Genomic DNA, 461,373 nt, shown 5'->3' with positions numbered 1-461,373 from the left:
ATTGCTAATTTCCCGTTGAATAGCAATCTTGACAACTTCCGGAAGACTATTCCAACCGATCTCCCGAGATGTAGAAAGCCAATTTCCACTGTCGTCGAAAACGACCTCTTTGACAACTCCATGGTGAATGATATCCACTTCAAGTCGTCCGTGCTCTCGGTCCGTTTCTACGATTTTGGATTCCGCATATTTTTCCTGCAAGAAATTTTTCACCCCTTCGGGAAGTTCAATCGGCAGGTAACTCTCGGAATCGTTCTCGTAATCTTCCATCGCCTTGATCAAAATCCCCTCCGCATTGTAATAAAGATCCATTTCCCGAGAGCCCTGCTCCACCTCCAAAACATAGACAGGTTCCAAGCCTTTGCGTTCTAACATATCTGCATCATCCCGGTTCCATGTTGCGTACTCGCTGTTCTGAAGAGCGTTTTTCACGGCTTCGGGCAAAGCCGCATAAGGAATATCCGTTTCGGTCATCAACCAAATAGCATCGGAAGTAAACCAAGCTTCGGCTTCGTAACTTTGGTCCCGGAAATCAGCAATATAATAATTACTCCGGGTTTTCCATTCCGGAACGGATCCCGGATATTTTTGAGAAAACGCAGACCGCAACTCTTCGGGAACGTTCAAATTGTCATCATCGTCATCGCAACTTTGCATGACTGCTCCACATATTCCTAATGCAAGCATCATGAAATACGTTTTTAATTGCATAATAAAAACAATTTAAAGTTAAGGTAAAACGAAGGTACGGGAAACGATCCAGATAAACAAATGCCCCGTGGCTATAGGTTGAAATCGACCAACATAACTTATTTTCTGCGATCGGAATCCTGAAAATTCAGTACATCGGGACAACAAACCGGATGTTTATGCTTAAGTGTAGTCTATATGTATCACGGGCAAAAGTTTACCTAAACCTCGTCAAACTGATATTTCTTATTTTTCACGTATACCGAGTTCTCGAAGGATATCATCGCCCCGCCGTACAATCACGGAACCGGGAAAAACGAAGACTACCACCGTAAAGCTGTCGAAGTCATCATAAAACGGAAGGAGCGAAGAGAGAAGCCTCGCCGCCGATGACGCCGCCGAAATCACATTCTCCGGAGAGAAGGTTGTCCTCGTAACCGGAAATGGCCTGTACAAAAAAGAGGCGTGACACTGTTTTCACGCCCCTCATATTTTGATCCGATATCGGCTTCTCCCTTATAATAATAACCCCGGTAGCAATATCACGCCTGCCCATGTGTGGATCGTCCCCCAGTCATGCCGCCCATGCCGAAAAGTCGCGATGCATAAGCATGAACTCCGGAATGACGGATGGCATGACGCGAAGGAACGATAACGTTCATCACGAAACCGCTGAAACTGACCGTTGTCATGGCAAGCAACAGGCCGATGTCGATCAGGATATTCGTTTTCAGCCGGTTTTTCATGGTCTCCAGAATCAGTGTCCGGCCTCGTGCACATGCTCATGGCCATGATTTCCACATTGATGCGCCCCGTCGTGTCCTGCACACCCCTTTCCCGAATCGAGAATGAACCCTGCCAAATAGTTCTTGACCACCGTTTCTATGTCACCGCTGCATCCTCGCACTACTGCGATGCCATGGGCTTCGAGTTTGTTTTTGGCCCCTTCGCCCATATTCCCTGCCAGCATCACCGTTACACCGAGGCGTTGCAGGTCGGCGGCAATGCCCGACTTGCATCCGCAACCCTGCGGCGAAGGCAGTTCTTCGCGGGAAATGACGGTTTTATTTTCGATCGTGTAAATCGTATAATGGTCGCAATGACCGAAATGGTCGTCGATGCGGCCGTCTCTCGTAGGAATTGCAATTTTCATGATTTTTGAATATTCGGTTGATTATTTGTCGATTTCGTTTTCGGTTCGTGCCTGCATGTTTCGTCATAACGTTCCGTCGCGAGGATAAAATCCGTGATATCGAAGTCAAGGGCCTTCCAACGTCAGCGAAACAAAAACTCCGTCTCAGAATGAGGGCCGCTTGCTTCGGCACGGCTTACCGACGGCAGCAGGTCCACAAGGTACGCCGCCGCTGCAGGGAGGGACCATTCGTTTTTTGACGATGGCCGCAAATCCGGTTATTTTGCATCCGTCTCCTAACAGCCTGCATGAACGTTTGGGCAGATTTGAACGCCGGGATGGAGTGCGCAGGAATGACCACCGTCGTATTCTTCGAGATATTGCGGGCTACTTTCTCCGCTCTCTGTTTGATGACAAAACTGCCGAAACCGCGCAGATAAACATTCTCTCCGCCGGTCATCGACTCCTTCACACATTCCATGAACGTTTCCACGACGTCGAGAACAACCGCTTTTCCCAATCCCCGCTTTTCGGCAATTTGGGCAACGATATCAGCTTTTGTCATAGCCTGATTTTATTTCAGAAATTCCATTCCGCCGTTAAAGATAGGCAAAAACGGATAATAACCTTCTTTCGACAAGTTTTTTCAGCATTTCCGCTTACCGGGAAATACGGACTCGGGCGACACGACCATTTTCAAAATCCACTGAAAAAACAACCCGTTGCAAACCCCGACAGTGGCATTTGCAGGGGAACCTTTTCATGTAAGCCACGGGTTGTACCAAGGATCATATCCGCACCGAAAAGCACCTATGTGCCAGCGAATCACCAATAAACGCCCTCGGTCGTGCGACGCGGAATCCGGCGATCGAATTTAAGGTGCGGATGCGCTCCGTCGTGATGCGGTAAAGTCCGGCGGATCCGTGCGGACACAGAGTTTTTCGCAGCGGCGGCAAGACCGTCCGACGACGGCGTCGGGACGCGAAGCCGGCAGCGGACATACAACGTTTCCGAGGGCGCGACAGGAAAAATGTCTGTTGGCACGAAGGCCGCCGACGGTGAAGTCTCCGCTCTGTCTTCGCCTCCGAATAACAATTGTGCGCCTCGACGCAGGAATTGCTTCAAAAACAGCATTGCGAAAGGAAGAAATCGGACAACGCCCTGCAAACGAAAGACAATCAGACTAATTAGCCTGCAGATTATATGTTCATTCAAACGGGTGAGCAGAAGAAATCCTCCCATAAATCTGAATAACAGACACTTACATAGATCATAAAAAACTGACACATAAAATATTAACGATTTCATTGGAAATAATATCTATATTTTCGTATCTTTACCTTTGAAAACCAACGTTTTAATCAACGATTAAACAGACGAAGTATAAAATTCAGTCTGTTTTTGACGGTAATACATAGCAACGAATGACTTGTTTTGACGAAAGTATTTCTGTCCGCGGACGTTGTTCGAGATCGCTCCGCGCGGTCTTTTTGCTCGGCTTCCTGCTGTATGGCCTGACCGTTACGGCACAGGAGACGGGCCGCGACGTATCCGCCGGCACCAGCGAGAGTCTTCGGCAGAAGACAAGCTCGCTCTCGGAGGGGAAGCAGGATACGGTTGTTTTCCGATTCGCCCCGCAACGACGTATGTTCTGGGCTGATTACAAGGGAAACGCAGCCGCTATCAAGTCGCTTACCCGATCCATCCGACAACACAGATTGTCGATCGAATCGGGCGACATGAAAGTGCGCGTACTGGGTTTCTGCTCCTCGTACGACTCTTTCAAGGAGAACCTGGCGGCCGCAAAGAATCGAAGCAACCAGGTCAAATCCTATTTTATCGTTCACGAGGGATTGAAAGAAGATCATTTCAGGACGACGAATTCCACGCAACGGTGGCGCGGAATGACCGATGTGATCGCCGTAGCCTATATGTTTCCGAATGCGAAAGCGGATACGACTCCCGACATCCTGCCCGAGAGAGACGTCGTGCCGTCCGATTCGCCGTCCGGGAACGAAAAACCCGAAAGTCGGCCGGAATCGGAGACTCCGGAATCCTCTGCCGAACCCGATACGCCTGACACGGAGACACCTGTCGAGCCGGAACCGCAACCGGCGCAGCCGGTCGCCGAGGCTCTGGCAGGAATGCTGTCCGATCCCGTACGTCCCTCTTACCGCTGGGCGGTCAAGACCAACGTTGCCTATCTGGCTGCCACGGTTGCCAACCTCGGCGTGGAGTACAGCTTCGGCGACCGCTACTCGGTCGATCTGCCGATCATTTACAGTCCTTACACCGTAGCACGCGATTACCGTCTGTGTTTTCTGGCCGTTCAACCGGAATTCCGTTACTGGCTGAAAAAACCGATGGAAGGCCACTTTTTCGGCGTGCATCTCCATGTCGGCGCCTTCAATATCGCCGTGGACGACAGGAACCGCTACCAGTCGCCCGACGGCTTCTACGGCGCGGGTCTGAGCTACGGCTACGTGCTGCCCTTCGCCCGCCATTGGGCGGCGGAGTTCACCGTCGGCGCGGGATACGTCCACACGAAATACGACACTTATTATAATATACCGAACGGCGCCCGCTTCGAGAAGGGGCGGTCCTACAACTACTGGGGCCTGACGAAGGTGGGCATCAACCTGGTGTACCGGTTCGGAAAATAAGGGAGGAGCAGAAGATGAAAAGAGTAACGATATATATCGCCTGTTTGCTCGTCCTCGTATCGACGGGCTGCGACAAGACCGTACTGGAATTTCCGGAAAACGGAGGCGTCGATCCCACGCTGGTCAACGCGAATCTGACCCTCGCGATCGACCCGAAAATAGAGCCATACGAGCCGACGGGACGTTCCAAAGCATCGGAGGCCGACCTGCACGACGTACGCTGGATCGTCGAAGTGTTCCGCGACGAGATCGGCGGCGAACCCGTGGAGCGGCGGGTGCTCGGCTGCGAGCAGGCGGCGGACGGACACCATACGATCCGCACCTCGCTGGCGCTGCATGCCGCCCGATACCACGTCGTAGCATGGATGGACTATGTGGACGACGGCTCCGTGGCCGACAAATACTATACGGTTCCTTCGCTCTCGGCCATCAGCGTGCCCGAGGCCGGAAGCTACATCGGCGACGAAGACCACAAGGATACCTACGTCGCGCAGCAGGAGATCGATCTCAGAGCCTACCGAGACCGCTGGAACGAAACCGTGGATGCGACCGTGACGCTCCAGCGCCCGATGGCCAAGATCGAGTTCATCACCACCGACATCGATAAGTTCCTCGACGAGCTGGCCGCACGGCGGACGAAAGCAGGCAACATAGCCGAGAATCTGCTTACCAAGAATCCCGACCTTTCGACGATACGGGTGCAGGTGGACTACGCGGGGTACTTCCCGTCGGGCTTCAACGCCTACACGAACAAACCCAACGACGCCCGAACGGGCATGTCGTTCGGTTGTTCCATGAGACCGCTTTCGGATAAGGAGGCGCATCTGGCCAGCGACTACATCTTCGTCAACGGCTCCGAATCGGCCGTGAAGGTCAATCTGACGATCCGTGACGGCGAGGGCAACCTGCTCAACGAGATCGGAGACATCGATGTTCCGATCGTGCGGGGCAAGCTGACGACGATCCGCGACGAATTCCTCACGCGCGATTATGCCCCCGGCATCGGTATCAATCCCGGGTTCGACGGAGAAATCGACATTGTGATCCCTGACTAATACGACATTCAAATGAAAAAGATATTTCCCCTGTTCCTCGCACTGACCGTCCTTACCGGCTGCAGCGAAGAGACGGAACCCACGCCCGGGTTAGCGCCCGTAGGCGGTGTGATTTCCCTGCGCTCCGAGAGCGTACTGAAAAACGAACCTGCGGCCAAAGCGGCGACTCACAGCGAGACGGCTGCAGGACAACGGCTGACCTACACCTTCGAGGCATGGACAAAGGACGCCAATCCCCGATGCGTACTGCATAAGACAGCAAACGGAACGTTTGACGAAGCCGCCATCGAGATCGCGCTGGTGCCCGGAACGTATGACTTCCTCTTCTGGGCCGACTACGGCACGGGAGCCTATGCGACCGCCGATCTGCGGCAGATAAAGATTGCCATGACCTCCGGCAGCACGCCCGCGACCTATGCCCCGGGCAGCGAACGCGACGCTTTCGCCTGCGTCCTGCCCGACGTGCAGTGGAACGGCGGCAACGGCGTATCGGCCACGCTGAAACGTCCGTTGGCCAAACTGACGATGCGGAACAAGGAGGCGTTCAACACGGGCGATAAAGCGGTTTCGGTTACCTACCGGAACGTTCCGACGCGGTACGACGTACTGACCGAAAAGACGTCCGGGCCGCAGACCGTAACGGTCGCATTCCCGAATACGACCGTAAACTCGGCAACAGTCGGCGAAGACTTCCTCTTCGTTCCCTCCAACGCGGGACAGTCCGTCGGCCTCTCGATCACGGTGGGCGACGTAACCAAGGGTATCGACGTGCTGCAGCTGCAGCGGAACTACGCGACCAGCGTAACGGCCACGTTCGAGGAAGCCACAGGGAATTAAGACGATATAAGACACGATGAACGGAAAACCGATATATAAACAATAATACAAACCGTTGAGTTACTGCCTCCCTTCCGGAAAACCCGAACGGGGGGGGGGGTAATTCGCTAACACTCAACATTTTATGAATAAAGTTCTACTATTAGCGGGAATGCTGGCAGCATTTACCGCGTGTCAGAAGGACGAGGGGCTCGTATCCGATACGACAGCTGCATCCTCGTTTACGGTGACCATTCCGCAGAGCGGAGTGCAAAGCCGTGCCGTGACCGATGCCTTCGGCACCGGTACCTCGGCCAACCGCTGTATTCTGGAAATCTACCACGGCGACCAGCTTTACAACCGTATCGTAAAACCGGTAAGCAACAAGCAGGTTACGTTCGACAATCTGCGGCTGGTATCCTCGCAGGAGTATGACTTCGTGTTCTGGGCCGACTGCGCTACGGCAAATTCAAGCAGTGAGGAAGGTTTCGACGATAAAGTATACAACACTGTAACGGGCGGTCTGAAAGCCATCACGGAGAAAGGCGAGTTCGTGGGCAACAGCGACGAGCGCGACGCGTTCTTCTACCACGAGACTATTTCCGTCAATGGTTCCTTCACGAGAGACAACATCACCCTGAAGCGTCCTTTCGGCCTGCTGGTGGTAAAGACCAACGACCTGAACGAAATCAAGGACGAGGCGCTGAAGCCCACGGGATACGAGGTCGCTTTCAAGGGACTGCCCACGACGTTCAACGCCCTGACGGGCGAAGTGAGCGGATCGGCCGACGTGACCTATACGTCGGAAGAACTGGCCAAAAACGACGGCACGATCTCGATGGACTTCCTCTGGGCCACGGAATCCGAGGCCGCGCTCTCCGATTTCTCGATGACGTTCCTCAACAACGGCACGGAGATCTGCACCAACGACGCCTTCACCAATATTCCGATCCGCCGCAACTACCGCACCAATGTGTCGGGCAACCTGCTGACCAAGAAAGGCACGATCAGCGTGACGATCGATCCGACTTTCGATCCGGAAGGCCCCATTGAGAAAGTGATTGCGGAAGTAGAAAGCGCGGCTGATGTCAAGGCGGCCCTCGAAAGCGGTGCGACCGATATCATCGTCAAGAATCTGGCGAATACAGCGGGCAACGAGATCGTGATACCGCAGATCTATGCTACGGACAATGACGTGAAAATTTCGCTTACGCTGCCCGAAACGAGCAACCCCGTTACCGTAAAATACGACGATCAGGCCAGTGGAACGGAAGGTAACACGGAAGCTCCCGCCAATATTACCATCACGGCCAATACCACCGGAAAACTGACCATCGACACCCCGGAATCGACGGTTATCCTGAACGGCTCCTTCGGGGAAATAGACGCCACGACGGCCGACAATACGCTGATCGTGCCCGAAGGCGTTGAAGTAGCGAAACTGAATGTCGTAAAAGGCAACGTAGAGATCTACGGTACGGTTGCGGAAATTACATTCGAGAAAGGAGCCGGAACTGTTACGACTTATGCTGCAGGCGATGTCGCTACGCTGAAAAAAGCGATCGACCTGATTGCCCAAAGCAAGTGTGCCCGAATCGTGCTGACGGCCGATATCGACCTTAAAGGCACTGCCGATAGCCCTTGGACTCCGATCGATACGGAAGGCAAAGGCTTCGTGGAATTCGACGGCGCCGGCCATACGATCAAGAACCTCTACGTTGACAACGCCACAGGTCAACCTAATGGTAAAGGCACTTACTACGGCGGTTTCTTCTATGTGCTTCAGGGCAACGTGAAAGACCTCACGATCGACGGCGCCGAAGTGACCTGCTATCGCGGCGGTACATTGGTCGGCCGCATGGACTACGGTACGGTGGAAAACTGTCATATGAAGAATACAGCCATTAAGAGCGTTCAGAAAATCGGCGGCCTGATCGGTTTCGTCAGCACAAGCTCGAAAGATGTCACGGTCCGCAACTGCTCGGTAACCGCTTGCTCTATCGACGTATTTAATCCCGAAACGTTCACCTGCTGTTCGCAAGCTGCCGGCCTTATCGGTTATTTCCAGACTTTCGAGCGCAACGTGCTTATTGAGGGCTGCTCGGTCAGCGGCATTACTCTCAACAATACTTATAAAGGTGAGGATGCGGATTCCTATAGCGACGGCGATTTGTTCTATGCTATGGAGCAAAGTTTCTCCCACGCATTTATCGGCAATATGGTAAATGTGTCGAAAAAAGCCGACACTTACGACAAGTACACCGTGGAACTCCGCAACAACAAGGTGGATAAACAGGCAGACGAAGTAGCAACCGGCTATTTCACCGATGAATATATGGGCTGGTGGGCTTCCAATTTCACTGCAGGATACATAAGCACGGCCAAATTGATCGTGGATGGCGTTGTTAAGGATCGCTGGACCGAACTGAAACGCTTCGTTGCCCTCTTGAAAGACGGTGGCAACGTCAATGTATGGTATCATTATGATTTGACGAAAATTCCGGAAACGAGCGGCGAGATTGCGATCGAGAAACCTACCGTCATCGACTTTAAGAAAGCTGTTACGCTGACTGTCGGCAAATCGCAGATCATCAACAAGAGCCAGCTGACCATCCGGGGCGAGGGCACGATGACGGCAACCGCCAATATCATCACCAACGAGGGCAAAGTCACCATCGACGGCGGCAACTTCCAGGCGACCGGCACGGGCGACGCCGCGATCGTATTCAACACGGGCGACGTGGTAATCAACGGAGGTGCACTGGAATCCAACGGCCATTACGCCATCCAGAACAATTACGGAAAAAGCGTTACGATCAACGGAGGCTCCATTACATCGAAAGGCGGCAACGATTATTGCCTGCTGATGCATGGTTCCGGCGTTCTGACCGTTACGAGCGGTACACTTACCGGCAACTTCGGCTGCGTGCGCCTGCATGAGGGGACATCCGCAACGATTTCGGGCGGAGAGTTCATCTGCAATGGACAATACTATGCGCTCTTTGTCGGGGCATACGGGACCGGCGTCACCGCCCATGTCTCAGGCGGCAAATTCCGCAGCACGAGCACCTCGGCACCGAACAAATGCGTGTATGTGGGCAAAAACAATACGCTGGACCTTACGGGCGGCGAATTCCAGAACAAGGGATACGACGCCAATATAAGCGGAGATATAGCACCCGCAGCCGGTTATGTCTTTGCCGGTAACGACGACCCGAATTATCCGTTCAAGGTCGTGGCTCAATAACACTTTCAATCCGCAGGAGCCTGACCGCTCCTGCGGGTACAAGAGAAAAAAGAAAACAAGTTCTTAAAAATCAATTGTAAACCGTTGAGTTACTGCCTCCCTTCCGGAAAACCCGAACGGGGGGGGTAATTCACTAACACTCAACATTTTATGAATAAAGTTCTACTATTGGCGGGAATGCTGGCAGCATTTACCGCGTGTCAGAAGGACGAGGGGCTCGTATCCGACGGAGCGACCTCCCAGACCATTACCGTTACCATCCCGCAAGGGATGCAGACCCGTGCCACGGCGGCGGATTTCGGCAACGGGGCGAAAGTCGACCGTTGCCTGCTTCAGATCTACCGCTCGGGTACGACTCCGGCGAAGTATGGCGAACAACAGTCAGCCACCGTGCAGAAAGGCACCGATGGTAAGCTGACCGCAACATTCAACCTGCGTCTGGTGGCTTCGCAGACCTACGATTTTGTCTTCTGGGCCGACTGCTCGACCGGAGATCATTATAATACGGACGATTTGACCAATATCACGGTGAAAGGCGACTATGCGGGTAACAATGACGAATTCGACGCCTTTACCGGCGCATTGCTCGACTACCAGGTAACGGGAGCTTTTTCGGAAAACATTACCTTGCGTCGTCCTTTCGGCCAGTTGAACGTCAAGACGCTCGACCTCGCGGCAATTCCCGATCCCGCGTTGAAGCCGACGAAAGTGAAAGTGGCTTTCACGGCCGTTCCGACTTCGTTCGATGCCAGGAAAAGCGAGGTAGGTACGACGACGGCAGCGGCAGAATATACGGCCGACGTGCTCAACGCCACCGGCGAGCTGACGGTGGACTACATCTGGGCGCCCGTCGAGGAGGCTACGCTGGCCGATTTTTCGATGACGTTCCTCAACGGCACGACCGAAATTTCGACCAACGGCGACTTCAAGAATATTCCGATCCGCCGCAACTACCGCACCAATGTATCCGGCAACCTGCTGACCAAACAGGGTACGTTCAACGTGACGATCAATCCGGAGTTCTACAAGCCCGACATCAACGACTATCCCGAACTGCGTGCCGCACTGGCCAACGGCGGCAGCGTCACCCTGTCGGAAGACGTGACGATCGAAGCCCCGCTGGTCGTGGAAACCGGCAAGACGGTCGAGATCGACCTGAACGGGCATACGATTATGAACGAAACAGATGTGTGGGCCGGAAACGACTGGTCGCTGTTCTCCGTCCGTGGAGGATCGCTTACCGTCAAGAACGGTACGGTAAAGGGTAAGGATAACGATTGTTACGCGTGCGACGTGCAGTACGGAGGAACCCTGATTATCGAAGACGGTATTTTCGTCGGAAATATTTCGGCGGTTTATGTTCATGAAGGCAAGGCCGAAATCAAGGGCGGTACGTTCAGCATTGTCCAGACTTCAGACGGCGGAGACCCCTACCGCTTCCTGCTCAATTGTTATGACCCCAACCGTCAGGCTGGCAAGGCTTCCATCGTGGTGACGGGCGGTACCTTCGAGAATTTCAATCCTGCCGACAATGCGGCCGAAGGAGCCGGTACAAACTTTGTGGACGAGGGTTACAAAGCAGTCAAAATTGCAGAGACCCCGGCGCCGAACGGCACGTTCCAGGTTGTTAAAAATGCAAAAGTGGAGAATGCGGATGAACTGATCGGAGCTTTGGCCGATCCCGAAATAGCCAACATCGAGGTTACTGCCGACATCGACCTTTCGGACAAGAATTCCGATGAACTTACTTTCACCGAGCACAAAACCATCGACATCGAGGAAGGGGCGACCATCCAACTCAGCAGCGCGAATTTTCTGACGGCCGAAAAGGGTCTCACGCTGACCGGCAAAGGTACGATCGACAACAGTGCGGCTGCCTCTACGGCCGTAGCTGCCGCCGCTTCCGATGTACACGAACACAAATCGTTGATTCATGTTACGGGAGGCGATCTGCTGATCGAAGGCGTCACGCTGATCAACGACCCCGAACACCATTGGCACGGAAGTTCCTACAACACTGCAGCGATCGCCTATTGGAACGACGCGAACATAACTATCCGGAATGCCCGGATCATCTCGGGCGAGTTCACCCTCTGCGGTATGGGGCGTAACAGTGCGAACACCGCAACTGTTACCTTGATTGACAGCTATTTCGAGTCCACTTCTTCGAATCTGGATAATGGCCAGCACTGGGCTTACGCGATGCGTCTGTTCGGCTCCGAGGTATTGATCGAGAATTGCGAGGTCAAGGGTATTCAGGGCGCTGTTTCCATCGAAGAGAATGCCAAGGCCGAGATTCGCAGCGGTAAGTTCTATACGGTCAATACCTCTGGACAGCAGGATGCCTTTTACGCGCTATATGTAAGCAGCAACGCCGAAGTCACGATCACGGGCGGAGAGTTTTTCGCTCCCAACGTCAGGACGGGATTGCAGATCGAAGGCACCAGTGCGGTCGTATCGGGCGACAACGACGCCGGACGGCCAAGCGGAAGCGTAATCCTCAAAGGCGGCAAATTCAGCGGCAAGGCTTACAATCACGTAACCAATACCGTTTATGATCCGGCTGCCGGATATCAATGGCAAGCAATAACAGACGGCGACAATTTGAAATGGGCCGTTGTCCCTGCCTCCCGATAGCTGATCTCAGATATAAAACGAACGAAAGGTGTCGGAACGCCTTTCGATAAAACATAAACAATCCGCAGGAGCCTAACCGCTCCTGCGGGTACAAAGGAACACGAAACGAGTTCTATTAATAACATTTTTTACAAACCGCTGAGTTACAACTTCTTCGGGGCTTCTTCGGGGGGGGTAATTCTCTAAAAACCAATCAGTTATGAGAAAATTATTCCTATTGGCGGCGGGCCTTGCGATGACCCTGACCGCATGTCAGAAGGACGAGGTCTCTCCATCCGCAGGAGCGACCTCTCAGACGATTACCGTCTCTATTCCGCAAGGAGTACAGACCCGTGCCGCAGCGGCGGATTTCGGCGACGGCTCGCAGATCGACCGCTGCCTGCTCCAAATCTACCGAAACGGCCAGCCCTACGGGGAGCAGCAGACCGCAACGGTAACGGGCAACACCGCAACGTTCAACCTGCGGCTGGTGGCCCAGCAGAAGTATGACTTCGTATTCTGGGCCGACTGCTCGGAGGCCGGTTACGAGACCGATGACCTGAGCACAATCAAGCTGGGATCGGATGCAGACTACACCGGCAACGACGACAAGTTCGACGCCTTCTTCCTCTGCAAGAAAGACTACACGGTTACCGAGTCCTTCTCGGAGACGTTCACGCTCCGCCGTCCCTTCGGCCAGCTGAACGTGAAGACGCTCGACCTCGCGGCGATTCCCGACAATGCGGCCGACCTGAAACCCGCGAAGGTGAAAGTGAATTTCACGTCTCTTCCGAACACGTTCAACGCACTGACGGGCGAAGAAAGCGGCGAGGCTGCCGTGGAATACACGGCCGACGTGCTCAACGCCACCGGCGAGCTGACGGTGGACTACATCTGGGCGCCTGTCGAACAGGCTACGCTGGCCGACTTCACGATGACGTTCCTCGATGCAGCAGGCAACGAGATCTCGGCCAACAGCGATTTCAAGAGCATTCCTATCCGCCGCAACTACCGCACCATGGTATCGGGTAACCTGCTGACCAAGCAGGGCGATATCACCGTCGAGATCGATCCGGAGTTCTACAAGCCCGACATCTCTGTTGTCACTACGGCGGAGGAACTGCACGCAGCGTTCGCCAACGGCGGCAGTGTCACCCTGTCGGAAGACGTGACGGTCGAAGCCCCGCTGGTCGTGGAAACCGGCAAGACGGTCGAGATCGACCTGAACGGTAAGGACATCATCAACACGACCTCGCTTCCTGATACAGATCCACGCTATGGCAACACCACCGTATTCGAAGTGAAAGGCGGCGCTACCCTGAATATCAAAGGCGACGGCGACATTAAGGCTATCGGAACCAAGCCCAACGAAGACGGCTACCGCATGGCCGTATATGCTTACGGCGATGCGAAGGTGAACATCTACGGCGGTAATTTTGTCAACGATCAGGACTATAATGACCATAACGCACAGCTCGACCTTATCTACGCGGATCAGCAGGCCGTTATCAACATCTACGGCGGTACGTTCGAGTCGAAGAGCGCCAACAACCGCGGTTATTGGGTGCTGAACCTGAAAGACGGCTCGGGTGCCGCCATCAACGTATACGGCGGTACGTTCATCAATTACGATCCGTCGAGCTCGATGACGGAAAATCCGGTGAAAAACTTCGTTGCGGAGGGCTACACGGCGATCAAGACCTCTGCCGAGCCGGCTCCTAACGGAACTTACACGGTGGTGAAGGGTACGGAGGTAACAGCGCCTGCGGATCTGGAATCAGCCTTGAAAAGCGGCGATATCGTCATCGTTTCGAGCAGTATGACTATCGATGATTCTCCCTATATCTCCTCGGTAGCTTCCGCCACCTTGTCTCTGAAAGAGGGTGCGGTATTGGCAGCGCAGGAAGGCTCCGCATTGCAACAGTGCATCCAAGTGAGCAAATCGTGCAAAAAGATGGTTATTAGCGGAAAAGGCTCCATCGTCGGACCGAAAAACAGTACAGCCACAAACGTTGCGGGCATCTACAGCGGTTGCCCCGATCTGGTTATCGACGGCGCCATTACCGTTGACGGCGGCAGCGGCAGCAAAGGGACCAATGCGGCGATCCGTATTGCGGAGGGCACTACGACGATCAAGGACGGATACTTCACCGTCGGTACGGATGCTTCCGGAATTGCCAACTCGTGTATTTTGGTAGCAACGGCACGCCCCACTCAAAAGGCTCACCTGAAGATTTATGGCGGTGTATTCGAAACGCAAGGCAATCCCATCAACGGTTGGTATCCGGTCATCAACATTCAGGATGCCGACCGGAAAGCCGGTCGTGCCACGGTTGAAATTTACGGAGGTATTTTCGTTAACTACAACCCCGCAACGGGCGACAACACGGGCGAAGCGGACGATACGTTTGTCGCTCCGGGCTACAAGTCGGTACAGACCACCTACAACGGACAGCAGGCTTGGCAAGTAATACCCGAATAGTCTTAACCGGGACATAGCGTCGGAATATTTTCCGCGCAGAATAAGTAAAGGGACTGTATAACGAGTTTATACGGTCCCTTTTGTCAATGGTTTGAAGTCGGTCCGGAATCCGGAAACTCGGCCGACTCCGTAGCGACGTACCGGCACGGACCGACGGTCTTGAGGAACCATAGGGAATCCGACTCTCTCAACGGATCCGACCGTCTTGTAAGCGGTTATTTGAAACGATGAATCCAAACGCAAAATACGGGAAACGGAACCGTTGCCTTTTCGTTGTCTCATCTTATTATAAAAAATGTAACAGCCCAATTCCTTAGGCTGTTACATCGATCTAAAGGCGTTCTTTTCCCCGAGAATCGCCCGTTTTACGAACCGGTCGAGATTACAGCTTCGGACCGGCGGCTACCAGCTTCTTGCCGGCCTCGTTGCCCTCGAACTTCTTGAAGTTCTTGATGAAGCGCTCGGCCAGATCCTTGGCTTTCTCGTCCCACTGCTTCGCATCGGCGTAAGTATCGCGCGGATCGAGAATATTCGGATCGACGCCCGGCAGCGCGGTCGGAACCTCGAAATCGAAATAAGGGATCTTCTTGGTCGGAGCCTTGTCGATCGAGCCGTCGAGGATCGCGTCGATGATACCCCTCGTGTCCTTGATCGAAATACGCTTGCCCGTACCGTTCCACCCGGTGTTCACCAGATAGGCCTTGGCACCCGACTTCTGCATCTTCTTGACGAGTTCCTCGCCGTACTTGGTCGGATGCAGCGACAGGAAAGCCGCGCCGAAGCAAGCCGAGAAGGTCGGGGTCGGCTCGGTGATGCCGCGCTCGGTACCGGCCAGCTTGGCCGTAAAGCCCGACAGGAAGTAATACTTGGTCTGCTCGGGAGTCAGAATCGAAACCGGAGGCAGCACGCCGAACGCGTCGGCCGACAGGAAAATCACCTTCTCGGCGGCCGGGCCCTTAGAAACCGGTTTCACGATGTTCTTGATATGATAGATCGGGTACGACACGCGGGTGTTCTCGGTCACCGACTTGTCGGCGAAATCGATCGAGCCGTCCGCGCGGACCGTTACGTTCTCGAGCAGCGCGTCGCGCTTGATCGCATTCCAGATATCGGGCTCGCTGTTCTTATCCAGATTGATTACCTTGGCATAGCAGCCGCCCTCGAAGTTGAAGACGCCCTCGTCGTCCCAGCCGTGCTCGTCGTCGCCGATAAGCAGACGCTTCGGATCGGTCGACAGCGTCGTCTTGCCCGTTCCCGAGAGACCGAAGAAAATAGCCGTGTTCTTACCTTCGAGGTTGGTGTTGGCCGAGCAGTGCATCGACGCCATGCCCTTGAGCGGCAGCAAGTAGTTCATATAAGAGAACATGCCCTTCTTCATCTCGCCGCCGTACCAGGTGTTGATGATCACCTGCATCTTCTCGGTCAGGTTGAAGACGACGGCCGTCTCCGAGTTAAGTCCCAGCTCCTTGTAATTTTCGACCTTGGCTTTCGACGCGTTCAGCACGACGAAGTCGGGCTCGCCGTAAGCCGCCAGCTCCTCGGCCGTCGGGCGGATGAACATATTGGTCACGAAATGGGCCTGCCATGCCACTTCCATGATGAAGCGGATCTTCAGGCGGCTGTTCTCGTTAGCGCCGCAGAACGTGTCGACGACGAACAGACGCTTGTCAGACAGCTGCTTGTCGGCGATTTCCTTCAGCACTTTCCAGCTCTGCTGCGACAGAGGCTTGTTGTCGTTCTTGTACTCGTCGGACGTCCACCAGATCGTGTCCTTGGTCGTATCGTCCATCACGAAGAACTTGTCTTTGGGCGAACGGCCGGTGTAAACGCCGGTCATCACATTCACCGCTCCCATATCGGTCAGCTGACCTTTTTCGAAACCCTGAAGTCCCGGTTTGGTCTCCTCCTCGAACAACCGCTCGTAAGAAGGATTGTGTACGATCTCGGTCACGCCCGTGATGCCGTACTTGCTCAAATCGATCTTTGACATAACTTTCTCTATTTTAGTGAATACTACTCCTAATCCGTCTTTTTGAATTATTTGTCTTACTCCCGTAACGGGCCCTGAGACGCCGCAAAGTTAAAAATTATTTGCGTATTGTTACATGAATAACAGTTAAAATATTAAAAAAAATTATTATTGCCCCGATTCACCATATTACACAGTGCAGCAATGACTTACCGCAAACACGGCATCACTTGCGGGAAGCCCGCGTACCTTGGTCGATCCGCCTCCCGAACCAAAGGGCCGCCGGAACGCCTGCCATCGCGCCGAGCGCGTTGGCAGCCCAATCGAGCCAGTCCGCGCTGCGGCCGCAAACGCTTTGGACAAGTTCGATCACGCCGGAAAACGCGACGACTCCCGCTACGATCCAAAACTTTCCCCGCGGCGAAGGACGGAACCACAGGACGAGCAAGCCCGTCTCGATCAGATAAAAGCCGCAATGGACGATCTTGTCGAAATGCGGTATCCGGGCGAGCCAGCCCGCCGGAGGCAGCTCGTCGCCCGGAACGAGCGACAGAAGCAAAATCACCGCCGTCCAGACCACAAAAAGTCCTCCGACAACGAAACCGTATCTGTTTTTATTCATATTTTTGCATGGGTCCGGGACCGTCCTCCGGCAAGGACTTTCCCGCAAAAGTACGCTTTCCCGGCGATACGGCCAATATTCAATACGAAACTATGGCAGGCATCTACGTTCACATACCGTTCTGCAAAAGCAAATGCTGCTACTGCGACTTCTACAGCTGCACAACGCTTGCCAAAAAAGACGCCGTGCTGGCCGCCGTGTCGCACGAACTGGTTTCGCGGGCGCACGAGCTGCAAGGGGAGACGGTGCGAACGCTCTACATCGGAGGAGGGACACCGACGATCTGCACGCCCCGCGAACTGGAGGGGCTGATACGCACGGTCCGCGACACGTTCGACACGCAGATCGAAGAGATCACCGTCGAAGCGAATCCGGACGACCTGACCCCCGGTTATCTGGAAGCGCTGCGCGGAACCGGGACCAACCGGCTGAGCATCGGAGTACAGTCGCTGTTGGACCGCGACCTGAGATGGATGAACCGCCGGCACGACGCGCGGCAAGCGCTCCGAGCGGTGCGCGACGCGCAGGCGGCCGGTTTCGCCAATCTGTCGCTCGACCTGATCTACGGTCTGCCGCAACTGTCCGTCGAGCAATGGAGGCGGACGCTGGACGACTTTCTGTCGCTCGACGTGCCGCACCTGTCGGCCTACCACCTCTCCGTCGAGCCCCGCACGGCACTCGGGAAACGCTTCGAGCGCGGCGCGTTCCACCCGGCCGGCGAGCGCCTGAGCGAAGCGCACTACGCGCTGCTGCACGCCGTGCTGACCGGCGCAGGATACCGGCACTACGAAATATCGAGCTTCGCCCGCCCCGGCTTCGAGTCGCGCCACAACAGCAGCTATTGGAAAGGCGTCCGCTACCTGGGCGTCGGTCCGGCGGCCCATTCGTTCGACGGCGACAGACGGCGCTGGAACGTTTCCGACGTGCGGGAATATTTGCGCAAGGAACCCGAGGGAACGCAGTACGAAACCGAGGAGATCACCCCGAAGGACGCATACAACGAGTTCGTTATGACCGGTTTGCGGACCGACGAAGGAATCGATTCGCGGGAACTGTCGGCGCGATTCGGGGCACGCAAATTGCAATATTTTGTCGCCCAAGCCGAAAAATTCGTCGCACAGGGAAATATCGTGCAGAGAAAGTCCGTATATTACATTCCTGCCGAACGCTACCTGATTTCGGACAGCATCATTTCCGATCTGTTCGACGTGGAATGACGCCGGCCGGAGTCCTGTGCCCGCAACGCTATGCACAAGATACATTACGAAGAAATACTAAAATGCCGTAAGATGCAAAAAAGAAGTAACGAAGTCAAAATGACGCCGGACTACCTGTTCGAGGTCAGCTGGGAAGTGTGCAACAAAGTCGGCGGAATACACACCGTCATCGCAACCAAGGCGCTCACGATCACCGAGCAGTTGGGCGACCGCTACATACTGATCGGTCCCGATGTCCACCGCGAGGACGTCAATCTGGAATTCGAAGAAGATTCTGAGCTGCTGAAAGACTGGAGGCAGGCGCTTTTCACGAACGACAATATCCGCGTAAAGATCGGACACTGGAAAGTCAAGGGAAGCCCGATCGCGATTCTGGTCGATTTCAGCCAGTTTTTCTCGAGCAAGGACGACGTGCTGAAGTTTCTGTGGGAATCGTACCGGGTCGACTCGATCAGCGGGCAATGGGACTACATCGAGCCCGTGCTGTTCGGCTCGGCGGCGGGCAAGGTAATCGAAAGCTATGTCAACTTCTTCTGTAAGGCGACCGACCGGGTGACCGCCCACTTCCACGAGTGGATGACTTCGAGCGGAGGTCTGTACCTGCAGAAGCATTCGCCTTATGTCGCGTCGGTCTTCACGACGCACGCGACGGTCATGGGTCGCAGCATAGCCGGCAACGGCATGCCCCTGTACGGCGACATGCCCCGACTGAATGCCGACGACCTGGCCCGCCGGTTCGGCGTAGTCGCGAAGCACTCGCTCGAAAAGACGGCCGCAGCGAACTACGACTGCTTCACGACGGTCAGCAATCTGACGGCCAAAGAGTGCAAGTACCTGCTCGGCAAGGAGGTCGATCTGGTCACGCCGAACGGTTTCGAGGACGATTTCGTCTGGCCTCAGCCCGAGCTCGACGCCAAGCGGGCCGCCTCGCGCAAACAAATGATCGAAATAGCCGAAATCTGTCTCGGCATCCATTACGACACGGAGCCTCTGATCGTCGGCACCAGCGGCCGGTACGAATTCAAGAACAAGGGACTCGACGTGTTCGTCGACTCGCTGCTGAAACTCTCCGAATCGGCCTCGCTGCCGAGGCCCGTACTGGCCTACGTGACCGTTCCGGCCGGCAACCTCGGCCCGCGCAAGGACCTTCAGGCGCATCTGAAAGACCCCGGCTCGCCGATCGATCCGACGGTAATCCGCAACCTGACGCACTATCTGTCGGCTCCCGAGTGGGACCCGATCATCGGCCGGATCAAGAACTCCCGGCTGCAGGACCCCTCCTGTCCCGTGCAGCTGATCTTCGTCCCGTCGTACCTGAACGGCAACGACGGCATTTTCGACAAGCATTACTACGAGCTGCTGTGCGGCATGGACGTGACGGTGTTCGCATCGTATTACGAACCTTGGGGCTATACGCCGCTGGAGAGCATCGCATTCTCCGTGCCGACGATCACCACGTCGCTGACGGGATTCGGACAGTGGGTGGCCGAGAAACTCGACGAACACAAAGGGGTCGACGTCATCTCGCGCAACGATACGAACGACTCGGAGGTAGTCGAGAAAATCTCGGCCGTGCTGGCGCGTTTCAGCATGATGAACGCGGCGGAATACGACACCTACCGCGCCTCGGCGCTCGAAATATCGAAAATCGCGCTGTGGGAAAATCTGATCGAGTTCTACTACCGGGCCTACGATCGGGCGCTCGACCGGATGAACACGCGGACACACCGCGCCGTATACGACGGAGGCGGCGCTTTCAACGAACAGATCAACTTCGTCAAGCAGCAACTGGTTCCCAACACGCCGACCTGGCGCCGGCTGATGGTCGAGCGCAAGCTGCCCGAGCGGCTGCATCCGCTCGAGGAGCTCTCCAAGAACCTTTGGTGGTCGTGGACGATGGGCGCCCACGAGCTGTTCGAGTATATCGACAACGATCTGTGGATCCGGTGCGAGAAAAACCCGATCAACTTCCTCGACAAACTGAAATACCCCCGGCTTCTGGCGCTCGAGAAAGACGAGATTTTCCTCGGGAAAATGGACGCCGTGCATGCGCAGTTCAAGGATTACATGAAGGAAAAGTCTCATGCGAAAGGACCCCGGATCGCCTATTTCAGCATGGAATACGGACTGCACAGTTCGCTGAAGATATACTCCGGCGGGCTGGGCATCCTGGCCGGCGACTACCTCAAGGAGGCCAGCGACAAGAACGTGCCGATGGTCGCCGTCGGACTGCTGTACCGATACGGCTATTTCACGCAGAAGCTGTCGGCCTCCGGCGAGCAGGAGGTCAGCTACGAGGCCCAGAACTTCGCGAAACTGCCGATCAGTCCGGTCCGCGACGCGCAGGGCAACTGGCAGAGCATACAGATCGCCTTCCCGGGCCGGGTCGTCACGGCGCGCATCTGGCGCTGCGACGTGGGACGCACGGAGCTCTACCTGCTCGATACGGATCACGACCTGAACCAGAGCGAGGACCGCTCGATCACGTACCACCTCTACGGAGGCGACTGGGAGAACCGGCTCAAGCAGGAGATGCTGCTCGGCATCGGCGGCATCCGGGCGCTCAACGCGATGGGTATCCGGCAGGACGTCTACCACTGCAACGAAGGGCATGCGGCCTTTACCGGCATCGAGCGGATCCGCAACCTGATCCACAACGACAAGCTCTCGTTCAGCGAAGCGCTCGAGGTCGTGCGCTCGTCGTCGCTGTTCACGACGCATACGCCCGTGCCCGCAGGGCACGACGCCTTCCCCGAATCGATGATCCGCCAGTACATGTCGCACTACCCCGACCGGCTCGAAATCACATGGGACCAGTTCATCAACCTGGGCAAAACGAATCCGAACGACCCGAACGAGAAGTTCTCGATGAGTTTTCTGGCATGCAACCTGTCGCAGGAGGTCAACGGCGTCAGCTGGCTGCACGGCGAGGTGAGCAAGGAAATACTCGGCGGCATGTGGCCCGGCTATTTCAAGGACGAGCTCCATATCGGCTACGTGACCAACGGCGTGCATTTCCCGACTTGGTGCGCGGCGAATCTCAAGCGACTGTACGCTAAATACTTCGGCGAAGGATTCCGCAATAAGGACTACCGGATCGCGGCATGGCAGAAGGTGCACGACATCACCGATCGCGAACTGTGGGACGCCCGGCTCGTGCTGAAGAACAAGCTGATCGACCATATCCGCAAGCGCGTGAGCGATCCCAAGCAGTTCCGCTTCGACTCGCCCCGGCAGATGATCCGGATTCAGGAGTCGCTGCGGCCCGACGTGCTGACGATCGGCTTCGCTCGCCGCTTCGCGACCTACAAGCGGGCCAACCTGCTGTTCACGAACCTCGACCGGCTCGACAGCATCGTGAACAATCCCGAGCGGCCCGTGCAGTTCATTTTCGCCGGCAAGGCTCACCCGAACGACAAGCCGGGTCAGGACCTCATCAAGCGGATCGTCGAGGTGGCCGCCATGCCTCAGTTTACGGGCAAGATCATCTTCCTGCAGAACTACGACATGGAACTGGCCCGACGCATGGTGCAGGGCGTCGACGTATGGCTCAACACGCCCACGCGCCCGCTCGAAGCCTCCGGAACCAGCGGCGAAAAGGCCGTGATGAACGGCGTACTGCAATTCAGCGTGCTCGACGGCTGGTGGGTCGAAGGTTACAAGAAAGGCGGCGGATGGATGCTTCCGATGGAGCGCACGTTCGAGAATCAGGATTTCCAGAACGAAATGGACGCCGAACTGATTTACAATACGATCGAGGAGGAGATCGCCCCCCTGTACTACCGGCGCGACGAGAACAACGTTCCGCACGACTGGGTCGAATCGATCAAGGTCTGCGTGGCCGATATCGCGGCCAACTTCACGACGAACCGGATGCTCAACGACTATGAGGAGCGGTTCTACCGCAAGCTGCACGAACGTCACGAACGGATGGTCGCCGAGGATTTCCGGATGGCGCGCGAGATCGCGGCATGGAAGCGCCGCGTCAGCAGCGCATGGGACAAGGTGCACGTCGTGAACACCGAGCAGTTCAACATGGACAAGGAAGCCATCCTGATCGGCCACGGGTACGACGTCGAGGTCGTCGTCGACATCGACGGGCTGCGGCCCGAGGATATCGGCGTCGAGATGATCCTCGCCGACCAGATCACCGACAACAAGAACGTGCGCGTCATCGCCAAACGGGAGCTGACTTTCGTCCGTCAGGACGGGTCGCGCGCCTTCTACTCGGTCCGCTCGACCCCCGAGTCGACCGGATCGTTCGACATGGCGATCCGCGTGTTTCCGAAAAACGACAAGCTGCCGCACCGGATGGACTTCGCGCTCGTAAAATGGGCCTGACATCCGGGATAATACGGTAACAGCCAAGCAGGAAACCGGCCGTCGGCCACGTCTATTCCTTCCTCTCGGAAATTCCCGGTCCGGCGGATAATAGACGGGCGAATAAAGACGTTTTTTACTTGAAAATGGCACAAAATTTTATTAGATTTACGGGTAGCAAACAAGAAAGGAACGGAAGTATGGCTGTCTTACATTTCGACAAGAACGAACTGGGCAATCTGGAGTATTCGCTCCAGCGCGAGATGCTCAGTACGAACCGGGCCGGCGGGTACATGAGCACGACGATCGTCTGCTGCAATACGCGCAAGTACCACGGACTGATGGTCTGCCCGAAGGACGACCGGGACGAGAACAACTACGTCCTTCTGTCGTCGGTCGACGAAACCGTCGTCCAGCACGAGCAGTCGTTCAATCTGGCGATTCACCGGTTTCCCGGAGTCTACGATCCCCGGGGGCACAAATACATCACCGATTTCACCTACACGCCCGCGCCGGCCATCACCTACCGGGTCGGCGGCGTAATTCTCAAGAAGGAGCTGCTGTGGATCCACTCGCGGACGCAACTGCTGATCCGCTACACGCTGCTCGACGCCCGCTCGCAGACCCAGCTCCGGCTCCGACCGTTTCTGGCGTTCCGCGACCGGCATACGGTCGGCCGCGCCAACATGGAGGCCGACGGCCGGAGCTATCCGATCGAGGGAGGAGTCCGCAACCGGCTTTACGAAGGCTTTCCGTGGCTGCACATGCAGATCGACGCGCCCAGCGAGTTCGTCGCGGCGCCGGACTGGTACTACAACTTCGAGTACGGCGAGGAGATCGCCCGGGGCTATCCGGGCCACGAGGACCTGCTCACGACCGGCTATTTCGAGCTCGACATCGCCAAGGGGCAGAGCGTCATCTTCTCGTGCTCGACCGAGCCGGTCGATCCGTCGACGCTCGACCAGGTCTTCGAGGAAGAGCTCTCGCGACGCTCCAATAAAATCGACTTTCTGTCGTGCCTGCGCCACTCGGCCCGCCAGTTCATCGTCCGCAACGGCGACCGGACCGAGGTCGTGGCCGGCTACCCGTGGTTCGGGCGCTGGGGCCGCGACACGTTCATCGCGCTGCCCGGCATCACGCTGACCCAAGGCGACGACCGCTCGTGCCGCGAGGTGCTCGACACGATGGTCTCGCAAATGCAGGGGGGCCTGTTCCCGAACATGGGCAACGCGTACAACTCGGTCGACGCGCCGCTGTGGTTCTTCTGGACGCTGCAGGCTTACGAGCCTTTCGCGGGCGGACCGAGAAAGCTGTGGAAGAAATACGGCAGCCCCATGAAGGCGATTCTCGAGGCCTACCGCGACGGCGCGAACCCCTACGTGCGCGTCGACGACAACGCGTTGGTATGGGCCGCCCATCCCCGGTACGCGATGACGTGGATGGACGCCGTCGTAGACGGGAAGCCCGTCACCGGACGGGAAGGCTATCAGGTAGAAGTCAATGCGCTATGGTATAACGCCGTGCGTTATGCGCTCGAGCTGGCACGGAAAAGCAAGGACACGGCGTTCGTCGAACGGTGGGAACCGATGCCCGAACGAATCAGGAAGTCGTTCCTCGAACTGTTCTGGTACGAGCGCGAAGAGTTTTTGGCCGACTATGTCGACGAACACGGACAAAACACGTTCATCCGTCCCAACCAGATCATCGCCTGCTCGCTGCCCTACGGCATGCTCGGCGAGGGCATGAAGCGCAGCGTGATCGACACGGTCCGCCGCCACCTGCTGACCCCCAAGGGGCTCCGCACGCTCTCGCCCCGCAATCCGCTCTACGAAGGACGCTGCGTAGGCGACCAGCCGACCCGCGACCGGGCCTACCATCAGGGAACCGTATGGCCGTGGCTGCTGGAACATTACGTGAAAGCCTGCTTCGACATGCACGGGAAGGCGTTTCTCCCCGAAGCAAGGGACATGCTGAAGAATTTCGAGGAGGATATCAGCGTGAGCGGTATCGCGTCGATCAACGAGATCTACGACGGAGATCCTCCGCATAATCCTCGAGGGGCCGTCTCCCAAGCGTGGAGCGTGGGTGCTATTCTGCGCATAGCGCAGATGATCGAAGCTTACGAAATAAAAAAATGACGGGGACGCCCCTCTTTGGAATGAAGCGTGCAGGCATACCGGTTATGCGCCGGGACGGATTTCCGGCTGCCGGGCTCCGGCAGCCTTTGGCTCCGTCTCCCCGGAGCTCGGCCACGGAGCCGACGGACAAGGAGACGGGCCGTCGCTTTGCGGAAGCCTCCGAAGCGAAAGTCCATGCGACCTGAAACGGTCGCGAGCAAACAACGAAACGAAAGAAAAAAGACAATAACCATGAGAGTACTGATGTTCGGTTGGGAGTTCCCGCCCCATATAGCAGGAGGACTGGGAACCGCTTCCTACGGGCTGACTCGCGGGCTCGCCAAGCACGGCATCGAAGTGATTTTCGTCGTTCCGAAAGCCTACGGAGACGAAGATCAGCGTTTCGTGCGGGTCGTGAACGCCAGCGAGATCGAGACGCCTTTCGGCGACACGAGGGAGCAAGACGTGTGGGAGAAACTGACCTTTATCCATATCGATTCGAACATGGTGCCGTACGTCGCTCCCGAGGAGTTCGACTCCTATGCCGAGGAGTACCGCCGTACCGGCAGAACGATCCTCGATAAGGAGGGATGGACCGAACGGTACAGTTTCTCGGGCAAATACGGGGCCAATCTGATGGAGGAAGTCGCCCGCTACGCGATGGTCGCGGCCCAAGTAGCCCGCGATCTGGCCGGGCAGTTCGATCTGATCCATGCCCACGACTGGCTGACCTACTACGCCGGCATCGCGGCCAAGCGCGTATCGGGCAAGCCGCTGGTCGTACACATGCACGCGACCGAATTCGACCGCAGCGGCGAACACGTCAACCCTCAGGTTTACGACATCGAGCGGGCAGGCATGACCGAAGCCGACCGGGTGATCGCGGTGAGCAACCTTACGCGCAACATCGTGATCGAGAAATACGGAATCCCCGCCTCGAAGGTCGTCACGGTGCACAACGCCGTCCGCTTTTCGGCCAAGCAAGCGCAATCTCAGGAGCGAGGCGTAAACGACAAGATCGTCACCTTCCTCGGCAGGATCACCTACCAGAAGGGACCGGACTACTTCGTCGAGGCGGCGGCCAAGGTACTCCGAAAGACCCGCAACGTCCGCTTCGTGATGGCCGGCAGCGGCGACATGCTCAAGCACATCGTCCGCCGCGTGGCCAAGCTCGGCATCGCCGACCGGTTCCATTTCACCGGATTTCTCAAGGGAGACGAGGTGCAGCGAATGTTCGCGCTCAGCGACGTATACGTCATGCCGTCGGTATCCGAGCCGTTCGGCATCTCGCCGCTCGAGGCGATGCGGTCGAACGTGCCGGTCATCATCTCCAAGCAGTCGGGTGTAGCCGAAGTGCTCGACTACGCGATCAAGGTCGATTACTGGGATGTCGACGCGCTGGCCGACGCCATCTACGGTCTGGTGGAATATCCCGCTCTGGCGGAAATGGCAACGGAGAAAGGCTTGGGAGAGGTGACCAATCTCAAGTGGGAAAACGCCGCCGGCGAAGTCGCCAACGTCTACCGCAGCCTGCTGTAAAACGGATCGGAAATACAAAAAAGGAATACGCCATATGAAAACCATCTGCTTCTATTTTCAGGTCCACCAGCCGCTGCGACTGAAGAAATACCGCTTCTTCAACATGGGCAAGGACCATCTCTACCTGGACGACTACGCGAACCGGACGATCATGCAGAAAGTGGCCCGTCGGTGCTATCTGCCGATGAACGAGCTGCTGCTGAAGCTGATCCGCGAAAACGGCAAGAAATTCAAAGTCGCTTTCTCGATCTCGGGCATTGCGATCGAGCAGTTCCGGATGTATGCGCCCGAAGTGCTCGACAGCTTTCAGGCGCTGGCCCGCACCGGATGCGTCGAGTTTTTGGCCGAAACGTACGCCCACTCGCTGGCCTCGCTGGTCAGCGAGGAGGAATTCGTCGACCAGATTCGCCAACACTGCCGGACAATCGAACAGGAGTTCGGCGTCAAGCCGAAGGCTTTCCGCAACACCGAGCTGATCTATTCGGACCGTATCGGGGAGATCGTCGCCTCGCTGGGCTTCCGCACGATGCTCACCGAGGGGGCGAAGCACATTCTGGGTTGGAAAAGTCCGAACTTCGTCTATGCCAACGCGATCAACCCGAAGCTGCACTTGCTGCTGCGCAACTTCAAGCTCAGCGACGACATCGCGTTCCGTTTCTCGGACCGCAACTGGAGCGAGTGGCCGCTGACGGCCGACAAATACGTCGGCTGGCTCGCCAGCCCCGACATGCCGGGCGAGACCGTCAATCTGTTCATGGACTACGAGACCTTCGGCGAGCACCAGTGGGCCGAGACGGGCATTTTCGACTTCATGGCCGCCCTGCCCGCCAAGGTGCTGGCGACCAAATCGCTGAAATTCGCCACGCCGAGCGAAGTGTCGAAAAAATTCCAGCCCGTCGGAGTGCTGCACTCGCCTTACCCGATCTCGTGGGCCGACGAAGAGCGCGACGTGACGGCATGGATCGGCAACGAGCTTCAGAACGAGGCGTTCGACAAGCTGTACAGGCTCCGCGACAAGATCCGCGCGATCGACCATCCGGATTTCACCTATGTCTGGAATTTCCTGCAGGGTTCGGATCATTTCTATTACATGGCCACCAAATGGTTTTCCGACGGCGACGTGCACAGCTATTTCAATCCGTACGACTCGCCTTACGAGGCGTTCATCAACTATATGAACGTTCTGAGCGACTTCGAGATCGAGGTAGACAAGAAATACGGCGAAGCGATCCGGGCCGTTCCGGCCTGAGGCGCCGGCGCGCGGGCGAACGGGCGGGGCGGCTTCGGGCCGCTCCGCCCGTTCGGCGTATACGATAAATGGCCGTCGGGACGTTTTATATATCGGAAAATTGTTATATTTTTGTTGCTCAAAGCGAAACCGGCGCGGCCCGCCACTCGGCAAACAGCCGTCCGGGAAATCCGGCGCCCGCCGCACGCATTCAAACACATGGCTCAAGGAATGAAAAAAATTCTTTTGCTCCTCTCCGCCTCCGCGCTTCTCTGGTCGTGCGATCAGGGCAAGAAAGCCCGGATCGACGGCACGTTCTCCGGTTTGTCCCACGACACGGTTCTGCTGGAAATGGTGACTACGCAGCAACGGACCGTAGTCGATTCGACCGTCACGTCGCGCCAAGGGGATTTCAGTTTCCGGGTCGAACTGCCCGTCGCCGCGCCCACGTTCTTCAACCTGCTGTGCAACGGCAGCGTGATCCCGCTGATCGTCTCGCCCGGGGAGAAAATCGCCGTCAACTCGCTCTGCGACCTGTCGCACAACTATACGATCGAAGGCTCGCCCGACTCGGAAATCCTCATGGAATTCAACCGGTTCTACGACCGGAGCGTCGCCACGCTCGACTCGCTGTCGAGACTGTACGCCGCCACGCCGGCCGATGCGGCGCACGAAGTGCGCCGGAAGGAGATTCTCGATCGGTATACGCAGGATTATCTCCGGATCAAGCGCGAGCACATCAATTTCATCGTCTCGAACGCCTCCTCGATGGCCTCCATCTACGCGCTTTATCAAAGATTGCCGAACGACCCCTCGCTGTTCAACCCGCAGAGCGACATCGTCTACTACCGTATCGTCGCCGACTCGCTCGGACGGCGCTATCCCGATTCCCCGCACGTAGCGGCGCTGAACAAAGACATCGAGCGGCAGCAGACGGCGCTGAACATGGTCGAGGAAATCAACCGCAAGGCCGAGAGCCCGCAGAGCTATCCCGAAATCGAGCTGGAAGACCTGTTCGGCAAAACGCAGAAGCTGACCGAGAAGAACGGCCGCGTGATCCTCGTCGACTTCTGGTCGAGCCGGGACCCGCAAAGCGCCATACGCAACGCCGAGCTCAAAGAGCTTTACGAACGGTTCGGCAAGCAAACTCTGGCCATCTATCAGGTATCGCTCGACGAGGTAAAGGCCGAATGGATCGACGCGGTGCAGAAGCAGCAGCTTCCGTGGACCTGCGTATTCGACCCGCGCGGAACGGCCGGAATCGCCGCGATGAGCTACAACGTGCAATCAGTCCCCACCAACGTGCTGATCGACCGCTCGGGACGGATCGCCGGCAAGAACCTGTACGGAGAGCGGTTGAGCTCCAAAATCTCGGAACTCGCCAAGTAATGTACTATTTCGCGTCGGACACCCATCTCGGACTTCGCGTCGGCCGCACGGCCGACGACAGGGAGCGGCTGTTCGTCCGCTGGTTAGACGAAGTGTCGGCCGACGCCGAGGGAATTTTTCTGGTCGGCGACATCTTCGATTTCTGGTACGAGTACAAGCGGGTCGTTCCGCGCGGATTCACGCGCCTGCTGGGCAGACTGTCGGGACTGACCGACCGGGGTATTCCCGTCCATTTTTTCGCCGGCAATCACGATCTGTGGGCATACGACTACCTCCGTTCCGAATGCGGCGTCACGCTGCACAGAGGCCCTTTCGAGCTGTTCGACCTGTACGGACAGAAAGTGCTCGTAGGACACGGCGACGTGCTCGGTCCGCGCGGACGGGGCGGGCGCTTGCTGAGCGCGCTGTTCCGTTGTCGAACGCTGCAAAGGCTGTTCTCGGTCTGGCTGCACCCGAACTTCGCTATGCGCTTCGGGCAATGGTGGAGCGGCTCGAACCGTCTCTCCAAGCCGATCGCCCACACGTTCCGGGGCGAGCAGGAGCCGATCGTCCGCTTCGCAGCCGACTATTCGGCCGCCCATCCGGAGGTCGACCTGTTCGTCTGCGGGCACATTCACTGCGCGGAAATCTTTCCGCTCGGCGACGGCCGCCGGATCGCTTTCCTCGGCGAATGGATCGATTCGCCGACCTACGGCACGCTCGGTCCCGAAGGATTTGCGCTGCACTCTTATCCGGATAAAATCTGACACTTATGAAAGCATACCTCGACCTGCTCCGACATATCCAAGCGCACGGTACGGTGAAAAACGACCGGACCGGCACGGGCACGATCAGCACGTTCGGCTACCAGATGCGCTTCGACCTGAGCGAGGGCTTCCCCGTGCTGACGACCAAGCGGCTGCACCTGCGGTCGATCATCCACGAGCTGCTGTGGTTCCTGCGCGGCGATACGAACATCGCCTACCTGCGCGAGAACGGCGTGACGATCTGGGACGAATGGGCCGATGCCGACGGCAATCTGGGCCCCGTATACGGAAGCCAGTGGCGCAGCTGGCCGGCGCCCGACGGCAGGCATATCGACCAGATCGCGCAGGTCGTGGACCAGATCGAGCGCAATCCGGACTCGCGCCGGCTGATCGTCAGCGCATGGAACGTCGCCGAGATCGACCGCATGGCGCTTCCGCCGTGCCACGCGCTGTTCCAGTTCTACGTCGCCGACGGACGGTTGTCGTGCCAGCTCTACCAGCGCAGCGCCGACGTCTTTCTGGGCGTTCCTTTCAACATCGCATCCTATGCGCTGCTCACGATGATGATCGCGCAGGTGACGGGACTCGTTCCCGGCGAGTTCGTCCACACGCTCGGCGATGCGCACATCTATCTGAATCACCGCGAGCAGGTCGCCCTGCAACTGACCCGAACGCCCCGCCCGCTGCCCGTCATGCGGATCAATCCCGACGTACGGTCGATCTTCGGTTTCCGCTACGAGGACTTCTCGCTGGACGGATACGATCCCTACCCTTCCATCAAAGCGCCGGTAGCCGTATGATCTCGATTATCGTAGCCATAGCCCGCAACGGCGTGATCGGCAACGGCAACGCGCTGATCTGGCGCATCGCCGAAGACCTGCGCCGGTTCAAGGCGCTGACGACCGGCCATCCCGTCATCATGGGCCGCAAGACTTACGAGTCGATCGGACGCCCGCTCCCGAACCGGACCAACGTCGTCGTCACGCGTCGCAAGGACTATCGTCCCGAAGGCTGCCTCGTCGCGGGATCGCTCGAACAGGCTGTCGGCCTGTTCGACCAGTCCGAGGAAATCTTCATCATCGGAGGAGCGCAAATCTACGCGCAGGCGATGCCGATGGCCGACCGCCTCTACCTGACCGAGATCGACTCCGACTACGAGGGCGATACCCGTTTCCCGGAATGGAAGCGGGAAGAATGGACCTTGCTGTCCGAAGAGCGACACGAACGGGGAGAGAGGTACGACCGGCCGTTCGCATTCAGAAACTACATCCGCACGAAAGAATAGCTCGCCCGGCAGGATAGGATACGGATGCAGACCGGCCGTTGGTCCCTTCCCATGTTTCGGAGCCGTCGTTTCTCAGCGACGGCAGAGAACGCACCGGGACTCGGTCTCTCTTTCCGTCCACTCCCTTATTATTCCTTCCGTTTCCCGTCCGCGAGGTTTTCCTCCTTACCGAAACGTCCCCCGCGATCTTGTCCGCCGCCAGCCGTTCGGATCGCATGGCACAGTTTATGACGCTTCCCACAGATATCCCGCCCGAGAGTGCGGAATACCGCCACAAACGCCATAAACTTTGCGACTATGAATAAGGACGTACAACAGGCGCCGGATTTCACCGAAGACCGGCACCTCGACCCGCTGGTCAAAGAATTTTTAAAAGGAATCAATGCCGGGAAGCCGGTCGAATCGCTTTCCAAGGAGGCCGCACGGCAAGTGCTCTCCGATGCCCAATCGTCCGTACAAGTAGATTTGTCGGGTATCGTGGAGTCGGAACAGACGATCACCGAAAACGGACTTTCCGTTCCGCTCACGGTCGTGCGCCCTCAAGGCTCGGCCGGCTCGCCTCCGTGCTTCGTCTTCATTCACGGCGGAGGATGGATTCTGGGCGACTACCCGACCCACCGGAGACTCGTGCGCGATCTGGTCGTCGCATCGGGATTCCCGGCCGTTTTCATCCGCTACACGCCCTCGCCCGAGGCGAAATACCCGCAGGCGCTGGACGAAATATACGCGGCCGTACGTTGGATCGCGCGCAACGGCGCCCGAATCGGAGTCGACGGTTCGCGCATGGCGCTGGCAGGAAACAGCGTCGGCGGCAACATGGCGATCGCTACGGCTCTTCGCGCCAAACGGGAACAGGGACCGCAGATCAAGCTGCTGCTTCCGATGTGGCCCGTCGCCAACTCGTCGTTCGACACGGCCTCCTACGTCCGGTATGCCAAGCAGCGATTCCTGACCGATTCGCTGATGAAATGGATGTTCGACCAATACACGACCGACCCGCAGCAACGGCGCGAGGTCTATGTCTCCCCGTTGCGAGCCACGGACGACGAGCTTCGCGGCCTGCCGCCGACTTACATTCAGGTAGCCGAAAACGACATCTTGCGCGACGAGGGCGAGGCGCTCGGACGCAGACTGTCCGAGGCGGGCGTCGATGCGACGACGGTCCGATACAACGGAGTGATCCACGACTGGGGCATGCTCAATGGACTGGCCGCCCTGCATCAAACCCGCGCGCTCGTACTCAGCTCGGCCGCCATGATGCAGTACTATTTGGGAACGGACTATATCGGCGCGGACCGCTCGTGCGAGGAGATCGACTTCATCTCGGAGCAGATCGGCTGACGCGATCTGCTCTCGCTAAACATGTCGGACAGGTTTTATCAAGCAGAAAACACATGGATCGTTCCGGCACGAAAAAAGAAAGGCTTTCTGAATCTCGATTCAGAAAGCCTTTCTTTTCATGGCCTACACAAACGTCCCTTTGGAATGGGATTTTCCTGTGCCAGACCGTTATATCAAATCGCGGACCGTTAGAAACGGTAGCCGACACCGATCTGGATCACGCCGTTCTTAGGCGTATTGTCCTGGGTATCCCAAATTTTCGTCAGGCCGATGTTGTAGCGGAACGTCACGTCCAGCGGATCGAAAATGCGGTACGACACGCCCACGCCCCACGATACGTCGAAATTTTTCGCGCCGTCGATATCGGCTTTGACGGTAGTGCCTTCGGCTTTAACTTTTTCCCGTGCGTTGAGAAGGAAACCGAACTGCGGACCGGTCTCGAAATTCAGATTGTCGAGCACATAGAACTTACCCATGATCGGAATGTTCAGATAGTTCAGACGAGCACGGGCGTAATCGACACTGTTATCATCAACAGCGAATCCCTGACGGGAATAGATCACCTCCGGCTGAATGCCGAGCCAGTCGTTCACGTGGAATTCGGCGAATGCGCCGACGTAGATGCTGGCTTTCATTTTAGAATCGTCGATGTTGGAGACTCCCGAAACGTTCAGACCGGCCTTGACACCCCATTCGAAGCTGGGCATCTGAGCCGATGCGCCCGCAGCCATCATCAGGGCCGCAGCAGCCAAAATCATTTTCTTCATTTGCGGTAATTTTTAAAGTTTGAAATAGCGTTTGTCGATATTTCGACACAAAGCTATAATAAAAAATTGTAACTGTCAACGATTTTCGCGCCTGGGCAGAATAATTCCGGCCTCCGTAACGCAATTCTCACCTGCGAATCGAGAGGCGAAAAGCCCTGCCGCCAAGGAAACGGACTAATGCGCCTCGACCCAATTCGCTCCGACGCCGCACTCGGCGATCAGCCGCACGCGCAGCTCGGCCGCGTCTTCCATACAGCGCACGACCAGCTCGCGCACCTGTTCCTCCTCGCTGCGCAGCATGTCGATCACCAACTCGTCGTGCACCTGCAGGATGATCTTGGACTTCAGGCCCCGCCGGCCGAGCTCGCGGTGGACGGCGATCATCGCCAGCTTCATGATGTCGGCCGCCCCGCCCTGTATCGGCGCGTTCACCGCATTCCGCTCGGCCAGCGCGCGCACGACCGCATTGCCCGAGCGGATGTCGGGCAGCATCCGCTTGCGGCCGAACAGAGTCGCCACGTAACCCTTCTCGCGGGCATCGGCGATCACCCGGTCGATGTAGCGGCGTACGCCCGGATAGGTTGCGAAATAGCCGTCGATGATCTCCTTGGCCTCGGCCCGCGGAATGTTCAGCCGCTGGGCGAGCCCGAAGGCCGATATGCCGTAGATGATGCCGAAATTGGCCGTCTTGGCCCGGCGTCTCTGCTCGCGCGTGACCTGCTCGGGCGGTACGCCGAACAGCTTGGCGGCCGTCGCCGTATGAATGTCCTCGCCGTGCGAAAAAGCCGCGATCATGTCTTCGTCGCCGCTCAGATGGGCCATCAGGCGCAGCTCGACCTGAGAGTAGTCGGCCGACAGCAGCAGACGGTCGCCGTCCGAGGGGACGAACGCCTTGCGAATCTCGCGGCCCCGCTCGTCGCGGACCGGAATGTTCTGCAGATTCGGATTCGTCGAACTGAGCCGCCCCGTGGCCGTGACGGCCTGATTGAACGAGGTGTGGATACGCCCCGTGCGAGGATTGACCAACTGCGGCAGCGCCTCGACGTAGGTCGAAAGCAACTTGCGCAGCCCCCGGTACTCGAGGATCAGCCCGATGACGGGATGCCGGTCGGCAAGCATCTGCAGGTACTCCTCGTCCGTGCGATATTGCTTCGTTTTGGTCATGCGCGGCTTCGGATCGATCTTCATGCGGCCGAACAGCGCGTCGCCGAGCTGCTTGGCCGAATTGACGTTCAGCGACGGGTCTCCGGTCATTTCGCGGATACGGTCCTCCAGACCGGCCAGCTCGGAGGTCAGCTCGCGCCCCGAGGCGGCCAGCGCCTCGGAATCGATCTTCACGCCGGTCATCTCGATGTCGGCCAGCACGCGGATCAGCGGTTCCTCGATGCGGAGATAAAGCTCCGTCAGTCCCGCTTCCTCGAGCCTCGGCCACAAGTGCCGCTTCAGCCGCAGCGTCACGTCGGCGTCCTCGGCCGCGTACCGGGCGCAACGCTCGACCGGAACGCGGTCCATCGTGATCTGGCGCGCCCCCTTGCCGATCAGCTCCTCGATCGGCACGGGCGAATAGTTCAGACAGATGCGCGCCAGATGATCCATGCCGTGACGCGATTCGGGATCGAGCAGATAGTGGACGATCATCGTATCGTAGAGCGTACCCCGCACGTCGATTCCGGCGCTGCGGAGCATCATCAGATCGAACTTGACGTTCTGGCCGATCTTGGCGATCCGCTCGTTCTCGAACACGGGGCGCAGGATCGACAACACCTGTCCGAGGTTCGCCGGATCGCACGGGACGTACCACGCCTCGAACGGCTCCACGGCGAACGACAGGCCCACGAGCCGGTCGCCGAACACGTCGAATCCGGTCGTCTCCGTGTCGAAGCAGAATTCGGACGAAGCCTCCAGCCTGCCGGCCAGCTCGCGCAGAGCCTTCTCGTCCGTGACCGTATGGTAGACATGCGGCACGGTGTCGATCGTCTGATAGGCCGGCGCATCGAAAAGCGATCCCTCCGCCGGCGCGGCCGGAGTCTCCAGTGCCGAGAACAGGTCGCGGGCCGGAACGGCAGTCTTCGATTTGCTTTGCTGCGGGGAAGCCGGCTCGGACTTCTCCGCGGTCTCCGCGGCGCCCGGCCGCAGCTCGGCGAGGAAAGAGCGGAAGCCCAGCTCGCGGTACGCCTCGGCCAGTCGCTCCGTATCGGGAGCCTCCAGCCTCAGCTTCTCGGGCTCGAACTCGACGGGCACGTCGAGCCGGATCGTAGCCAGCCGCTTGGCCAGCATGATCTGGTCGCGGGCGGCCTCGATGTTGACCCGCTGCTTGCCCGAGAGAAGCTCCGTATGGGCCAGCAGGTTCTCGACGGTGCCGAACTGGCAGACGAGCTTGATCGCGCTCTTCTCGCCGATGCCCTGTACACCCGGAATATTGTCCGACGCGTCGCCCCACAGCGCAAGCACGTCGATCACGCGACACGGATCGTCGATGCCGTAATGCTCGCGTATCTGCTCGCAGCCGATGATCTCGATGCCGTCGGCCCCGCCCTTGCGCTGTTTGTAAATCCGGACCGCGGGCCGGATCAGTTGCCCGTAGTCCTTGTCGGGCGTTACCATGAACACCTCGTAACCTGCGGCGGCCGCTTTCTGCGACAGCGTGCCGATCACGTCGTCGGCTTCGTAGCCGGGAATCTCGAGCACCGGAATGCGCATCGCCTCGAGCACCTGCTTGATATACGGAACCGACGCGACGATGTCTTCGGGCGTCTCGCTGCGGTTGGCCTTGTAGTCGGCGTAGAGCTCGTGACGGAAATTGCCTCCCGGCGGATCGAACGCCACGCCGAGGTAATGCGGCCGCTCGCGCAGGATCAGGTCCTTGAGGAACTTGACGAACCCGAACACGGCCGACGTATTCACGCCGGCCGCATTGCGCATCGGCCGTCCGATAAAAGCATAGTAGAAACGAAAAATCAATGCGTAGGCATCGACCAGAAAAACTTTCTCCATAAACCCTCCGGTATGAACGCGGCGAGAACGTATCTGCCACTCGATTATGCGTTCGGTGAGCGCTGTTTTCGCGGAGATTTCCCCGCCGGGAGGACGTCCCCCGCTCCGATCCGTGCCGAGCACTCATGCCGCGCGGCGCCCGCATAAGACCGCTGCGCGAATGTCTCCGCCAGAACTCGGTCCTCTTTCAAAAAACTCAGTCAGAACGGGCCCGTCCTCCTACCGGAGAGCCCGTCAATATTCCGCACGGGAAATTTCATCTCCGCTTCTCACGGATTATCGCCCGCGAACCACTCGGCGAACGACGTGGCCGTCTCGTGCAGCCGGACGCTGTGCAGCGTCACGCCCTCGGGCAGACGCGCCGCGATCCGGGCAGCGAAGTCGGCCACCATATTCTCGCAGGTAGGCTGGTAATCGGTTACCTCCAGTTTCGAGTAGCGGGAGCGGAGAGCCTCGACGAGCCCGGCGTTCGACTCGGTGCGCCGCATGACCAGCGCGTGATCGTAACGTCCGACGATCTGCTCCGCGACGATCCGCTTCAAGTCGCCGAAATCGATTACCATGCCGCACTTCGGATCCGACGGATCGTCTTTCGGACGGCCTTTGACCGTCACGAACAGGCGGTACGAGTGACCGTGTATCTCGCGGCACGGACCGTCGTAACCGTCGAGCGTGTGCGCCATCTCGAACGAAAATTCCTTTGTCAGCCGGATGATCACCATGACTTACTCGTCTCCCAAGTTAGGTATCTCGACCTGACGACCGAACGACTCGCTGAGCGAGATGAACGTCTCGGTCTGCGACACCTCGGGCAGTTGCAGGATATGGTCGAATATCGTGTGCATCAGGTGCTCGTTGTCCGTGCAGTAGAGCTTGACCAGAATGTTGTACTTGCCGGTAATGAAGTGGCATTCGGTAATCTCGGGCACCTGACGCAGCTTCTCGACCGTCAGCATGTTCTTGGTCGGGTCCGAAACCCGGATGCCGATAATGGCGCAGACATCGTAGCCGAGCGCTTTCGGATTGACCTCGAGTCTCGAACCCCGGATCACGCCGGCATCCTCGAGCTTCTTGACGCGCTGGTGGATCGCCGCGCCCGAAATACCGCACTCGCGCGCGATTTCCAGAAACGGCATCCGCGCGTTCTTGATCAGATACCCCAGTATTTTGCGATCGATCGCATCCAATGAAATCTTTGCCATAAATATTCCGTTCGTTAAGTTTAGTATACTCCCCGACCGCCGAGCCGGGACTTCCGCCCGCTTCCGCTCCGCGGAGCTAACGCAGTACGCCCAGCTCGCGTCCTACTTTCACGAAAGCGTCGACGCAGCGGTCCAGCTCCTGCTCGGTATGCCCGGCCGACACCTGCACGCGAATCCGCGCCTGATCCTTCGGAACGACCGGGTAGTAGAAACCCGTCACGTAAATGCCCTCGTCCAACAGGCGTGCCGCAAAGTCCTGCGACAGCTTCGCGTCGTAGAGCATTACGGCGCAGATCGCCGACTGCGTCGGCTTGATGTCGAACCCGGCCGCGAGCATCCGCCCCCGGAAGCGCTCGACGTTGGCCGTCAAGCGGTCGTGCAGCGCGTCGCTCTCGGAGAGCATCCGGAACACCTCGATCCCCGCCCCGACGACAGCCGGCGGCAACGAGTTCGAGAAAAGGTACGGCCGCGAACGCTGGCGCAGCATCTCGACGATCTCCCGGCGACCGGTCGTGAATCCGCCGATCGCGCCTCCGAACGCCTTGCCGAGCGTGCCGGTAATGATATCGACCCGGCCCCGGAGACCGAACAACTCGGTTACTCCCCGGCCCGTAGGCCCTACGACACCCGCCGAGTGGCACTCGTCGACCATGACCAGCGCGTCGTAGCGCTCGGCCAGCGCGCAGATGCGGTCCATCGGAGCGACATTGCCGTCCATCGAGAAGACTCCGTCGGTAACGATTACCCGGAACCGCTGGGCCTGAGCCAGCTTCAGGCAATGCTCCAACTCGTCCATGTCGGCGTTCGCATAGCGGTAGCGCACGGCCTTGCACAGCCGGACTCCGTCGATGATCGACGCATGGTTCAGCGCATCGGAGATGATCGCGTCCCTCTCGTCGAGCAGCGGCTCGAACACGCCGCCGTTCGCGTCGAAACACGCGGCATAGAGAATCGTGTCTTCCGTGCCGAAATAGTCGGCGATCGCGCCCTCCAATTGCTTATGGATATCCTGCGTGCCGCAGATGAAACGCACCGACGACATGCCGTAGCCCCTGCTGTCCATGGCCCGCTTGGCCGCCTCGATCAGACGGGGATGGTCCGAAAGCCCCAAATAGTTGTTGGCGCAGAAATTGATCACCTCTTTTCCTCCGGCCACCCCGATCGCCGCGCGCTGGGGCGAGACGATCACCCGCTCGCGCTTGTACAGCCCGGCCTCGCCGAGCGAGTCGAGCTCGGCGCGCAGATGCTGTTTCATTTTCCCGTACATGCCTCCAAGAAGTTAAATTATAAGCAAAGTTACATTTTTCCGGCAAAATCTTATAGCGGAATGCGAAAAATATGAATAGATTGCGTAACTTTGGAGAGTTCTTAAATATATTTAAAAAGTTTAACCCGTAAATACAGACCGATTATGCAATCAATCGACACGTACGATTTCAAGGGCAAGCGCGCGATTATCCGCGTCGACTTCAACGTGCCCCTGAACGAGAAGCTGGAAATTACCGACGACACGCGCATCCGCGCCGCCATCCCGACGATCAAGAAAGTGCTCGAAAAGGGCGGCTCCGTCGTTCTGATGTCGCATCTGGGACGTCCGAAAAAGGGCCCCGAGGCCAAGTTCTCGCTGAGGAACATCATTCCCGGCATCGAGGCCCGTCTGGGCGTGAAAGTCGACTTCGCCGACGACTGCATGGGCGACGAGGCCGCGAAAAAGGCCGCTGCGCTGAAGCCCGGACAGGTGCTGCTGCTCGAGAACCTGCGCTTCTACGCCGAGGAGGAGGGCAAGCCCCGCGGACTGGCCGACGACGCCAGCGACGAGGAGAAAGCCGCCGCGAAGAAGGCTGTGAAAGCCAGCCAGAAGGAGTTCGTCAAGAGGCTGGCTTCATATGCCGACTGCTATATTAACGACGCGTTCGGCACGGCTCACCGCGCGCATGCGTCGACGGCGCTGATCGCCGAGTATTTCCCCAATGACAAGATGTTCGGCTACGTGATGGAAGGCGAGCTGAAAGCGATCGACAAGGTGCTCGACAATCCGGCCCGCCCGTTCACGGCCATTCTGGGCGGTTCGAAGGTCTCGACGAAGATCAGCGTGATCGAGAACCTGATGAAGCGCGTGGACAACCTGATTCTGGGCGGCGGCATGACCTATACGTTCAAGGCCGCTCAGGGCGGCAAGGTCGGCACGAGTATCTGCGAACCCGACCAGTTCCAGACGGCCCTCGACATCCTGAAGAAAGCCGAGGAGCTGAACGTGAAGATCTATCTGGCCGAGGACGCCGTTTGCGGCAAAGAGTTCAAGAACGACACCGAGACAAAGATCTGCCCGTCGAACGACATTCCCGACGGCTGGGAAGGTCTCGACATCGGCCCGAAAGCGACCGAAGCGTTCACGAAAGTGATCGCCGAGTCGAAAACCATTCTGTGGAACGGCCCGGTAGGCGTGTTCGAGATGGACAATTTCGCCAAAGGCTCGCGCGCGCTGGCCGAGGCGATCGTCGAAGCCACGAAGAAGGGCGCCTTCTCGCTGATCGGCGGCGGCGACTCGGTGGCGGCCATCAACAAGTTCGGTCTGGCCGGCGACGTCAGCTACGTCTCGACGGGCGGCGGTGCGCTGCTCGAATACATGGAAGGCATCGAACTCCCGGGCGTGGCGGCTATCCGCAAGTAGCACCCGTTCCGGTTTCCTTATCTGCGGCGGTTCTCGATCGAGAACCGCCGCTTTTTCTTACTCTGCGACCGAGTTCGCCGCAAACCCGGGACCGAGGAAAGGTCCGGACGGAAAATATCATCCGGATCAGTTGTACGCAATAATGCGACTACACATAAAAGCATATCGGGACTCCTTGGGAGCGTACGAACGGGAAACCGGACACAAAAAGACAACCCAACCGACCGGATTCTATTCTCTCGACAAAGTCGGATCGATGCCGCCGTCGGCAGGAACGAACCCGCAGCGACGAATAACCGCCGCAGGAGATCGGCCCATGCGCCGCCCAGAATCCGGCATGGCCCGCTGCATCCGGTTCCGGACGAAAAAAACGGATTCGGTCCGGCGGGCCCGCGGAAGCGATTTTTCACGGGAAACGACCGCCGGCAAAAGATCGGGCCGCTGGGTGCTTCCCTGCGGCCCGACAAACGTTGCATCGCCGCAACCGGCCCTACTTGCTCAGATTAATGATCGAAGCGACCATGGCAGCCAGCGAAGCGGTCGAAGACATCATGCCTATCGTGTTCGCCAGTCCGTTGCCTTTAGGCTCCTGCTTCATCGGAACGACGATCTGGCACCCGGGCTCCACCGCAGGATACCGTTTCCAGAGAAATCCTCCGCGCGTCGAGGCCACTTTCCCGTTCATGTACACGATGAACGGACGACGACGGGCCCTCTGCTTGAAACCGCCGGCCTGAGCCACATAGTTTTTCAGTTTTTTCCCTTCGTACGCGACCGAGTTCTGATACAGCACGGCGCCCGATATGCGCACGGTCCCGTTATATTTCGGCACGAACAGACGGTCGCCTTCCTGCAGGACGATGTCCTCGCTGCTTCCGGGCTTCTTCACGGCCTGCTCCACGTCGACTCCGACCGAATAATATTCGGGAATCTCGACGGTTTGCTCCGCGACCGAATCACGCCCTTTGTTCGTCTGCGCAATTTCGAGCGTAGCCTTCACTTTCGCCATCTCGTCGGGCGTGAGCTTGCGCTGCACGCTGGCTCCGCGCACATAAGCCTCCTCGGTGAATCCGCCGGCCTGACGCACCAGATCGGACAACCGCTGCGATGCCTCGGCCAGCACGTACTGTCCGGGGAAAAGCACCTCTCCGTCGGCTTCCGCGTTCTTCTGCTCGGAATAGCCGGGCGAGCGCCGGACATACACCTCGTCGAACGGCTGCAACACGAACCTCTTGTCGGCCGGAGCGATCGCCAGATCCTCCGAAATGTCGAACAGGAAAGTTTCGGCCCGCCGGGGCGAATAGGACGTGGAAGTCGGGTCCTTGATCCGCCGCGCCACCTCGACTCTCGCCCGGGAAGCTGACTCGCGCAGCCCGCCGCACAGCACGATCACGTCCTCGACGGTCATGCCGTCGCGGTAATCGAGCGTCTGAGGCGCGTTCACCTCGCCCCGGACCGTCACGGAATAATCCTCCCTCAGGTCGAAAACGTTCGGAATGTATACTTCATCGCGGTTGCGCAGCTCCACGTCGGTCCGACCCGACGCCACGTCGCTCACGACGAACGGAATAACGGTATAGATACTGGTCGTGCTGTCGAACCGCGAAATCTGTCCCCGCGAGGCGAACTCGCTTCCGCGCAATCCCTCGGCCTTGGCGATCAGCTGCGAGAGCGTCCGAACGTCCGGCCCGAGCTCATAGTCCCCCGGACGCCATACGGCTCCCCGGATGGTCAGCATATTGGAATAGGTCGGCAACACGACGTCCACATGAAGCGAGTCACCGTCCATCATCGGGAAAGCGTCCAGATCGGCCTTCTCCACCGTGACCAGACTGCGTTGGCGGCCGCTCTTGCGGTAGACCGTCAGCCGCTCGGCATAGGCGTCCCCGGTAAACCCTCCGGCATACTCGATCAGCTTGCCCAGCGTCTCGCCCTTCTTCAGCTCATAGATACGCTCGCGCTTCACCTTTCCCCCTATGGCGACGTAGCTGTCGTACGGAGGAACGATAATCATGTCGTTGTCCTCGAGCAGGATATTGGTTTCGTACTTTCCGTCGATCAGGTAGTCGTACACGTCCAGATCGGCGACCTTCCGGCTGTTGCGATAAACCTGAATGCGACGCAGCGATCCGATGTCGTTGACACCTCCGGCCGAATAGATTGCATTGAACACCGTAGCCAGCGACGGCAGCGTATAGGTCCCCGGCACGGCGACCTCGCCCGAAATATTCACCTTGATGCTCCGTATCTCGCCCAGCGAAACCCGGACCTGTCCGCTCATGATCCGGTCGACTTTCGACTGGATGCGCTGCTGAGCCTGCTCGATCGTCAGACCGGCCACGGAGACCGGACCGACGCCGGAAATGCTGATGCTGCCCTCGGGCGAAACCCGGTGCTTCATCGTCGACTCGGCGTCTCCCCATACCTCGACGACCACTTCGTCGCCGGCGCCCAGCACGTAGTTGGGCGGCGTCGGAATATTATAGCTCGGGGCGAACGTCAGGTTCCGGGCGGAGAAAATCTCCCGGCCGAACACCGACGCGCGCGGGTCGACGGACATGATTCCGAGGCGCGTCACCGAATCGGTGTCCGAGCGCATCGCGTATCTCCCCTGCCCCTGCTCCGAAAAGCCGGGACGGCCCGCAGCATAACCGCCACGCTCCATTCCGCCATAGGGACGGCCGTCAGGATCGCCGCCTTGCCTCGTATCCTTCGTCTGCCGGTCCGGGTCCGAACGGACCACCTCGCCGCCCTGCCCCTGCGCCTTCGTCGACGAAGGCCGGCCGCTTCGTTCGTTCCGTTCGGCCAGCGCGGCATCGATCTGCTCTTGGGTGGCCCCCATGGCTTTGGCCCGCTGGATCATGGCAGGCGTGACCTGCTGCGCCGACAGGCTGCCCGCGTACAGCGCCGCCGCGAAAACGACGCATCGCATGAGTTTGACTATCCGGTTCATAAGCATATTATTCTCATTTTTTTGAAAAAAGGCAAGCGGCGGACCGCTACGCCTTTCCTTTACGCTCGCGCCGATCGCCCATCCGGTCGAGCTGCCAGACCAGCAGCACCCCCAACAGCAGGTCGATCCCGAAAAGCAAGTTGATATTGACGTTCTTCATCAGCACGTTCATCAGGATGAAGCAAGTCTGCATCACGATGATCAGCATGGCGCTTTGGAAATGGGTGAGGCCGAGACGGAGCATCTTGTGATGGATGTGCCTTTTGTCGGGATAGAACGGCGAAAGGCCGGACGCGATCCGGACACAGAACACGCGTAGCGTATCGAAAGCCGGAATGAAGACGATACCCAAAAAAACAGCCGGCGTCGCCTGTATGCCGAACATATCCGTATTGATATTCAGATTGTAGAATTTCAGACCGAAAAAGGCTATCAGAAAGCCGAGCGTCAGCGAGCCGGTATCTCCCATGAAGATTTTCATTCGGCGTCCCAGCACGTTGTAAAAGAAAAAAACGCTCACCACGCCCGCGATGCCCATCGCCATCATCCCGTACACATACAGATGATTCCAGCAGAACCAGCCGCCGAAAGCCCCCAACGCCAGCAGGGCCAGCCCCGAGCAGAGCCCGTCGATGCCGTCGATCAGGTTATAAGCGTTGACCAGCAGGACGGTCACCAGCACGGTCAGCACCCACCCGACGGACGACGGAATGTGGTACAGACCGAACAGTCCGCCCAGATTCTCGATTCCCACGCCGCCGTAAATCAGCAGCACGCCGACCAGTATCTGCGCCACGAACTTCGGCTTGTAGGAGAGGCCGCTCAGATCGTCGGCCAGACCGACGAAGAAAAGCAGCGTCCCGCCCGCTATGACGAAAAACAGTTCTTTGAACGCCGCCGCCTCGACAGGCGATGCGGCTACGGTCAGCCCCTGATAGTAGCACATGCCCAGCAACAGAGTTACCGAAAAAAGAAACGACGGGAAGAACGAGACTCCTCCCAAACGGGGAACGTTTCCATGATGGGACTTGCGCGCGGAAAGCTCGTCGAAAAGCTTTTTCTTTTTCGAGATCAGGATAATCTTGGGTATGGTCAGCCACCCGGCCAAGGCCGAAATGACGAAAGTCAGGATGACGAAAATTTTCAGTTCCATTGACCGGTTTGTAATACGCCTTGCAAAAATATAAAAATAGTTTCAGAATACCGCCTTGCGCCGGGCGATAAATTTCACGCCCCGCCCCTCACGCACCGCGCCGTCCGAACCCGGGAAATACCCCGACGCACGACACGGCCGATTCGGAACATTTGACTATATTTGTTCACCGTTCGCGGCCGACGGATACCCCAAAGAGAGCCCGGCCGAGAACAAGAACATCAAAAACCGTTCAGAAAATGAGAATAGCAGTGGTAGGAAGCGGGTATGTCGGACTCGTCTCGGGCGCCTGTTTTTCGGAAATGGGCGCCGAGGTGGTCTGCATCGACACGGACGCCTCGAAAATCGAGCAGCTCAAGAACGGGCGGATTCCGATCTACGAGCCCGGACTCGACGCGATCGTGCAGAAGAACATGCAGTCGGGACGGCTGAGCTTCGAGACCGATCTGGCCTCCTGCATGGACGGCATCGAGATCGTATTCATCGCCGTAGGAACCCCTCCGGACGAGAACGGCGACGCCGACCTGCGCTACGTGTTCGAAGTGGCGCGGACGTTCGGCTCGGCAGTCAAGGAATATGCGCTGCTGGTCACCAAGAGCACCGTTCCGGTAGGCACGTCGCGCCGGATTCAGCAGGTCGTGCGGCAGGAGCTCGCCCGCCGGGGAGCCGAAGTCGAATTCGACGTGGCTTCCAATCCCGAGTTTCTGAAAGAAGGCAGCGCCATCAAAGACTTCATGAGCCCCGACCGCGTAGTGGTCGGAGTCGAGAGCGCGCGCGCGAAAGAGCTGATGAGTCGGCTGTACCGCCCCTTCCTGCTGAACAATTTCCGGGTAATCTTCATGGACGTCACCTCGGCCGAGATGACCAAATACGCCGCGAACAGCATGCTCGCCACCCGCATCAGCTTCATGAACGACATCGCCAACCTGTGCGAAATCGTCGGAGCGGACGTGAACATGGTCCGCAAGGGAATCGGCAGCGACGCACGCATCGGAAGCAAGTTTCTTTACCCGGGCTGCGGCTACGGCGGTTCCTGCTTCCCGAAAGACGTCAAGGCGCTGATCCGAACGGCCGAGAAGCACGGCTATCCGATGGAGGTCCTCTCGGCGGTCGAGCGGGTTAACGAGCGGCAGAAACGGGTGCTTTTCGACAAGCTGACCAAGCGTTTCGGCAGCGATCTGACGGGGCGGAAGATCGCCTTGTGGGGGCTGGCTTTCAAACCCGAAACGGACGATATGCGGGAAGCCACGTCGCTCGTGCTGATCGACCGAATTCTCTCGGCGGGAGGAACCGTAACCGCCTACGATCCGGTGGCTATGGAGACATGCCGGACGCGCATCGGCGACCGTATCCGCTATGCCAAGGAGATGTACGAAGCCGCCGTAGACGCCGATGCGCTGATTCTGGTGACCGAATGGAAGGAATTCCGGCTTCCGGCATGGCAGGTCGTCGAGCGCGTCATGCGCACCCCGGTGCTTTTCGACGGACGCAACATTTACGACAAGAAAGAATTCGCCGGCACGCGGATCGAATACCACTGCATCGGAGGATAGCCTTTCCGGCAGGAAGGCGGACGGAAACGAGCGGAACAAAAAAATTCCCGGAGACTCTCTCTCCGGGAATTTTTCGTGAAGAATATGCGGTAAGTGTCAGAATGACAAACCCACCCGGAGACCGAAATTACTCAGTTGGTCCATTTTGAAATTGAGCGTCGTGCACTTGTTGGTCGCATAACTGTAATACGCGGCCACATGGACTCCGATCCGGTTCTGGTTGAACGGGCAGACGTTCAGGCCCAACTCCGGGGAAACAAAGAATCCCCAAGTCTTCTCATAGGCCTCGAGCACGTAAAAATAGGAAGAGACCCGGGCATAGTTGGCCCCCACCTTCACCGCCACGTAGGGTTCCAGCACGCGCCCCTGCGTAAAGCGATAGCGGCCCGTAACGCCGAACGGCAACTGGAACACCGAATGCTGCTGGTCGGTCGTGATAGCTCCGGTTCCGCCGATGGGAAAAGTCTGGCGGGGAATGTACTTGTTATTGGTATGGAACGCGATGAAAGCGCCCAGACCGACGTTCGACGGGAAGTAATAGCCGCCCTCGAAATTCATGCCCCAGCCGCTCGACTTGTCGGCATAGCTGTCGCCCAGCGGCCAGTTGTACTGCCAGTCGATATTGAAATAGCCGTTGTAAAGTATCTGCGAATGCCCCGTGGCAGGCAGAGAAAGCGCCACGACGACAGCGGCGACGAACCCGAACAGTTTGCTTTTTATGTTTTTCATGATAATATTGCGTTTTATCGTCTGTTAATGAATTGGCTTATTGGGCTAAAGCGGTAATATTCAGATAGGGCGACTGCACGAACGACTGGTCGATCGCCTGAACGGCCAGCGCCGTGTTGATCGTGTTCGAGCCGGTCAGCAGTCCGCTCATGAAGGAGTTCCACACGACAGTAAGTTTCTTTTCCTGTCCCTGAGGAACGCGCAGGTCGACCATTTCGGTCAGCAGCGATCCGACGTGGTAGCTGTACACGATATTATAGGGGTAATACCAGTAGCCCCAGTTGCCCCAATAACCCGGGCCCCAGTAGCCGGGATAGCTGTCCCACCAGTAGGGATAGCTGTACCCCACGAAATACTGCGTGCTCTGAACATAGCTGATCTGCAGTCCGAGAGCCGCCTCCGCCTTGGTAGCGACACGGGTATAGCCGAAACTCTGCATGTTCTCCTCATAGGCTTCCAGATAGGGAGCGGCTTGATCCCCCGTCCAGTATTCAGCCTTGTCCTCGTTGCCGATCACCAACACGCTGTCGGGCATGTAATAGTTTTTCATGTTGCTGAACTCCGTGCTCTTGTCGTAGTTGGTAAATACGAGAAAATCGCTGCTCAGCTCCGACAGATCGGGCTCTTCCCTGCAGGAGGTCAGAGCGAAAACGGCCAATAGAATGTAGACTAATTTTTTCATACTCTTTTTATTAAAAGTTTTTAAATAGGTATTTCGCGGTACGTTACGGACTACCTTTCAAAATCCGTTCCACAATTCGCCGGGCTGTCGTTTCACAATGAGCCCGTTAGCACGGCCCTGATCCGACACCTATCCGAGGCGGCAAACGGCCGGGCGAACCGCATGCGAGCCTTTCGTTCCCTGCTCTCGAACTCCGACGGCCGGACTTTCGCCCGGCCGCACGGCAACTTGCAGGAAAAGGCTTTCCGGGTGCCCCGTCGCAAGCGACGGCCTTCTCCGTTCTGGCCGATCCTTCCTTTTTATAATCCGAAAAGACTTTTCGCGCGAGCCGCTTTGCACGCAAACGTAAAATGAAGTATATTTGGTACGGCTCGCCCCGGACGCATATCCGGAAACCGGAGCCGTTCGTCCCATTCATCCCGTAGCCTTATGGTGCTGAACGCCGGAAATATCTTATTGGTCGGAGCGGTCTTGCTGTTCGTGAGCATTCTCGCGGGGAAAGCGGGCTCCAAGTTCGGCGTTCCCGTCCTGCTGCTGTTTCTGGGCGTCGGCATGGTGTTCGGCAGCGACGGGCTGGGCATTCAGTTCAACAGCCCGACGATCGCCCAGTTCATCGGCATGATCGCACTGAGCGTCATCCTTTTTTCGGGCGGCATGAACACGAAGTTCAAGGAAATCCGCCCCGTGCTGGGTCCGGGCATCATACTGGCCACGCTGGGCGTGATGATCACCACGGCCATTACCGGAGGAATCATCTTTCTTGTCACGCGCTACTTTTTCGGATCGATCACGCTGACGCTTTACGAGTCGCTGCTGCTGGCAGCCGTCATTTCGTCGACGGACTCCGCCTCGGTCTTCTCGATTCTGAGAAGCAAGGGTCTGAGGCTGAAGGAGAATCTCCGTCCGATGCTCGAATTCGAGAGCGGAAGCAACGACCCGATGGCCAACATCCTGACGATCCTGTTCATTCAGGTCATTCAAGTCGGCCACATGAGTTTCGGACACTCGGCCGGCGTACTGCTGATGCAGATCGGCGTCGGCGCGGTCGCCGGCTACGTGCTCGGCCGCATATCGCTCTTCTTCGTCAACCGGCTCGACGTCGACAACCAGTCGCAATACCCGATTCTGCTGCTCGCGCTGGTATTCTTCATCTTTTCGTTCACCGACCTGATCGGCGGCAACGGCTATCTGGCCGTCTATCTCGCCGGTCTGGTGATCGGCAACAGCAAGATGCCGCATCACCGCAGCACGACGACCTTTTTCGACGGTATCGCCTGGCTCGCCCAGCTGGTCATGTTTCTGACGCTCGGCCTGCTCGTCAATCCGACCGAGCTGCTGCCCGTCGCAGGCATCGGACTGCTGATCGCCGTCGCGATGATCCTGATCGCCCGTCCGGCTACGGTCTACCTATGTCTGCTGCCTTTCCGCAAAATCTCCGGCCGGGCCAAAGCCTACGTGTCATGGGTCGGACTGCGGGGAGCCGTGCCGATCATCTTCGCCACCTATCCGCTCATCGCCGGAATCAACAATGCCAACCTGATCTTCAACATCGTGTTCTTCATCACGATCATGTCGCTCGTCATTCAGGGGACCACCGTAGGCTATATGGCCGGAAAGCTGAGAATGGTCGACGATTCGGAGCCTGCCGCCCTGAGCTTCAGTTTCGAGGAACTGCCCGACGAAATCAAGTCGACGCTGTCGGAAACGGAAGTGACCGCCGACATGCTGGCCTCGGGCGACCGGCTGATGGACCTTCCGCTTCCCGACGACGAACTGGTCGTCACGGTCAAGCGCGACGGCGCCTTTTTCATTCCGAACGGTCGCAGCAAGCTCTGTCTCGGCGACAAGCTGCTCGTAATCTCCCACAGCGAACGCGGCCAGATCCTGCAAACGAAATAGACGCCGCCAGCATGCGCTCTTGCAAGCGATCGCTAACGATTCTGCGCTTTTTCTCCCCGCGAAACGTGGAATTCCTCCACATCTTTCCACAAATCTCCCCAACCCGAGGCAAGCCTCCCTTCCGCCGCAACGTCAAACCAACTAACTATAAATCAACACAATAAAAACAAAATCGACAAAAATATCATGCTCCGGTACGGTTTTTCTTCCTTGTTTTTGTCGAAAGCAAAGAACAAGTAGAAAGAATTTTTCAAACGCCAAAGCCATGAAAAAGGTCGTATTCGCGGCTGCCGTACTCGCAGCCATCGTTTCAGCAACCGGAACCGCTTCAGCCGTTTCATCGTCCGTTTTTCCGATCACCGCACAAGAGGGCTTTATCCGCATCGCGCCGAGCGATCTGCCGCAGGCCGTCCGCGACGCGCTGGACAAAAAATATCCGGGCAGCTTCATCGAGGAAGCCTACAATGACGCAACCGCTTCCCTTTACAAAGTAATCGTAAAGAGAAGCGACGGCTGGTCGGCCACGATCATCCTCGACAAAGAGGGCTTCATACGGCAGGCATCCGAAACGCCGGCAGCCTAAGGAGCCGCGCTCCGAGCCGCCCCGCGCATAGAAAGCCGAAATACGCAGGATCTCATCCGTTCAACCCTTACGACAAGAACTCATGAACAAGCTATTGTTTACTGTGGCCGCACTGATTACCGCCGCATGGACGGCCGGTCCCGTCTCCGCATACGCCCTTGCAGGAAACGCATCGACGCAAGCAACGGCCGTCCGAACGGGATTCGTCGAGATCGACCCGAGCGAGCTGCCTCAGGCCGTGCGGTACGCAATCGCCTCGCGGTACGCAAGCTCGTCGATCGAGAAAGCCTACGCCAACGCCGGGATCAGGCTGTACAAAATTACCGTACCGAACCCGAAAGGGACCGAAATCACTCTCCTTCTCGACGCTCAGGGAACGGTTATGGACCTGGTCGAACGAAGTGCCGGCCCGTCCGTCCCATAAAAGAAAATCCCCGCCCCGACCGCAGGGGAAAGCCCGACGGTCGCCCGGCGAAACCGGACCGCCAGCCGAAGGCCTGTTTGCGAACAGGCCTTTTCTTTATACGATTATTGCTATCTTTGCAGGCGAAAAACATTACGAAAAGAATCCGATGACAAAGGTGCTGATTGTAGAGGATGACGTCGCCTTCGCCCTCATGCTGCGGACATGGTTGTCCAAGAACGGATACGAGGCGGAGAGCGTCGTCAGTGCGGAGCAGGCGGTCAAGCGGATGGGGGAGTGCGTGTTCGACGTCGTGCTGTCGGACCTGCGCCTGCCCGACCGCGACGGCATCACGCTGCTCGAATGGATACGGCACAAATCGCCTCACAGCGAAGTGATCATCATGACCGGCTACGCGAACGTCAGCACGGCGGTGGCGGCTATCAAACTGGGAGCTTTCGATTATCTCGAGAAACCGGTCAACCCCGAAATACTGCGCGAAAAAATGACCGCGGCGGTTACGCGGCACGAACAGCGCCGTTCACGGCCGGAAACGCAGTCCGCTTCGGAGCCCGGAACGGCTATCGTATGGGGACACAGCGAAGCGTCCGCCAAGCTCCGGGATCACCTGTTGCTCGTCGCGCCGACCAACATGTCGGTTCTGATCACGGGCGAAAGCGGCACGGGCAAGGAATACGCGGCCCGCTTCATCCACGCCAACAGCAAGCGGAAGGCCCGTCCGTTCGTCGCCGTCGACTGCGGCGTGCTCTCGCGCGAGCTGGCCGCCAGCGAGCTGTTCGGACATGCCAAAGGAGCCTTTACGTCGGCCGTTTCGGACAAAAAGGGCGTCTTCGAGACGGCGGAAGGCGGAACCGTTTTCCTCGACGAGATCGGCAACCTGCCTTACGACGTACAGGTACAACTGCTCCGCGCGATTCAGGAACGCGTGATCCGTCCCGTCGGCAGCGTGAGGGAAACGGCCGTCGACGTACGGATCATCGCCGCGACGAACGAGAACCTGCTCGAAGCGATCCGCGAGAACAAGTTTCGCGGGGACCTGTTCCACCGTCTCGACGAATTCACCGTGCAGATTCCCCCGCTCCGGGAACGGAAAGAGGACATACCCGCTTTCGCCGAGTCGTTCCTGCAGGACGCCAACCGCGAGCTGGAAAAGCAGGTCGAAGGATTCGACGCCGAGACCGCCGCATGGATGAACCGCTACAAATGGCCCGGCAACCTGCGCCAGATGCGCAATGCGATCAAGCGGGCCGTTCTCTTCTGCAAGGGGCGCATCGTCACGATAGCCGACCTGCCGGAAGAATTGACGGCCGACGCGGAGAGTATGCCGGAGCCGCCCGCTTCGCCCCTGTTGCGCAAGGTCAACGAGAAAGAGCAGATTCTGGATGCGCTGCGTCGCGCGAGGAACAACAAGAGCGAGGCGGCCCGTCTGCTGGAGATCGACCGGAAAACCCTGTACAACAAGCTCAAGCTGTACGGTATCGAGCTATAGCGAGCCGGACATTCTTCCGAGGATTCGCTTCGCCGAGCCGATCGCGCGTTCGACCAGAAAAGATATTCGCGCCGGTTCCGCCGAGGAACCGCTCTTTTCCAATTCTTCCAGATCGGCCGCCGTCCGGTCGGCATGCAGTTGACGGAACATCGGCAGCATCCGGTGAGCCAGCTTGGCGAGCGACGGCCAGTCGCGGGAGGCACTGTATTCCTCGAGCAGTTTCAGGCTGTCGCGCGTAGAAGACACGAAAGTCTCCACGACCGTCCGGACCGCTTCCTCATCGCCGTTCATCATCTCCCGGAGTTCGCCCAAATCGTATCCCGGATCGGGAGACGGCATACCGGCGATCGTTTTCAGCAGCTCGCTCTGCGTGAATGGTTTGCGCAACACGGCGTCGAACCCGTCGCTCTCTTTCTCCAGACGGTCGGAAGCCGAAACGGCAATCACGGGCAACCTCCGCGCCCAGCCCTCCGAAGCGGAACGGATCGCCGAGAGCAGCTGATAGCCGGAAAATCCGCCCAGCTGAATATCGGTCAGCACCATATCGACATCGGCCAGCTTATCCACGCACTGCTCCAACCGATCACAGCAGCAGACCCTGTGACCGGCCGATTTCAGTATTTCGCTCAACATGGCTCGTTGCGAGGGATCGTCCTCGACAACGAGTATCGAACGAGGAGTGACCCGAGGGGGAGCCTCGGCCGGGACAGGCTTCGGAATTTCGGAAACGGAGACGGACAGCACGGGTATCGAGACCCGGAAAACGCTCCCCTCGCCGATCCGACTGTCGAGCTCCAACGTTCCTCCCAGCAGCTCGACCAGACGCGACACGACGGCCAGCCCGAATCCGCTGCCCTCCTTGCCGGCCGTATCGGCCCTCGAAAACTCGTCGAATATCCTCTTCTGCTCTTCCGGCGCAATGCCGCACCCCGTGTCGCTCACGGCGAATTCCAACCGTAGCGGCGCACCGTTCCCGTCTCCGGACCGAACGACTGCCGAAAGCGTTACCGACCCCCGATCGGTGAACTTCACGGCGTTGGAGAGCAGATTGATCAGTACTTGCCTGATTCGGGCCGCATCGGCCTTGACGTACATGCCCTTCTCCGCGCGGTTGTCGCTTACGAGCGACACGCCCTTTCTCTCCGCCGAGGGCACGAACATGCCGAGGGTCTGATCGAATAGCGGGAATACCTCGAAAGGAGCCGCGTCGAGGGTCATTTTGCCCGTTTCGATCCGGGAATATTCGAGCAGATTGGTCAGCAGCTCCATCAGATGAGCCGAACTGTATCTCATGCTGGCCGTGTAACGCGCCACCTTATCGGGAGAAGGATTCGACGACAGCAGCTCGACGTAACCCATGATCGAATTGAGCGGGGAACGAATATCGTGGGAGATCGACAGCAGCAGCCGTTGCCGGTTCTCCATCAGGTCCTCCGCCTTGCGCCGGGCCTCCTCAAGGGCCTGTTTATAACGTTTGCTTTTATTTATATCGCTGAATATCAGAGCGACGAAAAGAAGCACTATGCACAACGCACCCAACGCGATCCCCAGCACGGACTCTCCCGCACGCTTGAGCGTCCGGTCGCGAGTACCGATCTCGTCGAGCGCTGCCCGGATGTTTTCGTCGTTCATCTTCTGCAAAAGCAGCGTAGCCCGATCGTTGATCGTCTGATCGATCAGCATCAGCGTATGCTGCTGCTGCCGGATAGCCTCCGCAGTCCGGTCGCGCCGTCTGGAAGGTAACGCCGGCTTCGCCTGCAATCGAGCGCCGCCTACATCTGACGGCATCTTTTGCGAAACAACGGGAGCGAGCGTATCGACAGGCATCTCGCTGCTCCTCGGCATCTCTTTGAGCGTGTCTCTCGCCGTCATGAGAGGCCCCGCGAAACGCCGCCAAAACCGGTCCCGCTCGGAAGGAACCAAACGAATCGTATCCTTATGAACGGGCTTCTCGATCACTACGACCACCGGCGAAAGCGTGTCCTTTCGTTCGAGCGCCCGCAACAGGCTGTCGTGACGAAGCACCTCTCTTTCCCGAAGACGGCTCATCGTGGCGGCCAGACCGATCAGGTTCGATTTTTTCCACTTCAGCAGCTCGGTAATCTCCTCCAGAATGCCGATCTGCTCGGGAGGTATCTGCAACCGGCAAAGCGAGTCGATGTGGCCGTAGACCGTGTCGATCGCCCGGTCGTAAGCTTCCAGATTGTCGACCGAAGGGTCCTGCAGATAGATATTCGCCCGGTAGCTCGCCTCGTACAGCGACGAGATCGTCGTGCCCGTAACCAGCACTTTCCGGTACGCCGCTCCCTGCGTAGCGTCCTCGCGAACAGCCAACGGCGCAATCCGCATGTAAATGTACCAAACGGCGAAAACCGCCGCCACGGCGACCAACAGATAGCCTACGGCCACCTTGATCCGCATGTTCGACTCGCTGCCGCCCGTATTTCCGAATTTTCTCATAGTCTCCCGTCGGTTACCCGGCTAAAAATAGCTGTTTTGCCCGAAACCTACAACCGGCCGGGACGGAATCGCCCATATGCCGGCTCGCACGAGCTGCCCGTCATCCGCAAAGACAGTACCCGGCAAGACATGCGAACAGCTCCGCCGGCAGGATGAAACGCGGTGCTCGTTCGCCGACAAAATCCGGATTATTTCTTGCCGGTCGTGATTCCCGGCCAGCGGTCGGTCCGGAACGGCGAGGCCGGCAGTCCGGAAGCATTGATCAGATTGCAGTCCGGATTGTCGTCCCAGCCGTAGCGAACGGCCAAAGGATACGGGACCTCGGGCGAGCCGACCACCACGTCGCATCCGTCGATCGCAGCCTCGGCCCAACGGAACCGGCGATCGGCCCCTGCGACAGCGAACCCGCGGAGGACACGGCCGTCCCGCACCGCCAGCCCTTCGGCCTCGTCGAACCGGATCCGGATCTTATCGCCTTCGATCCGATAGGTCCGGTACACGGGACCGCTGCATGCCACCGACTCGCCGTACACCCGGGCACGGGCAATCAGGGCCAAACGGCGGCCCAGCTCCTGCTTATTCTTCGGATGAATATTGTCGTCCTCGCCGATATCGATCGCCACGGCCATAGCGGTTCCGTCGAGATGCAGCGCCTCGGACTGAGCCTCTCTCAGCTCGGCCCACTGTGAAGCGGCAGGCTCGTCGTGCCGCGCTCCGAAATTAGCCAGCTGCACGAACAGAAACGGGAAATCGCGCCCCCAGCACGAGCGCCAGTCCTCGACGAGCAACGGGAAAAGCGTCCCGTACTGCTCGGCCCGCCATGCGTTCGACTCGCCCTGATACCATACTGCGCCCCGAAAGGCCAGCGGAACGAGCGGACGAAGCATCGAATGGTAAAGCGCCGTCGGCTGATGCGGATTGAAATCGGGCTGAACGGGCGGAACAGGCAAATCGGCCAACTTGCTTCCGACCCGGTATCTCCACGGGCCGGACAGCGGTATATACCGGTCGTCGGACAGACTCAGGCGAAGCGACGGGCCGTCGTAATTGAGCCCGCCGTCGCCTCCGGTGTCGAGCACACGGATCGCGATGACCGCCTCGCCCCCCTCGACCAGCCTGCCCGGCACCCGATAGACGCGCTCCTGCTCCAACGCATGGATCGCGCCGACCTGCACTCCGTTGAAATAAGTCACGTCCCTGTCGTCTACGTAGCTAAGGCGAAGGGTCAGGTCGCGCCCCCGCCAGCGGGCCGGTATCTCGATCCGCCGGCGCAGCCAGACGATCCCGTCGTGGCCCGGCAGACACTCCGCATCGAAATAGGCGGGCAGAGCGATCGTATCCCAGTCGCTGTCGTCGAAAGATCGCTCCTTCCACAGACACTTTCCGTCCCGATACGCCGGATCGCGCTGCGCGACAACCTGCTCCCAGCGAGCCGAGTCATCGCGGAATCCGGCCCATAACCGGCTCTCGTCGGCCCCGGCCGAGCGAACCTGCTCGACGCGCTCCGCAAAATCGGAATGCGTGGCCAGCGCCTCGGGACTCATCCACGACTCGGCCACCGTACCTCCCCACGAAGTATTGATCACTCCGACAGGGACTCCGAGCGCCTTATGCAACTCGCGGGCGAAAAAGTAACCGGCGGCGGAGAAGTCGGGAACCGTCCGCGGCGAGCAGGGCTGCCAGCCTCCGCCTACGACCTGTACATCTTCCCTCGGAGCCAAACTGGAAACCCGCTTGACGCCGAACAGACGTATCCGAGGCCAGTCGGCGCTTTCGATCTCGCGGGCATAATCGCGCACGCGGCCCCATCCTCCTACCGGCATCTCCATATTGGACTGCCCCGAGCAGATCCACACCTCGCCGATCAGCACGTTCTCCAACGTAACGGCCTCCCCGTCCGAAACGGTAACCGTATAAGGTCCTCCCGCGTCGGGAGTTTTCAGCTTCAGCATCCATTTTCCGTCCGCTCCGCAACGGGTTCGGACGGTCGATCCGTCCCACGACCCGGTCACCGCCACCTCGGCCCCCGGTTCGGCCCAGCCCCAAAGAGGCGCCTCGCACTGCCGCTGCAAAACCATGTCGCTGCCGAAAACGGAAGCCAAACGGACTTTGGCCTGCAGCAAACCGCCCGCCATCAGTCCCAAACAAAGAATACCTATTTTTTTCAGATTCATCTCGGATCGTTTTTATCGTCCGCCATAAAGTTAGCCATTCCTGCCCGAAATATTCTTCCCCCGGGAGAAAAATAAGCAGGATTCGGGAAACGGCCTCAGCTCCCCAAATGAAAACCGCAGAAATTCCTGCCGACATGAAAAGTCATATGCAAAAAACGATATTCGGCTTCGCTTCTAAAGAAGCGAAGCCGAATATCGCCTCGCCAAACACCGGCAACCAACATCCCTCAAAAAAAACAGAGAGAACGAAAATCAACCAAACTCCCCGAAATATCCTGTAATCGGGTACTTGCCATATTTTTTCTCGTGCCAGGCAACGATTCGGATACCGAGCGTGGCACAATAAAATTACGGGAAAGATATTTAATTGCGAATTCATGATCCGATTTCTAATTTTATGTTTCAGACAGGAACTAGATAGCAGAAGAACCGTGCAAAAAGAACACGGCTTAATTGCCCGTTAAAGTGCTACATCCCGTTATCGAGGTTACTCTTATCATACAACTGAATCTTGTTGTGCCGGTCTAAGCAGACGACAGAAAAATAAGCTTGGATCAATGCGCACATTGATCCAGAGGTCATCACGTTATTATCCAATTTATGAGAACTTCATAGCCGGAAGAATGCGGGCTAACGCGATGAACATAATACATCCGAAAGCCAAAACATCGGCATCTTATCAGGAAAATATGTTCGGTGAGTGATATTATAAATGGATATTTCTCTTTTTGTTTCCAAAAGAGACCGAATCTGAGACATAGTACTATCCCCATTCATCCGCTTTTGATAATATCCAAACGATGATTTCCAATCCAGTCTCCCGACTTTTTCCGATTCTGTTCATAATGACAGACAAATATTTACGACGATCATCAACGATTAATATTTCGCAACTTTTATATGTTCGAGTTCTTCGTCGCCCAAGCAATCGTCCGGGATGTTTATCATACACTGATGACAATATTTTTAGTTTCATTCCAGTTGGAATATCGAAATGAGGCGTAATGCATTATTTTGTCGCCAATATTAACTTCAGTGCCAGTGAAGCATTTATTAATTTGTCGGTCAAAACGTTCGTGGTCGATAATCATCTCCTCATCGACTACATTGCATTTCAATGAAAGACCGACCGCGCCCAAAGGTGTATTGGTCATCTCAGGTGAAGCCGCAAGATCGAAAAAAACTGCGGCATGACGGTGAGTTCACGACGTGAGCAGAGGTTCCCAATAGAGTTATTTATTGCGGTACAGACCAATACAAAAATACTGAAAAACAACACAATAATACGCTCCAGAACGAAGGTGACGATGAGGTAATTCCAATTCTTCCTAACCCAGCTTTTTATGCCGTTTTTCAGCATTTCAGACAAATGAAAATAGGCATAAGAGCTAATTAAGAACTATTTGCGGATCGTCCTTTCCCGCTTTGAAGCGTTAGATCGACATACCTTCGTCCGAAAGTTCCATAGCGCAGGGATCCGAGGCAGACCTCACTGCCAAACGGCACCTTACACCTCTATCGCACCGCATCACTCCCCAGCGGATCGGCCGCCAACACACAACAGGCGTGGACGTGAATACGGCCGGACACTCCGGATCGAAACCGTCGTATTCGATTGCTCACGGTCGATATCGACGTTGCAGAACCATGGCCGGAGCTTGACAGGACTGATTTCCGCCCCTATCTTGCCCGTGTTGATGCTGCTTCTCTTCAGCGAAATATGTATCTCATCAAGTCTGTAAGGGCTGTACCCTCTTTTTTCCTTTCATGTAGCAAACGTACGGCAGAACAGCCTCAGGAGAGTTATACCGTACTCGTACGATCAGTCCTTCTGCCGTTAAGCTAATAATCCCGTTCGACACGGGCGATTTTGGAATTGAGTTGCTCGATCCGCTCGTCGTGCAATACTTTTTTGTATTCGATCGGCATGACCTTGATGAACTGGTCCGCGTATATGCTCCAATTGTCGAGTATGCGCTGCGCCAACGGGCTTCCGGTATGGCGAAGATGTGCCGTGATGAGGCTGTGCAGTTCGTGTATGTCGGCCGCTTCTTCGCCCGCGAGTGTCAGTTCGACCATCTCCATGTTACAGAAAAAGTCGAAATTACCGTCGCGGTCCCACACATAAGCTATTCCTCCACTCATCCCGGCCGCGAAGTTGCGGCCTGTCGGCCCGAGGATTACAGCGCGGCCGCCGGTCATATACTCGCACCCGTGGTCACCGACCCCCTCGACGACAGCTACCGCACCGCTGTTACGGACACAAAACCGCTCGCCCACCTGACCGTTGATGTACACTTCGCCAGCCGTAGCCCCGTAAAGCAACGTATTGCCGGCGATGATGTTCTCTTCCGGGGCGAATGTGGAACCCTGCGGGGGGCGCACGACGATCTTTCCGCCCGAGAGCCCCTTGCCGAGGTAGTCGTTCGCATCGCCTTCGAGCGCGAAGGTTACGCCTTTTTCGAGGAAAGCACCGAAACTCTGTCCGGCCGAGCCGTGGAATGCGATCCGTATCGTCTCGTCAGAGAGCCCTGCGGCTCCGTAACGCCGGGCGATCTCGCCCGAAAGCATCGCTCCTACCGAACGGTCCGTGTTACGAATCGGCATGTCGAGATGTACCGGCATGGCTGCCGTAAGGGCCGGACGGGTCAGCGAGATCAGAGACAGGTCCTCGACTCTTTCGAGCCCATGGTCCTGTACGGCAGTACGGCGTAATGCCCGATCGTCATCTGTCCCCGGCGCAACCATCAGTCGTGCAAGATCTACCCGGACCGCTTTCGATCCCTCGGACCGGGAGCGTTCAACGAGCAGATCGGTACGCCCCACAATATCGTCGATCTTCTCGAAGCCCATCTCGGCCAAATATTCACGCACTTCGCGAGCAAGAAAGGTAAAGAAGTTGACCAGATAGTCCGCATGGCCGCGGAATCGCTCGCGCAGTTTCGCATCCTGCGTAGCCACACCCATCGGGCAGGTGTTGAGATGGCACTCGCGCTTCATCACACATCCCAGCACGATCATTACGCTGGTGGCAAAACCGAACTCCTCGGCTCCGAGCAACGCACTGAGGATCACGTCGCGTCCCGTTTTGAGCTGTCCGTCTACCTGCAGGGAAACAAGACCGCGCAGGTTGTTGAATACAAGCGTCTGCTGTACCTCGGCAAGCCCCAATTCGGGTGGCATCCCGGCATGGCGAATCGAACTGGCCGGACTGGCGCCCGTACCGCCTTCGCTACCGCTGATGAGGATCATGTCGGCCTTGGCCTTGGCCACGCCGGCGGCCACCGTCCCTACGCCCAATTCAGAAACGAGCTTGACGCTGATACGTGCCGAAGGATTGACGTTCTTCAGGTCGAAAATTAGCTGTGCGAGATCCTCGATCGAGTAAATGTCGTGATGTGGCGGTGGCGATATAAGCGAGATGCCGGGAATCGAATGACGAGTGCGGGCGATCATCTTGTCGACTTTGAAGCCGGGCAGCTGTCCGCCCTCGCCGGGTTTAGCCCCTTGCGCCACTTTGATCTGTATCTCGTCGGCGTTTACCAAATATTCCGCGTTGACTCCGAATCGTCCCGAGGCCACCTGCTTGATCGCACTGCGGGCCGAAGTCCCGTCGGGACGCGTCTTGTAACGTTCCGGGTCCTCCCCCCCTTCACCCGTATTGCTGCGTCCGCCGATGCGATTCATCGCTACGGCGATCGCCTCGTGTGCCTCGCGACTGATCGAGCCGTACGATATAGCCCCCGACACGAAACGTCGCATAATTGCCTCCTCCGGCTCGACCCGCTCTATGTCGATCGGATTACGTCTGAAATCGAGCATGTCGCGCAGAAAAACGGGCGGGTGCTCATTGTCGGCGATATGCGTGTACTCCTTGAACTTGGCGTAGTCTCCCGTACGGGTGGATTGTTGGAGCCGGGAGATGGTCTGGGGGAACCATGCATGGTATTCGCCTCCTTTGCGGTATTTGTAGATACCGGTGTTTTCAAGCGGCGCACCCTCCATCGTCTCTGCGCCGAAACCCCGCGCATGGGCGGCCAGCGCCTCGGCAGTGATGTCTTCGATGCCAATTCCCGCGATCGGAGACACTCCGCCCCCGAAATAGCGGTCAAGCACTTCCTGTGCCAGGCCCAATGTATTGAATAGTTTGGCCCCGCGATAGCTGCGGATCGTGGAGATACCCATCTTCGACATGATCTTGAGCATTCCCTTGTTGATCGCCTTGACATAATACTTCTCGGCCGTCGGGTAGTCGAGTTGTATCTCGCCCCGGCGTACCAAATCGTCCAACACACCGAAGGCCATGTAGGGGTTGACTGCACTCGCCCCGTAGCCGATGAGCAGGGCCACGTGCATTGTCTCGCATACCTCGCCGCTCTCGACGATCAGTGCGATCTGCGACCGTTTGCGTACTCCGATCAGGTAATGATGCACAGCCGAAAGAGCCAGCAGCGACGGGATCGGAGCCAGACGCTCGTTTACGCCCCGGTCGCTTATGATCACGTAGTTGTACCCCTCGTCCACGGCCCGCCCGGCCCGAAGACACAACTCATCCACGGCCTGCTCCATGCCGCGGCTGCCCGCGCCGGCCTCGAAAAGCATCGGTAGGGTTACGGTTCGGAACCGTTTATAGCGCAGGTTTCGTAGGATATCGAGCTCGGTGTTGGTGATGATGGGACTGGGCAGCTTGACCACTTTGCACATGCCGGGGCCTGGCTCGAGGATATTGCCGTTTACAGCTCCGATATAACTGGCCAATGACATGACCAATTCCTCGCGCAGCGGATCGATCGGAGGATTAGTCACCTGCGCGAACTGCTGGCGAAAGTAGTTGAACAATCGTTGGGGTTTCTCCGAGAGCACAGCGATTGGCGTATCGCTGCCCATCGAGGCCGTCGGTTCCGTGCCGTGCAAGCTCATCGGCTTAATGATCCGTTCGATATCCTCCGCGCTATATCCGAATACGCGTAGCATGCGATCGAATCCCTCCACGGCGTGCGTTACGTGCCGTCCCGAAGCGATCGTACCGAGGATTACCCGGTTCTTCTCGAGCCATTCCAAATAAGGGTGCTCCGCTGCGAGCGCCGCTTTGATTTCGGCATCCTGCAGAATACGTCCCTGCTCGGTATCCACCATCAGTATCTTGCCAGGGCGCAGACGTCCCTTCTCTCGAATCTGCGAGGCATCGAATCCCATTACGCCGGTCTCGGAGGCGATGACCATGGTCTCGCTTTTGGTGATCAGGTATCGTGCCGGACGCAGGCCGTTTCGATCGAGCATACCGCCCGCGTAGCGGCCGTCCGAAAAAATGACGGTCGCCGGGCCATCCCATGGCTCCATCCAAATACTGTGGTATTCATAAAAACTTTTCAACTCGGCGGGAAGCGGATTCTTGTCGTTGTAACTCTCAGGTACGAGCATGGCCAGCGCATGTGGCAACGACATGCCCGAACGGACGAAAAATTCCAGTACGTTATCGAACGACGCGCTGTCGCTCATTCCCTCTTCGACGATCGGACTGATCCCTTCTACGGTTCCCAGCACCTCGGAGCGCAGTAGTGGCTCGCGTGTCTGCATCCACGCCCGGTTACCCTGTATGGTATTGATCTCGCCGTTGTGACCAATCATCCGGAAAGGTTGGGCTAACTCCCATGTCGGAAAGGTGTTGGTGCTGAAACGTGAATGGACCAGCGCCATCCCGCTTGTGAAATAGGGGTTCACCAGATCGGGAAAGTAACAGCGCAACTGGTGCGAGGTGAGCAACCCCTTATAAACCATCGTGCGCGTGGAGAGGCTGGCGATGTAGCAAGCCATGCCTGCCTCGCGGGCCGCTCGGCCGATCTTCTTGCCCGCGATGTAGAGCTCGGTATCGAGCGCTGCCTGATCTTCGCTTCCCGTAATGAAAAGCTGTTTGATGGCCGGTTCACTACACCGCGCCTCGTCACTCAGAATCTCGCTGTTGACGGGTACATCGCGTACCGCCAGCAGGTCGAGCCCCTCGCGACCGATCACCGATGCGGCCAAATCGAGACAAGCGGCACAAGCCGCCTGGTCTTTGGGCAGAAAGAGGACCCCCACACCGTATTTGCCCTTCTCGGGTACCGGAATTCCCTGCAGGAGGATGAACTCGTGCGGGATCTGAACCATCATTCCGGCTCCATCGCCTGTTTTGCTATCGGCACCCTCGGCCCCGCGATGGGCCATGTGTTCCAAAACCTGCAGTCCGTTTTCGACGATCTCGTGCGACTTTCCTCCCCCCACGTTGACCACCAGTCCCACACCGCACGCGTCATGCTCATAGGCCGGCCGATACAATCCTTGCTTCGCCTGCCTCTGTCTATTTTGATTCATATCCATGCGTTTTTCGCGTTACGTTTGCCTTACCGGATGAAGAGCAGTTCCCGATATTTGGGAAGCGCCCACATCTCGTTGTCTACCATCAGTTCGAGCTTGTCGATATGGTAACGGATCGTGTCGAAATGCGGCAGTACCGTGTCGTGATAGGCTATGGCTTTCTCACGTTCGCTCTCGATACGGTTGGCCTCTTTGCGCGCTTCGGTCATTCTCCTCACGCTCTCCTGAATAACCAGAATGTGGTTCGATATCTTATCGATCACCTCCATATCGTTGGCCGCCAATGCTTTTGACACCGCCGGCAGGTCGAGCGAACCGATTTTGGCCGCCTTGTCGAGCAGCATGCTCTGGTAGCGCGCGGCCACCGGCACGATATGGTTGATGGCCAGATCGCCCAATACGCGCGCCTCGATCTGTATCTTTTTCGTATAAGTCTCCCAATAGACCTCGGCCCGCGCATGCAGTTCAACGGCGTCGAGCACGCCCGTGCGGGAGAACATCCACACCGTCTCGTCGTCCAACAGCCTGTCGAAGATCAGCGGTACGGAGGTTTCGCTGTCCAGTCCGCGGCTCGCCGCTTCGGCCTTCCACTCGTCGCTGTACCCATTACCGTCGAAGTGGATCGGACGGCTCTCGCGGATGTACTCTTTGATTACGGCGAAGACCGCCTGCTCTTTCGTTGCCCCTCCGGCCATCAGCTTGTCCACACTTCTACGAAATTCGGTGAGCTGGTCGGCAACCGCCGTGTTGAGCACGATCATCGCCCCGGCACAGTTGGCCGACGACCCCACGGCGCGGAACTCGAAGCGATTACCCGTAAAGGCGAACGGCGAGGTGCGGTTACGGTCCGTATTGTCGATGAACAACTCGGGAATATGATTGATACCGTTCATCTTGTAGCCGGTCTTACTGCCTACCTCTATCGCCTTTTCACAATCCGTCTGCTCGATCCGATCGAGTATCTCCGAGAGCTGGTTGCCCAAAAAGATCGAGATGATTGCGGGGGGCGCTTCGTTCGCGCCCAGCCGGTGGGCGTTCGTCGCGCTGGAAATCGCCGCTTTGAGCAGTCCGTTGTGTTTGTGAACGGCCATCATCACGTTGACCACGAATGCGATGAATTGCAGGTTTTCCCCGGCTGTCTTACCCGGAGCGAGCAGATTGATGCCCGTATCGGTCCCCAACGACCAGTTGTTATGCTTGCCGCTGCCATTGATTCCCTTGAAAGGCTTCTCGTGCAGCAACACGCGGAACGAGTGACGGCGCGCTACCTTACGCATCACGGACATCAGCAGCAGGTTGTGGTCATTGGCCAGATTGGTTTCTTCGAAAATCGGAGCCACCTCGAACTGGTTCGGAGCCACTTCGTTGTGTCGCGTCTTGACCGGAATGCCCAACTTGTAGCACTCGTATTCGAGATCCTTCATAAAGGCCATCACCCGCGTGGGGATCGTCCCGAAGTAATGGTCTTCGAGCTGCTGGTTCTTGGCGCTCTCGTGGCCCATCAGCGTACGTCCGGTCAGCATCAGGTCGGGACGTGCGGCCCACAGTCCTTCGTCCACGAGAAAATACTCCTGTTCCCAACCCAGATAGGAGTGCACTTTGTTCACTTTCGGATCGAACAGGCGGCAAACCTCCACCGCGGCTTTGTTCACGGCCTCCAGAGCCTTGAGCAGCGGAACCTTGTAGTCGAGCGACTCTCCTGTATAGGAGATGAAAATGGTCGGTATGCAGAGCGTCGTGTCGACGACGAAAGCCGGCGAAGTAGCGTCCCACGCACTGTACCCGCGCGCTTCGAACGTGTTGCGGATACCGCCGCTCGGAAACGACGAGGCATCGGGTTCCTGCTGGATCAGCAGCTTACCGCTGAATTCCTCGATCATGCCTCCCCTGCCGTCGTACTCGACAAAGGCATCGTGTTTCTCGGCCGTCCCGCCCGTGAGAGGCTGAAACCAATGCGTGTAGTGTGTGGCCCCCATGTCCATAGCCCACTGCTTCATGCCTGCTGCTACGCTGTCAGCTATCTCGCGGCTTAACGGCTTACCGTCCCGCATTGTCTCTTCCAGAGCTTCGCACACCTTGGACGAGAGGTATTTTCGCATCTTATCCCCGCTGAATACGTTTATGCCGTAGTATTCGGATACGTGGTTTGCGGGCGCTTTCACGTCGAGGGCTTTTCTGCGAATCGCCTCCCCCACCATTTGAAATCTCAATGTAGACATAGCTTATCTGTTTTTAGATTGATTTTTTGGTCATTTTATTTGAGGAAAATGCCGTATTTCATGCATTCGGTCTTCATCTGGTCGGGCCACAGGCTCGCCTGTACTTCCCCGATATGGGCACAGCGTAGCAGGAACATGCACAGACGCGACTGGCCTATGCCGCCACCCACAGAGAGCGGGATGCGCTCTTCGAGCAGCGCCCGGTGAAACTCCAGTCCGGCCCGCTCGGGGCACCCTTCCAGATCGAGCTGACGCAGCAGGGCTTCGCGATCCACTCGGATGCCCATACTCGAAATCTCGTAGGCCCGTTCGAGCACGGGATTCCACACCACGATATCGCCGTTCAACCCGCAATATCCGCCGGGTGTCGGGGTGGTCCAGTCGTCGTAGTCCGGGGCACGGCCGTCATGTTTCTTGCCGTCCGAGAGTCTGCCGCCGATCCCTATGACGAAAATGGCACCGTATCGTCGAGCCGCCTCGGTCTCGCGCTCGGCCGGTGTCCGATGCGGGAACTCCCGGAGCAGCTCTTCGGACTGGACGAAAACGATCTCCTCTGGCAGGACAGGCGTAATGTGGCGGTATGTTTCGTATACCCGCCGTTCCTGACTGCGGATCACACTGTAAATTCTGCGAACGATCCCCTTGAGGAATTCGAGATTGCGGTCTTCTGCGCGGATTGTCCGTTCCCAATCCCATTGATCGACATAAATCGAATGGATGTTGTCCAGCTCCTCGTCGGCCCGAACCGCATTCATGTCGGTGTAAAGGCCGAAGCCGGCCGGAATGCCGTAAGCCCCGAGCTGTATCCTTTTCCACTTGGCCAGCGAGTGTACGATCTCTACGTCGGCTCCGCCCAAGGCAGGCACCGCAAATCTTACGGCCCGTTCGGTCCCGTTCAGGTCGTCGTTGATGCCCGTCCCCGAGCGGACGAAAAGGGGTGCCGTCACCCGACGCAGGTCGAGCTCTTCGGCGAGCATCGTCTGGAACGAATCTTTGATCTGTTTGATGGCTTGTTCCATCATTTCGGGCATTAATGTAGCCCGATATTTTTTCGGAATATACAGTGACATGATTTTGACCTTCTTGTTTGAGATCTTCCGGCAGCGGGCGTCAGACTGCCCGCTGCCGGAGAATCCTCGTTTGAAAACCTAAACTAACTTGAAACCTTCCTCCCTGTACGACGCCGTTAATTATAAGCCGTCTCGCCGTGTTCGTATATGTCGAGCCCTTCTTCTTCGACGCGCTTGTCGACCCGGATGCCGATCAGCTTGTCTACCGCCTTGTAAAGCACATAGGTAACGACGGCACTGAACACGATAGATACCAGCGTCGTGAAGATCTGAACCCACAACTGGTGCCAGTCGCCGTACAGCGCGCCCTGCACGCCGTCCTCGCCCGTGATATAGCGCGTAGCGAAAATGCCGGTCAGAACAGAGCCGACGATACCGCCCATGCCGTGCACGCCGAATGCGTCCAGTGCGTCGTCATACTTGAACTTCGGTTTGATGACGGCCACCATGAAAAAGCAGACGACCGGCGTAATCAGCCCGATACAGAATGCGCCCAGCAGATCTACCGTGCCGGCGGCCGGAGTGATCGCCACCAGTCCGGCCACGGCTCCCGTGCACGCGCCTACGGTAGTCGGCTTCTTGTTGCATATCCAGTCCATCGCCATCCAAGTAACCGCCGCGACGGCCGTTGCAACATGAGTCACGAGGAAAGCGTTGGCAGCCAGACCGTCGGCGGCCAAGCCGCTGCCGGCATTGAAACCGAACCAGCCCAGCCACAGGAAAGAGGTTCCCATGAAAACGAACGCTACGTTATGCGGAATAACGGGATGTCCGATCCGGTAATCTTCCCTTTTTCCCAGCATGATCGCCATAACCAAGGCCGAGATACCGGCATTGATATGAACTACCGTTCCGCCGGCGAAATCGATCGCACCCATCCGCTGCAGGAAGCCGCCTCCCCACACCCAGTGCGCCATCGGGAAATAGGCCAGAATGACCCACAGCACGATAAACACCGTGTAGCCCGAAAACTTGATCCGCTCGGCGAACGCCCCCAGAATAAGAGCGGGAGTAATCAGAGCGAACATGCACTGGAACATGACGAACGTCAGTTCGGGAATGCCACTGGGCATCATCGTATCGATCGTGATACCGTACAGAAAGGCTTTGTCGAAACCGCCGATAACGGCTCCCAACGGATTGCCCGACTCCATGAATCCGGTGCCGAACGCCCAGCTATACCCGAAAGCTACCCACAGAATACTGACCACTCCGACGATGAACATCGTCTGCATGATGACGCTCAGTACGTTTTTCTGGCGCACCAGCCCGCCGTAGAACAACGCGATTCCGGGAATGCTCATCAGCAGCACGAGAACGGTGGCCACGATCAGCCATGCCGTGTTGCCCGAATCCAGCACGGGAGTTTCCCCGGCCAGCGCGAGTTCCGCTGCATCGGCCGCACCCGCGACATCCTGCGCGCTCAGGCTCGTGGGAAACAGGCTGGCCGCAACGACGGCTGCCATCATGCCGATCTTAGAAAAAACAGATACAATATAGCTTGTCATGATTTTTCATTTAAATTGCATGTGATTATCGAAATTATTTTTCCTTTTCCGCATTGTAAAGGGCTATGTCGCCCCTCTCTCCGGTACGGATACGGACCGCGTCCTCGATCGGTATGACGAAAATGCGCCCGTCCCCGATTTCGCCCGTATAGGCTGACTTCAGGATGGCCTGCACGGTTTTTTCCACATTCTTCTCACGCACAACGACGGAAATCAGCATGCGCTCGATCGAGCTGGTGTCATACATGACACCTCGGTATACGCGGGCTTCCCTCGACTTCCCGATTCCCCGCACACCATAGAAAGAGAACCATTCTATATCCGCTTCAAGGAGGGCCTCCTTCACATCCTCGAATTTGCTTTTGCGGATAATCGCTTCGATTTTTTTCATGACGAATAAATTTTTAGAAGTTCCGCACCGCTTTCTCCGGCCGCCGTGAGCTCTCCGGTCGCCGGTCCGTAAGCATTGTGCCCATAATGTTCGTTCGCATGCCTGTTACGGTCTTCAGAACGAGAGGCCGATGACAAGGTTCATGTAGTTGAGCTGCGGGTTGACCGCAAGCTGGACGAAAAGGGGAATTTCGTATTTTTCCGATACGGGGATCGCCCGAGAAGCCTTGAGCGACACATTCGATATCTGGAATCCGTCGTATCCACCCGGCAACCAGGCCGGAGCCGCCCATGGCGCTGCACCAGCCGCAGCAGTCAGTTCGACCGAACCCACAGAAAACGGATAGGCAAGCTCCACGTAAGACGACCAAGCCCGATCACCGTTTTCTTTTTTATCGGCCCCGGCGAACATCGTACTCCACGAAATGCCCAACGGAAACTTCTCCCCGAATTCATAAGCGAGCGTACCCTCGAAGTAGTGGGTGTCACCGTATTTGAAATAAGGCGCGAACCGTCCATCGCCGAGACGTTGCCCGCCCCACCAGTAATCGGTCACTCCGACCGAAAAACCCCCGACGGAATACCCCACCGAGAGGTCCACCTCCTTGAAGTTATCGAGATCGGTCGAACCCCAGACCCCGACCGTGAACCCTCCTACGGAAAGGCCGATTTCCGGCTGCAGACTGAATCCGCTCTGGTAAACTCCCCTCCAGACGTATGTACTGACGAGATCGCCACCTATCGAGATTTCGGTTTGGGGCTGCGCGTGAATCACTCCGGATGTCAGCTCCATAACGGAGACTGCAGGCAATAATAGTAGAACTTTTTTCATAACTCCCGATTTTAAAATGAAACAACCGTTGCGTATCCTCATACGATGAGACTGTTCCGGATCGTCCGATGATGCATTTCAGTTCATCCCCTAACGGGGATTCTGGATCAAGGAGTAATAAATCGTAATAGCAATGGGCTTCATACGAAATACGTTTACCACGTCATTCGGCACAAAACTATATATTTTGTTTTTACAATGCAATTTTTTAGGGGTATATTTTATAATATATGCATTTTTAACAACAGACACCCGCATAATAAAGGGCATTTGAATCAAACTATACATATTTTAATTTGAAACCACATTGTATTTCGAGCCCCTCATTGCCCGAATATTCCACTTTCAGATTGCCCGTCGGTTCCCGTTGCTCCACAAACATCAGCCGGACTCCAAACAGAACAGACAGAGGGGATCGTGTAACGATGATTGCCGGAGGAATTTTTTCCGGGGAATGAAGCCGCTGAAATACATTTTCCCAATGCAACTGTTATCTGAGTTCCCTCCGGACAGCAACAAACATCTTTAATCGGCTAACAATTTATTCTCTGTTCTTATACTTTTAAGACCTAAGCTGATAGCGCATGGAGAAATTTCAATGACAATGACGCGTTTAGCAACAACAAGCATAATATCAATCGTTATGACAGATCGCGCAATTTATTGTATGTGTGTTGTTCACGTCCTAAAAAGAGGCTAGCCCTCTATTCGATTACTCCAATGAGCACCGATGCTCAAAAGACAATAAGTAGTTGGTTCGGATCGGATAATGTGTATAAATAATGGAAATATAATTATACGCTTTTACCCCCAGAAATAAATCTTCAAGATTGCCGACAGAATGACTGCACTCCTGCTGAAGCAGATGGTTTTTCGTGCTAAACGTTTCAGATGAGTCCGAATCGTTAAATTATGTCGTTCGATATGATTGGTCCCGTATAATGATGTCCGATGGATCTTTGTCTCGATCAGAGAACGGTAATTTCTTAGCCTATCGGTATAAACTCGTTTGGCATCGGATAGACGGAGTGTTTCGAGAACTACGTTAAGGGTGGCGTTTGTCCGTGGACCGATATTGTAACTAACGACTTGTTTGGATTTTCTGTCTAGGGCATATGCTATCCAGATGTGTTCGGACTTTCTTCGTACAAAACTCTTTATTTCATCTACTTCATAGGTTCTTTGATTGATGACCGGAGGACGCGAGATCGTATGGGCAATCTGAACAATTCTGCTGAGTAGGGTTGTAGGAGAGATATTCAGTATTCGTGCTGTGCTTCGGATGCCGACTCCTTCTTTGGTTAATGTTACGATCTCGTTATTGATTCCTTTCTGGTAGGCGTTGTAACTATATAGTGCCTGCTGTTTCCGATGACACGATTTGCACTTATAGCGTTGCCTACCGTTGTTCTGCCTTCCGTCTTTTACGCGCATGTGCCTCCGCAATATTTGCATTCCATTTTTGCTATCCCCAAATTTGAAACACGAAGGTTGGATATCGTTTTGAAAACTCGTTTTCGAAGGATTTAAGGGTGCAAAATACAAAAAGCGACTGTAGTAGTCGCTTTTGCTTTACCTGCGAAAGGAAAATTTGCGCTGAAAAACAGCGTTTTAATTATTGAATTGAAGTCATCCCCTAATTTAAAACACTACCCATATGCATCATATGAATATTCCTTTCCGTGAGGGGTGATCGTTCCGGTTATTTTATTAGATAATATACCTCTATCAATACTAATCGTATTGAATAAATCAATCTCTCCTTTTTCATTTTCAGCATAAATGACATCGTAATTATCGTTTGTCTTTTTCATCAACTCGATCTCTCCATTTTTCTTCAAACGATAATCGTCCATTACCATCCCCGTCGGATCGACCAACGTGATGGGATTTCCCGCGCAATAGTTATAGGGTGAAAGCGAGAAGTATTTCTCCGCCAACGGGTCCTGCGTATTCCAGCGAGCGATCCTCGGGTCGTAGAATCTGGCTCCGAAGTCGAGCATATCGAGGCTGACCGGTTCGAGTGTTTCCTTGCCGCCGAACTTGTAGCGATTGACGCCTGTCAAGGGCAAAGAGGCATTTTCATGTCGTCCCCCCGAAAGGATAGTAGTCGTTCCGCTCGACGATCTTGCCCGTGTGGTCCACGACGGCACGGACGCTGCCCAAATGATCCCGGATAAAGTAATTCACTCCCGCCGACTGAATCGTTCCCTCGTCGGTCACCGCTTGCGCGAGGGAGAGAGTACCGCCGCGATAAGCATATATCAAAGAACCCATGTACTCGAATCCGCCGGTTCCGGCTTTCTCCGAGAGCTTCCTGCCGTCCGAGCCGTAGGTGAACTGAGCCTTGGACGCTCCGGCAGCTGTTTTGGCCGCCTGCATCAAATTTAAACAATTATAACTGAATTCCAAACGCTTCAGTCCGTCTTTCACCAAATTTCCGTTCGGATCATGGCAATTCTATCATGGATAAAGTTTCAAAGATTGTTCATTATTTATAAATAATATAATGTGGTCTCCTTATTTTACCAAGGAGACCACATTATAATCGATATTTTGCCTGGTGCTTGATACAATTAAGGTAACCTGAAATCTCAGCTTATCTATAATCAGCTATTGGTGTTGTCACCACCCGACAGATTTTTTCTAAATTTTGCGGTTTGATATTTATCAGATAAATTGTTAAACTGTCGTTTTGAATAATCATATTCCTTCGGTTCCTTTGCTTTTTAATGTAAGGGGGAGGAATACATCCGTCATTATTACAACACAATAAATATTCTGGAATACTGTTTTGAATTGAGTCATAAGAAACTATACGGCAAACCGTTTTAGTTGTATCAGTTATCCGCAATATGGTTGTTTTTCCATGATATGGAAGCATAGGAGTTTGAATAGCGATCGTTCCATAATCTGATAAAAGGAAAGTCCAATAATAATTCAAACTACTGTAACCATAAGGGCCATTCATATGAAATGACGGTACTAATATTTCATACCCTGCCGGTTTTTCTTTATAGCTAGGACTCCCGTATAATGTTTGAGGATCAAAACGTGACAATAATGAATATTCACCCTCTTGAGCATAACCCATTTCCCATGTTAGTAAAATTATCGCACTGTAAATAACCGCTTTCATCGCTGTTTATTTATTTTGAAAATAGAATTTCTAAATTTCGAAAATTCAATAGGAGAAAAAACTTGATCCCTATTAAAAAATCCAATATATCTAACTGTTTTTGTCTCAAACTGAGTAGGAAATGTATTGTGAACAGGGAATTGTTGTTGCTGATAACCTAACACTATATTGGGCTGACATCCTACGACATTCTCTTTATCAACAGGTGAAGGTTTGGGAGTTCCAACAGAAATAATATTTCCATTTTCATCCTTTTTTAAAGGATGTCCATGAGCATCGAGTACAACTCGATCGCCTTGATCGACTAAATCTTTCATTGCAGGCAGCCAATCATTGAAACTGAGTTCTCCGCTTTTCCCCTCCACAATCCGGGACAGAGTTCCCTTTTCACCTACCCGAAAACCGTATTCTAAACCTGTCTGTTCCATCCGGTCATAGATTTCACTCATAAGTGCAACCATATCGTTAGTCGGCACATCGATCATACCGCCCGCCTCTATGGTTTGATCGACTATCGATTCTTGACTGGATGTAGTAAGAACCAAGTAACGATCCGTTTTATTGTCATCGACATGCCTAACTTTTTTCCCATTCAGATTGAAATAATCGGTCATGAACATCCCCGTCGGATCGACCAACGTGATGGGATTTCCCGCGCAATAGTTATAGGGTGAAAGCGAGAAGTATTTTTCAGCCAGCGGGTCCTGCGTATTCCAGCGAGCGATCCTCGGGTCGTAGAATCTGGCTCCGAAGTCGAGCATATCGAGGCTGACCGGTTCGAGTGTTTCCTTGCCGCCGAACTTGTAGCGATTCGTCGCCGAAAGAGACAAGGCCGAGTTTTCATGCCGTCCCCCGAAAGGATAGTAGTCGTTCCGCTCGACGATCTTACCCGTGTGGTCCACGACGGCACGGACGCTGCCCAAATGATCCCGGATAAAGTAATTCACTCCCGCCGACTGAATCGTCCCCTCGTCGGTCACCGCTTGCGCGAGGGAGAGAGTACCGCCGCGATAAGCATATATCAAAGAACCCAGGTACTCGAACCCGCCGGTTCTGGCTTTCTCCGAGAGCTTCCTGCCGTCCGAGCCGTAGGTGAACTGAGCCTTGGACGCTCCGACGGTAGTCTGTACCGTCTGCATCAAATTTAAACAATTATAACTGAATTCCAAACGATTCAGCCCGTCTTTCACCAAATTTCCGCTCGGATCGTACTCGAACACGCCCGTCGAGGTCCCTGAGACGTCCAACAGCACGTCCCCGCCGAGGGTGAACCGCAGACTGTCGCTCACCGCTCCACCGGCCGTCCGCGAAATCGACAGCAGGTTCCCGTTCGCGTCGTAGCGGATTCCACGCTCCGTGTAACCGTCGGTTCTTGCTCCGTCCACGAAGTGCTTGGCTGCAACCAATCTTCCGACACCGTCGTAGGAGAACACATAATCGTTTTCGGGTTGCTGTCCGTGTTTCCATGTCCACTGCGAGACCATGCCCGAGTAGAGAGGAGCGCCTCCGTACCGAGGGTTCTCGTATCGGAGCTCGGAGACGAACGGAGCGCTCGCAATCTTGCCGATCCAGCCTCGGACGTTGTACGCATAGCTTACGGGAGTCGAGCCGAGTGTTTTTTCGCTCAGTCTTCCCGCCTCGTCGTAGGAGTAGTTTGTCGTCATCGGAATCGTCGCGGAAGAGAGTGCGAGCCGTTGCGACGAGAGACGTCCGTCATGATCGTATGCGAGGGTCGTCGTCAGTCCCCTTTGCGAGCCGCTGGCCGAAGAAGAATGCGACTCCCGGGTCTGGACCGGCCGCCCCGTGAAGTCGTACCGCGCAAGATACCGGTCCTTTCCTCCGAGGTGGTTGCGGCCGTTGCACTGAACGAGTCGTCCGTGCAGGTCGTAATAGTATGCCTCGGGCATCCGGACGGTCTGCTGGGGCGACAAGCTCGTGCGGATGCTTCCCGTATGGAGGCTCTTGTCTCCGCCGGTGTACCGTTTGCCGTAGTTCGGGTCGTTCTCGAATCCGAGTTCGGAGAACTCCGAGCGGGAAAGAAAGTCGTAGGAGTCGTAATACTGGGCCGAGAGGAAGCGTCCGCCGGCCAGTTCGACCGCCTGTCCGTCGAGCAGAACGGCGTACCCGGCATCGCCCGACGAGCCGTCGTATCGTGCGACGAGCGTTTTCCCGTCGAGCAGGCTTTGCGCAAGGTTCGCTCCGCCGAGCGTCTTGCAAGTTCCTCGAAGAACCTCGCGGCCCAGCGCGTCGGGAATCGAATAGGACCATTCTCCCGAGCGTCGCTGCACGCCGTCCTGTGAAAAAACGGAGCATGAGAAAGGGAGCAATCAAATCGATTGCTCCCTTTCTGCTATATCGTTATCATACTTTCTTCGTGTCCTCTATTATTACTTTGTATTCAAACTTTTTATATATTTTAATTTATCATTCTGGATATTATACATATAAAACCATTCTGGATTTTCAATATTGGCAATTATTTCGTTTGTTTTATTCAAAGTTATTGTATCTTGTATTGAGAACAAATCATACGGTATCAAAGCACTTTGTTCATAAAGTTTAATCCAGAACAACAAATCATATACTTTGATGCAACCGTAATAATCGGAAGATAAATTAGTGCGATTATCTAACCACGCAACTAATTGAAAACCCAATAAATTGTCCTTTTGTTGTTTCAGAATACTTACCACAACTGAACGCCATGGAGTTTCAGTATAGGGATGTCCCATTTCATTATAGATTGTTTTTCTCTGCCTATTCAATTGGACAACAGTATCTGCAATCTTCTTTATTAAAGAATCTAGTTTGGGTTCATTAATCTCCATCAAATAAGTTGTGACTTTTAATGTATCCTTACGGGAGGTGACATTATGTTGCATATTATTCCCTCCATGTTGACAACAGGTACACCGAGAAAATTGCAGAAAGAAAATAGATAAATACAAAAGACGTTTCATAATATTTTCATTTAGATTTAAATACAACTGTTTCCGGTATGTCGAATTTGATCGGAAGTATAGATTTTATTGGACGATATTTTGATGGAATGTAAATATTAAACACAGCGTTAGGAAACATTCGCCATATCATCATTGCAAATTGCAAGTCTGCATTTGAATAACAAGCTGTTCCATTTGGATGGTTGTGTTCATTTTTCTTGTAATCTAGTATATATTTCATTTGACGATTAGGAAATGTCGTTAGCATTTTGAATAATGCTGCTGCTCCATATTCTTGACTTTCTAAGTGAGAAGTTGACAGATAGTTTACGGATTGATACTGTTGATGATCAATAATATCCACAGAAGTCACCCCCCATTCTACCGTTGAATTTTCCCAGACGAATTCGGTCAATTTTTGTGCTTGATTATCATCGAAAATCTCGTAATAATCATAGGGCGTTTTCGATATTTCCGAATTATCACTTTTCTTGGACGGTAGAATGTTTTTATCTATTTGAATTGATTTGAACAAATCTACTTCTCCTTTTTCATTTTCAGCATAAATGACATCGTAATTATCGTTTGTCTTTTTCATCAACTCGATCTCTCCATTTTTCTTCAAACGATAATCGTCCATTACCATCCCCGTCGGATCGACCAACGTGATGGGATTTCCAGCACAATAATTATAGGGTGAAAGCGAGAAGTATTTCTCCGCCAACGGGTCCTGCGTATTCCAGCGAGCGATCCTCGGGTCGTAGAATCTGGCTCCGAAGTCGAGCATATCGAGGCTGACCGGTTCGAGCGTTTCCTTGCCGCCGAACTTGTAGCGATTGACGCTTGTCAAGGGCAAAGAGGCATTTTCATGCCGTCCCCCGAAAGGATAGTAGTCGTTCCGCTCGACGATCTTGCCCGTGTGGTCCACGACGGCACGGACGCTGCCCAGATGATCCCGGATAAAGTAATTCACTCCCGCCGACTGAATCGTCCCCTCGTCGGTCACCGCTTGCGCGAGGGAGAGAGTACCGCCGCGATAAGCATATATCAAAGAACCCAAGTACTCGAACCCGCCGGTTCTGGCTTTCTCCGAGAGCTTCCTGCCGTCCGATCCGTAGGTGAACTGAGCCTTGGACGCTCCGACGGTAGTCTGTACCGTCTGCATCAAATTTAAACAATTATAACTGAATTCCAAACGATTCAGCCCGTCTTTCACCAAATTCCCGCTCGGATCGTACTCGAACACGCCCGTCGAGGTCCCTGAGACGTCCAACAGCACGTCTCCGCCGAGGGTGAACCGCAGACTGTCGCTCACCGCTCCTCCGGCCGTCCTCGATATGGCCAGCAGGTTCCCGTTCGCGTCGTAGCGGATTCCGCGCTCCGTGTAACCGTCGGTTCTCGCTCCGTCCACGAAGTGCTTGGCTGCGACCATCCGTCCGACACCGTCGTAGGAGAACACATAATCGTTTTCGGGTTGCTGTCCGTGCTTCCATGTCCACTGCGAGACCATGCCCGAGTAGAGAGGAGCGCCTCCGTACCGAGGGTTCTCGTATCGGAGTTCGGAGACGAACGGAGCGCTCGCAATCTTGCCGATCCAGCCTCGGACGTTGTACGTATAGCTTACGGGAGTCGGGCCGAGTGTTTTTTCGCTCAGTCTTCCCGCCTCGTCGTAGGAGTATCTCGCCGTGAGAGGAGTCGTCACGGATGAGAGCGTCGTCCGCCGCTGCGAAAGACGTCCGTCATGATCGTATGCGAGGGTCGTCGTCAGTCCCCTTTGCGAGCCGCTGGCCGAAGAAGAATGCGACTCCCGGGTCTGGACCGGCCGCCCCGTGAAGTCGTACCGCGCAAGATACCGGTCCTTTCCTCCGAGGTGGTTGCGGCCGTTGGACTGAACGAGTCGTCCGTGCAGGTCGTAATAGTATGCCTCGGGCATCCGGACGGTCTGCTGGGGCGACAAGCTCGTGCGGATGCTTCCCGTATGGAGGCTCTTGTCTCCGCCGGTGTACCGTTTGCCGTAGTTCGGGTCGTTCTCGAATCCGAGTTCGGAGAACTCCGAGCGGGAAAGAAAGTCGTAGGAGTCGTAATACTGGGCCGAGAGGAAGCGTCCGCCGGCCAGTTCGACCGCCTGTCCGTCGAGCAGAACGGCGTACCCGGCATCGCCCGACGAGCCGTCGTATCGTGCGACGAGCGTTTTCCCGTCGAGCAGGCTTTGCGCAAGGTTCGCTCCGCCGAGCGTCTTGCAAGTTCCTCGAAGAACCTCGCGGCCCAGCGCGTCGGGAATCGAATAGGACCATTCTCCCGAGCGTCGCTGCACGCCGTCCTGTGAAAAAACGGGACGGTCCGTATCGTCGTACAGATAGCGTACTTCCTGAGCCCCGGGACGCCTGACTCCGACGGGACGGCCCCGGCGGTCGTAGCGGTAGAGGTAGGTCAGATCGGCGACGGTCGCCGAGGACATGTCGAGCGCTCCGGTCTGCGACTCGAGCATCGCCGAGGCTTTCGGAGGCAGCACGGCCCGCAGCAGGCCGCAAGCATCGTAGACGTAGTAGGTGTCGAGCGTCTCGGAGCCATTCATCCGCCGGATGAGAACGCTTTGTCCGCCCTTGTCTTGGAACGTGTACGACAGCCGTCCGTCCTCGTCCGTCGCGGCGGTCACGAGCAGCTCGCCCTCCGGATAGTCTCCCTGCCGGGAGAGCCGCACGGCGTCCCGGTCGCTGTCGGCCACGTAGCGTGCGCAGCGCAGCGAGTCAGCCGCGGAGTTCGTCAGATAGCGGTTCCGCACGGCGCGGCCGCTTTCGTGCCAAGCCTTGCCCGGACCGAAAACCGATGCCGTCCGGCCCAGAGGAGAAGCCTCGTAGAGGGTCCGCCCGTAGGGGGCTTCGTCGGCATAGAAACTCTCGGCCCGTGCGGCGAGGGTGGCCGGTGCGACATACTTGCCTCCGTTGTTCGGCACGGGTACGGGAAGCCACGACCGACTCTCGCGGCCGGCACTGTCGTAGTCGGTCCGCGTGACCAGGTCGGCTCCCGAGGGAGAGGCCCCGATACGAACGGTCTGCACGGGCCGTCCCAGTCCGTCCGCATAGGTCGCCGTGCGGCGGCACTGTCCGGCATCGAGCGTGCGCGGGTCGTCGGTTGCGGTCAACGGCTCGTACTCGAGCACGTAGTTCGCGTCACTCAGGGGCTGCACGACCCGGACGCAGACGACGTTCGAGTAGGCGTTTTGCCCGTCGGCCCGGTTCGCTCCCCGGCGAAAGTAGGTCGTAGCCGCGAGCGGCTGCGGCCGGTACGCGAGGGCGGTAGCTCCGGCGATATGGGTCCACGGACCCGAGGAGGTCGGGGCCGACTGCCAGAATACGACGTATGTGCCGCCCGGGTTTTGCGGCGAAACGACATTCGCGAGTTCGGCGGGCCGGACGCCGGCCTCTACCGTCTGATCGCCCGATATGCTGCCGGGAGTCAGCGGCTGAGTCGCCGGAGTGACCGTAACGAGCACCTCGTTCGTGTAGGCCCTTTTTTGGACTATGCCGTCCATATAGACGACCGCCCGACGGTAGCGGGTGCTCTTGCCGAGCGCTCCGGGCTGGTAGCTCTCGGACGTAGCGCCGAAGATAATCAGCCAGCCGAGCCCCAGATTCGCCTCCTCGGCGTATTCCCACTGGAAGGTGTAGGGTACCGCCGTCGAACCGTACGGCAACAGGTCGTTCCGGATCGGGGCGGGCACGGCTCCGGCCTCGATCCTCTGTTCGCCCCGGATTCTGCCGGGGTTTAGCTCGGCGCCACGGACTACCGAGAGGGAGATCAGCGTCAAGATGAGCAGCAGCATATGTCTTTTCATCGGGCGGTTGCCGGACGACGGGATGTCCGGTCCGGCCGGCCGGTTCGCGCACCACGCGCAACGGCGACTATCGGTTCTTATAGCGGTATTCATAGTATTTCAACGTTTTTTTCTGTGTACCTTCGTAGTAGTGAATCGAGCGGAGCCGGCCGAAGGGGTCGTACTCGTAGTATGTGGTGAAGCCTCGGGGATCGGTGGCCGAAAGCATGCCCACGAGCGGACGGTAGGTGTAGGTCGAGATGTGGGCCGAGCTCAGATAAGGGGACTTGCGCAGGGATGCCAGCACGTTCAGGAATCCCGAAGAAAGCGTATCCGATACGGTCATCGTGTGAATCGTAGGCAGGCTGACGACGGATGTCAGTTCGCCATACGAGCAGCCGACGAGTTCGGCCACCGGATGCAAACCGTTGTATCCCCACAGGTAGCAAACCGAGCGGGGAGCCGTGCGGCCGGTGATTTCGATCGGATTGCCGTAGTCGTCGAAGCGTGTCGAGAGAATTTCGGCGTAGCCCGCATCCGGCGAGAATGCGGCGCGGCCCGCTTCGGGAGCGAACGCTCCGGCCGAGGACTTGTTCGACAGGCGGAACAGGCTTTCGGAGAGATCGTCCTTCTCCAGCCGGCTCTGCGAGGTCGGATTGCCGCACTCGTCGTAACCGAACAGCTCGCCCGAGACGACCAGCCCGTCGCGCCGCCGGATGCGCTCGACGGGGACCGAGACGATGTTCCGCTCGACCAGCTCGGCGAGCGTTCCGCCGCCCGAGAGATCGTAGTCCTCGGGATAGAGCGTCTGCTCGACGAGCGTCGTGCCGTCGCTCATCGTACGCTCGACGCGCCCGACCGCATAGCGGTTCGGACTGTCGTAGCGGTAATGGGTCCGGTCCGTCGACACGCGCCCCTGCGCGTCGCGCGTCTGGACCTCTTTCGTAACGAGTTGCAGACAGCCCGTGTGCAGGCCGGAGTAGCGGTACAGCAGGTCACCGGCCGCTTTACGGTATCTCCACAGCTCCTCTGCGTCTGAACTCCTTATGACGTTTGTATACAGCCAGACGGGAACCCTTCTGGGGAATAGTCTGCATCGATAGATCAGCGTCGAGTCGAGGTGCTTGTTATAGACGTATTTCTCGCGCTGCACCCACTCGTAGCTTCCGTTCCTGTACTCGTAGCGGATCACCGAGTCGAGCGGAGTCAGGTACCATTGCTCGGGCTCCAGAGGATAAGGTTCATTAGGCGGGGATTTTATCGGGAACACCGTGTTGAACAGGGAGAAGTCGTATTTGTAAATCGTTTTGCCCGATTGGCGACCCGTATCCATCTCGTATTCGGCTACTTCGCTGTAAAGAACCGTGCTGCCGCTCTCGAACGAAAGGCTTTGGTTGCTACCCTTCAGATATGTGCGCTTGCGGAGAGAGAAAGCACAAAATTCGGGATGATTGCACTCATCCAGAATATTCGTGTTCTCATAATAATAATCCTCCCATTGCTCGACTACCCCGGTTCGGTTGAACACCCCCTCCACATCCTCGTCGAAGTACGGCTCGCTTTTAACGAAACCGCATCCGTCCTCGTCGGGTCCGTAACGATAAATCTTCTCGCGCAAAACTTTCGAATCGGCATCGCGGAACTGTATCTTTTCGACGCGGTATCCTCCGGCGCCTCGGGGTTCCCTTTTTCCGTACCGGCTGCGGAAACGGTGCTGCCCCATTATAAAGGAGACGTACCCTCCCGTCGGGTATCGGATAGTCAGAAAGGTTTTGGGCGTTTGGTCATAGGCGAAGACTTCCGACTGGTCGATGTGCCCGATGGTAAACGATGTATCGCCGGGCAGCGAGGGATCGTTGTCGTTGCTGTGCAAGGAACCTTGTATGACGCTTCCGTTCACGAAGCTGTAAACACCGCCTCCACGCTTGGCCTGGATTTTTTGCCTGACGACACTCGCTTCTCGACCGATGTTTTTATTCAACTGTTTATAACCCCAGTAGTCGGTCGTGTACAGGTCGCCGCCGCCGACAAAATACGGGTAGTCGAAAGAATAAAGCTCGTCTCCCGAGCGTACTGACAGCAGTTTGCGCCAGAAATCCTTGTCCAGATTCCGAGGATCGGTCTGATTGAACTCGAAAACAATCTTCTTGACCGTGTCGCCGCTGTTGTCGAGAACGGCGATCGATCCCAACATACCGGATTCCGGGTAATCGAAAACCATTCGACCTCCGCGAAAAGTAATCTCTTTTACATGGCGGTAAACGAGTTGCGTCGCCGATGATGCCGGAATATCCTCGGACGTATAGAGATCGTGGGCCTTATCGGTCAGGTCGGACAGATACGCCATCTGTCCTTTGTGATAAACCAGCCAGCTTCTGTAACCCGGCGTGCACTCTTTCCCTTTGATGCCGGCAACCTCCCAAAAATTACCCGGAAGATTTTCGACTCCGTTCCATACCTTCATTCGGTAATTGACTCTCGCACAGGGATTGTATTCAAGTTCTGAATAAGGTTCCGGGTGGGTGCCTCCCGCGTTGTCGTATATTTCGATTCGATCATCGTAGCGATGGGTAGATCTTGTGACGGGTCCTCCGTAAGTGAAAGACACCTCTTGTTGTTCCTGCGGACTGAATATTCGCTCGCACTTCCATGCCACGATAACCGTTTGGTTCGACGAGCTGCCGACAGGCGTAGTCGTTTCGGTCGCCGTGGACGAAAAGACGTATTTCGTGCCGTCGGTGTCCCAGATCGTGAAGCGCTTGTCGCTGCCGTACTCGATCTTCACGCCGTTGTAAGGTACCGGCACTGCCTCGACGCTTCCGTCCGGCCGATGCCGGAAGTAGAACGCGCCGCTTTTGTCGAGCAGACGATAATAGAAGCGGTCGGGTTCCTCGTCCCGCTTGCCGTGATAGAAGTTGCTCGCCTGCTGTTCGGTTCGAGCCACTGGAACGTCTGTGCAATAATCGCTCGGTATATCCGTATTGAAGTAGTATCCCAATGTATTTTCCATGTGGTTCAGGTCGTCCAGCCCGTTTACCTGCCGGGTGATCTGCAGTTCGGTGCTCAGTGACCATCCTTTGCCCACACTTCCGGCAAGCTGATTCGGCCGGGAGTAGTTGTCGGTGTGGAACATGAGCGTGAGAGGCAAGAATATCTTTCCGATCTGCACCGTATGTAGCGGGATCCGGATGTCGGGCACTCCGGTCAGATGGCTTACCGGGTAGTCGACGTAGCGCATTAGCGAGGCGGCTTCCGGCGGCAGGAACTCGATGCGGCCCGTCGGACTCGTCCGGTCGGTCTGGCCCCACAGCGTACAGGGAAGCAGCATACATAGAAAGGCGATTCGTTTATGGATCATATCGGTAGTAGGTTTAGGATTTCGTTTGTGTTCTTTTCTGTTCATGCCCTTCGAGGCTGATTTTACTTGCGGAGATTCACGTTTTCATAGGCCAAATAGTTTTTCAGGTTCGACATCGGTTATCGGTCGGGTGTCGGGTTCTATCCCATGATACCGCCGAGACGGAACATGGGCAGGTACATGGCGACGAGTATGACGGCCACGAGCAGGCCGACCAGCAGGATCAGCACGGGTTCGAGCAAGTTCCCCAGCGAGCGGAGGCGGTGCTCGAGCTCTGCGGTCAGTACGTCGCCTTCTCGGGCGAGCATTTCGGGCAGCCGGCCGGTCTGCTCTCCCACCCTCAGCAGCGTGACGAGCCGCCGGTCGTAGAGCTCCGCGAAGCGCTCCAGCGCCTCCGACAGGCAAGCTCCCCGTTCCAGTTCGCGGGCAATCCGTGCAAAGGAGACGCGGTAAGGATAAAACACAATGATCCCCTCGAGCATCCCGATGCCCTGCAACAGCGGGACTCCAGAAGAAGCAAGCAGGCCGAGCAGGCGGAAGAAACGGGCCTGCACGCTCTTTTTCAACGTGTCGCCCATTATAGGAATCTTCAGCAGCCATCCGCAGGCAAACCGCTGTACGCAAGGGCGGCCGCCATAGGCCTTCCACCACAACAGGCTTCCCGCACCCGCGAGCGCCGCGACGGTCAGATAGGTCGGGAAAGCTCTCGACAGCGAGATGATCCACCGGGTCATCGCCGGCAGTTCGCCTCCCATGCGCGAGTAGACCTGCTCGAACATCGGCACGATCACCAGCACCATGAAAATCACGACGACGATTGCCGTAAAGAGGATAATCAGCGGATAGCTCACCGCGCCGCTGACCATACGCCGTTGCGCAATGCGCTTGCGGTAGTAATCGGCCAGAAAAGCCAACGCCTCGTCGAGCCGCCCGGTCTGCTCGCCGAGGCGCAGCACTCCGCAGTCGAGCGGAGCGAAGCGTCCGCTCCGCTCGAAGGCGCGGGCCAATGCCTCGCCGCGTACGACCGAGCGGTAGAGACTGCTGAGCAGCGTTTTTGTTTGTACATCCCGCTCTCCCTCGATCAGCAATGAAAACGAGCGGCTGAAATCGAGTCCGGAGCCGAGCAGCGAGTGCAGCTCGGCGAATATGGCCTCCTTGCGGGCGTCTTTGAGCGGATGGCCTCCGTGCTTGGGTAAAGCAAAAGAATCGTTCGGGTTCATGGCAGTTCGATCGTTCGGTTTAGGATATTCTCGTCTTTGTTACAGTACGGGATCCCGTATTCGCTTGCGTTCCGGTGCAGAACCGGGTATCGGAACGTGCACGATGCCGCAGTCGACACGGAACGCTCTCGGCGGCAATCCGGATACCGATAGGCGATTCGGTCGTTTTCCGGCAGGGGCCGATAATGTCTCGTGCAGTGTTGCGGATCGAAGGTCGTTGGCGGCATAAGATTTTCGGATTCTTCATTTTCGGGAACGTGTTCGCTTTATTTCGATTCCTCGTTCGATTCGTTTTCGTTTTCTTCGTATCTGTACTTCGCTTCCTGCTCGCTCAGCTTCTTGAGCAGCGGATCGGGCGGACGGCGGGACACGAATCCGATGCTCAGTACGGAATCCTGTTCGGTCCGCAGCTCGACGATCATCGTATCGATCCGCGCTCCGAGGACGGATTCGGGAACGGTCCGCAGTCGGACGACATTCCGCCACAGCGTATCGGAGCGTTCGTCTTGCCGGACGATCAGCGCCGAGTCGGCCAGTGAGAGCCGGGCATGGATCCCTCCTTTGCGATAGAGCGCCAACGTTCTTTCGCCTTCCGAGATCAGGCTGTCCGAGTCTCCCGCCAGATCGGCCGTGTGGAAATAGCCGGCATACTGCTCCGTGCGCTCTGCTATCCGCTGCGAGGTCCGGTCGAGAAAGCGGCGTAGCAGCCCGAATCCCTCCATGACCGACAGAAAGACGATGCCGCTGAGGATCATTAGGATCAGCACTTCGATCAGCGTCGAGGCAGACAGTCCGCTCCCCGCGATCCGAAGCCGAGGCCGGTTTCCCGGCCCGGTTCGAGCTGCCCGCTTACGAGCACAGCGAGCGTCCGGCTGCCACTGCCGGTAAGCCTCCTGCCTATCCGAAGCAGGACGTTGCTCGCTGTGCCCAGCACATGGCAATCGTCGCCCCGTAATCCGTTCCGGGCGGATAGCGCCCTGCGTGGAACGACCGGGACAACGGGTCCGAGCCCGTTCCGCAGAGCGCGCGGCCGGCCATAGTTGGCTCGGGCAGCCAGCGCGTCCTTCCGTCAGTCGCTTTCGTGCGGTTTTGCAGTCATTCATTATCGATGATCGTGTTTCGGTCGAAACCGTCCGGATCGACCAGATACCGGTATTCCATTCTTTTGCGTCCTCCCGTCAGTCGCTTTCGTGCGGTTTTGCAGTCATTCATTGTCGATGATCGTGTTTCGGTCGAAACCGTCCGGATCGACCAGATACCGGTATTCCATTCTTTTGCGTCCGCCCGCGATTTTCACCGTCAGCGTCGCCTGCCATAGGGCTGGACAGGAAGCGTAGGGCTCGATGAGAACCGTGAGCGTTCCCCATCCGTAGGAGAGTTCGGTCTTGCCCTCGGAGAAAGCCCCCTGCCGGATTTCGCTCGCCGTGCAGGCGGCCCGGTAATCGGCTTCGGCGCAGACGATTCCGTCGGAGGGGCCCGCCGTTAGCCGGACGACGGTCTCCAGACTCGCGGCGAAGACGATCAGCAGCACGACCGAGGCGACGACCGCCTCCAGCAGCGAGGCGGCGGGAAGACGTTTTATCGCACCCATCCCGCCTCCTTTCTCCGGTAGGCCGTCGCCGCCCACAGCGGGTAGGCCGTCGCCAGGTTTTCGAGCAGCGTCAGATCGTAGAGCATGTCCTCGTAGTACCCTTCGGGAGAGTAGTAGACCAGGCGGTTCGCCGCCATGCAGCCCGATACGATACCTTGCACCTGCGCCGCGCCGTCCGTCCACAGCAGTCCCCGCAGTACGGCCGTGCGGTCCTGTCGGTAGTTCGCGCGTTTTACATCGGGTCGACCTTCCCCGTCGACGATCGCATAGCCCTCGACGCGGCTGTGCGGGCCGATTTCGATATAACGGTCGGGGTTCTCCCGCGCGACGAACATTCCCGACGGGTAATCGAGCGTCACCCGCTGCCCTATCAGAACGGTGTCCGATGCGAATAGTTGAGCTCTTCCCCGAAATCCGTCTCCCACGCGGATCGTGCGCCCCACGACCAGCACATCGCGCAGACGGCAGGTGCTGTCGATGGACACCTCCTCTCCCAGCAGCACGGCCATGCCTTCGATCAGAGCTCCCGGTCCGAAGCTCCCGGCATCCAGCAGCCGGGGCTCCGTCTCGCCGAATCCGACGCTCAGACTGTCCGGCGTAGGCATCCATGCCCCGGGAGCTTCGAGCAGGCGCAACAGACTGTCGGTCATTCGGCGGGCATCGGTTCGGACCGGCGGAAGCTCCTTGCCGGCATAAGCGGTACGGGCTCCTTCGATCCGTTCGCCGCAGAAAAAGATCGAACGGATTTGTCCGTACTGCACGCCGTGGCGGGGAAGCCTCAAGCATCCGTGCAGCGAGGTGCGTCCCGCAAGCGACAACGAAGCGGCATCGGTCGCATACCAGAGACCGCTTTCTTCGCCCGGCGAACATGCGAAGGGGGCGGCCGACCCGAACAGCCGGGTCGGGGCGATCCGGGGATCGGCCGCCTCGATGCGCACGGCCTCGTACAGTCCCCACGGCCGGACGGCGATCCGCACCCGACTGTCGGGCTGGCCGTCGTAAAGCCGCAGGCCGCCCTGCTCGTCAAGCCTTGCTGTCAGCGTGCTGTCGGCGGCGTACAGAACGAAGGCCGACTCGACGTTCGCCCGTTGCCGCGAGAGGTAGCCCGCGCGGGAGAAGAACAGAAAATCGGACTCCCACAACGCGAGTACGCCCAGCACCGAAAGCAGCATCAATGCCGAGACGACCAGCACCGTAGCCAGTACGCCGGCGGGAAGGCAGGCCGAATGGAAAGCAGACCGTCCGGCCGGTCGACTCGGCCTCGGGACGACCGCCTTGCGACCGTGATCCGGCTCCGGGTTCTCCGCCGGAGGGAAAACATGCGGAACCCCTCGGCACAGCGGACGGTCGATTCTTACTGAGTATGGTCCGATTCCTTTCATCGTATTTTTCATCGTACTATTTACCTTAGCAGCTATAAAACAGAACAGTCGAGATATCGGAGTTCGGAGTACGGAACGAGTCCGAGTATTCATCGGTCTGCGAAACCGGGAGCCGTATTCCGGCTCCATATTCTTTGTATCGGAATCCGGGCAGTTCACAGCTCAGGGAATTTTCAATCCGTATTTCCGACCGTCCGCCGCGAGCCATAGCGAATCGGCTCCGACCGCATGCAGTCTGAAGCCTCCGGCCGACTCGCCCTGCCGCAGCAGATGGTTCCGACCATCGATCGAGATCAGATAACGGTCGGTTCCTTCCTTACGGATACGGCCCGTACAGGCGAGCTTGGCGGCAGGACGTTCGTTCTTCGCTTTCGACCGCACGGGCGCTTTGGCCGACGTGGATGCCGGGACGGAAGGTCTCGTCGCAACCGCACGCAGGAACGGATCGGGATAGTCGAGTCGCAGCGTATCGATGTCCGCACGGGGATTGTTCCGGGCAACGGGCACGGCAGCCGGATCGGAAGCCGCAGGTTTCGGCCCGGAGAAAAAGAGCTTCCACGCCACGACGCCCCAGATACCGAGCGCTACGACGAGTAACAGGTATGTCAGCGGACGGGATTTCATGGCTCGGAAAGAGTTTCGTGACCTGAAAAGCGTTTTTTCGCCGATAGCATATCGGAGCGGAGTGCCCATGTCGGACCGGCAGGCCGCAACCCGCCGTCGCTCTCCGTCGGCAATCGTCTTTCGGCCGGCCCGAACGCGATACCTGAAATAGTCTGCCGTGGCGCGCGATACGTGATCGAAAGCATCCCATTCCTGCCACGGCAGGACTCGAATCGGTTCTCCGGACCGTTCGGACGCTCAGGTCCGACGCCCCCCGCAGATTCAGTCGAGGGATTCGGCATGGCGAGCCCATCGCTGCCGGAAAGACCTTCCCTGCCCGGGACTGCGAACGCCTCATGCATATCGTCCCCTTCCTCTGCGGGTTCTTGCGGATCGGAAAGCGATTGCGACTCGTCCGCCGCAGCGGGATCGACCCTCAGCGAATAGACGCTCTCCTCGCTTCGGTAAACGCCGTTGAAAGCCTGCAGGCTCCACTGATAGTCCCCTTCGTCGAGCGTCAGCGAGAAGCGGTCGGCCGCATGGAGGGAATCGGCGCGCAATGTCGTGTCGGCCCATACGCGCGAAGCACGGGCGAAGCTCGGCGAGACGACCGTGAGCCGGTAGTTACGGGCTCCCGAGAGGGGCCGCCAGAGAAAAGTCACCTCGCCGGCTTCGATATGCGCGTCGTGCTTCGGTGCGACCACTTCGATCCGGGCCCGGTCGATATCCTGCTCGAAAATGTCGTCGCAGCCCGAAAGCAACGGCAGCAAAAACAAAAGCGCGCAGGCCGTCCGGAACAGGTCGGCGGAGCCCGTTCGACGGATCGGGATCGTCCCGGACGTCGAACGGGATTCGGACTCGCACGTATCGGCCCCGCCTGCCGGAAAGTCTGCGGAGAGCCTTTCTGTCCGGATCGGCGTTTTGCGGTCGGACCGACGGGCGTCGGGCCGAAACGGCCGGAGGGAACGGTTTGTCGGATCGGATTTCATATCACAAGGGTTTACGGTTTATCGGTCAGTTGCTGGACAACGAGGGTCAACAGCAGCGAGGTCTGCCGTCCCCGGCGGATCGTTTTGAACTCCGAAGAAAGCAAACGGCAGCCGGAGAGTTCCCGCTCCGTCGCGTCGAGGGTCCGCAGTAGCGGAGCGAAGCCTCCCGAAAGCACGATCTCGGCCGTGCACAGCGTGAAGTCGTCACCCTTGCGGGTCAGATAAGGCGTGTAGCTGACGATTCGGACGGAGCTATCCGGGTCAAGGCGCTCCAACAGCTCGAGCAGGCCGCCCCCGGCGATCAGTTCCACCGTATCGAGCATGACGACAGACGCATCCGGTTGTACAGGTGCGGCCTCCGCCTCCGCGAGCATTCGTTCCGTCCTGCGCACTTCACCCCACAGCGCGACCGTACGCCCCAACGATAACCGGTACACGGCCGCAGGCAGCACGACCAGCAGCAGGACCAGACGCACGACTCCTTCGTATTTGCCGATCCGGTTCATAAGGCGACGGTTATCTTGAATTCAGTCGCACCGCTTTCGCGGTTTTGCTCCAAGCCTTCGAGCCGAGCTTCGTGCAGCGGCGGTTCGGAGCGTAATCCGGTCATCAGTTCCGATACGGTCGACGCATCGTTCGTTACGCCCCGGATCGAAAGTGTCTCGATAAGGAATACCGGGTCACGGCCATCCTCCAATGCTTTGCTTATAGGTTGTACAGCCAAAACGCTCAACGTTACGGCGGGCGGTACGTGAGAGGCTACCCGGTCCAGCAACAGGGCATGACGGTACGGCAGCCTGCGCGAAAACTCCGCTACGGCCGCTCGCCGCTGCTCGGAGCGGGCCTGCGATGTGTCCTGCCTCTTTTCCCGGGCGGAAAGCACGCTCCGCTGCTGTGCGCGACGCTCTTGAAGCGAACCGGAAGCAAACGTATTGACTACGAGCAGAAGCAGCATCAGGCCCAGCACGGGCAGCCGCAGGCGGCGTTCCGCCGCTTTAGCGACCATGCGGCCTTCGGGTGTAGGGCGCAGAAGCGTGCGCCATTTCAACGTATCGCGATAAAAACGTTCCGCTTGCCGCAGGGCCTCTTGCTCGGGATCTGCCGCCACCCGCTCGTAGCGAATATTTATGGAAGGAATGCCGTTCGCCGCGAGCCGTTGCCCGAGCGGTTCGACTTGCTCGCGGCGAACGAAGCTGATACTCCCTGAATCCTCCTTTTCGTCCGAAAAGCTCCATGCGAACGTTTCGGGATCCGAGGTCACCTTTTCGACGATCGCCGTATCTTCGGTCGGCTTCGTGACGATTCCGTACCCGGAGACCGAAATCAGGACGGGACGGCCCGAGCACTCCTTTTTCAGCGCATCGGCGTCGGGATCGGCGCACTCCCGCAGGATTCGGAGACCGCTTCGATCGAGACCGAGTACGAACAGGCGCATCGCGTAGCGGTCCGCCTCCCCGAAGCGGATGCAGAGCACGGTCGAAGGACCGACGAGTCGTTGCAAAAGTTTTCTTTTCATGATTCAGTATGCTTTCCCAAGGCGTTCGTTCCGGTCGGGGTTTCCGGGACAGAGACCTGCGGTCGGGCGATTTGACGAGGGGTTGTTTTTCATTTCTATTCGACCACGGTCGGTTTGATGAATACGTTCAGCCGGCGTTCCTGTTTGTTGTTCTTGTGCGTGCCGAAGATCCATTTGAGCACCGGCACGCGGGCGATGAAAGGCAGTCCCTGCGAGCTTTTCTCGCGCGACTGCCGGTCGATGCCGCCCAGCAGCACCGTCTCCTCGTTTTTCACGCGCACCATCGAACGGAAACTGCGCGTGGTAGTCCCCGGCGGAGCCTCCTTTTCGGTACGGTCGGTGAACTCGCTTTGCGACAGGTCGATCGTCATCGTGATATGGCCGTCCTCGCTCACATAGGGCGTGATCGAAAGGGTCATGTTCGCCTCGACGCTTTTCCAGACGTAAGAGGTCGACTGCACGGGGTTCTGCGTACCCATGTAAGTATTGTTCGTCTCCTTGTAATACTGCATCTCCCCGCTGGTGAGCACCGCCTCGCGGCCGTTGAGCGTCGAGAGCCGGGGCGTCGAGCGCAGCTCGATCGTGCCGTCCTGCTCCATCGCCTTCAGGCTGGCATAAAAGTTCGGCGTCACCTTTCCGAGCTTTACAAGACCTATCTTATTTGCCAGACTGTTGACGGCTCCCGCCCCGAGCGTCATGTCGAGACCCGGGGAGAGCGTACCGCTCGTCTGCGTCGGCTCCGTACCCAATCCGAGGCCGAGACCCGCTTCCAGCAGCACGTCCTTCGAGGCGTCGACGATCATCACCTCGATCGTGATGAGCGGCACGGTGCGGTCGATCGAGCGCAGGAACTGCTCGATGCGGGCTACCTGTCGCTGATCGCCGCTCAGGATCATGCTGTTCAGATCGCCGAAAGCGGCCGTTTGCACCCCCTTTTTCAGGTTGTCGGGGATCGCTTCCGCGAGCTTGTCCACCGTGCGGTAATGCATCGGGACGATGCGCGTCGAGAACAGGCCCTCGCGTTTCGCCTCGCCGAACATATAGACGCCTCCCTCCTCGTAGTAGGTGTAGGCCGTGCCCGTGAGCAGCAGGTCGAACAGCGTTTTCGCGTCGGTGTTTTTCAGGTAGATGCTCGTCTGCGCATTGACGGGCGTGATAAAGAAATAGTCGAGTTTCAACTGCTCGCAGACATCGAGTATGATGTCGTATATGTTGCCCCGGTCGATCATCGCCGTGATTCGCCCCGTACTGTCCACCGAAAGCTGAGAGGCTGCGAACTGCCGGCGACGGACATAGTTCGAGGCGGGAGCGGGCGAGCCTCCGGTCTCGGAAGGCGGCTCGGAGAATGCCCATGCTCCGCTGCCCTTGACGGGGGTAACCTCCAGCTTGTTGATCTCGGCCAGCGAGCCGAGCGCTTCGGCGAAAGGCATCGCCGCGATGTAGCCCGATACGGGCCGTTCGTACAGCGTCTGCGGAACGATCAGGTTCACGCCCGTGCTGTCGGTAATGCGCCGGGCTACCTCGCGCAGCGGCACGGCGATCAGGTCGTAGCTGAGCGTCGAGTCGGAGCGGTCGAACCGCACCGACGGTTCGGGCGGCGGAGCGACAGGCGCTTTGTACGGGAATACGGAGACGATATTCCCGATGACCTGCACGTCCAGTCCGTACTGCTCGCACAGAAACAGCAACAGCTCGTCGATGCGGGCCCGCGTGAAGTTGCAGCTCACCGTCAGGTTCGCCCCGTCGCGCACGCTCAGGTTCACACCGCCCACTTGGGCCACCGAGCGCAGCAGCTCGGAGAGCGGAGCCTCGCCCACCGACAGATCCACCTCGCCGAGGTAGGCTTCGTCGCGCCGGGTCAGCGTGTCGAGCCGGGCGCGGATCGCGGCGATACGCTCCGTGCCGTCGGACTGCGCCGACACGGCGGCAGGAAGACACAGCGTCCAGACCAGCAGAATCGAAAAGAGGTATAGGTTCTTCATAGGTTGCGGGTTATTGGGCAGGTCGTATCGAATAAAATAGGTAGTGTCGGGTCGTTCGTTTAGGCGATTCGGAGTATGAGCGGCGTATGGATTATCGATGCGTGATCCGTATTCACTCCCTGAGCAGCGGCAGTACCTCCTCGAGTGACGTCTGCCCGGAAAGGAACAGATCGAGGGCCGAGTCTTTCAGCGTGGTGATGCCACGTTTCTTGAGCAGCGGGGCGATATCGGGACGGCTCTCGCGAACGGCCTCGGCGAGCTCGTCGTCGATCGGGATCACCTCGTAGATCGCCCGGCGGCCCCGGTAGCCCGTGTAGTAACATCGCTCGCAGCCGACGGGACGGAAGTGCGTCCGGGCAGGCGCATCCCCCGTTCCGCATGATGCGGAGCCGGTCGGGGGCGACGGATGGCCGGAGTCGTTGCGGGCCGCTTTCCCGGCCGGCTGCGGTCCGGTTCTCCCCGAAGCGGGTATACGGCCTGCGCCGTCGCGCGGGCCAGCCGGCGGGAAAGGCTCCGTCCGGTTCGCGTCCGCATCGTCGCCCGGGGCTGCGGCTTCCGAGATCCGTTCTCCCGTGCCCTTTCTATCGGAGTACCTCGGCTGACCGTATATTTGTTCGTATTCCGGCTCGGTCAGCATCGCCTCCTTTTTACAGTCGGGACACAGCAGGCGGACGAGCCGCTGCGCGGCGCAAAGGATCAGCGTGCCGGAGAGCAGGTACGGATGCACGCCCATGTCCCGCAGCCGCGAGACGCTGCCCCATGCGCTGTTCGTATGGATCGTCGAGAACACGAGATGGCCCGTCAGCGAGCTGCGGATCGCCATCGCCGCCGTATCGGCGTCGCGGATCTCGCCGAGCATGATGATGTCCGGGTCCTGACGCAGAAAGGTGCGCAGCGCAGCGCCGAAGGTCAGGCCGATCTCCTCTTTGAGCTGTACCTGGTTCACTCCCTCGAGCGTGTATTCGACCGGGTCCTCGATCGTAAGGATGTTGCCCGACTCGCGGTTCAGCCGCCGGAGCGTCGCATAGAGCGTCGTGCTCTTGCCCGAACCGGTAGGTCCGGTGATTAGCGCCATGCCGTGCGGGCGCGCGATGGCCGACTCGTAGTCGGCGAGCTGCCGCTCCGAGAAACCGAGGTTCGAGAGCTCCAGCAACTCGGCATGGCGCGTCAGCAGGCGCAGCACGACTTTCTCTCCGTAAATCGTCGGAAGCGACGAGACGCGCAGGTCGAACTTGCGATCGCCCCGGTGGTAGAGGATGCGCCCGTCCTGCGGCAGGCGGCGCTCCGAAATATCCATGTTCGCCATGATCTTGATTTGGTTGACGATCGAGGCGTAACCGCTCCGGTCGAGCACGTACTTCTCGACGAGCTTGCCGTCGATGCGCAGGCGGATGCGACAGCGCTCCTCGTAGGGCTCGAAATGGATGTCGCTCGCATATTCGTCGAATGCTTCGCCGATCAGGTCCGTAAGAAAGCCCTGTCCGCTGCCGATGCGGCTCAAGTCGGCCGTCCGCCCCGATATCGGGCGAGTCTCCTCCCGGCGGTAGTAGCGATTCAGCAGCAGGGAGAGCTCGTCCGGCCCGACCGGCTCGATCTGTACCCGGAATCCGGACAGCACCTCGATCTCCTGTGACACGGAAGCGTAGTCGCGTCCCCGTTCCCCTGCGCACAATACGGCCCCATCCTTACGCGCGTAAGGCACGAGCCGGTAATTCCACGCCTCGACGGAAGCGAACAACTGCACGATTTCGGTCGGTATGCGCTCGGGAAGGGTCATGGCAGCGAAAGGTAAAAGCGGTACGACATATAAGCGGTCAGCGGCAGGCTTAGAAACGTAACCAGCGGAATCGTCGTCTCTTTCCGGAAAAAGATCCGCACGAAGGTCCCGTAGAGCAATCCGCAGGCGAAGCCGCACAGAAGCAGCACGACATAGACCGGCAAAGCGAAAAGAGGGGTCAGCAGCAAGAGGAACCACACGTCTCCCGAACCGATGTATTGTCGAAAGAGATTTGCTTGTCGCTGGTAACGTAAGCGGAGATATACCCACACGCCGCCGAACATCCATCCCAGCAGCAATACGTTCGTCAGCATATTGTACAGTATCGTCCGTGCCGGCAACATGAGTACAGCGGTAGACAATACGCATGAAGCGAATGCGGCAAGCCCGTAAGCCTGAATACTCCGATGCCGGAAATCCGACACGGCCAGCGAGAGGGCCGGAACGACCGGGAGCAGATATAGAGCTTGTGGCCACATCGTTCGTTAAAATGTAATGGGATTCGATCGGGACCGGGATCGGGACCGGCTGCTCCGATCTCCGATTATAAAAAGGTTTGCGTGTTCGGTTTGCCGGTCAGTCTTTGACGGTCTCTTTCAGGTTTTTGTCCTGATCGATCTCCCAGACATTGTACTCGCCGTCGCCGTCGAAATCCACCACGGCCGTCGCCGTAGCCCGGAATCCCCGCTCCGAAGCCTCGACGATCTCGATGCGGTAGTTGGCATGACCGCCCTCGGTGACCAGAGGCTGCTGCTCGAAGCCCAGCTCCTCGAGCGAGGCGGAATACTTCGAGTAGGTGTAGAAGTTGTTCTTCTCGAGCGTGTGCAGAAAAACGAGCTGCTGCTGGGCTTCGGTGCTCTTGGCCCGCGAGATGAGCGGCATCAGGTTCGGCAGCGCGATCAGTACCAGAATCCCGATAATGACCAAAACAACGAGTAACTCCGGCAGAGAAAAAGCGGGAAGACGTCGGGAAACGATTCGTGTCATAATCCTAAGTTTGAATCAGTAGAATAATAGTTGTCGGGCGATTGCTGTACGAAGGTCGGAAACGAAAACGAATCGATTTGATAAGTATATGGTAACTACCCTGTTTTTTATGACGAAATATTCGATAAAAATCTAATCGTGAATACAATAAAAATTGCAAAGCCCATAGAGGAACTTCATATTTTATCTCACCGCACACGGTTCTAAAGCTTTTTCAAGCGGTTTGCATTCGTTTTGCGGAAAAATCGGACCGAAAAATGAAAAATCGGGCCGTTCTTTAATCAAAGCTACAATCAGATCCATCATTCCAAAACGAACACGAAAGAACAAATCGCCGAGAAAACCCGAGTAACATTGAAAAATTTAAATATCAGAATATTCAAACGGAAGGCGTTAACTGCCTCCGGTCCGTTGGTACTTCAATCTTTACCTATGAGGGGAGCGGACAAAAGCAAGCTCGCGGTACGAACGGCTTTTCCTGCAGTCGCTCCCAGTGGGTCCGAATTCAACGGACTCTCTCTTTCCTGCGAATTCGTTTGCACGATGACCTTGCTGCAAAACGAAGGACAAGGGGCCTAGGATGGGCCTCCTGTCCTCTGTTTGGCGATTACGGGTCACTTACTTATTCGTCTTTCTGGTCGGCATCCCGCTCGATCTGCTCGCTGAGCCATTTCAAAAACGGGGTCCGTCCGTTTTTACGGTTTCGGATAGCCAACAGTCGGTTGTAGATATGCGGCAATCTGACACCGAACAATCGCTCGAAAACGGCTGCAATCTCCTGAATGCCGCATCGTCCTCCGTTGATACACCGGCCGACATAAAGACCGTAGACGATCTCGACCAAATCGATCTGTTTGCCCGACCAGTTCAGACGTAAAGCTCTGTTTTCGGTCGGCGAAAGATCCGAATCTTTCGCCTGGGATGCGAACATCAAAACAATCTCCTCTTCGTTTTTCAACAAGCGGATAATATACTCGCTCTCTTTACCGGCCACCTCGTAAACCTTTTTAGCCGACGCAAGTCTGATCCGTATTTGGCGCAAAGTGCGGAACCGCTGAACGGGATTCTTTTCCTTCGCATAATAGTCTTTTGTCAAGCGGTTGAACTCAGCCGTAATTCGTTCGTAATCCTGCATACCGGTCAGGTCGACCATTTTGTTGGAAAAAGTTTGGGTGTTTTTCATAAGATTGGGATTTATGGTTAGACTTACGGGTGAGCGTTATAAGGATTCGTATATCGAATCTACTGAATAATATACTACACATATAAAAAGAAAGCCAATCTTCCGATCGGCCATTTTACGGAACTTTCATATCGTAGCGCATTGCATATTTTAAGCCGACCGTTACGCCCAAACGTACCAAACGGCCCCAAGCCTTCTTTGGAGGAACAGATTGCCGGCAGTACACGGACGAAAGAAGCCGAACTGCTGGCTCTGTAAAAAAACCGGAAAAATCGACCGGAAAACCGCCTCGGAACTGATGCCAAAAGATGATGCGGCACAAAAAGGCGCAAGACATAATAATTTATTAATAAGAAACTTACCACTCCGACAAACCGGAAATTTTCAGTCTGTTCCGAGTCGAAGCCAAAACCGAACGGCCGGTCCCCGCGCCCCCGGACAACGAAAGCCTTAACGTATGAAAGGGGAAAAGCACAGACTGCACGAGAACCGCTTTTATAAACGAAGTCTGCGTAACCCGGTTTCGATCCGTTTTTATCCGAGGTCGGCTCAATTCATAACGGACAAACGTGCGTATACGAACTTATACGTCTCCTCGCAGGCGTGTTTCCACGCTACCGGCTCATAAATGACCTCCGTCATATACGAGGGCATCAGCGAAACGACACAGTGCTCGCCATTTTCCCATGTCATCATCCCGCGCCGAGAATCGAAACGATAACAGCCGCGAATCGTCGTGAACTCAACCTCGTACTCTTCGGCCGTGCCGTCCGTATGGAAACGGATGCGGACCCGGTAGGAGGCGAGAAAGACCGGATCCTTCCACATTTCCCGGTCCGGGTCGTACCAGCAAGAACGGGCAGCCGCTACAGACCCTCGGTCTGCGAAAAATCGATCTCGTTGCTCCGGCAAAACAAAAATCGGGCTACCGGCGTATTACGATAAAAGAAAGTAGATCGGATTCGCTAAAGCCGAACGTTACTGGAGAAAATCATAAACCCGGACCGAAAGTAAAACGCGGATTCGGCCTGTAACATAAATCAGGGGATAGAGTTTGCAATTCTATCCCCTGATTTATATCTCCTCCCGAGAGAAAGGATTTATATTTTGTGTATCGTTACTTTTTAGACCGAAGATGTTTCAATCCCGATACACCCCCCATACGGCCATGACGAACGGTGCCGTCAGCGTGATGATACCGGTTAAAACGGCATATTTCCGGCCTTTTTAACGACGCGCCGTTCCCATTCGTCGGTCAGTTCCTTGCGAATCTCGATAGATTGCAGTCGTTGATTGATCCAACTGTCGGAATAGCCCTTACGATGATAATATTCCAACATACGTTCGATATCCTATTCCGGATCGTTCTATCTAATGGAAAGAAGACCGGTTTATTTGTCCATACAAAAAGGGAATTATAATGTTTACAAAATTACTGACCCCGTTTTTCGTCTCGACAGATCCTCTTAGCCATATTCGACTGCAAATAAGACAATTCCGGACAAATCGTTACCTGATCGGGTGTAAGGTCTTCAGGTAACGATTTGGATACTCTGCTACCTGTTTCAGAGCCTTTTTCGCGCTGGTTTTGACGATACCCCAAAAAAGAAAAAATCCTGCAAGTATTTGATCCTGCAGGATTTGACCTATCGTTGTCGCCTCTTGGCTTTCAACGTGGCGGAGAGATAGGGATTCGAACCCTAGGAACCACATAAGCAGTTCAACAGATTTCGAGTCTGCCCCGTTCGACCACTCCGGCATCTCTCCATTTCCGGGTGCGAAGATATACAAATCCGCGATATTTTGAAAGTTCGCGCGAATTTTTCTTCAAATTTTGTGTGCATACGGCGAGAACGGATCGCGACGGCACGAAAATATCCGCGAAGGGAATCGGCCAGCAACACGAAACGAGTTAAGGAGCGACAACGGTACCCTATCGCCGCACAACAACGAAATAATGAAACGCGCGCTACCGATTCACAAGTCCGACGGCTCGCCTCGGAGGGGTTACGGGCGCCCGCTCGTCCCGGCGGTCGCCGCAGCGACTGCGTCGCACGTGCTCGGGCTTACCTGCATTCCGGGCACTCCTTCGCGCAATGTTCGCCGCAAAGCTCGAACTCAAGCGTCGCATGACCGATTCCTTCGTGCTCCAGCCGGTGCTTGATCTCATGCTTGAGCTCTTCGGCATCGTCCAGCGACCGGACTACGACATGCGCCGTCAGGGCGTTCTGCGTCGTACTGATCGCCCAGATGTGCACATGGTGCACATCCTCGATACGCGGGTCGGTCTCCGTAATGGAGCGCCGCACGCGTTCGCTGTCGATTCCGACGGGCACGCCGTCCAGCGACAGGCGCAGGCTGTCATGCAACAGCTTAGACGTGGAAAACAAGATTACCAAGGCGATCGCGATGCCGACAACCGGATCGATCGCATACCATCCCGTGAGCCGGATGACGATTCCCGACACGAGCACGCCCACCGACACGAGCGTGTCGGCCGCCATATGCAGATAAGCCCCCTTGACATTCAGGTCCTTCTCCTTATCGCGGATAAACAGCCAGGCCGTGAACGCATTGATCACGATGCCGATGCCGGCCACCCACGCGATACTGTCGCCGTCGACAGGCTGCGGATCATACAGTTTGCGGACGCTCTCGACCAGAATCACGCCGACGGCCACGAGCAGAATGCAGGCGTTGAGCAGCGAGACGAGCACGGTACTCTTCCGATAACCGTAGGTATAGCTCGCCGTAGGCTTCACGCGAGCCAGCCGGAAAGCGATCAGCGACAGCACCAGACTGACCACGTCGCTCAGGTTATGCCCGGCATCCGAGATCAGCGCGACCGAGTCGAGCCAGACCCCGGCCCCGAACTCGACGCAGACGAAAACCAAATTCAGCACGATGCCGACCACGAAAGCCCTGTTCAGATGGTCGACCGGCAGATGATGGTGATGATCGTGTCCCATAAAGCTTCTTTTTTCCTAATACCCTATTCTTACTTTGGAAACGACACGCCGGAACGAGAACGGCACGAGCCGGGCGGGAAAACGTTTCCGGCGGGCAAGTTACGAAAATTATCGGGAAAGAAGAGCCGGCCTCAAGGTTCTGTTCAGAAAGCGGCATGGCAACGCGGCCGGATCGGAACAAGGACTTTTCGGTTCCGGAACTCAAGTCCGGGTCCGTTCCGAACAACGGCCGGCACGCCGCATTCCCCGGCCGGGAGTACGGTCTCCGACCGCCGATAGCGGCAAGCACGCTCGAGTCCTATTTTTCAAGCCCCCCAAGAAGCGCCACTGCGCAGCCGAACCGGAAACACCAAAGCCCGAAACGCCGAACCGCTTGCAAACAAATATTTTAATTCTTATATTGGGGAACGAATACGAACATAAACCTTCAAAATCTCACCCGATGAACCGAACAACGCACATCCGCCGCTCCTTTTTTTGGAAATTCGCCCTCGTACTGGGCGCTTACCGGCTGCTCGTCCATCCCGGACCGAATGCGTCGCCGTCCTATCTGGCGCTGAACATGGCCGGCGTCATTCTTTTAAGCTGGATAATCAGCTATGTCTACGCGACCTGGATTCGGCAGAAAATAGCCCGCTACGACAGGATCCGGCCCGATATGGAGCCGGGAGAGGTCCTGCTGGCCGGTAGCGCGGCCACGTACGGTCTGCACGGAGGCCGGTTGGTACTGACGGACCGGCGGCTGATTTTCGTCGGATCGATTTTCGGGAAGAAGAAAACGGTCTTCGCGCTGCCTTCGGCATCGGTGGCCGCTCTCGATCCGTCGGGGCGATACGGCCTGCGTCTGACGACGACGGAAGGGCGGAAGCTGACTTTCCGGCTCGCGCAAGCCTCGTCAAGCCTCCGCCACGCTTTCGTCCGGACGGCGCACGAGAACTCGCTCTGAATCCGGAGAACAGTCCGTACCGTTTCCATGTTATGCCGGAACGCTCGCTGCCGCCGGAACATCCCAGCAGACGCGGCTGCAATCAGATTCCAATCAAGCAAGGGCAGCCGAAAGCCCCGCCGTCCGCCCGGACACGGGTCCGGGAATGCGTCCGGGAACGCGTCCGAACGGCCGCTCCGGCCGAAACGTTTCGCCGCACGCTCCTGTCGACGTCCCGGGCCGGAGGTTTCGGAAACCGTCCGCCGCCGGACGATCTACGTTCGGCCCCCAAGGGCCTCCTCCGGTTCCAGGTATCTCCGGCCGCTCGTTTCCCTATGTTTAGGTATTTCGCAACCGGTCGTGTCCCGTTATCTTTGCCGAAAACAAAAGAGACATATGGAACACAAGATCGGAATATTCTACGGGAGCTCGACCGGAACGACCCAATCCCTCGCGGAACAGATTGCCCTGAAAACGGGCGTTTCCAAAGCCGATACGCACGATGTAGCGGACGCGGCTCCCGATACTATCGACGGCTACGACTGTCTGCTGCTCGGATCGTCCACATGGGGCGACGGCGACCTGCAGGACGACTGGTACGGTTTTCTCGACAAGATCAAGACGCGGGACCTGTCCGGCAAGACGGTAGCGCTCTTCGGCTGCGGCGACAGCGAATCCTACCCCGACACGTTCTGCAACGCGCTCGGCACGATTTACGAAGAGCTTCAGCCTACCGGCTGCCGGTTCGTCGGCGCATACGAGCCGCAGGATTACGCGGTGACCGACTCGGGCGTATGCCGCGACGGAAAGTTCGTGGGACTGGCCGTCGACGAACTCAACGAGGACGACAAGACCGCCGCGCGGACCGACCGCTGGATCGAAGCGGTGAAAAGGGAACTGTCATGAGCGAGCAGGAATACGCCCGGTTCGGCGATATGAAGATGTTCATGCATCATATCTACGAATTCAAGAAAGGAGTCCGCAGCCTGGTCCTCTGCACGATGTGCCGTACGTGCGCCTCGATCGTGGCCGAAAGGCTGCGCGGGCAGCAAATCGGCTACATGATTCAGGAGGTCTCCGAAAAGAAGGTCAACCTGTACTTCGGCAAACAGGAATGCCTCGACGCCGTCAAGACATTCATACACAAGCCTCTGAACCGGCTGTCGCCCGAGGAGGACTTCATGCTGGGCGCGATGCTCGGCTACGACATATCGATGCAGTGCCGGAGGTACTGCGATCGGAAAAGCATGCGGAAAGCCACCGCATAGCTTCTCTCATCTTCATGCCATCTGTTTTAAGTTTCACGGAGTCCGGATCATCCCGCGAGGCGCGATCCGGACTCGCTCCATATGGTCGGACCCCGAGCCGGACTACCCAAAAATAGGTATTCGGACCACCCGAAATACCGATTTGCACGGATTGCCCGTCGCGGCGGAAAGCGCGAACTTTGAAGTCGCGTTCGGGGTGCGGAGCGCTGTCCGACGGTACGCTTCCGACGAGCGGCACCGGGAAACTACGGACCCGACCGAGGCGAGTCGCGCGAAATAGTTATCTTTGTCATAGCGAACAAGCCTCGAAAAACGAAAATGAAGATGTACAAACTCGGCCGATACAAGCAGACCGACAGAATGAGCGATCTGATCTGCGAAAATTATCCGATGCTTCTGGTAATCAGCCGGTTCGGCATATCGCTCGGATTCGGAGACAAAACGATCGGCGAAGTCTGCGAGGACAGCGGCGTCGATACGAAAACTTTCCTGACGATCGTCAACCTGCTGCTCGACGACCATACGACCGCCGAACAGATCGATCCGTCGCTTTCGGTCGAGGCTCTGGTAAGCTATCTGCAAAACTCGCACAGCTATTTCCTCGATTTCCGTCTGCCCCTGATCCGCCGCAAGCTGATCGAAGCGATCGACTGCGGGCACAGCGACGTTTCGTTCGCCATCATGCGCTATTTCGACCAGTACGTCGCCGAGGTGCGCAAGCACATGAACTACGAGGAAACCACCGTTTTCCCCTACGTCCGTTCGCTCGTACAGGGAAAATCCGGCAACGGAAAATATCACATCGGCATCTTCAGCAAGCAGCACGATCAGGTCGAGTCGCGGCTGGCCGAGCTCAAGAATATCATCATCAAATACTATCCGGCTACCGGAAGCAACGAGCTCAACAGCGTGCTGTTCGACATATTCTCCTGCGCAACGGATCTGGCTTCCCACAACCGCATCGAGGACAACCTGTTCGTGCCGCTGATCGCGGAGCTCGAGCGCAAAAACGGTTGTTCGCGATGAGCACGTCCATGAAAATAGCCGTCGCCGAGCCGTCGGTCATCATCCGCAGCGGGTTGCTGTCGGTGCTCGGACGGCTGACAACTCTGAATATCCAGATACTCGAGATAGCCGAGATAGCGCAGCTCGGCTCGGCGCTCTGCCGCCAAAAGCCCGACATGCTGATCGTCAATCCGGCGCTGCTGGGCATGTTCTCGCTCCAAAAGATCAAAAGCGAAGCAGGATGTCTCCCGATGAAGTGCATAGCGCTGCAATACTCGGTCACGGACTCCTCGACGCTGAAAGCATACGACCAGACGATCTCGATCTACGACACGGCCGAGCAGATCAAGGAGAAGCTTCTCCAACTGCACGGTTCCGAGGCAGGCGGCAAGGAGCACGACGCGCTGAGCGCGCGCGAACGCGAGATCGTCGTATGCGTCGTCAAAGGCATGACCAACAAGCAGATCGCAGAAAAGCTGTGCCTATCGCTGCATACGGTCATCACGCACCGCCGCAACATCGCGGGCAAGCTCCAGATCCACAGCCCGGCCGGACTTACGATCTATGCCATAGTCAACAAACTGGTCGAACTGAGCGAAATCAAGGAAACCATATCGGACTCCGACCAGTAGCGAACGCGTACGCTTTTATCCGGCCCGGCGAATCACCCGTCCTCAGACTAGAACATTTTACGTCTCAGCGCCGGAATCCGGACAATCCTGCCAGAAACGCGACCTTCCCGGTCTCCGGAAAGTCGTCCTACCTTTTCCCGCTCGCGTCGTACGACGCACCGGCCTCTCCCTCGCCCCGAAAAAAAGAACCGAAGGAAAGCACACTTAAGCCCGAAAATATTATTTTTGTTCTATATCCGTAACCCATACCGCGAGCGATCCACCCGACCAACCATGACGGAGTCACCGGCATACTCCACGGAAACAGAGCTTTCCGAACTGACGGCATTCAACCTGCTCTACCGGCTGCATGTCTCGGCCTTGGTCAATTATGCGGAACGTTTCGTCGACGACGGCACGGCACGCGACCTCGTACACGATGTCTTCGTCCGTATCTGGACCGCACGGCGGTTCCGGATGCCCGAAACGGAAATACGCCGCTATCTGTTCCGCTGCGTATTGAACGCCTGCCGCGATCACGTCCGGCATCAGCAGGTCGAAAACAACTTCCTGTCGAAAACCATCGCGCAACTGAAGCTGCACGAACTGGAATACCACGAAGCGCACTGGGAACATGCTCCCGACGAGCGGCAGCTACGGGCCGTCTATCTCGAAATCGACAAGTTGCCCGACCGCTGCCGCGAGATTTTCCGGAGAACATACCTCGACGGCTGCAAAAGCCGCGACATAGCGGCGGAACTCGGCATTTCGCAGCGCACGGTCGAGGCTCAGCTGTACAAGGCGCTGAAACTGCTCCGCCGCTCGCTGACGGGAATCCTGACGCTGGGCGGCTGGCTGGTTCTCGGCAGGCAAATTTTCTGATTTTTCTCGTTTCCATGCAAAATATCGGACCGATCCGGTAAGTAAAAAACCGTTCAGAATCGTTTGTAATATAAAAGGGCGGCCCAAAGACGCCAAACAGACAGGAAAATGAACGGAAACGACACGATAGAATCCCTGACCGCGGCATACCTCGAAGGACGACTGTCGCCCGAGGAGGCAGAGCGCCTGCTCGAAACGATCGAGCGGGACGAGCAGGCCCGCCGAACGCTGTTCGAGATGAAGAACCTGTACGACATGGGACGGATGAATCCGCTCGACCAGCGGCAAATCGAAGCCGGCTGGGAAAGGCTCGTCCGGCAAACGAGTATCCGGAGCGGCGAAAACCGAACCGCCGGCCGGACGTCGGACCGTACGCCTCTGCGCCGCATGGCCCGGACCGCGCTGCGCTATGCCGCCGTCGCGCTGATCGCCCTGTCGGCCGGCTTCGCAATGAGCCGTCATGTCGTCCTGCACCGAGCCGCCGGATACAACGAAGTGGCCGCCGAAGCGAAAAACCATTCGGAAGTCGTTCTTTCGGACGGGACCAGGGTCACGCTGAACGCATCGTCCCGACTGCGCTATCCGACCTCGTTCGACGGATCGGCCCGCGAGGTATGGCTCGACGGCGAAGCCTATTTCGACGTGTCGCGCGACCCGCGCAAACCGTTCGTCGTGCACACCGAGCGCCAGAGAATCCGCGTACTGGGAACCTCGTTCAACGTGATGGCCTACGACGGAGATACGTTCAATATCGTCACGCTGTTGAGCGGGGCGGTGCAGCTCGACGTGCTCGGAACGGAGGGCTCGCTGCTGGAGTCGGTGCGGATGAAACCTTTCGAGCAATGCCGCTTCGACACGCGCACCGGAGAGCTGACCGCAACCCTGCTCTCGGACGAAGACAGGAACCGCACGTGGACCGACGGCGTGTTCCGCTTCCGGGACGAGCCGCTGTCGATGATCGTCTCGCGGCTGGAAAAATACTACGGGATCGAAATCGCCGTCGACGATTCGCTGGGCTCTGTCCGCTACACGGGCGCCTTCCCTCTGGAACAGAAAATCACGGAAGTGCTCGAGACCCTCAACTTCGAGAAAAGATTCACGGTCGTACAGCACGGAAACGACTTCGCGCTGGAAAAAAAGTGAACCGTCATAATCCCGAAACCGAAAACCTAAAACCACTTCGAGCCATGAAAACCAGCTGATCCCCCCCTAAAAAAAGCCGGAACAGGTAAGACCCGATCCGACTCCGTTTGTTTTTAATCCATTCAATCCGATCCCCGTCCATTACCCCCTAAGTAGACGGAACGGGTATCGGCGACCTTTTAAAAACGTACAAATTTATGAAAAATTTTTCACTACATGCCATATTACCCTGCTTTTTATTATTGGCATTTAGCATTTTACAGGCATCGGCCCAGCAGGCCGTGCTGAACCGACCGGTCACGGTAGCCGTGCAGGACGGAACTTTCTCGGAAGCCGCCGGACAAATCGAACGGCAAACCGGACTGATGTTTCTCTACAAGAGCGATGACATCGACCGGAACCGCAAAATCAGCCTGAACGTCCGCAATCGCCCGCTCTCGGAAGCGCTCGACCTACTGCTCCGGGGAACCGGTCTGGGATACCAAATCTCCGACCGGCACATCACGATCGGCCATGTCCCCGCGCGGTCGTCCAAACCGGTCACCGTAACAGGAAAGATCACCGACGCGTTGGGCAACCCGATTATCGGCGCCAACGTATTCGTGCAGGGGACGACCAACGGCACCGCCACGGGAACGGACGGCAGCTTCCGGATCACGGCATCGCCGGAGGACATGCTGCAAGTCACCTATCTGGGCTATATTCCGCAACAGGTGGAAATCGGCAGCCGGACCCGGATCGACATCACGCTGGAAGAGGAATCCACCGAATTGCAGGAAATGGTCGTCATCGGCTACGGCACGGCCAAGCGGGAAAGCCTGACGGGAGCCGTTGCGACGGTCCGCTCGGAGGACCTGACCGTCGCACCGGTCGCCAGTACGACCAACGCGCTGGCCGGACGACTGCCGGGCCTGATTACCAAACAGCAAAGCGGCCTGCCCGGAGCGGACGCCGCGACGCTCAGCATCCGGGGCTTCGATCCCCCGCTGGTGATCGTCGACGGCGTGGAAGGCGACTTCAACAACATCGACGCGAACGAGATCGAGTCGATCTCGGTGCTCAAAGACGCCTCGGCAGCGGTATACGGAGCCCGGGCCGGCAACGGCGTGATTCTGGTCACGACCAAGCGAGGCAAGGAAGGCAAGCCGACGATCACGCTGAACAGCACGGTCACGTTCCAGAACCCGACGAACCTGATGCGAATGACCTCGGCCGGACAGTATACCGAACTCGTGCGCGAAGCGCATATCCAGTCGGGTCAGCCGGCCGAAACGGCCCGGTTCTCCGAAGAGCAGATACAAAAGTACTACGCCGGCACCGATCCCGACTACCCGAGCACGGACTGGGTAGACTACCTGATGCGCAAAATGACGCCCCAGCACCAGCACAACCTGTCGCTGCAGGGCGGAACCGAGCAGATCAAGTACTACGGATTCTTCGGCTATCTGGATCAGGAATCGATGATCCGGCGCGGAGGCGGCAACTACCAGCGCTACAATATCCGTTCGAACATCGACGCGAAAATACTCAAAAACCTGAGCATGTCGGTCGACTTCTCGACGATCATCGAGAACCGCCGCTTCCCTTGGCGCGACGACCAGGGCGAGAACTCGGTCTGGAACGATATCTGGAACACCGAGCCGATCTATCCGAGCTCGCTTCCGGACCCGACGAAGATTCCGTACGCCAGCACGAACGGCACCGGCGGCGCGCACATCTCGAGCAACCGTAATCTGAGCGGCACGCGCGACACGGACACGCAATCGATTCGCGCCTCGGGCTCGCTCAAGTACGACGTGACCGCCGTACCTGGCCTGTCGGCCAAGGCATTCGTAGCGCTGGACAAATGGTCCCAGGATTACAAATTCTTCCAATACCTGCCCGATACCTATCTGTACAACTACGCATCGGACACCTACACGCTCCAGTCTCTCTCCCTCGAGAAAAAGCTGACTCAGCAAGCCAGCAAGGGACAGCGGCTGACGGCCCAGTTCTCGCTGAACTACGAACGTACTTTCGCCGAGGACCACGACCTGAAGGCTCTGCTGCTGTACGAGCTGATCGACTACGACGACAGCTGGATCACGGCGCAACGGACCGGTTTCGCGACGACCTCCATCCCGTATCTGTTCGCCGGAGGACTCCAGAATCAGTTCGCCGACGGCCGCGCGTCGGAAATGGGCCGTTCGAGCCTTATCGGCCGGCTCAACTACGCCTATCGTTCGAAATACCTATTCGAAGCGACCGTCCGCTACGACGGTTCGGCCAAATTCGACAAACATTCGCGCTGGGGCGTATTCCCGAGCGTATCGGCCGGCTGGAGAATCTCCGAGGAGCCTTTCATCAAGGACAACACGAGCGTGATCGACAACCTGAAGCTGCGGGCCGGATTCAGCATGACCGGCTATGACGGCGTGGCCAATTTCGATTACCTGGCCGGCTATGTCTACGGAAGCTCGTATATCATCGGCTCGCAGGCCGTGCAGGGACTCACCGCGACGGGCCTCGCCAATCCGATGCTGTCGTGGGAACAGATGAAGATATGGAACGTCGGTCTCGACTTCGGGCTGTTCCACAGCAGGCTCTACGGCGAGGCCGACGTGTTCTACCGCGTGAGGGACGGCATCCCGGGCAGCCGCGCCGTCTCGCTGCCCGACACGTTCGGCGCCACGCTTCCGACCGAAAACCTGAACAGCATCAACACACGCGGTTTTGAGTTCACGCTCGGCTACAAAGGCGCGGCGGGCGACTTCCGCTACAACGTGGCGGCCAACATATCGTGGGCCCGCTCGAAATGGGGCTACTACGACGAACCCGAATACACCGACCCGGACGAGATCCGGCTTTACAAGAAGACGGGCAACTGGATCGACCGGGACTTCGGCTATCGTTCCAACGGACTGTTTACCTCGCAGGAAGAGATCGACGCGCTGGACTACCGCTATCTGGACGGGTCGGACAACTCGTTCCTGAAACAGGGCGACGTCCACCTGCTGAATACCAACGGCGACGACGTGCTGAACTGGCGCGACCAGGTCGAGATCGGCAAAGGTACGATGCCGCACTGGATGGCCGGACTGAACCTCGATCTCGCATTCAAGGGATTCGACCTGTCGGCCCTGTTCCAAGGGGCTTTCGGCTTCAGCCAGAACGTCGTGTTGCGCCACGCGATGGTTTTCCCCGAAATCATGTACAAGGAGCGCTGGACCTACGAGAACAACGACCGTCATGCGATCGTTCCCCGTCTGGGAGGAGCCGCCTCGAACGACTGGGCATCGGACTACCGTCTGGTCAACGCTTCGTACCTGCGCCTCAAGTCGATGTCGATCGGCTATACCTTTCCCAAACGCTGGATGAGCCGCGCCAAGATCGGCAACCTGAGAATCTACGTTGCCGGGACCAACCTGTTCACTATCAGCAAACTGAACAAGTACAAGCTCGATCCCGAAGCGCCGAGCGGCGCGGGAACTCGCTATTATCCGCTGATGCGTACCTTTACGATCGGCCTGAACATTTCCCTTTAATACCCGAACAGCCATGAAAAAAATCCATATCATACTGATTTCGATACTCTGCGGTCTGAGCTCCTGCACGAGCGTTTTGGACAAAGAGCCGCTGGACATCATCTCGGACGACGTGCTGTGGAACGATCCGGTACTGATCGACAACTACCTGCTGCAATGCTACGCCGAAATGTGCTTTTTCAACGAGATGCCCTACGGCGCGACGCAGGACTGGTTCAACTGCATGTATGCGACCGGCTTCGCCGACGAATCGACCAGCGCATGGACCCAGACACCCAAAACCCATTGGCTGAGCATCAGCGGCGGCGACTGGGACTGGTGGGGTTATCCGACCGTCCGTAAACTGAACGTATTTATCGAAAAAATGGAGACCGCACCGGTCGACGAAGCCGTCCGGACGGCCCGCACGGCCGAGGCCCGCTTCCTCCGGGCATTCGCCTATTTCAACATGGTCAAGCGTTACGGAGGCGTGCCTCTGATCCTGAAAGCGCAGCAACTTTCCGATTCGCCCGAAGAGCTCTACCCGAAACGCGCGACCGAAGAGGCCGTCTACCAGTTCATTCTCGACGAGATGAACGACATCATCGACAACCGGCTGCTCCCCGACGCATACGGAGCGGCCGATCTGGGACGACCGACACTCTATGCCGCCGCCGCATTGAAAAGCCGAGCCGCGATGTACGCGGGTAGCATAGCGAGCTGGGGAACGGTCCAGCTCGACGGTCTGGTGGGTATTCCGGCCGACAAGAAGGAACACTTCTGGCAGGAGTCGCTCAACGCGAGCAACCGCCTGCTGTACGGCAGTCCGTTCGCGCTTTACGAGAAATATCCCGACGACCGCTCGAAAAATTACCGGAACATCTTCCTCGACGAAAACAACTGCGAGGTGATTTTCTCCGAAATTTACGACGGCAAGTCGGGCAAGGGCCACTCGTGGGACATGTGGCAGAATCCGAGCGGATACAACGCATGGGCCGGCGGACAGCAGAACTGCGTCTATCTGGAGTTCGTCGAGTCGTACGAAAACATCGACGGCTCGGATCCCACGATCGACCGCGAGAAGGTCGCCCAGTACTACACATGGACGCTCGACGAGCTGTGGGGCAAGAAAGACCCTCGCTTCAAAGCCTCGATCTATACGCAAGGCACGCCATGGACGCACGAGGGAGCCTCCGTGACGCTCGACTACCACGTAGGCATCTTCGTCGACGGACAGTGGATCAACGACGGTTTCTACGAAGGCGTGCCGGCGCTGGGCGTCTGCGCGAACAACTGGCGCCCCACGCCGTTCGGCATCCTGAAATACCTCGACGAGTCGTCGGCCATGATCCCCGAGCGTTACTACTCGAAAACCGACTGGATCGTCTTCCGGCTCGGCGAAATCTACCTGAATTTCGCCGAAGCAGCCTTCGAACTGAATAAGCCCGACTCGGCGCTGTGGGCCGTGAACAAGATCCGCGCCCGGGCCGGCATGCCCGAACTGCAATCGATCACGCGCGAGCAGATCCGCCACGAACGCAAGATCGAGCTGGCGTTCGAGGGCAACCGTTACTGGGACGTACGCCGCTGGCGGACCGCCGTACAAGACCTCTCGCACGCTTGGCACGGCATGCGCTACAAGCTCGACTGGGCAACGCAGAAATACTATGTCGAGATCGTCGACAACATCTGCGGAACGCCCGAACCCTATTTCAACGAGATGCACTACTACTGGCCTATCGCACAAAGCCGAACCCAACAGAATCCGAACCTGCTGCCCAACAATCCGGGCTGGAGGTAATACACTCTCTCTTTTTTGCAGTCTGCTGCGGGCTGCCGATGTAGCCCGCAGCAGTTTTTTTGCTAACTTACATTCCCAAACGCCATGAAAAATATCATACTCCCGATCTGTTGCGCTGCGGCGCTCTGCATGGTTCCGGCTCTGATGTCGGGCTGCAACTCCGATCCGAAGGACGGATCCGCTCCCGGCGGGCCGCCGATCGACGTCCCGCCGGGCGACGTGACGGTCGCCGCATATTATTTTCCGAACTGGGGGCCCGTCGCCACGTCGGAATGGGGAAGCCTGCAACGGGCCAAACCGATGTTCGACGGACACAAGCAGCCGAAAGTCCCGGCATGGGGCTACCGGAACGAGAATCGCCCCGAGGTGATGCAACAGAAAATCGATGCGGCGGCCGACCACGGCCTCGACGTCTTCATCTTCGACTGGTATTTCTACGACGAAGCCCAGATGCCGGGCAACAAATACCTCAGCTCGGCGCTGGAAGAAGGATTCCTGAAAGCTCCGAACAACGACCGGATGAAATTCTCGCTATTGTGGTGCAACCACGATCTGGGCGACATCGCCCGGGGAGCCGTGACACCCGAGACGTTCGAACTGCTGACCGACTATGTGATCGAGCACTACTTCAAGCATCCGTCGTACTGGCTCGTCGACGGATGCCCCTACTTCTCGATCTACGAGGTGAATACGTTCCTCGCTACGTTCGGAGGCGACTACGCCCGGGCCGGCGAGGCGATCGCCCGCTTCCGAGAAAAGGTCAAGGCAGCCGGCTTCCCCGACCTGCACCTCAACGGCGTGCTGTTCGGTCTGGGCGGCATTCTCAGTCAGGCCGTCGCCGCCCTCGGGCTCAACTCGACGACTTCGTACGTCTGGATTCATCACAACATTCTGCCCGACTTTCCGGCCACCCGCTACGAAAAGGCCGCGAGCCAATACATGAATTCCGTCCGCAACGGAGGCGGATCGAACGGGCTCGAAAACGGAGCGGCCGGCATTCCGGTGCCGTACCATCTCAACATCAGCATGGGATGGGACTCGTCTCCCCGATGCGGCAACGTAACGCCCGGCGAGTGGCTCCGTCGGCGCGACTACCCGTTCGGCGCCGTGATCGTCGACAATACGCCCTATCTGTTCAAGAAATATCTGGCCGAAGCGAAGGCGTGGACCCTCGCCAAACCCGAATCGGAACGCATCGTCGTCATCAACTCGTGGAACGAATGGGGCGAGGGAAGCTACTTGGAGCCCGACACGGAAAACGGCATGGGCTATCTGGAGGCCGTGCGCGACGTATTCGGCTCGCAGCAAGCGAACGGAACGGGCACGGCCGGAGAACGAACCGTCAAAAACTAACCAAACCGAACTGTTATGAATAGAACTTTGCTGACGCTGGCCGCCGCCGCGGCCGTCCTGACCGGCTGCCGCTCGGAGCGACCGGTAGCCGGAGACGACATCACGGTCGCCTGTTATTATTTTCCGAACTACCACACCGGAGACCCGCTCAACGAGCTCAACAAGGGCGAGGGCTGGAGCGAGTGGAAACTCGTGCGCGAGGCGCAGCCGCGCTTCGAGGGGCACGACCAGCCCAAGGTTCCGCTGTGGGGCTATACCGACGAGAAGGACCCGGCCGTGATGGCCCGTAAGATCGAGGCCGCCGCGTCGCACGGCATCGACGTGATGCTGTTCGACTGGTATCGCTACGACAGCGTGCCGTTTCTGAACCGTTGCCTCGACGAAGGGTTCCTGAAGGCCCCGAACGTGAACGACATCCGCTTCGGGCTGATGTGGGCCAATCACGACTGGGTCGAGATTCATCCGGCCACGCACGGCGAACCGCAAAAGCTGCTCTACCCGGGCAAGGTGTCGCCCGAGGCGTTCGAAACGATCGGCGACGAGCTGGTGCGCGACTACTTCACGCGACCGAACTACTGGCTGATCGACGGCAAGGCCTATTTCTCGGTCTACGACGTGCAGAAATTCGTCGAGAGTTTCGGCTCGCTCGAGGCCACGAAAGCGGCCATGGACCGGCTCCGCGAGAAAGCCGTCGCCGCCGGGCTGAAAGGAGTCCACTGGAATCTGGTCGTCTGGGGCAATCCGATCCTTCCGGTCGAAAAGGTGCCGGCCAATACGCTCGAACTGCTGCGCGCGCTGGGCTTCGACTCGGCCACATCCTACGTATGGATACACCACTGCTGGCCCGCCGACACTTGTACGGCCTACAACTCGGTGCGCGACGCCTATATGGCCTATTGGGACAAGGCGAAAGCCGAGTACGGCGTACCCTACTACCCGAACGTAACGATGGGCTGGGATCCTTCGCCGCGCACGAACCAGCAGAAAGACTGGAACCCGGCCTACGGCTACCCCTATTCGGGCATTCTGTGCGACAACACGCCGGAGAACTTCCGGGCCGCGCTGCAGATGACCAAGGACCGCCTGCTGGCCGACCCCGACGGTCCGCGTATTTTGAACATCAACTGCTGGAACGAATGGACCGAGGGAAGCTATCTGGAGCCCGACTCGGTACACGGCATGAAATATTTGGAGGCTGTTCGAGACGTATTCGCCGACACGAAACCCTGATCTTCCCGGGCGAAATGCGCAAAACACGCTGTCCGACGGCATTTCGGCCGCCGGACAGCGTGTTCTTATCCGGTCGGAGCGGGACTTCCCTCGCAAAGAAACCCCGCCTCGAAAACATATCCCGCCCGAAACGAAAAAATCCCTGCAAGTGCAACTCGCAGGGATTTCAGTTCTTCCTTGACATTCCGGCGGAAAGAGAGGGATTCGAACCCCCGGAGCCTCTCAGCTCAACGGTTTTCAAGACCGCCGCAATCGACCACTCTGCCATCTTTCCGGGCGTAAAAATATAACGGAATTTTCACTTTTCCAATTTTCTCCCCGATTCCCTTTCCCTGCAGCGGGACTATGAAGAGGCAACGCGCGAAACGAATCAAGTCGCTTTATCCCCGAAAGTTTATTTTCAGATAAAAACATTTTTGCTATATTTGTAAGAAGTAGCGGAAATTACTATCCTTTAAACCTTATACTACCATGAACAAAACTCAACTCGTTGACGCAATCGCGAAGAAAGCCTCGATCACCAAGGTGGATGCCAAGAAAGCGCTGGACGCTTTCATTAACGTAACCGGAGAAGCGTTGAAAGCAGGCGACAAGATCGCGCTGATCGGATTCGGATCGTTCGCCGTAGCCAAGAAGCCGGGCCGCACCGGACGTAACCCGCGCACGGGCGCCGCGATCAAGATCGCCGCAAAGAACGTCGTGAAATTCAAGGCCGGCGCCGAACTGAACGCGCTGGTGAAATAGTTTTCGCCCCGCTGCGAAAACTACTGCGAAAAAATGCGGAACCGGTCAACGGTTCGATAAAGGCAGCCGCGAAAGGACATCCTTTCGCGGCTGCCTGCTCTTGACAAGCCGGAGAAACGGAGCCGACCGGACGGAAGCCGGAGAGATCCGATGCGCCGGAACCGGAACGCCGCGCCATGGTGGATACCCGACCGCAACCCGGCAGCCGCTCCCCGGGTCGAAAGGCGTCCGCTATCCCATGCCGGTTCAATCCGCCCGAGCGGAAACGCGATCTCGGATACTGGCCGCACCCTAAATTTGTCCGTTTCAGAAAAATGGGACATCTTTGCAACCGGAAATCTCGCGAAGCCATGGCCAAGAAAAAAATCGCCCTGCTGATCGTCGCGCTGCTGGCCGTCGACCAGATCGTCAAAATATGGATCAAGACCCACTTCGCGCTCGACGAGAGCGTGACCGTCTTTCCGAACTGGTTCTTCATCCGGTTCATAGAGAATCCGGGAGCCGCATTCGGGTTTGAGCTCGGAGGCAGCTATGGCAAACTGATTCTCAGCATATTCCGGCTCGTAGCTATCGGCGCGCTCGGCTACTACATCCACCATTTGCTTCGTAAAAAGGCCCCGACAGGCGTGCTGGTCGGTTTCTCGCTGATTTTCGCCGGCGCGCTGGGCAACGTGATCGACAGCGCGTTCTACGGCCTGCTTTTCTCGGAATCGACATTCACCGCCCCGGCGACGTTCCTGCCCGAAGGAGGAGGCTATGCCGGATTTCTGCACGGGAGAGTGGTCGACATGCTGTTCTTCCCGCTATTCCGAGGCACCTATCCGTCATGGATACCGGGAATCGGCGGCGAGTCGTTTCTGTTCTTCAGTCCGATTTTCAACTTGGCCGACAGCTACATCACCATCGGCGTGCTCTACATGCTGCTCTTCCAGCGGAAATTTTTCAAATAGCGGCGAGCGGTCGTTCGGATCGAACGACTTTTCGCTCCGCCGAGTCCATTCCCGTCACAGTGCGGACGATTCCTGCCTGTTCCGACGGTTCGGAGTTCACTTTTGTGGCCCGTCAGAAGAGGAAAGAACGTCAAATAATCCGATCCGATGCGCGGATCTATCGGTATGGCTTCCGACCGGGTCCGGCACATGGCGTTTCCGAATGCAGCACGGCTTCGCCCGACCGCCGGCGGCGCCGTAAGACCGACACGGCAACATACATGCGCAACCGCAAGCCGATCGCCGAATGACGTTACGAGCAAAGCCGTGCCGTTCGGCAGCAAGAAAGAACCGCGCAGAAAGCATCCCGACACACAACGGGCGCCATAACCGGAAACGCCGTTCGAAACCCATCCATAGGCTTCATAAACGAACCGGTACGGAACTTATACGACCGCATCGGCCAAACCTCGAAAACGGCCGGCAGCAACTCTGTCGACATCCGGACAAAAGACAGGCGGACGGGCTCCCGTTGCCCGTCCGCCCGCAAGCGAAAAGATTCCCGATTAATCCGGAATCGGACCGTCCTATCAGTTGACCGACGGCAGGAACGAATAGTTCTCGGAGTACTCCATCATCTGGCCCGGATAATCGTCCGTGTACTCGATCAGCACGTCGACGATCTCGCCGTTCTCCATAACAGGTTTGTAAACCGGATTGACGAATCCGGCATAAGGTTCCAGCTTCAGCTTCGCATAGCGGTCGAGCACCTCCTTGTGCAGCGCGGGATCGACCTGCACGCCGTAAGTCTCGACGAGCGCCTGACCCGCCGCGAAATCGCCCGTACTCTTGATACGCTGAATCTCGCGGAGCAGGTCGCCGAACAGCGTCCGCAGCTTCTCGTAGTCGTTGACGACGATATACGTCTTGCCGTCCTTGACCACTTTCTCGATCACGTTGTCGGCGCGGCCTTTCTCGTAGCACCACTCGGCGATCAGCTTGCGGTTGCGCATGTGCGCCTCCTCGACCGTCTTGCCGGGCCGGATGCGCGTGAGCTGCGTCATCATGCCGTTCATAACGTACTGGGCATACTCGGCCTTGGCCACGTCGAACGACGGCACGAGCCCCAGCTCGACCAGTTTCGGATCGCCCAGATAATAGAGCGCGAACAAATCGGCGCGAGCCTCCTCGAGCGTAGACGAATAGTTCTTCAGCTCGTCGCCTTTGATGCCCGGAGCCAGCTTGCCCGAACCGTGACCGAGGCACTCGTGCAGGTCGGTATGCAGGTTGTCGCCCAACGACCCGTACTTTTCCCGCAGTTCGATGATCGACGGATCGAGGATGAACTCCTCGGCGAATCCGTTCCCCTTGGCCGCCTCGTCATAGGCATCCGTGATATTCTGGATCGTCACCGACTTCGAGCCGTGATCGCGGCGGATCCAGTCGGCGTTGGGCAGGTTGATGCCGATCGGCGTCGAGGGATAGCAGTCGCCGCCCAGAACGGCCGCCGTGATCACCTTGGCCGAAACGCCCTTCACCCGCTCCTTGCGGTACTGAGGGTCGATCGGGGAATGGTCCTCGAACCACTGCGCTTCCTCACTGATCGTCTGCGTCCGGCGCGTGGCCTCCTCATCGCGGAAATTGACCATGCCTTCCCATGCTCCCCGGTAGCCGAGCGGGTCGCCGTAGTTCTCGGTGAAGCCGTTGACGAAATCAACCTTCGACACGGTATCCTCGACCCAGCGGATGTTGAAAGCGTCGAACTGCCTCAGATCGCCGCTGCGGTAATAGTCGATCAGCGCGAGAATCGTCTGCTTCTGCGGCTCTCGGGCCACTTCGGCGGCCTTGCCGAGCCAATAGACGATTTTCTCGATCGCAGGCGAGTACATGCCGCCCACTTTCCATACCCGCTCGACGATCCGTCCGTCGGGCTCCTTGACCAGTTTGCTGTTCAGTCCCCACGAAACGGGCGTCGTATCGTGCGGATTCATCCGCTCGGCATAGAACCGCTCGACCTCTTTCTGCGTGACCCCCTCGTAGTAGTTGTTGGCCGACGTGACGATCAGGTCCTCGCCCTCGGCCTGGTTGACCCGCTTGGGCATCACGGCAGGATCGAAAATCACCGGCTTGATCTCGGCCACGACTTCCTCCACCGAGCCGAAGTCGGCAGGAAAATTCTCGGCGGGAGTCGCGGCGATCAGCTCGTCGAAATAAGCTTCCGTAAACTCGGGATGGAACTTGTCGGTCGAATAGTGATGGTGAATGCCGTTGGCGAACCACACTTTCTTGAGGTACTTCTCGAACCGCTTGAACGACTCGCTCGTCCGGTCGCCCGTGTACCCCCGGTAAATCGCTTCGAGCGTGCGGCGTATGCGCAGATTGTACCGGCCGTTCTGGTCGAACAGGATGTCGCGGCCCGACAGGGCGGCCTGGCTCAGGTAGTAGACCAGCTTCTTCTCGTCCAAAGAAAGGGTGTCGAAACCCGGAACGCGGTACTTGAGCACCTTGATATCGTCGAAGCGGTCGGCTATCCAGTCGAACTTCTGCTCGCCGCCCTGTTTCTGACGGCAGGAGTACATACCCGTAACGAGTGTTGCCATAAGCGCAATCGTAAAAATTTTCTTCATACAGTTACATGATTATGTTCCGTACAAAGTTACGACCTTTTCCGAAAAAAGCTTCGTATATTATAATCTAATTTCTACCTTTGCCATGTCAAAAAAAACGCCAAAGGCGTACGATAAAACCCGATGAAAGTCTTTACGAAAAACGCGGAACTGTCGCGCGAAATGGCTCGCGGAGCCGGGCGGACAGGCCTCGTCCCGACGATGGGGGCCCTGCACGAGGGGCATCTTTCGTTGGTGGAGAAATGCCGCGCGGAGTGCGATCGCGCGGTCGTCAGCGTCTTCGTCAACCCGACGCAGTTCAACGACCCGAACGACCTGAAGAATTATCCCCGCACCGAGGAAGCCGACCTGGCGCTGCTCGAGAAAACCGGGGTAGACTATGTCCTGATGCCTTCGGTCGAAGACATCTATCCGCAGAAGGACACCCGTGTGTTCGATCTGGGTACGACGGACAAAACGATGGAGGGAGCCCACCGCCCGGGTCATTTCAACGGAGTGGCCCAGGTCGTCAGCCGGCTGTTCGACATCGTCCGGCCCGAACGGGCCTATTTCGGAGAGAAGGATTTCCAGCAGATCGCCGTGATCCGCGAAATGGTCCGTCGCTACGGTTACCCGGTACAGATCGTCGCATGCCCGATCGTTCGCGGTGCGGACGGACTGGCTCTCAGCTCGCGCAACGCGCTGCTCACCCCCGCCCACCGCGCGGCCGCACCGACGATCTACGGCGCGCTGAACGAAAACGCCGCCGCCGCGCGCACGATGAGCGTGGAGGAGTTCCGCCGCCGGGTCGTCGAGCGTATCGACGCGACGAAGCTGCTGAAGACGGAATATCTTTCGGTCGTCCACGCAGAGACGCTCGAGGAGATCGATACGTGGAGCGACTCGTTCCCGATGCGCTGCTGCATAGCCGTACAGGCGGGCGACATCCGCCTGATCGACAACATCGCCATCGCTTAGCCCCGACTCTACGGAACGCCGGGTCGGACGAAAGCGCCGTTTTTGAGTATTCGGATATATTTATATAAATTTGCCTCCCGTAAACGGCGTTCCGTCCGTAGCATACCCGCAGCGAACGGAAAATCAATCGACGACAAAGTCATGAACATGCAAGTAGAGGTACTCAAGTCCAAGATACACCGGGTGACCATCACGCAGGCCAACCTCAGCTACGTGGGCAGCATCACGATCGACGAGGACCTGCTCGACGCGGCCCATCTGATCGCCGGCGAAAAGGTGCAGATCGTCAACGTCAACAACGGCGAGCGGCTGGAGACTTATATAATCAAGGGGGAGCGCGGCAGCGGCGCCGTCTGTCTGAACGGACCGGCGGCCCGCAAGTGCGTCGTAGGCGACGTGGTGATCATCATTTCCTATGCGCGCATGGATTTCGAGGAAGCCAAGAGCTTCACGCCATGGGTGGTCTTTCCCGACACCGACACGAACCGGCTGATCCGATAAAACCCGTCGGTTAACGCATGCGAGCGCAACGGCTAACGAAATCCGTTGCGCTCGTCTCGTTCGGCACGTTCATATCGAAATCGCCGGACGCTTCTTCCAACGTTTTCTGACCGCAGAGGGCTCTCCGTTTTCTTCCGGATCGGCCGGACGCAAGGCCGCAGCCCCGTATGATTTTATTACGACAGAAACACCGGGCGAAAGAAATATGGCAGAAGTGTCCGGGAAATCCATTCGGAGAAGAAACAAAGCTATACGCCAACAGAAAAAAACGGGACAGGCTTTCACCTGTCCCGTCTCCTGCTCCGGAGCCAAAAGTGGGACTCGAACCCACGACCTTTTCGTTACGAATGAAATGCTCTACCGACTGAGCTATTTTGGCAACGCGCGCATCCTTGCGGAATTGCGAGTGCAAATTTGGGAAAAATTTCCCGAATTTCCGGCAAAAACTTTCATTTTTTTTCGCCGGACCATGCGTTGATCGCATAAATTACTGATTATCAGAAGCATATGCGACACGCCAATCATGACCAACAATCCGTAAAGGCAAAGGCCGGAACACCGCCCCCTTCCCGGATCCGAACGGACACTCCCGGCCATGCCATACGAAACGTAAAAGGTCGCCCCTTTGAGCCAAGCAGACCGGCGGACGCCTCTGACCGCTACTTGCCGAGAAGGCTCTGCAACAGCTCGGGTTCGTCGGTCGTGATGTAATCGACACCTTTCCCGATCAGGTATTTCATCGATTCCTCGTCATTGACGGTCCAGACATTGATCTCGAGGCCCAACTTCCTCGCTTCGTCGAACCACTCCTCATGGGCCCGCATCGTGCCGATATGATAGTCGAGTCCGGTATATCCCCGCTCGGCGAGCTCCCGGGGCGACAGGTCGCCGCCCAGATAAGCCACCTTGATTCCTTTGGGGCCGTTCGCTATCAACTGCTCGCAAATGTTCTTCGAAAACGAGATATACTCGACCCGCTTGTTCATCCCCGCACGGCGAACGGCGTCCAGCGCGGCACGGACGGCCGCATCCTCCTTCTGCTTGGTCTGATGGGGCTTGATCTCGATGATCGGCTTGGTGCCTTTCTGCTTCCGGGCGACAGCCAGAAAGGCGTCGAACGTCGGCAGGGATTCGCCGTTGGACAGCTTGACGTCCTTGATTTCGGCATAGGTGCTCGCATCCACCCGCTTGCCGGCGATCGCATCGTCGTGATGCAACACGAGCACGCCGTCGGTCGTCAGAATCAAATCGATTTCCGAGCCCCGGCACCCGATTTCGATCGCCTTTTCGAGCGAAGCGATGGAATTCTGGGCCGATCCCTCGGTTTTCCAATATCCCCGATGCGCGACGATTTGGGTCTCGGATTGGGCTTGCAGCGAAGCGACAGAACAGAAAGTTACCGCGGTCAGAAACAATTTACCGATTTTCATTTCAATTATATATTTAACGAGTTAGACTTATATCCGAGTCGAACGAAAAACAAGCGCATGGCGCCCCCCGTATCCAGCATGTTCTCATAACCGAATACGTCCGTAAAGATAGCGAACGGGAACCGACGTTGCAAATAAACTTTCCGGGTTACAGGACCGAATCGCCCGCACAGACCGAAAGACGGCGGGCGGACTCGGATTTCCGGCCGGAACGCCCGGCGACAGCGTCAGTCGATATGCAGGTGATGCTCGTAGAGCAGCGACAAATCCTCCGGCCGGATGCGGAAACCGGTACCGTGATCGTGCGGCTTGCCTTTCATCTTGCCGGTTTTATACGACCCGATCCGGATATCGATCATCAGTCGGCCCCGGTCGATCAGCTTCAGCAGGTTCTCGAGCGAGGGATCGAGATAAATATCGGCCTGAGTGTAATGAAAATACTCGGTGCCGTCGCGCATATCCGAGTCGGCATACACGAAGAACAGCGCCTTGAGCTTCGTCAGCAGGCACTGCTCCAGATCGTGGTAGGTCCAATAGACGCTCGAATCGATCACTTCCATCTCCGGGAGCGAGCTGACCTCGAGCACGATCTTTTTACCTTGCGTGTCATTGACGATCCGGAAACCGTAGGCATTGCGGTAAGTATTGAACTTGCCGGCGAAAACCGACGTATGGAGCTTTCGCATTCCGGGATATCCTTCGTATTCCTCGCCGTATCGCTCGAGCAGAATCGTATTGACGCTGCGAGGATGCGACGGGCTTTTGGTGAACAGCGAAAGGAAAGTCGAGGTCTGCGTGCGCTTGCTGACCACCTCGAACCCGGCGAAATCGGGCCCGATCTCGTTGTTCTCGGTAACCCCCAGGTAATCCTCGAAAGTCTTGCCTATCCCCGTACTGTAAGGCCGCTTGCTTTTGACGAACCCCAGTTCCTTGATCTCACGGAATTTTTCGACAATCAAATTCTCATCCATCATAGTCGATAATTTTATTGATTAGCAGTTTGATACGCTCCTTATAAGGCAATAGCGTCTCCTTTTCGTCGAGAAACAGGTTCTCGAACGGGTACTGAAAAGCCTCGCATAGGACGGAAAGCTGCTTGAGCGTATACTTGTGAGGGAAACGCGGACTCTCGATATTGCCGACCAGTCCGGAGCTTCGCAGATCGAGCAGCTCGGCCACGTAAGCCTGGCTTGCATTTTGCCCCTGCCTCAGTTCGCGGATGATGTTGATAACCCGCAGCTGAAAATCGGTTTTCATAATGACATTGCACACATTCTGAGGGCAATATATGAATTTATCCCGTATTTGCCGCCCTCAATGTGAGAGTATTTGCTATATTTGCACTAAATTAATTCCATAATGTATCCAAGAACATACTCCTCCGAATGGGACTTCAAGAACGTGAATACCAAGGAGTACACGCACGGCTATCATAACTACCCGGCTATGATGATTCCGCAGATCGCCAGAAAGCTGCTCAACGAGTACCGCCCGGAAGGACATTTCGGGCTGCTGTTCGATCCCTACATGGGCTCGGGCACGTCGCTGGTGGAGGCCTCCGTCCAAGGGATCGACTCGATCGGAACCGACATCAACCCGCTGGCCTGTCTGATCGCCGAGGTGAAAACCACAAGATACGACGCAAACCGGCTGAAAGAGTTCCTGCAGTTCCTGACCGAGCGGCTCGAAACGTACGATCCCCGATTGCAGGGCGAATACTGTTACGACCATATCACAAAAGCCGATTACTGGTACAGTGCGGAAAACCTCGCCAAGCTGCGATTCCTGACCGACCTGATCGACGCGCACGCCGACCGCTCGTTCGTAAACTTTTTCCGTCTGGCCTTGTCGGAAGTAATCCGCGAATCCTCCTACACGCGCAACGGCGAGTTCAAACGCTACCGGATAGCGCCCTCGAAAATCAGCAAGTTCGACGTCGATCCTTTCAAGCTGTTCATTCGCAAAGTACAGCGCAATCTGGGAGGGCTTTCGGCCTACAGCACCGTCGCGCATCCCGGCCGGACGGTCGTATCGAACTTCAATACGATCGACGGCATTCCGCAACGGATATTCAAGGGGCGCAAGGCCGATATGGTCATCACATCCCCTCCGTACGGCGACAGCAAGACGACAGTGGCTTACGGCCAGTTCTCACGCTGGACCAACGAGTGGTTCCAGTTCGAGAACGCGCAAAAGATCGACTCGCTGCTGATGGGCGGCCAACTCAAGACGGAATTTTCCTTCCGCACGGAAACGATCGCCCGCGAGCTCGAGCAGATCAAGGAGGTCGACCAGCGCAGATACGTGGAAGTCATGACCTTTCTGGACGACTACCACCGCTCCATCGCCCATGTATCGAGCGTCGTGCGTAGCGGCGGCAGGGTCTGCTATGTCGTCGGAAACCGTACCGTCAAAGGAATACAGATCCCTTTGGATCATTTTACGGCCGAGATGTTCGAGCAGAACGGCTTCCGGCACGAGCATACCTACGTCCGGTCGATCACCGGCAAACGGATGCCGAGCGTCACGAGCCCCTCGAACAAGAAAGGCGCCAACATGAACACGATGCACAGCGAATACATCGTCATCCTGAAAAAAGAGTAGCGCGCTTTCCCACCACATATCCGATGTATCGAACGGCCCGAGCGGGCCGCGTTTCGTTTTATTCCGGCAGCCTTTCCCTGGAAATATTTCGCTCGCCCGAGATACAGGACTATTTCCGGAGCTCCCGATTGCCTCCGACGGATCGTCTTTCCCGTGCGCTTCATGACAACAGACTCGAAAGCCGGGCATTTTCCCGCAGACAGAACGAAGATTTTCGCCGAACGTTGCATAACTCACAGACATTTCATATCTTTACTGTTGCAGGCAATCGTTTCCACCCAAGGCGATTGCGGCGGATCGGACCGATCCGCGCATTAACCTAACCAAACCCTATTTTTATGAAACCGAAAAAATTATGGCCGAGCCTGTGCGCGGGAGCGCTATTGCTCGGCGGAACGGCTCCGGCCCAGACGGTCGGCAGCGACTCGTGGGCCGCGACGGACGCGCTCGGCCGCAAGGTGCGCGACTACCAGGAAGCAGGTGCCAAGAAGCCCGACAAGTTCGTCGCCATGTTCTACTGGACATGGCATCAGGGAAACGACGACACGACCTACCGTGTCAAGAACATCACCGAAATCGTCCGACAGCATCCCGAGGCGATGAAAGACTACCATCATCCGGCATGGGGCACGAAGCAACCCGGCTTTTTCTTCTGGGAACAGCCCCTGTTGGGATACTACAAGACGACCGACCCGTGGGTGCTTCGCAAGCACGCCGAAATGCTGGCCGACGCAGGCGTCGATGCCGTGTTCTTCGACTGTACGAACGGAAGCCTGACATGGCAGGACTCCTACGAAGCGTTGCTCAAAACCTGGGATCAGGCGCAGAAAGACGGGGTGAACGTTCCGAAAATAGCTTTCATGCTCCCGTTCGGCCCGGCTCCGCACTCGCTCGTCTCGCTGCGGCAGCTCTATAACGACCTGTACAAGCCCGGACGCTACGAAAACCTGTGGTTCGTCTGGAAAGGCAAACCCTGTATCATGGCCTATCCCGACAACCTGACCGACTCGCCCACCGACCGGGCGATCGCCGATTTCTTCACGTTCCGCCCCGGCCAGCCCGACTACGTCGACGGCCCGACGCGCAACGACCAATGGGGCTGGCTCGAGGTCTATCCGCAGCACGGATACGTCAAAAGCCCGGACGGCGACTTCGAACAGGTGGCCGTCGGCATCGCGCAGAACACGTCGCCCGACCGGAAAGGACACTGCGGAGCGTTCAACGTCAAAGACGCCTACGGCCGCAACTTCAGCGTGCGCAACGGCTTCGATCCGCGCGTGGACGGATACCTGTACGGCTGGAACTTCGACGAGCAGTGGGAACGCGCCTACGAGCTCGATCCGGAGCTGGTCTTCGTGACGGGCTGGAACGAGTTCATCGCCGGACAATGGTTGCCCAAGGATAGCTGGAACGGCGATCCGTTCTCGTTCGTCGATCAGTACAACTGGAACTGCAGCCGCGACATCGAGCCCAATGCCGGCTGGGGTGACCGAGGCGACGTATACTATCTGCAACTCGTTGACAAAGTCCGGAAATTCAAAGGCATGGACGCACCGGAAAAGCCCTCGGCTCCGAAAACGATCCGCATCGGCCGCGCCGACGGCTGGAACGACGTGGCGCCCTATTACCGTCATTACCGGGGCAACACGATGCACCGCGACCACCGGGGCCGATACAGCGAATATTACGTGAACAACACGGGCCGCAACGACATCGTCGGAGCGAAAGTGGCGCGCGATGACAATAACCTCTATTTCTACGTCGAGACGGCCGACCGGCTCACGCCCAGCACCGACCGCAACTGGATGATGCTGCTGATCGACACGGACCGCGACCGCTCGACGGGCTGGAACGGATACGACGTGATCGTCAACCGTCTGTCGCCGGACGGACGCAAGGCGATCGTCGAGCGCAACGTCGGCGGACGCTGGGAATGGGAGAAGGCCGGAGAAGCGGCCATGGCCGTCAGCGGCGACAAGCTCGAACTATCGATCGCCCGGAGCATTCTCGGGCTGACAGACGACCGGGTCGATATCGAATTCAAGTGGAACGACAACATGCAGGAGAACGGCAACATCATGGACTTCTACGTCAACGGCGACACCGCTCCCGGCGGACGCTTCAACTTCGTCTACTCCACGCTGTAACTCCCGAAAACAACGCTTCTCCGATAAACGGCACGGCCGGCCGGGCACCCGCCCGAGCCGGCCGTATCGTCCGCATCGCCCGGCTCGGGGACAGAAGAAACGCCCTTGCCGAAGAAAAATAGTTGCGAAAAACGGCAGCGAATCGCCGGCAAAGCTTGTTCGAGCGGACTAAAATGCTTATTTTTACGCTCGGGACAATGCGTAACCCGCGCGCCACCGGCTTTCGGTGGCCGGAGTGCGTTTCGGCGTCGGACGCATGCGAGCCCCACGAGCAGCGAAACCAAAACACCTAAATACCATTTAAAGACCCATGAAGAAAATCGCAAAACTTTCGCTTTGCGCACTGGCGGGAGCCGCGCTGGCCTCCTGCTGTACCGACAAGGCGGCAAGCCCGGGCTACGTATCCCGCGAAGCGCTGGCTTCGGGATTCGTCACTCCGCCCGACTCGATCCAGACGAGCGTTTACTGGTACTGGATATCGAACAACATCTCGAAGGAGGGCGTCGTCAAGGACCTCGAGTCGATGAAAAAGGCCGGTATCAACCGGGCGTTCATCGGCAACATCGGTCAGGACGACGTACCTTACGGCAACGTCAAGATGCTCAGTGACGAATGGTGGGACGTTCTCCACACCGCACTGAAAAAAGCGACCGAACTGGACATCGAGATCGGCATATTCAACTCCCCCGGCTGGAGCCAGTCGGGAGGCCCGTGGGTAAAACCCGAACAGGCGATGCGCTATCTGGCCTCGTCGGAAACCCGAGTAAAAGGTCCCCAGAAGGTCAGCCTCAAACTCGATAAGCCGGTCGATCAGTTTCAGGACGTCCGAGTGATCGCATATCCCGCGCCGAAAGGCGACGGAGTTACGCTGAACGCGTCGAACGCATCGGTCGTATCGGCTCCTCAGGTCGCAGGCATCGCCAAGGTAATCGACGGCGACCCGAAAACAAGCGTCGACTTGCCGAAGAACGGCCGGCTCACGATCGACCTGAAAGCCGAGACCCCGTTCACAGCGCGCAGCCTGACCGTACGCCCCGCCGAACGTTCGATGTCGATGCAGGGCGAACTGCAGGTCAAGGAGAACGATGCTTACCGCACGCTCTCCCGATTCACGTTGGACCGGCTGAATACCGCGCTGAACGTCGGATTCGACCCGTACGCTCCGGTGATCGTCTCGATCCCTGCGACGACCGGCACCGATTTCCGTCTCGTTCTCACCGAAGCGACCGGCAGCGCCGGACTGGCCGAGGTGACCCTGTCGGAAGCTCCGCGCGTCGAGCGCTATAAAGAAAAATCGCTGGCCAAGATGCACCCGACCCCGCTGCCTTACTGGAAAGACTATCAGTGGCCGGCACAGCCCGTCGTGGACGACCCGGCGACCGTCGTCGATCCGGCCAGCGTGCAGGATATTTCGCAGTACATGGCCGAGGACGGAACGCTGACGTGGGACGCACCCGAAGGCGAATGGGTCATCCTGCGCATGGGTATGACGCCGACCGGCACGACGAACTCTCCGGCTTCGCCCGAGGCTACCGGCTTCGAAATCGACAAGATGAGCCGCGAGCATGCCGCCGCCCACTTCGATGCCCATATGGGCGAAATTCTGCGCCGCATTCCGGCCGAGGACCGCAAGACGTTCCGCGTAGTCGTTCAGGACAGCTACGAGACCGGCGGACAGAACTTCACCGACGGCATGATCGAAGAGTTCAAAACCCGCTACGGCTACGACCCGACGCCTTATCTGCCCGTTTACGAGGGCGTGGTGGTCGGCAGTCAAGAAGCGTCGGACCGCTTCCTGTGGGACGTGCGCCGTATGGTGGCCGACAAGGTGGCCTATGATTACGTGGGCGGTCTGCGCGACGTCAGTCACGAGCACGGACTGCATACATGGCTCGAAAACTACGGGCACTGGGGCTTCCCCGGCGAATTCCTGATGTACGGCGGCCAGTCCGACGAAATCGGAGGCGAGTTCTGGAGCGAGGGCGAGCTGGGCGACATCGAGAACCGCGCCGCCTCGTCGTGCGGACATATCTACGGCAAGCGTAAGATTTCGGCCGAATCGAATACGGCCGCAGCCGCTCCGTTCACCCGCTATCCGCGCATGATGAAGCAGCGCAGCGACCGCTTCTTCGCCGAAGGCATCAACAACACGCTGCTGCACGTCTACATCTCGCAGCCCGACGACCGCGAACCGGGTATCAACGCGTGGTTCAGCAACGAATTCAACCGTCACAACACATGGTTCTCTCAGATGGATGTCTTCACGGCATACCTCAAGCGAGTGAACTTCATGCTCCAGCAGGGGCTGAACGTGGCCGATGCGGCTTACTTCATCGGCGAGGACGCCCCGAAGATGACGGGCGTGACCGATCCGGCTCTGCCCGCAGGCTACCAGTTCGACTACATGAACGCCGAGGTGATCGAGAAATACATGACCGTACAGGACGGCAAGATCACGCTGCCGCACGGTACGCAATACCGCATACTGGTGCTTCCGCAACTCGAAACGATGCGTCCCGAACTGCTCGCGAAGATCAAGCAGCTGATCGAGCAGGGAGCCGTGGTGATGGGACCGCAGCCCAGCCGCTCGCCGAGCCTGCAGAACCAGCCCGAGGCCGACGAGCAAGTCCGGCAGATGGCCGCTGAAATCTGGGGCGATGTGGACGGCGTGAACGTCAAGTCGCGGAAAGTCGGCAAGGGTATGATCCTCAACGGCATGACGATGGAAGAAGCCTTTGCGCTGATCGACTGCATCCCCGACTGCCGGATTCCGGACGGAGCTCCCGTACATTACGGCCACCGTACGCTCGAGAACGGCGACATCTACTTCGTTTCGAACCAGAGCGACCGGACGATCGAGGTGACGCCCGAGTTCCGCGTGACCGGCAAGCAGCCCGAACTGTGGAGCGCCGCGACGGGCGAAATCCGCAAGCTGCCCGCCTTCGAGCAGAAGGAAGGCGCGACAGCCGTGCCGATGAAGCTCGCGCCGTATGAGAGCGCCTTCGTCGTGTTCTTCGACGCGGCGGGACAGCCGTCGGACGGCGGCGTGGAGGCCAACTACCCGACGCCGGTACAGATCGCCCGGCTCGACGGCCCGTGGACCGTCGACTTCCTCGACAAGGTACGCGGCCCGAAGGAACCCGTCGTATTCGAAGCGCTGACCGACTGGACGACGAACTCCGACGACCTGATCAAATACTACTCGGGCACGGCCGTCTACAAGAGCTCGTTCAAGCTCGACGCGGCTCCGGACGGCAACCACATTCTGATCGACTTGGGCGATTTCGTCGCCATGGCGCGCGTCAAGGTGAACGGTCAGGATGCCGGCGGCCTGTGGACGGCGCCTTACACGCTCGACATCACCGATCTGGTGAAAGCCGGCGACAACGAGGTCGAGATCGAGGTGGTCAACACATGGCTCAACCGCCTGATCGGCGACCTGAATCTGCCGGAAGCCAAACGCACGACATGGGCGGCGATCAACTCGTGGAAAGCCGACTCTCCGTTGCAAAAGGCAGGATTGTTCGGTCCCGTCGTGATCGAAAGCGTCGATTACGCCGAATAACGATCCGGCCCGGGCCCGAAAAGTCCGACACAATTTCCAAAAAGCGGATACCTCGAAACGAGGTATCCGCTTTTTCATTCGGCATAACCATCGCTCCCCCTGTTTTCTGCAAGCAGCCGACATAGCCCCCCGGAACGATTCCCTTCGGCCGGTCGGATACAGGGAAATCGAACGAAACGATCGGAGGGAAACTCCGATCGCCGGTCGTTTCCCTTTCGCTCCGAACAAGCGATCGGCCGAAGAACCCGAAGAAATCGGAACGACAGGGAAAAAACGGAACGACGGCTTCCGCATACGGCCGAGTCGCTCCCATGTTCAGCGAAGCCTGCGGCACGGATCCGTCCGATGCCGCATTCTGTCCCGTCACAGCGCCGGGCCGGACATGGCGACCGAACAGCAGAGAAGCTATCGGCAACGACAAAACCTTTCGCCTGCAAACGGATAACGCCTGCCCGACAAATACCGGCCGCTCAGCGTCCGAGTCCGGCAAAAGAGTTTTGCAACCAAAAAGCGGGAAAAAGCCCGAAGCCCTTTCCCGCCATAACGATCGGAATATCCGGAAATCCGCTCAGCGCTTTTTCCCGAACCGGAACGAATCGACTGTGAAAAGCTCCCCGGCCTCCTTATCGCCCAGAAAGCGGAGAGTTACCGAGCGTACTCCGTCGACCGGACGGACCGGAACCGTCAGCGTCACGCTGCGAGACGCGCCCTCGGCGGTAGGCACTTCGACCGTCCCGACCGGAGCGCTCCACAGATTGTCGGTCAGCACTTCGATCCGTCCGCCGGCATGCGGAGTCACCGTCACGCTGAACGTGTCGGCCCCGTCCCCGAAATCGAGATACTTGAACGTAGCGTAATCCTCGTTGCGGATACCGCCCAGTTCCTCCCGGTCGGCAGCACAGGTACGGACACGCGTATTGCCCCACAACAGGCAGGCGCGCCTCGCCTCGACCTCCGCGAACGCGTCGAGCGGATCGCCCGCGCCCTGCGAGGTCATCTCCACCTCGTCGATGCTCCCGTCCTCGTTGAACTCGATCGGCTCGATGCAAACTTTCCGCAGCGAGCGGGTTCCGTTCGTCGTCCGGTGATACAGCACGTACCACCGGCCGTCGAACTCGCAGATCGAGCCGTGATTGTTCCACGACTCGGGATCGCAGCCCGCATTGTCGACGATCACCCCGCCGTACTCGAACGGACCGAGGGGCGAGCGCGACGTCGCGTATCCGATGCAAGTCGGACGCCCCTTGCGCAGATGGGAATAGACCATGTAGTAGATTCCGTTGCGCTTGCGCATGCTGCTGCCCTCGTGGAAGAAGTGCTCCTGTTCGGTCACGAGCCCGTCGACGATCGTCGTCGTGTCGACCTCGAGCATATTGTCCTTCAGCTTGGCGCCCTTGGCCGAGAACTGTCCCCAATAGAGATAAGCCTGCCCGTCGTCGTCGATGAAAACGGCCGGATCGATCTGCGAGATTCCCTCGACGGGCCGGCCGTCGCGGAACGGACCGGCCGGAGCGTCGGCCACGGCCACGCCCTCGTCGATCGCATCGCGCATACTGTAATAGAGGTAGTACTTGCCGTCCTTGTAAGCGGCGTCCGACGCGTACAGCTCGCCGTCGCTGTAAGGCACTTCGTCGTTCGGTCCTTTCGATGCGAAGGCGTCGCGATGGATCGTCCAGTTCTTCAGGTCGTCCGTCGACAGCAGATCGTATCTCCACGAGCAATAGAAGTCGGGGCTTTCGTCTCTCGAAACATAAAGATAAAGCCTTCCGTCCTTCCATTGGTGTCCTTCCGGATCGGCGGCGAACACGCCGGGAGGTACGACCGGATTCTGAGCGCACAGGGAACCTCCGAACAAGGCGGCAACCGCGAGCCATTTCTTTCTTATCATCTTATAACAGGGTTTTGGTTAGGTTCATTCCGGTCGGGAACCGTCTTCTCGACGAAGCCCGGGTTTCCGCCGAGGCTCGGACGAGGGGCCGTCGGTCCGTAGCGCCCCGTCCCCGTCGAAAAAGAGACGGTCCATGCACACGACCCGGTCGAACGAAGGCTTACTGCCGTGCGGATCGGCATGCCGGTGGTAAAAGAAATACGACTCCCCGTCCGGCAGATCGACGACGCAGCCGTGTCCCGGCGAGGAGATTCCGCGCGCGAGGTCGGTCGTCATCAGCGGATTGTCCTCGCTCTTGGTCCATGGGCCGAGCGGATGCGGAGCCGTAGCAACGCCGACTCCGTAATCCGAGTAGCCCGTATCGTTGGCCGAATAGGTCATATAGTAAACTCCGGCGCGCTTGAAAACGAAAGCTCCCTCGTTGCAGCGGTTCCGCTCCCGGTTCACGAGCTCCCACGGCTGAGAGGCCCGCGAAACGAGGCGAGGCTCCCCGTCGAATCCGGAGAGGTCTTTCTTCAGCCTTACGACCCAGTTCTCGCCGAAAGCGTACCCGTCGCGGTTTCCGTTCTTGCTGAAATAGAGGTAGGGCGTATGCTGCGGATCGTCGTCGACGAAAATGTCGCAGTCGATCGCCGAAAAACCCAGATCGAACCAGGGCGTGTAGAGCTCCTCGAACGGTCCCTCCGGCCGGTCGCTGACAGCCAGACACGAAAGCAGCACGCCGCGCTCGGGTTCCAGACAACTGTATGTCATATAGAAGCGGCCCTCGTAACGCTCGACCTCCGGAGCCCAGAAAGCTCCGGCGCCGAAATGGGCCGGGGACTTGCGGAACAGGGGACCGCCGTACTCCCATGCAACCAGATCGGACGATACATAGTAGTCGAACCCCGATGCCTCGGCCGAGGCGGTCGTACCCGTCATGTAATAAAGTCCATCGCTTTCGTAAACGAAAGGATCGGCCAAGCGCACCGTGTCGCCGGCCGACGTTCTCAGCGGGTTGTCGTAGACCGGCTCCTCGCCCGTCGCGCAGGACGTCCCTGCAAGCGAAAGGCAGCAGAGGCATCCCGTCGCATATATCGCCATGCGTTTTCTGCTCATCGTTTTCATCGTTTACATCGTTCGGGCCCGATTTCCATACGAGCCGAAGAACGCGGCAAAAGGCCCGGCATATGAGACATACGCCGGACCCAACCTAACTTAACCCAACTTACCTAATCGAGAAAGACCAACCAACCGGTCCGTTCCCGCCCCGTTTTCAGAGGTACGGGTATTTCTCCGAGACAAAATCCGTTTCTTTTCACAATATTACGCTTTTCCCGTCCGATTTCCTATCGTGAACGGACCATTTTCTTGCGCAGGTGTTCCGTTTCGCAGGCCGTGCCGCCCGGTACGGATATTTTTACAAAATCGGACCGTCCGCTGAATTATTCGGAAAATACTCGTAACTTTGATTCCGAAACCGGCCCGCGGCTGCCGGGCAAGGAGACGGGAGAGTCCCTTCCCGCTGCCCCGGCGATCCCGGCCGAATGCTCCGGAACGGGCAGAAAGCCGATCGCACGACGACGGGCGAAGGCCGGGTCCGTCACACGGCAAACCGACGACCGATGAAAAAAAGAACACGACTGTTATACGGACTGCTTCTGCTGTGCGCACCGCTGGCCGGATGCCTGAAAGAGGACGACGGCTCGCAATTCTATTCCGACGTATATTGGTTCCCGCTCGCCAAGCAGACATTTTCCGTCGATACACGGGAGCCGGAACCGGTCGATACGGTCGTGCTGGTTTTCCGCGCCCGGAACTTCGTCTACGACAGCGACACGGTGAATTTCGCCGTGATGCCCGACTCGACGACGGCCGTGGCCGGGACGGACTACGAGATCACGACTCCGGTCGTCCGCTTCGGGAAGGACGACTATTACGACAACCTGCTGCGGGGCGAGATCGGACTGAGGATCTATCCGACGCTGAGCGATACGCTGACCCTCGCCCTGAAGCTGATCTACACCCACCCGGCCAACGAAGAGCGGTTCCGCCTGCACGACCGGACCGTACTGACGCTCAGACCGATATTCCCTTCCGAATAGACCGGTACGACGGACCGACCGAAGACGGATGCAACCGAAAAAATCCTTATGCGATCCGAAGAATCGTCACATCGACCGGCTTCGCCGGCACCGATCGTAGAAGAATGTCCATGGTCGGACGGGGAAGCGCCCTCGCACCGACAAACCCTCGGTCTCTCCTGCCGAACGACTCTCTTTCAAAGCGTCGGCCCGTTCGGAAAGTCTCGGCAAACGAAAAGACAATCCCGACCGACGAACCGGAAAACGGACCGACCGAGGAAATTCCAGACGGTCACGGTACATCGTACGGCAGCCGCTCGGAACAAACGGATCGTCATACGCGCGATTCGTCGCCCGGCTTCGGGAAAATGCCGCGGATGAAAAGAACATATCCGGTTCTCGCGAACCGCTCCATAACGGATCGGCTGCAAACCGGCTTCCGGGACGGTCCGCACGGCAAAGCACGGAACGAAGCCAGCGACCGTAAGGGCGCATCCCGAAGCAGAAATGCGCGCGAAACGATAACCGGCCTCCCGATTCTCCCGTCCGAAAATAGGAAATCCGAACTTTTTCGACTATCTTGGGCATGCCGTACGCGCGGCGAATGCCCGCGCCGGCCCAAAACCTGTCCAATCGCCAAACTACTAAGCCATGAACGGAAAGAACCCGCTTTGCATCGCCTTGTGCGTCGCCGTTTCGACGGCCTCTTTCGCGCAGACCGGAAAGAAATATCCGGATCCCGCGCCGATGACCCACGACATGTCCGAATTTTGGGAGCCTCAGCCCCGGATCGTCACGCCGGCCGATATGGACCGGGCCGTACCGCCTCCCTCCGACGCCGTCGTCCTGCTGGGACTGGACGCCGACGACGCGCCCGAGTGGATCGGCTGCGATGGGAAACCCGTCGCATGGAGCGTCGAGGACGGCGTTATGACCGTCATCCCGAACTCGGGCAGCATCCAGACTCGCCGCGATTTCGGCGACTACCAGCTGCACCTCGAATGGAGCGCGCCGACGGAGATCGTCGGCGAAAGTCAGGGCCGGGGCAACAGCGGAGTCTTCATGCAGGGTCGCTACGAAGTGCAGATACTCGACAACTACGGCAACGAGACATACGCCAACGGCCAGGCCGGCAGCATCTACAAGCAGTCGGCCCCGCTGGTCAACGCCTGCCAGAAACCGGGCAAATGGAACACCTACGACATCATCTACACGGCGCCCCGGTTCAAGGACGACGGTACGCTGCACTCGCACGGACGGATCACCGTGCTGCACAACGGCGTGCTGATCCAGAACAACACGCTGATCCTCGGCACGACGGAATTCATCGGCTTCCCGAAAACGGTCGCCCACGGTCGCGGCCCGATCGTGCTGCAGGACCACCTGAACCCGGTCCGTTTCCGCAATATCTGGATCAGGGAACTGTAAGACAAGACGCCGAAGCGCGGATACCGGCCGGCCACAGCGGCGATTCGCGCTTCGGCATCTCGGTCATGCCGATTCCGGCATGGCAGCGCTTTCGTCGCATCATTCCACGAACCGTCGTTCTCCCATCATTCCGTCCCGACCGGGAAACGCCCGAAATCCCCAAACCATGAAGCGATACGACCTATGCACCGCAATTATCGACAGAGTCTTGCCGGCTTTCATCGCATTGGCTCTGCTCACGACCTGCCGAAACGGCGGAGACCCGAGCCGTACAGGAACCCGATCGACGCCGGAATCCACAAACGGAAACGACCGGACGACCGCGAGCGGGAATTCTTCGGCTACGGAAGAAAAGGCGCTTCTCAGTATCTATGAATACAACAAGCTCGATACTGTATTCATGGAAGATTTCCCCGCCATCGGAGAACCCGAGGAAGACACCGTCTGCGTCGTAACCCATCGGATGCCCTCTTTCCCGGGAGGGTACGACAGCCTGACGGCTTTCATCCGCCGAAACGCCCGTTATCCGAGCAAAGCCGAGCAGGAAAATATCCGGGGAGTGACTTGGATCAAATGCGTTATAGATAAAAAAGGGAACGTCGTCCGACCCGAGGTTTTGGTTTCGTTATCCCCCGAATGCGACCGAGAAGCGCTGCGCGTCGTCCGAAACATGCCAAGGTGGGAACCGGGCATGATCGATCGATGTAAGCCGTATGTCAACTTAACGGAACCGGATACCGCTGCAAAAGAACCCGCCCATTGCTACTATATGATCCCGGTTTATTTCCCGCCTTCGGACAACTGACCGAAAACCGAATCGACCATAGGCCAGCGCATTTTCTCAAGACAATCGGAGCCGCATAGCCGCACCGGTCCCCAAGCAACGCACACAAATCCGAACGGTCCCGGCCCTCGGGACGCAAGAAGATCGCCGACAAGCACAACCGGGACGAAAAAACCGGTCGGGCGCTCTCTTTGAAATTACCGAATCCGGTCGAGCGAGCGGACCAGCCGCTCGTCCTTGGAGATTCCCCGCATAGCCAGCAGTGTCAGGATCAGCGATACGACGGGAAAGACCGAGGCGGCGGAAAGGCTCCATGCGGAAAGCGGAGCGGCAAAGCTGCCCAGGCACCAGCCCAGCAGCCCGCAGACGACGAGCAACAGAACGACCTGCACGATGCACAGTTTTTTTTGCAACGGACGGTTCCGAAACCCGAAGATCGTGACCAAAGCGAGCGCGAGCACGAGCACCGACAAGCCCCCCGCGATCCAATGGACGGCCCCGGAGCTCAGCGAGTCCGCCGAGGCAGGGTCGGTCCAGCCCCAAAGCGTAGCCCGGACCGGACCGCCGGAAACGGTTACCCCGACGGCCAACGGCAAAAAAAGCAACAGGGCCGTAAACAAGGCCGACAAAAACAGATATACGGTCTGAATGCGCTGTATCATAATCAAGTCAATCAAAACGGGGACGCCCCCGAAACATTACATTATACTATTTCCTCGGACACACCGCGAAAATTTCCTACCCAATCGCCCGTTCTTTCCCCGGCAGGCCCCGGCAACATCCGCTCGATCGCCTTCCGTACTCTATGGCCGTGAACCTCCGCAGAATACCTGCCGGCATGCGGGCGAGCCTCATTCCGGCCCGGTTCGGGCACCGGCTTTCCGACCGCCGATCAGATCCGCTCGTCGATCAGGTAGCGGTTCCGGTCGCCCGAGTTGCGGCCGATCAGCTCTCCGAGGAAGCCGGCCAGAAAGAACTGTACGCCGGCGAGCGCCGCCGCCAGCGCAATATAGAACAGCGGCTGATCCGTCACGCCCCGCACGAGCAGGCCGTGAGCCTGCTTGTACAGTTTCTCGGCGATCAGATAAACGGCCGTAGCGCCTCCCAGCAGAAACATCAGCGTGCCCAAACCGCCGAAAAAATACATCGGGCTCTTGCCGAAACGGGTCATGAACATGACGGTAATCAGATCCAGATACCCCTTGATCATCCGCTCCCAACCGAACTTGGAAACCCCGTACTTGCGGGCCCGATGACGGACGACCTTCTCGCCGATCCGCCGGAAACCGGCCTGCTTGGCCAGTACCGGTATGAAACGGTGCATCTCGCCGTATACCTCGATGCTTTTGACGACCTTCCGCCGGTATGCCTTCAGGCCGCAGTTGAAGTCATGCAGCCGGATGCCCGACGCCAGACGAGCCGTCGCATTGAAAAATTTGCTCGGCAGCGTCTTGCCCAGCGGATCGTACCGCTTCTTCTTCCACCCGCTGACCAGATCGTATCCCTGCTCGGTGACCATCCGGTAGAGCTCCGGAATCTCATCGGGCGAATCCTGCAAATCGGCGTCCATCGTAATCACGACTTCCCCCCGGGCGGCCTCGAAACCGCAGTAGAGCGCGGCCGACTTGCCGTAGTTGCGGCGAAACCGGATGCCCCGCACATGCGGATCGCGGACCTTCAGCCGGCAGACCGCTTCCCACGATCCGTCGCTGCTGCCGTCGTCGACGAACACGATCTCGTACGAAAAACCGTTCTCGCCCATGACGCGCACGATCCACTCGTGCAGCTCGGCAAGCGACTCCTCTTCGTTATAAAGAGGAACCACGACGGATATGTCGATTCGGCTGTTGTCTTCCATTGTTCGCTATCGTTACTTACACATTCGGCGCCGGATGCCGCCTCCGAAACGGGCCGACGGCTTTTTCGTCCGGACGACCCGTACCCTCGCTATTCGGCAGACGTTCCGCCCCCGAACGGATCGGCGGGACGCCGGACAAAAATCGAGATCAACAAACCGAGCAGGCCGCCGTAAATCAACATGCTGAAAATCCCGCTGAACACCGCGAACAGCGGATTGCGCATCAGTTTGAGTCCGAGCGACCCGGCCATTTCGGCCTCTTTCTCGCCCATACCGCCGCCCGCCATATTGGCGACCATCAGATCGAACTGCTCGCGGAATCCCTCGGGATCGATCCAGTTGACCAGAACGAACTGGCCGACACCGGCCAGAACGCCCGCGAAAAGCGACATCTTCAGTACGAAAAGCAGGCTCCGCCCGTAGGAAAACCCGTCGCCGCCCGCATAGGCGGCCATGCGCCGGGCGTAAAAATAGAGAAATCCGGCGAACGAGAAAAAGCTCACCGCGTTGAGAATCGTCACGAGACCCGGCATCGAGCGGCCCGCATGCGCCGCAATCGTCAGCAAGGCATAGGCCAATCCGGCATACAAGCCGCCCGTAGCGGCCTCGCGCCATTCCGTCCGGCTCAGACTTCTTTCCATATCCTTCATCATAATCCTGTCAGACTAATTCTCCGATTCCTTCCCTCAACACGACGATATCGCTCTCGTCCGTGCAATCCACGACCGTCGTCGGCACGCAGAGACCGTAACCGCCGTCGATCACCGCCTCCACCGCCGAGCCGTAGCGCTCCTCGATCAGCGACGGATCGGTCGTATACTCCTCCTCCGAATCCTTGACCGAAGCGGTCACGAGCGGATGCCCGAGCGCCTCGACGATCGCCAGCGCGACGGCGTGGTCGGGAATCCGCACGCCGACGGTCTTTCGCTTCTCCAGAAACTTGTCGGGGACCTTGCCCGACGCGTTCAGCACGAACGTGAACGGTCCCGGCAGATTGCGCTTGAGCACCTTGAACACCGCGTTGTCCACACGCGCGTAGGCGGAAATCGTGCTCAGATCGGGACAAACGATCGAAAATTCGTCGCCCTTCTTGCCGCTCAGCGCGCGCAGGCGTTCGATGGCCTTCGGACTCCTGATCGAGCAGCCGAACGCATAGACGCTGTCGGTCGGATAGACGATCACCCCGTCCGAGCGAAGCACGTCCGCCACGCGAGCGACGGCCTTCTCGTTGGGATTCTGAGCATATATCTTGATCATCGCGTCAAACGGCTGTTAATCGGTTCCGGGGAAAACGCTCGCGGAGAAACGGAATAAAAAATGGGTAAGCTACTTATATCGCACCGCTACAACCACCTACCCTTGCCGTCTTCCGACTCTGGGGGATTCAGCAGGAGCTGGTCGTATAAGACTTACCCGGGACAAAATTAAACAAATTCGCTATATTTGCAAAAATTATTCCCGGATGAAGCATAAAAAGGGCTGGTACGCAGCCGGCGCCGTCGTGCTCGCGCTGATCGCAGGCGCGTTTTTCGTCGTGCGCCTATACCTCGGACAGGCCGTCGCGTGCGACGCCGTCGTGCTGGTCCCGACCGGCAGCGACTACGGCCGACTGGCCGACTCGCTGCGATCCGGGGGGGCGATCCCCGATTTCCAACGATTCGATCTGACGGCCCGGGCGGTGGGACTCGACCGCGCGGTCCGTCCGGGACGCTACGCGCTGAAAGAAGGAATGACCTACCGCGAAGTCATCAACCGCCTCAAGGCGGGGCTGCAGGCGCCCGCGCGGGTTACGTTCAACAATGTCCGCACGCTCGACCGGCTCGCCGGCAGCATCTCGCGCAGGCTCGAGCTCGACTCGGCTTCGCTAGCCGGACTGCTGCTCGCCGACTCGACCGCCGCCCGATACGGATACACGCCGCAGACATTTTTGGCGATGTTCATTCCGAATACTTACGAACTGTACTGGAATTGTTCGTCCGACGAATTTCTGTCGCGGATGCAAAGGGAAAACGAGCGCTTCTGGCAGAGCCGCGAACGGAAGCTCGCCCGCACGGGACTGAACCGCATCGAAGCTTATACGCTGGCATCGATCGTCTACGAGGAAACCAAACGCACGGACGAAATGCCGCGCGTGGCGGGCGTCTACATCAACCGGCTGAAAAGGGGCATGCCGCTTCAGGCCGATCCGACGGTCCGCTTCGCGCTCGGAGACTTTTCGATCCGGCGGGTGCTGAACAAGCATCTCGAAGTCGATTCCCCTTACAACACCTACCGGCATCCGGGTCTGCCGCCCGGGCCGATCTGCATGCCGTCGATCGCTGCGATCGATGCCGTGCTCGATTACGAAAACCACGACTATCTCTATTTCTGCGCCAAGGACGACCTGTCGGGCTCTCATGCCTTCGCGCGATCGCTCGCCGAGCATAACCGCAACGCGCAAGCATACGCCCGGGCGTTGAACCGACGGGGAATCCGATAACGAACAAGCGGCAGCCTCCCGACTCCGGGTACGGACGATTCCTGTCCGTACCTTTTCAAAACACGGGCACCGAACCGAAAAGAACCTTTCCGGAACATCCGGCAGAAACACATAACAGGCGGCTTGTACGACATTCGCCAAGACAAAACGTGCCGCACACGACCGATTCGTCCGGACGGGCGAATCAGCGGAAATCGATCACCTCGACGCCCGGATGCTTCCGCGGATCGAATGTGAAATCGGAATCCTTCACCGGCACGTTCGGCACGAGCCGGTCGATCCGTATCCGCAGCGGAGCGGCCGCCCCGTCCACGCGATAGACGACCCGAACGGGCATACCGTCCGCCGGATCGACTCCTATCTCGATCGAGCGATAGCCGGCATCGGGACTTTTCGGCGTCAGTTCCAACCGGTCGAGACTACGCCCTCCGGCATCTTCCCGGCCTTTGTAAGCCACCTCGAAATCGTCGCCCTCGAGGCGGAAAAAGCGAGGGGGATTCGACAGCAGCGAGCGGTCGCCCGGGTCGGGACGCTCGATCGTCACCTCGTCCTCGTCGGCACGGAACGTATAGAGGAGCTTGCCGTCGCAATAGAGCTCGGAGCCGTTCACCTCGACGCGGTACCGGTCGCCGTTCACTACGATACGCCCCTGCACGCCGTCGAACTCTCCGTCCATATCGGCCGTGAACGACACCTCGTAGGAAACGTAGGAGGCGATTTTGGCCGACAGGCTCCGGACCAGCGCCCGGCCCCGGTCGTCGGCCCGGAGCGGCAGGACCGCCCAAGCGGCTAGCAGCGTACAGAACAATACTCGTATCATCGACATTCGCTTTACAATCCTTATTATCTTACCGCCGTCCTCCCGCCGCACCGGCGACCGGCAGGACCGCTGCGGAACGGAACGCCGGAACCCGGCGGCCCGGCTATTTCGAAAACCTCACGCCTTACCTGTCGGGCTTACGCTTAACCCGCAGAAAAAGCAACATCTCCGAAATTTCCCGATCCTCGTGCGCATCGCCCTCTCATCGATTCTTCCCGTCCGGCTTTCGACCGACGACCGACGTCCGTCTCCCGCCTTCATCTCCCCCGTCGTATCCGTCCTTTCCGCCACTCGCTCCGCTTCCCAGACATCACACCGCTCCGTTCCGCAGCGAATCGATTCCCCGGCCCATGCGAAGCGCCTGCTACAAGTCTTCGAGCGACGAAAGTATCTTTTCGAGCGACATCATGTCGGCGATCAGCACCTCGCGCGGCTTGCTGCCTTCGGCCTTGCCTACGACGCCGGCCATTTCGAGCTGGTCCATAATACGGCCGGCCCGGTTATACCCGATCGAGAAGCGGCGCTGGATAGACGAAGTCGATCCCTGCTGGTTCTGCACGACGAAGCGGGCCACTTCCTCGAACATCGAGTCGAGCTGCGAGAGATCGTTCGTCTTGTTGCCGGCGGCTCCCTCGCCTCCGCCCTCGGGCGTATACTCGGGAAGCTCGTAGGCTCCTACATATCCGCGCTGCGAAGCGATGAACTCGGTGATGCGCTCGATCTCGGGCGTATCGACGAACGCGCACTGCACGCGGATCAGATCGTTGCCCGTCGATACGAGCATATCGCCGCGACCGATCAGCTGGTTCGCTCCCGGCTGGTCGATGATCGTGCGCGAGTCGACCATCGACGTGACGCGGAACGCGATGCGGGCCGGGAAATTGGCTTTGATGACGCCGGTGATGATGTTCGTCGTCGGGCGCTGCGTCGCAATGACGAGGTGAATGCCGACGGCGCGCGCCAACTGGGCGATTCGCGCGATCGGCGTCTCGATCTCGCGCCCGGCCGTCATGATCAGGTCGGCGAACTCGTCGATGATCACGACGATATAGGGCAGATAGCGGTGTCCTTTCTGCGGATTCAGCCGGCGATGGATGAACTTGTCGTTATACTCGGTAATCTTGCGCACCTCGGCCGCGCGCAGCAGATTGTAGCGGGCGTCCATTTCGATGCAGAGCGAGTTCAGCGTATAGATCACCTTGTGCGTATCGGTGATGATCGCGTCGTCCTCGCCCGGCATCTTGGCCAGAAAATGGCGCTCGAGCTTCGAATAAAGCGTCAGCTCGACCTTCTTCGGATCGACCAGCACGAGCTTCAGCTCCGAAGGATGCTTTTTGTAGAGCAGCGACGTGATGATCGCGTTCAGGCCGACCGACTTGCCCTGTCCGGTCGCCCCGGCTACGAGCAAGTGCGGCATCTTGGCCAGATCGATCACGAACGTCTCGTCCTGAATCGTCTTGCCCAGCACGACCGGAATGTCGTACTTCGACTCCTGAAACTTCACCGACTTGATGACCGAGTACATCGACACGATCTTCTTGTCCTTGTTCGGCACCTCGATGCCGATCGTCCCCTTGCCCGGTATCGGAGCGATGATCCGGATACCGAGGGCCGACAGGCTCAGCGCGATGTCGTCCTCCAGATTCTTGATCTTGGAAATGCGCACGCCCGGCGACGGCACGATCTCGTACAGCGTCACGGTCGGGCCGATCGTCGCCTTGATTTTCTCGATGCGGATGCCGAAGTTCTCGAGCGTCTCCTTGATCCGGTTCTTGTTCTCGACGATCTCCTCGCTCGTCACGCTGACCTCGACGCTGTGGTCCTCGAGCAACTCGACCGGCGGGCGTTGGTACGACGACAGATCGAGCGTCGGATCGTACAGCGTGCTCTCGATCTCGTCCTCCGAGAGCGTCTCGTCCTGAGGCAGGCGCTCGACAGCCATATCGTCGCGCTCTTCGATCGCCGCGTCGCCCGGTACGCTGGCCACGAAACGGTCGTCCTCCGAAACGGAAGCCCCCGCCTGCGGCATGCCGACTGCGATCCGGCCTTCCGGGGAAGCCGCAACGGCAGACGTCTCGGCCGCTCTTGCTTCCTGCCCGACCGCACCGCCCGCCGCCTCTAAAGCGGCACCGGTAACCAGACCGGTTCCAGCAGCAGGATCCCGCCATCCGACCGGTACGGAATCGACGGCTTCACGCGCAGGTTCCCGCAGCGCCTCTCCGTCCCCGCTGGCATACTGGATCGTGAATCCGTCCTCGTCGACCTCGGTGCGAGGCGGCTCTTCGACGGTCAGATCCGTTACGACGAAGCCGTCGTCATCGATTTCGGTGCGACCGGCCGGAGCGCTCTCCTCCTTCGGCACGATCGGAGGCCGCGACAGCCCCGAGCGATCGACCACCACAAAGCCGTCGTCGTCGATCAGCTCGCCCGGATAGAACGGCGTGTCGTTCCGCTCCGACGCATCGCGCACGGTGAATACGTCGTCGTCCTCGCTGCCGGCCGGCTCCGTCGCCGCATTCTCGGCAAGGCCCTCCGCGGACTCCGCCGCTGCGCCCGCAGCGACTTTCTTATTGCCGCCCCTGAGCTCGTGCCGGATCATTTCCGTAGCCGTCGACGTCACGGCGCCGCCCACCTTTTTGCCGTTATCGACGATCTCCTTGCCTACGCGGTTGAGCAGCGAGATCGTATTGCGGTTGACATAGATCGCATACAGGATGATCGACAGCAACAACAACAGCCCGGCTCCGACGCGCCCGAGCACCGACACGAGCCAGCGCGACACTTCGATGCCCTGCTGACCGCCGAGCCCCGAGCCGAACACGGTCCAGCTATCGCCGAACAGGTAGCCGAGCGTCAGCGAGCCGAGAATCATCAGGATCAGCGTCAGCCGTACCGACTTGCGCAGCATGGCCGGCCGGAAGCGCATGATCCGAAGCGACAGGATCACCAGCACGACCGGAACGCAGAACCCGAACAACCCGAACCAGTCGCCCACGATGTAGTTGGCAAGCACCGCGCCGAGCTTGCCGCCCCAATTCATCACCGGCTGCTCGCCCGCAGCCAGCACGCGGCTCCACAGCGCGACGTTCTGATCGTCGCGCCAGTATATGAAGTACGACACGACGGCCACGCCGACGAACAGCGCGAAAAACAGCAGCGCGAAGCCGTAAATCCACCGCTTCGTGTCGCTCAGTCCCCTGACCTCGGGCTGGGAAGCCCCCGTCGTTTTCTTCTTCGTTGCCATATTCCTGCGACCGCCCGGAGCGGTCATTCTTTCTTGTTTTTCATCTCTGCCCCGGCGGATACGCGACGGCCGACAACCGCACTTTCCGACCAAGCGGCCTTTCGCCGACTCTCCGGCGCCCCGTATCTTTCCCGTTAACGTTCCGGACGCCTGCGAGCCGCACCGAATGGACGGCCACCTTCGGACTTCGCATTTTCTGTCATCCCCGGCCCCTTGCAGTACGCCCCGCATTCGGGAGACCTCCGAAACCGGAACACGGTCCCTTTCCCCGAAACAGGAAACGGCCCTGCACCGCCGTCCGGCCGCCACCTCCCCGCATTCCGTCCCGGACGACCTCCGACGCCGAAGCTCTCCCGCCTACTCGAAACGCATCGTCCGCGCTTCCTCGCTCTTGGCGGCCAGCCGCTGCCGGTAAGCTTCGTCGGCACTGGTCATAAACTCGTATACGGGCCGACTGCCTCCGGAAGCCTCGATTCCCCCTTCGCGCAGCAGAGCCTCGGTCCGCTGCTCGACGGCCGCCGCCGGATTGACCAGACGGACGTCGCGGTCGCCGATCACGCGGTGCATCGCCTCGCTCAGAAAGGGATAGTGCGTGCAGCCGAGCACGATCCGGTCGGCTCCGGCCTCGATCATGGGCTCAAGCAGACGCTCTACCCGACGATAGGCCTCCTCGGTCCGTTCGCGGTTCTGCTCGACCAGTTCGACGAAACCCTCGCCGACCCGGGCGATGATCCGCACCCGGTCCTCGTAGCGGCGCGACGTCTCGCGGAACAGCCTGCCGCGCAGCGTCGCCGCCGTCGCCAGAATCCCGATCACGCCGCTGCGCGACGAGAGCGCGGCCGGCTTGACGGCCGGCTCGAGCCCGACGAACGGAATCGGATAGGCGGCTCTCAGGTGATCGATCGCCATGGCCGTCGCGGCATTGCAGGCCACGACGATCAGCTTGACTCCGCGGTCGACGAGCCTTCGTACGGCGAAATCGACGGCCTCGGTCACCTGCTCGCGGGTCTTGTCCCCGTACGGGCAGTTCTTGCCGTCGCCGTAGTACAGCAGCGACTCGCGGGGCAAGCGGCGGCGCAGCTCGCTCCATACGGTCAGCCCGCCCAGCCCCGAGTCGAAAACTCCTATCGGCGCGTCGTTCATCGCTACTTTTTCGTTTTATCCTCGATCCAGCGGCGGGCGCTGACGAAAGCCTCAATCCACGGAGTCACCTCATCTCCTGTCCGGTCCTCGGGATAGCAGGCCCAGTTCCACGGCCGGATTGCGCGCTCCAAGTGAGGCATGATGGCCAGATGGCGACCGTCTTCCGAACAGAGGGCCGCCGCGTTGTAGTCGCTCCCGTTCGGATTGGCCGGATACTGGTCGTACGAGTAGCGGACCGGAATGCAGTAGCGGCTCTCCTCGTACGGTAGACTGAAGCGGCCCTCGCCGTGAGCGACCCAGATACCCAGCTCGCAGCCGGCGAGCGAGCGCAGCATGACCGACTCGTTCGGCTCGATGCGGACGCCCAAGAAAGCCGACTCGAACTTATGGCTCTCGTTGTGCAGCATGCGCGGCTTACGCTCGTGGCCGGGCGTGACGAGCCCGAGCTCGATCATCAGCTGGCAGCCGTTGCAGACGCCCAGCGACAGCGTGTCGGGACGGGCGTAGAACCGGTCGAGCGCCTGCTTGGCTTTCTCGTTATAAAGAAATGCCCCGGCCCATCCCTTGGCCGACCCGAGTACGTCCGAATTGGAGAATCCGCCGGGGAAGACGATCATGTTCACGTCCTCGAGCGTCTCGCGGCCCTCGATCAGGTCGGTCATGTGCACGTCCTTGACATCCATACCGGCCAGGTACATGAACCACGCCATTTCGCGGTCGCCGTTGATGCCCTTCTCGCGGATGATCGCCGCACGGACGCCCGTCGGACAGCGGCGACTCGTTTCGAGCCCCCATTGCGACAGTTTGCCGGTGAATGTCTCCGGGAAGCGGAAGCGGAGTTCCTGATTCTTATAGTTGGCAAAGCGCTCCGACGCCTTCTGCGCCCCGCTCTGACGGCGGTCGAGCAGGTAAGAAGTCTTGAACCACGTATCGCGCAGCTCGTCGATAAGCAAGTCCATTTCCAGACCGTCGTGCGCGAAACGGAAGCGGCGCTCGAAATTCACGTCGCCGATCACATAAGCATCCACCCCGGCGAACTTCAGCTCCTCGCAGGTCCGCACGCCGTCCTCGACCTGCAACACCAAAGCAGGCTTCTCGCTGAAAAGCAGCCGGACGATGTCGCGCTCGCCGAGCGCGGCAAAGCTCAGATCCATGCCGCTGCGGTTGTCGGCGAACGTCATCTCGAGCAGCGCCGTCACGAGGCCGCCGGCCGACACGTCGTGCCCGGCGAGCACCTTCCCGTCGCCGATGAGGCCCTGTACGGCGCCGAACGCCCGGGCGAAATAGTCGGCCGACTCGACCGCAGGCACTTCCGATCCGACGCCTCCGAGGCTCTGGAAAAAGCTGCTGCCGCCCAGCGCGAACGGCGAGCGGCTCATATCGACGTAAACGATCTGGCTCGGACGGTGCTTCAAGGCCGGAGAAACCGCCTTCTTGACGTCCGAGACCTCGGCCGCCGAAGTGATGATGACCGTTCCCGGCGCGTAGACGAGCTCTCCGTCGCGGTACTTCTGCGTCATCGACAGCGAGTCCTTACCGGTCGGTATGTTGATTCCGAGGGCCACCGCATAGTCGCTGGCCGCCTGTACGGCCGCGTAGAGCCGCGCGTCCTCGCCCTCGTTTTTGCAGGGCCACATCCAGTTGGCGCTCAGCGAGACGGAGCGCAGGCCGCCGTCGATCGGGGCGAAGACGATATTCGTCAGCGCCTCGGTAATGGCCATCTCCGATCCCCTGCGCGGATCGGCCATCGCGACGCCCACCGCATGTCCGAGCGCCGTGGCGATGCCGTGCGTACCCTGATAGTCGAGCGCGACGACGGCGCAGTCGTTCAGCGGAAGCTGTACCTCTCCGGCGGTCTGCTGCATGGCGACCTTGCCCGTCACCGAGCGGTCGACCTTGTTCGTCAGCCAGTCCTTGCAGGCGACGGCCTCCATCTGGAGCACGTTCTCGATGTAGCGGTTCAGACTGCCGGCCGTATAACGGGGTTCGGCGAACCGCTCCTCGACCGTCCGATCCGCGAGCACCGTGCGCGGCGCCTTGCCGAACATGTCTTCGAGCTTCAGGTCGATCGGCTTCTCGCCCGTGCGGTTGTCGACGAAGGTGAACTGCATGTCGCCCGTCGCCTCGCCGATCACGTAGAACGGCGACCGCTCGCGCTCGGCGATACGCCGCAGCTTGTCTATGTTCTTCTCGTCGATGACGAGCCCCATGCGCTCCTGCGACTCGTTGCCGACGATCTCCTTCGCGCTGAGCGTCGGGTCGCCGATAGGCAGCTTGTCCATGTCGATCCGGCCGCCCGTCGCCTCGACGAGCTCGCTCAGACAGTTCAAGTGTCCGCCCGCGCCATGGTCGTGGATCGAGATGATCGGATTGACGCCCTCTTCCGAGATGGCGCGGATCGCATTGTAGGCCCGCTTCTGCATTTCGGGATTCGATCGCTGCACGGCATTGAGCTCGATGGCCCCCGCATACTCGCCGGTAGCCACCGACGAGACAGCGCCCCCGCCCATGCCGATGCGGTAGTTGTCGCCTCCGAGCAGCACGACGCGATCGCCCGCCTCCGGCTCGTCCTTGATGCTGTCGCGCTTACGGCCGTAACCGATGCCGCCGGCCTGCATGATGACCTTGTCGAAGCCGTATTTTTTGCCGTTCTCGAAATGTTCGAACGTCTGCAAACTACCGCAGATCAACGGCTGACCGAACTTGTTGCCGAAATCGGAAGCCCCGTTCGACGCCTTGATCAGGATGTCCTCGGGCGTCTGGTAGAGCCACTCGCGCGGCTCGGTCGCCTTCTCCCACTCGCGCCCTCCGTCCAGACGCGGATAAGCGGTCATATAAACGGCCGTGCCGGCCACCGGGAACGCTCCCTTGCCGCCGGCGATGCGGTCGCGTATCTCGCCGCCCGTACCCGTCGCCGCGCCGTTGAACGGCTCGACGGTCGTCGGGAAGTTGTGCGTCTCGGCCTTGACCGAGATCACGCTCTCGAACTCCTCGATTCGGAAGTAGTCCGACGTGTCGTGCGCCGCGGGCGAGAACTGCTCGACGGCAGGCCCCTGCAGGAAAGCGCAGTTGTCCTTATAGGCCGACACGACGCGGCCCGGATGCTCCTTGGTCGTACGCTTGATCAGGCCGAACAGCGTCGAGGGCATCGCCTCGCCGTCGATGACGAACTGACCGTTGAATATCTTGTGGCGGCAGTGCTCCGAGTTGACCTGCGAGAAGCCGAACACCTCGCTGTCGGTCAGCTTGCGCCCGATGCGGCGGCTGACGCTTTCCAGATAGGCGATTTCCTCGTCGCTCAGGGCCAGTCCCTCCTGCCGGTTGTACGCCGCCATGTCGTCGATGTAGACGATCGGATCGGGCTTCTTGCTGATCGTGAAGACCTGTTGGTCGATCGTGCGGTACTTGCGCTGCAGCATCGCGTCGAACGGGACGTCTTCGCTTTCCGCCTCGACGAACTGCTCGATGCGGCGGATGCCCGGCAGTCCCATGTTCTGCGTGATCTCGACGGCATTCGTGCTCCAAGGCGTGATCATCTCGCGCCGGGGACCGACGAAAACTCCGTCGAGCGTCTGTTGCGCGAGCAAATCCGCGCCGCCCAAAAGCCACCGCAGGCTGTCCGTCTGCTCGGCAGAAAGTGCCGCGTCGGCCTGCACGGCGTACACGGTACGGTCTTTCCTGAAAAATAGTATCATCCTGACTATGTATGTTCGTTATATCGATCGTCTCTGCTGCCGTCCCTCCGGCAAATCCTTTCCCTCCAACGCTCCTGCGACTCCGGCCCGTACCGGAAGCGCTTCGATCGCCGGCCCGGCCTGCCGGGTCCGCGAATGCTTCTCCGGATTCCGTCCTACGGCATCGGCTCCGCAAGGCATTTCCTGCGCTCCGGCGGAACACGGTGCAAAGTTACGCTATCGCGCCGAACAAACAAAGCGCAAGCGCAAAGTTCCGGACCCGGAATCGGGTTCCCCAGCTGACGAAGCCGCCGGTCTCCGGCCCCCCCGCCGCTATTCGCCGGGGGAAATAGCCCCCCGCTGCGACAGCCCGGAAAAACCGAACTATCCCGCAGACCGTGCCGCAATTCGGCTCTCGCTCTTCTTCGCGCGGCAGCACAGCTTATGCAGCCATCCGGCAGCCGATGCCCCGCGCATATTCCGGACATCAGCGGTCCCGGCGCGCGGTCTCGGCGGCCCCGCAATGCTCCAAATACGACACGACGTGGCTCACCACATAGTCGTCGCTCACGCCGTCGCAACCGATCACGAGCCGGGCCTGCGAATAGAACGGTTCCCGCCTGCGGATATTCTCGCGGATATATTCGACCAGCTCGTCCTCGCTCTTGTCGCGCAGCAGCGGGCGCTTGGCGCGGCCATGCTCCAGACGGACCGCCAGTTTCTCGGCGCTCATCTGAAAATAGATCGTCCGGCCCGCACGGTTCATCGCCTCCATGTTGTCGAAGAAACAGGGCGTTCCGCCCCCGGTCGCGACCACCGCATCGTCGTAGGACGAAATCACTTCGGCAAGCGTATCGCGCTCCATGCGCCGGAATCCGTCTTCGCCGAACGTTTCGAAAATCTCGCCGACGCGCTTGCCGCAATGCTCCTCGATCAGCGCGTCCATATCCAGAAGCGGCTTGCCGAGCCGGCGGGCCAAAGCCCGCCCGATCGTGCTCTTGCCGCACCCCATGTATCCTACCAGAAATATCAGCATGCCCCTAAACCTCTCCGACGGGCCGCCCGGACGGCCCTTGCATAACATTCGTCGAACGGCAGCCCTTTCCGGAAAGACGGTCTGCCGCCGCCCGCGAGCCTCACGCTCAAAACAGTTCCATTTGTCGCCCGTTGCCCTTCTCTTCTTCGCCGGCCACGTCGAACTCGACCGTATCGCCGGCCACGTAATTCTTGGGCTCGGGCTTTTTCGCCGCCGGACTCTCCTTTCCGGAAACGCCGGCCGATGCCGCATCCGTTCCGGCCCCCTCGCCGGAAGAACCGTTCCCCGGATCGTCCTCTCCGGACGGTTCCTCGGGACGAGGCTCACGCTCGATCGGATCGGTAAAGACGATCCGGCCGACCTCGAGCGTCGTCACGCGCTTGCCTTTGGCCCGGTGACTCTTGACGCCGATGAACTCGTCCACGTCGATCGTATCGTCGGGCCGGCCGGCATTATGTCCCGCATAGCCGACCAGCAGCCGGGGATAGCGGTCGCCGCTGATCGCCACGAGCGACGCTCCGGCCGCCTCGTCGACGAAACTCTGCATCCGGTCGCTCGGCTCGGCCGTAAAGCGCTTGACGTAATAGTAGTTCTGCTCGCCGTCGAAGTAGACGACCGAGTATATGCGGCCCGGATCGTACTTCTCGACGCGGATCGTCTCCTCCGGGAAGTGAACGCCCAGATCGTAGCCCGTCGTATAGTAAAGGCCCTTGCCCGTCATCACGATCAGCCTGTCGTCGCCCGAGAACTCGCCCAGCAACTCGCCCCGGCCGTCCGTGTTGAGCCGCCGGATCTCGTCGTCGTACCACACGCTGATGCCGCCGAGCGTCGACGCGCCGCGCTCCTTGAGCACGATCTTATGAATCGCATAGCGCGTGAACAGGTTGCCCTGCGACTGCCGGCCCTTGATGGCCAGCTCGCCGAAATTCAGGTCGACGATCAGCTTCTTGAGCCTCGGTCTCGGCTTGAAGTAGACTTTCAGCACCTCGGCCTCGCCGTTCGGATTGACGCTCATGTAAAGAATCTCGCTGCGCGGCGTGCCTTTGGTCAGGTCGTACTCGCGGTCGCGCGTGATACCCTTGATCGCGCAACGTTTCATCATCAGCGGGCCGCCGCGGCCGTCGCGGTAGAGCACGTTGTAGATCGTCCGCTCGTCGTTGCGCTTGAAAATGCCTATATGGTAGATGTTCTTCGCAAAGAACGCCTTTTCGCTCACTTTCGTAATGACGTACTTGCCCTCCTTGGTCACGACGATCACGTCGTCGATGTCCGAACAGTCGCATACGAACTCGTCCTTGCGCATGGCCGGCCCGATACCGAAAAAGCCCTCGGCCCGGTCGACGTACAGCTTGGCGTTCGCTACGACGACCTTCGTCGCTTCGATCGAGTCGAACTCGCGTAGCTCGGTCCTCCGCTCGCGGCCCCGGCCGTACTTTTCCTTGATCCGGCGGAAGTAGGCGATCGTGAAATCGGTCAGTGTCGCCAAATGCCGTTTCACCTGCGCGATCTCCTGCTCGACGCTCTTCACATGCTCGTCGGCCTTGAAGGAGTCGTAGCGCGAAATGCGGATCATGCGCAGCTCGGTCAGCTTCACGACGTCGTCGAGCGTGATCTCGCGGCGCAGCAGATGCGCGAAAGGCTTCAGTCCCTCGTCGACGGCGGCATAGGCCGCCTCGCGCGAAGTCGCCTCCTCCATGCGCTGGTAAATCTTGTTCTCGATGAAAATCTTTTCCAGAGACGACATATGCCAGTCCTGCTCCAACTCCTCGAGCCGGATTTCCAGCTCGCGGCGCAGCAATTCCCGCGTGCGGTCGGCGCAGCGGCGCAGAATCTCGTGCACGCCCATGAAATGCGGCTTGTCGTCCATGATGACGCACGAATTCGGCGATATGGAGACTTCGCAGTCGGTGAAGGCGTACAGCGCGTCGATCGTCCGGTCCGACGACTCGTCGTTGCTGACGTGGATGATGATCTCGACCTGATCCGAAGTGTTGTCGTCGACTTTCTTGATCTTGATTTTACCCTTGTCGTTGGCCTTGATGATCGATTCCTTGATCGACTCGGTCGTCGTACCGTAGGGTATCTCGGTGATCGCGAGCGTCCGCTTGTCGATCTTGTTGATCCGCGCGCGGACCTTGACCGCCCCGCCGCGCAATCCGTCGTTGTACCGCGTCACGTCGCACAGCCCGCCCGACGGGAAATCGGGATAGAGCTCGAACGGCTCGCCGCGCAAATAGGCGATCGACGCGTCGATCAGCTCGTTGAAATTGTGCGGCAGGATTTTCGACGCCAGTCCGACGGCGATTCCCTCGACGCCCTGCGCGAGCAGCAGCGGAAACTTGACCGGAAGCGTCACGGGCTCCTGATTGCGGCCGTCGTAAGAGAGCATCCACTCGGTGGTCTTCGGATTGAACACGACGTCGAGCGCGAACTTCGACAGCCGCGCCTCGATGTACCGCGGCGCAGCGGCGCCGTCGCCCGTCAGGATGTTTCCCCAGTTGCCCTGACAGTCGATCAGCATATCCTTCTGCCCGAGCTGCACGAGCGCGTCGCCGATCGAAGCGTCGCCGTGCGGATGGTACTGCATCGTCGAGCCGATGATATTGGCGACCTTGTTGTAGCGTCCGTCGTCGAGCTTGCGCATCGCGTGCAGAATGCGCCGTTGCACCGGCTTCAGTCCGTCGTCGACGTGGGGCACGGCACGCTCCAGAATCACATACGAAGCATAGTCCAGAAACCAGTCCTTGTACATGCCCGTCAGCTTTCGCCGGTCGGCCCCGTCGCCCGTCAGCCGGCCGAACTTGGCCGGACGGCCCGTCTCGGATGCTTCCGCAACGGTCTCCGCCTCGCCCGCAGCCGAAGCCTCCGCCCCGCCGTCGTCCGGCGCAGCGCCCTCCGCGACGGTTCCCTCCCGAACGCCTGCGCCGTCGTCGCCCGCGCCGGGCTCCCGCAATCCGAGGTCCTCGGGATTCGCGGACAGTTCCTTTTCGTTGTCTTTATCGCTCATGTTCGTCGTTTGCTCTTGGAAGTCGTCAAATCAAATCCTCGACATAGTCGGCCTCGATGCGCAGGTTGCCGATGATGAAGCCTTGCCTCTCGGCGCTGTTCTTGCCCATGTAGAACTCGAGCAGATCGCAGATCGGATCGTCCTTGGTCATCCGCACCTTGTCCAGCCGCATGTCCTCGCCGATGAAGTTCTTGAACTCGTCGGCCGAGATTTCCCCGAGGCCCTTGAAGCGCGTGATCTCGGGGTTCGGCCCGAGCTGGTTCACGGCCCGCAGGCGCTCCTCCTCGCTATAGCAGTAGCGCGTCTCTTTCTTGTTGCGCACGCGGAACAGCGGCGTCTGCAAAATATAAAGGTGTCCCGAGCGGATCACGTCGGGAAAGAACTGCAGGAAAAACGTCAGCAGCAGCAGCCGGATGTGCATTCCGTCCACATCGGCATCCGTCGCTACGATAATCTTGTTGTAGCGCAGGTTGTCCATGTCCTCTTCGATGTTCAGCGCGGCCTGCAGCAGATTGAACTCCTCGTTCTCGTAAACGATCTTCTTGGTCAGCCCGTAACTGTTGAGCGGCTTGCCGCGCAGGCTGAACACGGCCTGCGTGTTCACGTCGCGCGACTTGGTGATCGACCCGCTCGCGGAATTCCCCTCGGTGATGAAAATCATCGACTCCTCGGCCCGCTCGTTCTTGTCGGTGAGGTGGATACGGCAGTCGCGCAGCTTCTTGTTGTTGAGGCTCACCTTCTTGGCCATCTCGCGCGCCTTCTTCTGGATGCCGGAGATCGCCTTGCGTTCCTTCTCGCTTTCCTGAATCTTCCGCAGCAGCACGTCGGCCGTCTCGGAATGCTTGTGCAGATAGTTGTCGAGCTCGGTTTTCAGAAAATCGACGACGAAGTTGCGCACCGTCGGCCCGTCGGGTCCCATATCCTTCGATCCGAGCTTCGTCTTGGTCTGCGATTCGAACATCGGTTCCTCGACCTTGACGCTGATTGCCGCGATGACCGACGTGCGGATGTCCGCCGCATCGAAATCCTTGCGGTAGAACTCCTTGATCGTCTTGGCAATCGCTTCCCGGAACGCGGCCTGATGCGTCCCGCCCTGCGTCGTGTGCTGTCCGTTGACGAACGAATAGTACGTCTCGCCGTAGCCGTGCCCGTGCGTGATCGCCACCTCGATGTCGGTCCCCGTCAGGTGAATCGGCGGATAGAGCGGCTCCTCGCCCAGATTCTCGTTGAGCAGGTCCAGCAGGCCGTTGCGCGACACGAAAGCCTGCCCGTTGACGCGGATCGTCAGCCCGGCGTTCAGATAGGTGTAGTTGCGGATCATCGTCTCGACGTACTCCATGTGGTAGGCATACTCGCCGAATACGCTCCGGTCGGCCACGAACGACACGCTCGTGCCGTTGCGGTCGCCGACGCCGCTCTCGGACGTGTCCGATATCTCCTCGCCTGCCTCGAAACGCACGGTGCGCGCCTCGCCGTCGCGGACGCTGCGGATCGTGAACTCGCTCGACAGCGCGTTGACGGCCTTGATGCCGACGCCGTTCAGGCCGACGGATTTCTTGAAAGCCTTCGAATCGTACTTGGCTCCGGTGTTCATCTTCGAGGCGACGTCCACGAGCTTGCCGAGCGGAATGCCGCGCCCGTAGTCGCGCACCGACACGCGGCCGTCGTCCCCGACCGTGACGTCGATCGTCTTGCCGAAACCCATCATATACTCGTCTATCGAGTTGTCAAGCACCTCTTTGATCAGGATGTATATGCCGTCGTCGGCCGACGTGCCGTCGCCGAGCTTCCCGATATACATGCCCGGGCGCCGGCGGATATGCTCCTTCCAGTCGAGCGTCCGGATATGCTCGTCGCCGTAGTCTGCTGCTGCGTTCATGTTCGTTCCTTTCTTCGGATGCGGGACCTTCCCGCGTTATGACGATTCCTCAAAATATTCTATTTCCCTTCGGAAAGCATCCGTCCGTGCGCTTCCTTCATCAACGCTTCGGTCCGTCCGGCCAGCTCCCGGGCTTCCGAGGAAGCGACCCGCTCGGGCGGAATCGGATCGAGCACCCGCACGCGGAACGTGTGCGGCATCCGCACGCGCCAGCCTTTCATCAGGCTCCACGTGCCGTCGATCACGACAGGCTGTATGCCGACGCCCGCACTTTTCGCCACCAGAAAAGCCCCGTCCTTGAAGCGGCCGATCTCGCCGGTCCGCGTCCGCGTCCCTTCCGGGAACACGATGACCGAAGTACCTCTCGACAGGCGCTCGACGCAGCGTTCCATCATCCGCTTGGCGCTGCGGCGCGATCCGCGTTCGACCGGGATATCGCCGTGCATCCACAGCACCCAGCCGAAGATCGGCATCTTCTGCACCTCTTTTTTCGACACCCACTTGAAGTTGAGCGGCAGCACGTACATCAGCGGAATGTCGAGCATCGACTGATGATTCGTCACGATGACCCACGGACGGCTCCGATCGATCTTCTCCCGGCCTTCGACCCGCAGCTTCCATAGCGGGCACAACCGGAAGATCCCGTACGACCAGACGCGCGACGCCCAATGCAGCGCCACCCGTTCCTTATCGAAAAAAACGGTCAGCGCAAAAAGAACGGCGAACGGGACGAAACAGATCACCGTGAAGAGCGACAGAAGCAGATAGTAGATCGCAGAGGCCATATCGGCGCAGATTTTCCCATGTTAATCCTGCAAGTTTAGCACATTTTTTCGGTTTTTCCGACGCTGCGGCTGCGCAGTTATCAACATTTAATCAATTCCGGAAAGGTGTTCGGCTTGCTTCACTCCGACACGTCGCCGCACACAATGCATTGATCGTGAGCGCAATTCGCATCGCAATCCGGCTACCGAGCCGACAACGGCTCCCGGACGGTCAGCACCGACTCGCCTCCGGACCTGCGAAACCGCGGAACTTTCTGTCGCCGCCGGCCCGGCGGAAGCCTCTCAAAAAGCGCGGCAAAGTTGGCCGTTTCAAAAAAATCTCAGATATTTGCATGTCATGGAAAACGCACCGAAGATCACGCTGGAACAAATCCAGGCCCCCATAGCCGACCGGATACGCAGCTACGAGCGGTACATCGCGTCGATCCTGCATAGCGACAACGCCTATGTCGGCTCGATCAGCGACTACATCCTCGGCAACCGGGGCAAGCAGCTCCGCCCGCTGCTCGTGCTGCTGTCGGCCGCCCTGCACGGCGAGATCGGCCAGCGGAGCTACATGGGCGCGTCGCTGGTCGAGATGATCCATACGGCCTCGCTGATCCATGACGACGTCGTCGACGAGGCTTACGTCCGACGCGGCAAGCCGTCCGTCAACGCGCTGTGGCACGCCCGGACGGCCGTTCTGATCGGCGACTACATTTTCGCGCGCACCTATCACGTCTGCCTGCAAAACAAGGGCTGGGACATGCTGACCGAGGTCACGCGTTCGATCCACGAGGTGAGCGAGGGAGAGCTGATCCAGACCGAGCAGACCGAGAAACTGGCGATGACGCGCGAAATCTACTACGACATCATCTATAAGAAAACCGCCGCGCTGCTCGGCGCCTGCGGAGCCACCGGGGCGATCTCGGTCGGTGCGGACGAAGAGCACGTAAACCGGATGCGCGAGTTCGGCAACAACCTGGGCGTCGCCTTTCAGATCAAAGACGACATACTGGATTATTCGCCTATGGAAGTGACCGGCAAGCCCACCGGCGGCGACATGCGCGAGCGCAAGATCACGCTGCCGTTGCTCTACGTGCTCGAGCAAAGCACGCCGGCCGAACGCGACCTGCTGCTCGCCAAGCTAAGCGACGTGCGCAACAGCCCGGACCATGTCGAATACCTGTGCCGCGCAGTCGAGCGGGGGGGCGGGTTGGACCACGCCCGGCAGTGCATGGCCGAGTACCGCGACAAGGCGCTCGCCTTTTTGGAAGGATACCCCGATTCGGACGTACTGCGTTCGCTGCGCCTGTTCGCCGACTTCGTTCTCTCGCGGGACAAATAGCCGCTCCTGCGCCGGGCTCTCCCGCAGCCGCCGCGCCGAAGCGCGGGCCAGGACCGGAGGCGCGCCTCTAAAACAAAACCGACATGGAAACCCTGCTCCGATATTTTCCCGACCTGACCGCCGCGCAGCGCGAGCGCTTCGCCGTGCTCGACGAGGCGTACCGGACATGGAACGAACGCATCAACGTCATCTCGCGCAAGGACATCGATCGGCTCTACCCGCACCATGTGCTGCACTCGCTCGCCATCGCGAAAGTCTGCGCGCTGCGTCCCGGCGCGCGCGTGATGGACGTAGGCTGCGGCGGGGGCTTCCCCGGCATCCCGCTGGCCATACTCTTCCCGGAGGCGCGGTTCACGCTGGTCGACTCGATCGGCAAGAAAATACGCGTCGTCGACGAGGTGATCCGCGCTACGGGCCTGAACAACGTCCGTACCGTACACGGCCGGGCCGAGCAGGTCGGCGGCCGCTTCGATTTCGTCGTCAGCCGGGCCGTCACCGAAATGAAGACGTTCATCGGCTGGGTATGGGACAAGATCGACCGCGGCGAGGCGGCCGGCACGCTGCCCAACGGCATCCTGTACCTGAAGGGAGGCGACTTGAGAGACGAGCTGCAAGCCGCCGGCAAGCCGTACAGAACATACGAAATCGCCGATTTCTTCGACGGGGAATTTTTCGAGACCAAAAAGGTCGTCTATTTCGGCCGATGAGCTACCGTGCTGAAACTGTGCGGGAAGTGTCCTGCGAAAAATCGCGGAAAAGTTTTTTTATAAACAAAAATGTTTTTACCTTTGCACTCCGCCGTGCCTACGGCCCCGTCGCTCGCATTTTCGGGCGCGGGCGGCAGGGAAAACGAACGACTTTACGGGAAATAAATATATAAATCATAACCGCGATGAAAAGGACTTTTCAACCTTCACAGAGAAAGAAGATCAACAAGCACGGCTTCCGTGAAAGAATGTCGACCGCCAACGGCCGCAAAGTGCTTGCCGCCCGCCGCGCGAAAGGCCGCAAGAGACTGACCGTATCCGACGATACCCGCTGGAAATAGTCTCCGGCCGCAACGAATGTGAGGGCTGCTCATCCGGGCAGCCTTTTCTCTGTCCCGAAACCCGACTCATGTTCGACTTGACCGACCCGCTGAAAGGAATCGCCGCCGAAATCGACGCAGGACGACGTATCACGCCGGACGAAGCGCTCGCGCTCGCGGAGCAAGCCCCGCTGGCCCTGCTGGGGCTGCTGGCCGTGCGCGTCAAGGAACGCAAAAGCGGCAAAGAAGTATATTATAACCGGAATTTTCATATCGAGCCGACGAACGTCTGCGTGTTCAACTGCCGCTTCTGCTCGTATCGCCGGCCGGCCGGCTCGCCCGAGGCTTGGGATTACGACGAGCGGGAAATACTCTCCCAAGTCGAGGCACACCGCGACAGCGGCGCGACCGAAGTGCATATCGTCGGGGGCGTGCATCCGCGCAACGACCTTTATTATTACGCCGACCTGATCCGGAAGATCAAACGCATCATGCCTCAGGCGTCGGTCAAGGCGTTCACGGCGATCGAGCTCGCGTACATGATCCGTCAGGCGGGCCTCGCTCCCCGCGACGGACTGCTGCTGCTCAAGCAATCGGGCATGGAAGCGATTCCGGGCGGAGGAGCCGAAATCTTCGCCGAGCCTGTCCGCTCGCGCATCTGCCCCGAGAAAGGCACGGCCGACGAGTGGCTCTCGATGCACCGCGAGGCGCACCGGATCGGTATCCCGACCAACGCGACGATCCTGTACGGGCACATCGAGAGCTGGGAAGACCGCATCGACCACCTCGACCGGCTGCGCTCGCTGCAGGACGAAACGGGCGGATTCAACGCCTTCATTCCGCTCAAGTACCGCAGCCGCAACAATTCGATGTCCGGAATCGGCGAAGTCAGCGTTGTCGAAGACATGAGGATGACGGCTCTGGCGCGCATCTATCTCGACAATTTTCCGCACATCAAGGCCTACTGGCCGATGTTCGGCAAGACGACCGCCCAGATCGCGCTCGCTTTCGGAGCCGACGATATGGACGGCACGATCGACGACAGCACGAAAATCTACTCGATGGCCGGGGCCGAGGACCAGTCCCCGACCATGACGACCGCCGAGATGGAGCGGACGATACGCTCGGCAGGCTACGAGCCGGTCGAGCGCGACACGTTCTACCGTCCGGTCCGGAAAACGACCGATTGATCCGACGACCGCCGGTATCCCGCCGGTCGCAGCCGCGATGAACCCGGAGTTCCGGGACGGCATATCCGAAAAAATATAGTATATTTACGCCGAACTGCGGCAGGCTCCCGGAGAAACGGCGAAGTTCCTGCCGCAAACCGGTTGCCCGCGCGCTCCGGACCGATCCGAACGAAACGATGGAACCTAAGAACAGAACGCCCCGTCGGAGCACGGCCTCCGACAACGGACGCAGGCGGAACGGTCCTGCGTCCCCGCAACAAAAAAATACCGTATCACGACCCCGATCGTTTTCAGACATGAACCCTCTGCTAAAACTCGCCCGGCGCATCAACTCCAGCGTCATCGCGCGCAATCTGGTGCTGGCCGCCTGCGCGATCATCGTCTTCGTCTTCGTCGTCAACCTGTTGCTGAATCTGTTCACGCGGCACGGACAGGTACGGGTCGTACCCGACTTCAGCCACATGACCGTCGAGGAAGCCGCGCACGCAGGCAAAGAAGCATCGCTGAAAATCGAGATCAACGACTCGCTTTACGTGCCGGCCTATCCGGGAGGAGTCATTCTCGAACAGACGCCGGCCCCCGGCGAAAAGGTAAAGTCCGGGCGTCATATTTTCGTCACGATCAACTCGTTCCGCCAGAAAATGGTCGACGTGCCCTACGTGACCGGCTTCTCGCTGCGTCAGGCGAAGAACAACCTCGACATAGCCGGGCTCGGCATCAAGGAGCTGATCTACCGCGACGACATCGCCACGAACTACGTGCTCGAGGAGCGCTGCGACGGCAAGGTGGTCGGTCCGTCGAGCCGGATGCAGGCCGAAATCGGATCGGGCGTCACGCTGATCGTCGGCAGGGCCCCCGACGCGGCCGCGCCTCAGGTTCCCAAGCTGGTCGGTTTCTCGGTCCGCGAAGCGAAGAACCGGCTGTGGGAAGCCGGATTCAACATTGGCAAGATTACGACCGGCGACGGCATCGATGCGCTGAACGAACACGAGGCCAAGGTATACAAGCAGAGTCCCGCCACGGGAAGCCGGCAGGCCCTCGGCACGCAGGTGCGCATCTGGCTCACGCTCGACGAGGAACAGTTGGCCAAGGGACACAAACAATCGGACCGCGACGCGCGAGCCGCAGCCAAGGCGCTGGCCGACAGTTTGGAAGAAGCCGCATTCAACAACGCCGAATAATTTTTCCATGAGCGAGGAGGAACTGGACGACCTTTCGATGCCGGAAGAGATCGGCGAGACCGACTCTCAGGACGAAATGTACGAGCACTTCAGCGTGACCGTCGACAAGGGTCAGGGCATGCTGCGGATCGACAAATTCCTGACCAACCGGATGGAGGGCGTCTCGCGCAACCGTATTCAGGCCGCAGCCGACGCGGGGAACATCCTGGTCGGCGGCACTCCCGTCAAGTCGAGTTACAAGGTCAAGCCGCTCGACCGCATCTCGATCGTAATGCCGTACCCGTTGCGCGAACTGGAAATCGTCCCCGAGAACATTCCGCTCGACATCCGCTACGAGGACGACGACCTGATCATTGTCAACAAGCCGGCCGGCATGGTCGTACATCCGGGGCACGGCAACTACACGGGAACGCTCGTCAACGCGCTCACGTACCACCTCAAGGATCTGCCGCTGTTTCAGAGCGGGGACATGCGAGCCGGGCTCGTCCACCGCATCGACAAGAACACGTCGGGCATTCTGGTCATCGCGAAGAACGAGCGGGCGCACGCCCGGCTGGCCAAGCAGTTTTTCGACCATTCGATCGACCGGGTCTACCACGCGCTGGTATGGGGCAACATGGAGTCCGACGAAGGCACCGTGACCGGAAACATCGGCCGCAGCCTGCGCGACCGAATGAAGATGGCCGTATTTCCCGACGGCGAATCGGGCAAGCATGCCGTCACGCACTACCGCGTGCTCGAGCGGCTCGGCTACGTGAACCTCGTCGAGTGCCGCCTCGAAACGGGGCGCACGCACCAGATCCGCGTCCACATGGAGTATATCGGACACCCGCTGTTCAACGACGAGCGATACGGCGGCGACCGGATACTGAAAGGAACGACCTTTTCGAAATACCGGCAGTTCGTCGAGAACTGCTTCCGCCTGATGCCCCGTCACGGCCTGCATGCCCGCAGCCTCGGCTTCGTCCATCCGACGACCGGGGAGAACGTACATTTCGAGAGCGAGATGCCCGACGACATGCGCTCGGTCGTCGAACGCTGGCGGAACTATGTCGCAGGACGGGAAAGCACCGGAGAATAGCCGCGCCGTCCGCACCGGTCCCCGGTATCCGATCCTCCCCGGCGTCCGGTCCCTCGCTCCGGCCCCACGCAAATAACGGCACGGACCCGGCCGCCGCGCGATTTTCCCGAACGGCAGAACAGACCGGCTGCAAGAACGTCACGACAAGCCAGGCTTTCCTACGGCTCCGCAGATTCCCCTTCTGTCCGCCTTTTCCCCGGACGAACAGACTGCACGCGATTTCCGAATCGCCGATTCGGGAATTCATATTTTTATCCGTCGGATTCGGCTTACCCTTATTTATTCTATTTTGCCTCATACCGCTTTGGCATAAAAGCGCTCAGGCGATCTATGTTCTATCCTTCGGACTATACGGCCACCGCTTTCTATCTAGGCTATCGCCCCCTCTTTCCCGTTCCACGCCGCGTCCCCGTAAAAGCGTTTAGAAAACGCCATACGGAACGGATTCCCGAAAAACGAGCGCATCGGGACAACCCTGCCGACGGCATGGAGCCGGCCGACGCACATTCCATGCAAACACGACATCCCGAAATACAGCGCCGATCCCGCCGAGCGCATTCTTACTACGAAACGGGAAATTCGGATATCCGCCGGCCGACGGACTTTCCGCTTCAACCGGCATACCGCCATCGCGGCAGGGAAACGCCGGACAAGGAGAACCCTGGCTGCCGCGACGGCTGAACACGCATGCCCCGCCCCGTCCGAAGCAACGACTCGCATCCCGGCACGACTCGGCGGCGCAACGGCAGCCGGTCCTCGACGGACCGCCCCGACTACCGCGGCTCCATACGACGGAAATGACAAATGGTCCGATCGGATTCATCGTTCGGGAACGGAGCGCCCGTCGTTTCCGCTTTTTCTTAGGGAAAACGCACAAAAGGTCATCCGGAACACAGCGGGTAGGAACCCGATGCTTCCGACAAGAGAACCGTTCGGCAGTTCCCTCCCTCAAAAACAGAAATCACCCCTGCCGGAGATTGTTCCGACAGGGGTGAAATCGTAAAACCGGACCGTCGGACGGCCCTTTCCGTTCCGAACCGCCGAACGACCGGGAAAGCGTTAGTCCTTCAGCTTGGCCGACAGGAACTCACGGTTGAGCCGAGCGATGTGGGCGATCGAGATGCCTTTCGGGCACTCGGCCTCGCAGGCGCCGGTGTTCGTGCAGGCGCCGAAGCCCAGCTCGTCCATCTTGGCCACCATCGCCTTCGCACGACGCGCGCCCTCGACACGGCCCTGCGGCAGCTTAGCGAGCGACGACACGCGAGCTGCGACGAACAGCATGGCCGATCCGTTCTTGCAGGTAGCCACGCAGGCGCCGCATCCGATGCACGCGGCCGCATCCATGCTCTCGTCGGCATCGGGCTTCGGAATCGGAATCGTATTCGCGTCGGGCACTCCGCCGGTTCCGACCGAGACGAAACCGCCGGCCTGCAGAATCTTGTCGAACGCGCTGCGGTCGACGGCCAGGTCCTTGATAACTGGGAACGCGCGCGAGCGCCACGGCTCGATGGTGATCGTCTCGCCGTCGTGGAACTTGCGCATGTGCAGCTGGCAGGTCGTGATGTCCTCGTCGGGCCCGTGCGCGTGGCCGTTGATGTGCAGCGAGCACATGCCGCAGATGCCCTCGCGGCAGTCATGGTCGAACACGACGGGCTCCTCTCCCTTGTGGATCAGATCGTTGTTCAGGATATCCAGCATTTCGAGGAACGAAGTGTCGGGAGAAATGTTCTCGACCGTATAATCGACGAACTTTCCCTGAGAATGGGCGTTTTTCTGACGCCATATTTTCAATTTCAAATTCATGGTCTTTCTTGTTTAGCGATTAACTCATTCGATGATACGGCGCAGATTAGTCCTTGTAGTTGCGCTGAGCCAGATGCACGGCCTCGAACACGAGCGGTTCCTTGACCAGAACGGGCTCCTTGTCGTCCCCGGCATACTCCCAGCCGGCCACGTAGAGGTAGTTCTCGTCGTCGCGCTTGGCCTCGCCCTCGGGAGTCTGCATCTCGACCCGGAAGTGACCGCCGCACGACTCGTTGCGGTTCAGACCGTCGCGGGCCATCAGCTCGCCCAGTTCGAGGAAGTCGGCCAGCCGGAGCGCCTTCTCGAGCTCCTGATTGAACTCCTTGTCGGAACCCGGAACACGGACGTTGGCCCAAAACTCCTTGCGAAGCGCCTGAATCTCGACGATCGCCTTCTCGAGGCTCTCCTTCGTACGGGCCATACCGACGTTTTCCCACATGATGTGACCGAGCTTCTTGTGCAGTTCGTCGACGGTATCCTTGCCCTGAATCGACAGCAGCTTCGCGATCCGATCGCGGACGCTCTTCTCGGCCTCGTCGAACTCGGGCGTGTCGGTCTTCACTTTCGGGGACTGGATTTCATGAGAGAGATAATCGCCGATCGTGTACGGAAGCACGAAATAGCCGTCGGCCAAACCCTGCATCAGCGCCGAGGCGCCCAAACGGTTGGCTCCGTGATCGGAGAAGTTGGCCTCGCCGATGGCATACAGGCCGGGGATCGTCGTCATCAGGTTGTAGTCGACCCAGATGCCGCCCATCGTGTAGTGCACGGCCGGAAAGATCTGCATCGGCTCTTTGTAGGGATTCACGTCGGTGATCTTCTCGTACATCTGGAACAGGTTGCCGTAGCGTTCGCGGATCGTCTGCTCGCCCAGACGCGCGATCGCGGTCGAGAAGTCGAGGAACACGGCCAGACCGGTCTCGTTCACGCCGAAGCCCGCGTCGCAGCGCTCTTTGGCGGCGCGCGACGCCACGTCGCGAGGCACCAGATTGCCGAAAGCCGGATAACGGCGCTCCAGATAGTAATCGCGGTCTTCCTCGGGAATCTGCGAAGGCTTGATCTTTTTCGCGCGCAGCTTTTCGACATCCTCCTTCTTCTTGGGAACCCAGATACGGCCGTCGTTTCTCAGCGACTCGGACATCAGCGTCAGCTTCGACTGCTGCGTACCGTGCACCGGAATACAGGTCGGGTGGATCTGCGTGAAGCACGGGTTTGCGAATACGGCGCCTTTCTTATAGCACTGCCATGCGGCCGAGCCGTTCGAGTTCATCGCGTTGGTCGACAGGAAGAAGACGTTGCCGTATCCGCCCGTAGCCATGACGACCGCATGGGCGCCGAAACGCTCGATCTCGCCCGTCACCAGATTGCGCGTGATGATACCCCGGGCCTTGCCGTCGACCATGACCAGCTCGAGCATCTCGTGGCGGGGATAGCTCTTGACGGTTCCGGCGGCGATCTGACGGTTCAACGCGGCATAGGCGCCCAGCAGCAACTGCTGTCCGGTCTGACCCCGGGCATAGAACGTACGCGATACCTGCGCACCGCCGAACGAACGGTTCGCAAGCAGTCCGCCGTACTCGCGGGCGAACGGAACGCCCTGAGCGACGCACTGGTCGATGATCGAGTTCGACACCTCGGCCAGACGGTATACGTTCGCCTCGCGGGCCCGGTAGTCGCCGCCCTTGATCGTATCGTAGAACAGGCGGAATACCGAGTCGTTGTCGTTCTGGTAGTTCTTGGCCGCATTGATACCGCCCTGAGCCGCGATGCTATGCGCGCGACGCGGCGAATCGCTGATGCAGAATACCTTGACGTTGTATCCCAGCTCGCCGAGCGAAGCGGCGGCCGAAGCGCCGCCCAGGCCGGTGCCTATGACGATGATGTCGAGTTTTCTCTTGTTGGCGGGGCTGACCACCTTGATCTCCGCCTTATGCTTGCTCCATTTTTCGGCCAACGGCCCCTGAGGAGCTTTCGATTCTAACTTAATCATGATTTCGTCTCTTTATTGTTTTTCAGTCCGTCAAAAAATGGATACATACTTAGAAGCCGGCGCACGATCCGCCGCAGACGCCGAGGCTGCGCAGATAGAACACGATCACGACGAGCGCGAAGCAAAGGAACACGATCGTGGCTACGACGTTGGCGATACGCTTGAGCCGCGGAAGCCACGTCTGGTTATCCCAGCCGATCGTATGGAAAGCGCTCCAGAATCCGTGCGTCAGGTGAAACCATATGGCGGCGAACCAAACGAGGTAGATGATGCAGTAGACCGGGCTGCTGAACAGCGCCGCGATGTAGGCCGCGCCGTCGGCGGGCGGGAAGGGACCGAGCTCGTGGTTGCCGATGATCTCGGCGAACTGCATGTTGTACCAGAAGTTGTAAAGGTGCAGCAGCAGTCCGAGCACGATGATGATCCCGAGCACGTACATGTTCCGCGAAGCCCACGTAACCCCTTCGGGCTCGGCCGTCATGGCGTAGCGCTGGCTGCCCCGCGAGCTGCGGTTGTGAAGGGTCAGCACCGTCGCATAGACCAGATGCACGACCACGCCGGCGGCCAGGATCAGCGTGCCGGCGAGCGCGTACCAGTTGGCACCCAGAAACTCGCAGATCGCGTTGTAAGCCTCCGTCGAGAAGACGGCCGCCAGGTTCATCGACATGTGGAACAACAGAAACAGCACGAGGAAAAGACCCGAGACACTCATAATCAGTTTCCTCCCGATGGTAGATGTTAACAGATTGCCCATAAAAGTTTAAGTTTAGATATTTTGGTTACTCACAAGATTGGTCCCTGCACTTCAGCGCCCGAAGTCCGGAAAACAGAGCACAAAGTTATCCCATTGTTTTTTAAATAACAATCTTTTGCGAGGGAATCTGCGTCATTTCGCCTTAATTTTTCAGAAAATTGGCCTATCTTTCGATTCCGTTAATCGGCCCGATATGATGAACGAAAAAAATACGATCCGCAGCGAAATCCGGCGGCAAGCCGAGTTACGGAACGAACGATGGAGACGGCAATCGTCCGAGGCGATCCTTCGGAGACTCGAACGGCTCGACGTTTTCGAGCGGGCCGCGAGCGTCGCGTTGTACTGGTCGCTGCCGGGCGAGGTTTTCACGCACGATCTGGTCGAGCGCTGGAGCCGGTCCAAACGGATCTATCTGCCAGTCATGCAGGGCGACGGACTGATCCTGAAGCGGTTCACCGACCGGAACGACCTGCGGAAAGCCCGCTTCGGGGTGCAAGAACCGGTCACGGGCGAAACGGCCGGTCCCGGCGACATGGAACTGATCGTCGTTCCGGGCGTAGCCTTCGACCGGCAAGGAAACCGGCTCGGGCACGGCAAGGGCTTCTACGACCGGCTGCTTCACGAGCCGGGTCTTTTGAAAGCGGGCGTCTGTTTCGACTACCAAATGCAGGAGCGTATACCCCACGAAGCGCACGACGTCGCCATGGACCTGCTCGTGTGCGGATCGGATCGGAACGCCGAGCTGATCGAATGCCGCAGGCCGAGGAGCGAAACGGCCCGGAACGCCTGAACGTTCCCCTCGACCGAAGGCGGACCGCCCGAACGGGACGAGCCCGTCCTCGGCACGGTTCCTGCCGCAGGATGGTCCGAAAACGAAATGCCGCGACAGCAGCGAAGAGCCGGCGCCGCGATGCCTGCGCAAGAGTCCGTCAAGGAGTGCGTTCCGCACGACCGGCCGGCGGAAAAGATGGTCTTTTCCCGAAAAACGGTTATCTTTGCATGCTAAGCCTCCGCGCGCGAGCGACAGAGGCGCAGCCTGCGAAGGCTGAACGGCCGCAAAACGACAAGACGGAAACTACATGGACATGAAAACTCATATCGTTCGCGCAGTCAAATACCTGATCTGGCTCGCGTTGCTCTTCACGCTGGTCTTCGCGCTGATGATCTCGACGGGAACCTCGCGCGTCGGAGCGGGCGAAGCGCTGCACGAGCTGTTCGGTTCGTCGCGGGGCATGCTGATGATCGCGACGATCGTCGTGCTGGCCCTGCTTTACCCTCGCTTCGGCTTCACGCGGCGAAGCGTCCGGGCCGATCTGAAGGCCGATCGGGAACGGATTCTGCAAACGCTGCATACGAGCGGCTACTCGCTTGTCGCCGAGAGCGAGGGGACAATGATTTTCCGAGCCTCGTCGCCGTTGAAGCGGGCCCTGCTGCTGTGGGAAGACCGCATCGCCGTGACGGCCGACGGCGAATCGATCACGCTTGACGGCATCCGCAAGGAAGTCGTGCGGGCGGAGTTCCGCCTGAAGTCTTTCCTCGAGCAGTAGGAAAGCCGCCCGAATCCGGTTCCGGACATACGCCGCAGGCGACTTTTCGCGTTATACGTCGTCAAGCAACCGAAAAACATGAAAAAGATAACGAAATCCGTCCGCTACGCACTGATCGCCGCCGCGACGCTGGTCGCGGCGGGAGCGTTCACGGCCGCATCGAAGCCCGATTTCGCGCTCGGGCGCAACATACAGATTCTGTTCAACATGTTCCGCGACGTGAGCGCGTTTTACGTCGATTCGGTCGACACGGACGAAATGCTTCGGGACGCGGCCGCCGGAATGACCTCGAATCTCGACCCGTACACCGTCCTGATACCCGAGGACGAGATGGAGGAGTTCGAGATACTCACCACCGGCAAATACGGAGGAATCGGCGCCCTCGTGCGCCAGAGCGGCGACTGGATCGCGATCGCGCAGCCCTACGAGGGATTTCCCGCCGACAAGGCGGGGCTGGTCATCGGAGACAAGCTGCTCGAGGTGGACGGCCGGAGCATCCGGGGCCTCGACGTGTCGGAAGTCAGCTCGATGCTCAAGGGTTCGCCCGGCACCGCGCTGCGGCTCAAGGTCGAGAAGCTGCTCACCGGAGAGCAGGCCGACGTCACGCTACGGCGCGAGCGCATCAAGATATCGGGCATTCCCTATTACGGCATGATTGCCGACGGGGTCGGATACGTCCTGCACGACGATTTCACGGAAGAGTGCAGCCTCGACATGCGCCGCGCGCTCGTCGAGCTCAAGAAGCAAGGCGCCACGTCGCTGATCATCGACCTGAGAGGCAACGGCGGAGGCATACTGCAGGAGGCCGTCAAGATTCTCTCCCTGCTGGTTCCCAAAGGGACCGAAGTCGTGTCGATGAAAGGCCGTATCGGCGAACTCGACGAGACGTTCACGACGCAGACCGACCCGATCGACACGCGGATGCCCGTCGTCGTGCTGGTCAACAGCCAGTCGGCCTCGGCTGCCGAGATCGTCTCGGGGGCGCTGCAAGATCTGGACCGCGCCGTACTGCTCGGCCAGCGGACCTTCGGCAAGGGACTCGTGCAATCGACCCGCCCGCTCGGCTACAATGCCTTTCTGAAAGTCACTACGGCCAAGTACTACATTCCCAGCGGACGGTGCATTCAGGCGCTCGACTACGCCCACCGCAACGACGACGGCAGCGTCGGAACCGTACCCGACTCGCTGATCTGGGAGTTCCGGACCTCCGGCGGCAGGAAGGTGTACGACGGGGGAGGCGTGATGCCCGACGTGCGCATCGAACCGCAGTATGTCAGCCGTTTCACGACGGTTCTTTACGGCAAGGGGTATCTGGAGGATTTCGCGAACGACTATTTCAGGCGCCACCGCGAAGGAGTGGACGTCGACCGGTTCACGCTGCCGGACGACGAGTACGACCGGTTCGTCGAGTTCATGCAGGACAAGGACGTCGAGGTCGAGTCGCAGACGCAGCGGACGGTCGACGAGTTGCGCCGCCAAGCCGAACGCGAAAAGTATCTGGACCGTATCTCCGGCGAGCTCGAAGCGATCGAGCGCAAACTCAAGGACGACAAGAACGCCGATTTGCAGGCATTCAGGGAGGATATCCGCAAGTTGCTCGAGAGCGAAATCGTCATGCGCTACCACTATTATGCCGGCGTGGCACGCCACTCGGCTCTGCGCGACCGGGAGGTGCGGGCCGCCGTCGAGCTGCTCGCCGACACGGCCCGCTACCGCCGGATACTCTCGCAACAGGACACCGAGCGCAAATAAGCCCCGCCCATGAAAAAAGGACTCGCATATCCCCTCTTCTCGTTCCGCAACCGCGTGCTGATCATCGTGCTCGGTCTGGTAATCGGCATCTCGTCGCTGCTGTTCACCAACGACATGGCGCGCCAGCTTCGAGAGAAGGAGCAGAACGAGGTGGCCATCTGGTCGGCCGCGTTCCGCGACCTGGGCGTCAATCCGAGCAGCCCGCTGCTCTCGGCGCTGATCAACTCGAAAAGCAACATCCCGTTCATCATCGTCGACGGGCAGATGAACATAGCCAGCTCGCACCTGATACCCGACCACATCCTCAACCACCCGAACCTGAGACGCAAGAAGATCGAGGAAATGGCCGCGGCCAATTCCTTCATTCAGGTCACCACGATGAACAACGAGACGTTCTACATTTTCTACGACGAGTCGCGGCTGCTCAAGACGCTGGTCTATTTTCCCTACATCCAGCTGATGATCATCGTCGTGTTCGTCACCTTCGGTTACATCACGTTCCGCTCGAGCAAGCAGGACGAGCAGAACCGCGTCTGGATCGGGCTGGCCAAGGAGACGGCCCATCAGCTCGGGACGCCCACCTCGTCGCTGCTGGGCTGGATCGAGTACCTGCGCACGCAGCCCATCGACCAGACGGCCGTCGAGGAGATGAACAAGGATATCATCCGGCTGACGAAAGTGGTCGACCGTTTCTCGAAAATCGGCGCGGCGACGCCGCTGAGCGAGGGCGTGATCAACGAGATCGTGGGCAGCAGCGTAATCTATTTCCGCACCCGCGTGCCGAAAAACGTCACGCTGACCTACAACGGACTGGCCATGGCCCGACAGAAAGCCATGGTCAACGAGGCGCTGTTCGAGTGGGTGATCGAAAACCTGCTGAAAAACGCGATGGACGCGCTGCAAGGCAAGGGAACGATCGACGTACGGCTGTCCGACGACGCGAACTGGGTCTACATCGATGTGAAAGACACGGGGAAGGGAATCGCCAAAGGCAACTTCAAGCGGATTTTCGACCCCGGTTTTACGACCAAAACGCGGGGTTGGGGCCTCGGACTGTCGCTCAGCAAACGAATCATCGAAGGCTACCACGGCGGCCGGATCTACGTGCTCGACTCCGAGATCGACAAAGGCACGACGATCCGCGTCGCGCTGAAAAAAATCTACACCTAACGCCCGACCGAGCCGATGGAAACGCCATATCCGTTCATCCGGGACAGCCTTTCGCCGCGACCGGGTCCTCCGGAGGACACCGGAATCCCGAACGGGGCCGAGCTGTTCGGCCCCGAAAGCAGCGTGGCGCTCGTCCCGCCGGACGGTATCGCGGCCCGTCCGGCAAGCGCCGATACGCCGGGGCAGAGCTATGCCTACGAGGCCGTGACGTTGGGCGTGCTGGCGATCTTCTGCTATTTGCTGCACAGCTACCGAAGCAGTCTGGCCGAAGCGTTCAAGGTCGTCACGATGCAACTTTCGATCGAAAAGGCATTTGCCGAGCAGACGCTGTTCTTCCGACAATTCCTGACCCTCTCGTCGCTGTGGGGCATCCTGCTGGTCAGCGGACTCGCCGTCCGCTACGGCGACCTGTACGGACTTTACACTCTGCTGCCCCTGACGGCGGACACCGCAGTCGCAGCCGTCGCCGCAGCCGTCGCGCTGATCGTCGGCTATCGCTGCCTGATCGTGCGAATCGTCGGACTGGTCACGCGAAACGAGGCGTTTCTGGCCGAGCACCGCTTTATGAATCGGATTTTCTCGGCTTTCGCCTACACGCTGCTGACACCGCTTTTTCTCGTCGTCGCGCTCGTTCCGGCCGAGGAGGCGCGCGCCGCGCTGATCGGAGTCGCGACGGTCTCGGCAATCCTGTATCTGACGTATCTGACAAAAAGTTATCGTTTCTTTGTCAAAAGGGATGTTTCAATTATGCAATGGATTTTGTACCTTTGCACCGTCGAATTTTTCCCGGTAAGCTTTTTCGTGCTGGCCGTTCTGAGAGGCCGCTGACCGCATCGCGGCAAGCCGCAGACGCGCTCGGGGGAGCGACATCCGCAGAATCACGTCTGCCTCCGCACGGACGGAGCGGTCTAACCATAAGGAATGTAAGAAATTGAAGGTCAAGAAAATCTTAGTATCGCAGCCGGCTCCGGCCGTCGCCGAAAAATCGCCCTATCACGAACTCGTACTCAAACACCGCATCGATGTCCGGTTCCACCCGTTCATCAAGCTCGAGGGAGTCACCCTGAAAGAGTTCCGCAGTCAGCGGGTAGAGATATTGGAGCACAGCGCGGTCATTTTCACGAGCCGGACGACGATCGACAACTTTTTCCGGATCTGCGAGCAAGCGCGCATCACGATTCCCGAGGGAATGAAATATTTCTGCAACACGGAGGCCGTCGCGCTGTACCTGCAGAAATACATCGTATACCGCAAGCGGAAGATATTTTTCGCAGACGGAACGTTCTCGGCGCTCGTCGAGCTGATCGCCAAGCACAAGGACGAGAAATTCCTGCTCACGCTTTCCGAACCCCACAAACCCGAGCTGCCGATGGCGCTCGAGAAAATGAAGCTCCGGTTCGATAAGGTAATCCTCGCCCGGACGGTCAGCGCCGACCTGAGCGACGTCGACATAGCCGACTACGACCTGCTGGTTTTCTACAGTCCGTCGGAAATCACTTCGTTGCTCGGGGCTTTCCCGCGTCCGAACGGATCGCCGCGAATCGCCACGTTCGGGCACGGCACGGCCAAGGCAGCCGTCGGGGAGGGACTGACAGTCAGCGTCATGGCCCCGACACCCGAGGTCCCGTCGATGACCAAGGCGATCGATCTGTACATCCATAAGCTCGACTCGGGCGAGGAGGTCCCCCCCGTTACGCTCGAGGAGCAGTCGCCCGATCTGGCATTCATCCAGTCGCAGGCGCTCAAAGGACGCAAGACGAAGCCGGTGGCCGCCAAGGCCCCGGCGCCCAAGGCAGCCGTCACGACGAAAAAGAGCCCTTCCGCCGTACGCAAAAGCGCAGCGGCCGGAACGACGGCGAAGAAATAATCCGGTCGAACCGCCCGATCCTCCGACACCATGCCCCCTGCACCGGACAGAAGCTTTCCCCGCCGCGAACGACTGAAGTCGAAAAAACGGATCGCCCGGCTTTTCGAGCAGGGAAAGGGCGGTTTCGTCTATCCGGTACGCTATGTTCTGCTCGACGACTCGGCAGAGGAGTCCGTTGCCGGGAAAGACCGTCCCCTGTCCGTGCTGATCGCCGTGCCCAAGCGTCACCATAAGCGCGCTGTCGAGCGTAACCTGCTCAAGCGACGCATGCGGGAAGCCTATCGCCTGAACAAACAGGCGCTGTCAGGGACTCTGTCCGGCCCGTGCGCGCTGGGACTGCTCTATGCGTCGGGCGACGTGGCCGGGTACCCGCAGATCGAAAGCGCCGTAAAGAAAATTATCCGGATACTCCGCGAGCAAGCCTGAGCCGCATCCGAACGTCCTGCCGGGATTTGTTCCGGCCGAGCTCGGCCGGAACGGCGGACGATGCCGGAGCCTCCGGCCCCATAGCGAAAACAGCGGGAACCGTCCCGCCGAACCATATCACGAGTCCGGCCCATGAACGAACGACGCAGCCGATACGCCCGCATTCTGCGGCAGATACTGATCGCACCGCCTATGCTGCTGATCTGGGTCTACCGCCATGGCATCTCGCCGTTCACGCCGCCCAGCTGCCGCTTCACGCCCACCTGCTCGCAATACTTCGCCGAGGCGCTCCGCCGGCACGGCCTGCTGAAAGGCTCCTACCTCGGCATTCGGCGGCTGCTGCGCTGCCACCCTTGGGGAGGCAGCGGATACGACCCCGTACCGTAACCGGTTTACCCGGAAACCGCGAAGCGCACGCCCTGCAACCGAAACGCACCGTTGCGGCACGACGTGCCGCCCGGTCGGGCCATGCAAACCGGTCGGTCGGAAAACCGATCGACGAAACGATCCGGCGAATCATCTTCGCACCAACGTGCAGACCGAAAGCGAGCGCGGCGGCCTGCCGGGTATCGCCTCGTACCGCAAACCGGCACCCTCGGCCATAAAGCCCCGGCGCTTTCAGGCGCCGGCCGATCCCGGGCCGCTGCATGTCGGCCACCCCATCCGGCCATACCGGACACGACATAACACCGGTCAGGACACGGCCGGCCGGTTCCGACTTCTTGCCGGAATGTCCGCTATTCCGACCAGTGCCGGCCGAAATCCTCGATTTAACGCTTGACCCGCAGCAACTTGCCATTCCGATCAAAAGTCGCTCCTTATACTCTTCCGGATTCGAGTCTTTCAGCAATTCGTTGGAGCGGGCGGGCAACAAACGAATATCGTTCCAAAGATCCCGTACCGTCATCGTAACTTCTTTCCCGTTGACCGGTTCGCATACGATCGTGGGCCCTGCATGACTTATATTCATTTTATAAACGATCGTGTAGCATATGGAATCGGAATATATGTCGCACGACAGATTCAGTCCCTCTCCCCGAACTTCGGTAGAATCGTCATACGTATCGTCGAATTCTTTCAGCAATCTTTTGAGATCGGGATTTCTGATCTCATGCTCGATGATCCCCACGATCGATCGTCTCTTTCTGCCCCGTACCGTAGTCGTAAAGAACTACTTTCGGTGCGTGACATTGCACGGCCACCGCTATACAGCAGGCCATCAATCCTGCTTGGACGAATGAAATTTTTCCGGACATATCTCGAAAATCGGTTATTTTCATAGCGAACGGCCGACGACCGAATATCCGGGAAGCGACCGCTATTCCGCAGCGAAGTCCTTTTCGAGCCTCGTCTCCGTGTGTTCGGACCGCTTTCCCGACTCCGGGAGAATACCTGCAAATTCGGGAAGCCGGCCTCGACCAATCAATCGCCGTTTGCGGGTAATCCGCGCTGCCGTTTCCTCTTGTTTTAAAAACGCCTCTCCTTACCGATCTACAACACCTCGGCCACGACATAGGTGCTTCCCCCGATGAAAATCATATCTTCCGGTCCGGCAAGCTCCCGGGCCCGCGCGAGCGCCTCGTTCACGGTCGGGACGCACTCGCCCTGCAATCCGTAACCGGCGGCCCGGCGCGCAAGCTCGCGCTCGTCGAGCGCGCGGCGGATCCCGGCCTTCGTGAAGACGTAGTGCGCCTGCCGGGGAAGCAGCGGCAGCACGCGCGAAAGGTCCTTGTCCTCGACAAAGCCGACGACCATATAGAGCTTCCGGTATGTCTGGCGCGCGATCTGGGCGGCCACCTCGGCGATGCCCGACTCGTTGTGTCCCGTGTCGCAGACGACAAACGGCCGCTCGCCCAGCCGTTCCCAACGTCCACGGAGCCCCGTCGCGCGCGCGGCCGAGGCGAATCCCCGCCGCACGTCCTGCGGCGCGATGCGCAGTCCGCCCGAACCGTTCAGCACGTCGAGCGCGGTCAGGGCCGTCGGCACGTTCAGGCGCTGGTAGATTCCCTGCAGGTCGCACTCGACCTCGAAGCGGTTGCCGTCGAGCAGGCTCTCGATCCCGAGCCGCTGCGAGTCGGGCAGAAACCGCTGGTCCGCCACCCGGTACGTCTGGTCGGCGAACAGGATCGGCGCGCGCAACGCCTTGGCGCGCTCGATGAAAACGAGCTTCGTCTCCACCTGACTCTCGCCTACGACGACCGGAGTATCTTCCTTGATGATCCCGGCCTTCTCGCCGGCGATCCGCCCGAGCGTATCGCCAAGAAACTGCGTGTGATCGTAGCCGATGTTCGTTATCACGCTGAGCAGCGGACGGATCACGTTCGTCGAGTCGAGCCGTCCGCCCATGCCGACCTCGACGACGGCCACGTCGACTTCCCGGCGCGCGAAATGGTCGAACGCCATAGCCGTCGTGATTTCGAAAAACGACGGCTGCACGCGCCCGATCGTCTCCCGGTTCCGCTCGACGTACTCGACGACCTCCCGCTCGGAGATCGTCTCCCCGTCGACACGCATGCGCTCGCGGAAATCTTTCAGATGGGGCGACGTGAACAGACCGGTCCGGTATCCGGCCGCCGACAGCGCCGAGGCGATCAGATGCGACACGGAGCCCTTGCCGTTGGTCCCGGCCACATGCACGCTGCGGAAGCGGCGGTGCGGAACGCCCGAAGCCTCTTCCAGCGCGACGATGCGGTCGAGCCCCGCTTTGTAGGCGCTGCCGCCGACGTCCTGAAACACAGGCAGCGAGCGATAGAGAAAATCCAGTGTCTGACGGTAGTCCATCCTGTTTCGGCATTTGGGTCCAAAGATACGCTTTTTTCCGCTCCGCAAAACGAAAAGAGATAAGACGGAAGCCGGCGAGGAAACGGACGTATTCTTGCCGTCCGGAGCCCGAACCAAACGCCATGCGGCTCGTACCGGAAGAACCGCGTTCGCGGGCAGCGTTCTCTTTATCCGACGCAGAGCAAGGGCAGGACATTCGGTCGCCTCAGACTAAGGCAAGCGCCGGAACGGGAAAACCGGAAACCGGCCTGCCCCCGGCCGACCCGGACGAAACACGGGAAACGCCCCGCAAACGGGAAACGCCGCTCCGGCCGCTCGCCGCGATCCGTCTCACGGAAAAACGGAACGGGACCGGAACGCCGCTACTCGACCAAATGGCTTCGCCGCCGCACGCGGTAAGCCATAAAATAGAGCAGACTCAGCACGAAGACGTAACCCGCCAGACGGCCGATCACGTCGCCGTAGCGGGTATAGAAAGTCAGCCGGTCGTTCAGGCTCAGCTCGGCGGTCAGCGCGCCGCGCTCGTCCCAGCCGAGCGTCTCGCCCACGTCGCCCCGCTGGTCGATGAACCCCGAGCGGCCCGTGTTGGCGCTGCGGGCGATGCTGCGCCGGTTCTCGATCGCCCGCAGGCGGGAGTAGGCGAACAGGTAGCGGTAACCCGGCGTATCGTCCCACCAGCCGTCGTTCGATATGACGAACATCAGCTCGGCCCCGCGCCGGACGAACTCGGTAAAGTACTCCCCGTAAATCGCCTCGTAACAGATCGCGGGCCCGCCCCAGACGCCCCGGGGCGACGCGAAGACCCGGCGGACCGAGTCCATGCCGAGCTGTCCCGAAATGCCGCCGAGATCCACCGTCAGGAATTTGAGCTTTTTCAGAGCCGAGTAATAGGGCGTCATTTCGGCCCCGATCACGAGCTTCGCCTTGTGATGAATGCCGATCCGCTCCGACGAGTCGATCCCCAGCGCGCTGTTGAAAATGTCGTACCACAGCGTGCTGTCGCGGTTGCAGCGGGCGGTCGGCGAGGCTTCCCGTTCCGAAGGATAACGTCTGAGCGTATTGGCGCCCGTCACGACGAGGGCCGACGGATAGCGCTCGCGCACGAAGTCGCGGAACTGCGCGATCGCCGGCGCCCGGCCGATCGATTTCTCCCAGAAGTCCTCGTCGATGGCCGTCTCCGGCGCGACGATGAAATCGACGTCCTCGGGGGCCTGAGCCATCAGCGAGAGCAGAATTCCGCGCTGTTCGGCCTGTTTCAGGACGAACTTCTCGTAATAGGGATCGATATTGGGCTGCACGACCGTCACCCGGACCGTGCGCTCCGGCTCGCGATAGGTAGCGTACATCGTCAGCGAGACGGCCGCCGGCACGACGAAAGCCAGCGCCGGAGCCGCCCAGCCGCGCCAGCCTCGGGGACGTCTGATCGCCTCGAACACGAGCAGGTTCGTCACGAGTACCCAAAGCGATCCGCCGAGCGCGCCCGTCCACTCGTACCACTGCACGAGCCGGACATCCTGTGCGAAGGCATTGCCGAGCACCAGCCAAGGGAACGAAATCTCGCCGTTGATAAACAATGTCTCATAGGCGATCCAGCCGCTCACAAGCACCGTCCAGGCCAGCGCCCGGCGCGCGCGCCGGAGTACCGCATGATAGACCAGAAACACGACCGACATCTGCGTGGCGCCGACGACCGTAGCCGCCACCACGCCGATCACGGCCGCATAGCCCACCCACCAGACCGTCGCCAGCCACCATAGCACGAAGGCCGAGACGACGTAGGGCCAGAATCGGCGAGGCTTTCCCCTCCGGCCGGTCTGCCCCGCAAGCGAGTGCTCGACCCACAACAGCGGCACGAAAGCCACGAACAGCGTCAACGCGCTTCCCCCGAGCCAAGGCAACGAGAGCAGCAGCACGCTCAGCAACGTATAGAGTATTCTTTTAAGCATATTTCCGAAGAATCGAACGATACGCAAAGATAAACGATTATCGCTCCGAACGGCCGATACGCCCCCATTTTGCGGCAAAAAATTCCGCTCGGCCCCGTCAGGTCCGTGTCGAACACTCAAGACGGCCAATCATCCGGACCGGAGTCCTCCGAATCGCTTCGGCTCCCTCGTACCCTCCCGAGCAGATTTATCCATATGCCGCATCCCCATGTTCGAAAGTCCGCAAACGGAATCCTCGCCTGTGCAACATCGAGAACAGCGCCCGCCCGGCTTTTCCCGCGAGCACGAAAGAAACCGGTCCTACGACGACAACGCGCCGACGTTCCGGAACGGTCCGCGCCGAATGCCTGCTCCGCATCCCGGTCGCGGCGGGCTTTCGGCGCATTTCCCGCCGAATGCTTCCGATAAGGCAAAATATTGCTAATTTTGTCGGACATTTTCAACGGACTCGCGGGAAATTCCCGCCCCAAGGTTCACCGCATGTGGTTTGACGTTTATACCCAAGGAATCCTCATCGGCCTCGTGGCCTCCATTCCGCTCGGACCGATCGGACTGCTCTGCATTCAGCGCACGCTGAGCAAAAGCCACCGCTCGGGCTTCGTGTCGGGGCTCGGCGCCGCGACGGCCGACTCGATGTTCGCCACCGTCGCGCTGTTCTCGCTGACGGTCGTGATGTCGTTCATCGAGAACAACATGGCGATCATCAAGGCGCTCGGAGGCATCTCGGTCGTGATCGTCGGCGTGACGATCTTCCTGAAGAACCCGGTTGTACAGATCCGCCGCAACCGCGCGGGCAAGGGACACAACCTGTGGGGCGACTACCTGTCGGTCTTCTTCCTCACGCTGACCAACCCGGCCTATATCCTGATCTTCGTCGCGCTTTTCGCCGCGCTGGGAATCAGCCACGAGGGCATTCCGCTCGGCGGAGGCATGTCGATGATCCTCGGCGTGCTATGCGGAGCCTCGCTGTGGTGGTTCACGCTGACTTTCGGCGTCAGCTTCCTGCGGCGCAAGTTCCGGCCGCGCCACCTGCTGTGGATGAACCGCATCTCGGGCAGCGTGATCGTCGTGCTGGGAGCCGCCGCCATATTGTCCATTTTCTTTCATACGCCCGTAGTCCATGAAATGCTCCCCTGACAAAAAAATCGTCATCGCCGTCGACGGATTCTCGTCCTGCGGCAAAAGCACGTTCGCCAAGAAGATCGCCTCGGCGCTGGGGTACGTCTTCATCGATACCGGAGCGATGTACCGCGCCGTCACGTTGTACGGTATCCGGCACGGCGCCATTCGCGGAGGCGTGGTCGACGCGGAGGCGCTCGAGCGGATGCTGCCCCGCATCGGCATATCGTTCGTCTTCAACCCCGCGCGGGAAGCCAGCGACATTTACCTCGACGGCGAGAACGTCGAGGGGCCGATCCGGAGCCTCGAGGTCAGCGAGGCCGTCAGCCGCGTGAGCCAGATCGGCGCCGTGCGCGAGCGTCTCGTGGGCCTTCAGCAGCAAATGGGACGCGACAAGGGAATCGTCATGGACGGCCGCGACATCGGGACGGTCGTTTTTCCGGACGCCGAGCTGAAAATCTTCATGACGGCCGATCCGGCCGTCCGCGCCATGCGCCGCTACCGCGAACTGACGGCCAAAGGAGAAAAAGTATCGCTCGAAGAGATCGAGCGGAACATCCGCGAGCGGGACCTCGCCGACCAGACGCGCGCGATCAGCCCGCTGCGTCAGGCTCCCGACGCCGTCGTGCTCGACAACAGCCGCATGACGCCCGAGGAGCAGATGGAGTGGATACGGCCATACGTCGAATCACGTTCTCAAGCGACATGCACATCGAAATAGACGAAAAATCAGGATTCTGCTTCGGCGTGGTCAAGGCGATCACGAAAGCCGAGCAGTCGCTTTCGGAGCTGGGGCGGGTCTGCTCGCTCGGCGACATCGTGCACAACCGCGTGGAAGTACAGCGGCTCGAGAAGCTGGGCCTCGAAACGATTTCGCACGACGAACTGCGCGGCATGAGCGGCCGCACGGTGCTGATCCGGGCTCACGGCGAGCCGCCCTCGACCTACGATTTCGCACGCAGGCACGGCATCCGCCTGATCGACGCTACCTGTCCGGTGGTCGCCCGGCTGCAGAAGCTCGTCAAAAGCGCCCATGAGGAGATGAAGGCCTGCGGAGGACAGGTCGTCATCCTCGGCAAGCGGGGACATGCCGAAGTCGTAGGGCTGACCGGTCAGGTGGACGGCGACGCCATCGTCGTCGAGACCCCGGACGATCTGCAAAGCGTCGACTTCTCGCGCCCGATCTGCCTGCTTTCGCAAACGACCCAGAGCCTCGCGCTGTTCGAGCAGATCCGCCGGAGCATGCTGGAGCGGGCCGCCAATCCGTCGCGCGTCGTCGTACACGACACGATCTGCCGCCAAGTCTCCAACCGCAACCCGCATTTGCAGCAGTTCGCCCGGCGATTCGACGCCATCGTTTTCGTCTGCGGCAGAAAAAGTTCGAACGGCAAGGTGCTCTATCAGACCTGCCTGCAAAGCAATCCCCGCAGCTATACGGTCGAGGACGAGAGCGAGCTGCGGCCCGAGTGGTTCGAGGGCTGCCGTTCGGTGGGAATATGCGGAGCGACCTCCACGCCCAAGTGGCTGATGCAGCGCGTAGCGGACCGGATCGGACAAGCCGCGGGAGGAGCGGACGGGAACGACTTCTGAGCTTTCTGCCCCCCGGACGGTCGCGGAACAGAAACCCGTTTCCGCGGCAGAATGCACCCGCAAAGGAAAAACGAGGCGGAAAATCGATAAATATGTCGTATTTTTATGCCAAAAGAACGCAACAATCTCTAATCAAACCGACAATCTTTATGAAACGCGCGCTTCTACTCTTTTTAGCCTTTACCGCCGCATGGCTGGCCGGATGCGACAAGCAGGACGACGGACCGGCTCCCGAACTGACGCTTTCCGGCGGAACGGAGAAGACACTTGCGACCGGCGGAGGATCGGAGTCGGTCACTTTCACCACCAACACGACATGGAGTGCCGAAATCGCCTCCGCGACGCCCGGGGAGTGGTGCCGCGTATCGCCCGAGAGCGGAGGAGCCGGCCCGGCCACCGTCACGGTGACGGCCGAAGCCAATCCGGATACCCGCAGCCGCACCGCCGTGCTGACGATCCGTGCCGGAGGCCTGACCGAAACCGTCACGTTCACGCAAGGCGAGAAAGGCACGGTCTCGCTCGCACAGAAAGTTTACCAGGACATACCCGCCGAGGGCCTCTCCTTCGATATTCTGTTCGACGGCAGTCTCGACTGCGACCAGTACGGAGCCAAAGTGCTGATCGAGTACCGGAACTGGCTTTCGGTCGAGCAGCCCGAGGAGGGAGAGAGCTCGTACCGCATCGGAGTAACGGTCCGTCCCAACACCTCGTCCTCGTCCCGAAGCGGCCGGATCGCCATCGTCGACAAAACGGGCGCAGGGCTCGACACGGTTACCGTCGAGCAGCTCCAGCAAAACGTGCTGAAATGGGATCCCCGCCGGATCGAGCACGACTATACGGCCGATGTGATCTCATCCGAGCTCCAGAGCAACACGGAGTACCGGATCGAAATCGAGCAGCAGGAACCGGCATGGGTTTCCCGCATCGAGTCGAAAGCCGCTTCGACCGAGGAACTGCGCTTCCAGATCGGCCGCAACGAGTCGAAACTGCCTCGCACGGCGCTCGTCATCGTCCAAAGCACGAATTCCGATTCCCCGTTGCGCGACACGCTGACGATCGTCCAGTCGGGAATCGCCGATTTCTACCGGGACAAGGAAGTCATCACCGTGCAGCAGGCCACCGAGGGCAACGTCGATCTGGTGTTCATGGGCGACGGGTTCACGATCGACGACATGGCGACCCAGAACGGCTACTACGAAACCAGCCTGCGCAAGGCCGTCGATTACTTTTTCGACGTCGAGCCCTACCGGACTTACAGAAACTATTTCAATGTCTATATCGTCTGCGCCGTATCGAACGACCGGGGCATTTCGGGTTCGCTCGACCATAAGGGCGAAACGCTCGACACCAAGTTCTCGGTCGCCTACACCGACGTCGGAAACAGCAGCGGTATGGAGGTCGACGAAGAACCGACGTTCGAATACGCTCAGGCCGCCCCGATCAAGGACGTCAAACAGACGCTCGTCGTCATGATCGCCAACTGCCCCGATTACGGAGGAACGACCTGGTCGTGGGGTGACGGCTCTTCGATCGCCATCTGCCCGATGATCGAGAACGAACCGCCCAGCGACTACAGGGGAGTCGTGCAGCATGAGGCGGGCGGACACGGTTTCGGCAAGCTGATAGACGAGTATATCTACTATTCGACGGCGCTTCCCGATGAGATGATCGCTTCGTTCAGACAATGGGAGGGTTTCGGCCACAACGCCAACGCCGACCTGACCGACGATCCCGCGCGGATCAAATGGAGGGAGTTCTACGAGCTGCCCCAGTACGGCATGGTCGGAGCGTTCGAGGGAGCCTACATGTACGCCCGAGGCATCTGGCGTCCCGAGACGAACAGTTGCATGAACAACAACGTCTCGTACTTCAACGCGCCGAGCCGAAAGAAAATCGTCGAGCGCATCATGGAACTGAGCGGCCGATCGTTCGATATGAACGACTTCCTCGCCAAGGATGCGATCAATCTGTCGACCTCGGCCCGGAGCCGGCTGCGCGAGCCCCGGGCAGGCGAGCTGTTCGTGCCTTTTGCTCCGCCCGTACTTACCGTGGGCGCTCCCCGGCGATAGGCAAGGCAAGGCATTCCCCCCGTAAAACAAGACGCGACGCGTATGTCTCCGCAACGGACATACGCGTCGCATTTCAGAAAGCCTGTCACTGACGACGGCCAGATTCCCCAATTGAGCGACTGCGTACATGGAAGCAGGGAACGGCACGGCCGTAGCAGATGACGCAAGATCGGCCGGCCGATCCGAACTCGCCGGGCAACTCCTGCACCTCTCGGTCCATCGCGCCGGCACGGCTGCGACATTTCTCCGAAAATCGCTATATTCGCATGATAATCGCCGGCCGCACAGGAAACGGGACTCGAACGGCCCCGTCCATACCGGGGGAAAGCGCATCCGACGGCAACCGCAGCGCGACGGAGCGGCCGGCCCGTTTTCCCGCATCACACGAAACCGAACCGAATGAGCCTAAAACTGCAAAGTTTCGGACCGATCGCCGACAAGCACAGCCGCGTGCTCGTGCTGGGCACGATGCCGGGCGCGATGTCGCTCGCAAAAAGACAGTATTACGGTCACCCGCGCAACGCATTCTGGCCGATCATGGCACGGCTGTGCGACCGGGAACTGCCCGAAGACTACGCGTTGCGGAAAGCCATGCTGCTCGACGCGGGCATCGCGCTGTGGGATGTCTGCGGAGAGTGCGAGCGGGAAGGAAGCCTCGACAGCAACATCTGCCACGAGAAGCCGAACCGCATAGACGAACTGCTGCGCAGCTATCCCTCGATCCGCGCGATCGCTTTCAACGGACAGGGCGCCGCACGACTGTACAGGAAACACTTCGGCCCGCTCGCCTCGGAATACGGTCCGCTGATCCTGCCTTCGACCAGCCCCGCCCATGCCGTCGCGTTCGATAAGAAACTGGACGGATGGATGCGGTTGCGCGACCTGCTCGTGCCGGCGGACGAAGCATCCCGCCCGTGACCTCCCGCCGGTCCCGATACGGACGGACTGTCCGAACGTCCGCATGTTCATCACGGCGGCTTGTCCGGCCGAATTTACGCCCGCGCATCGTCCGTCTCCACCGGCTGCGCCCAAGGGATCGGCCCGACAGGACGCCAGCAGTCCGTAAAATATCCGAAAAAAGGCACTTCCCCCGGCAACATGCTCCGATCGTCAGGCAGCTACGGAGGAATCCCCCCCGATAAATGCAGTCGGGACGAAAGACACGAACTGCTCGGCTGCCGGGGCTCGTGTCGGCTTCGGGCCGAGGTCGACAGGTTGACCGCATCCTTGGCGAGGAAGTCGTTCATGTCGAACGATCGGCCGCTCAGTTCCATGATGCGCTCGACGATTTTCTTTCGGTTCGGCGCATTGAAATACGAGACGTTGTTGTTCATGCAACTGTTCGTCTCGGGACGCCAGATGCCTCGGGCGTACATGTAGGCTCCCTCGAACGCTCCGACCATGCCGTACTGGGGCAGCTCGTAGAACTCTCTCCATTTGATCCGCGCGGGATCGTCGGTCAGGTCGGCGTTGGCGCCGGCGTTGCGACCGAGGCTCTCCCATTGCCCGAATATGCAAATCATACGACCAACCGAGGCGGACACAAGTCCGGCGCATTTTGCAAAACGTGCCGGTTCCATCCGCACGACGCCTCGAAAGGATCGGCCCGGTCTCCGCATACTCCGTCGCTGTCCTCGGCAACGATCCTTCCGCCTTCACTTTTTGCGCCGTAGCCTGATCGGGACTTTCAAAACCGAGTCTCGTCCCGACGACCGGTTCCGTTTTTCCGACCGGACGGAATATTATTCAAGCGGAACAGATCGAACTTGCCCGGTCCCTTCGTGCGTGCCCCGTTTCCAATCGACCGGCGAAGTCCCGGCCGTACCGGGCCGCACCCCGAACAGGAAAAAATGGCGCCGGCGGCCGGTAATAGCGCCATACGTCGCACCGAACGGAGAAGAATTGCCCGGTCCATAACGACTCGCCCCCCTGTCCGGCCTCCCGAAGAAGTCCGGCGCGCCGAGACGAGACCGGGACGGAACCGAAACCGGATGTCGCCGCCTCCTCGCGGCAGCCCGGGCAAGCGGCCCGCTTCTTCCCCGAAATTCCGCAATATTCCGCCCCTTTACGGACGAGGCTCCCGAATTAGCAACGGACATACCGAACAGACAGCGAGGACCCGTCCGTATGACGGGTCCTCGCCGTTTGCGGCCGAACTTGTCCTAATTTCCCCGGAAACCCGTTTCCCGTTACCGGCCGGAAGCGGCGCCGTTCCTCTATTTCGACGGAATCGTTTCGGCCGCGGCGATCACGCTCAGGTTGCGGATCGCGCGCGTCGAGGCCACTTCCGGAATCAGGTGAACGCACGAGCGGTTGAGTCCCATCAGGATCGGGCCGTTGATCTCGGCCCCGCCGAGAATCTCCATCATCTTGTACGAAATGTTGGCCGACGACAGGTTCGGGAAAATCAGCACGTTGATTTCGCGGTCGCCCAGCTTGTTGAACGGATAGAACTCGTTGCGGGCCTGCTTGTTGAGCGCGATGTCGGCTTTCATCTCGCCGTCGACGAGCAGGTCGGGATACTGGAAATGCAGGATTTCGACCGCCTTGGCGATCTTGACGGCCAGCGGCTCGGTATCCGTTCCGAAATTGGAGTGCGAGAGCATCCCGATCACCGGTTCGATACCGAAGTTGCGTACGGTCTGCGCGGCCATCAGCGCCGTGTTGACCAGATCCTCGACCGTAGGACTCGGATTGACTGCCGTGTCGGCGAAGAACATCGGTCCGCGCTTGGTCGTCACGATTTCCATCGTAGCCAGCGTCGTGTTGCTGTTCGTCGTGAAAATCTGTCGGACAGGCTTCAGCGCATCGGTATAGCGATGCGTATAACCGAGAATCGACGTATCGGCATCGCCGGCGTCGACCATCATCAGCGTGAACCAGTCGCGCTGCATCATGTACTCGATCGCCTCGCTCATGCGGACTCCCTTGCGGCTGACCTTGTTGTAGAGAAGCGTCGCATAGCGGTTACGGCGCGCCTCCTGCTCGTCGCTCTGGAAATCGACGATGCAGCGGGGATCGAGCGTCAGATGATTCTCGCGGAGCAGCGCGTTGATCTTGGACCGGCTGCCCACAAGCAGCGGCATGGCGATGTTCTCGTTGGCCAAATGTACGGCGGCCTTGATCGTCGACAGACGCTCTCCCTCGCTGAAGGCGATGCGGCGCGGCGCGGCCGTCACCACTTTCGAGCGGATGGCCCGCATCAGCTTGTCGTCCCGGCCCATGCGGCTCTCGAGCTCGGCCATGTAGGCTTTCCAGTCGGTGATCTCCTTGCGGGCGACTCCCGACTCGATGGCCGCTTTCGCGACGGCGGCCGAGATACAGGAGATCAGCCTCGGATCGAGCGCCTTGGGAATCAGGTACTCGCGACCGAAAGTGATGTCGTTGTCGTTGTATGCGGCGGCCACGATGTCGGGAACGGGTTCTTTGGCCAGCTTGGCGAGCGCGAGCACGGCGGCGATTTTCATCTCCTCGTTGATCTTCGTCGCCCGCACGTCCAAAGCCCCCCGGAAGATATAGGGGAATCCGAGCACGTTGTTGACCTGGTTCGGATAGTCGGAACGGCCCGTTGCGAAAATGATGTCCTCGCGGGCAGCCATCGCGTTGTCGTACGAGATTTCGGGATTGGGATTCGCCAGCGCGAACACGACCGGATCGGCGGCCATGCTGCGCACCATTTCCTGCGTCAGCACGTCGGCTACCGACAGGCCGAGGAATACGTCGGCGCCCCGGAGCGCTTCGGCCAGCGTGGCAATGTCGCGGTCGGTCGCGAATTGCGCCTTGGCGGCGCTGAGGTTCGTCCGGCGGGTCGTAATGACGCCCTTGCTGTCGCACATGACCAGATTTTCGGGGCGGACGCCCAGCGCCATATAAAGCTTGGCGCACGAGACGGCGGCCGCTCCGGCCCCGTTGACGACCACCTGTACGCGGTCGATCTTCTTACCGGTGATCTCGAGCGCATTGAGCAGCGCGGCGGACGAGATGATCGCCGTGCCGTGCTGGTCGTCGTGCATGACCGGGATCGGGAGCTCCTCTTTCAGGCGCTCCTCGATCTCGAAACATTCGGGAGCCTTGATGTCCTCGAGGTTGATGCCGCCGAAGGTGACCGAAATATTTTTGACCGTCTCGATGAACTGCTCCGTATTTTTCGTATTTACCTCGATGTCGAATACGTCGATGTCGGCGAACGTTTTGAACAAAAGTCCTTTGCCTTCCATAACCGGTTTGCCGGCCATCGCCCCTATGTCGCCCAGTCCGAGCACGGCCGTACCGTTCGAAATGACTGCCACCAGGTTGCCCTTGGCCGTATACTTGTAGGCGTCGTCGGGATTCTCCTGTATGGCGAGACAAGGCTCGGCCACGCCCGGAGAGTAGGCCAGCGAAAGGTCCTTCTGGGTGCTGTACGGTTTGGTCGGGACGACCTCGATCTTGCCCGGCCGCCCTTCCGAATGGTAGAGAAGGGCCTCTTCTTTCTTGCTTTTCGCGTTGTTTCCCATCTGTTCTTTATGATTCGTTATGATATTTTGCTTCTCCACGAAACTTGCTTATCTTTGCTTTCCGGCAGAAAAAGAGTGCATTAGAAGTCCTTTGTCCGGAAGCGAAAATTTGAGACAAGATAGGAATTTTTTGGAATAGATGAGCGCGCTGACGCAACTTAATTTCCCCCGATTCGTATTCCGGATGCGGCTAACGGAAAATCCGCCCAAGATATGGGACGCCGTTCGTCGCCGATGGCTCGTGCTGACGCCCGAGGAGTGGGTCCGGCAGCATCTGATCCGCTTGCTGGTCGAGCGGGGCGGCGTGCCGCCCGGAAATGTCTCGCAGGAGTATCCCGTCGCATTGTCGGGCACGGCCCAGCGCGCCGACGTGGTCGTGACGGGCCGCGACGGCCGGCCGTGCCTGCTGGCCGAATGCAAGGCGCCGGACGTGCCGCTCGGTCGCGAAGTGTTCGCTCAGGCCGTGCGGTACAACAGCGTCGTGGCGGCCCCCTATGTGCTGATAACGAACGGGCTGCTGCATTGCTGCAGCAGCCTCGATCGTTCTACCGGACGCTATGCGGTCGTGGAAGGCCTGCCCGATTTATCCCCATTTTTGGGGATTTAGCAGTTGGAGCATATACTCGTCCTGCCAGTCCGACGTGGTTCTCGTCCATTCCTTTTTCAGTCCGACGACCGTGAATCCCTTGCTTTTGAACAGCGCCAAACTGCGGATGTTATGCGAAGGAATATCGCAGTAGAGCTGATTGAGTCCCAGCACCTGAAAGCCGTACCGGATCAGGGACGACAGCGCTTGGGAAGCGTATCCCTGCCCTTGATCGCGCTTGTCATAGATCAGGATTCCGACTCCCGCGCGGCAGTTGTACGGATCGAGGTCGAACAGGTCGATCGCGCCGACGGGCTTCCCGCTCTGCTTCGATTCGATGATCAGGCGCAGCTGTCGCGTCTCGAAAATGTCGCGCTGCTGGTTCGCAATGAACTGCAACAGCATGTATTTCGAGAACGGGACGATCGTATTGCTGACCTTCCAGACTTCCGTATCGTTCTCCCATTTGTAGAGAACCTGCACGTCGTCGGGTTCCAGCGCGCGGAGCCGGATCAGCTCGTTTTCCATCGGGTTGGTCATAGCGCGGATCTCCGAGTTTAAAGTGATATGATCTGGTTGCGGATCAGCATCGCGGCGCCCAGCGAGCCGATGCTGTCGTCGAGCGTCGTCGCGCGGAACAACGTGTCGTTATACACGAGCCGCAACGAATACTTGTTGACCGCCGACTTGAGCGGCAGCATCAGATAGTCGCCCGCATTGGCCAGACTGCCTCCGATGATGACCTGCTCCGGATTGAAGATGTTGATCAGAAAAGCGATGCTCTTGCCGATCTTCTCGCCGGCCTCCTCGATCAGCTCGATCGACAGCGTATCGTCGTTTCTCGCGGCGCCGATGATGTCGTTGATATGAATCTTGTGCTGTTTCTGGAACTTATCCATCAGAATCGTCGTGCGTCCGTTGCGGATCTGGTTCATCATCTTGTTCTCGATCGCGATGCCCGACACTTCCGTCTCGAGACAGCCTTTCTTGCCGCAGTCGCAGATGATCTCGTTATCGAAATAGGGCGTATGGCCGAACTCTCCGGCAAATCCCGAGCGGCCGTAGTAGAGTTTGCCGTCGATGATGATGCCGATGGCCACGCCTCGGCCCAGGTTCAGGTAAATGATGTTCTTTTCCTGACCGGTGCATCCCTTGACGTACTCTCCGTAGCAGCGCGCGCGGGTATCGTTCTCGATCAGCACGCGGTGTCCGAAGCGTTTTTCCATGATTTCGCTCAGCGACTGTTCCTTATGAGTGAAATATTTGTAGCTTCGCCCCGTTTTCGGATTGACGCGGCCGGCCATGCAAACGCCGATACCCAGCAGCTTGGTGCGGTCGATGCCGCTGCCGGCGAGGAAATTCTCGATCGTCGAGCAAATGGTTTCGAGGCACTCGTCCGTATCGTCGAGCGCGAAATCGCTCTTGCGTTCCGACTGGATGATATTGTTCTGAAGGTCCGTTATGACCAGCACGATCTGGTCGCGGCTGACCTCGATTCCCGCGAAATAGATCGCCGAGTTGGTCAGGCCGTAGACGTTGGGCCGGCGACCGCCGCTGGTCTCGATCTTGCCCCGGTCGGCGATGATGTTCTCGGCGAGCAGCTCCTCGACCAGCTTGGTGACCGTCGGAATGCTGATGTGCAGCTTCTTGGCCAGATCGGCGAGCGTCGAATCGCCGGCGATGGCCATATGAGCGATAATATTACGCTTGATGATGTTGTTCTTCTGAACAATGCCTTTAGCCTGAGCATGCTCGGGCCTGTTGAAAAATTCCTGTAATGAAATCATGGGTGAGTGATGTTTTTTGTATGAAGCCAATTTGTGTCCGTTTTTGGCGCACGCGAAGAAACGCAAGGTTTTCTTGCGGCATGATGATAAAGATACTACATTTTTTCAATCGTTCCCCCTCCCGAAAACGAAATTATTTAACTATCTCCGATCTTCGCAAAAAAAGCCCGACGACACCCGCAATACGCGCCCTGCAAAGGCGCGCTCCCGTCTCCGAATCCGTCCTTCCGCATGAATCGGTTGCCTAAGCCGATACGCGGGCCCGCGGCGTCTTCCTCTCCGCTCGATCTTTATAACGTGCAAATAACTAAAAAATTTTCAGATTTATTAAGAATATTGATAAATATTTGCAATTTAATTCACTCCACGGCTCCGGAACGCCATAAAAAAAGCGGTCCCTGCAAAGGGAACCGCCTGTCAATCAACGATCAGGAATTACAGCGACTGCTTCGACTCGCAAACGGCCGAGCGGTCCACTTTCTTGATCAGCCCTTGCAGCACGCTGCCCGGACCGAGTTCGGTGAACGACGTGGCTCCGTCGGCAAGCATGTTCTGAACGATCTGCGTCCAACGTACCGGCGAGGTCAGTTGGGCGATCAGGTTCGCGCGGATCTCGGCCGGATCGGTGTGGGGCTTCGCATCCACGTTCTGGTATACGGGACAAACCGGCTTCGCGAAAGGCGCGGCCGCGATGGCGGCTTCCAGTTCGACGCGGGCCGGCTCCATCAGCGGAGAGTGAAATGCGCCGCCGACGTTCAGTTTCAGCGCCCGCTTGGCTCCCGCAGCGGTCAGCTTGGCACAGGCCTCGTCGATCGCCTCGTTCGTGCCCGAAATGACGAGCTGGCCCGGGCAGTTGTAATTGGCCGGAACGACCACGCCGTCGACCGACGCGCAGATCTCCTCGACCTTTTCGTCCGGCAGCGCGATGATCGCGGCCATCGTCGAGGGATTCTGCTCGCAGGCTTTCTGCATCGCCATAGCGCGTTTCGACACGAGCTTCAGCCCGTCCTCGAAGCCGAGCGCTCCGGCGGCTACCAGCGCGCTGAACTCGCCCAGCGAGTGACCGGCGGCCATGTCGGGCTTGAACGCGTCGCCGAGCGAGCGGGCCAGAATGACCGAATGCAGGAAAATGGCCGGCTGGGTCACTTTCGTCTGCTTGAGTTGCTCGTCCGTACCGGCGAACATGATATCCGTGATCGGAAACCCCAAGATTTCGTTGGCCCGATCGAACAGCTCCTTGGCCAGCGGAACGTTGTCGTAAAGGTCCTTGCCCATTCCGACGAACTGGGCGCCCTGACCCGGGAATACGAATGCGTGCATAGTTTCTTGCAGTTTGGTTTACGGCCCCAAAGGTAACCATTTTTATCGAAACAGCCGCAAGGCGATTCCGTCGGACGATCCGGCCGCGTTTACGGCTTGCGGGTGTAAAGAGAGCCGGAGCGTCGAGCAATCGGAGATCGAAAGGAAGCGATGCCTTTCTCTGCGGCCGACCGAAGAAGCGCCGCCACGGAGATCGGTCCCGTTTCAGAGGCGACGCCTGCCGAGAATCAACCGTCGAAATACCGGTCCGACAACTGCCGAGCAAAATCCGTCTTCGCTATCCGATGCAAACGGTCAGGCAGGAAGTGCGGGAAGGAATACTTCCGGGCTTTTACCACATATTATAACCGAGCCCCATGAGTTCGAAAGCGGTTCCATACTCCCACGTACCGAGCACGTTCGCGACCGGAGTTCTTATATCCCCCGGTCTCGGCTTGCAGTCATAATATCTGATCAGACTCTTACCTCAAGCCGGAAGGATTTCATGCAGGAAAACCGAAAGTATCAAAAACCCGAGGTCCGGCACAGTAAGACGTATAACCGAAAGTACAAAAGCAGCGAACGACCGGGTCACCGGCAAAACGTAACGCCAGCCGACCATGCCACGCGTCGGTCCGACGTCCGGCCCCCGACAGAAGACACGGCACAAAAAAAAGCGCGGCCGTTTCCGGCCGCGCTTTTTAAAAAACACCGTTTCGTTCCGGGCGAACTACATCATGCCGCCCATTCCGCCCATGCCCTGCGGCATGGCTGCAGGAGCCTCGGCTTCCTTCTTGTTGACCAGCACGCACTCGGTGGTCAGGAACATCGCGGCGATCGAGGCGGCATTCTCCAGCGCCACGCGGGCCACCTTCGTCGGGTCGATGATACCGGCCTTGAACATATCCTCGTACTTGTCCGCGCGAGCGTTATAGCCGTAAGCGCCCTTGCCGTTCTTGACATTGGCCACTACGACCGAGCCCTCGCCGCCGGCGTTCGATACGATCTGGCGCAACGGCTCCTCGATCGCGCGCTTGACGATCTGAATGCCGGTCGTCTCATCCTCGTTTTCGCCTTTGAGCTTTTCGAGGGCCTCCACGGCACGGATGTAGGCTACGCCGCCGCCCGGGATGATACCTTCCTCAACGGCAGCGCGCGTTGCGGCCAGCGCGTCGTCCACGCGGTCTTTCTTCTCTTTCATCTCCACCTCGCTGGCTGCGCCGACGTACAGCACGGCTACGCCGCCCGCGAGCTTGGCCAGACGCTCGGCCAGCTTCTCCTTGTCATAGTCCGACGTCGAGATTTCCATCTGCTTGCGGATCTGAGCGACGCGGTCGGCAATGGCTTTCTTGTCGCCCGTGCCGTTCACGATGGTCGTGTTTTCCTTGTTGACGATCACCTTCTCGGCCGAGCCCAGCATGTCGAGCGTAGCCTGATCCAGACGGATACCCTTCTCTTCCGAGATAACCGTACCGCCCGTCAGAATGGCGATATCCTCGAGCATCTCCTTGCGGCGGTCGCCGAAGCCCGGAGCCTTGACGGCCGCGATCTTCAGCGTGCCGCGCAGCTTGTTCACGACCAGAGCGGCCAGCGCCTCTCCGTCGACATCCTCGGCGATGATCACCAACGCGCGCCCGTTCTGTGCGGCGGGTTCCAACACGCCCATGATTTCTTTCATCGTCGAAACCTTCTTGTCCGTGATCAGGATCAACGGCTTCTCCATGACGGCCTCCATTTTCTCGGAATCGGTCATGAAGTAGGGCGATATGTATCCCCGGTCGAACTGCATGCCCTCGACCACGTCCACATGCGTCTCCGTTCCCTTAGCCTCCTCGACGGTGATGACGCCTTCCTTGTTGACTTTGCCCATCGCCTCGGCGATCAGTTTGCCGATCGCGTTGTCGTTGTTGGCCGAGATCGTGCCGACCTGCTCGATCTTGTTGATGTCGCCGCCGACTTCCTGACTCTGCTTACGCAGATTCTCCACGACGACGGCTACGGCCTTGTCGATGCCGCGCTTCAGGTCCATCGGGTTTGCGCCGGCAGTCACGTTCTTAACGCCTACGCCCACGATAGCCTGTGCCAGCACCGTAGCGGTCGTCGTACCGTCTCCGGCGTCGTCGGCCGTCTTCGAGGCCACTTCCTTGACCATCTGGGCGCCCATATTGGCGATCGGGTCTTCCAGCTCGATCTCCTTGGCTACGGTTACACCGTCCTTGGTCACTTGCGGCGCACCGAACTTCTTGTCGATAACGACGTTGCGGCCTTTCGGGCCGAGGGTGACCTTCACTGCGTTAGCCAGCGCGTCGACGCCTTCCTTGAGCAACTCGCGGGCTTCGGTATTGTATTTAATCTCTTTTGCCATGATTGTTTTCGTTTAAGAATTAGACGTTCGGTTCGATAGTCGGGGGATTGACTCCCGGGCCCATTAGATAATGGCGAGGATATCGCCCTGCTTCATGATCAGGTAGTCCTTGCCGTCGATCGTGATCTCCGTGCCGGCGTACTTGCCGTACAGTACTTGGTCGCCCACCTTGACTTCCATTTTCACGTCGTTCGTACCGGGGCCTGCGGCGATCACCTTGCCGGCCAGCGGTTTCTCCTTGGCCGTATCGGGGATGAACAATCCTCCGGCCGTCTTCTCTTCGGCCGGATTGGGCTCGATCAGAACTCTGTCTGCTAACGGTTTAACGTTCATAGCTTTATACGTTTTTAAGTGATTGATATTTGGTTCGCTTGTTTCGCGCATCCCCGGCCTTCCGCCGGGCACGGCGGGAAAATCTGCATATAATATGCCAAAGGAAATTTGTCACACTTTCGGCTGAAAAAACTGACAAATAAGGCGATTTCATGTCAGTTCCCGTGCCAGTTTGTCACTCGGCGCGCGCACGGGCCGGCTATCAGCGCTTCGTTCGCTTCTTCGAGATCGCTCGCCGATCGAACCCGCTCTTGCCGCCCCAGCCGCTTCCTTTTTTGGCGACGGCGCCCGTGCCCCAGCTGATCGCGTCCCATTCGATAGACTCGACGGACGGCTCTTTCCTGCCACGAGAGGCTGTCCGTTCCGTTTTCCCGGCAGGACGGACTTCGCGGCGGCCGCCCGTATTCCGGCCCGCGCCTTTGTTTCCGGCAGGCCGATCGTGCCGAAAATCTTTCTGCGGCGCGCTTTCCTTGGCCAACCGGGCGATCGGCCGTCCGCCCCGGTGAATGTCGTTCAGCCTGCGGATCGCCTCGCGGGCCTCCGAGAACGGAACCGATACGAACGAATAGCTCTCCAGCACCCGCAGATCGCCGATCTTGCCGTCGGGCAGCCCGCACTCGCGCCGCAGAAGCTCGGCCAGCTTGCGGGCATCGTATCCGTCCGCCCTGCCGACCGCCAGAAACAGCCGGGCGGTGCCCTTCCGGTCGACGTTGATCGAGCGGATCTCGGGATAGCGGCTCTCGTCGAGCTCGTTATCGAAAGCCAGTTGCAGCAGCGAAGCCAGCGCGACTTCGGGCGCAAGACCGGAAAGCATCTCGGCGGCCATTTCCCGGTACTTTTCGTACGATCCGTTCTCGATGATTTCCGCCAGATCGTCCTTGATCCTCGTCTTCTTGATCTCGATCACGTCCTGAGCGGAGGGCAGGCTCTCCTTTTTGATCTGCGCCTTGATGTCGCGCCTGAGGTAGCCGAACTGGCGGAATTCGGCGGGCGAAATGAACGTGACCGCGGTTCCCGTATTGCCCGCGCGGCCGGTCCGGCCGATCCGATGGACGTACGACTCGGTGTCCTGCGGCAACGAGTAGTTGATTACGTGGGTCAGGTTGTTGATGTCGATCCCGCGCGCCGCCACGTCGGTAGCCACCAGAATATTGGCCAGCTTTTTCTTGAACTTGCGGAGGATTTTCTCCCTCTGTCCCTGCGAAACGTCGCCGTGCAGCCCCTCGGCCGCGTACCCTCTTTCGGTCAACCGGTTCACCAGCTCGTCGACGCCCACCTTGGTGCGGCTGAAAACGATGCCGTAAAACTCGGGTTCCGTGTCGATGATGCGCGTCAGCGCGTCGAACTTGTCGCTGTCGCGCACTTCGAAATAAATCTGGTCGGTCAGCTCGGTCGTCATCTCCTGCGAGGGAACCCGGAGCAGTTCGCTGTCGCGCATGTACTTTTTCGACAGCGAGATGATCCGTTCGGGCATCGTGGCCGAAAAGAGCAGAATGCGTCGCCGGTCGTTCGCATGGGAGAGGATTTCCTCGATATCCTCGATGAAGCCCATGTTCAGCATTTCGTCGGCCTCGTCGAGGATCAGGTACTGGAGTTCCCGGATGTCAAGCGTTCCCCGGTGCAAGTGGTCGAGTATCCGGCCCGGCGTTCCGACGACCACGTCGACGCCCTTGGACAGTCTGCGGAGCTGCTCGCTCATCGAAGCGCCGCCGTAGATGGCCGAGATCGACAGCTTGCTGCGGCCGTTCAGCGACAGCAGTTCTTCGGTCACTTGCAGCGCCAGCTCGCGCGTAGGAACCAGGATCAGGGCCTGAGTCGCGCCCTTGAGCGGACGGAGCCGTTCGAGAATCGGCAGGCCGAACGCGGCGGTCTTGCCGGTCCCGGTCTGGGCCTGCGCGATGATGTCGTTCGTCTTTTCGGTGTCGAGCAGCGCGGGAATCGTCAGCCTCTGTATGGGCGACGGGGTCTCGAAGCCTTTCGAGCGAATCGCCTCGAGCGTCCGGTCGGTCAGCCCGAGGGCGCTGAATTCTTCTGTTTGAGTCATGTGTGAATGGATTGGTGTTCGAATATGACCGACGTGTAAAAGCCGAGGTCTTCGGCGCCGGAACGGCGAATTGCCCGATACAAGTGACAAATCATAAATCGGTGCAAATATACGCCAAATAAATAGAATAACGTGCCGGCCGCCCGTTTTTCGGCTTCCCCTCCGGCGAGCTGTGCCGGACACGGTCCGGGAATATGCTCCGCAGAGCGATTGCCGAGGCCCGGCGCGTCATTTTTCAGGAAACCCGGACCGATCGGAATCGGCGCGTCGGAAACCGCTCCGGCTAACAATACGGAGAAGCCGCGCCCGATGCTTCCTGTCTCCCGTCAGACAAACGGGACAGGGTTTCTTTACCGGAATTTTCCCATGTCGTGCGTCCGACCGAAACCCTCACGCGATCGGACAGACGAAGACGGAACCGGCCGAGCAGCATGCCGACCGTTTGGACGAACCGCTATTTTTGATTATTCTTGTTCCCGAATGGCTCGCCGGGCGCACGGTTCGTACAGGAGCTTTCCGGGCTATGACCACGACAGGGCTCTTTCCTGCGGACGTCCGGGCGAGCGGGAACGATGGAAGAGGACGCTCTCCCCGTCCGGACAACATCAATGACCGAACATATGGAAAACGACAAGGAAGAACGAAAATGGAAGGTGCTCCGAAGCGAGTACCTGTTCCGACGCCCATGGCTGACGGTGCGACGCGAGCGGATCGGCCTGCCCGGAGGAAGCGAGATTCCCGAATATTACGTGTTGGAATACCCCGATTGGGTCAATACGATCGCCCGCACATGCACGGGAGAATTCGTTTTCGTGCGTCAGTACCGGCGGGGGCTCGACCGGACTTGCTTCGAGCTGTGCGCCGGCGTGCGCGATCCTCAAGACGCGACGCCCGAGGCGGCGGCCCGCCGGGAACTGCTGGAGGAGACAGGATTCGGCGGAGGACAATGGAGCGAGCTGATGGTCGTGTCGGCCAATCCGTCGACGCAGACAAACCTGACGCACTGTTTCGTAGCGACGGACGTCGAGCGGATTTCGGAACAGCACCTCGAATCGACGGAGGACCTGACGGTTCATCTGCTGACGCCGGAACAGGTGCGCGACCTGCTGCTCGGCGACCGGATCAAGCAAGCGCTTCACGCCGCGCCCCTATGGCGCTACTTCGCCGAGAATCGCCTGCTGTAAAGGCCGGTCAGAGACATAGATTCCGTCATGCCGACGACAGGGACGGGCGGCACGATGACCGATACCGACCGGCAAGAAACGGACGGCTCGCCGCAACCGGTATTTCTGCAAAACCGGTCCTGCACACGGACAAACCTTCCGGCAAGGAATATCGAGATGAGGCTAATCGCTTTTGCGGCGATTGAGCCATGCGTTTGTTAGCCGCGCTTTTTTCTTTCTGCGCGGCTCCACTCCGATGTATCGGCCGAATGCCCCGCAAGTCCTTCTGAAAAAGGCGGTGATCCGGACCGTTCCCGGCCAAGCTCCCGGGAACGAAACGTCCTTTCGGCTCAAGAACGGGCCGCAGCCTGCTCGCCGTCGTCAGTCCGTTACCGTTTCTCCCATGTACGGTCTTTTTTCAGCCGAAGCCGCCGAAAATTTTGCATTAAACAAAAAGTGTATTAAATTTGCACGCTGTCTGAAAAGACGCAAACTCCATACGGTGGATGTAGCTCAGTTGGTTAGAGCGTCGGATTGTGGTTCCGAAAGTCGTGGGTTCGAGCCCCATCTTCCACCCTTGAGGCCTCGACAAAGAGGCCGCAAAAGAGAGAAAGTTCCTTATGTATCAATGATATGTGAGGATTTTTTCTTTTTAGGCCGCTGAGGGAAAAAGCAATGAAAAGCAGTCTCGCGCGACCTTATCCGCAGCCTCTCGGCCGCGAACAGAAAAAGCCGGGCTCAGCGCTCGGCAACAATCGCAGAAGCGACAGGCATTGACCGGCGGCTGCTTTTACCCGCTTTGCGGCACACGCAGGAGATAGGCTATCGGGTTACTCTCGGGCTACATTTCCCGATAGGATTCCCACAGTAAAGAGACGATGCCGATTCGAACAACCCGGAGTAGCCTGTGATCCGTCGCAGTTCCTCTTTGGTAATGGCCCTTTTACGAGTAGCCGTCCAAAGCCGACCTGTTTTGAACTTTACGAACGGATTGACTTTCGGCGCAAAGAGTTCTTCCGCCAGCGCCTTGTTGTAAATCGGCGTGAAACACGCTGAATTTTGTTGCAATGCTATTGTCCGTATTCCCTGCTTTACGCAAGAAAAATTCGAAATCCTGCAAATAAGCGAACTCGATCTCTTCAAAACGGATATTCGGCGAACGAAACTGCGACAATCTGGTCAACAGAGACTGATGTTTGGAGACGGAACCATATTTGCCTGACTCCTTAAGCCGTCGGATCGTTTGTCGAAGATATTCACCTACCGTACAATTGAATTTACGTCCGTTCGTTTCGAGCAGATTATCCAGCGTAACTTCTACTTCCAACGCTTCGAGACGCCTCATCCTGCGACGGTAATCCTCTACTTTGCTGTCGATTTGAAACTGGATGGACTGCATTTCAGGCGAATCCGACCTAATACACTGATTTTCAAAATCCCAATCATCAATACGGACTGCAACTCCCGTACTGATATAACGGACCTTGCGATTTTTGGTAAAACGGATGAAGACGGGAGCCCTGCGATCTTTCGTGACACGATCTTTGCGGCAAATAACTTGCATATTGATTTTCATTGCTTTAAGCTATTCGCAGAATGTCGAACGCCTGATCGTTTCACCTCGTTTGTGGTAAAACATTTGGTAAAACAAAAGTCCCGAAAATGCCCGTTTAGGCAGGACAATCCCCGATTCTTCGGCATAGGCACAAAAAAAGGCGACCGATAATCGCCTGATTACCAGTCGCCTTGAAGTGGTCCCCGTGGGACTCGAACCCACGCCCCCAACATTAAGAGTGTCGTGCTCCCAAAGCCTCAAAAGGCTTCGCCTTTCGACGCAACCAACTGAGCTATAGAACCATTGCGGTAAAGATTATTCAAGCTATTTAGCCGCCTTTCCCCGTTATGTAACACACTATGTACAACACGTATCACATTAAAACTATCTGCTGATTAGACAATTAAGTTATTTTGGCTATTTTTTACTTGTCTTAGGAAAAAGCGCCTCAAAAAGAAAGCCCCGACCTGTTACCAAGTCGAGGCAAATCCTATTCTAATAATTTCAAATACGTCTCCTTAAAATCTCCTAACGGCAATCTCCGAATATAGTAACTTCCGTCCTTGACTCAGAAATTCAGTAGTATCTGGTCGTGACTCAAAAAGCAGTAGAACAGATCGACCGATAAACCGCCTTTAGAATCGAGTCGCGAATCCATACTGAATCCGACCGAATTGTCTATCTTATCCAGCGATCATTCGATTCGGATTCGGGGATCGGTCTTTCCCTTGTTCGCAAATCCGATCCGTATATCCTTACTCGCATCGGCAAAATCGGGTAGCATAAACAGGAACGAAATCGGTTTCTCCCTGCTGTCGGGTTTTACCATATAGACCTCATACCGTTCTTTGTCCGAATAATGGATTTTCGTTCTCATCAATTTAAACCCCTCGCACGTTCCGATCTGTCAATGGACGGGGGATGTTGTCTTTTTCTCTTTCATTTTGTACAAAATTTAGTCGGTTAATTACTTGTTATCACCATAAAGATAATAAAATCAAGCGATTAAATCAAATGAAATTCGATAAATTCGGAGTGACGGATTTTCGGGAGAAGTAGTTTTACAGGCTGTACAATAACGTCACCGAGTTATCGGAATAAAAAGGACAAACTTGTGCTGAGGGTCTAAACAGATCCCCCCTTGCACAAGTCTGTCCCTGTTCAATTATGATAAAATATGAAATTATTCGCTGAACTCTGTAATAGTCCCATTTTTCCAATAGTCAGCTTTTCGATATACATCAGCACATCCAATAGGTACTTGAATTTTTATTTTATCTGGAAATGTCCGATCATAACATATTGGTGGAATTTTCGTTCCTATTTTCAATAATAAATTATAATAATAATTACCATGAGTAAATGCATATTGCCCCAACGTTCTAATTTCCGTACAAGCAGAAGCATCCACAATCTCCAGACCACAGTTAGAAAATGCACCGTAATATCCCGAACCGTCACCATATCCACTTTCAATTGTTATCAGTTTCGATCCCGTTTCAAAAGTGACTGTTTTCAACGCTGTGCATCCTTTAAAAGCTGCTGATTTGATGGTGTGGACATTAGCTGGTATTTCTATGGATTTCAATGACTTGCAATTACTGAACACACCATCGAGATTACGTTCTCCTGCTTTTGTACCTTCAATTATTTGGAGCTTTGATCCTTTGTGAAAGATTATGGATTCTATTTGAGAATTAGCAAATGCCCTTTTCCCAATACGTTCTACACTCGCAGGAATCTCAATACTGGTCAATGGGGTATCTGAAAATGCATCTTCTCCGATTGTTCTCAATCGGGAACCTTCTTCAAATGTAACAGATGTTAAAGTTGAACTAGGCCAATCAAATGCATGATTTTCAATACTTTCTACGCTTGCAGGTATCTCAATTGCAATTAGGGGACATGCGTAAAAACATCTACTGATAGTTTTCAATTTTGATCCTTTTTCAAACATTACTCGTTTTAATTGTTTACACCCACTAAAAGCATTTTCATTAATGGATACAACATTAACAGGTATCGTTATTCTCCATAGATTAGTACAAGTCCCAAAAGCCCATCCATCAATCGAAGTCAACCCTGTAAAATATTTCAATTCATTAAATAGTTGAATATCTGTATTGTCTTTAAAAACAGTTTGAATTGTCTTCACTGCGGCAGCTTCCTCAATGGATAATTCATGATCTCCATCGGTATCCCAAAGCGCAACACATATTTTTTTCACATTTTCATCCTCAAACTGAATTATATTAGGATCCATGCTTTGTCCCGATTTCGGAATCGTAATAGTCGAGCCATTTGTTAGATTGAAATAAACATTATTCTCATCTTGCGTCACACTCTTAAAAATGTTATCACCATCTTTCCCGTCTTCTCCCGTCGCTTTACCTAATTGTACCCAACTGTCATCGTCATTATAAGACACAAACCAATAACCATTTTCAATCTTCAATTTCGGCGTAGCACCCGTTGCTCCTTCATTACCATCTATTCCTTGTGCTTGGATTTTATTATCAGAATCATCTGTCAACCACTTACCGTCCAATGTCCAATAATAAATACCGTCTGTATCTTTTTTAACACCAATGGCTGGTACGGTACCGTTATTTCCATCCTTACCGTTGTAGATCACAATTGGATTACTTTTTGCGAATTTGATTGTATAACCTACCACTTTGCCATCTTCCGTCAACGGGTCTACACTCGTAATATAATCGTTATCTTGAAGTGCCGTTACAATAGACTGTAAAGATGATAGATTAGTATTCACTTGATTGCACAACGTCTGCAAGGCTTCAAATGCAGACCACGTTGGCAACTTGATTTGATAACCGTTATTCAACGTAAAGATTACGTAATCGGGATTCGAGGTATAATCGACATCCTGAAACATCGAATCTCCATTTTGTCCATTTTCTCCTACTGCTTTGCCGACTGAAGTCCAAGACTCTCCCCCGTTATAAGACACATACCAATAATCGTGTTCGATTTTCAGTTTCGGCGTAATTCCATTAATCCCTTTCAACGACTCCAGCCATTCTTCCAATGTACCTGTATATCCCTTCTCTACCGCTAACTCGTAAGCTGATTTTCCGTCATTCCCATCATTTCCATTAGAGCCTTTGAGAGATTCCAGCCACTCATCTAAAGTTCCATTATATCCTTTTTCAACCGCTAACTCATAAGCCGACTTTCCGTTATCTCCATTCGTTCCATTTAAGGATGCAAGCCATTCTTCCAGCGTACCTTTATATCCCTTCTCTACCGCTAATTCATAAGCTGATTTCCCATCATCTCCATCATTTCCATTAGAGCCTTTAAGGGATGCCAGCCACTCGTCCAATGTCCCCGAATATCCCTTTTCGACGGCCAGATCATAGGCTGACTTGCCGTTAGTTCCGTCCATTCCCTGCGCTTTGATTCTGTTGTCCTGATCGTCGGTCAGCCATTCCCCGTTCAATGTCCAGTAATAGATACCTCCGTCTTGTTTAACTCCGATTTGAGGCGTTGTGCCATCTGTCCCTTTACTTCCATGATAAACGGTAATAGGATCGTTTATGGCGAAAGAAATAACATAACCGATAGTTCGACCGTTTTCAACGGCTGGAGACACGGATGTAATGTAATCATTACTCTGTAAGGCCGTAACAATAGACTGCAATGATGAAATATTCGTATTCATCTGCTTGCACAGTTCCTCCAGTTTCTCCACTCGGTTTTCGAGATCGTTCAGATCGTTCCGCAATCCGCTGTCGTCGTATTCCTCGCTACAACCGAATAAGATCGTTGCGATTACGAACAATATAAAAATCTTTTTCATGATTAGTTATTTAAAAAATTAGCATAAAATATTCTCCGAATTTGTAATTTTAAACTGTTGATTTCTTTCTGGGATAAGAACTGCTTATAACCGATCTTCTCTACTAAAACAACCCATAAGATTTTGAAATAGAAATCTTGTTGTTCATCAGATTGTTCATAGGTATCTATATCTCCGCATATAGGTTGTTTCCCGCTCTTCTCTTGTTCAATAATCAGTTTTGCAAGAAGTTCGATAATCTTTTCTTTCGTGAGTTCCGAAGGAGGATAGTCTCCTGCTTGAATTTTGTCCAAAAGCAACTGTTTGCTTTCTTTCAAAAAAGTGTTTTCGTCAAACTCTTTTTGAATTAAATCAAATCGTGACATAAATCATAACATCATGCCTCCGACTCCTCTGCGGCGGATTAGTAATAAAAAGAAAGTGTGGAGTCAATTAGTTTATCTGAACGGAGGCTCTGGTAAGCCCAAACACAAATAAACAATACCCCACACTTGCTGTATATATCAGGACGATATATTACAATGCAAGCAATGAGTGTTATCGTTATCCTTGTGTTTTGAAATTTACCAGATTTCCGTTCAAGGATAAAAGCTAAACACTTTCATCAAAATATGTCCGTTGGTTGCCCAACGACACAAAGATAGAAAATGTTTTTCACACTCAATCGGGGTATTGTGTAACAAATTTCCGAGAAAATCAGTTGAAAATCAATATTGAATGCAAACTATGTTATGCTCAGCTTGGGATATTCTATTTTTAAGCCAGCGATTCCGCTATTTCGGTTATCACTCCGTCCATATAAACCGCCTGTCCCGAACATTGCCTGCCCCACCAATAACAACCGTACTGCTCGATCACGATTTCGCCTTGTTCCTTCAACCGTTCGGCCAGCCATCTCGTAACAAGCCACCATTCCATCACTTCCCACCATTCCCCATATAAGGATTCATCGGGAATCGCTCCCGCGTCGATCAGGCGCTCGATGATCTCGTTTTGTTCGTGTAATACATGGCATTTTACCAATTCCCTCTCCGTAAGCATAGCCTTTAAATGTTAATCTGTTAAACAAAAAAGGGAGCCGTCCCTGCTTGAACGACTCCCGATTCGATGGCGTGCGGGTTAGACACCCAAACCATAGCTATTTTTCTCTGTCTTAGGCTTCTGTCTGCCGATTTTTGCGGCAGGTTAGATAATCGGTCTAAGGCCCGACTGCTCGGTTTCCCATCTTGATATGGGGAGGGGGGATAAAACAGGAGTACGTTACCGCATGGAAGATATGTTCAGAAGGACAAACATAGACGAGGGGGTTGTTTTAAGACCCCCTGTCGATGTCTGTCCGAGCGGTATGTTATGGGAGTTCTTCTTATAAGACCGCTATTCTCCGACTCGGGTTTTCAAATCCATACTGCCGTGCAAGATTCGGATTACTTCGATTTCATTCGGAGCGGCGATCCTGTAAAAGACGATGTGTTTACCCGCCCGCAATCCGTACACTCCCTCGGCCATCTCGGCGTAATGCCGTCCTGCCAAAGGATGCTCCGCAATATTCCGACAACATTCGATCAACATGCGGTAATAACGGTCGGCCTGCTTCTGCGACCATGTTTCGAGCGTATAATGCCAAATGTCCGATAAATCCTCTACGGCCTTACGGGTAAAACGATACTCAGCCATTGTTCCGTGCCGCCTTTAAGGATGCCAGATGCTCCGTCGGATCGAAATCCACCGCCACGCCGCTGTCCAAACCCTCCTGAATCGCATTTTTCAATACGGCGATCCGATGCTCTTCTTCCTCCAACAACCGCAAACCCGCCCGAATCACCTCGCTGGCGTTTTTGTACCGTCCCTGTGTGATCTTGTTCTCTACGAAAGCCTCGAAGTAGCTTCCCAGAGAGACCGATGTATTTCTTCTCATAATACCCGATGTTTGCTCAAAGTTACCAATAATTGGTATAAATGCAAATTCCGAGCGGTTATTTTATCTTACCCTGACAAATTTATCCCTCACGATCATGATACAGGCCGTATTCTTCCCATCGATTCGTTTGGTCGTGGGCTTGGTCTCGTATCAGTTGTTTAAGTCGGTAGCTTTCGCCTTGCGGGGTATCCCCAACTCATCGTATATCTCCTGCAATTCCGATTTGATTCTGGCAACGGGTATGGCTTTTTGCAGGGGGAGCGTTTCATGGATGAGTTCCACAATCCGATAATCCTTTGCCCTGCTCATACGCTTGATGATCTCACGCCTGATATTGGATTGATGATATTTCATTCGCCGCACCTCGTCCCGTCCGAGTATGTCGTAGGAATTTTTAACGAGCGGATTGATGCCCTCGATTATCTCCAGCCTGTAATCGGGAACGAGCGAATAGCCGACTGGCTCGTCCTTAATGGCGCAATACGTTTCGAACAGTTTATCGAAACTCACTCTCCTTTGGGACAGTAGCCGTATGCTCTGAGGCGCGGTATAATCCTCGTCGTTCGTAACCGTCGCACCGCCTTTCTCCAGCTCCTGAATGACGTTGTATTTGGATGAATAGATGCCGTTCACGACTTTATAGTTGACTATATCGAAATTCGCCATATTTCGGTCTATCTTCAATTCGTTCCCCGCAACCTGAATATAGGGCTCGTTCATATAGGGAAGTTGCCTTATCAATTTGGCTTTGAAGCGGTCGGGCAAGCCGTTCAAGGAGCGTGCTATTTCCTCCGCTTCGGCGAGCGTCTTGTATGTGGCCCGTTCAAATTCTTCGAGGCTTACGTCCGTATAGCGGGTGGTGGAATAGAAATATACGATCTCATCGTTGTAATTCGATTTGCGGATGCGTCCGCATATCTGAAAAAAGGTGGTCGCAATATCGAGCAGCGTATGATCTTTCTGAGCATTGCTCACAATGAAACTCCGACCGTTCGGGTCGATAATATCCTGCCCCTCGAAACAGGTCGAGGTGTAGAAGCTGATGGTTTTGAGTTCGTCCAATGCTTTGGAGATTCCGAAACCCTCGGGCAACTTGCCGAGATTCTTACGGAGCGTTTCCTCGTTTTGGGAACAGATTACCCGCGTATTCTCTGGGGTTAGCTCGGCCGTGCGGATTATGCTCGCTATATCCTCCACGCTGTTAAGGAAAATGTGATAATTGCATTCTCCGCCGCTTGCAATCCTGTTTCTGCATATTCCCGCCATGTAAGCGAGCGGTTTGTCTACCTTGTGAGAACGGATATTGACGGGCTTTGCATGAGGTCATTCGATCCGATATTCGGGTAAGCGTTTCAGTTCTTCCAGATAATATTTGCGCTCGATGGGAGTCGCTGAGATATACGTTACCCTGTCGAAGTGCGGGGCGGTATCCAACAGCTTTCGCACTCCTTCGTATCGGTAATCGTATGCGTTGAACAGTACGTGTCATTCGTCCACGAGCAAATGAGCGTCTTTATAAGCATCGAAACCGTAACGGGCGAGGGTATCGGCAACTTTCCGCAATGAATCGAAAGTGGTCGCTATCTTTACGGTATCGTGGCTCTTTAAGTATTGCTCGATTTCATATTCTTTGCCGCCTCTGCCGTATATGCCTAACAACGTATCGCGATATTGGGCCGTTTTGTTATCTATCAAGCCTGTAAACGGCATGGCGATCAGGGTGTGGCCTTTCTGCTCAATGCCTAATGTGGTTGCCCCGCAACCCGTGATGCCTTTCGACAATACGCAGTTGGCGGGTATCTCTGTCATTCAGGGTTTACCTGTCTTGGGGTCTATGGCTCCTAAGTATTCTATTCCTGTCGGAGCCTTAACGATTTTACTTTCCATTTCGAATTGATTTTTAAATACGAGCAACTAAATGCTATCTCCGATTTCATCTATGAAAATTGAGTGGGCAACTCTCTCTATTAAAGGGACTGGATTTTCTTACTCAAAAAATCTGTCGGTCGAGCGCACAAGAAAGGGGAACGCTTCTCGGCTTCCCCCTGCGGATCGTCGGACTCGGAAACGGGCGGTTTCCATTTTTCGAACGCTTATCAAAGATACGGATTATCTGGGAGATAAACAAAGCGAAGATCTGTTTTTATGGGATTCGGGCGTTTACGGGCAGGATGTGTGCATACCGCCTTTAGATGCACTGGGATCGGGTGTGCGAGGCATTCAAGGAATGGAAATCGGCGCGTATCGGCATGGTTGACGGTCAGACGGAGACGTGTTCGTATGGAGTCGGCGTCGGTTTACTGGGATTCGGGATGCGATTACAGAACGATATGCGGTCGATAGGTACATATAACAGGATGAAACTCGGTTTCCCATGATGGAATACACCCGAATACAGGGGTTATTGTTCTGTTTATAACCTGAATCGTTGTTTTCAGGTAATTTCAGAACTGGAATCATGCGTTCATTGTTCCGAATTGTATCGGAAACCTTGTTTCAGGTATCAAACAGAACAAAATACAGCAAACACCGTCCTGTTGTTCAGTTTGATATTGTCGCTATTTTGGACTAAATTTGAGTGACGGATATTATTAAGATGGAATGCGGCCTTCCCACAAACATGAATGATCCGAGAATGGAGTATGCGCTAGAACTCGCGTATAGGATCGATGTCGAAATCGACGAAAATGATTGCGGCTTTTTGGGTACATGGATAAACATCTTTCTCAGCAGACTGCGACAGAATGTTATCGATCCGCCGTTTACGTGGGAGGCTTTTTGCGACAATACGGATATTATCGGCACTATTAAAGGGTATGGGATGGATGTCGAGAAGTTTTGGTTTGTGTTGCTCTTTATCTACGATATGACGATCGACCACACGACCAATGTGGCGGACCGTAGCAAAAACTATTACGAGCTGCTTATCGAAACCAGAGATTACATCGATGAACACCCCAATGCATACATTTACATATCGGACGACAGGGAGTTGAGAAAAAAGAATCGTCTGGAAATATCCACTCCTTGGATGCTGTATACAATCCGCAAACGTCTGGACGAGGAAATCAAGAGGATAGAGAAAGACGAGTTCTTAAAGCTGGGGGTATTCCCCTATATGGAAAAGGGATATGATATTCAGCTCCCGCCGACCTTGCAGATGTACTATATGGCCCAAAAATTCAAAACGCTGTTCGAGGTGCTGAATCTGCCTGAAAAACGGGCCAGATATACGAGAGATACCACCGATCCCGTATCTTACAACAAACTGTTGTTGATCTCCCGCCTGCTTTATTTCTGCAAATTCACCAAAAACACCGCCTTTGTCGTGGACGATTCCTCGATCAAGGGGATTATCCAGCAATACAAAGGTTACAGACGTTGCTATACTTCCAAAATCTACGTTTGACAGAAGGGGGGAGTAATTTGCCGACTTTTTTACTCTCGGATATAGCTTCGCTTTCGCCTCATCTTTGCCGTGTCGAAGGGAAAGACCCGAAGATACTGCCGCTTCAATGGCATGAACGGTCAGGATGAATTTAAGCTATCCCCCAAGGAGGGATTAATCCCAAGATGAAACGTTCGAATATTTTTGCCGTGATGACTCGCGCCCGCCGCATGTTCGCCCGCCAGTTGATCGTTACCCAAAATCTCGACACCAAGATCGCCTGTATTCAGGAGGTGGCCAACGGAGTGTATGCCGATCCGCAACGGGTCTGGTACGATCTGCTCACCGAAGCGAAACGGCTGACGAACCTGATCGACTTCAACGAGTATTGTCGAGCCCTGCGACTGAATCCCGCACACGTGGCCCAGCACATCGTGTTCGAGGGTAGCGGCGTCGTCAACAAGGTCATGCGCTACGGAGTCGAGCAGGTAATCGGAGAACGAATCAGAATGTTCGAAAAACCGCTGTACGACCAGACGAAGATTAAGGGACTGATCGCGGTACGATCGCAGATAGAGGATGCGGAGCCCGTCGCCTTCTCCATGCCGTCGCCCGAAAAGGAGTCGAACGAAGCGGCTTAATACTCTGCTTAAAAACAAAAAAGGGGGATGCTCGCCGTGACGAGTACCCCCCTTTTTCTTATTCATAGCAAGTGCTTCATCGCTTCGTCGATCTGCGAGTTCTCGAACGAATCCAGATAGATTTGAGTTGTGGCAAGGTCGGAATGACCGAGGGATTCAGAGATGATCGCAATGTTCACTCCCGAACGCTTGAGTACGGTCGCATACGTGTGTCTCGCAACGTAGGTGGTCAGATGCGTTTCGATACCTGCTAATTTTGCCAACTCGCCCAACTCCCGATTGATTTTGGCCGTAACTTTATGAAGTCTGTTGTACTGTTGCAAATCGGTCATGTGCATAGCCTTATTAAGAATCGGAAAGATATAATCGGTTTCCGAATGGTCGGGCCTGCTGTATTTGGCGATGATTGCAGAAGCGAGAGGCATTAACTGGCAACTGATATTTTTGCCCGTTTTGCGACGTGTGTAGTAGATACGCCCGTTACGGATGTTGCGGTACTCCAATCGGGCTATATCTCCGATATTGATTCCTGCTGTAAAGTAGGTAAACAGAAATATATCCCTTGCCAGAATCAAATAAGGCGATGCCGATTCGGGCAGTCCGAAATCTATGATCCGTCGCAGTTCCTCTTTGGTAATGGCCCTTTTACGAGTAGCCGTCCAAAGCCGACCTACTTTGAACTTTACGAACGGATTGACTTTCGGCGCAAAGAGTTCTTCCGCCAGCGCCTTGTTGTAAATCGCCTTGAACACGCTGAATTTGGTGGCGATACTGTTATCCTTGTTGCCTCGTTTACGCAGGAACAGTTCAAGATCGTTCAGATACACCAAATCAATCTCTTCCAACCGTATATCGGCGTTGCGGAATTGACCGATCAGAGAAAATACGGTTTTGACCTTCGAGGCCGAATTGTATTTACCGAGCGATTCGAGACGGGCGATCTCACGTTCGAAACAATCCGAAACGGTGCATTTAATCCTTCTGCCTTTCGATTCGAACAGGGTTTCCAGCGTAACGGGAATCTCAAGAATTTCCAATTTCCGTATTTTCCGTTCGTACTCTCGAAGAACAGCTTCGATTCGTTGCTGTAAAATAGCGGATTCGGGGCATGATTGCCGAATCATTTGCTGTTGCTTGTCCCAATGATCGGGAAGTACGGAAATCCCCAAGCTGACAAACTTACTCTTACGTTCGTGGGTAAACCGAATGAACAAAGGCGAACACCCGTTTTTATAAACGATGTCGCCTTTCTGCACAACTCTGATATTCATAATTTTGCATGAATACGCAGATTGTCGTTTCGAGTGATTCTATGTAACACATTATGTAACACACAGGGCCCTCAAAATGCCTTCTGAGGCAGGATGATTCCCGATCCTTCGGCATGGGCACAAAACAAAGGCGACCGATAATCGCTTGATTACCAGTCGCCTTGAAGTGGTCCCCGTGGGGCTCGAACCCACGACCCCAACATTAAGAGTGTCGTGCTCTACCAACTGAGCTAGAGAACCATTGCTGAATGCGAGTGCAAAGATAAATCGAAAATTTTATTTATGCAATATTTTTCGGCAAAAGTCCGCTTTTCTCTGTCCGGATAGAACAAAATCGTCCCGTTCTATTCGTATTCCCCGCTCTTGAGCCGGTTCACTTCCATCGGCGAGAGGAAGCGCCAGCCACCGCGCTTGAGTTTCTTCTTCGTCAGTCCGGCGAAATAGACCCGGTCGAGCTTCTGGACCGAGTAGCCGAGCGACTCGAAAATACGGCGCACGATCCGGTTGCGGCCGGAATGTATCTCGATGCCCACTTCCTTGCGGTTTTCGCTGACATAGCTGATCTCATCGGCATGAATCTCCCCGTCTTCGAGCGTGATTCCCTCGGCTATCTTGGTCATATCGGCCTGTGCCAGCGGCTTGTCGAGAGTCACCTGATAGACTTTCTGCTTATTGTAGCTCGGGTGCGTCAGCTTGCGGGTCAACTCGCCGTCATTGGTGATGAGCAGCACACCCACGCTGTTCTTGTCGAGCCGTCCGACCGGATAGACCCGCTCGGCGACAGCACCTTTCAGCAAATCCATGACGGTCTTGTCGGCATGCGGGTCGTCGAGCGAAGTAACGAAGCCCTTGGGTTTGTTCATCACGATATAGACTTTTTTCTCCCCTTTGATGACCGACCCGTTGAAACGCACCTCGTCGTCCGGATTGACTTTCGATCCCAGTTCGGTCACGATCTGTCCGTTGACAGCCACCAGACCGGCCGTAATCAGGTCGTCGGCCTCGCGGCGCGAACAGATACCCGAGTTGGCGATAAAACGGTTCAGACGAATCGCCCCCGCCGGCTTCGGAGCGTCGAATCTCGGGTAGCTGCTCGTCCGGCCGTCACGGTACGAATGTCCTGCTCCCTGCTTTTTCGTTCCGTAGCGCTTGTCGCCGCGCGAATCGCGGGATCCGTCCCGGGACGGACGCCGGTCTTCCTTGCCGCGACGATTGTCCCGGCTCCACGGCTTGGCCGCGGTCTGCGGACGGTCGCCGTGCGGGAAAGAACGGGAGTCGGCGTCGAACGGCTTGCGCGGGCCCTGCGGCCGGTCATCCCGGTCGTACCGGTTGTAAGAGCGTTCCTTGGGCGCGTCCTCCCGATTCCACGACCGTTCCTCGCGGTCGAACCGACGATAGGATTTTTCTCGCGGGAATTCGTCGCGCCGGCGATTGTCCCTCGTGAAGTTCGGATTGAAAGAGCGCCGCTTCTCGCCGTCGCCGGACGGACCGTCGAAACCGGACCTTACGTCCCGCGAGGGCCGACTGATTCGCGGACGCTTGTCCCTGACAAAAGGCGACGGTTCCCCATCGCGGTCGAAACTTCTCGAATCGTCTCGACGGGAGTAGTTTCCGAAGCGGTCGCCGCGGCGGTCCTCGCCGGGAAAGCCCTTCTTTTTTTTCGGATCGAATGTGCTCATGGATCGGTATGCGCTAAGTTTACTCGTGTATCCGCGCCGAGGCTTTTCCGCCGCCGGCGTGCGGCCTGCAAATCGGTTCAAAGGTATGGCTTATTTTTTACAATTTGCCATATATTTGCAATCTATTTGATTGCATATGAAATACAATTTCGACGAGGAAATATGCCGGGAAGGCACTTCTTGCGAAAAATTCGACCTGCGGGACGAGATTTTCGGCCGGGACGACGTCATTCCGCTCTGGGTCGCCGATATGGACTTCGCCGCACCGCCCGAGGTCACGGAAGCGATACGCAAGCGGGCGGAACATCCCGTTCTGGGCTATTCCTACCGGTCGGACGCCTATTGGAACGCCATCATCGGCTGGGTCGAACGGCACGGAGGCTGGAAGCTGCGCCGCGAGTGGCTCGACTTCACGCCGGGGGTCGTATCGGGGATCGTTTTCGCGCTCAGGGCATTCACATCGGAAGGAGACGGAGTCGTAATCCAGCCGCCGGTGTATCATCCGTTCGCGCGGCAGACCCGTCTCAACGGACGGCGCGTTCTCGAAAATCCGCTGATACAAGCGGCGGACGGACGGTTCGTCGTCGACTTCGACGATCTGGACCGCCAGTTGTCCGGAGCGAAAGCGTTGCTGATGTCGAATCCGCACAATCCGACCGGGCGCGTCTTCACCCGGGAAGAACTGACGCGCATCGGCGAACTGTGCGTGAAGCACGACGTACTGATCCTCTCCGACGAAATCCATTCCGACCTGATATACGACCCGCACCGGCATCTGCATATCGCCGCGCTCGACGAGCGGTTCGCGCGCCGGACGGTCACGTTCATCGCGCCGAGCAAGACATTCAACATGGCCGGGCTCTCTACGTCGGTCGTCATCGTGCCGGACGACTCGCTCCGCCGGCGTCTGCAGACCGAGCTGGCCAAGCTGCATGCCGATCAGGGCAACCTATTCGGAGCCGTTGCGCTGGAAGCGGCTTACAGTCGGTGCGACGAGTGGCTCGAGCAACTGATCGACTATCTGGACGGAAACGTGAACTACGTGCTCGACTTTTTGCGCGACCGCATGCCTTCCGTTCGTGCGGTCCGGCCCGAAGGCACCTACCTGATGTGGCTCGATTTTCGGGAATGGCCCATGACCCACGAGCAGACGTACCGCCTGCTGATCGACCGGGCAGGACTCGGTGTCAACGAGGGATCGATGTTCGGCGAGCAGGGACGCGGCTGGATGCGTTTCAACATCGCCTCTCCCCGCCGGGTAATCGAACGGGCCATGGACCGGCTCTACCGCGCCGCAGCCGCAGAAGGGCTGGCCGGTCCGGCCATTCGGAACCGATAGGACATCGCACGCGCGGATATTTCCTCCGCCGTGCCGGGACAGGAAGCGCCGGAGCGTACCGGCAGTAAAAGAATCGGGAGCGATGCGATAGGCGGTTGCATCGCTCCCGTGCTAATTTGTTGGGAGGGGAATAATATTTGATTGTTTGCTTTTATAATTTATAACTTGGCATTTTTCGCTTCAGGTTTGTACGTTTCATTCGATCGTCATTCCTTTTGAAACAAACATAACGGAGATTTCAGCTCATTGCAAGAGGACAAAGATTTTCCGGAGGGCATATTTACAAAAACACACCGCTGATTATCAAATTATTGCAAGGCAGCCCCAAAAGCGCCACAGGGAACAGGAGGACAAGCTCTTTTTATTTAACGAATTAATTTACAACGAATTGGCATCATCCTGGCCTGGTTGCTCGCCGACTTGCATCATCCATCGGGCGAAAGCGTGTAAAAAAAATTGTTTTTCCTTGCTTTTTTAATGTTTATCCTTCCCAAATGAACCGAAAATGAAACTTTCCCGGACTTTCCGAAACGAAAAAAGCCGGCTCTGATGAGCCGGCTTTCTCGACGGAACCGGTTTCGACGCGTTATTTCGGCCCCGACTTTTTGATATCCTTGATACGCAACTGCGGCGTAACCGTCCCCCGATAGTGATTCTCGACGACCGTATAGCAGACGTCGATTCCCCGACCCGAGCGGACATGCTCGTACAAGGCCGGCTGCTGGAAAGCGATGGCCGGAATCAGCGTATTGGGCTTCTGTCCCTGAATCAGGTCCATTTTCAGATGCTCCCGCTCGGCTCCCACCAGCCGGGCGTCGCCGCGATTGCTGACGCCGCGCGTGACGAACACCGGCGAGTTGTTGCCCGGGCCGAACGGCTGGAAGCGGTTCAGCGTCGAGCGGAACTGCGGCGTGATATCGCTGAACAGCAGCTCGGAGTCGATCTCGACCTGCGGAATCAGCATCTGGGGATCGATGTGCCGTTCGACGTATTCGTTGAAGCGGCGCGTGAACTCGTCCACGTTCTCCGGCCGCATCGTGAGCCCGGCCGCATAAATGTGACCTCCGAAATTCTCCAGCAGGTCCGAGCACGACTCGACGGCCTGATAGAGATCGAACCCCGGCACGCTCCGCGCCGATCCCGTCACGAAGCCGTTGCTCATCGTCAGCACGACGGTCGGACGGTAATAGGTCTCGATCAGGCGCGACGCGACGATCCCGACGATGCCTTTCATCCATTTCGGATTGTAGATCACGGTGCTCTTGCGGGCCTTCATCTCCGGATTGCGCTCGATCAGCTCGTGCGCCTGCTGCGTGATCGAACGGTCGATGTTCTTGCGGTCCTGATTGCACGTATCGATGAAAGCGCCGTATTCGGAGGCTACCTCCTCGTCGCGCGCGACCATCAGATAGACGGCCGAATGCCCGCCGGACGGGGCGGCGTTCTCGTCGTCGGAGTCGACCTCCATGCGCCCTGCGGCGTTGATGCGAGGCCCGATCTTGAATACGATGTCGTCGATCGTGATCTGGTGCTTGTCGAGCCCGCAGATCTTGATGATCGACAGAAGTCCCTTGCCGGGCTTCTCGTTCAGCCGCTTGAGGCCGTAATGGGCCAGAATCCTGTTCTCCCCGACCAGAGGGACGATGTCCGACGCGATGCTGACAACCACCAGATCAAGCAGGCACTCCACCTCCGAGAAAGGCAAACCCTTGTACTGACAGTACCCCTGCAACATCTTGAACCCCACTCCGCAGCCGGAAAGTTCCTTGAACGGATACCCGCAATCGACCCGCTTGGGATCGAGCACGGCCACCGCGTCGGGAATGGTATCTCCGGGCAGATGATGATCGCAGACGATAAAGTCGATTCCCTTGGACTTGGCATAAGCCACCTTTTCCGTCGCCTTGATCCCGCAATCGAGCGCGATGATCAGCTTGACCCCCTTGCGCTGCGCATAGTCTATCGCCTTGATCGACACGCCGTACCCTTCGGTATAGCGGTCGGGGATGTAGAACAGCAGCGAAGGGTGGCCCTGCCGTCGCAGGAACGAATAGACGAGCGCCACCGCCGTCGTGCCGTCCACGTCGTAATCTCCGTAGACCATGACCGGCTCGCCGCGGCGTACCGCCTCGTCGACTCTGCGCACGGCCCGGTCCATATCCTTCATCAGGAACGGGTCATGCAGGTTCTCCAGTTTCGGATTAAAGAACTGCCATGCTTCCTCGTGTGTTTCGATGCCGCGCTGAACAAGTAGGTTGGCAAGCACCGGAGGAATACCCAGCGCGGCAGAGAGATTCTCTACCTTCGCAGGATCCCCTTGGGGCTTGATCACCCATCTTTTTTCTGCTGACATAACCTTTATTTATTTTAACGTCTTATTTTCCAAATCGTCCGGCCGCATGTCCGGCTCGGGCCGGGCTAATAGCTCACCCGGCAGCCGGCAAGCTCGCCGAAATGCGCGGCGAAGCGACGCGCCACCTCTTCCAACGACGGCTGCGCTCCCGTTTCTTTCTCGATCGAGGTAACCCCCTTGTCGACGAAGCCGCAAGGATTGATGTACGAGAAATAGCGCAGATCGGTCGTCACGTTCAGCGCGAACCCGTGCATCGTCACATAGCGCGAAGCCTTGACCCCGATAGCGCAGATCTTGCGCGCGCGCGGCGTGTCACCCTCGATCCAGACGCCGGTCGCCCCGTCGAGCCGCCCGGCCTCGATACCGTACTCGGCCACGGTCCGTATCACGCACTCCTCGACGGTCCAGACATACTCCTTGAGGCTCAGTCCGAGACGCTCGAGGTCCAGAATCGGATAGCCGACCAACTGACCGTATCCGTGATAGGTGATGTCCCCGCCCCGGTCGGTATGGAAGTAGCTCGCCCCGATCGAGCGCAGGAATTCGTCGCTTACGAGCATATTGGACTCGTGACCGCTCTTGCCGAGCGTGTAGACATGCGGATGTTCCACCATCAGCAGCGTCTGCCCGGCCCCGATGCCTGCCTTTTTCGCCTCGAGCAGCTCGTTGAACATGCGCTTCTGCATCTCCCACACGGCTCCGTACTCCGCTCGCCCGACATACCTGTAAGTAACGTTTTCCACGATCCGTTTATTTTGGGGTACGACAGCTTCTCATGGCCTTCTCGGCCATATAGGACGAGCGGACCATGGGTCCGCTCTCCACGTAGCGCAGTCCCCGCGCAAGGGCCTGCTCCTTATACCAAGCGAATTTCTCGGGGGTTACGTATTCGGCCACCGGCAAATGGCGCAGCGACGGCCGGAGATACTGTCCGATCGTCAGAATCTGCACGCCTGCCTCGACCAGATCGTCCACGGCTTCGAGCACCTCGCTGTCGGTTTCGCCGAGGCCGACCATCAGGCCGCTCTTGGCCGTCAGCCCCCGGCGGGCTATGTGAGCGAGCGTCCGCAAGCTCACCTCGTACTTGGCGCGCGAGCGCACCTGAGGCGTCAGCCTCCGCACCGTCTCGATGTTGTGCCCGAGAATGTCCGGACGCGCATCGGCAACCAGGTCGATCAGCTCCTCGCGCGCGTCGAAGTCGGGAATCAGCAGCTCGATCGTCGTATCGGGATTCAACTCCCGCACCGCGCGCACGGACTCGGCCCACAAGGCGGCTCCGCCGTCGGGCAGGTCATCGCGGTCCACCGACGTGACCACGCAGTGTTTCAGTCCCATAAGCGATATGGAACGGGCGAGCTTCCGCGGCTCGTCCGGATCGGGCGGTAACGGCTTCCCCGTAGCTGTCGCGCAGAACTTGCACGAGCGAGTACATATGTCGCCCAAGATCATGAAAGTAGCCGTGCGCCGACTCCAGCACTCGGCCTGGTTCGGGCAACGGCCGCTGCTGCAAATCGTATGGAGCCCGTGCTCCCGGACGATGCGGGCGACCTCGCCGAACTCTTCGCTCCGGTGGAGCTTGATCTTCAGCCAGTCGGGTTTTCTATGTCGCGTTACCTCATCATGGTAATCAGGCATTTGAGCGTTTTATTTACTTTCCAATTGCTACAAATGTAGCATTTTTTATTTTAAAATGGGAATAATCCGCCGGATTTATTGAGCGGTTCGGTCGGAGGAATGGCAGACGGCACATCGGGCAAGCGAATCCGCGTATTCCCCGCCCCGGACGACCGTCTCCGGTAAATGGCGGACCGCCCAAACAAGCGGACGGCCAAACGGAAACCAGTCGGACCGGACAAGAAGCAACGGTACGGAGATACACGCACTTAAGAAATGTCCCAACCAACGGAGGAGAAGACGGCCACCGCTTCCGAGACAAAACGAAACGTCCTCCGGCACTGGCCAAAGGACGTTTCGAGCCCGGTGATTCCGGCGCGGTTCGAACGCGCGACCCACAGCTTAGAAGGCTGTTGCTCTATCCAACTGAGCTACGGAACCGTAGCGACACGGCAAAATTAGCGCAATTATTCCGAATATGCAATACGAGCGACCGGGTTTCGGCCACGGACCGAGGGACAAGCGTCCGACGACCGGTCCTGCTCCCATACCTCCTGTCAAACTGCGCTCGGCCACATATGAAAAGGCTCCGCAACGCCCCTCTTCCGCTTCATCGGACCGTCCGTCCTCACAAAGGAGAGTCGTCCGCATTACCCGCCGGAAAGCAGCTCGCCGTTCGGACGAAAAGCGGTCCTTCGGTCCGAACAGCGCGAAACGCAAAAAGAATCGCTCCTACCGCATCGCTCCCGATAGAGCGCATACCGATTCCGCGAAACGGACAAACGGCATTCCAACGCGCAGGCCCGACGGTACCGGGCCAATTCGAGACACGCCCTGCAAAATCCGCTCCTGTTACCGTATTCGCCCTTTTCGGTAACATGTTGTCAAAAAACCGATCACACTACTTACAAAACATACCTTATACGAGCCGAAACGATTACGAAGTGACGATTTCAAAAAAAACGGGCATAACCTCCTCATTCGCAGAATAACAAAAAAAAGCGTATATTGCCGCGCAAAAGAAGATTTACGAATTATTAAACATTGCTTTTATGAAATTTAATTTACGCTATTTGGCTAACCTGTTCGTCGCCGCTCTGCTTTTCTGTGCGACGGGCTGCAAGGACGACGACACGTCGGGTCCCGAAATGCCTGCCGTCAAGATCGCGCCGGGCGCGACGACCGCCAGCAGCATTTCCTTTACGGCAACGCCCGAGTATGCCGACGCGGCCGCATACGTCTGCGTGGAAAAGGGCATGCTGATTCCCTCGGCCGAAAATATCCTTGCCAACGGCACGGCCCTGACTCTCGACAAGGAATCGCTCGTCGAAGTGAAGAACCTGAAAGATACGACCGTATATGTCGTGGCCGCAGCAGCCAAAATGGGCGATCAGATCGGAAACGTCGTCTCCGTCGAGATCAAGACGGGGGCATACGACGGCGTGCTCAATATAATCGATGCCACGCAGTCCGTCATTTCGTACCATATCAAGCCGACGTCGGACAGCCGGTATTATCATCTGGCCATTCCGAAAGCCTACTGGGACTATCAGATCGAGGGCGAGAGCGCTTCGGAGGCCGAACGGATCAAGACCGCCATGCTGAAACAGCTCGGCTCGGTCGACCGGGGCGAGAAGACCTATACCCTGACCGATGGCGAAAAGGATGTTCACAAAAACCTGACACAAGTATTCCCGGCTACGGAGTATCTGCTGGTGAAGGCCGACTGCGATGCGGAAGGCAACCTGACGAGCGCTCTCGATACCCTGACGTTCGAGACAGCAGAAAATTCCGTTTCGGCCGCCGAAATAACCGTCGAGCTCTCCCGGATCACTTCGTCCGGCGTAACGATCCGCTGCGTGCCGGGCGCCATTCTGAACCGCTATTATATCGGTATCGAAGAAACGGCCGTAGTCAATCAGTACATCGAGAAGTACGGAAAGGAAGCATGGAAGCGCGTCCTGATGGCCGGCAGCCAACCGTTCGAACACACGATCAGCACCTCCGTCAGCGGCAAGAAACCGACCGTCAACTACACCGTGTATGCCGTCGGAATCGACGACGACCGGAACTTCACGGACCTGTTCCAGAAAAATTTCACGACGAAGCAGTCGGCGATGCCTACCGTCGCGCTCGATTACGAGCTTAAGGACGACGGACAGGGACGCAATCCGTACAACACGATTTTCTTCAATATCAAGACGACCGATGCGGACATGATCAAATACGTAACCGCCTCGACCGCCGAAATAACCGAAATCCGCAACGAACTGGGATTATCGGACGAAGAAATCGTAACGCTCGCCGGCGATACGCTGCCCGACAACTATACCGATTTGGCCAACGGCGAGAACGGGTTGCCGTTCAGTTATAGCGGACTCTCTTCCGGCACCTCCTATACGCTGATCGTTCAGGCGCTCAACGGCGAATACTCGAAGGTGGAGGTCCTGAGCGCTTCGACTCAAGAGATTCCGCGCGTAGAATCGCAACTGTTCGACAAGCTCCCGGGCGAATGGTCGGCAACGATAAACGGACTGGGCAGCCAGAATCAGGATTCGACCTACACGTTCGACGTGACGATCGCCGCCGGTGTCAACGAGGCGACAGCCGAAGAATATCGCAAGCACAATCTGCTCGTTTGTCTGGGACTCGCCGACTTCAACTATTACGGGCCGGAAGAATTGGTAGCCAACAACTTCCCGCAATCCGTCGCCAATGAGGCCTACGGTCCCAAATGGTTCCTCCAGATCGCCGAAGGCGACGAGGTGACCGTGCTGTGCGACACCGAACGCAACCTGTTCGACTGGGCGCAGCAAGGTACGTTCTATCTGATGGGCATCAACGAGCAGGTCGTCTTCGAGCCGTTCCCCGTCGAGGTAAGCGACGATTTCAACACGATCAAGGTAAAGACCGCCGTTTACGAAGGGGCTGATTACTTCATGGGAGCCGGCTATCTGGTCTCTTCCAACAGAGTCAGTCTTGCCTTCATAGGCACGTCGGAAATGACGCTGACCCGTAAGGCAGACGGCAATACGGTACTGAACCAGGGGCTCCGCATGCCCGGCCGCCATTCCGAATTCACGCTTAAGAAACCGGGCAGCCTGCTCGAACGGATTTCCTGCGAAAAGGTTCATTTCGACGTGACGCCGGCCGCAGAAGCCCACAGCTACGAAAGCTACGAGCAACCTCAAATGAAGCTGATGGAAGTGCCTTTCGCCGCATTCGACGAAATAAGAAAAGAGGTGAAATAGAACCGAGACCGATTCCCGCGCAAGCACGCGCGAGGTTAAAAGATACCTGCGGAGTTTTCCGCAGGTATCTTTTTTATGAATACAACAGAGAACCGATACACAGACGGGTATCCCGCGAGCCCCCGCCCGCCCGAAAGAACGTAACGCGCTTCGTCCCCGACCGGCCCGTAACCGGGAGAAACCGAAAGTGCCGAACGATAAAAACGGGACGAAAAGCCCGACCGGCAACCGGGAGTATGGACGGATCTCAAACGGCAAACCATTGAAAAAACGCATGACAGCCCGACATAACCGAAAAATCGACGAACGTTTCTTACTTTGGATATACCGATCCTATCGGAAGATCCGTGCAGAAAAGCTTATGAGATGAAAACGGTCATCGTCGATCCGGTCCTTGGCATCGGCACCCGATCGGACTCACCGCAAAAACCGGCGTATCCCTGACAGCCAACGGGTCCCGACGTCCGTATCGCGCTGACACGGATATACGCCGGCACGACAAGACCGTTTCGCCGTCTCACACGGGACCGCCGCTGTCCGGCTTAGACTCGGAAATCAGAAAACCGATCGTTCTGAGAAATGCAGGACAATCGACCGAAAACAGAAATCGCCCCGGCCAGTTTGCCTTTGGTCGGGGTGAAATCGCAAGGGAGGACAAACGTTCCGGAGAACCTTGTCAAAACATATCTGCAAGCGCGACAGACAAGCGTCTCCGTCAGAGCACGATGTTGACGATCTTGCCCGGAACGACGATCACTTTCTTCGGAGTCCGGCCTTCGGTATATTTGCCGACGGCCGGGTCGGCCAGCACGGCCGCCTCGACCTCGGCCGGCGACAACGCGGCGGGCAGGCTTTTCTTGAAGCGGACCTTACCGTTGAACGACACGGGGTATTCGACGCTCTGCTCAATCAGGCAGCGCTCGTCGTACTCCGGGAAACGCGCGTCGAAAACGGAATCTTCGTGTCCGAGCTTCTCCCATATCTCCTCGGCGATGTGCGGAGCGAACGGAGCGATCAGCACCGCCAGCGGCTCCAGTACGGCCCGCTTCGTGCACTTCAGCGCGCCGAGTTCGTTCTGACAGATCATAAAAGCGCTGACCGAAGTATTGAACGAAAAGTTCTCGATATCCTCGGTCACTTTCTTGATCGTTTTGTGCAGCACTTTCAGCTCGTCGGCCGTCGGCTCGCCGTCGGTCACGACCGGACGGCCGTCGCGGTCGAAAAACATCCGCCAAAAGCGGCGCAGGAACTTGTGCACGCCGTCGATGCCGTTCGTGTCCCACGGCTTGCTCTGCTCGAGCGGTCCGAGGAACATTTCGTACATGCGCAGCGTGTCGGCTCCGAAGTCGCGGACGATCTGGTCGGGATTCACGACGTTGTACATCGACTTCGACATCTTCTCGATAGCCCAACCGCAAACGTACTTGCCGTCCTCGAGCTCGAACTCGGCGTCGGCGTACTCGGGCCTCCAGCGGCGGAACGCCTCCAGATCGAGCACGTCGCCCCGAACCATGTTGACGTCGACGTGAATCTCCTGCGTGTCGTAGCGGTCCTTGAGGCCCAGCGAGACGAAACGATTCGTTCCTTTGACACGGTAGACGAAGTTCGACCGGCCTTGGATCATGCCCTGATTGACGAGCTTGCGGAACGGCTCCGGCTCGCAGACATAGCCCAGATCGTACAGGAACATGTTCCAGAAGCGCGAGTACATCAGGTGTCCCGTCGCATGCTCGATGCCCCCGACGTACAGGTCGACGCTGCGCCAGTATTCGTTTGCCCGCTTCGAGACGAGTTCGCTGTCGTTATGCGGGTCCATGTAGCGCAGGTAATAGGCCGACGATCCGGCGAAACCGGGCATCGTGCTCAGCTCGTACGGATACCCTTCGGGCGTCTGCCATCCCTCGACGCGCGCCAACGGCGGCTCGCCCTCGGCCGTCGGGCCGAAGTTCTCGATCGGGGGAAGCTCGAGCGGCAAGCAGTCCTCGGCGAGCGGGCGGGCGATGTCGTCCTTGTAGTAAATAGGGAACGGTTCGCCCCAGTACCGCTGGCGGCTGAAAATCGCGTCACGAAGGCGATAGTTGACCCGGCGGCTGCCGAAGCCCCGGCGCTCGACCTCGGCGATCATCGCCGGTATGGCCTCCTTCACGTCCATACCGGTCAGGAAATCGGAGTTGATCATCCGGCCCGCTTTGGCATCGTACGACGCGACCGAAAGGTCGCCCCCCTCGACGACCGGAATGATCGGCAGGTCGAAATGCTTTGCGAAAGCGTAGTCGCGGCTGTCGTGCGCCGGAACGGCCATGATAGCCCCCGTGCCATAGCCCGCCAGCACGTAGTCGCTGATATAGATCGGTATCTCCGTCCCGTTGAACGGATTGATCGCATAGGCTCCGGTGAACTGTCCGCTCACGCGCTTCGTGTCGGCCATGCGCTCGCGCTCGGAGCGTTTTTTCGTCTCCTCGATATAGCGCTCGACCGCCTCGCGCTGCTCCGGCGCGGCGATCTTACCGACCAGCGCGTGCTCCGGGGCGAGCACCATGAAAGTGGCCCCGAAAATCGTATCGGCCCGCGTCGTGAACACCTCGAGCTTCTCGTCGAAGCCCTTCAGTCCGAAGAATATCTGCGCGCCCTCGCTGCGCCCGATCCAGTTGCGCTGGATCTCCTTGAGCGAGTCGCTCCATTCGAGGGTGTCGAGCCCGTCGAGCATCCGCTGGGCATAAGCCGTCACGCGCAGCAGCCACTGCTTCATCCGCTTCTGCACGACCGGATAGCCGCCCCGCACCGACAGGCCGTCCTTCACCTCGTCGTTCGCGAGCACGGTTCCCAGTTCGGGACACCAGTTCACGAGCGTGTCGGCGCGGAATGCGAGACGGTAGTTCTGCAACACGCCCTCGCGCTCGGCCTCGTCCATCGCTTTCCACCGGGCAGCCGTGAACGAAAGCTCCTTGGTGCACGCCACGTTCAGTCCCTCGGTTCCCGATCGGTCGAACGCCTCGACGAGCCGCTCGATCGGCATGGCCCGGTTCTCGTCGTAGCTATAGTAGCTGCCGAACATTTTCAGAAAGGCCCATTGCGTCCAATGGTAATATTTCGGGTCGCAAGTACGCACCTCGCGATCCCAGTCGAAACTGAAACCGATCTTGTCGAGCTGTTCGCGGTAACGCGCGATGTTGCGCTCGGTCGTGACGGCCGGATGCTGGCCCGTCTGGATCGCGTACTGCTCGGCCGGCAGCCCGAAGGCATCGTATCCCATCGGGTGCAGCACGTTGAAACCCTTCAGCCGCTTGTAGCGCGTATAGATGTCCGAAGCGATGTAGCCGAGCGGATGTCCGACGTGCAGACCCGCCCCCGACGGATAGGGGAACATGTCCAGCACGTAGTATTTCGGGCGCGAGGGGTCTTCCTTCACCCGGTAGGTTCCGCGCTCGGCCCAGCGTTTCTGCCATTTCTTCTCAATTTCCCTGAAGTCGTATTCCATAGGTCTCTCGTTTATTGCTGTTTGCTTTTCATAATCGCCTCGTAGATGCTTCGCTCGTCGATGCCGCAAATTGCGCGGAGCTGCGACTGGGTTCCCTGACGGACGAAACGATCGGACACGCCGAGCATGTCGATCTCGGGCGCATAGCCGTTGCGGTTCATGAACTCGAGCACGGCCGATCCGACGCCCCCGGCTATCGCGCCGTCCTCGACCGTGACGATGCGACGGAATTTCCGTCCCGTCGCATGCAGACGGTCCGTGTCCAACGGCTTGGCGAAACGCAGGTCGATGTGGGCGGCCGACACGCCTTCGGCCGCGGCGCGGCGTATGGCCGCCGCCGCCGCGTTTCCGACCGGACCGAACGTCAGCACGGCCACGTCCGAGCCGTCGCATAGCAACCGGCTGCGCCCGAGCGGTACCTCCTCGAACGGCTGCCGCCATTGCGGCGTGACGCCCTCGCCCTTCGGATAGCGGATCACGAACGGTCCTCGTCCCAGCGAGGCCGTGTACATCAGGTTCCGCAACTCGATCTCGTTCATCGGCGAGGCGATCGTCAGGTTCGGAATCGAGCGCATGCAGGCAATGTCGAACACTCCGTGATGCGTCGGTCCGTCTTCGCCGACCAGCCCTGCCCGGTCGAGGCACATCACGACGTTCAGATGCTGGAGCGCCACGTCGTGGATTACGTTATCGTAGGCCCGCTGCATGAACGACGAATAGATATTGCAGAACGGGATCATGCCGGCCGCAGCCAGCCCGGCCGAGAACGTGACGGCATGTCCCTCGGCTATGCCGACGTCGAAGCAACGCTCCGGCATCTCGGCCATCATCCGATTCAGCGAGCATCCGGTAGGCATCGCGGGCGTAATGCCGACGATACGGTCGTCGACCCGCGCGAGCTCCAGAATCGTCTCGCCGAAAACATCCTGATAGAGCGGGGGACGGCCGCTCTCGGCATGCTGCATCCGCTCCCCGGTCTCGGGATTGAACATGCCCGGCGCATGCCATATCCGCTGGTGCTCTTCGGCCGGCCGGTAGCCCTTGCCCTTGACCGTCAGCACATGCAACAGCTTCGGCCCGGGTATCTCCTTCAAATCGCCCAGCACGCGGGTCAGCTGGACTACGTCGTGCCCGTCGACGGGCCCGAAATAGCGGAAGTGCAGGCTCTCGAACAGGTTGCTTTGCTGTAAGAAACCCTGCTTCAGCGCTCCGCCCACCTTCTGGATCAGCCCCCGAAGTCGGGGCATCCGCTCCAAATGGGTCCACGTGCGGTTCTTAACTTTATTATAACGCTTCGACGTCGAGATGCTGAGCAGATACTCCTTCAGCGCCCCGACGTTCGGATCGATCGCCATGCGGTTGTCGTTCAGGATCACGAGCAGGTCGGTGTTCGCGGCTCCGGCGTTGTTGAGTCCCTCGAAAGCCAGTCCTCCGGTCAGCGCGCCGTCGCCGATCACGGCGATCACCTCGCGCTTCTCGCCCCTCAGAGCCGACGCGGCGGCCATGCCCAGCGCGGCGGAGATCGAAGTCGAGGCGTGTCCCGTGCCGAACGCGTCGTACTCGCTTTCGCTCATGCTCGGGAAACCGCTCAACCCGTTCAGCTTGCGATTCGTCAGGAACCGGTCGCGCCGACCCGTGATGATCTTGTGGGCATAAGCCTGATGGCCCACGTCCCAGATCAGCTTGTCGTTCGGCGTGTCGAAGACGTAGTGCAGCGCGGCGGCCAGCTCGACGACTCCCAGACTCGACCCCAAATGCCCCGGATTGGCCGAAAGCTGCTCGATGATGAAATGCCGCAGCTCGCCGCAGTAGGCCCGCAACTCGTCCGGCGAGAGCCGTCGAAGGTCCCGGGGCGAATCGACCTGATAAAGATATTTGTACGGCGAAGCTGTCATGGCGAGATCCGAATTGACTGACAAAGATAGTAATTTAGTCGCACAATCGATTCTCTGGAGTCTCTCCCTGCGAGCGTTTCCGTACCGGCGGGCAGGCGATTTATCGAAAGAGCCGCCTTGCACATTGTAAATAGTTTTGTATCTTCGTGGCAAAATAGGCCTGCAGGGCCGCTCTCGTCTGAAAATCGGGAGCCGCCGCGCTAAAACGACGCATGAATATGAAAAAGCTGATTGTTGCCGTGCTGGTTGTTCTGCTCGCATCGTCGTGCGTGTCGAACAAGAAGTTCAATTCGATGAAGGCCGAGGCGCTCCGCCTCGAGGGTGAGCTCGCCGCTTCCAGAAACCGGTTGGACGACATGATCGGACAGAACGAGAAACTGGCCGCCGAAAAGGCGCGTCTGGTAGCCGACACGGTCCGTCTGTCGGGCGAGTTGAACGACTACCGCCGACGCTACAAGCAGCTGCTCGACGACGGATCGGCCGAGTCGGCCCGCATGCTGCGCGAGCTGGAGGACAAGGAAATGGCGCTCAGCGATCGCTCGCGCCGCGTAGCCGAGTTGGAAGGCATGCTCCGCAGCCGCGAGGAGGCGATCGACGCGATCCGCCGCAAGGTGACCGACGCGCTGACCGGCTTCGAGGGCAAGGGACTTTCCATTTCGATCCGGAACGGAAACGTGTACGTGTCGATGGATGACAAGCTGCTGTTCCGCTCGGGCAGCTTCGAGATCGACCCGAACGGCGCCCGCGCGGTGCGCGATCTGTCGGAAGTTCTGGCGCAGAATCCCGATATCAACGTCATGGTCGAAGGCCATACCGACGACGTGCCTTACCGCTCGAACGGGCAGCTGAAGGACAACCTCGACCTGAGCGCCAAACGGGCGACGACCGTCGTACGCCTGCTGCTGGAGAACAAGCAGATCGCGCCGAGCCGCATCATAGCCGCCGGGCGGGGCGAATCGCTTCCGGTCGATCCGGCCAAGACGTCCGAGGCCCGCGCGAAGAACCGACGTACCGAAATTATTCTGACGCCGAAGCTCGACGAGCTGATGCAACTGATGAAAAACGAAGAGTAGCCCGGCCGGATGCAAGCCGGCGCGACGGAGCCGTAGCGAAAACGGATACCGCATGCCGTGCCCCCGACGGACGAAACATCATACGAATGACAAAGCAGGCCATGCCGATATATAAAAGAATATTACTGAAACTCAGCGGCGAATCGCTGATGGGAACCCAGAAGTACGGACTTTCCACGGAAGTGCTCGGCAGCTACGCCGAACAGATCGCCGCGATCGCGGCCGAGGGCGTGCAGATCGGAATCGTGATCGGCGGCGGCAACATTTTCCGGGGTCTGACCGGAGTCGGCCGGGGATTCGACCGAGTGAAGGGCGACCAGATGGGCATGTTGGCCACGGTCATCAACTCGCTGGCCTTGCAGGGCGCTCTGGAGAGCGCCGGAGCCAAGGCCCAAGTGCTCACGTCGATCCGGATGGAGCCTGTCGGCGAGCTTTATTCAAAGGCCAAAGCGCTGGAACTGATGGAAGAAGGGCGGATCGTGATCGTCGCCGGAGGGACCGGCAATCCCTATTTCACGACCGATACGGCATCGGCGCTGCGCGGCGTCGAAATCGAGGCCGAGGTGCTGCTCAAGGGAACGCGCGTGGACGGAATCTACACGGCCGATCCGGAGAAGGACCCGACGGCGGAGAAATTTTCGCAGATCACTTTCGACGAGGTTTACCGCCGCCAGCTGAAAGTGATGGACCTGACGGCCTTTACGATGTGCAAGCAGAACGATCTGCCGATCGTCGTCTTCGACATGGATACGCCGGGCAACCTGCGCAAGGTAATCGACGGCGAGCAGATCGGCACCGTCGTACGGAACTGACGCGAAACAAAACGACAAACGATATGACAGAGCCTAAAGAAATTCTGGACGCCGCGCAAGTCAAAATGGACAAGATCGTGGCCCATCTGATCGACGATCTGGCTTCCGTACGGGCCGGCCGCGCAAGCACGAACCTGCTCAACGGAATCACGGTGGACTATTACGGAACGCCGACTCCGGTCTCTCAGGTAGCGAGCGTGACGGTGCCCGACGCCCGGACCGTGCTCGTACAGCCGTGGGAGAAGAATATGATCGCGCCGATCGAGAAAGCCATTCTGGTTGCCAACATCGGCCTGACGCCATCCAACAACGGCGAGCATATCCGGCTGAACATTCCTCCTCTGACCGAGGAGAGGCGTAAGGAACTGGTCAAGCAGATCCGCGCCGACGCCGAGACGGCCCGGGTCGGCATGCGCGCCGTGCGACGCGACGCGGTCGAGTCGTTCAAAAAGGCCCAGAAAGACGGTATGCCCGAGGATATGGCCAAGGACGGAGAAGAGTCCGTACAGAAACTGACCGACAAATATTCTAAAAAAGTAGACGAACTGCTCGCCGGCAAGGAGAAAGAGATCATGACCGTATAATCCGGTCGCATGCAATAGGCAGCGGGCCAGAGCTCCGCTTTACCGAAAAGCCGTCAGATTTTTCTCTGGCGGCTTTTTTCGTCGGGAAAACGAACACGCACCGGCAAGCGCCACGAAATCGTGCGGAATGCCGGAGGCGAAGCGGAAGCACGGACAAGCCAGGCCCTCGTACGGCCCCGGAGTTCAGGGAACTGGAGTTTTCGGAAATCCGCGAATTCCGTCGCACCGCAGCTTCCGGTCCCGGCTCCGGAACGCCGGCACAGAAATTCGAAGGCCGAAATCCGCAGGGTACGAAAGCTCGGGGGAACGGTCCTCGTCGTCTACGCGGAAGGACCGCCTGCTGCCCGGCCGGCATCCGTTCCGTCGGCGTGTCAGGCTCGCGGATAGTCCTTGAAAAGGACGGCTCCGTACTCGAATTTCCGAAGCAACCGACTCACGCTTCCGGTTCTTCCCCTCGCAAACGCCCCTTACTCCGAAAACCGGAGAACGGAAAACTACCGGACCGTACCCGCCTGCGTACCGGCACGAACAGAGATTCTCAACCGACCGGCAAAAACAGAGCCGTCGGACAACCGTCGGATCGCAACGAACAAAAATGGCAGAACAAAAATCGGCTTGGGCGGCAGGCCGTTCCGTCGCGGCGAACGGATACCCCGTTCCGCATAGAAGCCGGGAGGGCGTTACGGCACGAAACTTGGATCGTTTACAAGCAGGCGCCCGGACGAGGGTAAGATAGCTATCATTCTATCTTGGTATGTTTCGTGCATATGATTTTGTTATGTTTTTCTTATTCACTGGTGGATGGCAGGCGACCTCACCGGGACCCTGCGATCCCTCGTCCGGGCCCTTTTTAGAACGAATCGTCCGACGACGGACGGCATCGGCAGGATGTCGTCCGTCCTTTATTTTCTCCGATCCGAATCCGAACAGCCCCCCTTACGATGCGAGTCGGGAAGCGGACGACCATGCCGGTCGGTTCCCGGACCGGTCATTGGCAAAACGAACCGGTTCGAATCCGATGCGACATTCCGAGATCTCCATACAATATCAATCGCTACGCAACAACGAACTAACGAAACAATCGTCCGTGCCGCACGAATTTATTTTATAAAAATATATTCTTCTATTTTTATAAAAAATATAATTAATTATCAAACCTTTAACCGGTTCACATCCCGAAGCCCGCGCACACGGCGGAATCCCGGCGTTTTCTCATCGCCCTGTCGAGCCACCGAACATACGATCGACAAGGCATTCGCCCCGGACACGCGAAATGCGTCCGGTTCTGCCCGTCCGGGCGGGTTTTGCGTCGAGCCTGCAACCGGTATTCCCCTCATTCCACGCCCATCGCGACCGTCCCCGGCCGAATCAAGATTCCGACAGGGCAGGACGGATACCGATGAAATTTTTATCGTATGGGCACGTTCTCTCCGGCCTCCGCAGGACATGCCGGGGAAACGATCATCGTGAAACGGCGGAACGGGAAATCAGGACTTGATCAGATGGATGAATTCTTCCCGGGTCTGCATCTGAGTGAGAAAGGCGCCGGTAAAAGCCGAGGTCGTCGTACTCGAACTCTGCTTCTCGACACCGCGCATCTGCATGCACATATGGCTCGCCTCGATGACGACGGCCACGCCGAGCGGGTTGAGCGCCTTCTGAATGCAATCGCGGATCTGCACGGTCAGCCGCTCCTGCACCTGCAACCGGCGGGCATAGGCCTCGACGACGCGCGCGATCTTCGACAGCCCGGTGATATAACCGTTCGGGATATAGGCCACATGAGCCTTGCCGTAAAAAGGCAGCATGTGGTGCTCGCAAAGCGAGTAAAGCTCGATGTCCTTGACGATCACCATCTGGCGGTACTCTTCCTTGAACTTGGCCGAGAGCAGGATTTCGCGCGGATCCTCGTCGTAACCCTTGGTCAGAAAGCACATGGCCTTGGCGACCCGCTCGGGCGTCTTGAGCAGTCCCTCGCGCGCGGGATCCTCCCCGAGCAGTTTCAGAATAGCCTCATAGTGCTCGCCGAGCGCCCGGAGAGTGTCCGAGTCGAAACGCTCCTCTTTATCGTAGTTGCAGTTCATCGTGACGGTTTTACCGGGCAAAGGTAATACGATCGGAGCAGAAAAAAAACACGGAAGGGGAAACCTGCCCCTCGCTTCCGTCTCCGTTCGGGACCGGACGGTTACCGGTCGCGCCGCTCCTCCGGACAGCGCCGTTCTTCACGGCAGAAATAGCCCGACGGCGACGGGCAGGCACAAGGCCGACGGGCGAAGAAACCGCCGCGGCCAGAAAAGAGGCGGATTTCGTCCCCGCGAGAGAATCCGGAACCTTCCGGGTAATCCGCTTTCCGTTATCTGCCGAAACTCCGTCCCCCCGACGACCTGAACGCGTCGAGCGACGATTCAGACAAAAGTCCCCGGCGACTTCTTCATTTGGGACAGAAACGTAAGGATCGGGACGAAAACAATAAGGAACGCCGGCCGATTGCACCGGCAACGAGCCGATGCTTCGTTTTACCCGAAAGGATTATCAATCCCGTCCGGACAGCGCGGGCAGATTTTCATTTTGCAGTTCGAGGCAGGCAACGTAGGAAGGGCACATATCAAAACGGCCGTCGGAAAGGACTTCCGGCGGTTTCGACGTGTTCCGGCATTTGGAAGCGCGGGCTCGGGTGGCGGCCGGAACCGTGTCGGCCGGCCGGATTTCTTCGCCGAGCGGCCGCATGTCAAAACGGTTGTGCCGGAGACGATTTCCGAAGCATGTCCCGACACGGCTATTTCTGAGATTCAGAACCAAGAACAGGCCACAGCAGGTACGGCTATCGGCCGGACAAGAGCGGAGAGAGTACGGGAAATCGCCTCGCAGGGTCCGGTCGGCTTTATCCGTCCGCCGTATCGCTGTCGCACGACAGCGAGCTGCGTACGTAAAGGACATCGCGGAACGAAACGTCGCCGCCGAGCGCCTCGCAAACCCGGGTCAGCGTTTCGCCGGGGTGGTCGCCGAGGTATCGTGCGATCGTCTCGATTTTGTCGGAGGGCAAGAAGCGCTCCGCGCGGAGCACGCCTTGCCCGATCAGATCGGCGATATGCCGGGTAACGGTCATCGGCCGGAGTCCGCGCTCGCGGGCGATTGCCGGCACGTCCAAACCCTCCTCCAGCAGCCTCAGGGTAGCGAGCCGGGTATCCTCTCGCGTTTTGGAAGTCCGCCCGCCAGTCCGACGCTCTTTCTCGGCTCCGCTCTCAGTACGCGGGCTCTCCCGGTCGGAGGCCTCAGAGGCCTGGCGCCGGACCTCGAAATCGAGGTCGTCGCCACGCTCGGCCCGATAAAGAGCGACGATCGAAAGAACCTGTTCCCCGTAGCGTTCGACCAATTTGGGACCCACGCCCTTGATACGTCCGAGCTCGGCACTCGACCCGGGCAACAGATTCGCAATGCCGAGCAGCGCCTGCTGGCTCATCACCACATAGGCCGGCACGCCCGCCTCGGCGGCTTGTTCGCGTCTCCACAGCCTCAGCCGCTCGAACAGCTCGGGATGCAGCACGTCTTCTCCGGCCGTAGCCTTCGTCTCTTTCTTCGTCCGTGCCGCCGCGCCTTCGGCCGCCACCCGAGCCCGCGCTTCCAAATGCCGGAACACGTCGAAACCGCCGGAGGCCGCCTCCAACGTGGCCGTCTTGACACGCAACCGCTCGCCGGAAAGATCGAGCAGGCCGGCGAGCGCCTTGCGTGTTTCCTTGCTGTCGGTTTCGACATAGCTGGCCTCGATCAGCGGGGCGACGACTCGCCCGCATTGTTCGGCGAAATAGGCCGCGCCCTTCACGACGCGCTCGCGCAGCCGTTCGCTTTCGTCGCTGCGAAGCAGGCTCTCGAGCTGCAAACGGAATCGCCGGGCGACATCCGTCACGGACGCGCCGAACTCGGCGGTCCCCTGCTGCCACTGGAGGGCCAGCTTCGGATAGAGCTTGCCGAAATGCTCGGCGACGAAATCCCCGAGCCGGCGGAGCGACGCGCCGAGCGAGTCGAAGTCGAACAGTTCGAGCAGCAAGTCGCGGTAATAAGCCCTGCTCCGCCGCTCAAGTTCCGTCCCGTCGGGTCGTTCGGACGACACCCGCTCGCAGAACCCTTGCACAGTCGGATCGCCGACGATGCAGCGCTCGTCGAGCGGCGAACTGAGCACGAGCCCGTCCAGACTGCGACACCGGCTCAGCGCGACATAGACCTGCCCGTGCGAAAACGACGCGGCGGCATCGATCACGGCCCGGTCGAAAGTAAGACCCTGACTCTTGTGGATCGTAATCGCCCAGGCCGTCCGCAGCGGATACTGCACGAACCGTCCTTCGATCCGTTCGGAAATCTCTTTCGAGTCGGGGTCGATCACGTATTTCGCATTCGTCCACTCGGCCGGTTCGACGGCGATCGGGACGCTCTCGCCCCGGGGAAGCACCTCGACCCGATTTTCGTCCAAAGCCGTGACCGTGCCGATCCGCCCGTTGTAATAGCGCTTCTCGGGCGACGGATCGTTCTTGACGAACATGACCTGAGCCCCTTTCTTCAGCATGAGGGACGGATGCGTCGGATAAAGATATTCGGGAAAGGCCCCCTCGATTTCGGCCTCGAACGTGTGCGAAGGAGCGTCGAGTTCGGCAAGCCGCCGCTCGTTGATCGCGTCGGCCGTATGGTTGTGCGACGTGAGCGTGATGTAGCCCTCGTCGTCCCCGGGACGGAAGCCGGGGACATAGCGGCGGTTCAGCTCGTCGAGCACGTTGCGGTCGACCCGGCCGTCGCGCACGCGGTTCAGCAGCTCGACGAAGCGGCCGTCGCTCTGGCGGTAGACGCGCTGCAGCTCGATACCGACGTAATCGGTTTGCTTCAGCGCCTTCGAGTCGAAGAAAAAAGGAGAGTCGTAAAATGTCCGCAGCAGCGCCCACTCCTCGTCGCGCACGACCGGAGCCAGCTGCCGCACGTCGCCGATCAGCAGCAGCTGCACTCCGCCGAACGGTTTGCGGCGGTCGCGGAAGCGGCGCAGCACGTCGCTCACGGCGTCGAGCACGTCGGCGCGCACCATGCTGATCTCGTCGATCACAAGCAGGTCGATGCTCTTGATAATAGCGATCTTCTGCCGGCTGAAGCGCACCGCTTCCCGCGGCCGGTCCGGCGCGATCCCCCGCTCCGACTCCGGAACGTAGGGGGCGAACGCGAGCTGGAAGAACGAATGGATCGTCACGCCGCCGGCATTGATCGCGGCTACGCCGGTCGGCGCCAGAACGATCATCCGCTTCGGACTGCGCGCGCGCAGCTCGCGCAGGAAAGTCGTCTTGCCCGTGCCGGCCTTGCCGGTCAGAAATACGCTGGTTGCCGTCCGTTCGACGAAGCGGCGGGCCAGTTCCAGTTCGGGATTCTCCATTTTCCTTTCGGGATTATGCGGGCGACCGACGTCCGGACGGAATGCGCCCGGGCGGCCAAAGCGGCGAACCGCGCCGAACGCTTACATTTTGTCGCCGTAGGCCAGATCGCCCGCGTCGCCCAGCCCGGGTACGATGTACGACTTGACCGTCAGCTCCGAGTCGACCGTGCCGCACCAGATCGACGTATCCTGAGCCGAAAAGTGCTTTTTCGCATACTCGAGACCTTCCTCGCTGGCGATCGCGGCGGCGAGAATCGTCCGGCGCGGACGGCCCGCCTTCTCGACGAGCGCCTGAAAGGTCAGCGCCAGCGACGCGCCGGTGGCCAGCATCGGATCGACCAGCAGCAGCGTCTTGCCCGACAGCTCGCACGTCGAGATATACTCGACATGAATACGGAAGCTGCCGTCTTTGCTGTACTTTCGATAGGCCGAAACGAACGCGTTCTGCGCGTCGTCGAAATAGTTCAGGAAGCCCTGATGAAAGGGCAGACCGGCGCGCAGGATCGTCGCGATGACGATCTGATCGTCCGGCAGCGCGACTTCCGCCTCGCCCAGCGGCGTCTCGACCGTACGCATCGAATAGTGCAACGTCTTGCTGATCTCGTAGGCCATTACCTCGCCCGTGCGTTCCAGATTGCGGCGGAACCGCATGCTGTCGCCCTGCACGCCGACATCGCGCATTTGGGCGATAAACTTGTTCAGCAGGGTATCATTTTCCCGGTCCAGTATTCTTATCATCATAGTCTGCTTCTGTAAGTTTCGGTTCGGTCAATACAAGAAATTGTTGAACGGATAGCGCCCGGCGTGTATCTCGCGCACCATGCCGTACAAATCGCGCCGGAACTTGTCGATATTCGTCCGCTTGCGGGCCGACAGGAAAATGCAGGGCGTGTTGGCCCGGGCGATCCAGCTTTTCTTCAGATCGTCGAGCGAAAGGTTCTCGCGCGTGGACGGCGTCAGGTCGTCCTCGTCCTTACGGACGTAGGTATAGGCGTCGATCTTGTTGAATATCAGAAATACGGGCTTGTCGCCGGCGCCTATCTCCTGCAGCGTCTGTTTCACGACGGCGATCTGCTCCTCGAAGCTCGGATGCGAAATGTCGACCACATGCAGCAGCAAGTCGGCCTCGCGCACCTCGTCGAGCGTCGACTTGAACGACTCGACGAGCTGATGGGGCAGCTTGCGGATGAAGCCGACGGTGTCCGACAGCAGAAAGGGCAGATTCTCCAAAACGACCTTGCGGACCGTCGTGTCGAGCGTCGCGAAGAGCTTGTTCTCGGCGAAAACCTCGCTTTTCGCTATGAGATTCATCAGCGTCGACTTGCCGACATTCGTATAGCCTACCAGCGCGACGCGCACGAGCGAGCCGCGGTTGCCGCGCTGAACGGCCATCTGGCGGTCGATCTTCGACAACTGCTCCTTGAGACGGCTGATGCGGTTGCGGATTACGCGGCGGTCGGTCTCGATCTCGCGCTCGCCGGCCCCGCCGCGCGTTCCCGTGCCGCCCCGCTGCCGCTCGAGGTGCGTCCACATGCCCGCGAGCCGGGGCAGCAGATACTGGCACTGCGCGAGCTCGACCTGCGCCTTCGCATAAGCCGTCGTCGCCCGCTGGACGAATATGTCCAGAATCAGGCTCGTGCGGTCGTAGATCTTGTTCTTGAACACCTTGTCCAGATTGCGAAGCTGCGAAGGCGAAAGCTCGTCGTCGAAAATCACGTAGCGTATCTCGTTCTCCTCGACGAAGGCCGCGATCTCGGCGAGCTTGCCCTCGCCTATGAAAGTCTTGGCCGAAGGGGCGGCCAACCGCTGCGTGAACCGCTTGACGCTACGTATGCCGGCCGTCTCGGCCAGAAATTCCAGTTCGTCGAGGTATTCGTTCGCCTGGCGCTCGTCCTGCCGCTCGCGGACGACGGCCACCAGAACGGCCCGACGCTGCTCCGGCGCCGTATCGATCGTTTCTCCCATGAATCTTTCCAAAAATAAAGCCCGAAAGCGTGCTTCCGCCGCATCGTCCCGTCGCGGCCACGCGTCCTGCAAGGGCGCATACAGCACACAATATACCACAAATTTACGAAGAAATACCGAGGAATGAAACAAAAGGCCCGGATTTACTCCGGAATCGCCGCGCCGCGGAGCGACCGCGCGGCGATTTTCCGGCATTTTTTTTGGAATCTGCCGAAAACTTTTTACTTTTGCCTGCGCATGAAGGGGGGATTAGCTCAGCTGGCTAGAGCGCTTGCATGGCATGCAAGAGGTCACGAGTTCGAATCTCGTATTCTCCACGACGCATCAGGACAGGCTGTTTCGATTCGGGGACAGCCTGTTTTGCATACGAAGGCGAGGCATTCCCGTACGGCGGGCAGACTTTCCCCGCGAAGCGTAGCGACTTTCCCGTTCCGAGCCGGCGAATCCGGACTATCGCAGAGGCGGAATCCCCCCTGCGGGAACGAACGGAACGCGATTCGCCGCGCGGCCTTGCCGGGATATCCGCCCGCAGGAATACGCCAGAGAACCACGAACGGATAGAAGATCGATGGAAAATTCCGCCATACCGACCGACAAGCCGTGGCTGTTCGGCCTCACGCTCGACGAACTGGAGCGGATCGCCGCCGAGAACGGGATGCCCCGGTTCGCCGCGCGGCAGATCGCCTCGTGGCTTTATCGCAAGGGAGCCGATTCGATCGGCGGGATGACGGACCTCTCGCTGAAAAACAGGGAGAAGCTCGCCGGGAAATACGAGCTGGGCACGATCCCCTTCGCCGACGTGCAGCGATCGGCCGACGGCACGAAAAAATACCTTTTCCCGACTCTGCAGGGCCGCTTCATCGAGTCGGCCTACATCCCCGACGGCGACCGGGCGACGCTCTGCGTCTCGTCGCAGTCGGGTTGCCGGATGGGCTGCCGCTTTTGCATGACCGCGCGGCAGGGTTTCGCGCACCACCTGACCGCAGGGGAGATACTGAATCAGATCCGCTCGATTCCCGAAAGCGACCGGCTGACCAACGTCGTCTACATGGGCATGGGCGAGCCGCTCGATAACGCGGAGCAGGTCATCCGATCGATCGAGGCGCTGACCTCCGACTGGGGATACGGCTGGAGCCCGACGCGGATCACCGTGTCGACGATCGGCGTGATTCCCGCCATGCGGGAGCTGCTGCGACGGACCCGGGTGCATCTGGCCGTCAGCCTGCACGACCCGATCCCCGCCGAGCGCGCGGCCATGATGCCCGCCGAGCGCCGCTATCCGATCGAGCAGGTGGTCGCCGAGCTGCGGCGGAACGACTTCGCGCATCAGCGCCGAATCAGCTTCGAGTACATCGTCTTTCGCGGAGTCAACGATACGCCGGCGCACGTCGCCGCGCTGACGCGGCTGCTCGCAGGGCTCCGCTGCCGGATCAACCTGATCCGCTTCCACGCGATTCCCGACGCTCCGTTCGAGGGAGCCGACGAGCCGACGATGGTCCGTCTGCGCGATGAGTTGTCGCGGCGAGGCATCACGACGACGATCCGCGCCTCGCGGGGCGAGGACATTCAGGCGGCCTGCGGCCTGCTCTCCACCCTCCGGCAAGGGAACGGTTCTCCGGCCGGACGAAAGGAAAGCCCGGAAGCGAGCGGAAGCGAACCGCACGAAACATCGTCCGACGCTCGTTGTGGAACGACAATTGCACCCGAACGAACCGAACCCGATAATAAAAAAACGATACCATGAAAAAATGGATGACGGCCGCGCTGCTCGTATTGTTCGCGGCAACCGCTTTCGCACAAAAGAACCAGGGAACCGTTTTCGAGAAAGGAACGCTCAAGGAGCTGCTCGCCCTCGCGGACGAGCAGGACAAGTATCTGTTCGTCGACGTATACGCGACATGGTGCGGGCCGTGCCAGATCATGGCCAAGCAGATATTTCCCCAGCAAAAGGTAGGCGAGTTTTTCAACAAGACGTTCGTCAACGCCAAGTTCGACGCCGAAAAGGGCGAGGGGGTCGACGTAGCGAAACGATACTCCGTCAAGGCCTATCCGACCTTTCTGATTCTGGATTCCGACGGAGAGGAAGTCGGACGGATCGTCGGCGGAGCCGATGCCGACCGCTTCATCGAGGAAGTACGGAAAGTACTCGAGAACATCGAGCGGTAAATTTCGGCTTTCCGTAGCGACAGAACGGCAAACCGGAACCCGTGTCCATGACCGTATGAGGCATGGACACGGGTTCGATTTGCATATCCGCCCCGCGCCGGGAAACGGACGGACGGAAGCGGGTATTCGGTCGTGTCCCGGTTCCGCCGGAAAATTCCGTTCGCGGGTCGCAGCGCCCGATCGGATCGTTCGGGTCGTCGCCTCCGGCTCGTCGGCCGAATCTTCGCTTCGGCCGGCGCACTCTATTTCTCCGAAGCGCATTCGCTAAGCCCGATACGCGTGGCCGGTCTGCGGCTTCCGGCCAAGAACCAAGAAATGGCCCCGAGAGCCCAAGTCCGCCTTTCTATGTCCGCACAGCGCTTTTTTGACCCGGGGAGTCGGCGGAGCGGATTATTTGCCTATTTTTGCCTTCAAACGACCCGAGTATGCTGAAGCAACTGGCCGGGCAGACCGCGATCTACGGCGTCGGAACGATCGTGCCCCGGTTTCTGAACTACCTGCTCTTTCCCTACCTGACCCGCCTGATGACGACCGGGGAGTACGGCGTGGTGACCGACCTCTACGCGCTGATCCCGTTCGCGCTGGTCGTGCTGACCATGGGACTCGAGACGGGCTACTTCCGCTTCGCCGGAAAAGCCGCCACCGAGCGGGAACGCAAGGAAGTGTTCGAGACGACATGGGGCGCCGTCTCGCTGTTCGCGCTGCTGTTTTTCGCCGCAGCCCTGCTTTTTACCCCTGCGCTGGCCCGGATCATGGACTATGCAGAGCATCCGTCGTACATCCGGCTGACGGCGGCCATCATCGCGCTCGACGCCGCGACGGCCATCCCGTTCGCCCGACTGCGGCAGCAAGGACGCGCGAAACGTTTCGTCGCGCTGAGACTGCTGTCGGTCGCCGTCAATCTGGCGCTTACCGTCTTTTTCTATTCGGCGCTCCCCGCTCTGGCAAGCCGAGGAGCGGACGCAGGTATGTACGACCCGGCATTCGGCGCAGGTTACGTACTGGTGGCCAACCTATTGGGCAGCGCGGTCGTATGGATCGGCCTGTATCCCAGCTGTCGCGGCGCACGGCCGCGCATACGGCCCAAGCTGTTGCGCGCGGTCATGCTCTATTCGCTGCCCCTGCTTATCAGCGGGATCGCCGGAACGGCCAACGAGTTCATCGACCGGCAGATGATCAAGTATCTGCTGCCGCCCGAGAGCTCGATGGATGCGCTCGGTATCTACGGAGCCGTCGCGAAGCTGGGCGTCGTGCTGATGCTGTTCACGCAGATGTACCGCTACGCGGCCGAGCCGTACTTCCTGTCGGCCTTCCGGCAGGAAGACTTCCGCCGGAGCAATGCCGAGGCGCTCAAGTACTTCATCATCGTGTCCGTCGGCATCTTCCTGACGATCATGCTGTTCGTGGATTTGTTCGGATTGCTGATGGGCCGCGATTTCCGGCAAGGCATCCGCGTGCTGCCGATCATTCTGCTCGCGAACATGTTCTCCGGCATCTGGCTGAACCTGTCGTTCTGGTACAAACAGAGCGGACAGACGCAATATGCGATCTGGATCACCGGCACGGGACTCGTGTTCACGGTCGGACTGAATCTGGCGCTGACCCCGGCGCTCGGCTATCCGGGCGCCGCTCTGGCCCGTCTGGGCTGCGAGACGGCCATGGTCGCCGTCAGCTACTATCTGAACCGGAAGCACTGCCCGACGCCCTACGACCTGCCCCGGATCGGATCGTACTTTCTGGCGGGCGGCGCGATCTACGCCCTGTCGCTGCTGACGGTCCGTCTGAGCCCTGCGGCGCACTACGCCGCCAACCTGCTGTTGCTCGCAGCCTTCGGGTGGCTTGCCGTACACCGCGAGCGGATCGACCTAAAAGGGTTGCTTCGCTCGATCGTCAAGCGTTAGACCGCAAACCGCACTGTCCGAAAAACGGAACGCGATACTTGTGACAAACATAAACCGAACCGTTCGATAAGATAACAAGGAGAACCCGAAGAAAACCGAACCGCGCGGGTCGCGCCACGCTCATGCGCCGCGTCCGACCGAACTTTCTCGCCCGGACCGGGGCGGCGGCACCGAACGCCGACTTCGCCCGAGGATGCGCTTTCGCGTTTTCCGCAAATGAAAAAAGCCATGAAAATCAAAGTCATCAATCGCTCGGCATACGCCTTGCCGCAGTATGAAACCGCCGGAGCCGCCGGCATGGACGTGCGGGCCGACATCCGCGAAAGCATCGTGCTGGGCCCGCTGGAACGGACGCTGGTACCGACCGGACTTTACGTCGAGATTCCGGACGGATACGAGATTCAGGTACGCCCGCGCAGCGGTCTGGCCGCCCGACACGGCATCTCGCTCGTGAACTCTCCGGGCACGATCGATCCCGACTACCGGGGCGAGATCAAGGCGATTCTGGTCAATCTGTCCGACGAACCGTTCGAGATCAAGCCCGGCGAACGGATCGCCCAACTGGTCGTCGCCCGCTTCGAGCGCGCCGAATGGGAAAGCGTCGAGACGCTCGGCGAAACGGCCCGAGGCGAGGGCGGCATGGGATCGACCGGACGAGGGTGACAGACTATTCGCCTCTCGGAAAAACGTAGCAGGCAATCCCTTCCTCATAAAATCCGTTCCGGCGAGCCGAAGCGATTTCGTCGCTATCGGTCGTATAGAAGTAGCGTCTGGCAACATCTCCGCTCCATGTAGCGCATTTGTAAAGAGGAACTGCCTTGGGATCGGATGGAACGTTATCGGGACTGAAAACGTATCCGATCATCTTATCCATATAAAAACCGTACTGTCCATACGATAATTCGTCCTTATCCACCGTATAGAAATATCGCGGAGTATAGGTCTCGGTGGATAAATACCGGTACAAGGGAACCGTCCCGGACGGTTGAGCTGTCGAAGAATAGATATAAAATCGGACGGGGGGACTCTCCAGCCAATAATCGTAAGTGCCGTTTACAATCTCCGTTTCGTCCGGAGTGAGAAAATGCCTATTGTCGCCCGAATGATATCTGTAGACAGGTGTTTTGTATCCGAGGCTTCGGAAAGCGTGATCGTTCAAGTATCGCTCAACAGCTATTTTCAAATCAGCCCGGCGTTTGGGATTTTCAACAACCTCATAGATAGGCACCAACGAACCCGGGTAAACATCGGTCAATACCGCATTATCTAAATTACAGCTCGCTTGCCAATTACTTATGTCCACTGTCACCGGATCTGACGATCCCAAATCGATTTTGCCGAACAAAGATCGTGTTACATCGCCCCCGATCGTCTTATATGCAATGACTTGTTCTTTATTTTGACTTGCAAGGGTCTCTTCCGTGGTCGATCCGATATTTTGACTGAAGATTTTCTGAATACTGAATCCCATACCGGCCTCAATGATGGTTGTTCTCTTAAAAGAGCTGGCAAAAGAGCGATACATGATTTGCAGCCTCCCTCCCAGATAAATATTCGTAAGAACATGGGTACCGTACTTTTGTATGATATATTCCGGATCGGCGTTGTTGACATCGGCTCTGAAAGCATCGGACAAATATCTTTTCAGTGAATCGGGTGGAAAATTGATCTCGACCCGACTCAGACATATATTCATGTCATAGCTTCCGAATCCGTATTTGGCCGAATAGGAATAATCGGAACCGAACTTATTGTTCAGCGTTCCACCGAATAGAGCCAATCCTCCAAGGCGAACGGACGAGGTAATCTTTTTGCAATAATCGGCACCGGTCTCGCCGACAATCATTTTGTTTTCCGCAAAAGGAGAATTATTGACATGAATTCTGTCAGGATAGCGACGATTTATCTCGGAGACGTCCACAATCTGATTCAATTCGAATTCCGGAGACATGTATTCCTGAGTGACATCGTAACCGTATCCCAAACAATTAAACTCCTTATGCTCCCATGACAACCCGTCAGCCGGTGGGGCCAAGGCCTGTTTCGTCCGAACGACGAGGATTTTCTTCGAAACGACGGCGTCGGCTCCGTCTACGGTCTCGTAGCCTGATATCAAAAGAGAATCCAATCGGTTTCGGGAATCCGGGTTCCCGTGCAAGATCAGTTCGATCGTCTTATCACCGTACCCGGTAATGTTCTGAATACTTACGCTCAGATTTTCCCAATCCAATCCATAGTTCATATCGGTGACATCCCAATACAAGTCCGTTGAAATATCCAACCTGGCCCGAGTTGTTCCGGGAGTATAGTACAACGTATCAAGAACGTCCAGATAATGCTGACCGGCTGGCTCCGCTTTAACCGATGGATCGCCCGATGTTATTACAGGCACTGGGACGGAAATTGGTTTTTCACAAGATATCAGTAAAAAGACCTGCAAAATAAAAAATAAGATTTTATTCGTCGTTCTCCAATTTTACCACCACAGACAACAAAAACACCAGGACAGACATACTTAATTTTTTGCCAATGTATTACATATTTTCATAATTTCACACGGAACGCCGTGCGATTTTATTTTACAGTTATTTCTTTTGTGAAATCACCTCATTTCAAGAGATCGTATAAATCCGTATATTTGTAGATTCTCTTAAAAGATCGCTTTGCAATTCAAAGACATCATAGGCCAAAGGCCGACCATCGAGCGGCTTGTCCGGGGCATCGACACCGGACGGGTCAGCCACGCGCAGCTCTTTTCCGGGCAGGAAGGATACGGACCGCTGCCGCTGGCGATCGCTTACGCTCAGTACATACATTGCACGAACCGTCGGGAAGGCGACTCGTGCGGCGAGTGCCCGTCGTGCCGGCAGATCGCGCAACTGGCGCATCCCGACCTGCACTTCGTTTTTCCGGTCAACACGCCCAAGGGACGCTCGGGCGAAAAGCCGCTGAGCGACCGTTTCCTGCCGCAATGGAGGAAAATCGTGACCGATACGGGCGGCTATTTCGACGAGCAGTCGTGGTACTCGGCCATCGAGATCGACAACAAGCAGGGCAATATCAGTACGCAGGAAGCCGACGAGATCATCCGCAAACTGTCGTTCAAATCGTTCGAGTCGGAATACAAGATCGTCGTCGTCTGGCTGGCCGAGCGAATGAACACGCAAGCGGCCAACAAGCTGCTCAAAATACTCGAGGAGCCGTGGGACAAGACGCTGTTCCTGCTGTTGAGCGCTTCGCCCGAACAACTGCTGCCGACGATCGTCTCGCGCACGCAGTGCGTAACGGTTCCGTCGATCGACGAAACCAGCCTGACGCGCTATCTGACGGCTCGCAAGGGAATGCCCGAGGCCGACGCTTTTCGCGCGGCCCGGCTGTCGCGGGGCGACTTGCTCGAAGCGCTGCGCTACCTGCGGCACGCGAGCGAAAACGACGAACTGTTCGACCTGTTCGTGAAACTGATGCGGCTGAGCTACGAGGACCGGCATTTGGAACTGCTCGAATGGGCCGAGACGGTCGCCTCGATGGGCCGTGAGGAACAGAAGCGACTGATCGAGAACTCGGTCCGCCTGCTGCGCGACAGCTACATGCTGACGGCCGGCATGGAGCCCATTTGCTATCTGTTCGGCCGCGAAGAACAGTTTTGCAAGAAATTTGCGCCTTACGTGAACAACCGCAACATCGAGCCGCTGGTGGCCGAAATGGAGCGGACGATGCGGCAGATCGCCCAGAACGGCAACCCGAGAATCGTTTTCCCTCACTTCGCGCTCACGGTGAGCAAACTGATAAACCGACTGTAATGGCGCGCGTGGTGCTGATAACGGGCGCGAACCTCGGTCCGGTCGCCGAGAATCTCGCCGAAGCGGAACGGCTGCTCGCCGAAACGGTGGGGCGGATCGTTCTCCGCTCGTCGCTCAGAGAGTCGGAACCATGGGGATTCGAAGCCGACGAACGATTCCTGAACCAGGTGCTCGCGATCGAAACCCCATTGTCGCCCGAGCGGGTACTCGACGAATGCCAGCGTATCGAGAGGATGCTGGGACGGGTGCGAACGCCGGATACGGGCTACCGCTCGCGGACGATGGACATCGACATGCTGTTCTACGAAGACCGGGTCATCCGCAGCGAGCGGCTCACGATTCCGCACCCGCTTCTCGAGCGGCGCGATTTCGTGCTCGCCCCGCTGGAGGAGATATTGCCCGATCTCGTACATCCCGTGCTGGGACGAACGGTCCGGCAGCTTCGCAGAGAGCTCTCGGCCGGACATGCGGCCCGGACCGGAACAGAGAAGACGGCACGTTCCGAAGAAACGGCGGCAACAAACGCGGGCGGAAGCGTCCGGACCGCATGCCCGGGAGGCTCCGTGAAAACTATCGAAAAATCGCTACCTTTGCAGGCAATTGGCTTGAAGAAATGAGCTCGAACGAAATCAGAATCCATAAGACGCTCGCCCGATGCGGCATACTGGCCGTCGTGCTGCTGGCCACGCTGTGCCGTTGCGCGCGGCAGGCGGCGCCGCAGGGAGGCCCGCGCGACTCGCTGCCGCCGAAAGTAGTGACCATGACGCCGGCATTCGGAACGACTCATTTCAAGGACAAGCGGATTCTGATCGAGTTCGACGAATACGTCCAGCTGGAGGATCAGCAAAAGGAGTTTTTCACCTCGCCTTTCATGGAACAGAAGCCCGTGCTCTCGATTCGCGGGCGGAGCGTCCAGATCGATCTGAAGGAGGACCTCGACTCGAACCGCACCTACGCGCTCGATTTCGGCAGCAGCGTCGTCGACAACAACGAGGGCAACCCCTACGTCGGACTGCGCTACGTCTTCTCGACCGGCGGCGAGATCGACTCGCTGCTGATGTCGGGCTATACGGTCGACGCCCAGAAGGGCGACACGCTCGGGAAAGTCTTCCTGCTGTTTTTCGACGCGAAGGCCGACTCGATTCCCGCCTACGACTCGACGATAGTCAACAGCAAACCGTTGAGCGTGGCCCGATCCTATCCCAACGGCATTTTCATCGCCGAGAACCTGAAGCCGACGGACTACCGCATCTACGCGCTCGAAGACAACAACAATAACATGCGCTACGAGCCGGGCGTCGACCGCGTGGCTTTCCTCGACACGGTGTTCAATCCGCTGCGCGAGCCCGCGTTCGACATATGGTACGACACCTCGCGGCGCTACATGCAGGCCGACCCGCAACTGATGATGCGCCTGTTCAAGGAAATCCCGTCCAAGCGCCAGACATACACCGGAGCCAGCCGGCCGCAAAGCAACCGGGTGACGCTCATGTTCTCCGCCCCGTTCCCGCAGATCGACACGCTGGTTTTCGAAGGGTTCGATCCGTCGAAGATACTCACCGAGTACGTGACTCCCCGGCGCGATACGATGACGCTGTGGTTCGATGCGATCGAGGAGGAAATGCCCGATACGCTGAAGGGACGGCTCGTCTACCGCAAGCACGACAGCACCGGAGTGCTGCAATCCGCAGGACAGGATCTGGCGATCGCATGGCGGAGGCCTGCCAAAAAAGAAAAAGAAAAAGAGAAAGAGAAGAAAGATGACGCGCTCGAACCCAACCCGTTCAAGGTGAAGGTAGCCGGCGGCACGACGCTGAACCCGGAGAAGAACATCGTCTTCGACTTCGACTATCCGTTGACCCGGGTCGACAGCACAGCCATCGACCTGCAGCGTCTGGGCGAGGGAGAAAGCTCCGAGCCGGTGAAAGTCTCCTTCGTGCAGGACACCGCCAAACTGCGCTCGTGGACGCTCAGCGCGCCTTGGGTGGCGGGAGAGAAATACCGTCTGACGATTCCGGCCGGAACGTTCGCCAACACGAACCGCGAGAGCAACGACACGCTGCGTTCGGAGTTCACGATCGAGTCGCCCGAAAAGTACGGCACGCTGATCCTCAACGTGAAGGGCAAAACGCCGCAGAGCGAATACGTCATCGAGGTGCTGCGCGACGGCCGGGTGCAGAAGGAGATTCCCCACGTCCGCAGCGGGACCCACACGATCCGCTACGTGGACGTCGGAACGATCAAGCTCCGGTTCATCGAGGACCTGAACGGAAACGGGAAATGGGATACGGGTTCCGTATTCGAAAGGCGGCAGCCCGAGCGGGTCGAGTACTTCGTCGACAAGTCCGGCACCGAAGAGATCGTGACCAAGGAAAACTGGGATCTCGAGTACGACGTCGACATGAACGAGCTGTTCGGCCCGATCACGATGGAACGGATGCAGGAAAAGATACGCCGCGACGAACAGGCGCGGCTGCGCGAGATAGCCAAGAAACGGGCGGAGCAGGAGAAGAACGGCCGCCACTCCTCCGCCGCAGGCGGCAACAGAAATAACAGCAACAACTACAACGGCTACGGCAATACCGGAGGTCTCGGAGGCACGGGAGGAATGATCCGCCGATGAGACGGGCAACAAAACGACGCGACTGAACGTTAGGCGAATATGCGGGCATTAGGGATCATACTGGCGTTTGCCGCCGCTCTGTGGAGCGGCAGGTTGCAGGCGCAGCACTATATCGGCGTGCGGGGCGGCTGGGGAGGCGGCTCGGTGCGCTTCCAGCCGGTGCGTGAGACGGGCATCCATTGGGGGCTCTACTCGGGCGGGCTCTCCTACAAGTTCTACACCGAGCAGAAGTACGTGGGCGCCATACAGGTCGATCTCGAGTACATGCAACGGGGATTCATGTACGACGAGGTGCGCGGCGGCGATACGAGCTACCATCGGACGATCAACACGTTCGAGCTGCCGTTCATGTGGCAGCCGCACATCTACGTCTTTCAGCGCCACGCGAGGGTGTATCTGAATCTGGGCGTCTATCTCTCCTATGCCACCGGCTCCAAATATTACTGGCAATCGAAGAAAAACGGCATTTTCGAACAGGGCGACTATCCGATGATGCTGACGCGGGACCCCCGGTGGGGATACGGCCTGTGCGGAGGGGGAGGATTCAGCGTGCTGTTCGGGCGGTTCGAAGCGGCATTCGAAGCCCGCTATTACCTCGGTTACTCGGACGTGCTGCGCAACGGAACCAAATATACCGGCAATCCGAACCACTCGCCCTTGGACAATATCAACCTGTCGCTGGCGGTATACTACCGTCTGGGCAAGGGAGGCATACGCTCGGCGCCGAGCAAGGGCGTCGCCCGGCGTATGCAGGAGGCCGCCGAGCGGCGGGCTCGAAAAAGGCTCGAGCGGGAAACGGACCCGCAGGCGACGGATACGCTTCCAGCGGCAGTTTCCGTCCCGGCCGACAGCGTTTCTCTCGCGCCCCTTCCTCCGGTCGGAGCGGCCGATTCCGGAGCAGAAAAATCACGATAAAAACAGACCTGAAATGAGCAATGAAACAGAATCGACGCGGCAGCAGAAAGTCGCGCGCCAAATTCAGCGGGATATCGGCGACATATTCTCCAAGGAAGCGGCCTCGCTGCTGTGCGGAGCCATGGTATCGGTAACGCTCGTGCGGATGAGTCCCGATCTGGAACTGGCCAAGGTGTACCTGAGCGTCTTCCCGTTCGAGAAGCATGCGGCCGTCATGGAGTCGCTCGAAAAGAACAACTGGCTCGTGCGCAAGGCGCTCGGCACGAGAGTCAAGCATCAGCTGAGGCATGTGCCCGAACTGGTCTTCCGTGTCGACGACTCGCTCGAATATATCAGCACGATCGACAAGCTGCTGAAAGAATAACTTCCCCGACGATATGCCCCGTCTTCCGCTGTTTTTCGCCCGTCGGTATCTTTTCTCGAGGAAATCGCACTCGGTCATCAACATCATTTCCGGAGTCAGCGCCTTCTCGGTCGCCGTTCCGGTAATAGCTATGGTGGTCCTGCTCTCGGTGTTCAACGGCTTCGAGGGATTGATCAAAACGATGTACCGCAGTTTCGACCCCGATCTGGCGATCATGCCCGCGCGAGGTCAGGTCTTCGCGACCGATTCGGTGCCGCGCGACGAGCTGCTCCGCATCGACGGAGTGCGCGAGGTATCCTATTCGCTGGACGGGAACGCGCTGCTGGAATACCGGGGGCATCAGTTTTTCGGCATGATCCGCGGCGTCGACTCGCTCTACGCCGAAGTCGTACCGGTCGACAGCATGACGGTCGAGGGACAGTACAGGCTCCGCTTCGGCGACATGCCCGAGGCGTTCGTCGGGCAGGGCGTCGCCTCGGCGCTCGGCGTGCGCACCGGGCTCAGCAGTCCGATCACCGTTTACGTACCGCGCCGGGGACGAGTGTCGCCGCTGCTGCCGTACAGCTTTTACCGGCAGCAACCGGTTTTTCCTTCGGGCGTGTTCGCGCTCGAGGCCGAGATCGACGGAGAGTACGTGTTCGTCCCGCTCGATTTCGCGCAACGGCTGTTCGACTATTCCGGCCGGGCCTCGGCAGCGGCCGTCCGCCTCGCGGAAGGAGCCTCCGCCGCCCGGGTGAAGGAAGCCGTCGCGGAGCGTCTGGGCGACGATTTCCGCGTGCTGACGCGCTACGAGCAGAAAGAGTCGTTCTACCGGATCATGACCTACGAGAAATGGGGCATTTATTTCATCATCCTGCTGGTGCTCCTCGTCGCCTCGTTCTCGCTGATCGGCTCGCTCGCCATGCTGATCATAGACAAGCGCAAGGACATGCGCACGCTGATGACACTCGGCGCCGACGTACCGCTGCTGAGAAAGATCTTCGTCTCGGAAGGCATGATGGTCTATCTGCTCGGTGCGGCAGGAGGACTGGTGCTCGGACTGGCATTGGCGCTCGGGCAGCAGCATTTCGGATGGCTGAAGCTTTCCGGGCAGACTTTCCTGCTGGATGCCTATCCGGTCGAAGTGCACGCCGCCGATCTGGTTTGGATCACGCTCACGTTCGTCGTGATGAGCTATCTGATCTCGTCGCTGACGGTCCGCACGATGATTCCCCGGCGAGAAATTAAAATGGAGGAGAACGTATGACAAGACGTCTGCTGATTCTGATTCTGGCGCTCGCGTCGTGCGCGTGCAACCGCTCGCGCAACATTCCGGACGACGAACTCGTGGCCATTACGCGCGACATTTTCCTGTCGAACGCCTTCCGCGAGTCGCTGCTCAGCGGCATTCCGATGACCGACAGCGTCGACATCTATACCCCGATTTTCGAGAAATACGGCTACGAGCCGGAAGATTTCAACTACACGGTCAGAAACCTCTCTAAGCGCAAGAGCGTCCGCTTCACCGACATCATCGACGAGGTGACCGCATCCCTCGCGCGCGAAGACTCTCTGCTGCAGAAAAGAGTCGCGCTGCTCGACACGATCGACCGGCGAATCGACGAGCGATACCGGCAGACGGTCTACGAAGACTCTTCGCGCCGCGTCGTACGGACCGGCGATCTGGAGCATCCCGACATCGCTCTGCCCGTCCGTCCGGGACGCTACCGGGTGGAGTTCTCCGCGTTGCTCGACTCGTCGGACCGGAACGGTTCCGTACAATACGCCCAGCACACGGTCGATTCGGCAGGTCGGCGGAGCAATTTCCACTATCGCCGCTATCCCAAGGGAACCCGCAAGCGCGAAACGGTCGAGATCAGCCTGGACGACCCGAAGATCACGGAACTCCACATCATTCTGGCCAAGCTCAGTGGCAAGGACAAAGAACGAAAAACCGTCTCGTTGCGGATCGACTCGCTGCAAGTCGTCTACTATCCGCCCCGCAAAGAAAGCTACGACTCGGTCCGGCTCGAGGCGCTCGGATTCGATGCCCGGACGTTCGGGCTTCTGCTGCAAAACGAAACGCTCTACGATCATGGAAACGGCGAGGAAACTATCGGCGCACTTGATCCTGACTCCTCAGGGCTGGCTGCAGGACGGGATACTCTCGTTCGACGCTGAGGGACGCCTGCTGCGCATCGAGCGGACGGACCGGATCGATGCGCAGCAGAACGTGGAGTTCTATAACGGAGCCCTGGTTCCGGGCTTCGTCAACGCGCACTGCCATTTGGAACTGAGCTATCTGAAAGGCCGGATCGCGCGGGGCGGCGGACTGGCCGCGTTCGCCGACGCGATCGCGTCGGAGCGGGGGAAGACCTCTCCCGAGGAACGGGCGGCCGCGGCCGCCTACTGGGACTGCCGGATGTTCCGCGACGGCGTGACGGCCGTCGGCGACATCTGCAACGGCACCTCGACTTTTCCGCTGAAGCGGAAAAGCCCCGTCCACTACCATAACTTCGTCGAGTGCTTCGGACTGCGAGCGCAGGATTTCACACCGATGCGAACCGTGCTCCGCGAGTGCACCGGCTCCGGACTCGAAGGCAGCCTGACGCCCCATTCCACCTACTCGCTTCAGGACGCTCCGTTCCGGGCCGTCGCCGCCGAAAGCCACAGGTTGTCGGTCCATTTTATGGAAAGCCGCTCCGAAGCGGAGTTGTATCGGGCCCGGGGACCTCTGCACGAGCGCAACCTCCGCGAGCGCGTAACGATCGATTTCGCCGGATACGGCTCGCCCGCAAGGCGGATTCTCGACTCGGTGCCGCCGGACAGGCCGCTGCTGCTGGTGCACGGCACGTTCGCCTCGCAGCAAGAGATCGAGTCGCTCGCCGAGCGGTTCGGCGACCGGCTGAGCTGGGTGCTGTGCCCCCGGTCGAACGACTATATCGAGGGAGCCCGGCCTCCGGTCGAGACCCTGCGGCGCGCAGGGGTCCGAATCGCTCTGGGAACCGACAGTCTGTCGTCGAACGAAACGCTGTCGATCGTCGAGGAGCTGAAGATGCTCCGCAGCGTACCGCTCGACGAGGCCCTGCGCTGGGCAACGCTGGGAGGAGCCGAGGCCCTCGGCATCGACTCGTGGGCAGGGAGCTTCGTTCCGGGCAAACGGCCGGGAGCCGTCCTGCTCGGCGGCATCGACTTCCGTACGACGACCCTGCGCGACGATGCGTTCAGCCGCCGCATTCTCTGACGAAAAACATACCGCCGAAACGTTGCCGCGAGATCCCGCCCTTTTTCCGTAGGAACGGGAGACCGATTTTCCGGTCCATTTTCCTTTGCCGTTCCGCGTAAAAACATTCCGCATAATTCTTTCCATGGAGCGACGATCTGCCGCCGACATTATCCGGCTCGCCTGTCCGTACCGGCCGGAACCCCCTCGGCCCATGCCGTACCGCACGAAGACAAGACCATATGTCAAAAAACGGCAAGTCGCTACAAATCAACACACGATAAAAACCGGCAACGCCCATCCGCTATGCCGCACGCAGGAAAATACGTATTTATACCTACCCAAAATAGGTCTATGCACTCAGCTTTGTCCTATCGATTGGCTGTAAATTTGTTACGCTTTAAACCGTATGAATTACCGAGGCCGAAGATGGGGAAATATTTCGATATGCTGATGGAAGACGTTCGCATGCAGGAGGGTCTGACGGCCTGCATGAACTGCGGCATCTGCACGGGCGTCTGTCCTGCGGCGGAGTTCTACTGCTACGATCCGCGCCAGATCGTCAATACGGTCCAGACGCGCGACGACGATGCGATCGAGAAACTGCTCCGCAGCGACACGATCTGGTACTGCGGCGAGTGCATGTCGTGCCGCCCCCGCTGTCCGCGCGGCAATACGCCGGCTTACGTGATCCAGTCGCTCCGCTCGCTGTCGCAGCGGCTCGGCTTCTTCACCGACTCGGAGAAGGGACGGCAGCAGTTCGCGCTGAAGCGGACGATCGGGCAGAACATCCTGAGTTCGGGCTATTGCGTGAGGCCCGAGTTCGTCGATCCGGACCTGCACCCCGAGCAAGGGCCCGTATGGAAGTGGGTATACGACCACGCGAAGGACGTCTTCGAGCGTTTCGGCGACAATTACGGCCAAACCGGCCCCGGGGCCTGCCGCAAGATCGACGAGCAAAGCATGGAGGAGCTGCACAGCATATTCCGCGAAACCGGCGGCTCGGCTTTCTTCGAGAATATCGAGCGGCGCTCCGACGAGAAAGCGCGCGAGATGGGCTTCGAGGGAGCCGACGACGCCTATTTCCGATCCGTATTCACCGCCAACAGCGGAGAGCACGGCGGAAAATAGAAAGCCTGCGCGAGCGGACAAAGCCTCCCCCTCGGACCGTAAGGCAACGGTCCGGAATGAAACAAAGACAAAGACCGATTCGATGAAAAAAGCTTGGAAAGAATATCAGAAGGATATCGCCGACGACAACTATTTCTACGCTCGCAGTTGCATCCGGCAGAACTTCTTCCCCGGATCCGAGGCGGCGTTCCTGAACATCCTGCGCAACGACCTCGGGCGCGACGTATACGAAGACCCGAAGCACACCTCGTGCACCGGGATCGGCTATCATTCCGACATCGTGCCGCTCGAAACGATCATGACGGTCGTGGCGCGCCAATTCTCGCTGATGACCGAAGCCGGATACGAAAACTTCACCTCGTCGTGCATCACCTCGTTCGGCATCTACTGCGAGGCGCTCGAGCTGTGGCACGACTTTCCCGAGCAGGAAGAGAAAGCCCGCGAATACCTTTACAAGGCGACCGGCCGCGAGTTCCGCAAGCCGAAGAATCTGGCGCACACCTCCGACGTGATCTTCCACCACCGCGAACAGATCGCCTCTCAGGCGAAATACCGGCTGATCGACGCCGAGACGGGCCGGCCGCTGCGCGGAGTCGAGCACATCGGCTGTCACTACGCGAAGATTTTTCCGAAAGCCGGCGTCGGCGGATCGGAGTTCCCCTACGTGCTGGCCGGCATGATCGAGTCGTGGGGCGGCGAAGTGGTCGACTATCCGGAGCGGCGGCATTGCTGCGGCTTCGGCTTCCGCAACTACCTGGTCATGGCCAATCGGGGATACTCGGTAGCCAACTCGAAAAAGAAATTCGAATCAATGGCTCCGTACAAGCCCGACTTCATCGTAGCGAACTGTCCGGGCTGCGCGATGTTCCTCGACCGCTGGCAATACACGATCTCCGAAATGGAAGGCACGTTCTACGGCCAGCAGGGCCGGGGCATTCCGGTGCTCACCTACGAGGAGCTGGCAGGGCTGGTGCTCGGATACGATCCGTGGCAGCTCGGCATGCAGATGCATCAGGTCGCCGTCGAGCCGCTGCTCGACAAGATGGGGATCGAGTACGACCCGGCGGCCAAGTATCTCGGCAAGAACGGAAAATACATCGGCAAACCGGCCGACTCGGCGATCGGCTGCTATTCGAAACCTATACTGTAACCCTATGGAAAACAAGAGAGTGGTTATCATCGGAGGAGGCATCGCCGGCATGCAGGCGGCCGTGACGCTCTCCGAAATGGGCATCGCCTCGGTGATCGTCGAGAAGGAGGAGCGGCTCGGAGGCAAGCTGAACCGCTGGGACCGGCTATTCCCGACCATGACCCCTGCCCGCGAGGTGCTCGAGCCGATGCGAGAGCGCGTGAGCGCTTGCGGAGCCGAAGTGCTCACTTCGCGGAGCGTGCTGTCGATCGAGGACGAGGGCCGGGGCGTCGTGCTCGACGACCGGACGCGGCTCGACGCCGACGCGGTGATCGTCGCGTCGGGCTTCGACCTGTTTCCCGCCGAGATGAAAGAGGAATACGGTTACGGCCTGTACGACAACGTCTATACGACGGTCGATCTGGAACGGATGTTCCGCGAAGGAACGGGCATCCGGACCCGGGACGGGCGACGGCCCTCGACGGTCGCCTTCCTGCACTGCGTGGGATCGCGCGACGAGAAGGTCAACCAGCGCCATTGCTCGCGCGTGTGCTGCATCACGGGCGTCAAGCAGGCGATCGAGGTGAAGCAGGAGATACCCGACGCCGAAGTATATAGCTTTTACATGGATATGCGTATGTTCGGCCCCGGTTACGAGGAGCTCTACCGTCAGGCGCAACAGCAGTACAACATCCATTTCGTCCGGGGCCGCATATCGGAGGCGAGCCAAACGATCGACGGCCGCGTGCAGATCAAGGCCGAAGACACGCTGATCGGGCTCCCGCTGCGCATGACCGTCGATATGCTCGTGCTGATCGTCGGCATGAAAGCGGGCGCGAGCAACATGAGCCTGAGCCGCTGTTGCGGCGTCGCGCTCTATCCGAGCGGTTTCGTCAAGCCGCTGGACCAGTTCGCGGGCAACGTCCGCTCCGGGTCCGAGCGGATTTTCTACGCCGGTACCGTCACCGCTCCGAAGAATATCGGCGAATCGATCAACGAAGCCGTGGTGGCGGCTCGCGAAGCGGCCCGGGCGATCAAAGAGTGACGCGATGGAATGGGGGTTTACGATCAGCCGGCCGCGAGCCGTCGATCTCGACAAAAACGACATGGGATACTCGAAGCGCCTGCTGAGGGAACATCCCGAGCTGCAGACGTGCATCGCATGCGGCAACTGTACGGCGACCTGTACGGCCGGAACGCTCGTGAAGTTCAACGTGCGCAAGCTTCAGACGCTCGTCCGCCGAGGCGAATACCAGGGCGTTCGCGCCGAGCTGGACAAGTGCATGCTATGCGGCAAGTGCCGTCTGGTATGTCCCCGAGGCATCAATATCCGGCAACTGGTCCAGACGCTGAAGAAGGAACTGGCCGGACAGTAGGCCTCGATGAGACAAGCGTCGCAGGAGCGACCGAAGCGGTCTTTCCGACCGTACGGACGGCCCCGAACCGGAACAAGCCGTCCTGTCGCGGATACCGCAGCGACCGATGTGCCGCCGACCGCAGCCGGAACAGGCTCTCCGCAGGCGGAAGATTCGTAAGAAGGACCGTTGTAAAACAGAAAATATTCGTCCGGGAAAAATCCGGCAAACGCAACGCCGGCGTCCGCAAGCGCCGACGAGGAAGATCGAAACGATGGAACATTTCAGACTGTTCGTATTGCCATTCTGGCTGGGAGCCCTGTTTCTGCTGGTCGCCCTGCTGTACAAATACATCCTGTGGTTCGTGAAACTCGAACCCGCGCAACGGCGCATGTTTTTCCGGTCGCTTCCGACGCGCGCCACGCTGCGCTCGCTGGGCGAGATCGCGAGCGAGTCGTTGCTGCACCGCAAAATCTGGCGGCGCAACAAGCTGCTGGGATACATGCACACGAGCTTCGCGCTGGGCTGGTTCCTGCTGATCGTTGTCGGATGGACCGAGACGCTCGTCTATTTCAAGGGAGAGAACGTACCGCTGTACGTCGACATTTTCTTCTCGTACTACGTTCACCCGATTTTCGAACATAACTTCAACTTTTCGCTGATCAAGGACGCGCTGCTGCTGCTGATACTCGTCGGCGTGGGCCTCGCCTGGTTCAAGCGTATCCGCTCGCGGGCGATGGGCATGCGACGCACGACGAAGCACGTACTCGGCGACCGCATCGCGCTGTCGGCGCTGTGGCTGATCTTCCCGGCCCGCCTGCTGGCCGAAAGCATGACGAGCGCCGTCGTGTGGCGTTTCGGCGGCATCGTATGGGCGCTCGGCGAGGAGCATCACCTGATCCCGCCGGGCACCGGGTGCGGCAGCTTTCTGACCCATACGACCGGCGAGCTGCTGGCCGCCGTGCTTCCCGACAGCCTGCTGCGGGCGGGCGAGCTGCCCTGCTGGTGGCTCTACTCGATCGCGCTGGGCGTCTTTTTCGTCGCGCTGCCGTTCTCGCGCTACATGCACATATTCACCGAGATTCCGCTGATCTTCCTGCGCAATGCCGGACTCCGGAGCGGCGAGCGGCCGTCGAGCTACGACCGTTTCCAGACCGACGCCTGCTCTCGCTGCGGAATCTGTATCGACCCCTGTCAGCTTCAGCGGGCCGGCATTCACGGAGTGCAGGCGGTCTATTTCCTGCGCGACCGGCGCTACGGAAAGCTGACGGACGCCGTCGCCGACAACTGTCTGATGTGCGGACGATGCGAGCGGGCCTGTCCGGTCGGCATCGAGCAGAACACGCTACGGCTCAACAGCCGACAGCAGCGCGCGGTTCCGGTCGGAAACAACCGCTACGGCTACGCGCAGGGGGTCGACCGCTCGCAAGGCGAAGGCCGCGTAGGCTATTTCGCCGGCTGCATGACGCTGCTGACGCCTAAGATTCTGCACGCGATGGAGCGTATCTTCGAGGCGGCCGGCGAGCCGGTCTGGTGGGCCGACAAGGACGGGGGCGTCTGTTGCGGCCGGCCGCTGAAGCTATCCGGCGAGATCGACGCCGCACGGGTCATGATGGAAAGCAACCGGGAACTGTTCCGCAAGCACGGCATCACGACGCTCGTCACCTCCTGCCCGATCTGCCTGCGCGTATTCAGGGAAGACTACGATCTGCCGGGCATCGAGGTATTGCACCACTCGGAGTACATCGAACGACTGATCGCCGCCGGACGACTGAAGCCGCAAACCGGCGGAACGGTCTATACCTACCACGATCCCTGCGAACTGGGCCGGGGTTGCGGCGTCTACGACGCGCCGCGCGGAGTGATCGGCCGGATCGGCCGGCTGACCGAACCCGAGGAAACGCGCGAAAACGCGCTTTGCTGCGGTTCGAGCGTCGCCAATCTGGCCATCGACGACGACGGCCAGCGCCGCATCGGCGAGAGCGTCGCCGCATCGCTGGCCGCCACCGGGGCCGAAGCCGTCGTGACGGCCTGCCCGCTCTGCAAGAAAGCCATCGCCCGGGGCGGATCGCTCCCGGTCTACGATCTGTCGGAAATCGTGGCGAAGGCGCTGTAAGACGCAACGGCTCGGATTCCTCCGGTCTTGATTTTCCTCGACAGCAACGGAGGAGAGGAGAAATCGGGCGGAGTACGGCCGAATCTCTCATCGAACGGCTTTTCTCCAAGCAGTCGCCCCAATCGCCGAAAACAGGAATGTGCCTGCGCACAGAAAGGATTCTATCCGCCTGTTTATCAAATCGTCCCCAATCCGAACGCACCGTCGAGGAACGGAAACTCTCCGGCATTCCGGAAAAATATTTTTGTATTGCCGATTTTTTGATTACCTTTGCGTCACGATACCGCGGGGTGGAGCAGTTGGCAGCTCGTTGGGCTCATAACCCAAAGGTCGGAGGTTCGAGTCCTCCCCCCGCTACTCAGGCGGACGGTCCGAAAGGATCGTCCGCCTTTTCCGATATCAGGCCCTATGCCGCATGCCTGACCGACTGCCGGCAGGCATGCATAGCTTTTTCGTATACGGATGCTCTCTTCGCTCCATTTTTCCAATAAATACGGAGGACGGCTTCCTCGCCCCGCCCCCCGACATAAACCGTCGAGTCGTGCGAACCGCTCCGTCAAGGCCGATTATCGCGTCCGTCATGCTCAGAATCCATAACTCCGGACCGGCCCTCGTGACACGCCCCGTTCGCGAAAGCCATTCCGATAAGGCGGGTGTCGCCATGCGGACACGGGACAAAGCATACGACAAGAAATCACGGAACGACGCCGGCTCGCGCAGGAGCAGCGATCCGTCCGGACAGGCCGCGAACGAAAAAGATTCCGCTCGAGGAACGGAATTGTACGCATTTTGCTGTCGTGTTCCGTAAACATCAAAAGCAAACGGTTATGGAAAAGAACAACACATGCACTCCATGCGAGCAGAATTTCCGCGATGAGGTCGACCATCTCGTCGACGAAGTTAAGGGATACACGAAAAAGGACCACGAGCAAAAAAAGAAGGAAGTGGACGAAGCGTTCGGCAAAGGGAAAGAGCAAGAGTCCGGCCGTTAAGTCCCGGTCTATTCCATTATGCAATGAACGACAAGGGACTGTCCGACCGGTCCCCGGAAACAGAAATCGCCCCTGCCGGCAATTGCCTCGGCAGGGGCGATTTTTCGATTATCAGACTGTCCGGACAGCCTTTGGAGCATAAAACACTCCGTCTCCGGTCACGGCGGATTTTTCCGCTGCCGTACTTCCTATCCGCCTCGGCCGACGGAGCGGAGAATTCCGGTTTGTCGTCAGTCCCGGCGTAACCGCCGGTCGCCCGAGAGCGAAGACGGAGACCGAGCCGCCCTCCGGCCCGGAATCCTCGCCCGCAAGCCGGCCGCCTTCGGTCCGGCCGCCGCCTTTCCGAGCAGCAACCATGCTCGAGACAAGGGGAGACGGCGAAAGCAAGGGACGACAAATTCCTACCGCCCCCTCGCCCCACTCACGGAGGCGAAACCGTGCCTATCGCATATTCGGGTTGAGCCCTGCCCATTCGGCAATCGGAGGAATCACTCCCATGGCGATCACCTCGTCGCGCAGCTTGGCCAAATGGCGGTAGCTCTCCTCGAGCGACGCGATCTCCTCCGGCGTGCCGTCCGGCTCCCTGTAATGAGCGCCCGTACGGTCGATCACGGTCTCCATGGCCATGACGATATGCCGGAAGCGGTCGTCGTCGACATAGACTCCGGCCGGCCAGCGGAACGGCTCGCCGCCCATAGCGGCCCGGATCATCTCGATCGACAAGTAGGCCGGGCTCTGGAACGACGAGCGGCCGCGCAGTTCGATAATACGCTTGCCTCCCTGAATCACCCGCTGACGGATGTCGTCCCACTGTCCGCCGGTCAGTTCGGGCGTTCCGATCAGCTTCGCGAGCGGCTTGCCGTCGACGGTAGCCGTCGAAGCGAACACGGCCATCTGCTCGCCGTGCCCTCCATAGGTCCGGCAGCCCTCGACCCGGTCGGGCGAGATTCGGAAATGCTTCGCCAGCTCGGAGCGGAGACGGGTACTGTCGAGGCCGGCCAGCGTCGTCACCTGACTCGGTTCGAGACCCGAGTAGAGCAGCGTGATGAGCCCCGTGATGTCGGCCGGATTGAAGATAACCACCACATGCCTTACGTCGGGGCAATAAGTCCGTAGGTCCTTGCCGAATTGGGCGGCGATCGCGGCGTTGCCCTTGAGCAGATCTTCGCGCGTCATGCCGGCCTTACGGGCCGCTCCGCCCGACGACACGACGTAGCGGGCGCCCCCGAGCGCCTCGGCTATATCGCTCGTATAGGTCAGATTCACGCCCTCGAATCCGCAGTGGAACATCTCCTCGGCCACGCCTTCCAGCGCGGGAGCGTAGGGATCGTATGCGCAGATGTTCGGTGTCAGGCCCATCATGATAGCCGTCTGGACCATGTTCGATCCGATCATGCCGGCTGCGCCGACGATCGTCAGTTTCTCTTCCGTCAGAAAATTCATTTTCTCAGAGTTTAATCGGTTCGTCTTTTCTTTTCCCGGCCCGCAAGGCTCGCGCCATGCTCCGTACCAACAAAGATAGGCATTTATTCCCGCCTGCCGGCATTCCTCTTTTTCATGCGCCATAATCCGCCGTCATTTCCCGGAGCCCTGTTCCCGGCAAAAATGCGGCATGCGGCGGGACCGGATACGGCAAAATCGGGTTCTTTTGCTATATTTGCTTATTCTAATTCTCCGCATTCATGGAAAACCGAATCAAATGCTGGCTGGCCGTCCTGTTGACGTGCTGGGCCATCGCCCTGCCCGCCCGGAGCGACGGCAAGGCTCCCAAGATCAAGAACGGCACGCTCGTGTTCGCCGAGCCCCGCCGCGAGAAAGGACAGACGGACGTGCTGCAGTTGCGCTGCGATCCGATTCCGACCGTGCGCGTGGCATTCGTCGGGCTCGGCATGCGGGGCTCGATGGCCGTCGAGCGCTTCACGCATCTGGAGGGCGTTCAGGTCGTCGCGCTGTGCGACATACGTCCTTGGACCGTCGAGCGGGCGCAACGGATACTGGCCGGAGCCGGATTGCCCGAGGCGGCCGCATACACCGGCGAGCAGGACTGGAAAAAGGTGTGCGAGCGCGACGACGTCGATCTGATATACAACTGTACGCCGTGGGAACTGCACACGCCGATCGCCGTCTATGCGATGGAACGCGGCAAGCATGTCGCGCTCGAGGTTCCGGCAGCCATGACGATCGATGAGTGCTGGCAGCTCGTCGACGCCGCCGAACGCACGCGCCGCCACTGCATGATGCTCGAGAACTGCTGTTACGACTTTTTCGAGATGGCGACGCTGAACATGGCCTCCCGAGGGCTGTTCGGCGAAGTGATGCACGTCGAGGGAGCCTATATCCACGACCTGCGCTCGCTGAATCTGGATACGGCCGACCGCACGGGTTATCAGGGCATGTGGAGACTCGACTACAACACGCGGCACACGGGAAATCCCTATCCGACGCACGGACTCGGCCCCGTCTGCCAGATTCTCGGCATACACCGGGGCGACCGCATGGAGCGCCTCGTTTCGCTGTCGACGGCCCAGCGCGGCCTGACGCTCGCCGCCCGCGAGAAGTTCGGCCCCGACTCTCAGTGGGCGCAGCGCGACTACCGGCTCGGCGACATGAATACGACCTTGATCCGCACCGCCCGGGGCAAGACGATCCTGATCCAGCACGACGTGACGAGTCCCCGGCCGTACAACCGACTGCACACGATCAGCGGCACGAAAGGCTTCGCGCAGAAATATCCCGTCGAAACGATCGCGCTCGATCCGAATGCGCACGCTCCGCTGCCGGAACGGCAACGCGACAGCTTGCTGTCCGTCTACGAGCATCCTATCGCGCGGGAGATCGGCGAAAAGGCGCGGCAGGTGGGCGGCCACGGAGGAATGGACTTCATCATGGACTATAGGCTGATCTACTGCCTGCGCAACGGACTGCCCCTCGACATGGACGTATACGACGCGGCCGAGTGGTCGTCGCTCGTCGAGCTGACCGAAGCATCGGCCGAACACGGCGGGATGCCGGTCCTCGTGCCCGATTTCACCCGGGGCGCATGGGACAAGGTCAAAGGCTTCTCCCACGCGGTAAAATAGACAGGCAGGACAGAAACCGACAGAATGCGAGACGCGCCGAGCGACTCCAACGAACACGAGAGAAACCGAATGCAGACGGAAAGAATCAGAGAAATCATCGGCCGTTTCGATACGGCGGGGACCGTAGCGGATCTGCGGGCCGTAGGAAACGGATGGATCAACGACACCTATCGGGTCATGACGGTCTCGGACGAGACGCCCGATTACATCCTGCAGCGAATCAACCATCACGTTTTTAAAGACGTCGAACTGTTGCAGCGCAACATCGAGCGCGTCACTTCGCATATCCGCCGCAAGCTGGCCACCGCCGGGGCGGACGACCTCGACCGGCGCGTGCTGCGCATCGTACCGGCTCGCGACGGGAGGCTCTACCATTTCGACGGCGAAAATTACTGGAGAATGACGCTGTTCATTGCCGGCTCGGTCACCCACGAGACGATCAGCGCCCCGCTGGCCCTGCTTACCGGCCGGGCATTCGGCGAGTTTCAGGCCATGCTGTCGGACATGGAGGACGGAGCGCTGGGCGAGACGATCCCGAACTTCCACAACATCGAGTTCCGGATCGGGGGCCTGCGCGATGCCGTAGCCCGCGACGAAGCGGGGCGTCTCGGGAAAGTGCGCTGGATGGCGGACGAGCTGCTCGGCCGCAGCGACGAGATGTGTCTCGCCGAACGGCTCCACCGCGAAGGCCGGCTTCCGAAGCGCGTCACGCACTGCGACACGAAGGTCAACAACCTGCTTTTCGACGAGCGGGACCGTCCGCTCTGCGTGATCGACCTCGATACGACGATGCCGGGCTACGTGCTTTCGGACTTCGGGGACTTCATCCGCACAGGCGCTAATACCGGAGCCGAGGACGACCCCGAACTGGATCGGGTCGGCGTCGACATGGAAATTTTCCGCTCCTTCTCGAAGGGTTATCTCGAAAGCGCGGCCTCGTTCCTGACGGACGTCGAACGCGAGACGCTGACCTTCGGAGCGCAGATGCTGACCTACATGCAGACCGTGCGATTCCTGACGGATTATCTGGACGGCGACCGATACTACAAGATCAGACACCCGGACCACAACTGGCAGCGGTCGAAGGCTCAGTTCCGGCTCTTGCAAAGCATCGACGCGCACGAGCGGACCATGCGGGACTTCATCGCCGGGCTATAACCGGACCGGAGAGACGACGAACGAAAGCAGGGGGAAGCCCGAGCATCCGTCTTTCGCATGCCAGGGCCGTCTTTCGCCGGACGGTTCGGAAAAATCGGACCGTATCCCCCGAAGCGGAATTCCATAAAAGAGACCGTTCGCTGCATCCGCCGGACAGCCGGACAGCCGGGCAGGAATCGTCCGGAGTACGGGCATCGTTTCGGGTCAAAACGAAAAGTCTTTCTTTTTCTCTGAAGCGGCCGTGTCGCGCCTTACAATCCACCGCCGGTTCATGCGAACCGTCCCGCAACGCCCCGAGGATGCAACAAGCCGCCATCAGAAGAACCGATAGCGCCCGGAGTCCGGATTCGTGCGGGAAGCTCCGGGAGCGCACGCCGCCCATCGGACGCATCCGACAACATGCCGTCGGTCCCGGATTCGGCACACGTCCCCGGAAGCGAGCCGACGCGAGGGGAAGCGGACTATGACCACAACCACGTCTTCCCCGGTCGGACGATTCGCTTTTTTTCGTAGTTTTGCATCGGATAGATATTCCTTTGCCTCGTCCGACGACCCGTATGGCCCGGGCGAGGAGGAAAGCGTCTCAAAATCCCCGAATATGATTCCGCTCTCGATCGTCATAGCCACTTTCAATCGCTCGGCCTACCTGTTGCGGACGCTCGAAAGTCTCGCCGGGCAGACGCTGCCGGCACAGGAGTTCGAGATTCTCGTCGTGAACAACAACTCGACGGACGACACGCCGGCGGTCTTCGCCGACTTCGCCCGACAGCATCCCGAGCTCAGGCTACGCATGGTCGCCGAGCCCGTCCAAGGCATCTCCTACGCCCGCAACCGGGGAGTCGCCGAGGCAAAGGGAGAGTGCATCGTTTTTATCGACGACGACGAGGAAGCCGTACCGGACTTCGCTAAAAGCTACCGCGACTTTTTCCGGTCCCGACCGGACTGCGACGCGGCCGGCGGGGCGGTCGTCCCGGTGTACGAGGCTCCGCTGCCCCGCTGGTACTCGCACTACATAGAGAAAATGATCACCGGCGCCATGGATATGGGCGACCGCGTCAGACCGTTTCGCGGAAGCCGCTACCCGGGCGTGGGCAACTCGGGTTTCCGGCGAAGGCTGTTCGAACGCTACGGAAACTTCAACACGGCGCTCGGCCGCTCGGGCTCCAATCCGCTCGGCGGCGAGGAAAAGGACTTTTTCATGCGTATGCGCTCGCAGGGCATACGCTATTACTTCGTGCCCGGGGCCGCGATCCGTCATATCACGCCCGCATCGAAGCTGTCGGAAGAGTATTTCGAGCGGCTGACGCGGATGATCGGCGTCAGCGAGCGGATACGAACGCTCGGAGAGGGGAAATCCGCTTTCCGCCGGCGGCTGCTCGCCGAAGCGGTCAAATGGGGAGGCACGCTCGCGCTGGCTACCGGGTATGCGCTGCGGGGACAGGCGATCAAAGGACGCTACCTGATCCGGATGCGGCGAAACATCACGCAGGGACTGTTGCGGGGAATGCCGCCGGCCGAGCGGGACGCATGATCCGGATTGCCGGCCGCACGACCGGGGAGAGAGGAGTGAAAATATCCGAAGCGAGCCGGAGACGGAGACCGACACGGCCGAGTCCCCATGCAAGCGAATCCGGATGATTTCCGTTTCGGACGGTCTTATCTCCCCGCACAAACGTACGAAAAAAGAAAAGAATACATACGAAAACGCACGATGCTCCGCCGATTCTCGGATCCTTTCTCTCACGCGGACGCACGGAACCGGAACGATAGGACGGCCTCCGTGCGATATGTTCCCGATCCAGGAGCCGAAGATTTCGCAATCGGTCGGCACCGAAACAGCGATCCGTTCCGCACGACGCGCCCCGGAAAACGGAACGCACGGGAGCGGAAAAGCGTCCGGAATCTCGGAGCGGGTCGGACGTCCCGCCCGGAATCCGATTGCCAAACAGTCAAACCCATCATGCCATGTCCGACCGAAAACACATACTGATCGTCTCGAACGCCTGCTATCCCGAACTGTCGCCCCGCGCGTTCCGCACGACCGAGCTGGTCCGGGAACTCGTCCGGCGCGGTCACCGGGTGACATTGTTGCTGCCTAACCGCGAGACCTACCGCCGCAATCCGCTGACGGGCGACGGACTACAAATCGTCTACTCGTCCAGCCGGCTCGAACCGGAGAAAGGCACGCCGACGGCACGACGCAACCGGAAAATCCGCAGCCTGCTGCCGAAATTCGCGCAGCGCGCCGTGCTCTATTTCTACTGTCACGAGTTGCGGGCCAAGTACGATCCCGACCTATGCGAGCGTTTGTCGGAACTGAGCGGTCCGTTCGATGCGGTGCTGTCGATCTCCTATCCCGCAGCGGTCCATCTGGCCGTGTCCCGCGCGATGCGGCGCAACGCGGCGCTGCGGTCGGCCGTGACGATCGCCGAGTTCAGCGATCCGCCGTTCCGGGGCGACGTGGCGCGCACCGTGTTTCCCGCCTACTTTCTCTATCTGAAGCGATGGGCGCGGCAATTCGACTATTTCACGATTCCGGTCGAAAAGGCGCTGCCGTGCTATACGCCCTACATCGACCGCGACCGGGTCCGGATCATTCCGCAGGGATTCGACCTGAGCACCGTCCGCAGACTTCCGTATACGCCCCATGCGAAGCCCGTATTCGCCTATGCCGGCCGCTTCTACGAGCGCATCCGCGACCCGAAGTTCTTTTTCGACTTTCTCGCGACGCTCGATACGGATTTCCGGTTCGACCTGTACGTCAACTATCTCGATCCCTGCTTCCGCGAAATGATCCGCGAAGCGCAAGGCCGCGTCACGGGAGAGATCGCGCTGCACGATCCGCTGCCCCGCGAGAAGCTGATCGAGCGATTGTCGCAAGCCGACTTCGTCGTCAATTTCGACAATGCGACCTCGAACGCGACGCCGAGCAAACTGATCGACTACGCGATGAGCGGCCGGCCGATTCTGTCGTTCAACGAGCGGACGTTCGATCCGGAAGGCTTCCGTGCCGCGCTGTCGGGCGACTACTCGGCCCAAGTGAAAGGAATCGATCTGTCGCAATACGACATTCGCCGGATAGCGGACCGGTTCGAAGGACTGATAGACGAAGGGAAAAAGACGGAGTAAAGGTCCGATCCGCTGCCGCGGACCGGCAGCAAAATCGTCCGAAAACGGCAAATGCGGCAGTCCGGGAAAAGGAAGAAAAGGCGGTTCGGTTATCCGCCGGAACCGGACACAGAAACCCTGCCCGGCACAGAAACTTCGGAAGATCGCGGAATCCCCGGAACGGAATACATGGTTTCGGAAACAGCACCGAACGGTCCTCTCGGCCGCGGACCGCAACACGCCGCTTCGTCACGGACGGACGAATATCCTCACCGCATACGGTCGTATCCGACGGCAGCGCAGAAAACGGGAAAGCCATGCAGTCCCCCTCAGACCCGTCCGACATCTTCCCGACATCTCCGAATCACGGAGACCCTACGCCCCCGGACCGGCATTTTCCGCTCCGTCCGATTCAGAAGCTACGACCGGCCGCCGTCCCTTTTTCTCGGAAATTTCCGCAGGACAAACCTTTCGCCCGCTTCCGGACTAACGGTCCGAAAATACGGGATTGATCGATCGGGGCAGCGCGTTTCGGCCAAGTCGCATCGTATGCAGGTCCCGTCGCCAGGCTCCGGGACGAAAGCCGAGCCCATCTGCATGCGCGCGGCCGTCGCCTTTCACTGTACGAGCAGATTGCATCCCCGTATTTCGCTGCCGGTGATACGGCCCTCGATTCGGAACGTCCCGTCGTCGTATGCCTTACCGAAATCCTGCGTCTGCAGGAAACTGCACGAGTAAACGTTGGCCAGATCAATCACGTTGATTCCACCGCTGCGACCGCTGCCGGCCCATGCGAACGGATCGTTCAGGTCGCGGGTCAGAACGCGCATCCAAGGCGGCGTCCGGAACAGCCCGTCGCCTTGAGAATAAGCCTGCGACATCAGCTCGGCCATTCCGTACTCCGAATGGATGCTCGGCACCGAAAACGCCGCACAGAGCATCCTGTGGAACTCCTCGCGGGGCATTTCGCGCCGGCGCCCCTTCATGCCGCCGGTCTCCATGACGATCGTTCCGGGCAGCGGACCGGGCTTCCGGTCGGCCAAATCCCACAGCGCATAGCTGACGCCGAGCAGGATTTTCGGTCCCCGGTGCGCATGCAGGTCGCGCAACAGCGCATCGTGGTCGTGCAGATAGAATCCGCCTCCGCCCTGCCGGATCAGCCGGTCGGCCATATAGATCAGCGACGAACCTTCGCGCTCCAGATAACTCGGCAACAGAGCGAATATCGCCATACGGTCGACCGGTCCGTAAAAGCGCTCGAAAGCGAGCGTGAAGGCCCGCTCGTATATGCTCAGATCGGCCACATAGTGCTTGGCGGGCGTCTGCCCGGTCGTGCTGCTGCTCGTAAACACCTGCTGGGGCTCGCTATCGGAACAGTAGACCCGCCGGGTTTTGAACAGCTCGATCGGGAGGAACGGAATCTCACGCGTCGTCTCGACCCGCTCGGGACGAATCCCGATCAGCCGGAGATACTCCCGGTACGGTTCGCAGCGCTCGGCCTGAAAACGGAACACGTCGAGCGCCGCACGTTCGAACGCGGAGTCGTCTCCTATGCGAAAAAGGGCTTGCAGATCGATCACAACTCCCCCGATTACAGCCCCAGCAGATAGCGCTCGCAGTCGAGCGCGGCCATACAACCCGACCCGGCCGCCGTAATCGCCTGCCGGTAGTGCGGGTCCTGCACGTCGCCGGCGGCGAATACTCCCGGCACGCTCGTGCGGCTCGTGCCGGGCTCGGTCCGTATGTAGCCCTCCGCGTCCAACTCCAGCGCGCCTTTGAAAACAGCCGTGTTCGGCGTGTGCCCGATCGCCAGAAAGAATCCGGTCGCATCGATCACCAGCTCCTCGCCGCCGCTGTGGCGGACAAGCGCGCCGGTCACCCCGTTCTGGTCGCCGAGCACCTGGACGGTATTGTACCCGAACTTGATCTCGATGTTGGGCGTTTCCATCACCCGCCGTTGCATGGCTTTCGACGCACGCAGATGATCTTTCCGGACCACCATGTAAACCTTGTTGCATATGGAGGCCAGATAAGTGGCTTCCTCGCAGGCCGAGTCGCCGCCGCCGACGACGATCACGTCCTGATTCCGATAGAAAAAGCCGTCGCAGGTCGCGCAGGCCGAAACGCCCTGTCCCTTGAACAGGGTTTCGGACTCGAGGCCGAGGTACTTGGCCTGAGCCCCCGTGGCGATAATCACGGCGTCGGTCTCGACGATTTTCCGTCCGTCGATCGTCACCTTGCGGGGGCTCGACGAGAAATCGACGCCCGTCGCTATGCCGAAACGGATGTCCACCCCGAGTTGCTGCGCCTGCTTCTTCATGGCTTCCATCAACTCGGCCCCCAGTATTCCGTCGGGAAACCCCGGAAAATTCTCGATCTTGGTCGTCGTGGTCAGCTGACCGCCGGGTTCCATACCCTCGTAAAGCACCGGAGCGAGATTCGCCCGGGCGGCGTATATGGCCGCCGTATAGCCCGCCGGACCGCTTCCGACGATCAGGCAGCGCGTTCTTTCAGTATCCATGGCGTATTGCGTTTTCGTTTCGTTTACGTTTCAGAATAAATCGATTACAAAGATAAGTTTTATTTCACAAATATTTTTCGCGCACGGCCCCTCCGGAAATCTTCCCGGCCTACGAGCGGCCGAGAAGAGCCGGTCGTGCGGTTTTGTCGCGAAAAATCCCTATTTTTATCGCCGGTTAACCCTGAACCCATGACCAGACTTCCGCTGCGAGCCATATCCGTTCTTCTTTTGTCGGCCCTCATGCTGCCGGGCTGCTCATCCGTCAAACCGATGCTCTCGGGCAGCGAGCGTAAAAAGCGGAAAGTTACGAAGGAAACGCCCGCGCGTATCGAAAGCCATGCGCCCGAAAGCTGTCCCGATGAGTCGCAGCCGATCGGCGACATAGACGAGCTCGGCGAAAAGCATGCCGACGCCGCGCCGGTCCTGCTCCCGGTGTTTCCGGACAAAAACCGTCCCGAAATGACTTTCGGCGACCTCGAAAGCGCCAACGTGCGCATTCCGCTGAAATACAACAATCCGTTCCCCTCGTCGGGCGAGCTGGTCCTGCCGCTCGGCGAGCACGAGAACGAGTTCTGCTACCCGTATCCGGGCAAGCTCATCTCGCCTTTCGGGTATCGGGGAAGCCGCATGCACACCGGCATCGACATCAAGGCGGTGCCGAACGATACGGTCCGGGCCGCGCTTCCGGGCGTCGTCCGGATGTCGAAATACTACAGCGGCTACGGCAATCTGGTCCTGATCCGCCACTACAACGGCATCGAGACCGTGTACGCCCACAACTCGAAAAACCTCGTGCGGGTCAACGACGCGGTCGAGGCGGGCGATCCGATCGCTTTGGCCGGCCGGACCGGCCGGGCGACGACCGAGCATGTCCATTTCGAGGTCCGCATAGCGAGCGAGCCGTTCAACCCGACGCTGTTCGTCGATCCCGACAACCGCAGCCTGCGTCTCGACCGGACGATCTATTGCTACAACCGGGGCGGCAAAATCCGGATCTCGACGGAGCGGGCGACCGGCTTCCTGCCCGGCGAAGAAAACAGCGACGACACGCCGAAAGTTTCCGCGAACGCTTCGTCCGACGCATCTTCCCGTCAATACTACTACGTGAAAAAGGGCGACACGCTTTCCAAGATCGCCCGCCAGCATTCGACCACCGTATCGAAGTTGTGCGCCCTGAACGGCATCAAGCCGACGAAAATACTGCAAATCAAGGAAAAACTGCGCGTCCGATAAAACAGCGGCTACGATCCTGCCGGCGTTCCGCACGCGATCCGGTCAGAGCGTACTCGCGGACCGGCGGGGAGTATTCCGGCATACTGCGTTGCCCAGGTCGCGTCGTACCGTCCTACGCGTCGGTTTGGCCGCGACGGTCCGCACGGCTTCTCACAGTTTTTCAATGGAATAAACTTATAAATAACCGGTCCGGCCTCCCGAAGCGAGGCCGAGAACCTCGCAGACGATCGCATCCCGCTCCCGCCCGGTCCGACAAACGGACCGCCCTCTCCGGAGCGCTCAAACCGGAACATCGCGGAAACCGGACCTATCCGCAGAAAAACGAACGCACGAACGCCATGCCTCACGTTCCGGACAACGGCCTGTATCCGCTACCGGTCCGTACATCCCCGGAACGAGAAGTATTTCTGCATCACATAGCTGTACACGATCGTAACGGCCGTCGTGACTGCTTTCGACGGTGTCGGATAGAAGCCGCAGACCTCGACGAACAGCTTCAGGCAGGCATAATTGAGCAGGATCGAGCCGCACACGCTGAGCAGATAGCGAAACAGTTGCACCCGACCGCGCAGAGGCGAGCTGTGGAACGCGATGTGGCGGTTCATCCAGAATCCGGTCAGGAACGTGATCGGAAAAACGATCAGGAAAGCCGCAATATAGGGCGAAATCGCCACGATACCGTCGATATGGACGACTCTCTTATCGAGCACGAAGTTGTACAGCAAGAAGTACAGCGACAGGTCGAGAGCCATGTTCAGGCCTCCGCAGGCGGCGTAGCGGAACGTTTGCGGGGGAACGATCCGGCGCAGCGGCTTGACATAGAGCAGATCGATCAGTCGGGTCAGCGTTCGGGTCAGCGTTCGGGTCAGCGTCATTTTTTCTGCATGCTTTTTTGTTTTTCCTGCAGCGCGTACATCTGGTCGCGGTAGGCGGCCGCGGCCGTGAAGTCCAGTTCCCGGGCCGCGCTCTCCATCGCCGCGCGGGCGATCTTGATCGCCGACTCGATGTCGCGGTCGGTCATATAGGCAGCCACCGGGTCGGCCGCGCAGCCGGTCTTCGCGCCGGGCAGATCGTAGCGCGCGGAACCGTGCCGCAATTCGTCGCCCGAGAGGATCGCCCGGCCGCTCTTGATCGCCTGACGCGGTACGATGCCGTGCAGGTTGTTGTATCGGATCTGCTTCTCGCGCCGGCGGTTCGCATCCTGAATCGCCAGCCGCATCGAATCGGTGATCCGGTCGGCGTACATGATCACGCGGCCGCCGACGTTGCGCGCGGCCCGGCCGGCCGTCTGGGTCAGCGAGCGGGCGCTGCGCAGAAAGCCTTCCTTGTCGGCATCCATGATCGCCACGAGCGACACCTCGGGCAGGTCGAGTCCCTCGCGCAGCAGATTCACGCCGATCAGCACGTCGAACAGTCCGCCGCGCAGGTCGTCGAGTATCTGCACCCGCTCGAGCGTGTCGACATCCGAGTGGATGTAGCGGCAGCGGATGCCCATCCGGTCGAAGTACTTATACAGTTCCTCGGCCATACGCTTGGTGAGCGTCGTGACGAGCACGCGCTCGTCGGCCTCGGCCCGGACCTCGATCTCCTCGACCAGGTCGTCGATCTGGTTCAGCGTCGGCCGTACCTCGATCGGCGGGTCGACCAGCCCCGTCGGCCGGATGAACTGCTCGACGACGGAACCCTCCGACTTGATCAGCTCGTAGTCGGCCGGCGTCGCGCTGACATAGATCACCTCGTTTTCGAGCGATTCGAATTCGTTGAATTTCAGCGGCCTGTTGTCGATGGCAGCCGGCAGCCGATAACCGTAATCGACCAGATTGTGCTTGCGCGAGCTGTCGCCGCCGAACATGCCCCGGATTTGCGGAATCGTCACATGGCTCTCGTCGACGATCAGCAGATAGTCCTTCGGGAAATAGTCGATCAGGCAGAACGGCCGGCTGCCGGGCGCGCGGCCGTCGAAATAGCGCGAATAGTTTTCGATGCCGGGGCAGTAGCCCAACTCCTTGATCATTTCCAGATCGTACTCGACGCGCTGCTTCAGCCGCCGCGCCTCGGTCGGCTTGCCGAGCGACTCGAAATACTCGATCTGGGTGCCCAGATCGAGCTGAATCTGCCGGATCGCCTGCTCCGTGCGCTCGCGCGTCGTGACGAACAGGTTGGCCGGATAGACGATCACGCGATCGAGCTCCTCGAGGCGCTGGCCCGTATGCGGGTCGATCGAGCAGATCATTTCGATTTCGTTGTCGAAGAAAATCACCCGGTAGCACTTGTCCCCGTAGGCGACGTAGATGTCTACCGTATCGCCGTTCACGCGGAACGTACCGGGCTTGAAATCGGCCTCGCTGCGCGTGTAGAGCGCGTCCACGAGGCCGTACAACAGCTTGTTGCGGCTGATCACGTCTCCCAGCCGGAGTTCGACGGACGTGGCGTGGAAATCCTCGGGGTTCCCGATACCGTAGATGCACGATACGCTCGACACGACGATGATATCGTTGCGCCCGCTGAGCAGAGCCGAGCTCGTGCTGAGGCGCATTTTTTCGATTTCGTCGTTGATCGACAGGTCTTTCTCGATAAACGTATCGGTCGACGGAATATAGGCCTCGGGCTGGTAATAGTCGTAGTAGGAGACGAAATACTCGACGGCGTTCTCGGGGAAGAAATTCTTGAATTCGCCGTACAGTTGGGCCGCCAGCGTCTTGTTGTGGCTCATGATCAGCGTCGGTTTGTTCAGCGCCGCGATCACGTTGGCCATCGTGAACGTCTTGCCCGAACCGGTGACCCCGAGCAGCGTGTTGTGCTTGCAGCCGCTGCGCAGCGCGTCGACGAGCTGCGCGATCGCCTCGGGCTGGTCGCCGGTCGGCTTGTACTCCGAAACCAGTTTGAAATCCATGTCGCAAAGTTAGAAATTTACGTTATTAATAGGAAGGGACGCCGAAAACGAATAATTCCTCGTATTTTTGTGCAAATTTTTTGCCCCGATGAACCTGCTCGCCATACTGTTGCTCGGGATAGCCCTGAGCCTTGATACGTTCGCCGTTTCGCTGACGCTGGGGCTGCTGGCCGACCGCACGACGCACAGACAGAAGGTGCGCTTTCTGGTCGTGATCGGCCTTTTTCACTTCCTGATGATCGTGATCGGCTGGTTCATGGGCGAGACGGTCAGCCGGCTGATCGCCGACTACGACCACTGGATCGCGTTCGGGTTGCTGCTGTTCATCGGGGGCAAGATGATTCAGGAAGGGTTGTCGGCACGAGGCGACTCCGTGTCGGGCAGCGACCTGCTCTCGCTGCGCAATACGCTGCTGCTGGGCATCGCGCTGAGTATCGACGCGCTGATCACGGGCTTCACGATCGGGCTGGTTCAGGTCCGGCTGTTCGCCGGCTGCCAGCTCGGAAACGTACTGGCCGCGGCGCTGATCATCGGCCTGTCGGCGCTCGTTATCTCGGCGGCGGGAATCGGCATCGGACGCAAGGCTTCGTCCCGGCTCGGCGCAAAGGCCGAGGTGTTCGGCGGCCTGATTCTGATCGCAATAGGAACCCGCATCCTGCTCGAGCATCTCGGCGTGATCGGGTAGCCGCCGCTTTCACAGCCGCCTCCGCAACCTCGGTAATAAGCCCCCCGGCGAAAATTCCGCCGAATGCCGGCCGGTCCGGAAAACCGCCGTTTTTTTCACACTGGTCCTGAACAGGATAAAGGGAAGCCCGGCATCCGGCCGACGGGCGGCGCAGACCGGACGCATTAAGCGGCCGAAAAAAATCGTATCTTTGATACCGCTTATTCCCTGAACAGAAATGATCGACAAAGCGACCGTAGACCGCATCTATTCGGCAGCCGACATCGTCGAGGTGATCGGCGACTTCGTCACGCTGAAGAAAAAGGGGGTCAACTATCAGGCATGCTGCCCGTTCCACAACGAGAAGACCCCCTCGTTCGTCGTGTCGCCGTCGAAAGGACTGTTCAAGTGTTTCGGCTGCGGCAAGGGCGGCAACGCCGTCACGTTCGTGATGGAGCACGAGAACATGACCTACCCCGAGGCGCTGAAGTACGTCGCGAAGAAATACGGCATCGAAGTGGCCGAGCGCGAGCAAACGCCCGAAGAGCAGCGCCGGAACGACGACCGCGAGAGCATGATGGTCGTTTCGAGCTACGCGGCCGACTACTTCGTCCGCTCGCTGCACGACACGCCGGAGGGCCGCAGCGTCGGGATCGCCTATTTCCGCGAGCGCGGATTCTCGGACGCGACGATCCGCAAGTTCGGACTCGGCTACTGCCCGGCCGCGGGCGACGCGTTCACTCGGCAGGCGCTCGCCGACGGCTACAAAGAGCAGTTCCTCGTCGGCACCGGCCTGACGATCAAGCGCGAGACGGGCGGCTATTACGACCGCTTCTGCGGCCGCGTGATGTTCCCGATCCACAGCATCGGCGGCCGCGTGACCGCCTTCGGCGGTCGGACGATGCGCACCGACAAGAAAGTCGCCAAGTACCTCAACTCGCCCGAGTCGGAGATCTACCACAAGAGCGACGTCCTCTACGGACTCTATCACGCCAAGCGGGCCATCGTGCAGCAGGACTGCTGCATTCTGGTCGAGGGATATACCGACGTGATCCAGATGCACCAGTCGGGCGTCGAGAACGTCGTCGCGTCCTCGGGCACGTCGCTGACCGAAGGGCAGATCCGGCTGATCGGCCGCTTCACGCGGAACGTGACGGTGATCTACGACGGCGACAGCGCCGGCATCAAGGCGTCGCTGCGCGGGATCGACATGCTGCTGCGCGAGGGACTGAACGTCCGCGTCGTGCTGCTGCCCGACGGGGACGACCCCGATTCGTTCGCGCGCAAGCGCAATGCGACGGAGCTGCAGGAATTCATTCTGAAGCACGAAGAGGACTTCATCTCGTTCAAAACGAGACTGCTGATGTCCGATGCGGGCAACGACCCGCTGCGCAAGGCAGCGCTCGTGACCGACATCGTGCAGAGCATTTCGGTGATTCCCGACGCGATCACGCGCTCGGTCTACACGCGCGAGTGCTCGCGCCAGATGGAGATCGACGAGCAGGTGCTGCTGCGCGAGATCGCGCTTCGCAGGCTCGAGCGTTCGGCCGGAGGCGAGGCAAAGGAGTTCGTCCGCCGTCAGGAGCTGATCCGTCGCCGCAGCGAAGGGCCCGATTCCCTGCCGACTACGGTCGAGGCCGGCAGCGGCATCGACGAACTGGAGCGCGAGCTGGTAAAATACCTGGTCAAGTACGGCGAACAGAACTTCGAGTATGTCGAAGGCAAGCAGGTCGTCGAACTGAACGTAGCCGAAGTCATCATCGCCGACCTGGACAAGAACGGCATCCGGATGAAAAACCCGGCCTACCGCAAGATATACGACGAATACAAACGGATGCGCGCGACGGGCGAGCCGGTCGAAACGCACGCCCTGATCAACCATACCGATCCCGACGTATGCTCCGCAGTGGTCGACTTGCTGACAGGCGACGACAACTATGCGGTCAGCCGGTTGTGGCAAAAATTCGACATCGTCGTCGAGAGCGAGCAGCAGCGACTGCCGGTGGCCGTTCCGCGCGCCGTCATTCTGTACAAGTCGAAGGTGATCGACGAAATCATCGCGGAGCTTCGCGCGAAGCTGGCCGATCCGTCGCTGCCCGAAGACGAACTGGCCGCGCTGACGCATCAGATCGCCGTACTGAATCAGGAACGCACGCTGATCGCCAAACGGCTTTCGAGGCTGATCGTCTGAAATGATCGTCCGAAAGAAGCCTCCGCATGCCCCGGCGCACGGACCTTGTCACGGATGCGTTTCTCCGGCGCACGGCAAAGACTTTATGGTCTCGAGACCGGACGAACGCGATCCGGACGGCCGGACCGATCGCCTCTCTGCCTTTCCGTCCGTAGCGGACAGATACCGGGACCATGCTCTTTCTCTGTCTCCTCCGGTCGGGACGCCCGCCCGGGAGAGCGCAATTCCGATTTCAAAACCCGAACGACAGGGAAAGAAAGGGCAATCCCATGAGTCTGTTTTTTACGATTCCGCTCCGTCGGAGCGATCTCCGGCAAAAGGTATTTTAAAAATTTTCGGACAGCCATCCCGGCTCTCTCGTGACTGTCAGCGACAGCCGCCCGAAAGGCTTCGCTTCCGCCGTTCCCGTAACACGCAAGACTACTGCTTGGACGCTTTCGGAACGATCAACGGCACGAAAGCCTCGGCGAGGATTTCGCCCTGCGGTGCCAGATCGGGCTCGTCGCAGCGGGATACGGTGACTTTTATCCGGTATTTTCCCGGCTTCACGCCGTCGAGCGGCACGCGGACGGTCGCCGTTTCCCGAGGGGGAATGTCGGCCGAACAGATTCCCTCGGCGACGACACGCTTCGCTCCGGCCACGATCTGGTAGCCGACCCGGAAATTTTTCAGGTTGGCGACCCGGAATCCGTTATGGATCGTCACATCCCCCGGCGCCGAACCCGGCGCGATCGACGTGGCGTTTTCCGGCGCCGTGCGGCCCTCGTGGCTCCCGAGACTCGCGAACGTCAGCGAAAAGCGTCGGTCCGACGCATTGCGCCCGTCGGGCCGTCCGACCACGAAGTCGGTGTTCCACTCGGCCCCGGCGCCCTCGTAGATCACCGGACGGTCCTTCTCGGCCGCCTTGAGCTTCAGGTAGGCCTCGTAAGCCGCATAGCCCTGTCCTCCCTGTTTCCCGAGCGAGAACATGACGACCGAAGGGTGATTCTGCGACGTGCGGTACATATTCATCACCCGGTCCGTATAAGCCCTCTCCCACGCAGGATCGTTGGCGGGCGAACCGCCTTTCTCGAGAGAAAAGCCGCTCAGGTGCGAATCGATATTGGCACGGTCGCAGACGTAGATCCCGTAACTGTCGGCCAATTCGTAAAAACGGTCGCTTTGCGGATAGAGCGCAACACGCACGCAGTTGATCCCCTGTTGCCGGAAGCGAACGAAATCGCGCCTGATCGCCTGTTCGTCGGACGGACACTCGTAGTCGACCGCGCGCAATTCGACCGGACGGCCGTTGATCCGAAGGCCGGTGCTGTCGAAAGACACGTCCCGGAATCCGACCCGCACTTTCGTATATTCGGTGAACCTCCCCTCGTGCTGCAACTTCAGCGCGACGGTATACAGCTTCGGACTTTCGTGGCTCCACGATCGGATGCCGGGCAGATTCGCGAAAAAGCGGACCGTGTCCTCGGCCCTCAGCTCGAACCGCGCGTCGCGCTTTCCGTGCGAGACGACCGTGCTGTCGGGAGCGATCAGCTCGTAATAGACGGTGACCCGCTTCGGATTCAGCAGATGCGATTTGACGACCGCCCCGAAGCTGAACAGACCGTTTCCGTCCGGCGCCCAGCGGGTATCGACGACCCAGTCGCGGATGCGAACTTTGGGCTGAGCCATCACAGTGACGCTGCCTGCGATCCGGGTACCCTGCTCGGAATTCTGGTTCTCGAGCGCCGTCGAAACGGGATTCGCATATGCCACGACGCAGAGCGTATTGCGTCCGTCGACGCAATACCGCGTCACGTCGAAATAGGCGGGCGTTTTCGAATCGGCGAAATAGCCGGCCGGCCGGCCGTTCACATAAACGTAGTAGGCGCGGCTCACGGCGTCGAGCCGAACGAACACCTCCCGGTCGATCCATTTGAACGGCAGCTTGAAGTCGGTGCGGTAGACCGCCGCCCAGGCCCCGTTGCTCCGTTGCTCGGGCACGCGTGTGACAGCCCATTGCGACACGTCGACCGAGGGCATCGCAACGGTCGAATCCAGCTCGACGGGCGACGCGTAAGTCTTGACTTTCCACTCCCCGTCGAGCTGCTGTATGTAAAGCGAGTGCGCATCGTCCTCGCGCAAGGCCAGCTCGCGGCTGTCGTAGCTGCGCAGCCGGCTGCCCGGCATTTCCCGTTGCCGGGCGGTTTGCGATGGATCTTGCAGTTCCGACTGCGCGGGCGCGGTCGTCGGCCTCAGACAGGCAATCCCTATCAGGGCGATCAAAACGTATCTTTTCATAAAGCCGTCGTTTTGGATTCCGGCCGGCGACTGCGTGCGCCGGTCGACGCAAAGATAAAAAAATCGCCGCGGCTTCCGATGCCTGCGGCCGTTTTTGATCGAAGACCCGATCTGCGCGGACGGGAAATCCGCCGTACGTTTCCGGGAAAACGAAAGAAGCATACGCCGCCGCCGAGCTTGCACGCAGCAGACAGTCAGCGACACCCCAAAAAATCCGGCGCTCGACCGAGGAAACGGCATCCGAGGCTAAAACCCGCGCTCAGGTCCGAGACAAGCCGGCGACTTGCGCATACGGTACCGGGCGAAACTACGGGCAGGCTCCGCAAGCCGGCCCTACCATTGCAACAAATCGGCCAGCGAGTTCCGCAGCAGCAGGAATCCCCACAGCAGAATGCCGATCACTCCGATTACAACGATGACCGGCGAGTCGGCCGCCTCCGGCTGGTCGTCGTCCCTCGTGACGGCCGCAACGGCCCCGACCGGCTCAGATTGCGGAAACAGCTCCCGTCCGAGGTTCGGCCGCTCTGTCACGCCGGAAATCGAGGCCGAAACGGATTTCGGGCCGGCCTCGGCAGCGACCGGCTCCTGCATCGGAGCTGCGTGAACGGCATCCGGAACCGTTCCCGGCCGTTTCCGGCCGTCCGGATCGGGCGAAGAGCCGCCCGGAGATACCGAAACCTTGCCCGTAAGCACAGCACCCTCCTCGATACTCAGCGCGCCGGCGACAATGTCGCCCCGGATATCGGCCTCGCGCAACAGGGCCAGCGTCCCGTGCACCGTAATGTTTCCTTCGACCTTGTTGTCGATCTGAGCCCGCTGCGCCGTGAGATTGCCGACCACCGAACTGCGCTCGACCTTCAAGGTCTCCGAGCAGACGACATTCCCTTCGATCCGGCCGCCGACGATGCGGACGTTCCGGCCCTCGATGTCGCCCTGAACGGAACCGCTCAGCTCGATGTCTCCCCGGCATACGATGTTCCCGTGAACTATGCCCCGAATCACGATATCCGTGTCCGACGACACGTCGCCATCGATCCGCAGGCCTTCTCCGAAAACGTTCCGCTCTTTATCCTGGGGGTTTTCGCCGGAGGAAAGCGTCGGCCGGCTCGCGGAAGAAGGCGTGACCGCCGTCTCCTCTCGGACCGGCGCCGCATCGCGGAAAATCTCGTCGCGACGGGCAAACAGATTGAACGAATTCATCAGGTTCCGCAGCTTTCCGAAAGCCTTTCCGCTTTCCGGAAACGGCAACTCTGCGCATCCTCGCGTTCCGATCCAGCTTATTTCCCTATCCATAATTCTCTCGTGTTTTCTCGCATCCGTCCCGCAATCGGGCCAAATCCATCTTCCGATCGGTCGGATTCATACGGCAAAAGTAATCATTCGCGCACAAAAATCAAACGTTACGATGGCAGAATCAGCCTGTTGGATCGGAAATCGAGCAACAGACCGATCCCGGCCCGGTCTGTCATAGCCACGCTTCACCCGCTGCCCGTCCCCGCACCGGCAAGCTTCCGGCCTTCGTCTCCGGCCTCCATCCGAAAGCGGTCCGCCTCGGCGCGACTCCCGTTCGCCGCGACCGTTCTGCCGATTTTCCCGTACAATTCCGCCAGCGAGCGGAGCGATACCGACAGAGAACGGATATGGTTACGCCGCTCATGTCTGTCCGCGCACAGCGCACGCAGCACTTCGACCGATTTCCGGTAGCACGTTTCGGCAGCGGGATAGTCGTGAAGGCAAAACTCGTATAGCCGGCCGAGACTCCTGAGACACTGAGCCGTTCCGGGCCGATACCGGTGTTCGTCCTCGCCGTCGAACTCCGCGCGCGTTTCCAGCGCCGCCGAGTACATGCGTTCCGCCTCGCCGAAACGTTCCATGTCGACATACAGGTTGCCCAGCCTCCACTGGGCGACCGATACGTCCTCGGCATAAATCAGCCAATACCTGCGGGCCAAAGCCCGGTACGCCTCCAGTATGCGAAGCCGCATCCGCTCGCAACGTTCCAGACGACCGGTCCGGCTGTACAGGGCATCAAGCTCTTTCAGCACCCCGATCCGGGCGATACTCGTCCGTTCGGAACCGGCGCAGCGGTCGTACGCCTCGAGCGCTCCGAGCAGCATCCGCTCGGTCCGGCGACCGTCGCCCCAGCGGTCCCGGAACATCCGGGCCAAATCCAGCCGGGACCGAGCCAGCCTCGGCAGGCAGGACGGCCGCTCGGCAGACAGCCGGGCGTACATGGCGACAAGCCGCCCGGCGTTTTTCATCTGTTTTCGGGAAAACATCCTCCGGGGAATTTCCCCGCCCGATTCATTTCGTTCCATAATCGTCGATAAAATATGAAAACAAAGGTCAGGGAGCGTCGCCTTTTCGGGCGACGCTCCCTGACATATCTATCCCGCAGCCGGGCGAACGCTTCGCGCGACCGGCGAGTCCGGCCGCCGGAGCAACAGCGCTCCCGTCCGGTCCCGTTTCTTTCTGCGCCCGCTACTTCCGCGCGGCTTCCGGCCCTATTCCCGAACGACCTTCTCCGTACTTTCGGGAACGAAAATCAGCGCGAACATGTTGTCGGCCTGGGCCTGAGTCCAATACAGAGTCTCCAGCGTCGGCATCGGATCGGCCCACAGCATGGTCAGGTCCGGGCATTTCGTTATGTCGAGCTCGGTCAGCCGGTTCTCCATGCATTGCAGGATTCCGAGGCGCGGATTCCCGGACAGATCGAGCTCGCCGAGCTCGTTGTACTGTACATGCAACTCTCTCAGCTCGGTCAGGGCGGAAAGGTCCAGTTTGGAAATCCTGTTGTGATTGCAGTTCAGCGAGGTCAGTTTCGTATTGGCGGAGAGACTCAGTTCCTCCAGATCGTTGTAGTGGCATCCCAAGACGGTCAGTTCCCCGTTGGCGCTCAAATCCAACGCCTCGATCTTGTTGTCGTAGCAATAGAGCTTCCGTAACGAAGCGAACGCCTCGATGCCTTTCAGCGAAACGATCTCCATCGAGGGAACCGACAGCGAATCCACGGAGGAGACCTCGCTATCCGTTATCATGCCGTTCCGGTCCGCATCGAAATGCTCGACGCAGAACTGCCGGAACGCCTCGTCCTCGAACACGACGACGGACTGGTTGTCTTTCGTCTGCGCCTTCTGCCGCACGACAATCACGATTTCGTCCTCGCCGCAGACAATGCGGATTTCGGCCGCGCGGTCGGAACCCGTCTCGTTGGCCCGGAGCGTGATCTGTAAGGTGTACTGGCCCGCGCCACCCTCGTAGGCGCTCAGGGTCAGCCAGTCGACCTCGCCCGAGGAGGCCTTGGCCTGTACCTCGGACACCTCGGCATACCATGCCTCGGCCGCCTCGAACGCAATGCCCTGTCCGCCGTTCACGGAGGTTTCGTCGGCGTAAATGGTCTGATCGCCGGAGCCTCCGGTCAGGACGATACTCGACGGGGCTCCGTCGTCCCCCTTATCGCAGGCCCACCACGTGCAGGCCGACAGCAAAATAATCAACAGTTTTTTCATTTCGTCGTTTTATTTGGATTGTCTTTTATCGAATTCGCTGATCTCGATCACGCGGCGCGTCATGCGCGGATGAGACGAGAAAATCTTGTGCACGAAACCCATCAGCCCGGGAATCTCGCGCTCCTGCTCGGCAAACCGCTCGATGTCGATCCGATCGGCCAGACTCTGGCATCCCAAGGCCACGGCAATCAGGCTGTTCTGCGCGGCCCGGCCGTCACCGACGAGCGCATATCCGATCCGGTCGGCCGTCAGTTCGCAGGCCCGACCGTAAGCCGCGCCCAGAAACGGAATGATCCGCCCGGGAAGAATCGCCAGATTGCGGAAGAAGGCCGTATGTCCCGCCGCATGGTGCGCCAGCTCGTGGCCTATGATCATCGCCAGCTCGTCCGTGCGGCCGCGCCGGAGCATCAGATCGACCAGATCGGACTTGAGAATGACGTATTTCTTCGACAGCATCTTGACAGCGAAGGCATTGACCGAACCATTGCCGTTCTCGACGAATACCAAGGGGATCCGGCTCAGCCCGAGCTCGCGGGAAAAATCCCTGACGATCCGGTCGATCTCGGGAAACTGCTTTTCATTGACTTGAATGCTGTTGCCGAACACGACGGCCTTGAAATACTGGCTCGAAAGCCACGAAACGAACAGACCGATCAAAATCAGCGGCAGGCAGAATACGAGAGCGGCCAGAACGCCGACGAGGCAGAGCAGCCAAACGACAACGCTGACCACCATCATGAAAGTGTAGTAGTTCTTCTCCTTCTCATGCCGGAGAACGTGCACATTTTTCATACGACTCGATTTTTAAACGGTTAGAATTTGTTACGGTAATCGGCTCGTCAGAACCTGAAATTCACGTAGGCCCTCAGTCCCGAGGTCTTGAGCTTGGGCGTATCGTAAGGCTCCTCGGCATATCCGTAGTCGCCGTACTCGTCTTCGCCGCCGCCGAACTCTTTGTAGCGGCATTTGCCCCAGCGCTTCTCGATGCCCAGACCTATCACGCCGTAAGAGACGCTCAGCCCCGTTACGAAAAAGGAGGCGTAGTTGCCCCGGAAAGCGTCTCCGTCGTAAAGTCCTGCGAAAGAAGGCGCAAAACGAAAATAGAGATGCGCCTGCAGCTTGCGCAACGGACGAACGGTCACGGACGGCCCGACCTGCATGCCGATCTCGGCCTGGTGAGCGGTCAGTTTCTCGATTTCGGTTCCGTAACCGTCGTCGTAAGTCTCCTCGCGGGAGTAGTTGGCATAGCTCAGGTCGATCCACGTAGCGTCGATGCCGAAGCGAATCATTCCTGCGACGGGCTTCTTGTGCAGGTAGTAGCTGCGTCCGGTAGTGAACGCTGCGCCGAAACGGGATTTGAGCTTCTCGCCCTCGCCGAAATCCAGTTTCTGCGAAACGAAGCTCAGGTTGACATACTTGGGCCGCCATGCCTCGGGTTCCTGAGCCGAAGCGGCGACGCTCGTCAGCAGCCAGGCTGCCGCGATTAGCCATGTTTTGCTCATCATAGTAAGATTGGGTTTAAAAATTCATAAGACGATCCGGCACGTAAAATAGGAGAAGGGGGGACATGCGCCGGACAGAAAAGCGACAGGCGGCGCCCGCGGATCGTACCGGAACGATCATTAAAATAAACTGTGGCCGCAAACTCCCGTAGGCCGGTTGGATTAAACAAAGAAAGTGTGGAGTTTTTTGCTTATCCGTTAGGAGGCTCTGGCAAACCCCGAGTCAAATAAACAATACCCCACACTTGCCAGTATGTATTTGCAAATACATGACCGAACAAGCGATGAGTGCGATTGCCATCCTTGACTCGTTGAAATTTACCAGATTTCCTAACAAGGATAAAAGCTAAGACACTTTCATCATCCGTATGTAGTCTCCGAAGAGACGCTACAAATATAGAAAATACTTCGCTAATCGCCGCACTCAGAGTGGGGTATTGTTCTAATTTGCTTCACGGCCGGCGACACGGCGGCAGCAGCTCGGCCGCCCGAAGGCGGCACGTCCGGCAGGCCGCGACCTGCGCCCGATAGAGCGATCTTTCCCTGTTCTCCATGCTTTCGAACGTATCGATCGCGCTGTCGCACAGCAAAAGGATCCGCCCAAGCGCCCAAAGGCGATCGCGGGAGTCGAAATTTTCGATTTGGCTCAGCATGAAGAGGGCATAGCGACCTCGCTCGAGGGCCTTCGCCTCGACCGAGCGGATACGTCGCAGAGAAAGTTCGTGAAAACGGCAGACCTCGAAAAGGGTTTGCCCGTACACGGCCACACGGCCGCCTGCGGCAGAAGCCGCCAGCAGATAGACTCTGCCTTCGGTTTCGATCAAATGATTCATTTTCGTTTCGAATGGATTGTAAGTTAAACATCGAATGGGAACGGGCCGGCCCCGGAGGCTCCGGCCCGGAAAAACAACAACATGTCAAAGAACCGCCGGGCACAGCACACCCGTCACGGGGGACCTGCCCTTCTTCAGCTTGTTGTTTTTCCGATGCTTAACTATCCGAAACTCACGATGTTCGAATATCAGACAATCGCTGGCGAATCATTTTTCTCATTTTTAAACCGTTCCGCTTAAGACAATAAGAACTCTTCCATCGCGCACGGCCCGCTCGGGGCATACGTCCGGAAGGTATGTTATACTCGTCTTGTAAAGGGATTGTGCGGCAAATATACATCTTTTTTCCGTGCCGGCAAAAAAAACGTGCGACAGGCCGGAAAAAATGCCGCTTTATCCGGAGAGTCCCGGCCCGACCGATCATTTCCATAGCTCGCCCGACCAGTCCCGGACTATTTCCTGTCCGGCTTTTACCGACGGCGCGACGGCTTCTGTACGGGCGGCTCTGGCAAAAGCTCCCGGTCCGTCGATCGAAAGTTTTCGGACCGGCTTCCGCTGTCCGGCTATCGATTTTGTAATCATTCCGTTCGAACCGCATGGCATATTTTTGGCATTCTCAAAAAAGGCTATATCTTTGTAGTCCTAATCCGTAACGAGGATTTCCTCGCAGTGAAAAGGCAAGAATCCGCGACGGAAACGGCAAAATGCCAACCCATACAAACACCTGAATATAAACGCATTAAATATGCGAAAGGGGTGGTTTGTATCCTTATCTCAACATAAAATATTAGAGGCGCCGGTCCGTATCCGGCGCAATCCAGTTCCAAAGCGCCGGACAACCTTCCGGCCGGCAGACGGTTCGAAAACGACGAGATTCCGATGAGCAATGCGAACAGGTTCTGGTACGTACTCCAAACCTCCTTTCACAGGGAATTGCAGATACAGTTGCAACTCAACCGAATGCGTATCCGCAGTTTCATTCCGATGCACTACGAGGAGACGACGGAGTCCGGACGGCGCAGAATCCGTCGGAAGCCCGCCGTCCATAACCTGATCTTCGTGCGAATCTCGCCGGCGTGGCTTCAGAAAATCAAGACGGCCAAGCTGATCCCGGCCAAGTGCATGTACGACAAGACGACCCAAATGCCTCTGATCGTTCCTGACAAGCAGATGGACGACTTCATCGCGCTGACCGAAGGCAAGTTCGAAGACGTTCTGCTGATCGACCCCAGTACGGAAGAGCTGGAACGGGGCGACATGGTCCGGATCACCTCCGGTATGTTCGCCGGGATCGAGGGCGAATACATCCGCTACCGGTCCAAGAACCGGGTCGTCGTCCGGATCGAAGGCTTCGCGGCCGTCGCGACGGCCGAAGTGCCCGAGGCTTACATCGAGAAAATATCTGCCGAAGCACATCCGGTCGGGTCGTCCGCTTAGACCGCACGGCTGGTTTTACCTGCAGTTATCCGTCAAAACGAGACATATTATTTAAAGGGGAGGACCCGTCCGTCCGCTCCATGAAAACGAAAGGCGGTCCTGTTTACTCAGCTCCTGACGCGACCGATCCGGAATAGCATGCCGTGCGGACTCGCCCGTCCGGACCGGATTGGTTTGTGTCCGAGGTCCTGCGCAGGTTGTCCGGACACAGTAACCGTTTTTACTTAATCATCCTATGAAAGGTATCGTATTGGCCGGGGGGTCGGGGACGCGTCTGTACCCGATCACCAAGGGGGTTTCCAAGCAGTTGCTGCCGATCTACGACAAGCCGATGATCTACTATCCGCTGTCGGTTCTGATGCTGGCCGGAATCCGGGACATTCTGGTGATCTCCACGCCGTGGGATCTGTCCTCGTTCCGGCGGCTGCTCGGAGACGGGTCCGACTACGGGGTCCGTCTCTCCTATGCCGAGCAGCCGTCTCCCGACGGGCTCGCGCAGGCGTTTCTGATCGGAGAGGAGTTCATCGGGGACGAGGCCGTATGCCTCGTGCTGGGCGACAACATCTTTCAGGGGGTGGGCTTTCCCGCTCAGCTGCGGGAGGCCGTCGGCACGGCCGAGCGGGAGGGCAAGGCGACCGTTTTCGGATACAGGGTAGACGATCCCCAGCGATACGGCGTAGCCGAGTTCGACGAGCAGGGGACATGCCTCTCGATCGAGGAGAAGCCCGAATATCCTAAATCGAACTATGCCGTAGTGGGACTGTACTTCTACCCGAACAGGGTGGTCTCCGTGGCCAAATCGATCGAGCCCTCCGCCCGCGGGGAGCTGGAGATCACCTCGGTGAACCAGCGGTTTCTCGCCGACGGAGAGCTCAAGGTGCAGACCCTCGGACGAGGCTTCGCCTGGCTCGACACCGGAACGCACGATTCGCTCTCGGAGGCGTCGATCTTCGTCGAGGTGCTCGAGAAGCGGCAGGGGGTCAAGATCGCCTGTCTGGAGGAGATCGCCTATCGCAACGGGTGGATATCCGAAGAGAAACTGCGGGAGGCGGCCGAACCCATGCTCAAAAACCAGTACGGACAATACCTGCTCAAAGTGATCAAAGAGATTGACCGCAACAGATTTTGAAAAGAGGGACACGAATAGCTCAATGTCGTTAGCATCACTTCGCAAGAGACCCGTCCATATGACTCGGAAGTACTCACAAGATCAATACCAGCCGATGTCACATACCCTGTAATATTCATCCAGATCGAAGACAATATACAGAAAGCAGCACACATAGTGTTCTTTTTCTTTCTCTTTAGGAAGCATTCATGCGGTAAGTTTACACCTAAACCCATTTATGAAAGTACTATCCACAGCTCTTGCCGAAGTTGTCATTTTGGAGCCTACGTTGTTTAATGATGCCCGGGGATATTTTTTCGAGAGTTATTTGCAACGGGATTTTGACATGAAAGTTCGTCCCATACACTTCATTCAGGATAATGAATCAAGATCTTCATACGGCGTATTGAGGGGATTGCATTTCCAAATTCCTCCGCATGCACAGTCGAAACTGGTACGGGTAATTGATGGTGCAGTATTAGACGTAGCGGTAGATATCCGTCGGGGATCCCCGACCTTCGGGCTATATGTTGCCGTCGAACTGAGTGCCCAGAACCATCGTCAATTGTTCATCCCCCGGGGTTTTGCACATGGATTCTCTGTGTTGACGGACAAAGCGATTGTCCAGTATAAGTGCGATAATTATTATGCACCTCAGAGCGAAGGGGCTATTGCATGGAACGATCCCGATCTGAATATTGACTGGTGTATTCCACAGGGCCAAGAAATTATCTCGGAAAAAGATCGCCACCGCCCCCTTTTGTCCGAAACAAAAGCATTATTCGATTACAAGGAAAATCTTTACCAAGAATGAATATACTGGTTACGGGTGCTAATGGACAGTTGGGGCAGGAAATGCGGCAAGTGTCGACAAGCAGTACGGACCGTTATATTTTTACCGATGTAGCGGAGTTGGATATTACCGATGCTATAACGGTAAAACGAATGGTGCGGGAAAACAACATCAAAGTGATCGTCAACTGTGCTGCATATACAGATGTAGATCGAGCAGAAGACGATGTTTGTATGGCGGAATTGCTGAATGCGACTGCCGTCCGTTATCTTGCCGAGGCTCTCAAAGCAAACGACGGGATATTAATACATGTTTCGACAGATTATGTTTTTGGGAGTACGCAGCAGAATACTCCTTATAAAGAGGATCACCCCGTCAATCCGACGGGAGTTTACGGCCTTACTAAACTGCATGGGGAGCAGACCATCGCCAATGTCGACTGCCATCATATCATTATTCGTACAGCATGGCTCTATTCAGAATTCGGGAAAAACTTCGTCAAGACCATGTTGCAGCTAACAGCCCAGAAGCCCCATGTCAAAGTAGTTTTCGACCAGGTGGGAACTCCCACTTATGCTTATGATTTAGCTGCAACGATCTTCAACATCGTAGAAAATCGCCAATATGAGGGTAAAGACGGTATTTACCACTTTTCCAACGAAGGAGTCTGTTCTTGGTTTGACTTCGCAAAAATGATTGTCAAATATGCGGGGCGTACAGCGTGCGACATCTGGCCGTGTCACAGCTCAGAATTTTCTTCGAAAGTCCACCGGCCGAGTTACTCTGTATTAGACAAAACGAAAATCAAGGAGGCTTTTGGTATTCAAATTCCTTATTGGACGGAATCATTACAAACCTGTATTGAACAACTGAAAAATAAGGTATGACCTTCCAACGCAATTTACTCGTCACCGGCGGAGCCGGTTTTATCGGCAGCCATGTAGTACGGCTGCTGGTCAACAAATATCCCCAATGCCGAATCGTCAACCTCGACAAACTGACTTATGCCGGGAACCTCGCAAACCTGGCGGACATCGAGAACGCGCCGAACTACACCTTCGTAAAGGCGGACATCTGCGACTTCGAGAAGATGCTGGAAACCTTCCGGGCATACCGAATTGACGGGGTCATACACCTCGCAGCGGAAAGCCATGTCGACCGGTCGATCAAGGATCCTTTCACCTTCGCACGGACAAATGTAATGGGAACCCTCTCCCTGCTCCAGGCGGCAAAAGAGTTCTGGAACGGAGATTACCATGGAAAGCGATTTTACCACATATCCACCGACGAAGTCTACGGGGCACTCGAGCTCACAAAACCCCACGGTGAACCCGACGGAAACGAATGCGGAGGCGGACCCTACGGCGAGGAGTTCTTCACCGAAACGACAAAATACGACCCGCACAGCCCGTATTCGGCCAGCAAAGCCTCTTCGGACCATTTCGTCAGGGCATTCCACGACACGTACGGAATGCCCACCCTCGTCACCAACTGCTCGAACAACTACGGGCCGTTCCAGTTCCCCGAAAAACTGATCCCGCTGTTCATCAACAACATCCGGCACAACAAGCCCCTGCCCGTATACGGTAAAGGTGAAAACGTACGCGACTGGCTGTATGTCGAGGACCACGCAAGGGCCATAGACCTCATTTTCCACGAAGGTAAAACTGCCGGTACATACAACATCGGAGGCTTCAACGAATGGAAGAACATAGACCTGATAAAAGTGATCGTCAAGACCGTAGATCGACTGCTGGGCAGGCCGGAAGGCGCGAGCGAAAAACTGATTACCTATGTCGCTGACCGAGCCGGGCACGACCTGCGCTATGCGATCGACTCCACGAAGCTCAAAGAGGAATTGGGCTGGGAACCGACCCTCCAGTTCGAAGAAGGCATCGAAAAAACCGTCCGCTGGTATCTCCATAACCAAAAATGGATCGATAACGTGACCTCGGGGGAGTATGCAAAATACTACGAGGAGATGTATCAGAATCGATATAGATATCGTCTTTGAAAAAAGTAATTTCCGGTGCATTTTTTACTGCAATTGGCAAGTATTCCGGGATTCTCGTTTCTGTATCAGTGTAGGCTATTCTTGCTCGATTATTGGTTCCGGCTGATTTCGAAACGATAGCATTAAGTATTTGCCAATTTTTTACACTGGTAAGTGATTTCGGTCTTGCTGCTGCCATTATTCAAGATAAAACATCGAATGACAGAGATTATGATGATATTTTCTCTTTTACGGTGAGGGATTGTTGTTGATCTTGATTTTATATTTCCTGTCCCTCGTTCTTGCTACGTGTGTTGGAAGTGAAGATATGATCATTTGCTATCGGCCACTTTGCATTCAGTTATTTTTGGAAAACAATCAATCTTGTTCCTAATGCGCTTTTGTTGAAGAACAAAAGGTTTAAATTTATCACTATATGAACGATCGTCGTGTAATTATTCTGCAGAATTATCACTAGTGTGATCGCCTATAGGGGAGGGAAATATTTTCTCTTCTGTTGATTTATATATTTTCTGCAATCATTCTTTTTTGTGTCAGTTATTTTCAATACTCACGAACAAACGGGAAATAAGGTAACAATTTAGCAACGGTTCTATTTTTCGTTCAGCGCTTCGATTTTTACCGTATCAAATAACTTACATAAAGACAGTTGAATGATTTGGGGAAAGCATATGAAATTTTGTTTTTCAGGCCTTCGGGATTGTATCCGATTTTCTCTCGTCCCCCTTCTTCGATATCGTATCTCTGCGGTCAACACGACCGTTACTCTTAGTCCGTATAACTCACCTTCCACTCGGTAACGATTAGCACAAGGATAGTGAATATAAAATAATAGCCAACGCAGCAGAGCTGAAGCGCGTTAGACACTCCAGCCTCTGTTTGGCACATTCAGTCCGTTGACTAATGGGAAAATATCGTCGTTTGGGCAAGAACACTCTGCTTATGTTCTTGGGTAACATAGGGAGCAAATCGCTCTCCTTCCTCATGCTGCCCTTCTACACCTCATTCCTCTCCGTGGCAGACTACGGCACGGTGGATCTCATACAGGTGTACGTGCAGCTATTAGTCGGCCTATGTACCTGCACGCTCACCGAGGCCATCTTCGTGTTTCCCAAAGGGCAGACGTTTGCCTTGCAGCAGACTTACTTCACCTCCGGGCTACTTTTCTCCGCCGGTACCCTCGCCCTCACCGGCGTGCTGTTCGCCGTGGTGGTTCTTGCGCTGCGGGCGGTCTCCTACGAGGGCATATTCACAGAATACAACCTCTGCATCTTCCTCATGCTGTGCGCCACTTTCTTCCAGAGCTACACCCAGCAGTTCGCCCGCAGCATAGAAAGGGTAAACGTCTACGTCTTCTCAGGGGTGGTCCTCACCCTGACCATCGTGCTCACCTCGCTGGTCACTCTGCCCCTGTGGGGGCTTCATGGCTACATCTACTCCATCATTGTCTCTTACTTCGCGGCCGCCCTCTACTCCGTGGCGGCTGCCCGGGAACACACCTATTTCTCCCTTGCCCGGTTGTCGTGGCCAAAATTGAGAGAGATGCTGCGCTACTCCATCCCGATGATGCCCAACGGTATCATGTGGTGGGTGTCCAGCACTATGAACCGTCCCATTCTGGAGCACTATTCGGGGATAGAGGCCATAGGCATCTTTGCTGTGGCCAACAAGTTCCCATTGCTCATAAGCATGTTGTACACCGTCTTCACCTACTCATGGCAGATTTCCGTCCTCGAAGAATTCGGAAAGCCGGGCTACCGGGAGTTTTATAACAAGGTGTTCCGCGTGCAATTCCTTGTCTTTGTACTGTTCGTGCTGGGCATCACGTTCCTCAGCCGCCCGCTCATCGGGTTGATGACTACGGCGGACTATCATGAGGCGTGGCAATACGTGCCGGTGCTGTCACTGTCCGTCGTCTTCTCCAACTTGGCAGGCTTTGCGGGCACCAACTTCGCGGCCACGAAGGAGAGCCGCCACTACTTTACTACCAGCTTCTGGGGCGGCCTGCTGTGCCTCGCGCTGAACTTCCTGTTAATACCCCGCTGGGGACTCTGGGGAGCGACATCCGCCATACTCGCCTCTTACGTCCTGACCTTCCTGCTGAGGGCAAAGGTAACGTGGAAATACAGCCCCATAGCGCGATGGGGGCTTTACCTGCAGGTGCTGTCACTGGTCTGCCTGTATATTCTTGTCTACGAAGTCATCCCCTGCCTCTGGCTCAACTCCTTGCTCCTGCTATGTGTGCTTGGAGCCGTCGCCCTGCTAAACAGGGACTGCTGGGGTGACCTCACACACCTGTGCAAATTGTTAAAACGGAAATAAATACCAGATGAAGAAAGTATCCCTTCTCACCATCCACTTCGGCGCTAACTTCGGTTCCAACCTACAAACCATAGCGACAGTGGAGATGCTGAAGAGGCACGGCTGCAAGACGCGGGTGGTGGATTACATCCCCGCCCGCTACACTTGGAAGCGGTTCTTCCGGCGTGGCCTGCGATCTGCCACGTCCGTCCTCAAGCTGCCCCTGCTGCTCTTTGTGGAGGCGGCCAATCGGTACATCTACCACTCGTTCCTGTCGCGCCACGTCACCTTCTCCCGGCCCATCCACGCAGAGGACGACTTCGCCGCCGTCTGCCCCAAGGCAGATGTCTACGTCACCGGCTCCGACCAAGTATGGAACAGCCTGCACAACGAGGGGTTGGACAGGCATTACTATTTCGACGGCTTCCCCGACGGCACACGGAAGATAGCCTACGCTGCCTCTATCGGGCGGGAGAGACTAGAGGCGGACGAATACGCGGAGGTGAAGCGGATGTTGGGCAGCTATAAGGCTATCTCCGTGCGCGAGACAAGTGCCAAGCGGTTGATAGAAGGCATGGGCTACGAGGCGGCGCACCTACTCGATCCCACCTTCATGCTCACTTCGGACGACTGGCTGCGGTACATGTCCGCCCGCCTCGTGAAGGAGCCTTACCTCCTTGTCTATCTGCCCTATAATGTACACAATAAGACATTGATATACCGTACTATACGGCGTATTTCTGAAAGGAGACGGCTGAAGGTGGTTTCCTTCTCTTGGCATCTGTTGCCCGACCGTTTGGCCGACCGGACGTTCTACTTCTCCAGTCCTGGCGACTTCCTCTCTCTGATGGGCCACGCCGACTACGTGGTGACCAACTCGTTTCACGGCACGGCCTTTTCCGTCAACCTGAACAGGCAATTCTCCGTTTACCTGCCCTCCGGGTTCGGCACGCGCATTGCCAGTCTGCTGGAACTGTGCGGTCTGGAAGGCCGCCTGCTGGGTGCCGATGAGATCATATCGGACAGCAAGGCGGACGTGGCCATAGACTACGCCCCGGTGAACGCCGTACTGGAGACGGAACGCCGGAAGGCACACACCTTTCTGGAACAGGCATTAAACGACTGATCCATGTACTTCAAGACACTTGATAAAGCAGAATGCTGCGGATGCACAGCTTGCTTCGCCGCCTGCCCCAAGCGGTGCATCACCATGCGATCCGACGAGGAAGGCTTCCTCTACCCCGAGATAGACAAGGCGGCCTGCATAGAGTGCGGGCTGTGCGAAAGGGTGTGCCCCTTCGACCGTCCGACTTACGCCAATACCCCCGCGCCGCAGGTGTACGCCTCCTACGTGAAAGACGAAAACCAGCAGGTGCAGAGCTCCAGCGGCGGACTGTTCTACGCTGTCAGCCGTTGGGTTATCGGGCAGGGAGGCATCGTGTACGGGGCGGCCTTCGACGAACTTTTCCGGCTGCGCCACACGGGGGCGGAGACCTTAGAGGAACTCCGTCCGCTGCGCGGTTCCAAATACCTGCAAAGCGACCTGCGCGGCACTTTCCGAGAGATACGCGCCCACCTAAAGGCAGGCCGCTGGGTCTACTTCACGGGCACGGGTTGCCAAGTGGCAGGTCTGAGAGCCTTCCTGCAGCAGGAGTACGCTACGCTGGTGACCTCCGATTTGGTGTGCCATGGTACCCCCTCGCAGCAGCTGTTCGACTGGCATCTGGACTATCTGAGGCAGAAAGAGCAGGGAGAAATAACCTCCTACTCATTCCGAGATATGGGAGGGTGGGGGATTTGCGAGACGTACAATTACGTCTCGCAAACCCGGCACAAGAGCGGTGTGCGCCGCTTGTACAGTTACGACCTCAGCCCCTACTTCTACCAGTTCATGCGGGCGTTCGGCTACCGATACAGTTGCTATCACTGCCCGTTCGCACGGATCCCCCGTCAGGGCGACATCACGCTGGCCGACTATTGGGGAGTGAAGAGGTACTTTCCGAACATGGATACGGACAAGGGCGTGTCGCTCGTGTTGCTGAACAGCCCGCAAGGAGCTGCCGTGTGGCAGGAGGTGGAAAATACCCTGCATAGCTGCCCCTCGTGCGTGGAGCACGCTGTCGCCGAGAACGGCAATCTGCTGCGCCCTACCCGGATGCCCGCCATCCGCCCCCACTGCTATGACATGATACACCGCCGGGGATACAGAAGCGTGGCTCGGAAGGAGTTCCGCCCACCCCACTACTATCTGACAAGGCTGCGGGTATTCCTTGCACAAACCAAGCTGGGGGCGTTGCTCAAGTGGGTGAAACGGAGACAGGGAAGGTAAAAAAGATTCATACATTATATACACAGAAATTTGTAGTCATAGATTAGACTTTCTGCCCTCGGTGGGGAAGTTAGCCCCGAGACTGCAAGAAAACCAATCCTATCATACAAAAATGAAAAGAAAAATACTGCTAGCCTTCGGCACACGACCTGAAGCCATTAAGATGGCACCTTTAGTAAAGGAGTTCCGAAGACGCCCCGACAAGTTTGAAACCGTCATTTGCATTACGGGGCAGCACCGCCAGATGCTGGACCAAGTGCTCCGCCTGTTTGACATCCGGCCCGATTACGACCTCGACATCATGCGGCAGGGGCAGGATTTGTACGACGTGACCGCCCGTATCCTCACAGGAATGCGCGACGTACTGGAAGAAGTGCGCCCCAACGTGGTGTTGGTGCATGGCGACACCTCCTCCTCTACGGCTGCCGCCCTCGCCGCGTTCTACCGGCAAATTCCGGTGGGTCACGTGGAGGCGGGGCTGCGCACGCACGACATCTACAGCCCTTGGCCGGAAGAGATGAACCGCCAGCTCACTGGGCGCATTGCCACCTATCACTTCGCCCCCACGCCATTGAGCAGGCGGAACTTACTGGCCGAAAACGTCAGGCCGGAGCGGATAACGGTGACAGGTAACACGGTGATAGATGCCCTTTACATGGTGGAGGATAAAATCAAGGGCGACAAGGCATTGGATGCAGAGCTGGAGGACATCCTGTCTCAAGCCGGTTATGATGTGGCCCGCCTTGTCGGAGGGCGCAGATTAGTGCTCATCACCGGACACCGCCGCGAGAACTTCGGCGAGGGTTTCCTCTCCATCTGCCGCGCCATACGGACGTTGGCAGAGCGTCACCCAGCGGTGGATTTCGTCTACCCCATGCACTTGAATCCTAATGTGCGCAAACCTATCCATGAAGTGTTTGGCGAGAGCCTTTCCAATTTGGGCAACATGTTTTTCATCGAGCCACTAGAATACCTCTCATTTGTATATCTGATGGAAAAATCTACCATTGTATTGACCGACAGTGGTGGCATTCAGGAAGAGGCTCCCGGATTGGGCAAACCCGTGCTGGTGATGCGCGACACCACCGAGCGTCCCGAAGCGTTGGATGCGGGTACCGTGCGATTAGTGGGCACGGACTATGGCAAGATTGTCACCGAAGTCTCTGCTCTGCTGAACGAACCCGCCCGCTACGAGGCCATGAGCCACGCCGTGAACCCCTATGGAGACGGGCTTGCCTGCTGCCGCATAGCAGACTTTTTGGAAAAGGAGGTACAGGTATGACTTTCACATCACCAGAAGCATAAAGCAAACTGTGTCAAGGTTCGTATTCGGGACGATTTCGGGATTTTGAATGATCCCAAAATCATCCCGTAAATATGATGCCGTTTTTTTCGATCTCTGTCATATCTACATAATAGAAAAACGGTCACTGAATCGGATTGCGAGTTGTTGAGCGGTTTGTCCCCAGTCAGCAAAAAGCAATATTTTTATTTTTCGTGATTCTACGGATTTGACGAGATAGCCTTCGACCCTATTGGTGGAAAGAGTAAATTGAACTTTTTCGTTTGACACAGTTTAATTTACTCTCTCAATCACCATCGCCAAGCCGTCTTATCTTACTGACGAAAGTTCTGTCCATGTGCACCATCGTCACTGTCACATTTTGCAGGCACGGAGCAACGATTGGAACCATATGCGAAATGTTGGAGCGCGAGTATTCTTCCTGCTTGGTTCCTTCTCCCTGATGTCACTGCTCCCTGAGCTGAAATGGAGTTGGCACTGGCTCTGACGCTCACGGTAGCTGCAGCCTTCGTATTGAAAATAAAGCGCGTCCATGCACATAAATTGTCACATCAAGACACAACGGCCCATTGCTATCGGATTTTTGCACAGCCTTTCTGTGACAAGGCAGTCCATTTTTATAATAAGTTAAAATATTTTCCCAGAAATATGCTAGAAACTCTTTACCTCGTCCTAAAGGACGACTTAGTGTATTATCCGCCGGTGCTCTCCATCCTTCACGTCTGCGCAGAGGCGGGTCGTCCGGTGGTGTTCATAGGCAACTATGCCGACGACGAGGGGCGCCGTCGGCTCGAAGCGACAGGTGTGACGTTTTGCCCTGTCGTCCGACTCTCAGATCGTGCCCCCCTGTGGCGTAAGTTGGCGGAGAAGCTGCGTTTCCGCCGTCAAGTATATAAGTATCTGCGCATGTCGGGTGCCGGATCACAGAGCCGCGTGTGGCTGTTCCATAGCGAGACACTCTGCCTGCTCCACCACCTGACAGACCGCCACTGCGTCATCTTCCATCCGCTGGAGTTCACCCGCCCCGTGGCTGACTGGAAGTACCGCCTGCTCAGTCCCTCGCTCAACCTTGCCCGTGCCGTGCGCAAGGCCCACCGGGTGGTGTGTTGCGAGTACAACCGCGCCCAGCTGACACGCGGCGTGTTCGCCCTCGACCGTCTGCCCGCCGTGCTGCCCAACAAACTCTATGTGCCCGACACAGACGATGACACCCCTCTGCCGACAGACGTGCAGCAGACGTTGGACGACCTGCTGCCCCGTCTGGCTGGCAAGCGCGTTATACTCTATCAAGGCGTGTTCCTCAGCCGCGAGCGGAGACTCGAAGAGTTTTGCGAGGCCGTCCGCTCCATGCCACCTGAATATGTGCTGGTGGCCATGGGACGCGGGTCGGACTACTACGACGATCTGCGCAGTCGCTACGCTTCGGAGCGCGTGCTCTTCGTCCCTTTCATCCGCCCTCCCCATCATTTGCAGGTCACGCGACTGGCTTCCATCGGCGTACTTTCTTATTTCCCCGACCCATCGAGCCTCGCCGCTGTCATCAACCCCCTCTACTGTGCCCCGAACAAGATATTCGAATATGCTCGATACGGTGTGCCTATGATCTCCAATGACATCCCCGGCCTCTACTACCTTTTCATGCAGTATGGCTGCGGCGAGGTGGTGCCATCGCCCATGTCCCCTGCGGCGATCCGCCACACTATAGAGCACATATACGACCATTACGACCGTTACTCAGCCTGTGCAAAGGCCTACTACAACTCGGTGGATATCAAGAGGCTAATTAACGAGGTGCTGGAAGAAAGGCCTGTCGAACGATGAACATCACCCTGAGCGGGGCGGTCTGTATCCTGCTGTTCGCTGCCCTCGTATTTCGTTGCAAGTTCAGGCTGTACGCGCTAGTCACCATGCCCCTGTGCATGATTCTACTGCGTCACTTTCAATTCTTCAGTTTCTATGAACGGTTAGACCTCATGCTTGATGTGGATATTCTGCTATTGATTTCCCTCTGTGTATTCCTCATGGGCTATGCTTTCGGCAAGCGGCTGCGGGCCGGGCGGATAGAACGCTTCTATAGTGGTCTGTCACGCTGTGTGCTGACAGACGACCGCATATTCGTGTCACCCCGTGCCGTAGCAACCTACTTTTGGGTTACGGTGTTCTATTGTGCGTTCGATCTTTGGCTCAACACCCTGCTCTACGGTTCGCTGGAGAGTGCCCTGATACGCTTCTACGCCAAGCCCACTGCCGATGACTTTCCTACCATCCTGCACACCATACAAGGCTTCCTGTTCAAGGCACTGGTGGTCTTTGTCTTCGTGTTCCGTTTCTATTTGAACAAGCTTCACCACCGCTCTGCGCTGTTCGGCCTCACGGTACTGCTGCTGGTGTTGATAGCTGTGCCAAAAGGCAGCCGGGGTGCTGCCGTGGCTCCGTTCATGATGCTAGTTATGGCAGACTTCTTTTCGTTCACCTTCCAGAAAGGGATGTCCATACGGGGCAAGGTCAGGGAGTATGTGGCTATAGGCTGCATCTCGGTCTTCCTGATTCTGACACTCACCGTCATCAGAAACATCGACTTCGACGAGATAGAAGATGTGTACTCCGCTGTTTCTGAATTGAACATGGGCGATGCCTCCGACTCCTACTCGCAGGGCGAGGGAGAAATGTTGTTAGAGGACGTACAACGCTGTTACACAGAGTTCGGCAACCGAGTCGATTTTCTTTCTCCATTCTACACGTTGGAGACGCTGGTATTGGCCCCCATCCCACGTGTGCTGATGCCACAGAAGAAAGTATCTTTCGGCTATGTCTTCAATGAAGTAAAGATGGGAGGCACGAATCTAAACCACCCCGAAAACCTCGTCTATCACGGAGCGGTGGGCTGGGCAGCCGGGCTTGCGGGCGAAGGCTGGGCCAACGGAGGGCTGTTCGGAGTGGTATTCTATGCACTACTGTTTGGCATCTATTCCGGTTTCTGCGCCAAGATGTATTATCACCTGCTGACTTGCGCCACCCCGTTAGCTCTGTTGTTCAGTCTTCTGTTCTTCCAAATGTCATTCAGTTTCATCCGAGGCGATCTGCTGGCCGGCTACGTACAGGGGCTATATCCCTTACTGATTCTTACCTTCCTTTTCTGGACGATAAAGCATTTCAAGAAATACAGGATTCGGTTCAAGCTGTCTCCCACAACTTAATATATTCATTTATGAACGAGTATCAAGTATCCCTCATCATCCCGGTGTATAACGTGGAAAACTACATCCGGGAGTCGCTGCTGTCGGCTCTTGGACAGACTTTTGGCAGCATAGAGTACATTCTGGTGGACGATTGCGGCACGGATCACAGCATGGAAATAGCCTGTAGCATTGTCGACGGACACCCCCGCAGGCAAGATGTCCGCATTGTGAGTCACGATAGGAACAGAGGCCTCTCTGCCGCCCGAAACACGGGCATAACTGCTGCTGCAGGCCGTTACGTATTTTTCATGGACAGCGACGATGAGCTTACGCCTGACTGCATTGAGCGGCATTATATGGTCATTACTCAGTCATCTGCTGATTTCACAATAGCCAATATGAAATTAATCGGTTCGAAATCCATTCATATCAAGGATATTTCGGACGATTGTATTTCGGATGACCTGCTTTCCTCTTTCCTGAAAAAGAAGTGGAACGTCAGTGCTGGGAACAAATTATATTTAAAGAATTTTTTGACAAGTCATGCACTTTCTTTTCAAGAAGGATTGATATTCGAAGACATTCTATGGTCGTACAACTTGTGCCTGCACACGGATAAAGTGGCATGGATAAGAGAGAGAACCTACCTGTATAAGATACGTAAGAACTCCATTACTGTCTCAAGAAGCAATTCTCAAAAGATAGAAAGTCTGCTCTCCATTTTGAATAAATTGGTAGACGACTGGGAGCAGGGTATAATAAGCCGCAAGTATACAAAAGAGTTTGCATACATGATAGACTTTAGCAGGTTGAATACCGCATTGCTTCTATTACACTATTCGGGCAATAGAGAAGAAGCTGCCAGTTATTATCGACAGTTATGCGTAGGTCGTTTGGCTTCCCTGCCTGTTTCTTCACGACAAGCAATAGTATTAAAACTGCCGTTTGTGCTGTTCTGTGTCTTTATGCGCCCTCTATATTATTTATACAGGATCTTAAATAAATAAGAAACAAATATTTAGCGAAAAATATATGACAGTATTCAAAGACAAGGTATTATTGATCACCGGCGGCACCGGCTCTTTTGGCAATGCCGTCCTTCGTCGCTTCCTTGACAGCGACATCCGTGAGATCCGTATTTTCAGTCGCGACGAGAAGAAGCAGGACGATATGCGCCACGCGCTCCAGAACCCGAAAGTGAAGTTCTACATCGGCAACGTGCGCGATAAGTCGTCCGTGGACGTGGCCATGAAAGACGTGGACTACGTGTTTAGCGCGGCGGCTCTGAAGCAGGTACCCTCGTGCGAGTTTTTTCCCGTAGAGGCAGTGCGCACCAATATAGTGGGTACTGAAAACGTACTGAACTCGGCCATTGAGCATGGCGTGGAGAGCATCGTGGTGCTCTCCACCGACAAGGCTGCCTATCCTATTAACGCGATGGGCATGAGCAAGGCCTTGATGGAAAAGGTGGCTATTGCCAAAGGTCGGGAGCTGGGCGAGGGTGCAAAGACGACCGTATGCTGCACCCGCTATGGCAACGTGATGGCCAGCCGTGGCTCGGTCATTCCTCTGTGGGTAGAACAGATGACGGCGAGCAAGCCCATCACCATTACAGATCCATGCATGACGCGTTTCATGATGACGCTGGACGACGCGGTGGATCTCGTGGTGTATGCCTTCACTCATGCCCATAACGGCGACCTCTTCGTGCAGAAAGCACCGGCCGCTACGTTGTCCACACTGGCGCAGGCCCTGAAGGAGACTTACGGGAAAATCAATCCCAAGTACATGGACACGGAGGTGAAAATCATCGGCACACGTCACGGCGAGAAGCAATACGAGACGCTGGTGACCCGCGAGGAAATGGCGCGTGCCATCGACATGGGACAGTATTTCCGCATCCCCTGCGACACCCGCGACCTGAACTACGACAAATACTTCACGAAAGGCAACAAGGAAGTGACGCGTATAGAGGACTACCACAGTCACAACACCATCCGTCTGGACGTGGAGGGCATGAAGCACCTTCTTCTGAAACTGCGCTTTATCCGCGAGGACTTGGGACTGGAGACACGGGCGAAGTCCCGCGAGATAAGGAGCGAATGACGATTAAAGAAAGGAAACAATCATGCTTAGGGTAATGACGATAGTGGGCACACGCCCGGAGATTATAAAACTGAGCCGGGTGATGGCCGAACTGGACAGGTACACAGAGCACGTCATTGTGCATACCGGCCAGAACTTCGATTATGAACTAAACGGGATATTCTTCAAAGAACTGCGTATCCGCAAACCGGATCATTTCCTTGAGGCGGCCGGCGGTAACGCGGCGGAAACTATCGCGAACATCATCCGCAAGTCGGATGTCCTCATGAAGGAGGTAAAACCGGACGCCGTGCTGCTGTACGGTGACACGAACAGCTGCATGTCCGTGATAGCGGCCAAGCGGCGGAAAATCCCCATCTTCCACATGGAGGCGGGCAACCGGTGTTTCGACCAACGTGTGCCGGAGGAGATAAATCGCAAGATTGTGGATCACCTGAGCGACATCAACATGCCTCTGTCGGAACACGCCCGCCGCTACCTGATGGCTGAGGGGGTGCGTCCAGAGACCGTTATCAAGACAGGTTCCCCCATGACCGAGGTACTACTGTACCACAGGGAGGAGATCGAACGGAACGATGTACTGGATAAGGAAGGACTAAAAAAAGGAGAGTATTTCATCGTGAGCACCCACCGGGAGGAGAACGTGGACTCGGAAAAGAACTTCTCCGACCTGCTAGCTTCCCTGGATGCCATCGCGAAGAAGTACCGCAAAAAAGTGATTGTCTCTACCCACCCTCGTACCCGTAAGAAACTGGAGAACATCGGTTTCGCCAATTCTAACCCTATGATTGAATTTATGAAACCGTTCGGATTCATGGAGTATGTCAAGTTGCAACAAAACGCCTTCTGCGTAATTTCAGACAGCGGCACCATCACCGAAGAATCCTCCATCCTGCGCTTCCCCGCCATCACCATCCGTCAGGCTCACGAACGACCGGAGGGAATGGACGAGGGCACGTTAATCATGTCCGGGCTGAACGCAGAACGGGTATTGGATGCCATCGATCTGGTGACATCCCAGTACAAGGAGAACCGGGAGGTCATCCGTCCCATCCCCGACTATGCGGCGGACAACGTGTCCAAAAAGGTAGTCCGTATCATCCTTTCTTATACGGATTATGTCAACCGTACGGTGTGGCATAAAACTGTCTGACATTAATCCCATTCATATATTACCTTATGGAAAAAGTCTTATTATTCGGTGCCACCGGTATGGCCGGGCACATGGTCTACTATTATCTCCGGGAGATGGGCGGATACGACTTGGCCAATGTGGTATACCGCACTCCCTTGACGGGCGATAGTCTGATAGTGGACGTGTCCGACCGGAACGCGGTAGAGGAAGCGGTGAGACAGGTCAAGCCGGATATTCTCATCAACTGTGTCGGGGTGCTGGTGAGAGGCTCCAAGGAGCATCCCGACAATGCCGTACTGCTGAACGCTTATTTCCCCCACCTGCTGGAGAAACTGGCGGACAGGTACGACGCAAGGCTGATACACATCAGCACGGACTGCGTTTTCTCCGGGAAAAAGGGGAACTATTCGGAAACCGATTTCAGGGATGCCGACGATGTGTACGGCAGAAGCAAAGCATTGGGAGAGATTGTCAACGGCAGAGACCTAACCATACGCACCTCTATCATCGGGCCGGAGCTGAAGGCGGACGGCGAGGGGCTGTTTCATTGGCTCATGTCGCAGCATGGTACGGTGAGCGGTTTTAAAACGGCTATCTGGGGTGGGGTTACCACCTTGGAACTGGCTAAAGCCATAAGCGTGGCCATCAAGGAGGGAACCACCGGGCTAGTGCACTTAAGCAACGGAACGGGAATCAGCAAGTACGATCTGCTGTGCCTGTTCAAGGATATCTGGGGGCGGAAGGACGTGGAAATCGTGTCGGTGGATACCAACGACGTAGACAAGTCCATAGCCAAGTCCGCACGGTTCGGCTATGAAGTACCGGGATACCGAGAAATGCTGAAAGACTTATATGCTTGGATGCAGGCACACAAGGACATGTACCGTCAGTATTGGGAACGATGAAAAGGAAAGAAAGGAAAAAAGCACTGGTGCTGACCGAGGTATTCTATCCGGAAGATTTCCTGATAAACGATTTGGCCCGGCAATGGGAGAAAGACGGATACGATTTCGAGGTGCTGACCCGTGCACCCTCTTACCCTTACGGCAAGGTGTACGAAGGATACAAGAACCGGATTTACCAAACCACCTTCTTCAACACGATAAAAATTCACCGTTTCCCCGTGTTACAAGGATATCAGAGGCGCGTCCTCATAAAGATACTGAACTATCTTTCCTTCGTATTTTGGAGCATCTGCATCGTCCTTTCCATCGGGCGGCGCTTCGATAGGGTGTTCATCTTTCAAACAGGGCCGTTGACACTGGCTACGGCTGGCATATTGATGAAAAAGCTCTTTGGGGCGAAGGTAATCATCTGGACACAAGACCTGTGGCCGGAGACGGTCTATGCATACGGTTTCAGGAAGACGAGGCTGTTGTTTTTCTGCTTGGACAAGTTCGTGAAATGGGTGTACAAAAACTGCGACTCTATTCTGGTGTCTTGCGAAGGGTTCACAGAGCGGATACACCAGTATGTACCGGGCAAGCGGATAGACTTTGCGCCCAACTGGTCTCTGATGGAATACGCACCCAAAGGAAAAGCGGAACTTCCGGGAAAGTTCAATTTCACGTTCGCGGGCAATGTGGGCAAGGTGCAGAACCTCGACAACGTGGTGAGCGGGTTCGGACGGTTCGTAACCGGCCATCCCGACGTGTGGCTGAACATCATAGGCGACGGCTCCTACCTGCCGGAACTGAAGTCTCTCGTGGAGCGGGAGGGCATCCCGAACGTGAATTTCACAGGACGCAAGCCCATCGAGGAAATGTCGGACTATTACGAGGCTAGCGATGTCCTGATTATTTCGTTGAAAAACGTGCCGCTCTATGAAATTATGATACCCTCCAAATTCCAGGCCTACCTGACTACCCGGAAACCCATGTTTGCTATCTTCAACGGAGAGGTGCGGAAAATGGTGGAACAATACCGGGTAGGTCTTGGAGCCGTCCCCGATGATGTGGATGACATCGCCAAAGGCTTTTCCTCCTTTCTTGCCTTGTCGGCTGATGAAAGGGGAAGCATGTCGGAAGCGGTGATCTCCTTGTCAAGCCTTTTCGATAGAAAGCGGATTGTGTCAATGATTAACAGTCATGTTTGGTATGAATAAGACAACAGGAATCACGCTTGTTCCCGGCGGCATCTCCACCGACCACCGGGGAACCATCTTTCACGTGAACGGTCTAGACATGAGTGAAGTCAAGCGTTTCTACATCATCCACCAGCGGGATACTTTCATCGTCCGTGCCTGGCACGCGCACCAGACGGAAAAGAAATGGTTCTATGCGGTAAAAGGCTCCTTCACTTTGGCTTTGGTAAAGATAGACGATTGGGAGAACCCCTCACCTGATTTAAAGCCGGAGGTGTTCCGCCTCTCGGCTTCGGAAAGCAAGGTGGTCTGTGTTCCAGAAGGATATGCCAACGGCATCAAGGCGGAGGAACCGGATTCAATTTTAATGGTATTCTCCAACAAGACTTTACAGGGAGCCTTGGGTGACAGTTGGAGATACGACAGCCGGATGTGGATGGACTGGGAAGCGGCAAAACACGACTGACATTATGTAGCCACATATATTTGGCTTGAACCCGACTACAAACCACAAGCACTACCTTGGCTAGCGGACTATGTGCATATCCGGAAATGAATGAAAGTTTGTCTCTGTTACGGGAGGCAGCCGAGCGGTACTGAACGTTCATGGGGCGATGTTCAGTCAAAATATAACAAGAAACACTAATTACTACGAATCCGCATATCAAGGAATACGATTTTTACAAAGAAAACAATATTCTGGTTATAGATCGGGAAAAACCTATTATTCCACCGGAATTCCTAAAGTTACCTTATCGGGAAATTCCTTCCGAGATATACCGGCAATACCGTACTGATCATTGGTTACAAACCATTTTTGATACTTGAATAATGGGTCGTATTTAATATATGATTCTATATTCAGGAAATGTACATGGCAGAATTATTTGCCCGAATACAGACAAAAAAGGGTTAGTTCGTTTAAAGCAATCCCCAGCCTATGATACGACGGCCGGGGATTGTTTTATATTTTCAGTTTGTTATGTCAGGTTGTTTTTATACTTTCTATTTGAACTATTCGAAAATTTCGAATAGTTCAAATAGAATCTTCAATGGTAAATAATCTGTCCGCATTAAAACGGTTTTTCAACATGGCGCATATTGTTGAGGAGGGTTTCGCGGATGCCGGATTCGGGATAGATGGTGTTGCGTCCACCGATAACAGTGAAAGGTATCTGTCGTGTGTCCCGTAGGTTCTGCAATATGCAGGGCCGAGATAATGCAGGTAGGCGCATATCTCTTCTCCCGTGAGGTACCGTTCTTTCATGCCTTTACACAAAATTCTGGCCAGTCCCTTTTATTCCGGATTATTTATTTTTCTTTTTTGCATTCGCCCGTTCCTTCTGCATCCGTTCTCTGTCGACGATTTCTGAGCCTCGCTTTTCGATCTCTTTTTCATATTCCCGAATCGTCTGTCGGATGTGGTCGATTTTGTCCTCTTGTTGTCGCTCGAAAACGCTGTCGAGGTCTTCGATCAACGGGACTTCTCCATGCCAGATTGCCCGCATATATCGAAATTTCAGATCATTCTCACGATACCGGTCGTTGGCTCTCCATTGCCACACGAACCCGGTAGCCGAGAGTCCGAACAAGAGCGCCAGTCAAACGCATCCTTTTACCAGCCGTTTATCGATATCGTAATTCCAAGGTATTCTTTTCTCAAGATGCTCCAACAAACGATAGATGTTGTGCCAGTGCCCGTCGAGCATCGCTTTGTAGCGATTGACGTCCTCGGAGACAATCTTTTGTGCGGTGCGTTCGATCTTCTCGCCGCTCAAGGCCGTTTTGACTTCAGTGCGGATTTGTTTTAGGTTCCCGGCCATCGCCGAATAATTCACCTTGATTTGCTCGAAAGCGTCGTTGATGTCTTCCATATCGGGTGGCTGTACGCTGATGTTGGGCTGAAAGTCGATCTGCCCCAAACGATTGACAAGAGCCGTTACCTGTTCGGCATGACGATCTATCGTCACCGTGTTTTCTTCCAATTTTCGGATGATCGCATCGTTGCTGCCGGTTGCACCGGCATTCGTTTGTGCATTCGGGCGCTTTTCTATCGTTTCTTTCAGTTCTTCGAACATGCCGTAGACCTGTTCGACGGTGATGTCGTTTTTCATCGTTTATCGGATTTTAAGTTTAAGATTCCTCTGTTTCCTTTTTCGTTCCATCCGGGCAATCAGCATGGCTTCGGTTGCAGCTCGGATCAGGGCGGTCACACGGGCGATGTGTTCTTCATGCGATTCGCCGCTACGTCGCTGCATCGATTCCGGGGCGATGCTCCCGCCGAAATCGGACGGCGGGAGCGACAAACTGCCTTTTACGCCGAACATGCTCAGATCGACCGAGTCGATTGGGGTGCCGCAGCTTTCGAACAAACCGGAGAACACCGAACGATACCTGTCGGCCACGACGCCGAGATGCCCGATCGATTGCGCGGAATACCGGGGTTGTTCGACCGGTGGACGGACACGCTGCGACTGTTCGAAGTGGCGGTTCAGATTCGGAAACCCGCACGCTCTGTCGATCTTCGACCCGGCGAACGTCAAACCGTTTTTCGAGAACAGTACGCCCTGCTTGCGGTCGGTATGGCCACAGTATTTGTAACGGGTCGTAATGCCTCGCTCCTGCAACCGGGCTTCCAGATCGCTCCAAGACGAACAGCCGGGCAAACTATCTCGGATCGCATCGTATATTTCATACTTCGTTTTGTCGGGCTCCCGCAGCCGGTCGCGGTTTACCTGCTCCTTGCCTGCGGCGTAGTAAAGGCCGTGCTTGGCGGTCAGTTCCTTGCAGACTTTTCCGTTTCTGATCTTGATGTTCCGATCCGAAATCGTTTGCCCGTTGTTGCCGACACGATTGTAAACCAGATGGCAATGCGGGTGCTCCCGATCCAAATGCCGCACCAGCAGAAACTGTGTGTCCCGAATACCCATGCGCTCCATGTATTCTTCGGCGATTTCCGTCATTTTCTCGTCGGAGAGCTTTCCCGCATCCTTCGGGGAGAAGGACAGCGAGATATGTCCGACCGGGTTTTTAATCCGGGGGTTGAGCAGCGTCTGGTCCTTGAAGTCCCGCACCATGTCGCGGACTTCGGGCGGGGCGATACCCTCGGCGGCCAAAATCCGTGACTGGTCTTTTTTTATAACATAACCGACCGTCCCGGCGAAAGAGGAACAGGATATGGTTTTACCGATCATGACGCAGCCGTATTAGGATGTCCTCGATCTCAGAAACGATAGGGCCGTGCGAAAGGACGACCGAGGCGAAACCTCCGGCGTGGGCCAGTTTGGTCAGTCGGTTCAGGTTGCGGGCGATGCCTTTGAGTTGGGCCATACAGTCGAGATGCTCGCGCCGCATCCGCTCCTTCACTCAGCCGAGCTCGATCAACTGCCGGACGACTTCGGCCGGCGAGTGTCCGGATGTTCGGACGAGCATTCTGAGTCGCAGGTAGTGTGCGGTATCGAGTCTTGTGCAAACGATGTATTTCTGCTTTCGGCCTTCGCCGATTTTCGGGCGTCCGCCCCGGTTAAATTCTCTTTTCATCGTAAATAGTTTTAAGGTTAAGACCAACGGGATCACGTGTCGGCCGACGGGAGAGAGGCGGTTTTTGTTTACAAAAACACAAACTTGCCTCCCTTCTAAAGCGAAGCCATCACGGGCCCGATACGGCCTAAAGCCTGTGACTGGGACCTTTCTTTTTCGCCGGAGTCTGCAGAGCGTTCCGGACCTCGTCGGCACGTTTCTGCTTCTCCCTTCAGTAGTCGTTCAGGTCTTTGTGAGGGCGGTAAAAACCGGATCGGTCGATCACTTCGGACGCCGGCAAAACATCGGCCAGACGGGACAATGCCTTGCGGCCGGTTTCGTCGTTGTCGAGGAAGGCATGGACGAATTTGTGCTGTGCAAGGAACGGCAGGGCTTTGGGCAGATTGACGACGGAGTTCAAGACGAGGGAATCAACCGAAGGGTGCGGAGCCTTCTTGAGCGAAAGATAAGAAAGAAAATCCATGAAGCCCTCGAATAGGATCGCCGTATGGCTGCCGTTGTCGATGGATGTAATGTGTTTGGGCGTGCTGGCGCCTTTGAATCGCGCGTTGCGCAACTCCCAACCTCCGGCGTCGTTGCGGAAGCCGATGGCGAAATAGTGCTTGTTGCCGATTGCATAACGCACCTCGCGGCAGTAGGTCCGGGCGATGGCGAGGTCTATACCGCGTTCCGAGAGATAGCCGAGCAATGCCGGATGGAGCAGCTCGCGGTCGGAGCAGACGACGAGGCGGGGCGACTGCGGTACTTCGGACCGTTGCGGTTCGTCAGGCCGGGACACGGCCGTGCTGTGGTTGCCTGTCGTCAGCCGCCGTGCGGCCTCGGTGACGGAACAGTTTTCCATACGGGCCACGAGGTCGATGATCGAGCCGCCCTCGCCCGTCCCGAAGTCGTGCCAGAGGTTCTTGTCGTAGCTGACGCTGAAACTGGCAGTGCGCTCCTTGCGCAGCGGCGAGAGGTACATGCCGCGGTTGCCCTGTTCCCGCTGAGGGACGATCCCCCGTGCCGCGAGATAGGCCCGGATGCTGATACGTTTTATTTCGTCGTAGGTCATGGTGTCGAATTCTTGTAGGATTGTTGGAAAATTGCCGTATGGTACAGCGAAAGAAAAAGTTAGGGGTCTTACGAATTTCTTACGGACGCTTTTGCTTGTCGGTCCGTAAGAGTTCGTAGGATGCTGTGAGAAATTTTGTAAGATATGTAAGTTATTGTAAGTAAGTGAATAATGTTTTATGTCTTACATTCTTACGTTTTCCGTCCCGCATTTCATCAGTTCGTCGAGTTTGTCTCGCGTGAGGGTGTAGAAACGTGCCGTCTTGCTTTCCTGTCTCGTTACCTCTCCGTTATAGGCGATGGTATAGCGGGCGTAATAAGTCGGCGGGGAAGGCGCCAGCCGCCAGTTCTCCACAAGGATGCGTCGCACGGCGGGATGATCGGTCCGGATACCCCGTATCTCCAACATGTTGACCATGTCGTCCACGTCGAAGCGGTACGCAGTAAAACGTTCGGCCTCCATGATGTCGCGGATAATCGCGAGCATTTCGGCCTCGGTTTTACTCCGGTTGTAATGGATGATCCGTCGCAGCGCTTCGGTTGAGAGCAGGCGGGGCGCGAACCACATGCGGCTCTCTTCGCTCGTGGATAGCTTGCGATGCCGTAGAAAGAAGAGAAACCCCGGCAGTTCGCGGCGCATGTCGCAGAGCAGGTTTTGGTTTTCGGCTGACAATGGCGGTACGCGCCGTACCCAATAACGAGTTTCGCCCGCGTCGATGAGTACGGGATTGGTTTCGTTATTGGAACAAAGCACGAACTTGGCGAAAAACTCGATTTCTCGGCGGTCGCGTCCTTTCGCCTCGGCCTTGTAACTTCGGGCCGTGGATAGATTCTTGATTCGTTCGGAATCTTCGCGGCGATTGAGCAGCACTTCGTCCACGCAGACCAGCAGTTTCCCCGCCCAATCGTCGTTGAACTGGGAGCGGAAGTCCTCGTTGGTATTGAACGTGACGTTGCCCTCGAAAATCGACTTGAGGAAATTGAGAAAGGTGGTTTTGCCCGTATTGCGCTCGTTCGATACGAGCAGCAGGATCGGGAGCCTCTGCAAAGGACGTAGGTAAAGCAGTTGCAGGTAGTCGAGCCCCAGCTCGATCTGTTCGTCGAAAATATGGGCCAGAAATGCCCGAATATGGGGAAATTCCTCCTCGGCGGGGACGGTCGAGATCGGCTCGTAACGGTTCAGGAAGCCGTGGATTTCACGCCGGTAATCGGTGTGGCTGGGGATCGTGCAGAAACCGTCGTATTTGGGGATGCGAGCCAAGTAGTCCTTGCCGTAGTCCTGCCGAAGCGTCTCTACGTTCCACGGGATGAGTGTTTCGATACACCGACCGTTACTCAGAGGCATCCTCGCGCGTTTGAGAATCGCGGTTCCCACGCGCAGGTACGGTGTTTCTTCGTTAGCGGTCATCGCGGCCTCCCTCCCTTTTTCCATTATCCAGAATCCGACGGATGTCGGACATGCGATAACGCACTTTGTTGCCTATCTTTACGGTTTTCAGATAGCCTTTTTTATTTCAGTGCCAAAGGGTGGTGTCACACACTTCACAAATCTGTTTTACTTCTTCTTTAGTCAGATAACGTTCCTGACGGGCTTCGGCAATTTCTGCCGAAAGTTCGTTTTTGGCGCGATTTATCAACTCGTTCGAGAATTCCATCAGATCCGCGCCATTGATCTCCAACTTGATGCTTCCCGCTGCATCGCGGAGAATCGACATTAAATCTTTCATAAATATTTTATCCGCTCATCGTTCGGTTCTGCTTTCCTGCGGATAGAAAGTAAAACCGCCGCCTCGAATATCGGGACGACGGCACGAAAATACAACCTGAATTTCTGGCGTTTAAGCGGATAATTCGCGGTAATATTTAACGAATTTAACGAGTGTTACCGTGATAACATTTTCTTCAATTCTTGTAACTTCCAACTTTCCTCTTTTGTCGAAGCTGACAACGGATCGGTCAGCCGACTGTAAGCCTCCTGTACTCCCCGTTCATGGACAATGTGGATGCCGGGAGCGAACTGTCGATGCAATGCGTCCCGAAAAGATTTAACGGTAACGGGCGAAACGAGAAAATTCAATTCGTCGAGCGCGATTTTTAGTCGGGCAATGTCCGTTTGGGAATGTTTTACGGTAAGTGCGCCGGAAATTTTCTCTATCAATGAATCGGAATCGGTTACGGCGGATGAAAACATTTCCCGCAGCGGCATGGCCGTACTCGGCCGTCCGGGCTTTTTCTTGTCGATGAAAGCAGCGGCCGTCGATTCTTCTTTCATAGCCCATTCCAGTACATGATCGCTTTCTGCCAAACGCATGGCTTCGCGGTGTGCAATCCAGTCTTGTTTGGTCCGTAACCCCAATTGAATCGAACGACTTATCAGTAACTTGATCGTCGCGGCGATCATCATTTTTTGGAGGTATCCCATACCCGGTAAACGACGCAATTCTTCACCGCGCTCTATCATCCGCTCGAAGCTCGGCCCGAAATAAAGCCAGCAGAGCATGGCCGGAACGAGTGTTGCCCGGTCGGCATTGTCGAATTCCCGTATCAATTTTTCGGCCAACGCGTGCTCTCCGCACAAGCGTTCGATTTCGTCGATATGCTCGTACAATCCTTCGCCGGCTTTCTGTCGCAACGCTTTCCGGAACTGAGGGATGAGCATCGTAGCTTGTTGCAAAACCAACCGATAGCCAGCATCGTCTTTCGCAATCATCATATTCTCGAACCGCTCGTAATCTGCCGGGTGGCTCTCCATCCACTTCCGTAAGCGTCGTTTGAAGTCATCGTATTCCCGTTGCCCCATCACGCGTTATAGATTTATGTGCATTCTTCGTTGTTGTCAAAGAAATTAAAAACCTCACTCCACTTACGTGCGCAAAGCGTTCGCAATTCAATACTCCTTCAGGACGATCCATCGCCCACCTCTATCCGGACCTTCGCGTTTGACGAAGCCTTGCTCGGTCAGCCGGGACAAATGGTATTTTATGCTGTCCGGTGTACGAGAAAGTAATTCCTCCAACTCTTTGCGAGTAATGTATGGATTCTCTCGGATAGCATTGACAATGGCCTTTCCGATTTTTCTGGGTGTTTTCTGGGTGTTTTCTGGGTGTTTTCTGGGTGTTTTCTGGGTGGCTCCCGCTCCAAACCCCGCATCGAAATAGCGCCCGGATACTTTCTCTGTAACCCGGAATACCGTAAACAAAGAGAAATCGAACTCAGCCAAACCATTGCCGTTTTCCTCTAACTCCCGTTGCACCCTGTAAATTCCTCGACTGAAACGGTTTACATATCCGAGAATTTTCATTGCCTCTGCAATGAACGGATTGCGATAGTCGCTCACATTGGGGAAATTCTCCCGGCTGACTTTGCCGTATAACCCACCGGGATTCTGAACCTCGATGCGGTCGTCGTATTCATAGAATTGTACCGGCGCGTTGGTCTCATAGTCTCGGTGCATTAGCGAATTCATCAACAATTCGCGTGTCGCCCAATACGGATAATTGACCACGGTTTCTTCTCGCAGTACACTAACCGGCAAAGGCCGTTTCTGTGAAATGCTCGTTTCGATGAAAGCATCTATTCTGACCAATTCCCGGCAAAGATTCCCTCCGAACTTATGTTCATTGATTATATCGCCCGCACGGTCCGTTCCTTTGAAACGAACGTACTGCACATAAGCGCCCGGCAAATACCTGCCGGGGTTTTTCCCGAAAAGAATTATGCAACCGTTGGTGGGACAATCGTAACGCAGATCGTATAAACCGAGCGATGCGAGTTGTTCCTGAAGCGGTCGTTTATCTTCGGCAAGAATGTCTCCGGCAATGGCTTTGGGAAGAAAATCGCGTTGTATAAGGTCGGTATCGATGTCCGTGAGCGTTGTCCCTATACATGGCATGGCATCGAATGTACGGATGCCGGAAAGTCTGCGTTCAGTCAGTATCTTTTCTTCGGCTTCCGATGCGATACTTTTGCGAGGTCCCACCCGTACCCATATTCGTCCTCTGTATCGCACCGGGGGAAATTCGGACGGCCTGACTTCTACGACGAGTAATTCTCCCTCCTCCAAAACGAATCGTTCCACAGTCATAACCGGCTGAGGAAGAATATTGCCGTCCGTGCGGATATTCGTCATTTTAAGCATCAATGCGTCATCGACTTTCAATCCCGATAGGCTTCCGTCGTCTTTGGCTCCCAAAATCAAATAACCGTTCTTGCCGCTGCCGGGCAGGTCATTGGAAAAGGCACATATTGCCTGACAGAATTTATCCGTGTTGGTCGTAGAGGTGGTCATTTCTATATCGTAACCTTCCGGATTGGCAAGAATCTTTCGAAGTTGTTCTTTGGTTATCATATACTATCTGTATTGAGCTTTCGACGCAACCTGTTTCTTGGTTAGTGTGAACAAATGTATGAAAATATTGTTATTTTATATTGCGGCGACCGACAGGCACTTACCCGATCAGATCGACTAACTCTTTTTTCATTTCATCGTCGATGGCTCGATAGCGTGCGAATGCTTTGCTGCCCTCTTTGTGGCCGCTCAATGCTCCGACGAGATTCGGGTCCTTGACTTTTTTGTAAATGTTGCCGATAAAAGTACGTCGGGCCATGTGGCTGCTGGCGACTTCGTACAGCGGCTTTTTTGTTTCATTGCCGGTCAACGGGTCCAATATGGTTACGACTCGATCTATCCCCGCCAGTTTGAACGCCCGTTTGATAGCATCGTTGTATTTCTGTTCCGAAATGAACGGTAACAATCCTTGTCCCGTATAATCATGGTATTTGTTCAGAATGGCTCTCGCCTTGTCGTTCAGCGGAACACGTACCGTTACGGGATTGCCCTCTTTAGTCTTGCGCGGGATGTACTCGATCACTCCATCGATGACGCTCTCCCGCGTCATGCAATAAAGGTCTCCGATACGGCATCCGATCAGGCTTTGGAATACGAAAATATCCCGCTGTATCTCCACCTGCGGGTAGGAAGACAGGTCTTTTTCATAAAGTCTGTCTCGTTCTTCGAGCGTAATATATATCGGTGTGCCATAAGTGCACTCCTCCAATTTGAAATCATCGAAGGGTCGATTTTTAGTCTTTTTGTTATCGTAGCACCAATTGAAGAATGTGCGAATGCGTCCGAAGCAGTCGAGCAGAGTGTTTCTCCCGCGCGGTTTAGGGATACGCTTTTCGGGTATTTGCTCGTAGATGAAAGGATACAATTCGTAATATCGGTGCTCGTTCTCGAAAAAATCCCACATATCCCGAAGCGTATCGGATGTGATTTGGTCGATCTCCAGCGAAAAGTTCTTTTGTCCCCGCCTCGTTTCCCGAACGTAAAGTTCATACCGCAGGATGGCTCGGCGAATAACGCGGAAATTCTTTTTTCGAACCTCCGAAACTTTGTGTTTCAACAAAAATTCGTCGAGCAGTTGATGGAAATCCGGTTTCGATTCTGCGGCGATCTGCTCAGGCGTTTTGTAGCGTTCGGGATGATGATAACGGTCGATAGTCTCCTGTAACCATTCGGCGTTCGCTTCCGTCGTATACTCCTGCGTTATAAGGGAGACGATGTTTTGAATATCAGTACGCAATTTTTGTTTTTCGTCGTCGGAAATCAGTGCGATGCGATCTTTGTAGCCTTGTTTTTCGGGACTCCAATGGTTGGGATTTATCGTCAACTCGCTGGCGGCTTTTATATCCTTGCCGTCTCCTCGCAGACGAAAGTAAATAGTTGCCCGTGTAGTGGTGTCGTTTTTGGCCACCGTCTTTCTTATAAATGCAGAAACTTTCATTTTTCAATATGATTTAGGCTCTGCTGCAAATATATAAATTGTTCCCAAATTGTTCCCAATCATCCCGAACTTATTTGAGTACCCTTAAACGGGATCGAACCCTGAATGTAACATAAATACCTGTAATTTAAATTATTATAAATAATTGTCGCGATGATTGAATTTAATGAGAGTTAAAAGCATTTACTATCTTCGACCCCGGCTCCGGTCCGATGCTGCGGTTATTCCATATCGTACTAGTGCTCGGCAATCGGGTTAAAATACTTAAGTTGCCGTTGTATAGTATTCAATTTCTACATCAAATCACAACAAATCGCCGAGAATCATTTTGCCTCCCGAAGTTGTATAGTATCCAATTTCTACATCAAATCACAACTCGCCGACAGACTTTGCAAATCGGTGCACAGTTGTATAGTATCCAATTTCTACATCAAATCACAACAAGCAATCGACATCATAATACCATACTCGCGTTGTATAGTATCCAATTTCTACATCAAATCACAACACTCTCCGTTCGACAAACGCGCAGGAATACGTTGTATAGTATCCAATTTCTACATCAAATCACAACAAGCATCTGCCTTATCGTAAATAAGCAACAGTTGTATAGTATCCAATTTCTACATCAAATCACAACCGATCTGCGGAAGCATCGCCGTCGCCCGGCGTTGTATAGTATCCAATTTCTACATCAAATCACAACGATAGATTTTCATGGCTTTGATTTTTAGTGTTGTATAGTATCCAATTTCTACATCAAATCACAACGTTGACCGTAGTAGTGTATTCTGTCCACGCGTTGTATAGTATCCAATTTCTACATCAAATCACAACATTGAAGGCCATATACTCTAACGGTTCCCCGTTGTATAGTATCCAATTTCTACATCAAATCACAACTGGAAATCATTCATCGTATCGATCCTCGTGTTGTATAGTATCCAATTTCTACATCAAATCACAACATCACTCCATTTTTCAATTTAGGACTGGGTGTTGTATAGTATCCAATTTCTACATCAAATCACAACCCACATCTTCTTTGCTTTTATCGGTCCATAGTTGTATAGTATCCAATTTCTACATCAAATCACAACTAAATCATAATGAGTCTACGGCTTTAAATGTTGTATAGTATCCAATTTCTACATCAAATCACAACGCCACGCCTGTTGGGCTCGATTTGTTGCTGCGTTGTATAGTATCCAATTTCTACATCAAATCACAACGATAGACTTTCATAACTAGTTTTTTTTGGGTTGTATAGTATCCAATTTCTACATCAAATCACAACTGTCCTGACGATAGGAAAAAACCTCATATCGTTGTATAGTATCCAATTTCTACATCAAATCACAACATCGTTCTTTCATTTACAAAATCTCCGTAGGTTGTATAGTATCCAATTTCTACATCAAATCACAACATTAAACGCCATGTATTCAAGCGGTTCACCGTTGTATAGTATCCAATTTCTACATCAAATCACAACCTCAGGTACTACACTTATTGATTATAAGGGTATTACATTCGTATGTACCGCGAAAAAAGCGATGTTCGGCGAACTGAGGAAGTCGATTCGATGCAGTTTTTCCGTTCTGCAAAACAAATATATCAAAAAAATTCCAGTTGTTGAGGTATTTCGGGACCGGCGCGTTCGACTTTGCCCCAGAAATTCAAAATTTCGCCGTATTGTTTGTCCGTTACGCTCAGGATGCTCGTCATTCCGGAAGGCGGCATCGATTTGCGGACCCGCCGGATATGGACCTCCATATTTTCCTTGGAGACGCAGTGCCGGACGTAGACCGAGTATTGCATCATCGCGAAGCCGTCCTTTTCCAATGCCTTGCGAAACTGGGCCGCGTGGCGCCGTTCGGTTTTGGTATGGGTCGGCAGGTCGAAAAATACGAATAGCCACATGATACGATAGGCGTTCAGGCGTAATTCAGACATCTTTTTTACTCCAGTAGAGGAAACGCGATCTTTTTCCGCATTCCCGTGAAACATTGCGCCAGCGATGCCGAGGTGAAGGTCAACCCCACGTCGAGAGGCCGCAATACCTTTTCGAATCGCGTATCGGCATACAGCAGGCTCAGCAGCTCGCCCTTGACCGCTTGCGTCAACTGCGTTTTATTCTCGAGATACAGCCGGCAGACCAGCTCGTCGACGTAAGGGCGATAGGGTTCCATAACGTCGTCGGCCAGCGGAAAGGCGTTGTAGCGGTTCCGGTGGAAAATGCCGAACGCAGGGAACAGACCCGAGCCCATCAGCGAGCGGGCTACGGCCGCGCGCAGGATCGTATAGCCGTAATTCAGCAGGTTGTTCGGCTCCGCGCCCTCGCGAATACGGACGAACTCCCTGCCGAAAAGCTCCGACCAGTATATTCTGGCGGCGGCTCCTTCGCGATTGTCCGCATCGCCGCTCTTGACGTTTCGGTAATAAGGCTTCAGTTTGTCTCCGTCCTTGCCCAGTTTGCGCAGCAGGGCGGCCTGATTGCGGATTTTCGCTTCGACGATCTGCTTCCACAGGTTCTTTTTCAGCGGCTCGCTCGCCTCGATCTGCGCCCGGTAGCTCTCGCCCTGCGTTCGGTTGGAGTCGAGATTCATCAGCATGGCGTTGGGCATCCGGTTGCCGTCGCAAAAGACGACGGCTACGTTGCGATCCGACAGGGCGTTCAGCAGCGGGAGCGTGACGGTCGTTTGCCGGTGCTCGAGCACGACGACGCCGATGTCCTCGATCGGAACGCTTTTCCGGAGATCGGGAGCCTCTTTCGTCGCGATAACCAACTGATTGTCTCGCAGACTCAGGCAGAAGGGCGTGGCGAAAAAAAGCGTGCGCTTGAGCATGGCTATTCGTGTTTGAATCGAACGGTTCCCGTAACGCTCAGCTCGAAGTCGAAGCCTTCGACATAAGCGTTGAGTTGGGTATGGTATAAGCTGATGAGGGGGCGGTATGCCTCTCCGGCTTTCCATGCTCCGCCTTTGGGCTTCAACTCCCCCGCAGGACGGGCTTCCCGATGGTGTCTGAAGGTGCATAAGCCGTAAGAGTTGTTGCCGGTGGTCATAGAACTGAATTTCGTCAGCTTGTACAGTCTTTTAGCCAACTCTTGTTGCGTGCAGTCGTACAGCTCCTCGGGCGTTTCTTCATAGAAAAGCACCATGGTTCCGGTTTTCAGAATGCACTTCAGCGGAAAGCCCTTCTCGTCCGATTGCGGGACGAGATCGGGTCGCGCCGCCTTGTCCGCGCTCGCCTTGAAATACTGCGCCGCTTCCAGCGTGCTGACGATTTCGAAGGTCCGCTTGAGCTTTCCTTGATTGTCTTTTCCTTCGTATATGGCCATACAATAGTTGCTGCCGTACGATACGTAAACCGGTCTTTTGTGCGGAAGGGCGGACAGGTCCCGGTGCTTCTTTCCGCCCAAGGGTTTGGGAGATATATTTTTGCCCACGAATATCCGCACCTTGCGGATCGGCACCCGCTTCTGCTCGTTCATCCAGATCGGATGGCTCTCCGTGTCCATGGCCGTCTTGAAACCGACCGCGTCGATCGCTTCCTTGACCTTTTGCCGCACTGCGTCGTCGACGATATTATCCACGTCGGACGGCTGAAGCTGCCCCAACGGTTTGCGCACGACGTATCTCACCTCTCCTTGACGCTCGATGGCTCCGTAAAAGGTCTGCTGATGCAAGGCTCCCCGGGCCGTATCGCCCTGCGCATAGAGCGTCTCGCCGTTCCTGCCGGTCCGTATCCTGCCCCGGATGCGCAGCCGCTTGCGACTCTGCTTGGGCATATTGTCGGGCGTATGATGCGCGACGAGAAGCCTGTCGGCGACGGCCTCGAGGTCTTCGGTAAAAGTCGGCCACGGCTTTTCGAAGCGGGGTTTCGCTCCTTCGCCCCGTCTGTAACGCTCTTCGTCGCCCGCGTACTGCGCCCAACGGTCGTATTCGTTGCGGCCGATGCAGGCGATGACGATCGCGTCGAGGCAGTGATGCGTATGGTTCACGCGCTCTTTCCGGGCATATTCCTCCTGCAATCCCCACATCCGGCGGAATTCGGCCGTGGTGGTGCCTTTGACCGTATAGATTCGCTCGAAGACCGTCTTCAGATAGAGTCGCGCGTACTTGCCGATGATGCCGATATCGACCCCCTGCCGGTTGCTGAACCCGTCGGGAACTTCCGTCATCGTGAAGCGCTCGTACTTGCCGCGCCAGTAGTCGAGTCGCATCTGCAGGACGTGGCGGCGCTGTATGGCTCCGTCCTTTTCCGATTTGGTCGTAGCGCTTTTGCTCTTGCGCCTCTGTATTTCGATCTGTTTTTGCAAGCTGGCGATTTCCTTCGGCCACCCGAGTTCGTCGATCCTTGCCATGACGTCGGCGTGATTCGGGAGTTCGGACGGAAGCTTGTCGCGCTTGAGTTCGCGGTTGAAGCGGTTCTCGCAGAGGGTCTTGTTCATTTGCGAGTTGTCGCCTCCCCTCGCTCGGGGGACGGTATGCTCGATATCGAAACGCGCGGAATCGCCCATGAAGTCGGACAGGCCGATCCGTTTGCCCGTGTAGGGGCAAATGTGGTTCTGCTCCTTCCACAGACGGTACTTCAGGATGTCGTCGTCGGTGGGTTCGATCTCCCGGCCCGATTCCGAGGCGTATTGCCGGCGGATTTCGTCGGCGTACGCTTTGCGTTCGGCCTCGCGGTCGCGCTGGTACAGCTCGATAGCCTTGCGGCGGTTGGCATCGTTGAGTCCTCGGGCGAACTCGATGTGAATCTTCGTTTCGCGATCGATTTTCCCGTCGCGCAGCAACCGGTTGACCAAGACCCTCAAGCGGAACAATGCCCGCATCGCCATCGGATTGCGTACTGCCGGCGTTCGGGGCGAGCCCAGTTGCAGGATGCCCTGCGCATCGGGCTGCGCCGTCTGATAGATTTCGATCATCGACGGATGATAGAGGCGCCCGAGGCGTTTTTCGTCGATGCCCCGGCAGTTGCGCAGATAGTCGCGGACGCATTGCTCCTTGGTCGTTCCCCTGTTCAGCGGATTCTGTCGGAAATCGGTTATCAGCGCGGCGATGTCGGCTTCGATAGCGTTTCGTTCCGATTCGTCGGAGTAGATGTCCGGAGGCAGCACCGCCTTGAGGTTGGCGACGAAAACCGCCTCGTCATAGCGATAACCTTCACGCAGGTAGGGCAGAATCTTGTTAATGGCATGGAGGCTCAGCGCGGCATAGTCCTGCGGCAGGCGGATGGCGGCGAAGCGTCCGGCCTCGTCGTCGGAGAGGCGCAGTTTCTGCTTTGCCCACGCGCTAAGCCGTTCTTCGTCGTCGAACGAGAAGAGCGCGTGCCATACGTCGCCGAGTATCTGTTCTCGGGTCTTGCCGGCCCCGAGCGTATACAGGTCGCATATTTTCGTCAGATAGTCGTCGCCGAACAGCGCAATGAGGGAAGCTGTGACCGGACATCCCGTGACGGTGGCTGTCCGCGCGAAGTTGAAGCGATAGGGCGCCTCGCCGCGGTCGCCTTGGCAGGCGTATCGGCCTTTGCCGGCGAGCTTCTTGGCGATCTCCTCGAAATCGAAGTGCGGTTTGGTTTTGCGCGTGAAAAGCGGCAGGATCGTTTCGGCTTCCTGTCGCGAGAGCGGACGAGGTTCCGGGTCGTCGGGCGTCGTGATCCGGATGTTGTTGACGAAGGAGAGCATCCGGAACTCTTCGAACCGCGGATGCGATGCCGGGCATCGGCTTTTGTCCTTTTCGAACGTGCATCGGCCGACCGATCCCTTCTGCGATTTCAGCGGCCGTTGGTAGAAAATGGCGCGGTGCAATGCCTTCCTCAGATCGTCGGCGAGCCGCTGTTTTTCGCAGATGGCCCGAAATTCGGCCAGATAGTGCTCGTTGCGAGAGGTGTATTTCGTACGGATTTTCTCTTTTCGGGCGTAAAGCCGGTAAAAGTATTCGCCCAGATAGGAGCATCCGGCCTTCTCCATGTCGGCCGTCAGGCCCTCGATGCTCTGCCGGACCTTACCGCTCTCGCTTTCGTCGCCGGCATCCTTGCGATTGCTCAGGAATCCGCGCCGCTGCGCCAGATGATATAAGGCCCGGCCGAGCGTGTAACGGTCCCTTTGCGTGTCGAGGTCGAGCGTTTCGGTCAGCGCCTTGTAGCGGTCGCGGTAGGGATTCTTGTCCGTGCGGTCGTCCGTTCGTTGCCAGCGGATGAATTCGTCCGTCAGCGGATAGATTTTCTTCTGTTTCCAATCTTTCAGTTGTTCGTCGGTCAGAGCAGGACAGAGGTCGTGGCGAACGAGCACACGGAGCAAATCGATCTTGCGCAATCGTCGCCGGGCATAATGACGGCGCAGGGCGCGGGCTGCGGTTCGGTCTTGCACGGCGGGCTTCTCGCTGTTCTTTTCGCGTGCCACGCCTTCCTGAAAGATGTCTACACCTTGGTCGAGCAAGGCATATTCCGTGTCGTTCCGCTCTACGAGAGCCCATCCGATCGAGGCGGTTCCCAAGTCCAATCCTAATATTTTTGTCATATCGGTGTCTGTTTGTAGTAAAATTAAATAAAATTTTGCAATCGCAAGATTTTTTTCGTATATTTGACACGTAAGAGTTCTACATCTTATCACAATAAGGCTATAGGCCGAAGGTTTTATACCTATGTCTCCGCGTACTCCGTGGAGACTTTTTTGTGATCGGGGTTTGGTTTCTTAAGAGCGGATTTAAGCGTGGCCGCCGGGCTGCGGATTGGATCGGACAGGGCCGGTCTTGTCCGGAACCGAACGAGATGAAGGAGGTCGGGAAGCCGAATCGGAGAGCACAAACGGAACGACAGAAATCAAAAAAAACGGCACGGTATCCCGTGCCGGAAGACGTTTTGAGCGATTTCGATGGAAATGTTCCGAGAGGAGGCTAATCTCTATCGTCGAAAAAGCCTTCGTTGCGGAAACTGTAACAGGGGCCGGACGTGACGATGATATGGTCGAGCAGCGCGATGTCGAACAGCGAGACGGCTTGCGCGACGCGCTCGGTCACCGTGCGGTCCTCCTCGCTCGGGAGTTCGCTGCCCGAGGGGTGATTGTGCACGAGGATCACGGCGTGGGCCAGCTTCTCGACGGCCCGCTTGACGATCAGCCGGTGGTCGACGACCGTGGCCGATACGCCGCCCTGACTGATGCGTACACGGTCGAGCACCCGGTTCGACGAGTTGAGATACAGGGCCCAGAATTCTTCGTAAGGCAGCTCGGCGATCAGCGGACGGAACATCTCGATTACGTCGCGGTCGGTCTGTACCTGATCGAGCGACCGGCTTTGCTCGGCTCTCAGTCTGCGGCCCAGTTCCAGCGCGGCGGACAGTACGGCGGCCCGGGCAATGCCCAGACTCTCGGCCGAGCGCAGTTCTGCCAGACTGCACCGGCCCATTCGCGCCAAACTGCCCTCGAAGCGGTCGAGCAGGCGCCCGGCCAGCTCGGTGGCCGGGCCGCCGGGACCGCTGCCGTGAAGCAGAATACTCAGTAGTTCGGTATCCGTCAATGCGGAGGCTCCCCGGGCAATGAGCTTTTCCCGGACCTGTTTGTCGGAAAGCGGGTGATCTTCCATGATGACCAGGTCTTTGATCGTGATGCCCTGCGGCGGGCATTTACTCTTCGATATGCTCCGCCGTGCCGTGCTCGCCCGTTTCGCGGAGCCGGATCAGAGCCGACAGAGCGGCTTTTTGCTCGGAGCTTTTCTTGCTGTGTCCCTCGCCGGTGCCGGTCGGCTGTCCGTCGATCGAGACGCTCGTGTGAAAGTGCGGGATTTTCTGTGTATAGAGCGGGCTCGGCACCGTGTCGAACGACAGGGCGCGCTTGTTCTTCTGGCTCCACTCGATCAGCCGGCTCTTGAAGTCGGTCTCCTGCTCGGTCATATCGACCAGATCGATATATCGATTCAACAGATGGTTTATTATCAATCTGTTGGTGAAATCGTACCCCTTGTCCAGATAGAGCGCTCCGACCATGGCTTCGAGCGCGTCGCCGTAGAGGTTTTTCTGCTGGGAACTGTAGTTGCCCTGCGTGATAATGTGCCGGTCGAGCCCGATACGGACGGCCAGCTTGTTCAGCGACGCTCGGCTGACGATGCGCGACCGCAGCTTCGTCAGAAAGCCCTCGTTCTGCTCGGGAAACTCGATGAACAGATAGTCCGAGACGATCGACTCGAGCACGGCGTCGCCCAGAAATTCGAGCCGCTCGTTGTTGATCGGCGTGCCGTCGTCCAGAAAAAGAGAAGCTGACCTGTGAATCAAGGCCAGCTTATAAAGCTCTATATTATTCGGGCAGACGCCGAAAATCCCGTCCAGTGCCTTGTAATACGCCTTGTCCCTGCTGTGATGCAGCTTCCAGTACAATCGTATCCGGTCGAGCACGTCCGTCAGATTTTTTTGAATACGACCGTCGAGTTATGCCCGCCGAAGCCGAACGTGTTGCTCAGCGCGTACTTCACATCGCGCTTCTGCGCCTTGTTCAGCGTCAGGTTGATCTTCGGGTCTATCTTCGGATCGAGGTTCTCGACGTTGATCGTCGGAGGCACGATCCCTTTCGTGATCGCCATGATGCAGGCAAGACCCTCGATCGCGCCTGCGGCGCCCAGCAGGTGTCCGGTCATCGACTTGGTCGAGCTGATGTTCATATCGTATACGTGGTCTCCGAACGAAGCGACGATGCCGGCCACTTCGGCCAAATCGCCGACCGGGGTCGACGTGCCGTGGGTGTTGACATAGTCGATGTCGTCGGGAGCGATGCCGGCGTCCTTGATCGCGTCGGTCATCGATTTCTTCGCTCCGACTCCTTCGGGATGGGGCGCGGTCAGGTGATAGGCGTCGGCGCTCATGCCGCCGCCGGCCACTTCGGCGTAAATTTTGGCTCCGCGGGCTACGGCATGCTCGTATTCCTCGAGCAGCAACGCTCCGGCGCCTTCCCCGATCACGAAGCCGTCACGGTCCGCATCGAACGGGCGCGAGGCCTTCTGCGGCTCGTCGTTTCGGGTCGAAAGAGCCTGCATGGAGTTGAATCCGCCCACTCCCGGAGGATTGATGGCGGCTTCGGAGCCTCCCGTCAGGATCATGTCCGCCTTGCCCCAGCGGATGTAGTTCAGCGAGTCGATCATCGCATGGTTCGACGACGAGCAGGCCGAAACGGTACAGAAGTTGGGACCCCGGAAGCCGTATTTCATCGAGATGTGCCCGGCAGCCAGGTCGGCGATCATCTTCGGAATGAAGAAAGGGCTATATCGAGGGATAAAGCCGCCCTCAACATAGCTCTTTACCTCTTGGTAGAACGTTTCCAGTCCACCTATTCCGGAGCCCCAGATCACTCCGACCATATCGCGGTCGATCTTCTCCAGATCGACGCCCGAGTCCTTGACGGCCTGTTCGGCAGCGACGAGCGCATACTGAGAGTACAGGTCGTACTTGCGCAACTCCTTGCGGTCGAAGAAACTGGCGGCGTCGTAGCCTTTGAGCTCGCAGGCGAATTTCGTTTTGAAGTTGGAAGGGTCGAAATGAGTAATGGGTCCTGCTCCGCTCACACCTTTCTCAAGGTTGGAGAAATATTCCTCAATGCTGTTGCCTAAGGGGTTGATGGTGCCTATCCCCGTTACCACAACTCTTCTTTGTTTCATAGAACTTCGGTCAATTCGTTCGACAAACGCCTGTTTCAAAGGCCTGAAAAATTACTTCTTTTTCTCGCTGATGTAGTTGATTGCGTCGCCTACGGTGGTGATCTTCTCAGCGTCTTCGTCGGGAATCGAGATCTCGAATTCCTTCTCGAACTCCATGATCAGCTCCACGGTGTCGAGCGAGTCGGCCCCGAGGTCGTTGGTGAAGCTTGCGGCGGGAACCACTTCGGCAGCGTCAACGCCGAGCTTGTCGACGATGATGTCCACTACTTTTGATGAAACGTCTGACATAATACCAATAGTTTAAGTTTGACAATTGCGTTTATTCCGAAAAATAACTTCTATTTCAAAGCCAAATTTTTGCAAAAGTAATACTTTTTGGATTATTTTTGGTCATCCGAAGCGTTTTTTGCGCATTTAATCGGGTTTTGATTCTGTAAATCATTGTTTATGATAAAGATAGCCGTGTTCGCCTCCGGTTCGGGGACGAATGCCGAGAATGTGGCCTCTTATTTCGCGGCAGGAGAGAAGGCCCGCGTGACGCTGATCCTGTCGAACCGTCCCGACGCGCCGGTGCTCGAACGGGCGCGCAGGCTCGGCATCGGGACGGAAATTTTCGACCGCGATACCTTTTATAATAGCGATCGGGTCGTCGAGAGATTGCGGCGCGAGGGGATCGGCTACATCGTGTTGGCCGGATTCTTGTGGCTCGTGCCGGACAATCTGCTCGGGGCTTACGGAGGCCGGATTCTGAACGTGCATCCTTCCCTGTTGCCCCGGCACGGGGGCAAGGGCATGTACGGCGACCGGGTGCACCGGGCCGTCGTCGAATCGGGCGATCGGGAGACGGGCATCACGATCCACCGGGTCAACGAACATTACGACAGCGGCGACATCGTGGCCCGCTACCGCACGGAGGTCGAGCCGGGCGATACGCCCGAGCGGGTGGCCGAGAAGGTGCACGCTCTGGAGTACCGCTATTATCCTCTCGTGATCGAAGCGGAAATAGACAAACTAAACGTATGCGATATGAAGAGAAAACCATCGATGCGCCTGTTGCTGATCAGCAATTCGACCAATGCCGGCGAGGCTTATCTCGAGTACCCCAAGCGGCAGATCGCCGATTTCCTCGGCGGTGTCCGGCAGGTCGCTTTCGTGCCTTATGCGGCCGTGACGTTTTCCTATGACGATTACCTGACCAAAGTGCAGGCCCGTTTTTCGGAACTCGGCATCGATGTGCGTTCGGTGCATCGCGAGAGCGATCCGGCCCGCATGCTGTCGCAGGCGGAGGCGATCGTCGTCGGAGGAGGAAACACTTTCGCGCTTGTGAAGGCGATGCAGGAGCAGGGCTTGCTGAGGGTGATCCGCGAGAGAGTGCCCGAAGGCGTTCCGTACGTCGGCTGGAGCGCCGGCAGCAATGTCGCCTGTCCGACGATCTGCACGACCAACGACATGCCGATCGTCGAGCCGGCTACGTTCACGGCGGCAGGGCTCGTTCCGTTCCAGATCAATCCGCACTATACCGACGCCCATCCCGACGGTCATGCCGGCGAGACGCGCGAACAGCGGCTGCTCGAGTATGTCGAAGCCAATCCGTGCATGACGGTCGCAGGGCTTCGCGAAGGATGTATCCTGCGTGTCGAGAACGGGCGGATCGAGCTGATAGGCGAACGTCCGATGCGGATCTTCCGCAAGGGGCAGGCGCCCTACGAGGTGCGGCCCGGCGACGATCTGAATTTCTTACTGGATTAGCCGTGCAGTCGCGCGAGGCGGGCCTGAGGGGCGAGCAGGCGGCGGCCGAATGGCTTATTGCCAACGGGTTCGAGCTGTTGCATCGAAATTGGCGCAGCGGGCGTTACGAACTCGACATCGTGGCTCTGCGCGAGGGCGTGCTCCATGTCGTCGAGGTCAAGTGCCGCCGGAGCGGCGCGCTCTCGCCGCCCGAGGAGGCGATGACGCCCCGCAAGTTCGCGGCGCTGATGCGGGCCGCCGAGCATTATGTCGCGCTCTACGGCTTCGATACGGATACGCAGTTCGATTTGGTGACGGTCGAGTATCGGCCGGACGGGGAATGCGACCTGCATTATTTTCCGAATGCGATGACACCGCGCTGGTGACGGACCGTGCGGAAAGAACGCTTGCCGCTCTTGCTTTCGAGCCCGACGGCTCCCGGTCGTTCGGCCGGCCTTTCGGTCGGGCGCGGATCCGGAACGCTTTCCGGCTCTCGGCGAAAATTCCGGGTCCGGAGGTCTTTTGTCTCCTGAGTGCGGGGGGCTTGCGGGTCGGCAATTTTCCGGACGCAACGTATCGAGATACGGTTGAATGGGGACGACGCGTGCCGGCATTTCGTTCCCTGCGGTCCGGAAGCCATTGCGAAGCGCGTTTCCCCGGATCGTTTGGCGGGACTGAAGGGAACGGGGCCAGCGATGACGAAGGCGTCGCGGATGCCCTGTTGCCACAGGAAGGACCGGATATGTCCCGCACGCCAGGCGGATCGGGTGCGCAAGCCGGTCTGTCTGCGTTCCGGAAACGTGCTGCGGATACGGTATAGAACTCCCGCATAGATGTCTTGCCGTATCCGGCTGTCGAATTTTCAACGCTTTCGTCCCGAAACGAAGTTCCTTTCGGCGAAGGGGTGCCGGGAAAGCGGATCGGACGCGCGGTCCGTAGCCGCAGTCCGCGACTGTGAGATTCCATGCGGGAGCTCTTGGCGTATCGATATGGTAATTATCTTGTTGTAGATTTCGCGATATGGAAAACGAAAAGAGAACGGTTCGCCTGATTTATCCCCAGTGGCAGGGCGGCGACATCGTCCGGTGGGTTCCCGAGATAAGGAATCCCGACGATGCGGCGAGAGGATATTTTCTGGGAGCGCAGCTGCTCGCCTTTCTGGCTCCGCACAGCAGCGTGCAAACGCTGACGGTTCCCGTCGCCGACGGCATTGCGGAGCGCCGGGTGACGGACGGAGTGCTCGACCGCGATGCGATCGTTGCCCAGACGAGGGCCGCCGTGAGCATGCTGCGTGCCGGCGATCCCGACCGGATCGTGACGTTCGGGGGCGACTGCTCCGTCAGCGCGGCTCCGTTCGCCTTTCTGGCCGGGAAGTACGGGGATGACGCGGCCGTGATCTGGATAGACGCTCATCCCGACATCACCTTGCCCGGCGACGCTTATTCCGGCTATCATGCGATGGCGCTCGCGGCCTGCATGGGTCTCGGCGATGCGAAGATACTCGCCGAACTACCTGCGCGCATCGACCCGTCGCGCGTGCTGCTGGTCGGTCTGCGCGATTGGGAGCGCGATGAAATCAGGGCGCGGCAGAGGGAGCTCGGCATCGCGCACCTCGCTCCGCAGGACGTGGCCGGCGACAGCCGCGCGGTCGTAGAGTGGCTGGAAGGTTGCGGGGCCTCGAAGGTGCTGATCCATTTCGATCTGGACGTGCTCGATCCGGCCGATCTCGTTGCGGCCGTGGGCGTCGTTCCGGACGGGATGACCGTCGATCAGGTCGTCCAGCTGATCGGCGACATCGCCCGGGCGCGGGAGGTGGTCGGTCTGACGGTAGCCGAGCCGATGCCCCGGACGGCCGTTCGGATCAGGGATATGTTGAAACGCTTGCCCTCGTTGGAGTAACCGGAAGTTCCCGTGTCCAGGTGCGGAGAAACGGCGCCGGAAGGGTGCCGCAGCCCGCTTCCGGCGCAAGGGAGGTTTCTTGGGTAACGGGAAAATCCGGAGCTCGTCGGGCGGTCCGTTACTTCTCTTCGGCCGGTCCGGTATCGTGGTGTTTGAGTACCCGCGCTTCCAGATAGAACACGATGTCCTCGGCGATGTTGCTGCACCGGTCGCCGATACGTTCGATGCGGCGGATCGCGGAATGCAGGTGCAGACAGTCCGCGATCGCGTCGGGATGCGCGCTCATGTGCTCGGCCAGCACGGCGATCGCGTCGGCGTTGATCCGGTCGACCAGATTGTCTTTGGCGAAGACCTTGCCCGCCATCGCGCTGTCCTCGTTGGCCAGGGCCGCCTTGCACAGGCTCAGCATGCACAGCGTCTCTTGGAACATCCGTTTGAGTTCGAGCCGTTCGATCAGCTCCGGCGTGATCTTGTCGTTGAGGTTTTCGACGACGAAGACGGCGATGCCGTCGGCGAAGTCGCCTATGCGCTCCAGGTTGTTGTTGATCTTGACGATCGACAGCATCATGCGCAGGTCGACGGCTACCGGCGTCAGCAGCGCGAAAAAATTCTCGCACTCGCGGTCGACCGTCAGCTCGTAGGCATCGACCATTTTTTCGCGGCTGCGCACTTCGAGCGCCAGTTCGCGGTTCCGCTCGAGCAGGGCGGCTGAGACTTTTTCGACCTGCCCCTGCACGAGAAGCCACATCTCGGCCAGGCTTTTTTTGACGCGCTTGATCGATTCTTCGGTATGTCGCATGGATTTTCGGTATTTGGTGTTTTTGCTTCAATCGGCGGTTTACGGAGCGTCCCGTTCGGACGGGAAAGCCTCTCGCCGCGGGTGTCCGATCCGGCGAAGGACGGCTTTGCGTCCGGTCCTGCGGTTGTCGTTTTTTCTCTCTCCGCAGTCGTTCGGGAGCGGTCTCTTTCAGGCGCTTGCGGCGCAAAGGTACCGAATCAGCTGAACCGGCCGGTCACGTAGTTCTGCGTGGCCTCTTTCGAGGGGTTCAGAAACATCTGCCGGGTCTGATCGTACTCGACGAGCTCGCCCATGTAGAAGAATGCGGTACGGTCGCTGACGCGCGCCGCCTGCTGCATGTTGTGCGTGACGATGACGATCGTGTACTCCTTTTTCAGTTCGTAGATCAGGTCCTCGATTTTCGATGTCGAGATCGGGTCGAGCGCCGAGGCCGGCTCGTCCATCAGCAGGATCGACGGCCGCACGGCCAGCGCCCGCGCGATGCAGAGGCGCTGCTGTTGCCCGCCCGACAGCTCGAAGGCCGATTTCTTCAGTTTGTCTTTCACCTCGTCCCACAGCGCGGCTCCCTTGAGCGAGCTCTCGACGCGCTCGTCGATCAGCCGGCGGTCGCGGACGCCGTTCACGCGCAGTCCGTATGCGACGTTCTCATAGATCGTCTTCGGAAACGGATTCGGTTTCTGGAAAACCATGCCTACTTTTTTGCGCAGCTCGACGACCTCGACGTCCCGGCCGTAGATGTCCTCGCCGTCGATCCGGATCTCGCCGTTGAGGCGCGTTTCCTCGATCAGGTCGTTCATCCGGTTCAGCAATCGCAGGAAAGTCGACTTGCCGCAGCCCGAGGGGCCGATAAAGGCCGTGACCGTGTTGCGCTCGATGCCGAGCGTGATGTTCTTCAGCGCGTGGAAGCTGCCGTAATAGAAGTTGACGTCTTTCGCACTTATGTTGATCATGACGATAGGGTTTCGTTAGTTCGTTTTCACTTTGCGGCCGAAATAGCGTCTCAGTCCGTTTGCCAGCAGATTGATCAGCAATACGATCGCGATCAGCACGAGAGCCGTTCCGTAAGCCATCGGACGGGAGGCTTCCAGATCCGTTCCGCTCGTTGCGATCACGTACAGGTGATAAGGCAGGGCCATGACCTGATCGAAAATACTGTCGGGCAGTTTCGGCAGGAAATAGGCGGCGGCCGTGAACAGAATGGGCGCCGTCTCGCCCGACACGCGGCCGATCGAGAGGATCAGCCCGGTGACGATGTTCGGGAAAGCCATCGGCAGCAGTACGCGCCAGACGGTCTGCAATTTGGTCGCGCCGAGCGCGTAGCTGCCGTTGCGCAGCGAGTTGTCGATCGAGCGTATCGCCTCCTCGGTCGTCCGGATCACGATCGGCAGCACGAGCAGGGCGAGGGTCAGCGAGCCGGCGATGATCGAGTCGCCGAACCCGAGCGTACGGACGAAAAGCGCCATGCCGAACAGGCCGAACACGATCGACGGCACGCCGCTCAGGTTGCTCGTCATGACGCGGATCACTCTGACGAGCCAGTTGTCGCGGGCGTATTCGCTGACATAGATGCCCGACATCACGCCGAGCGGAAACGCGACGGCGATGCTGCCCGCCACCAGGCAGAGCGTGCCGACGATAGCCGGCAGGATGCCTCCCTCGGTCATCCCGTTTTCGGGCATCGAGGTGAGAAATTCCCAACTGACGACGCCGGCTCCTTTGACGATGATGAAACCCAGAATCCATACCAGTATGGCCACGACCAGCAGGCTCGTCAGTCGGAACAGCCCGAAAGCGAGTCGTTGCGAGCGCTTCTTGCGTTTCGATATTTTCGAGGACGTTATCATGTTGTCCGTTCGTTATTGTTTTTTCGTTTCTCTCGCGCGCCGGCGGGGAATCTTTCTCCGGGCGTCGGCGCGGTTTCCTTGTTTACATCGTCTTGGGCCGTCGGGCCGAAATCATCTCGACCGCGATGCTCAGCAGCAGCGTGAGCAGGAACAGGATGCAGCCCAGCATGAACAGCGCCTCGTAGTGGGCGCCTCCGGCCGGAGCCTCCCCCAGCTCGGCGGCGATCGTCGCGGGAATCGTCCGCACGGGCTCGAGCAGCGAGTGCGGCACGACGGCGGCGTTGCCGGTTACCATCAGCACGGCCATCGTTTCGCCGACCGCGCGGCCGATGCCGAGCACGGCCGCCGCGGCGATGCCCGAGGCCGAGTACGGCAACACGACCCGGCGGATCGTCTGCCAATGCGTCGCGCCGAGCGCCAGACTCGATTCGCGCATGGCTCGGGGAGTCGTGCGGATCGTATCCTCGGCGACGGTGATGATCGTCGGCAGCGCCATGATCGCCAGAATCAGGCTGCCGGCGAGTGCCGTCTCGCCGACCGGCAGGTCGAAGACGTCGCGTACCAGCGGCACGACCGCGACGAGCCCGAAGAATCCGTAGACGACCGACGGAATGCCGGCCAGCAGCTCGATCACGGGTTTCAGCATCCGGCGCAGCCGCGAGTCGGCCAGCTCGGCCATGTAGATGGCGACGGAAAGCCCCAGCGGCAATGCGATCAGGATGGCCGCCAGACTGACCCACAGCGTGCCGGCCAGCAGCGGAATCAGGCCGTACTGCGGGGCCGGCGCGGCGGTCGGATACCACTGCCGCCCGGCGAAGAAGCTCGCCGGCGTGATCCGTCCCTCGCCGAGAACCTTGCCGGCGAAGTCGGGGGCGACGTACTGTTCGGGCAGATAGGCGATCATGTTCGGATGATCGGCCACGATCCGGCTCAGACATTGCGGCGCGCGGCTCAGGTCGGCTCCGAGCTCCTGCTCGGTCGCGTAGCTCGTGATGTCGTCGAGCCGGAAGACCAGAATCGAGTCGTCGGGACCTCCTACCTCGCTCCAGTTCGTCAGGTCGGCGTCGAATATCTGCATGATCTGTTCCGGAGTCAGGCTCTGCACCGGGTTCGCCCGGTTGACGGCCAGCACGTAGCCTTGCTCGACGGCCGGCGAGTCGAACAGACCGGCTCCCTCGCGGAACAGGAAGACGACGATCAGTACGATCACGATACTGGTCAGGTAGCCGCTCGCCATCAGGATTTTCTCGGCGACGGCCTCCGCTATTTTTCTCGGTTTCAGTTTCACGGTTTTCGGTGATTGGGTCGCGCTCGGACGGGCTTTAACGGATCGGAATGAAACCGATGGACGCCACCATAGCCTGTCCCTCGTCCGAAGTCAGGTAGTCGACCAGCGGCCGGACGGCGGCCTCGTTCGATTTCGTATAATAGAAGTAGAGCGGCCGGACGATCGGGTAGCTTTTCGACCGGGCATTGTCGAACGTCGGGTCGACGTAGCTCCCGCCTCCGTCGTAAGAAACGGCGAGCGCCTTGACCTCCGGGTTGAGATAGGCCAGTCCGACGTAACCGATCGCTCCGGGCGTCTGACTGACGGACTGGATGATCGCGCCCGTGGCCGGCATGCTCAGTACGGCAGGCATGTAGTTGCGGTGTTTGAGCACGCTCTCCTTGAAGAATTCGTAAGTTCCCGAACTCGTTTCGCGCGAGTAGACGACGATCTGGCGGTCTTCGCCTCCCACTTGCTTCCAGTTCGTGATCTTGCCGCGGAAAATCCCTTCGAGCTGTTCCCGGGTCAGTCGGGAGACCGGGTTCGAGGGGTGGACGATGACGGCCAGCGCGTCGAACGCGACGGTCAGTTCCTCGACCGGACGGCCCGCCTGCTGCATCCGGACCCGTTCGTCGAACTTGATCCGACGCGAGGCCATCGCGATGTCGGTCGTGCCTTCGCGGAGCGACGACAGGCCGACTCCGCTGCCTCCGCCCGTGACGGTGACATGGGCCGAGGGATTTTTCTCCGAATAGTTTTCGGCGGCTTTCTGGGCCAGCGGCAGCAGCGTGTCGCTTCCCTTGAGTTTCTGGGCGCAGGCGGCGGCCGTCAGGCCGAGCGCCGCGAGCAGAAGGGCGATCTTTTTCAAAGGCATTCTCATCGGTTTGCCGCAAAGGTAGTCCGGGAGAATGAACGCAACTTTAAGAGACGGTTAAGATAGAGTTGCTTTTGGGTTAAGAAAAGGTTAAGCCTCGTCGCCGGACCGGCGACGGGAAAGTGCGGCGCGAACCTGCCGGCACGGAAACGAGCCGTCTTTTCTCATGCCCGCGCGGATGTGCGGAAGCATGCACGGAGAGGCTCGTAGCCGGCCTTACGGACGTTTCGTTATGTTCAGGAAGCGTTTTGTCAGGAATCTGCGGACCGGTTCGTCGTACAGTTTCAGGCACAGGTAGGCCAGTATGACCGAGCCGACGACGAGGGCCGCGGCTCCGGGCAGCGACTGGGCGAACGTGAGGTTCTCGTTCTTGACCCATGCGTAGTACAGGTATATGAAAGGATAGTGTACCATGTACAGGGGGTACGATATGTCGCCCAAGAACTTGCATATCCGCGTCGTCGCCTTGTCCGTCGTCTTGCCCGAGGCTCCGAGATAAACGATCAGCGGGAAGACCGCGATGGCGCAGGCGGCGTCGTACAGCCCGTTCATCCACAGGTGCTCGCTGCCGCCGATCCGGGGCACGGCCGATACCGCGACGACTCCCAGAGCGCCTATCCAGAAAGCTCCCCTGACACGGACGGGCTTGAATACGCGCGACATCAGCAGCCCGGCCGAGAACGAGAACAGCAGGCGCAAGGAGCCGCCGACTATGTTCTCTTCCGTCAGGGCGAAGCCGACGCAGATGTCGCCGAGCGGTCCCCATACGGCGAACGCGGTCAGGCCGCAGCCTGCGAGCAGGACCAGCGCGGCCAGAGCCCGAGTGGGAAGTCTGCGGAGGAAAAGCGCGTAGAGAATGTTGCCTATGTATTCGAAGAACAGCGACCAGCTCGGGCCGTTGAGCGGATACATCTCGCCGACTCCCCGGATTTCGGAACCGGGGGTCGCGGGGATGAGCAGGGCGTTCATCAGCGTGGCTACGAGCAGCATGGTCACGGAGATTTTCGAGACATCCCAGACCGGGCAGCCCTGAAAGTAGAACATGACGGCTCCGATCAGGGCTCCGATCACGACCATGGGCTGCAGGCGGATCAGTCTGCGCTTGAAGAAGTCGCCGACGGTCATCTTTTTCCACCGGTCGTCGTAGGCGTAGCCGACGACGAAGCCGGAGAGAATGAAGAAGAAATCGACGGCCAGGTATCCGTGATTGATTTTCTGGTCCAGATGACTGGTGGCGTAGGCTTCGAACAGATGGAAGCAGACGACCGTCAGGGCTGCCACTCCGCGCAATCCGTCCAGTAGGTCGTAATGCGGCTTGGTGTCGGCGAAAGCGGCGGCGGGAATTTCCGTTTGCGGCATGGGTTTCGGGAAGTTAGGGTTCGTAGTTTCGTTCTTGGCGTTATGCGAGCATGCGGGCAGCTCGACGATGCTCCCGGATGTTCGGCATAAGCGCTTTACGGTTCGGAAGCCGGCGTTCCGGCAGACCGTACCGGTCGTAAAAATAAGTTTTTTTTTTGTTATCGGCGCATATCCGCCGTCTCTTATATCGTGCGAATCCGGCCTTTCGGATTGCCGGATGCGCGCAAAGGTCCTGAGAACTGCCGCTTGAAGATTCTGAGTGCGACCGGAAACGCTGCCGCTTTCCCCGCGTTCCGGCTGTCCGGAAGAAAAAGCGTGCCGCTCTGCAAAAAAAATGACTATATTGCGTATGAGCCGGAGGCGTTTCTCTCTGATTTTTCGGACCGGTCCGCGTCTGCGAACGGAGAGGCGTCTGCGGCGGCCGTTCGGACTAAGCCGGAGCTTTCGGGACTACGCGAGGCGGAAACGGCGGCCTGCGTTCATAGTGCATGACCGTCCGCGGCCGGGGGCGATTCCGGAGTCGGCGTCTTTCGGGGCCGGGCAGTAGCCGGTCCGAGGGATAAAGTCGATAAGACGGGATGGCGGGGACCGTGTCCGGAGGAAGCGATAGACGGGCCCGTAGTCGTCCGCTCCGAAAGGACGAGACTCGAATATCGTTGCGTTTCGGGAAAGGGCTTCGAGCAGGGCGCTCCGCGGAGCGTGTGTCCGGGCGCGGTTTTTCGCGCCGGATGCTCCTGCGGGCGTTCGACAGTACTGCCGGAGCCGTATCGCGCGAGTTTTTGGAAATCGTCGGGAAAATAGGTAATTTCACCCGTCGTTTGACAGCAACGGAAAACAAACATAATGCGAACGCTATGTATTCCATATTGACCGAGTGCCCGCTGTTCAGAGGGTTGACGGAAGATCAGATCCATGAAGTTATCGACGGCCGCGGGGACTACACGCTGGCCGATTACCGCGACGGCGAGCTGATAGCCCGCCGGGATACGGCCTATTCGGGCCTGATGATTATCGTGCGGGGGAAGGTGCACGGCGAGATGCCCGCCGCGTCGGGGCGTCCCGTGACGATCGAGCCGCTCGAGGCTCCGCAGCTGATTGCGCCGGCTTTCCTGTTCGGCGGCTACAACAAACTGCCGATCGACGTGGTGGCCGACGGCGACGCGACGATCATGACGCTGCATCGGGGTTACCTGTTCGAGCTGATGCAGAGCAACGTGCTGATTATGTCGAACTTCATCGACATCATCTCGAACCGGGCCAACGTCTGGTCGAAAAAAATCTATTTCCTGTCGTTCCGCTCGCTGAAGGAGAAGGCGGCCGGCTATTTGCTCGGGCATTCGACCGAAGCTTCCCCCTCGGTCGAGATGCCCGACATCCGCGAGATAGCGCAGTATTTCGACGCGACGCGCAGCGCCGTGCAGACCGTGCTCGCCGAATTGGAGAAAAAGCGTCTGGTCGCCCTTTCCGGCGACCGGATCACGGTACTGAACCGCAAGGGGCTCGAGGATATTCTGAAATAACCCTATGCGATTGCTTTACGATCTGGGCATTCTGCTGATGAATGCCGGGCTGCGCATGGCCGCGCCGTTCAATCCGAAGGCCCGGCTGTGGGTTCGCGGACGCAAGGATATTTTCCGCCGCATGGCCGAGGTCGTCGGACCGGACGACGAGGTCGCATGGCTTCACGCCGCCTCGCTCGGGGAGTTCGAGCAGGGACGCCCGGTGATCGAGGCGCTCCGCGAGGCATGTCCCCGATACAAGATTCTGCTGACGTTCTTTTCTCCGTCGGGTTACGAAGTGCGGAAAAACTATGCCGGCGCCGACTGGGTATTCTACCTTCCGGCCGATACTCCGCGCAATGCGCGGCGCTTTTTGCGCATCTTCCGGCCGAAAGTGGCCGTTTTCGTCAAGTACGAGTTCTGGATCAACTACCTGCTCGCGATGCGAAAGGAGGGAACGCGCCTCTACCTGATTTCGTCGATTTTCCGGCGCGGTCAGATATTTTTCCGGCCTTACGGCGGTCTGTTTCGCCGGGCTTTGGGCGCGTTCAGCCATATTTTCGTGCAGAACGATGAGTCGCGGGCGTTGCTCGGACGCATCGGCGTCCGCTGCGTATCGGTGACGGGCGACACGCGTTTCGACCGGGTCTGCTCGATTGCCGCTCGGGCCAAGCGGTTGCCTGAAATCGAGCGCTTCGCGGCCGGCCGGCCCGTTTTCGTGGCGGGGAGCACATGGCCTCCCGACGAAGAACTGTTGCTCGGGATGATCGATCGCTACCGCGACGTCAAGTTCATCGTCGTGCCGCACGAGATCGACCCGGACCGGATCGAGCGTCTGATCGGCCGCATCGGTCGTCCGGCCCTCCGCTATACGCAACTGACCCCGGAGACTGATTCGGCGGAAGCCGGCGTACTGATAGTCGATACGATCGGCATTCTGTCGTCCTTGTACCGGTACGGCCGCTGGGGCTATATCGGCGGCGGTTTCGGCGCGGGAATACACAACACGCTGGAGGCGGCCGTATTCGGCCTGCCGCTGGCGTTCGGGCCGCATTACGGGAAGTTCCGGGAAGCCTGCGACCTGATCGAGTCGGGAGGAGCCGAGAGCATCGCCGACGGCGCGCAACTGCTCGAGTGGTTCGACCGCCTGTATCGCGATCCCGCAGCGACGCAACGTGCCGGCGAGGCATGCAGGACGTATGTCGAGTCCCATCGCGGGGCGACCCGGCGGATCGTGGACGAAATTTGCAGATGACGAATTATTGAACTATATTTGCCCGTCCGGTTGGTCCGGAGGCGGATTGACCCATGGTGTAATGGTAACACAGCAGATTTTGGTTCTGTCGTTCCAAGTTCGAGTCTTGGTGGGTCAACGAAAAAGCCTGACAATCGCCGATTGTCAGGCTTTGCTTTCCGTTTTTGGGACGAAAGGAGGGAAGGTTTCCCGCTCCGGACGTCCTATACCGTATTCGTGCGGATCGAGTCCCGTACCTTCCTCGGGCTATCCTGTCCGGCGTTTGGCCGGAGGTCAGAAATCGACCCGGCTCCAACGGGTTTTCCAGTTTCCCCAGTCGGTTCCGTAAGCGTATGCGATGTACTGCTGTACGCCGGGCTTGATATGCCCGAGCTCGTCGCCGCTCCATCCGCAATTGTGGAGATAGGGCTGCAGGCCGTCCCGCAACTCGGCGATTTTCTCGAAACGGATGCCGTCGTCGGACTGCCACAGCACGATGTAGCTGTCGGCGCTCATCCGCGAGGCCGTGTGGACGGCTTGGAACTTGCCGATGTCCTCGCGGTACTTCACGTCGCAATGGTCGGAGCCCGCGATCGCGCTTTTATCGATCACGACGCCGTGGAAATCGAGGTGGGCGGGCCACAGCGGATCGGTCGCGTCGGCCGTCGCCAGCCTGGTCTTGATGCCGGTACCCGAGTCGTTCCACGAGTAATAGAAGTAGATCGTTCCGTCGAGCACGACGATCGAGGGCTCGCCGGCCCCGAAAGCGGTCGGGTCGTCCGTATAGCGGATCATCGGCTGCACGTCCGCACCGGTCGTCCAGCCCGTGCCGTTCCATTTCTCCCACGGACCTTCGGGCGACTGCGAGCGCGCAATGTAGACGTGGTTCTCGACCATGTTCAGGTTCTCGGTCGACGTATAGCCCGCGTAGTAGTAGCCTCCCCAGCGCGCGACGCCAGGGTCGCAGACCGAGAAGTGGTCCGACGAGAACTCGGTCGGCAGCAGCACCATTTTCTCCTGACTCCAATTGATTCCGCCGTCCTCCGATCGCTGGTAGGAGGCTTGATCCCAGAATGTGCTTCCTCCCGAATATTCCAACATGTACTGACCTGCCAGGCTGAAGTCGACCGCTTGTCCGTTCTGGTAGTTCGTGACGCCCGTGACGACGCCCGGATGCTTCCACAGTCCGGAATGCTCCGTCGTGCCTTCGTCCATGACCCACAGATAGGTTCCCGCCGGAAACTTGCCTTCGGAGGCTGTGACATGGACGAATCCGCCGTCGGCATAGTTCGTGAACGATTGGCGTGCGACGGGAGTGGAGGCGACCGTTCGATCGTAGCTCGTGTCCCAGCGGTAAAGCGAAAGGCGCAGCCCGCACGGTTGACCGTTCCAGTTCACACAGATCGCCCCGGCGGCGTAGAACGGCCTGTCGGCTGTGAATCGCTGACCCACCGACGAGCCGGCGGCACCGAGTCTGACCGGCGTGTTTTGGCCCTTGTTCTCGTACAGGAGCACGTTGTCTCCGTACTGGCCGCCCGGGGCGGCGAACCATGCGTCGATCGTGCCGTCGTCATGGATCATGATCGATGGGCCGTACCGGTAACCGCCGCCGCCGTAGATATCCCAGCCGTCGGTGATCTCGGGTACGTATGCCGATCGCTGGCGGATGGCGATTTCACCCTTCAGTTCGCTGTGCAGGTCGCGAAGCAGGACAACCGCTTCGCGCACGTGCGGCGTCTCGTTCGGCTTCACTTCGAAAGACAGTCGGTCAACGACCGCTTTCGAGCCGTCGGCGGGAAGAATCCACGAAGCGACGGAGTCGGGTATCACCACCGAGTATTCGACGTTCTGCTGCACGGTCGCATCGATCGTGGCTCCGATGCCGGGAACGTCGAAACGGGCCGGATTGACGGCCAGCACGCCTTGTTTGACTTGGGTGACGGTCACTTTGCCGCTGGCCGTACCGGCCGTGACGACGATTTCGGCCGTCCGCTCGCCGTCCGTGTCGTTGGTCCGCAGCGACCGGACCGTCAGCTTCAGCTCCGATCCGGCCTTACCCCGGGTCGGGGTGACCGCGCACCATTCGGCGGCCTTCGGGTCCGTCAGCGCGGCGGTCCAGTCGACCGTGGCCCCGAAAGAGACGTTTTGCTCGCTGCCTGTCGCTCCCGCCAGCGTGACGGTCGTTGTTTTCAGCTCGACGGCGGGATCGGTTCCGGCCGAGTCTTTGTCTCTGCATCCGGATAAAATGAGAACACACGCCGGAAACAATATTCCGGCGGTCGTCCGCTTGATTGCGCTCATAGGTATAAGTTTTAGGTTGGTTGGGTTTCGAGAGCACGACTCAGATCGTATCGAGCGCCGTTTTGAAGCGTGCTTGGGCACGAGTCGGGCGGGAAGCGCCTTGGCTATTCCACGACCGGCTCCGCGTCGAACTTGCGGATGTCGATGCCGTCCGAGAGTTTTTCGATCTGAGGAAGCAGCGTCGTGAAGTGGCGGGTAGCCTCGTGGGCGGCCAGCACTTCGCCGTTCTGCCACAGTTCGACGATCAGCAGCTGCTCGGGATCGGTCGGATGCAGGTAGTGCTGATAGGAGATATTTCCGTTTTCCTGTTGCGAGGCTTCGGTCAGCTGTTCGAGCAGTCGCAACGTCTGCGGGCGGTTCTGCTCCGAGACGGTGATGGTTACCAGAATGTTGATCATATGCTGTGAGTTTAACGGGTGATCCGTTTGAGCTCTTTTTTTATTTCCCGCGCGGTTCCGCCTTGCTCCGCTTGGGGAGCCGTGCGGGGACAGGCGTTTTTCAGACAGGCGCGTTGTTGAACGCTTCGGCGATCTGGTCGGCGATCTGGTCGAGCGCCTGCTGCAGCTTGCCGCCGATCATCATTTTCATCATCATGTTCAGCTTGACGTGCAGCACGAGCCGCATCCGCGTGTCGCTGACGTCGGCGGAAACCAACTGCAGCCAGAACGTGAAGTCCATCGGCGAGCCGTCCTCGCCGGTCACCTTGACGAGCTTGAAAGGCTCTTTCTCGACCATGCGCAGCCGGACCGGGAAGCCCTTGGCCTTGAACGAGCAGGTGTTTTCGTCGGCCGTCCACCCTTCGACCTTGTCGGCGAGCACCGGGGTCAGGTTGTCGAAACGCGACAGGACGCCGTAAACCGTTTCGGCCGGACGCAGGATCCGGACGTGTTTGCTTTCGTACTTCTCCATAGCGATTACTGTGCCGATTTTTTCCAGTTCGCAGGGTCGCGCCGCCACTGCTGGAGAGTTTGCAGCTCGTCCTCGTGGACATAGCCCTGTTTCGCCGCCAATTCGATCATCGTCTTGTAGTCGCTGAGCGTGTCGAGCTTCACGTCGGCTCCGGCGAAATTCTCGGCGGCGGTCGGGAAACCGTAGGTGAAGATGGCCACCATGCCCAACACGTCGCATCCCGCCTCGCGCAGCGCCTCGACGGCGCTCAGGCTGCTCCCGCCCGTCGAGACGAGGTCCTCGACGACGACGACCTTGGCGCCGGGCCAGTATTCGCCCTCGACCTGGTTCGTCAGCCCGTGCGTTTTCGGCGAACTGCGGACATAGATGAACGGCTTGCCCATCCGTTCGGCGACCAGCACGCCGTGCGCGATGGCTCCGGTGGCGACGCCGGCGATGATGTCGGCGTCGGGGTATTTCTCGGCGATGATCCGCTCGAAGCCTTCGTAGACCTGCTTGCGAACGGCCGGATACGAGAGAATCTTGCGGTTGTCGCAGTAGATCGGGGAATACCAGCCCGAGGCCCATGTGAAATGATTTGCCGGATTTAATTTAATTGCCTTAATTTGTAACAGGCTTTCCGCTATCTTACTCGATAAATCGTTCATTATGAGTGTTTATAAAGTTTATGTCGAGAACAGCTGCATCCGCTTCGCCCCGGAAGGGCGCGCCGGGGACGGAGAACCGTCGCTCGCGGTCTCTCCCGGCGAAAGCGTTTCTATGACAAAGTTGTTGCAAAAACTTCAATTTACCAAAAAGTTAACCGTAATATCCGAAAAAATAGAGTCCGTTTTCGACGGGTTCCGCGCGTCGATGCCCTTGATCGAAGCGGGCGGCGGTCTGGTCTCGGATGCCGGGGGACGCGTGCTGATGATTTTCCGCAACGGGCGGTGGGATTTGCCCAAGGGCAAGCTGGAGCCGGGCGAGCGGATCGAGGAGTGCGCCGTGCGCGAGGTGTCCGAGGAGTGCGCGCTGCCGTTGCAGGAACTGCGGCGGGACGACAAGATCGCCGATACCTATCATTGCTACCGCATCGGCGACCGCTGGGTGCTCAAGCGGACGAGCTGGTACCGGATGCGCTATGCGGGAGCCGTCGCTCCCCGGCCGCAGACCGTCGAGGGGATTACGCGGGCCGAATGGGTCGCGCGCGAGCAGATTCCCGCCCGCTTGTCCGGGGCTTACTACACAATCCGGGACGTGTTCCGCGAGGCAGGACTCTCCGACTGATCCAACCGAACATATAGTCATGAAGAAAACCGTAACCGTATTGCTCGGCGCGGCGCTGTGCGTCGCGGCGGCATCGTGCGCCGAAGGCCCGCAGAAAAGAAACGACAGAATGGAAACGAAGAACTCGCTGACCGAGCAGGAGAAGGCCGCCGGCATCCTGACTGCCGAGGTGATGTGGAAAATGGGACGCGTGGGGGGCTCCGTCCTTTCGCCCGACGGGCGCACCGTGCTCTATACGGTGACCCGCTACGATATGGAGCAGAACAAGGGGACGACCGACATCTGGTCCGTACCGGCCGGAGGCGGCAAGGCCGTCCGTGTGACCGATCCCGGCAACAACGAGTCGTCGGTCCAGTGGAGCGCTGACGGAAAGAAAATCTATTTTCTGTCCGACCGCACGGGCAGTGGTCAGGTTTGGTCGGCCGCGCCCAGCGGGAACAATCTGGCTCAGGTGACCGACATCGAGGGCGGCGTGGAAGGATTCTCGGTGGCTCCTTCGGGCGACCGGATTCTGTATATCAAGCGTGTGCCGGTCGTGAAGCGGAGCTCGTCGGAGCTCTATTCCGATCTGGGACAGTCCAAGGCGAAAATATACGACGATCTGATGGAGCGCCACTGGGACTATTGGGACGACGGAAGCTACCTGCACCTGTTCGTCGCCGACATGGCCGGCCGGGTGACCGGCGGGACCGACATCATGGAGGGCGAGCCGTGGGACGCCCCGCTGGCTCCCTATTTCGACGCGTCGGAGATCGCATGGAACCATGCGGGCACTCAGCTTGCCTATACCTGCAAGAAACTGACGGGTACGCAGTACGCGTTGAGCACCGACTCGGACATTTATCTCTACGACGTAGCCTCGGGCCGGACGAGCAATCTGACCGAGGGAATGCCGGGCTACGACAAGTATCCCGTCTTTTCGCCCGACGACTCGATGATCGCTTTTACGAGCATGGAGCGCCCGGGCAACGAGTCGGATAAGGACCGGCTGTTCGTGATGAGTCTCGCCGACGGAAGCAAGCGGTATCTGACCGAAGGTTTCGACTACAATGCCGGCAATGTCCGTTGGGCCGACGACTCGACGCTGCTGTTCCTGTCGCCGATCCGCGCGACGATTCAGCTTTGCAGCGTGTCGCTTTCGGGCGGTCCGGTGCGCGTGATTACTTCCGGAGCGCACGATCTGAACGCATTCTCGGCGGCGGGCGGGCGCGTCGTGGCCGAAATGACTACGCTCGGCTCGCCCACCGAACTGTTCGACGTGAATCCGTCGGACGGCGCGATGACGCGCATCACGAATACCAACGCGGAGATATACGAACATATCCGAATGGGGAAAGTCGAGGAGCGATGGGTGGAAACGACCGACGGCAAGCGGATGCTCGTCTGGGTCGTGCTGCCGCCCGATTTCGATCCGTCTAAAAAATACCCTGCCCTGCTTTACTGCCAAGGCGGTCCGCAGAGCGTCGTGAGCCAATTCTGGAGCTACCGGTGGAACCTGCAGCTGATGGCGGCTCAGGGCTACGTCGTCGTGGCGCCGAACCGGCGCGGCCTGCCGTCGTTCGGGCAGGAGTGGCTCGATCAGATTTCGGGCGATTACAGCGGACAGAACATCCGCGACTATCTGAGCGCGATCGACGACGTGTCGGCCGAGCCGTGGGTCGACCGCGACCGGCTGGGCTGCGTCGGGGCGAGCTACGGAGGGTATTCGGTCTTCTTTCTGGCCGGAAACCATCAGAAGCGTTTCAAGGCGTTCATCGCGCACTGCGGCATGTTCAACTTCGAGAGCATGTACGGCGCGACCGAGGAGCTTTGGTTTCCGAACAACGACCTCGGCGGTCCCTACTGGAGCGACTCGCCGGTGGCCCGCCGCTCGTATGCCAACTCTCCGCACAAGTTCGTGAAGAACTGGGATACGCCGATCCTGATTTTCTCAGGCCAGCGCGATTTTCGGATTCCGTACACCGAGAGCCTGCAGGCTTTCACGGCCGCCCGCCTGATGGGCGTGCCGAGCCGGTTGGTTTCGTTCGAGGACGAGGCGCATCAGGTATTCAAGCCGCAGAATTCGCTCGTATGGAACCGCGAATTTTTCAGCTGGCTCGACCGTTACGTCAAGAATGCCGAAACTCCGGCGGAACAGACCGGGCGATAGGGGCTCGGCCGGATCGGGATGACGGACCGGTCCGCGAGCGGGCGAAGGCTTTCGATACGGCTGCCTGCGGATAGGAGAAAGCCTGTTTCGGCCGTATGAGAATGGGAGTATCGGCCTCGGCACGTTTTTGCGCCGGGGCCGATGCTTTTTTCGGGTAAAGGGACTCCGGATTGCCGGCGATCGTTCCCGATAAAATGCAGAGCGTGTTTCGGGCGTGTCGGGCTTCGTGACGGTTATGCTGTGAACGGGTCTTCCGTATTCGCGGAAAGCGGTTTCGAACGAAACCGTTCTCTTTTTCAGGCTATTGTCCGGATTGTCGTTGCCCGGCTGATTTACGGCGGACGGCTGACGATTCCGGCGGGGTTCCGTGAACGGCTCTGTCGGACGACCCCCCCGATTCCTTATGTCCGGCATGGCAGGTTATTCCGGTCTGCCGGGGAAATTTGGTTACGGTGGAGGCGGGCCGAAAAAGCCTTGCGGCTGAACATGCGTTCAGCCGCAAGGCTTCGTTTTCGTTTGTAACGACCGGGAAGGCGGTTCGTTGCAGGCGGCCTTGGGACCGGTCGTCCTTCCGCATCGTCCGCTTGCGGGGCGGAACGTTTCTGCGGATGCGGGTTCCCTGCTACCGTTCTCTCTGTTACGGAATCTCCTGCTTCTGTCGGGCGGAAGACGGATTGCTCACGATGTCGGCCGCCGTTCGGGGAAAACGGTAATCTGCGCCGCTGCGCGGAAAATTACAGCGGCATGTTGCCGTGCTTCTTGGGCGGATTGCTCCGGATCTTGTTGTGCGCCATATCGAGGGCCTGAATCAGCTTGAAACGGGTCTGACGCGGCAGGATGATCTCGTCGACATAGCCCAGCTCGGCCGCCCGGTACGGATTCGCGAAGTGTTCGCGGTACTCCTCGACGGCTTGCGCGCGCTGCTGCTCGTCGGCGTGACGGAACAGAATGTTGACGGCCCCCTCGGCTCCCATTACGGCGATTTCGGCCGTCGGGTAGGCCAGATTGACGTCCGATCCGGTCTGCTTGCTCGACATCACGATATAGGCTCCGCCGTAGGCCTTGCGCAGGATCAGCGTGATTTTCGGGATCGTCGCCTCGACATAGGCATAGACGATTTTCGCGCCGTGGCGGATGATGCCGCCGTGCTCCTGCGTGCATCCCGGCAGGAAGCCGGGTACATCCTCGAGCGTAATGAGCGGTATGTTGAAGCAGTCGCAGAAGCGGATGAAACGCGCCGCCTTGTCCGAGGCGTCGATGTCGAGCACGCCGGCCAGAAAAGCCGGATTGTTCGCGACGATGCCGACCGGGCGGCCGCCCAGCCGAGCGAATCCGATCACGACGTTCTTAGCGAAATGGGGCATCACTTCGAAGAAATAGTGGTCGTCGACGACCGACTCGATCAGCTCTTTCACGTCGTAGGGTACGTTCGGATCGGCCGGGATCAGCGTATCGAGCCGCTCGTCCTCGCGGTGGATGTCGTCCGAGGTCGGGACGACCGGGGCGTCCTCCATGTTGTTCGACGGAAGGAAACCGAACAGCTCGCGGATGCTCATCAGCACGTCCTCCTCGCTCGGACCGATGAAATGGGCCACGCCGCTTTTGCTGCTGTGCGTGTAGGCCCCTCCGAGCTCCTCCTTGCCGACTTCCTCGTGCGTAACGGCCTTCACGACATCGGGGCCGGTCACGAACATGTGGCTTTTGCCGTCGACCATGAAGATGAAATCGGTCAGCGCGGGCGAGTAGCAGGCTCCGCCGGCGCAGGGGCCCAGAATGGCCGAGATCTGCGGAATGACGCCCGACGCGATCGTGTTCTGGAAAAAGATGTTCGCGTAGCCCGTCAGGCTCTCCACGCCTTCCTGTATGCGGGCTCCGCCCGAGTCGTTCAGCGCGATGACCGGCGCGCCGTTCTTGAGGGCCATCGTCTGAATCTTGACGATCTTCTGCGCGTTCGTGGCGCTGAGCGAGCCGCCCAGCACCGTAAAGTCGTAGGCGTAGACGAAAACCTGGCGGCCGTCGATCTTGCCGTAGCCCGACACGACGCCGTCGCCCGGAATGCGGTGGCGCTCCATGCCGTAGTTCGTGCAGCGGTGCACGACGAACTTGTCCAGTTCGACAAACGTTCCCTTGTCGAGCAGCGTTTCGATCCGCTCGCGGGCGGTCATTTTGCCCGCCTCGTGCTGTTTCTTCACCTTGTCGGCTCCGCCGCCTTCTTCGGCGGCCCGGTTACGCCGCTCGAAATCCTCGTATATCCTTTCGTTTTCCATCTTCTCTTCGTTATTGGTTTTCCGTTTCTTCGACGATCACGTCGAGACGCACGAGCAGCTGCTCGCCGGCCACCGTGTCGCCCTCGTGGACGGCGATCTCGCGGACGATGCAATCGCCCGTCACTTTCAGCGTGCTCTGCATTTTCATCGCCTCGAAGACGACGACCGTGTCGCCGGCCTGAAGCCGGTCGCCCTCGGCCACGTCGATGCGCACCACCTTGCCCGGCATGGGGGCGCACAGGTCGTTGTCCTGCCGGGTGTCGTCGCGCCGGCGGTTGCGCAGGTACCTGGCCTGCGCGTCGACGATGCTGACCTCGTAGGAGGCGAAGCGACTGTTGACCGTGAAATTCTTGCCGCCCTCGCGACGCTCGACTTCCATATCGTACGACCGTCCGTCGCAGAGCACCGAGCAGATGCCCCGGTCGGTCATCACCATGTCCAGATCGTACGCTTTGCCGTCGACGGAGAGCCGGATGCCGTTGCCGTTCTTTTCGATCAGCTCGACTTCGGCCGTGCGGTCTGCTATCTGTACTTCCATACTTTTTGCCTTTTTCGTTTTACATGCCCATGACGCCCTTGCGCTTGCCGAATTCGCGCCACCGGCTCGTCTGGTCGCCGGCCGTCGCGGCCGTCGCGCCGGCGCCGCTCTCGGTATCGACGATATAGTTCATATACGCCACGATCATGGCCAGATCCTCGGTTCGTTCGTCCTGTTGCGGAGCGGCGGAGCCGAGCAGGACGGCGTTCTTTTCCAGAAACGACGTGTCGTACGACCCGCGCTCGAAGTCGGGCACGCCGAGAATGGAGCTCAGGTAGCCGATGTTCGTTTTGACACCGGTGATCCGGTACTCGTCCAAAGCGCGGCGCATCCGCGCGATCGCTCGCTCACGGGTGTCGGCGTGCACGATCAGTTTGGAGATCATCGGGTCGTAGTGGATAGGGATATCGTATCCTTCGTAGACGTATCCGTCGATGCGTACGCCCGGACCTCCGGGTTCCGATAGTTGTCTTACCGGACCCGGCGACGGCATGAACCCGGCGGCCGCATCCTCGGCGCAGACCCGGCATTCGATCGCATGGCCCCGCTGCACGATGTCGGGCTGCGCGAGCGACAGCGGCTCGCCCGCTGCGATGCGTATCTGCTCGCGGACCAGATCGACGCCCGTCACCTCCTCGGTGATCGGATGCTCGACCTGCAAACGGGTATTCATCTCCAGAAAATAGTAGTTGCGGTGCTTGTCCACCAGAAACTCGATCGTGCCTGCTCCGACGTATCCGACGGCCCGGGCCGCGGCCACGGCGTCGGCGCCCATCCTCTCGCGCAGTTCCGGCGTCAGAAACGGGGACGGGCTCTCCTCGACGATTTTCTGATGTCTGCGCTGTACCGAGCACTCCCGGTCGCACAGGTGGATCACGTTTCCGTGCGTATCGCCCAGAATCTGGAACTCGATATGGTGAGGCTCTTCGACGAAGCGTTCGATGTAGATCGTTCCGTCGCCGAACGAGGCCACCGCCTCGGAGCGTGCCGCCACGAAAGCCTCGCGGACCTCGTCCTCGGACCGCGCCAGACGCATTCCCTTGCCGCCGCCGCCCTGCGACGCTTTCAGCATGACCGGAAAGCCGATGCGGCGGCAGGCCTCGACGGCTTCGTCGGCTCCGGACAGGTTCTCCTGCGTGCCCGGAACGACCGGAACGCCGGCCTCGATCATTTTCCTGCGGGCCGAGATCTTGTCTCCCATCGCGTCGATCGTTTCGGGCCGGGGGCCGATGAACACGAGCCCCGCCTCGGCGCACCGGCGTGCGAAGTCGGCGTTCTCCGACAGAAATCCGTAGCCGGGATGCACGGCGTCCGCTCCGCAGGCCAGGGCCACGCGGATGATCCGGTCGATGTTCAGGTAGCTCTCTTTCGAGGCGGCTCCGCCGATGCAATAAGCCTCGTCGGCGAGCATCACATGCCTCGACAGCCGGTCGGCTTCCGAGAACAGCGCCACCGGGCTGATACCCATCTCGCGACACGAGCGAATCACGCGCACCGCGATTTCTCCCCGGTTGGCAATCACGATTTTTTTTATCATAACAACAAGTTTGGTTCGACTTGTCCGTCCGTCGCGGGCGCCGGTCCGCCTGAACGGAAAGCTGCCGCGGGAATCGAGTCGGCACACGGCGCGACTTCCGTGCGGTTCGGCAGCCGCTCCGTACCGTCTCCGTATTCCGCCGGCCGATGCGACTTGCCCGTCCGGCCGTTCTTGTTCCGATTCTCCGTTGTCACCACGCTCTCCGATCAATCACCCTTTTCGTCTCTTCTGCAAAAGACGGACCTGACATTCGGTCTACCCTTTGTCGCTCGGACTTGACGATCTGCATATTCCGGAGCCTAACCCACGAAGCTCCGAAACGCGAAACGAACCGGCAGGTCTTCTGACTCGTTCCCGTCCGACGGCCTTCCCGGCGCGGCGCCAGTGGCGACAGATCGTGTCGGACGAAACGGAACCTCACAGCAGCGGGACTGTCCGGGACTTTCACCCGATTCCCTATTATTGCCTACTTCCTTGAGTGCGGAAAGGCAAACCGATCCGGGGCAAATGTATTAATTTTTTCCTAATCCGAGAAAGAACGGGCGGTTTTCAGCCTTCTTCGCGAATGGGGGATATTTTGCTTTGATAATTCATATGCTGTGTATGCCTCTGAGATTTCCAAGTTTCCGTTCCGGCCGGGATATAGGAGCGGACCGAGCGGCCGACCGATCGATCGATCGCACGTTCAGTGTAAAAGCCGGCGGAGTTGCATATCGGCATATCCCGGAGCGGTGCGGGCCAAAGGAGAAGCGCTTACGGATCGGGCGATTCCGGCGGAAAGAGCGGCGGAACCGGTGCTGCCGGGCCGAATCTTGCCCACTCGGCTGTTCGGGGAGTTTCGGACGGCGGCAACCCGTATATGTCTTTGTACGCCGGAAAAACGGAAAGCCGTCCACTGGGAGACGGCTTTCCTGATAATGAATAAGATCTTCCCCCGGGAAGTTAGAAGAACTTCACCCGGTTGTCGGTGATCTCGATCGCATCTACGAGCGCCTGATTGGCCCGCTCGATGATGTATGCCTGCGCATTGGCTTCGAGGCGTACGCGCTCGCTTTCGGGCGTGACGGTCTCTATGGCGCTGCGCGAAGTGACGTCGAACAGGTAGACGCCCGCATTACCGGCGACCGGTTTCGACTGGGCGCTCTCTTCGACACCCGTCACGGCTCCGATCAGCTTGGGCTCGACCCCTACTCCTTCGATATAGAACGAGTTGAACTCGATGCCGGAGGCTTCCTTCACCTCGGTCTCCAGTTTCGATGCGGTTTCGGCGAGCGAGCCTTTCCCGCTCAGTTCTTCCGACAGCATTTCTCCCTTTTTCCTCAGGCGAAGGATATCGGCGATCTGTTTCGAAACGGATTCGACCGGCGCGATGCCGTCCGCCGTCACTCCGGTGATTGCTGCGACGATGTAGTTGCCGTCGATATCCATGATCGCGGAAACGTCGCCTTTCTCTCCGTTGAAAGCCCAGCGGACGATTTCACGCGAGTTGTCGATGCCGTTGAGGTTGCGGTCGGTATTGCGGATGCGGGCCACGCGTTTCGACAGCGAGTTCGAGGCGACCGCCTTGTCGAAGTTCTCGTACGAACCGTGAGCCTCGGCGATAAACTTGCTGGCGTTCGCGTAGACTGCCTGCTGGGTCGTCTGGCTCGGCTCGATCCGGTAGGTGATCGTTGCGAGCTGGACTTTTTTGGTCGGTTTGCTCAGATAGGTCACCTCGGCGATGTGCGTTCCGAAACGCGAATCGACCGTGAAGACCTTCCCCTTTTCGTTGGCGAGAACCGCATCGCCGAATTCGGGAACCATCTGCGAGGGGGCGAAGACGCCCAGATCGCCGCCCTTGCTTTTCGAGCCGGGATCGTTCGAGTAGACCTCCGCCAGCTCGGCGAACGAGGCGCCGCCCTGCAGTGCTTTCACGATGCTGTCGGCCAGCTCCGCCTGTCCGGCAGGAAGCAGGATGTGACGGGCTCCGACCGAGTCGGGCAGCATTTTGGTATCGACGACACGGGCTAGCGTATAGGTGTCGCCCTCTTTTACGGGACCGTACATTTTCTGGTTGTCGGGACCGAAGGCGTACTTCGCCAGCGGGCCGGAAAGCTGATTTTCGCCGACATACTCCTTATCGGTCTGAGCCTGCGAGTTCAGCGTAGCGTACTGCATCGGCGTCGTGCTCTGGGAGAATTCCTCCGCCATTTCGTTCACTTCCTTTTCCGCAGCGGCATAGTCCTCCTCGGAAGGAAGCACGTCGAACATGACGTACTCGACGTCGCGCGAGGCGCTCTGGCGGAAAGCGTTTTTATGCGCATCGTAATATTTGCGGATATCTTCCTTCGTGACGCTGACCGTCGAATCGGCGATCCGGTCGTAGTTCTCGACTATGTACGAAATGCCGCTCGCCACGTTGGAGCCGGCTACGGCCTGATCCACTTCGAGGTCGGTCACGTACATGCCTTTCGCTACCAGCGCCATGTACTTCAGTACCAGGCGCTGCTTGGTCATCTGATCCTTGAGGTATTCCCACATCATGGCCGCGCGGCCGGATGCGTCCCGCGAGAGGTTCGACACGAACTGGCGCAGCATGGTGCCGTCATAGGCTCCCGTGTTGGGATTGATGAACGTGCTGCGGACAACCGGCGAGATATACGTGCCGTCGACCATGTCGATCTGCTCGGCTTCGCCGACACGGAAGCCTGCCGCCTCGAAACCGGGCTCGAGCGCATACTGGCTGACCAGAAAGTCCCATGCCTGATCCCTGATCTGATCCTGTTCCTCGGCCGAGAGGCTGTTGCGTCCCGAGGAGGTCTCGACGATCGCGGTCAGGTAGTCGACCTTGTCGGTGAACTGGGTATATCCGATTTTTTCCCCGTTGATTTCTCCGACGCGCATCTTGCGCTCTTGGAACGCGCTGGCGCCCTGATTGCCGAAATCGCCGAGCAGGAAGGCCAGCAGGGCGATTCCGATGACGATCGAAACGACGATGCCGCCGCGAGTTCTCAATGTGTTAAGTGTTGCCATATTGGTTCAATAGTTTTTGAAAATGCGGTTTCGTGCTGGATAACGAAACCCAAAGGTAATAAAATTCTTCTTTGCAAGTGCAATCCGGCGTCAGAAACTGCAATTTTGCTCCGCTCCACCGTGCGTTTCGTCAAGTTTTTAGCCTGCTTTCGGCTCCGGCGACTCCGGGCGGCGGCGACGGTTCGGCGGAGCGGTTTTTCATCCGCTCGTTCCGCCCTCAGGGCATCCATTCCGAGATGCCGGTCAGCGGATGCTCCGCTCTCCAACGCTCCAGTTCGGCACGGGTCCGGACCCCGCCCTGCACGACCGCGCGGTAGATTTCCACTCCGGAAATTTTCTCGTGGTCGGGAGTTTCGAACTTGAGCCGCAGGACGGCCTGCCGCATTTCCGGCGTCAGCGCCCTTTGCAGCCGTCGGGCGAAGCGCTCGAAATAGCCGTCGTAGGCCGAACCCGCTTCGATGTGGATCATGTCGATCTGCCAGAGCTCGCTGTCGCGGTCTTCGTACCATGCGTGCCACTCGACGCACTTCTCGTCCGTGTGCAGCAGGTTGACGCATTCGATTCGCCGGACGGAGGCGTTTTCCGCGACGCGGGCCATGGCGGCAAAGCCGCTCGGGAGCAAGGGCGGCTCGGAATAGATGTGAAAGTCGATGTCGAGGTGCTTGGCGAGCAGTCCGGTCGCAAGCGACCCGACCGGATTCACCCGGGCGCCGGCGGCTTCCCAGATTTTCACGAGATTCAGTTCGTCGACGACTTGCCACGCCCTCCGGCGGTTGCGGTCGGCGATTGCCTCATAGGAATCGTTTTTCATGGGCGGCTGAAAGTTTGCTCTTTATCGGTTCGGAAAACGGTCCGCCCGGTCTTCGCCCGTGCCGTCGCATTCCGCCTGCGGCGGTCCGTTCGTTACGGGGATACTCTCCGGACGGTTCGCATTCTTCGCGCCTGCGGCCGGAGAGGTGCCGGGGCAGGCTCAGACGATCGTTACCCGCATCAGCTCGATACGCGAGGCGTTCGTTCGCAGAATCTTGATCCGTTTGTTGTCCGAGAGAATCGTTTCGCCGGCCGAGGGAATGCCCTGATACTTGTCGATCACGTATCCGGCCAGCGTGTCGTAGTTTTCGCTTTCGGGGAAGTCGAGCCGGTACTTCTCGTTGACGTACTCGATCTCGAGGCGTCCCGAGAACAGATACTCGTTGTCGCTCATCTTCTTTTCGACCAGGTCCTGAGAATCGTGCTCGTCCTCGATCTCGCCGAATATCTCCTCGAGGATGTCCTCGATGGTGACCATGCCTGCCGTGCCCCCGAACTCGTCGATCACGACGGCGATCGAGTGGCGGCTGCGGATGAACAGCGTCAGCAGCTTCTGAGCCGGCATGCTCTCGGGCACGTAGTCGATCTTGTTGAGAATCTCTCCGATCGAGCGCGGATAGCGGAACAGGCTCTTGGTGTTGATGTATCCGACGATGTTGTCGATGTTGTCGCGGTAGACCGGCAGGCGGGAGAACTGCGTGTCGATGAACTGTCGCGTGGCTTCTTCGACCGAGCAACCCTGTTCGACGGCCTCGATGTCGACGCGAGGAACCATGCAGTCGCGCACGAGCAGGTCCGAAAAGTCGAGCGCGTTCTGGAACAGCCGGATATCCTTCTCGTTCTGCGTCTGCTCGCTGTCCTCGGCGGCCTCGTCGAGCAGATGCGCCAGATCCTCGCGGTCGAACGTGCTGATCGACTGGTCGCGCCGCAGCGGCAGCCCGGCCATTTTGAGGATGCCGACCGACACGAGCGTCGTCAGTTTGGCGACCGGGTAGAAAAGCAGATAGAAGAAATAGACCGGCAGCGCGAAGCTCCGGTAGTAGAAGTTCGGGTTGAGCCGGACGACGGCTTTCGGCACGAACTCCGCCGCGAAAAGGATGATGGCCGTCGATACGAGCGTCTCGATCAGGTACGATCCTCCGTCGCCGGGCGAGATGCCGGCGGCGTGCAGTCCGGCCTGGATCAGCACGCTCATTTGGAGCGAGTAGACGACCAGCGCGACGTTGTTGCCTACCAGAATCGTCGTGATATACTGTCCGGGATATTTTGCGAACAGCCCCGCGATGTAACCGAACAGTCGGCTCCGTTTGCGCTCGATCTCCAGTTTCAGCTTGTTCGACGACAGAAAGGCGATCTCCATGCCCGAGAAAAAAGCGGACAATATCAGCGAGACGACGACTGTTATGGCGACCGAAAGCATGGTTATCTGAAGCGTAAGTGTCTGCGGCGGAGGGCGCGGGGCGAAAACGTCCGTTCCGCTCGGCGCCCTCCTGCGGCAAAGATACAACAATTTATTTGCCTGAGTGTTTCCCGGGCGCGAATAAGGCGGCCCTTTCCCGTTCGTCGCGCCGGGAAATCCGGCGGCGCCTTTAAGGACGGCGGCTTCCGGCTGCGTCGGCTTCCGGGCGGCCCGGACGGTCGAACCGTTCGAGTTTGACCGGCTTGCCGAGCATACGGGGTTCGTCCCGTCGTTTGCGCTGGTTGCGGATCGTGGCCGGATTGGCCACGCCTTCTCCCTCGCGGATCACCGGCACGTCCGCCGGCACGTCCGGTTTCGGAGCGGCTTCGGGGGCTTTCTCCGTCGTGTCGGAGCGGTTCGGCGCCGTCTCGACCGTTACCTTTCCTTTCGGGTTGCGTACGACGAACTCCTCGAAACGCTCGTCCGACTCGAATCCGTCCCCATAGACGACGTCCGTGTTCTGGGTGATTTTCGAATCGACGTTCGAGTAGACGAGTTTGGATTTCTGGTTCCAGAACAGCTGTTCGGTCTCGAGCTGGTTGCCCCCGGCATTGTGGCCCCGGACGTTGCCCTTGGCCTCCCACAGCTGCTGCTTTTCGAGCAATATGGCATAGTTGGCCGTCAGCGACGATTCGACCTGATGGGTCGAGTCGTTGTAGGTTTCGATGTGGATTCCCTTGCGAAACTCGGTATAAGGCTCCAGCGCATATTCGTAACGCTCCAGCAGCGGAGTCGTGAACCGATAGGTGAGATTCCCGTTCCTCGACAGGATGACCGTCAGGTCCTCGCTCTGCTGAGTCATCATGTTCCGTACGCCGTCGTCGTTCGCGACGGAGGTTTTGCTGTCGCAAGAGACGAGCAGCGCGGCGCATCCGCCCAGCAGAAGCGCCGCTGCACGGCGGAGCGTATGTCGCGTCGGTTCTTGCACGGGAGGACGATTGTCTACTGATATTTGAAGCGCTTGAACCAGTCGTCTTCGCCGAACAGGCTCAGTCCGATGGATACTTTGATATAATTCTCGCGGACCATGCGGAACTGTCGGGTGCCGATCATGCCGGTAGCCGTCGTCCCCCGGCATCCCCATGTCAGACCGAGATTGACCGAGCTGAAGCCCTGCATCTTGATCGGGATGCCGACGCCCACGGACAATCCCACGTCGTTGATCTTATGGCCGTTGATCCGCATGTAGTAGTCGTTGTAATAGACTCCGAAGCGGTAGGTCCACCGGTTGAGGAATCGACGGATATCGATCGCGTTCGGGGTATACTCGACTCCTACGCGATAATACTGGTTGTTCTTGAAGACGACGTCGTCCTGCGAGTCGGGCGGATTGATGCCGTTCCACTGCTCCATCGAGTAGTCGAAGCCGACGCCCAGCTTATGCGTCTGATAGAACAGTCCCGCGCGCAACATGCCCGGCAGGTTGAACGACTGCTTTCCGTCGGAATAGCTGACCGTATCGGACTCGATGCCCGAAGTGTATACGATACGCTCGTTTTCGGGCTTCAGGTTCAGTTTGGGACGGTATGTCGCGCCGAAGGTGAGAATCCGCTTGTCGTTGCGGAGGATGTCGTACTGGAGGCCGAAGTTCATACCTATGCGCGAGATCGTCTCGCTTGACCGGCCTACCGCATTGCTGTACTGCGTGGAGGTCATCAGCGAGGTGACCGTCGTCGAGAAACTGCGGGTCGTCCGGCCGTGATAGTAGACCATGTCGGCTCCGAGGGCGAGATGCTTGGTCACCTGAACGCCCAGTCCCAGCTTCGCCTGCGTGACCGTACCGTCGCCCACGTAGTTGTATACGACGTACTTGTCGTTGGCCAGCAACAGCGGATCGGTGTCTTCCATCTGCACCCGGTATCCCACGCTGCTCAGCGGCGTGACGCTGACGCCGAGCCCGACGCCCCGGCCCAGCGGCATGGCCAGCGCGATGTCCCGGACGTTGAAGGAGTTGTGGCTGGTTTTCGCTTCGGCGGTTTTCGAGTAGGTGTTGTTGCCTTCGATCCCGACGTTGAACAGAAAGGTCTTCCGTCCGAGCAGACTGTACGACGCTGGGTTGATATAATTGATCTTCATCGAGTTGCGGTACCCTACGCCGACGCCTCCCATCGACCGCATGTAGGCGGGTCCCTGTGTCGAGAAATCGCCCAGTCCGTAGAAAGTATAGGGCGAGAAGGCATTCAGGCTGCTGCTTTGCGCCTGCGCGGCGACCGGCAGCGCCAGCCATACCGCGAGAGCCGCTCGGATGATGATCTGCTTGCTATTTTGCATTATATTCAAGAATTCGGTTCAGGCCGTAAGCCACCAGGTCGTAAGTTGCAAATATCGTATTTTTTAGTCTTTTGGCAAAAAAATCGCTCTCTCCGCCGGTAAAAACGATTCTCAGGTCTTCGTAGCGCTGCTCCAGATCGCGGATATAGCCCTCGATCTCGTATACGATGCCGTTCACGACGCCGGATTCGATGGCCGACCGCGTCGAGTCTCCCAGCAGCGTCGGCTTCTCCTGCTGCGGGAACGAGCAGAGCGGCAGGGTGTCGGTGAAGCGGTTCAGCGCCCGGAAGCGGGTATCGGCGCCGGGAGAGATGTTGCCTCCGAGATATTCGCCGCGTTCGGTTACGAAGTCGATCGTGATGGCCGTTCCGAAGTCGACGATCAGGATATTCCGTCCGGGATAGAGGGTCCATGCGCCCACGGCGGCCGCGAGCCGGTCCGGTCCGAGCGTCTCGGGAGTCGCGTAACGGTTCTCGATCGGGACCGGTACGCTCCGGTCGAAGCGCAGGAAGCGGCGCAACCGTCTTCTCAGCAGGCTCTCCACCTCGCTGTCGGCCGTCCGGCAGGAGATGGCGATCGCGGCGTTGATGGCGGGATTCGCGTCGAGCACGCCGGCGACGAAAGCCGCGTCGGGCCGGTCGGTCTTCAGAAAGTCGACTACCTGCCCGTTTTCGATGACGGCCAGCTTGGCGAGCGAGTTGCCTATGTCGATAGCAAGATTCATCCTTGCAAAATTAGCGATTCCGTTCGTGCCGCGCAAGCCCGGCCTTGCCGCGCGAGGGATACCGGGGGCTACTGCGCGGCCTTTTCGGCCAGCTCGTGCAGCGCGGCCGTCGCCTCGGAGATATTTTTTATATTTCTAACTACCACGGAGAGCTTATTATTGTTCTGACGGAAAATAAATTTGCTCTCTGCGCGCGTAGCCGCTTTCAGTATGCCGCCGAACAAGTCGCTCTTGTAGTAGGCCGAATGCTGGTTCTCGATGAATTTCAGGATCATGATCCCGTTTTTGACGATCGCTTTCTCGAAGCCCAGACGGATGCAGGCCCAGCGCATCCGCACGACGTCGAACAGCTCGCGGGTCGGCGCGGGGATTTCGCCGAAACGGTCGCGCAGATTCGCCTCGAAGACGGACAGCCGCTCCTCGTCGGCGATGTTGTCGAGCTCGCGGTAGAGCCTGATCTTCTCCGTGCTGCTGCCGACGTACTCGTCCGGAATGAACGCCTCGCGGTCGGTCTCGATCTGGCAGTCGGTGATGAAAGCGGCGGGCCTTGCCTGCGGGGAAAGCGCTTCCTGCGGCTTGCCTTCCTGCGGCGCGGCGGTTGCCTGCTCCTCCTCGCGCAGCTCGGCGATCGCCTCGGCGAGGATTTTCTGGTAGGTCTCGAATCCGATGTCGGCGATGAAGCCGCTCTGTTCGCCGCCGAGCAGGTTGCCCGCTCCCCGGATGTCCAGGTCCTGCATCGCGATGTTGAACCCCGCGCCCAGGTCCGAGAACTCCTCGATGGCGCGCAGCCGCCGGCGAGCGTCGGACGAAAGCGTCTCCTCGGGAGGGGTGAGCAGGTAGCAGAAAGCCTTGCGGTTCGACCGTCCGACGCGGCCGCGCAGCTGGTGCAGGTCGCTCAGCCCGAAGTTCTGCGCGTTGTCGATGATGATCGTGTTGGCGTTCGGCACGTCGACGCCCGACTCGATGATCGACGTGGCGATCAGCACGTCGAATTCGCCGTAGATGAAGTCCATCATCAGCTTCTCCATCTGCTGCGCGTTCATTCGTCCGTGCCCTACGGCCGTCCGCGCCTGCGGACAGAGCCTGCGAACGAGCGCCTCGATGTCGGCGACCGTTCCGACCCGGTTATGAACGAAATATACCTGTCCGCCGCGCGCGAGCTCGAACTCGATCGCCTCGCGGATGATCTCCTCGTCGAACGGGTGCGTCTCGGTCGCTATGGGCTGGCGGTTGGGCGGGGGAGTCGTGATGACGGACAGGTCGCGCGAGCCCATCAGCGAAAACTGCAGCGTGCGGGGGATCGGCGTGGCGGTCAGCGTCAGCGTGTCGATTTCGGCTCTCAGCTGGCGCAGCTTCTCCTTGGCCGCCACGCCGAACTTCTGCTCCTCGTCGATCACGAGCAGACCGAGGTCCTTGAACTCGATGCCCTTGCCCAGTATCTTGTGCGTGCCGATCAGGATGTCGATTTTGCCGCTTTTGACCTCTTCGAGAATCTGGCGCGTCTCCTTCGCGCTTTTGAGGCGGCTCAGGTGCTCGATGCGGACGGGGAACTCCTTCAGCCGCTCGTTGAACGTACGGTAGTGTTGCAGTGCGAGGATGGTCGTGGGGACCAGCACGGCGACCTGCTTCGAGTCGGTGACGGCCTTGAAGGCCGCGCGGATCGCGATTTCGGTCTTGCCGAACCCGACGTCGCCGCAGACCAGCCGGTCCATCGGCACGGGACTTTCCATGTCCTGCTTGACGAGCTGCGTGGCCGTTTGCTGATCGGGCGTGTCCTCGTAAATGAACGAGGCTTCCAACTCGTGCTGCATGTAGCTGTCGGGCGAAAAGGCGAAGCCCCGGCTGGCCTGACGCTTCGCGTACAGCGCGATCAGCTCGCGGGCGATGTCCTTGACGGCCTTTTTCGTGTTGAGCTTCATGCGCTGCCATGCCCCCGAGCCGAGCTTGTATATCTTCGGCGGCTCGCTGTCCTTGTCCTTGTACTTCGAGATGCGGTGCAGCGCGTGGACGTTTACCAGCAGCACGTCGTTGTCGCGGTAGACGAGCTTGATCGCCTCGTGCACCTTGCCGTTCTCGACCGTCCGCGTCAGTCCCCCGAAGCGGCTGACGCCGTGGTCGATGTGCACGACGTAATCGCCTACTTTCAGCGAGTTGAGCTCCTGAATCGTCAGGCTTTCGCTCCGGTCCAGCTCGCCCCGGATACGGTAGCGCTGGTAGCGGTCGAATATCTGGTGATCGGTGTAGAAGCAGTTTTTCGACGTATGGTCGACGAACCCCGCGTGCAGTGCCAGAGGAACGGAGTCGAAGACGACGTTCTTCTCTCCGATCGAGTTGAAGATGTTCGACAGCCGCTCGATCTGAGCCTTGTTGTCGGAGAGCAGACAGGTCGAATAACCTCTCAGACGGTTCGCGTTGATGTCGTCGGCCAGCAGATCGAATTTCTTGTTGAATTCGGGCTGGGGCGTCGTGTCGAACGCGACGCGGACTTCGGCGGGCCGCTCGCGGACGTTGTCGCGCAACAACACGAAAGCCGCCTTCTTCGCGTCGGAGAGAAATCCTTTGCGGCTGGTGACCAGCGTGTCGATCGACGACGGCTCGTCCAGATCGCCGAGAATCTTCGTCCGGATGTCGTCGAAGCGCTTGAGCGTGTAGTCTCCGTCGGCGATCCAGTAGGTGACTTCTCCCGCGAACCGGGCCAGCGAGACGCGATGCTCGACCGAGGTTACCGTCTTGAGGTTCGGAACGATCTCCGCCTCGTCGAGCGTGCCGGTCGAGAGCTGCGTGCCGACGTCGAACGGCCGGATCGAGTCGATCTCGTCGCCGAAAAAGTCGATCCGATAGGGTTTGTTGTCCGAATAGGAGAAAATGTCGACGATGCCGCCGCGAACCGAGTATTGTCCCGGTTCGTAGACGAACTCGACCCGTTCGAAACGGCATTCCCGCAACGCTTCCTCGACGAAAGCGGTCGACAGATTGTCCCCTCGGCGCAACTTCAGTACGCTGTCGCTCAGCCGCTCCCGGTCGGCGACTTTTTCGGTCAGCGCCTCGGGATATGTGCACAGAATCAGCGGCTTGTCCGCCGCGCTTCGCAGTGCGTTGAGCGCCGTCGTGCGTTGTACGAGGCCCGACGGGTCCTCCTGTCCGTACTGGATCGAGCGCTTGTAGCCCGTTGGAAAGAAAAACAACCCCTCTCCGCCCGTGAGCGGATAGAGGTCGTTGTAAAGATAGCCCGCCGTATCCCGGTCTTCGGCGACCAGGACGTGGACGCCTCCGAGACGGGCGATCGCTCCGTGCGCGACGAGCGACAGCGACGATCCGACCAGCGACGCGAGTTGTACCGTACTCCCCGGACGGATGCTCTCGGTCAGTTGCCGGAAAGCCTGCTGATCGGTGAAAATCTGTTCCAGCTCGGCGATCGTCATATGCGCGTCAAATCAACTCTTCGTCCTCGCGGTTGAAGAAGCGGGTCTCGATGATGCCCGTCGTATTGTCCGAAGCGACGCGGATGCGGCAACGGTACTTGAACATCCACCGCGTGCGGAGCGACGGGAAGCCCTTTTTGACGAAGGCCGCCACGACGGGGCTGACCCTCAGCTTCAGGTAACTCAGCTTTTTCTCCTTCACGAAATAGGCGATCTGCTTCTCGATCTGGTCGTCGATCAGCACGGCGGGCGCGACGAGGCCCGTGCCGTGGCAGGCCGGGCAGGTCTCCCGCACGTCGATGTGCGTCTCGGGCCGTACCCGCTGGCGCGTGATCTGCATCAGCCCGAACTTCGACAGCGGCAGGATCGTGTGTTTCGCGCGGTCGCCGGCCATCAGCTCTCGCATCTTCTCGACCAGCGCGTTGCGGTTCTCGCTCTTGTGCAGGTCGATGAAGTCGATCACGATGATGCCGCCCATATCGCGCAGCCGGAGCTGACGCGCGATTTCGGCCGCGGCGGCCAGGTTCACGTCCATCGCCGTGCGCTCCTGATCGTTGTCGACTTTCGCCCGGTTGCCGCTGTTGACGTCCACGACGTGCAGCGCCTCGGTATGCTCGATGATCAGGTAGGCGCCCTTCTTGAGCGAGACGTACTTGCTGAACAGCGACATGATCTGCTTCGACACGTCGAAGTTGTCGAAGATCGGCGTGCTGCCTTTGTACAGCTTGACAATCTTTTCCTTGTCCGGGGCGATCATCCGGATGTATTCGCGGATCTCTTCGTACACGGTGTGGTCGTCGACGTATATGCTGCTGAACGACCCGTTGAGCAGGTCGCGGATGATCGTCGTCGTGCGGTTTTCCTCGTTCAGGATCAGCGACGGGGGCGTCTGGTTGCGCAGGCCGTCGAGCACTTTTTCCCAGCGACGCACGAGCGACGTGATGTCGTGCTCGATGTCTGCGTCCTGCTGGCCCATCGCGGCCGTGCGGATGATGACGCCGTAATTCTTGGGCAGCACGGCCGAGGCGATCCGCTTGAGCCGGTTGCGCTCTTCGTTGGAGCGGATTTTCTGCGAAATGGATATCTTGTTCGAGAAGGGAATCAGCACGACGTTGCGTCCGGCCAGCGAGATGTCGGACGTCAGCCGCGGACCTTTGGTCGATATGGCCTCTTTGGCGATCTGCGCGAGAATGGGCTGGCCGCTGGCTATGAAACCCGAAATCTTGCCGGTCTTGCCCATCGCCTTGTCGAGGCGTATGTTTTGAAACAGAGGAGCTCTCTTCCCGGAGGTCAGCGTGCCGACGAGCTTGTGCAGCGAGGTGAACTGCGGGCCCAGATCGAGATAATGGATGAAAGCGTCCTTCTCATACCCGATGTTGACGAACGCGGCGTTCAGGCCGGGCATGATCTTCTTGACTTTCCCCAGGTAGATGTCGCCGACGGAGTATCCCGTCTTGCACTTTTCCTTGTTCAGCTCGACCAGTTGCTTGTCCTCGAACAGGGCGATGGCGATCTCGCTGGGGGTTACGTTGATAATTAGTTCTTTATTCATCAGAGTCTGTGAGGTTTCTTCGCACGCGGAGTCCCTTGAGGGCGGTCGGGCCGCCTTGTTCGGCGACGCGTGCGGGGGAGTGGGTTACGGACATTCAATATGCAATAAACCTAAAGACCCTTGGGTACTTTAGGTTTATAACATTCCGACACATAAAAGTGCTACCTACTTTTTCTTTTTATGTCTGTCTTTTCTCAGACGTTTCTTGCGCTTGTGGGTAGACATTTTATGCCTTTTTCTTTTTTTACCGCTTGGCATAATCGTAAGGTTTAATAAAGATGGTTAATTATTTGGCATTGGCTTTTACTTTGCCTGCGAAACTCTTGGCCGGCTTGAATGCCGGGATGTTGTGGGCAGGGATCGTAATAGTCGTGTTTTTCGAAATGTTGCGGGCCACCTTCTCCGCTCTTCTCTTGACGATGAAGCTGCCGAAGCCCCTCAGGTAGACGTTCTTGTTCGAGGTCAGCGAGTCCTTGATGCTTTCCATGAACGCTTCCACGATCTGCTGCACCTGCGCTTTTTCGACACCGGTGCCTTTTGAAATTTCGTTAACAATATCCGCCTTTGTCATAATCCAAAAATATTTAGTTTAAACTTATTTTTCCCCTTAGTCCATTGGAGTGCAAATATATATCTTTATTTCCTTATAAAGAAATTACGGGAGTAAATATTTTTTCCTGCTGCGGGAAAATGCTAACTCTTTCACTCCTATTCCGTTTCTATTTCCCGCACACGCAAAAATCAGCCCAAAGTAGTGAAAAACAGTAAATTTTTAGTTATCGTATTGTTTTTCAGTTGTTTACAATCTGAGACGGTGGTATTCTGCCGCATGCGACGCGCTTTCGCCGTCCGAGGCGGCGGCTTGATCCCGGTTTGCCAGTGATATAACGCTGAAAGTTACAGGTTAGTCTGCGGCTCCGGACAATAAAAGTCCGGTTTTTGCATTATTTGTAAAGGGCATGCGTCGCGCCGCGCGACGCATGTGCCGAATTTAGCTATCTTTGTATGAAATAAAATCGGTGAAGCGATGAGTGCAGCCAAAATCCTGTGGGTCGACGACGAGATCGACCTGCTTAAGCCCCATATTCTGTTTCTTCAGGGCAAGGGCTACGACGTGGTTACGAGCAACAACGGCTACGACGCGATCGATCTGGCTTCGTCCCAGCCGTTCGACCTGATCATCCTCGACGAAATGATGCCCGGCCTGACGGGTCTCGAGACGCTTCCGCGAATCAAGGAGCTGCGGCCGATGACGCCGGTGATCATGGTTACCAAGAGCGAGGAGGAGAACATCATGGACAAGGCCGTCGGGTCGAAGATCGCCGACTACCTGATCAAACCCGTCAATCCGAATCAGGTGCTGCTGTCGATCAAGAAAAACGTCCACAGCCAGCAGCTCGTCACCGAGCAGACGACGGCCGACTACCGCAGCGAGTTCGGTCTCATCGCCTCGTCGTTCGCCTCCGCGCGGACGTTCGCCGACTGGGTGCAGATATACAAGAAGCTCGTGGGCTGGGAGGTCGAGCTGACCGAGTCGACCGATCCGGGCGTGCGCGAGATCCTGTCGTACCAGAAGAACGAGGCGAACAACGAGTTCGCCAAGTTCGTCCGCGCCAACTACCTGAGCTGGTTCTCGGACCGCGATGCCGACGCTCCGGTGCTGTCTCACCAGCTGGTCCGCTCGAAAGTCTTTCCTATTGTGGACGCCTCGGCCAAGACGACCCTCTTTCTGATCGACAATTTCCGGCTGGACCAGTGGCGGATGATCCGTCCGGTGCTGCACGGACTGTTCGACGTCGAGCAGGAGGATTTCTATTGCAGCATTCTGCCGACGGCCACCCAGTATGCGCGCAACGCGATTTTCGCCGGGCTGACGCCGCTGGCGATCGACAAGATCATGCCCGATCTGTGGCTCAACGACAACGAGCACGGGGGCAAGAATCAGCACGAGGAAGATTTCCTGCGCCGGCAAATGCAGTCTCAGGGTAAGAGCTACAAGCTGTTTTTCGACAAGATCGTCAAGACCGACTCGGGCAAGCGGCTGATCGAGAATTTCGACCGGGTCGCCGCCGCCGACTTCTCGGTAATCGTCTATAACTTCCTCGATATCCTGTCGCATGCGCGGACCGAAACGCAGATCATCCGCGATCTGGCCGAGGACGAGGCGGCGTTCCGCTCGCTCACGCGTTCGTGGTTCGAGCACTCGGACCTGCTGGAGCTGATGCGGCTGGTCGCCGAGCGCGGCCACACGGTCATCGTCACGTCGGACCACGGCACGATTCAGGTGGACCGTCCGGTCCGCGTGCAGGGCGACCGCGAGACGTCGTCCAACCTGCGCTATAAGACCGGCCGCAACCTGGGCTTCAACCCCAAGGAGGTGTTCGCGATCACGAAACCCGAGCAGGCTCACCTGCCCAAGTCGAACATCACGTCCACCTATATTTTCGCCTACAACCGCGACTTTTTCGTCTATCCGAACGATACGAACCGTTTCGTGCGCTATTATAACGATACGTTCCAGCACGGCGGCATCTCGATGGAGGAGATGATCATTCCCTTCATCGTCATGAAGCCGAGGTAGCGCCGGTCCCTTTGCCCGGAGTCGCGGCGTGCCGGACGGCTTCCCCGGGTTCGGACAGCCTCGTCCGGTCCGTTTCCGGCCGTGCGCCGGCGGATTTTGCGGTTCGCTGCGGGAGCAGGGCGGCCGCGGGCGGAACCGTGCGCCCGCTTTTACGTTTGCCGTCCCGCGCAGGACTTCGGGAAAGAGCGGGAACGGAAATTCCGCGTTCTGTCGGGCGGATGGCCGGCGGACCTGCGGAGCGCGCTTTCTGCCGGACATGCGGCGGACGGAAAACCCGCGCGGTTTTGAAATTCGCTCCGAACCGTTATCTTTGCCTCCAAAGAGAGTGGGAAAAATCCATGAAAACATTCAGGATACGTTCGACGAGCGATTTGCCCGAGGTGGCCGAAGCGATTCTCGACGCGCGGGCCGGCCGCACGGTGATCGCGTTTCGCGGCGGGATGGGCGCGGGCAAGACGACGCTGATCCGGGCGGTCTGCGACCGCCTCGGCGTGACCGACACGGTGACCAGCCCTACGTTCGCTATCGTCAACGAGTATCGCGGCGACGGCACGCCTCCGGTCTATCATTTCGACTTTTACCGGATCGACCGGATCGAGGAGGCGTTCGACTTCGGCTACGAGGAGTATTTTTTCAGCGGAAACCTTTGCTTGGTCGAGTGGCCCGAGAAGATCGAGAGCCTGCTCCCGGACGATGCGATGAACGTGCGCATCGACGTGCCCGACGAGGATGAGCGCGTGATCTCGATCGACTGACTTTATTCTGTTTTGCCGTATCGCCGTATGGCTTCGGGAGAGTTCTTCCCGTCGCTTCTGCCGGTTTTCGCGTCATGGCGCGCTTTGCCGGAAGTAGGGGGGCGTCGCATTGTGCGATCGCTACCGGCGGAGTCGTACCGTCGTCTGGCGTGCGGATCGTCGTGAGCCGCGTCCGGCCGGCCGCCATGCGTTTTTTGCGCGAAGCCGCACCGAATTTCCGGTCGGATCGTCTTTTGAGGCGCTCGGTCCGCGTCGGATGCGTTTTCTTCGTGCGCGTTTCATCGTTTCGCATGGACTGGAGGTCCGCCGCCGTTTTCGGCTGAGCGCCGCCGACTCTCTTCCCTGCCTTATTTCCCGACCCGGGCGATCGTTTTCGGATCGGTCAGCTCGCGCAAGGCGTCGCGGCCGATCCAGCGGGCCGTACGGTCTTGCGACGAGGCCAGCGTCCGGCTCAGCCCGACGGCCTCGCCGTGCAGCCGTAGGCTTCGTTTGCCGATCTGTCTCAGAGCCCAGTTGACGGCTTTCTTGACGAAATTGCGCGGATCGTCCGCAGCTTTTCCGATCAGTCCGAGCAGCGGCAGAAACCTCTCGTCGGGCGACCGCTTGTCTCCGATCGCCAGCGCCGCCGTCAGCGCGAAGGCCGTGCGCCGGACGTATTCCTCCTCGCGCGGAGCGTATCGCTCGATCAGCTCGTAGGCGAACGCGGTGCGGCGCAACAGGTTCTGACAGCACAGGTCGCAGACGTCCCATGCGTCGAACTGTTGCGTCCAGCGGTCGACGAGTTCGACGGTCGTCTGCCGGGGATCGGCGATCATCGGGGCCAGCAGGCGGGCCTCGTGCCAGCCCGTGTCCCAAAGCGCGACGGCCAGCGGGTGGTCCGTACCCGTCTCCCGGGCGATCTTTCTCAGCGCGGGAACCGCAATGCCCAGCGCCCGTTCCGTCGGAATGCCGAAACGGCTCATGCCGCTGCGGTGTTCGGGCGAGGCCGCTGCCCGGAGGATGGCTGTCAGGTCGTCTGCTCGATTCATCGTGGTCGTTTCTGTCCGGTCGCCGCTGCTCCGCCGCCTTCACGTCTTCCGGCCGGGGACGCGATTCCCGGAAAAGGCGTGATCCGTTCGGCCGGCTGCGGCGGCTTCGGGAAAAGCCCGAACGTGCCGGAAATGCGGAGGCATATTCCCGGCTCGTCCGTTTGCACTATCTTTGCCGGCAAATGTAACGAAAAAACGATGAGGTACGACTGCCTGTTTTTCGATCTCGACCGCACGCTGTGGGATGTCGATCGCAATCAGAAGAAAGCCTTGAGGGTGCTGTACGGCCGTTACGGCTTGGATCGTTCCGGCATCGGGTTCGAGCGCTGCTTCGCGGTGTTCGAGCGGATCAACGCCGGCTTGTGGGACGATTACCGCGACGGGAAAATCTCGCGCGAGACACTGCGCGACACGCGTTTCGAGCGGATGCTCGACGAGATCGGCCTGAGCGACCGGGCGCTGGCCCGGACTCTGGCCGACGATTACCTGAAGCTCGCCCCGACGTTCCGCGGCCTGATTCCGTATGCGAGGGAAGTCGTCCGCGAGCTGAGCGGGCGGTATCCGATGTATATCGTGACCAACGGTTTCGCCGGAGTGCAGCAGATCAAGCTGCGTCACAGCGGGTTGGACGGCTATTTCCGGGGCGTCGTTTGCTCCGAAGACGCCGGGGCGAACAAACCCGATCCGCGCATTTTCGAATACGCCCTCGATTTGGCAGGGGTAAAGGCCGGTGCGGCCGTGATGATCGGCGACGACCCGTACAGCGATATTCCCGGCGCGGAGCGGGCCGGGATCGATTCGATCTGGTTCGATCCCTCGGGTATGCCGTGCGAATGCCGTCCGACGTACAGGATCGGATCGCTCAGGGAGCTGCTGGCGTTGTTGTAGGCTCGGGCTTTCCGTCGGGAAGGCCGGCTTGCGCCTCTTGCGGGAGGACAGGCGTTTTCCTGCCGGTCCCTGTTGCGAGCCGAAAAACCTTCCCCTGATATCCATAGCGGCCGGCTTTTTCGTTCCGGCGCTGCGGGGCGGACGAACGCCGTGCCCGGAAGTTCGGCGGTCTCGGCGGTTCCGGACAGATCGTGTTGCAGGCCGCGTGCCGGTTTTTCTTTTCCCGTTTCCGGGCTGATCGTCCGGCGGCGGTACGCTCCGCAGGTCGGGAATCGTGCCGATACGGCTGCCGGACGGGTACGCCCGTCGGCTGCTCGCCGGGTCGGATTCGTAGAAAATGCGGTCCCGTCATAAGCGCAAAGCCGAATACGTTCGGCCTATGCCGCCGAAACGCCGCGCTTGCTCCGAGAGCTGCCGTTTCCGAGGCGGGCGCTCCTCCGGGACTATGCCTATTTTTCTGCCGGATCGGGCCGGGATTTTTTCATCTCGATCAGGATGACGCTCGATTCGGATACGGTGCGGACTTTCAGCGGGCCCGAGACCGTCCCGGCGGAAAAAACCTTTTCCAGATCGTGCGTCGGGTCGAGCATCCGGACCTCGATGGAGCCGAACCGCTCGATTCCGTCGATGTCGAAAGCGATTTCCAGAGGTCCCGATTTCCAGCAGGCCGTCAGTATGGCCAGATCGCCCGCGGCGTTTCGTCCCGCCAGCGTGCGGGAGCCTTCGGGCAGGTTCCCCGCCGCCGCTACCCGTTCGCCGTAGCGAGTCAGCTCGCCGAAGGCTTGCATGCCGTAATAGGTCTTGTTCGGCGTCCGGTCGTCGTACAGGCCCCAGCGCGTCGTCGTGACCGTGTAGTAGAACGCCCGGTCGATCGGCGTGTCCTGCCATCCGATCAGCACCGTGTTCAGGAAGGCGGCCGACTCGAGTCCGCGCATGAACCGGATCGCCTCGTTCTGCTCGACGGGCCCCATGCCCCACAGCGCGCCCCCGTAGGGATTGTAGTGCCATTCGTTCAGGTGGATTTCCGTATCGGGGAAGCCGCTCTCGTCGAGCCATCGCCGGGCGTCGAGCGCCATTTGCAGCAGCTCGGTGTCGGACGGAGAGTAGTAGTGGAACGAATAGAAGTCGAGCGGAGCCCCGTGCTTCGCGCAGTTCTCGGCGAAGGCTTTCACCTTCTCCTCTCCGAAAGCGCAATGACCCGGCCCGCCGAACTTCAGGTGCGGGAACCGCTTTTTCAGCTCCCGGGCCGCCGTAGCGTAAAAGTCGTTGAACGCTTCGAGCGTCCCGGTCCACATTTTCGGGCCCAGATCGGGCTCGTTCCAGATTTCCCAGTACTCGATGTCGTAGCGGTATCCGTTCCATTTCCCTTCCGTATAGTGGCGGATGACGTTCGACACGACGTCGATCCATTTGCCCGCGTCGGAGGGCGGGTCGGTGAAATATTTGTTGCGGCTGTGCTCGATCGACGTACCGAGGCGGTAGTATACCTGCGTGCCGCTTTCGACGCAATTGCGGATGTAGTCGTCGGTCTGATCGAAATAATAGTTGCGGGGATCGTTCGCGTCGGCATGGAAGTTGGCGAATATCAGAGGAATGTCGACTACCCGCATGCCCGCGTTTTCCAGCGGCGCGTCGTGCAGCCGGGTGATCGGGATGTTCAGCCGCGAGAACGATTCGCGGATGTCGCAGCCGGGCATCTCCTCGTCCATCAGCGGAGGGGCCAGATTGCCGCCGTTCAGTTCCTTGATCGGCCCGGCCGCGCTGTCGGCGAATATCCGGACGCTCGCCTTTGCAACGCCGGTCCCACCGTCCCGGTCCGGTCCTGCCGTTGCGGAACCGGCCGTCGCGGCGAGCAGGACGCATACCAGCAGGCGCATGCCGTATTTCGATGCAGTCGTCTTCATTTCATCTTGTGTTCGGGTTATTGCTCGCCGAAGCGGGCTTCAGTCTCAAAGATACTCAAAATCTCCGTTTCCGTCAAGAAACTCCGTCGCGGTCCGGCGGGCAGACGTTTCCTCCCGGCGGGAAAATGGGTGCGGAATTGCCGTGTATCGGATGCGGAAGGTTAAAATTTTTTCTATTTTTGCATGCAGGAGTGGATTTATGTTAGAAAAGTTTTATATTTTTACCCTAAAATATCCCGGGAAAGAGTCCGGACCGGCATTTTTCGTGCCGTTCGCGCGCTTTTGTTCGGGGGCGTTGCGGTACGGAGAACATGAATGGAATCGGATAAACAGCAGAAACGAGAGAGATCTGGATTTACTAACCAAAAGTTACTTAACAAATTAAAACGTATGAAAAAGCTTTTTTACTATTGTTTGTTACTGCTTCCGACTTTGTTGATATGGCAGTGCAAGGACGACGACTATCCACCCCTGCCTCCCGTGGATACCTCGCTCAAATTTCATGTTGAGGATACGCTGGTGATGTCTACGGCCGGCGGTAACAGCACGATTTCCTTGCAGTCGGCGAAGGATTGGAAGCTCGACGTCGAGTACGATGCGACCGATCCCGACAAGGACTGGCTGTCGACGGACCCGACCTCGGGCACGGCGAGCGGCACGGCTTCGGTGACCGTTACGACGCTTGCCTCTTTGGTAGAGCGTAAGGCTACGCTGGTACTGTCTCAGGTAGGCGAGGATACGGAAGCGCCGGTGCGTCTGGTCGTTAGGCAGGACGTGGACGGTTTCTCCGTGGAAAAAAAGAATTATCCTGTAGGCTATGAAGAGTCGGTCGTTCAGGTGAAGTTCCTGACCAATGTGACTAACTATGCCGCCGAGGTGGCCGAGAAGGATCAGAAGTGGATCATTCCGCTGCCGGCTACGATGGCTGCGACCGAAGCCGGTCTCTCGTTCACGATCAAGAAGAATACGGGTCCCGCCGCCCGTACGGGTACGATTACCATTTACGATGCCGACGGCAAAGCTTCCAGCGTGAATGTGACGGTGACCCAGGAGGGCGCTCCGGTTACGGGCTCGGTAGTCTACGAGGGCAATAACGCGCTCGATGCCGTGATGATGAACGTGAACGGCGAGTATGTCTCGTATACGCTGCGTCAGGATCCGGCCACTCAAGCGGACCTGGTTGCGGAGCATTATTGGAGTTCAGGGTGGTATTACGCTATTCCATGTTATATAAGTGGGGTAGAGAGTATCTTTTACGGAAACGAGAAATATGTTTTTGATGATGCCGGTAGCAATTCGATTGCGTTACGATTCAATGCGGAGACGTCAATGCGAACGATGTGTTATGGCGGAGACAAGGATAAGGTGAAACTTTATTATTGGGATACGGACTATGCCAAGACTGTTGCTAACGGGCCGGTTCTTGAAGACGTTCCGAGTGTTTCCAGTGGATGGGGATACATCGGTGGAAACGGTCAGAGATGGGATCCTTCGGGAGATTATTTGTTAGTAATCGAACCTAATGAAGCAGGGGCGTATGTTGATGTGGCTGATTATAAAGCGCATCCGGCTTTGGAAAGTGCGTTAGACGGTATAGAATGTTTTATTGACGGACAACCTGCAACGAAAATTATTTCTCTTTCCTACATCGTATTTAAGGATGACACTCAGGCTAAAATAGAGTTAGGACGTTCTACCGTAAAGAATATCAGTTCGAGCGACGGTGTAAGATGGAATATGAAAGATGAATATTATCTGAACCGAGCTATGATTAAGGACGATCCAAAAGAAACCGGGGATGTTATAAATGCCAGCAAGTTAGGACATGCCAATAATATTGCATCAGTGAAAGTTGGAACGAAGACTTATATGGCGCTGTCCGATGCGAACGGCAAGATTTGGGTGGCTTCGACGACCGACGGTAAGGACTGGACGATCGTGAAGGAAGAGCTTTCGCTGACCGGTTCGGTTTCTTCGATGGTGGTTAAGGACGGTACGCTCAACTTCTACTATGCGAAGGACGGAGCGCTCCATCTGGCGACCGCGTCGGCAACCGACGGCTGGGTTGATGCTTTGACCGATGCCGGTCAGGTTCTCCAGTTGCCCGACGGCGTGAACAACGGTACGGTCGTTTACAACGATGTGAGCAGCCAGTTCCAATTCATCTACGTATCCGCTGACGACGAAATTCTCTCGAAGGTGTCGGATACTGCGAACGGTTCGTTCGAGCCGGGCGACGTGATTTTGGAAGGTGCTGCTACCGGTGCCGACAAGCCGTTCTTCGTAACCGACGGCGAGGGGCATATCGGTGCTGACGCCGGTATCGCCTATACGTTCAACAGCGGCGTGTACGTGCAGATGTAATACCGCAGAGATAAAAAAGGCCTTATGAAGGCCGGTTCGGTGGCTCTCCCAAGCATTGGGGGAGCCACTTTTTTGGAGCGAATGGTTCATGCGGGCCGCAGGAGCGGAACCGCCGAATTCCGATCGAGCAAAGGCATGTTGCCATGAAAAAGCGCGGCAGGGCCGGGGGGGTGTCTTTGCAAGACCGTGCTGCACTATGCGAAGAACCGAATCGGCGGTATTTGCCCATGTATTCCGCTTTCTGTGGCTTCGGTGCCGCTTCGATTTGAAACCGGTCGCAGGCATGACGGTATGGAATGAAAAGTGCGGCCGGGATTCGATCGGGAACCCGCCGCGTTCGGTAAAAGCGACCGTTCTCAGAACGGAGGAAAGTATTCCGTGAGTTGCGATATGGCGGAACTTGTCGTAGGCCTTGTTTGCCCTATGGAAGATTGTGTCCGAAAAGACGAGAGGGACTGTCTGCGTTTGCAGACAGCCCCTCTCGTGCGGAAAATTCGTCTTTCGTCGAAATTTCGGATCCGACCGGAGCTACGATTCGAGAATCGTTTCGAGCCAGCGGTCGATCCGATAGCGGTCGTACGTCTCGACAGGTATGTCCCTGTAGGGAGAGGTCGTGAAACCGGGCGGCACGACGGGATTCTGCCGATCCACGATCAGAATATTGTTCGGGTCGTAGAAGTCGTATTCGGCGATATGTCCGTTCGTAGTTATGAGTTTTCTTTTGGCGCCCATCGTTTCGATGCACCGCATCGTGAGGCCCGTTTGCCGGGGATGCTGAATGTCGATGACTGCCCGCGATTTGCGGTAGAGATCGAGCAAGCCGGCTTTCGGCAGCGGGACGAAGCGGAAATCCCTGATCGACGTGCCGCGTAGGCTCTTGTTCTGTAGCTTCATTTTCCAGTACAGAATCCGGCTCTGGAAAAACATGTAGGCGAAGCAGCGTCCGCCGGCCCGCTCGATCTGTCCGGTCACGCGGTGCAGCAGCCCGTACCGGTCGCTGTGAACGGTGCCGACGAACATCAGATCGTAGCGGTAGTCGGGCTCCTGTCTGCCGATTTCCTCGTAGTCTCTCAGGTAGAACAGCGGCAGGAAGCGGATGCCGAGCTTCTCGCAGTCGGGCTTGTCGAACGAGAAGGCCCGGTCGAACACGGGCAGGATACGCAGCGCGTTGCGGTTGTTGGCAATCGAGTCCCAATGGTAAATGATCAGCTTCGCCTCGGGATGCAGTTCCTTGATTTTATTGAGATTCTCAACGGAAATGGACTCGCCCTTGATGAAAAAGACATAATCGTACTTTCGGTTTTTGGTGCGCTCGATGATCCGGGCATGGTAACGGTCGATGTAGCGGGCCAGCAGATTCCGGTTGATCCGGATCGCGGCCTTGACCGCGAACGAGTTGGCCGGGCGCTCGTCGAAATAGTCCACGCGGGCTCCCATGCGCTCCATCTCCGCGCGGATTTCGTTCTGATAGCCGAACGCTTGCGCGGAGAAGAACAGAATGCTTCTGTTTTCTAAAAACATGATCGGTTATAACAAAAGTGTCGCAACAGACGGTTTGCGCGCGGGTGCGTTCCGGCTTTCGGAACCGGACTGCGGGCTCCGAAAGCCGGTCCGTTTCTCCGGGGGAAAAAAGTTGCTTTAATAAGGATGAGTCGAAAGCTGCTCCGTAGGCGTCTATGAGGGGTGTCGTTGCCGGGTCGTTTATGGTACGCAGCGGGATGGGAGCCGGAAGGACGCTTCGTATCGATCGGGGCGTCCGTACCGCGACCCCGGCTCGTCGTTCAACGGGATTATGACCTGAAAGGCGAACGGACTTCGACGCGCCGGAGAGCTGTCCGGGAGCGAAGCTCGCCGCCAGCGCGGGGCGGCGCGGAATCTTGCGGGTGTCCGCCGCCTGTTCGGATGCACGGGTAAGTCCGGATCCGTCGGGGGTGTCGGGGACGGACTATTTATACAATCCTTTCCGCTTCATTTCCTCGATCGAGTCTTCGTACCGGTCTGCCTGCACCTGCTGGCCGTCTACCCACCGGGCGAACCGCTCGATGCCGGCGTCGAACGACCAGCGGGGAGAGAATCCGAGCAGCCGCCGGGCTTTCGAGATGTCGGCGAAATTGTGCCGGATGTCGCCCAGCCGATAGTTCCCGCTGACCGTGAGAGGGACCTCGGTGCCGTACTTGTCGATCAGCGTGCGCGCGACCGTCATGACGTCAGTCGCCACGCCCGTGCCGACATTGAATGCCTCGCCGTCAGCCGAGGCCTTTTCCAGACCGAGGATCGTCGCGTCGGCCACGTCGTCGATATAGACGAAGTCGCGCGTCTCGCGGCCGTCCTCGAAGATATTGATTCCGTTTCCGTTTTTAATCCGGGTCGAAAAGATGGACAGGATGCCCGTATAGGGATTGCTGAGCGACTGGCCGGGTCCGTAGACGTTCTGATAGCGGAAGGCGACCGGGGCGATGCCGATCGCGGGACAGACGGTCATCACGAGCTGTTCCTGCACCTGCTTGGTGATGCCGTAGACGGACGTAGGGTGAATCGCCGAGTCTTCGGTCGTCCCGACCAGCCGTAGCGGCTTCGTGCAGCCGGGGTACTTGCACTCGAAGTCGCCCCGTCTCATGTCCTCGTCGGCGCGCGAGAGCGGATAGACGTATCCCATCTCCTCGCTCAGATAGCGTCCCTCGCCGTAAATCGCGCGCGATGCTGCGACGATCACCTTCTCGACCGAATGCTTCGTGTTCGTGAGCAGGTCGAGCATCAGCGAGGTGCCGCCGATGTTGACGGCAGTGTATTTCTCGATCTCGTACATCGACTGCCCGGTTCCGGTTTCGGCGGCCAGATGGATCACGGCATGCTGTCCGTCAAGGGCCCGCAGCCAGTCGTTCCGGTCGGTTACGCTGCCGCGCAGGAAGCGCACGCGGTCGCGGATGCTGCGGTACAGCGGGGAGGTGTTTTGGGGGTCCTCGCCGTGAATCTGCGGCGACAGATTATCGAGCACGGTGACTTCGTATCCTTTGTCGGCGAGCTTGAGCGCGACGTGCGAGCCGATAAAGCCCGCGCCGCCCGTGATCAGAATATTTTTCATAGGAATATTTATTTTCGATGACGATCAAGTCGCATTCGACCGATCAATCGGCATATCAGGTAAAAACGATACTTCAGTTTAAAGCCCGCTGTCGTGGTGGAAGAACCTATGCCGCCGGTCGAGGTGTTATGGGTGTGTCGACGATAGAGAATTAATTTCTCGTTCACAATTGTGCTTTTGAAAAAAGCGCTTCCTACCAAATAGAGCCAATTATCGTGGAGACAACATTTGCGATTCGTCGGAAACGGTAGAGCTACTTCCAGAATCTCGCGTCGGAAAGCCATGCAGCATCCCAAATATCCGAATTTGACAAGATTGCCTATGAGCGTTCTATGAACATGCCTCACACGGTAGAAAGAGTCGTGTAAAACGTTTTTGTTCTCGTCGACGACGACGGCATCGTGGACTACCAGATCGCACCCTCCGGCCAGACGCTCCATGCAATAGGTGACTTTGGAGGGCATCCATATATCGTCTTGATCCGACAGGAATATGATCGGTTTAGTGGCATGTTTCAAGGCATTTTCGAAATTAGACGTGAATCCCTGTTCTCCAGTGTTGTAGAAAATTTTGATGCGTGGGTCTCCCAAAGCTTTGATCCGTTCGATTGTATCGTCCGATGAATGGTCGTCCGATATGACTATTTCGTCGTCGTTGTTCAATTGAGGTAAGATTGAGTCTAGTTGTTCCCGGATATAATCAGACCCATTGTAGGTTGCCATGCATACAGAAATAGACGGTTTCATGTAAAAATCAAATGTTTATGAATGATGTTGACCGCCAGTAGCAGAGTACCGATTCCGATCACCGCCATCTTGGCAGCTATTCGAGGCCGGAATGCGTACATGAACAGTGGATACAGGATAATCTCGACGACGCCCAGTAATTCGGATCCCCGATACCCGAGTAACGAGATGAATGAAAGCGCGGGAAACAGAAAGAGGGCGATTCCTTCTATCTTAATCAATAGCGGGAAATAGGGATTGTACGTTCCGATCGTGTCACGTTTCCACAGCATGCCGTAATACAGCGCACATCGGAACAAAAAGTACGGGTTGAATAAATTGGCGTCCGTAAACCCTTGTACGCTTTGTTCCTGAAGATGTTGATACATTTCCAGTTTGAGTCGAATGCTTTCGATGGGAATGACGGAAATATCGAACATCGTACCGTGGACTATGAATCCCAGCGGTACGATACTCCACCAGAGGCATTTGCTTTTGCTTGCAATCGGTTGGTTTTTCAACACGACTAGCGGTAATAGCAACAGTGAAGAATAATGGAAAAGCGAGGCCAGCAGAATCAAAGCCGTATAACGGAATATTTTGTGTTCGGCCAGAGGTCGAATGGCCAGCAAAAAAATGCCGGACGCAACTCCGGCTCTGATTTGCGTCATGTCGTGTAGCAGGTACACGTTCGATATGTAAATGACTAACGACAGAAATAATAATGAAGTCAGTCTCTTGATAGCTAAAATCTTGCATGTAACGCCGATGCTCGCGTAAATCACGAATAATAGGACGGGCCACGGACAAACTGCTTTGACCAGAGAGCCGATGAGGGTAAATGTGGGTTCTACCGTAGACGCCTCCTCTGGGTATTGGAACATGTTGAGGTAAGTCTTATAATCGCTGACGGTATTTCCGTCTCTCAATCCGGCGGCCAATACCATCAGAAATCCGGTCAGCCCGTATATAAAATACAGTTGTTTTCGCTTTATGCTCGATTCGCCCAATGCGATAATGGCGCAGCCAACGAATAGCAACGTAACGATACCTAAAGTATGCATACGTTTGTAATGAGGGGAGCGACTATATTTGCCGACAGCCGTTTTCGATCAACGAACGAAATTTCGGATAAGATGCCTCCCATGTGAATTGTTGTATATTTCGATAACCAGCCTCTGCGATACGACAGCGCAATTCGTCGTCCTCGAGCAAACGGATGATGTTCTCGGCCAACGCTTGTGAATTTTTGATCGGCGATACCAGGGCCGTTTCGCTATTCCGTGCCATCTCCGAATAACCCGGATTGTCCGTACAAGCAACTGCTGCGCCGCACATCATGGCTTCTCCTACGGTCAGCCCCCAGCCTTCCGACCAACTCGTTCCGATAAAAATAGCCGCTTCGTTATAAATGCGATTGTGCGTCTGCCGGTCGGGGCGCTGTACATAATGATACCATTTGGGTAAATGTCGGGGGCGGGGTGTCGCTCCGAATATGGAAACCTCTATTTGAGGATAGCGTGCTTTGACGATCTCCAATGCTTTGAAGCCGTCAGCACATCCTTTCGTTTCCAAAGCGTGATACATCATGGCGATACGGAATTTGTCTCGGTCCGAGCAAGGGATTTCCCTTTTAAAATAATCGAAGTCGAATCCATTGTATATCAATGCGCAACTTTCGCCACACGACTCGACTCGTTCGACGAGCCAACGGGCGATGGCGATCTTTCGCATAGGATAGCGGTAGGATTCCATGACATGCTCAGATGTGTTGCTGCCCCAATTCTCGAATCCCTGTATGAAATAATATTTTCGTTCCGGCAAAATGCCTACATATCGTTCCAGATAACGCGAGGTTTGGACTGCCGTAGCGATGTAAACATCAGCTAAAGGAACGCGCTTTTCGACGAGGGACCATACCCAATGTTCCTTAATCCGTTCATGTAGTGGAAACCATTGCCGACCCGAATACCCCTTCCACCTTCGGTAAAGAAACGTGATCAACGATTTGCTCCACTTCAGGCAGGTCACCAGCAGGCTTTGTTGGAATCGAGCTACGTAGGCGGGATAGACCAGTTCGACTTCGTATCCGTCGGCCGCCAGTCGGTTGGCGTATTCATAGACGACCTTGTACCCACCGATTGGAGTGACGCCGGATCGGGGCAGTAGAAATGCTATTCGTCGGGTAGGCATGAAAAATGAGTTTTAACGAATCGGCGACGAAAGAGCGTCGTCGATGAATGCTCGTGATTTTTCTACTTCTGATGCAAGATGCTGCTCTACTTTTTCGTACCGGACGGGATTGCATCCGGGTACCGTTCCGAGTGGAATAAACCGGTCGGTCAATCCTACTTTTTCCAATAAGGAGAGCGCTCGGAGGTCTGCCGGATTGTCCTGCTTGATCGTGTAGAAAGGTCGGTTGAACAGCAACGAGAATGCAGTGCCATGAAAAGAGGTCGTGACCACGAAGGCTGCATGTCGGAAATAGCCGAGGTATTGTTCCGGCGATGCCGTCTGGTCTTTGTATCGCATGGAGAATCCGGTCAGCGGATAGGCGTCGAGTTCCACGATTCGAGCCCCGATCTTTTCGGCGACATTCCGGGCGATCTCAAGCACCTCGCGTTTGTAAGGGCTCAAGTCGTATACGAGGACGTATTTCCGATCTGAGGCCGGGGGCGAGGCGATCTTTTCGAACATTTCGGTGCCTGCCAGAAGCGTGGGGTCGATCGTTGTGTAAACCGGTTTGGCGCTCAGCGGCTGCAACAACTCCTTTAGCGATTCCTCCCTTACGCCGATTGCGGTCATAGGGGCCAAATATTGCCGGAGGCGTTCGCGGTCTTTGTCGGAAAGCGTTCCGCGTCCCATGCTGGCCGCATAGGCGATAACCCTGCATGTTGCGTTTCCTCCAAAGAATACCTCGTCGTAACGCTGCCCGGTAATCGTTTTGTTCCAGATTTGATCGCTCCCTAAAAAAATCGCATCGAAATCGGAAAAATTCGTATGCCGGACATAGGGATGCAGGTCGAAGCGGTTCCGTATGAATCGGTCGAATGCTTTGCCCCGCAATATTCTGTGTTTCCATAAAAAAGGCTCGTAGCGCAATTTATATACTATCTCCCGCGGGGTAGAGGCCATCCAGAAGCGAATATTGAACGCTTTGTAGTTTCGAGTCAGATAACCGGGACGATAATCGATTATGTACGTTTCGTGTCCTTGCGACCTAAGATATTCCTGTAGTCCGTATGCCTGTAATACTGCTCCATAATTATGGGCGCAATGGAAAGTCAGGATGCCTATTTTCATCGGTATTATATCGTTATTTTTTCAGAATGTTTTTCACGAAGTTGATCCCTCTAGGACCAAGGTATTGTTTCACTAAATGCTTCGTTTTTCCCGTCGGGTCCGATTTTATGTTCCGCAAAATCCGTAGCGCCTCGCTCTCTTCATCGCTGTTCGTCCAGACTTCGAACAACAGGGGTTTAGGTGTCTTTTCCGGGGTCAGGAACTGTTCATATACTCGTTCGAATTCTTTTTTGTCCGATGCGCACAGATAGGTAAATCCCAAATCTTCCGCATAATGTCTGACTAAGACGCGGGACCGGTTGCCGTAATGGCCGGCTGCGGCGACGTACCGGTCGGCATCGTCGCCGAGCAACATCTGTCCGGGATGGAAATAATTTCTGAACTCGGTGCCTTTCCCATTATTGATCAACATAATGCGGATGTTGTTTCCGACATGCCGGTTGCCGATCGCGTTCATGTCGTAGAAAAACGCGAGGTCTCCGATGAAACAGAAACAGAGTCTGTCGGGGTCGGCCAAAGAAGCCCCTACCAGAGTCGATACCCCGCCGTCTATCCCGAAACCGCCGACATTAGAGTTCGAGACGACCGATTCCGGCATCCGGAACATGTTCCACGAACGTAGCGTATTGAGGATTCCGAAATGCACGACAGCATGTTCCGGTATGCGAGGGGCCATCCGCGAGGCGATCCATACATTGGAAAAAGGCAGATCGGGAATCGTTGCGTACAAATTGTCGTACTCGGTCCGGCATTGCCGCAGAAAGCGGTCGGACGTACCTTCGCCGACGGTGTAATGTTTGAAAAACGACCGTTCCGACATTTCGAACACGTAACGCAACCGACGGAAAGTGTCGCGAATCTCACCGTCTTCGCTCACTCGCCACACTTGGCAACCTTTCATCCGGCCCGCCGTGAAGTAATCGCCCGACACCTCCCCGATATGGATGAGCAAGTCGACTTGTCCCAATCCCGGATCGTACTGTTCCTGTCCGGCGACGAGCGCGTACAACGCTTTGTATTTCCCGTGATAGCCGCTCGTATGGTCGCAAAATACCACGGCATCGCGCGATGCGCAAAAACGATCCACCGCTTCGGTCAGTTCGGGACTCCATCGAGCATGGCTTCCTGCAAAGACGGCGATTCGACCGGCGGGCATTTCCGGGTGAATGTCTCCGTATCCGATCCTCTCGATCATCCGTACCGCAGGAAGGTTCTTGACGCAGAAGCTGCAACTGGCTCCCGTCGCCAAATTGATATGCACGGGACCGCCGCCCTTGCGTTTGAGTTCGAGCAGAGCCTTGTTCACTTTGATCTCGCAATTCCACGCTTCCTTGTCGTCTCTGACGGACGGCAATTCGATTTTCAGTCCGACGACATCGCGCGGGGAGACCGTCCGATCGATGACCTGCGGCATGAGATGTCCCACGTTCGAAAAATCGTGTATCGAGGTGATGGCCAGTACCGGCAATTTCCGATAATACGCTTCTGTCAACCCCGGCATGTAATTGCGCGAAGCCGTGGCCCCGGTACAACTGAGTACGACGGGTTCGCCCGCTTCGGCCGCTAATCCGCAGGCCATATAGGCTGCGGAACGTTCATCCACCGCCGAAAAAATCTCGAACCACGGATCGTATTGTATGCTTCCTACCAGAGCGACATTGGTCGTGCCGGGAGACACGATTACTTTGCGGATTCCGTGCGCCTTGAGGAGCGCGATCACGATCTGGACATTCCGCTCGTTCGTATACGACTTATTCATGATATTTTATATTATATTTTTTCGAACGATTGATTACCAGTCGCATCGGTAGTGGTTCCCTTGGTTACAAGGCACGATTTCACCTGAAATGCACATGGAAACGTCCGACAGGAGGAAAGCCGCGACTTCGGCCACCTCTTCGGGAAGGAAAACCCGTCCGGCACAGGAAGAGGGCCAATAGAGGTTGCCGTTCTTATCGACCCCCGTCATGTCGGAAGCCGTTACGCCGGGTGCAATCGCATTGACCCGAATCCCCTGAGCGATCAGTCGACGGGCGAGGCCGGTCGTGAGACTGTTGATCGCCGCCTTGGTCAACCCGTAGGGAATGTCGTCGCAATAGAGACCTCTTTCCGAAGTAATAAATAGGATGTTGCCTTGTCCGATTTTCTCTCTGTTCATGTAGTCGATGAAAGTCTGAGTCAGGAAATAGGGGCCTTTGAGGTTTGTGTCGAATTGGCGATCGAATCCCTCCTCAGTCACATCGGCGAACGATTTTTCATGCAGAGATATACCCGCATTGTTTACCAAACAATCAACTCGGCCTCCCAGCAGTCTGTCGGCTTCGGACAGGAAAGCGGCGATACCTGCCGTTCGCCGGACATCGAATACGAGATAAGGACAGTCGCAGAGCCGTTGCGACGCTTCTTGCAGCACTCGCTCGTCCCGTCCGGCGATCAAGACGGACGCTCCTTCTTGCCGACACTTCCGTGCGATGTAAAAACCTAAGCCTCGTCCGCCTCCGGTAACGATCACTTTTTTGCCTGCGAGCCTGTTCTGCGGAGCTGTTTCGACGATGTTCGCCGTAATTCGAACGTTCGGGGTTCCTTTCACCATCCATCGCAGGGCCCGTACAATAGCCTCTTTTATCATTGTTTTTTAGGGTGTTAAGGTGTTCAGCGTTTCGGTTTACCCCATTTCGAACAGACCATCGTGACGACGTACGTTCTTTCTGTATCGTTCAATCCGGCATATGCGACCACTCCTGCGGTCACGCATAAGCAAGTTACAGTAAAAGCTACCAGCCCGACGAAACTATCGGCCGCAATGAAACGGGACAGCAGAACGGCCGACAGCCCCGAAAGAAGTAATACCGGAATGAGCCTCAATATGACGGTTTTCATAAAAAAACCGGCGCTGTACCGGACCACTTTCGTCACGATGCCGATACGAACGAACAACAGCAACATATCCGTCAGTAGAACGACCGCATATACGATAAACGGGGGATAGCCCCATCGCAGAAACAAGTAGGCCAACGGCAGCACGCACAATCGCACCGTCCCGATCCAGAGCGACATCGCCTTGATGTTGCCCGTGGCCAAAACACAAGTCGTCAAAGGGGCGGAGAGCGTATTGAGCATCGCGATACTTAACGAGAATCGGACGAAAATCACCGTATACTCCGGTACTTCTTTCAACCAAATGGACAGTACCAGCGGAGTTTCGACCATCACGGGAAGCGCTAGAAACAGGAAGAGCAGGAATGAATATTTCGATCCCCGGCAGACTAATTCCATCATGTAATCCTTGTCTTCGCAGGCATAAGATTTCGTAATCTGCGGGTTCAGGGCTGTCGTAAAGTCGTTGACGAACTTCATGATGGCTCCTTCGACCTGCAAGGCGATTCCCCGTGCTGCATTGACCGTCACGCCGAAAAACAGATTAAGCAGGAGATTGATACCTTGTCCTGCCAAGATATACGAACTGGCTCCCAAAAAGTTCAGCCCGGCAAATTGGGAAATCTTTTTATAGTAGGATTTTTCTCGAATCAGCATGTATCGGGTTTCCGGAAAATGTCTCAAGCAGTAAGCACCGTAAATAAAGCGGACGAATACGGCTACGCAGAGTACGAGCACCGCATAAAGGATTAGCCGGTCGACCGGCGAGATAAGCAAAAAATAAACGATAAGCAGTTTCAACGTCACCTCCAGAATATTGATGTAGGCGAAGACGTCCATTTTCTCGTGGGCGATGATTGTCGCGTTGTAGGGAATACTCAGGATATTGATCAGAAAAGTCAGAACCGAACATTGGTAGACCCAGTTGGCCGCATGCATTCTTTCCGCGGCGATATTCAACTTGGCGTTCAGAAACCACAGACCGACGGTCTCGAACAGCAACAACAGAATCAGCGCTAAGACGATATGAATCGTCATTGCGGCTCCGAATACTTCCTGAGAATGACCCTCCTTTTTTCCGAGTTCGAAAGTCAAGAACCGCTGCGTTGAGGCAACCATCGTGGCGCTGACGACCGAAAAAAATGCGACGAATCCGCCTATGATATCGTATATTCCGTAATTTTCGATGCCGAGCGTATTTAGCACGATACGGGACGTATACAACGTGATGACGAGAATGAGTATCGTCCGGAGATATAGTATGCCTGTATTTTTTGCTATTCGGCGGTTGTTCTCGGCTTTCAGCATTCCCCTTTCCCGGTTACCTGTTTTGATACATTTCCTCGTAGTATTTTGCATACTCCCCCGAGGTCACGTTATCGATCCACTTTTGGTTATGGAGATACCATCGGACTGTTTTTTCGATGCCTTCTTCGAATTGGAGGGTCGGTTCCCAGCCCAATTCCTCCTTGAGCTTCGTGGAGTCGATCGCATAGCGCAGGTCGTGCCCGGCCCGGTCAGCGACATAGGTAATCAGTTTTTCGCTCGCGCCTTCCGGCCTGCCCAGCAGTCGATCTACGGTCTTGACGATCACTTTTATCAGGTCTATGTTCTTCCACTCGTTGAATCCTCCGATGTTGTACGTTTCGGCGATTTTCCCCTCGTGGAAAATCAGGTCTATGGCCCGTGCGTGGTCTTCCACGTATAGCCAGTCGCGGACGTTCTGCCCCTTGCCGTAGACCGGTAGCGGCCTGTCGTTCCGGATGTTGTTTATGAACAGCGGGATCAGCTTTTCGGGGAACTGATAGGGTCCGTAGTTGTTCGAGCAGTTCGAGATGACGGTCGGCAGGCCGTATGTATCGTGATAGGCCCTGACGAAGTGATCCGACGAAGCCTTGCCGGCCGAGTAGGGGCTGTGCGGATCGTACTTGGTCCGCTCGGTGAAGAAGCGATCTCCGTAGGGTCCCCCTCCGCACTCGTTTCCGTTCGGATCGCCTTGGGGCCGTGTCATCGGCAGCGCTCCGTAGACCTCGTCGGTGGATATGTGGTAGAACCGTTTCCCTTCGTAATCTCCGTTCCATTGCTCCTTGGCCGCCTGAAGCAGCGACAGCGTTCCCATGACGTTCGTCCGGGCGAAGGTGAACGGGTCCCGGATCGATCGGTCGACATGGCTCTCGGCCGCGAGGTGTATCACCCCGTCGACGGCATACTCGCGGAATAGCTCCCGCATCCTCTCGTAGTCGCAGATATCGGCCTTTACGAACGTGTAGTTCGGGGCGTTCTCGACGTCCGCGAGATTGGCCAGATTGCCGGCGTAGGTCAGTTTGTCGAGGTTGACGATGCGGTATCCGGGGTACTTGTTTACGAACAGGCGCACCACATGGCTCCCGATGAAGCCGGCGCCGCCCGTGATCAGTATGTTTTTCATAGCGATCAGTTTCGGTTAATGGTTTATTATTCCCATAATTTTCCGGATTTTCGCCGGATCGCCGTATACGACAGGTGAGTCGTACGGTCGATCGGGATAAGCTCCGTATGCCAGTCTGATGTTCAGCCCTCGCTCGGCGATAAACCGTTCGGCCTTCTCGGCCAACGATACGGGACGGCCGGTGCAGCAATTGATAATACCGAGTACCTCGTTTTGCGAGACGGCGCAGGCTATCTGATCGGCAAGTTCGTCGACATCGATAAAATCGTACTGGCTTTTGCCGGTCGTGAACGGAAAGGTCTGATCACCGGCTTCGGCCGCTTGCAAGATTTTACTGAACACCGAATGGTTTTTCGCGTCATCGCCGAGTATGTAATAGGCTCTCAGCCATTGCAACTGGCAATCGTGAGCTCCGCAATACCACATCATGCTCCGGCGCAACGCATCTTTGGCTATTCCGTACAACGAGACGGGATTGCAGGGCGTATGCTCGTCGATCGCTCCTTCCCAATAACCTATTTCGTGCATGGTTCCCATGACGGCTAACCGTTTCAGACCTCCGTCGATCAGTGTCTTCAAAAAATCGAAATGTGCCGACAGATCCTGCATATGCCTATCGGAGTTATGAACGAAACCGTCCCGCCATGCCATGTGGAGACATACGTCGGGGGCTCCCAGTTTCGAGAATAGATCGTCAGGGTGCTTTTGCAGAATATTGTATTCTACATGCTTTACCTCGGGATGTTTGTCCGTGAAAGTCAGATCGCAGGCTGTGACGGCATGCCCCAGTTCGACCAGTCGGGATACGATGTGCCTTCCAATATATCCGTTGGCTCCAGTGAGCAATATGTTCAGTTTATCCATTCGAAAAATATGTTTCAGGAAAAAGAGGATAGTTCGACTCGTATCCGGAGATTACCTTGCGTAATAGTCCGTATTATAGTCGAACAGTTCGGGTGCTTCGTCCAGTCTCGGATGGCGGCTGTCCTTTTCCGAGAGAATCACGTTCGCGGGGTCGATCCGCCAGTCGATACCGATCTGCGGGTCGTTCCATGCGATCGCCCCCTCGCTCTGCGGGGCGTAGTAGTTGTCGCATTTATACTGGAAGAGCGCCTCCTCGCTCAGTACGGCGAACCCGTGCGCGAATCCGCGGGGGATGAACAGTTGACGCTTGTTTTCGCCCGAGAGCTCGACGGCCACGTGGCGGCCGAAGGTCGGCGAGCCGCGGCGGATGTCCACGGCCACGTCCAGTACGGTTCCTGAAATCACGCGCACCAGTTTCCCTTGTGCATGTTCTCCGCGCTGGAAATGGAGCCCCCGCAGCACGCCGTAAGAGGATCGCGATTCGTTGTCCTGTACGAATCGGACCGGCCGAACCGATCTGTCGAACAATTTCTGTGAGTAGCTTTCGAAGAAGTATCCCCGCGCATCGCGATGCAACTCGGGCTCGAGGATTACGACCCCCTCGAGCGCTGTTTCGATAACTTTCATAAGAATGAACCCTGTTTTTTATCCGGGTTTCGGTATGGAGAAGTATTTGGCAGACCGATCATACGCATTAATATACCGAATGTGCCAAGTGCAAGCATTTTCCAGCCGGCTCCATGCCAGAGGGTTTCCAGCCATCGGGAAGTATGAGCCGAAAACACCTCCTAGAACGGCTGGTGTAACAAAGTGTGTAATCGGGTTTAGCAGATATTCCGGGCTCGCCCGGCGTTTCTGTCGGGAAGGACCGATCCGCGCAACCCAGAAACCGGTCGCACGAGCCTTCCTCGCTCCCGGGCTCCGCAAGGCCGAGCCGGACTCGCGGACGCTCCGCTCTCTCCCCGGCCGCATTTCCGGTTCTGTCGCCCGGGGGGCGTGGTACGTCTCCGGACGGATAATACAATGCCCGGGGAATTCGTCTTGCTTCTTCTCTCTCGTTTTTCGGCGCGTTGCCGGAATTGTAGCCCGCCGGGGGCTTTCATCGGAAACCGAGCGTTGCGGATCGTTCGGATGCCGAACCGGCCCGGAATACCGGCTCCTGTCCGGCCGGTCGGGCAGCCGGCCTGCACCCGAGCCGCCGCCTCGTCGATCGCCAGCGGAGGCATCCTATTCCGTTAGGACGGATACGGCAATCATATGTTTCGTTATGTGGCGAGCATACCCGCCCCGGAGTTGCGATATCTCCCAGCCGCGGCTTGAGGCTCACAGACCGTGTCTCCGACCGTTTCCGGCCGCGAGGTCTCTGCCGACGGAAGGAAGCTCGCGCGCGCAAGCCGGAAGCATCGGAAACGCGAAAGCCGGTACGTCAGGGCATATGATTCGGGACGGAGACGGCTTGCGTGTCGTGTCTGGAATAAGCGTCCGTTTCCCGTTCAGCGCCCGTCGCGGGCGACCTCTGCGAGCAGCTTGAGCAGATATTGTCCGTACTGGTTCCTGAGCATGGGTTCGGCCACCTCCCGCAGTTTCTCTTCGGATATCCACCCGTTGCGATAGGCGATCTCCTCCAGACAGGCGATCTTGACCCCCTGCCGCTTCTCGAGCACCTCGACGAAGATCGACGCCTCCGAGAGCGAATCGTGCGTTCCGGTGTCGAGCCAGGCGAAGCCTCGTCCGAGGGTCTGCACCTTGAGCTCTCCGTCGGCGAGAAACCGTTGGTTCACCGAGGTGATCTCCAGCTCCCCGCGGGAGGAGGGCTCGATCGATTTGGCCACGGAGACCACTCTGTTCGGGTAGAAGTACAGTCCCACTACGGCGTAATTGGATTTAGGATGCTCGGGCTTCTCCTCGATCGAGAGGCATGTCCCGTTCTCGTCGAACTCGGCCACGCCGTACCGCTGGGGATCGTCTACCCGGTATCCGAAAACGGTTGCCTTGCCCTCCCGCTCGGCCGTGCCGACGGCCTCCCGCAGCTGAGCGGGAAAGCCCACCCCCTGAAAGATGTTGTCGCCCAGAACGAGGCATACGGCCTCGTCCCCGATGAACTCCTCTCCGATCAGAAACGCCTGAGCGAGTCCGTCGGGAGACGGCTGCTCGGCATAGGAGAGACGGACCCCGTAGTCGGACCCGTCTCCGAGCAGCCGCCGGAACGAGGACAGATCCCACGGCGTGGAGATCACCAGAATGTCCCGGATTCCGGCCAGCATCAGAACCGACAGCGGATAGTAGATCATCGGCTTGTCGTAGATCGGCAGCAACTGCTTGGAAACCCCCTTGGTGATCGGGTACAACCGCGTCCCCGACCCCCCGGCCAATACGATACCTTTCATAGGATGATTAAGTAAAAACGGTTACTGTGCCCGACCGGCCTGCGCCGGATCTCGGATACAGGCCGGTCGATTATCGTTTCCATGTTATACAAATCATTCGCTCTCCGAACAACCGGTTCTCCGCAATATCTCATGGACGAGCAATGCCGTTCGTGAAAGGAGCAAAGTATCTCGTTACGCGAATTCTTCTATTTTTTCGCCACGCCATCGTTTGTACGCCTCGGGCGCGAGTACCGGAACCGTCAGCACTTTATGATCGGGATCAACGGTCCGCAGTATGTGTCTCCGGGAGTAGGCCCGCAGCTCGCCGTCCGCAATGGATGCCATGACGACGGGAAAAGGATAAGCCGCGAAATGGAAAACCGCGGTTTCGTTTCGGGGAAACAACCGGCATAGCTGGTAGGCGGATCGTTCGAAAGCCGCCCAGTATCCCCCTGTGCCATACAAGTGGATGAATCGCTCGTTATTTTGTTCCCGAGCGAGCACTTCCGTTCGGTGAGCTGCCAAGAAGGCCATCAGACGGACTCCCGAAGGTTCGGCCTCGGTATTTCGTAGCGGTCCTCCAGCCATGATTTCTGCGTTTTCCACGGGTTGTCGCATACTGACTCTTCCTTAACTTAAGGTGATGTTTCGATCGAGTCCGGCTACCGGTTTATTCCGTATCCGTTTTCCAAGCGAGTCCGAGAACCATACCTGAAGCAGGGATTCGGAAAATCAAGCATATGCAAGCGTGTAAAAGCGTGCAGCATTCAGTGGCCCAGCCAGCGGTCGTAATCGTCCAGCCACCGGATCAGGCGCGCCTTGCTTTTCTTGGGAGATTCTTCCCTTTTCCATCGTTCGACGATCTCGTGGGCCCGTTCGTAATCAAGACTGCTATCCGCGCATCCGTACAATGTGACGAGCAAATTCGCACGAGCCTGTTCTGCCTGGACGAGCGGAAGCAGGTGTCGGATCGTCCCGATCAGCTTTTCGCGCTCTTTCCTCTCCCCGAGCAACGTGTAGGCCGGAAGCAGTATGGAGTAGAGTTTGCTGCGCAACACATCGCTGTCTACTTGCAGTCGGCCGTATTGTTTGATCGTTTCGGCCGCCAAGGCGCGATCTTCGTCCGTCGCGCCTCCCGGGGAGAAGCAGCGCCCCATAGCCTCGTGCAGGCCTTCCTGCAACCGGTCGTTATCCAGCCGGGTATATACGTGTTTTCCGCCCTCGTGCAGAGCGATGATCTCGTACTCTCCCGGACGGACGTGCAGCAGCGGAACCCACATCCAGTTCTCTACGCATACGACGACATCTTTCCGTCCTCCGCCGGGTCGGATCGCTACGCGTGCCTCAGCACCCTTGAATCTCCCCGCGATAATACGGATGCGGTCGCCTTTGGCGAGCCTCTCCGTTTCGGGCATATAGACAGGTAGCTCGTCGCAGTAGGAGCGTGCAACCCATTGCAGGTTGCGCATCGCCTCGTCGGACAGGTAAGGATAGTATCCGCGTAGCCCTTCCCGCACTCGCGGCAGGAAGTTGTATTGAGGCAATTCCTGCTTCATCCGATATATCTCGCTTTCCGACGAGCGGACAAAAACATAGTTGTAAAGCAACGGGCGGCGGGTACGGACGAAATGTCCCTCCTCGTCCTTCACTTCTACGTACGAGGGAGCGAAGAACTCGAATCCCGGCTCGCCGCAACGGATGCGGCGGTCCAGCTCCCTTTGCAGACCGACGGCCGGTCCCCGGTGACAGGAAGGAAGCGTCAGCACGTACCACCTTACGGCTTGGCTGTTTCTTCTGCGTGCAAAGCGTTCGGCCAACTCGGGAATGTCCTTGGTCTCCCCTTCCAAAGTATCTATATTCGCTTCCAAAAAACAGTCGCTTTTTTCAGTTACAGACACTCCTCCGCCATATCGAACGGCTTGTACAACCATCGATATATCAAAGACTTACCCGTCAAACAGAAAGGGATACTGAAAATTTCAGACTTGCCCTTCGTTTCATTTCGCACTATGCGTTTCCCCTCGTTCGCATCTTGCGATTATGGCATTCGAATGCGGCGACGAGATGATCCCGTTTCGCATGGTCTCTATGCAAGAAACCACATAATGCGATTACAAACATATATAAAAAAACAACAATGGACAAGTCGTCGGATCGAAAAAATATTTATCCGTATTAGTGCAACATATTAAAAACAAAATAAATACATTCATAATGGTGCTTATCTGCCGATATCAAGCTATCGTTTTGCTATGCCGTTCGCCATCTGTGTAAAATGTTTGTGTTTACGTTGCAAACAAATGTAACAATGCGGCATTTTATACAACATGCCTATTCATTACCAACTGTTTATCTCCGCTTATGGTTTCTTGCATAGAGACGTTTTTATTCAAAACAGCCGTAATCTTCTGATTGGCAGCATCTATTGCCGAATTCTCCAGCGAAGCCAGATAGATCAGGGTCGTTCGTTCCGAAGCGTGCCCCATCCCCGCGCTGATAACGGAAAGGGGGATGTTGTGTTTTCGTGCAGCCGTGGCCCAGCTGTGCCGGGCTACATAGGAAGAGAGCGACTCCTTCAGGTTCAGGCGTTGTGCCAGCTCCTTCAATTGCTGGTTGTAGCGATTCAGTGCCGTCTGATACTGGGAAAAGGCCTTGTCAGGTTTCGTTGTCCGCAGAATCGGGAAAAGGTAAGACGGATAAGTCGCCGCCGCATGCCGGACGATGATCTCGCGCATGCACGGTTCGATGCGGATGCGTAGCGGTTGTCCGGTTTTGCGACGCGTGTAGACGATTTCATTGTCCCGGATATTTTTCGTTTGCAGATAGGCCATGTCGACGAAAGCCATGCCGCGCGCGCAGTAACTGAAAATAAAGAGATCGCGTGCCAGCGAGAGAGAGGGGGCATCGGTCAGATCCAGCCTCCATAGCTTGGCGATGAAACGTTCGTCGATAGCCCGCTGGCGGGTACGGTCGATTCCGGTATAGACATGCCGAAACGGATAGGTCTGCTCGATACCGTACTTGCGGACGGCTTTATTGTAAACGGCTCTGAGAATACGCATATAGAACGATACGGTATTGCGCACGACGCCCCGCCGGATCAGAAAGCCGTTGTACTCGTCGATCAGGGATTCGGTTACGGCCGAAAAAGGAATGTCTTTTGCCCCGAGAAAACTCATAAAACTGTTCAACGCCCGCCGGTAGTTCCGGGCCGTTCCGAGGCGGTTGCTGTTCGTCAGTTCGTCGATCTCGCGCCGCATCGATTCGGCTACCGTTATGCGCTGTGCCATGATACGGAATCGCATGATGATATCGTCCGGTCCGTAACCGTTCCCTTGCGTGTCCAATTCCCGAACGATACGGCGTAACGATGCGATGTCGTGCTCGATACGGTGCCGCAGCAGACGTCCCTCCGGGGTCTGCGAGATTGCAGGGGCGATGCGTTGCGCCGCCGGCAGCCAGTGTTCGGGTGCGATCCGAAGGTGTGTAGCGATCCGGCGTGTCTTTCGGCCACGGGTGATTTGATAGTAGATCGTGCCGGCCTTACCCTGTACGCCGGAATGACGCAATTTCACTTGGATGGTTGTCATGATGTGATTTTTTAATATTCCTCCGAAACTTCGGATCGACGCATAAATGAAGTCTCGGTTTGTCGGAAGATCAGGTTCGTCGATCCGGCGGGCAAGGTAGGGTACGGATCGGCGTGTCCGAAACCTTTTAAGCTATGCCGGCAGCAACCAAACTATCGGAAATCGTCGCGCTGAGAATAGAAGATAAGAAACATCATGCAAAGCGTTCGATCTTGGGCCTGCATGCTTTTGATCGGGAACCACATTTTGCCTTTATTCGGTAAAATGGTACGGATACTCGTCGGGGGCCAGCATGTGCAAACCTTCGTATTTCGTAAACTCGACGAAGGATTAAGCCTGAAAACCGTCAAGGTGATTTTGATCGTTCTGAAAACGGTAACGCATTTCGGTGTCAAGAACCAAATGATTGAATATCGTCAGATAGACATAAAGTTTCCGACCGAACGCGACAAACAGTCAATAGATATTTTAAGTCGTTCGCATCAAAGGCACATCATGGAATATGTCCAATCTCATCTTACGTTCAAGAATCTGGGTATTTACTATGTCTAAGTACGGCAGTCCGAGCGATTGCATAATTGTCTGTAATAGTTTCGATATGCGCGCGGTTCGGCCGACGTCGGATCATTCGGCAGGACGTAAAAATTCCCGTTCACAACTTTTTGATAGGGCGAACATTTTCTGCAAGTCTTTTGTCATCGGAATTTCTCGAATGGAGTTTTCGGAGTGTTGAAAATTACCTCAATGCATTGAATTGTTCTTCGAACAAGGATAACTCCGTTTTCGACATCCAAATCGTCTCACGTTAACGCACAAATCTCCCCGATATGTATTGCCCGCAATGAAATTCCATGGTCTACGGCATAGCTTCGCTACCCGCTGCATCGAAAGCAAGTGCGACTACAAAACAGTAAGTGTACTACTCGAACATTCCAATCTCAGTACTACACTCAATTTATACGTTCACCCGAATACGGAACAGAAACGCCATTGCATCGACCAAATGTGCAAAATGCTCAGATAAACTCAAATAAAGACTCTATTTGTATAGTGTATTAGGAAACTAAAACCGCCTCACAATGTATCATGAAACGGTTTTATTAGAAATGGGTATTGAAATAGCATCGACAAAATGCTCTCTTTGTTAGTTGAAAATGCAATATGCTCAACACGAATATTTAAGGTATTTATCGAGCCATTCTAAATTTACCCGCTATTTTTTCGCTCAGCATATCCATATCCCTACCTATCTTGTCGTTGGTGATTTTCGCATAAATCTGGGTCGTCGTGATATGCTTGTGGCCTAACATCTTACTGACCGTCTCCAGCGGTACGCCCTGAGAAAGAGTAATCGTGGTTGCGAAAGTGTGCCTCGCAACGTGCATCGTCGGATTGAACGACAATCCCGCATGACGAGCTACATGACGCAAGGACATATCCATCGAAGCACAGTCCTTGACCGGAAACACCTTATTATCCGACAACCGCAAGCGGCTGTACCTCTCAACGAGTTCTTTGGCTACAGGTAGGAGTTTGACCCTAAACTGCGTTCCCGTCTTTGCCCGGTTATCGATAATCCACACATCACTCCGCTCGTCTGTATGGGTGTCGTCATAGGAAAGTTTCTTTACGTCGGCATAAGACAGTCCCGTAAAACAACAGAACACGAATATATCTTTGACGATAGCCGTTTTATAATTGGGAACTTGCACGTCCATGACCGCCTGAAATTCCGATTCCGATAAAAAACGGCGGTCGCGATACTTACCTGTCACCCGGAATCCAACGAAAGGGTCTGAAGCAATCCATCCGTTCTTAAAGGCCGTATAGCTCATCAACTTTAGTTTCTTGATCGCATTGGGCAATGTCCCCGGCAACATCCTCCGAACGGTAGAAAGATATACGACATACTTTTCGATAAACTCCCGTTTAAGTTCCCTGAAAGGTATATCCTCTACCTTATACTCATATTGCAGAAACGCGGCAAGGCGTCGGTACTGCTTACGGTAGTTTTCCAACGTGGAGGCTTTGCGGTCTTTGCCGACACGGTTTTTCTCGAAATCGTTCAGGTACTCATCGAATGTTTGCAGTAGGAGTTGGTACCCGTCCCCGAAACCCAGCAAAGCGTTCTTGACTTTCTCTGCAGCGACATACGAATCGATCGCAGGTACACTGGTACCGCTTGCCGATATTGGTCTTAATATTTTCTAACTTTTCGTTGATACGCTGGGCGACGACGCTTTTATTTTTGGTTTTTTCCGTCGAATTTTGTCACACTTTTGTAAGTTGTTGGTTCATTGTCTTGTTATACTACTTTCGACATCTTATGTTTTGTGCATTTCGTTTTCATGCCCGCACGATAGACGAATATAGCAATTGCTTAATAAATGCGGGGAACGGTGATACTGTCCCCGCATTTTATATTTCTATTGACTCCGATTGCGTAATCTTTTTGTCGCAACACGCAGAATATCTTAAAGCAGCTATTTTCTATTTCAAATGAGAAGCACGAAGATTTTTACTTGTGCTCATTAAAATTCCATTGATCGATGGGAACATTTTGGGAACATCTTGAAAGCAAAGCCGCCTCTCACGTACGTGAGAGGCGTCTTCTGTACCCGGAGCCGGTTTTGAAATGGCAAAAACCACCAAAATAAAAACCATCGAATTATATAAATAAATATCTATATATCAATAACTAAAAGTTGATTTCAATTGAATGTGTTTTATACTGTTTTCGATAGTTTGGAATAAAAGTGCCCAAAAAGTGCCCGAAATATTTTGTGTATTCCGAAGGATATTATAACTTGCCGAAAAAGTAAAAATATGGGCAAGACGTATTATAATATCAGCAGAAAAAAAGATGCCGCCGGAGAATCGGAAATTTGTATGCGAATTTATGTTAGCAAGGATAACAGAATCCGCATCGGCAGTGGTATTTGGGTAGAAGCTAAACGGTGGGGAAAGAAAAACGAGATCAACATACCTAATATTCCCGGCGAAGAAAGAGAAATGCTTTTGGAGAAAAAGACCAAATTAAAGGCTTTAACAGAGCATATTGAAAAAGAGGTACAGACTGCGGAAGATAAATCAATTATTGATAAATCATTCCTTGAGAAAATAGTTCGCAAATTCCATAAACCGCCCAAAGCCCAGAAAGAAAGTGAGATTTCGTTTTTCGATATTATGGAAAGATACGTTACCACACATAAACTGTCGGAGCCGCGACGCAAAAATTTCAAAGTAATCATGCGGAGCCTGCATCGGTTCGAGTTGTACTGGAAAAAAGAGGGACACCGGGGCTTCAAAATAACTTTCGCCAATCTTAATCCGGAACTATTGCGACAGATCGAGAACTTTCTGCTAAACGAACAAGAGGCCTTCTTGAAATACCCGGAGATATACGATCTATTTCCGTATTCCGCTAAAGTAGCGTTACTGACACCGAAGCGCAAGCGTCCGCCGATTCTCGATAAGGACGGCAACGAAATTCCTAAAGGAATGCCGAAACCGCGTGGGCAAAATTCCGTTGCGGATATGCTCACCCGCTTCCGGGCTTTTATTATATGGGCTATCGACAACAACTACACGATAAATAATCCGTTCAAACATTTTACGATTGGGGAGATCGTTTACGGCACACCTATCTATATCAGTAATGAAGAACGAAACCGACTGCTCGAAGCCGATATGTCTGATGATAAGGAGATAGAGACACAGCGAGATATTTTCGTATTTCAATGCCTTATCGGTTGTCGTGTCAGCGACCTGTATAAAATGACCTACCGAAGCATTATTAACGATGCGGTGGAGTATATTCCCCGAAAGACTAAAGAGGACAGACCGATCACCGTGCGTGTACCGCTGAACGACACCGCGAAACGACTGATCGCCAAATATCAGGACCATGATAGAGGGAGTTTGTTCCCGTTCAGCACGGAACAGCATTACAACCGGAAAATCAAAGAGGCATTCAAAAAGGCTGGCTTAGACCGTATCGTTACCGTCCTCGATCAGCAGACCCGACAAGAAGTACAGAAGCCATTATATGAGGTTGCATCATCGCACATGGCCCGGCGCACGTTCATCGGCAATATATACAAAAAAGTGAAAGACCCCAACCTCGTGAGATCATTGAGTGGACACAAGGAAGGCAGCAAAGCATTCGCTCGTTACCGCGACATCGACGAGGATATGAAGAAAGAACTAATAGGCTATTTAGAATAAAAACAAGAAGTGTATAATAATAGCACGCCTTTTGCGTTATATATCTGAAATGAGATTTGAAAGAGCGCGCAAAGATATGATTTTTTTTGCAGTTAAATAAAAACTTCATACATTTGTACCGTCTCTACCCTTGGTAGGGAACCTACAGAGGTTTCGGACGCTGAACCAGTAATCAGCGTCCTTTTTATTTTTTCCATTCCGGACTTTTTATAATCTGTGCTTTAGTATGAGGTGAATCGGCATTGTAAGCCGTGATAAATTTCGCTTCTGTATCCTTGATTATCCCAATAACCACAACATAATCCTCTTTGACAATAGACACTCTTTTGTTGGTGTTATAGGATTTTGTTTTCTTATCCCATCCTACATACATTTTTGCAGAAGCATCAGCCAATACATCCTTTATCCATAACATTTTTTCTAACCGGGCATACGACAAAGCATCTTTATTGGCTTTTTTTCTATTTGTACTTTCATAAAATGCGTGATCAAATTGATCTTCATAAAATCGTACTCGTATGCCATCATGAGTATGAATAACCTTTCTGCAATATTCACAACGCCATAATTCCCGTAATTCAGCCTCCGTATATTCGACAGGCTTAATTTTCTTATACGACATAACTACCAACCTTTACGCAGATGAATGTCAAAAATATTAAACTTATTCTCTCCTTTAGAGGTTGGTTTTATAGGCTCATACTGTTCTATGCAATCTCTGACCTCCAATTTTGCTTGACTAACTGTTTCTTCATTAAATTTAGATGCCACCAAGCCTGTTAGTATGTCTGCAAGTTGTATCGCTACTGATTCGTGAGAAGGTAAAGCCTGCACTCTGTTTACATTATTCGAATAACGTAAAATTTTTTCTAATTCATTTATTCGGTATTTATATCCATTGACTTTATAATCAACAAAGATGTCATATACATTATTGGGATTAAGCCAATGATAGATCAACTCATAATAAAACTTATAAAATCCCAATTCACCACAACCATTATTGTATTTGTCGTGATTAACATTTGCACTATTGATAATAATAGCTCGAAATCTAATTTTGGGGCTTTTTAAGAAAAGACTAATAACTTCTTTATACATATCTAAATATGCCGGAGAAATTTTATTCCATTTGATTTCTCCCCATACATTAAATCTGTGCTTTATTTCGTTAAGGTCTTTCTTTAATTGATCCCTATATTCTTTAGGAATCCAAATTCCTCCTATGACAGTATATTTATGAGCATTTTTATCAAATAATGCTTCTATTCCGCTTTCGTCGCAATAAACTTCGTAATTCATTATTTAACATCTTTTTGCAAAGATACGAAAATTAGTAAATTTATAGCGATGATTAGATTTACAAGTATCTCACAATAGGGAAGCAAATTGTATATTTGAGTAATTTTGACCGTGAGAATTAATTTGTGATAAAATGGATTACCGCAAGATAAATAGTCATATTATTTTGCTGGCAATAGTGATTGTCGTCGGGTTGCTCGTGGCTATGGTCGCACGGCTGATGGTATTGGGGCAAGGAGTTGATGCTGGTACGGCGAATCTTACCTTTGTCATTGTTCTCGGCGTTTGTGCGGTGGTGTATCTGATTATTATGTCGGTTTTCTCCCATACGATCATTCCGTGGGTTATAAAGAAGTTCCCGGAGACGAAACACCCCGCTGTTGAAACGGAAGCCGTTCCGTCCATCAACAACATGCCCGTCATGAATGTCGAGCAGATCAAACAAGATGCAGACAGGCAATTCGCCGAACGACGAAAAGAAAAAATAGAGTTGTTCCTGCGTTACGCTCATCGGACAATAGGCCCTTATGTAACATCCGATGAACTGGCCCGGCTTGATCGGTGTGTCGAGTGTTATGGTCGAGAGGAAGCATGCCCGGTAGATTTCGTACCCATCCGGCCCGAAAAACTGAAAAATGCGGATCTGTTTCATTTCGGATGGAACATGGCTCATTATTTCGGACAGCCGAAACAGGATGTCGTGCCGTGGCTGAAAGCCGTATTTACCCCTTTGTCCGACTTGGAAGATTCTTATATCAAAGGGAAACTGCGGGACTATCAAACCGAGAAATACGCCATTCCTAACATAGAGGATATCCCAAAATACATGGCCGAACACAACGGCTAACCACCTCTTTCAAGAGATTATAAGGAGATTTTAAGGAGAAAACGAGTGTTTTTGTTCTCCGAAAAATCTCCTTATTTATTTGCCCCGGATTCGATTGAATGTCGGATTCAGAACCCATTGTTTAACACTCAAAAAATTCGACTATGAGTTTGAAAGATTTGTTGGAGTCCGGGGCGAACGTAACCGTAGCGGTCAAACTGGACGACCTGAGAGAGATTCTCAAAGAGGCAGCGGGAAGCCTCAAACCTGTTCGACAAGAACCACCTCCCGAAGAATTTTTAAGCCGCAAAGAGGTTCTATCCGTTTTGCGAATCGACTCGTCTACCTTATGGTGCTGGGAAAAGACCGGGTATATAAAGTCTTTCCCGTTCGGCGGACGCAAGCGGTATAAAAAGGATGATGTCGAGGCGATCCGCACCGGCAAAAAAGGGGTGCGCCGTCATGGATAACGAAGAATATATCCGTGTGGGGACGTGCTACCTGAAACTGTGCCGTGTGCCGACCGCTACGGGTGAGTTCCGGGAGAAATACTTGCCGTGGAATATAGAGACCATCCGGCAGGATCATTCCAAAGATTTCGTAGCCAATATCAAGAAATACGACGGTTATTGCTTTTTTCCTGCCCATGTGGATTATCAGCGGATGTACGGCAATTTCCTGAATATGTATGAGCCGATTCCATATCATCCGGAGCCGGGCGAATTTCCCCATATCCGGGCATTTCTGTCCCATATTTTCGGCCCGCAGATCGAATTGGGGTATGACTACCTGCAACTGCTTTACCGCCGACCACGCCAGCGATTACCGATTCTGCTGCTCGTTTCGCGGGAACGCAATACGGGTAAGACGACTTTCATCCATCTGTTGAAAGCCATCTTTGGGGCCAACATGACCGTCAATACGAACGAAGATTTCCGCAGCAATTTCAATTCGGAATGGGCCAGCAAACTGATTGTCGCCACCGACGAGGTGTTATTGAACCGCCGGGAGGATTCCGAAAGATTCAAGACACTTAGTACGGCCCGGACGTTCAAACTGGAAGCCAAAGGCAAAGATCGGTTGGAGATCGAGTTTTTCGCCAAGTTCGTACTGTGTTCCAACAACGAGGACAATCCTGTGATTATCGACCAGGGGGAAACCCGTTATTGGGTGCGTAAAGTGGGCCCCATTGCCAAAGACGATACGGGGTTGCTCGACAAGATGAAACAGGAGATACCTGCTTTTCTCCATTTTTTGCTTAACCGGGAATTAAGTGTACCGGAAGCCAGCCGAATGTGGTTCGATCCGGAACTGCTCACGACACCTGCCCTACGCCGTATTATCCAATATAATCGCGGACAGCTCGAAAATGAAATGCTCGGCGTACTGGAGGACATATTTCAGGTGCATGACAAGGACGAATATGTGTTCTGCATACAAGATATGCAGAATATGCTTAGTGTCCGGGATATAAAGACCGAGCCGGTAAAGATAAAGCGGGTATTGCAGGATAGTTGGGGGCTGAAACCGGAAAAGGTTACCCGTTACATCTCCTACCGTCTATCCGGCGATGGCTCGCTGTTCCCGGAACCACGTACCGGCAGGCCCTATTCTGTCACCCGCAGTTTCATTTCTGAAAAACTGTTATTCTGTAACAGTGAAGAATAAAATCTTTGAAAATCAATAATCAACACCTCGTTACAAACCTGTAACAAATGTGTAACAAAATAAATTAGTTACACGGCGTGTAACAATTCTCCAAAACCGTTACACAACTGTTACTGCCCTTAAACCTTTCTTTTACTGAAAGTTGGAGGAACAATGTAACAAGTTAACAAAAAATCCGCTACCATGAACTACGAAGAAATAAAACGACGCATCAGTATTCGGGCTTACCTCGCGGCACGGGGAATCAACCCCCGGTGGGAACGCGGCAACCGGGGTATGTACCTTTCGCCGCTGCGTAAGGAACGCACCGCCAGTTTCAGCGTCAGTTACGACAAAAACCTCTGGCACGACTTCGGGACAGGCGAGGGCGGCTCGATCATCGACCTTGTGGCCCGTATGGAAGGTTGTTCCGAGATCGAGGCCGCACGAAGGCTTGCGATAGGAGAACACGGAATGCTCGTCCCCATCCACGTCGAAGCGTTAAGAACAAACGAACCGACACCATCCCGCCTTATCATCCTCTCCGACCGCGAACTGACCCACCCGGCATTGCTCGGCTACCTGACAGGGCGAGGCATAGACCCTGCCATCGCCCGGACTTATTGCCGCGAGGTGCGTTACACGATCGGCGGCAAAGAGTATTTCGCCATCGGGTTCCGCAACGATGCCGGAGGCTGGGAGCTGCGTAATCCCCGATTCAAAGGAAGCAGTACGCCCAAGAACATCACCACCCTCGACAACGGCAGCGATACGACAATGGTGTTCGAGGGGTTTATCGACTTCCTATCTTATCTCTCGCTGAAAGCAAACCCGACACCCGCCATCGACGCCACCGTACTCAATTCGGTGACGAATCTGCAAAAGGCCGTTCCATTTCTCTCGCACCACAGAGTCGTCCATGCCTTCCTCGACAACGACGACGCGGGGCGAAAAGCGTTGGCCCGACTGGAAGAATCCTTACCCTCGACCGAAGTGATCGACCAATCCGTTTTTTACCGCAACCACAAAGATTTGAACGACTACTGGCGGGAGAAACGAAACCTTGCCACCCCGCAAACACCTCCGCACGAACGGCAACGGAAGGAAACAGAACGGGCACATCTTACTGTTCCGCAAGCTCAACAATGTGTCTCGCCCCCGGTGAAAAAGAGAGGTCCCGGTCGGAAGTTCTAACCCCGCTACGTACCCGCGGCATTTACGCCCCCGGAAAAGCCATAGCCTATTAGGGCTTTTTCTTTTCGCATCGCCAAGCCGACGCGGAAAAAGCCCCAATAGGCCAGCAGGGAGAACCCCGCTGGACACCCCCTCTGCGGTTGTTCCGACCGCCGGACGCTCCCCGCGTCCGAAGTTCCGGCAGCCGAATCGTTCACCACATAAACAGAGAAAAATATATGGGATACGTAGTATTGCATTTAGATAAGTCGCCGAGTAACGAAGCGGCGATGACAGCCCACATCGCGCGGACGCAGATGCCCCCGAATGCCGACCTTTCGCGCACGCACCTGAACCGGGAACTGATCGCATTCCCGGAAGGCGTGGCCGACCGGACGCAGGCAATCAATTATCGGCTGGCACACGCCGGGCTGACACGAAAGATAGGAAAGAACCAGGTAAAGGTAATCCGCGTTATGCTCACCGGATCGCCTGAAGATATGAAACGTATCGAGACTGAAGGGAAACTCTACCAATGGTGCGCCGATAACCTCTCGTGGCTGAACAAGACCTTCGGGGCGGATAACGTCGTGTCAGCCGTTCTGCATCTGGACGAATCGACGCCGCATATCCATGCGGCGGTCGTACCTATCGTAACGGGGGAGCGTCGCAAGGTCAAAGAGAAAAGAATCCCCGACAAACCCGGCAAAAAGAAATACCGGAAGAAAAGCCCGGATGCCGTCCGGTTGTGTAACGACGATGTAATGTCGCGCGTAAAATTGAAAGAATATCAGGACACCTATGCCGAGGCAATGGCCGGATATGGGTTACAGCGCGGTATCGACGGATCGGTCGCCCGCCATATCTCCACGCAGGAGTTTTACCGCAACGCCATAGCCGGGCAGAAGAATTTGCAGGACAACATCGACGCACTGCTCCGTATCGAAGAACAGAAACGGCAGGCCGTAGAACGGCTGAAACAACAGGAACAGGAGGCCCGGACGGGTTACGAGCAGGCGAAGGCCATGCGTGAACACAAAACCGCCGAGTTGGAAGCGACCGAGCAAGAATTAAAGGCGGTAAAAGGGGAACTGAAAACCGAAAAGCTGAAAAGTGCGGCGGCGGAGGTGGGTTCCAACATCGTGGAGGGTATCGGCTCGCTGGTAGGAACGTCGAAAGTCAAAAGGCAGGAACAGCAGATCGGGGCATTGCGGCAAGAGGTTGCCGCCCACGAGGAAACCATCGAGATCCTGCAAACCCAGATGCAGACCATGCAGGCCGACCACAGCCGCCGATTGTTGGAAGTGCAGCAGAAATCACAGCAGACCATCGGGAAACTGCAAGGTGAGATAGACCGCATTTACAGTTGGTTCCCCGATACGCCCCAGCTTATCCGGTGGGGAGAGTATTGCCGTTCGCTCGAATTCTCCAACGGGCAGGCCCGCGATCTCGTGAATATGCGACCCGTCCGTTTCTCCGGAGAACTATATTCGCACGAACATTCCCAGCACTTTGAAGTCGAAAACTCGGAGGCCCGGCTCATGCGGGATGAAGAAGGCCCCGGAGGGTTTCAACTGTTCATCGACCGGATTCCGATCCTGAGGTGGTTCCGGCAAAAAGCAAAAGAATTTCTCGAACACATAGGAATCAAGATCAAAGACCGAAAACAGGGCCGGGGAATAAGAATGAAATAGCAACGCAATGCATGGCATATAGTTGTCCGGAAGAGTCATGCAGGTACATATAACAAGGTAAAAGTATATAAGTCAAAGATAACCTAACAGCAAAGGGACATAGGCAGGTGGCATATCAGTTGTTGTACCAATAGGAAGAAAATTGCCTGTTTCCGGATTTGTCGAAACAACTGTCGTGAAATCAAGAAATTCAAAGGTGTTCTTATGTAAATGCTCCCAGCCATTGCATTGCTAATTGATATTAGCTCGGAAGTTGTCCTATCTGTTTTTAACGCCATTAAACAACATGCCGTACAAATTCAAAAAATGCCTCACAGTATATGTGAAGCGGCTTTGGCGAGATCTGGAACGACAGAAAAACACCGGCAAACCCATTCGCATGATTTAGGACGAAAAAACGAATGGGCTGCACGCTTTCCGAGAAAAGCTGAATGTATGGTGGTTTATGTTTTTTGATACTCCGACGGTGAGCATCCGACCTTCTCCTTGAAATACTTTCCGAAGAAGGACTGGTTGGCGAAATTCAATCTGTCCGCTATCTGCTGTATGGTGTATTTGCGGCTTTTGAGCAAGGCTTTCGCTTCGAGGATGACGTAATCGGTAATCCAGTCGCCGGCAAACCGGCCGCTCACTTTACGAACGATCTGCGACAGATATTTGGGCGTTACGCACAGCCTGCCTGCATAATAGGATATGCTGCGTTCTTTCGTGTAGCTTTGCCGCACCTCTTCGATAAATTGTGTGTATAACTCTTGCTGACGGCCGCTTTTTTCTTTCAATTTCCCGTCGCCGGAATCGGCTGCAAGCAGGTATTTGTAAGCATTATAAGTAAGTACCTGCGTATATCCGAGCAGTGCCCCTTTGCGGAACGGATTATCCGTTTCCGCTATTTTCGCTTTCATCAGATGATAAATCGCCATCGTCTCCTCCATCGCTGCTGACGTCAGATGACAAATAGGCGAAGCGTACAATCGGCGTTGCAGAGACATTGTCGCGTCGGTTTGAAGCGCAGTCTGGAAATATTCGGACGCGAAAGCGATTACGGCAATCCGGGTATCGTCGCTCATACCCCGGTATTCCCCAATGGCTCCCTCCAGAACAATCAGAATGTCATTAGCCCGGAGCTCGAACTCCTGCAAGTTGATTTGAACCGACATCCGCCCTGCCAGACAAAAAATTGCGATTGTAAAGGAGAGTTTGACCGGATGATTTACAAATTCCAAGTCCGCGTTTGCTTGTTCCGGACTCTCGTCGAAATTGTCGATCAGAATAAACTCCTTGTTCAAATGAACAGCCGTATTCTCTGCGGATAGCCAGAGCAAATCCAAATTCCAATCCCAATAAGCCTGTTTCATATTCTTCGCATTTAACCTTTCGACAAACAAAATTAGGTGTTTTAGTTGTTATTTGAACGATTTGTAATCTATTAGAACAAAATGTCATTCCATTGGATGATGCGACATGCCGGATAAATCGGGAACTTTGCAGCGGAATAGAAAACAATCATTAAAAACAGATCGGAACCATGAAAAGATTGATTACTATGGTTGTCGTCATCGGAATGCTCTGTGCCTGCGGCCAATCATCGCACGAAAATTCCACCATACGGAGTGTTGCGCTGACCGAACCTGTACGGTTGGAAGCCTCCCATGTAATAAGCCATCCGGGCATCGTCCGCGAAGCGCACACGATCAGCCTCGGCTTCAAAACCGCCGGACAGATCGAGCGTATCCATGTCCGCGAAGGCGATTATGTCCGACAGGGGACTTTACTTGCCGAGCTGGACGACGCAGATTATCGACTGGGCGTCGAGGCACTGCAAATCCAGTACGACCAACTTAAAGACGAAGTAGGACGCACGAAGCAGCTTTTTGACCAAAAGAGCGTTTCGGCCAACGATTATGAAAAGGCCGTCGCTGGTCTGCGGCAGCTGGGCGTGCAGTTGCAGGTGAACAAGAACAAACTCGACTATACGAAACTGTATGCGCCGACCGACGGGTATGTGCAGGCCGTGAACTTTTCTCCGGCGGAGATGGTCGATGCCGGTACGGCGCTGTTTACCCTGCTGGACGTATCGCACATGGAAGTCGCAGCGGATATTCCGGCCGGCGAATACAGACAACGTGACCTTTTCACCCGTTTTTATTGTAAGGCAGCGGGTATTGAAGAAGAATTTCCGATGAAACTGTCGAGCATCACTCCCAAAGCCGACGGCAATCAGCTCTATCAGCTACGCCTGACCTTTGCCGGGCAGCCCGACAAACGGCTGACGGCAGGCATGAATGTCGAAATCGGGATCGTTGTCGCGGATACGGCTTCCATTACAGGGTTCGCCATACCGCTGTGCGCCGTCTTCCGCGATACAGACGGCAACGAACCGTGCGTGTGGGTATTCGAACGGGATTCCACCGTGACCAAACGTCCTGTCGTGCTGCGCGGAACGGACGACGAAGGTCGTGCCGTTGTCATCGAAGGGCTGACCGACAAAGAACGCATCGTCCGCGCCGGAGTGAATGTCCTGCAAGAAGGTGAACGGGTACGTGTCGTAGGAAAATCGAGCAAAACCAATATAGGAGGATTGCTGTAATGAAAATGACTGAATTTTTCATGCGGCGGCCGGTGCTGTTCTGGTCGCTCATGGCAGCGATCCTCGTTGCCGGCGTACTCGCATTCGTGCAGATGCCTAAGCTGGAAGACCCTGCCGTATCGGCCAAACAAGCAATGGTGGTGGTTGCATGGCCGGGAGCCGGCGCACACGAAATGGAGCTGAAAGTCGCCCAAATAATGGAAGACGAACTGCGGGCGCTGCCCAATGTAAAAAAGGTAAAGACCGAATGTCAGAACGGCTCTGCGATGTTCACCGTCGAGTTCCAGATGACGGTGCTGGAAAAAGAGTTGGAACAGCATTTCGACCTGTTGCGCCGCAAGGTAAACGATGCGGCTTCGCGTCTGCCGCAAGGTTGTTACAGCCCGGTAGTGGTGGATGACATGATGGATGTATACGGCATTTTCTATGCACTGACAGCCGATGGGTACGACTATCCCGAAATGTATAAATACGCCAAATATCTCCGCCGCGAGTTGCTCGGCGTGAAAGGGGTCAAGCGGATCAATATCATCGGCAACCGCGACGAAGTAATCAACATCGTGCTCTCCAAAGAGCAGATCGCCAGAAACGGAATCGTTCCCACGCAAATCATGTCGACCTTGCAGGCGGCAGGCAAGACGGTCGATGCGGGAAAATATCGCAGCGGCGACGAACGAATTGCGATCTACGTTGATTCGGCGGTCGAAAACGAGGAGGACATCCGCAATTTGCAAATCCGAACGCTGGACGGTAAAACAATGCGCCTCGGCGATATCGCCCGCGTGGAGCGTGCTTTTGCGGAACCGCAGCGCAACGGATTTTTCGTGAACGGACAACCGGCGCTCGCCATCTGCATGGCGATGGAGTCATCGGCCATCGTCCCCGACGTGGGTGCGGCTGTCGATGTCAAACTGGCCGAAGCGATGAAAAACGTTCCGGCGGGATTCCATGCCGAAAAGATTTTCTTCCAGCCCGACAAAGTAAACGAAGCCATCTCTTCTTTTATGTGGAATCTCGTCGAGTCGGTCGTCATCGTCATTCTGGTGCTTGTTTTCACGATGGGACTGCGCAGCGGCCTGATTATCGGTTTCGGACTGGTGCTGACGGTCGCCGTGTCTTTCCCGATTCTGCTCGTCTGCGGCACGACGCTGCAACGCATCTCGCTCGGCGCGTTCATCGTGGCGATGGGAATGCTGGTAGATAATGCCGTGGTCATCATGGACGGTATCCTGATCGACAAGAAACGGGGTCTCGGCCCTAAAACCTATCTGTATCGTATAGGCCGCAATACGGCCCTGCCGCTGTTGGGGGCAACCGTTATCGCCGCCTCGACGTTCCTCTGCGTCTATCTTTCGCCCGATACGGCGGGAGAATATGCCGGCGACCTCTTTTTGGTGCTGTGCGTCAGCCTGCTGGCAAGCTGGGTACTGGCTTTGGTGCAGGTTCCCGTCTGCGCCAAGTCATGGCTGCCGAAGCGGGAGAAAACGGTCGGAAACGGTTCTGGTGCGATCATGAACTCTCCCGTGCATCGCTTTGTCCGCCGTGCCATCGGCTTTTTAATCAGCTACAAAAAGACGACCATCGCTGTGGCTTTTTCCCTGTTGGCTCTCTGCATCTTCGGGATGACGAAGGTGAAGAACTTGTTCTTCCCTGACTTCGATTACAAACAGTTTGTCGTCGAGTGTTTTTTCCCTTCGGCGACCGATGCGGACAAGGTGCGCGACCGGCTGCTGGAAATGAGCGACCGGCTCGAAGAGAATCCCGCCATCGAACGGGTGGCTGTCAGTCAGGGGAGTGCGCCGGCCCACTATTGTCTGGTGCGTCCGATGACTTCGGGCGGCGACTGCTACGGCGAGCTCATCGTGGACTGCGAGGATTATAATACCGTGTTGGAACAAATCCCTGCGGTACGCCGGCAGCTCCGTGAACAATATCCCGATGCCTACATCCGCATCCGCAAATACAACTTTTCCATCTCTACTTCGCACACGATCGAGGTAGAGTTTGCCGGCCCCGATCCTGCCGTGCTGCGCCGTTTGAGTGCACAGGCCGAAGAGATTATGCGCCGCTCTCCCTATATAGATGCCTATTCGGTACAGAATAGCTGGAAACCGGCAGGCAAAGCCCTCGTAGCCGAATACATGAAGCAGAACGCCCTGCGATCCGGCATTGAACGCAGCGACGTGGCCAACGCTTTATTGGCTGCGACTGACGGAATGCCCGTCGGTGTGCTGAACGATCAGGAACGCATGGTGATGCTGAATCTGCAGGTCCGCAATGAAGACGGCAGCCGCATTAAAAACCTCAATGAAATACCGGTCTGGAGCATGATGAATGTGCACCTATCCAACGAGGAATTGCAAAGCGCACTCTCCGGAGGCAAAGCGATGAGCGAATTGCAGGACAAGGTATTCCGGGCCATGCCGCTCGGAACCGTCATCGATGACCTGCGGCTCGATTGGGACGAAGATCTTGTACTGCGCCTTAATGGACAGCGGGTTATTGAGGCGGAGTGCGATCCCAACCCCGACAATCCGTATGCGACTCCGGCAAAGGCGGTCAGTTCCATTCGGGATGAAATAGAAGCCATTCCGCTGCCCGACGGCTATACGATGCGCTGGGTCGGCGAGGGCGAGGTGCAGGGCGAGGCCATCGGCAACCTGATGAAATTCGTGCCGATAACCGTCTTTCTCATTCTGGCCATTTTGCTGCTGCTTTTCAATGACTGGCGCAAAGTCATTCTGATCCTGCTCTGCTTCCCGTTCGTGTTCTGCGGCATCACGCCTTCATTGCTGCTCAGCGGGCAGCCGATGACCTTTATGGCCATTATCGGCATGTTGGGACTTATCGGCATGATGGTCAAGAACGCCATCGTGCTGGTCGATGAAATAGGCCGGCTCCAGACCGAAGAGAAAGCGGCACCCTATACCGCCGTGGTGGAGGCCACCGTGTCGCGCGTACGGCCCGTGCTAATGGCTTCGCTGACCACCATCGTCGGCATGATCCCTTTGGTCGGTGACCCGATGTACAGTTCGATGGCCATCACAATCATGGGCGGTCTCACGGTGGGTACAATCATCACGCTCGTCTTGCTGCCTCTGTTCTATACGGCATTGTTCCGTATCCGTAAACCTTCTAACATATAAAGCAAATGAACAAGAAAAATATAGTTATTTCGTGCTGTGCCGTTCTGTGTTCGATCGCAAGTGTTTCGGCACAACAATCCTTGCGGCTCACACAGGCTGAATGCCGCAAGATGGCACTGTCGCACAGCGAAGAACTGCAGCAGGCGGACAATGCGATCCGACAGGCGGAACTCGATCGCAAAATCGCCACCACAGCCTTTCTCCCAAATATAGAGGGCTCGGCCACAGGGGCCTACATGCTGCCCGATATGGACATGATGGGTATGGAACTGCGTATGCGCGGCACTTACATGGCCGGTATCAATCTGACACAGCCGATTTATACGGGAGGCAAGATTACGACCGGGCATCGACTGGCCCGTATTGGCGAAGAGGCTGCCGCCGAAAAGTTCCGCATGACACGCATGGACGTACTTGTCGAGGCCGACAATGCCTATTGGACATACATTGCCGTAGGGCGCAAGGTGCAAATGCTGGAAAGCTATTGCACCCAAATGGATACGCTCTACCGACAGACGGAAACGGCACTCACGGCGGGCATGGCCACCGAAAACGACCTGCTGCGTATCGAAGCCAAACGTACCGAGCTACACTACCAGTTGCAAAAGGTGCAAAATGGGGCTGATCTGTGCCGGATGTCGTTATGCCGGATTGTGGGTGCCGATTTTGACACGCGAATAGAAGCGGTTGATACGACATTCGTTGTTTCGCAACCGGGCCGGCTCGCATCGGACATACATTCCCGTCCCGAACTGCTTCTGCTCGAAAAACAGGTTGCGGCCGAAAAGGAGCAGATCCGTATGGCCCGGGCCGACATGCTGCCCACGGTGGGGCTGGGGGTCAATTACATGTATTATGGCAACATCAAGCTCAACGGTATGACCGATGCCGGCAGCACGATGGTTCCCTTTTCACAGGAGTTCCGCGATGGAATGGGGATGGCCATGCTCTCCGTGAAGATTCCGATTTTCCATTGGGGCGAGAGCCGCAAGAAGGTGCGTAAAGCGCAGTATGAATTGCGAAACGCCGAACTCGACCTGCAAAAGAATACCAAACTGCTCAATATCGAAGTGCAGCAGGCGATTCGTAATGTGCAGGATGGTTACAGGCTTATTCTGACAGCGGAAAAAGGGTTGCAGCAGGCCGAGGAAAATCTACGTGTGATGCGGAACCGCTACGCAGCGTCGATGTCCCCGCTGACCGACCTCTTGGACGCCCAGTCGCAGTGGCAGCAGGCCGAAAGCAATCTAATCGAGGCGCAAACGCAATATAGAATCTACGAAACGGAATATTTGCGCAGCATAGGGAAATTACAGTAACAGAAAGATGTTAGCTTTAGTAAAGTTTGAAGCGGTAAGATTCAAAAATCGCGAGGATTATTTCATGATTTTTGAAAAATTTCTTAAATTTTTGCAATCAATTCTATAAAGTGCCCGAATTTTGCCCAAAACAGAAAAATAAAAAACCTCAATAACTTGTAAACCAAATCATTGAGGTTTTCAAAAAGTACCCGGAGCCGGGATCGAACCGGCACGGATTGCTCCACTGGTGTTTGAGACCAGCGCGTCTACCGATTCCGCCATCCGGGCCTGAGACGCGGCGCGTTCAGAGGGCAAAGATAGCGTTTTCTTGATTATCTGCAATACAGGGCCGACGGTTTTCACCCGAAGCCGTCGGGTAACGGCACGGAACGCCTCGGGACCGGACGGAAACGGGCCGTACCGACGAGGCCGGCTTCCGGATCAGTCGATGCGCCGGATATCGGCCCCGATGGCGTTCAGCCTGCCGTCGATGTTCTGATAGCCCCGATCGATCTGCTCGACGTTCTGAATCACGCTGCGGCCGTCGGCCGACATGGCCGCGATCAGCAGGGCGACGCCGGCCCGGATATCGGGCGACGACATCGTCGTGGCGCGCAGCCGTATCTTGTGGTCGTGCCCGATCACCGTCGCCCGGTGCGGATCGCACAGAATGATCTGAGCGCCCATGTCGATCAGCTTATCCACGAAAAACAGGCGGCTCTCGAACATCTTTTGGTGAATCAGCACCGACCCCTTGGCCTGTGTCGCAACGACCAGAAAGACCGACAACAGGTCGGGCGTCAGCCCGGGCCAGGGAGCGTCGGCTATGTTCATGATCGAGCCGTCGATGAAACTCTCTATTTCGTAGTGGTCGTGGCGCGGAATGTAGATGTCGTCGCCCCGCTGCTCGAACTGTATGCCCATACGGGCGAACTGGGCCGGTATGATGCCCAGATTCTCGAACGACACGTCGCGGATCGTGACTTCGCTCCGGGTCATCGCGGCCATGCCGATGAAGCTGCCCACTTCGATCATGTCCGGAAGCAGCGTATGCGTCGTTCCGTGCAGTCGCTCCACGCCGTCGATGACGAGCAGGTTCGACGCGATGCCCGAGATCAGCGCGCCCATGCGGTTCAGCATCCGGCAGAGCTGCTGGACATAAGGTTCGCAGGCGGCGTTGTAGATCGTCGTGCGCCCCTCGGCCAGTACGGCGGCCATCACGATGTTGGCCGTGCCGGTCACCGACGCCTCGTCGAGCAGCATGTAGCAGCCTTTCAGGCGGCGGCCCTCGACGGAAAAGAAATTGGTTCCCGTATCGAAGTCGAACTCGGCGCCCAGCTTCTGAAAACCGAGGAAATGGGTGTCGAGCCGACGCCGGCCGATCTTATCGCCTCCGGGCTTGGGAATATAGCCCACGCCGAAGCGGGCCAGCAGCGGGCCGATAATCATTACCGAGCCGCGTAGTCGGGCGGCCCGCTGGCGGTAATCCTCGCTTTGCAGATAATCGAAATCGATGTCGCGGGCCTCGAACGAATAAGTGCTCTCGTCGATCCGCTCGACGAGAACGCCCATGCGCCGAAGCAGCTCGATGAGCTGCATTACGTCGACGATCGCCGGAATGTTCCGTATAGTCACTTTCTCCGGGGTCAGCAGCGTGGCGCAAATTACCTGCAGCGCCTCGTTTTTGGCACCCTGCGGCGTGATTTCGCCGCACAGCGGCGTTCCTCCCCGAACTTCGAATGTAGCCATAGCCAATCGGTCGGTTCGCGGCATACGGCCGCCCCTGCGGCCGACCATGCCGCTTTCGGTTTAAAACTCATCAAATATAGGCATTGCCGGCCAATATTCAAAAAAATGATTCCGCCTCCGCGCGGAGCGGAGACGGCCGTTCGCTGCCGCATCCGGCTTGAAACTGCGTCGGCTACATGACAAGAAACTCGGAGACAGAATCGTCGCAACACCCTTTCTGTCGTATCGGACGCAAAATCCCGGCACGGCGATTTCGGGACGGTTCGGTCCGAAGAACGATGCCGACCTGAGCCGCAGCGCTTTTCCGACTACCGGGCCGCCTGCCAGAAGAAACATCCCGTATCGGCCCGGCAACCGGACCACTCCGCGCACCGCCCCCGGAAAACTCAGGCAGGCGACACGGCGAAGAAAAACGGAACAAAAATGTGCACGACAAAATATTTCCCCGAAACAATCCGTACATTTGCACTAATGACAACGAAAACATACCGAAAATGAAAACAATGCGTTGGAGCGGATGGATGACGGCGATCGTCGTTCCGCTCGTATGGTCGTGCAGCGACCGCCATGTGCGGGAAATTCCGCTCGAGGAGTTTTTCCGCAATTCCGAAGTCCGTTCCTACGACATCTCGCCCGACGGCAAGTACCTTTCCTATATGGCTCCTTACGAATCGAGGATGAACATCTTCGTGCAGCAGGCGGGTTCCGACTCGGCGCGGCGAATCACCTCCGAGACCGACCGCGACATCGCCGGATACTTCTGGGCCAACAACGACCGGCTGCTCTACCTGAAGGACACCGGCGGCGATGAGAATTACCAGCTCTACGGCGTCAATCTGGACGGCAGCGACCCGAGGGCCTACACGGCGATTCCCGGCGTGAGGACGCAGATCATCGATCCGCTCGAAGAGATCGATTCGCTGATTATCGTCAGCACGAACCAGCGCGATCCGCAGATATTCGACCCGTACCGGCTCAACCTCAACACGGGCGAGATGACGCTGCTGGCCGAGAACCCCGGCAACATTCAGGGCTGGATGACCGATCACGACGGCAAGCTGCGGGTCGCCTATGCGATCGTCGACGGCGTCAACACGCAGATTCTGTACCGGGAGACGGAACAGGAGCCGTTCCGTCCGGTGCTGACCACCTCTTTCAAGGACGAGGTAAGCTTTTACGTGTTCACGCCCGACAATAAAATGGTCTATGCGACGTCGAACATCGGACGCGACAAGGCCGCGCTGGTCGTAGTGGACCCTGCGACCGGACAGGAGGTCGAGGAACTCTATGCGAACGATCTGTACGACGTAATCGGGTTGGGCTATTCGAAAGCGAAGAAAAAGCTGACCGGCGCCTATTGCGAAGGACCGAAGGACGTGATCCGCCATTTCTTCGATCCGCAGACCGAGGAGTCGTTCCGCAAGCTGCAAACCCAACTACCCGGATATCAGGTCGGTACGACCGCAACGAACAAGGCCGAGGATATGAAGATCGTCTATGCGGGCAACGACCGCACGCGCGGCACGTATTACCTCTACGACGTAAAGGCCGACAAACTGACGAAAATCGCCGATCTGGCGCCGTGGATTCAGGCCGAGGAAATGGCCGAGATGATACCCGTCAGCTATCCCTCGCGCGACGGGCTGACGATCGAGGGCTACCTGACGCTACCCGCAGGACTGACGATGGAAACGGCCCGGCAGCTACCGGTCGTCGTCAACCCGCACGGAGGGCCTTGGGCCCGCGACAGCTGGGGTTACAACCCCGAGGTGCAGTTTCTTGCCAACCGGGGATATGCCGTGCTGCAAATGAACTTCCGCGGCTCGACCGGCTACGGGCGCAAGTTCAAGGAACTCTCGTACAAGCAGTGGGGACAGACGATGCAGAACGACATTACCGACGGCGTACGGTGGCTGATTTCGCAGGGAATCGCCGACTCGACGAGGATCGCCATATACGGCGGCAGCTACGGCGGCTATGCGACGCTGGCCGGCCTGACCTATACGCCCGACCTGTACGCCTGCGGAGTCGACTACGTGGGCGTGTCGAATCTGTTCACGTTCCTGCAGACGATCCCTCCCTATTGGAAACCGATGCTCGACATGATGTACGAAATGGTGGGAGACCCGCAGAAGGACAGCACGATGCTGGCCGCCTATTCGCCGGCGCTCAACGCCGACAAGATTAAGGCGCCGCTACTGGTCGTGCAGGGAGCCAACGACCCGCGCGTCAATAAGGCCGAATCGGATCAGATGGTCGCCGCGCTGCGCGCACGGGGAGTGGACGTGGACTACATGGTCAAGGACAACGAGGGGCACGGATTCCATAACGAGGAAAACCGCTTCGCGTTCTACCGGACGATGGAGCGTTTCCTCGCAAAGCATCTCAAGGGCGAGCAGATAGATGCCGTGATCGAAGAAGAAGCTCCGGCCCCCGCCGAGGCCGATTCGATGGCCCGATAACTTCCGCCGGTCGGAATTTCGAGAAGGCATTCTTAAAAAAGAGTAAGATGTCCCTCAAAATCGTATAACAAAAGAAATATGATGAAAAACAACCATTGTGTCATCGCATTATCCGCTGCCATAATTTCCTTATCTTATGTAAACTGTCAGGATGCACGGCATGGACGGCAATACAAGATTATAAAGGACATAGCGGAATTGCAGAACACCGAATCGCTGGACGAGGCGGATTTGTCGTCGTTGGATTTGAGGGATTGCGAAGATTTGTTTTTGGGGAAAACGGGGTTTGACGAGAACGGGGTTAAACAATGGACAGACCGTGTGATATGGCCCGAAACGTCGAAAATGCCGGAAGGCTTCGACCCGCAAGAACTTCTTGAAGCGTCGAAAATGCCGAAGAATGTTGCCGGACTGCACGCGAAAGGAATTACCGGCAAAGGCGTAAAGATCGCTATCATAGACCAACGGTTATTCAAAGAGCATCCGGAATATAAGGACCGGATCAAATATTACGAAGTATTCGGCGATAACTGGCAACAGGACGGTATCGACTATCACGGCAGTCTGGTTACCGGAGTAGCGGCGGGCAAAAGCACCGGTACGGCTCCGGAGGCCGATATTTATTATTTTGCGGCGAATAATTGGCCGGACGATAAATCGCAGCCGAATACCATGCGCACGATCAATCAAGCGATCCGGAAAATCATAGATATGAACAAGACGTTTCCGGAGCGTGAAAAAATACGGTTCATATCGATGAGCAGCGGCACTCCCGACGACGCGTTCGCCAAAGAACGCGAGGAATTGTTCGACGAAGCGGAACAGAACGGCATAATGGTTCTCGGCGGTTTCTACAAACATACGATGCGCAATAATTCTTTCGACATAAGATATGGATTCGTAGGCCGGGGGCTCGGAATACCTACGGACGGAAAAACGAATCCGTATTTTGACGGCGGATACGCTTACGAACGTTTGGGAGGGGCCAGTTCTACGTTTCCCTATCTGGCCGGAGTTTTCGCAATGGCATTGCAGGATAATCAAAATTTCACACGATTGCCGCATTGGCAGGATCAACTGATGAAAATAGCGTACGACACCGCTGTCGACTCTGTCGTCAATCCTGAGGGGATCGTCGAAGAAGTATCCCGTATTGCCCAAACGCTACAATAAATCGGCGAAGTCAACGGATTTCCGCCACGAGCCGATCGAGTGCCGGGCTGTAATTTTTCCGTTTATTTGAGGCGGCAATGCATTTTGCCGCCTTTTTCATATTCGTATCTTACCGGTATTCAACTCCTTGTATAAAATCCGAATTTGATATCTGACGATACATTCGGGGCTATTCTTTACCGGGATAGTCCGAAAGCGAATCTCGTTACAGGGAGGATCAACGAAATGCCGAAACAGTTCGATTCGTATGAATTTTGCAGAGCCCGATTTACCTCTGAAAATCCGTTTTAAGTACGAACGGAAGGGTTTCGTTTTCAGTCAACGAAATTGCCTTCTCTCCCGGCTTCACTGATTTATGGTTTTCATAAGCTTATCCGTCAGGATTGCAGTAACGATGCCAATCCGATCTTTGTCTTTCTAATCTGAATTTTCCATCTCCTCATCAATTGTTTGAGACTATGAACATCAACACATGAAACGGAAAATAGCGCCGTTGTCATGTCGTCATTTTATCTCGGTTAAATCTGACCAACCAATACATTGAACTTTTTAAAGAATTCTTTCGAAAAGGGCCGCTTTTCTGCTTTGCGGCTATAACGGCCAGAACGGATTCGAGGAATGCCCGGACTGTTTTCCGAATCGGAACCGGTTCGTCGGGGTTGCCCTGCAGACCGAATGCGTCTTGCCGGAAGACGTCTGCCGGACCGGAAGATCCGTTGTGACGATGACGGGAAAGCGATCGGTCCGACAAAAAGCGTCCCCCGGTTTCAATCGGAGGACGCTCTTCATCTGTTGTTCGCCGGTTCGCAGCGTTATTTCCGGACGGATGCCTCGTAGACCCACGAGCCCTCGAACATGACCTCGTACTCCCGTTTCTTCTGTACGGCCTGCCGCTCGGAGTCGGAACCGAAGATGGAAATCAGAATCCGTCCGTTGGGCTGGGGCAGTTTTTCATAAGGTAGCGAATCGTCCTTCTTCCGGGCTTCCGCAATGAAGCGGTCGGCATTCTGTTCCGTGCTGTACGCCCCGACGATCACGTAGTAGCGCTTTTGTCCGGCGGCCGGAACGCTGGGAACAGAGGGCGTAAGCTCCTTGGCCGGCACGATATTTCCGGCAGCCGTGTCAGCCTCTGCCCCGGACAATGAGGCCGGAGACGACGGCAAATTGTCCTCGGCTGCATCGCCGGCCTCGGAGGGCGCGGTCGCCGTCCGGACCGTCCGGGGCGGATAAGGCGCATCGCGACTTTCGAGCCATGCGATAGCCCCGACCGATATGCCCGCGCCGACCACCACGGCCAGAACGACCCACCATAAGAGCCCGTTGCCGCTTCCCTTACGGGGCAACCGCATCGGAGCGGTCCCGGCCGGGTTGAGCACGGCAGCCATCTGCGGGGCAGGACGAAACGTTCCCTCGCTGACAAGGCCGACCGAATCGATCGTCACGCCCTCCTCGGAGCTCACCTGAGCGAGCCACGAATTATACGTCTGCTGCGCGTCGTCGCGATCCGTCTCGCCGTAGCGGGCAAGCAGATCGATCACGTCCAGAAAGCCGGGCTGCGCATCGGGCAGCAGCTCCACCCGGTTCACGGGGGGAACCAGCGTGTTCCGCTCCTCGGTCCGGGCGGCCGACGTCACGACATGCAGCGCGCCGACGCCCGGCAGGTTGATGCCTTGCCGCTTGGCCAGTACATTGAATACGAGTACGCTGACAGGGTCCATTATCTCTTGGTTTTAGGTAGTTCCACGGCGGGGCGTCTGCATGCCCGGTACAAAATGACTATGCCCAGTACGATGAACGGAATGCTGAGCCATTGGCCCATGTTGAGCGTCATCGTCCGCTCGAACTCCTCCTGCGGATTCTTGATGAACTCGACCAAAAAGCGGAATCCGAACAGATAGATCAGAAAGAAACCGAACATCAGGCCCGGACGACGCAGTGCAAGCTTGGGGCCATAGTACATCCAGCACAGAATGCCGAACAGGACGAGGTAGGCCGCCGCCTCGTAAATCTGCGTCGGGTGCATCGGCTGCGTCTCCCCCGCCCGCACGAAAACGAATCCCCACGGCAGCGACGTCGCATGTCCGTATATTTCGGAATTCATCAGGTTGCCGATCCGGACGAGCGCGCCGGCGATGCCGACAGCGATCGCGATGCGGTCGAGCGACCAGATGTAGGGCATTTTGTTCTTGCGCGAAAAAAGCCACAGACCGACGAGCAGACCGACGGCCGCGCCGTGGCTGGCCAGTCCTCCCTGATGAATGTAGAGGATCTCGACGGGATGGGTCAGATAGTATCCCGGATCGTAGAACAGGCAATGCCCGAGTCGGGCGCCGATGATCGTCGACAGCACGCCGTACCAGAAGATCGAATCGAACAGCTTGTCGGGATATCCCTCCCGCTTGATGATGCGGCTGAAAATGTACGCGCTGATACCGAGCGCGAGGGCCCACATCAGGCCGTAATAGCGGATTTCGAAAGAGCCTATCGAAATCATTGTGGGATTCACGTCCCAGCGAACGAAAAGGGGCAGGATAGCATTCATCGTGCTTTGGCTGTTATTCCGCAGGCGAAGCGGCCGGAGGGAGAATTTCCGCGCGCCGGAGCTTTCCGGAGCATCCGCAGCGCCCGCCATGCAGGGACAAATGTAACTATTTTTTGCTCAAAGTGAAAGAGAAAGCGCTTCCTTCCCCCAACTTGCTGCGCAGCGTGATCCGCTCGCCGTGGGCTTCCAGAATATGCTTGACGATCGCCAGTCCGAGCCCCGTGCCGCCCTGCTCGCGCGAGCGGCTCTTGTCGACGCGGAAGAAGCGCTCGAATACGCGGGGAATATTCTCCTCGGCGATTCCGATTCCGTCGTCCTTTACCTCGACCAGCACGCGGTCGAACATATCCACGAAGCCGATCCGGGTCTCTCCGCCCTCGCGCCCGTATTTGATCGAGTTGCTGAGCAGGTTCGTTATGACCTGAGCGATGCGGCGGCGGTCGGCCGTTACCGGAACGGGCGGCTGGCCGTGCGGATTGCCTACCCGAATGCCGATCCGGCGACGGGCGGCGTCCATCTCGAGCGAATCGGCGATCTCGCGGACCAGCGCCACGACGTCGAAACACTCCTTCTCGAGAACCGGCGCCCCGGCCTCGAGTTTCGATATTTCCTCCAAATCGTCGACAATGTGAATCAGCCGGTCGATATTCTTCTCCGAGCGCTCGAGGTACTTGCGGTTGACCGCCTTGTCCTCGATCGCGCCGTCGAGCAGCGTCACGATATAGCCCTGCAACGTGAAGATCGGCGTCTTGATCTCGTGCGACACGTTGCCCAAGAACTCCTTTCGGTAACGCTCATTCTCCTTGAGGCGAGCGATTTCGCGGGCATTCTTCTCGGCCCAGCGGTTCAGCTCGTCCTCGATGTGGCCGACCGGATCGGCTTTCTGCGACAGCTCGTGCGTCCGGACGCTTTTCGACAGCAGAATCTGATAGATCGGCTTGATGCGGAACGCGACGAAACGGTTGAAAAAGAACCGGGAAGCCACGAAAACCGCCGCGAACATCAGCACCGGGACGACGACCAGCCATTTCCCTTCGCCCCGGGCCATCCACACGAGCAACGCGCCCGAAACCGCAGCGACGAGTCCGACGGCCGTTGCGGCGGCCGCGACGGTCCGGATTTTCAGTCTCACGGCTTATGCTTTGACGTAGCGCTCCATCAGGCGCGCGATATACTTGCCTACGATATCGAACTCGAGGTTGACCGTCGATCCGACCTTCAGCGCATGGAAATTGGTATGCTCGTAGGTATAGGGAATGATGGCGACCCGGAAAGCTCCCTCGCGCGAATCGACTACCGTCAGACTGACGCCGTTGACGGCTACCGAGCCTTTCTCGACCGTTACGTTACCCTGCGAAGGATCGTACTCGAAAGCGAAGTACCAGCTTCCGTCCGCCTCGTCGATCGCGGTGCAGCGCGCCGTCTGATCGACATGCCCCTGCACGATATGGCCGTCGAGCAGCGCGTCGGGCCGCATACTGCGCTCCAGATTGACCGGATCGCCGACACGGAGCCCCCCGAGATTCGATTTGAGCAGCGTCTCGCGGATCGCCGTGGTCGTGTACCGGTCGTCCTCGATCGATACGACCGTCAGGCAGACCCCGTTATGGGCGATGCTCTGATCGATTTTCAGTTCGTCCGTGAAAGGGCATTCGAGCGTGAAATGCCGGTTCCCGCCTTCTTCGCGGATCGCGGCGACGCGGGCTGTGGTTTCGACTATTCCAGAAAACATGGCTTGCTGTTGGTTTTTATGTCATCGGGCGCGAACCGCTTCGGAAAGTCACTCCGCATGGCCTGCCGACGAAAAAATTACAGATTCTTCTTCACGATAATGCCTTGTACGATGAACAGCTTGACGATATCGGACTTGCCGATGACGATCGGATCGTACTGCTGCGTATTGGCGGGCAGCAGCAGCAGCTCGGAGGGGTTGCTCCCGGCCCGTATCGCGCGGATGCCCTTGAACTGCTCGGTCACTACCAGGTAGGACTCGCCGGGCACGATCGACTCGACATTCCAGCGCTTGAGAATCACGATCGCTCCGGGCGCGATCTCGGGCAGCATGGCCGTCCCGATGTTCTGGGCGGCGATATCGCAGTTGTCGAATATCGGAATGCTGATGTAAAACTGCGGCGAGGGCAGGACCGTCTCGTCGACGGCCGCCAGAATATCCATGCCGTAATAGGGGACGCCTGCCTGAGAAGCAGAGGCCGCTACCTGCTCGACGAACATCTCGCCTTCGCCGGTCAGAAGCCACGCCTTGCTCACCGAAGGATACTTGGTGGTGATCAACGTAGCCAGATCCCGGCTGATCCCGTTGTTCCCTTTTTTGATTTGATACAGGTTCTCGCTCCGTTTCAACCCTATATTGAGTGCAAAAGAGTTGACGGAAAGGCCTGTCCATTTGATTACGCGCTCTAGCCTATGCCATGTATCCAGCATGGTGTGTCATTTTATTAATGCAAAAATACATTATTTGTTCCGATATATAGCAACGATTTAAATAATTTATTGTAATATCCGCCTGACGGACTCCGCGGGGCCAAACAGCGTCCACGCCATGCTACAATGCATTCAATTTGTTACAAATCAGCGTATTGAATTCAAAAATCAATGATTATCACAAGCCATCCGGCCTCTAAAGAGCGCCCGCACAGCAAGATGACACGAGGCATCGAGCAAGATTTGATACAAAAACGATGCGAAGAACTTTTCCGCAGGCTTTCGGCACCGGCAACCACCTTGTAGATAGTTTTCACGTTCTTTTTCCGCGGAGAAAAGCACAAAAATTTGTAATAACGCCGAAAATGTTGCAACTTTGTGCGCTGTACGATTCTGCCTCCGTAGTTCAATGGATAGAATGACAGATTCCGGTTCTGTTGATATGGGTTCGATTCCCGTCGGGGGTACAAGGCAACGATTCAAACGCTTGACTTATAATAAGTTGAGCGTTTGTTTTTTTTCAACAGGTACGACACAGGTAAAACATGGCATTTTTGTTTTCTCAAAAAATTTGTCAAGCGATTCACCGGTGATTTTTCGACGGATAACATGACGAGCCAACTCGGCTTGTTCAACTTTATTCGTAAGATTTTGTCTTTCGTCCAATGGCAAACTTATTTTTACCGTCGATAAAAATAAAAGAATATCGAAGCTTCGATAGTATTCGATGATTATCTTTGTATAAACCAAATATATTTAACCATGAATGATATAGATCAAATTATTGACAAGATAATAGAGTTCCGGAACGAAAGAGAGTGGGAACAGTTTCATAATCCCAAAGATTTGGCATTGGCACTATCCATTGAAGCCGCAGAGTTAAATCAACTGTTCCTTTGGAAATCTGCTGAAGAAGCGGACCGGGAACAAGTGAAAAAGGAATTGGCGGATGTCTTGAATTACGCCTTTCTGATCGCGGAAAAATATGGTTTCGACGTGAAGCAGATTATTTTTGACAAAATCGAAGAGAATGCGGTGAAATATCCTGTAAACAAATCAAAAGGAATTGCAAAAAAATACACCGAACTATGATTATATATCATCGTACCAAAGCCGAATTCCGTAAAGACGTTTTTGAAGATCGCATAGCCGTCATCGTAGAGGAAGAGCTTTACAAAAAAACATCAAAAAGAACATCGGATAATGAGTTCAGAGCATTTCGAAACTCGTTGGGATTTATGGAACGAGTACTAAACGATCCGAGCATTCCTGATGATGCCGGCATCTCAATCGAATATCATATTCCTCATACAGCCAAAAGAATCGACTTCATTATAGCGGGTTCAGACGGAAAGAACGACAATATCATAATCGTTGAGTTGAAACAATGGCAACATTGTGAAACAACAATACAGGACGGTATTGTCAAAACATTGTTGGGGGGGCATATGGTAAATACCACCCATCCTTCTTACCAAGCATACTCGTACGCATGTTTACTCAAATTTTTTAGTGCCGCTATCGAAGATGAGATGATAGGAGTATATCCTTGCGCATATCTCCATAATTACTCGGACGACGGTATTATCTCCAATAATTTTTACGACAATTATATTCGGGAGGCCCCCCTGTATTTTAGCTCGGACGCTCTCAAGCTTCGTAATTTCATAAAAAAACACATCAAAAAGGGGGACAAGTCCAATATTGTTTCCAGAATAGACAATGGAAAGATCAGACCTTCGAAAACACTTTCCAGCGCACTCCGGTCCATATTCAAGGGCAATCGTGAATTTATCATGATCGAAGAGCAGAAAGTCGTTTTCGAACGGGCAAAGGAATTGGCATTTTGTTCTACCCCCGAAAGTAAGAATGTTTTTATAGTGAAAGGTGGAGCGGGGACGGGCAAATCAGTCGTAGCGATAAACCTCCTTGTTGATCTTATTCAAAGAGGACAGCTGGCTCAATATGTTACCAAAACGAGTGCTCCTCGTGAAGTTTATTTTGAAATGCTATGCCGTGACCAGCCGCTTGTAGCTTTGAAAAAAATATTCGTCGGAAGCGGCTCGTTCGTAAATGCTCCTAAAAACTCAATCAGGACTCTTGTCGTAGATGAGGCTCACAGGCTCACAGAAAAGACCGGTTTCTTAAAACAGGGGGATAATCAAATACGGGAAATAATTTCAACTTCATTATGTTCCATATTTTTCATAGACGAGGATCAGAGAGTCCATATAGATGATTACGGTACAATTGATAACATTCGTCGTATCGCTCAGGAATGCGGAAGCACAGTAACGGAAGGAGAATTAGGTTCACAATTCAGATGTAATGGTGCAGATGGATATCTGGCATGGCTTGACAATGTTCTTAGTATACGTGAAACAGCCAATTATGATCTTAGCGGGACCGATTACGATTTCCGAATTTATGACTCTGCATCCGAACTGCGCGATGTCATTTTCGAAAAAAACAAGATCAACAACAAAGCAAGACTGGTGGCAGGTTATTGCTGGGATTGGGTAAGCGACAAAGATCCGAATGCATACGATATTGTCATTCCGGAAGATAATTTTCGAATGAAATGGAATCTTAAAACTTACGGATCAAAATGGATTATTGATCCTACGTCAATTAATGAAGTAGGGTGTATTCACACATGTCAGGGTTTGGAAGTAGATTACATAGGTGTAATAATCGGCAATGATTTGATTGTCCGTAACGGAGTTGTCCAAGTTAATCCTGCTGCGCGGTCAACAATGGACCGGAGTATCTTCGGGTGGAAAAAGCTCATGATGGAGGACAAAGAATCTGCAAAAAGAACTCTGAGAGCGATTATTAAAAATACCTATAAGACTCTTATGACAAGAGGCATGAAGGGGTGTTATATTTATTGTACGGATATGGAGACTCGCGAATATTTTAAAAAACGCATAGGACTGAATAAGGACGGTACATCCCTTCATTCATTACACCATCCGTTTGCGAACTCTATCAATTCTTGAAAATCAAAATATTGCAAGACTCATACCGGCCGAACATTTGACAATAAAAATCATATAAGGTCCGTGGAATACGACAATCCGCAGATCGGCACTGTCATGAGCGGATCTACGAACAGAGAAAACACTTGAGTATATTGATTCATAACAGATAAGGATAAGGTCCGGTTTGTTTTTTCTTTCTCATCGTTGTCAAGATCGAATTCGGTCCTTTCAATATCAGCTTGACATCGAATTATTGGTCCTGCCATGAAAATCATCATTCTTTGCCTTGATTAAAATAATATGTTTTTTTAGCTATGACAATCAATAAGATAATCCCATTCTTGCTATCTTATCTTTCATTCGTAAACGTTATGACGATTATCCAGCATCTCCATGTTCGATAATTACCGATCCGTTCGACTTTTTCCGTTTTATCGTCCCAATCGTCGGGCGAGACCGCTACGCAGGGAATACCTTTGTAGATCGATTTACGGTAATACGGAGATACACGGAAGCCACGGCAATTCGTTTTGTCTTGTCGAAAGACGGCTTTCACACTGCTCATCATACAAACTATTAGTTGTTGCAACCTAAAACGAATCGGTCATTTCCATGCGTCGAACGGCAATGGTCGCGCATGGATAAAATTTGCATATGATTGATTTATTGTAAAATATGTAAGATGCAAAGACAGCGAACTCACCTGCGTCGGAACTGTTGGGGGATACAAAGCAACATTTCAAACGCTTGGCCTTTCATAAGTCGAGCGTTCGTTTTTAACAGACACGACATAGGCACGGCATTTCCATCTTTCATCAGGTTCATTTGTCAGTATATCAATCGAATACACCGACAGACATAAGATTGCTATCGCCTTAGCCGAAACAAAGTATTCGTGACCTCAAACCGGTAATAAATCCCGTACAACACCTCCCCCCCCCGAAACCGCAGGATTCTCGAACGACCGGGGTTTCGACAGCGATCGGCCCGGCGGAAGCATAACGAACTACCGGCGGAAGACAGCGCGGGGAATTCGTATGCGACCGAGTTACGGGAGAGCCAAATACTTTTCCATGATATAATTCGTTAAAAGCACGCCTTGTCTTTCGACCTCCTGTCGCTTGACGACTCGGTAGCCGCGCCTTTCGAAAAAAGATTTTGCCGTAATCGAAGCGTGAACGCGGATGCATTCCACTTCGGCTTCGTTTTCGAGCCGGTCACATATTGCGGTTGCTATGCCTCGGCCTTGAAAATCCTTATGGACAAACAGTTTGTCCAGATATCCGGTTCTATCGATATCTCCGAAACCTACGACCAAATCGTTTCCCGTAACGACGTAGGCAATATGTCTCTGAAACGAGGCGTCCCATTCCTTCAAGTCGATACGACCCGTCGCCCACGCATTTACCTGTTCTTTGGTATAATCCTTTATGTTCACGGCGTGGACCGTTTCATAGAACAACCGGGATATCTGCCTTAAATTTACGGACTTGTATCGCCTGATTTCCATTTCGTCTGATTGCTATTTTCATTTGAATATACGAAAAATACGATCCGTAACGGGAAAGACATGATATATTTCAGCTTTTCGATGCGTGGACGGCATTCCCGGCGCCGTACTCGGAAAAATCAGGCTGCGTCGTGCGGATTCCCGATCTCAACGTGCGGAGCCTGATGTTTTGTCAGGACCGTCCGGGAGACGATAAGGACAAAGGATTGCCCCGCACCGGCAGTCCGGCCTGTCGCAGCCGTTGTCCCGGCGGTTGGAAATCCCGCCTAAAAAAACTATTTTTATCCCCGGACTAACAAACCGAAACGATGAAAAAAACGACCTTTGCGCGTCGGACATCCCTGTGGCTGACGCTCATGGCAATAACCTGCGCGCCGCTCGCGGCGCAGACCGGCCTCGGCTTCGGCTCGCTCAAGTGCGAGCAGGAGACCGATCCGGTCGGAATCGAAACTCCGTCGCCCCGTTTCAGTTGGCAACTGGTATCGCCCGAACGCGGATGCCGGCAGACCGCCTATCGCATCGTCGTGGCCGGAACGGAAAAGGACGCCGCTGCCGGCCGTGCTACGATGTGGGACAGCGGCAAGGTTCCCGGCGAACAGTCGTTGCTGATACCGTATGACGGGCAGCCTCTGGAAGCGGCCGAAACCTATTACTGGAGCGTCCGCGTCTGGGGACCGGACGGCAAGCCGTCGGCGTGGAGTCCGGCGCAGCGTTTCACGATGGGGCTGCCCGACCGCGAAGACTGGTCCGGGGCGCGGTGGATCGCGCTCGAGGAGGACGTCGACTCGCTGATCGTCATCAACGGCACGTTCGACACGGGTCCCGACAACCCGATCCTGGGCAACAAGCCGTTCGGGCGGAACAAGCTGCCGCTGCTGCGCCGCGAGTTCACGGTCGACAAGCCCGTGCGGCGGGCGACGGCCTATGTCTGCGGACTGGGCCAGTTCGAGCTGTTTCTCAACGGCGAGAAGACGGGCGACCACTTCCTCGATCCGGCCTGGACCAAGTTCGATAAGGAGGTGCAATACGTTTCGTTCGACGTGAGCGACCGGCTTCGGCAGGGCGCCAACGCGGTCGGCGCGATGCTCGGCAACGGATTTTTCAACATCCCGCGCGAGCGGTACAGCAAGTTCGCCGGATCGTACGGAGCGCCGAAGATGATCTTCAAGCTGCAGATCGAGTACGAAGACGGCACGCGACAGACGGTCGTCTCGGACGACTCGTGGAAGGCGGCGCCTGGACCGGTCACGTTCTCGAGCATTTACGGAGGCGAGGATTACGATGCGGGCCTTGCGCAGGCCGGCTGGACCTCGCCGGACTTCGACGACAGTTCGTGGAGCGCCGCCGTGCTCACGCGGTTCGACTCCCCGCTGCGCTCGCAGCGCACGACGCCGATCAAGATCCGCCAGCGGGTTCCGACCGTCCGCAAATATCGCAACTCGAAAGGCAACTACCTGTACGATCTGGGGCAGAACGCCTCGGGCATCGTCCGCCTGAGCGTGCGCGCTTCGGGCCGGCATACCGTGAGGATGTTTCCCGGCGAGCTCTGCCGCCCCGACAGCACGGTCAACCAGCGTTCGTCGGGCGGACCGGTGTTCTTCAGCTACACGACGCGCGGCGACGGCAGCGTCGAAAGCTGGCAGCCGCAGTTCACCTACTACGGTTTCCGCTACGTGGAAGTCGAGGGTGCGGTACCCGAGGGCGAGCCCAATCCGAACGGCCTGCCCGAGATCGTCGAGCTGACCGGGCTGCACACGACCAACTCGGCCGAGCAGGTCGGCACGTTCGAGTGCTCCAACCCGCTTTTCAATCAAATCTACACGTTGATCGACTGGGCTATCCGCAGCAACTTTTCCAGCGTATTCACCGACTGTCCCCACCGCGAGAAACTCGGCTGGCTCGAGCAGTCGCATCTGATCGGCCCGTCGATCCAATACGGCTACGATATCTCGCGGGCTTATCCGAAAATCGTCGGCGACATGGCGACGGCCCAGCACGAGGACGGAATGATTCCGACCATCGCGCCGCAGTACACCGTCTTCGCCGAAGGATTCCTCGACACGCCGGAATGGGGCAGCGCCTTCATCCTGCTGCCCTACTACCTCTACCGCTGGTACGGAGACGACCGGCCGATGCGCGAGAACTACGACCGGATGGCGGACTACATCGATTACCTGTCGTCGAAGGCCGACGGACATATCGTGGCCTACGGACTGGGCGACTGGTGCGACATAGGTCCCGCCGAGCCGGCCCATTCGCAGCTGACGTCGAACGGCGTCAGCGCGACGGCGATCTATTATTACGATATCTGCACGATGCGGCGGATCGCCGAGCATTTGGGCAAAACGGCCGACGCCGAGCGTTACGAATCGCTGGCCGCCGAGGTGAAAAAGGCGTTCAACGAGCGCTTTTTCGACCGCCGGACGCTCAAGTACGACCGCAACAGCCAAGCGGCCAACGCGATGGCGCTCTACATGGGACTCGCGGAACCCCAGTACGAGGAGGTCGTGCTGAAAAACCTGATCGACGACATCCGCGGCCGCGGCAATGCCGTGACGGCGGGCGACATCGGCTACCGCTACGTCGTGCAGACGTTGCAGGATCGCGGCGCTTCGGACGTACTGTTCGACATGAACAGCCGTTACGACGTGCCGGGCTACGGCTACCAGATCGCTATGGGCGAGACGGCGCTGGCCGAGTCTTGGCAGAGCCGCGATTACCTGTCGCACAACCACTGCATGCTCGGCCATCTCTACTCGTGGCTGTTCAGCGGCATCGGAGGCATCTCGCAGGAGTCCGGCTCGACGGCCTACAAGCGGATCGTGATCGATCCCCAGATCGTAGGCGATCTGCGCGATGCCCGCGTATCGTTCCGTTCGCCTTACGGACTGATCCGCAGCGAGTGGAAGGACGCGCCGGACGAGTTCGTGCAGACGATCGAAATACCCGCCAACGCTACGGCCCGTATTTGCCTGCCCGCGACCGATCCGGCGAAAGTCACCGAGAGCGGCAAGCCCGTATCGGGCCGCAAGGATATGGCCGTCGAAAGCGGAACGGACGGACGTATCGAACTGCATGTCGGCTCGGGCGTCTACCGGATCGCCGTCGAGAAATAGCCGGACCGGGCGTGCGGACCCGTTCCGGAGGAGAGTCTGCGTAACGTGTCGCCGATGCTTCGTAAGAAAAGTCCGCATGACCGCGAAACAAAGCCGATATCGGGGAATCCTGTGAGGGATTCCCCGATATTATCGTTTTTCACCCTTCCCCTTGACGAAAGACATGTCGTACAGACCGGTTTTCGTTGCGAGATTCCTTTCGTTCCAGAACTCGGGACGGGCGATCTCCTCGGCGCTTATTCCGGAAATTACGAGTCGACTTACTGGACCGCTTGCCGTTCGAGGTAGGCGTCGTACATGTCGAGTATCCACGCGTCGTTCTCCTTAGCCTCCTTCTTACGGACTTTTCCTTCGGGGCCTTTGAACCATTTCTTGCAGAACTCATGCAGCCCGGGATGCAGCTTGTCCATCAACATCGTGTTCACCAGCATGTAGGTGTAAACTACCTTATCGGGATCGTCGTGGAACCGGACGCCGTGAACGGTTTTCAATATCCGGCGGTTGATATTGCCCACCCGTTCCGTTGTCCAGATCTTCCACCAGTAGGTCGTAGCGTTCTTCCCGACTTTGTCCAGACAAACCAGCCGTCGGATCGTATTATAGCGATTACCGATGGAGGGCGAAGCGATGTCGAGCGCATCCCAATGGATCCCGTCGGGATTTTCCTCGGTTTTTTCCGCATAGTCGATGCATGTTACCTCGTCGGCCGTATACTTGACCGACTCTTTGTCATCGGGCGTTTTGGTGATTTTGAACGAATAGTTCTCTTTTTTCAGAAGAGCGCCATCGGCGTGCCAGCCGCTTTTGAGGTATCCTTCGACTTTCTCGCCGGATTTGAGCGTAACGATCACGCGGCGGAACTCCTGATCCTCGGGTTTCTTCGCCTCCGCCCGGAAAACGGTGCCGAAGGCAATGAACGCGGTCACTACGAAAAGAATCGTTCGTTTCATACATCGATTGTTTTTAAGGTTATCGTTTCGTCGGATTGTAGTCTTGCAACATCAGCACGGTCTTGCTACGGCTGGCGTTCGAATGCCGGATACGCTCCGCCAGTGCGGGATCGTCGTCGACATAGCGGGCGACACGCTCGCGAAAGGCGTCCTTCGAGTTACGGTTGGCGCCGCCCACGTCCCGGAATCCGTCCCCGCCGTGCTTTTGCAGGAAGTATGCCGTGCGGGACTGACTGAAAGTCCGCTGTTTTTGCCATATCTGGATACCTCCGTCGGTGTCGATGCCGTAACCTTTCTTCGACCAGACGCAAACCCTGATATGGGGCGTTTCAAGATAAACCCACATCCAGCCCGGATCGGCGGCGGGGATGAATTTGCGAAGATATTCCGGCGTTTTCGGATGCCAGCAGACGACCGAATCGACCGAATCGGCCCGGAAGACCTCTTTCGTCTTCGTCCTGCGGAAAGCGTCACGGAACAGTTTCAGCGGACCCGATTTCTTCGGCAGCTTTATCCGGTCGTTGCCCGTGCATTCGACGACCGTGCCGTTCTTGAGGTAGATGCGTCCTTCGACAAGCGAGGCCGCAGGGGCTGCAAATGCCGTCGCTGCACATAGCAGCGCCAGCAGGACCGTTCTTTTCATCCGTTCATTACGTTGTTTTTCAAACAGATTTCAAGGAGAAATCGCTGTAAATATAATACATAATGACGTTTTAAACGTTGGTTAAAAACTATAACGGGCAGGAGAGGATAACGAGTTTTGCAAAAAGCAAACAGCCTATTTATAAACAACTGATAATAAAAACAGTACATGTAAAAAGAGGATATTTATGAAAAATATTATAGAAAAAACCGCATAAACCAACGCAAATTCGGTATAGGGAGAGAAGACTTCTTCGGGGCAGGACGGTTTCTCTGTCCGACCGGTATACGGTCCGCATACGTTCCGGAGCTTTGCGCCCGCCGTTTTTCGTTCCGTTCGCTCCGGTCATAAAAGACGGGCGGCTCCCTGAAAACGCGGAGCCGCCCGTTCGGCCGAATCGACCGGAAAGGTTAGTCGTCCTTATCCGTATCGGCGTATGCCTTGAGCAACTTTTCCTGCACGTCGGAAGGCACTTGTTCGTACGAGGCGAATTTCATCGAATAGGTCGCGCGGCCGTTGGTCAGCGAGCTGAGCGTCGTCGAGTAGCGGTACATCTCCGCGAGCGGAACGCGGGCCACCAGCCGCTCGAATCCCTTGTCGCTGCTCATGCCCTCGATCATGGCCCGGCGATTCTGCAGGTCGCTCATCACGTCGCCCATGCGGTCCGAAGGCACGAGTACCTCGACCGAGTAGATCGGCTCCATGATTTTCGGCCCGGCCTTCTTGAAGGCTTCCTTGAATGCGTTGCGGCCCGCCAGCTTGAACGACAGCTCGTTCGAGTCGACCGGATGCATCTTGCCGTCGTAGACGACCACGCGGATGTCGCGGGCATAGGAGCCCGTGAGCGGCCCTTCCTCCATTTTCTCCATGATTCCTTTCAGAATCGCGGGCAGGAAGCGGGCGTCGATCGCTCCGCCGACGATCGCGCTGTAGAACATCAGCTTGCCGCCCCACGGCAGATCGACCTCTTCTTTGCTCTTGATGTTGAGCACCAGCTCGCGGCCGTCGATCTTGTAGCGGCTCGGCTCGGGCATGCCCTCGACATAGGGCTCGATCACGAGCCATACCTCGCCGAACTGGCCAGCGCCGCCCGACTGTTTCTTGTGCCGGTAGTCGGCCGCAGCCACTTTCGTGATCGTTTCCCGGTAAGGGATTTTCGGAGCGAAAAATTCGACCTCCATCTTATTCTGGTTCGCGAGCTGCCACTTCAGGATATTCAGATGATGCTCTCCCTGTCCCTGCACGATCGTCTGCTTGAGCTCCTTGGAGTATTCGACCAGAATCGTCGGGTCCTCGAAGTGCGCCCGGTTCAGCAGCTCGCCGAGCTTCTCGTCCTCGCCGGTCTTGAGCGGGCGCACGGCGGCCCGGTAGCGAGGTTCGGGGAATCGGATCGGCTCGATCCGGATGTCGGCGCCCGGCGAGCAGAGCGTCTGGTTCGTCTTGGTCCCTTTCAGTTTGACCGTGCAGCCGATGTCGCCCGCTTCCATTTCGGTCACTTTGACGCGGTTCTTGCCCGCCACGGCGAACAGTTGCGATATTTTTTCCTTGTTGCCCGTCTTCGAGTTGACCAGCTCCATGCCTTCGGTCACCTTCCCCGACACGACGCGAAAGAACGTCATTTCGCCCAGATGCGGTTCGACGGCGCTCTTGAAGACGAACAGCGAGGTCGGAGCCGAACTGTCGGCCGCGATCTCGCGCCCGTCCGTCGTCTTGAAAGCGGGCGCCTTGATCGGACCGGGCGCTACGTTGATGATGAATTCCATCAGCCGCTTGGCCCCTATGTCGCGCTTGCCCGAAGCGCAGAACACCGGGATCAGGTCGCGCTTGGCGAGTCCCAGCTTCAGACCCGAACGCAGCTCGTCCTGCGTCAGTACGCCCTTGTCGAAATAGAGCTCCATCAGCGCCTCGTCGTTCTCGGCGGCCGCCTCGGTCAGGATGCGGTTCAGCTCGGCGGCCCGTTCCATTTCCGACTCGGGGATTTCGAGCTCCTCGCGTACGCCGGTATCGCCCTTGAAACGATACATTTTCATCAGCAGCACGTCGACGAACGCGTCGAAGCCGGGCCCCGGATTGACCGGATACTGCACGACGACCGGCGTGACCTGCGAGGCCGCCTTCAGCGAATCGAGCGTTCCCTCCCACGACGCCTTTTCATGGTCGAGCTGGTTGATGACCGCGATGATCGGCTTCTCGTGCCGCCGGGCATAGCGCGCCTGAATTTCCGTTCCGACCTCGAACCCGTTCTGGGCGTTGAGGAGCATCACGCCCACGTCGGCCACCCGGAACGCCGAGAACAGTCCGCCGCAGAAGTCGTCCGAGCCCGGCGTGTCGATGATGTTCAGCTTGCGCCCCATGTACTCAGCGAACAGGATCGTCGGATAGATCGAGCGTTTATAAAGGTGCTCCACGTCGGTGTAATCCGAGAGCGTGTTGTCGTTTTCGACGCTTCCGCGCCGGTCGATCACCCCTCCGTCGAAAGCCATCGCCTCGGCCAGCGTGGTCTTGCCAGAGCCCGAGGCGCCGAGCAGGACCACGTTCTTGATGTCGTGTGTCGTGTACGTCTTCATAATTCGATAAGCTGTTTTAGGTTGAACTTTTTAAGATTTCAGGCAGTACAAGGTGCTTTAAATTTAAGAAATTAAACGCAAACCCGCAATACCCGGCCGAAGATTCGCCCGTCTGTCGCAGCTGCGCGCACGGCCCGTGCGACGGGCCGGACTTCCGGCAGTTGGCCGTTCGTATGAACAATCGGCGCGCGGCCGGTCTTCCGGTACGGCCGCCCATATCCTTTTCGGCTGTCCGAAGTTCGTGGCGATGCGTTGTCGCAGTGAATAAAAAAACGTAGCTTTGCAGGAAAAGACCGAACGACAGATGAAACTCCTGCGAACGCTCGTTTTCGCCTCGGTATGGCTCGCGCTTCCGTCGTGCGCCTCGGTCGGCCGGTTCTCGGCGTCGGAGGCCGCAACGATCGGCGCGGAGCCGGGCGAAGGCGCGATGCGCGTGCTCAAAACGACCGATGGCGGCGACTCGCTTCGGCTGCGCGGCCGAAGCGGGCGGATCGGCCGCGCATGGCTCGGCGATCCGCTGTATGCCCGCCTGAAGCGGCGCATGCTCTGTACGGTGAACGACCCGGCCGACCCGGGCGTCGGGATCGCAGCGCCTCAGGTAGGCGTATCGCGACGTCTCATCGCCGTGCAGCGCTTCGACCGGGAGGGCGAGCCGTTCGAGTTCTACGCCAATCCCCGCATCGTGCGGTATGCGGGCGAAACGGTCCGGAGTCCCGAAGGATGCCTGTCGATTCCCGGGAAGATCGACACGGCCGTGCGCCGGGAACGGGTCGTGCTGCGCTACCGGGACGGGCAGAGCGGAAAGCGCCGGCGGGAATACGTATCGGGATTCACGGCCGTCGTATTCCAACACGAGATCGATCATCTGAACGGTATTCTGTTCATCGACCGGACTCCGGACCGCGCGGCCGGGAACCGCCGGCATAAATCCTCGAAACCATGAGCGTCTTGCTGATCGTACTGGCCGTACTGTGCATTCTGGTCGGCATAGCGGGCTGTATTCTGCCGGTTCTGCCCGGCCCTCCGCTGAGCTTCGTCGCATTGCTGCTGATGCGCTGGAGCGGAGCGGCGGAGTTCGACAGCCGTTTCCTGACGATCTGGGGGCTCGCGACGCTCGCGGTCACGGTGCTCGACTACCTGCTGCCGGCTTGGCTGGCGCGTCGGTTCGGCGGCTCGAAACAGGCGGCCCGAGGCTCGCTCGTAGGGTTGATCGTCGGCATGGTATTCTTTCCGCCGGCCGGACTGATCGTCGGCGCTTTCGTCGGCGCCTTCGTCGGCGAACTGATCCATGACGGCAGCGACAAGCTCAGGGCGCTCAGGGTCGCGGTCAGTTCGTTCGCCGCCTTCATTCTCGGTACCGGGATGAAGCTGGCCGTGTCGCTCGCGATCGGATTCTACGTCATCCGCGCGCTGTTCGTCTGACATGACAGTCTGCGGCGGCATTCCGGTCGGACCGGAGAAGCTCCTCGTCACAGGGGCCGTTTGCCCGGGGCTAATACTCGAAAAAGGGGATCGTATCGATCACCGGAATGCCGAGCGCCGCGAGCTCCCGAACGGCCCGGTCGTAATAGAGACCGCTTTCGAGCACACGGTGGTCGTGGGCATCGATGCCGACGATCGCCGTGCATCCCTCGTCGGCCGCAATCCGCCAGAAATCCGGGTGCGGAACTCCGGCCACGCCGTGCGCCTCGTTGTAAGCGATCATCGAAACGTTGTACTCGAGCGGCATACGGAGCCGCGAGGCCCGGCGGCATATCTCGCGGCCGATGCGGGCGCAGTGCCCGTCGAATCGCCCGTAGCTGCGCATGAACAGGTCGGGGTGCGCCAGATAGGCGTACAAGCCGGTTTCCATGCCCCGGATCGCGCTTTCCGCATACAGATCGAGCATTTCGGCGGAACGGGTGTCCGAGCCGAAATAGGGATAGCGCTCATCGGTCCGGTAGAAATGATTCCCGAAAATGACGTAGTCGAGGCGGTACTCGCGGATCGTGTCGCGCAACCAGGGCATGTAGTCCTCGAAATACTCGCATTCCAGCCCGAGGCGCAATTCGATCCGCCCTGCATAGCGCCTCTGGAGCGAGCGGACGCTCCGCACGTAATCGGGAAGCGCGTCGAGCGGCATCCTAATCGGCGAGACGAAGTCCGAGGCATAACTCCAAGGCGTATGATCCGAAAAGCCGAGCACGCGATAGCCTCCCCGGATCGCGCTCCGCACGTACTGCTCGTCTTCTCCCGATGCGTGTCCGCAACGGGCCGTATGGGTGTGAAAGTTCGTTTTCTGCATTCCGGCCGTCGGGTCGGGCGAAGTGCCTTCCCGCAGCGACGGCAAAATTAATTTCTTTATCTTTGCCGGGCAATCCCTGCGCTGTAACTATTACGAAAAACGACCGAATGATCAAAGCTCTTTTTCTGGATATCGACGGAACGCTGGTCAGCTTCGAGACTCACCGGGTCGGCGAGCCGACCCGAAACGCGCTGGCCGAGGCACGGCGCCGGGGCCTGCTGCTCTTCATAGCCACCGGCCGCCACCGCTGCGACCTGAACAATCTGGGGGACCTCGCCTTCGACGGCTACGTGACGCTCAACGGGCAGTATTGCTACGACGCGCGGGGCGTGATCTATCGCCGCAGCATCGATCCGAACGACATCCGCACGGCGGTCGGACTGATCGAAAGGGAGCCTTTTCCGTGCCTGTTCATCGAGGAGGACCGGATGTACATCAACTGCGCCGACGACAATTTCCGGGCCGCGCAGCGACTGCTCAACTTCGGCGATCCGCCCGTCGAGAGTCCGTCCCGGGCCTTGCGTACCGATATCTTCCAGCTCATGCCGTTCATCGGCCCCGAGCGCGAGCCGTGGCTGATGGAGCGGCTGCCCCGCTGCCGGTCGACGCGGTGGAATCCCTATTTCATGGATGTCGTGCCCGAGGGCGGGAGCAAGAGCGTCGGTATCGACGCGATCTGCCGCTCGTTCGGCATCGCGCCGGACGAAACGATGGCTTTCGGCGACGGCCAGAACGACATCGAGATGCTGCGCCATGCGGGTATCGGAGTCGCCATGGGCAATGCGGCCGAGGAGGTACAGGCGGCGGCCGACTACGTGACCGCGAGCGTCGACGAGGATGGAGTGGGCCGGGCGCTCCGGCATTTCGGACTGATCTGACGCCCCGGCCCGCCCGGAAATTCCGGGCGGGCCGCCGAACCGTGCACGACGGACGGAAAACGCTTCGGCCCGCGCCGCGGGAAAGCGGATTGCGATTGCCGCAACGGATGAACGGAATACTGCCGGGCGGCAACCGTCGCAACGGAAAAATCCGTACTTTTGGATCGCGACGGCCTGCCTTCGCAAAACGGGAAACACGGTTCCGCGAGCGAAGCCCGGGCATGCCGCCGCAACGACGAAAACAGCGAAACGATGTCCGACAGAAAACACGGCTGCCGCGGGAAGGTCGACGGGCAGCCGACCGAACTGGACCGCAGGGTCCTCGAAATGGCCCGTCGGGGCTGCCTCGTTCCCGGCCGGGAGCTCGTCAAGACGCCCGAGCAGATCGAGGGCATCCGCCGCAGCGGAGCGGTCAACACGGGCGTTCTCGACTGCGTGGCCGCGATGATCGGCCCGGGCGTGTCGACCGCCGAGATCGACCGGGCCGTCTACGACTACACGACCTCGCACGGAGCGATCCCGGCTCCGCTGAACTACGAAGGCTTCCCCAAAAGCGTCTGCACGTCCGTGAACGACGTGGTCTGCCACGGCATCCCGAGCGAGCGGGAGATTCTCCGCGACGGCGACATCGTCAATGTCGACGTATCGACGATTCTCGACGGATACTATTCCGACGCCTCGCGCATGTTTCTGATCGGCAACGTCTCGCCCGAGCGGCGGAGACTGGTCGAAGTGACGCGCGAATGTCTCCGCATCGGCATGGAGGCCGCCCGGCCGTTCGGCTTCGTCGGCGACATAGGCCATGCGATTCAGCGCCACGCCGAAAAGAACGGCTATTCGGTCGTCCGCGAACTGTGCGGACACGGAGTCGGGCTGGCGTTTCACGAGGAGCCGGACATAGAGCATTTCGGCCGGCGCGGCACGGGCATGGTGCTGGTGCCCGGCATGGTATTCACGATCGAACCGATGATCAACATGGGCTCGCGCAGCATCTTCATCGACGAGGCCGACGGCTGGACGGTCCTGACCGACGACGGGCTGCCTTCGGCCCAGTGGGAGCATACGTTCGTGATGACCGAAAGCGGGCCGGAAATTCTGACTTACTGAGACTCCGCCCGGCCGACTCGAGCCGAAGCGTGGCGAGTCCGACGCGAAACGGTTTCCGCGCACCGGTTCCGCCCGCACGAGATCGCAAACATTTTTCCCTGTGTCCATAACATAGCGGGAATAACGGTTCTCGCAGATGCGAGAACCGTTATTATCGTATACGGAGCGAATAAGGGGCAGACCGGTAGTCCGCCCCGGTCGGATACAGCCGCGTACGCCGACGATTCCGCTACCTGGCACGATACAAATCCGTTCCTGAAAGACAAAGGAAAAAACGAGCCGGCCGGCAAGCATGCCGCAAGTCGCGCTGCGGACCGCCGGGCCGAGACGCGACGATCGCTTTCATCCCGGAAAGGCGCTCCCGCTGCCGCGGGGTCCCCGTGTTTCAAAACAAGGTTCGGCGCAGAACAGGGGAACCTGTCCCCCGTCCGCTACCGGACCAGTTTCCATGTCCGTTTCCAACGGCTCATGAGCCACACCAGCGCCGCGCTGACCGCGAAAGCGCAGCAGGCCGTCAGCACGATGCGCGCGAGCACCGGAAGCGAACCGATCGTTCCGATCAAGTCGTAACCGATCTGCACGAAAATGAAATGACACAAATAGATGCCGAAGGTCAGCGATGCCAGACGCGCGAGCCATCGGCGTGGTTTCAGCCGCAGTTTCCGCACGACGAGAAAGACCGGGAACGTCATCAGAAAGACGTTGATGCCCGTAAAGTACCAAACGATCTCGAGGTAGGCGTAGTTGCCCGGAAAGCGGCTCTGCATGGCCAGATAGCCGAATGCCGTGACCGCATAGCCGGCCGCGAACATCGGGATGCCGAGCGCGAGCGTGCGCCGCCAGCTCCATGCAGGAGGGTATTTGACCAGATAATAGGCCAGCACCAGATAGCCGGCGAATCCCGACACATAGTAGAACGTGCCGTAGGGATTCCAGTCGCAGACGCCCAGAATCCCCGGATTTCCGTAATTGCCCGCATAGCCGAGCATGGGCGCCGCCATGCCTATGTACGGAAGTACGAGCGTTGCGCCCCACAGCCACAGCGCGAACTTCAGGTCGCGGCGGGAGGCTTGTTGCAGCCAGACGCTCAGAATCGGCATGATCAGGTACAGTCCGACCAGCATGTAAAGATACCAGAGCGGCGTGGTGTCATAGTTGAAATTGAAAACGAACGTATAGAGCTTGGTCAGCGTGGCCCGCAGCGTATGATCCTCCATCACGACCTGAGGATTCGACGTCGTTCCGCCGCAGTTCAGATAAACGCAGTAGAGCGCGGGCAGCGCCAGCGACCAGAACACCAGCGGAAGTGCGATTCTCCCGATCCGCTTGCGGTAGAAAGCGGACATGCCGGTCTGCACGGGCAACAGCAGCACGCCGGTCATCATGACGAAAAGCGGCACGCAGCACCGGACCGTGCTCCCCGTGAACATGCCCGTGAGAAATGCGCTGCGGTCGGCGTCGAACTGCGCGACGAACGGGTCGCAGCAGTGCGAAAGCACGACCAGAAAGCAGGCCAGCACGCGCAGCAGGTCGATCCAGCCTAAGTGTTCCTTCGTCGTAGTCTCCATAAGTTCGGGTTAGTTGTGCTCGGGCGATAACCGGCAGAAACCGCCGGGCGAACCGCATTCGTCCGGCGGCTTTCCGGATCCGGTTTCCCGTCGGAGCGGGAATCTTCGTCGGCCGGCCTTCATGCAAATATAGGATTTTTTCCCTGACGGGCAAGAGCGGCGGAGACCGGCTCTTCCGAAAAGCCGAGCCGCCGGCCGAGCCGAGGCCACGATTCATACGCGAGTGTTTCCGCTGGAAACGACCGTTCGGCTACGGTGCAAGACATTTTTCCCTGTACGGGTTGCCGAATCCGATCATTCTTGCTATTTTTACTCCCGCAACCGCATGCGTTCCCCGCGTGCGGAGCAAGCGCCCCTCGTGCTCGTCCGAACCCGTCGGAACAGCCCGGCGAAGCCGGAGGGGCCCGAACCCGTAAAACGAAAGCTATGAAAACGACTATTTGCGCCGCTGCGCTCGCCCTGCTGCTCGGCACGGTCTGCTACGGGCAGAAACGGATGTCGCAGCCTGCCGCTGCAAGCGGAGCGTCCTGCCAGTCGGTGTACAACGTCCGCGACTTCGGCGCCAAAGGCGACGGTAAGGCGGACGACACGAAAGCGATCCAGTCGGCGCTCGACCATGCGATCGATCACGGCGGCGGTACGGTCTACTTCCCCAACGGCCGCTACCGCCTGGCCACGATGCAGGAGAACTATCGGGTCAAGGCGCACCTGATCGTCAAGCCCAAGAAAAGCCCGGGCAAGCGGGATTACGTGATGATCCGCCTGCGGGGCGAAACCTGCGTCGTCACGCCCTGTTCGTACGCCAACCATACGGGCGAAGACCGTTCGGAGGTGTGGGACAACGGGACGGTGCTGTTCTCCGACGTGCTGGGAGAGCCTCAGACCGATCCGGCGGCCACGCCCGCCTGCATTCTGGCGGCCGGAACGGGATCGAACCTCTACAGCCTCAACCAGGCCGTGATCCGCATCGAGGATCTGGCCTTTCAGGCGAAGGCCGAGGAAGGGAAATACCCCTATCTGTCGGGTATCAACATGGCTTACGCGGCTACCGTGTACACCAATAACGTACTGATTTACTCGTCGGTCCGCAACACCGCCCTGACGGCTCCGTCGAAAGACGGTCATTATTCGGCCGGCTTCATCGGTCCCCGGCTGTGGTGCAACCCCGAGCAAGGACTGAGGAACGTATACGTCAAGAGCGCGTTCCGTTACGGATTCGTCTTCTCGGAGCACATGAACGGCAACGACCTGTCGGCATGGGACTGCGAGAATGCCTTTGTCTTTTCCAAGATGGATCACTCCTGCTGGTTCGGCCGCATCCACGCCCAGAATTGCAAGAACATCCTGACGTCGCTTGACACGGATTTCGCGGGTCACACGCGCGGGGCCTCTTTCTTCCGCATCGAGCAGGTCGGCATCGAGGTGAACAGCGGACAAGTGCCTTACGACTTCAACTACGAGTATTTCGTGCTCGATCCCGACAACCTGCTCTACGGATCGTTCGAGTACCATATCGTCCGGTCGAACGTCGGAGCCGACAACTCCTGCTTCCGGGCCGAGGGCGGAGCCAACCTCCGGGCGACCGCCACGTTCTGACGGAGAACGGTAAAGTATCCTGATCCCTGCTTCCCCGCGGGCCGGTACGCTTCGGCAAGTTCCCGGAAGCGTTTCCCGCTCCGGAGAAATTCGTTCGCAACGAACGGCATGAAGGGCCCCCGCATCAAGAACGCAGACCGACAAGCGCTTTCAGTGCTACCGAAATGAACATAGAAGAATTCAGGACATACTGCCTCTCTTTCCCGGGCGCATGCGACAAGATGCCGTTCGACAAAGCGGCCTCGGAGTACGACCGGGAACTGCTCGTGTTCTGCGTGCGGGACAAATGGTTCTGTTTCGTCCATATCCGCGAGTTCGATTTCTGCTGTCTGAAGTGCGACCCGGACGAGGCGATCGATCTGCGGGACCGCTACGAGGGCATAGAGCCCGGCTACCATATGAACAAACGGCATTGGATCAACGTCCGTTTCGACCGGGATGTTCCCGACAGCGAAATCAGAAGGCTCGTCCGACGATCGTATGAGCTCGTGGTCGGTCGTTCGGACCGAAAGCGGTAAGCGACTGCAGCCGGACGAGTCGGAGGAAGAACGGTCCGTTGCCGTGGTTCGAATAGGGGTGCGAGCAAACCGGCCGGAGCATCCGGGCAGCGGGAAAACTCCCGATAATCCAGCTTTTAGGTCCCAGACCGAACGGGACGAAGCCCGCTCGGCCGTTCGCCGGAGACGACGGAGTTCCCGACGGACGATCGCGCGAGCCGAGGCGATTGCCGCTTTGCAGGTAAAACGTTTGTCGGACGGGCTGTGAAACGGCCAAAAGGAAATCGGCAGAACTTTCGTTGCGGGTGATTCTTTCCGTTCGGCCGGAGCGACGATCTGCGGTTTCGGAACGCGCTTCCCCAAAAATCGTAGAATCGCATTTCGCCATTTCGATGATACGGGTTCTATGATCCGTAAAACGGATACAAGCGCTATGTCCGTACCCGCTATTTTTGCAAAAGGAGAATCATAGGTGACAAGGGAATGAAATATATCTTTGTAAATTCGAATTAAACAGACGAGGCATGTTGCGAAAAATCAGAATAACGCTCGCCGTCCTTTGTTTCGTGCCGGTCACGCTGCTGTTTCTCGATTTCACGGGAACGATCCATGCATGGTTCGGCTGGCTGGCCAAGATTCAGTTCCTGCCTGCGGTACTGGCCCTGAATCTCGGCGTCGTGGCGGCGCTCGTATTGCTCACGCTGCTGCTGGGACGCATTTATTGTTCGGTCGTTTGTCCGTTGGGCGTGATGCAGGACGTGTTCGGCCGGCTGGGAAGACGGCGCCGGAAAAACCGCTATTCCCATTCGCCGGCGTTGTCGTGGCTGCGCTATACGGTGCTTTCGCTGTTCGTCGTAGCGCTCGCGGCGGGCGTAGGCTCCGTCGTGGCGCTGTTGGACCCGTACGGAGCTTACGGGCGTATCGCTTCGAATCTTTTCGCGCCGCTTTGGCAGTGGGGCAACAACCTGCTGGCCGGCTTCGCCGAAAGGGCCGGCAGCTACGCTTTCTACCGGACGGATGTCTGGATCAAGAGCCTGCCGACCTTTGCGATCGCTGTCGCCATGTTCGCGGCGCTGGCCGTTCTGTCGTGGCGGAACGGTCGTACCTACTGCAACACGATTTGCCCGGTAGGTACGGTGCTCGGGTTCCTTTCCCGCTTTTCGCTGCTGCGGCCGGTCATCGACGTTACGAAATGCAACGGTTGCGGACAATGCGCCCGCCGGTGCAAGGCGGCGTGTATCGACAGCCGGGAGCATAAGATCGATTATTCGCGCTGTGTCGCCTGCATGGATTGCATCGATCAATGCCGGCGCGGAGCGATCCGGTACAAGCGCCGTCGGAGTACGGCCGTACCGGTCTCGGACGGCGGCAGGGAGGCCGATCCCGCCCGAAGGCGCTTTCTGACCGGTCTGAGTCTGTTCGCCGCGGCATCCGTGGCGAGGGCGCAGGAGAAAAAAGTGGACGGCGGCCTGGCCGTCATCGCGGACAAGAAGATTCCGAACCGCGCCACCCCGATCGTGCCTCCCGGCGCGCAGAGCCTCCGTCACATGACCGCGCACTGCACGGGCTGCCAGCTTTGCGTGTCGGTATGTCCTTCGGGCGTGCTGCGCCCTTCGACCGCGCTGACGACGTTCATGCAGCCCGTGGCCTCGTACGAGCTCGGCTACTGCCGGCCCGAATGTACGAAATGTTCGGAAGTATGTCCGACGGGCGCGATTCTGAAAATCACGGCGGCAGACAAGTCGGCCATCCAGATAGGTCATGCCGTATGGGTCAGGGAAAACTGCGTTCCGCTGACGGACGGCGTGAAATGCGGCAACTGCGCCCGCCATTGTCCGACGGGCGCGATCGTCATGGTAGCTTCCGATCCCGCTATGCCGGATTCGCCCGAAATTCCCGTCGTGAACGTCGAGCGCTGCATCGGCTGCGGAGCTTGCGAAAACCTTTGTCCGGCACGCCCTTTCAGCGCCATTTACGTCGAGGGGCATGCGAGACACCGTATCGTATAATCTGTCAAGGCGACTTTCTATGGGAGCACGAGATAAGGAAATGAACCGCCGCGATTTTCTGAAAATCGTGGGAATCAGCGCGGCCGCGACTACGGCCGCATGGGCCGGCTGCAGCCCGGAGAATAACCCGGTGTCGGGCGGTCGGGCGGCCCGGACGGCCGTTCCGACCGACCGGATGACTTACCGTACCAACGACAAAAAGGGCGATCGCGTGTCGCTGCTCGGCTACGGGTGTATGCGCTGGCCGACTCTCCCTTCGCCCGACGGCCGGGGGAACGTGATCGACCAGGATGCGGTCAACGAGCTGGTGGACTATGCCATAGCTCACGGAGTGAACTATTTCGATACGTCGCCCGTGTACGTGCAAGGCTGGTCGGAAAAATCGACCGGGATCGCCCTGAAGCGTCATCCCCGCGAAAAATTCCTGATCGCCACCAAGCTGTCTAACTTCGCCAACCATACCCGCGAGAACTCGATAGCCATGTATCGGAAGTCCTTCGAGGACCTGCAGGTGGACTATATCGACTACTATCTGCTGCATTCGATCGGCAACGGCGGAATCGACACGTTCCGCGCCCGCTATATCGACAACGGGATGCTGGACTTTCTGCTCGGAGAGCGGGAAGCGGGCCGTATCCGCAATCTGGGATTTTCTTTCCACGGAACGGTGGACGTCTTCGACGAGGTGCTGGCGATGGACGAGCGGGCGCATTGGGATTTCGTGCAGATTCAGCTCAATTACGTGGACTGGAAGCATGCGTCGGGAAACAACGTCGATGCCGAATATCTGTACGGGGAGCTGGCGAAGCGCGACATTCAGGCGATCATCATGGAACCGCTGCTCGGCGGACGGCTCTCGAACGTGCCCGATCACATCGCCGCGCATCTCAAGCAGCGCCGGCCCGAAGCGAGCGTCGCCTCGTGGGCGTTCCGCTTCGCCGGCTCGCCGGAAAAGGTACTGACCGTGCTGAGCGGCATGACCTATCTGGAGCATCTGCAGGACAACCTGCGCACCTATTCGCCGCTCGAACCGCTTACCGACGAAGACAGGGAGTTTCTCGAACAGACCGCGCAACTGCTGCTGCGTTACCCGACCGTTCCCTGCAACGATTGCCAATACTGCATGCCGTGTCCCTACGGATTGGACATTCCGGGCATTCTGCTGCATTATAACCGGTGCGTCAACGAAGGGAACGTACCTTCCTCGTCGCAGGACGACAACTACCGCCGGGCGCGGCGGGCGTTCCTCGTAGGCTATGACCGTTCGGTTCCCCGGCTGCGTCAGGCGAGCCACTGCATCGGATGCGGACAATGCATTCCCCATTGCCCTCAGAGCATCGATATCCCGAAAGAGCTGCACCGCATCGACCGGTTCGTGGAAGACCTCAAGCAGGGGCGCGAATTTTAGGAAGACGCGCGATTCTCCTCGGAGCCGGAGCGCGTATTCAGGAAGCGCGGGTTTTCAGAGCCCGTTCCGGACGACGGATTATTGCTGGCGCAGGGCCAGGTCGAAATAGCAATAAGCCTTCCCCCGGCCCTGCGTCAGTACCGTAGGACCGACGGCATTGGCGCGGCCCGACTCATATCCATCGTCGCGCCGACGCCGGCTCGGGTATCGGCGCGATCTTCCGCATGTCCGTCAGAACTCCCTGCCGTCGAACCGCGCGCCGGACGAAACCCGTCCCGTATGTTCCTTGTCGCCTGCGGCATTGAACGAATAGCTCAGCGACAGAACGACATTGGGGTACTTGGGCCTGATACGGGTCGACGAAACGAGCGAAGGAGTCGTGCGGCGGTTCTCGTAACGTGCGGTGCGGAATATGTCGTGCACGACCAGCGCGGCCGAAATGCGGTTCTTACAGAATTGCTGGCGCAGGGCCAAATCGAAATAGCAATAGGCCTTTTCCCGACCTTGCGTCAGTACCGTAGGGCCGACGGCATTGGCATCGAACTGTACTCGGGTCGCGGGTCCGAGCGTGAACTGGTTGATCAGTCCCAGCGCGTAGCTCGTGTTGGAAGCGTCCTCGCACCCCTCGTAGCGGCTGACGAACTTGTATCCGAAAAAGCTTCCGTTGACGGTCATATTCCACCAGCGGGCGACTTTCACGCGTGCGTCGAGCTCCACGCCGCCCGAGCGGTCGCAACCCGCGTTTATCAGCGAATCGAGCGTCACGCCGGGCTCGTAGGCCACGCGGATGCGGTCGATCACGCCCGTTCGCGACCGGAAGAATCCGGTGACCGCGATGCTGCCGCCTTTCCCCGTGCTTTTCCGGTATCCCGCCTCGACGGAATGAATATACTCGGGCCGGATGTCGGGATTTCCGATCTGCTTGGTATAGTAGTCCTCGTAGGTAATATAGGGTTCGAGCTGCCAGATTCCCGGCCGGTTCGTCCGGTAGGAGTAACCGACGGAGAACGTGTTGCCGTGCGGAGCCTCGTACGATGCGTGGAGGGAAGGAAACAGCTCCAGACGCGAAATGTCGCGGTCGGCTCCGGCCACCGATATGGCGAGCTCGTCGAGCGTATTGTCGGCCCTGAGTCCCGCGTCGAACGCTACCGGACCGATCCGGTCGTTCAGCATGGCATAGAGCGAATGGATCTGGCGGCGGTAGAAGAACGGGGCGTACAGGTCGTCCTGCCACTGGAAATCCTGCGCGGCGCGGTCCCAATACGTGATGTTGTAGTCGCCGTGCTCGCTGTAGGACGTGTACTGGTAGCCGATTTCCAGTTTCCCTTGCTCGCGGTAGTTCATCTCGTAGACCGCGCTCCCGTCGAAATCCCAGTGATGCTCCTTCTCGTAGCCGCGCGTACCTTCGTAGCGCGCTCCCGTCGTGTCGAACATGTTGCTTTCGGTGTATTCCAGCGCATACCAGTCGTACCGCAGCCGTCCCGTTATCGAGATCCGGTCGCCCCGCTCGTTCAGCCGGAAAGAGTAATCGGCCAGCAACTGCGCGAGCTGCTTCTCGTTGGAGTAGCGGTCATGGCTGTCGTAGAAAGCGTCGTTTATCACATTGGTCCCCTGCATGCGATGCTCGTAGTAGCCCATGTCGCCGCCCCGGGCGTTCTTGGTGTCGCCGCCTTGGAATTCCAGCGACAGTCTGTGGCGGCGTGAGCCGTACTCCCAACCGAATCGTCCGATATAGGAGGCGTTGTTGCTATGACGGGTTCCGTCGGCGTCGGACGTCGTCGTGTAATCGTCCACGATCGTGGTTTTCTGCTGGCCGAAATCGCTTTTCCCGCGGATTTCGGCCCCGGTTCCGCCCACGTACCATCGGTGAGGTCCTTTGCGGTACGCCAGCAGCACGTCTCCGTTCCACGCCCCCAGCGTGCTTCCGGCCATGCCGACGGCTCCGCTCAGTCCCTCTCCCGTCTGACGCTTGGTGACTATGTTGATGATGCCCGCGTCGCCGTCCGTTTTGTAGCGTGCCGAGGGAGTCGTAATGATCTCGATATCCGCAACGGTCGAGGCGGGAATCTGTTCCATAGCCCGGGTTCCTTCCTGTACGGCGGGTTTGCCGTCCACATAGACGAGAAAGCCCGTACTGCCTCTGAACGACACTTCTCCGTCGGCGTCCACCCGGACCGAGGGAGTAGAGCCGAGAATGTCGGCCGCCGTTCCTCCCGCCGCCGACAGGGACGCGGAGCCGCTGATCCTCTGCCGGTCCAGCTTATAGACGATCCGGCCTCGGGAACCTGTGACGGCAATGCCTTCGAGCCGGTTTTCCTCGGGCACGAGAGAGACGGTCCCCATGTCGATCGGACGGCCGCTGCGGAAAGCGATCGTGTCGCTCGTGTAAGGCCGGTAGCCCAATAGCATGATTTTCAGTAAAAAATCGCCGTTCTCCACTTCGTCGATCCGGAATTCCCCGCCACTGACGATCGTTCTGGCTACCGTTCGATTGCTCGTGTCGACGATCACGACGTCCGCGAAATCGACGTTCGCTCCCGTCGAAGCGTCCGTCACGCGCCCTCTTACGGCAGGGAGAGAGTTCTGACCATGAGCGGCCGGCACGCCTGCGACCGCGACGGCCAGAAGAATAAGGAGCTTCATCATGGCTGGTTCGGAATAGAAAAGGTTTCTTTCGTTTCGGGTCTTCCGCCGCTGCCTCCGAAGCCTGCGGCTGCAAGCGCCGGAAACGGAGCGTCGCGGTTTGACCGCCTAATTTATGACGTAAAGCTCTAAATCGCAAGTTTTGCCTGACGAATCGCGCTTTATTCCGCGAGAATCGCGACCGCATGGCTGAAAAATCGCTTCTCGCGCATCGATCGCCCGCAACGGGAAAAAGCCGCGACCGACCGGTTGCCGTCCGGACAGGAGTTCTGAAACATGGAAAATTTCAAAGCAGACAAGGGTAAAGCGTTCACGCTCCACGAGGCGGGCTCTACTCATTTATTTGCCAGTGAGGTTTTTCCAAGACCGCAGAAGCCAATAATCGGCTCAGTCCGCGTTTCTATGCCCGTACACGAAACATATCCGACCGAAAAACCGGCCGGACCGGAGGCGAGCCCTCAAAGTCGGGTCCGGAACCGGAACGGCCTGCCGCTGCGCGGAAATTCGGGAATCGTACCTTGAAACCGCCCTGACGCATAGAAGTCGTTTTGGCAACCGTCGGTCAGGCAATCAATAAAATACTCTCCTGTTAAGTCCTGAGTACTAACTATCATCCTTATACTTGCAAATATATTCGGATGATATACAAGTCGATACATTCAAAAGCAAACGAAAACGCCATGTTTCGCCTATGTTGCATCCGTAAAAAACAAGCGCTCAACTCGTTAAAAGTTAAGCGCTTGAAATTTATTTCGTTGACCCACCTGGACTCGAACCAAGAAAGGCAGAACCAGAATCTGCAGTGTTACCATTACACCATGGGTCAATATTCACGGCACAAATGTAATCAAAAAAATTTTTTCGACGAAGAAGTTGCGACAAAATTTTTCAAATAAAACGGCTCGAAATAGGCAACATCTTCGAACTTTCTGATTTTCAAAGCCTCTGTCGCCGGCTTTACCAAACCGCGAGCCGAGGGCGTCACATCGACATAATGCACTCCCGGCTCGGTGAAAAGCATTTTGCTCTTGGCCGCGCCGTTGCCGAACAGCACCAGCCGCCCTTGCGCCCGTTCGGCAGCGAAGCTTTCGGCCGTCAGAACGTGAGCCTCCACTTCGGACAACGGCCGGGCCTGCGCGTCGAACAACTGACAGTAGACCTCCATGCGTCTCGCGTCGATCATCGGCAGCAACTTGGCGTCTTCCAGCGATTCCAGATCGAGTATGCCGGCCTCGAAATCCTCCAGCGCGACCTGTACGAGGGCTTCCAGACTGTTTACGGCGATCAACGGCTTTCCGGTCGCATAGCAAATCCCCTTGGCCAGCGATACGGCGATCCGCAGTCCGGTGTAGGAGCCGGGACCCTTGCCGACGGCCACGGCATCCAGTTCGTCGGCATCGAGATCGTTTTCCCGAAGGATTTCCTCCACGTATACGGCCAGATTCTGGGCATGATGCTTCCCCTCGAGATTTTCGCGCAGCGAAAGGAGCCTGCCGTTTTTCGCCAAGGCTACGGAACCGATGTCGGTGCCGGCCTCGATACATAAGATAAGCGACATGGTACGACGGTTTGATTCTGCAAAGTAAGCGAAAAAAATATCAAATCCGATCTCCTCTTGTTATCGTACCGCCCGCCGGGTGCGCAACGGTACGTTCGTTTCGATACGAGGCCGAAAACAAAGGCTTTCTGCCAAAAGTTCCGGCAACCCGGCAGGCCCATGGCTCGCCCGACCGCATGGCAGGCGGCAACGGGAAAGCATGCCGAACGCGCCCGGCCGAAACACGATCGGGAAACGATCGGTTCCGGGAGACGGAAGACAAACAGGAAATCCAAAGTCTCCCGTAGACGCTCGGGAAACAAACCTACGGCGTACAACCGCCTTGTATGGCCGTAAGGTCATATCCGTCCGAAGAATACGGATCGCCCGAAAGCCGCTCCCGGCTTATCGGCGGAGTATCCAGCGCATGAAGGCCCAGCCTCCGAGGATCTGGAGCGACATGCCCGGCAGTCCGATACGGAAATCCTGCAAGGCTGCGCGAAGCGATCCGGTCATCGCCCATTCGCCGAGAGTGCCGATCGCCTGATAACCGAGCACCACAGCCGCAAGCAGCGGCAGCGACACGCGACGGCAACGCGCAGCAGTCAGTCCCGCGGCGACGGCCAGCAGCGACGATTTGAACAGAATAGGGGGCAAAGTATCGGCGACGGGCATGCCGAACAGCGCCGAATTGATCAAAGGCGAGGCAACGGCCGTCAGCATGCCGGCGCGCCAACCGTACTTGTAAGCGGCTATCAGCGTGAAGAAATAGATAGGGAGCCACCGTACGCCGCCCTGCGGAACGAGATGGCACCATTGCGGCAGCAGGACGTTTCCCGCCACGAACAGAGCCGCGATCCAGTAAGTTTTCGCCTGGTCGTACCCCAGCGAATGAAGTTTTACGGTCGTTGCTTGCATATCGATTTTTTTATCGGTTATTCATCGCATTCATAAAATCGCGTATCTGCGCCACGCATTCCTCCGGGGTACGCAAATCGCGGCAACGGGTCTCCAGCGGGCACCAGCCCGTCCCGCTGCGGTTGATCACATGCGGGACCTCTTCGGCGTAACCGACCTTCACTCCGCTGCCGGCCAGAAGGTCCAGAGCGGGCCGGCTGATGACATCGGCATGCAGCTCGCTCACTCCCGCGACGATCATCAGAGCCGCAGCCGCCTTGCCTACGACCTTATCGGCGACGGAGGCCCCGCGCAGAAACCCGGGGTCCTCGCCCGACAGGGCATACAGGTCCGACACTCCCCGTCCCGAGAAGGTACGGATTTCGCCGTGAGCGACCACCAGCGAGTAATTCCCCTCATGCAACAATCGAATCAGTTTTTCCATAATCCGTATGCTATATTTCCTTAATCCGAAACCGGCCGGGCGACACACGGCTCCGCCTGTTTTCCCGCATAGGGCGAAGATCGGAACGGGCGGCGATACGGCGGCGATGCGGTTTTCGGCGCGCCGGAAACCCCGCGTACGGGACTCGCACGGCCGTCCGGTCCCGCGAAATCCGCTATTCCCGCCGTCCGATGCCTCGCAATTTTCCTCCGGCTCCGAAATCTCAGTCCAGCTCGACCAGTTCGTATCGCTGGCTTCCCATTCCGAGCCGCTCGGCATAGTCCAGCGTATGCATGCCGTTGCGCGAGTCGATCCGCTCGATCAGATGCACCTTGCCGTGATCTTCCGAAGCACGGACCCTGTCGACGCAGGCACGGTCGAGGGCTACGGGGTCGAGCGAAGCGAGAATGCCCAGATCGCCCATTTTCGGCTCCTCGGGCGCCGCCACGCAATCGCAGTCCACCGAAAGATTATTCGCCACGCTGATATAAAGAATCCTGTCGCCGCAGTAATCCGCGACCGCCTTGGCAGCCTCGGCCATCGATTCCAGAAAATCGTCCTGCGGAGGAAGGTTTTCCCATACCTCGGACCGATCCCGGGTTTTACCCGCGGAATGTATCCACGCCTTGCCCGCCGACGAAGCGATGCCGATGGAAATATTCTTGATCGCGCCGCCGAATCCGCCCATCGGATGTCCCTTGAAATGGGACAGAACGACCGTAAAGTCGTAGTCGGGATAGTGCGACCCGACGAAATCCTCCTTCAGATGTCTGCCTCCCTTCACCGGCAGCGCCACTTCCCCGTCGGCATCCATGATGTCCACTTCCGCGATCGCCGTGAAACCGTGATCCTCGGCCGCTTTCAGGTGGGACTCCGTATCGGACCGCCCGCCGCCGTACGCGGTGTTGCACTCTACGATCGTTCCCCCGACCCGCCGCACCAGATCTCCGATCAGCGCCGGACTCAGGTAATTATTGTTGCCGGGCTCGCCCGTCGAAAGCTTGACGGCGACCTTGCCTGCCGCCTCGCGGCCCAGCGCCTCGTAAATCTTCACGAGATTCTCGGACGAAATCTCCTTGAACATATAAACCTTGGGCAGCTTTTCCGAGCCCTTCTCCCGAGCGCTGCCGGACCCCGTCGCCGCCAGTGCCGCCGTCATCACCGACATAACCATACGAACAATCTTTTTCATCTCTCGTTCCTCCTCCCGGCAAGCCGCCGGACGAACGTACCGTCGTCGTCCGGCTTTCCCGGGCATGATACAAAGTTACGGGAGAATTTCTTTTTGACAGCGGACAAAACGCAGAATTATCTCTCCCGACAACGGATTGTCACGCAATTCCGGTCATCGTCCGCGTCCCGTGACTACGACCCGCAGGCAGTCTGCATTTCAACCTCGGCTCCGGAACCGTCGGCAGGATCGGACGGCTCCCGACACCCGCCCGCACCGATCCCGATCCGGCCATTCCGGACACATTCCGGGTCAATCGGAGCACGGCCGGCAAGGGCGGAACGGCTATTTTTGTTATAATCGCGCGGCAGACACGGACTCCGGACACGGCCGGCACGCGCACGGAACCGCCCCGGCCGGCAGCCATTCGGCCGGCAAAGCGCCCAAGTCATTTTACAATGAAACTGACAATCAATCCGAAATACGCCCGGCTGCGAGGCTTCACGGAGTCCTTGCCCCGCATATTTCCGACCTCGACCGGAGGAAAGACCCTGTACGAAGGCAGGAACATCGTCAAGCTTTACACGCAGAACGGCCAAAGGATAACGGTCAAGAGCTACGGGCACCTGACTCTGTTCAACAGGCTGATATACGGAAGCCTGCGCAAAAGCAAGGCCGAGCGGGCATTCCGCCATGCCATACGGCTGCAATGCCTCGGAATCGACACGCCCGAAGCCGTCGCCTCGCTCGAGATCCGCCGTTTCGGCATGCTCCGCGACAGCTATTTCGTCTCCGCCTATACGGACTACCTGCCGGTCTCGGACATAACGGCCTCCTTTCCGCAAAACCCCGACTCGCAAAACATGCTGGACCAGCTGGCCGGGTTCCTCGTCGAACTGCACCGGACCGGCGTATATCATCGGGATCTGCATATCGGCAATATTCTGTATCGATGCGACGCCAGGGGAAACTGCCGCTTTCAGCTCATCGACACGAACCGGATGACGTTCCATCGCCGGCTGTCTCAGCGGCGTCGGATCGAGAACCTGCGCCGGCTGGCCTGCGAAACGGACGCCTATCTTTATATTCTGAAGCGGTACGCCGAGGCGACCGGAGCGGACACGCACTCGTTTCAGCTCAGAGGGGTGTTGCTGCGTCTGTTTCTCGAGGCATGGCACCACCTGCGGCACAAAATCAAAAAGGCATTTCGCGCGATCCGCCCGGGCGGAAGGACGGATTCCGCCATAGCGGAAAGATAGAAATCCTCCCGAGCGGCGGAGCGGCAGCGGCCGGCACGCGGCACAGCGCGCGGATGACATTGTACCGGTAAGCCATGCAGGCCAGCGCGAAATAGACGGCGCACTGAACCCACAGCGTCACGTACTCGGCGCGGATGTCGGCCATCGAGGCGCCCATCGAGTTGACCTTGACGAAGGCCAGCGTCCCCGGGGCGGCGGGGAAGACGTAATGGGCGGCTCTCCAGTACCACGGCATCAGTTCGAGCGGGTAGGACACGCCCGACAGGAAGATCAGCCCTACCGAGAAAAACGCGATCATCAGCAGCGGCGCCTCCGAGTCGGTGAAGAACACCGAGACGGCCAGAGCGAAAAAGCAGGTCGCCAGCAGATAGGGGATCATCAGCATCGCGATCAGATATCCGCTCCCGAGTTCCGGCAGATTGAACGCCGCCGGCATCAGCCCGAGCAGGAACACCGAGAAAAGCGCGTACAGCAGGCCGTAGACGAAAGTCTTGCCGGCTATCACGCGTGCCATCCGCCCCAGCGAGACTCCCCCGGCGGCATAGCGGCGAATCGAGCCGCTGTCGCGCTCTTCTCCGCTGGTCATGCCTATGACCATCAGCAGCGTCTGAAAGATGATGACCATCAGAACGGCCGGGATCAGGTAACTGCCGTAGCCCTCGGTATGATTGTACAGCGCGGTGCCGACGACCGTGACGGCCGGGGTCTGCGTGATCGGCTGCACGTCCCCGCGGGGCAGGAAAACGAGCATCTGCGGGCGATAGCGACCGTCGAGTTCGAGCATCGCGCCCGACGCAGCCTCCTGCATGGCCAGATAATAGAGGAATGCCTCCGTCGTCCCGTACATCACGAAAAGCGACTCCTCGCCCCGGCCCACTCTCGTCTCGAAATCTTCGGGAATGTACACGATTCCGACCGCGTCGCCCCGCTTCATCAGCTCCTTGGCTTCCGGAAAACCCGCCTCGTCGGTCAGTACCCTGACCTGAGGCGCGGCGTCGAGCAGCCGCGCATACTCGCGGCTCAGCGGGCTGTGCGAACGATCGACCACCGCTACGGGGGCGTCGCGGATCAGGTTCGGCTCGTACATATAGTTATACAGCAGGCCGTACAGAAAAATGCCGCCCATCAGCACGAGCAACACGGAATAGCTCGTCGAGACGGTGCGGAACTCGTCGGCCGCGATGGCGGCGATATCCCTGAGCTTACTTGATATTTTCATAGCGACGGCTTAAAACGGCTTTTTTCAAGCGAGGCAGTACCAGCAGCGCCGGCAGCGCGAACAGCAGCAGTGCGGCTACGTTCTGCCACGTATAGGCGAACCCGTAGTCGCCGTAGAGCAGGTTCTGACTGATCTCGACGAAATGGCGGACCGGAAACAGGAACGAAGCGTAGTAGACCGGCTCGTACATGAAAGGAGCCGGGAAAGTTACGCCCGAGAGCGTGGCGCCGAGCGAGCCGACCATCGACACCACGCTGATGACGATCCCGATAGCCGGGAAAAGCAAGAACAGGAACACGGCCAAGCATTGCGTAGCCACGACGAACAGGGCCGAGGTCAGATTCAGCGGCCAGAACCCGCACGAGAACGGGATGCGCATCACGCCGAACAGCACGTAATTGGCCAGCACGCTTATCAGAACAAAAATCACGGTATAGGGAAGCAGCTTGCCGGCAACGGCCGAAAAAACGTTCATCCCGGCCGTGCGAAGCCAGTCGTCGCCGGTGCGGAACTTGATCTCGCTGCCGACGGCGTAAACGGTGACCAGCAGCACGATCACCTGGAACAGGATGAAAAAGAACGGTTGGCTCAGGTAAACCGAGTAGTCCAGATCGGGATTGTAAAGCGGATGGCTCTGCGAGGAGACCGGAACCAGAAAGCTCTCGGCCGTCCGCTCGCTCACCCCCAGCGCGACGGCCTCGGTGACGACCGGCGTCATCGCCAGCGGCCGAAGCACCGTCTCGAAAGCGCCGCGCACCTCGCTGCCGACGCTCAGCAGCGCATAGTGATAATAGTAGCGGAGCGTCGCCCCGCGACCGCCCCGAAGGTCGGTCTCGAAACGAGGCGGAATGACCAAATAGCCGTAAATTTCCTTACGCTGCGTCGCCGTCCGGGCCGATTGCTCGTCGGCGTAATGTCCGCTCACGCGGAAAGTAGGCACGGCCTCGACGGTGCGCGTGACGCTGCGCGACGAAGCCGTCCAGTCCAGATCGACCACGCCGACCGGAATGCGCTCCATCTGGCCCGAGCCGAAGATCGTCGCCATGAACAGAATGCAGAACAACGGCAACGCGACGCACACGCCGAAATAGAGCCGGCGGGAAACCATCCGCCGGAGCTCGCGCCTCAGTACGGCCGCAAAGCCCGTTTCCCGCATCCTCTCCATACGCTACGGCTGTTCGCTCAGGTTGACCAGCACCGACATGCCCGGCCGAAGGCCCTCGACCGCCGGCTCGGGCCTCGCCTTCAGCTCGAAGGTGCGCAAGTCGTAGCTGCCCGCCTGTTTGGTCGAGCGCCAGGTGGCATAGCTGCCCAGCGGGCTGATGTAGTATACGCGGAAGACGACTCCCCGCCGGTCGAGCGCGGGTACGTCGGCCCGGAACGTCCCGCCCATACGGAAACGCGGCATCAGGTCCTCGCGCACGTTCAGCACCGCATGCGCGTCTTCGAGCACGACGAGACTCATGATCGGAGTGCCTGCCCCGACCAGCTCGCCCCGCTCGGGATAGACGGCCGCGATCTCGCCCGACTCGGGCGCCGTAAGCCGCGCGTCCTGCAGCAGGGCCGTCACCTCGCCCACGGCTCCGCGAGCCACGTCGACCATCGAGCGGGCGCTCTCGCGGTCTTGTTTCCGGGCCCCGTCCAGAGCCATTCGGTACTGCTCGTAGGCAGCCCGCTCGCCGGCCAACGCATTCTGATAAAGCGCTTCCGCCTCGTCGCGGCGCTGCGACGTGACGACGCTGTCGCGGTAAAGCGACTCGATCCGTTCGCGGGTCGTCCGGGCCAGCTTCAGGTCGGCCTTGGCCTTGATCCATAGCTGCTTCATCGATTCGACGATCTGCCGACGCGTTCCGTCGTCGATCTTCTGGTTTTGGTAAACGGCCACGTCCTCGAGCGCCTGCACCTGCTCGTACTTGGCCAGCGCCTCGGGGCTGTTGATCACCACCAGCGTGTCGCCCGCAGCCACGCGCTCTCCTTCCTCGACCAGAAAACGGTCGATCCGTCCGGGCAATTTGCCGGAGATCCGTATTTCGGTCGCCTCGATCTGTCCCTGCAATACGACCGGTTTGCGGTCCAGCAGAATCATCCCGATCACCGAAACGATCGTCACGGCTACCAGCACCATGACGAACGAAAAGGCCAGGTATTTTTTCGTCTTATCCATAATCGCTCGATTCGTTTAATCGTTTTCGTTCTCGCCGTACAGGCCGTCAGGACCGAAAAGATGCGACTCGGTCCGTCCGCAGAGGCTGTAACGCTCGAAGCGCTCGGGCGCGCCGCAAAGCGACAGCAGATTGGCCAGCGCCACGTCGTATTCGTAATAGGCCAGCAACACGGCGATCCGTGCCTTGGAGAGCATCACCTCGGCATCGACGACCTCGGTCGACGTAGCCATCCCCTCGGCGAAAGCCTTGCGGCGCATGCGCACCAGCTCCCTGCTCAGATCGATCGTCGTGCCGAGGGCCGCCACGCTGCTCAGCGCGTTGCTTATCTGCGCGCAGAGCTTGTCCACTCCCACGTCGATGTCGTCTTCGGCCTGACTGCTGCTCAGCCCGAGCGTCTGCCGGGCGATCTTCGCCTGAGCTATCTTTTTCTCCCGGGCCAGGCCGTCGAACAGCGTCCATGTGAATCCGGCACCGACGACCGTGCGCGGAAGCAGGTTTTTCCGGATGCCGTGCGAATAAAGCGTATGCTTGCCGAAGAGCGCGATTTCGGGAGCGTAACCCGTGCGGCTCATGCGGAGTTCGTTCTCGGCCGCGTCGCTCTGAAGCCCGAGTTGGTTCAGCGCATAGCTGTTGTCTCGGGCCAGAGCCTTGAACCGTTCCGGAGACGGCAGCGTATCGTTGATGAAAAGCGGGGAGACGGGCCGCACGTCGACCGCCGAGTCGATCCGAATCAGCGCCTTCAAAGCGCTCTGCGCGACATCGAGGTCCTTGCGGGCCGTCTCGAGCGCGCGCCGGGCCTCGTCCATGCTCACCTCGACGAACAACCGGTCGGCTTTGTTGATCATGCCGCTCGCCTCGAGCTTCAACGCGTCGCGGTAATGTCGCTCGAGCGCGCGCAACGTCTGCTCCCGGACCTCAACCACGCTCATGCCCAGCCGCAACCCGAAATAGCTCTCGACGAGCAGCGTCTGCATTTGGGCCCCGACCTGAGCCCGGTTTACCTCGGCGACCTCGACCATCGTCCGGCCGATCCGGCCGGCATAGATTCGTTTTCCCCCGGCGAACACCGGCCAGGTCACGTTCGCGTCGATCGTCGCCACATCCTGCGGAGCCAGCGGGAAGCGAAGGGTATAGGTGCCGATATGGTCCAGAAGGCCCGAAATGATTTGGTCGTCGGGCAGGATCGAGTGGATGAAATCCTTGGCCGGATCGGTGAACCGGCTCAACGGCTGCTCGACCTCGATCCGGTTGGCCATGTGCAGATAGGCTCCCGTCACGCTGACGGAAGGGTACCAGAAAGAGCTCACGCGCCGGTGCTCTCCCCGGGCCCAATCGATCGCCCGGTCGGCGATCTGCAGGCTCAGGTTCTTCTCGCGGAGCCTTTCCACGGACTGTCCGAGACTCAGCTCGATCTCCCCGCCCCGACTGCGCGCCGCCCCGTGAACGAGCCAGAGAGCCATGCCGCAACATACGATGTACTTCAACATTTCAAACGGTTATTGTCATTTACGGTCCGGCCGGGCCATCCCCGAAGACGGCCGCGATTTCCCGGCACGGAACGCGAGCGGCCGGGCCGGAATCCGTCTGGGAGCAATAATTGAGCCATTCGGAGTCGAACGGACCTAAAAACAGCGCGATACGGAACCGGAAGCGGCATCTCGGATGAGTTCTGTCCTCTCGGCTCGCCTGCGGAGAGCGGCTATCGCCGCCCGGGACGGACTATCGTCAAAGGGTCCGGAGACAAGTCGAGATTCATCGTTCCGGCCGGTTCTCCGCGCGGCAGGCAACGACGACTGCGACCCGGCCGGCGAATTCTCCGAATACGAAAGGCGCGTCCGATTTCTCCGGCAAGACGATAAGCCGCGAGTTCAAGAGCCCGACAGCAGCCCGTCGTTTCGGAAACCGCTTCCCCGGCGGCCCGAAAGCGCCCCGGAACGGTCCGGACTTTCCTGTCGAACGGAAAGCGAGCCTTCGCATCCCCGCGACGAGGCTGCCCGAATCTGGGCCTCCGCCCGGAAAAACTCCTCGTCGGACCGGTCAACGACTGAAAATCAATATGAAATCCCGAACTATAGGTATCCGATCCCGGTTTTTTACTGAATAATGGGGATTGCCGGCCCATGCGAACCGGTCTAATTTTGCAGCGATTAAAACGCTGGAAATGAAAAACGTCTACTTATTGTCGTCCATGCTCGCCTGTTGGAGCATGATAAGCGTCTGCCCGGCATCGGCACAGAGGCAGAATGCCGATTCGGCCGCGAGGCCCGTGCCGTTCGAATGGAATTTCAAAAAATACCGCGTCGGAGGATACGGAGAAATCCTGTTCCAATACATGACATACGGCACGAACCGCTATACGAACCCCGTCGGCGCCACGCGCGACAACCGGGCGGAGGTTTCGCTGCCGCGCGCCGTGTTCGCGTTCGATTACCACTTCGGCCGAGGTTGGTACCTGGGCACCGAGATCGAGTTCGAGAACGGAGGAACCGGGGCGACGATGGAAATCGAGCATAACAAGGAGGGCGGCGAAATCGAAACCGAAATCGAAAAAGGAGGCGAGGTCGCGCTGGAACAGCTTCACATCACGAAGCACTTCTCGAACGCCTTCAACCTGCGAATCGGACATATGATCGTTCCGGTCGGTTTGACGAACTCCCACCACGAACCGACGCTCTTCTTCGGAACGGTCCGTCCCGAGAGCGAAACGGCGATCCTGCCGTCCACGTGGCACGAAACGGGAATCGCCGTACTGGGCTATCTGGGAGACTTCCGGTACGAGGCCATGCTCGTCAGCGGGCTCGACCCGAACGGATTCTCGTCGGAGAACTGGATCGGCAGCGGCCGCCAGAAGATATTCGAGGTATCCAAGATGACCAATCCGGCCGTAGCCGCGCGGGTCGAGTACTCGGGCATACGCAACCTGAGACTGGCTGTGTCGGGCTACTGCGGCAACACGGCGAAGAATTCGTCCAAGCCCTACGCGATGAGCGGAGTGAAGGGAACGGTGGCCATCGGGTCGTTCGACGCCCAGTACCTGGGGCGCAATTTGATCGCGCGGGCCAACTTCGTCTACGGAACCGTATCGGACGCGAAGGCGATCTACGACATCAACCGCAAGTACTTCAACAACACGGGCTATCCGATCACGCCGTTCGGCAAGGCCGCAATGGCCTACGGGGCCGAAGTCGGGTACGACGTGCTGTCGTGGGCCAATACCCGCAACCGACTGTTCCCGTTCGTCCGGTGGGAATACTACAACACGGGGCAGAAAATCGACCGGGGCGCGCAAGAGCTGCCGCGCTACAAGCGCGACGTGTTCACCGTAGGCCTCAATTACCTGCCGTTGCGCGATCTGGTCATCAAGTTCGACTACTCGTACCGCCGGATCGGAGGCAACAAGTACAACAGCGAAGACACGTTCGGCCTGACGGTGGCCTATTCGGGCTGGTTCGGCTCGAAATAGGGCAGCGGAACGGACCTCATGGCAAGATCACATTAATTATCGTACAAAAATCAAATAAACATGCACGCAATGAAAACGAAAGGATGGATGGGCACGGTCGCACTGGCCGCGCTGCTCGGAGCGACAGGATGCAGTAAGAACGAGGGCGATGGCGGCGGTGGCGGCGGCAGCAGCAACGCCTCGAAGCTCGAAGAATACGCAATGACTCCCGAATGGATCAACTACGCGACGGCCGTATCGTCCGAGCTGCTCGACGACTGCGTCGGCCTGTGGGCCTCGTGGAACGGACCGTCGGGCATTCCCGACGAGGACTGGAACAGGATCGGACGCGATTTCTTCTCGAAGAACACGATCGTCGGCGCCGACGGCTACGCCCAGTACATGAGGACGGCCAGCGAGGGTAACGACAAGTTTACCAGCGGAGTCGATGCGATCCGAACGATTCTGGTCGACGGTTTCGCCAACATCTCGAACGAGGTCGGCTCGTCGAAGATCGGAAACCCGAACTCGCTCGCGCTGAGCGGACAGACGAACGAGGCCGTGCTGCAAGTCGAGTCGTGGTACAGTTGGAACTCGATCACCGATTACTCGGATAACATCATCAGCATCAAGAACGGCTATGCCGGCCGCCGCGGCGCGATCGGAGACCCGGCCGACGCGAACAGCATCTCGGCCTATGTCAAAAGCCAGGACGCCGATCTGGACGCCCGGATGACGGCGGCGATCGACGGAGCCTACAACGCGATCAAGAGCATGCAGGCGCCTTTCCGCAATAACCTGACCGGAAGCAAAGTCGATGCGGCGATCACCGCCTGCTCCGACCTGACCGAGCTGACCGAAGGTTCGCTGCTCGGCCTGTTCGAGAACGCAGGAGACTACGACTTCACCGCCATTCTGACCCAGTACGCCGATCAGGTCGTTACGCCGACCTACAAGGATCTCAAGGAAAAGGCATGGGCACTCTACAACGCGATGGTCGCCCTGCAAGCCGACAACCGGAACCAGAGCAAGGTCGACGCCGCCTGCACGGCGTGGAGAACGATGCGCGTGCCTTGGGAACAGAGCGAGGCCGTGCTGTTCGGCCCTGCCGGCGAAGAGACGGGGCTCGGCTTCGACCCGTCGATGGACAGTTGGCCGCTGGACCAGGAGGACATCGCCACGATCATAACCAACAAGAACCTGTCGAGCGTCGACGACTACATCGGAGCGATCGGCAGCGAATCGGTCCGCGGCTTCCATACCATCGAGCTGCTGCTGTTCAAGGACGGGCAGAACCGAAAGGTGCTCGCCGAATGAATAAGCCCGGCAAGAGAATAAACTATTTACCATATAAGGTTTATGTCTGCATCTCTTAAAAGAAAACAATCGGTCTGTGTGACGGCGCTGATATGCGTCGTCGCACTTTCCGCTTGTACGGACGGAGATTATTACGAGATACTCGACGAGTACGGCAACGTGGCCGACTCGCGGACATTGTCGGCCGGAAAGTCGACCGTGTTCCAGTCGGGCGTATCGGCCTACGACACGCCGGCCGATTGGGTGACGGGCAATCTGAGCACGCGGTTCTACCAAGGCGACGCGCTGTACGACAATCCGCGCGTCAGCGGAGACGATCCGGCGCAGGGCGGCAAGGGGCCTCTGTATGCCGGCTCCTCGTGCGGCAGTTGCCACTCGAACGCCGGAAGAACCTACCCGACGCTCTACTCGGAGGGCGGAACCGGCAGCGGAGGATTCTCGTCGCACCTGATCTACATCACGAAAAAGAACGGCGGATTCTTCCGCAACTACGGACGCGTGCTGCACGATCAGGCGATCACCGGAGTCGAGCCGGAAGGCAAGCTCGGCGTAACCTATTCGGAGAAAACCTATACGTTCCACGACGGGGAGGAATACTCGCTGCTGACGCCGACCTACACGATTTCGGAGTGGTATGCCGACAGCATCGCCGCCGAGGACCTGATCGTCGACGTGCGGATTCCGCTGCGGCACGTCGGTATGGGGCAGATGATGGCGCTCGACCCGACCGAGCTCGAAGAACTCGCACGGCGCAGCAACTATCCCGAATACGGCATTTCGGGCCGCCTGAACTACATCACCGAGCGAGGCAAGCAATATATCGGCATTTCGGGCAACAAGGCTCAGCACGCCGACCTGACCATCGAGCTCGGTTTCTCGTCCGATCTGGGCGTCACGAACGACCGCTATCCGCTGGAGGTGGCCGAAGGCCAGTCCCAAATGCTCGGATACAGCCACTACGGCATTCAGATCTCGACGCACGACATGGAGAACGTCGACTTCTATCTCCACACGTTGGGCGTTCCCGCGCGCCGGAACGTCGACGATCCGATCGTCCAGCAGGGCGAGCAGGCGTTTTACCGCGCCCGCTGCGACTTGTGTCACGTGCCGACGCTCCACACGCGTGCCGACGCTCCGGCGCTGATAGGCGGCACGCGGCTTCCGTGGCTCGCGAGCGAGACGATCCACCCGTACAGCGACTTTCTGCTGCACGATATGGGACCCGACCTCGACAGCCACTATGTCTCGGGGCTGGCGCAGGGATGCGAGTGGCGGACGACTCCGCTGTGGGGCATCGGCCTCCAGCAGAAAGTCAACCAGCACACTTATTTCCTGCATGACGGCCGGGCGCGTAACCTCAAAGAGGCGATCATGTGGCACGGAGGCGAGGGCGCCGTGTCGCGCGAGCTGTTCGCCCGCATGTCGCGCGAGGACCGCGACGCGCTGATCAAGTTCCTCGAATCATTGTAAAAGACAACCGAACACAACGACATGAAGATCAAAATCATACTATTACTGACCCTGTTCGCGGCAACGGCCTCGGCGACGGCTCAGGTCGCGAAACACCGCCACGAGGACCCGTACAACGAGGCGGACAAATACATCGAAAGCGCCGTGATCCCGATGGGAGGCAAGAAAGGATTCAGCTTCGAGACGCGCGCGGGCGATTTCATGCTCAAGCCCTACGTGCTGCTCCAGACGGCCGGCAAGTTCAACTGGTACGACGACGAGCAGCTCGGGCTGGACGATCAGGACAACGTAGCGAACAGCGGCTTCGAGATTCCCTACGCCATTCTGGGCATTTCGGGCCGGGCGTTCAACAAGCTGACGTTCAACCTGACGCTGAACGCGGCCAAGAGCGGAGGCGCGCTGCTGCAGCAGGCGTGGGTCGACGTGAATCTGAAGGATCAGATCCGCTTCCGCGTCGGCAAGTTCAAGACGCCGTTCAGCCAGGCCTATCTGGTCACGCTGGGCGAAACGCTTTTCCCCGTGCTGCCCACCTCGCTGACCTCGTCGGTCTACATGGACCGCAGCCTGAACTCGACCCCGCCGACGATCGCCACGGGATTCGATCTGGGCGTGATGATGCACGGCCTGCTGGGAGGCAAATGGGAATATAACGTGGGCGTGTTCAACGGCACGGGAATCGACGTGAACATGGCGCAGAAGACGCTCAGCGACGATCTGGGCATCCCCTCGCTGCTGTATGCGGCCCGGGTGGCCTTCATGCCCAAGGGCCCGATTCCCGCGCATCAGGGACGAATCGACGACCTGCACAACGACAAGATCATGTTCGCGCTGTCGGCTTCGTACAACGTCGAGGCCAACTGGCAGACGACCAACGACCTGCGGCTCGGATTCGAGTTCACCTACCTCAAGAACCGGCTCTATCTGGGCGCCGAAGCCTACTATCTGAGCTCCGATCTGGTCAAGCGCCAGCGCGTGAACCATACTTACCGCTATATCGGCGGATACGCCCAAGTGGGCTACTTCGTGACTCCCAAACTGCAACCTGCGCTGCGCTGGGACTTCATGGACCGGAACTCGACCGATACGGACGGCTTCCTGAACATGCCGGCCGTCGGACTGAACTATTACATCATGGGCTATAACCTGAAGCTGCAGGCGATGTATCAGTTCCTCGGCCGGTGGGGACACGCGACGCAGGACGCACGCGAGCTGGACGATCTGGGGCTGGCCCAGCATTCGGCCACCGTCATGCTTCAGTTCTCATTCTAACGGACTAACGGAATCATCGAGATGAACGGAACATACCGCCGCCCGTTGCGGGCGGCCGCGCTGGCGCTGCTGCTCTGCACGACGGTCCGCTGCGACAGCGGGGACATTTACGAGTCGCACCAAGCCACGACGGAGGGAGTCTCCGTGCGCGGGACGTTCGAGCTGCTCAATCCGGAAGTCTTTCCCGGAGAGTACGACCTGATCTTCGGTGCTTTCGGCGAAGGAGGAACGTCGGCCCTCTCGTCGGTGAACGTGCTTAAGCCGGCCGACGGAAACAAGGTGGAGCTGTCGATCGAGAACGTGCCGGAAGACGCGTGCTCGGTCCGCCTGTGCATGACCAACTCGGGCCGTCAGGTCGTCTACACGTTTTTCGAATACGCGCTCGACGACGACCGGACGTCGGATATCGACCTGCCTTCCGCACAGATCGACCTGCTGGAATACGACCGCATCCAGCGGCTTGTCTTCCAGCAGTACAACTGCGTCTCCTGCCATCAGGGCGAGAGCGGCGCGGGAGGACTGCTGCTGACCGAGGGAAACAGCTACCGCTCGCTGGTCGGCACGGCTTCGACGCTCTCGGACAAGCTGCGCGTCAAACCTTCGGACCCCGAGGGCAGCTTTCTGCTCGACGCGCTGACCTCGCAGGAGGCGATCAGCTCTCCGCCGCATACCGGATTCGTCACGCGAAGCGAGGACATCGACTTGCTCAGAATCTGGATCGAGAAAGGGTGTCCGCAAAACTAACCTTATGCCTATGTGTTTCTCAAGCAAAATACTGTTTTATAGCAATGTACGCATCGAAATAGGATATTTCGACCGTCCATGCGGCATGCGCGAATGCCATGCCGTACTGCATGTCACCGACACGGAAGCTCCGCTGGCCAAGCAGCTCGGCGACATCCGTGCCGCCTATTTCTACCTGCTGTCGAGCTACGGCGGAGAACTCTGTCCCGTTTTCAAGCGCTACTTTCTGAGCGACGCGGCCAATCAGATCGACGCGCTCCGCTCGGGCGAGAAGCCCTATCCCCCCTGTGCGACTTCCGTCGTGCAGCAACCCCCTCTGGACGGCGGCAAGGTCGCCCTGTGGGTCTACCTGCTTTCGCTCGCCGACGGACAGGTCGCGCCTTTCGAAGGCGGAGTCACGGCCGACCACAACGGCTACCGCCATATCTGGACCGCTTACGGCTCCTCGCCCGACGGAGATTCGGCCCGGCAAACCGAAACGCTGCTCGACCGGTACGCCGAACGGCTCGGGCAGTTCGGATGCACGCTGGAGAACGACTGCGTGCGGACATGGTTTTTCGTGCAGAACGTCGATGTCAACTATGCGGGCGTCGTACGGGCGCGTCGGGAGCTTTTCGAGCATCACGGCCTGACGCCGCAAACCCACTACATCGCCAGTACCGGCATCGAAGGGCGCCATGCCGATCCGAACCGTCTGGTACTGCTCGACGCATACGCCGTCAAAGGACTGCGTCCCGGCCAACAGGTTTATCTGCACGCGAAGGACCACTTGAACCCCACCTACGAGTACGGAGTCACGTTCGAGCGCGGCGTCCGGGTCCGCTACGGCGACCGGAGCCATATTCTGCTGTCGGGCACGGCCAGCATCGACAACCGGGGCGAGATCGTCGCGCCGCAGGACATCGAGGGACAGACCGTCCGGATGCTTGAGAACGTCGAGGCGCTGCTCGCCGAGGCGGGAGCCTCGGCCGCCGACCTGGCCCAGATGATCGTCTACCTGCGGGACCCGGCCGACTATCCGGCCGTGCGAAAAATATTCGAGCTGCGCTACGAAGCGGTTCCCCGGCTGTTCGTGCATGCGCCGGTCTGCCGTCCCGGCTGGCTGATCGAAACGGAATGCATCGCCGTCCTCGAGGACGAAAATCCGGCCTTCGCGCCGCTCTAACACCGACCGGCCTTGTATCCGCGAACGACAAAGGCGCTCGGGCGGACCGCCTTCGCACTGCTGATCGGCATGGCGGTCTGTCTGGCCGCCGCTACTTTCGTCGAAAAGACCGAAGGCAGCGAATTCGCCGCGCGGCATATCTACCGCACGGGGTGGTTCGCGGCATGGTGGGCTCTGATCGCAGCTTCCGCGCTGCCGGTCGCGGTCGTCCGGATCGGACCGGGGAAGCGGGCGGCGGTCGTGTTGCATCTTTCCCTCGGGCTGATCCTGCTCGGAGCCCTGCTGACTTTCGCCACCTCGCAGAAAGGATACGTTCATCTGCGCGAGAGGACGGAAACGGCATGCTTCCGGCCGGAAACCGGAGGGGAAGCCCGGCCGTTGCCGTTCTCGCTGCGGCTCGAGCGGTTCGAGATCGAATGCTATCCGGGCACGCAGGCGCCGGCGGACTATCGGAGCCTGCTGACGGTCGTCGATTCCCGGGGGCCGCGGCCGGCCGTCGTATCGATGAACCGCATCCTGTCGCGCGACGGATACCGCCTCTACCAGACCTCTTTCGACGAGGACATGCGGGGCAGCATCCTGTCGGTCAACCGAGACCCCTACGGCATTCCGGTCACATATGCGGGCTATCTGCTGCTCGGCGTCTCGATGATCGGCACGCTGTGCTCGAAACGGTCGGGCTTCCGCCGACTGCTGCGCCATCCGCTGCTGAAGCGGGGGGGCTGCCTGCTGCTTTTCGCCTCGGTGTGCTGCGGCGCATCGGCCGGAGCGCCGGCAACGCTGGACCGGGAGACCGCCGACGCGCTGGGCCGGCTGCGGATGCTGTACGGCGGCCGGGTGGCTCCGGTCCAGTCATTCGCCCGCGACCTTACGGTCAAAATCTGCGGGAAGCCCACTTACGGAAAATATACGGCCGAGCAGGTGCTCGCGGGCTGGATATTCTTCCCCGAACAGTGGCAGCACGAGCCGATGATCCGAATCAAGCAGGATACGGTGCGGAAGCTTCTCGGCTCGGGGGCGACGGCCGCGCTGACCGACTTCTTCGGCCCGGGGCGGAGCTACCGGCTCGCCGAAGCGATCCGGCACGGAGCGGACCGCAGCGACCCGGCGCATCGGGCTTTCGCCGAAGCGGACGAGAAAATCCAGCTGATCGCCATGATTCAGTCGGGCAGGGTGCTCCGGCTGTTTCCCGAACAGGGGGAGAACGGAACGCAGTGGTATGCGCCGACCGAGCCGGTACGGGCGCTTCCGAAAGGCGACTCGGTTTTCATCAAGGGCATTTTCCCGCTGATGTACGAAGCCGTCCGCAACGGCGACAGCGACGGACTGCGCGGCCTGATCGACAAAACGGCCGCTTTCCAGCGGGAACGGGGAGCCGCCGGGTTTCTGCCGGAAGGACGGCTGAAGGCCGAGCTGCTGTACAACCGGCTCAACGCGGTCCCGTGGCTTTACCGGATCGACCTTTGTTGCGGACTGCTGGCATTCGCATATTTCGTATGGAGTCTCGCCTCGGGCAGGCGAAATCGCCGGATCGAGCGTCTGTCGCTCGTGCCCTTGGCGGGAACGGCCGTCCTGCTGACCGTCTCGATGGCGCTGCGGGGCTACGCCGCCGGGCACCTGCCGCTGGGCAACGGATACGAGACGATGATTTTCGTCGCGTGGTGTCTGTCGCTCCTCGCGCTCGGAATCGGCCGCCGCTTTCCGATCGCGGCGGCCTCGGGCCTGCTGATGTCGGGATTCGCGCTGCTGGTCGCCTCGCTGGGCATGGCCAATCCGCAGATTACGCCGCTCGTGCCCGTGCTGCGCTCGCCCTGGCTCAGTCTGCATGTCTCGTTGATCATGGTGTCGTACGCGCTGCTGGGCCTGCTGATGCTGAACGGAACCGCGGCGCTCGCGCTGGCAGCGGCGGCACGGGCCGGAACGGCGGAGCGAACGTCGCGGACGCTGGCGAGACTCCGGCTTTTCGGACGGCTGCTGCTCTATCCGGCCGTATTCCTGCTGACCGCAGGCATTTTCACCGGGGCCGTCTGGGCCAATGCGTCATGGGGACGCTACTGGGGATGGGATCCCAAAGAAGTCTGGGCGCTGATCACGCTGATCGTCTACGCGCTGCCGCTGCACGAGCGAAGCCTCGCCCGGTTCCGCAGACCGCTTTTTTTCCATGCCTACACCTTGTGGGCATTCGCTGCGGTACTGATGACCTATTTCGGCGTAAATTACTTCCTCGGCGGCATGCACAGCTACGGGGGAGGATTCCGGCCGGGATACGCCGCCGCGACTGTCTTCGCCGCCGTAACGGCCTTCGCGCTGCTGACGGTCGCGGCCCTGATCCGGCAACGCCGCACGGACGCATAGGCCGGGAGCATCCCCGGCGCAACGGCAGCGAGGCGGCTTTACGACTGCCGTCGCCGCAACGCCTCGCTACGAAGGCATCCGGAAACATGCCGCAATGCCCCGGGACAGTCCGAAATCCATCGTAAAACGGAAACGAAAGAGAACGGGGCCGGCAAATTTTACTTATCTTTACGAAAACATCTTCCGGACAAACCGTTTCCCGTCATGAAAAAGTATCTGTATTTCGCCCTGGCGGTCCTTTACGCCTGTTCGCCCGCCCTCGCGCAAGACGACTATCCGACCGAGACCGATCTCTACGTTTTCTGGCAACCCGACCGGCCGCTGACCCCGGCCGACTTTCAGAAAAGCGATTCGCTGTCGGAATTAAATAAATATATGTACGACTCTTGTCGTATCGGTTGCGTAGCGTCCGTCGGTTTATGGACACAGGCGGACGCGCCTAAAAGAAAAAAATGGACAAGAGAACACGGTGAAAAAATATATGTCGTCCCTGCATTCGAAAAAGGGGATTCTTATATCATACATAACGATACGGCCGGGATTGCGCACGAACAAATCATATTCGACTTGCACGAAGTCGGTGCCCGATTATTACGATTCAAACTACAAGAAGCAACGGAAACAACGGACCATGCCCTCGGGACTCAAGCTCTTTTATTCAAAACTTATGAAGCAGAAATTCGCAAATTCGTAAAAGAAATGACTTATTCTTTTACGATATCGGTCCTCGTCGAAAAAAATGACAGCCTCGCCCGCTGGCGGGCCATGGTGGACGACTGTCTGGAAAAGTACGCGGACTATGCGACCCGGCCTGAGGACTGTGCCCGGTTCATCTTGAACAAGCCGCTGCTTGACGGTTATTCGACAATCAAAATGCTACAAGGAGACTTCCAACAACGAGATTCCTCGGGAAATCTTATAGTGGTCACACAAAGCAAACTCCCAGACACGGGCACTCCCATTTACAAAAACGAAAAGCGTAGGAGGCCGATCGACCGCCGGCCTCGGATATTCCGCTAAGACAATTTCAACAAAGACAGACATGCCAGACCCGAGCCTGTACGCATATGCTTCGGGAAAGAACCCCCAAATCGTACTTCCGTAAAGATTCCCGACCGACATATCGCGGGCCGGTTATTCTGTCGTGAACAAAGAAGCAGAAAGACCGTTCCCGAACGCACAACGAACGGACGGACATCAGATTCCGATATCCCGCTTCATAAAAACTTTATCCTGAACAAAAAACGGTCGAACAGCCACGGCATCGAAACACGGCTGAAATACCCAGACGGCGATCAGTGCTCGTACGGATTGCCTCTGTCGGCCACCTGCCGGGCCGGAACGCCGGCGATCGTCGTGTCGGGCCGCTCGAACGACCTGTTCACGACGGCATTGGCGCCGACGGCGGTCCGGTCGGCAATCCGGATCCGGCCGTAAATCTTGGCTCCTGGGCCGATATAGACATGATCGCCTATCTCGGGGACATCGTCTTTCCCGAAACCCTCCCCGATATTGACGCCCTGATGAATGTCGCAAAAGGCGCCGACGCGCGCCTTCGGATTGACGACGATCAGACCGTAATGGTTGATCCGCAATCCGGGACCGAATACGTTGATCGGAATAGAAAAGCCGAGCCGGACGCCGTAAATTTCATGTACGGCGCCCCAGAACTTTTTCATAATCCGGCCGAAAAGCGAACGGCCGGTATTCGCGTAATACTCGTGCTTGCGCAAGGCCACTTGGAATTTCCAGACCCGGTAGCCGGTCAGGGGCGGCCGCTTGGCCCGCCGGATTCCCAAAGCGCGGCGGTCGAGCTCCAGATATCGCTGCAAATCGGATTTGGATAAAATCATAACGGTCGGAATAATTAGGATTCGATTCAGAGACGGCAATTCTCGAAATAAATATACGAAAATTTCACGGATAACGCTCCGCAAGTCGAGAAAAAAACATTCAGGATACGGACGGAACGGGATCTCAAAACGGGACGAGCGTCCCGGACTGGCACTCAGTCCTTATCTTTTCCACCTTCGGGACGGTCGAATTCGATCGGACCGAGCTTGCCCATCAGCGAGCGGACCTGGGCAGCCCGGCGCACCATGTAGCCCGACGGAGCGGCCATGTCGCGGCGGAGCGGATTGGGCAGTACGGTCGCTATCATCGAGGCCTCGTAGGCGTTCAGCTCGGCGGCAGTCTTGCCGTACACGCCGCGGGCCGGAGCCTCGACTCCGTACATGTTGCGGCCCGTTTCTATGACATTCAGATAAACCTCCATGATCCGCCGCTTGCTCCAGAAAGTCTCGATCAGTACGGTGAACCACGCCTCGACCCCTTTGCGCAGCCATGTGCGGGCAGGCAGGCAAAACACGTTCTTGGCCGTCTGCTGCGAGATCGTACTGCCGCCCCGCAGCCGCTTTCCCTCGCGGTTCTCGTCGAGCGCCCGGTCGATCGCGTCCCAGTCGAATCCCCGGTGCGAGAGGAAATGGTTGTCCTCGGTGGCGATCACGGCGCGCACCATCGGCATGGCCACCTTCCGCAGCGGAACCCAGTTCGAGCGCACCCGAAGCCCCTCCTCGGGCAGATGCTCCGCCAGACGGATCGCCTTGAGCGGCGTGAGCGTCACCGGAACCCACCGCAACAACAGCGTGTAGCCGAGCGAGAACGTGATGAAAAAAACGGCCAGATATGCCACCAAACGGCCCAGATAGCGCATAGCGAAACCAGTCAATCGTCCTTCCCGTACGAGGGCCGGCATCATTGCTGCACCCCTTCCGGTCGGCGGGCAAAAATAATATAAATTTTGACAAATCATAATGAAAAAAGTGGAAAATTACCCGTTTTAAAATAATCGCCG

General features: G+C 57.5%; 352 protein-coding genes, 13 tRNA genes, 4 pseudogenes, 1 CRISPR repeat array and 1 riboswitch (1 of these 371 cut by a window edge). Of the genes and pseudogenes, 165 read left to right on the top strand and 204 right to left on the bottom strand.

Annotated features, from left to right (window positions below; genetic code table 11):
* The 5 genes and pseudogenes from NQ491_RS08835 to NQ491_RS08815 form a co-directional block, all read right to left on the bottom strand.
* Positions 1–711 carry the 5' portion of a PepSY-like domain-containing protein gene (locus tag NQ491_RS08835; protein ID WP_019246899.1) on the bottom strand. It extends 141 nt beyond the left edge of the window, so the window shows 711 of its 852 coding nt (coding positions 1–711); the start codon lies at positions 709–711; its stop codon lies beyond the left edge, outside the window.
* 328 nt (positions 712–1,039) lie between these two features.
* Entirely contained in the window at positions 1,040–1,180 is a 141-nt protein-coding gene (locus tag NQ491_RS08830) for a hypothetical protein (RefSeq protein ID WP_187119331.1), read from the bottom strand.
* A gap of 52 nt (positions 1,181–1,232) precedes the next feature.
* Positions 1,233–1,436 carry a hypothetical protein gene (locus tag NQ491_RS08825; protein ID WP_019246897.1) on the bottom strand — a complete coding sequence of 68 codons (204 nt, stop codon included), beginning with the start codon at positions 1,434–1,436 and terminating at the stop codon, positions 1,233–1,235.
* Between the two features lie 11 nt (positions 1,437–1,447).
* Entirely contained in the window at positions 1,448–1,843 is a 396-nt protein-coding gene (locus NQ491_RS08820) for a NifB/NifX family molybdenum-iron cluster-binding protein (protein ID WP_019246896.1), read from the bottom strand.
* A 274-nt stretch (positions 1,844–2,117) separates the two neighbouring features.
* A pseudogene (locus NQ491_RS08815) lies at positions 2,118–2,387 on the bottom strand (HU family DNA-binding protein); the annotation flags it as partial.
* A gap of 1,081 nt (positions 2,388–3,468) precedes the next feature.
* On the opposite strand from NQ491_RS08815, the gene NQ491_RS08810 reads away from it, so the two are divergent.
* From NQ491_RS08810 to NQ491_RS08785, 6 genes are all read left to right on the top strand, one after another.
* On the top strand, positions 3,469–4,485 hold the full coding sequence (locus NQ491_RS08810) for a DUF3575 domain-containing protein (RefSeq protein WP_259800656.1): 1,017 nt from the start codon (positions 3,469–3,471) through the stop codon (positions 4,483–4,485).
* Between the two features lie 14 nt (positions 4,486–4,499).
* Entirely contained in the window at positions 4,500–5,540 is a 1,041-nt protein-coding gene (locus tag NQ491_RS08805; protein ID WP_019246892.1) for a DUF6562 domain-containing protein, read from the top strand.
* Positions 5,541–5,552: 12 nt separating this feature from the next.
* Positions 5,553–6,377: a DUF6562 domain-containing protein gene (locus tag NQ491_RS08800; RefSeq protein ID WP_019246891.1), complete on the top strand. Its 825-nt coding sequence runs from the start codon at positions 5,553–5,555 to the stop codon at positions 6,375–6,377.
* A gap of 124 nt (positions 6,378–6,501) precedes the next feature.
* Entirely contained in the window at positions 6,502–9,603 is a 3,102-nt protein-coding gene (locus tag NQ491_RS08795) for a DUF6562 domain-containing protein (protein WP_026089819.1), read from the top strand.
* A 150-nt stretch (positions 9,604–9,753) separates the two neighbouring features.
* Complete coding sequence (locus NQ491_RS08790; RefSeq protein ID WP_026089818.1) at positions 9,754–12,240, top strand: DUF6562 domain-containing protein; 2,487 nt, start codon at positions 9,754–9,756, stop codon at positions 12,238–12,240.
* Positions 12,241–12,439: 199 nt separating this feature from the next.
* Positions 12,440–14,701 carry a DUF6562 domain-containing protein gene (locus tag NQ491_RS08785; protein ID WP_026089817.1) on the top strand — a complete coding sequence of 754 codons (2,262 nt, stop codon included), beginning with the start codon at positions 12,440–12,442 and terminating at the stop codon, positions 14,699–14,701.
* A 382-nt stretch (positions 14,702–15,083) separates the two neighbouring features.
* Here NQ491_RS08785 and pckA read toward each other — a convergent pair whose 3' ends face one another.
* Positions 15,084–16,691: a phosphoenolpyruvate carboxykinase (ATP) gene (pckA, locus tag NQ491_RS08780; RefSeq protein WP_019246887.1), complete on the bottom strand. Its 1,608-nt coding sequence runs from the start codon at positions 16,689–16,691 to the stop codon at positions 15,084–15,086.
* Positions 16,692–16,896: 205 nt separating this feature from the next.
* The gene (locus NQ491_RS08775) at positions 16,897–17,292 is read right to left on the bottom strand and encodes a VanZ family protein (protein WP_019246886.1); all 396 of its coding nucleotides are present in this window, start codon (positions 17,290–17,292) and stop codon (positions 16,897–16,899) included.
* A gap of 92 nt (positions 17,293–17,384) precedes the next feature.
* On the opposite strand from NQ491_RS08775, the gene hemW reads away from it, so the two are divergent.
* From hemW to NQ491_RS08725, 10 genes are all read left to right on the top strand, one after another.
* On the top strand, positions 17,385–18,509 hold the full coding sequence (hemW, locus tag NQ491_RS08770) for a radical SAM family heme chaperone HemW (protein WP_026089816.1): 1,125 nt from the start codon (positions 17,385–17,387) through the stop codon (positions 18,507–18,509).
* 72 nt (positions 18,510–18,581) lie between these two features.
* Positions 18,582–22,850, top strand: a complete 4,269-nt coding sequence (gene glgP / locus NQ491_RS08765) for an alpha-glucan family phosphorylase (protein WP_019246884.1) — start codon at positions 18,582–18,584, stop codon at positions 22,848–22,850.
* A gap of 179 nt (positions 22,851–23,029) precedes the next feature.
* Entirely contained in the window at positions 23,030–24,967 is a 1,938-nt protein-coding gene (locus tag NQ491_RS08760) for an amylo-alpha-1,6-glucosidase (protein ID WP_019246883.1), read from the top strand.
* Between the two features lie 231 nt (positions 24,968–25,198).
* On the top strand, positions 25,199–26,485 hold the full coding sequence (locus NQ491_RS08755) for a glycosyltransferase family 4 protein (RefSeq protein WP_232423218.1): 1,287 nt from the start codon (positions 25,199–25,201) through the stop codon (positions 26,483–26,485).
* Between the two features lie 34 nt (positions 26,486–26,519).
* Entirely contained in the window at positions 26,520–27,734 is a 1,215-nt protein-coding gene (locus tag NQ491_RS08750; RefSeq protein ID WP_019246880.1) for a glycoside hydrolase family 57 protein, read from the top strand.
* A 210-nt stretch (positions 27,735–27,944) separates the two neighbouring features.
* On the top strand, positions 27,945–29,102 hold the full coding sequence (locus NQ491_RS08745; RefSeq protein WP_147524751.1) for a TlpA disulfide reductase family protein: 1,158 nt from the start codon (positions 27,945–27,947) through the stop codon (positions 29,100–29,102).
* Entirely contained in the window at positions 29,102–29,848 is a 747-nt protein-coding gene (locus tag NQ491_RS08740) for a UDP-2,3-diacylglucosamine diphosphatase (RefSeq protein ID WP_019246878.1), read from the top strand. The genes NQ491_RS08745 and NQ491_RS08740 overlap by 1 nt, the downstream gene beginning before the upstream one ends.
* 5 nt (positions 29,849–29,853) lie before the next feature.
* On the top strand, positions 29,854–30,648 hold the full coding sequence (locus NQ491_RS08735; protein WP_019246877.1) for a thymidylate synthase: 795 nt from the start codon (positions 29,854–29,856) through the stop codon (positions 30,646–30,648).
* A complete protein-coding gene (locus NQ491_RS08730; protein WP_019246876.1) occupies positions 30,645–31,133 on the top strand; it encodes a dihydrofolate reductase in 489 nt (162 codons plus the stop codon). Before NQ491_RS08735 ends, NQ491_RS08730 begins: the two co-directional genes overlap by 4 nt.
* 297 nt (positions 31,134–31,430) lie before the next feature.
* Positions 31,431–32,474: an alpha/beta hydrolase gene (locus NQ491_RS08725; RefSeq protein ID WP_019246875.1), complete on the top strand. Its 1,044-nt coding sequence runs from the start codon at positions 31,431–31,433 to the stop codon at positions 32,472–32,474.
* Positions 32,475–32,662: 188 nt separating this feature from the next.
* On the opposite strand, the gene NQ491_RS08720 is transcribed toward NQ491_RS08725, so the two are convergent.
* The 5 genes from NQ491_RS08720 to kbl form a co-directional block, all read right to left on the bottom strand.
* Positions 32,663–33,241 carry a porin family protein gene (locus NQ491_RS08720; protein ID WP_019246874.1) on the bottom strand — a complete coding sequence of 193 codons (579 nt, stop codon included), beginning with the start codon at positions 33,239–33,241 and terminating at the stop codon, positions 32,663–32,665.
* 174 nt (positions 33,242–33,415) lie between these two features.
* Positions 33,416–36,235, bottom strand: a complete 2,820-nt coding sequence (gene polA, locus NQ491_RS08715) for a DNA polymerase I (protein ID WP_019246873.1) — start codon at positions 36,233–36,235, stop codon at positions 33,416–33,418.
* Positions 36,236–36,504: 269 nt separating this feature from the next.
* A complete protein-coding gene (locus tag NQ491_RS08710) occupies positions 36,505–36,957 on the bottom strand; it encodes a 6-pyruvoyl trahydropterin synthase family protein (protein ID WP_259800655.1) in 453 nt (150 codons plus the stop codon).
* A gap of 3 nt (positions 36,958–36,960) precedes the next feature.
* Positions 36,961–37,437 carry an Lrp/AsnC family transcriptional regulator gene (locus NQ491_RS08705; RefSeq protein WP_026089815.1) on the bottom strand — a complete coding sequence of 159 codons (477 nt, stop codon included), beginning with the start codon at positions 37,435–37,437 and terminating at the stop codon, positions 36,961–36,963.
* A 76-nt stretch (positions 37,438–37,513) separates the two neighbouring features.
* Entirely contained in the window at positions 37,514–38,704 is a 1,191-nt protein-coding gene (kbl, locus tag NQ491_RS08700) for a glycine C-acetyltransferase (RefSeq protein WP_019246870.1), read from the bottom strand.
* Between the two features lie 144 nt (positions 38,705–38,848).
* Here kbl and NQ491_RS08695 point away from each other — a divergent pair, with 144 nt between their 5' ends.
* Positions 38,849–40,108, top strand: coding sequence for a phosphoglycerate kinase (locus tag NQ491_RS08695; RefSeq protein ID WP_019246869.1), 1,260 nt, complete (start codon positions 38,849–38,851; stop codon positions 40,106–40,108).
* Between the two features lie 490 nt (positions 40,109–40,598).
* Here NQ491_RS08695 and NQ491_RS08690 read toward each other — a convergent pair whose 3' ends face one another.
* Positions 40,599–43,061 carry an SLBB domain-containing protein gene (locus tag NQ491_RS08690; RefSeq protein ID WP_232423217.1) on the bottom strand — a complete coding sequence of 821 codons (2,463 nt, stop codon included), beginning with the start codon at positions 43,059–43,061 and terminating at the stop codon, positions 40,599–40,601.
* A gap of 46 nt (positions 43,062–43,107) precedes the next feature.
* A complete protein-coding gene (locus NQ491_RS08685; RefSeq protein WP_019246867.1) occupies positions 43,108–44,214 on the bottom strand; it encodes an MraY family glycosyltransferase in 1,107 nt (368 codons plus the stop codon).
* 239 nt (positions 44,215–44,453) lie between these two features.
* On the opposite strand from NQ491_RS08685, the gene NQ491_RS08680 reads away from it, so the two are divergent.
* Positions 44,454–45,767: a UDP-glucose dehydrogenase family protein gene (locus NQ491_RS08680; protein WP_026089813.1), complete on the top strand. Its 1,314-nt coding sequence runs from the start codon at positions 44,454–44,456 to the stop codon at positions 45,765–45,767.
* A 96-nt stretch (positions 45,768–45,863) separates the two neighbouring features.
* Here the strand turns inward: NQ491_RS08680 and NQ491_RS08675 are convergent, their stop codons facing one another.
* Positions 45,864–46,496 carry an outer membrane beta-barrel protein gene (locus tag NQ491_RS08675; protein WP_019246865.1) on the bottom strand — a complete coding sequence of 211 codons (633 nt, stop codon included), beginning with the start codon at positions 46,494–46,496 and terminating at the stop codon, positions 45,864–45,866.
* 37 nt (positions 46,497–46,533) lie between these two features.
* Positions 46,534–47,178, bottom strand: coding sequence for a DUF4136 domain-containing protein (locus NQ491_RS08670; RefSeq protein ID WP_026089812.1), 645 nt, complete (start codon positions 47,176–47,178; stop codon positions 46,534–46,536).
* Positions 47,179–47,607: 429 nt separating this feature from the next.
* Here NQ491_RS08670 and NQ491_RS08665 point away from each other — a divergent pair, with 429 nt between their 5' ends.
* The 4 genes from NQ491_RS08665 to NQ491_RS08650 all read left to right on the top strand — a co-directional run bounded on the left by NQ491_RS08665 (position 47,608) and on the right by NQ491_RS08650 (position 51,573).
* On the top strand, positions 47,608–49,077 hold the full coding sequence (locus NQ491_RS08665) for a potassium/proton antiporter (RefSeq protein WP_019246862.1): 1,470 nt from the start codon (positions 47,608–47,610) through the stop codon (positions 49,075–49,077).
* A gap of 265 nt (positions 49,078–49,342) precedes the next feature.
* The gene (locus tag NQ491_RS08660; RefSeq protein WP_019246861.1) at positions 49,343–49,660 is read left to right on the top strand and encodes a hypothetical protein; all 318 of its coding nucleotides are present in this window, start codon (positions 49,343–49,345) and stop codon (positions 49,658–49,660) included.
* 82 nt (positions 49,661–49,742) lie between these two features.
* Complete coding sequence (locus NQ491_RS08655) at positions 49,743–50,084, top strand: hypothetical protein (RefSeq protein ID WP_019246860.1); 342 nt, start codon at positions 49,743–49,745, stop codon at positions 50,082–50,084.
* 148 nt (positions 50,085–50,232) lie between these two features.
* Positions 50,233–51,573 (top strand): sigma-54-dependent transcriptional regulator, encoded by a 1,341-nt coding sequence (locus NQ491_RS08650; protein WP_019246859.1) that lies wholly within the window; start codon positions 50,233–50,235, stop codon positions 51,571–51,573.
* Here NQ491_RS08650 and NQ491_RS08645 read toward each other — a convergent pair.
* On the bottom strand, positions 51,568–54,033 hold the full coding sequence (locus NQ491_RS08645) for an ATP-binding protein (RefSeq protein ID WP_019246858.1): 2,466 nt from the start codon (positions 54,031–54,033) through the stop codon (positions 51,568–51,570). The genes NQ491_RS08650 and NQ491_RS08645 overlap by 6 nt on opposite strands.
* Positions 54,034–54,221: 188 nt before the next feature.
* Entirely contained in the window at positions 54,222–56,207 is a 1,986-nt protein-coding gene (locus NQ491_RS08640; protein WP_019246857.1) for a sialate O-acetylesterase, read from the bottom strand.
* Between the two features lie 107 nt (positions 56,208–56,314).
* On the opposite strand from NQ491_RS08640, the gene NQ491_RS08635 reads away from it, so the two are divergent.
* Complete coding sequence (locus tag NQ491_RS08635; RefSeq protein ID WP_187119330.1) at positions 56,315–56,488, top strand: hypothetical protein; 174 nt, start codon at positions 56,315–56,317, stop codon at positions 56,486–56,488.
* A 1,561-nt stretch (positions 56,489–58,049) separates the two neighbouring features.
* Here the strand turns inward: NQ491_RS08635 and gltB are convergent.
* The 31 genes from gltB to NQ491_RS08485 all read right to left on the bottom strand — a co-directional run bounded on the left by gltB (position 58,050) and on the right by NQ491_RS08485 (position 98,032).
* Positions 58,050–62,558 (bottom strand): glutamate synthase large subunit, encoded by a 4,509-nt coding sequence (gltB, locus tag NQ491_RS08630; RefSeq protein ID WP_026089811.1) that lies wholly within the window; start codon positions 62,556–62,558, stop codon positions 58,050–58,052.
* A 29-nt stretch (positions 62,559–62,587) separates the two neighbouring features.
* Positions 62,588–64,780 carry a glutamine synthetase III family protein gene (locus NQ491_RS08625; RefSeq protein WP_026089810.1) on the bottom strand — a complete coding sequence of 731 codons (2,193 nt, stop codon included), beginning with the start codon at positions 64,778–64,780 and terminating at the stop codon, positions 62,588–62,590.
* 35 nt (positions 64,781–64,815) lie between these two features.
* Complete coding sequence (gene asnA, locus NQ491_RS08620) at positions 64,816–65,850, bottom strand: aspartate--ammonia ligase (RefSeq protein WP_026089809.1); 1,035 nt, start codon at positions 65,848–65,850, stop codon at positions 64,816–64,818.
* Between the two features lie 116 nt (positions 65,851–65,966).
* A complete protein-coding gene (locus NQ491_RS08615) occupies positions 65,967–67,319 on the bottom strand; it encodes an ammonium transporter (RefSeq protein ID WP_019246850.1) in 1,353 nt (450 codons plus the stop codon).
* Positions 67,320–67,392: 73 nt separating this feature from the next.
* Positions 67,393–67,749, bottom strand: a complete 357-nt coding sequence (locus tag NQ491_RS08610) for a P-II family nitrogen regulator (protein WP_019246849.1) — start codon at positions 67,747–67,749, stop codon at positions 67,393–67,395.
* Between the two features lie 114 nt (positions 67,750–67,863).
* Positions 67,864–68,580, bottom strand: coding sequence for a TorF family putative porin (locus NQ491_RS08605; protein ID WP_034283482.1), 717 nt, complete (start codon positions 68,578–68,580; stop codon positions 67,864–67,866).
* A gap of 804 nt (positions 68,581–69,384) precedes the next feature.
* Positions 69,385–70,040 (bottom strand): IS1 family transposase gene (locus NQ491_RS11300; protein ID WP_458693185.1). Its coding sequence is split into 2 segments (ribosomal slippage): positions 69,385–70,008 and positions 70,011–70,040, totalling 654 coding nucleotides; the frame shifts between segments, so codons are not numbered across the junction.
* Positions 70,041–70,229: 189 nt separating this feature from the next.
* The gene (locus NQ491_RS08600) at positions 70,230–70,646 is read right to left on the bottom strand and encodes an RHS repeat-associated core domain-containing protein (protein WP_019246847.1); all 417 of its coding nucleotides are present in this window, start codon (positions 70,644–70,646) and stop codon (positions 70,230–70,232) included.
* Between the two features lie 16 nt (positions 70,647–70,662).
* Positions 70,663–71,013, bottom strand: a complete 351-nt coding sequence (locus NQ491_RS08595; protein WP_147524757.1) for a hypothetical protein — start codon at positions 71,011–71,013, stop codon at positions 70,663–70,665.
* A gap of 166 nt (positions 71,014–71,179) precedes the next feature.
* The gene (locus NQ491_RS08590; RefSeq protein WP_147524756.1) at positions 71,180–71,719 is read right to left on the bottom strand and encodes a hypothetical protein; all 540 of its coding nucleotides are present in this window, start codon (positions 71,717–71,719) and stop codon (positions 71,180–71,182) included.
* Positions 71,716–74,046 (bottom strand): RHS repeat domain-containing protein, encoded by a 2,331-nt coding sequence (locus NQ491_RS08585; RefSeq protein ID WP_259800654.1) that lies wholly within the window; start codon positions 74,044–74,046, stop codon positions 71,716–71,718. The genes NQ491_RS08590 and NQ491_RS08585 overlap by 4 nt, the downstream gene beginning before the upstream one ends.
* 60 nt (positions 74,047–74,106) lie before the next feature.
* Complete coding sequence (locus NQ491_RS08580; protein ID WP_147524758.1) at positions 74,107–74,679, bottom strand: hypothetical protein; 573 nt, start codon at positions 74,677–74,679, stop codon at positions 74,107–74,109.
* A 7-nt stretch (positions 74,680–74,686) separates the two neighbouring features.
* A complete protein-coding gene (locus tag NQ491_RS08575; RefSeq protein WP_259800653.1) occupies positions 74,687–78,496 on the bottom strand; it encodes a DUF6443 domain-containing protein in 3,810 nt (1,269 codons plus the stop codon).
* Positions 78,497–78,563: 67 nt separating this feature from the next.
* Entirely contained in the window at positions 78,564–81,833 is a 3,270-nt protein-coding gene (locus NQ491_RS08570) for an RHS repeat domain-containing protein (RefSeq protein ID WP_157365684.1), read from the bottom strand.
* Positions 81,834–81,973: 140 nt separating this feature from the next.
* On the bottom strand, positions 81,974–83,053 hold the full coding sequence (locus NQ491_RS08565) for a type II secretion system F family protein (protein WP_259800652.1): 1,080 nt from the start codon (positions 83,051–83,053) through the stop codon (positions 81,974–81,976).
* 266 nt (positions 83,054–83,319) lie between these two features.
* The gene (locus NQ491_RS08560) at positions 83,320–83,820 is read right to left on the bottom strand and encodes a hypothetical protein (RefSeq protein ID WP_232423219.1); all 501 of its coding nucleotides are present in this window, start codon (positions 83,818–83,820) and stop codon (positions 83,320–83,322) included.
* Positions 83,821–84,257: 437 nt separating this feature from the next.
* The gene (locus tag NQ491_RS08555; protein ID WP_019246938.1) at positions 84,258–84,644 is read right to left on the bottom strand and encodes a hypothetical protein; all 387 of its coding nucleotides are present in this window, start codon (positions 84,642–84,644) and stop codon (positions 84,258–84,260) included.
* Complete coding sequence (locus NQ491_RS08550; protein WP_232423220.1) at positions 84,632–86,038, bottom strand: hypothetical protein; 1,407 nt, start codon at positions 86,036–86,038, stop codon at positions 84,632–84,634. The genes NQ491_RS08555 and NQ491_RS08550 overlap by 13 nt, the downstream gene beginning before the upstream one ends.
* 150 nt (positions 86,039–86,188) lie before the next feature.
* On the bottom strand, positions 86,189–86,650 hold the full coding sequence (locus NQ491_RS08545) for a hypothetical protein (RefSeq protein WP_019246940.1): 462 nt from the start codon (positions 86,648–86,650) through the stop codon (positions 86,189–86,191).
* A complete protein-coding gene (locus tag NQ491_RS08540) occupies positions 86,647–87,618 on the bottom strand; it encodes a hypothetical protein (protein ID WP_019246941.1) in 972 nt (323 codons plus the stop codon). Before NQ491_RS08540 ends, NQ491_RS08545 begins: the two co-directional genes overlap by 4 nt.
* Positions 87,619–87,629: 11 nt before the next feature.
* The gene (locus NQ491_RS08535) at positions 87,630–88,124 is read right to left on the bottom strand and encodes a hypothetical protein (RefSeq protein ID WP_019246942.1); all 495 of its coding nucleotides are present in this window, start codon (positions 88,122–88,124) and stop codon (positions 87,630–87,632) included.
* Positions 88,121–89,134 carry a PilN domain-containing protein gene (locus tag NQ491_RS08530; protein WP_019246943.1) on the bottom strand — a complete coding sequence of 338 codons (1,014 nt, stop codon included), beginning with the start codon at positions 89,132–89,134 and terminating at the stop codon, positions 88,121–88,123. The genes NQ491_RS08535 and NQ491_RS08530 overlap by 4 nt, the downstream gene beginning before the upstream one ends.
* 95 nt (positions 89,135–89,229) lie before the next feature.
* Positions 89,230–91,116, bottom strand: coding sequence for a type II secretion system protein GspD (locus tag NQ491_RS08525; protein ID WP_019246944.1), 1,887 nt, complete (start codon positions 91,114–91,116; stop codon positions 89,230–89,232).
* A 112-nt stretch (positions 91,117–91,228) separates the two neighbouring features.
* Entirely contained in the window at positions 91,229–92,893 is a 1,665-nt protein-coding gene (locus NQ491_RS08520; RefSeq protein ID WP_019246945.1) for a GspE/PulE family protein, read from the bottom strand.
* Complete coding sequence (locus tag NQ491_RS08515) at positions 92,890–93,372, bottom strand: hypothetical protein (RefSeq protein ID WP_019246946.1); 483 nt, start codon at positions 93,370–93,372, stop codon at positions 92,890–92,892. Before NQ491_RS08515 ends, NQ491_RS08520 begins: the two co-directional genes overlap by 4 nt.
* 97 nt (positions 93,373–93,469) lie before the next feature.
* The gene (locus NQ491_RS08510; protein ID WP_026089831.1) at positions 93,470–93,880 is read right to left on the bottom strand and encodes a type IV pilin protein; all 411 of its coding nucleotides are present in this window, start codon (positions 93,878–93,880) and stop codon (positions 93,470–93,472) included.
* Between the two features lie 622 nt (positions 93,881–94,502).
* A complete protein-coding gene (locus NQ491_RS08505) occupies positions 94,503–95,063 on the bottom strand; it encodes an RteC domain-containing protein (protein WP_019246948.1) in 561 nt (186 codons plus the stop codon).
* Positions 95,064–95,612: 549 nt separating this feature from the next.
* A complete protein-coding gene (locus NQ491_RS08500; RefSeq protein WP_019246949.1) occupies positions 95,613–95,891 on the bottom strand; it encodes a hypothetical protein in 279 nt (92 codons plus the stop codon).
* 374 nt (positions 95,892–96,265) lie between these two features.
* Complete coding sequence (locus NQ491_RS08495) at positions 96,266–96,403, bottom strand: hypothetical protein (RefSeq protein ID WP_019246950.1); 138 nt, start codon at positions 96,401–96,403, stop codon at positions 96,266–96,268.
* A gap of 335 nt (positions 96,404–96,738) precedes the next feature.
* Positions 96,739–96,830: transfer RNA gene (locus NQ491_RS08490), tRNA-Ser, on the bottom strand.
* Positions 96,831–97,129: 299 nt separating this feature from the next.
* Positions 97,130–98,032: a cation diffusion facilitator family transporter gene (locus NQ491_RS08485; RefSeq protein WP_019246600.1), complete on the bottom strand. Its 903-nt coding sequence runs from the start codon at positions 98,030–98,032 to the stop codon at positions 97,130–97,132.
* Positions 98,033–98,474: 442 nt separating this feature from the next.
* Here NQ491_RS08485 and NQ491_RS08480 point away from each other — a divergent pair, with 442 nt between their 5' ends.
* From NQ491_RS08480 to NQ491_RS08430, 11 genes are all read left to right on the top strand, one after another.
* Positions 98,475–98,978, top strand: coding sequence for a PH domain-containing protein (locus tag NQ491_RS08480; protein ID WP_019246601.1), 504 nt, complete (start codon positions 98,475–98,477; stop codon positions 98,976–98,978).
* Between the two features lie 375 nt (positions 98,979–99,353).
* Complete coding sequence (locus tag NQ491_RS08475) at positions 99,354–99,863, top strand: flavodoxin (RefSeq protein ID WP_019246602.1); 510 nt, start codon at positions 99,354–99,356, stop codon at positions 99,861–99,863.
* Positions 99,860–100,225, top strand: a complete 366-nt coding sequence (locus NQ491_RS08470; protein WP_019246603.1) for a DUF2023 family protein — start codon at positions 99,860–99,862, stop codon at positions 100,223–100,225. The genes NQ491_RS08475 and NQ491_RS08470 overlap by 4 nt, the downstream gene beginning before the upstream one ends.
* Before the next feature lie 324 nt (positions 100,226–100,549).
* A complete protein-coding gene (locus tag NQ491_RS08465; RefSeq protein ID WP_026089764.1) occupies positions 100,550–101,251 on the top strand; it encodes a hemerythrin domain-containing protein in 702 nt (233 codons plus the stop codon).
* The gene (locus NQ491_RS08460; RefSeq protein WP_019246605.1) at positions 101,248–101,862 is read left to right on the top strand and encodes a response regulator transcription factor; all 615 of its coding nucleotides are present in this window, start codon (positions 101,248–101,250) and stop codon (positions 101,860–101,862) included. Before NQ491_RS08465 ends, NQ491_RS08460 begins: the two co-directional genes overlap by 4 nt.
* A gap of 273 nt (positions 101,863–102,135) precedes the next feature.
* Positions 102,136–102,723, top strand: coding sequence for an RNA polymerase sigma-70 factor (locus NQ491_RS08455; protein WP_019246606.1), 588 nt, complete (start codon positions 102,136–102,138; stop codon positions 102,721–102,723).
* 108 nt (positions 102,724–102,831) lie between these two features.
* Positions 102,832–103,866, top strand: coding sequence for a FecR domain-containing protein (locus tag NQ491_RS08450; RefSeq protein WP_019246607.1), 1,035 nt, complete (start codon positions 102,832–102,834; stop codon positions 103,864–103,866).
* Positions 103,867–104,063: 197 nt separating this feature from the next.
* A complete protein-coding gene (locus tag NQ491_RS08445) occupies positions 104,064–107,390 on the top strand; it encodes a TonB-dependent receptor (protein ID WP_074431139.1) in 3,327 nt (1,108 codons plus the stop codon).
* Between the two features lie 13 nt (positions 107,391–107,403).
* Positions 107,404–109,170, top strand: coding sequence for a RagB/SusD family nutrient uptake outer membrane protein (locus NQ491_RS08440; RefSeq protein ID WP_019246609.1), 1,767 nt, complete (start codon positions 107,404–107,406; stop codon positions 109,168–109,170).
* An 84-nt stretch (positions 109,171–109,254) separates the two neighbouring features.
* The gene (locus tag NQ491_RS08435) at positions 109,255–110,523 is read left to right on the top strand and encodes a glycoside hydrolase family 99-like domain-containing protein (protein ID WP_081587438.1); all 1,269 of its coding nucleotides are present in this window, start codon (positions 109,255–109,257) and stop codon (positions 110,521–110,523) included.
* A gap of 15 nt (positions 110,524–110,538) precedes the next feature.
* Positions 110,539–111,753: a glycosyltransferase WbsX family protein gene (locus NQ491_RS08430; RefSeq protein WP_026089766.1), complete on the top strand. Its 1,215-nt coding sequence runs from the start codon at positions 110,539–110,541 to the stop codon at positions 111,751–111,753.
* A 189-nt stretch (positions 111,754–111,942) separates the two neighbouring features.
* Here NQ491_RS08430 and NQ491_RS08425 read toward each other — a convergent pair.
* A tRNA-Ser gene (locus NQ491_RS08425) sits at positions 111,943–112,027 on the bottom strand.
* 197 nt (positions 112,028–112,224) lie between these two features.
* Between NQ491_RS08425 and NQ491_RS08420 the strand changes: the two genes are divergently transcribed.
* Positions 112,225–112,497 carry an HU family DNA-binding protein gene (locus tag NQ491_RS08420; protein ID WP_019246612.1) on the top strand — a complete coding sequence of 91 codons (273 nt, stop codon included), beginning with the start codon at positions 112,225–112,227 and terminating at the stop codon, positions 112,495–112,497.
* Positions 112,498–112,847: 350 nt separating this feature from the next.
* A complete protein-coding gene (locus NQ491_RS08415) occupies positions 112,848–113,447 on the top strand; it encodes a lipoprotein signal peptidase (protein ID WP_019246613.1) in 600 nt (199 codons plus the stop codon).
* 569 nt (positions 113,448–114,016) lie between these two features.
* Here NQ491_RS08415 and NQ491_RS08410 read toward each other — a convergent pair.
* Positions 114,017–116,053 (bottom strand): dipeptidyl-peptidase 3 family protein, encoded by a 2,037-nt coding sequence (locus NQ491_RS08410; protein ID WP_394356791.1) that lies wholly within the window; start codon positions 116,051–116,053, stop codon positions 114,017–114,019.
* Between the two features lie 123 nt (positions 116,054–116,176).
* Between NQ491_RS08410 and panC the strand changes: the two genes are divergently transcribed.
* Both panC and panD read left to right on the top strand, forming a co-directional pair.
* Positions 116,177–117,010 (top strand): pantoate--beta-alanine ligase, encoded by an 834-nt coding sequence (gene panC, locus NQ491_RS08405; RefSeq protein WP_019246616.1) that lies wholly within the window; start codon positions 116,177–116,179, stop codon positions 117,008–117,010.
* Between the two features lie 141 nt (positions 117,011–117,151).
* A complete protein-coding gene (gene panD, locus NQ491_RS08400; RefSeq protein ID WP_019246617.1) occupies positions 117,152–117,511 on the top strand; it encodes an aspartate 1-decarboxylase in 360 nt (119 codons plus the stop codon).
* Positions 117,512–117,817: 306 nt separating this feature from the next.
* Here the strand turns inward: panD and NQ491_RS08395 are convergent.
* The 4 genes from NQ491_RS08395 to NQ491_RS08380 all read right to left on the bottom strand — a co-directional run bounded on the left by NQ491_RS08395 (position 117,818) and on the right by NQ491_RS08380 (position 120,198).
* Positions 117,818–117,890: transfer RNA gene (locus NQ491_RS08395), tRNA-Thr, on the bottom strand.
* A 280-nt stretch (positions 117,891–118,170) separates the two neighbouring features.
* A complete protein-coding gene (locus tag NQ491_RS08390; RefSeq protein ID WP_019246618.1) occupies positions 118,171–118,941 on the bottom strand; it encodes a glycerophosphodiester phosphodiesterase in 771 nt (256 codons plus the stop codon).
* Between the two features lie 227 nt (positions 118,942–119,168).
* On the bottom strand, positions 119,169–119,915 hold the full coding sequence (locus NQ491_RS08385) for an MvaI/BcnI family restriction endonuclease (protein WP_026089769.1): 747 nt from the start codon (positions 119,913–119,915) through the stop codon (positions 119,169–119,171).
* On the bottom strand, positions 119,905–120,198 hold the full coding sequence (locus NQ491_RS08380) for a hypothetical protein (protein ID WP_019246620.1): 294 nt from the start codon (positions 120,196–120,198) through the stop codon (positions 119,905–119,907). Before NQ491_RS08380 ends, NQ491_RS08385 begins: the two co-directional genes overlap by 11 nt.
* A 102-nt stretch (positions 120,199–120,300) precedes the next feature.
* Here NQ491_RS08380 and NQ491_RS08375 point away from each other — a divergent pair, with 102 nt between their 5' ends.
* From NQ491_RS08375 to NQ491_RS08365, 3 genes are all read left to right on the top strand, one after another.
* Positions 120,301–121,545, top strand: a complete 1,245-nt coding sequence (locus NQ491_RS08375; RefSeq protein ID WP_026089771.1) for a DNA methyltransferase — start codon at positions 120,301–120,303, stop codon at positions 121,543–121,545.
* A gap of 338 nt (positions 121,546–121,883) precedes the next feature.
* Entirely contained in the window at positions 121,884–123,692 is a 1,809-nt protein-coding gene (locus NQ491_RS08370; RefSeq protein ID WP_187119333.1) for a hypothetical protein, read from the top strand.
* Positions 123,693–124,002: 310 nt separating this feature from the next.
* Complete coding sequence (locus NQ491_RS08365; protein WP_019246623.1) at positions 124,003–127,257, top strand: glycosyl hydrolase; 3,255 nt, start codon at positions 124,003–124,005, stop codon at positions 127,255–127,257.
* A 568-nt stretch (positions 127,258–127,825) separates the two neighbouring features.
* Here NQ491_RS08365 and NQ491_RS08360 read toward each other — a convergent pair.
* Together NQ491_RS08360 and NQ491_RS08355 are read right to left on the bottom strand one after the other, a co-directional pair.
* Positions 127,826–129,145 carry a family 43 glycosylhydrolase gene (locus NQ491_RS08360; RefSeq protein WP_019246624.1) on the bottom strand — a complete coding sequence of 440 codons (1,320 nt, stop codon included), beginning with the start codon at positions 129,143–129,145 and terminating at the stop codon, positions 127,826–127,828.
* A 24-nt stretch (positions 129,146–129,169) separates the two neighbouring features.
* The gene (locus NQ491_RS08355; RefSeq protein WP_232423211.1) at positions 129,170–130,243 is read right to left on the bottom strand and encodes a glycoside hydrolase family 43 protein; all 1,074 of its coding nucleotides are present in this window, start codon (positions 130,241–130,243) and stop codon (positions 129,170–129,172) included.
* 506 nt (positions 130,244–130,749) lie between these two features.
* On the opposite strand from NQ491_RS08355, the gene NQ491_RS08350 reads away from it, so the two are divergent.
* From NQ491_RS08350 to NQ491_RS11295, 3 genes are all read left to right on the top strand, one after another.
* A complete protein-coding gene (locus NQ491_RS08350) occupies positions 130,750–131,229 on the top strand; it encodes a hypothetical protein (protein WP_147524759.1) in 480 nt (159 codons plus the stop codon).
* Positions 131,230–131,859: 630 nt separating this feature from the next.
* Entirely contained in the window at positions 131,860–132,636 is a 777-nt protein-coding gene (locus NQ491_RS08345; RefSeq protein ID WP_051013004.1) for a 3-keto-disaccharide hydrolase, read from the top strand.
* Between the two features lie 79 nt (positions 132,637–132,715).
* Positions 132,716–133,441: an energy transducer TonB gene (locus NQ491_RS11295; RefSeq protein WP_081587439.1), complete on the top strand. Its 726-nt coding sequence runs from the start codon at positions 132,716–132,718 to the stop codon at positions 133,439–133,441.
* A 176-nt stretch (positions 133,442–133,617) separates the two neighbouring features.
* Here NQ491_RS11295 and NQ491_RS08340 read toward each other — a convergent pair whose 3' ends face one another.
* The 4 genes from NQ491_RS08340 to NQ491_RS08325 all read right to left on the bottom strand — a co-directional run bounded on the left by NQ491_RS08340 (position 133,618) and on the right by NQ491_RS08325 (position 136,535).
* Positions 133,618–134,082, bottom strand: coding sequence for a DUF4293 domain-containing protein (locus NQ491_RS08340; protein WP_019246630.1), 465 nt, complete (start codon positions 134,080–134,082; stop codon positions 133,618–133,620).
* 230 nt (positions 134,083–134,312) lie between these two features.
* A complete protein-coding gene (locus NQ491_RS08335) occupies positions 134,313–135,260 on the bottom strand; it encodes a glycosyltransferase family 2 protein (RefSeq protein WP_026089773.1) in 948 nt (315 codons plus the stop codon).
* A 107-nt stretch (positions 135,261–135,367) separates the two neighbouring features.
* Complete coding sequence (locus NQ491_RS08330) at positions 135,368–135,919, bottom strand: DUF4199 domain-containing protein (protein WP_157365678.1); 552 nt, start codon at positions 135,917–135,919, stop codon at positions 135,368–135,370.
* 19 nt (positions 135,920–135,938) lie between these two features.
* Positions 135,939–136,535 (bottom strand): L-threonylcarbamoyladenylate synthase, encoded by a 597-nt coding sequence (locus NQ491_RS08325; RefSeq protein ID WP_019246633.1) that lies wholly within the window; start codon positions 136,533–136,535, stop codon positions 135,939–135,941.
* A gap of 205 nt (positions 136,536–136,740) precedes the next feature.
* On the opposite strand from NQ491_RS08325, the gene mltG reads away from it, so the two are divergent.
* Positions 136,741–137,757: an endolytic transglycosylase MltG gene (mltG, locus tag NQ491_RS08320; RefSeq protein ID WP_019246634.1), complete on the top strand. Its 1,017-nt coding sequence runs from the start codon at positions 136,741–136,743 to the stop codon at positions 137,755–137,757.
* A gap of 184 nt (positions 137,758–137,941) precedes the next feature.
* Here the strand turns inward: mltG and NQ491_RS08315 are convergent, their stop codons facing one another.
* From NQ491_RS08315 to NQ491_RS08280, 8 genes are all read right to left on the bottom strand, one after another.
* Positions 137,942–138,577, bottom strand: coding sequence for a LolA family protein (locus tag NQ491_RS08315; RefSeq protein WP_019246635.1), 636 nt, complete (start codon positions 138,575–138,577; stop codon positions 137,942–137,944).
* Positions 138,578–138,941: 364 nt separating this feature from the next.
* Entirely contained in the window at positions 138,942–141,821 is a 2,880-nt protein-coding gene (locus NQ491_RS08310) for an FtsK/SpoIIIE family DNA translocase (RefSeq protein WP_019246636.1), read from the bottom strand.
* 357 nt (positions 141,822–142,178) lie between these two features.
* Positions 142,179–142,964, bottom strand: a complete 786-nt coding sequence (gene murI / locus NQ491_RS08305) for a glutamate racemase (protein ID WP_019246637.1) — start codon at positions 142,962–142,964, stop codon at positions 142,179–142,181.
* Between the two features lie 2 nt (positions 142,965–142,966).
* Positions 142,967–146,659: a phosphoribosylformylglycinamidine synthase gene (gene purL / locus NQ491_RS08300; RefSeq protein ID WP_019246638.1), complete on the bottom strand. Its 3,693-nt coding sequence runs from the start codon at positions 146,657–146,659 to the stop codon at positions 142,967–142,969.
* Positions 146,660–147,125: 466 nt separating this feature from the next.
* Positions 147,126–147,674 (bottom strand): shikimate kinase, encoded by a 549-nt coding sequence (locus NQ491_RS08295; RefSeq protein WP_019246640.1) that lies wholly within the window; start codon positions 147,672–147,674, stop codon positions 147,126–147,128.
* A 106-nt stretch (positions 147,675–147,780) separates the two neighbouring features.
* A complete protein-coding gene (locus NQ491_RS08290) occupies positions 147,781–150,681 on the bottom strand; it encodes a DNA gyrase/topoisomerase IV subunit A (protein WP_019246641.1) in 2,901 nt (966 codons plus the stop codon).
* 25 nt (positions 150,682–150,706) lie between these two features.
* Entirely contained in the window at positions 150,707–152,560 is a 1,854-nt protein-coding gene (locus tag NQ491_RS08285) for a DNA topoisomerase IV subunit B (protein WP_019246642.1), read from the bottom strand.
* 59 nt (positions 152,561–152,619) lie between these two features.
* Complete coding sequence (locus NQ491_RS08280) at positions 152,620–153,345, bottom strand: lysophospholipid acyltransferase family protein (RefSeq protein WP_019246643.1); 726 nt, start codon at positions 153,343–153,345, stop codon at positions 152,620–152,622.
* A 337-nt stretch (positions 153,346–153,682) separates the two neighbouring features.
* Here NQ491_RS08280 and NQ491_RS08275 point away from each other — a divergent pair, with 337 nt between their 5' ends.
* The 6 genes from NQ491_RS08275 (at position 153,683) to NQ491_RS08250 (ending at position 159,151) form a co-directional block, all read left to right on the top strand.
* Entirely contained in the window at positions 153,683–154,672 is a 990-nt protein-coding gene (locus NQ491_RS08275) for a polyprenyl synthetase family protein (RefSeq protein WP_019246644.1), read from the top strand.
* 83 nt (positions 154,673–154,755) lie between these two features.
* Positions 154,756–155,379 carry a 16S rRNA (guanine(527)-N(7))-methyltransferase RsmG gene (rsmG, locus tag NQ491_RS08270; protein WP_019246645.1) on the top strand — a complete coding sequence of 208 codons (624 nt, stop codon included), beginning with the start codon at positions 154,756–154,758 and terminating at the stop codon, positions 155,377–155,379.
* A 185-nt stretch (positions 155,380–155,564) separates the two neighbouring features.
* Positions 155,565–155,720 carry a 50S ribosomal protein L34 gene (gene rpmH, locus NQ491_RS08265; protein ID WP_019246646.1) on the top strand — a complete coding sequence of 52 codons (156 nt, stop codon included), beginning with the start codon at positions 155,565–155,567 and terminating at the stop codon, positions 155,718–155,720.
* Between the two features lie 68 nt (positions 155,721–155,788).
* The gene (locus NQ491_RS08260) at positions 155,789–156,889 is read left to right on the top strand and encodes a radical SAM protein (protein ID WP_019246647.1); all 1,101 of its coding nucleotides are present in this window, start codon (positions 155,789–155,791) and stop codon (positions 156,887–156,889) included.
* A 296-nt stretch (positions 156,890–157,185) separates the two neighbouring features.
* Positions 157,186–158,070: a PASTA domain-containing protein gene (locus NQ491_RS08255; protein WP_019246648.1), complete on the top strand. Its 885-nt coding sequence runs from the start codon at positions 157,186–157,188 to the stop codon at positions 158,068–158,070.
* 7 nt (positions 158,071–158,077) lie between these two features.
* A complete protein-coding gene (locus NQ491_RS08250; RefSeq protein WP_019246649.1) occupies positions 158,078–159,151 on the top strand; it encodes an RluA family pseudouridine synthase in 1,074 nt (357 codons plus the stop codon).
* 1,059 nt (positions 159,152–160,210) lie between these two features.
* Here the strand turns inward: NQ491_RS08250 and NQ491_RS08245 are convergent.
* Genes NQ491_RS08245 through NQ491_RS08235 form a run of 3 tightly spaced genes read right to left on the bottom strand, consistent with a single transcriptional unit; the run spans position 160,211 to position 163,698 of the window.
* Positions 160,211–160,954, bottom strand: coding sequence for a succinate dehydrogenase/fumarate reductase iron-sulfur subunit (locus NQ491_RS08245; protein ID WP_019246651.1), 744 nt, complete (start codon positions 160,952–160,954; stop codon positions 160,211–160,213).
* Positions 160,955–161,000: 46 nt separating this feature from the next.
* The gene (locus NQ491_RS08240) at positions 161,001–162,944 is read right to left on the bottom strand and encodes a fumarate reductase/succinate dehydrogenase flavoprotein subunit (protein WP_026089774.1); all 1,944 of its coding nucleotides are present in this window, start codon (positions 162,942–162,944) and stop codon (positions 161,001–161,003) included.
* 49 nt (positions 162,945–162,993) lie between these two features.
* Positions 162,994–163,698 carry a fumarate reductase gene (locus NQ491_RS08235; protein WP_034283356.1) on the bottom strand — a complete coding sequence of 235 codons (705 nt, stop codon included), beginning with the start codon at positions 163,696–163,698 and terminating at the stop codon, positions 162,994–162,996.
* Positions 163,699–163,891: 193 nt separating this feature from the next.
* Here NQ491_RS08235 and NQ491_RS08230 point away from each other — a divergent pair, with 193 nt between their 5' ends.
* From NQ491_RS08230 to yidD, 8 genes are all read left to right on the top strand, one after another.
* Positions 163,892–164,488, top strand: a complete 597-nt coding sequence (locus tag NQ491_RS08230) for a 5-formyltetrahydrofolate cyclo-ligase (protein WP_019246654.1) — start codon at positions 163,892–163,894, stop codon at positions 164,486–164,488.
* Between the two features lie 295 nt (positions 164,489–164,783).
* On the top strand, positions 164,784–165,245 hold the full coding sequence (locus NQ491_RS08225) for a hypothetical protein (protein WP_026089776.1): 462 nt from the start codon (positions 164,784–164,786) through the stop codon (positions 165,243–165,245).
* Between the two features lie 78 nt (positions 165,246–165,323).
* Complete coding sequence (locus tag NQ491_RS08220) at positions 165,324–166,997, top strand: S41 family peptidase (RefSeq protein WP_019246657.1); 1,674 nt, start codon at positions 165,324–165,326, stop codon at positions 166,995–166,997.
* Positions 166,998–167,006: 9 nt separating this feature from the next.
* Positions 167,007–168,167: a sensor histidine kinase gene (locus NQ491_RS08215; RefSeq protein WP_019246658.1), complete on the top strand. Its 1,161-nt coding sequence runs from the start codon at positions 167,007–167,009 to the stop codon at positions 168,165–168,167.
* 15 nt (positions 168,168–168,182) lie between these two features.
* Positions 168,183–168,995, top strand: a complete 813-nt coding sequence (locus NQ491_RS08210; protein ID WP_019246659.1) for a DUF4271 domain-containing protein — start codon at positions 168,183–168,185, stop codon at positions 168,993–168,995.
* A 103-nt stretch (positions 168,996–169,098) separates the two neighbouring features.
* A complete protein-coding gene (locus NQ491_RS08205) occupies positions 169,099–170,034 on the top strand; it encodes a uroporphyrinogen-III synthase (protein ID WP_019246660.1) in 936 nt (311 codons plus the stop codon).
* Positions 170,035–170,064: 30 nt separating this feature from the next.
* The gene (locus NQ491_RS08200; protein WP_019246661.1) at positions 170,065–170,460 is read left to right on the top strand and encodes a ribonuclease P protein component; all 396 of its coding nucleotides are present in this window, start codon (positions 170,065–170,067) and stop codon (positions 170,458–170,460) included.
* A gap of 132 nt (positions 170,461–170,592) precedes the next feature.
* Entirely contained in the window at positions 170,593–170,847 is a 255-nt protein-coding gene (yidD, locus tag NQ491_RS08195; protein ID WP_019246662.1) for a membrane protein insertion efficiency factor YidD, read from the top strand.
* 1,104 nt (positions 170,848–171,951) lie between these two features.
* Here the strand turns inward: yidD and NQ491_RS08190 are convergent.
* Both NQ491_RS08190 and lnt read right to left on the bottom strand, forming a co-directional pair.
* The gene (locus tag NQ491_RS08190; protein WP_019246663.1) at positions 171,952–173,241 is read right to left on the bottom strand and encodes a bifunctional folylpolyglutamate synthase/dihydrofolate synthase; all 1,290 of its coding nucleotides are present in this window, start codon (positions 173,239–173,241) and stop codon (positions 171,952–171,954) included.
* Between the two features lie 362 nt (positions 173,242–173,603).
* The gene (lnt, locus tag NQ491_RS08185) at positions 173,604–175,187 is read right to left on the bottom strand and encodes an apolipoprotein N-acyltransferase (RefSeq protein WP_019246664.1); all 1,584 of its coding nucleotides are present in this window, start codon (positions 175,185–175,187) and stop codon (positions 173,604–173,606) included.
* Positions 175,188–175,667: 480 nt separating this feature from the next.
* Here lnt and NQ491_RS08180 point away from each other — a divergent pair, with 480 nt between their 5' ends.
* The 5 genes from NQ491_RS08180 (at position 175,668) to NQ491_RS08160 (ending at position 180,883) form a co-directional block, all read left to right on the top strand.
* The gene (locus NQ491_RS08180) at positions 175,668–176,324 is read left to right on the top strand and encodes a LysE family translocator (protein WP_034283401.1); all 657 of its coding nucleotides are present in this window, start codon (positions 175,668–175,670) and stop codon (positions 176,322–176,324) included.
* On the top strand, positions 176,308–177,027 hold the full coding sequence (cmk, locus tag NQ491_RS08175) for a (d)CMP kinase (RefSeq protein WP_019246667.1): 720 nt from the start codon (positions 176,308–176,310) through the stop codon (positions 177,025–177,027). The genes NQ491_RS08180 and cmk overlap by 17 nt, the downstream gene beginning before the upstream one ends.
* Positions 177,012–177,896 carry a 4-hydroxy-3-methylbut-2-enyl diphosphate reductase gene (locus tag NQ491_RS08170; protein ID WP_019246668.1) on the top strand — a complete coding sequence of 295 codons (885 nt, stop codon included), beginning with the start codon at positions 177,012–177,014 and terminating at the stop codon, positions 177,894–177,896. Before cmk ends, NQ491_RS08170 begins: the two co-directional genes overlap by 16 nt.
* Positions 177,897–178,045: 149 nt before the next feature.
* Positions 178,046–179,965 carry a BACON domain-containing protein gene (locus NQ491_RS08165; protein ID WP_019246669.1) on the top strand — a complete coding sequence of 640 codons (1,920 nt, stop codon included), beginning with the start codon at positions 178,046–178,048 and terminating at the stop codon, positions 179,963–179,965.
* 399 nt (positions 179,966–180,364) lie between these two features.
* Entirely contained in the window at positions 180,365–180,883 is a 519-nt protein-coding gene (locus tag NQ491_RS08160; RefSeq protein WP_019246670.1) for a DNA-deoxyinosine glycosylase, read from the top strand.
* A gap of 200 nt (positions 180,884–181,083) precedes the next feature.
* Here NQ491_RS08160 and NQ491_RS08155 read toward each other — a convergent pair whose 3' ends face one another.
* Both NQ491_RS08155 and NQ491_RS08150 read right to left on the bottom strand, forming a co-directional pair.
* On the bottom strand, positions 181,084–181,488 hold the full coding sequence (locus tag NQ491_RS08155; protein ID WP_019246672.1) for a M64 family metallopeptidase: 405 nt from the start codon (positions 181,486–181,488) through the stop codon (positions 181,084–181,086).
* A 693-nt stretch (positions 181,489–182,181) separates the two neighbouring features.
* A complete protein-coding gene (locus NQ491_RS08150) occupies positions 182,182–184,461 on the bottom strand; it encodes an NADP-dependent malic enzyme (protein ID WP_019246673.1) in 2,280 nt (759 codons plus the stop codon).
* Positions 184,462–184,645: 184 nt separating this feature from the next.
* Here NQ491_RS08150 and NQ491_RS08145 point away from each other — a divergent pair, with 184 nt between their 5' ends.
* Positions 184,646–185,068: a type I restriction enzyme HsdR N-terminal domain-containing protein gene (locus NQ491_RS08145; protein ID WP_232423212.1), complete on the top strand. Its 423-nt coding sequence runs from the start codon at positions 184,646–184,648 to the stop codon at positions 185,066–185,068.
* Here NQ491_RS08145 and NQ491_RS08140 read toward each other — a convergent pair.
* The 6 genes from NQ491_RS08140 to NQ491_RS08115 all read right to left on the bottom strand — a co-directional run bounded on the left by NQ491_RS08140 (position 185,045) and on the right by NQ491_RS08115 (position 192,875).
* A complete protein-coding gene (locus tag NQ491_RS08140) occupies positions 185,045–185,587 on the bottom strand; it encodes a GNAT family N-acetyltransferase (protein ID WP_147524760.1) in 543 nt (180 codons plus the stop codon). The genes NQ491_RS08145 and NQ491_RS08140 overlap by 24 nt on opposite strands.
* Positions 185,588–185,604: 17 nt before the next feature.
* Complete coding sequence (locus NQ491_RS08135) at positions 185,605–186,834, bottom strand: ROK family transcriptional regulator (protein ID WP_019246676.1); 1,230 nt, start codon at positions 186,832–186,834, stop codon at positions 185,605–185,607.
* Between the two features lie 435 nt (positions 186,835–187,269).
* Positions 187,270–188,154: an ACP S-malonyltransferase gene (fabD, locus tag NQ491_RS08130; RefSeq protein WP_019246677.1), complete on the bottom strand. Its 885-nt coding sequence runs from the start codon at positions 188,152–188,154 to the stop codon at positions 187,270–187,272.
* A 709-nt stretch (positions 188,155–188,863) separates the two neighbouring features.
* Positions 188,864–190,498, bottom strand: a complete 1,635-nt coding sequence (gene groL / locus NQ491_RS08125) for a chaperonin GroEL (protein ID WP_019246678.1) — start codon at positions 190,496–190,498, stop codon at positions 188,864–188,866.
* 63 nt (positions 190,499–190,561) lie between these two features.
* Positions 190,562–190,831, bottom strand: a complete 270-nt coding sequence (locus tag NQ491_RS08120) for a co-chaperone GroES (RefSeq protein ID WP_019246679.1) — start codon at positions 190,829–190,831, stop codon at positions 190,562–190,564.
* A 202-nt stretch (positions 190,832–191,033) separates the two neighbouring features.
* Complete coding sequence (locus NQ491_RS08115) at positions 191,034–192,875, bottom strand: DEAD/DEAH box helicase (protein WP_019246680.1); 1,842 nt, start codon at positions 192,873–192,875, stop codon at positions 191,034–191,036.
* A 620-nt stretch (positions 192,876–193,495) separates the two neighbouring features.
* On the opposite strand from NQ491_RS08115, the gene NQ491_RS08110 reads away from it, so the two are divergent.
* Positions 193,496–194,059 carry an NUDIX hydrolase gene (locus tag NQ491_RS08110; protein ID WP_019246682.1) on the top strand — a complete coding sequence of 188 codons (564 nt, stop codon included), beginning with the start codon at positions 193,496–193,498 and terminating at the stop codon, positions 194,057–194,059.
* Positions 194,060–194,539: 480 nt separating this feature from the next.
* A tRNA-His gene (locus tag NQ491_RS08105) sits at positions 194,540–194,615 on the top strand.
* Between the two features lie 366 nt (positions 194,616–194,981).
* Here NQ491_RS08105 and NQ491_RS08100 read toward each other — a convergent pair.
* The 9 genes from NQ491_RS08100 to NQ491_RS08060 all read right to left on the bottom strand — a co-directional run bounded on the left by NQ491_RS08100 (position 194,982) and on the right by NQ491_RS08060 (position 203,143).
* A complete protein-coding gene (locus tag NQ491_RS08100; protein WP_051013005.1) occupies positions 194,982–195,614 on the bottom strand; it encodes a phage integrase SAM-like domain and Arm DNA-binding domain-containing protein in 633 nt (210 codons plus the stop codon).
* Positions 195,615–195,790: 176 nt separating this feature from the next.
* Positions 195,791–195,895 (bottom strand) — tRNA-Lys (locus NQ491_RS08095).
* A gap of 881 nt (positions 195,896–196,776) precedes the next feature.
* Complete coding sequence (locus tag NQ491_RS08090; RefSeq protein ID WP_019246684.1) at positions 196,777–199,416, bottom strand: PL29 family lyase N-terminal domain-containing protein; 2,640 nt, start codon at positions 199,414–199,416, stop codon at positions 196,777–196,779.
* 2 nt (positions 199,417–199,418) lie between these two features.
* Positions 199,419–199,781, bottom strand: a complete 363-nt coding sequence (locus tag NQ491_RS08085; protein WP_019246685.1) for a hypothetical protein — start codon at positions 199,779–199,781, stop codon at positions 199,419–199,421.
* Positions 199,782–200,172: 391 nt separating this feature from the next.
* Positions 200,173–200,457, bottom strand: coding sequence for a hypothetical protein (locus tag NQ491_RS08080; protein ID WP_019246686.1), 285 nt, complete (start codon positions 200,455–200,457; stop codon positions 200,173–200,175).
* 333 nt (positions 200,458–200,790) lie between these two features.
* Positions 200,791–201,090, bottom strand: coding sequence for a type II toxin-antitoxin system RelE/ParE family toxin (locus NQ491_RS08075; RefSeq protein WP_019246687.1), 300 nt, complete (start codon positions 201,088–201,090; stop codon positions 200,791–200,793).
* Entirely contained in the window at positions 201,083–201,331 is a 249-nt protein-coding gene (locus NQ491_RS08070; RefSeq protein WP_019246688.1) for a type II toxin-antitoxin system ParD family antitoxin, read from the bottom strand. Before NQ491_RS08070 ends, NQ491_RS08075 begins: the two co-directional genes overlap by 8 nt.
* 153 nt (positions 201,332–201,484) lie before the next feature.
* A complete protein-coding gene (locus tag NQ491_RS08065) occupies positions 201,485–202,396 on the bottom strand; it encodes a hypothetical protein (protein ID WP_187119335.1) in 912 nt (303 codons plus the stop codon).
* 423 nt (positions 202,397–202,819) lie between these two features.
* The gene (locus NQ491_RS08060; RefSeq protein WP_019246690.1) at positions 202,820–203,143 is read right to left on the bottom strand and encodes a hypothetical protein; all 324 of its coding nucleotides are present in this window, start codon (positions 203,141–203,143) and stop codon (positions 202,820–202,822) included.
* Between the two features lie 1,036 nt (positions 203,144–204,179).
* Between NQ491_RS08060 and NQ491_RS08055 the strand changes: the two genes are divergently transcribed.
* Both NQ491_RS08055 and NQ491_RS08050 read left to right on the top strand, forming a co-directional pair.
* A complete protein-coding gene (locus NQ491_RS08055; protein WP_147524763.1) occupies positions 204,180–204,743 on the top strand; it encodes a hypothetical protein in 564 nt (187 codons plus the stop codon).
* A 164-nt stretch (positions 204,744–204,907) separates the two neighbouring features.
* Positions 204,908–205,363 (top strand): hypothetical protein, encoded by a 456-nt coding sequence (locus tag NQ491_RS08050; protein WP_147524764.1) that lies wholly within the window; start codon positions 204,908–204,910, stop codon positions 205,361–205,363.
* Between the two features lie 62 nt (positions 205,364–205,425).
* On the opposite strand, the gene NQ491_RS08045 is transcribed toward NQ491_RS08050, so the two are convergent.
* From NQ491_RS08045 to NQ491_RS08035, 3 genes are all read right to left on the bottom strand, one after another.
* Positions 205,426–206,634, bottom strand: a complete 1,209-nt coding sequence (locus NQ491_RS08045; protein ID WP_019246693.1) for a site-specific integrase — start codon at positions 206,632–206,634, stop codon at positions 205,426–205,428.
* Positions 206,635–206,801: 167 nt separating this feature from the next.
* Positions 206,802–206,874: transfer RNA gene (locus tag NQ491_RS08040), tRNA-Lys, on the bottom strand.
* A gap of 104 nt (positions 206,875–206,978) precedes the next feature.
* Positions 206,979–208,313 (bottom strand): pseudouridine synthase, encoded by a 1,335-nt coding sequence (locus NQ491_RS08035; protein WP_019246694.1) that lies wholly within the window; start codon positions 208,311–208,313, stop codon positions 206,979–206,981.
* 136 nt (positions 208,314–208,449) lie between these two features.
* On the opposite strand from NQ491_RS08035, the gene NQ491_RS08030 reads away from it, so the two are divergent.
* On the top strand, positions 208,450–209,652 hold the full coding sequence (locus NQ491_RS08030) for a MalY/PatB family protein (protein ID WP_019246695.1): 1,203 nt from the start codon (positions 208,450–208,452) through the stop codon (positions 209,650–209,652).
* A gap of 586 nt (positions 209,653–210,238) precedes the next feature.
* On the opposite strand, the gene recJ is transcribed toward NQ491_RS08030, so the two are convergent.
* The 4 genes from recJ to NQ491_RS08010 all read right to left on the bottom strand — a co-directional run bounded on the left by recJ (position 210,239) and on the right by NQ491_RS08010 (position 214,060).
* Positions 210,239–212,005: a single-stranded-DNA-specific exonuclease RecJ gene (gene recJ / locus NQ491_RS08025; RefSeq protein WP_026089780.1), complete on the bottom strand. Its 1,767-nt coding sequence runs from the start codon at positions 212,003–212,005 to the stop codon at positions 210,239–210,241.
* A gap of 65 nt (positions 212,006–212,070) precedes the next feature.
* Entirely contained in the window at positions 212,071–212,691 is a 621-nt protein-coding gene (gene lipB, locus NQ491_RS08020; RefSeq protein WP_019246697.1) for a lipoyl(octanoyl) transferase LipB, read from the bottom strand.
* A 64-nt stretch (positions 212,692–212,755) separates the two neighbouring features.
* Positions 212,756–213,640: a lipoyl synthase gene (lipA, locus tag NQ491_RS08015; protein WP_026089781.1), complete on the bottom strand. Its 885-nt coding sequence runs from the start codon at positions 213,638–213,640 to the stop codon at positions 212,756–212,758.
* A gap of 346 nt (positions 213,641–213,986) precedes the next feature.
* Positions 213,987–214,060 (bottom strand) — tRNA-Arg (locus NQ491_RS08010).
* 611 nt (positions 214,061–214,671) lie between these two features.
* Between NQ491_RS08010 and NQ491_RS08005 the strand changes: the two genes are divergently transcribed.
* A complete protein-coding gene (locus NQ491_RS08005) occupies positions 214,672–216,870 on the top strand; it encodes a hypothetical protein (RefSeq protein WP_019246700.1) in 2,199 nt (732 codons plus the stop codon).
* Between the two features lie 715 nt (positions 216,871–217,585).
* On the opposite strand, the gene leuS is transcribed toward NQ491_RS08005, so the two are convergent.
* Positions 217,586–220,348: a leucine--tRNA ligase gene (leuS, locus tag NQ491_RS08000; RefSeq protein WP_019246701.1), complete on the bottom strand. Its 2,763-nt coding sequence runs from the start codon at positions 220,346–220,348 to the stop codon at positions 217,586–217,588.
* 11 nt (positions 220,349–220,359) lie between these two features.
* Complete coding sequence (dxs, locus tag NQ491_RS07995; protein WP_019246702.1) at positions 220,360–222,243, bottom strand: 1-deoxy-D-xylulose-5-phosphate synthase; 1,884 nt, start codon at positions 222,241–222,243, stop codon at positions 220,360–220,362.
* A gap of 218 nt (positions 222,244–222,461) precedes the next feature.
* Here dxs and NQ491_RS07990 point away from each other — a divergent pair, with 218 nt between their 5' ends.
* The 3 genes from NQ491_RS07990 (at position 222,462) to frr (ending at position 224,712) form a co-directional block, all read left to right on the top strand.
* Positions 222,462–223,316 carry an OmpA/MotB family protein gene (locus NQ491_RS07990; RefSeq protein ID WP_232423213.1) on the top strand — a complete coding sequence of 285 codons (855 nt, stop codon included), beginning with the start codon at positions 222,462–222,464 and terminating at the stop codon, positions 223,314–223,316.
* A gap of 101 nt (positions 223,317–223,417) precedes the next feature.
* Positions 223,418–224,128 (top strand): UMP kinase, encoded by a 711-nt coding sequence (pyrH, locus tag NQ491_RS07985; protein ID WP_019246704.1) that lies wholly within the window; start codon positions 223,418–223,420, stop codon positions 224,126–224,128.
* A gap of 23 nt (positions 224,129–224,151) precedes the next feature.
* A complete protein-coding gene (gene frr / locus NQ491_RS07980) occupies positions 224,152–224,712 on the top strand; it encodes a ribosome recycling factor (protein ID WP_019246705.1) in 561 nt (186 codons plus the stop codon).
* Positions 224,713–226,199: 1,487 nt separating this feature from the next.
* On the opposite strand, the gene folE is transcribed toward frr, so the two are convergent.
* From folE to hflX, 4 genes are all read right to left on the bottom strand, one after another.
* A complete protein-coding gene (folE, locus tag NQ491_RS07975; protein WP_019246706.1) occupies positions 226,200–226,796 on the bottom strand; it encodes a GTP cyclohydrolase I FolE in 597 nt (198 codons plus the stop codon).
* A gap of 797 nt (positions 226,797–227,593) precedes the next feature.
* A complete protein-coding gene (locus tag NQ491_RS07970) occupies positions 227,594–230,116 on the bottom strand; it encodes an HRDC domain-containing protein (protein WP_019246708.1) in 2,523 nt (840 codons plus the stop codon).
* 81 nt (positions 230,117–230,197) lie between these two features.
* Positions 230,198–230,857 (bottom strand): uracil phosphoribosyltransferase, encoded by a 660-nt coding sequence (gene upp / locus NQ491_RS07965; protein ID WP_019246709.1) that lies wholly within the window; start codon positions 230,855–230,857, stop codon positions 230,198–230,200.
* A 27-nt stretch (positions 230,858–230,884) separates the two neighbouring features.
* Entirely contained in the window at positions 230,885–232,081 is a 1,197-nt protein-coding gene (gene hflX / locus NQ491_RS07960) for a GTPase HflX (protein WP_019246710.1), read from the bottom strand.
* 243 nt (positions 232,082–232,324) lie between these two features.
* Between hflX and NQ491_RS07955 the strand changes: the two genes are divergently transcribed.
* The 5 genes from NQ491_RS07955 to dut all read left to right on the top strand — a co-directional run bounded on the left by NQ491_RS07955 (position 232,325) and on the right by dut (position 236,811).
* Positions 232,325–232,398 (top strand) — tRNA-Ala (locus NQ491_RS07955).
* 251 nt (positions 232,399–232,649) lie between these two features.
* Positions 232,650–233,825 (top strand): 23S rRNA (adenine(2503)-C(2))-methyltransferase RlmN, encoded by a 1,176-nt coding sequence (gene rlmN / locus NQ491_RS07950; RefSeq protein ID WP_019246711.1) that lies wholly within the window; start codon positions 232,650–232,652, stop codon positions 233,823–233,825.
* Positions 233,822–234,247 carry a thioredoxin family protein gene (locus NQ491_RS07945; RefSeq protein WP_019246712.1) on the top strand — a complete coding sequence of 142 codons (426 nt, stop codon included), beginning with the start codon at positions 233,822–233,824 and terminating at the stop codon, positions 234,245–234,247. The genes rlmN and NQ491_RS07945 overlap by 4 nt, the downstream gene beginning before the upstream one ends.
* A gap of 425 nt (positions 234,248–234,672) precedes the next feature.
* Positions 234,673–236,148 (top strand): lipopolysaccharide biosynthesis protein, encoded by a 1,476-nt coding sequence (locus NQ491_RS07940; protein ID WP_019246714.1) that lies wholly within the window; start codon positions 234,673–234,675, stop codon positions 236,146–236,148.
* Positions 236,149–236,376: 228 nt separating this feature from the next.
* The gene (gene dut, locus NQ491_RS07935) at positions 236,377–236,811 is read left to right on the top strand and encodes a dUTP diphosphatase (RefSeq protein ID WP_026089783.1); all 435 of its coding nucleotides are present in this window, start codon (positions 236,377–236,379) and stop codon (positions 236,809–236,811) included.
* 4 nt (positions 236,812–236,815) lie between these two features.
* Here the strand turns inward: dut and NQ491_RS07930 are convergent, their stop codons facing one another.
* Positions 236,816–238,540 (bottom strand): MAC/perforin domain-containing protein, encoded by a 1,725-nt coding sequence (locus NQ491_RS07930; protein ID WP_147524765.1) that lies wholly within the window; start codon positions 238,538–238,540, stop codon positions 236,816–236,818.
* Positions 238,541–238,811: 271 nt separating this feature from the next.
* Here NQ491_RS07930 and holB point away from each other — a divergent pair, with 271 nt between their 5' ends.
* The 15 genes from holB to NQ491_RS07855 all read left to right on the top strand — a co-directional run bounded on the left by holB (position 238,812) and on the right by NQ491_RS07855 (position 253,775).
* The gene (holB, locus tag NQ491_RS07925; RefSeq protein ID WP_019246717.1) at positions 238,812–239,948 is read left to right on the top strand and encodes a DNA polymerase III subunit delta'; all 1,137 of its coding nucleotides are present in this window, start codon (positions 238,812–238,814) and stop codon (positions 239,946–239,948) included.
* On the top strand, positions 239,948–240,565 hold the full coding sequence (folK, locus tag NQ491_RS07920; protein WP_019246718.1) for a 2-amino-4-hydroxy-6-hydroxymethyldihydropteridine diphosphokinase: 618 nt from the start codon (positions 239,948–239,950) through the stop codon (positions 240,563–240,565). Before holB ends, folK begins: the two co-directional genes overlap by 1 nt.
* On the top strand, positions 240,562–242,571 hold the full coding sequence (locus tag NQ491_RS07915) for an Ig-like domain-containing domain (protein WP_019246719.1): 2,010 nt from the start codon (positions 240,562–240,564) through the stop codon (positions 242,569–242,571). The genes folK and NQ491_RS07915 overlap by 4 nt, the downstream gene beginning before the upstream one ends.
* Positions 242,572–242,610: 39 nt before the next feature.
* Positions 242,611–243,486 carry an outer membrane beta-barrel protein gene (locus NQ491_RS07910; protein ID WP_019246720.1) on the top strand — a complete coding sequence of 292 codons (876 nt, stop codon included), beginning with the start codon at positions 242,611–242,613 and terminating at the stop codon, positions 243,484–243,486.
* 13 nt (positions 243,487–243,499) lie between these two features.
* Positions 243,500–243,850, top strand: coding sequence for a 30S ribosome-binding factor RbfA (rbfA, locus tag NQ491_RS07905; protein ID WP_019246721.1), 351 nt, complete (start codon positions 243,500–243,502; stop codon positions 243,848–243,850).
* 13 nt (positions 243,851–243,863) lie between these two features.
* Positions 243,864–245,096 carry an ABC transporter permease gene (locus tag NQ491_RS07900; RefSeq protein ID WP_019246722.1) on the top strand — a complete coding sequence of 411 codons (1,233 nt, stop codon included), beginning with the start codon at positions 243,864–243,866 and terminating at the stop codon, positions 245,094–245,096.
* Complete coding sequence (locus NQ491_RS07895; protein WP_019246723.1) at positions 245,093–246,010, top strand: DUF4296 domain-containing protein; 918 nt, start codon at positions 245,093–245,095, stop codon at positions 246,008–246,010. The genes NQ491_RS07900 and NQ491_RS07895 overlap by 4 nt, the downstream gene beginning before the upstream one ends.
* Positions 245,925–247,073 (top strand): amidohydrolase family protein, encoded by a 1,149-nt coding sequence (locus NQ491_RS07890; RefSeq protein WP_034283362.1) that lies wholly within the window; start codon positions 245,925–245,927, stop codon positions 247,071–247,073. The genes NQ491_RS07895 and NQ491_RS07890 overlap by 86 nt, the downstream gene beginning before the upstream one ends.
* Positions 247,074–247,481: 408 nt before the next feature.
* Complete coding sequence (locus tag NQ491_RS07885) at positions 247,482–248,183, top strand: 4Fe-4S dicluster domain-containing protein (protein ID WP_019246725.1); 702 nt, start codon at positions 247,482–247,484, stop codon at positions 248,181–248,183.
* A gap of 82 nt (positions 248,184–248,265) precedes the next feature.
* Positions 248,266–249,333, top strand: a complete 1,068-nt coding sequence (locus NQ491_RS07880) for a heterodisulfide reductase-related iron-sulfur binding cluster (protein WP_019246726.1) — start codon at positions 248,266–248,268, stop codon at positions 249,331–249,333.
* On the top strand, positions 249,257–250,357 hold the full coding sequence (locus NQ491_RS07875; protein WP_326929312.1) for an FAD-dependent oxidoreductase: 1,101 nt from the start codon (positions 249,257–249,259) through the stop codon (positions 250,355–250,357). The genes NQ491_RS07880 and NQ491_RS07875 overlap by 77 nt, the downstream gene beginning before the upstream one ends.
* Before the next feature lie 4 nt (positions 250,358–250,361).
* Positions 250,362–250,688: a 4Fe-4S dicluster domain-containing protein gene (locus tag NQ491_RS07870; protein WP_019246728.1), complete on the top strand. Its 327-nt coding sequence runs from the start codon at positions 250,362–250,364 to the stop codon at positions 250,686–250,688.
* A gap of 253 nt (positions 250,689–250,941) precedes the next feature.
* Complete coding sequence (locus NQ491_RS07865; RefSeq protein ID WP_026089785.1) at positions 250,942–252,783, top strand: (Fe-S)-binding protein; 1,842 nt, start codon at positions 250,942–250,944, stop codon at positions 252,781–252,783.
* 284 nt (positions 252,784–253,067) lie between these two features.
* A tRNA-Met gene (locus tag NQ491_RS07860) sits at positions 253,068–253,140 on the top strand.
* A 470-nt stretch (positions 253,141–253,610) separates the two neighbouring features.
* Entirely contained in the window at positions 253,611–253,775 is a 165-nt protein-coding gene (locus NQ491_RS07855; protein WP_019246730.1) for a hypothetical protein, read from the top strand.
* 441 nt (positions 253,776–254,216) lie between these two features.
* Here NQ491_RS07855 and NQ491_RS07850 read toward each other — a convergent pair whose 3' ends face one another.
* Positions 254,217–255,218, bottom strand: a complete 1,002-nt coding sequence (locus tag NQ491_RS07850; RefSeq protein WP_019246731.1) for a malate dehydrogenase — start codon at positions 255,216–255,218, stop codon at positions 254,217–254,219.
* 239 nt (positions 255,219–255,457) lie between these two features.
* Between NQ491_RS07850 and NQ491_RS07845 the strand changes: the two genes are divergently transcribed.
* From NQ491_RS07845 to NQ491_RS07830, 4 genes are all read left to right on the top strand, one after another.
* A complete protein-coding gene (locus NQ491_RS07845) occupies positions 255,458–256,855 on the top strand; it encodes a Gfo/Idh/MocA family protein (protein WP_019246732.1) in 1,398 nt (465 codons plus the stop codon).
* Positions 256,856–256,924: 69 nt separating this feature from the next.
* Positions 256,925–258,013: a phosphotransferase enzyme family protein gene (locus NQ491_RS07840; protein ID WP_019246733.1), complete on the top strand. Its 1,089-nt coding sequence runs from the start codon at positions 256,925–256,927 to the stop codon at positions 258,011–258,013.
* A 598-nt stretch (positions 258,014–258,611) separates the two neighbouring features.
* Positions 258,612–259,544: a glycosyltransferase family 2 protein gene (locus NQ491_RS07835; protein WP_019246735.1), complete on the top strand. Its 933-nt coding sequence runs from the start codon at positions 258,612–258,614 to the stop codon at positions 259,542–259,544.
* 434 nt (positions 259,545–259,978) lie between these two features.
* Complete coding sequence (locus tag NQ491_RS07830) at positions 259,979–261,142, top strand: glycosyltransferase family protein (RefSeq protein WP_019246736.1); 1,164 nt, start codon at positions 259,979–259,981, stop codon at positions 261,140–261,142.
* Positions 261,143–261,738: 596 nt separating this feature from the next.
* On the opposite strand, the gene NQ491_RS07825 is transcribed toward NQ491_RS07830, so the two are convergent.
* Both NQ491_RS07825 and trxB read right to left on the bottom strand, forming a co-directional pair.
* A complete protein-coding gene (locus NQ491_RS07825) occupies positions 261,739–262,701 on the bottom strand; it encodes a long-chain-fatty-acid--protein ligase (protein ID WP_019246737.1) in 963 nt (320 codons plus the stop codon).
* Between the two features lie 11 nt (positions 262,702–262,712).
* Entirely contained in the window at positions 262,713–263,642 is a 930-nt protein-coding gene (gene trxB, locus NQ491_RS07820) for a thioredoxin-disulfide reductase (protein ID WP_019246738.1), read from the bottom strand.
* Positions 263,643–263,831: 189 nt separating this feature from the next.
* On the opposite strand from trxB, the gene NQ491_RS07815 reads away from it, so the two are divergent.
* Complete coding sequence (locus NQ491_RS07815; protein WP_157365679.1) at positions 263,832–264,875, top strand: M23 family metallopeptidase; 1,044 nt, start codon at positions 263,832–263,834, stop codon at positions 264,873–264,875.
* A gap of 371 nt (positions 264,876–265,246) precedes the next feature.
* Here NQ491_RS07815 and NQ491_RS07810 read toward each other — a convergent pair whose 3' ends face one another.
* Both NQ491_RS07810 and uvrB read right to left on the bottom strand, forming a co-directional pair.
* The gene (locus NQ491_RS07810; protein ID WP_019246740.1) at positions 265,247–265,750 is read right to left on the bottom strand and encodes a GtrA family protein; all 504 of its coding nucleotides are present in this window, start codon (positions 265,748–265,750) and stop codon (positions 265,247–265,249) included.
* Entirely contained in the window at positions 265,747–267,768 is a 2,022-nt protein-coding gene (gene uvrB / locus NQ491_RS07805) for an excinuclease ABC subunit UvrB (RefSeq protein ID WP_019246741.1), read from the bottom strand. The genes NQ491_RS07810 and uvrB overlap by 4 nt, the downstream gene beginning before the upstream one ends.
* A 67-nt stretch (positions 267,769–267,835) precedes the next feature.
* Here uvrB and NQ491_RS07800 point away from each other — a divergent pair, with 67 nt between their 5' ends.
* Positions 267,836–268,453 (top strand): manganese efflux pump MntP, encoded by a 618-nt coding sequence (locus NQ491_RS07800; RefSeq protein WP_019246742.1) that lies wholly within the window; start codon positions 267,836–267,838, stop codon positions 268,451–268,453.
* Positions 268,454–268,670: 217 nt separating this feature from the next.
* Complete coding sequence (gene dnaG, locus NQ491_RS07795; RefSeq protein ID WP_019246743.1) at positions 268,671–270,623, top strand: DNA primase; 1,953 nt, start codon at positions 268,671–268,673, stop codon at positions 270,621–270,623.
* Positions 270,624–271,043: 420 nt separating this feature from the next.
* Here dnaG and NQ491_RS07790 read toward each other — a convergent pair whose 3' ends face one another.
* The 7 genes from NQ491_RS07790 to NQ491_RS07760 all read right to left on the bottom strand — a co-directional run bounded on the left by NQ491_RS07790 (position 271,044) and on the right by NQ491_RS07760 (position 278,744).
* Positions 271,044–272,900, bottom strand: a complete 1,857-nt coding sequence (locus NQ491_RS07790) for a glycoside hydrolase family 2 protein (RefSeq protein WP_034283421.1) — start codon at positions 272,898–272,900, stop codon at positions 271,044–271,046.
* 333 nt (positions 272,901–273,233) lie between these two features.
* A complete protein-coding gene (locus NQ491_RS07785) occupies positions 273,234–274,193 on the bottom strand; it encodes a bactofilin family protein (protein WP_081587442.1) in 960 nt (319 codons plus the stop codon).
* 185 nt (positions 274,194–274,378) lie between these two features.
* Complete coding sequence (locus NQ491_RS07780; protein WP_157365680.1) at positions 274,379–275,161, bottom strand: tetratricopeptide repeat protein; 783 nt, start codon at positions 275,159–275,161, stop codon at positions 274,379–274,381.
* Positions 275,162–275,404: 243 nt separating this feature from the next.
* The gene (locus NQ491_RS07775) at positions 275,405–276,409 is read right to left on the bottom strand and encodes a BACON domain-containing protein (protein WP_019246747.1); all 1,005 of its coding nucleotides are present in this window, start codon (positions 276,407–276,409) and stop codon (positions 275,405–275,407) included.
* 9 nt (positions 276,410–276,418) lie between these two features.
* Positions 276,419–277,201 carry a M48 family metallopeptidase gene (locus tag NQ491_RS07770; protein WP_019246748.1) on the bottom strand — a complete coding sequence of 261 codons (783 nt, stop codon included), beginning with the start codon at positions 277,199–277,201 and terminating at the stop codon, positions 276,419–276,421.
* Positions 277,202–277,248: 47 nt separating this feature from the next.
* Entirely contained in the window at positions 277,249–277,914 is a 666-nt protein-coding gene (locus NQ491_RS07765) for a hypothetical protein (RefSeq protein ID WP_019246749.1), read from the bottom strand.
* A gap of 449 nt (positions 277,915–278,363) precedes the next feature.
* A complete protein-coding gene (locus tag NQ491_RS07760) occupies positions 278,364–278,744 on the bottom strand; it encodes a hypothetical protein (protein WP_019246750.1) in 381 nt (126 codons plus the stop codon).
* Between the two features lie 879 nt (positions 278,745–279,623).
* On the opposite strand from NQ491_RS07760, the gene NQ491_RS07755 reads away from it, so the two are divergent.
* The 18 genes from NQ491_RS07755 (at position 279,624) to NQ491_RS07675 (ending at position 298,998) form a co-directional block, all read left to right on the top strand.
* Positions 279,624–280,181, top strand: a complete 558-nt coding sequence (locus NQ491_RS07755) for a UpxY family transcription antiterminator (RefSeq protein ID WP_019246752.1) — start codon at positions 279,624–279,626, stop codon at positions 280,179–280,181.
* A 235-nt stretch (positions 280,182–280,416) separates the two neighbouring features.
* Positions 280,417–281,310: a glucose-1-phosphate thymidylyltransferase RfbA gene (gene rfbA / locus NQ491_RS07750; protein WP_019246753.1), complete on the top strand. Its 894-nt coding sequence runs from the start codon at positions 280,417–280,419 to the stop codon at positions 281,308–281,310.
* Positions 281,311–281,527: 217 nt separating this feature from the next.
* Positions 281,528–282,103: a dTDP-4-dehydrorhamnose 3,5-epimerase gene (gene rfbC, locus NQ491_RS07745; protein WP_019246754.1), complete on the top strand. Its 576-nt coding sequence runs from the start codon at positions 281,528–281,530 to the stop codon at positions 282,101–282,103.
* Entirely contained in the window at positions 282,100–282,969 is an 870-nt protein-coding gene (gene rfbD, locus NQ491_RS07740) for a dTDP-4-dehydrorhamnose reductase (protein ID WP_019246755.1), read from the top strand. Before rfbC (NQ491_RS07745) ends, rfbD begins: the two co-directional genes overlap by 4 nt.
* Positions 282,966–284,096, top strand: coding sequence for a dTDP-glucose 4,6-dehydratase (gene rfbB / locus NQ491_RS07735; protein ID WP_019246756.1), 1,131 nt, complete (start codon positions 282,966–282,968; stop codon positions 284,094–284,096). The genes rfbD and rfbB (NQ491_RS07735) overlap by 4 nt, the downstream gene beginning before the upstream one ends.
* 92 nt (positions 284,097–284,188) lie before the next feature.
* Positions 284,189–284,347 (top strand): oligosaccharide flippase family protein, encoded by a 159-nt coding sequence (locus NQ491_RS11290; RefSeq protein WP_157365681.1) that lies wholly within the window; start codon positions 284,189–284,191, stop codon positions 284,345–284,347.
* Between the two features lie 670 nt (positions 284,348–285,017).
* Positions 285,018–286,418 (top strand): lipopolysaccharide biosynthesis protein, encoded by a 1,401-nt coding sequence (locus NQ491_RS07730; RefSeq protein ID WP_187119337.1) that lies wholly within the window; start codon positions 285,018–285,020, stop codon positions 286,416–286,418.
* A 7-nt stretch (positions 286,419–286,425) separates the two neighbouring features.
* Positions 286,426–287,523: a polysaccharide pyruvyl transferase family protein gene (locus NQ491_RS07725; protein ID WP_019246759.1), complete on the top strand. Its 1,098-nt coding sequence runs from the start codon at positions 286,426–286,428 to the stop codon at positions 287,521–287,523.
* A gap of 3 nt (positions 287,524–287,526) precedes the next feature.
* On the top strand, positions 287,527–288,726 hold the full coding sequence (locus NQ491_RS07720) for a Coenzyme F420 hydrogenase/dehydrogenase, beta subunit C-terminal domain (protein WP_019246760.1): 1,200 nt from the start codon (positions 287,527–287,529) through the stop codon (positions 288,724–288,726).
* A 112-nt stretch (positions 288,727–288,838) separates the two neighbouring features.
* Positions 288,839–290,008, top strand: a complete 1,170-nt coding sequence (gene wecB, locus NQ491_RS07715; protein ID WP_019246761.1) for a non-hydrolyzing UDP-N-acetylglucosamine 2-epimerase — start codon at positions 288,839–288,841, stop codon at positions 290,006–290,008.
* 492 nt (positions 290,009–290,500) lie between these two features.
* Positions 290,501–291,850 (top strand): glycosyltransferase family protein, encoded by a 1,350-nt coding sequence (locus NQ491_RS07710; RefSeq protein ID WP_157365682.1) that lies wholly within the window; start codon positions 290,501–290,503, stop codon positions 291,848–291,850.
* Positions 291,847–293,226 (top strand): hypothetical protein, encoded by a 1,380-nt coding sequence (locus NQ491_RS07705; RefSeq protein WP_019246763.1) that lies wholly within the window; start codon positions 291,847–291,849, stop codon positions 293,224–293,226. Before NQ491_RS07710 ends, NQ491_RS07705 begins: the two co-directional genes overlap by 4 nt.
* Before the next feature lie 11 nt (positions 293,227–293,237).
* Complete coding sequence (locus NQ491_RS07700) at positions 293,238–294,215, top strand: glycosyltransferase family 2 protein (protein WP_019246764.1); 978 nt, start codon at positions 293,238–293,240, stop codon at positions 294,213–294,215.
* Between the two features lie 25 nt (positions 294,216–294,240).
* The gene (locus NQ491_RS07695; protein WP_019246765.1) at positions 294,241–295,314 is read left to right on the top strand and encodes a polysaccharide biosynthesis protein; all 1,074 of its coding nucleotides are present in this window, start codon (positions 294,241–294,243) and stop codon (positions 295,312–295,314) included.
* Positions 295,315–295,336: 22 nt separating this feature from the next.
* A complete protein-coding gene (gene wecB / locus NQ491_RS07690; protein ID WP_019246766.1) occupies positions 295,337–296,467 on the top strand; it encodes a non-hydrolyzing UDP-N-acetylglucosamine 2-epimerase in 1,131 nt (376 codons plus the stop codon).
* 59 nt (positions 296,468–296,526) lie between these two features.
* A complete protein-coding gene (locus tag NQ491_RS07685; protein WP_019246767.1) occupies positions 296,527–297,354 on the top strand; it encodes a dTDP-4-dehydrorhamnose reductase family protein in 828 nt (275 codons plus the stop codon).
* Positions 297,351–298,553, top strand: a complete 1,203-nt coding sequence (locus NQ491_RS07680; RefSeq protein WP_019246768.1) for a glycosyltransferase family 4 protein — start codon at positions 297,351–297,353, stop codon at positions 298,551–298,553. The genes NQ491_RS07685 and NQ491_RS07680 overlap by 4 nt, the downstream gene beginning before the upstream one ends.
* Positions 298,546–298,998, top strand: coding sequence for a WxcM-like domain-containing protein (locus NQ491_RS07675; protein WP_026089791.1), 453 nt, complete (start codon positions 298,546–298,548; stop codon positions 298,996–298,998). Before NQ491_RS07680 ends, NQ491_RS07675 begins: the two co-directional genes overlap by 8 nt.
* 841 nt (positions 298,999–299,839) lie before the next feature.
* Here the strand turns inward: NQ491_RS07675 and NQ491_RS07670 are convergent.
* The 18 genes and pseudogenes from NQ491_RS07670 to NQ491_RS07585 all read right to left on the bottom strand — a co-directional run bounded on the left by NQ491_RS07670 (position 299,840) and on the right by NQ491_RS07585 (position 318,843).
* A complete protein-coding gene (locus NQ491_RS07670) occupies positions 299,840–300,040 on the bottom strand; it encodes a hypothetical protein (RefSeq protein WP_019246771.1) in 201 nt (66 codons plus the stop codon).
* 93 nt (positions 300,041–300,133) lie between these two features.
* On the bottom strand, positions 300,134–300,646 hold the full coding sequence (locus NQ491_RS07665) for a hypothetical protein (RefSeq protein WP_019246772.1): 513 nt from the start codon (positions 300,644–300,646) through the stop codon (positions 300,134–300,136).
* 3 nt (positions 300,647–300,649) lie between these two features.
* Positions 300,650–301,726, bottom strand: a complete 1,077-nt coding sequence (locus NQ491_RS07660) for a relaxase/mobilization nuclease domain-containing protein (RefSeq protein ID WP_026089792.1) — start codon at positions 301,724–301,726, stop codon at positions 300,650–300,652.
* Positions 301,716–301,898 carry a plasmid mobilization relaxosome protein MobC gene (locus NQ491_RS07655; protein ID WP_019246774.1) on the bottom strand — a complete coding sequence of 61 codons (183 nt, stop codon included), beginning with the start codon at positions 301,896–301,898 and terminating at the stop codon, positions 301,716–301,718. Before NQ491_RS07655 ends, NQ491_RS07660 begins: the two co-directional genes overlap by 11 nt.
* Complete coding sequence (locus NQ491_RS07650; protein WP_019246775.1) at positions 301,899–302,072, bottom strand: hypothetical protein; 174 nt, start codon at positions 302,070–302,072, stop codon at positions 301,899–301,901.
* 211 nt (positions 302,073–302,283) lie between these two features.
* On the bottom strand, positions 302,284–303,123 hold the full coding sequence (locus NQ491_RS07645) for a toprim domain-containing protein (RefSeq protein ID WP_019246776.1): 840 nt from the start codon (positions 303,121–303,123) through the stop codon (positions 302,284–302,286).
* Between the two features lie 183 nt (positions 303,124–303,306).
* The gene (locus tag NQ491_RS07640; RefSeq protein ID WP_147524767.1) at positions 303,307–304,530 is read right to left on the bottom strand and encodes a primase-helicase family protein; all 1,224 of its coding nucleotides are present in this window, start codon (positions 304,528–304,530) and stop codon (positions 303,307–303,309) included.
* Positions 304,520–304,849: pseudogene (locus NQ491_RS07635) on the bottom strand (helix-turn-helix transcriptional regulator). Before NQ491_RS07635 ends, NQ491_RS07640 begins: the two are co-directional and overlap by 11 nt.
* Before the next feature lie 155 nt (positions 304,850–305,004).
* Positions 305,005–305,922: a DUF6043 family protein gene (locus NQ491_RS07630; RefSeq protein ID WP_019246779.1), complete on the bottom strand. Its 918-nt coding sequence runs from the start codon at positions 305,920–305,922 to the stop codon at positions 305,005–305,007.
* A gap of 87 nt (positions 305,923–306,009) precedes the next feature.
* Positions 306,010–307,470 (bottom strand): RNA-binding domain-containing protein, encoded by a 1,461-nt coding sequence (locus NQ491_RS07625; RefSeq protein ID WP_019246780.1) that lies wholly within the window; start codon positions 307,468–307,470, stop codon positions 306,010–306,012.
* A 100-nt stretch (positions 307,471–307,570) separates the two neighbouring features.
* Positions 307,571–308,908, bottom strand: coding sequence for a site-specific integrase (locus NQ491_RS07620; RefSeq protein WP_019246781.1), 1,338 nt, complete (start codon positions 308,906–308,908; stop codon positions 307,571–307,573).
* Between the two features lie 274 nt (positions 308,909–309,182).
* Positions 309,183–310,403: direct repeats of the CRISPR family, unit length 36 nt; unit sequence GTTGTATAGTATCCAATTTCTACATCAAATCACAAC.
* 122 nt (positions 310,404–310,525) lie between these two features.
* The gene (cas2, locus tag NQ491_RS07615; protein WP_026089793.1) at positions 310,526–310,864 is read right to left on the bottom strand and encodes a CRISPR-associated endonuclease Cas2; all 339 of its coding nucleotides are present in this window, start codon (positions 310,862–310,864) and stop codon (positions 310,526–310,528) included.
* Positions 310,865–310,869: 5 nt separating this feature from the next.
* Entirely contained in the window at positions 310,870–311,757 is an 888-nt protein-coding gene (gene cas1 / locus NQ491_RS07610) for a type II CRISPR-associated endonuclease Cas1 (protein WP_019246783.1), read from the bottom strand.
* Between the two features lie 2 nt (positions 311,758–311,759).
* On the bottom strand, positions 311,760–315,434 hold the full coding sequence (gene cas9, locus NQ491_RS07605) for a type II CRISPR RNA-guided endonuclease Cas9 (RefSeq protein ID WP_034283368.1): 3,675 nt from the start codon (positions 315,432–315,434) through the stop codon (positions 311,760–311,762).
* Between the two features lie 376 nt (positions 315,435–315,810).
* Complete coding sequence (gene radC / locus NQ491_RS07600) at positions 315,811–316,497, bottom strand: RadC family protein (RefSeq protein WP_019246785.1); 687 nt, start codon at positions 316,495–316,497, stop codon at positions 315,811–315,813.
* Between the two features lie 40 nt (positions 316,498–316,537).
* Positions 316,538–317,302, bottom strand: a complete 765-nt coding sequence (gene rnc, locus NQ491_RS07595; protein WP_232423215.1) for a ribonuclease III — start codon at positions 317,300–317,302, stop codon at positions 316,538–316,540.
* 5 nt (positions 317,303–317,307) lie between these two features.
* Complete coding sequence (fabF, locus tag NQ491_RS07590; RefSeq protein ID WP_026089794.1) at positions 317,308–318,555, bottom strand: beta-ketoacyl-ACP synthase II; 1,248 nt, start codon at positions 318,553–318,555, stop codon at positions 317,308–317,310.
* A 51-nt stretch (positions 318,556–318,606) separates the two neighbouring features.
* Positions 318,607–318,843 carry an acyl carrier protein gene (locus tag NQ491_RS07585; RefSeq protein ID WP_026089795.1) on the bottom strand — a complete coding sequence of 79 codons (237 nt, stop codon included), beginning with the start codon at positions 318,841–318,843 and terminating at the stop codon, positions 318,607–318,609.
* A 159-nt stretch (positions 318,844–319,002) separates the two neighbouring features.
* Between NQ491_RS07585 and purN the strand changes: the two are divergent.
* From purN to NQ491_RS07565, 4 genes and pseudogenes are all read left to right on the top strand, one after another.
* Positions 319,003–319,488: pseudogene (purN, locus tag NQ491_RS07580) on the top strand (phosphoribosylglycinamide formyltransferase); the annotation flags it as partial.
* 111 nt (positions 319,489–319,599) lie between these two features.
* The gene (pepE, locus tag NQ491_RS07575; protein ID WP_026089796.1) at positions 319,600–320,304 is read left to right on the top strand and encodes a dipeptidase PepE; all 705 of its coding nucleotides are present in this window, start codon (positions 319,600–319,602) and stop codon (positions 320,302–320,304) included.
* Between the two features lie 2 nt (positions 320,305–320,306).
* The gene (locus tag NQ491_RS07570) at positions 320,307–320,669 is read left to right on the top strand and encodes a YraN family protein (protein WP_019246790.1); all 363 of its coding nucleotides are present in this window, start codon (positions 320,307–320,309) and stop codon (positions 320,667–320,669) included.
* A 634-nt stretch (positions 320,670–321,303) separates the two neighbouring features.
* Positions 321,304–322,182: an arginase family protein gene (locus tag NQ491_RS07565; protein ID WP_019246792.1), complete on the top strand. Its 879-nt coding sequence runs from the start codon at positions 321,304–321,306 to the stop codon at positions 322,180–322,182.
* A gap of 118 nt (positions 322,183–322,300) precedes the next feature.
* Here the strand turns inward: NQ491_RS07565 and phoU are convergent, their stop codons facing one another.
* From phoU to NQ491_RS07535, 6 genes are all read right to left on the bottom strand, one after another.
* Entirely contained in the window at positions 322,301–322,981 is a 681-nt protein-coding gene (gene phoU / locus NQ491_RS07560) for a phosphate signaling complex protein PhoU (protein ID WP_019246793.1), read from the bottom strand.
* Positions 322,982–323,178: 197 nt separating this feature from the next.
* Positions 323,179–323,931 carry a phosphate ABC transporter ATP-binding protein PstB gene (gene pstB / locus NQ491_RS07555; protein WP_019246794.1) on the bottom strand — a complete coding sequence of 251 codons (753 nt, stop codon included), beginning with the start codon at positions 323,929–323,931 and terminating at the stop codon, positions 323,179–323,181.
* A gap of 15 nt (positions 323,932–323,946) precedes the next feature.
* Entirely contained in the window at positions 323,947–324,825 is an 879-nt protein-coding gene (gene pstA / locus NQ491_RS07550) for a phosphate ABC transporter permease PstA (RefSeq protein WP_019246795.1), read from the bottom strand.
* 82 nt (positions 324,826–324,907) lie between these two features.
* Entirely contained in the window at positions 324,908–326,062 is a 1,155-nt protein-coding gene (pstC, locus tag NQ491_RS07545) for a phosphate ABC transporter permease subunit PstC (protein WP_051013007.1), read from the bottom strand.
* An 85-nt stretch (positions 326,063–326,147) separates the two neighbouring features.
* Positions 326,148–326,966 (bottom strand): PstS family phosphate ABC transporter substrate-binding protein, encoded by an 819-nt coding sequence (locus NQ491_RS07540; RefSeq protein WP_019246797.1) that lies wholly within the window; start codon positions 326,964–326,966, stop codon positions 326,148–326,150.
* A 216-nt stretch (positions 326,967–327,182) separates the two neighbouring features.
* Entirely contained in the window at positions 327,183–328,325 is a 1,143-nt protein-coding gene (locus NQ491_RS07535) for an acyltransferase family protein (RefSeq protein WP_019246798.1), read from the bottom strand.
* Between the two features lie 854 nt (positions 328,326–329,179).
* Here NQ491_RS07535 and NQ491_RS07530 point away from each other — a divergent pair.
* The 3 genes from NQ491_RS07530 (at position 329,180) to NQ491_RS07520 (ending at position 331,197) form a co-directional block, all read left to right on the top strand.
* On the top strand, positions 329,180–329,845 hold the full coding sequence (locus NQ491_RS07530) for a Crp/Fnr family transcriptional regulator (RefSeq protein WP_147524768.1): 666 nt from the start codon (positions 329,180–329,182) through the stop codon (positions 329,843–329,845).
* 4 nt (positions 329,846–329,849) lie between these two features.
* Complete coding sequence (locus tag NQ491_RS07525) at positions 329,850–331,079, top strand: 3-deoxy-D-manno-octulosonic acid transferase (RefSeq protein ID WP_019246801.1); 1,230 nt, start codon at positions 329,850–329,852, stop codon at positions 331,077–331,079.
* 47 nt (positions 331,080–331,126) lie between these two features.
* Positions 331,127–331,197, top strand: a tRNA-Gln gene (locus NQ491_RS07520).
* 155 nt (positions 331,198–331,352) lie between these two features.
* On the opposite strand, the gene NQ491_RS07515 is transcribed toward NQ491_RS07520, so the two are convergent.
* The 4 genes from NQ491_RS07515 to pyrE form a co-directional block, all read right to left on the bottom strand.
* Positions 331,353–333,359, bottom strand: a complete 2,007-nt coding sequence (locus NQ491_RS07515) for a BACON domain-containing protein (protein WP_019246802.1) — start codon at positions 333,357–333,359, stop codon at positions 331,353–331,355.
* 104 nt (positions 333,360–333,463) lie between these two features.
* Positions 333,464–333,757, bottom strand: a complete 294-nt coding sequence (locus NQ491_RS07510; protein WP_019246803.1) for a putative quinol monooxygenase — start codon at positions 333,755–333,757, stop codon at positions 333,464–333,466.
* Between the two features lie 100 nt (positions 333,758–333,857).
* The gene (locus NQ491_RS07505) at positions 333,858–334,268 is read right to left on the bottom strand and encodes a hypothetical protein (protein WP_019246804.1); all 411 of its coding nucleotides are present in this window, start codon (positions 334,266–334,268) and stop codon (positions 333,858–333,860) included.
* Positions 334,269–334,273: 5 nt separating this feature from the next.
* Entirely contained in the window at positions 334,274–334,915 is a 642-nt protein-coding gene (pyrE, locus tag NQ491_RS07500; protein ID WP_019246805.1) for an orotate phosphoribosyltransferase, read from the bottom strand.
* 205 nt (positions 334,916–335,120) lie between these two features.
* Here pyrE and NQ491_RS07495 point away from each other — a divergent pair, with 205 nt between their 5' ends.
* Positions 335,121–335,534, top strand: a complete 414-nt coding sequence (locus tag NQ491_RS07495; protein ID WP_232423216.1) for an NUDIX hydrolase — start codon at positions 335,121–335,123, stop codon at positions 335,532–335,534.
* Positions 335,535–335,553: 19 nt separating this feature from the next.
* Positions 335,554–337,683, top strand: coding sequence for a S9 family peptidase (locus NQ491_RS07490; RefSeq protein ID WP_019246807.1), 2,130 nt, complete (start codon positions 335,554–335,556; stop codon positions 337,681–337,683).
* A 734-nt stretch (positions 337,684–338,417) separates the two neighbouring features.
* Here the strand turns inward: NQ491_RS07490 and NQ491_RS07485 are convergent.
* From NQ491_RS07485 to NQ491_RS07430, 12 genes are all read right to left on the bottom strand, one after another.
* Positions 338,418–339,950, bottom strand: a complete 1,533-nt coding sequence (locus NQ491_RS07485; protein WP_019246808.1) for an acyl-CoA carboxylase subunit beta — start codon at positions 339,948–339,950, stop codon at positions 338,418–338,420.
* 10 nt (positions 339,951–339,960) lie between these two features.
* Complete coding sequence (locus NQ491_RS07480) at positions 339,961–340,488, bottom strand: acyl-CoA carboxylase biotin carboxyl carrier protein subunit (RefSeq protein WP_019246809.1); 528 nt, start codon at positions 340,486–340,488, stop codon at positions 339,961–339,963.
* Between the two features lie 19 nt (positions 340,489–340,507).
* Positions 340,508–342,025: an acetyl-CoA carboxylase biotin carboxylase subunit gene (accC, locus tag NQ491_RS07475; RefSeq protein ID WP_019246810.1), complete on the bottom strand. Its 1,518-nt coding sequence runs from the start codon at positions 342,023–342,025 to the stop codon at positions 340,508–340,510.
* Positions 342,026–342,341: 316 nt separating this feature from the next.
* A riboswitch (cobalamin riboswitch) is annotated at positions 342,342–342,538 on the bottom strand.
* Positions 342,539–342,967: 429 nt separating this feature from the next.
* A complete protein-coding gene (locus tag NQ491_RS07470) occupies positions 342,968–345,037 on the bottom strand; it encodes a peptidylprolyl isomerase (protein WP_034283374.1) in 2,070 nt (689 codons plus the stop codon).
* A gap of 217 nt (positions 345,038–345,254) precedes the next feature.
* Complete coding sequence (locus tag NQ491_RS07465) at positions 345,255–345,848, bottom strand: nucleotidyltransferase domain-containing protein (RefSeq protein ID WP_019246813.1); 594 nt, start codon at positions 345,846–345,848, stop codon at positions 345,255–345,257.
* A 159-nt stretch (positions 345,849–346,007) separates the two neighbouring features.
* Entirely contained in the window at positions 346,008–347,267 is a 1,260-nt protein-coding gene (locus NQ491_RS07460; RefSeq protein ID WP_019246814.1) for a hemolysin family protein, read from the bottom strand.
* 169 nt (positions 347,268–347,436) lie between these two features.
* Complete coding sequence (lptC, locus tag NQ491_RS07455) at positions 347,437–348,234, bottom strand: LPS export ABC transporter periplasmic protein LptC (RefSeq protein ID WP_019246815.1); 798 nt, start codon at positions 348,232–348,234, stop codon at positions 347,437–347,439.
* A gap of 14 nt (positions 348,235–348,248) precedes the next feature.
* Positions 348,249–349,577, bottom strand: coding sequence for an OmpP1/FadL family transporter (locus NQ491_RS07450; protein ID WP_019246816.1), 1,329 nt, complete (start codon positions 349,575–349,577; stop codon positions 348,249–348,251).
* Positions 349,567–350,301 (bottom strand): type III pantothenate kinase, encoded by a 735-nt coding sequence (locus NQ491_RS07445; RefSeq protein WP_019246817.1) that lies wholly within the window; start codon positions 350,299–350,301, stop codon positions 349,567–349,569. Before NQ491_RS07445 ends, NQ491_RS07450 begins: the two co-directional genes overlap by 11 nt.
* 68 nt (positions 350,302–350,369) lie before the next feature.
* Complete coding sequence (mfd, locus tag NQ491_RS07440) at positions 350,370–353,723, bottom strand: transcription-repair coupling factor (RefSeq protein ID WP_019246818.1); 3,354 nt, start codon at positions 353,721–353,723, stop codon at positions 350,370–350,372.
* 7 nt (positions 353,724–353,730) lie between these two features.
* The gene (locus NQ491_RS07435; protein WP_019246819.1) at positions 353,731–355,275 is read right to left on the bottom strand and encodes an Rne/Rng family ribonuclease; all 1,545 of its coding nucleotides are present in this window, start codon (positions 355,273–355,275) and stop codon (positions 353,731–353,733) included.
* A gap of 286 nt (positions 355,276–355,561) precedes the next feature.
* Positions 355,562–355,846, bottom strand: coding sequence for an HU family DNA-binding protein (locus tag NQ491_RS07430; RefSeq protein ID WP_026089799.1), 285 nt, complete (start codon positions 355,844–355,846; stop codon positions 355,562–355,564).
* A gap of 456 nt (positions 355,847–356,302) precedes the next feature.
* On the opposite strand from NQ491_RS07430, the gene porX reads away from it, so the two are divergent.
* The gene (gene porX, locus NQ491_RS07425; protein WP_019246821.1) at positions 356,303–357,856 is read left to right on the top strand and encodes a T9SS response regulator signal transducer PorX; all 1,554 of its coding nucleotides are present in this window, start codon (positions 356,303–356,305) and stop codon (positions 357,854–357,856) included.
* A 338-nt stretch (positions 357,857–358,194) separates the two neighbouring features.
* On the top strand, positions 358,195–358,611 hold the full coding sequence (gene tsaE, locus NQ491_RS07420) for a tRNA (adenosine(37)-N6)-threonylcarbamoyltransferase complex ATPase subunit type 1 TsaE (protein ID WP_026089800.1): 417 nt from the start codon (positions 358,195–358,197) through the stop codon (positions 358,609–358,611).
* 347 nt (positions 358,612–358,958) lie between these two features.
* On the opposite strand, the gene NQ491_RS07415 is transcribed toward tsaE, so the two are convergent.
* Complete coding sequence (locus NQ491_RS07415; RefSeq protein WP_019246824.1) at positions 358,959–359,639, bottom strand: DNA alkylation repair protein; 681 nt, start codon at positions 359,637–359,639, stop codon at positions 358,959–358,961.
* Positions 359,640–359,837: 198 nt separating this feature from the next.
* Here NQ491_RS07415 and NQ491_RS07410 point away from each other — a divergent pair, with 198 nt between their 5' ends.
* Positions 359,838–360,527: a YjjG family noncanonical pyrimidine nucleotidase gene (locus tag NQ491_RS07410; RefSeq protein ID WP_026089801.1), complete on the top strand. Its 690-nt coding sequence runs from the start codon at positions 359,838–359,840 to the stop codon at positions 360,525–360,527.
* 449 nt (positions 360,528–360,976) lie between these two features.
* Here NQ491_RS07410 and NQ491_RS07405 read toward each other — a convergent pair whose 3' ends face one another.
* Positions 360,977–362,431 carry a GH39 family glycosyl hydrolase gene (locus NQ491_RS07405; protein ID WP_019246826.1) on the bottom strand — a complete coding sequence of 485 codons (1,455 nt, stop codon included), beginning with the start codon at positions 362,429–362,431 and terminating at the stop codon, positions 360,977–360,979.
* 390 nt (positions 362,432–362,821) lie between these two features.
* Between NQ491_RS07405 and NQ491_RS07400 the strand changes: the two genes are divergently transcribed.
* The gene (locus NQ491_RS07400; protein ID WP_157365683.1) at positions 362,822–364,795 is read left to right on the top strand and encodes a BACON domain-containing protein; all 1,974 of its coding nucleotides are present in this window, start codon (positions 362,822–362,824) and stop codon (positions 364,793–364,795) included.
* Between the two features lie 528 nt (positions 364,796–365,323).
* Here NQ491_RS07400 and NQ491_RS07395 read toward each other — a convergent pair.
* From NQ491_RS07395 to NQ491_RS07320, 16 genes are all read right to left on the bottom strand, one after another.
* Positions 365,324–366,316: a CgeB family protein gene (locus NQ491_RS07395; RefSeq protein WP_019246828.1), complete on the bottom strand. Its 993-nt coding sequence runs from the start codon at positions 366,314–366,316 to the stop codon at positions 365,324–365,326.
* Positions 366,317–366,740: 424 nt separating this feature from the next.
* Positions 366,741–367,877, bottom strand: coding sequence for an NAD-dependent epimerase/dehydratase family protein (locus NQ491_RS07390; RefSeq protein ID WP_019246829.1), 1,137 nt, complete (start codon positions 367,875–367,877; stop codon positions 366,741–366,743).
* Positions 367,878–367,885: 8 nt separating this feature from the next.
* The gene (locus NQ491_RS07385; protein ID WP_019246830.1) at positions 367,886–368,599 is read right to left on the bottom strand and encodes a glycosyltransferase family 2 protein; all 714 of its coding nucleotides are present in this window, start codon (positions 368,597–368,599) and stop codon (positions 367,886–367,888) included.
* A 20-nt stretch (positions 368,600–368,619) separates the two neighbouring features.
* Positions 368,620–369,666, bottom strand: coding sequence for an EpsG family protein (locus NQ491_RS07380; RefSeq protein ID WP_019246831.1), 1,047 nt, complete (start codon positions 369,664–369,666; stop codon positions 368,620–368,622).
* Positions 369,667–369,688: 22 nt separating this feature from the next.
* Positions 369,689–370,795 carry a glycosyltransferase family 4 protein gene (locus NQ491_RS07375; protein ID WP_019246832.1) on the bottom strand — a complete coding sequence of 369 codons (1,107 nt, stop codon included), beginning with the start codon at positions 370,793–370,795 and terminating at the stop codon, positions 369,689–369,691.
* 12 nt (positions 370,796–370,807) lie between these two features.
* Positions 370,808–371,905, bottom strand: coding sequence for a polysaccharide pyruvyl transferase family protein (locus NQ491_RS07370; RefSeq protein WP_026089803.1), 1,098 nt, complete (start codon positions 371,903–371,905; stop codon positions 370,808–370,810).
* A gap of 13 nt (positions 371,906–371,918) precedes the next feature.
* On the bottom strand, positions 371,919–373,664 hold the full coding sequence (locus NQ491_RS07365; RefSeq protein ID WP_019246834.1) for a thiamine pyrophosphate-binding protein: 1,746 nt from the start codon (positions 373,662–373,664) through the stop codon (positions 371,919–371,921).
* Between the two features lie 33 nt (positions 373,665–373,697).
* On the bottom strand, positions 373,698–374,498 hold the full coding sequence (locus NQ491_RS07360; RefSeq protein ID WP_147524773.1) for an SDR family NAD(P)-dependent oxidoreductase: 801 nt from the start codon (positions 374,496–374,498) through the stop codon (positions 373,698–373,700).
* 59 nt (positions 374,499–374,557) lie between these two features.
* Complete coding sequence (locus tag NQ491_RS07355; RefSeq protein ID WP_019246836.1) at positions 374,558–376,090, bottom strand: MATE family efflux transporter; 1,533 nt, start codon at positions 376,088–376,090, stop codon at positions 374,558–374,560.
* 13 nt (positions 376,091–376,103) lie between these two features.
* Positions 376,104–377,210, bottom strand: a complete 1,107-nt coding sequence (gene rfbB, locus NQ491_RS07350; RefSeq protein WP_259800541.1) for a dTDP-glucose 4,6-dehydratase — start codon at positions 377,208–377,210, stop codon at positions 376,104–376,106.
* A gap of 15 nt (positions 377,211–377,225) precedes the next feature.
* Complete coding sequence (locus NQ491_RS07345; protein WP_019246839.1) at positions 377,226–378,074, bottom strand: NAD-dependent epimerase/dehydratase family protein; 849 nt, start codon at positions 378,072–378,074, stop codon at positions 377,226–377,228.
* A 51-nt stretch (positions 378,075–378,125) separates the two neighbouring features.
* Positions 378,126–378,701 (bottom strand): dTDP-4-dehydrorhamnose 3,5-epimerase, encoded by a 576-nt coding sequence (gene rfbC, locus NQ491_RS07340; RefSeq protein ID WP_019246840.1) that lies wholly within the window; start codon positions 378,699–378,701, stop codon positions 378,126–378,128.
* 866 nt (positions 378,702–379,567) lie between these two features.
* Complete coding sequence (rfbA, locus tag NQ491_RS07335; RefSeq protein WP_259800538.1) at positions 379,568–380,461, bottom strand: glucose-1-phosphate thymidylyltransferase RfbA; 894 nt, start codon at positions 380,459–380,461, stop codon at positions 379,568–379,570.
* A gap of 174 nt (positions 380,462–380,635) precedes the next feature.
* Positions 380,636–381,031, bottom strand: coding sequence for a hypothetical protein (locus tag NQ491_RS07330; protein WP_034283533.1), 396 nt, complete (start codon positions 381,029–381,031; stop codon positions 380,636–380,638).
* Between the two features lie 179 nt (positions 381,032–381,210).
* Complete coding sequence (locus NQ491_RS07325; RefSeq protein WP_019246954.1) at positions 381,211–382,290, bottom strand: hypothetical protein; 1,080 nt, start codon at positions 382,288–382,290, stop codon at positions 381,211–381,213.
* A gap of 471 nt (positions 382,291–382,761) precedes the next feature.
* Positions 382,762–384,033, bottom strand: a complete 1,272-nt coding sequence (locus tag NQ491_RS07320; protein ID WP_259800535.1) for a site-specific integrase — start codon at positions 384,031–384,033, stop codon at positions 382,762–382,764.
* 841 nt (positions 384,034–384,874) lie between these two features.
* Here NQ491_RS07320 and NQ491_RS07315 point away from each other — a divergent pair.
* Positions 384,875–385,057, top strand: a complete 183-nt coding sequence (locus NQ491_RS07315; RefSeq protein ID WP_390620789.1) for a tyrosine-type recombinase/integrase — start codon at positions 384,875–384,877, stop codon at positions 385,055–385,057.
* Positions 385,058–385,220: 163 nt separating this feature from the next.
* On the opposite strand, the pseudogene NQ491_RS07310 reads toward NQ491_RS07315, so the two are convergent.
* Positions 385,221–386,289 (bottom strand): annotated as a pseudogene (locus tag NQ491_RS07310) (tyrosine-type recombinase/integrase); the annotation flags it as partial.
* 570 nt (positions 386,290–386,859) lie between these two features.
* Here NQ491_RS07310 and NQ491_RS07305 point away from each other — a divergent pair.
* On the top strand, positions 386,860–388,260 hold the full coding sequence (locus NQ491_RS07305) for a site-specific integrase (RefSeq protein ID WP_019246282.1): 1,401 nt from the start codon (positions 386,860–386,862) through the stop codon (positions 388,258–388,260).
* 184 nt (positions 388,261–388,444) lie between these two features.
* Here NQ491_RS07305 and NQ491_RS07300 read toward each other — a convergent pair whose 3' ends face one another.
* Entirely contained in the window at positions 388,445–388,882 is a 438-nt protein-coding gene (locus NQ491_RS07300) for a hypothetical protein (RefSeq protein WP_034283078.1), read from the bottom strand.
* A 2-nt stretch (positions 388,883–388,884) separates the two neighbouring features.
* Positions 388,885–389,562, bottom strand: a complete 678-nt coding sequence (locus NQ491_RS07295) for a DUF3800 domain-containing protein (protein ID WP_019246279.1) — start codon at positions 389,560–389,562, stop codon at positions 388,885–388,887.
* A gap of 133 nt (positions 389,563–389,695) precedes the next feature.
* Here NQ491_RS07295 and NQ491_RS07290 point away from each other — a divergent pair, with 133 nt between their 5' ends.
* From NQ491_RS07290 to mobV, 5 genes are all read left to right on the top strand, one after another.
* Entirely contained in the window at positions 389,696–390,409 is a 714-nt protein-coding gene (locus tag NQ491_RS07290; RefSeq protein ID WP_019246278.1) for a hypothetical protein, read from the top strand.
* 143 nt (positions 390,410–390,552) lie between these two features.
* Entirely contained in the window at positions 390,553–390,858 is a 306-nt protein-coding gene (locus NQ491_RS07285) for a helix-turn-helix transcriptional regulator (protein ID WP_019246277.1), read from the top strand.
* Complete coding sequence (locus tag NQ491_RS07280; protein WP_019246276.1) at positions 390,851–392,056, top strand: primase-helicase family protein; 1,206 nt, start codon at positions 390,851–390,853, stop codon at positions 392,054–392,056. The genes NQ491_RS07285 and NQ491_RS07280 overlap by 8 nt, the downstream gene beginning before the upstream one ends.
* A 183-nt stretch (positions 392,057–392,239) precedes the next feature.
* Positions 392,240–393,229 (top strand): toprim domain-containing protein, encoded by a 990-nt coding sequence (locus NQ491_RS07275; protein ID WP_019246275.1) that lies wholly within the window; start codon positions 392,240–392,242, stop codon positions 393,227–393,229.
* 218 nt (positions 393,230–393,447) lie between these two features.
* Positions 393,448–394,902, top strand: coding sequence for a MobV family relaxase (mobV, locus tag NQ491_RS07270; protein WP_026089705.1), 1,455 nt, complete (start codon positions 393,448–393,450; stop codon positions 394,900–394,902).
* A 443-nt stretch (positions 394,903–395,345) separates the two neighbouring features.
* Here mobV and NQ491_RS07265 read toward each other — a convergent pair whose 3' ends face one another.
* Positions 395,346–396,257 carry an AraC family transcriptional regulator gene (locus NQ491_RS07265; RefSeq protein WP_019246273.1) on the bottom strand — a complete coding sequence of 304 codons (912 nt, stop codon included), beginning with the start codon at positions 396,255–396,257 and terminating at the stop codon, positions 395,346–395,348.
* A gap of 170 nt (positions 396,258–396,427) precedes the next feature.
* On the opposite strand from NQ491_RS07265, the gene NQ491_RS07260 reads away from it, so the two are divergent.
* From NQ491_RS07260 to NQ491_RS07250, 3 genes are read left to right on the top strand one after another with little or no spacing between them, the layout of a single operon-like run.
* Positions 396,428–397,489 (top strand): efflux RND transporter periplasmic adaptor subunit, encoded by a 1,062-nt coding sequence (locus NQ491_RS07260; protein WP_232423202.1) that lies wholly within the window; start codon positions 396,428–396,430, stop codon positions 397,487–397,489.
* Positions 397,489–400,635 (top strand): efflux RND transporter permease subunit, encoded by a 3,147-nt coding sequence (locus tag NQ491_RS07255; protein WP_019246271.1) that lies wholly within the window; start codon positions 397,489–397,491, stop codon positions 400,633–400,635. The genes NQ491_RS07260 and NQ491_RS07255 overlap by 1 nt, the downstream gene beginning before the upstream one ends.
* 5 nt (positions 400,636–400,640) lie before the next feature.
* The gene (locus NQ491_RS07250; RefSeq protein ID WP_019246270.1) at positions 400,641–401,954 is read left to right on the top strand and encodes a TolC family protein; all 1,314 of its coding nucleotides are present in this window, start codon (positions 400,641–400,643) and stop codon (positions 401,952–401,954) included.
* A 188-nt stretch (positions 401,955–402,142) separates the two neighbouring features.
* Here the strand turns inward: NQ491_RS07250 and NQ491_RS07245 are convergent.
* Positions 402,143–402,224: transfer RNA gene (locus tag NQ491_RS07245), tRNA-Leu, on the bottom strand.
* A 153-nt stretch (positions 402,225–402,377) separates the two neighbouring features.
* Positions 402,378–403,685 (bottom strand): UDP-N-acetylglucosamine 1-carboxyvinyltransferase, encoded by a 1,308-nt coding sequence (gene murA, locus NQ491_RS07240; RefSeq protein WP_026089704.1) that lies wholly within the window; start codon positions 403,683–403,685, stop codon positions 402,378–402,380.
* Between the two features lie 494 nt (positions 403,686–404,179).
* Between murA and NQ491_RS07235 the strand changes: the two genes are divergently transcribed.
* Together NQ491_RS07235 and NQ491_RS07230 are read left to right on the top strand one after the other, a co-directional pair.
* Complete coding sequence (locus NQ491_RS07235) at positions 404,180–406,147, top strand: S9 family peptidase (RefSeq protein WP_051012991.1); 1,968 nt, start codon at positions 404,180–404,182, stop codon at positions 406,145–406,147.
* 78 nt (positions 406,148–406,225) lie between these two features.
* A complete protein-coding gene (locus NQ491_RS07230; RefSeq protein WP_081587422.1) occupies positions 406,226–407,320 on the top strand; it encodes a S8 family serine peptidase in 1,095 nt (364 codons plus the stop codon).
* Between the two features lie 812 nt (positions 407,321–408,132).
* Here the strand turns inward: NQ491_RS07230 and NQ491_RS07225 are convergent.
* From NQ491_RS07225 to NQ491_RS07205, 5 genes are all read right to left on the bottom strand, one after another.
* Positions 408,133–409,038 carry an SPOR domain-containing protein gene (locus tag NQ491_RS07225; RefSeq protein ID WP_019246265.1) on the bottom strand — a complete coding sequence of 302 codons (906 nt, stop codon included), beginning with the start codon at positions 409,036–409,038 and terminating at the stop codon, positions 408,133–408,135.
* Positions 409,038–409,862, bottom strand: a complete 825-nt coding sequence (gene lgt, locus NQ491_RS07220) for a prolipoprotein diacylglyceryl transferase (protein WP_034283188.1) — start codon at positions 409,860–409,862, stop codon at positions 409,038–409,040. Before lgt ends, NQ491_RS07225 begins: the two co-directional genes overlap by 1 nt.
* A gap of 106 nt (positions 409,863–409,968) precedes the next feature.
* On the bottom strand, positions 409,969–410,994 hold the full coding sequence (locus NQ491_RS07215) for a sensor histidine kinase (RefSeq protein WP_019246263.1): 1,026 nt from the start codon (positions 410,992–410,994) through the stop codon (positions 409,969–409,971).
* Positions 410,995–410,997: 3 nt separating this feature from the next.
* Complete coding sequence (locus NQ491_RS07210) at positions 410,998–411,594, bottom strand: riboflavin synthase (RefSeq protein ID WP_019246262.1); 597 nt, start codon at positions 411,592–411,594, stop codon at positions 410,998–411,000.
* A gap of 77 nt (positions 411,595–411,671) precedes the next feature.
* Positions 411,672–412,304: a S24/S26 family peptidase gene (locus tag NQ491_RS07205; RefSeq protein ID WP_026089703.1), complete on the bottom strand. Its 633-nt coding sequence runs from the start codon at positions 412,302–412,304 to the stop codon at positions 411,672–411,674.
* Positions 412,305–412,699: 395 nt separating this feature from the next.
* Between NQ491_RS07205 and NQ491_RS07200 the strand changes: the two genes are divergently transcribed.
* From NQ491_RS07200 to NQ491_RS07190, 3 genes are all read left to right on the top strand, one after another.
* A tRNA-Arg gene (locus tag NQ491_RS07200) sits at positions 412,700–412,771 on the top strand.
* Positions 412,772–413,066: 295 nt separating this feature from the next.
* Complete coding sequence (locus tag NQ491_RS07195) at positions 413,067–413,396, top strand: nucleotide pyrophosphohydrolase (protein ID WP_019246260.1); 330 nt, start codon at positions 413,067–413,069, stop codon at positions 413,394–413,396.
* Positions 413,393–415,306, top strand: coding sequence for a DUF2075 domain-containing protein (locus NQ491_RS07190; RefSeq protein WP_019246259.1), 1,914 nt, complete (start codon positions 413,393–413,395; stop codon positions 415,304–415,306). The genes NQ491_RS07195 and NQ491_RS07190 overlap by 4 nt, the downstream gene beginning before the upstream one ends.
* 1,030 nt (positions 415,307–416,336) lie before the next feature.
* On the opposite strand, the gene NQ491_RS07185 is transcribed toward NQ491_RS07190, so the two are convergent.
* Complete coding sequence (locus NQ491_RS07185; protein WP_198283037.1) at positions 416,337–416,726, bottom strand: GNAT family N-acetyltransferase; 390 nt, start codon at positions 416,724–416,726, stop codon at positions 416,337–416,339.
* A 380-nt stretch (positions 416,727–417,106) separates the two neighbouring features.
* On the opposite strand from NQ491_RS07185, the gene NQ491_RS07180 reads away from it, so the two are divergent.
* A complete protein-coding gene (locus NQ491_RS07180) occupies positions 417,107–419,914 on the top strand; it encodes a family 78 glycoside hydrolase catalytic domain (RefSeq protein ID WP_019246257.1) in 2,808 nt (935 codons plus the stop codon).
* 260 nt (positions 419,915–420,174) lie between these two features.
* Here NQ491_RS07180 and NQ491_RS07175 read toward each other — a convergent pair whose 3' ends face one another.
* From NQ491_RS07175 to NQ491_RS07165, 3 genes are all read right to left on the bottom strand, one after another.
* On the bottom strand, positions 420,175–420,864 hold the full coding sequence (locus NQ491_RS07175; protein ID WP_019246256.1) for a hypothetical protein: 690 nt from the start codon (positions 420,862–420,864) through the stop codon (positions 420,175–420,177).
* Between the two features lie 19 nt (positions 420,865–420,883).
* Positions 420,884–421,507, bottom strand: a complete 624-nt coding sequence (locus NQ491_RS07170; RefSeq protein ID WP_019246255.1) for a hypothetical protein — start codon at positions 421,505–421,507, stop codon at positions 420,884–420,886.
* Between the two features lie 410 nt (positions 421,508–421,917).
* On the bottom strand, positions 421,918–424,074 hold the full coding sequence (locus tag NQ491_RS07165) for an elongation factor G (RefSeq protein WP_019246254.1): 2,157 nt from the start codon (positions 424,072–424,074) through the stop codon (positions 421,918–421,920).
* Between the two features lie 304 nt (positions 424,075–424,378).
* Between NQ491_RS07165 and NQ491_RS07160 the strand changes: the two genes are divergently transcribed.
* Entirely contained in the window at positions 424,379–425,017 is a 639-nt protein-coding gene (locus NQ491_RS07160; protein ID WP_019246253.1) for a peptide deformylase, read from the top strand.
* Positions 425,014–425,496 carry a DUF456 domain-containing protein gene (locus tag NQ491_RS07155; RefSeq protein WP_019246252.1) on the top strand — a complete coding sequence of 161 codons (483 nt, stop codon included), beginning with the start codon at positions 425,014–425,016 and terminating at the stop codon, positions 425,494–425,496. The genes NQ491_RS07160 and NQ491_RS07155 overlap by 4 nt, the downstream gene beginning before the upstream one ends.
* 70 nt (positions 425,497–425,566) lie before the next feature.
* On the opposite strand, the gene NQ491_RS07150 is transcribed toward NQ491_RS07155, so the two are convergent.
* Complete coding sequence (locus tag NQ491_RS07150) at positions 425,567–426,358, bottom strand: histidinol-phosphatase (protein WP_026089702.1); 792 nt, start codon at positions 426,356–426,358, stop codon at positions 425,567–425,569.
* Between the two features lie 107 nt (positions 426,359–426,465).
* Here NQ491_RS07150 and NQ491_RS07145 point away from each other — a divergent pair, with 107 nt between their 5' ends.
* Both NQ491_RS07145 and map read left to right on the top strand, forming a co-directional pair.
* The gene (locus tag NQ491_RS07145; protein WP_019246250.1) at positions 426,466–427,236 is read left to right on the top strand and encodes a Cof-type HAD-IIB family hydrolase; all 771 of its coding nucleotides are present in this window, start codon (positions 426,466–426,468) and stop codon (positions 427,234–427,236) included.
* A gap of 252 nt (positions 427,237–427,488) precedes the next feature.
* The gene (gene map, locus NQ491_RS07140) at positions 427,489–428,343 is read left to right on the top strand and encodes a type I methionyl aminopeptidase (RefSeq protein WP_026089701.1); all 855 of its coding nucleotides are present in this window, start codon (positions 427,489–427,491) and stop codon (positions 428,341–428,343) included.
* A gap of 431 nt (positions 428,344–428,774) precedes the next feature.
* Here the strand turns inward: map and NQ491_RS07135 are convergent, their stop codons facing one another.
* On the bottom strand, positions 428,775–429,911 hold the full coding sequence (locus tag NQ491_RS07135; protein WP_019246248.1) for an acyltransferase: 1,137 nt from the start codon (positions 429,909–429,911) through the stop codon (positions 428,775–428,777).
* A gap of 426 nt (positions 429,912–430,337) precedes the next feature.
* Here NQ491_RS07135 and NQ491_RS07130 point away from each other — a divergent pair, with 426 nt between their 5' ends.
* The 4 genes from NQ491_RS07130 (at position 430,338) to NQ491_RS07115 (ending at position 435,421) form a co-directional block, all read left to right on the top strand.
* Complete coding sequence (locus NQ491_RS07130; protein ID WP_019246247.1) at positions 430,338–431,507, top strand: glycosyl hydrolase family 28-related protein; 1,170 nt, start codon at positions 430,338–430,340, stop codon at positions 431,505–431,507.
* 164 nt (positions 431,508–431,671) lie between these two features.
* Positions 431,672–432,025: an MmcQ/YjbR family DNA-binding protein gene (locus NQ491_RS07125; protein ID WP_019246246.1), complete on the top strand. Its 354-nt coding sequence runs from the start codon at positions 431,672–431,674 to the stop codon at positions 432,023–432,025.
* A gap of 503 nt (positions 432,026–432,528) precedes the next feature.
* A complete protein-coding gene (locus tag NQ491_RS07120) occupies positions 432,529–434,013 on the top strand; it encodes a 4Fe-4S binding protein (RefSeq protein WP_019246245.1) in 1,485 nt (494 codons plus the stop codon).
* 19 nt (positions 434,014–434,032) lie between these two features.
* A complete protein-coding gene (locus NQ491_RS07115; RefSeq protein WP_019246244.1) occupies positions 434,033–435,421 on the top strand; it encodes an aldo/keto reductase in 1,389 nt (462 codons plus the stop codon).
* A gap of 231 nt (positions 435,422–435,652) precedes the next feature.
* Here the strand turns inward: NQ491_RS07115 and NQ491_RS07110 are convergent, their stop codons facing one another.
* From NQ491_RS07110 to NQ491_RS07085, 6 genes are all read right to left on the bottom strand, one after another.
* Positions 435,653–438,067 (bottom strand): TonB dependent receptor, encoded by a 2,415-nt coding sequence (locus tag NQ491_RS07110; protein WP_019246243.1) that lies wholly within the window; start codon positions 438,065–438,067, stop codon positions 435,653–435,655.
* Positions 438,068–438,819: 752 nt separating this feature from the next.
* Positions 438,820–438,890: transfer RNA gene (locus NQ491_RS07105), tRNA-Gln, on the bottom strand.
* A gap of 21 nt (positions 438,891–438,911) precedes the next feature.
* Positions 438,912–439,622 carry a tRNA (adenosine(37)-N6)-threonylcarbamoyltransferase complex dimerization subunit type 1 TsaB gene (gene tsaB, locus NQ491_RS07100; RefSeq protein ID WP_019246240.1) on the bottom strand — a complete coding sequence of 237 codons (711 nt, stop codon included), beginning with the start codon at positions 439,620–439,622 and terminating at the stop codon, positions 438,912–438,914.
* A gap of 384 nt (positions 439,623–440,006) precedes the next feature.
* Entirely contained in the window at positions 440,007–440,519 is a 513-nt protein-coding gene (locus NQ491_RS07095; protein WP_019246239.1) for a hypothetical protein, read from the bottom strand.
* A 10-nt stretch (positions 440,520–440,529) separates the two neighbouring features.
* Complete coding sequence (locus NQ491_RS07090; RefSeq protein WP_026089700.1) at positions 440,530–440,943, bottom strand: DUF1893 domain-containing protein; 414 nt, start codon at positions 440,941–440,943, stop codon at positions 440,530–440,532.
* A gap of 223 nt (positions 440,944–441,166) precedes the next feature.
* Positions 441,167–442,102 carry a DUF362 domain-containing protein gene (locus NQ491_RS07085; RefSeq protein ID WP_390620790.1) on the bottom strand — a complete coding sequence of 312 codons (936 nt, stop codon included), beginning with the start codon at positions 442,100–442,102 and terminating at the stop codon, positions 441,167–441,169.
* 470 nt (positions 442,103–442,572) lie between these two features.
* Here NQ491_RS07085 and NQ491_RS07080 point away from each other — a divergent pair, with 470 nt between their 5' ends.
* Positions 442,573–443,373: a lipopolysaccharide kinase InaA family protein gene (locus NQ491_RS07080; protein WP_019246236.1), complete on the top strand. Its 801-nt coding sequence runs from the start codon at positions 442,573–442,575 to the stop codon at positions 443,371–443,373.
* Here the strand turns inward: NQ491_RS07080 and NQ491_RS07075 are convergent.
* Genes NQ491_RS07075 through NQ491_RS07060 form a run of 4 tightly spaced genes read right to left on the bottom strand, consistent with a single transcriptional unit; the run spans position 443,309 to position 448,244 of the window.
* Positions 443,309–444,592 (bottom strand): ABC transporter permease, encoded by a 1,284-nt coding sequence (locus tag NQ491_RS07075; protein WP_019246235.1) that lies wholly within the window; start codon positions 444,590–444,592, stop codon positions 443,309–443,311. The two genes, NQ491_RS07080 and NQ491_RS07075, sit on opposite strands and share 65 nt — an antisense overlap.
* Positions 444,576–445,748 (bottom strand): ABC transporter permease, encoded by a 1,173-nt coding sequence (locus tag NQ491_RS07070; RefSeq protein ID WP_026089698.1) that lies wholly within the window; start codon positions 445,746–445,748, stop codon positions 444,576–444,578. Before NQ491_RS07070 ends, NQ491_RS07075 begins: the two co-directional genes overlap by 17 nt.
* Positions 445,749–445,760: 12 nt before the next feature.
* On the bottom strand, positions 445,761–446,756 hold the full coding sequence (locus NQ491_RS07065) for an HlyD family secretion protein (RefSeq protein ID WP_019246233.1): 996 nt from the start codon (positions 446,754–446,756) through the stop codon (positions 445,761–445,763).
* 15 nt (positions 446,757–446,771) lie between these two features.
* On the bottom strand, positions 446,772–448,244 hold the full coding sequence (locus NQ491_RS07060; protein ID WP_019246232.1) for a TolC family protein: 1,473 nt from the start codon (positions 448,242–448,244) through the stop codon (positions 446,772–446,774).
* 674 nt (positions 448,245–448,918) lie between these two features.
* Here NQ491_RS07060 and NQ491_RS07055 point away from each other — a divergent pair.
* The 8 genes from NQ491_RS07055 to NQ491_RS07020 all read left to right on the top strand — a co-directional run bounded on the left by NQ491_RS07055 (position 448,919) and on the right by NQ491_RS07020 (position 459,539).
* Positions 448,919–450,220, top strand: a complete 1,302-nt coding sequence (locus NQ491_RS07055) for a hypothetical protein (RefSeq protein WP_019246230.1) — start codon at positions 448,919–448,921, stop codon at positions 450,218–450,220.
* A gap of 69 nt (positions 450,221–450,289) precedes the next feature.
* On the top strand, positions 450,290–451,516 hold the full coding sequence (locus NQ491_RS07050) for an imelysin family protein (protein ID WP_019246229.1): 1,227 nt from the start codon (positions 450,290–450,292) through the stop codon (positions 451,514–451,516).
* Between the two features lie 42 nt (positions 451,517–451,558).
* Positions 451,559–452,986: a di-heme oxidoredictase family protein gene (locus tag NQ491_RS07045; RefSeq protein WP_034283065.1), complete on the top strand. Its 1,428-nt coding sequence runs from the start codon at positions 451,559–451,561 to the stop codon at positions 452,984–452,986.
* A 21-nt stretch (positions 452,987–453,007) separates the two neighbouring features.
* On the top strand, positions 453,008–454,255 hold the full coding sequence (locus tag NQ491_RS07040) for a porin (protein ID WP_019246227.1): 1,248 nt from the start codon (positions 453,008–453,010) through the stop codon (positions 454,253–454,255).
* Positions 454,256–454,276: 21 nt separating this feature from the next.
* Positions 454,277–454,999 carry a hypothetical protein gene (locus NQ491_RS07035; RefSeq protein ID WP_019246226.1) on the top strand — a complete coding sequence of 241 codons (723 nt, stop codon included), beginning with the start codon at positions 454,277–454,279 and terminating at the stop codon, positions 454,997–454,999.
* A 10-nt stretch (positions 455,000–455,009) separates the two neighbouring features.
* Positions 455,010–456,164, top strand: a complete 1,155-nt coding sequence (locus NQ491_RS07030; protein WP_019246225.1) for a Rid family hydrolase — start codon at positions 455,010–455,012, stop codon at positions 456,162–456,164.
* Between the two features lie 12 nt (positions 456,165–456,176).
* The gene (locus tag NQ491_RS07025) at positions 456,177–458,519 is read left to right on the top strand and encodes a cytochrome c biogenesis protein (protein ID WP_019246224.1); all 2,343 of its coding nucleotides are present in this window, start codon (positions 456,177–456,179) and stop codon (positions 458,517–458,519) included.
* Between the two features lie 204 nt (positions 458,520–458,723).
* Positions 458,724–459,539: a hypothetical protein gene (locus tag NQ491_RS07020; RefSeq protein WP_019246223.1), complete on the top strand. Its 816-nt coding sequence runs from the start codon at positions 458,724–458,726 to the stop codon at positions 459,537–459,539.
* Between the two features lie 275 nt (positions 459,540–459,814).
* Here the strand turns inward: NQ491_RS07020 and NQ491_RS07015 are convergent, their stop codons facing one another.
* Positions 459,815–460,372: a serine O-acetyltransferase gene (locus NQ491_RS07015; protein WP_019246222.1), complete on the bottom strand. Its 558-nt coding sequence runs from the start codon at positions 460,370–460,372 to the stop codon at positions 459,815–459,817.
* A 155-nt stretch (positions 460,373–460,527) separates the two neighbouring features.
* Positions 460,528–461,247, bottom strand: a complete 720-nt coding sequence (gene mtgA / locus NQ491_RS07010; RefSeq protein WP_232423201.1) for a monofunctional biosynthetic peptidoglycan transglycosylase — start codon at positions 461,245–461,247, stop codon at positions 460,528–460,530.
* Positions 461,248–461,373: the final 126 nt, after the last annotated feature.

The sequence above is a fragment of the Alistipes ihumii AP11 genome (assembly GCF_025144665.1).
Taxonomy (GTDB): Bacteria; Bacteroidota; Bacteroidia; order Bacteroidales; family Rikenellaceae; genus Alistipes_A; species Alistipes_A ihumii.
The sequence above is the reverse complement of the archived record's forward strand: the minus strand, read 5'-3'. Positions and strand labels throughout refer to the sequence as shown.

Excerpts from the sequence above, each read along its gene's own strand:
- NQ491_RS08830 (WP_187119331.1), bottom strand. The coding sequence starts at position 1,180 with ATGAGGGGCGTGAAAACAGTGTCACGCCTCTTTTTTGTACAGGCCATT.
- NQ491_RS08825 (WP_019246897.1), bottom strand. The coding sequence starts at position 1,436 with ATGAAAAACCGGCTGAAAACGAATATCCTGATCGACATCGGCCTGTTG.
- NQ491_RS08820 (WP_019246896.1), bottom strand. The coding sequence starts at position 1,843 with ATGAAAATTGCAATTCCTACGAGAGACGGCCGCATCGACGACCATTTC.
- NQ491_RS08810 (WP_259800656.1), top strand. The coding sequence starts at position 3,469 with ATGTTCTGGGCTGATTACAAGGGAAACGCAGCCGCTATCAAGTCGCTT.
- NQ491_RS08805 (WP_019246892.1), top strand. The coding sequence starts at position 4,500 with ATGAAAAGAGTAACGATATATATCGCCTGTTTGCTCGTCCTCGTATCG.
- NQ491_RS08800 (WP_019246891.1), top strand. The coding sequence starts at position 5,553 with ATGAAAAAGATATTTCCCCTGTTCCTCGCACTGACCGTCCTTACCGGC.
- NQ491_RS08795 (WP_026089819.1), top strand. The coding sequence starts at position 6,502 with ATGAATAAAGTTCTACTATTAGCGGGAATGCTGGCAGCATTTACCGCG.
- NQ491_RS08790 (WP_026089818.1), top strand. The coding sequence starts at position 9,754 with ATGAATAAAGTTCTACTATTGGCGGGAATGCTGGCAGCATTTACCGCG.
- NQ491_RS08785 (WP_026089817.1), top strand. The coding sequence starts at position 12,440 with ATGAGAAAATTATTCCTATTGGCGGCGGGCCTTGCGATGACCCTGACC.
- pckA (WP_019246887.1), bottom strand. The coding sequence starts at position 16,691 with ATGTCAAAGATCGATTTGAGCAAGTACGGCATCACGGGCGTGACCGAG.
- NQ491_RS08775 (WP_019246886.1), bottom strand. The coding sequence starts at position 17,292 with ATGAATAAAAACAGATACGGTTTCGTTGTCGGAGGACTTTTTGTGGTC.
- hemW (WP_026089816.1), top strand. The coding sequence starts at position 17,385 with ATGGCAGGCATCTACGTTCACATACCGTTCTGCAAAAGCAAATGCTGC.
- glgP (WP_019246884.1), top strand. The coding sequence starts at position 18,582 with ATGCAAAAAAGAAGTAACGAAGTCAAAATGACGCCGGACTACCTGTTC.
- NQ491_RS08760 (WP_019246883.1), top strand. The coding sequence starts at position 23,030 with ATGGCTGTCTTACATTTCGACAAGAACGAACTGGGCAATCTGGAGTAT.
- NQ491_RS08755 (WP_232423218.1), top strand. The coding sequence starts at position 25,199 with ATGAGAGTACTGATGTTCGGTTGGGAGTTCCCGCCCCATATAGCAGGA.
- NQ491_RS08750 (WP_019246880.1), top strand. The coding sequence starts at position 26,520 with ATGAAAACCATCTGCTTCTATTTTCAGGTCCACCAGCCGCTGCGACTG.
- NQ491_RS08745 (WP_147524751.1), top strand. The coding sequence starts at position 27,945 with ATGAAAAAAATTCTTTTGCTCCTCTCCGCCTCCGCGCTTCTCTGGTCG.
- NQ491_RS08740 (WP_019246878.1), top strand. The coding sequence starts at position 29,102 with ATGTACTATTTCGCGTCGGACACCCATCTCGGACTTCGCGTCGGCCGC.
- NQ491_RS08735 (WP_019246877.1), top strand. The coding sequence starts at position 29,854 with ATGAAAGCATACCTCGACCTGCTCCGACATATCCAAGCGCACGGTACG.
- NQ491_RS08730 (WP_019246876.1), top strand. The coding sequence starts at position 30,645 with ATGATCTCGATTATCGTAGCCATAGCCCGCAACGGCGTGATCGGCAAC.
- NQ491_RS08725 (WP_019246875.1), top strand. The coding sequence starts at position 31,431 with ATGAATAAGGACGTACAACAGGCGCCGGATTTCACCGAAGACCGGCAC.
- NQ491_RS08720 (WP_019246874.1), bottom strand. The coding sequence starts at position 33,241 with ATGAAGAAAATGATTTTGGCTGCTGCGGCCCTGATGATGGCTGCGGGC.
- polA (WP_019246873.1), bottom strand. The coding sequence starts at position 36,235 with ATGGAGAAAGTTTTTCTGGTCGATGCCTACGCATTGATTTTTCGTTTC.
- NQ491_RS08710 (WP_259800655.1), bottom strand. The coding sequence starts at position 36,957 with ATGGTGATCATCCGGCTGACAAAGGAATTTTCGTTCGAGATGGCGCAC.
- NQ491_RS08705 (WP_026089815.1), bottom strand. The coding sequence starts at position 37,437 with ATGGCAAAGATTTCATTGGATGCGATCGATCGCAAAATACTGGGGTAT.
- kbl (WP_019246870.1), bottom strand. The coding sequence starts at position 38,704 with ATGTACGGGAAAATGAAACAGCATCTGCGCGCCGAGCTCGACTCGCTC.
- NQ491_RS08695 (WP_019246869.1), top strand. The coding sequence starts at position 38,849 with ATGCAATCAATCGACACGTACGATTTCAAGGGCAAGCGCGCGATTATC.
- NQ491_RS08690 (WP_232423217.1), bottom strand. The coding sequence starts at position 43,061 with ATGAACCGGATAGTCAAACTCATGCGATGCGTCGTTTTCGCGGCGGCG.
- NQ491_RS08685 (WP_019246867.1), bottom strand. The coding sequence starts at position 44,214 with ATGGAACTGAAAATTTTCGTCATCCTGACTTTCGTCATTTCGGCCTTG.
- NQ491_RS08680 (WP_026089813.1), top strand. The coding sequence starts at position 44,454 with ATGAGAATAGCAGTGGTAGGAAGCGGGTATGTCGGACTCGTCTCGGGC.
- NQ491_RS08675 (WP_019246865.1), bottom strand. The coding sequence starts at position 46,496 with ATGAAAAACATAAAAAGCAAACTGTTCGGGTTCGTCGCCGCTGTCGTC.
- NQ491_RS08670 (WP_026089812.1), bottom strand. The coding sequence starts at position 47,178 with ATGAAAAAATTAGTCTACATTCTATTGGCCGTTTTCGCTCTGACCTCC.
- NQ491_RS08665 (WP_019246862.1), top strand. The coding sequence starts at position 47,608 with ATGGTGCTGAACGCCGGAAATATCTTATTGGTCGGAGCGGTCTTGCTG.
- NQ491_RS08660 (WP_019246861.1), top strand. The coding sequence starts at position 49,343 with ATGAAAAAGGTCGTATTCGCGGCTGCCGTACTCGCAGCCATCGTTTCA.
- NQ491_RS08655 (WP_019246860.1), top strand. The coding sequence starts at position 49,743 with ATGAACAAGCTATTGTTTACTGTGGCCGCACTGATTACCGCCGCATGG.
- NQ491_RS08650 (WP_019246859.1), top strand. The coding sequence starts at position 50,233 with ATGACAAAGGTGCTGATTGTAGAGGATGACGTCGCCTTCGCCCTCATG.
- NQ491_RS08645 (WP_019246858.1), bottom strand. The coding sequence starts at position 54,033 with ATGAGAAAATTCGGAAATACGGGCGGCAGCGAGTCGAACATGCGGATC.
- NQ491_RS08640 (WP_019246857.1), bottom strand. The coding sequence starts at position 56,207 with ATGAATCTGAAAAAAATAGGTATTCTTTGTTTGGGACTGATGGCGGGC.
- NQ491_RS08635 (WP_187119330.1), top strand. The coding sequence starts at position 56,315 with ATGAAAACCGCAGAAATTCCTGCCGACATGAAAAGTCATATGCAAAAA.
- gltB (WP_026089811.1), bottom strand. The coding sequence starts at position 62,558 with ATGAATCAAAATAGACAGAGGCAGGCGAAGCAAGGATTGTATCGGCCG.
- NQ491_RS08625 (WP_026089810.1), bottom strand. The coding sequence starts at position 64,780 with ATGTCTACATTGAGATTTCAAATGGTGGGGGAGGCGATTCGCAGAAAA.
- asnA (WP_026089809.1), bottom strand. The coding sequence starts at position 65,850 with ATGTCACTGTATATTCCGAAAAAATATCGGGCTACATTAATGCCCGAA.
- NQ491_RS08615 (WP_019246850.1), bottom strand. The coding sequence starts at position 67,319 with ATGATGGCAGCCGTCGTTGCGGCCAGCCTGTTTCCCACGAGCCTGAGC.
- NQ491_RS08610 (WP_019246849.1), bottom strand. The coding sequence starts at position 67,749 with ATGAAAAAAATCGAAGCGATTATCCGCAAAAGCAAATTCGAGGATGTG.
- NQ491_RS08605 (WP_034283482.1), bottom strand. The coding sequence starts at position 68,580 with ATGAAAAAAGTTCTACTATTATTGCCTGCAGTCTCCGTTATGGAGCTG.
- NQ491_RS08590 (WP_147524756.1), bottom strand. The coding sequence starts at position 71,719 with ATGAAAGCGGTTATTTACAGTGCGATAATTTTACTAACATGGGAAATG.
- NQ491_RS08580 (WP_147524758.1), bottom strand. The coding sequence starts at position 74,679 with ATGAAACGTCTTTTGTATTTATCTATTTTCTTTCTGCAATTTTCTCGG.
- NQ491_RS08575 (WP_259800653.1), bottom strand. The coding sequence starts at position 78,496 with ATGAAAAGACATATGCTGCTGCTCATCTTGACGCTGATCTCCCTCTCG.
- NQ491_RS08570 (WP_157365684.1), bottom strand. The coding sequence starts at position 81,833 with ATGATCCATAAACGAATCGCCTTTCTATGTATGCTGCTTCCCTGTACG.
- NQ491_RS08565 (WP_259800652.1), bottom strand. The coding sequence starts at position 83,053 with ATGAACCCGAACGATTCTTTTGCTTTACCCAAGCACGGAGGCCATCCG.
- NQ491_RS08555 (WP_019246938.1), bottom strand. The coding sequence starts at position 84,644 with ATGGGTGCGATAAAACGTCTTCCCGCCGCCTCGCTGCTGGAGGCGGTC.
- NQ491_RS08550 (WP_232423220.1), bottom strand. The coding sequence starts at position 86,038 with ATGAAAAATACGATGAAAGGAATCGGACCATACTCAGTAAGAATCGAC.
- NQ491_RS08545 (WP_019246940.1), bottom strand. The coding sequence starts at position 86,650 with ATGAAATCCCGTCCGCTGACATACCTGTTACTCGTCGTAGCGCTCGGT.
- NQ491_RS08540 (WP_019246941.1), bottom strand. The coding sequence starts at position 87,618 with ATGAAATCCGATCCGACAAACCGTTCCCTCCGGCCGTTTCGGCCCGAC.
- NQ491_RS08535 (WP_019246942.1), bottom strand. The coding sequence starts at position 88,124 with ATGAACCGGATCGGCAAATACGAAGGAGTCGTGCGTCTGGTCCTGCTG.
- NQ491_RS08530 (WP_019246943.1), bottom strand. The coding sequence starts at position 89,134 with ATGAAAAGAAAACTTTTGCAACGACTCGTCGGTCCTTCGACCGTGCTC.
- NQ491_RS08525 (WP_019246944.1), bottom strand. The coding sequence starts at position 91,116 with ATGAAGAACCTATACCTCTTTTCGATTCTGCTGGTCTGGACGCTGTGT.
- NQ491_RS08520 (WP_019246945.1), bottom strand. The coding sequence starts at position 92,893 with ATGACCCTTCCCGAGCGCATACCGACCGAAATCGTGCAGTTGTTCGCT.
- NQ491_RS08515 (WP_019246946.1), bottom strand. The coding sequence starts at position 93,372 with ATGTGGCCACAAGCTCTATATCTGCTCCCGGTCGTTCCGGCCCTCTCG.
- NQ491_RS08510 (WP_026089831.1), bottom strand. The coding sequence starts at position 93,880 with ATGACACGAATCGTTTCCCGACGTCTTCCCGCTTTTTCTCTGCCGGAG.
- NQ491_RS08505 (WP_019246948.1), bottom strand. The coding sequence starts at position 95,063 with ATGAAAAACACCCAAACTTTTTCCAACAAAATGGTCGACCTGACCGGT.
- NQ491_RS08500 (WP_019246949.1), bottom strand. The coding sequence starts at position 95,891 with ATGTGGAAGGATCCGGTCTTTCTCGCCTCCTACCGGGTCCGCATCCGT.
- NQ491_RS08495 (WP_019246950.1), bottom strand. The coding sequence starts at position 96,403 with ATGTTGGAATATTATCATCGTAAGGGCTATTCCGACAGTTGGATCAAT.
- NQ491_RS08485 (WP_019246600.1), bottom strand. The coding sequence starts at position 98,032 with ATGGGACACGATCATCACCATCATCTGCCGGTCGACCATCTGAACAGG.
- NQ491_RS08480 (WP_019246601.1), top strand. The coding sequence starts at position 98,475 with ATGAACCGAACAACGCACATCCGCCGCTCCTTTTTTTGGAAATTCGCC.
- NQ491_RS08475 (WP_019246602.1), top strand. The coding sequence starts at position 99,354 with ATGGAACACAAGATCGGAATATTCTACGGGAGCTCGACCGGAACGACC.
- NQ491_RS08470 (WP_019246603.1), top strand. The coding sequence starts at position 99,860 with ATGAGCGAGCAGGAATACGCCCGGTTCGGCGATATGAAGATGTTCATG.
- NQ491_RS08465 (WP_026089764.1), top strand. The coding sequence starts at position 100,550 with ATGTACAAACTCGGCCGATACAAGCAGACCGACAGAATGAGCGATCTG.
- NQ491_RS08460 (WP_019246605.1), top strand. The coding sequence starts at position 101,248 with ATGAGCACGTCCATGAAAATAGCCGTCGCCGAGCCGTCGGTCATCATC.
- NQ491_RS08455 (WP_019246606.1), top strand. The coding sequence starts at position 102,136 with ATGACGGAGTCACCGGCATACTCCACGGAAACAGAGCTTTCCGAACTG.
- NQ491_RS08450 (WP_019246607.1), top strand. The coding sequence starts at position 102,832 with ATGAACGGAAACGACACGATAGAATCCCTGACCGCGGCATACCTCGAA.
- NQ491_RS08445 (WP_074431139.1), top strand. The coding sequence starts at position 104,064 with ATGAAAAATTTTTCACTACATGCCATATTACCCTGCTTTTTATTATTG.
- NQ491_RS08440 (WP_019246609.1), top strand. The coding sequence starts at position 107,404 with ATGAAAAAAATCCATATCATACTGATTTCGATACTCTGCGGTCTGAGC.
- NQ491_RS08435 (WP_081587438.1), top strand. The coding sequence starts at position 109,255 with ATGAAAAATATCATACTCCCGATCTGTTGCGCTGCGGCGCTCTGCATG.
- NQ491_RS08430 (WP_026089766.1), top strand. The coding sequence starts at position 110,539 with ATGAATAGAACTTTGCTGACGCTGGCCGCCGCCGCGGCCGTCCTGACC.
- NQ491_RS08420 (WP_019246612.1), top strand. The coding sequence starts at position 112,225 with ATGAACAAAACTCAACTCGTTGACGCAATCGCGAAGAAAGCCTCGATC.
- NQ491_RS08415 (WP_019246613.1), top strand. The coding sequence starts at position 112,848 with ATGGCCAAGAAAAAAATCGCCCTGCTGATCGTCGCGCTGCTGGCCGTC.
- NQ491_RS08410 (WP_394356791.1), bottom strand. The coding sequence starts at position 116,053 with ATGAAGAAAATTTTTACGATTGCGCTTATGGCAACACTCGTTACGGGT.
- panC (WP_019246616.1), top strand. The coding sequence starts at position 116,177 with ATGAAAGTCTTTACGAAAAACGCGGAACTGTCGCGCGAAATGGCTCGC.
- panD (WP_019246617.1), top strand. The coding sequence starts at position 117,152 with ATGAACATGCAAGTAGAGGTACTCAAGTCCAAGATACACCGGGTGACC.
- NQ491_RS08390 (WP_019246618.1), bottom strand. The coding sequence starts at position 118,941 with ATGAAAATCGGTAAATTGTTTCTGACCGCGGTAACTTTCTGTTCTGTC.
- NQ491_RS08385 (WP_026089769.1), bottom strand. The coding sequence starts at position 119,915 with ATGATGGATGAGAATTTGATTGTCGAAAAATTCCGTGAGATCAAGGAA.
- NQ491_RS08380 (WP_019246620.1), bottom strand. The coding sequence starts at position 120,198 with ATGAAAACCGATTTTCAGCTGCGGGTTATCAACATCATCCGCGAACTG.
- NQ491_RS08375 (WP_026089771.1), top strand. The coding sequence starts at position 120,301 with ATGTATCCAAGAACATACTCCTCCGAATGGGACTTCAAGAACGTGAAT.
- NQ491_RS08370 (WP_187119333.1), top strand. The coding sequence starts at position 121,884 with ATGAAACCGAAAAAATTATGGCCGAGCCTGTGCGCGGGAGCGCTATTG.
- NQ491_RS08365 (WP_019246623.1), top strand. The coding sequence starts at position 124,003 with ATGAAGAAAATCGCAAAACTTTCGCTTTGCGCACTGGCGGGAGCCGCG.
- NQ491_RS08360 (WP_019246624.1), bottom strand. The coding sequence starts at position 129,145 with ATGATAAGAAAGAAATGGCTCGCGGTTGCCGCCTTGTTCGGAGGTTCC.
- NQ491_RS08355 (WP_232423211.1), bottom strand. The coding sequence starts at position 130,243 with ATGAGCAGAAAACGCATGGCGATATATGCGACGGGATGCCTCTGCTGC.
- NQ491_RS08350 (WP_147524759.1), top strand. The coding sequence starts at position 130,750 with ATGAAAAAAAGAACACGACTGTTATACGGACTGCTTCTGCTGTGCGCA.
- NQ491_RS08345 (WP_051013004.1), top strand. The coding sequence starts at position 131,860 with ATGAACGGAAAGAACCCGCTTTGCATCGCCTTGTGCGTCGCCGTTTCG.
- NQ491_RS11295 (WP_081587439.1), top strand. The coding sequence starts at position 132,716 with ATGGCAGCGCTTTCGTCGCATCATTCCACGAACCGTCGTTCTCCCATC.
- NQ491_RS08340 (WP_019246630.1), bottom strand. The coding sequence starts at position 134,082 with ATGATACAGCGCATTCAGACCGTATATCTGTTTTTGTCGGCCTTGTTT.
- NQ491_RS08330 (WP_157365678.1), bottom strand. The coding sequence starts at position 135,919 with ATGGAAAGAAGTCTGAGCCGGACGGAATGGCGCGAGGCCGCTACGGGC.
- NQ491_RS08325 (WP_019246633.1), bottom strand. The coding sequence starts at position 136,535 with ATGATCAAGATATATGCTCAGAATCCCAACGAGAAGGCCGTCGCTCGC.
- mltG (WP_019246634.1), top strand. The coding sequence starts at position 136,741 with ATGAAGCATAAAAAGGGCTGGTACGCAGCCGGCGCCGTCGTGCTCGCG.
- NQ491_RS08315 (WP_019246635.1), bottom strand. The coding sequence starts at position 138,577 with ATGATACGAGTATTGTTCTGTACGCTGCTAGCCGCTTGGGCGGTCCTG.
- NQ491_RS08310 (WP_019246636.1), bottom strand. The coding sequence starts at position 141,821 with ATGGCAACGAAGAAGAAAACGACGGGGGCTTCCCAGCCCGAGGTCAGG.
- murI (WP_019246637.1), bottom strand. The coding sequence starts at position 142,964 with ATGAACGACGCGCCGATAGGAGTTTTCGACTCGGGGCTGGGCGGGCTG.
- purL (WP_019246638.1), bottom strand. The coding sequence starts at position 146,659 with ATGATACTATTTTTCAGGAAAGACCGTACCGTGTACGCCGTGCAGGCC.
- NQ491_RS08295 (WP_019246640.1), bottom strand. The coding sequence starts at position 147,674 with ATGCTGATATTTCTGGTAGGATACATGGGGTGCGGCAAGAGCACGATC.
- NQ491_RS08290 (WP_019246641.1), bottom strand. The coding sequence starts at position 150,681 with ATGAGCGATAAAGACAACGAAAAGGAACTGTCCGCGAATCCCGAGGAC.
- NQ491_RS08285 (WP_019246642.1), bottom strand. The coding sequence starts at position 152,560 with ATGAACGCAGCAGCAGACTACGGCGACGAGCATATCCGGACGCTCGAC.
- NQ491_RS08280 (WP_019246643.1), bottom strand. The coding sequence starts at position 153,345 with ATGGCCTCTGCGATCTACTATCTGCTTCTGTCGCTCTTCACGGTGATC.
- NQ491_RS08275 (WP_019246644.1), top strand. The coding sequence starts at position 153,683 with ATGGAAAACGCACCGAAGATCACGCTGGAACAAATCCAGGCCCCCATA.
- rsmG (WP_019246645.1), top strand. The coding sequence starts at position 154,756 with ATGGAAACCCTGCTCCGATATTTTCCCGACCTGACCGCCGCGCAGCGC.
- rpmH (WP_019246646.1), top strand. The coding sequence starts at position 155,565 with ATGAAAAGGACTTTTCAACCTTCACAGAGAAAGAAGATCAACAAGCAC.
- NQ491_RS08260 (WP_019246647.1), top strand. The coding sequence starts at position 155,789 with ATGTTCGACTTGACCGACCCGCTGAAAGGAATCGCCGCCGAAATCGAC.
- NQ491_RS08255 (WP_019246648.1), top strand. The coding sequence starts at position 157,186 with ATGAACCCTCTGCTAAAACTCGCCCGGCGCATCAACTCCAGCGTCATC.
- NQ491_RS08250 (WP_019246649.1), top strand. The coding sequence starts at position 158,078 with ATGAGCGAGGAGGAACTGGACGACCTTTCGATGCCGGAAGAGATCGGC.
- NQ491_RS08245 (WP_019246651.1), bottom strand. The coding sequence starts at position 160,954 with ATGAATTTGAAATTGAAAATATGGCGTCAGAAAAACGCCCATTCTCAG.
- NQ491_RS08240 (WP_026089774.1), bottom strand. The coding sequence starts at position 162,944 with ATGATTAAGTTAGAATCGAAAGCTCCTCAGGGGCCGTTGGCCGAAAAA.
- NQ491_RS08235 (WP_034283356.1), bottom strand. The coding sequence starts at position 163,698 with ATGGGCAATCTGTTAACATCTACCATCGGGAGGAAACTGATTATGAGT.
- NQ491_RS08230 (WP_019246654.1), top strand. The coding sequence starts at position 163,892 with ATGATGAACGAAAAAAATACGATCCGCAGCGAAATCCGGCGGCAAGCC.
- NQ491_RS08225 (WP_026089776.1), top strand. The coding sequence starts at position 164,784 with ATGAAAACTCATATCGTTCGCGCAGTCAAATACCTGATCTGGCTCGCG.
- NQ491_RS08220 (WP_019246657.1), top strand. The coding sequence starts at position 165,324 with ATGAAAAAGATAACGAAATCCGTCCGCTACGCACTGATCGCCGCCGCG.
- NQ491_RS08215 (WP_019246658.1), top strand. The coding sequence starts at position 167,007 with ATGAAAAAAGGACTCGCATATCCCCTCTTCTCGTTCCGCAACCGCGTG.
- NQ491_RS08210 (WP_019246659.1), top strand. The coding sequence starts at position 168,183 with ATGGAAACGCCATATCCGTTCATCCGGGACAGCCTTTCGCCGCGACCG.
- NQ491_RS08200 (WP_019246661.1), top strand. The coding sequence starts at position 170,065 with ATGCCCCCTGCACCGGACAGAAGCTTTCCCCGCCGCGAACGACTGAAG.
- yidD (WP_019246662.1), top strand. The coding sequence starts at position 170,593 with ATGAACGAACGACGCAGCCGATACGCCCGCATTCTGCGGCAGATACTG.
- NQ491_RS08190 (WP_019246663.1), bottom strand. The coding sequence starts at position 173,241 with ATGGACTACCGTCAGACACTGGATTTTCTCTATCGCTCGCTGCCTGTG.
- lnt (WP_019246664.1), bottom strand. The coding sequence starts at position 175,187 with ATGCTTAAAAGAATACTCTATACGTTGCTGAGCGTGCTGCTGCTCTCG.
- NQ491_RS08180 (WP_034283401.1), top strand. The coding sequence starts at position 175,668 with ATGTGGTTTGACGTTTATACCCAAGGAATCCTCATCGGCCTCGTGGCC.
- cmk (WP_019246667.1), top strand. The coding sequence starts at position 176,308 with ATGAAATGCTCCCCTGACAAAAAAATCGTCATCGCCGTCGACGGATTC.
- NQ491_RS08170 (WP_019246668.1), top strand. The coding sequence starts at position 177,012 with ATGCACATCGAAATAGACGAAAAATCAGGATTCTGCTTCGGCGTGGTC.
- NQ491_RS08165 (WP_019246669.1), top strand. The coding sequence starts at position 178,046 with ATGAAACGCGCGCTTCTACTCTTTTTAGCCTTTACCGCCGCATGGCTG.
- NQ491_RS08160 (WP_019246670.1), top strand. The coding sequence starts at position 180,365 with ATGAGCCTAAAACTGCAAAGTTTCGGACCGATCGCCGACAAGCACAGC.
- NQ491_RS08155 (WP_019246672.1), bottom strand. The coding sequence starts at position 181,488 with ATGATTTGCATATTCGGGCAATGGGAGAGCCTCGGTCGCAACGCCGGC.
- NQ491_RS08150 (WP_019246673.1), bottom strand. The coding sequence starts at position 184,461 with ATGGGAAACAACGCGAAAAGCAAGAAAGAAGAGGCCCTTCTCTACCAT.
- NQ491_RS08145 (WP_232423212.1), top strand. The coding sequence starts at position 184,646 with ATGCGGCTAACGGAAAATCCGCCCAAGATATGGGACGCCGTTCGTCGC.
- NQ491_RS08140 (WP_147524760.1), bottom strand. The coding sequence starts at position 185,587 with ATGACCAACCCGATGGAAAACGAGCTGATCCGGCTCCGCGCGCTGGAA.
- NQ491_RS08135 (WP_019246676.1), bottom strand. The coding sequence starts at position 186,834 with ATGATTTCATTACAGGAATTTTTCAACAGGCCCGAGCATGCTCAGGCT.
- fabD (WP_019246677.1), bottom strand. The coding sequence starts at position 188,154 with ATGCACGCATTCGTATTCCCGGGTCAGGGCGCCCAGTTCGTCGGAATG.
- groL (WP_019246678.1), bottom strand. The coding sequence starts at position 190,498 with ATGGCAAAAGAGATTAAATACAATACCGAAGCCCGCGAGTTGCTCAAG.
- NQ491_RS08120 (WP_019246679.1), bottom strand. The coding sequence starts at position 190,831 with ATGAACGTTAAACCGTTAGCAGACAGAGTTCTGATCGAGCCCAATCCG.
- NQ491_RS08115 (WP_019246680.1), bottom strand. The coding sequence starts at position 192,875 with ATGACTCAAACAGAAGAATTCAGCGCCCTCGGGCTGACCGACCGGACG.
- NQ491_RS08110 (WP_019246682.1), top strand. The coding sequence starts at position 193,496 with ATGGAAAACGACAAGGAAGAACGAAAATGGAAGGTGCTCCGAAGCGAG.
- NQ491_RS08100 (WP_051013005.1), bottom strand. The coding sequence starts at position 195,614 with ATGAAAATCAATATGCAAGTTATTTGCCGCAAAGATCGTGTCACGAAA.
- NQ491_RS08090 (WP_019246684.1), bottom strand. The coding sequence starts at position 199,416 with ATGAAAAAGATTTTTATATTGTTCGTAATCGCAACGATCTTATTCGGT.
- NQ491_RS08085 (WP_019246685.1), bottom strand. The coding sequence starts at position 199,781 with ATGTCACGATTTGATTTAATTCAAAAAGAGTTTGACGAAAACACTTTT.
- NQ491_RS08080 (WP_019246686.1), bottom strand. The coding sequence starts at position 200,457 with ATGCTTACGGAGAGGGAATTGGTAAAATGCCATGTATTACACGAACAA.
- NQ491_RS08075 (WP_019246687.1), bottom strand. The coding sequence starts at position 201,090 with ATGGCTGAGTATCGTTTTACCCGTAAGGCCGTAGAGGATTTATCGGAC.
- NQ491_RS08070 (WP_019246688.1), bottom strand. The coding sequence starts at position 201,331 with ATGAGAAGAAATACATCGGTCTCTCTGGGAAGCTACTTCGAGGCTTTC.
- NQ491_RS08060 (WP_019246690.1), bottom strand. The coding sequence starts at position 203,143 with ATGACAGAGATACCCGCCAACTGCGTATTGTCGAAAGGCATCACGGGT.
- NQ491_RS08050 (WP_147524764.1), top strand. The coding sequence starts at position 204,908 with ATGAAACGTTCGAATATTTTTGCCGTGATGACTCGCGCCCGCCGCATG.
- NQ491_RS08045 (WP_019246693.1), bottom strand. The coding sequence starts at position 206,634 with ATGAATATCAGAGTTGTGCAGAAAGGCGACATCGTTTATAAAAACGGG.
- NQ491_RS08035 (WP_019246694.1), bottom strand. The coding sequence starts at position 208,313 with ATGAGCACATTCGATCCGAAAAAAAAGAAGGGCTTTCCCGGCGAGGAC.
- NQ491_RS08030 (WP_019246695.1), top strand. The coding sequence starts at position 208,450 with ATGAAATACAATTTCGACGAGGAAATATGCCGGGAAGGCACTTCTTGC.
- recJ (WP_026089780.1), bottom strand. The coding sequence starts at position 212,005 with ATGTCAGCAGAAAAAAGATGGGTGATCAAGCCCCAAGGGGATCCTGCG.
- lipB (WP_019246697.1), bottom strand. The coding sequence starts at position 212,691 with ATGCAGAAGCGCATGTTCAACGAGCTGCTCGAGGCGAAAAAGGCAGGC.
- lipA (WP_026089781.1), bottom strand. The coding sequence starts at position 213,640 with ATGCCTGATTACCATGATGAGGTAACGCGACATAGAAAACCCGACTGG.
- NQ491_RS08005 (WP_019246700.1), top strand. The coding sequence starts at position 214,672 with ATGAAATTTAATTTACGCTATTTGGCTAACCTGTTCGTCGCCGCTCTG.
- leuS (WP_019246701.1), bottom strand. The coding sequence starts at position 220,348 with ATGGAATACGACTTCAGGGAAATTGAGAAGAAATGGCAGAAACGCTGG.
- dxs (WP_019246702.1), bottom strand. The coding sequence starts at position 222,243 with ATGACAGCTTCGCCGTACAAATATCTTTATCAGGTCGATTCGCCCCGG.
- NQ491_RS07990 (WP_232423213.1), top strand. The coding sequence starts at position 222,462 with ATGAAAAAGCTGATTGTTGCCGTGCTGGTTGTTCTGCTCGCATCGTCG.
- pyrH (WP_019246704.1), top strand. The coding sequence starts at position 223,418 with ATGCCGATATATAAAAGAATATTACTGAAACTCAGCGGCGAATCGCTG.
- frr (WP_019246705.1), top strand. The coding sequence starts at position 224,152 with ATGACAGAGCCTAAAGAAATTCTGGACGCCGCGCAAGTCAAAATGGAC.
- folE (WP_019246706.1), bottom strand. The coding sequence starts at position 226,796 with ATGAACTGCAACTACGATAAAGAGGAGCGTTTCGACTCGGACACTCTC.
- NQ491_RS07970 (WP_019246708.1), bottom strand. The coding sequence starts at position 230,116 with ATGGAGAATCCCGAACTGGAACTGGCCCGCCGCTTCGTCGAACGGACG.
- upp (WP_019246709.1), bottom strand. The coding sequence starts at position 230,857 with ATGATGATAAGAATACTGGACCGGGAAAATGATACCCTGCTGAACAAG.
- hflX (WP_019246710.1), bottom strand. The coding sequence starts at position 232,081 with ATGGGAGAAACGATCGATACGGCGCCGGAGCAGCGTCGGGCCGTTCTG.
- rlmN (WP_019246711.1), top strand. The coding sequence starts at position 232,650 with ATGGAAAATTCCGCCATACCGACCGACAAGCCGTGGCTGTTCGGCCTC.
- NQ491_RS07945 (WP_019246712.1), top strand. The coding sequence starts at position 233,822 with ATGAAAAAATGGATGACGGCCGCGCTGCTCGTATTGTTCGCGGCAACC.
- NQ491_RS07940 (WP_019246714.1), top strand. The coding sequence starts at position 234,673 with ATGCTGAAGCAACTGGCCGGGCAGACCGCGATCTACGGCGTCGGAACG.
- dut (WP_026089783.1), top strand. The coding sequence starts at position 236,377 with ATGAAAATCAAAGTCATCAATCGCTCGGCATACGCCTTGCCGCAGTAT.
- folK (WP_019246718.1), top strand. The coding sequence starts at position 239,948 with ATGGCGCGCGTGGTGCTGATAACGGGCGCGAACCTCGGTCCGGTCGCC.
- NQ491_RS07915 (WP_019246719.1), top strand. The coding sequence starts at position 240,562 with ATGAGCTCGAACGAAATCAGAATCCATAAGACGCTCGCCCGATGCGGC.
- NQ491_RS07910 (WP_019246720.1), top strand. The coding sequence starts at position 242,611 with ATGCGGGCATTAGGGATCATACTGGCGTTTGCCGCCGCTCTGTGGAGC.
- rbfA (WP_019246721.1), top strand. The coding sequence starts at position 243,500 with ATGAGCAATGAAACAGAATCGACGCGGCAGCAGAAAGTCGCGCGCCAA.
- NQ491_RS07900 (WP_019246722.1), top strand. The coding sequence starts at position 243,864 with ATGCCCCGTCTTCCGCTGTTTTTCGCCCGTCGGTATCTTTTCTCGAGG.
- NQ491_RS07895 (WP_019246723.1), top strand. The coding sequence starts at position 245,093 with ATGACAAGACGTCTGCTGATTCTGATTCTGGCGCTCGCGTCGTGCGCG.
- NQ491_RS07890 (WP_034283362.1), top strand. The coding sequence starts at position 245,925 with ATGGAAACGGCGAGGAAACTATCGGCGCACTTGATCCTGACTCCTCAG.
- NQ491_RS07885 (WP_019246725.1), top strand. The coding sequence starts at position 247,482 with ATGGGGAAATATTTCGATATGCTGATGGAAGACGTTCGCATGCAGGAG.
- NQ491_RS07880 (WP_019246726.1), top strand. The coding sequence starts at position 248,266 with ATGAAAAAAGCTTGGAAAGAATATCAGAAGGATATCGCCGACGACAAC.
- NQ491_RS07870 (WP_019246728.1), top strand. The coding sequence starts at position 250,362 with ATGGAATGGGGGTTTACGATCAGCCGGCCGCGAGCCGTCGATCTCGAC.
- NQ491_RS07865 (WP_026089785.1), top strand. The coding sequence starts at position 250,942 with ATGGAACATTTCAGACTGTTCGTATTGCCATTCTGGCTGGGAGCCCTG.
- NQ491_RS07855 (WP_019246730.1), top strand. The coding sequence starts at position 253,611 with ATGGAAAAGAACAACACATGCACTCCATGCGAGCAGAATTTCCGCGAT.
- NQ491_RS07850 (WP_019246731.1), bottom strand. The coding sequence starts at position 255,218 with ATGAATTTTCTGACGGAAGAGAAACTGACGATCGTCGGCGCAGCCGGC.
- NQ491_RS07845 (WP_019246732.1), top strand. The coding sequence starts at position 255,458 with ATGGAAAACCGAATCAAATGCTGGCTGGCCGTCCTGTTGACGTGCTGG.
- NQ491_RS07840 (WP_019246733.1), top strand. The coding sequence starts at position 256,925 with ATGCAGACGGAAAGAATCAGAGAAATCATCGGCCGTTTCGATACGGCG.
- NQ491_RS07835 (WP_019246735.1), top strand. The coding sequence starts at position 258,612 with ATGATTCCGCTCTCGATCGTCATAGCCACTTTCAATCGCTCGGCCTAC.
- NQ491_RS07830 (WP_019246736.1), top strand. The coding sequence starts at position 259,979 with ATGTCCGACCGAAAACACATACTGATCGTCTCGAACGCCTGCTATCCC.
- trxB (WP_019246738.1), bottom strand. The coding sequence starts at position 263,642 with ATGGATACTGAAAGAACGCGCTGCCTGATCGTCGGAAGCGGTCCGGCG.
- NQ491_RS07815 (WP_157365679.1), top strand. The coding sequence starts at position 263,832 with ATGACCAGACTTCCGCTGCGAGCCATATCCGTTCTTCTTTTGTCGGCC.
- NQ491_RS07810 (WP_019246740.1), bottom strand. The coding sequence starts at position 265,750 with ATGACGCTGACCCGAACGCTGACCCGAACGCTGACCCGACTGATCGAT.
- uvrB (WP_019246741.1), bottom strand. The coding sequence starts at position 267,768 with ATGGATTTCAAACTGGTTTCGGAGTACAAGCCGACCGGCGACCAGCCC.
- dnaG (WP_019246743.1), top strand. The coding sequence starts at position 268,671 with ATGATCGACAAAGCGACCGTAGACCGCATCTATTCGGCAGCCGACATC.
- NQ491_RS07790 (WP_034283421.1), bottom strand. The coding sequence starts at position 272,900 with ATGAAAAGATACGTTTTGATCGCCCTGATAGGGATTGCCTGTCTGAGG.
- NQ491_RS07785 (WP_081587442.1), bottom strand. The coding sequence starts at position 274,193 with ATGGATAGGGAAATAAGCTGGATCGGAACGCGAGGATGCGCAGAGTTG.
- NQ491_RS07780 (WP_157365680.1), bottom strand. The coding sequence starts at position 275,161 with ATGAAAAACGCCGGGCGGCTTGTCGCCATGTACGCCCGGCTGTCTGCC.
- NQ491_RS07775 (WP_019246747.1), bottom strand. The coding sequence starts at position 276,409 with ATGAAAAAACTGTTGATTATTTTGCTGTCGGCCTGCACGTGGTGGGCC.
- NQ491_RS07770 (WP_019246748.1), bottom strand. The coding sequence starts at position 277,201 with ATGAAAAATGTGCACGTTCTCCGGCATGAGAAGGAGAAGAACTACTAC.
- NQ491_RS07765 (WP_019246749.1), bottom strand. The coding sequence starts at position 277,914 with ATGATGAGCAAAACATGGCTAATCGCGGCAGCCTGGCTGCTGACGAGC.
- NQ491_RS07760 (WP_019246750.1), bottom strand. The coding sequence starts at position 278,744 with ATGAATCATTTGATCGAAACCGAAGGCAGAGTCTATCTGCTGGCGGCT.
- NQ491_RS07755 (WP_019246752.1), top strand. The coding sequence starts at position 279,624 with ATGAGCAATGCGAACAGGTTCTGGTACGTACTCCAAACCTCCTTTCAC.
- rfbA (WP_019246753.1), top strand. The coding sequence starts at position 280,417 with ATGAAAGGTATCGTATTGGCCGGGGGGTCGGGGACGCGTCTGTACCCG.
- rfbC (WP_019246754.1), top strand. The coding sequence starts at position 281,528 with ATGAAAGTACTATCCACAGCTCTTGCCGAAGTTGTCATTTTGGAGCCT.
- rfbD (WP_019246755.1), top strand. The coding sequence starts at position 282,100 with ATGAATATACTGGTTACGGGTGCTAATGGACAGTTGGGGCAGGAAATG.
- rfbB (WP_019246756.1), top strand. The coding sequence starts at position 282,966 with ATGACCTTCCAACGCAATTTACTCGTCACCGGCGGAGCCGGTTTTATC.
- NQ491_RS07725 (WP_019246759.1), top strand. The coding sequence starts at position 286,426 with ATGAAGAAAGTATCCCTTCTCACCATCCACTTCGGCGCTAACTTCGGT.
- NQ491_RS07720 (WP_019246760.1), top strand. The coding sequence starts at position 287,527 with ATGTACTTCAAGACACTTGATAAAGCAGAATGCTGCGGATGCACAGCT.
- wecB (WP_019246761.1), top strand. The coding sequence starts at position 288,839 with ATGAAAAGAAAAATACTGCTAGCCTTCGGCACACGACCTGAAGCCATT.
- NQ491_RS07705 (WP_019246763.1), top strand. The coding sequence starts at position 291,847 with ATGAACATCACCCTGAGCGGGGCGGTCTGTATCCTGCTGTTCGCTGCC.
- NQ491_RS07700 (WP_019246764.1), top strand. The coding sequence starts at position 293,238 with ATGAACGAGTATCAAGTATCCCTCATCATCCCGGTGTATAACGTGGAA.
- NQ491_RS07695 (WP_019246765.1), top strand. The coding sequence starts at position 294,241 with ATGACAGTATTCAAAGACAAGGTATTATTGATCACCGGCGGCACCGGC.
- wecB (WP_019246766.1), top strand. The coding sequence starts at position 295,337 with ATGCTTAGGGTAATGACGATAGTGGGCACACGCCCGGAGATTATAAAA.
- NQ491_RS07685 (WP_019246767.1), top strand. The coding sequence starts at position 296,527 with ATGGCCGGGCACATGGTCTACTATTATCTCCGGGAGATGGGCGGATAC.
- NQ491_RS07680 (WP_019246768.1), top strand. The coding sequence starts at position 297,351 with ATGAAAAGGAAAGAAAGGAAAAAAGCACTGGTGCTGACCGAGGTATTC.
- NQ491_RS07675 (WP_026089791.1), top strand. The coding sequence starts at position 298,546 with ATGAATAAGACAACAGGAATCACGCTTGTTCCCGGCGGCATCTCCACC.
- NQ491_RS07670 (WP_019246771.1), bottom strand. The coding sequence starts at position 300,040 with ATGCGGGCAATCTGGCATGGAGAAGTCCCGTTGATCGAAGACCTCGAC.
- NQ491_RS07665 (WP_019246772.1), bottom strand. The coding sequence starts at position 300,646 with ATGAAAAACGACATCACCGTCGAACAGGTCTACGGCATGTTCGAAGAA.
- NQ491_RS07660 (WP_026089792.1), bottom strand. The coding sequence starts at position 301,726 with ATGATCGGTAAAACCATATCCTGTTCCTCTTTCGCCGGGACGGTCGGT.
- NQ491_RS07650 (WP_019246775.1), bottom strand. The coding sequence starts at position 302,072 with ATGAAAAGAGAATTTAACCGGGGCGGACGCCCGAAAATCGGCGAAGGC.
- NQ491_RS07645 (WP_019246776.1), bottom strand. The coding sequence starts at position 303,123 with ATGACCTACGACGAAATAAAACGTATCAGCATCCGGGCCTATCTCGCG.
- NQ491_RS07640 (WP_147524767.1), bottom strand. The coding sequence starts at position 304,530 with ATGACCGCTAACGAAGAAACACCGTACCTGCGCGTGGGAACCGCGATT.
- NQ491_RS07630 (WP_019246779.1), bottom strand. The coding sequence starts at position 305,922 with ATGGGGCAACGGGAATACGATGACTTCAAACGACGCTTACGGAAGTGG.
- NQ491_RS07625 (WP_019246780.1), bottom strand. The coding sequence starts at position 307,470 with ATGATAACCAAAGAACAACTTCGAAAGATTCTTGCCAATCCGGAAGGT.
- NQ491_RS07620 (WP_019246781.1), bottom strand. The coding sequence starts at position 308,908 with ATGAAAGTTTCTGCATTTATAAGAAAGACGGTGGCCAAAAACGACACC.
- cas2 (WP_026089793.1), bottom strand. The coding sequence starts at position 310,864 with ATGTCTGAATTACGCCTGAACGCCTATCGTATCATGTGGCTATTCGTA.
- cas1 (WP_019246783.1), bottom strand. The coding sequence starts at position 311,757 with ATGCTCAAGCGCACGCTTTTTTTCGCCACGCCCTTCTGCCTGAGTCTG.
- cas9 (WP_034283368.1), bottom strand. The coding sequence starts at position 315,434 with ATGACAAAAATATTAGGATTGGACTTGGGAACCGCCTCGATCGGATGG.
- radC (WP_019246785.1), bottom strand. The coding sequence starts at position 316,497 with ATGGAAGATCACCCGCTTTCCGACAAACAGGTCCGGGAAAAGCTCATT.
- fabF (WP_026089794.1), bottom strand. The coding sequence starts at position 318,555 with ATGAAACAAAGAAGAGTTGTGGTAACGGGGATAGGCACCATCAACCCC.
- NQ491_RS07585 (WP_026089795.1), bottom strand. The coding sequence starts at position 318,843 with ATGTCAGACGTTTCATCAAAAGTAGTGGACATCATCGTCGACAAGCTC.
- pepE (WP_026089796.1), top strand. The coding sequence starts at position 319,600 with ATGCGCCTGTTGCTGATCAGCAATTCGACCAATGCCGGCGAGGCTTAT.
- NQ491_RS07565 (WP_019246792.1), top strand. The coding sequence starts at position 321,304 with ATGGAAAACGAAAAGAGAACGGTTCGCCTGATTTATCCCCAGTGGCAG.
- phoU (WP_019246793.1), bottom strand. The coding sequence starts at position 322,981 with ATGCGACATACCGAAGAATCGATCAAGCGCGTCAAAAAAAGCCTGGCC.
- pstB (WP_019246794.1), bottom strand. The coding sequence starts at position 323,931 with ATGATCAACATAAGTGCGAAAGACGTCAACTTCTATTACGGCAGCTTC.
- pstA (WP_019246795.1), bottom strand. The coding sequence starts at position 324,825 with ATGATAACGTCCTCGAAAATATCGAAACGCAAGAAGCGCTCGCAACGA.
- pstC (WP_051013007.1), bottom strand. The coding sequence starts at position 326,062 with ATGGCGAGCGGCTACCTGACCAGTATCGTGATCGTACTGATCGTCGTC.
- NQ491_RS07540 (WP_019246797.1), bottom strand. The coding sequence starts at position 326,966 with ATGCCTTTGAAAAAGATCGCCCTTCTGCTCGCGGCGCTCGGCCTGACG.
- NQ491_RS07535 (WP_019246798.1), bottom strand. The coding sequence starts at position 328,325 with ATGCCGCAAACGGAAATTCCCGCCGCCGCTTTCGCCGACACCAAGCCG.
- NQ491_RS07530 (WP_147524768.1), top strand. The coding sequence starts at position 329,180 with ATGTATTCCATATTGACCGAGTGCCCGCTGTTCAGAGGGTTGACGGAA.
- NQ491_RS07525 (WP_019246801.1), top strand. The coding sequence starts at position 329,850 with ATGCGATTGCTTTACGATCTGGGCATTCTGCTGATGAATGCCGGGCTG.
- NQ491_RS07515 (WP_019246802.1), bottom strand. The coding sequence starts at position 333,359 with ATGAGCGCAATCAAGCGGACGACCGCCGGAATATTGTTTCCGGCGTGT.
- NQ491_RS07510 (WP_019246803.1), bottom strand. The coding sequence starts at position 333,757 with ATGATCAACATTCTGGTAACCATCACCGTCTCGGAGCAGAACCGCCCG.
- NQ491_RS07505 (WP_019246804.1), bottom strand. The coding sequence starts at position 334,268 with ATGGAGAAGTACGAAAGCAAACACGTCCGGATCCTGCGTCCGGCCGAA.
- pyrE (WP_019246805.1), bottom strand. The coding sequence starts at position 334,915 with ATGAACGATTTATCGAGTAAGATAGCGGAAAGCCTGTTACAAATTAAG.
- NQ491_RS07495 (WP_232423216.1), top strand. The coding sequence starts at position 335,121 with ATGCCCTTGATCGAAGCGGGCGGCGGTCTGGTCTCGGATGCCGGGGGA.
- NQ491_RS07490 (WP_019246807.1), top strand. The coding sequence starts at position 335,554 with ATGAAGAAAACCGTAACCGTATTGCTCGGCGCGGCGCTGTGCGTCGCG.
- NQ491_RS07485 (WP_019246808.1), bottom strand. The coding sequence starts at position 339,950 with ATGGAAAACGAAAGGATATACGAGGATTTCGAGCGGCGTAACCGGGCC.
- NQ491_RS07480 (WP_019246809.1), bottom strand. The coding sequence starts at position 340,488 with ATGGAAGTACAGATAGCAGACCGCACGGCCGAAGTCGAGCTGATCGAA.
- accC (WP_019246810.1), bottom strand. The coding sequence starts at position 342,025 with ATGATAAAAAAAATCGTGATTGCCAACCGGGGAGAAATCGCGGTGCGC.
- NQ491_RS07470 (WP_034283374.1), bottom strand. The coding sequence starts at position 345,037 with ATGGCAACACTTAACACATTGAGAACTCGCGGCGGCATCGTCGTTTCG.
- NQ491_RS07465 (WP_019246813.1), bottom strand. The coding sequence starts at position 345,848 with ATGAAAAACGATTCCTATGAGGCAATCGCCGACCGCAACCGCCGGAGG.
- NQ491_RS07460 (WP_019246814.1), bottom strand. The coding sequence starts at position 347,267 with ATGCTTTCGGTCGCCATAACAGTCGTCGTCTCGCTGATATTGTCCGCT.
- NQ491_RS07450 (WP_019246816.1), bottom strand. The coding sequence starts at position 349,577 with ATGCAAAATAGCAAGCAGATCATCATCCGAGCGGCTCTCGCGGTATGG.
- NQ491_RS07445 (WP_019246817.1), bottom strand. The coding sequence starts at position 350,301 with ATGAATCTTGCTATCGACATAGGCAACTCGCTCGCCAAGCTGGCCGTC.
- mfd (WP_019246818.1), bottom strand. The coding sequence starts at position 353,723 with ATGACGATCGCCGAGCTGGAACAGATTTTCACCGATCAGCAGGCTTTC.
- NQ491_RS07435 (WP_019246819.1), bottom strand. The coding sequence starts at position 355,275 with ATGAATAAAGAACTAATTATCAACGTAACCCCCAGCGAGATCGCCATC.
- NQ491_RS07430 (WP_026089799.1), bottom strand. The coding sequence starts at position 355,846 with ATGACAAAGGCGGATATTGTTAACGAAATTTCAAAAGGCACCGGTGTC.
- porX (WP_019246821.1), top strand. The coding sequence starts at position 356,303 with ATGAGTGCAGCCAAAATCCTGTGGGTCGACGACGAGATCGACCTGCTT.
- tsaE (WP_026089800.1), top strand. The coding sequence starts at position 358,195 with ATGAAAACATTCAGGATACGTTCGACGAGCGATTTGCCCGAGGTGGCC.
- NQ491_RS07415 (WP_019246824.1), bottom strand. The coding sequence starts at position 359,639 with ATGAATCGAGCAGACGACCTGACAGCCATCCTCCGGGCAGCGGCCTCG.
- NQ491_RS07410 (WP_026089801.1), top strand. The coding sequence starts at position 359,838 with ATGAGGTACGACTGCCTGTTTTTCGATCTCGACCGCACGCTGTGGGAT.
- NQ491_RS07405 (WP_019246826.1), bottom strand. The coding sequence starts at position 362,431 with ATGAAGACGACTGCATCGAAATACGGCATGCGCCTGCTGGTATGCGTC.
- NQ491_RS07400 (WP_157365683.1), top strand. The coding sequence starts at position 362,822 with ATGAAAAAGCTTTTTTACTATTGTTTGTTACTGCTTCCGACTTTGTTG.
- NQ491_RS07395 (WP_019246828.1), bottom strand. The coding sequence starts at position 366,316 with ATGTTTTTAGAAAACAGAAGCATTCTGTTCTTCTCCGCGCAAGCGTTC.
- NQ491_RS07390 (WP_019246829.1), bottom strand. The coding sequence starts at position 367,877 with ATGAAAAATATTCTGATCACGGGCGGCGCGGGCTTTATCGGCTCGCAC.
- NQ491_RS07385 (WP_019246830.1), bottom strand. The coding sequence starts at position 368,599 with ATGGCAACCTACAATGGGTCTGATTATATCCGGGAACAACTAGACTCA.
- NQ491_RS07380 (WP_019246831.1), bottom strand. The coding sequence starts at position 369,666 with ATGCATACTTTAGGTATCGTTACGTTGCTATTCGTTGGCTGCGCCATT.
- NQ491_RS07375 (WP_019246832.1), bottom strand. The coding sequence starts at position 370,795 with ATGCCTACCCGACGAATAGCATTTCTACTGCCCCGATCCGGCGTCACT.
- NQ491_RS07370 (WP_026089803.1), bottom strand. The coding sequence starts at position 371,905 with ATGAAAATAGGCATCCTGACTTTCCATTGCGCCCATAATTATGGAGCA.
- NQ491_RS07365 (WP_019246834.1), bottom strand. The coding sequence starts at position 373,664 with ATGAATAAGTCGTATACGAACGAGCGGAATGTCCAGATCGTGATCGCG.
- NQ491_RS07360 (WP_147524773.1), bottom strand. The coding sequence starts at position 374,498 with ATGGTGAAAGGAACCCCGAACGTTCGAATTACGGCGAACATCGTCGAA.
- NQ491_RS07355 (WP_019246836.1), bottom strand. The coding sequence starts at position 376,090 with ATGCTGAAAGCCGAGAACAACCGCCGAATAGCAAAAAATACAGGCATA.
- rfbB (WP_259800541.1), bottom strand. The coding sequence starts at position 377,210 with ATGAAAAACATACTGATCACGGGCGGCGCCGGCTTCATCGGGAGCCAT.
- NQ491_RS07345 (WP_019246839.1), bottom strand. The coding sequence starts at position 378,074 with ATGGATAAACTGAACATATTGCTCACTGGAGCCAACGGATATATTGGA.
- rfbC (WP_019246840.1), bottom strand. The coding sequence starts at position 378,701 with ATGAAAGTTATCGAAACAGCGCTCGAGGGGGTCGTAATCCTCGAGCCC.
- rfbA (WP_259800538.1), bottom strand. The coding sequence starts at position 380,461 with ATGAAAGGTATCGTATTGGCCGGGGGGTCGGGGACGCGGTTGTACCCG.
- NQ491_RS07330 (WP_034283533.1), bottom strand. The coding sequence starts at position 381,031 with ATGGCTGGAGGACCGCTACGAAATACCGAGGCCGAACCTTCGGGAGTC.
- NQ491_RS07320 (WP_259800535.1), bottom strand. The coding sequence starts at position 384,033 with ATGACAACCATCCAAGTGAAATTGCGTCATTCCGGCGTACAGGGTAAG.
- NQ491_RS07315 (WP_390620789.1), top strand. The coding sequence starts at position 384,875 with ATGAAATTCCATGGTCTACGGCATAGCTTCGCTACCCGCTGCATCGAA.
- NQ491_RS07305 (WP_019246282.1), top strand. The coding sequence starts at position 386,860 with ATGGGCAAGACGTATTATAATATCAGCAGAAAAAAAGATGCCGCCGGA.
- NQ491_RS07300 (WP_034283078.1), bottom strand. The coding sequence starts at position 388,882 with ATGTCGTATAAGAAAATTAAGCCTGTCGAATATACGGAGGCTGAATTA.
- NQ491_RS07295 (WP_019246279.1), bottom strand. The coding sequence starts at position 389,562 with ATGAATTACGAAGTTTATTGCGACGAAAGCGGAATAGAAGCATTATTT.
- NQ491_RS07290 (WP_019246278.1), top strand. The coding sequence starts at position 389,696 with ATGGATTACCGCAAGATAAATAGTCATATTATTTTGCTGGCAATAGTG.
- NQ491_RS07285 (WP_019246277.1), top strand. The coding sequence starts at position 390,553 with ATGAGTTTGAAAGATTTGTTGGAGTCCGGGGCGAACGTAACCGTAGCG.
- NQ491_RS07280 (WP_019246276.1), top strand. The coding sequence starts at position 390,851 with ATGGATAACGAAGAATATATCCGTGTGGGGACGTGCTACCTGAAACTG.
- NQ491_RS07275 (WP_019246275.1), top strand. The coding sequence starts at position 392,240 with ATGAACTACGAAGAAATAAAACGACGCATCAGTATTCGGGCTTACCTC.
- mobV (WP_026089705.1), top strand. The coding sequence starts at position 393,448 with ATGGGATACGTAGTATTGCATTTAGATAAGTCGCCGAGTAACGAAGCG.
- NQ491_RS07265 (WP_019246273.1), bottom strand. The coding sequence starts at position 396,257 with ATGAAACAGGCTTATTGGGATTGGAATTTGGATTTGCTCTGGCTATCC.
- NQ491_RS07260 (WP_232423202.1), top strand. The coding sequence starts at position 396,428 with ATGAAAAGATTGATTACTATGGTTGTCGTCATCGGAATGCTCTGTGCC.
- NQ491_RS07255 (WP_019246271.1), top strand. The coding sequence starts at position 397,489 with ATGAAAATGACTGAATTTTTCATGCGGCGGCCGGTGCTGTTCTGGTCG.
- NQ491_RS07250 (WP_019246270.1), top strand. The coding sequence starts at position 400,641 with ATGAACAAGAAAAATATAGTTATTTCGTGCTGTGCCGTTCTGTGTTCG.
- murA (WP_026089704.1), bottom strand. The coding sequence starts at position 403,685 with ATGGCTACATTCGAAGTTCGGGGAGGAACGCCGCTGTGCGGCGAAATC.
- NQ491_RS07235 (WP_051012991.1), top strand. The coding sequence starts at position 404,180 with ATGAAAACAATGCGTTGGAGCGGATGGATGACGGCGATCGTCGTTCCG.
- NQ491_RS07230 (WP_081587422.1), top strand. The coding sequence starts at position 406,226 with ATGATGAAAAACAACCATTGTGTCATCGCATTATCCGCTGCCATAATT.
- NQ491_RS07225 (WP_019246265.1), bottom strand. The coding sequence starts at position 409,038 with ATGGACCCTGTCAGCGTACTCGTATTCAATGTACTGGCCAAGCGGCAA.
- lgt (WP_034283188.1), bottom strand. The coding sequence starts at position 409,862 with ATGAATGCTATCCTGCCCCTTTTCGTTCGCTGGGACGTGAATCCCACA.
- NQ491_RS07210 (WP_019246262.1), bottom strand. The coding sequence starts at position 411,594 with ATGTTTTCTGGAATAGTCGAAACCACAGCCCGCGTCGCCGCGATCCGC.
- NQ491_RS07205 (WP_026089703.1), bottom strand. The coding sequence starts at position 412,304 with ATGCTGGATACATGGCATAGGCTAGAGCGCGTAATCAAATGGACAGGC.
- NQ491_RS07195 (WP_019246260.1), top strand. The coding sequence starts at position 413,067 with ATGAATGATATAGATCAAATTATTGACAAGATAATAGAGTTCCGGAAC.
- NQ491_RS07190 (WP_019246259.1), top strand. The coding sequence starts at position 413,393 with ATGATTATATATCATCGTACCAAAGCCGAATTCCGTAAAGACGTTTTT.
- NQ491_RS07180 (WP_019246257.1), top strand. The coding sequence starts at position 417,107 with ATGAAAAAAACGACCTTTGCGCGTCGGACATCCCTGTGGCTGACGCTC.
- NQ491_RS07175 (WP_019246256.1), bottom strand. The coding sequence starts at position 420,864 with ATGAAACGAACGATTCTTTTCGTAGTGACCGCGTTCATTGCCTTCGGC.
- NQ491_RS07170 (WP_019246255.1), bottom strand. The coding sequence starts at position 421,507 with ATGAAAAGAACGGTCCTGCTGGCGCTGCTATGTGCAGCGACGGCATTT.
- NQ491_RS07165 (WP_019246254.1), bottom strand. The coding sequence starts at position 424,074 with ATGAAGACGTACACGACACACGACATCAAGAACGTGGTCCTGCTCGGC.
- NQ491_RS07160 (WP_019246253.1), top strand. The coding sequence starts at position 424,379 with ATGAAACTCCTGCGAACGCTCGTTTTCGCCTCGGTATGGCTCGCGCTT.
- NQ491_RS07155 (WP_019246252.1), top strand. The coding sequence starts at position 425,014 with ATGAGCGTCTTGCTGATCGTACTGGCCGTACTGTGCATTCTGGTCGGC.
- NQ491_RS07150 (WP_026089702.1), bottom strand. The coding sequence starts at position 426,358 with ATGCAGAAAACGAACTTTCACACCCATACGGCCCGTTGCGGACACGCA.
- NQ491_RS07145 (WP_019246250.1), top strand. The coding sequence starts at position 426,466 with ATGATCAAAGCTCTTTTTCTGGATATCGACGGAACGCTGGTCAGCTTC.
- map (WP_026089701.1), top strand. The coding sequence starts at position 427,489 with ATGTCCGACAGAAAACACGGCTGCCGCGGGAAGGTCGACGGGCAGCCG.
- NQ491_RS07135 (WP_019246248.1), bottom strand. The coding sequence starts at position 429,911 with ATGGAGACTACGACGAAGGAACACTTAGGCTGGATCGACCTGCTGCGC.
- NQ491_RS07130 (WP_019246247.1), top strand. The coding sequence starts at position 430,338 with ATGAAAACGACTATTTGCGCCGCTGCGCTCGCCCTGCTGCTCGGCACG.
- NQ491_RS07125 (WP_019246246.1), top strand. The coding sequence starts at position 431,672 with ATGAACATAGAAGAATTCAGGACATACTGCCTCTCTTTCCCGGGCGCA.
- NQ491_RS07120 (WP_019246245.1), top strand. The coding sequence starts at position 432,529 with ATGTTGCGAAAAATCAGAATAACGCTCGCCGTCCTTTGTTTCGTGCCG.
- NQ491_RS07115 (WP_019246244.1), top strand. The coding sequence starts at position 434,033 with ATGGGAGCACGAGATAAGGAAATGAACCGCCGCGATTTTCTGAAAATC.
- NQ491_RS07110 (WP_019246243.1), bottom strand. The coding sequence starts at position 438,067 with ATGATGAAGCTCCTTATTCTTCTGGCCGTCGCGGTCGCAGGCGTGCCG.
- tsaB (WP_019246240.1), bottom strand. The coding sequence starts at position 439,622 with ATGTCGCTTATCTTATGTATCGAGGCCGGCACCGACATCGGTTCCGTA.
- NQ491_RS07095 (WP_019246239.1), bottom strand. The coding sequence starts at position 440,519 with ATGCAAGCAACGACCGTAAAACTTCATTCGCTGGGGTACGACCAGGCG.
- NQ491_RS07090 (WP_026089700.1), bottom strand. The coding sequence starts at position 440,943 with ATGGAAAAACTGATTCGATTGTTGCATGAGGGGAATTACTCGCTGGTG.
- NQ491_RS07085 (WP_390620790.1), bottom strand. The coding sequence starts at position 442,102 with ATGACGGCGGCACTGGCGGCGACGGGGTCCGGCAGCGCTCGGGAGAAG.
- NQ491_RS07080 (WP_019246236.1), top strand. The coding sequence starts at position 442,573 with ATGAAACTGACAATCAATCCGAAATACGCCCGGCTGCGAGGCTTCACG.
- NQ491_RS07075 (WP_019246235.1), bottom strand. The coding sequence starts at position 444,592 with ATGAAAATATCAAGTAAGCTCAGGGATATCGCCGCCATCGCGGCCGAC.
- NQ491_RS07070 (WP_026089698.1), bottom strand. The coding sequence starts at position 445,748 with ATGCGGGAAACGGGCTTTGCGGCCGTACTGAGGCGCGAGCTCCGGCGG.
- NQ491_RS07065 (WP_019246233.1), bottom strand. The coding sequence starts at position 446,756 with ATGGATAAGACGAAAAAATACCTGGCCTTTTCGTTCGTCATGGTGCTG.
- NQ491_RS07060 (WP_019246232.1), bottom strand. The coding sequence starts at position 448,244 with ATGTTGAAGTACATCGTATGTTGCGGCATGGCTCTCTGGCTCGTTCAC.
- NQ491_RS07055 (WP_019246230.1), top strand. The coding sequence starts at position 448,919 with ATGAAAAACGTCTACTTATTGTCGTCCATGCTCGCCTGTTGGAGCATG.
- NQ491_RS07050 (WP_019246229.1), top strand. The coding sequence starts at position 450,290 with ATGAAAACGAAAGGATGGATGGGCACGGTCGCACTGGCCGCGCTGCTC.
- NQ491_RS07045 (WP_034283065.1), top strand. The coding sequence starts at position 451,559 with ATGTCTGCATCTCTTAAAAGAAAACAATCGGTCTGTGTGACGGCGCTG.
- NQ491_RS07040 (WP_019246227.1), top strand. The coding sequence starts at position 453,008 with ATGAAGATCAAAATCATACTATTACTGACCCTGTTCGCGGCAACGGCC.
- NQ491_RS07035 (WP_019246226.1), top strand. The coding sequence starts at position 454,277 with ATGAACGGAACATACCGCCGCCCGTTGCGGGCGGCCGCGCTGGCGCTG.
- NQ491_RS07030 (WP_019246225.1), top strand. The coding sequence starts at position 455,010 with ATGTGTTTCTCAAGCAAAATACTGTTTTATAGCAATGTACGCATCGAA.
- NQ491_RS07020 (WP_019246223.1), top strand. The coding sequence starts at position 458,724 with ATGAAAAAGTATCTGTATTTCGCCCTGGCGGTCCTTTACGCCTGTTCG.
- NQ491_RS07015 (WP_019246222.1), bottom strand. The coding sequence starts at position 460,372 with ATGATTTTATCCAAATCCGATTTGCAGCGATATCTGGAGCTCGACCGC.